This window comes from Mycolicibacterium baixiangningiae (assembly GCF_016313185.1).
GTDB lineage: Bacteria > Actinomycetota > Actinomycetes > Mycobacteriales > Mycobacteriaceae > Mycobacterium > Mycobacterium baixiangningiae.
Window position 1 is genome coordinate 2814190 of the sequence record NZ_CP066218.1, and the last position, 456857, is coordinate 3271046.

Below are 456857 nucleotides of genomic sequence, written 5' to 3' on the forward strand. Positions count from 1 at the left end.
CATGGTGTGGGCATCCACGTCTTCGATACCGGCCTTCCTCGCCGCGGTTTCGACAGTCCTTAGCAGATTGCGCGGGTCGACCATCGTGCCGAACTCGGTGGCGAGCACCATCTTCGTGTCGATCCATTGATCGCCAGCCGCGAGACGCTCCTGGAGCGGCTATTTACGCCGGGGCCTGAGGGCGGTGACCATGCCAGCATGGAGCGGCACTCATTCTCCGGTCCAGGTTCGGACTCGCAGTTCCTGCCTACCCTATTGTCCAGCAAGCCCGATCTCATCCCAGATCGCCCGCTCGCGCCGTCGCGTCGTCTCCGGGAAGCCGCTCGGCGTGCTGTCGCTGCCGGTGAACAAAACTCGAAGGGTGTTGCCCTTACTGGATGATCCCGGCATACATGTCCCTTGGCGGTTGAGCCAGCAGTACTTTCACTGCCTTGGTATCGGCGTCGGCCAGTACTTCATCTAACCCAGACTCCAGGCCGTCGAGTGCCTGGCGGATCACCTCGGCAGGGTTGTTCTTGGGCATGTCAACGCCTGCCAGCATGTCGGTGTCAGTGGCCGACAGGTGCAGCCCAACGACCTGAGTGCCTTGGGCCGCCAACTCAAGTCGAGTGCTGTTGGTCAGCTGCCACTCGGCGGCTTTGGCCGCGGCATAGGCACCGTTGCCGGGGAACACTTGGAAGGATCCGACCGACATCACGTTGAGGATGGCGCCACCGCCATTGCCTGCCAGAATCGGCGCAAAGGCGCGTGTCATCGACAGTGTGCCCCAAAAGTGGGTGGCCATTTCGAGACGAATGGCATCAATTTCACCCGTCACGAGGTTCTGCATCGTCATAACGCCAGCATTGTTGATCACCACGTCGACATCGGTGGCAGCGCTGGCGACTGCTGCCACCATCGCCTCATCTGTGATGTCAAGGCGGATCGGCACGATGCGCGTGTCACCGCCGGGAACAGCTTCCGCCCGCCGCGCTGCGGCATAAACCTTGGCGGCACCCCGCTCGATCAGCTGTCGGACGAACTCCGCACCTAAACCTCGGTTGGCGCCGGTAACCAGGACTGTTGCATTCCGTATCTCCACACTTCGACCCTAAGATGTGACATCAGTGTCAGGTCCAAGGACGTGCACTGTGAGATAGGTCGCGAAATTCCTCCGAAGGGCGCCAATGAAGATCGGTGAACTCCAGAATGACGGGTGCCAGCGTGCGTTCACTGCGCTACTACGAACAGCGGCGGCTGTTGTTGTCGCGCCGGACCGGCGGCGGGCAGCGCATCTATGAGCAGGATGCGATCGAGCGTGTCTTGCTCATACGGGAATTGTTCGCCGCCGGCCTGAGTAGCGACGGCGTGGTGAAGCTGCTGCCCTGCATCGACTCGGGAACGGCGACACCGGCAATGGTGCAGCACCTGGTCTGCGAACGGGCCCGGATCGACGCCGAAGTGAGCAGGCTGACCGCCACGCGTGACCGCCTTGACCACATCATCACCGAGACGCGGCGCAACCTCCTGTCCCGACCCGCGGTCGCGCATCCATGAATTGACCACCACTTGTCCTCCAGTGGCGCGGCGGGTCCTCCTCCGCTCGGTCTCGCGGCAACACCAGACCAGCGGCCAGGTGCGGTATCGCGGCTGGTATCACTCGGATGGTTCGTCCTCACCGGATCACTTACCACAGGCGGCAAATTTGCTGGGGTGTGCTCGGCGTCACGACTGGCATAGTTCAAATGCGACACCCACAGTTGGGTTCTTACATTCTTGGCGGGCAGGGTGTCTCTCTACCAGAGAAAAGAGACAGCCCTATGCAGCTAACCACCTACCGCAGACCCTTCCCGGGCCGAACCCGTTAACGGTCTCTGGGACCCCCGCCGTCCGACCTGTCTTGAAGTTGCACATCACACGACACGCCCAGCAGCGACACGACACGCCCAGCAGCGCGGTGGGGCGCGTAGTCCAGTGCCTTCGCGACCTCGGTGACGATGTGGATGGCATGGCGGCAGCGTCATCGTCCTGGCGCGCAAGGTCTCCTCGGCGTCGGTGCCACTGACGTACCGTAGAGCGAGGGTCCGCGTACTCGCGGCGTTGTAGCGCCGCTGACCTCTCGTGTGTCGAATGTTTCCCCGTTCCGCAACGTTTCCATCTGGGGGCTTTCGAGGCGGGAAAGTGACGATGGGCGAGCACACGGACTTGTACGACGTGATTTTCGTGGGCGGTGGTCACAACGCGTTGGTGGCGGCCGCCTACCTCACCGGGGCCGGTCGCAGCGTGCTGGTTCTGGACAACAACGACCGTCCTGGCGGATTCGTGCGGACAGACGAGATCATCCCCGGATTTCGCGGGGACACCTTTTCGGCTGCGCACACGCTGCTCTTTGCCGGCCCCGTCTACCGAGACCTGGGTGCAAAGCTCGAGTCCGTCGGGCTCCGCTACGTCGACCCCGTCCACCCGTCCGGCGTGTCGATGGAGGATGGGACCACGGCCGTGATGCCGAGGACCATGGAGGAGTTCGTCGCGGAGGCGGACCGACTGGTTCCTGGTGACGGGGCGACGTTTCGCGAACTCATCGAGGAGCTCGCCCCCTCGGTGGGTGACGTCTTCGCGCTCTTCTCCGAAGACCTCACCTCGGCGGAGGCCAAGCAGATCAGGGACAGGCTCCTGACCGGTTCCGGCGGAGTGGGATTCTCCTCCTTCGCCGCCTCCCTGGTGGAATCCGCACGGGACGTGGTCGACCGATTCGCCTCGGCGACCCTGCGCAGCATGCTCGGTTCGTGGGCCACCCACTTCGGCAAGGGGCCCGACGACGCCGGCGGCGGCATATGGGTCAAGTTGTTCGTGCTGGCAAGCATGCAGGGTGGTCAGCCCGTGCCCGAGGGAGGGAGCGGCCGATTGGCCGAGGCCCTAGCGCGTCTGGTTGCCGACCAAGGCGGCACGGTACGCACCGGTGAGCACGTCACGCAGATCGTCGTCGAGGCTGGTCGCGCAGTCGGCGTGCGTACCGAGCACGGCGAGTTCGTCCGCGCCGTCGACGCCGTCATCGCATCAGTCACGCCGGACCAGCTGTACCTACGGCTGCTCTCGAATGCCGACGTTCCGACGGACTTGATCCGACAGGCGTCCCGTTACCGCTATGGGCGCGGCCAGCTGCAGCTGAACCTGGCTCTGTCCCGCCCGCCGCGTTGGCCCGACGAGCGCTTCGACCGAGTGGGACAGCCCTTCTTGACCGACTCCCTGGACGGGCTGGCACTTCACGTCGCTCACACCAAGGCCTCGTTGCTCCCGAGTAAGCCCACGTTCTCGGTCCAGGTGCCGACCGCCGTCGATCCGACGCGCGCACCGGCGGGCCGGGCGGTGATGCGCGTGCAAGTCACCGACGTGCCGACTCGACCCCGCGGTGACGCAGCCGGAATCATCGAGGTGGGCGACGTTGGCTGGACCCAGGATCTCACCAGCCGCTTCGTCGAGCGGGTGCTCAACACCTTGGAGCGTCACGCGCCCGGGATCACCGGCAGCATCCTTGGGCACACCGTCGTCACGCCCTCCGACCTCGCCTCCTTCAACCTGAACGCCGGCCCCGGAGATGCATATGCCGGGGCTCAGGATCTTGCGCAGAGCTACCTGTTTCGTCCGTTGGCCGGCCAACCGAGCCATCGCACCGCGGTGCCGAACGTGTACATGATCGGGGCCGGCACGTGGCCCGGTGGTGGCGTGAGCGGTTCGTCGGGTTACATCGTCGCCCGCCAACTACTGGCGGACGGAGTGACGTCCTAGCGGTGTCGCTCACTGCAGAGTCGCCCCGATCGCGGCCACCAACCCGGCGTGCGCGTCGCGGTGACCAGTTTGGCCCCGGACACGCGGTCAATGACCGCCAAAACGTCAACCAGCCCGCCCCGTCCTCGCCGCGATATCGGTGACACCTTTGCCCCCTGCGGGCCCGGCGTCTTTGAAGCCATCAGCAACAGCCTGTAAACCCACCCCAGCACCAACACCCACCCGCGCCGAGATGCGAAAGGAACTGCCACTGCAGGCGTTGTGAAAATGGTGCCTCGCCTACGTAGGACGGGGGCCGTCCACTCTTACACCGCTCCGGAAGCGGTGGAGACGTCGGTTGACGACGGGTAACGCGTTTGTGGTTCGGGCGTGAACGATTCGAGCTGGCGGCACGTCAGGGCATATGTGTTGCTCATTGTTGGCTTGGTACTTGATGATTGGGGAGTTTCATGTTGACGCGACGTGCGCCGAGCACAAGTGCCACGAGCCATCTGTCCTCGCTCCGCCTCGATCGCCCAGGGCGGCCGGGTATGCGAAGACGAATAGCGACGGCACGTCACTAGTTCAGTGCCCGAGCGCGGTTCGCCGACACGAGTTGCGCGGGTCCACCGCCGCCGAATTCGGCGTGACGGAGTCATCGAAGCCACCAGCCGGAGATGTTCAGCGCGAGCGGGACCGCGCCCTCCCACGTTGCCCGCTGTCGTCGTGGTAGGAGAGTCGAATGATTAGTCAATGGCTGGTGAGCAACCTTCCGTCGTGGTTGCTGTTGCTGGGAATCATCGTCGTGGTCGCAGGCGGAGCCGTGCTCCTTCAAACGTTCGTGCGCCGCAAATTCCCCGGCCTCAAGGGTGAAGAGCACAACGATGTCATCAAGTTCGCATTCGGGGTTGTCGGCTTCGTGTTCGCATTCTTCCTCGGCTTCGTCGTGTCCGCGATGTGGGGACAAATCGGCGATGCGGACGGACGAGCGCGTACCGAAGGGGCAGCCGGTGTACAGCTGGTCAGGACCGCTTCCGTGTTCGACCAGCCTGACGGCGACCGTATTCGAAAGGAGCTGCTCGAATACCAGCAGGCAGCGCTAGTCGAGTGGCGCGAGGTTGCCCAAGGCCGTTCTCATCCGGACGCTGATCGCGCCTTGACGCAACTCTATGCCGCGTACGAAGAGATTCAAGCGCGCACCGACGCGCAAAAGACCCTACTCTCAACATCTTTCAACAATCTCGACAGTCTCAGCCAGGCCCGTACGCAACGATTACTGCAAGCGCACACCGATGATGGCCCGCCCTGGTCACTGTGGGCGGTCATCTGGCTGACCAGCGGCCTTCTTCTGGCCTGCGCCATCATCTACGACGTTAAGAAACCCGCCACCCACTACACGATGGTGGCGATTCTGGGCGTCTTGGTGGCTGTGAACCTGTTCCTCGTCGCCGAACTGTCACACCCATTCATTGGTGAGATCGGGACGTCCTCGGACCCACTGCAGCAGGTCATCCAGCAGCTGTCGTAAGGATGCCGCCCGGTGGACGTATGACTGAATGCAGCCGAGGCGTGTTCCGCGCGGCGTGCAACGCGGGCAACCGTAGTCCTGTCTCACAAACGATGGTGACGTGTTGGCGTGAAGGGACTGGACCATGGCGAGTCACCCACCCCCAGAATTTTTCGCGCGCCACTGCAGGCCGATGAATGGATGCAGGCCGGGCGCGGTAGCCGCATTCGTCTACCATGCCGCAGCAAGCAGGCCGCGCCGCGCCGTTACGTCGCGGCGGCGGCTTGCCAATCCCGCGCCGCCACCAGCTCGGGGATGAGCGTCTCGGTGAGCAGCCGGACATCGTCGACATCGTCGCCGGGATAGCGCACCGTGGCGGTGGCGGTGGGAACCGTTCCGCCGACGCCGATCACGCGGGTACCGCGCGGGCCCGTCCACTCGGCCATCTGGGCCTCCCATTTCGATCCCGCGAACACCAGCATGCGCAGATCGGAGTTCTTGGTGCGGTAGACATCGACGTGGCTCCAGTCACCGCTCTCGCACCCGATCGCCGACCGTCGAGGACCTTCGCGGAACATCAACGCCCCCTGCTGCGCCGAGGACAGGCGGTGCGCCGGCGCGCACAAGTGGGCCTCGTCTGGACCTAGCAGATGCTCTGATACCTCAGGGCGCCAGTCGTTCTCGGTCGACAGCAGGTGATCGCTGGCCCGCGCGGCCCCGGCGATCGCGGCCACCAGGTCATCGGTGGGGGTGCCGGTCAGCTGGCATTCGAGCGCCATGAGCATCGCCAGGGTGTGCTGGTAGCTGCGGCAGGCCACCCCGCCGACCTCGGGCTCGGCCAGCAACTCGACGGTCGCATCGCAGCGTTCTGTGATCGCCGATCCGGCGGTGTTGGTCAACGCCACGGTGCTCGCGGCGGGATCGATTCGCTCCAGTGCGTCAAGGGTTTCCACCGAACCGCCCGACGCCGATGTCGCCACCACCAGGGTGCCCGGACCCCAGACCGGCAGCAGTTCCGAGGACGCGATCTCGGAGACGGCGCAGATACCGCGGGCGCGCAGCCGTGCGGCGGCCACACCGCCGGCGTAGGCCGAGGAGCCCATGCCGACGAACACCACACGGGACACCTCGGCGGGCAGCGACCGCGACCATGGATTGTGTTGTGCGAGTGAGTCGGCGAGCTTCGAGAGCACATCCGGCTTGCGGGCGAGGTCGGCGGCGAATCCGTCGGGGTTCATCGGCTCGTTTCCTGGAGGAAGGCGGGTAGCGCCGCGTCGGGGACGTACATCCACCGGGGCAGGTGGCGACCGGCGTAGACGATCTCGCGGAGCACCTGCTGCAGCCGGAAGGCCGTCAGCGCGTGCTCGATGTGCAGACCGGCGTGCCCGGTCTCGGACAGCCCGTGCAGGTACGCGTCGAGCAGGGCACCCCGAGCATCGGCATCGACCGGGGCGAGGCGCTCCGGCGCGAGCTCGCTGCGTTCGGCCGCGACGATCGCGACATGGGACAACGACTGCAGGATGCCGGCCAGATCGACCGCCGCCGGGACCGGCAGCACCCGCTCGGTCGGGGGGAGCACCGGATTGCCGTCGAAGTCGGTGACGAAGAGCAGGTCGTCGGCGCGCAGCACCTGACCGACGTGCAGGTCGCCGTGCGCATTCAGGATCGGGATGTCCACCAGCGTCGACAGCCGGTCCAGGACCGCCGTGATGTGCTCGTCGTGATCGGCCAACAGTTGGGCGTTGCCCGGGGCGGCCAGTTCACGCGCGGCCGCCAGGGTGGCGAACGCTCCATCGCGCCAACGCTTCGCGTCGGCGCGGGTCGAGGTCGTCACGGTGGCCGCCAGCGACGCGTGCAGGTCGGCGACCACCGTTCCCAGCCTGGCGCAGACACCGATGGCCGTGGCGTGATCGCCCGACCGTGCGGCGTCCTTGACGAGTTCCACCGCCCAGGTCCAGCCGTCGACGGCGCCGGGCAGATAGCCGGTGACGGTCGCGACCAAGGTCTCTGCACCGTCGTACGGCCTCCAGGTCACCACCCCCCACGGTGTCGGCATCGCGCTGAACCCCGCCGCGGTGAGGGCGGCCAGCCTGCCGGGCGCCGGATGCGGACCCGGTTCGAGGTGGGTGGCCCACTTCACCACCGCGCGGTCGCCGACGATGATCGATTCGTTGGTCTGATCAACGGTGACGGGGCGTTCAGTTTCCGGTGTGGGCCCGCTGGTCCAGGACACCACCTCGAACCGTCCCCGCACTGAACGACCGGGCGTGCCGGCGAGCAACTGCAGCAGCGCCTCGGCCGTCCCGTCACCGGGGCCGGCTCGTCGCCACCGGTCGCCATCGGCGACGGCGGGTACCGCCGAGAGCCTGCCGTCCCGGTCGACGATGGCCAGTGCGTGCCGACCGCCGAGGCGCAGCAGATCGAGCGGGTCTAGGTCGGTCGAGTCGGACTGCACCGGTTCAGGCGGGCGTGGGGCGAAGTTCGTACCCCACACGTTCGATGACATCGGCCGCCAGGCGCAGCCCGTCGCGCTTGCGGACCTGTTCGCCGATCTGGTAAACCCGCTCGCGCAGTGCACCATCGGCGAGTATGCGCTCCAGCGCGCCGGTCAATTGGTCGTCGGTGAAGTGGTAGGTGTCCAGCCGCACACCGAGGTCCAATTCGTCGATGCGCTGGGCATTCTCGTACTGGTCCCAGAACAGCGGGAGCACGATCAGCGGCTTCCCGAAGTGCAGCGCTTCGGTGGTGGTGTTGTTGCCGCCGTGGGAGATCACCGCGTCGACGAGCGGCATGATCCTGGTCTGGGGAAGCATCTGCGCTCCCACCATGTTGCCGGCGAGGGTGATCTTGTCGGCCTGCGGTCCCATGCTCACGATGAAGCGGTGCCGGGTGGTCGCCAACACATCGATGAGCCGTTGCATCAGCGAAACATCCGCTCCGCCAAGGGAACCCAGCGACAGGTACAGGAGGGCGCTGTCGGTCGGACGGTCGGTCACGGAGGCGGGCACAGCGTAATCCTCGTCGGTCTCCCGGATACTCGAGTCCACCCGCGTCCACGACTCGTCGAGCGGGCGCCGGTCGGTGTAGTCCGCTTCGGCGGGGTAAAGGTAGATGGTGGCGGCGTTGTCGCGAGGCATGAATTCCAGGTCCGGGAGCGGCGCCGCACCCTGCTCGCGCACCCAGGCGTCGAATTCCGCCCACATGGGGCGCAGTGCCCGGTCGAACTCGGCGAGGTAGGGGCCCCAGTCGGACCTGTCATCGCTGGGCAACCCCGAGAACGGCGGCGGCACATCGGGTCCGGGCACCTCCAGCGGGCTACAGGACATGAAACGGACGAACGGTTTACCCGCGGTGGTCAGCGCCGGGAAGAGGACGACATTGTCCTCGACGATGACATCGGGTTGGTGCTTGGCGATGATCTCGCGCAACCGCGGCTCGCAGTACTTGGCGCCGTCGATGAGGGCCTGAAAGGTCGGCTTGATGAAGGTTTCGAGCTGCTCGATGGTGGGTTTGGCGAACTCGGGCGCGGTCTCTGCGATGAAGTCCGTCCAGAACTGGCCCGCGTCGCCTTCGCCGGCGCCCTCGACCGGTTCCGCCAGGTCGACGAGTTCCTCGATGAACCCGAACTTGCCGATCTTGCCGGCCCAGGAGGATTCGGCGGCGAACACGATCTGATGGCCGCGCTCGCGTAGTTTCGCCGCGACGCCGATGCACTGGTTGGTGGGTCCGTAGGCGGACTCCGGCCAGAACATGATGGTAAGAGGCTCGCTCATCGTGGTGTCCTTTCGCCCGGCTCGCGGCGGGGGAGGGGGTGGCCGGTTGCCACCCGTGCGTAGTCGAGGATCTGCTCGATCGATGCGTTGGCATCGAGGCTGGGATGACGGGCCACCATGCGGTATCCGTAGGCATCCTCGAGTGCCACGATGTTGCGGGCGATGGCCAACGAGGGTGAAGTCAGGGTGAAAACGTTCTGGGCGGCACCGGATTCCAGGATCACCTGGTACATCGCCACCTGCCGATCGAAGAGTGCGGTCAGCAGGACACCGTAGGTGGGATAACGCCCGGCCGCGCCGCCGAGCTCGCACAGCAGCTTCACCGCCGGATCGTCGGAGTCGACGGGCAGGCCCGATTCGATGGTGACCACCAAACGGCGATCCGGTTCGGCGATGCCTTCGATCGCGCGCAGTCGCTCGTCGTAGAACCGCTCCATACCGGCGCGGTTGGCCTCCACGAGCAGCGTCTGCACGTCGGGGAAGTGATAGAGGACCGCGCCGGAGGTCAGACCGGCTTCGGCCGCGACCTGGTTGAGTTGCACGTCGGCGCCATGTTTCATCACGGCGCGCTGCGCGGCGTGAAGTAGGTTGGCGCGTCGCTCCGTGCGGCTCACCGGCACCGTGCACCTCCGTATGTCGGGTGTCACTGTGCCAGGAAAGTAGCGATTCGGGAAGACTGACTTTGAACTGAAAGTCAGGTTTTACATACGTAACGCGGTTGACATGCACATTGTCGCCTTGTGTTCTCTGAAGGGCAGTGCAACTATCGTCCGAATGACGGACGACTTGCGCGACGCCGAACCGCGTCCGGTGTGGTGGGACGGAGTCCGAACCGGTCCGCGGACCGAGCCGCTCCGCGGCCGGGTGCCCGCCGATCTGGCCATCGTCGGCGCCGGTTACACCGGTCTGTGGGCGGCCATCGAAGCGCTGACCGAGGATCCGTCGCGTCGGGTCGTCGTGCTCGAACAGGACTGGGTGGGTTCGGGTGCGTCCGGGCGCAACGGCGGGTTCGTCGCCGAATCACTCACCCACGGTCTGGCCCACGGCGAGGCACTGTGGCCGGATGAACTCGGCGAACTGCAGCGCCTCGGCCGGCAGAACGTCGAGGAGATCGCCGCGTTCCTGGACGATCACGGCATCGACGCGGATCTGCGGCTGGTCGGTAAGACCACCCTGGCCAGAACGGCGCACGAGTACGAAGCGCTGCGCAAATCGGTGCCAACCTACGCCCGCCACGGCGAAGAGGTCCGCTTCCTCGACCGTGACGAGGTCCGCGCCGACATCCACTCGCAGGCATTCCTCGGTGGGCTCCGGTCGCTGCGCGGTGGCCTGACCGATCCGATGGCGTTGACGCTCGGCCTGCGCCGGGTGGCAGAAGGCTTGGGCGCCAAGATCTTCGAGCGCTCCGCGGCGACCGGTATCACCCGTGATGGCGCCACTTTGACCGTCCGCAGTGCGCACGGCGCCGTCGACACCGCTCAGGTGTTGCTGGCATCCAACGCCTACCGGCCGCTGCTGCGACGGCTGCGCGCATGGATTCTGCCGGTCTATGACTATGTATTGGCCACAGCTCCGTTGACTGCCGCGCAGCTGGACTCGATCGGCTGGTCGCAGAACCAGGGACTCACCGACGCGGGCAATCAGTTCCACTACTTCCGCAGAACCCGTGACGATCGGATTGTCTGGGGCGGATACGACGCCATCTACCACTACGGCAATGCCGTCAGCCCGGATCTGGAGCTGCGCGATCGGTCGCACCGTCTGTTGGCGCGCCACTTCCGGGAGACGTTCCCGCAGCTGGCCGACGTTCCGTTCACCCACCGCTGGGGCGGTGTGATCGACACGACCAGCCGGTTCACCCCGATCTTCGGCACCGCCATGCAGGGCCGGTTGGCCTATGCGGTCGGATTCACCGGCCTGGGTGTGGCGTCGACGAGATTCGGTGCCCGCGTGGCCCTGGACCTGCTGGCCGGCCGCGAGACCGAACGAACCCGGCTCAAGGCGATCACCGGCACCGCGGTGCCCTTCCCGCCCGAACCGCTGCGCTGGCCCGCCGTCGAGTTGACCCGTGCCGCCCTGGCTCGCGAGGACGAAACAGGCCGCAGGGGTTTGCTTTTGCGCACATTCGACCGCTTCGGTGTGGGCTTCAACAGTTGAGGAGTGAGAACATGACCGCAGGGCGATTCCATCGGGGGCGGCGTCTCCCGGGATCGGGAGGCGAGCGGGTGCTGGTGAACCCGGCGAACGGCACACCCACCGCGACCGTTTCGGAGGCCTCGGTCGCCGAGGCCGCCCACGCCGTCGGAGCCGCCGCCGAGGCGTTTCCGGAATGGTCCGGGCGCACCGCCGGCGAACGCGCGCGGGCGCTGCTGCGGTGGGCCGACCTCATCGACACCCACGCTGCCGAACTCACCGCGCTCGAAGTTGCCGAAACCGGCAAGCCGGAAGCGGTTTTCCGCGACGGCGAGCTTCCGTTCGGCACCGACAACCTGCGATTCTTCGCCGGTGCCGGACGCTCGCTGGAGGAGACCGGCGCCGGCCTGCTCAGCACGGGCTACACCTCGATGATCGTCCGGCGCCCGGTGGGACCGGTCGTCGGTATCGCTCCGTGGAATTTTCCGCTGATCATGGGCCTGTGGAAGATCGGTCCCGCGCTGGCCGCCGGGAACACCATCGTCATCAAGCCGGCCCCGACGACACCGTCGAGCACGCTGCGCATCGCCGAACTCGCCACCGAAGCCGGTATCCCGCCTGGGGTTCTCGAGGTGGTGACCGGTGATCACACGGTCGGGGAGGCGCTGGTGGCCGACGAACGGGTGCAGTTGATCTCGATCACCGGGTCCACCCGCGCCGGCCGGCAGGTGATGTCGACCGCCGCGGTTCGCGGCGCGCGGGTCCACCTCGAGCTCGGCGGCAAGGCACCGTGTCTGGTGTTCGAGGACGCGCACCTCGACGACGCCGCGCACGGTATCGCGATGGGCGCGACGTACAACTCCGGACAGGACTGCACCGCGGCCACCCGGGTCTATGCCCACGAGTCCGTGTTCGGCGATCTCGTCGATCGGCTCGCGGCGGTCTTCGACAAGATCCGGGTCGGCGACCCGCGTGACACCGCGACCGATATCGGTCCGCTGATCAGCGCCGAGCACCGGGACCGGGTGCACGGCTTGGTCGAGCGTGCCGTCGCGGCGGGAGCGACGGTGCGTACCGGCGGTGTCATTCCGGACGGCGACGGGGCCTACTACCCGCCGACGCTGATCACCGGCGCCGACCAGTCCGCCGAGATCGTCCAGAACGAGGTGTTCGGTCCGGTTCTGGTCGCCCTGCCGTTCCGCGATGAGGCCGACGCCATCCGGCTCGCCAACGACTGCCGGTACGGCCTGGCGTCATCGGTGTGGACGGTGGACGTGGCACGCGCGCTGCGCACCGCTCACGCGATCGAGGCAGGCGTCACCTGGGTGAACGACCACCTGCCGATCGCGTCGGAGGCGCCGCACGGCGGCGTGAAGGCCAGCGGTTTCGGCAAGGACATGAGCCAGGCGGCCGTGGCGGAATACACCGTCGCCCGCCACATCATGGTCAAACACGCTTCCCGTGCCGCGCACGATTCCTTTCGGCCGGCGTGAAAGTCGCAGTGCAGCAGAGTGATCGAACCAGAAGGGTCGTGATTCCGGCGCGCTGACCGACGCCGAGGACAACCTCCGAGTGGTGACCGACAAGTTCACTCGGAGGTTCCCGCATGCCCAGGATCGGCGAAAAACGAATCGGCACAAAACTTTTCGGTTCGTGCTGCACATCTACGCGTGACGGTTTACCGTGTGACCGGCGCTACGTGACGACGAGAGTCGCGGCGGCGCCACGCAATCCACACAGCTAGCCGTGGGCACACGCGCGTCGAGATCTCGGCATCGAGCACTGGAGGTTTGACATGGTGACCAACGAGGACGCCGCCGCGCTGCATTCGGTGGACGAGGTGTTGCCTCGAAAGATGCGCTGGTTCGACGGTTTCGCGATGGCGATGACGATGCCGGCCGCGCTGGTCGCCACGCTGGGCGCCTCGATCGCCGGGCTGGGCGGATGGGGCGCGGCGGTTCTCTGGGCGATCTCGATGGCCATCTCGCTGGCAGTGAACTGGATCTACATCGAGCTGGCCGCGATGTTCCCCAACGCCTCCGGCGGCATCTCCGGGTACGCGGCCGAGGCGTGGAAGAAGCGGGTGCCGTGGTTTGCGCCCCTGGCCGGCGTCGGGTACTGGTTGCCATGGGGATCCAACCTGGCCACCTACGGTTCCTTGACCGGCCTGCTCGTGCAGTCGCAGTGGTTCCCCGACGAACAGTGGTCGGTGGACTTCGGTCCACTGCATCTGAGCTTCCCGATACTCATCGGCCTGGCGGTGATCTTCCTGCTGTACGGCATCAACATCGTCGGCGTGCGGGTCACCATGGCATTCGTCTATGTGACCGCCGGAATCCTGATGATCCCGCTGGCGGTCTTCATCTTCTTCCCGCTGTTCAACGCCGACTGGGCGCCGATGGACCTGACGTGGAACCTGCACGGACTGGAAGGTCTGCACACCGCGATCGTCTGGCTGTACGTGATGGCGTGGACGACACTGGGCATCGAGGTGTGTGCCACCTTCGCCCCGGAGTACCGCGACCCGGTCCGGGACACCTCGCGAGCCATTCGCGCCTCGGCGCTGTTCTGCCTGGGTGTGTTCTTCCTGGTTCCGCTCACCCTCGGCGGATTCGCCGGCGAGCAGGCGATCAGCGAGGACCCCTCGACGTTCTTCGTGGCCAGTTTCTCGCAGCTGACCGGTGCCGGCGCGGACGTCATGGTGCTGTGCCTCATCGCATCCCTGATGCTGGTGATGCTGACCTCGGTCGCCGATGCCTCCCGGGTGCTGTTCAACATGGGCAAGGAGGGCATCACCGTCCGTTCGATGGGCAAGCTCAACCGCCGCGGTGTGCCCGTTCGTGCGTTGAACGTGATGCTGGTGCTCAACGTGGTTCTGCTGGTGGTGCTTCAGCAGCCGCTGGCCATCATCGTGACCGGCAATCTGGGCTACATCCTCGCCCACGTGCTGGCCGTTGCCGGTTTCGCGCTGCTGCGCAAGGACCGGCCGGACGCTGCGCGTCCGATCCGTCTCCCACAGGTGTTCGTGCCACTGTCGATGGCTTTGGCGGTCCTGCTGGTGGTGTTGTTGGTGGTCGGGGCCACCGGGTTCTCCATCACCGGCTACGGCGGCGTACTGGAACTGTGCATAGCCCTGTCGATCCTGGCCGCCGGCGTGGTGCTGTGGTGGTTCGTCCAGCGCCGGGACCGGGCGGACGCCACCATCGACCGGTGATGCAGGGGTTACTGGCTCCCGGACCCCATCCGGAGACGAGGTGTTCGCACCGAAAGTTGTGAACAACTATCACTGTCTCCTCAACGTTCACTGTGACATCGCCAGTAACAATGACGGTCAACCGAGACCGACCACCACGCCAGCGCACGTCCTCACATGCGTTCGGCGGATGAAAGGATCCCCGTGCACTTGGGCAAGGGATTGGGTGTGGCACTGACCGCAGCCGCTCTGTCGGCGACGTCGATCGCGGTGGCTACACCGAACGCGCAGGCCAGCACGGTGAATTGGGATGCGATCGCTCAGTGCGAATCCAGCGGCAACTGGGCGATCAACACCGGCAATGGGTTCTACGGTGGCCTGCAGTTCCTGCCGGCCACATGGCGGGAGCACGGCGGAGTCGGCTCCCCACACCTTGCGCCGCGCCAATACCAGATAGCCGTCGCCGAGCGCGTTCTGCGCACGCAGGGGATCGGCGCCTGGCCCGTCTGTGGCGCGTATGCCCTCTCCCCGAGGTCTTCGGCTCCTCCCGGTACGGGCAGCGCCTGCCGGGTCATGGCCGGGATCGTGCTCGGCGGCCTCAACCTCAACCGAATGTGCGCCGCCCTGACGAACCAGGCTCGCGCTGTCGCTTCGATGCTGGCCGGCTGATGCAGGGCCGCACCGTCACGGCATGACCGCGGAGCGCCAGGCCAGCGGATTGAGCTCCCGGTACGGGTCGGCGCTCCGGATACGTTGAAGGTCGGCCAGTTCCGTTTCCAACTGCGCCTGCACCTCGGCTTTGACCTTCGCTGTCCACGCCTCCCGCTCGATGCCGTCAGGCAGTGCTGAGCTGATGGGCGGCCCGAAACGCAGGTACATCCGTTGCGGGCGGGGGATGAGGGTGGGCCCGACACCGCGCAGCAAGGGCATGGCCATGTCCGGCGGTCCCCCGATGCGCTTACCAAGCCAGCCGCTGAACCGGCCGAATACGCCGTCGCGGGTGACCAGGCTGGTGTAGACGTCGTCTGCGCCGACCAGCGCCGCAGTGACGATCGGATAGTCGTGATCGGTGGCCAGGCGGGCGAAGCCGTAGCGGTTTTCCCACCTCAACCGGTATTCCTCGCCCTTGAACTTCGCGATCTCGCGACCACCGCCGGGAAAGACCAGGATGGTCTGGTCGTGACGCATGAGCGCGCCCGCCGTCTCGGGAGTGCCCACCACCGCGCCGTACGCCGCGATCAGATCGGCCTGCAGCCCCCTGGCATTTCCGAACTGCCGGTCCGCCAGGGGCCTGACCTGTTTGCCGATGGTATGGCGCACGAAATACGGGATCATCACGATCTCGGCGAACGACATCTGGGTGTGATTGCCGACGATCAGGAAGCGGCCGTCGGCCGGCAGGTTGTCCAGCCCGTCGACGTACGGGCGGTACAGCTTCATCAGCGGCTCGAGATTGTCCGCGACGACCGTCAGCAGTGTGCGCCACATGCGTTCACCCGGGGGAACGACGATGACGTCACTGCCCTCAGGAGGTACATCGGTGTTCGCAGTCATTGCGCCGCCCTCTCCCAGTGGGCCTGCCGTCACCTGGATTCTACGAGCCAGACCCGAATGCGGGGGAAGCCGGTGTACCGGCTTCCCCCGCATTCGAATGACTTCAGTGGCCGGGGATGTGCAGCCGCTTCAGCGATCCCAGGACCAGCCGGTCGGCTGCCAACTCGTAGGCCTGGCCCTCCGACAGCGAGTCGACCGAGCGCAGCATCGCCCTGATCTCGTTGTGCACACGGGGCTCACCGGCCAGCAGTGCCTCGACCTTCTCCGCCACCGCGGCATCGAGGGCGTCGACGTCCTCGGTGACCTCGTTGAGCAGGCCGATGCGCACCGCCTCCTCACCGGAGACCGGCGCACCGCTGGCGGTGAGCCAGAAGGCGGCCCGCCGGCCCACCATGTGCGGCAGCCACGCCAGCACGAGCGCCGGCGCCAGGTTGATACGCACCTCGGGGAAGTTGAGCCGGGCCGCGCGGGTCGCCACCGCGACGTCACACAGCGCGGCCAGGCCCACCCCGAATCCCGCGGCGTCCCCGTGCACCCGGGCGACGGTCACCAGCGGTGTGGCCGCCAGCGCCTCGTTGACCGCGATGAGGCGGCGCACCTCGGCCGGAAGGTCGTCAGGCGTCGCGGCGGTCCGTTCGCGGCCCATGCAGAAGCTGTCGCCGGCCGCGGTCAGCACCAGGACGTGCACTCCGTCCGGTGGGGTGGTGAGCACCCCGGCCAGAGCGTCACACATGTCCATCGTCATGAGGTTTCCGCCCGGGCTGTCCAGACGGACGGTCAGCACAGCACCGTCGCGTTCGAACGTCAGTCCCGGCACGGTCCCGATGTCGTCGGTGATCGTCATCAGTTCAGCCTTTCCAGCGCGACGCCGCCGTACCAGTCGACGTCATCGGCCGCGGTGCGGATGGTCACGGCACGGACGTGGGTGAATTCGTCGAACGATTCGGTACCGCCTTCGCGGCCGTGTCCGCTCTCCCGCACCCCGCCCCAGGGGGAGGACGGGTCGAGCCGGTGATGGTCGTTGACCCAGACGATGCCGTGCTCCAACTTCGAGGCGACCCGGTGCGCACGCGCGACGTCGCGTGTCCAGATCGATGATCCGAGACCGTAGGGCGAATCGTTGGCGATGGCGATCGCATCCGCCTCGTCCTTGAAAGGGATCACCACCAGGACGGGCCCGAAGATCTCTTCGCGGGCGACCCGCATCTGGTTGGTGACATTCGACAGCACCGTGGGCGCGACGAAATAGCCGTCCAGTCCCGGAACGTCGACGGCCGTGCCGCCGGTGGCCAGCGTCGCACCCTCGGAGACGCCGATCTCGACGTAGTCGAGGATGCGCTTGCGGGCCCGTTCGGAGATCACCGGGCCGAGTTGGGTGTCGGCGTGGGCCGGGTCGCCGATCCGGATGCGTTCGGCCTGTGCGACCAGCCCTGCCACGAAGTCGTCGTACACCGTCTCCTGCACCAGGATCCGGGTGCCGGCGATACAGGTCTGGCCGGCGCCGACGAACCCGCCGAATGCCGCGCCGCGACTGGAGACCTCGGTGGCGATGTCGTCGAACACCAGGACCGGGGTCTTTCCGCCCAGTTCCACCGTGGACTTCGCGAACCGGGACGCGGTCGCAACCGAGATGATCCGGCCCACCTCCGTCCCGCCGGTGAACACCACCTTGTCCACCAGTCGGTGTTCGGCCAGACCCGCACCGGCGACCGGCCCCAGACCTGGGATCACGTTCAACACCCCGGGTGGGATACCCGCCTCCAGGGCGAGGTCGCCGATCAGCAGAGCGGTCAGCGGCGTCTGCTCAGAAGGCTTGAGCACCACGCTGTTTCCCGTCGCCAGCGCCGGGGCCACACTCTTGGATGCGATCATCAACGGGTGGTTGAACGACGACAGCGTCGCGACCACACCGAGCGGGTAGCGCGAGGTGTAGGAGTGGTACGGGCCCGACATCGGCACCACCGAATCACGACTGGCCAGCAGCAGCGCGGCGTTGTACCGGTACCACTCGGCGAGGCGGGTGATCTGCGCCTTGGTTTCGGTGATCGGCCTGCCGTTGTTGTCGGTCTCCAGGCGGTACAGCTTGTCCATGTCCCGCTCCAGCAGGTCCCCGAAGCGGTTGAGAATGCGGGAGCGCTGGTGGATCGGCATGTGCGACCACACGCCGGAGTCGAACGCCTTGCGTGCCGAGACCACGGCGTCGTTGGTGTCCTCGGCGCTTGCGCTGTGGCAGCGGGCGAAGACCTGTCCGGTGGCGGGGTTGATCACATCCAGGATCTCGCCGCCGCCGGGCCGGTGCTCACCGTCGATGAGCAGGCCGTGCACATTGTCGCCGTTGAGGGAATTGGAGGTGGTTACAGCGGAAGTCGCAACCGATTGAGACATTTTGGGTTCTTTCTCGTTTGGCAGGGATCAGGCGCCGGCAGTAACAGCGGAGCGCTGACGGGCGCTGGCTTCGAGCTCTTCGAAGCGGCGCAGGATCGACGATTCGAGCACGGCCACCTCGGTATTGGAGGCCTTGCGCGGACGAGGAAGATCGACGGTGATGTCCTCGTGGATGGTGCCGCCCGGGGCCAACATGAGGATGCGGTCCGAGAGCTCGGCGGCTTCCTTGACGTCGTGGGTGACGAAGACGACGGTCTTGCGGGTCTGCGCCCAGATCTCCTGGAGGTGTTCCCGCAGGCCGCGCGCGGTGATCGCGTCGAGGTGGCTGAACGGCTCGTCCATCAGCAGTACGTCCGGTTCGATCGACAGCGCCCTGGCGATGCCGACGCGCTGCTGCTGTCCGCCGGACAGCTGCCCGGGCCACTTCTTCTCGGCGTGACCCAGACCGACGCGCTTGAGCGCCTCGTGCACACGCTGCTTGGCGGCGTCGTCGCGCACCGCCTGGACGTACATCAGGTTGTCGAAGATCGACCGCCACGGCAGTAACCGCGGTTCCTGGAAGACGTAGGCGAGCTTGGCCGCCTGGCCGGCTCCGCCGATGGTGACGGTGCCCGAGGTGGCTGATTCGATGCCTGCGATGATGTTGAGCAGCGTGGTCTTACCGCAGCCCGACGGCCCGACCAGGGATACGAAGGACTGGTCGGCGATCTCGAATCCGATGCGGTTGATGACGGTCTGCGGTCCGGTGGGGGTACCGAACACCTTGAGCAGATCTGTCACGGTGACGTTGGCCATGATGAATCTCCTTGGATGAGTAGGGGTCTACGCGGCGGCGGCCGCGGCGGGTTCGCCGGGTTTGGATTCGCCGTCGCGCCAACGGAATGCGCGTTTGGACAGGCGCTCGAGGAGGACGCGGTCGGTGAGCACCATGAAGGCGATGAAGAACGCGATCCACGCGACGAACCCGGGCAACTGGTTGGCGTCGTACCAGTAGCGGGCACGGTGCCCGACGCCGTCCGCCGAGCCGAACCACTCGGAGAGCAGCAGGCCGTTCCAGCCCGACATGACGCCGAACCGGATACCCGCCACCACGTAGCCGGTCACCGAAGGCAACACGGCGTGTCGCAACCGGCGCGCCGGTGGCACGCCGTACGACTGGGACATGTCCAGCAGCGCAGGCGGTATCGACCGCGCCCCGGCCGCGACGTTGACGACGACGAATGGGATCGCGGAGAGGATCACCGTGAGGATCGGCGCGGTGTCGGAGAACCCGAACCACATGGCGCACAACAACGCCCAGATCACGGCGGGGATGGCCAGGCCGACGAGGTTCACGTCGCCGAAGAGATCGTCGAACATCCGGAAGGAGCCGATCGCCAGGCCGATCACGATCCCGAGAATGATCGAGATGACCATGCCGATCACGAATCGCTGCATGCTGATGGCGAAGTTGAAGAAGAACTCGCCGCGTTCGATCTCCTTCATCGCGGCCTGAACCACCGGAACAGGTCCGGGGATCCGGTCGCCGAACGTGCCGGCGAGTTGCCACAACAGCAGGAACAGCAGCCCTGCCGCCGTGGTGGCGCCCACCGGTCCGGTCAGCCAACCGGGTGCGGCCCTGCGGCCTGCCGTGGCCGTGTTGCCACGGTCGATCACGGGTGCGCTCATGTCAGCGGCCCCCTCTCCATGCGAAGAACCGTTGTTCCAGGTGGGCCAGGATCACGCGCTCGATCAACAGGATGAAGAGCACGAAGAACCCGGTCCAGGCCAGCACGCCGGCGACGGAAAACTCTTGGAATGACTGGCGGATCATGAACCCGATGCCGCTGCGGCCACCGAAGACTTCGGTGAGCGCCTCCACCTTCCACGCCATCGCGAACCCGTACCGCAGTGCGGCGAACAGGAAGGGCATCACAGAGGGCAGGTACACCGACTTGATGACGTCCCCGCGCCCGCGGCCGTAGACCGTGCTCATGTCGATCAGTCGGCGGTCGACCTCTTCGACACCCTGGGCGACGTTGAGGGCGACGTAGGGCAGTGCGACGAACGACACGACCACGATGGGCCCGATGGCTCCGATGCCGAACAGGATCAGCGCGAACACCGCGAAGGCGAGCCCGGGTACGTTGCCCAACACCAGAAGTGGCTGTTGCCAGAAGTACTTCTGGTATCGGATGCGGCCCATCAGCAGGCCCAGAGGGACGCCGAAGAGAGTGCCGATGGCGAAGCCGAGCGCGATCTTGACAATGCTGGAACCGAATTGAACGAACGCGGTCCCGTCGGCGGCGAGATGCCACATCTCGGCGCCGACCGTCCACGGCGCCGGCAGCACGTACTCGGTGAACACCACGAGCGAACAGAATGCCCAGATCGCCAGGAGGAGGGCGTAACCGACGAAGTGAAGTCCCAGCCGCCGTGCCGACGCGGCCACTGCGCTGGCGGGCGCAGCCCCCGTTTCCGGGGGTGCGCCGTCCACGTCAGCGGTTCGATTGGTGGTGACCGTCACGACTGTCCGCTCTTTTCAGACGGGCGGAACTTCGGCATGGCCTGGTCCTGCGCCATGAAGCCGGTCTCCTTGAGGAAGGGGAAGACCTTCCCCTCGTTGTCGGCCCAGGCCTGGTCGAACCGCACGTCCCGAACGAACCAGTCGTGGTCGGCGATGTAGTCCTGCACGAACGAGATGTCCTCGGGGGCCTCCACCGCGAAGTGCTGCGGGTAGGTCTCGATGATCTGGGCCTTGTTGGCCTCCCACTCCGACAGACCGCGCTGCCAGACGTCGAGGAAGAACTCGACCTGCTCCGGGTTCTCCTGGGCCCACTCGTTGCCGGCCAGGAAGACGTTGATCATCGGACCCTCGTGGCCCTCGACCACCAGATCGGAATACATGTCCGCGGCGGATCGGCCGTCGTAGAGCACCTTGAGTTCACCGCTGCGCAAGCCCGGCGCGGCGAATTCGGGCAGACACACGCACGCGGCCACCTCACCCTTGGTCACGAGGTCGGCCTGCTGCTGGGGATCAGAGACGATCAGGTTGTAATCGCCACCGCCGGTGCGGAAGTCGGCGCCGTCCATCTTCTTGGCGTAGGCGCCCCACAGCAGTGTCGCCGACACGGCCGTATAGACCGAGACGTCCTCGCTCTTGAGGTCCGCCAGAGTCTGCGCAGGATTGTCGGCCTTGGTGATGATGACGCTGCGGTCGAGGTTGTACTTGCCGATGATGAGCGTGTCGCGGCCGGTCTCCTCTTCGATGACCGGCACCTCGTAGGAGGCCGACGAGACGATGTCGGCGTGCCCGCCGGCGAACACCCCGAATTCGTCCCAGGTCGACGAGGCCTCGATGTTGATGCCGGACTCGGCCTCCATCTCGTCGAGGATTCCCTGATCGGTGATGTAGTCCCACACCGGATCCGGCGCGAAGGTGAACCGGATGGTCCCGCCATCGCCGCCGCCCGCGTTGGAATCGGGCCGGGAGACGCACCCGGACATCGCGAGCGCTGTCGTGGCGGCAAGCGCCACAGCCGTGATTCGGCGTCCCAGTACTTTCACGATTGTGTTCCCTTCACTCGACCGCCCCTGGGCATCGTTGCCGAGGGCGCGGGGTCTTGCTGAGCGCGATCGTGGTAGCTGATGAGGTCGTCACCACCGGTCGCGGACGGATGTTCCAACAGGTAAGACAGGATGTAATCGTGCGAGGTGGCCAGATGCTCCCGAGTGAGCTGGGCCGCCAACGCCGGATCGCCGCTTTCGACCGCACTCAAGATCGCGGCGTGCTCGGCGTGCAGATGCTCGGTCTGGCCGATGACCTCCAGATGCATGTACAGGTACCGGTCGGTGAGCCGGCGTAGCTGCTCGACGAGGTCGATCATGCGGGGACGCCCGGCCCGCTTGTAGATCGCCGCATGGAAGTCCGCGTTGGCCGCCAACCAGATCGGGGCTTCGCTGCTGGACTCCATGACCGTCATCTGCTTGCGCATCATCAGGATGTCGGCCCGACCGACCTTCGGAACCGCGATCTGTGTGGCCAGCGGCTCGACCGCTTCCCGAAGTTCGTAGAGCTCTTGCAGCTCAGGGATCGACATCCCGATGACGACGGCGGTGGCGTTCGAGATGGGGTGCATCAAGCCCTCGCCGGCGAGCACCTGCAAAGCATCGCGAACCGGGATGCGGCTCACGCCGAACCGCTCCGCGAGGCTCAGCTGCGACAGCCGCGAGCCGGGCGCGATCTGCCCGTGCAGGATCTCGGTCCGCAGTTCAGCCGCGATGCGACCGGCAGCACTTGTGTATGCCATCTCAACTCCTTGTCTACCAACTGGAGGAAATGTATACATCAAAATTTGTGTTGTCAATCACCCCGGCGCGGACGTAGCGACAGGGGTCACAGCGGCGCATGGCCGCGAGTTCGTCAGAGGTGTGCCGGCGGATCGTTCGATCCGCCGGCACCATTGCGAAAACGCTGCGCCCCCCGATCGTGGCGGGGAGCGCAGCGTCGTGTCAGCTCATCGCGGGGCGGCTCACGTCAGGTTCAGCCACCGTAATGCGTTGGTGCGCAGAACCTCCTGGTCGAGGCCGAGCGCGGTGGCCGAGCGCACCGGATGCGCGTCGGCCATGTCGAACGGGTAGTCGGAGCCCAGGGTGATCCGTTCGGGGTGAACGGTCTTGCACAGCAGTTCGCCCGCCTCGACCGAATGGGCCAACGAATCGGCGTAGACGTGATTGCGGAACGTCTCACTCGGCGGTCTGGTGCTGTCGGCGGATACATCCCCCCGCATGTGCCAGCCGTGATCCCATCGGCCGAGCAATGCGGGCGCCACCCCGGCGCCGTGCACGAACGCGATGCGCAGAGCCGGTGTGCGGTCGAAGGTTCCACCCAGCAGTATCGAGGCGATCGCGGTCGCCGATTCCACCGGGTTGCCGATCAGGTTCTGTAGATAGTGGTGGTTGAACCCGGGCCGCGGCTGCTGGGTCGGGTGAACCAGCACCGCCAGCCCGGCGTCCGCGCAACTGTCCAGTACGTGGCTCAGTTCGGGGTCGCCCAGTGTCAGCGAGCCGACGACCGGGGGAACCGCGACACCGCGAACACCTTCTGCGACAAGCCGTTTGACTTCCTCGACGGTGGCACTGCGGTCCTGAACGGGCAGCACTCCGATGGGTATCAGTCGGTCCGGGTGCTTCTCACACATGCGCATCAGGCCCTCGTTGACCCGGCGGGCATAGTCGCCGGCGGCGTCGGGTTCCGCCGTGACCGCGAACGCATACGGCGGCGCGGAGACCACCCGCACGGCAATGTCCTCGGCATCCATGTCCGCCAGGATCCGCGGCACACCGGATATCTGATCACGCGTGACGGCGATGGGGAACTCGCCGAGGTACAGTTCCCCGTCGCGTTCGGTCAGAGACCGCACACCGTCGACGGCCGGTATGTCGTAACAGTCTTCCGGCAACAGATGCGCGTGGATGTCGATGTGGCCCGGCGCCAACGCGGCCGTTGAATTCCAGTTGTTCATAGTCTCTTTCGCATGGGTAGGTAACGCGGCTGGGCCACGCGGGGTCAGTTGAGGCGCGAAGTGTCGCCCTGGGTGAACCATGACGGCGCACCTTCGGCGATCCGGACGATGACGTTCTTCTTCTCCAGGAATCCGAAGAAGGATTCGGTACCGGCCTGCTTGCCGATCCCGGAGTCCTTGAACCCGCCCCACGGCATGGCCGGGGAGAGCCTGTGGTGATCATTGACCCACGTCATGCCGGCCCGGATGCTCTGCGCGGCACGATGAGCGCGACCGATGTCGCGGCTCCATACCGCGGCACCGAGCCCGAACTGCGAGGAATTCGCCTTCCGGATGGCGTCGTCATCGTCGATGAACGTCTCGATCGACACCAACGGCCCGAAGACCTCTTCGCGAGCCACCGTCATCTGTTCGGTCACACCGCCGATCACGGTCGGTTCGACGAAGTAGCCGCCGTCGAGCTGACCGCCGAGCTTGGGTGACCGACCTCCGGCCAGAATCTTCGCGCCTTCGTCGGCAGCACCGTTGGCATATCGCAAGGTCCGGTCTCGGGCGGCAGCCGAGATGACCGGTCCCATCTGTGTCGCCGGATCGAGTGGGTCACCCAGCCGGATGGACTCGGCTATGTCGACCAGGCGGGCGGTGAAGTCAGAGGCGAGAGATTCGTGCACGATCACCCTGGCGCCGGCCACACACGATTGCCCGGCCGCGATGAAGCCGGCGAACGCCGCGCCGGCCACGGCGTCATCGAGGTTGGCGTCGTCGAGGATCAGCACCGGGGTCTTTCCGCCCAGTTCAGCGGTCACCTTGCCGAAGTTGCGTCCCGCGGCGGCCGCCACTGCCCGGCCGGTCTCGGTGCCGCCGGTGAACTCGATCCTGTTCACATCCGGATGGTTGGTCAGCGCCGCACCCGCCTCCTGCCCCAGCCCGATCACCACGTTGAGTGCGCCGCCGGGAACACCTGCCTCGTAGGCGAGTTCGGCGAGCAGCAACGTGGTCAGCGGCGTGAGCTCAGAAGGCTTGACCACCACGGTGTTGCCCGTCGCCAGTGCCGGGGCGATGCCTCGGGCGGCGATCATCACCGGGTGGTTGTACGGCGTCATCACCGCCGCGACACCGAGCGGCACATACTCGATGTAATCGAGATACCCCTCGCCGACCGGCACGGTCTCTCCGCGCAGCGTCAGCGCCAGGGCCGCGTTGTAGCGGAAGAAGTCCGGAACGATGCCGATCTGTGCCCGGGTCTCGTTGATCGGCCTGCCGTTGTTCGTCGCTTCGAGCGCACTGAACTCGTCCAGCCGATCCTCGATGAGGTCGGCCAGCCGGTTGAGGATCCGGGCTCGTTGCGCGGCGGTCATCCGTGACCAGTTGCCGTGCTCGAACTCCTGCCGGGCGGCGGTGACCGCGAGACCGACGTCGTTGCCGTCGCCGGCGGGCACCTCGGTGATGACCTCACCGGTCGCGGGGTTGCGGACCGGCAGCCACCGCCCACTCGTTGCCGTGACGCGCCGGCCGTCGATCAGCATCTTCGTTCGCTCAGCCATGGATGGTCCTCGATTCTCCTGTTTTCTCGTCGACTACGCGCACGGGTGTCCCGTCGCCTGCCAAGTCGTCGCCTGCCAAGTCGTTGTCTGCCAAGTCGTTGTCTGCCAAGTTGGCGCCTGCCAAGTTGTTGTCGCTGCCTTCGTAGATCATCTTTCCGCGCGTCTCGGGAAGACCCTTGATGCCCACCAGAGCGATCAGTCCGACGGTGGCCAAGGTCAAAATGGCCAGCTGCAGGTTGCCGTTGAACACGGCCAGGGCCAGGGCGCCGGCGAACAGCGGGCCGAAGGAGGTGATCAGGCGTCCGAAACCGTTGGTGAACGACAGTGCGGTGGCTCGTACCCGCGGCCCGTAGAGCTCCGGGAACCAGACCGCCGATCCGGAGAACGCGCCGAACACGCCGAAACCGATCAACGGCAGTATCACCATGTAGGCGGTGAAGCCCCAATCCCAGGGGAACAGCGCCACTGAACCCACCCACATGCACGACATGCTCACCAGGAACGCGCGCCTTCGGCCGATGGCGTCGGCGATCGAACCCCACGTCGCATATCCGATCAGGCCGCCGAAGTTGAGCATCGCCGTGGCCAGTGCCACCTGCGAGGTGGTCGACGCGGCGTCCAGTCCGGCGTCGGAGGAGAGCTGACGGATCATCTGCGGCACCCAGGTGGTGATCGACCAGAACGCGATGAGCGAACCGAGCGAGATCGTCATGGCCAGCAGCGTGGTGCGGCGCAGCTTGCCGGAGAACAATTCGGCGAGGGTGAACTTGCTGCGCTCGGCGTTCCCGGCTCTGGCGGCCGCGTCCTGGGCCCGCCGCTCCGCCCGGGCCGTGACCGCCACCTCGGGTTCGGCCACGAATCGCCGCATGATGATGACGATCACGATCGGAACCGCGGTGATCAGCATGACGTTCCGCCACCCGAGGTGTCCGACGAAGCCGAACGTCACCGACGCCAGGAAGTAGCCGGCGGCATAACCGGACGCCATCAGGCTGGTGGCGCGGGCCCGGAACCGGTTGTTCCAGGTCTCGGCGATCAGAGCGGCGCCCACGGGATACTCGACCCCCGAACCGATTCCGGCAATGAACCGGAACAGTGCGATCTGCCAGAACTCCGTGGCGAACGCAGTCAGCACCGTGAAGACGGCGAACGTGACGATACCGATCATCAGCACCCGGACCCGGCCGAAGTAGTCGGCGAGAATTCCCAGGGTCATCGACCCGATCGCCCAGCCGAAGAGGTAGAGACTGACCGCGATACCGATATGCAGCGTGATGGCGGACTGCTCGGGTGCGATTCCGTCGACCGTGAGCATCTCGGTGATCGCCGGCGCCGCCACCAAGGTGAACAAGCTGCCGTCGAACCCGTCGAGGCCCCAGGCCGACATCGTGACGATGAGCGTCCACCACTGCGCCCGCGTCACCGTCGACCTCATCGTGTCCGGTTTGTGTGTTCCCACGCTGGAACTCCTGTCTTGTGGCCACCCGTCGCGGCTGCGGACTGCCGAAGTCTATGGACGGTCACCGCGATCATGGTTCTCGATCAGGAGGAAGATCCTCGTTCCGGATGCATCGATAGGCGAAACGGAGCCGCCGTCGATAGGGCAGTCTGTCGGTATGGACGACAGAAGCACCGTTGCGACCGGTGACGTCATGGAGATCGACACCGGGATTTCGGTGCACGACGTACCCCGACTGGTCGGCGAGGACCTGCTGGCGATCGTCGTGCCGGCCGCCGACGGCAGCGTGCGGATCCGGTCCCTGGGTGTTCTCGACGAGTTCACGGGCGAACGGTCGGACCTGTTGCTCGCGATCGGAGCGTCGAGAGGTGACTGGACCGACGTGATCGGCGAGGCCGTCCATCGTGGGGCCCGCGCATTGGTCACCGATCCGCTTCCTGATGCTGTCCTGCAACGGATTCGGCCCGTCGCCGAGCGCACCGGCGTGTGTCTGCTGGAGCGCAGCGGCGACCTGCCGTGGTTGGTGCTCTCGGACATGATCCGCGACCTGATCCAGCACGCTGAGGCTGATCGCATCCGTGGGTCCGGCGTCGCTCTGGAAGACCTTGCGGGCCTGGCCGAATCGCTCGCCGAGATGCTGGGCGGGCCCGTCATCATCGAAGACGCGAAGTTCCGCGTGCTGTCGTACTCGAGTTCAACCGACCAGGTCGACCGTGGTCGTGACATCGCCATCCTCGGCCGCCGGATCCCCGATGGCTGGCTGGGTCACCTCGAGTCGCTGGGTGTCATCGACAGGTTGCTCGGTACCGACGAGATCGTGACCGTCGACGATGGGCCCTTCGAGGCGCGACGGCGGTTGCTGTGTTCCATTCGCGCCGAACGCTTCCTGCTCGGGATCCTCTGGGTCGCCGAGGGTGAGACGCCTCTGCCCCCTGACATCCACGACCGCATGGCCGCCGCCGCCCGCACCGCGGCGCCGTTCCTCCTGCGGCATCAGGAGGCCGGATTCCAGCGCCGCGCGACGCAGAACAGGCAGATGCGTCTGCTGTTGGATCAGGGCACGATCCCACAGTCCACGGCCGAGGAATACGGGCTGTCGCCCGCCGACCGCTACACCGTGCTCGGCCTGCGCGCCTCACCGGATGCGTTGCTGACCAACCTCGACCGGAACCGGACCGTCGAATCCGTCGGCATGTACTGCCAGTCGTACCGGTGGCGTGCGGCCACCACGACCATCGGGCACACCGTCTACTGCGTACTCGCCCACGACCGCGAGACCTCGGACGGCCGGCTCAGCGACTTCGCCTCCGCGGTGGGCGAACACGTCCGGCGTGCGTTGCTGGGGCGCGGTGTCCAGGTCTCGCTGAGCCGGACCGTCCGCGTACTGCAGGACATCCCCACCGCGCGCCGTCAGGTCGACGAGGTACTCGAAACATGCCCGGCGGCAGATCCGTTGACTGTCATCACATTCGATGACGCGCTCGCCAGGATCGCCCTGTCCCGGGTCGGTCACTTCCTGAAGGCCAATGCGATCGACTATCCGAAGCTCGACCGCCTGCGGGCCGAGGACGAGGCCAGCGGTTCGGAGTACACCGCGACGTTGTCGGCCTACCTGTCGGCCTTCGGCAACGTCGTGGCCGCGGCGCGTCGGCTCAACGTCCACGTCACCACGCTGCGCTACCGGTTGAAGCGCATCCAGGCGATTTCCGGTCTGGACCTCGACGATCCCGCGGAGCGACTCCTCTGCGAGCTGCTCCTCAGATAGCGCGGGGGCGCACGTCCTCCGATAGTCGAGCCGATGCGCCCGAGTTCTCGCTTATGGGAGCAATGGATCGACCGTCGTGCGCCGTAGATTTCGCTCGAAGGCGCCAATCCGCGTCCGCACAACACCCACGGAGCCACGATGACCACCAGTCAGCAGTCCATCACCTTCGAGCTCTTCCACGAGCTGTACGAGTCCTGTAACAACTGGGGACGCTGGGGGACCGAAGATCAAAGGGGCACACTGAACTTCATCACCCCCGACGTGATCAGCGCCGCTGCGTCGATGGTCCGGACCGGTAAGGCGATCTCGCTGCAGCTCCCGCTCGACGGGCAGGGTCCGCAGACCGGTGCGTTCGGGCGGGTCAACCCCGTGCACCAGATGGCGGCCACCGGCACCGACCACCTGGCGGGCACACAGACCTACAGTGCCGACCCCCTGGGGTGGGGGTTCGCCGACGACAGCTTGTTCCTGTTCCTGCAGGGTGGCACGCAGTGGGACGCGCTCGGTCACATCTTCCGAGACGGCAAGATGTTCAACGGCTTCAGCGCGGGCGAGGTGACCTCTTCGGGAGCGGCGCGCGGCGGCGTCGAACACATGCCGACGATCGTGTCGCGCGGTGTCCTGCTCGACATGCCGCGGGTCAAGGGCAAATCGCACCTGGAACCCGGAGAGGCGATCTATCCGGAGGATCTCGACGAAGCGTGCGAATTCCACGGCGTCACGGTGGGGCGCGGCGACATCGTGCTGATCCGGACCGGTGACATGGCTGCGCGCCGCGACTTGCCCGGGTGGGGAGGCTACTCCGCCGGCGACGCACCCGGCTTGTCGCTGTCGGTCGCGAAGTGGTTGTACGAGAAGGAGGTCGCGGGAATAGCGACCGACACCTGGGGCGCCGAGGTCCGGCCGAACGAACTCGAAGGCACGTTCCAGCCCCTGCATCTGGTGATGATCGTGTCCATGGGTCTGCTGGTGGGCGAGATCTGGTATCTCGACGCTCTCGCCGACGACTGCGCAGCCGACGGTCAGTACGAATTCCTTCTCGTCGGACCCCCGCTGGTGATTCCCGGCGCGGTCGGCTCACCGCTGAATCCCCAGGCCATCAAATGACGTCGGGAGCGGTGGACGCCCTCGTCGGTGGTGCCTCGCTGGCGGGGAAACACGCGTGGGTGACAGGAGCCGGGTCGGGTATCGGTCGCGCTTCGGCGATCGCGCTCTCCCGGCTCGGGGCCACCGCTCACCTCGTGGGCCGGACCGCCGAGTCCCTTCAGGAGACCGCCCGCCTGATAGGGGAGTACGGCGGTTCGGCCGTGTGCCACGTCGGCGATGTGACCGACACCGCCTTCGTGCCGTCGGTGATGGCCGGTCAGCGCGTCGACGTGCTGGTCAACAGCGCGGGGCGCAACATCGCCCAACAGCTCGTGGACATCACTCCGCAGTCCTACGCCGCGGTGATGGGTGTCAACGTCGAGGCCGCACTCTTCGTGACGCAGCAGGCGGTCGCCCGCATGCGCGATCACGGTGAGGGTGGGTCGATCGTCTCGATCGGTTCACAGATGGGTCACGTGGGCGGTCCGCAACGCACGCTCTACTGCGCGTCGAAGTGGGCGCTGGAGGGGATGACCAAAGCGCTGGCCCTCGAGCTGGCCGGTGAGGCGATCCGCGTGAACACCGTCGCCCCGACCTTTGTGGAAACCGAGCTGACGGCCACCAGCCTCGCGAAACCCGAATTCCGGGACTGGGTGCTCGGCGAGATTCCCCTGCGCAGGCTGGGGACGGTGGACGAAGTAGCCGCTGCGGTGGCCTATTTGGCCAGTCCGGCGTCGTCGCTCACCACCGGCAGCTCGTTGCTGGTCGACGGCGGATGGACCGCACACTGACGCGGAGCCGGTGTGCTCACGCCGGCGGCGCCGGGCGCATGGATCCGAGGAAGTACGTCTCACGCCCGGTGGGGTAGCCTCCGCCGTTCGTGGCGATGTGGACGTGGTCGTAGTGGTTGGCGGTCTCATTGCCGTAGTCGGCCGTCCAACTCGGCGCACCGATCCCGGGATAGAACCCCTGCCGCCAGATGACGTGCAACACGCCCCAGCGACGTGCGTTGGCCAACGCCAGCCCGGCGATCTGATTGCCGAGTTCGATCCCCTCGTCGGTGCCGTGATCGGGGATCATCACGTCGATGGCCAACCCGTTGGGGTGCCACCTCAGCGGGTCCTGCCGATACCCGCCGATGGTCGTGACCTCCGGGAACATGACGTTGATCGCGCGGGCCACCCAGATGGTCTTCACCTGCAGCCCGCCTTCCGGGGCGATACCCTCCGGCAGCTCGACGTTGAAATCCTGGGCCGCGACGGGCGCACTCGCCGCCAGCAGTTCCGCCTCCGCCGGGCGGGCGATCTGCGGCGGGGCCGCCTGCGCGGGCGTCGACGGCGCCGCTGCAGCCGGGGGAGTATCGGCGCCGCCGGGAGTCTCGGTGTCCGAGGCGTAGACCATGCCCGCAGACAGGGCGAGCGAGGCGGCGAGCGCCAGCCAGCGACCCATCCCGTTCGCTGACATCGTCCTGCCCATGAAGCAGCACTTTAGAGTCGCGAGTGACCGGTGACGGCCATTCTTCGCTAATTCGGCGAACTTCGTGTCGGCGTCCGGTTCACCGAATTCGGCATCACGCCCGCCGGCTGATCCGGGACCTCGCGTAGTCCTACTCATCCCCGACCGTCCCCGGCGGGGGATGCTGGACACATGCCAGACGTCGACACCCGGACGATCCCCGACACCGTCCGCGGCCGTGACCGTTCCGTCGACGTCGCCCGGCTCTCGGCGCTCGTGGTCGTGATGTTCGGGCACTGCGCGCTGCTGCTCGCCACGATCGACTCCGCAGGGGTGCGGATCGGCAACCTCCTGGGTGCGCTGCCCGCCATCGCCCCGGTCACCTGGGTCGTCCAGGTGATGCCGCTGTTCTTCCTGGCCGGTGGCGCTGCCGGCGCCTATGGCTGGCATTCCGGCACGCCGTGGGGTTCGTGGTTGTTCACCCGGGCCCAGCGGCTGTGCCGCCCGGTGTTCTGGTATCTCGCGGCGTGGGTCGTGGGCCTGCTGGCCGTGCGCCTGCTGCTCGGCGAGGAGTCGGCGGACGCGTTGGGTCGCGAGAGCGTCGCGCTGTTGTGGTTCCTCGGCGTGTACCTGATCGCACTCGCCTTCGTGCCCGTGTTGACCCGCCTGCGAACCGGCCGCGCGGTCGCCGTCCTGCTCACCGGCCTGCTCGCCACCGCATGGGCGGTCGACGAACTTCGATCCGCGGTCGGCACACCCGAATCCGGAGTCGTCAACTTCCTCGTCGTCTGGCTGATCCCGGTGGTGATCGGCGTGGCCTACGCGCGGCGATTGATCCACCCCCTCGCCGCACTCGGCGTCGCCGTGACCGCCCTGGCCGCGCAGTGCACCCTCGCGGTCACCGGCGCCTACGAGGTCGCGCTCGTCGTGACCGGCGCAGAGCACGTGTCGAACGTGTCACCGCCGACGCTGCTGCTCGGGCTGCACTGCACCTGGATGTCGTGCGCATTCGTGGTCGTCGCGGGGCCGGTCCGGCGATGGGCGGCACGACCACGCGTCTGGCACGTCGTCGCGACCGGTAATGGGGGAGCCATGACGCTCTACCTCTGGCACATCCCCGCCATCGCCGTCGCCGCGTTCACGCTGCACGCGCTCGGCCTGGACGCGTACGACGTGGACGCGCCGCACTTCTGGCCTCTGCTGGCCTTGCGGGCGGTCGTGTTCGCCGGGGTCATGGCCGCGCTGTTTCGCCTGCTCGTACCGCTCGAGCACCGCCCACTTCCCTGGTGGGACGACAAGGCCACGGCCACCGGTGCGCGCTCGGTGCTGGCCGGCGTGCTGATCTGTGTCGCCGGCGTGGCGCTGGTACTGACGGCCAAGCAGGGCCTGGCCGGTGCCGCGGGATGGACGGCGCTCGGCAGCTTCCTCACCGCGGCAGCGGCCGCCCGGATGAGTGCAGGGCCTTCCCGGTGGCGGTGAGCGATGGCGCCCACTGGGACCGCAGATACACACAACTCGGCCCCACGCCGGCGGAGGCCGTCGGATTGCCCGACGTCTTCGCGCCCCACCGCGCCGCCTTCCCGACCGAAGGTTTCGCACTCGACATCGCCTGCGGACAGGGCCGGACCGCGGTGTGGCTCGCCGAACGCGGAATGACGGTGCTCGGTTTCGACATCTCGGAAGTCGCGGTCGAACAGGCCGCGGCCACCGCCCGGCAGCGTCGGGTAGCCGACCGCTGCCGTTTCGAGGTGGTCGACCTCGACGGCGGACTGCCCGCCGGTCCAGCGGCCGACGTCATCGTGTGTCACCTCTTCCGAGAGGAGCGCCTCGACCGCGCATTGGCCGAACGCCTCGCCCCCGGGGGACTTCTCGCGATCGCCGCGTTGAGCGAAGTCGGCGCCGCGCCGGGCCGCTACCGGATCCGCCAAGGCACACTCACCGATGCGTTCGCCGACCTCGACGTCGTCGCAGCGGACGAGGGTTCGGGTGTGGCGTGGCTGCTGGGCCGGCGGCACTGTTCTACCGCGGCTGACCCCGGCGCGCCGGATAGGGCACGATGGCGATGATGAGTGCGCTTCGTGTGCTGGCCGGGTTTTGCACCACCACCATGCTGCTCGCGGTGGGGTGCTCCGACGCTCAGGACGCCGCGGCGACGCCGGATCCCCAGCCGCAGCTGCGTATCACCGTGCTCGGCGAGGTGCCCCACGACACGACGGCGTTCACCCAGGGCCTGGAGTTCGACGGCGCCGCACTCCTGGAGACCACCGGGCTGGCCGGGCAGTCACAGTTGCGTGAACTCGACCCCGCCACCGGTGCGGTGCGCCGTTCGGTGCCGCTGCCGGGCGGCTTCTTCGGGGAGGGCATGACGGTAGCCGGAGACCGCATCTGGCAGGTCACCTACCGCGACGGTGTCGCCATCGAATGGGACAGAACGACTTTCACGCCGGTGCGGCAGGTGCCCATCGACGGCGAGGGTTGGGGAGTGTGCTTCGACGGCACCCGGATCGTCCGCAGCGACGGCACCGACCGGTTACGTTTCGTCGACCCCGCCGACTTCACCGAGACGGGCAGTGTCGCCGTCACGGGGTCGGACGGAGGTCCGGTCGCCGGTCTGAACGAACTGGAATGCGTTGACGGCCAGGTGTGGGCGAACGTGTGGGCCACCGACGAAATCGTACGGATCGATCCGGGCACCGGGGTGGTCAGCGCGTCCGCCGACGCCTCGGCGCTACGTCAAGGTGAGCCAAAACGCAACGTGCTCAACGGAATTGCTTACGCCGGCGACGGGCAGTACCTCATCACCGGGAAGAACTGGGCGACGATGTACCTTGTGCGCTTCGACGCGAACCAGGGGCTGTGAGCATGGTCACTATATGGTCTCGATCTCCGACACGTCGGTGTGAGCTCCCGGCGGGACGGCTGCGTGGGCGTGAGACTTTCCGCATGCGGGTTGAGGAAACCATGTGGGATGTACTGCTCCCGAAGGATGTTGACGATCGCTGCGGATATTCTCCGCGGGCTGCGCTGGCCGAACTGGTGGCCAAGCAACTGCCCTCCTACAAGCGCCTGCTGCGCGTGGTGACCTGGTCGCCCGACGCGGGCCATTTGTTCCGGCCGACACCGAACTTCCGTCGGTATGCCGTGTGCTACGAGGTGGAACTCGCCACCTGATCGGTTGAACCCGAACCCGGACAGCGCTTTCGGGCCGGCCGGGCCGGATCCGCGAAGGTCAGCCGGCCCAGGAGATGGGCTGGCGTCGCCGGGCGACCCGCTCGAGACGCGCGCGGGCGGCCTCGACGTTGTCGGCGAGCGGCAGTTCCCCTTGCGGATCGCAGATCCTCAGCATTCGGCGCACCTCGCCGCCTGGCACGATCACCCAGTCGACGTCGATCCTCGCGCAACTGACACTCATGTAGTGCAGTGCGCTGAAACCCTGGGAGCCGAAGAACGTCACCCCCGTCAGGTCGACGATCAACTGCGAGGCCGTAGCGGTGTGGCGCTCGACGTAGCGGCCGAGGTCGCGGCCGTTGGCGGCATCCACCTCGCCGACCGCGGTCACAACCGACAGGGTCGGACAAGGCGATCCAATGGAGAAGACGGCTCGGCCCTTCCGCTGTGGCGCCTCCGTGGCCGTGGGGTCGGGACGGAAAACCCGGACGGTGCCGACGTCAATCATGGGTGGGACTCCCTCGATTGTGATGCCCCGATGGGGTTGTGCGGCCACCGCGGTTCGCAGCTTGCCGGGGGAAGGGCTGGCAAGCCTTACGCGGATGACGTCGCCGCTGGTTGCTCTTTCGTTATGTGACGCAGATTACTACGGAATGCGTCGCATTACTACGAGCTTAAGCAGGTTCTCAGGAAGGTCTCTACCTGCACATATACCGAAACAACCGGTAACGCGCCGGCAAATTCCGGCCGCCGTCGAGCCCACGGCGACGGATTGCGTAGTTTCTCAGACTGCCGAGGCCGCCACGGCGACGAAGTGGGCCGGACCATGTAGAGTTACACACATCCCGTTCGGGAGGCGTCACCGTTTAGTTAAAAGCGGACCGCTGTAGGCGAGTTCGATCGAGCCAACGGTCCCATTCCCGCCGCTAGTCATCCACCCCGGTGAAAGCCCGGTGGAGACAACAGCTTCCGCGTCTGCCGAATAATGCAAAGCTTGCGCCGTTACCGCGGCGTCGCTTCGCGTCCGCACCGCGTCCGGAAGGACCCGTGATGACGATCGTCGATGACACTCCCAAGGTATTGAGCCCGGCCCGTAGGCCGTCGACTCGCACGCAGGACGACTACGCAGACGTCCCCGACATGTTCCGGCTGCTGGCGGTGATGCCCGCCGGATCCCCGGAGTACGCCCGGCAGCGCGACGGCATCGTCACCCGTTGCCTGCCCCTGGCGGACCACATCGCGTTCCGCTACCACCGCAAGGGTGAGAACCTCGACGATCTCGTTCAGATCGCCCGGGTCGGGCTGATGCACGCGGTCAACCGTTTCGACCCGGAGAACGGCGCCAACTTCCTGTCCTTCGCGGTGCCGACCATGCTCGGTGAGATCCGGCGCCATTTCCGGGACAACGGATGGGCCATGCACGTTCCGCGCCGGCTCAAGGACCTGCACGTTCAGATAACCCGGGCGACCCCGCGGCTCACGCAATCACTCGGCAGGGCGCCCACCGCCTCCGATCTGGCCCTCGAATTGGGGGCGGATCGCCAGGAAGTGGTGGAGTGCCTGGTTGCCGGTGACGCGTACAGCCTGCGCTCGATCGACAGCCCGATCTCCTCCGCGGACGACACCACCCGCTCCCTGGCCGACACGCTCGGCGAGGTGGATCCCGACATGGACCACATCACCGACCGCGAATCGTTGCGGCCGCTGCTGGCGGCGCTGTCCGAACGCGAACGCACGGTGATCAGCCTCAGATTCTTCGCGTCGATGACGCAGACGCAGATCGCCGAACACATCGGTGTGTCGCAGATGCAGGTCTCGCGCATCCTCGCGAAGACGCTCAAGCAGTTGCGCGACGGGATGAGCTGACCCGGGTCAGCCCGCGGACCGCTCCCTGACGGGGATCGCGATCTCGTTGCGCCGCCGGAACGGCAGCGTCCACGGCGGATCGTAGAACCAGGCCGCGGGTTCGCCGACCGGTTCGAAATCGCTGTCGCGCAGCGCTGCCCGCAGTTCTTCGGTGCGGCGGGCAACGGCTTTGCCGCCGCGGTCACCCGAGAAGCTGAGGACGGCCACCGTTTCGGCCGGCGTGACCGTCAACCGCACACGCTCGTCGTTCGGGGCGGGCAGTGTGTCCATCGTCCATTTCGACGGCATGAAGAACCGGATCGTCCACTCGCCGGCCGACTCCGCCGACTGAGCCACCGGAGCGGTCATCGCGATGGTGGTGCCGCGCTGCTGGGCGACCGGCGCGGTCATCGCGATCTCCGCGTCGCGGTGGTTTCTACCGAAGATGTAGGACGCCAGCCGCCGGAATCCCTCGTTGCGCGAGGCTTCCTCGTCGGCGGAGACCGTGGTCTCCGCGGCGATGCGTTGGTCGTAACGCCGGATCTCGACCGCCTCCGAGAGTCGCTGCGTCGTATGGGGAGGCTCCTCGGTTCCGCACCGGATTCCCACCGTGGCCCCCGCGGCTTCGGCCACCTGACCGGCCGTCCGCACAATCGCTCCGAGCACTGTCGCCTCCTTCTCGTGTCCCCGGTATTCGGTTAGCCGGTGGTTCCCGGCGGCAAACGGTGTCCCGTACCGCGTCATGGTTGTGACCTCAACGCCGACCGACGTGAGGTTTGACTCATGATCACTTATGGGAACAGACCTCCCGAACGCCTCGACGCGGGGCCGTGAACAGGAAGGACGGACACCATGGCCGACGACAACAGCGGCAACAGCGGACCGGAGGAAGCTGTCAAGGGCGCAGTCGAAGGGGTGAAGGGCAAGGTCAAGGAGGTCACCGGCGCGGTTCTCGGCCGCGACGACCTCTACCGCGAGGGCCAGGCGCAGCAGGACAAGGCCGACGCCCAGCGCGACGCCGCCAAGAAGGAAGCCGAGGCCGAGGCCGCACGCGGTTCGGCCAAGGTCGCCGAAGAGCGGCAGAAGTCCGAACAGACCGGGCACTGACGGCACGAGCGACTGGCGGTCCGCACCGATGAGGTGCGGGCCGCTTCGTGTGTCCGGGTCACGCTCCGAGCGCGGCGCGGGCGTACGCGCGGACCGCGTTCTTGTCGATCTTCGCGTTCGTCGTCAGCGGTAACTCCTCGACGAACAACACGTGGCGCGGTCGCTTGAACGCGGTGAGTCGTGCCCGCACGTGCTCGATGAGCACCGCCCCGGTGGGACGGCGACCGTCGACCGCGACCACGACTGCGCACACCGCCTCGCCCCAGTATTCGTCGGGAACGCCGACCACCGCCGCCGACTCGACGTCAGGATGCTCGACGAGCGCGTCCTCGACCTCGCGAGAGGACACGTTCTCCCCGCCGGTGACGACGATGTCCTTGCGGCGGTCCACCACGGACAACCTGCCGTCGGCGCCGATTCGGCCGATGTCACCGGTGGCCAGCCAGCCGTCACGGTCCACCGCTAGTAGGTCCGGCCAGTACCCGGCCGCCACCTGAGCGCCCCGCACCTGGATCTCTCCCGGGGTGCCGGGCGGCGCTGCACCCCCGTTGTCGTCGCTGATCCTCACCTCGACGTGTGGGTGCGGCGAACCGGCGCTCGCGAGGATCTCGGGCTCACCTGCGAGCCCGCGACGGTGGTCGCGGGGGCCGAGGAACGTGACGTTGCCTCCGGTCTCGGTCATGCCGTAGCCCTGATGGAAGTCGACGTCGAGACGGTCGAGAGCGGTGCGCAACAGATCGGCGGGGATCGCCGCGGAGCCGTACGCGACCGACCGCAGCGTCGGCAGCGTGTCGCCGGTCGTCTGCAGGTGGCCCAGCAGCGCATGCAGCATCGTGGGAGCCAGAGAGCAGGCGGTTACGGCATGTTCGCGGATGGTGCGCGCAACGGCGTCCGCGCGGAACTGCGCCGCCAGCACCACCGTGGCGCCGACGGCGTGCTGCACCAGCATGTTGTACCCGGCGACATGGCACATCGGGAACGGCAGAAGGTAGACGCCGCCGCGGGTGACCGCGCGTCCGATGACCGATCCCTCCACGGCGGCCAGCACTGACCGATGGCTGTGGACAACACCTTTCGGCGTGCCGGTCGATCCACTGGTGAACAGCAGCCAAGCGGCGTCGTCGGGTGCGGGTGGCGTCGGGTCACCGGTCCCGGCGGGCGTGCCGGTCAGCTCCGGCGACTCGATGGACACCACGCGCCGGACCGACGGAACCTCGGACCGAAGGTCGGTCAGCCGCTCGAGATGGGTGCGGTCGCCGACCACGACGGTGGGCCGGGTCACTGCCAGCTGGGCGTACTGTTCGGCGGCCCGCAGACGCTGATTGATCAACGTCAGGATCCGGCCGGCGCGGGGCACCCCGTAGTACAGCCGGGCGTAGGCGGCGCTGTTGTCGGCGACGACGGCGACCCGGTCACCCGCCGCGGTGTGGCGGGCGACCCACGTGGCGACCGACCGGATCTCCCGGTCGAGCTGTGCGAACGAGGTCGGGACTCCGTCCGGCCCGATGACGGCGGGCCGCCGCGGATCCGTTGCGGCGGCCGACGCCACCAGATCGTGCAGCAGCATGACTACCGCGGCACCCCCAGTGCGAGCACCGCCGCATCGTCCTCCACGCCCTCCCCGAGATCGGCCAACAGGGTGCGCAGGGTCTCGACGATCTCCGTGGCGGTACTCGGCGCGTGTGCGCGAGCCAGTTCCATCAGCGCATCGTGGTCGTCGAAACGTTCGGCGCCACGCCCGATGCGTGCCTCGGTGACGCCGTCGGTGTAGATCACCAAGGTGTCACCCGCCGCGAGGTGAACTCGGGCCGACACGAACCGGGCGTTGTTGAAGATGCCCGCCGCCTGACCCCCTTCCGTGCTGACCTTCTCGACGGTGCCGTCCCCGCGCAGGAGCAGGGCCGGCGGGTGTCCGCCACTGGCCAGGTGCACGTCGAATCCGTTGTCCTGGTGGGTCAGCACACCGAAGATCACGGTGCAGAAATGCGAACGGTCCGGGCCGTACTCGCCGAGGAGCACGGTGTCGAGATTGTGCAGCACCGCCACCGGATCGTCGTCGAACACCGCGGCGGCACGCAGCGTGTAGCGGGTCAGCGAGGCGACGGTCGCCGCGTCGACGCCCTTACCGCACACGTCGCCCAGGAAGAATGCCGATCGGCCGTGCGTGAGCGCGAACAGGTCGTAGAAATCACCGCCGACCTCGTCGTGGGACGCGGCGTGCAGGTGGGCGCTGGCTTCCAGGCCGGGCGGCGGGGACAGCGTGGGCGGCAGCAGCGAGCGTTTCAGCGTGCGCGCCAGCGCGGTCGCCCGGGCGCGCTCCTGTTCGGCCCGCTGCCGCTCGGCCAGCAGTTCGCGCTCGTAGGCCCGCCGGTCGCTGGCGTCCTGAAGTGCCAACCGGATCGTCGTCGGCGCTCCGGAGGCGTCGGTCTTGACGTTGGCGGCGATCAGCGTGGGCAGCCGGTTGCCGCCGGCCGCGATGAGATCAACTGTGACGCCGCGGATTTCGCCCGTGATGTGCAGCAGGGGAGCGAAGTGCGTCTCGAAGTGGATCCGGCTGCCGACGGTCAGCAGGTCGGTGAACGGCGTGCCGATCAGCTCCTCGCGCCGACGGCCGAGCCAGCGAACCAGCGTCTCGTTCACCGACAGGATCCGCCGGTCCGGCCCGGTGGCGAGGTGGCCGCACGGAGCCTGCTCGTATAGGTCCTCGACGGTGTACTCCGGTGCCGGCTCGGCACCTTCGGGTGAGGTCACGTCGCCCGGGCGAACGCCGCGATCGCCTTGGCGGTCTCCTCCGGGGCGCTCAGATGTGGACAGTGCCCGGTGGTCTCGAGGGTGAGTAGCGCGCTGCCGGCGATGTGGTCGTGGACGAACGCCCCGACCCCGCGCGGGGCGATGGCGTCGTAGGCGCATTCGATGACCAGGGTGGGCATGTGCACGCCGCCGAGATCGGCGCGGTTGTCGGACAGGAACGTCGCGCGCGCGAACACCCGCGCCCGCGCCGGATCGGTGCGGCAGAAGCTCTCGGCCAGTTCGTCGGACAGTTCGGGTTGTCCCGGTGCGCCCATGACGGTCGGCGCCATCGCCTGCGACCAGCCGAGGTAGTTGCTCTCCATCGAGTCGAGGAGTTCATCGATGTCCGCCCGCGAGAAGCCGCCGCGGTACTCGGCGTCGTCGACGTAGCAGGGGGACGGGGTGAGCAGCACCAGCTTCGCGAACCTGCTCGGATCGGCGCGCACGGCGAGCACGCCCATCATGGACGCGACCGAGTGACCGACGAACACCACGTCGTGCAGGTCGAGTTCCTTGGTGAGTTCGAGGATGTCGTCGGCGTATCCCTGCAGTGAGGAGTAGCGGTCGGCGTCCCATGCCGTGGGGTCCGAGGCTCCGGAGCCGACGTGGTCGAACAGGACCACCCGGAACTCCGGCGCCAAGCGGGCGGTCACCAGCCGCCACAGGTTCTGGTCGCAGCCGAAACCGTGCGCGAGCATGACCGTCGGCCCCTGCTCTGTCCCGACGATGCGGACGTTGTTCCGTGCGCGCACGTTCATCGAGACGATCCTCCCACCTCCCGGCGGCGGCGGTGGCCGCTCACAGCGGAATCTGCACCGTCACCGTGGTGCCGGCCCCGCTGACGCTCGAGACGTCCAGGTGTCCCGACACGGCCTCGACCCGGTCCTTGAGGCCGATCAGACCCGAGCCCGCCGACGAATCGGCGCCGCCCACGCCGTCGTCGCCGACCGAGAGGTGTAACGCGTCGTCTCCGGCGCGTACGTGCACCGTCACCTCTGACGCGTGAGCATGTTTGGCGGCGTTGGTCAACGCCTCGGCGACGACGTAGTACGCCGCGACCTCGACCGGTTCGGGCAGTCGGCGGTCCACGTCGAGATGCAGGCTCACCGGGACACTCGAGCGGCGGGCCAGCGTCCTGATCGCAGGCCCCAGACCGCCCCGGGAGAGGATCGCCGGGTGGATGCCGCGGGACAGTTCCTGCAGGTCGTGATGGAGATCCCCGAGACCGGTCACCACGCGCGACAGTGCCTCGCGCTCCCGCTCGGCATCGGGCGGCAGCGCCGCCTCGAGCGCACGCACCTCCAGGCCGAGCGAGACGATGCGCTGCTGCGCCCCGTCGTGCAGATCCCGTTCCAGGCTCCGGCGCGCATGGTCGGCGGCGGTGATGATGCGGGTGCGCGACGCCTTCAGTTCGGCACGTGTCTCGGCGTTGGCGATCGCCGTGGAGATGAGGTCGGCGAAGTCGCCCACTCTCGCCTCACACTCCGGCGGCAGGGGGTCGGAGGTGATCGATCCGACGAGCACGGCGCCTCGGACCTCGCCGTTGACGATCACCGGCGCACCGACACCCGCGCGGACATGCAGGCCGTGCAGCCGGTCGGCGATCGACCCGTGGGTCTCGGCGTAGTCGTCGATGCGGGCGGGCACGCCGGCCGTCCGGATCCGGTGGCTCAGGCTGTCACCGTCGAGGCGGAACCGCTCACCGGCCGAGAGTCGGTCGGTGTCCCTGTTGTCCCGGGCGGCGAGAACCACGCAGTGGCTGTCTCCGTCGTAGCTGATCAACGTGACGTGCTCGACGGCCAGGCCGTCGGCCAGTTCGGTGACCGCGGCCGGATACACCTCGGAGGGGTCGGCACCGCGGGCCACCAGCGTGGCCACCCGGCGCAGGGCGGTCTGCTGGTCGGCGAGTGCACTGGCCTCGGCGTGGCTCTCCGCGAGCGCGGCGTTGATCTCCTGGCGGTCGCGGGTCGCGACGAGCAGCGACTCGAGCGATCCAAGGATGCGTTGCACACGTTCGCGGGCATCCTTGGACAGCTCGGCGGGCACCAGCAGCGTCCCGATCCGCGCCGGGCCGTCGCGCAACGGGACCGCGGTGGACCGGTCGTCACCGGGCACGTCGTCGAGGGTGAGCACCGCGAACGGCAGCTCGAGAACCTCCGCGATGCGACGGCCCGCGCTGTGCAGGGCGGCCTGCAGGTCACCGGCGCCGAGGGTGGACCGGGCGAGTTCGGCGGACAGGTCCGCCTCGAGGCGGCGCTGTTCGGCCTCGGCGGCGCGTAGCCGCGCCTGCCCGGCGAGCAGGTTGGCCAACAGCGCGAGCGGTAGGAACACCGCCAGCGCGGGCACGAGGGTGTCGGTGCCCTCCAGGTGGATGTAGACGTAGACGAGCGTGCTCACCAGCGAGGTCGCCACCGCGAGGCCGAAGCCCCACCCGGCCGACACCACCAGCACCCCGAGCAGGAACACTGCGCCGAAGGCATTCTCCGGCGCCACCCGTTTGAGCTGGAACACCAGCAGCGTTTCGAGGCAGATGAAGGCGGCCGCCACGACCACGCCCAGCCACAGCGGGGGAGCGGTCGGGCGGAGCAACAGTTTGAGCAGCCGGTTGGGCACCGATTGCGTCCGGCCCGTCACACCCACGGGCCGATGGTAGAGCGAATGCCTGTCAGGTGTTGACGCTCTCGGTGGCGACGGATTTCGCCCAGCGGTAGTCGGCTTTACCGGCCGGTGAGCGGACCACCTTTTCCGTTCGGATGAACACCTTCGGCACCTTGTACCGGGCGATCGAGCGGGTACACACCTCGACCAGCTCCTCGTCGGTGGCCGACGCCTCCCCGGCGAACTGCACGACCGCGACGACCTCGCTGCCCCATCGTTCCGACGGCCGGCCGACCACCACGACGTCGTAGACGGCCGGATGCGCGGCGACCGCACGTTCCACCTCCTCGGCGAAGATCTTCTCCCCGCCCGAGTTGATGGTCACCGAATCCCGGCCGAGCAGCTGAATCCGTCCGTCCTCCAGGACGTTCGCACGGTCGCCGGGAACCGACCAGCGCACACCGCCGATGGTGGGGAACGTCTTGGCCGTCTTGGCCTCGTCGCCGAGATATCCGAGCGGGACCAGGTCGCGGCGCGCCAGCCACCCCTGCCCCTCCCCGGGTTCCAGCACCCGGCTGAAATCGGCGGCAACCACCGCGGTGTCGCTCTGCGGTGTGAACGTCGCGGCCTCGATCTGCGCGCCTGCGCTGGCGTATGTGCTCATCTGCGCGCCGGACTCCGAGGAGCCCACGGCGTCCATGACGATCACGTGCGGCAGTGTGGCGAGGATGCGGTCGCGCACCGTCGGCGACAGCGGTGCGCCGCCGTTGGTCAAGGTGACCAGGCCGGACAGGTCGTAGTCGCCCCGCTCGATCTCGTCGAGTAGCGGGCGGGCCACCGCATCGCCGACCATCGGGATGCTCAGCACGCGTTCGCGGGCGGCCACCCGCAGCGCATCGTCGGGATGCAACCGGTCGACGTGATCGGGGATGGCCAGCCGACCGCCCATCGTCACCGCGTTGTACGCCGCCCACTGCGCCGCCCCGTGCATGAAAGGCGGGATCATCAGCAGGCCCATCGCGCCGGCACCGGCGCGCGCCCGCTCGGCGAGTTCGGTGTAGGACGACAGGAACGTGTCGCTACCGAAGGGCCGGCCGCCCATGGACGACAGGAAGATGTCGTGCTGGCGCCACAGCACACCCTTGGGCATACCGGTCGTGCCGCCGGTGTAGAGGATGTAGAGATCGTCGCCGGTCGGCACCGGCATCCCGCCCGCGGGCGCGGCCGTGGTGATGATCGATTCGTAATCGACTGCGCCGGGCAACAATTCGTTGCCGGAGTCGTCGGCCACCTGAATCAGCACCCGCAGGTTCGGCAGCTGGTCGCGCACCGCGGCCACCTGCGGCGCGAACTCCGCGCCGTAGACCAGCGCCGTCGCGTCGGCATCGGTGAGCAGGTAGGTGAGCTCTTCGCCGACGTAGCGGTAGTTGACGTTGAACGGGGCGACGCGGGCGCGGTAGCTACCGATCATCGCCTCGAGGTACTCGTTACCGTTGCGCAGATAGATCCCGAGGTGGTCCTGGCCGGATTCGTGGCCCTGCAGTCGGTCGCGTTCGGTGTGGCAGCCCAGCCCGACAGACGTCAGGTAGTGCGCGACGCCGTCCACCCGCGCATCGGTGTCGGCGTAGGTGAGCCGACGGTCCCGCCACACCAGGAACGTGTTGTCGGGAACCGCCTCGGCCACCGTCGCGAACACGGTCGACAGATTGAAACTCACAGCACCGTCGGTCATGGCGTGACCATACAACGAGGGAAGGTCCGTATGGTCAAAGTTCGTCAGGCTGGGTGCAGACCGCTGCCGGTCAGCACGGTCGGCTGCCATCCGCGCGGACCCACGCACAGCAGTGGCCGCCCGTCAGGGGCCTGCGCTGAGGCCTGCGGACCGGGACACGGTGCGCCGATGTCCTGAACCCCGTAGAGCGCGTACGTCGACGTCCAGAAGCCGGTGTACACCGGCGGCCACTGATTCGGGATCCACTTGCACTGCAGCGGTTCGCCGCCCCGGCCGCGGCCGAACACGTTGCGCTCCCAGCTGTAGCAGGGCGCACCGCGCTTCGCCTCGTAACTCATCCCCGGCACGTCGGTGGGATAGCGGCCCGGGTCGTCGTGGTAGTCGTTCGACGGATCGGCCACTGCGCCCGGCGCCAGCCCGACAGCTGCCCCCGCGATGGACGCGGCGACGAGAAGTTCACGAAACATGTCCACCCTCACGGCTGACTCGACGGCCTCGCGGCAAAGCCTAACCGGTGGCCTACGGGCGCCGACCGCTTTCGGTCCTACTCCGCGGAGTCGGAGCGGGTGTCGGTGTCGAGCACGCTGACCGCGATCCCGTACGGCAGGAAGCGCACCTTGCGGGTCGGATCGGTGTTGTTCTTGTTGGCCCTCAGCGCGTCGAGTTCGGTGGGGAACACCTGCTCGATGCGGGCGCCGCCCTCGGCGTCGACGGTGAAGATCGCCCACACACCGTCACCGGTCTCGCCGGCGGTCTCCGGCTCGGTCCTGGGCCGGCTGAACCGCCCCAGCTCGTCGATCAGGGCACTCAACCCGGCGCGCTCACCCGAGGAGGTGAAGAACCGGCCAACACCCTCCAGCGCCTCGCGGGCGACACGGTCCAAGTCGTCGGGGTCGAAGCCGAATGGTCCGTTGTTACTCATCGCCGTTTGTCCATCGTTGCCGTCCTCCTCGTGTGCCGCAACACTCACGGTACTCACAGTTTGTTGCCCAAGCGCGCGAGAGAGTGACCGTATGACCTTCACCCGAGCCGAACTGCTGACCGCTGTCGAACGTTCACCCCGGCTGGTGGCCGTGCACGATCGCGCCGGTTGGGTTGCGCTCTACACACCCGAGGCGCAGATCGAGGATCCGGTGGGCAGTCGTCCGCACCGCGGCCTCGACCAGATCGACCGCTTCTACGCCACGTTCATCGCCCCGCGCGACATCACCTTCCACCTCCGCACCGACGTGGTGGTCGACGACACGGTGATCCGAGACGTCGGCCTGGAGGTGCGGATGGGGGCGGGTGTGACGATGCACATCCCGGCGGTACTCCGCTACGACCTGGCCGCGGCCGGCGGGGAGGTGAAGATCGCCCGACTGCAGGCGTTCTGGGAGCTGCCCGGCATGGTCGGACAGTTCCTGCGCAGCGGTCCGCGGGCGCTGCCCGCGGGGGGTGCGCTGAGCGTCGCGTTGCTGCGCAACCAGGGGCTCGGCGGTGCGGCGGGATTCCTCTCGGGGCTGGTGGGCGCGGGCACCGTCGGCAAACGTCACGTCGAACGCTTCCTCGGCGACGCCGGGGCCGGTGACGAGGTCGCGGTTCGGCGCAGGCTCGGGCGAGCGCGCGTCACCGTCGGCGAGAGCCACCCACTCAGCGGCGCCGAGCTGCTGGGAATGCTGACCGACGTGCGGTGCGACAAGCTGATCGCCGCGGGCCCCCACGTGGTGGCCGCGATCGAGGCACCCAACGGTGACCGCGGGGTGCTGATCTTCGACCTCGAGACGAGACCGTTGACCATCACCCGCCTGCGGGTCTTCGCCGCGCCGGGGTTAACCGGGTCTGACCGCGGGTAGACCTGGCCCGTGAGCACACCCAGCGATGAAGCCGACAAGAGCGAATCCGACGTCGGCGACGACCAGAAGGTCGCCTCCTCCCGTGCCGGCAAGGAGGGCGGCGACGAGGACGGTACCTACGTGGGCCGCACCGGCGGCGACGATTCCTTCGATGACGAGCAGTCCGGCGCCGAGGCCCGCTCTCAACAGCAGGGCACCTGAACCGGACGGGTTGCACACCGCGAGAACCCGGACATGAGACGGTATGACGACCATGTCTGACCGCCACCACATGACCTACGAGGACTTCGGCCGTAAGTTCTTCGAAGTCGCCGTCACCGAGGAACGGGTCGCCGCGGCGATCGGCGAGATCGCCGGCGATGCGTTCGAGATGGGCCCGATGGGTCAGGGGCCGGGCGGGATCGCCAAGGTCACCGCCCGGGTCAAAATCCAGCAGCCGCGGGTGACCCGCCACGTCGGCGAGATGATCACGTTCGCGATCCGGATACCGCTCGAGATCGACATGGTGGTCGACCTGCGCATCGACAAACCGAAGTTCGTGGTCTACGGCGAGATCTCGTTGCGCGCCTCGGCGCTCGCGGCGCAACCGCTGCTGCTCGTCCTCGACGTCCGAAAGCCGCGACCGTCGGACATCTCGATCCACGTGACGTCGAAAGGTTTGCGCGCCGAGGTGGTTCGCATCATCGGCGGCATCGACGCCGAGATCAAACGCTTCATCGCCGCCCACGTCGCCGGCGAGATCGAGAGCCCGGAAAGCAAGCAGGCACAGGTCATCGACGTCGCCGAGATGATCGACGAATCCTGGACGGGTATCTGAGCCGGTCTACTTCTCCAGGGTGAACTGGTTGACGTCGATGTAGCCCACCCGGAACATGTCGGCGCACCCGGTGAGGTACTTCATGTAGCGGTCGTAGACCTCTTCGGACTGGATGGCGATCGCCTCGTCGCGACGCGACTGGAGGGCGGCGGCCCAGATGTCGAGAGTCTTGGCGTAGTGCGGTTGGAGCGACTGCACCCGCTGGACGGTGAATCCGCCCGCGGTGGCGCGCTCCTCGACCATCGGGATCGAGGGCAGCCGGCCGCCGGGGAAGATCTCGGTCACGATGAACCGCACGAACCGGGCGAACTGGAACGACAGCGGCATCCCGCGATCGGCCATCTCGTTCGGATGCAGCCCGGTGATGGTGTGCAGCAACATCGCCCCGTCGTGGGGCAGGACGCGGTGGGCCATCTCGAAGAACGCGTCGTAGCGGTCGTGACCGAAGTGTTCGAAGGCGCCGATCGACACGATGCGGTCGACGGGCTGGTCGAACTGCTCCCAGCCCTGCAGGAGGACGGTTTTGCCGCGGGGGCTCGGATCGGCGGCGAACCGGGTCTGCACGTGGGCCTGCTGGTTCTCCGACAGCGTCAGACCGATGACGTTGACGTCGTAGCGCTCGATGGCCCGCAGCATCGTCGAACCCCAGCCGCAGCCGACGTCGAGAAGCGTCATCCCGGGCTGCAGGCCCAGCTTGCCCAGTGCGAGGTCGATCTTGGCGAGCTGGGCTTCCTCGAGCGTCATGTCGTCGCGCTCGAAGTAGGCGCAGCTGTAGGTGCGGGTCGGGTCCAGGAAGAGTTCGAAGAACTCGTCGGAGAGGTCGTAATGGGCCTGCACGTCGTCGAAGTGCGGCGTCATCACGTTCCGGTCGTCCGGTGGGGTCGGCATCAGGTCATCGTATTACCGGGGTTTCGCGAATTGACCAGGTATCAGCCGACGTTCCCGGATTTCGACGGCGTCCCCGCGGGTACGCCAGAAGTGCGCGAAGAAAGGATCACACATGCCAAAGGAACTACAGGGCCGCAAGATCGCCATCCTCGCCGCGGACGGCGTGGAAAAAGTCGAACTCGAACAGCCGCGCGCCGCGGTGGAGACCGCGGGCGGACAGGTCGAACTGCTGTCGGTGAATGCCGGTGAGATCGAGGCGCGCAACCACGACCTCGAACCCGCGGGCAAGTTCGCGGTCGACCGCCCGGTCGGCGAGGCCTCGGTCGACGAGTTCGACGGGCTCGTCCTGCCCGGGGGCACCGTCAATCCCGACAAGCTGCGACTCGACGAGTCGGCGGTGGCGTTCGTGCGCGATTTCGTGCGGTCCGGTAAGCCGGTGGCCGCGATCTGCCACGGCCCATGGACGCTGGTCGAAGCCGACGTGGTGCGGGGCCGGACGCTCACGTCGTACCCGAGCATTCGTACCGACCTGCGCAACGCCGGCGCCACCGTCGTCGACCAAGAGGTCTGCATCGACGGGAACCTGATCACCAGCCGGTCGCCGAAAGACCTGCGGGCCTTCTGTCAGGCCATCACCGATCAGTTCGCCAGTACGCCGGCCCGTACCTGAGTCGACAGGCACGGCAACGACTTTCGCGACACCGCACCAGCAGGGCGTCAGCTGCGTACAGTGGGGCCGATGACCTCGGTGGTAATCGTCGGCAGCGGGTTCACCGGCTTCGAATGCGCCCGTCACCTCGCCCGCAGATTGCGCAAACGCGAAGGGGACGGCTCCGAACCGGTCGAGATCACGATCATCTCGCCCGTCGACTACATGCTCTACACCCCGTTACTGCCTGATGTGGCAGGCGGTTTGGTGGACGCCCGGTTCGTGACGATCCCGCTGGCCAACAGCCTGCGGGGCGTGCGGGCCGTGCGCGGGCGGGTCGACGGTGTGGACTTCGACGCGCGCACCGTGTCGTTCACCGACCCGGAACAGCGCACCCGCAGCAAGTCGTGGGATCGCCTCGTGCTCACGCCGGGTTCGGTGACGCGCCTGTTCGACGTCCCGGGCCTCGCCGAGCACGCCCGTGGACTGAAGTCGACCGCCGAGGCGCTCTATCTGCGCGACCACGTACTCGAGCAGCTCGAACTGGCAATCAACGACGAGGATCCCACCCTGGCCGCCGCCAGACGCACGATCGTCGTGGTCGGCGCGTCGTACTCCGGTACGGAACTGGCGGTGCAATTGCGGGCGCTGGCCGACGCAGCGGCCCAACAGATGGGTTTCGACACCGACAGTGTGCGGTTCGTGCTGATGGACCTCGCCGAACAGGTGATGCCGGAGGTCGGGGAGAAGCTGGGCGCGGCAGCACAGCGGGTGCTGCGCGGCCGGGGCGTCGACGTTCGGCTGGGGGTGACGCTCGAGGAGGTGTACCCCGACCACGTGCTGCTCACCGACGGCACCCGGATCGACACCCACACCGTTGCATGGGTCACCGGGGTCACCGGCGCACCACTCATCGAGACGCTCGGACTGCCCACCGAGAAGGGCCGGCTGAAGGTCGACGCCGATCTGCAGGTCCCCGGCCACCCCGACGTGTTCGCGGCCGGTGACGCGGCCGCCGTCCCTGACCTCACCCAGTCCGGCGCCATCACGCCACCCACGGCCCAGCACGCCACCCGACAGGGAAAGGTGTTGGCGCGCAACGTCGCCGCCAGCCTGGGGCACGGCACCAAGAAGATCTACAAGCACCGGAACATGGGTCTGGTGGTCGACCTGGGGCCTCGCTACGCGGTCGCCAACCCGCTCGGTGTGCAGCTGTCCGGACTGCCCGCAAAAGCGGTGACGCGGGCCTACCACCTGTACGCCATCCCGCGGTTCGTCAACCGATGGGCGGTCTCGCTGGCCTATCTGACCGATGTGTTCTTCGCGCGGTCGGTGGTGTCGATCGGGCTGTCGTCCGCCGAGGATGCGCGGTTCTCGGCCAGCGAGGGCATCCCCATGCCGAAAGCGGACTGATTCAAACGGCCCGCAGCGGGAACAGTAATGCCATGGCTACCTATCGTGTTCGGAATCCGAAGGGTGACGTCGTCGACACCAAGGACATCGAGAGCGCCGATGACGCGCATGCCTGGTTCGTCGACGAGGTGCCCGGCAACGAGCTGGGCTGGCGGATGGAAGTCCAGGTCGAAGAGGACCGGTGGGACTTCGTCGACGACAGCGAGGGTGACCGCTCCTACTGACCGGGCGTGAGGGAGCGCCGTGCCGAAGCTCAGTGCGGGTCTGCTGCTCTACCGGGTGGTCGACGGCGTAGTCGAGGTGTTGCTCGGCCATCCGGGTGGGCCGTTCTGGGTGCGCCGTGACGATGGCGCCTGGTCAGTCCCCAAGGGTGAGTACACCGTTGAGGAAGACCCGTGGGAGGCCGCGCAGCGGGAGTTCCGCGAAGAACTCGGGTCGCCGGTGCCGCCGGGAGATCCGATGCGCCTCGAACCGGTCAAGCAGGCCGGAGGCAAGATCGTCACGGTGTTCGCCGTCCGCGGCGACCTGGACCCGGACACCGCGGTGAGCAACACGTTCTCCCTGGAGTGGCCGAAAGGCTCCGGCTCGGTCAGGGAGTTTCCCGAGATCGACCGGGTGGCTTGGTTTCCGGTGTCGGCCGCTCGGACGAAACTGCTTGCGGGTCAGCGGCCGGTGCTCGATCAGCTGATGGAACTCGTTGCCGCAGAACGCGAGTAGCGGCGACGTCGATCGCGTTGACGGTGAGCGCGCGCCCGTGGATCCGCCAGCCCGCCGGCGTGCGCTGGTATTCGTCGTCGTACCGCAGGTGCCACACGACGTCGGTCACCGTGCCGTCGGCGGTGCTCCAGTGGTGGGCGATGCAGGTGATCCGCCCCAGCGCGTATCCGTGGTCGGGGGTGGTGGCATACACCTCGCCGACGATCGCGTGCTCGGTGCGCTCGACTCCGGACAGGGCCGCCATCGCCGCGCGGACTCCGTCGTGGCCGTGCAGGTGGCGCGCCGGCTCCAGGATGCGCGGTGGATCGGGAAGACGCAGTTCGGCGGTCTCGGTGAACAGGTTGACGACGTCATCGAAGCGGCGGTCGTCGACGGCGGCGGCGGCGTAGAGGTGAACCAGGTCGGCCAATGCCAGACGATCGGCCGCGGGAAGGGTCACGGTGTCAATCCGAGCCGCTGCGCGCACGCCGACACCACGTCGGCCGCCTCCTCGAGGGTGGTGACGTCCGGCATCGCCAGCACGACCCGGTCGGCACCCAGTTGGGCGAGCTTCTCCGCGCGACCCGCGTCAATCTTGGCCACCGAATGCCCGAGCGACAACTCGATCGATCCCGGGTCGCGACCGGATTCGGTTGCCGCCCCGTGCATCTCGGCGACCAGCGCGGTGAGCGCTTCGCCTGTGACACCCAGCGGCTGAAAGCCGTCGCCGAACCGTCCGGCGCGCCGGGCCGCGGCCCGGCTGTGTCCACCGATGTGGACGGGAATCCGCGCGGCCGGTTTCGGATAGGACATGGCGTGGTCGAAGTCGAAGTACTCACCGTGGAAACTCGCGCCCTGCGGGGTGTCCGCCCACAGCGCGCGCAACACCTGGATCTGCTCGTCGGCGCGTCGCCCGCGGGTGGTGAAGTCGACGCCGCACGCCCGGAGTTCCTCGGCGAGCCATCCGGTCCCGACGGCCAGGCGCACCCGCCCGCCCGACAGCGCGTCGACCGTCGCCACCCGCTTGGCCAGCGCCACCGGATGATGGTTGGGCAGCACCAGCACGCCGGTCGCCAGACCCAGCCGTTCGGTGTGCGCGGCAAGGAACGCGAGCAGATCGAGCGGATCGGGTACCGGGGTGTCGGCGGTGAGTTCGACCCGCCCGGAGGGGTCGTAGGGATAGACGCTGGCGTACTGCGTCATCAGCACGGTGTGTTCGACCACGACGATCGACTCGAATCCGCACGCCTCGAGATGCCGGGCGAAAGCCGCCATCCACGCTGGATCGACGGTGACTCCGGCGGCAACCGGCGCGACGACGGCGTACTTCACCGGAACGGCATCCCGTTGCTGCGCCGGATCTCCTCGCGGCACTCCCGCCGGGCCATACCGGTCTGCTGCGTGCAGACCCGCACCGGCGACTCCTCGGCGCAGAGCCCGCTGATGTCCTTCACCCAACGCGCAAGCCCGAAGTCCGCCAGACGGATTCGCTGCTCACCGGACCCGGGCCGGGGCAGCAGGATGTTGGCAGGTTTGACGTCGCGGTGCAGCAGGTCGCGCTGATGGTCCACGTAACCCATGGAGATCCACATCTGACCGTCGTACTCGCCGCGGCCGTGGACACCGACGATGTGCGGATGCCACAGCGTCGCGGCGATCTCGGCTTCCCGGTGGAACCGCTCTCGGTAGTCGGCGTCCGCTGATACGGTCGCGGGCAGCACCTTCAGCGCGTCGCCCAGCGGTCGCACGATGGTGTGGCCCGCGAACGTCGCCCCCTCGGCCAACGGCATGGCGCGATAGTACAGATCGGTGTTGGCGGGTGAGCGAAGGTCGACGACGACACGAGCGAAGGGCAGGTCCGTGGCAACGGTTCACGTGGGCGGGCAACCGCTACCCGGCACTTTCACCAACCACTTCCTGGCACACCTGCAGGTGGCCACAGTCGCGCGGTTCGCCGCGGGGAAGGGATTCTTCCTCACGACCGCAGAGGTCGGCGAAGACGGCGCCGAGCGGACGGTGAGTCACTGGCTGCACCCTGCGCTGCCGGTCAGCTTCGCATTCGACGTCTCCGACGGATCAGGTGGCCGCGTGGCACCGGAAGCGCTGCAGGACAACGAAATCGAAGAGATCACCGCGGCCATGGACACGCCCAACGGCGTCCGCGGCAGTGACGGCCTGTGGTGGCCGTTCACCGAGCAGGTGTAGCGCAGGTTTCGGGTGCCCGCAGGGCGTCAATACGAGGTGCCATGGCTGGGATCGGCGACGTCCTCGACTGGGCCAAACACCAGGTGTCATCCCGGGTGCCGAAGGCGGATCTGGACCAGCGCGACTCCGACTTCATCCGCGAGCAGCTGCCCGGCACCTGGCTGTTGGCGTCGTTGTATTTCCGCGCGGATGTGCGGGGACTGGACCGCATCCCGCGCGACGGCCCCGTCCTGCTCGTCGGTAACCACAGCGGGGGCAACATCCCGCCCGACACCTTCGTCTTCACGCTGGCCTTCTGCTCGTATTTCGGTGTCGAGCGGCCGTTCTACCAATTGGCGCACAACCTGGTGGTGTCCGCACCGGGACTGGGCTGGTTGCGCAAATTCGGCACGGTGGCGGCAAATCACGACAACGCCCGGTTGGCGCTGGAGTCCGGTGCCGCCCTGCTGGTCTATCCGGGAGGCGACTACGAGGTGTTCCGGCCGTCGTGGGAACGGCACCGTGTCGACTTCGGTGGCCGCAAGGGTTACGTGCGGTTGGCCCGTGAAGCGGGCGTGCCCATCGTGCCGGTCGCCAGCGTCGGCGGTCAGGAGGCGGCGCTGTTCCTCGACCGCGGCCAGTGGCTCGCGCGGCTGTTGATGGTGGACAAGCTGGCGCGGTTGAAGAGCGTGCCGATCCTGCTCGCGCCGCCGTGGGGTCTGGTGATCAGCGACCTCATCCCGCGGCTGCCGTTGCCCACGAAGATCGTGATCGAGGTGCAGGAACCCATCGACGCCTCCGACATCGCCGACTCCGACGACGACGTGATCAACGACAAGGTGGTGGCCAGCCTGCAGGGCGGGGTGGACAGTTTGGCGGCGGAGCGACGTTTCCCGGTGCTGGGCTGATGAGTAGCCCTGTGTCAAGCAGTGGGTGGTTGGCTTCGCAGGAATGCCTGCAGGGCCCCATGTCGGTCGGGGTTGTAGGCAGTGTGGTCTTGCCAGCAGTGCCAGATGACGTAGAGCCAGGCTCTGGCCAGGATGCGCACGGCGTGTTGATGGTCGTGTCCGCGGGATCGGGCTTGGCGGTAGAGGTTTTCAGCCCAGGGGTTCGCGGCGCGGGAATCGGCGGCGAAGTCGGTGACGGCGTCGCGCAGGTGTTTATCGCAGGCCCATCGGAATCCGACCGAACGCATGGTGCCCGATTGGCGGGTCGACGGTGCGACCCCGGCCAGGCAGGCCAGCGATTCGGGGGTGGGGAATCGTGCGCGGCAGTCGCCGATTTCAGCGACAAGCTTTGCGGCCCTGACAGTTCCGCTGCGGGGCAGGCTGGTGAAGATGTGCGCATCGACGTGAGCGTCGAGCTGGTCGCCGATCTGGCGGTACAGCACCTTGATCTGTGCGACGAGGGTCTTGAGGCTGGTGACCAGGGCGGCGGTGACGCCGGCATGAGCGCGGCTGTGCTCGCCGGTGATGCCGTGAGGCGCACTGGCCAGGTGTGCGTGCAACACAGCGGGATCGGTACCGCCGGTGTAGCCGACCGAGGCCAGCCAGGCGCTCAGACGTTTGGGGGTCAACCAGTCGGCGCGGTCTTGGCAGTCGAATCGGGCCAGGAACGCCAGGCTGATCGGCGAGTCGAGATCGCTGAACAATCCGACGGCACCGGGAAAGACGCGGTTGAGGTGTTCACGCAGCTGGTTGGCCAGTGCGACCCGGTGTTTGATGAGGTCTTTGCGGGCCCGGCAGGCGGTGCGCAGCGCGGTGGTGGCCGCGGTGTCAGGCACCAGGGGACGCAGTCGGGTGCGGTCGGTGCGCAGGGTGTCGGCCAGCACGAAGGCGTCGAACCGGTCGTCTTTGTTGCCGGCCGAGCCGTAGCGGCTGCGCAGGTTCTTGAGCTGGTTGGGGCTGATCACCACGACGGTGACCTCGGCGTCGAGCAGCGCCTCGACCAGTGGCCCATCGGGGCGTTCGATGGCTACCTCGCTGACTCCCATGCGGGCCAGCAGACCCAGCAGAACTCGCAGCCCGACAGCGTTGTGCTCAACGGCGCTTCGATGGATCTCGCTGCCACGGGCATCCACGATCGAGATCGCGTGATCGCGCCCAGCCCAGTCGATTCCGCAGGTCATGTTGTTGGCGGGTTTCGGCGCCAACACCGGTGGGGCATACTTCATCACAGCCTCCTCGCTGCTAGTCCCAGTGGGGAGGCACCCAAACTTCGGTGCCGGGGCGCGGCGGCCGGATCGCTCACTGTTCGGCGCTCGGTGGCGCTCAGCCCTGTCGACGGTCAGCACACCCCGGGTAACCGCCGGGTCCTGCAAAACTCATCAAGGACGTCACAGCGTCCAGCGCTTGTGGCAGTGATCCGACGGCACCTCGGGTGCATCGGCAACCCATCCAAGATCACCGACACAAGGATGGTGCACCAGTGAGCGCTTGCGCGAAGAGGAGAGAGCGCTGATGAGGGTCGCGCGATGAGGCTCGAACGGCGGTGCGTGCTCGACGCCGACCGCGACACCGTGTGGAAGGTGGTCAGCGACCCGGACTGCTATCCGGAGTTCATGGCCAGCCTGGAGCGATGGGAAACGGTGACCGAGGGCCCCGTCGGCATCGGGTCCCGATTCACCGCGCACTGGAAGATCGGCTCGGTGCCGATCGGCGGCGTCGTCGAGATCGTGGAGTTCGACCGCAACCGCGATCTGGCATGGATCGGCATCACCGGTGTGACGATGCGCGGCCGGTTCCGGCTGCGGGATTGCAGCGACGGCCGAACCAAGGTGACGTTCCGGTTGTCCTACGAGGCCCCGGGTGGGCTGCTGGGTCTGGTCGCCGACTGGGTGGCGGCGCGCCAGGTGGGCCGCACCATGTCGGAGACGGTCACACGTCTCAAGGCGATGGTGGAGGGCTGAGAAGTTTCATGGGTTGCGCGACGGGTAGACCGGCCACATGGGTCGCGCAACGAAGCTGGCGTTGGTCACCGGAGCGTCGACGGGTATCGGTTTCGAACTGGCCAAACTGTTCGCCGAGCACGGTTACGACCTGGTGATCGCCGCCGACGAACCGCGAATTCATGTTGCGGCCCAAGAGCTTTCGAGCATCGGCCGGGAGGTGACGCCGGTCGAGGTGGACCTGCGGACGCAAGACGGCGTCGCGGAGCTCTACCGGACGGCGACAGCGGGCGCGCGTCACCTCGACGCGGCGGCGATCAACGCCGGCGTCGGACGGGCCGGCCGGTTCGTCGACGGCGACCTCGATGAGGATCTTTCGATCATCGACCTCAACGTGCGGTCCACCGTGCACCTGGCGCGGCTGGTTCTCGGCGACATGGTCGACCGCGGCAGCGGCCGCGTGCTGTTCACCTCCTCGACCGTCGCCGCCATGCCCGGCTCCTACCAGAGCATCTACAACGCGTCGAAGTCGTTCGTGCTGAGCTTCGCCGAGGCGCTCCACGACGAGCTGCGCGACACCGGGGTGACCGTCACCGCGCTGATGCCCGGGCCTGTCGACACCGAGTTCTTCACGCGCGCCAAGATGCGCAACACCCCGGTCGGCGGTCCGATGCCGAAGGACGACCCCGCTGATGTCGCGCGACAGGGATACGAGGCGATGATGCGAGGCGATCGGAAGGTGATCGCGGCGTCGCTGATGTCGAAGGCGCTCGGCAAGGCCAACATGGTGCTGCCCGACGGCGTCAAGGCCCGCCTCAACCGGCTGATCGCGCGCCCGATGGATCGCTAGGGGATCAGCCCACCGGCGGCGGAGTGCCCGCGCCGGGTGCGCCCTGGATCGGCACGATCGGGGTGGGTGTCACCGTGGTGATGCCGTTCGAACCGACCCGCGGTCCGCCCGCCGGCTGCGACGCCTTGAGGCGGTCGGCGGCGGCCTGGCTGCAGTCGAGCATGAGCAGCATCTTGCCCCCGGAGGTGAGTTTCTGGGTGTCCACCATGCAGCTCGCCTGCGGCAACACGCTGCCGAACGAGCCGCCGAAGGTGGCCTTCACGCCCTGGGCGCGCAGGATCTGCAGCGCCTTGTTGTACGGCTCCCCGACGACGTTGTAGCTGCCACCCGGCTGGGACGCGGCCACACCCGTGCCGATCGCGGCTGCGGCTCCGGCGGCCAGCATTCCGGCGCCGAGCGTCACGAGCTTCTTCAACATGGCCTCCGTCGGTTGTGGTGCGGCTGCGAACATATCGCAGCGGTGACGAATGTGAAACCGGAGAAATGCGCTCCGGTGTTACACCCGTCTCACTGGGGCGGATGCACCAACGAGCCCATGACGGCGCCGAGCGCCGCCGCGCGGGGGTCTCTGAACACATCTTCGACCAGGCGTTGCCGCCCGTCCGGACCGCGCAGCGGCACCCTCCAGTTCGGGTACTCGTCGCTGGTGCCGGGCTGATTCTGGGTCTTGAGATCACCCACGGCGTCGGCCAGCGACAGTGCGAGCAGCTTCGACGGAGTGCGCCCGAGATACCGGTGCAGGGCCAGGATCACGATGTCGGGATCGTCTTCGGCATCGGGGTCGTCCTGGGTAGGCAGCAGCCCGACCCGGCGCAGTTCGGACAACCATGCGGCCTGCGCGGCGCGGTCGTCGGCGAGCTCCTCGGCGGCCGGACGCGTGAGCAGCCCGAGCTCGTCACGCAGGCGCACGTGCTCTCCGGCGAGGTATCCGGCGGTGGGCGGCAGATCGTGTGTGGTCACCGCCGACAGGCAGTACTCCCGCCACCGCTCGGCGGGCAGCGGTCCGCCCTCACCGTCACCGTCGCGGTCGTGTTCGAACCACAGGATCGACGTCCCGAACAGGCCGCGGTCGTGCAGGTAGTCACGCACCCACGGTTCGACGGTCCCGAGGTCCTCACCGACCACCACCGCCCCCGCCCGGTGCGCCTCGAGCGCGACGATGCCGATCATCGCCTCGTGGTCGTAACGGACGTAGGTGCCTTCGGTCGGGGAGGCGCCCCGCGGAATCCACCACAGCCGGAACAGCCCGATGATGTGGTCGATACGTACCCCACCCGCGTGCCGCAGCACACCGTTGACCAGGGCGCGGAACGGTGCGTAGGCGTGTTCGACGAGCTGGTCGGGGCGCCACGGCGGCTGGGACCAGTCCTGACCGAGCTGGTTGAACTCGTCCGGCGGCGCGCCCGCCGTGACGCCGAGCGCCAGCACCTCCTGCAGCGCCCACGCGTCGGCGCCGTTCGGATCGACGCCGACCGCGAGATCGTGCATGACGCCGATGTCCATCCCCGCGCCGATCGCCGTGGCGTGCGCGGCGGTGAGCTGCTCGTCGAGCTGCCACTGCAGCCACCGGTGGAAGTCGACGTCCTCGGCGCGCTCGGCGGCGAATACGGCCACCGCTTCACTGCTCGGATGCTGGAGCTCCGCGGGCCAGCCGTGCCAGTCGTTGCCGTACTTCTCGGCCAGCGCGCACCAGACGGCGAAGTCGTCGAGGGCGCGTCCCTGGCGGGCGCGGTATCCCGCGTAGGCGAGCTCACGCCCGGCCGACCGCTCGACGCGGTAGATGGTCGCCAGCGCCGCGCGCTTGGCCCGCCACGATGCGTCCCGATCGATGAGCGGCATTCGCCGCGCACGGGCCTGGACCTCGGTGCGCGCCCGCCGCAACTGTCCCCGGTGGCGCAACTCCGCGTACTCCGGGATCACCTCCGGCCGCAGGTAGAGCGGGTTGACGAACCGCCGCGAGGTCGGCAGGTACGGGGAGGGCTCCATCGGCGCGGCCGGTGCGGCCGCGTGCAGCGGGTTGACCAGGACGAATCCGGCGCTGTGTCGCGTCGCCGACCACACCGCGAGATCGGTCAGGTCGGTCAGGTCGCCGACTCCCCACGACCGCTCAGATCGGACGCTGTAGAGCTGAGTCGCCAGCCCCCAGCTGCGTTTGGCACCCAGCCGTGGCGGCACGGGCAGCGAGGCGGGGGAGACGATCAGGGAGGCGTCGGCCTCGAACGCTCCGGTCCGCATGTGGACCCGGTGGTAGCCCAGCGGAAGGTCGTCGGGCAGCTCGAAGCTGGCCTCACCGACCAGGCGACCGTCGAGCTCGAAAGGCGGTGTGTCGTTGCGCAATTGGCGCAGCCCCGTGCGGGTCGACCCGTCTTCCAGCGCAACCCACACCTCGACGCCGTCGCCGTGGGTGACGTGCACCCAGAACGACGACGTGTCACCGGCGCGGCCCAGGATCGTGGGCGGGAGTGACTGCCGCCAGTACCTGCGGTCGTGTTCCTCGAGCGCAGCGGTGCGTTCGTCGTCGTCGGCCGCCGGGACGCCCAGGGCGGCGAGCACTGCGATCAGCGTCGACTCGGGCACTGCGACCTTCGTACCGGACCAGTCCTCGTAGTGGGTGGCCACACCGTGGCGGGCGGCGAGTTCTACCAGCGAGGGGGACAGTTCGGTCATGCCTGACCATCCTGCCGTAGTGGCGTGGACGTGCGGGACAGGTGGCGGGCGGGAGCGTCATCCGTGGCACGGGCGCAAGCAATCCCGTTCGGTGTGAAAGTAACCGGCCTGGGTATGGTCGCGGCCATGGCGTCCGGGGTGCTCGAAGAATCGGCGGTGCGTGATCGCCGGGCCAGGGTCGCGGTGGCGGCGCAGTTCCTCACCAACGGGGCGCTGTTCGCGAACCTGCTGCCACGCTTCCCGGAGATCAAGGCCGACCTCGGGTTGTCCAATGCGGTGTACGGCGTCACGATCGCGGCGTTCTCCGCGGGCGCATTCGTCGCCGGGCTGACCGCGGGGGCACTGATCCGGCGGTTCACCTCGGCGCGCGTCGCCGTCGCGGGCACCGTCGCCATCGCGCTGTTCGTGTTCGTCGCCGCACTCGCGCCGTCGGTGGTACTGGTGGCGGGTGCGCTGTTCCTCGCCGGCGCGTCCGACGCGGTCACCGATGTGGCGCAGAACGCGCACGCGCTTCGGGTGCAGCGCAATTACGGGCGGTCGATCATCAACTCCGTGCACGCCGTCTGGGCTGCCGGCGCCGTATTGGGCGGCCTCATGGGTGCGGGGGCCATCGCCCTCGACATCCCGCGTCCGGTGCATCTGGGGGTCGCCGCCGTGCTGTTCAGCGGCGTGGTGCTGGTCGCCTACCGATTCATGCTGCGGGGAGCCGACCACGACGACCATCCGGCGGCGGCGCAGGCGAACGGCGAGCGCACCGCCGGTCGCAGGGTGTACCTCCTGCTGACGGCGCTCGCGGTCATCGCGATCGCCGGAGCGACCGTCGAGGACGCCGGAAGTTCTTGGGCGACTCTGTATCTGCGCGACAGCGTCGGCGCCCCCGGCGCGATCGCGGCGTTCGGGTACATCGCGCTCGCGGCGTTCATGTTCGTCGGCCGCCTCATCGGCGACCGGCTGGTCGACCGGTTCGGGGAAGCCAGGGTGGCCCGCGCCGGCGGTGCGTTGGCGGCGGCCGGCATGGGCGCCGCACTGGCCTTCCCGAGCGTTCCCGCGACGATCGCCGGCTTCGCGGCCGCCGGCCTCGGGGTGGCCACCGCGATCCCGGCGGCCATGCACCGTGCCGATCAGCTTCCCGGGTTGCGGCCGGGGACCGGCCTGACCATCGTCACGTGGCTGCTGCGCATCGGCTTCCTGGCCTCGCCGCCCGTCGTCGGACTGGTCGCCGATTCCACCAGCCTGCGGATGGGGCTGCTGACCGTGCCGGTCGCCGGGCTGGTGATCATGGCCCTCGCGGGCGCGCTCAGTGCGAAAGCCCGACCAGTTCGATCGTGAGCACGCCCGCCACGATGAGCGCGATCCCCACGCCCATCGTCGGAGTGAGCCGTTCGCCGAACAGGAAGCGGGCGAGGACCGCGACGAGCGCCACCCCGCAGGCTGTCCACACGCCGTAGGCGATACCGACCGGCAACCCCAGCGACAGCGTCAGCCACAGCAGATAGAAGGACGCCAGGTAGCCGATCACCACCGGCGCCATCCAGATCTTCTTCCGGAATCCCTCCGAGGCGCGCAGGCACAAGGTCGCCAGTACCTCCAGCACGATGGCGGCGCCCAACACGAGGTACATCACAGGGCGGCACCCGCTCCCGGACGGGGACGTGAACCGAGCTCGACCAGCAAAACGCCCGCGGCGATCAGGCCGATCCCCGCAGCGACCGGCCACGTGAACGGATCGCCGAACAGCGCCGCCGCCAGCACCGCGGTGGCTGCTGTGCCCGACGCCCCCCAGATCCCGTAGGCGACTCCGACGGGCATTCCGGCCCGCAGCACGGCGGTGAGGAGCACGAACGCGCCGAGATATCCGGTGACCACGATGATCAGCCACCACGAATTGTCCTGCGACGCTCGTAAAGAGAGAGTGGCGGTGACCTCGGTGGCGATCGCTGCAGTCAACAGCGCTGATTTCCGCACCGCGTCAACCTATCCGACGGGGTGCGTAGCCTGGAAAGGTCGACGCCTACCGCAGGAGGTGCTGCTGCGTGACAACCGAATCAACCGGGGCATCGGGCCGGGCGGTATCCGCCGAGCCCGTCGTCGATACGGAGTACGGGCCGGTACGTGGAACCGACGACGGATTCGTCAAGGCGTGGAAGGGCATTCGCTACGCCGCGGCGCCGGTCGGTGAGTTGCGCTGGCGCGCGCCGGAACCGCCGCGACCGTGGGGCGAGGTCGCCGATGCGCGCCGTGTCGGCCCGGTCTGCCCTCAGCCGACGGACCCGCGGATCCCCCTCGATCTCGGCGGTGTGCAGGACGAGGACAGTCTGCGGCTCAACGTGTGGGCCCCGTCGGGCACTGCGCCCGGGGACGGCAAAGCCGTGATGGTCTGGGTGCACGGCGGCGCCTACGTCCTCGGCTCGGCGAATCAGCCGCTCTACCACGGGCGGGCGCTGGCCTCGGGTGGCGACGTCGTCGTCGTGACGGTGAACTACCGCGTCGGCGCGTTCGGATTCCTCGACCTGTCGGCGTTCACCACGTCGCGTAGCAGATTCGACACGAACCCCGGCCTGCGCGATGTGCTGGCCGCCTTGCACTGGGTGCAGCGCAACATCGCGGCGTTCGGGGGTGACCCGGCGCGCGTCACGCTGTTCGGGGAATCCGCGGGCGGCGGCATCGTCACCACGTTGATGACGAGTCCCACTGCGAGTGGGCTGTTCTCGGCGGCCATCGCGCAGAGTTCCCCGGCGACGTCGGTCTACAGCGCCGAACGCGGCAGGCGCACCGCCGAGCAGTTCCTCGACCGGTTGGGCGTCTCGCCCGCCGACGCCGACCGGCTCGCCGACGCTCCGCTGGCGGCCGTGCTCGCCGCCTCCAAACGCCTCTTCGACGAGGTTCCCGTGCGGACGCCCGGCACACTCGCCTTCGCGCCGATCGTCGACGGGGAGGTCGTTCCCGATCTCCCGGTCAAGCTGGCCCGCGCCGGCCGCTCCCTCCCGGTGCCCCTGATCATCGGCACCAACAAGCACGAAGCGGCGCTGTTCCGGTGGATGAAATCCCCGCTGTTGCCGATCACCCCGCAGGCCATCACCTCGATGTTCGCCGAGATCGCTGCCGAGCAACCGGGGCTGCAGATTCCGTCGGAGGCGGACCTCGTGGGCGCCTACTCGGGGCTGCGCGGCAAGGCCAGGGGGATGGGCGTGGCGCGGGACATCGGTTTCCGCATGCCGTCGGTGTGGTTCGCCGAAGGGCACAGCACCGTCGCGCCGGTTTACCTCTACCGGTTCGACTTCGCCACACCCATGCTGCGATTGCTGCGCCTCGGCGCGGCCCACGCCACGGAACTGCCGTATGTCTGGGGCAATCTCGTCGCCGGACCGAAGGATCCGACGTTCAAGCTGGGCGGGCTGAAAGCGGGCACCGCCGTGTCCGATCGATTGCGCGGACGCTGGACGGGTTTCGCCGCATCGGGCGAACCCGCAGGCACGCCCCGATGGCGCCCGTACCGACCCGACGACCGGGCGACGCTGGTGATCGACGCCGACGACACCGTGGTCACCGACCTCGACGGTGACCTGCGCTCCGCATGGGGTGACGAGGTCCTCAGTTTCCAGTAAACCAGGTCGATAGACTCCCGCCCGGAGGTGTGGGTGATGGACGCAGTGGGCGACGCGATCGGTGCGTTTCTGAACGTGTTGCCGCCGCAGATGCGGGAACCGGTGCTGTTCGCGATCCCCTTCTTCCTGATGCTGCTGATCGTGGAGTGGACCGCCGCCCGCCGGCTCGAACACCTCGAAGCCGCCGACCGCGCGCCCGCGGGTGCCTACGTCGCCCGCGACGCGTGGACCAGCCTTTCGATGGGCATGGTGTCGGTCGCCACCATGGCGGTCTGGAAGTTCGGCGCGCTGATCGGCTACGCGGCGCTCTACACCTACGTCGCGCCGTGGCACCTCCCGTCGACCCAGTGGTACACGTGGGTGATCGCGATCGTCGGCGTCGACCTGCTGTTCTACGGCTACCACCGGATTGCGCACCGGGTTCGGCTGGTCTGGGCCACCCACCAGGCGCACCACTCCAGCGAGTACTACAACTTCGCGACCGCGCTGCGCCAGAAGTGGAACAACAGCGGAGAGATCCTGATGTGGCTTCCGTTGCCGCTGTTGGGGGTTCCGCCGTGGATGGTGTTCGCGAGCTTCTCGATCAGCCTGATCTACCAGTTCTGGGTGCACACCGAGCGTATCGGGACGCTGTGGCGGCCGATCGAGTTCGTGTTCAACACGCCGTCGCACCATCGCGTGCACCACGGCAGGGATGCGGAGTACCTCGACCGCAACTACGGCGGAATCCTGATCATCTGGGATCGCCTGTTCGGTACCTTCCAGTCGGAGTTGTTCCGCCCGCACTACGGGCTGACCACACCGGTGGACACCTACAACATCTGGCGGCTGCAGACCCACGAGTACGCGGCCATCGCCCGCGACGTCCGCCGCGCGACCCGATGGCGTGACCGCCTCGGCTATGCGTTCGGGCCGCCGGGGTGGAAGCCGGCCGAGGACCGACACGTGAAGGACACGGCCGCGGTTCGCGCATGATTTCGGTGCCGGCGCAGCAAGATGAACACCATGGACGTCAAAGAGGTGCTGCTGCCTGGCGTCGGGCTGCGATTCGAATTCGACAACCGCGACGGTGATCGGATCGGCGTGGTCGCCCGGCGGACAGGCGACTTCGAGGTCGTGGTGTATCCGAAGGAGGACCCGGATCAGGCCCAGCAGGTTTTCCGGCTGACCGGTGACGAAGCGGAGGCGCTGGCGCAGATTCTGGGCGCTCCGCGCATCGCCGAGCGGTTCGCCGACCTGACCCGCGAAGTGCCGGGCCTCAATGCCGGGCAGGTATTGGTGCGGGCCGGCAGCCCGTTCGTCGACCGGCCCCTCGGGGATACCCGCGCCCGCACCCGCACGGGCGCCTCGATCGTGGCGATCGTCCGGGACGAGGAGGTGCTGGCGTCTCCGGGGCCCGCCGACCTGTTGCGGGCCGGTGACGTGCTGGTGGTGATCGGCACCGACGAGGGTCTGGCCGGGGTGGAGATCATCGTCAGCGAGGGCCACGGGAACGGTGCCCACCAACCCGGTCCGCCCGGCCGGGGCTGATCGGTGGAGGTATCGGCGACGCTGCTGCTGGAGCTCGGCGTCATCCTCGCTGTGCTCACAGTGCTCGGCACCATCGCACGACGCTTCGCGCTCTCGCCGATCCCGCTGTATCTCGTCGCCGGGCTGGCGCTCGGGGAGGGCGGATTGGCGCCGGTGCCTGCCGCGGGCGAGTTCGTCGAGACCGGCGCATCGATCGGTGTCGTCCTGCTGCTGCTCACCCTCGGGCTGGAGTTCTCGATCGGTGAGTTCGCCACCAGCCTGCGTCGGCACCTGCCGTCGGCCGGGGTCGACCTGGTCCTCAACGCCGCTCCCGGCGCCATCGCCGGGTGGCTGATCGGGCTGAACGGCGTCGGCATCCTGGCGCTGGCGGGCGTCACATGGATTTCGTCGTCTGGCGTCATCGCCCGGCTGCTCTCCGACCTGCGCCGGCTCGGCAACCGGGAAACCCCGGCGGTGCTGTCGATCCTGGTGCTCGAGGATTTCGCGATGGCGGCGTATCTGCCGTTGCTGGCCGTGCTGGCGGCCGGCGGCACCTTCCTGCAGGCGCTGTTCGGCATGGCGATCGCGATCAGCGCACTGGTGATGGCGTTCGTGGTGTCCTACCGGTGGGGTCATCACGTCGGGCGTCTGGTCGCCCATCCCGACAACGAGCAGCTCCTGCTGCGCGTCCTCGCCCTGACGCTGATCGTCGCCGCCCTCGCCGAGTTCATCCACGCATCGGCGGCGGTCGGTGCGTTCCTCGTCGGTCTGACGCTCACCGGCGAGGCGGCCGAGCGTGCGCGCACCGTGCTCTCCCCACTGCGCGACCTGTTCGCGGCCATCTTCTTTCTCGCCATCGGGGTGTCGGTGGATCCGGTCACGCTGCTGCCCATGCTGCCCGTCGCGCTGGCGCTCGCGGTGGTGACCTCCGGGACGAAGGTGCTCACCGGTCAGTTCGCCGCGCGCCGCGACGGGGTGGCGCGCCCCGGCCAGCTACGCGCGGGGACCGCGTTGATCGCGCGCGGCGAGTTCTCGCTGGTGATCATCGGGCTCGTCGGATCCACCGTGGAGGCGCTCGAAGCGGTGGCGACGCCGTACGTGTTCATCCTGGCGATCGTGGGTCCGGTGCTGGCCCGCTTCACCGGTGGACGGGTGCCCGCGCGGCGGCGGCCCGGATAGTCTCCGCCTGTGCAGACGGTATTCGACGCGGCGGTCGATGCGACGCTGATCGACGCGGCGCTCGCCGCCAGCGTCCCTGAGTCGATGTGGCTCGACGTGCCCCGGCCGCAGTTCGCGCCGCTGGCCGGCGAGGTGACCGCGGATCTGGTCGTGGTGGGTGCGGGTTACACCGGTCTGTGGGCTGCGCTGCATGCCGCCGAACGGCAGCCCGGCCGACGGATCGTGGTGGTGGAGTCCGACCGGGTCGCGTGGGCGGCGTCGGGCCGCAACGGCGGCTTCGTCGAAGCCAGCCTCACCCACGGCCTGGAGAACGGAAAGTCACGCTGGCCCAACGAGATCAAGCTCCTGGAGCGGCTCGGTATGGAGAATCTCGACGGCATGCAGGCCGATATCGACCGGCTGGGGCTCGATGTCGACTGGCAGCGCAGCGGGATGCTGACGGTGGCGACCGAACCGCACCAGGTGACCTGGCTGCAGGACGCGGCGGGGGCCGGAGAGGGACACTTCCTCGACGAGCACGCGGTGCGCGAGGAGGTCCGATCACCGACTTATCGCGCCGGTCTGTTCAGCCCGGACACCTGCGCCATCGTGCATCCGGCCAAGCTGGCGCTGGAGCTGGCGCGCGCATGCGTCGCGGCCGGTGTGCAGATTTTCGAGCACACCCGCGCCACATCGCTGGAGACCCGCGGCTCGTCGGTGTGCGTGCAGACCACCGCGGGACGGGTCACCGCGCAGCAGGCGGTGCTGGCCACCAACGTCTTTCCGAGCCTGCTGCGGCGCAACCGGCTGCACACGGTGCCGGTGTACGACTACGTACTGGCCACCGAACCGCTCACCGACGAACAGCTGGCGCGCATCGGCTGGCGGAACCGTCAGGGTGTGGGGGACTGCGCGAACCAGTTCCACTACTACCGGCTCAGCGCCGACAACCGGATCGTGTGGGGCGGCTACGACGCCGTCTACCACTTCGGCCGAAAGGTCAAGCGCCACTACGAAGATCGACCGCAGACCTACCGGCGGCTCGCCGCTCACTTCTTCCTCACCTTCCCGCAACTCGCCGATGTCCGATTCGGCTACCGCTGGGCGGGTGCGATCGACACCAACACCAGGTTCTGCGCCCACTGGGGCCTCGCGCGTGGGGGCCGCATCGCCTACGTCAACGGGTTCACCGGCCTGGGCGTCGGCGCATCCCGTTTCGGCGCCGACGTCTGCCTGGACCTGCTCGACGGCGCCGACACCGAGCGCACCCGGCTGGAGATGGTGCGCACGAAACCGATGCCCTTCCCACCTGAGCCGCTGGCGAGCATCGGCATCAACGCCACGCGCTGGTCGCTGGACCGGGCGGACCATTCCGCGGGCCACCGCAACGTGCTGCTGCGCACCCTTGATGCGCTCGGGCTCGGCTTCGACTCGTGACCTCTTCTGCGGTGACCGTGATGCTTCCGTAACGTGAAGGCACGAGGCCCCGATACAGGACTCAAGCGGCCGCTGAATCGGGTCGCGCCGCTGTAACCGTCGGGAGGGAGCAGAAGTGCGCCGACACCTGCTGAGCATGCTGGCCGCCATCGCGGCGCCGCTGGCGGCGCTGCTCGTGCCGCTGGCACCGGCGAACGCCGATCCGGGCGTGCTCGTCTTCCCCGGTATGGAGATCCGCCAGGACACCAACGTGTGCACCCTCGGATTCATCGATCTGCAGCAGCGGGTGGCCTACACCGCCGGTCACTGCCGGGGCAGCGGACCTGTCAACGACCGCGCCGGCAGCTTCATCGGCGTTCAGACGGGCTTCGAAGACAACACGCCCGACGGCGCCACCGTGGACATCAACCATCAGATCTCCGACTGGCAGACCATCGCGCTGACTCCCGAGGTGCAGGTCAACAACCTCCTGCCGAGTGGTCGCGCCCTGGTCGCCGACGCCTCGGTGGTCCCCACGAAGGGTATGCCGGTGTGCCACTTCGGCGTGGTCACCGGGGAGAGCTGCGGCACCATCGAGGCGGTCAACAACGGCTGGTTCACCATGGCCAACGGCGTGGTGAGCAAGAAGGGTGATTCGGGTGGGCCGGTCTACACCAACACCCCCGACGGCCGCGCGGTGATCATCGGCATGTTCAACAGCACCTGGGGTCAGTTCCCGGCGGCGGTGTCGTGGCAGGCCGCCACCCAGCAGGCGGGCCAGGGCGTCGTGATCACCGCAGGCGCCGCCTGACCCTCAGCCGAGGAGTTCGAACACCGGGATCGACGGCGCCACGGCGCGGATCTCGTCGTCGTTCGAGTGCGGGGTCAGCCCGCCGACGTGCCCTTTGACCTCCCAGTACCAGCGGTCGAGGTAGCGCTTGAGCAGTTCTGGTTTGTCGGCGTCGGGCACTTCGGTGATCCGGACTGTGTGGCGCCGCCACCGCGATCCGGCCTCGACCTCCCCGGCGGCTCGGGCGTTGCGGGCCCACTGGGTGTTGCCGCGGGGAGAGACCACGTAGCGACGGCCCTCCACCGACATGAGGTTGACGACGACGGTGCGAGGTCGGCCCGTCTTGCGTCCGCGAATGCGCAGGGCGCGGGACCCCGCGATGCTGATGCCGGCTTCCGCGAGCCACCGAATGACCTCGTTGAAGGCTCGGGCCGCGGCGGAGGGCTGGTCATAGCGCACGATCATGGCGGTCCTTTCCATAGAGAGATCGGTGCTCTCGTTTCATCGTGCACCTGCGTCGGCGAGAATGCAAGAGCAGTGATCTCTGTTGTGCGAGACTGGCGCCATGGGGGTGCGTCAGGACAGCCGGGCTCGAATGGAGTCGCAGATCATCGAGGTGGGCCGGCGGCACCTGATCACCGACGGACCGGCCGGATTGTCGCTGCGCGCGATCGCCCGCGACCTCGGCGTGGTGTCGTCCGCGGTGTACCGGTATGTCAGCAGCCGCGACGATCTGCTGACGCTGCTGCTGGTCGACGCCTACTCCGAACTGGCGGCCCGGGTGGACGAGGCGGCTGCGGAGGGCGACCCGGAGTGGCGCGGACGGATTCTGCGGATGGCGCACGCGGCCCGCGAGTGGGCGGTGGCTCAGCCGGCGAGCTGGTCGCTGCTCTACGGCAGCCCGGTCCCCGGGTATCGCGCACCCGCCGAGCGCACCACCGGCCCGGGCACCCGCGTGGTCGGCGCGTTGCTCGGCGCTGTCGCGGCGGGCATCGCAGCCGGTGACGTGGCGGACGTCGAACTGGCTGTGACAGCACGACTTTCAACGGATTTCGAAAATCTCAGGCAGGAGTTCGGTTTCTCCGGCGGTGACGCTGCCGTGGCCAGAACGATCACGCTGTGGGCGGGGCTGGTCGGGACGATCAGCCTCGAGGTCTTCGGTCAGTACGGTTCGGACACGTTCGGCGATCCGAGGGAGGTCTTCGATCTGAACATCCGGACGCTGGTCGACCTGTTGACCATACCGGCGCCAGACCCAAACTAGAACACGTTCTAGCGCGGTGGACAGGCGGACGATATTCTCGGACCGATGGCTGACCAGACACCTGTCCAGATTGCCTGGGTGACCCGCGATATGGACGCCACCGAGCGGGCACTGTCCACGCTGCTCGGCGCGCGGAAGTGGGTGCGGATGCCGGGCGTGCATTTCGGCCCGGAGACCTGCCGGTTCCACGGCCGGCCCGCTGACTTCGTCGCCGATGTCGCGTTGAGCTACGCCGGCGACACCCAGCTCGAGATCATCACGCCGGTGCGGGGTGAGAGCCTCTACACCGAGTTCCTCGACCGGTGCGGCCCTGGGCTTCACCACGTCTGCCGGGAGGCCGCCGACGAGGACGCCTTCGAGGCGGCGGTGCGCGACGCCGAACGTCACGGGGCCACCGTCGTCGCGGACGGGGTGATGGCCGGCGGGTTGCGCTTCGCGTACGTCGCCGACGAGGACGCGGGTGTGCCCTATATCGAAATTGCTTGTCTCACAGAAGATATCCGGAAGTTCTTCGATTACGTCAAACAGGAGCAACAGCCATGAGCACCGAGATTCCCGAAACCGTCGAGGCCGCCTCGGTCACCGAGTGGTCGGACGAGGTGGACGTGGTGGTGATCGGGTTCGGCATCGCCGGCGGGTGCGCCGCGGTCAGCGCCGCCGCAGCCGGGGCTCGGGTGTTGGTGCTGGAGAAAGCCGCCGCGGCGGGCGGCACCACCTCGATGGCGGGCGGACACTTCTACCTCGGCGGCGGCACCGCGGTCCAGCAGGCCACCGGGTTCGAGGACAGCGCCGAGGAGATGTACAAGTACCTGGTCGCGATGTCGCGCGAGCCGGAGCACGACAAGATCCGGGCGTACTGCGAGGGCAGCGTCGAGCATTTCGAGTGGCTCGAGAACCTCGGGTTCCAGTTCGAACGCAGCTACTACCCGGGCAAGGTGGTGGTGCCGCCGGGCACGGAGGGGTTGTCCTACACCGGTAACGAGAAGGTGTGGCCGTTCTGCGAGCAGGCAAAACCGGCGCCGCGCGGGCACTCCGTCCCGGTACCCGGAGAACTGGGCGGCGCCGCCATGGTGATCGACCTGCTGGTCAAACGGGCCGCCGATCTGGGGGTGCAGGTCCGCTACGAGACCGGTGTGACAAATCTGGTCGTGGGGGGCGACCGTGTGACAGGTGTGAGGTGGAAGCACTTCGGCGACACCGGGGCGATCAAGGCGGGCGCGGTGATCATCGCCGCGGGCGGGTTCGCGATGAACCCCGAGATGGTCGCCGAGCACACCCCGGCGCTCGGTCAGAAGCGCAAGACCAAGCATCACGGGGAGGTCGAGCCGTACATCCTCGGCAACACCAACGACGACGGCCTCGGCATCCGGATGGGTATCTCGGCGGGTGGGGTTGCCAGCAATCTGGACCAGCTCTTCATCACCGCTGCCGCGTATCCACCCGAGATCCTGCTCACCGGGGTCATCGTGAACAGGGACGGCCAGCGGTTCGTGGCCGAGGACTCCTACCACTCGCGCACGTCGGCATTCGTTCTGGAGCAGCCGGATCAGACGGCGTACCTGGTTGTCGACGAGGCGCACATGCAGATGCCGGAGATGCCGCTGATCAAGTTCATCGACGGCTGGGAGACGGTCGCGGAGATGGAGGCCGCCCTCGGTATCCCGGAGGGCAAGCTGGCGGCGACGCTGGAGCGGTACAACGAGCACGCGGCGCACGGCGAGGACCCGGACTTCCACAAGCAGCCGGATTACGTTGCGACGCAGGACAAGGGCCCGTGGGCGGCGTTCGACCTGTCACTGGGCCGCGCCATGTACTCCGGGTTCACCATGGGTGGGTTGGCGGTGTCCATCGATGGTGAGGTTCTGCGCGAGGACGGTTCGACGATCCCCGGTCTGTACGCGGCGGGAGCCTGCGCATCGAACATCGCGCAGGACGGCAAGGGGTATGCCAGCGGCACCCAACTGGGTGAGGGCTCGTTCTTCGGCAGACGCGCGGGTGTGCACGCGGCGCAGCGCGGTTAGCCGCGACGAACTACACCTGCAGGACGGCAGCGCCGGCGATACGTCCGCAACTCAGATCGTTCAACGCCTCGTCGGCGCCGTCGAGAGGGTAGGGACGGCTGGCGATCTCGATGCGGTGGCGTCCCGCGAAGGCCAGGAACTCCCTGGCGTCGGCGCGGGTATTCGACGTCACCGAACGGATCTGGCGCTCCTGGAAGAGGTGCCGCTGATAATTCAGCACCGGGACGTCGCTGAGGTGGATACCCGCGACGGCCAGCGTCCCGCCGCGGTCGAGAGCCTCCAGGGCGGGCGGGACCAGGTCGCCCACCGGTGCGAAGAGGATCGCGGCGTCGAGCGGTACCGGCGGGCGGTCGGCGGCACCCTGGGCCGATGCGGCGCCGAGGGCGAGCGCGAGTTCGCGGGCCTGCTCGTCGCGGGTCATCACGTGCACCTCGGCACCTTGGGCCATCGCCACCTGCGCGGTGATGTGCGCACTGCCGCCGAACCCGTAGATGCCGAGGGTTCCGCCGTGGGGCACCTCGGCGCGCAGCAGTGACCGGTAGCCGATGATGCCAGCGCACAGCAGTGGCGCAAGGTCGGCGTCGGAGTATCCCGGAGGTAGTCGGTGAACGTATTCTGCTGGCGCCGTCGCGAATTCGGCGTAGCCGCCGTCGGCGTCCCAGCCGGTGTAGCGCGACTGCGGACACAGATTCTCGTCGCCGCGCAAGCAGTACCGGCACTGCCCGCAGGTGTGGCGCAACCAGGCGATGCCGACCCGGTCGCCCACGGCGTACTCTGCGTCCGTGTCCGGGCCGAGGGCCACGACCTCACCGACGACCTCATGGCCGGGTGTGACGTGCGGGCGGTGCACCGGGAGGTCACCTTCAGCGACGTGCAGGTCGGTGCGGCACACACCGCACGTGCGCACGGCGACAAGGACTTCTCCGGGGGCGGGCTGCGGGACGTCGGTGGTGACGCGGTCGAGTGGATGCGTGCCGATCGGGGCGGGTTCGCGCACCCGCCACGCGCGCATGGTGGGTGCGCTCATGGGTTCACTGTCCTCCACCGGTGCATGGCAGGCATGCGGTTGAGGACTTTGGTCCCCTCAAGGGCCGGATGACCGCTGTTATGGCGGGCCGGTCGCGGGCACCCTGGACCTCATGGCCTCTGTGCGCGTAGACCCGTTGATCCACGAGACCCACACCGGCGTCGTGATCCTGGTCGGCGACCGGGCCTACAAGGCGAAGAAGCCGATCATCACCGACTTCCTCGACTTCAGCACCGTCGAGGGGCGGGAACGTGCCTGCAGTCGGGAGGTGGAGCTCAATCGGCGCATGGCCCCTGACAGCTACCTCGGGGTGGCGCACTTCGACGGGCCGGACGGCCCTCCCGAACCGGTGATCGTGATGCGGCGCTATCCGGAATCCCAGCGGTTGTCGACGATGGTCAAGGCCGGCGAGCCGGTCGAGCGACATCTCGAGGCGGTCGCCATCCAGTTGGCCCGGTTCCACGAACACGCCGACCGGTCGCACCGCATCGACGCCGACGCCCGCGTCCCCACCCTCGCGGCGCGGTGGCAGGACAACATCGCCGAACTGCGGCGCCACAGCCCGGCGATCCTGGCACCGGATGCGGTCTCCGACGTCGAACGCCTCGCGATGCAATATCTGTCGGGGCGCGCGGTGCTGTTCTCGTCCCGCATCACCGACCGGCGCATCGTCGACGGACACGGAGATCTGCTCGCCGACGACATCTTCTGCACGGCCGACGGCCCGGTCATCCTCGACTGTCTGGAATTCGACGACCAATTGCGTCACGTCGACGGCATCGACGACGTCGCCTTCCTGGCCATGGATCTGGAGTTCCTCGGCCGCGCCGACCTCGGGCGGCGGTTCCTCGACGACTACCGGGCGCTGGCCCACGACACGGCCCCGCCGTCGCTGGCACACTTCTGCATCGCCTACCGGGCGATCGTGCGCGCCAAGACCGACTGCATCCGGGTCAGCCAGGGACGTCCCGAGGCGGCGGCCGACGCGCGGCGACACCTCGACATCGCCCTGGCGCATCTGCGCACCGGCACGGTGCAGCTGATCATCGTCGGCGGGGGACCGGGAACGGGGAAGACGACGCTGGCCCGTGCGCTCGCCGAACCCCTCGGTGCCCAGGTGATCTCCACCGACGAGATGCGTCAGGAACTCACTGCGGCAGGCGAGATCGCGGGGCGGGCCGGCGCCTACAACGAAGGCCTCTACAGCCCCGACAACGTCGCCGCGGTGTACGACGCGGTGCTGCGCCGGGCGTCGCTGGCGTTGACCGGCGGCCGGTCGGTGATCCTCGACGGAACCTGGCGCGACACCGAGCAGCGTGAGCGGGCCAGGACGCTGGCCGCTCAGGCGCACTGCCCGGTCGTCGAACTGGCGTGCACCGTGGCGTTGGAGGACGCCGAGGCCCGGATCAGCCGGCGGGTCGGCGACGCGTCTCAGGCCACCCCCGAGATCGCCGAGGCCATCCATCACGAACGGCCCCACTGGCAGGGGGCGCATCCGCTCGACACGAGCCGCCCGCTGGATGAGTCCGTTGCCGAAGCACAGCAGATCTGCTGTCTGGCGACCTGAGAAGAGGTCTGCACGACGAGTGATCCGGCGGTGTCGCCCGAAGACGGCGACGCCTGGGTTAGGAAGTCGGACGACCACCCAGATCGTCGTCGGAATAGGTCGCCGTGATCCAGCGGTCGGGACGTCTCGGGGCGGTGTCGGCGTCGGGAACGGGATCCGGCCGAGCCTCGGGCGAAAGGATCTACCCCGACGACGTGCCCGCCGCGATCGTGCCGAGTTCCCACTCGCCGTCACCGAGCAACTTGAGCTGCCGCGTGTGGTGCTGTTCCACCGTGCTGCGATGGCTCACGCTGACCAAGATCGTCTCGGGCAGCTCGCTGCGCACCAGCCGGTACAGCGTCAGCTCCAACCCCTCATCGAGCGCGGAGGTGGACTCGTCGAGGAATACGGCCTTCGGCTTGGTGAGCAGAATCCGGGCGAAAGCCACGCGCTGTTGCTCACCGGGCGAAAGGACTTTGGCCCAGTCCTTTTCCTCATCCAGCCGGTCGGCGAGATGAGGCAGCGCCACCTTGTTCAGGACGTCGCGCAGCTGGTCGTCGGTGACCGTGCCGCCCTTCAGCGGATAGGACACCACCGCCCGCAGATCGCCCAGCGGCACGTACGGCATCTGCGACAGGAACATCGTCGCGTTCTCGGCGTCGGGGTACTTCAACGTCCCGGATGCGTAGGGCCACAGGCTGCCGAGGCTGCGCAGCAGGGTGGTCTTGCCGGTGCCGGACTGGCCGGTGATGACCAGGCTGTCACCGGGCTCGAGGTTCAGATCGAGCGGCTCGATCAACTGCTTGCCTGCCGGTGTGCGGACCTCGATGTCGTCGAGTCGCACAGTGCCATCGGGGGAATCTTCGACATTGACCGACGGCAGCGCCCTGGCTTCCTCGTTGGCGATGACCAGTCCGTGGAGGCGGATGATCGCCGCCCGGTAACCCGCGAACTGATCGTAGGCGTTACGGAAGAACGACAGTCCGCCCAGGATTTCGCGGAACGCGCTCCCGGTTTGATTCAGCTGGCCCAGGGTGATCTCGCCGTTGTAGAACCGGCTGAACTGCACGAGGTAGGGGATGAGTTCCTGCCCCTGCGAGACCGAGAGGTTCCAGCCCAGGAACTTGGCCATCCGGTTGACGTACTTCTTGTAGTTGCTCACCACCGGGGCGAACCGGCGCCGCAGTCCGGTGCGCTCGGCGATCTCGCCGCGATAGAACGCCACCGCCTCTGACGCGTCGCGCAGGCGCACCAGCGCGTACCGGAACACGGCGTTGAACTTCTCGTTGTTGAACGACAGCGCGATGATCGGCCGGCCGATCCAGAAGGCGACCACGGTGGCTATCAGGATGTAGACGATGCCGATCCAGAACATCGCCTTGGGCAATTCGACGCCGACGAAGGGCAGCGTGATCGGGCCGGAGAGGTTCCACAGGATTGCCGTAAAGGCATACATCGACGTGATCGAGGAGACAGCCCCGAACACGAGTGTGGCGGTCGAAGTGTTGTTGGGGGTGTTCGGCAGCGACCCGACGCCGGCGGTGAAGATGTCGATGTCGGTCTGGATGCGCTGATCCGGGTTGTCGATCGTGTCGTCGATGAACCTGGCCCGGTAGTAGGCCTTGCGGTCGAGCCAGTCGCCGGTGAGTTGATCGGTTAGCCAATTGCGCCACCGCAACATGAACCGCTGCGCCAGATACAGATCCAGCATGATCTGGGTGACGTTGAGCACCGCGAGGACGCCGAAGGTCCACATCGACAGCCAAAAGCCGTCTCTGCCGGACTCTTTGACCGTGTCGTCGCCCGCGCCGACTCCCGACGCGATGATCTGGAAGCTGGTCAGCATGTCGCTGCCCTGGTAGGTGAACAACACCGACAGTCGCACGCCGATCATGACCGACAGGAGCAGCGCTCCCAGCCAGACCCACACCACGACGCTTTCCGGCCCGGTGAAATAGCCGCGGGTGACACGCCAGAACTGTCTGCCCCACGTGGTGAACCGGACGATCAGCGCAAGGGTCACCAGCGTGGCGATGGCGGCGACGACCCAGGCTTTCGCGACCCAGAACATCGACGTCCACAGCTCACTGCCCCAGTCGAGCGACGGGGTGAACATTTCCATTCGGGCAAGATACAGCGGCGCGCTGCCCGTGGCCGGTCCAGACGCTCAACGGGTGGCGGTGAGTCGGTTCAGCCGCCACTCACCGTCACCGAGCAGCTCGAGTTGCCGGCCGTGGAACCGCCCGACCGTATCGCGGTGGCTCGCGCTGACCACGACGGTCTGCGGCAGTTCCGCACGGATCAGCGCGTAGAGCATCGACTCGAGGCCCTCGTCCATCGCAGACGTCGACTCGTCGAGGAACACCGCCTGCGGACGTGCCAGCAGGATGCGGGCGAACGCGATGCGCTGCTGCTCGCCCACGGACAGCACCTGCGTCCAGTCCCTCACCTCACCCAGCCGGATCACCAGGTGGGACAGCGCGACCGCCACCAACGCCTGCTGGATCTCGCGGTCACCGACCTGACCGTCCGGCTGCGGGTAGGACGCGACGGCGCGAAGATCGCCCAGCGGCAGGTAGGGCAGCTGGGGGACGAACATCGCGGTGTCCGGCAGTTCGACCCGGCCGGTGGCGAACGGCCACAGCCCGGCGAGGCTCTGCAGTAGCACGGTCTTACCGACCCCGGACGGGCCGCGGATGAGCAGTGCGTCACCGGCCGGCAGGGCGAGGTCGAGGCCGCGGATGAGCGTGCGGCCGTCGGGTGCGCGCACCTCGAGACCGTCGACACCCAGGGCGCCGGACGGCGAAGCGACGGTGGTGACCCGGCTAAGGGCCCGGGCGCGGGCGTTCTCGGTGACCAGACCGTCGAGCCGGATGATGGCCGCACGGTAGCCGGCGAATTCGTCGTAGGCGTTGCGGAAGAACGACAACGAGTCGTGGATGACGCCGAACGCGGTCGCCGACTGCATGACACCGCCGAAGGAGATCTGGCCGGCGAACAGCCGCTGCGCCTGGACGACGAACGGCAGCGGGTTGATCGCCTGGCTCATCGACACGTTCCACCCGATGAACAGCATCGTGCGGTTGAGCCAACGGCGGTAGTTGGTCATCACCGCGCTCAGCCTGCCGTCGAGCTGAGCGTTCTCGGCCCGTTCACCGCGGTACATCCCGACCGCGGCGCTGGCGTCCCGCAGGCGCACCAGGGCATAGCGGAAACCGGCGTTGCGGACTTCGTCGAGGTAGCTCAGCCGGATCAGCGGCCGACCGACGACGACAGCGACATACGTCACCGCCGCCACGTAGCCGATGACGATCCAGAACAGTGCCCGCGGCAACGTGATCCCGAACAGCGTCAGCGGGCCCGACAGCTGCCAGAGGATCACGCTGAACGCGCCCGTCGACAGCGCCGCCTGCACGGCCCCGAAGAGCAGAACCCGGTCGGAGGTGTAGGCGGGGTTGTTCGTCTGGCGGCCGACGCCGGTGGTGAACACGTCGATGTCCTGCTGGACGCGTTGATCCGGATTGTCGACGGGTTGACGCGAGAAGCGGCCCCGGTAGTAGGCGTGGTGGCCCAGCCAGTCCTCGATCAACCTGCGGCTCAACCAGATCCGCCACCGCATGATGAATCGCTGGGTGAGGTACAGGTCCGCCAGCAGTCGCACCACCAGGCAACCGGCCAGCACGACGAACACCAGCATCGTGGCCCAGAAGCCTTGCTCACCGCTTCGGGCAACCTCGTTCGGGCCGCCCTGAAAGGCGACCTGCAGCGAGGTGAACAGATCGTTGGCGTAGTAGCTGAGCAGCACGCTGATCCGCACCAGCACGATCGACGAGATCAGCAGCGTCGCCAGCCCGGCCCACACCGGAATGCTCTGCCTGCCGGTGAAATACCCGCCGGTGATCCGCCAGAACTGTCGGCCCCACTCGGTCCACCGGCCGACCGCCAGCAACACCACGAGCAGGCACGGTGCCGTGACGAAGAAGCACTCGAGCACCCATACCGCCGAGTTCAGGAGTTCCGAACTCCAGTCGATCGACGGTGTGAACATCACGGTGTCAACCGAAGGTGTTGTGCAGGAAGCCGTCCAGCGCGTCGGTGTCGAGCCGGTGCGCGGTGAAGCCGAGGTATCCGTCGGGGCGGATGACGAATACGGAGGTACCCGCGGTCGAGTAGCTGCGGGCGAAGTCACCGTCGTTGTCCCGCAGCAACGGCAGGACGGTGCTCTCCACGTCGGCGGTCGGCGCCGCGACGAGGTAGACGTCGAGTGCGCCGTGGGCGGTCGCGACGGCGGCCTCGGCGGCGGCCTCGAAGCGCGCCACATCGTCCGGGGTGGTGTCGCCGTCGGCGTAGAACAGCGCGGTGTGGTCGCGGCCCAACAGCGAAAAGAGGCGCAGTCGCCCGGTCACGGCGGCCCGGGTGAGACCGTTCGCGTCGGGAGCGCGGCCACCGGGCAGCGGTTCGGGCACCGGACCGGCCGAACACACGATGGGACTGTCGGCGTAGTCGATGAGCAGTTGCGCCTCGCGGCGCATGACGAGGTCGGGGTCTTTGGAGTCCGCCCCGATGCCTTGGCGGGCGCTGCGCACGGTGCGCCCGACGACCTCCTCGCCGACCGGGCGCCGTTCCGCGTCATAGCTGTCCAGAAGCGTGGGCGAGGCATGCCCGGACACCGCGAGCGCCAGTTTCCACGCCAGGTTGTGGGCGTCCTGGATCCCGGTGTTCATCCCCTGCGCACCCGTCGGCGGATGGATGTGGGCGGCATCGCCGGCGACGAACGCCCGGCCGCGGCCGTAGGAGTCGACGATGCGGTGGCTGATCCGGAACACCGACGACCAGCGCAGGGTGTGCGCTGTCGTGGGTTCCGGCGGCAACCGGTCGAGTACCGCCTGGATGTGGTGGAGTTCCGGGGCGCGGCCCGCCTCGAACCCGTGTGCCACGCCGCCGTGTGATTCGGATGCCAGGTCGTCGGGCACCAGCATCGACATGCGGTAGCGATTGCGCCCCGGCAGGGGAATGCAGACCAACAGATCGTCGGTGACGCCGTCGGTCTGGTGCATGGACCGGATGGCGTAACCGCGCGGCTGCGACCAGTCGACCTCGACGTCGCCGAGCATGTACTGCTCCTCGAACGCCGCGCCTTCGAAGGTCAACCCGAGCGTCTTGCGCACGACGCTGTGCGCGCCGTCGGCACCGACCAGATACTGGGCGCGCACCGTGCGCTCGTCGGTTCCGGTGGAGATCGTGGCCGTCACCCCGTCAGCGTTCTGGTCGAAACCGGTGAGCCGCCAGCCCCGCTGTATCGACCCGCCGCGCAGTGCGAACTCGTCGCGCAGGATCCGCTCGGTCTCGTACTGGGGGATGCAGATGAAACCGAACGGCACGTCGGCCGGCAGCGAGAGGTCCAGCCGCGATACCGGCTCGCCGTTGACGTAGACGCATTGACCGTTCATCTGGATGCCGGCGTCGAGTACGGCGCGCAGCACGCCCATGTTCTCGAAGACCTCGAGTGTGCGTGGTTGCACCCCAACGGCTTTGGCGTACTGCGGCGGCTGGGGCAGTGGGTCGACGACGACGCAGCCGATGCCCCGCCTGGTGAGTTCGATGGCCGCGGTGAGTCCCACAGGGCCTGCGCCGGCGATGAGGACCTGGGTGTTCACGGTGTCGGACACAGCGATGAGTATGTCGTGGCTGCGCCCGCGAGGCGGGGTTTCAAGATCTTTCGCTCGCCGCCATGCTGAACGTATGCCCCTGCGCCTCCACACGGACGTCGGCGACTTCGTGTCCATCGCGTCGGCCTGGTACGCGCGCCGGCCGATGGTGCACACCATCGAACTGTCGCTGCTGCGTGAAGGGGTGCCGTCCGACGAGGTGCCGTTGCTGATGACGGTGTGGGAGAGCGACGGGGCCGATGCGGAACTGATCGGGGCTGCGATGCGCACCCCGCCGCTGCCGCTGTTGTGCGGCGGACTGTTCGCGGCGCCGACGACGGACGTGGTCGGCGACATGGTGGCGGGCGGCATGACACTGCCCGGGGTGCGCGGCCCGCGCGAGGACACCGAGACGTTCGCCCGGCAGTGGTGCGATGTCACCGGGGCGGTGCCGACCACCACCGTCCGGGAACGGCTCTACCGGCTGGGGACACTCGCGGCACCGGCCGGTGTGCCGGGTGGTCACCGGGTCGCACGTGGGGCCGACGAGCCGGTGCTCGTGAAGTACCAGTGCGAGTTCGCCGCGGAGACGTTCGGGCACGTACCCGACCCGGCCAGGGCCAAGGCGACGCTGACCGCGGCGGCGACGGTGGGGAACGTCTACCTGCTGTGGACGGCGGGCGGGGCGCCGGTCAGCATGGCCGGGGTACGGATACCGGCGGCCGGGGTGTCGCGGATCGGCCCGGTCTACACCGCCCCGGAGGTGCGCGGGCGCGGATACGGGGCGGCGGTGACCGCGGCGGCCTGCCGGTGGGCGCTGGCCGCGGGCGCCACGCAGGTGGTGCTGTTCGCCGACCTCGACAACCCGGCGAGCAACCGGGTCTACCAGCGGCTGGGTTTCGTGCCGGTGGGTGATTCGGTCACGATGGAGTTCCGCGTACCGTAAACGTGTGCCCAAGACGACTACACGCACCCCCGGCCGCCTGAGCGGCAAGTTCTGGAAAATGCTCGGCGCGACCACCGAGAAGAACCAGGGCCGGTCGCTGGCACAGGTGCAGGCCGCGGGGGATTTCGACGCCAAGGCCGCCGAACTCGACGACGAGCAACTGCAGAAGGCCGCCACACTGCTGCGGCTGGAGGAGCTTTCCGAGTCGGCCGACATCCCGCAGTTCCTGGCCATCGCGCGGGAGGCCGCCGAGCGCAGCACGACTCTGCGACCGTTCGACGTGCAGCTGTTGGGCGCGCTGCGCATGCTGGCCGGCGACGTCGTCGAAATGGCCACCGGTGAGGGCAAGACGCTGTCCGGTGCGATCGCCGCGGCCGGCTACGCCCTCGGCGGGCGCAGCGTACACGTCATCACGATCAACGACTACCTCGCACGCCGCGACGCCAAGTGGATGAGCCCGCTGATCGAGGCGCTCGGGCTCACCGTCGGATGGATCACCGCCGAGTCGACGGCCGAGGAACGCCGCAAGGCCTACACGTGCGACGTCACCTACGCCTCGGTCAACGAGATCGGCTTCGACGTGCTGCGCGATCAGCTGGTCACCGACGTCGTGGACTTGGTGTCGCCCAACCCGGACGTGGCGCTCATCGACGAAGCCGACTCAGTCCTCGTCGACGAGGCGCTCGTCCCGCTGGTGCTCGCCGGCACCAGCCACCGCGAGACCCCGCGCGTCGAGCTGATCCGCATGGTCGGCGAGCTGACCCCAGGCCGCGACTACGACATCGACGCCGAGAGCCGCAACGTCCACCTCACCGACGAGGGCGCCCGCAAACTGGAGGCCAAGCTCGGCGGCATCGACCTCTACTCCGAAGAGCACGTCATCAGCACGTTGACGGAGGTCAACGTCGCCCTGCACGCCCACGTGCTGCTCCAGCGCGACGTCCACTACATCGTGCGCGACGACGCGGTACACCTCATCAACGCCTCCCGCGGCCGCATCGCCCAGCTGCAGCGCTGGCCCGACGGTCTGCAGGCGGCCGTCGAAGCCAAAGAGGGCATCGCCACCACCGAGACCGGTGAGGTGCTCGACACCATCACCGTGCAGGCGTTGATCAACCGCTACCCGACCGTGTGCGGGATGACGGGCACCGCACTGGCCGCGGGCGAACAGCTGCGCCAGTTCTACAAGCTGGGTGTGTCGCCGATCGATCCGAACAAACCGAATATCCGCGAAGACGAATCCGACCGGGTGTATGTCACCGCGGCGGCCAAGATCGACGCGATCATCGAACACATCGAAGAGGTCCACCAGACCGGTCAACCGGTGCTCGTGGGCACCCACGATGTCGCCGAATCCGAAGAGCTGCACGAGAAGCTGGTCAAACGCGGTGTGCCCGCGGTGGTGCTCAACGCCAAGAACGACGCCGAGGAGGCCCGCGTCATCGCCGAGGCGGGCAAGTTCAAGGCGGTCACGGTGAGCACGCAGATGGCGGGCCGAGGCACCGACATCCGGCTCGGCGGATCCGATGCCGACGACCATGCCGCCGAACACGAGAAGGTCGCCGAACTGGGCGGGCTGCACGTGGTCGGCACCGGGCGCCACAACACCCAGCGGCTCGACAACCAACTGCGGGGCCGCGCCGGACGCCAGGGCGACCCCGGTTCGTCGGTGTTCTTCTCCAGCTGGGAGGACGAACTCGTCCAGGCTCACCTGGAGCCGAACAAACGCCCGATGCAGGCCGACGAGAACGGTCGGGTGCTGACCGACAAGGCGGCCGGGCTGCTCGACCACGCCCAGCGCGTGGCCGAAGGCCGGCTGCTCGATGTGCACGCCAACACCTGGCGCTACAACCAGCTCACAGCCCAACAGCGCGCGATCATCGTCGAGCGACGGGATGCCTTGCTGCGCACCGCAACTGCGCGCGAGGAACTCGCCGAGCTCTCGCCCAAGCGGTACGCCGAGCTGTCCGAGGACCTGTCCGAGGAGCGGCTGGAACGGATCTGCCGCAGGATCATGCTCTACCACCTCGACCGCGGCTGGTGTGAACACCTGGCCTACCTGGCCGACATTCGCGAGAGCATCCACCTGCGTGCCCTCGGACGGCAGAACCCCCTCGACGAATTCCACCGGATGGGTGTCGACGCGTTCGCCTCGCTGGCCGCCGACGCGATCGAAGCGGCCCAACAGACCTTCGAGACCGCACCGTCCATCGAGGACGAACCGGGCATCGACCTGTCCAAGCTGGCCCGGCCCACCTCCACGTGGACCTACATGGTGCACGACAACCCGTTGGCCGACGACACCATGGCAGCGCTGAGCCTGCCCGGGGTGTTCCGCTAGGTTTAGCCGCATGGACGCCTCTGCGTCAGGGGAGCGGGACCGCGTGTTCACGGTGCCGAACGCGCTGTCAATGCTGCGTCTCGCGCTGGTCCCGGTGTTCCTGTGGCTGCTGTTCGGCGCGCACGCCAACGGCTGGGCGGTCGGTGTGCTGGCCTTCAGCGGCTTCTCCGACTGGGCCGACGGCAAGATCGCGCGTCTCGTCGAGAACCAGTCGTCCCGGCTGGGGGAGTTGCTCGACCCGCTCGTCGACCGCATCTACATGGTGACGGTGCCGTTGGCGCTGGCCGTTCACGGCACTGTCCCGTGGTGGTTCGTGGTGACAATCCTCGCCCGTGATCTCGTACTGGCCGCGACGCTGCCGCTGCTGCGCGCCCGCGGGCTGACCGCGCTCCCGGTCACCTACCTCGGCAAGGCCGCGACGTTCGCGCTGATGTCGGGCTTCCCATTCGTCCTGCTCGGTCAGTGGGACGCTCTGTGGAGTCGCGTGGTGCTGGCGTGTGGCTGGGGGTTCCTCATCTGGGGGATGGCGCTGTATCTCTGGTCGGGCGTGCTCTACCTGGTGCAGGTGGTGATGGTCGCCAAGCGATTGCCGAAGGTCTCCCACGGTGGCTGAGGGAAGCCGGCTCCTCGGCGGCTTCGACCCCGAGGCGGGGCTGAGCCACCACGATGCCGCCGCGCCCCAGCGGATCCCGGTGCCATCGCTGCTGCGTTCGCTGCTCTCCGAGCATCTCGACCCCGGCTACTCGGCAGCTGCCGCGGCCCGCCGGGACGGCGCGCGGCGACCCCGGGCCGTCGAGTGGGGCTGGCAGGTGGCGGCGGCCCTGGCCGTCGCCACGGTCTTCGGTGTCGCCGCCGCACAGGCCCAGACCGCCGCACCCGCCACCCGCGAGGCTCAGCAGGTGCTCGGCGGAAGCGTGCGGGCCGCCGAGGCGGCCGACGATCAGCTCACCGCGGAGCGCGACGCGTTGACCGCTCAAGTGGCGACCGAGCGCCGCAGCCGGCTCGACGGCGACGAACGGGGCCGCCGGCTGTTGGCCGATCTCGACATCGCCGATGTCGCCGCGGCCGCCACGCCGGTGATCGGTCCGGGGCTGGCGGTCACCGTCACCGACCCCGGTATGTCCAACAACCTGTCCGACGTGTCAAAGGAGCGGGTCGCCGGCAGCCGGCAGGTCATCCTCGATCGCGATCTGCAGCTGGTGGTCAACTCGCTGTGGGTCAGCGGGGCGGAAGCGGTGGCGGTCGGCGGCGTGCGCATCGGCCCCAACGTCACCATCCGGCAGGCCGGTGGCGGCATCCTCGTCGACAACCAGCCGGTCAGCAGCCCGTACGAGCTGCAGGCGATCGGCCCGCCCAATTCGATTGCAGGCACCTTCGACCGCAGCGCGGGACTGCAGCGGCTGCGGCTGCTCGAAACCTCTTACGGGGTGGGTGTTTCCGTCAGCGCCGCCGATGCGCTCACCCTGCCAGCCGGTTCGGTGCGGGAGGTCAACTTCGCCAAGCAGATCGGAGCCCGATGATCGGAATCGCCGCGCTCGTCGTCGGCATCGTGTTGGGCCTGGTGTTCCGCCCGAGCGTGCCGGATTTCGTCGAGCCGTATCTGCCCATCGCGGTGGTTGCCGCGCTCGACGCCGTGTTCGGTGGGCTGCGCGCCTATCTCGAGCGCATCTTCGACTCCAAGGTGTTCGTGGTGTCGTTCGTGTTCAACGTGCTGGTCGCCGCGCTCATCGTGTACGTCGGCGACCAACTGGGGGTGGGCACCCAGTTGTCCACCGCGATCATCGTGGTCCTCGGCATCCGCATCTTCGGCAACGCGGCCGCCCTGCGGCGCAGACTGTTCGGCGCCTGATCATGACGGCGCCACCCGGTAAGCACGAGGACCCCGCCGACCATCACGGTCGCCACGAGTTACCCACGCACCCGCGGCGGCCACAGGTCGGCCGCTCCCAGTTGCTCTTCGGCGCGCTGGGGGTGCTGCTGTGCGTGCTGCTCGGCGTGGCGATCGTCACCCAGGTCCGGCAGAACGAGTCCGGCGACTCCCTGGAGACGGCCCGGCCCGCCGACCTGCTGGTGCTCCTGGATTCGCTGCAACAGCGCGAAGCCGCCCTCAACACCGAGGTGGCCGACCTGCGCCGCACGCTCGAGCAGTTGGCGGCCTCCGGCAGCGACGACCAGGCGGCCATCGAGAATGCCCAGGCGCGGCTGGCGGCGCTGTCCATCCTCATCGGCGCGGTGGGTGCGACCGGTCCCGGCGTGATCCTCACCATCTCCGACACCACACCCGGGGTGCCGCCGGAGACGATGCTCGATGTGGTCAACGAACTGCGTGCCGCCGGGGCGGAGGCGATCGAGATCGGCGGCACCGCCGACGGACGGCGGGTCGCCGTACGGGTCGGGGTGGACACCTGGGTGCTCGGCCAGCCCGGGGCACTCTCCGTCGACGGCGCCATGCTGAACCCGCCGTATGCCGTTGCCGCAATTGGTGATCCGCCGACGCTGGCGGCCGCCATGAACATTCCGGGCGGTGCGACGGACAGCATCGAACGGGTGGGCGGGACCATGGTGATCCAACAGGCGGACCGGGTGGACGTGACCGCCTTGCGGCAACCGAAAGACCGCCAATACGCTCAGCCAGTGAAATAGCGTGCCGGCCGCCTGGCCGGCGACGCTCGTACGCAGAGGAGACCCGTGACCGACATCCCAGCCGAGCTGTACTACACCGACGAACACGAGTGGGTGCTCCGCACGGGTGACGACACCGTCCGCGTCGGCATCACCGACTACGCGCAGGCGGCGCTCGGCGACGTCGTGTTCGTGCAGCTGCCCGACGTGGGCGCCGAATTCGCCCCCGGGGATCCGTTCGGCGAGGTGGAGTCCACCAAGTCCGTATCGGACCTCTACGCACCGGTCAGCGCGAAAGTGCTTGCCGTCAACGCGAATCTGGAGAGCAGCCCCGATCTGGTGAACTCCGATCCCTACGGCGAGGGCTGGCTGGTCGACCTGCAGCTCGACGCCGACGACATGGAGGCGGCGCTCGGCGGTCTCCTCGACGCGGACGGCTACCGTGGCGTGGTGACCGAGTGATGTGTTGTTAGGGTGCTGCAGACGGTTCGACCATCTTCGGACGAGTGAAATCAACGAGGGGCGGATCCGGCGGTGGTGGACACAGCGACGTCCACTGCGCGGTACGGTCGACGTGACACGACGGCTGGACACCGGCCGGATATCGCCACAGCAGCCAGTGAGGAGCAGCGGGTGACGGAGAAGGACATCAACTCTGGGGGCGACCAGACGTCTGAAGAAGTCACCGTCGAGACCACCTCGGTCTTCCGCGCCGACTTCCTCAACGAACTCGACGCGCCGCCCGCGGCGGGGTCCGAGAGCTCGGTCTCCGGTGTCGAGGGCCTGCCGGTCGGTTCGGCGCTGCTGGTCGTCAAACGCGGTCCGAACGCCGGTTCGCGGTTCCTGCTGGACCAGCCGACCACCTCGGCCGGCCGCCACCCCGACAGCGACATCTTCCTGGATGACGTCACCGTCAGCCGTCGGCATGCCGAGTTCCGGCTCGAGAGCGGTGAGTTCCAGGTGGTCGACGTCGGCAGCCTCAACGGCACCTACGTCAATCGCGAGCCGGTGGATTCCGCGGTGCTGGCCAACGGCGACGAGGTGCAGATCGGCAAGTTCCGCCTGGTGTTCCTGACCGGGCCCAGCACCGACGAGAACGGCCCGAGCAGCTAGGTGGCCGATGAGCGCCCGCGCGACGAGTAAATGAGCCAACCCGACAGCCCCGCACTCACCGGGATGTCGATCGGAGCGGTCCTGGATCTGCTGCGACCGGACTTCCCGGACGTGACGATCTCCAAGATCCGGTTCCTGGAGGCCGAAGGTCTGGTCACGCCGGAGCGCACCGCCTCGGGGTACCGGCGGTTCACCGCCTACGACTGTGCGCGCCTGCGGTTCATCCTGACCGCCCAGCGCGATCAGTACCTGCCGCTGAAAGTGATCAAGGCCCAGCTCGACGCCCAACCCGACGGTGCGCTGCCCTACCCGGTTCCCCGGCTGGTCCCGGTCGGCGCGGGAGGCGAGGATGCCGCCGCGGTGGCAAGCGTGGCGCCGACCCGGGTCCGGCTCAGCCGCGAAGACCTGCTCGAGCGGTCCGGTGTCGGCGAGGACCTGCTCGCCGCACTGATCAAGGCCGGAGTGATCACTCCCTCTTCCAAGGCCGGCGGCGGCATCTTCTTCGACGAGCACTCGGTGGTGATCGCGCAGTGTGCCCGCGCGCTGGCCGACTACGGCGTCGAACCGCGGCACCTGCGCGCGTTCCGCTCCGCGGCGGACCGGCAGTCGGATCTGATCGCCCAGATCGCCGGCCCGGTGGGCAAGGCCGGCACCACCGGTGCCCGTGACCGGGCCGACGACCTCGCCCGGGAAGTCGCCGCACTGGCCATCACCCTGCACACGTCGTTGATCAAATCGGCCGTACGCGACGTTCTGGATCGCTGAGGATTAGACTCGCAACGACGGATCGTTCGTCACGTCAGGTCGCCGCATCTGACAGCAGCACCGAAGAACGACAAGCACACTGGTGCGAAAGGGCAGACACAGATGGCTGAGGTTCGTGTGGTCGGCATTCGCGTGGAGCAGCCCCAGAACCAGCCGGTGCTGCTGCTGCGCGAGTCCAACGGGGACCGTTATCTGCCGATCTGGATAGGTCAGTCGGAGGCCGCCGCGATCGCCCTCGAACAGCAGGGTGTGGAACCGGCCCGGCCGCTGACCCACGACCTGTTCCGCGACGTCATCGCCGCACTCGGGCATTCGCTCAAAGAGGTGCGGATCGTCGACCTCCAGGAGGGCACCTTCTACGCCGACCTCATCTTCGACCGGGACATCAAGGTATCCGCCCGGCCGTCGGATTCGGTGGCGATCGCGCTGCGCGTCGGAGTGCCCATCTACGTCGAGGAAGCGGTGCTGGCCGAGGCCGGGCTGCTGATCCCCGACGAGAACGACGAAGAGGCGTCGGGCGCGGTCCGCGAGGACGAGGTCGAGAAGTTCAAGGAATTCCTCGACAGCGTCTCCCCGGACGACTTCAAAGCGACCTGAGACGCGCTTTGTCACGGATGCGTCTCACGGTGCCGACACGCGGTGTGACCTTCTGCCAACGGCAGATCATGCGGCCATACTTTGGGGGCGACGAGCAGTCAGGGCTCGAGTGAACGCGTATGCTCGGACACAATCGAGCTGGCGGACGACGACACGGAACTGCACGTCGCGCAGGGTGCCAAGCGGGCGAGTTCGATCGGCGAGAGGATTCGATAGTGGGCGACACGCCACGTCAGGGAGAACTTGACCTGTCGACCGACAAGACCCCCGCGGAGCCGGTCAGCCGGGCGGCGAGCGAACCCGTGCAGGGTGGCCTGTTCCCCGATGACTCCCTCCCCGACGAGCTCGTGGGCTACCGGGGGCCGAGCGCCTGCCAGATCGCCGGTATCACCTACCGGCAGCTGGACTACTGGGCCCGAACCTCACTCGTGGTGCCCTCGATCCGCGGCGCGGCCGGTTCCGGCAGCCAGCGGCTCTACTCGTTCAAGGACATCCTGGTTCTCAAGATCGTCAAGCGGTTGCTCGACACCGGGATCTCGCTGCACAACATCCGTGTCGCGGTGGACCACCTGCGGCAGCGCGGCGTGAGCGACTTGGCCAACATCACGCTGTTCTCCGACGGCACCACGGTCTACGAGTGCACCTCCGCCGAGGAGGTCGTCGACCTGCTCCAGGGCGGACAGGGCGTATTCGGCATAGCGGTCTCCGGTGCCATGCGCGAGCTGACCGGCGCCATCGCCGACTTCCCCGGCGAGCGGGCCGACGGTGGCGAGTCCATCGCCGCCCCCGAGGACGAACTGGCGTCCCGACGCAAGCATCGCGACCGCAAGACCGGCTGAGCGCCCTCGCCCAACCCCTGACGACGACCACCGGCGCGGTGGTCGTCGTCAGCGTTTGCGCGCCGGAGCATCTGATTCGGCGACACTTCAGCGCGGACTGTATCGGATCGGCAGAACTCCCGTACTCCTCGTGCGGTGCCGCTGTCGCCATGACGTTCCTCACTCCGGCGAGGTCGGCCGCGGTGGGAAGCCGCTCGCGGACAAGTTCACGGGGATATGGGTGGGCGCGACCGGCCCTGATGTCTCGCCGTCGCGGCATCGAAACCACTCAGTGAAACCCGGGTGTGTTAACTGCGTGTCACGCCGACGTTGAATCTGCTCTAGTTAATTCCTCGTTACGGACCATCTGTTTGACAGATGCAACCGGTCGCTTTTGACTGTTTGACGCGCGGCCTCAGTTCTCGGACTCTTGAAAACACCAGCGGCTGAGCCCCATTCGTTTCAGTCCGACCAGACCACGCCGCGTCGACGGTTCGCGAGAGGAATTACCCATGAGGCCAAACATCAAAGCGGTTGTCGCGTGCGGGTTCACCGCACTTCTGACACTCACCGCGTGTTCCTCCGCAAACGAATCCGACCAAGGCACAACGCAACTCACGCTTGCGGTAGAAACCAGCCAGGGCGACCCGCTGGCCGACATGCTGTTGGCGTTCGCCGAGGAGGTCCAGAGCGAACTCGGTGACTCCGTCGAACTCAACGTGCAGACCGGCGGTGCCATCGGTGACGAGGAAGCGGTCCTGCAGGGCCTGCGAGCGGGCGCCGTCGACGTCGCCGCGGTCAGCGGCTCGGTGGCCAACCTCGATCCGATGTTCAACGTCATGGAGATGCCGTTCCTGTTCACCGACCGGCAGACCGCCGCGGAGTTCCTCGACGGCGACTTCGGCGACGAGCTGAGCGAATCTCTCGTCAACACCACGGGCGCTCGGGTTCTCGGCTTCGGGGAGAACGGCTTCCGCCACATCACGAACAACGTCCGTCCGATCAACACGTCCGCTGACCTGCAGGGGCTCAAGATCCGGGTGCCCGGTAACCCGGCCCGCGTCATGATGTTCGAGGCGCTCGGGGCCACGCCCACCCAGATCGACATCGGCGAGGCGTACCTCGCGCTGGACCAGGGGGTGCTCGACGGCCAGGAGAACCCGCTGAAGGTCATCGACGCGTTCTCGTTCTACGAGAAGCAGCGCTACCTGACGCTCACCTCGCACATCTACAGTCCGGTGTACCTGGCGGTCAACGAGAAGACCTGGCAGGGATTGACACCCGACGTACAGCAGGGTCTGCAAACCGCTGCCGCGGCGGCGGCCGAGACGAGCCGCAAATCGGGCGCGGAGGCTGACGAGGTGCTGGTGGCGAAGTTCGAGCAGGCCGGCGTCCAGGTGAACGAGGCCGACGTCACCCAACTCAGCGAGACGGTGGTCGCGGTCCGCGAGGAGATCGCCGGCGAGATCCCCGGGGATTTCGCCCAGCGGGTGCTCGCCGAGTACAACCAATGAGCACCGACAGCCGCCCGCGGCCGGCTCTGCCACTCGCCGAGCTCAACACCGCCACCCGGATCGGCCTGGTGTACATGGCCTCCAGCACGCTGATGGAAGCGGAGATGTACGCCATGGCCACGCCGGCGGCCACCGTGCACACCAGCCGGGTGACGCTTCCCTCGGTCACGGTCGACGGCATCGATGCCATGATGCGCTCGCCGGAACTGCGGACCGCCGTCGAACTCGTCGCGCAGGCTCCGCTGGACCTGCTGCTTTTCGGCGGCACCAGCGCGTCCTTCCTGCACGGCACCGCCTGGGACCGGATGCTCGTCGGGCACCTCGAGCAATGGAGCGGATTGACCGGCCGCTGCACCACGACCTCGACGGCCAGCGTCGCGGCGCTCGACGCGGTCGGCGCAGGCGCCATCGCCCTGGTCACGCCGTACCGCCAGGAGGTGATCGACCGCGCCGAGCGCTTCTTCACCGACAACGGACATCCGGTGGTCGCCAGCGTCGGACTCGGCATCACCGACGACCGGGAGCTCGCGCGCGTTCCTCTCGACGACGTCTACGATCTGGCGCTGTCCACCGACGTCGCGGCCGCTGACGCCGTGTTCATCAGCTGCACCAACTTCGCCACCGTCGGCGCGATCGCCGCACTGGAGGAGGCGCTGGGCAAGCCGGTGATCAGTGCGGTGCAGGCGTCCTTCTGGTACGCGCTCGAGCTCACCGGTACGGCGGCTGCCAGACCCGGATTCGGCCAACTGTTCGGGGTACGGGCGCCCGTCGCTACGTCCGCGACACGATCGTGACGCCCGATCCGCCTGAGCCGCACACGCTCTCGGGCTCGGCCGACGTCGGCGAACGCCTCGACTCCACGTTCGGCGTGGAACCCGACACGCATGCCACCACCGTCATCGACCGCGTCCTGGAAGCCGTTGCGGCGCTGCTGCTGGCAACCATCACGCTGGTGTTGTTCGCCAACGCTGGGATGCGGTTCCTGTTCGACTCACCATGGGGCGGAACAGAAGAACTCGTCACCGGGCTGATGCTTTGGCTGACCATGCTGGGCTTCGCGATCGGCGTGCGCCGCCGCGAGTCGATCGAGGTGCGCGCGTTCGTCGATCGGCTTCCGGTCCGCATCGCGGTGTGGCTCAAGTTGGCCACCGATCTGCTCATGGCCCTGATCTTGCTGCACCTCGCGTGGTTCGCCTATCAGTACGTCGTCGAGTTCGGGGGCGATCTGACCCCGTACCTGCGGTTGCCGCGCGCGTTCTTCACCGCCGCGCTGCCCGTCGGCGCCTTCGCCGCCGCGGTGATCGTCGTCCTCCAACTGCCGAATGTGCGTGCGGCGGTCCTGCGCCAACGCGAGGAGTACGAGTCGTGACGATCACCGTGACCCTCGCCGTGATCATCGGGCTGCTGGTGCTCGGCACCCCGCTCATCGTGTCCATGGCTGCCGGCGTCGCGCTGTACACGATGCTCGAGGGCGGCTGGATGATGCAGTACCCGCAGCAGGTCACCGACGGTATGGGCAGCTTCGTTCTGCTCGCGATGCCGCTGTTCATCCTGGCGGGGGTGGTGATGAACGCCGGCGGCATCGCCGACCGGGTATTCGCCTTCGCGCGTTCACTTTTCGGGCCACTCCCGGGTGGTCTGGCGCAGGTCGACGTCACCACCAGCCTGTTCTTCGGCGGCATGGTCGGCACGTCGGTGGCCGACCTGGCCGGCACCGGCTCGACACTCATCCCACAGATGAAGCGCCACGGGTACCCCGCGCCGTACGCCGCGGCGGTCACGGCGTCGTCGTCGGGCATCGGACCCCTGATCCCGCCGTCGTCGCCGATGATCCTCTACGCTGCGGCGACCGGCACGTCGCTGGGCACGCTGTTCTTCGCCGGCGTGGTACCGGGTCTGATTCTCACCGTCGCCCTCATGGTGACCGTGGGTGTGCAGGCCAAGCGCAACGGTTGGGGCGAGAAGATCGCGTTCGATGGGCGCGAGGTGCTGCGCACGCTGCGTGCCTCGGCGCTGGCGTTCGGTGTGCCCGCGCTCATCCTGCTGGGGCTCACGCTCGGCGTCTTCACCCCGACCGAGTCTGGTGCGTTCGCGGTGGTGTACGCCATCCTGATCTCGGCTGTCGCCTACCGGTCACTCGGACTTCGCAGGCTGTACCGCTGCCTCGTCGAGGCCGCGGTGCTGACCGGCGAGGTGATGCTGATCGTCGGTGTCTCGGTGGCATTGGGTGCCGTGCTGGCCATGGCGGGACTGCCTCAGGTGCTGGCCGAATTCGCCACCTCCGTGGTGCCCGGTGACTCACAAATGGGGTACGTCGTCGTGCTCACCGTGGTCGCCATCCTGGCCGGGATGTTGTTCGACCCGCTCATCCCGGTGATCATGCCGGTGCTACTGCCGACGATCCTGCAGGTGGGCATCGACCCGGTCTACTTCGGCGTGATCATCGTGCTGACGGTCATCGTCGGCCAGGTCACTCCACCGGTGGCGATGTCGCTCGTCGTCGCCGCGAAGATCGCCAAGGTCGACGCATGGTCCGTGCTGCGGGCCAACACGCCTTTCCTCGTCGCGACCCTGGTCGTACTGGCGCTCGTCATCGTCTTCCCGGCGTTGGCCACCTGGCTGCCGTCCGTGCTGGGGCAGCCGTGACGAGTGTCGATCAGCTGCGGGGCATCTCTTTGACGCAGCTGCGGTACTTCATCCGGGTGGCCGAGCGGGAGAGCATGACCCGGGCGGCCGAGGACCTGTTCGTCGCGCAGTCCGCGGTGTCCTCGGCGGTGGCGCACCTGGAGAAGGAACTCGGCGTCCAGTTGTTCATCCGCCGGCACGCCAGAGGTTTGATCCTCACCCCCGCCGGGCGGGAACTGCTGCTGCGCGCCCGGCAGATCCTGACTGCGCTCGCCGAGTCCCTCGAGTCGATCGCCGGTGATGCGAGGGCGCTGTGGGGCGCGTTGCACGTGGTCTGTTTCAGCCCGCTGGCGCCGTTCTACCTTCCGTCGATCCTCACCGGGCTCAAACTCGAGCACCCGGGCCTGGAACTGCTGGTCAGTGAGGCGGTGGCAGGAGAAGTGGGCGAGTTCCTGGAGTCGGGGCGTGCCGAGGTGGCGCTGACCTACGACCTCGCCCTCGGCGACGGTATCGAGCGCGAGGTGCTGGCCGAAATCCGGCCCTACGTGGCCCTTCCCGCCGGACACCGGCTCGCCGAGGCGCCGAGCGTGCACCTGCAGGAGCTCGTCGACGAGGACATGATCCTCGTCGATCTGCCCTACAGTCGCGATTACTTCATCGGCGTCTTCACCGCCCGTGGTCTGGAGCCCAAGATCCAGTACCGGTCCGGCAGCTACGAGACGGTCCGCGCGATGGTCGCGCAGCACCACGGATACAGCCTGCTGCACCAGCGGCCGGCGACCGACACCACCTACGGCGGTGGCCGCGTCGTCGCGGTGCCCCTGGCTGACGAGGTCGAACCGCTGCGCGTGGTGGTCGCCCACCTGGCCTCGCTGCGGCTGAGCAGGCGCGCCCGCGCCTTCACAGATCGGTGCCGCGTGGTGGTCACCGACGTCAACCCCGGCTGAATCGGAGAGGACCCGAGTTGCCCACCGAACCTGTCCCCGCATACGTGGAGACACCGGACGGTCGAATGCACGTCGTCACGTGCGGGACCGGTCCAGCACTGGTGCTGCTGCACCAGACGCCACGATGCTGGGACGAGTACCGAACCGTCATCGGCCATCTCGACGGATACCGTGTCGTCCTGCCGGATCTGCCCGGCCACGGCGCCTCAACAACCCTGCCGGAGAACACCATCGACGCCGCGGCGCGCGCCGTGCTGGGGATGCTCGACGCGCTCGGCGTGACGCGCGCCCACCTGGTGGGCCATCACTTCGGCGGACTGGTGGCGTATCACCTCGCCGCATGCGTCCCGGACCGGGTGGAGTCGCTGGTGCTGTCCTCGACGCCCTACATCGATGCGGCCGAGCGTGCACGCCGGCGGGACGCGCCGCCCTTCAACAGCGTCGGAGGCGCCGAGGACGGCGGACACCTGCACCGACTGTGGGAACGCCGGGCGAGCTACCTCGCGGCGCCCGACCCGCACGTGCTGAGCCGCTATGTACGTGACGTGCTGGCCCACCCCGACCCCGACCGCGGTCACGCGGCTGTGGCCGCCTACCGTTCGGAGGATGCCGCCGGCCGGTACGACGGCCCGGTGCTGTGTATCGCGTCCGCCTGCGATCCCCGGGCTTTCCCGCACCGTCGCAGGATCCTCGCGGCCTTCCCCCAGGCAACGGAACATATTCTCACCCAAGGCGACATCTCCAGTCCGGAGACCTGTCCGGCGGAGTTCGCCGCCGCCGTCACCGGATTCCACCGACAGCTGGCCGGCCGATGAGCACGGGGACGATGCGTGCCGCGGTGCTCACCCGGGCCGGTGGACCCGATGTTCTGACGCTCGACCGGGTGCTCACGCCGATCCCAGCGGCCGGTGAGGTGCTGGTGCGGGTGTGCGCGTTCGGGCTGAACAACGCCGAGGTGCTGCAACGCCGTGGTGCGATGCCGCCACCGGACAGCGGGATTCCCGGACTGGAGTGTTCGGGCGTCGTCGCCGCCACCGGTCCGGGGGTCACCGGGTGGAAGCCGGGGGACCGGGTGGCTGCACTGGCGCGCTGCGGAACCTACGCCGAGTACGTGGCCGTTCCGGGAGGGGCATGTATGCGCGTCCCCGACGGCCTCGACCTCGCTGTGGCGGCCGCCGCTCCGGAAGCCGCTGCGACCGCATGGTGGAACCTGGTGTGCCGTGGACGGATTCGGGCGGGGGAGCGGGTACTCATCCACGGTGCGGCGGGAGGGGTCGGCTCCCTCGCCGTGCAGCTGGCGCGGCGGCTCGGCGCCTACGTGGTCGGTACCGCCCGCGGCGACCAGAAGACCGCCCTGTGCGCAGGCTTGGGCTGCCACGAAGTGATCGACTACGGCAGCGTCGACGTATTCGACACGGTGAGTGAGAACTTCGACGTGATTCTGGACAACCAGGGCGGGCCCGCGATTGCGGCCAACGTGTCGGTGCTGGCACCGTTCGGCCGCCTCATCATCGTCGGCGTGCAGGCTGGTGGCCCGGGTCGCCTCGACGCGGCCGTGCTGATGGCCCGCGCGGCCGAGGTCTCGTCGTCGAGCCTCGGACGGCTGGATGACGTTGTCCGCGAACAGATCTGCCGTGAGGTCGAACAGCAGGTGCTCCCGCGACTGGCGGACGGCGCAATCCGCGTGGTGGTCGACCGCCGGTTCGCCTTCGAGGACATCGTGGGCGCACATGAGAGGTTCAGCGCGCCGGACCGCGTGGGCAAGGTGCTCGTGACGGTGACCGATGACATCTGATAATCCGATGCAACGCAACGCAATCAACTGTTTGCGCGATGCTGCCGGTGCCAGGAGGATCGATGACGTGAACACGACAATTCCGCTCGTCGCTCCGCACGACTTCATCCGCGCGATCACCCGTACGGCGACCCCGGTGTCCATCGTCACCGCGCAGGTCGACGGTGTGCCACTGGGTCAGACGGTGTCGGCGTTCAACCGCGTGTCCGACGAACCGGCGATTCTCGGTGTCTGCATCAACCGGCGCAGCCCGATCCACCATGTCATCAGCTCCTGCGGCGCCTTCAACGTCTCGGTGCTGGCCCGCGAGCACAGCGGTGTGGCCGACAGTTTCGCCGGAAGGGGCGGTCCGGATCGGCCACCGTTCACCTTCCGGGACCGGGAGTGGCAGACCGGCGTCAACGGGTTGCCGGTCTTCGCCGACGGCCTCGCCGCCTTCGAGTGCACCGTGCACAGCATCACTGAGATCGGATCGCACCTGCTGTATCTCGGCGAGGTCGGCAGGGTGGTGCACCGCGATGCCGAACCCCTGCTTCACCAACGCGGCAGCTACCGAACCTTGGCCGAGCAGGACACGGAAGGACACCACGCATGATCAAGACCGGCGAGCAGTACCGCGACGAAATCCGCAGCGGGCGCGAAATCTACATCGACGGCGAACGGGTCGACGACCTCACCAAGCACCCGATGTTCGCACCGATCGTCGACATCCGGGCGCGCATCTACGACTTGGCTCACGAGGCGCAGACCCAGGACGTGATGACCTACGTCGACGAGACCGGCGAGCGGAACGCCATCGCGAACAAGTTGCCGCTCACACAACAAGATTGGCACGACAAGCGCACCGCCATCGATCTGGTCCTCGACGAGGCGCGTGGCGTGGTGACTCGGGTGGGCGACGAGACCGTCGGCGAGATGTGGGCACTCTACGACGGTCAGGACGTGCTCAACGAGGTCGATCCCCGGTTCGCCGAGAACATCCGGCGCCATGTCCACAAGGCCGCGACCGGGGATCCGTTCCACATCTCGGCCAACACCGATCCGAAGGGCGACAGGTCGAAGCGGCCTCAGGATCAGGACCCCGACATGCTGCTGCACGTGGTCAGGGAAACCGATGACGGCATCATCGTGCGGGGTGCCAAGTACGAGACCGCCGCACCGTATGCCACCCAGGCGTACACCAAACCGACCATCGCCAACTGGGGCGACGCCGAGCTCTCCGACTACGCCGTGGGTTTCATCGCGGATCTCAACGCACCGAACCTGAAATTTATCTGCCGCACCGGTTTCGCCGGGCGCCGCGACGCCGCGGACTACCCGTTGTCGAATCGGGTGGACGAGGTGGAGTCGCTGGTGATCTTCGACAACGTCCTCATCCCGTGGGACGACATCCTGTTCTACCGGCACACGAGGGCCGCCACGTTCGTCCGCAGCTGTCTGCACCGCTACAGCGCGCTGCCCTACGTGCACCGCTCGATCCGGTTCGCCGATCTGATGATCGGCGCAGCGCTGTACAACGTCCGCCAGACCGGTCTCGACAAGAACCCTGCCGTGCAGGAGAAGCTGGCGATGTTGGCCTGCTACCGGGAGGGCATCGACGCGCATCTGACGGCCTCGATCGCGACGGCCGAGACGAGCCCCGGCGGACTGCTGATGCCGAACCAGTCGCTGCTCTACGCCGGACGGGTGTGGGCGCAGACCCAACTGCCGCAGATGATGCACTACGCGCGCGAGCTGTGCGGCGGGCAGATCTGCATCACCCCCGACTCGGCCACCTTCGGTATCCCCGGTGCGGCGCCGTGGCTGGAGAAGTACTACTCGATCACCGACGAGTGGCAGGCCGACGACCGTCGCAAACTGCTGGCCTTCGCCCGTGACCTGCTCAACAGTGACTACGCCGGGCACCGGCTGACGTTCCAGTTGTTCGCGCAGGCACCGCCTTTCGCGCACTACCAGGCCGTGTACCGCAACTTCGACTTCGACGGACCGTTGGCGATGGTGCGGTCCGCCGCGGAGCTGTCCGACCGGGTGGACGGAGGCGCGCCCGCGTGACACACCAGCGGATCCGTCCCTTCAACACCCGCGACACCTACCCGGAGCAGAACCTGGACAACGACCTGTGTCAAGCCGTTGTCGCCGGCGACACCATCTATCTGCGCGGCCAGATCGGTCAGGATCTCGACACCGCGGCCAACGTCGGCGTCGGCGATGTCACCGCACAGGCAGAACAGGCGATGGCCAATATCGCCACCCTGCTCGGCGAAGCCGGCGCATCGCTGAACGACATCGTCAAGGTGACCGTCTACCTCGTCGACCCCCGGTACCGGGAGAGCGTCTACCGGGTGATGGGCCGCTGGCTGCGCGGTGTTCACCCGGTGTCCACGGGTCTGGTGGTCAGCGCGCTGGCCCGACCGGAGTGGCTGGTCGAGATCGACGCGGTCGCGGTGCGGCAGGCGGGGTCATGACCTTCTCGCTCGCCGCCGTCGACCGCGACACGGGCGCACTGGGGATGGTCATCTCCTCGTCCTCACCCGCGGTGGCGTCGCGCTGCCTGAACATCCGGCCGGGTCTGGGGGCGGCCGCCAGCCAGAACGTCACCGATCCGCGCCTGGGCGGCCTGCTACTCGACCGGCTCGCGGCCGGTGACAGTCCACGGGAGGCCATGTCCGCCGTCGTCGCCGGCCACGAGATGCGGGACTACCGCCAGCTGACCGTGCTGGACCGCACCGGCCGCTGCGCGGCGTTCAGCGGGGCCGGGTCACTGGGCAGGCACTACCACCTCGAGGGCGACGGTGTGGTGGCCGCGGGCAACATGCTCGCGGGACGGCAGACGATCACCGGCCTGGTGCGCGGCTATGAGCGTTCCACCGCAACAGAATTCGAACGCAGACTGCTCGACGGACTGGCCGCCGCACTGACGGCCGGTGGAGAGGAGGGCCCGGTCCACGCGGCTGGGCTGCTGGTCTACCGCGAGGTGGAGTGGCCGGAGACCACACTGCGGGTGGACTGGGCGGACGACCCGTACGAATCGCTGTGCGCGCTATGGGACGTCTGGGCGCCGCAGCGCGACGACTACGTCCGGCGTGCGCTGGACCCTGCGGCGGCACCGTCGTTCGGGGCGCCCGGTGACCTCTGAGTTCACCGACGACCCCGATGTGACCCTGCGGCGGAAGCGGGCGGCGCAGGGGTGTTTGAACCGGCGCTGGGACACGGTGCGCACGATCAGCACCGATCTGCACGCCGACCCGGAGACCGCGTGGCACGAGGTGCGCGCCCACCGTCGGCTCACCACGCTGCTCGAATCGGAGGGATTCGCCGTCGACCGCCGAGCGGGAGGGCTCGACACCGCCTTCCACGCCACCGCGGGGATCGGCCCCGTCCACGTGGCATTCGTGGCGGAGTACGACGCGCTGCCCGGGCTGGGCCATGCCTGCGGGCACAACCTGATCGCGGCGGCCTCGGTCGGCGCGGCGCTGATGGTGTGCGCAGCCGAAGACGAGGTGCCCGGCACGGGGCTCACGGTGCACGTCATCGGCACACCGGCCGAGGAAGGCGGCGGCGGCAAAATCCTCATGCTGGAGGCCGGACAGTTCGCCGGCATCGATGCCGCCCTGATGATGCACCCCGGCCCGGCCGACGCCCCGAGGGCGGAGCCGTTCGCCGTTGCGCACTGGGAGGTCACCTACCGGGGCGTCGGCGCGCACGCCGCGGCATATCCCCATCTCGGGGTCAACGCCGCCGACGGGTTCACCGTCGCACAGGTCGCGATCGGACTGCTGCGCCAGCATCTGCCCCCGACGGTGCGGGTGCACGGCGTGGTCACCGAGGCGGGCACGGCACCGAACGCGGTGCCCGACCTCGCGACGGGCCGCTGGTACGTGCGTGCGGGCAGCCTGGCCGAACTCGATGACGTCGAGCGGCGGATACGGGCGTGTTTCACCGCGGGCGCCACGGCGACCGGATGTGAACTCCAGATCCGTGACGAATCGCCCCGCTATTCGGAGTTCCGCACCGACGAGCAACTTCTGGACTGGTTCGTCGGCAACGCCACGGCCCTCGGTCGCGACATGACGTCCCCACCGCCGGACGGCGCGGCGGCGATGAAGACGGCCTCGACGGACATGGGGAATGTGTCCCAGCACGTCCGGGCCATTCACCCGTACCTCGGCATCGGTTCGTTGCCGGCCGTGAACCATCAGCGCGCATTCGCCGATGCCGCGGTCGGACCGCTCGCCGAGCAGGCGCTGCGCGACGGTGCGACGGCGATGGCGTGGACGGCGATCGACTTCGCCGCGGACGCGGCCACCACCTCGCGATGCACGCCCGCCGGCGCAGCCCGCTAAACTGGTTTCGCATCGCCCGTGTGCGGGAGAGCTCCGTGACTGCCAGTCACGGGCGCCGAAGGAGCAACACCTCTCCGTCAACCTCTCAGGCACCCAGGACCGCGCACGGTTTCGATGCCTCTGGAAAGCGGTGGATCAGTGGTCCGCCCGCCCATGGGGAAAGGCGTGGTTCTCGACGACCGAGAACCACCGCCGAATCTCTCAGGCACCCCGCGCGGGTCGACGACAGAGGGAGAGGGACCGTCCAGCGGTTCTGCGCCCGGTAGGAGACCCACCCGTGCTCGATGCTCATCAGCCCCGTTTCGCCGACCGGCACATCGGTCCCGACTCCGACGCCGTCGCGGTCATGCTCGACACCATCGGTGTACCGGCGCTCGACGACCTCGCCGCCAAGGCGCTGCCCGTGAACATCCTCGACGCGCTGTCGGCCGACGGTGTCGCGCCCGGCCTAGAGTGCCTTCCCGCTCCCGCCTCGGAAGCCGAGGCGCTGGCCGAACTGCGCGCGTTGGCCGAGTCGAACACCGTTGCGGTGTCGATGATCGGCCAGGGCTACTTCGACACCCTCACGCCGCCGGTGTTGCGCCGCAACATCCTGGAGAACCCGGCCTGGTACACCGCGTACACCCCGTATCAGCCGGAGATCAGCCAGGGCCGCCTGGAGGCGCTGCTGAACTTCCAGACCATGGTCTGCGATCTGACCGGACTCGAGGTGGCCAATGCGTCGATGCTCGACGAGGCCACCGCCGCCGCCGAGGCCATGACGCTGATGCAGCGCGCCGGCCGCAGCAAGTCCACCCGCCTGGCCGTCGACGCCGACGTCTACCGCCAGACCGCGGCCGTCCTGGCCACCCGAGCCCAGCCGCTGGGGATCGAGATCGTCGCCGCCGATCTGCGCCAGGGTCTGCCCGAAGGCGACTTCTTCGGCGTGATCGTCCAGTTACCCGGTGCCAGTGGGGTGCTCGTCGACTGGGCGCCGCTGGTGGCGGAGGCGCACGAGCGCGGCGCCCTGGTCGCGGTCGGCGCGGATCTGCTGGCGATGACGCTGGTGACCCCGCCCGGTGAGTACGACGCCGATGTCGCGTTCGGCAGCACGCAGCGCTTCGGGGTGCCGATGGGCTTCGGTGGCCCGCACGCCGGCTACCTCGCGGTGCACACCAAGCATGCCCGGCAACTGCCCGGTCGCCTGGTCGGGGTGTCGGTCGACGCCGACGGCGCACCGGCCTACCGTCTCGCGCTGCAGACCCGCGAACAGCACATCCGCCGGGACAAGGCCACCAGCAACATCTGCACCGCGCAGGTGTTGCTGGCGGTGATGGCGGCCATGTACGCCAGCTACCACGGCGCCGAGGGGCTCACCTCGATCGCCCGCCGCGTCCACGGACATGCCCGCGCGGTCGCGACCGGACTCGTGGAGGCCGGGGTCGAGGTGGTGCATGACGCGTTCTTCGACACCGTGCTGGCCCGCGTGCCGGGCCGCGCCGCCGAGATCCGCGACGCCGCGAAGTCGCACGGCATCAACCTCTGGCAGGTCGATTCCGATCACCTCTCGGTTGCGTGTGACGAGGCGACCACCGCCGACCACGTTGCTGCCGTGCTGGCGGCGTTCGGTGCCACGCGTGGCGGCCAGCCGTTCGTCGGACCCGAGATCGCGACGCGCACTTCGCCATTCCTGACACATCCGGCGTTCACCCGGTACCGCACCGAAACCGCGATGATGCGCTATCTGCGTTCTCTGGCCGATAAGGACATCGCGCTGGACCGCAGCATGATCCCGCTCGGATCGTGCACGATGAAGCTCAACGCCGCTGCGGAGATGGAGCCGATCACCTGGCCGGAGTTCGCCAGGCAGCATCCGTTCGCCCCCGAGGGCGACACCCCGGGCCTGCGCCGGCTGATCGCCGATCTCCAGACGTGGCTCACCGGCATCACCGGCTACGACGAGATCTCGTTGCAGCCCAACGCCGGATCGCAGGGTGAGTACGCCGGCCTGCTGGCGATCAAGGCTTTCCACGACGCCAACGGCGCACCCGAGCGGGATGTGTGTCTGATTCCCTCGAGCGCGCACGGCACCAACGCCGCATCGGCAGCGCTGGCGGGGATGCGGGTGGTCGTGGTGGGCTGCCGGCCCAACGGCGACGTCGACCTGGACGACCTGCGCGCCAAGGTCACCCAGAACGCCGACCGGTTGGCCGCGCTGATGATCACCTACCCGTCCACCCACGGGGTGTACGAGCACGACGTCGCGGACATCTGTGCGGCGGTGCACGACGCGGGTGGCCAGGTGTACGTCGACGGCGCGAACCTCAACGCGCTGGTGGGCCTCGCCCGGCCCGGCCGGTTCGGCGGTGACGTCAGCCACCTCAACCTGCACAAGACGTTCTGCATCCCGCACGGCGGCGGCGGCCCGGGTGTCGGGCCGGTCGCGGTGCGCGCGCACCTGGCGCCGTACCTGCCGGGTCACCCGCTCGCCGGCGAACTGGGTGACGACTACACCGTGTCGGCCGCGCCGTACGGGTCGGCGTCGATCCTTCCGATCACCTGGATGTACATCCGCATGATGGGTGCGCCCGGCCTGCGCGCGGCGTCGCTGACCGCGATCGCGTCGGCCAACTACATCGCCCGCCGTCTCGACGAGTACTACCCGGTGCTCTACACCGGGGAGAACGGCATGGTTGCCCACGAGTGCATCCTGGATCTGCGCACCATTACCAAGCAGACCGGCGTCACTGTCGACGACGTCGCAAAGCGGTTGGCGGACTTCGGTTTCCACGCGCCCACGATGAGCTTCCCGGTGGCGGGTACGTTGATGGTGGAGCCGACGGAGAGCGAATCGCTGGCCGAGGTCGACGCGTTCTGCGAGGCGATGATCGCGATCCGCGCCGAGATCGACCAGGTCGGTTCGGGCGCATGGCCGGTGGACGACAACCCGCTGCGCGGTGCACCGCACACCGCGGAGTCCCTGCTGGTGACCGAGTGGAACCACCCCTATACCCGCGAGCAGGCGGCCTACCCGCTGGGCAAGGGATTCCGGCCCAAGGTGTGGCCCCCGGTTCGGCGGATCGACGGGGCGTACGGCGACCGCAACCTGATGTGTTCCTGCCCGCCCGTCGAGGCGTTCGCCTGAACGGACGCGGCTGCCGCAACGGTCTACAGGGGCGGCGCGTCGGGGCGCGCCGTGAGGTCGGCGCCGCGCACCGACCCGGTGGGCCCGGTGTCCGCACCGCGGTCTTCTATGTAGTCGGCCACCTCGCTGTCGGCGATATGGCCGAATCGCACGAGGACACCCACCGGGTTGAGTCCCAGATTGCGTGCGGCGGTGAGCACGGTGTCGGTCTTTGTGAGCGTGCCCTTCGACTGGCGGTAGTAGAACGTCGACCGTGACATCTCCACGGCGGCGAGCACTTCGTCGAGGGTGAGTTTGCGGCCGGTGAGGTACGACAGGACCAGCGCGAGGTCCTTTCGCGCTTCGCTAGCCGTGGGCATGCGGCAATCGTAGGCTCGGGCAGTCGCGAAATCAGCGTTACATGCCCACTGCGATCGCAGGTCCATCCGACCGCAAACACTCGTCGGCACAACGCGTGTCGGCCCCGGTGGAATCGATTCACCTGATGGTGGCAGGCGGGAGGCAAGTCCGCTCCTTCGCAAATATCGGTCTGGCCGAGACCGCGCGACCGCGCTACGGTGACCGCGTGATGGCCGGGCAGCCGACGTTGTTCATCTTTCCGCACGCGGGCGGCAGCGCGGAGTACTACATTCCGTTTGCGCGCGCGTTCTCGAGCAAGGTGAAGCGCGTCGCAGTGCAGTACCCCGGGCGCCGGGGGACACATGACGTCGGATCATTCAGTGCGATACCAGATCTCGCGGATCAGGCGTGCGCGATGCTGGATTCGGGCGTTCGCGACGGCGGCCCGGTTGCTTTCTTCGGGCACAGTATGGGGGCCCTGGTCGCGTTCGAGGCCGCCTTGCGCTTCGAGGCCCAGGGCAATTCCGTTGCTGCGCTTTTCGTCTCGGCGTGCGCGGCGCCCGGGAGGGCCGGATTCGAGTACGTCCCGGAGCACGATCGCGGGTTGCTCGACGTCGTCAGCGAGCTGACAGGTGCGAACCGGGAGTTCCTCGACAACGAGGAATTCGCCGCGAAGATCCTGCCCACGCTGCGCGGGATGCGTGCGATCGCGAACTACGACTGCCCGGCTGACGCAACGGTGTCGTGTCCGATCCATGCCTACCTCGGCGACGAGGACGATGTCGCCACCTACGAGAAGGTGCAATCGTGGGCACAGCGGACGACGGGCGAATTCAGCGCCCGCGTTTTCCGCGGCCATCACTTCTATGTCGAGGATCATGTGACCGAACTGGCCGGCGACATCGAACAGAAGATCGCGGTGACCTGCAGCGCCTGACGGTTTCTCAACCCCGCGCTGGAATACGCACCGGCGCAGACGGATCGAGTGCACCAGATCCAGTTCACAGCTGACGGAACGGCATGGCCGGCCACTTGCGCGCCCCGGGTAATCCACACCGAACCCACGCAGGGGTGCGGTCATGGCTATTTGTCCGAGGCGATCCTCCTGTCGTGCCCCGCTTTCGGCGGTGTCCGGTATCGGGCGATGCTGGCGAAGTCAATCGCAAGGTCTAGGCGGCCTGCTGCGGGGGTTGGCCCGCCCGGACGCTACCCGCAAAGTGGGTTGCCAGAGGTGTCGTTTCGCCACTTCATCCAGGTGAAATTCGATAGCCTCGCGCAACTCTAGCGAACGGCTATGTACTTGCCTTGGAAATCAACCAACAGCGTGAATTAGTCTGCTTGTCAAACAATTACGCGTATATACCGACGTCCTGGGAATCGCCGCACGCGTATTTTGGCAACTCGGATGACGAATTCGTCCGAGATCTTGAACCGTCCCGTGTTAGCGTGCGGCGAGGGAGTTGATCCCGTCAAAAACCTCTTGGGGGGAGGCCGACGGTGGGCGTCGATCTGGGTCTCCAAGCAAAGAACACTGAAAGGTGCCGCGATGGCTGCTATGGAGCCTTCGATCCCCGTACTGCTCCGGGAGCAGGCCCGGCAGCAACCAGAAGCGCCGGCATTCACCTTCATCGACCACGACGTGGATCCGGCCGGTTTTCGGGAGACGTTGACATGGTCACAGGCGTGGCGGCGAGTCGAGGCGCTGGCGGCGGTGCTCGCACCGTGCGGCTCGCCGGGTGACCGCGTCGCAATCCTCGCCCCGCAGGGTCTCGAGTACATCATCGGATTCCTCGCGGCGATGCACGCCGGCTACATCGCGGTGCCACTGTCCGTGCCGCAGTTCGGAATTCACGACGTACGCGTCAGCGCAGCGCTGGTCGACAGCGCACCGGTGGCGGTGCTGACGACGTCGTCGGTCGTCGACGCTGTCGTGCCCGCTGTCGGTGCGATGCGGTCATCGCCCTCAGTGATCGAGCTCGACGCGCTGGACCTCGACTCGGCTCCGGTGCGTTCGGGGACGGTGGCACACCACGATGTCGCGTTGCTGCAGTACACCTCCGGCTCCACCCGCAAACCCGCGGGCGTGGTGGTGACGCACCGCAACGTCATCGCCAATCTCGATCAGGTGTTCTCGGACTACTTCGAGCACGAGGGCAAAGTGGCGCCGGCGGGTCTCACGCTCGTGTCGTGGCTGCCCTTCTACCACGACATGGGCTTGTTGCTGGGCACATTCGCCCCCGTAGCGAGCGGCCGGCACGCGGTCATCACCAGCCCGATGGCCTTCCTGCAGAAACCCGCGCGGTGGATCCAGATGCTGGCCTCCCACGGGCCCACCTTCTCGGCGGGTCCCAACTTCGCATTCGAGCTGGCGGCCCGGCGGACGTCCGACGCGGACATGGCCGGACTCGACCTGAGCCGGGTCAAGGGCATCATCAGCGGAAGCGAACGCGTGCACTCCGCGACCCTGCGCCGGTTCACCGACCGGTTCTCGGCATTCGGCTTCCGAGGCGCGGCGATGTTCCCGTCGTACGGGCTGGCCGAAGCCACCCTCTATGTCGCATCGTCGCCGCCCGGACAGCCACCGACGACCGTTCGGTTCGACTACGAGAAGCTCTCCGCCGGCCACGCCAAGCGTTGCGGTGGCGAACGCGGTTCGGAACTCGTCAGTTACGGGCCCCCGCGGGCCTGCACCGTGCGGATCGTCGATCCCGACACCCAGGTCGAGAACCCGGCCGGAAAGATCGGCGAGATCTGGATCCACGGTGACAACGTGGCCGGTGGCTACTGGCGCAACCGCGAGGCCTCCCAGCGGACCTTCGGCGCACAGCTGACCGAGCCGTCCGGGGACACCCCGCGAGGCCCGTGGCTGCGGACCGGGGACCTCGGGGTGATGTCCGACGGCGAGCTGTTCATCGTCGGCCGAATCAAGGACCTGCTGATCGTCGACGGGCGGAACCACTATCCCGACGACATCGAGGCGACGATCCAGGAGATCACCGGAGGGCGGGCCGCGGCGATCTCGGTGCCCGACGACGCCACCGAACGACTGGTCGCCATCGCCGAGGTCAAGAAGCGGGGCAGCACCGAAGAAGAGGCGATGCGCACATTGCACAACGTGCGTCGGGCGGTGACGTCGGCGGTGTCCAAGTCACACAGCGTGCGGGTGACGGACCTCGTGTTCGTCGCACCCGGGTCGATACCGATCACCACGAGCGGCAAAGTGCGCCGCTCCGCCTGCACCGAGTGCTATCGCCAGGAACAGTTCAGCCGACTGGATGTGGGCGTATGACAACACCTCTCGATGAGACGGCACTCCGACACTGGCTGACCGACTATCTGGTGACGACCGTCGGCTGCAGCCCCGACGATGTCGACCCGGAGGCCTCGTTCAACGATCTCGGTGTGGGATCCACCGATGCGGTGGTGCTGTCGGGCGAGCTGTCGGAGTTGCTGGGCCGATCGGTGTCGCCGGTCGAGTTCTGGCAGCACCCGACGATCGACGCGCTGGCCGGGTTTCTCAGTGCGGCGGAGTCGGAGCCGGCCGCAGGTGTTCCCGACCTCGCCGTCGAGCCCGTCGGAGCCGGGGACGAGCCCATCGCCGTGATCGGCCTCGGGTGCCGCTTCCCCGGAGACATCCGCGGTCCCGAACAGCTGTGGGACTTCCTTCGCGACGGTCGCAGCGCGGTCGGCGAGGTGCCGCCGGAGCGCTGGGCGCCGTTCGACGACGGCTCACCCGAAGTCGCGGCCGCTCTGGCGCGGACCACCCGGTGGGGTTCCTTCCTCAGCGACGTCGACGCATTCGATGCCGACTTCTTCGAGATCCTGCCGCGGGAGGCGGCCAAGATGGACCCCCAGCAGCGGCTGCTGCTGGAGGTCGCGTGGGAGGCACTCGAGCATGCGGGGACCCCGCCGGCGTCGCTGCGGCATTCTCAGACCGGCGTCTTCGTCGGCGCGTGCCTGCCCGAGTACGGGTTCCTCTCGGCCAGTGACCTTCCCGGTGTCGACGCCTGGAGCAACACCGGCGGCGCCCTGAGCATCATCGCCAACCGGCTGTCGTACTTCCTCGACCTGCGCGGGCCCTCGTTCGCCGTGGACACCGCGTGTTCGTCGTCGCTGGTCGCGGTGCATCTGGCCTGCCAGAGTCTGCGCACCGGCGACTCCAAGCTGGCGCTGGCCGCCGGCGTGAACCTGCTGCTGTCGCCCGCGGTCTTCCACGGCTTCGACCAGGCCGGCGCGCTGTCGCCGACCGGGCGCTGCCGGGCGTTCGACGCCGACGCCGACGGATTCGTGCGCGGTGAGGGGTGCGGTGTCGTCGTACTCAAGCGGCTCAGCGACGCACAGCGCGACGGCGACCGAGTGTTGGCCGTCGTGCGCGGATCGGCGGTGAACCAGGACGGTCGGTCCAACGGTCTGATGGCGCCGAATCCGGCGGCCCAGATGGCGGTGTTGCGGTCGGCTTATGCAAACGCCCGGGTCCAACCCCATGCCGTCGACTATGTCGAAACCCACGGCACCGGAACACTTCTGGGTGACCCGATCGAGGCGCGGGCGCTCGGAACGGTGCTGGGCCGCGGGCGGCCCGAGCAGTCGCCGTTGATGATCGGATCCGTCAAGTCGAACCTGGGCCACCTCGAGGCGGCAGCCGGGGTGGCCGGCTTGCTCAAGGCGGTACTGGCACTGCAGCACGGCGCCATCCCGGGCAACCTCCACTTCCACAATCCGAACCCCCACATCCCGTTCGACCAGCTGCGGCTCGAAGTCGTCGACGGCAACACCGACTGGCCGGCGACCGACCGGCCGCGGTGTGCCGGGGTGTCCTCGTTCGGATTCGGCGGCACCAACGCCCATCTCGTCCTCGAACAGGCGCCTGAGCCGGCAGTGCCCGACCGGGAGGCCGGGGAGGAAACGGTACCGACGGTGAGCACCCTGGTGGTGTCCGGGAAGACGCCGGAACGGATCAGCTCGACGGCGCAGGCGCTGGCCGACTGGATGACCGGTGACGGACAGAACGTGCCGTTGGCGGAGGTGGCGCATACGCTGAACCACCACCGGGTCACCCATCCGACCTTCGCAACGGTCTGCGCCCGCGATCGCGGCCAGGCGGTGACCGGTCTGCGCGCGCTGGCCGCGGGCCGAGAGGCCCCGGGCGTGGTGCCGCCACACGAGGGTCGCTGCGGTCAGGGCACCGTGTTCGTCTACTCGGGGCAGGGTTCCCAGTGGACGGGGATGGGCCGGCGGCTGCTGGCCGAGGAACCGGTGTTCGCCGCGGCGATAGCCGATCTGGAACCCGCGTTCGTCGAGGAGGTCGGCTTCTCGCTGCGACAGGTGCTCGCCGAGGGACAACCGGTGCACGGCGACGCGCGCGTGCAGCCCGTGGTGATGGGGATGCAGCTGGCGTTGACCGAACTGTGGCGCTCCCACGGCGTCCAGCCCGACGCGGTGATCGGCCACTCGATGGGAGAGGTGAGCGCGGCGGTCGTCGCCGGTGCGCTGAGCGCGTCCGAGGGCTTGCAGGTGATCGCGGCCCGTGCCCGGCTGATGTCCCGGCAGGCCGGACAGGGTGCGGTCGCGCTGCTCAAACTGGACGCCGCCGACACCGCCGCGATGCTCACCCAATACCCGGGAGTGGCTGTGGCGGGACATCTCTCACCCCGGCAGACCGTCGTCGCGGGACCGCCGCGGCAGGTCGATGCGGTGATCGAGGCGGTGACTGCAGCCAACCGGTTCGCCCGGCGGGTCAACATGGAGGTCGCCTCTCATACCGAGGCGATGGACGCGATCCTGCCCGAGATCGGTACCGCACTCGGCGATCTGCAGCCCACCCACCCCGCGATCCCATTCCTGTCCACCGTGGCCGATCCGGCCGAACAGCCGGTCCTCGACGCCCGCTACTGGATGGCCAACGTCCGCAGGCCCGTGCAGTTCAGCCGCGCGGTCAGCGCCGCAGCCCGCGAGTACACCACGTTCATCGAGGTCAGCCCGCACCCGATAATGACCCAGGCGATCACCGAGACGCTGGAGTCACACTCTCACCACCACAGCATCGGCACGCTGTCGCGCGATGGCGACGACACCGTCGTCTTCCACACCAACCTCAACGCCGCGCACACCGTCCGCCCACCGTCGACGCCGCATCCCGCCGAACCCCATGTCGTGCTGCCGGCCACCCCCTGGCACCACACCCGGTATTGGCTCGACGTGGTGGCGCCGGCCCGTCGGCGTGAACCGACGCCCGAACCGGTCGCGCCATCCGGCGACCCGCTGGTGCCCGCAGACTGGTACTACCAGCTGAGCTGGCCGGTTGCGGCGCTGTCCGAGAACACCGGCGCAACAGCGCAATCCTGGCTGGTGCTGGCCGACGACGACGGTTTCGTGACGCAGCTGGGCCGCATGCTCGCACCCATGTCCCGGATGACGACCCTGCCGCCGTCGGTGCTGGAAGGATCCGACGACGGTACGATCCGTACTGCACTGTCCGGCATCAGCCACGTGCTCTACGCACCACGGCCGGCGGCGGGCACGTCCGCTTCCGATGCCGGTCACCGCCTCTTCAGATCGGCCCGACGGCTGGTCACAGCCATGTCGTCGGCGGCGACGGTGAGCCGGACGCCCCCGCCGCGGTTGTTCGTGCTGACCCGCAACGCTCAGCCGATCGCGGACGGCGACCGCGCCGAGCCCGCACATGCCGTGCTGTGGGGGCTGGGCCGCACGCTGGCCTTGGAACACCCCGAGATCTGGGGCGGCATCATCGACATCGACCAGTCGGTGCCCGGCGTGCCCGCCGCGCGGTACGTGATCGCCGAGGCCCACAGCGGCGACGACGAGGACCAGGTCGTGTACCGGGCCGGCGTCCGGCACGTACCGCGGATCCAGGCGGCGACCGCGCCGACAGCGCCGCCCGGCGAACTGGACAGCAGCGCAAGCTATCTCGTCGTCGGCGCCACCGGCAATATCGGGCCGCACCTCATCCGGCAGCTCGCCGACATGGGGGCAGCCCACATCGTGGCGGTCTCCCGTAGTCCGGGTTCGCGGCTGCAGCCACTGGCCGACGAGTTGTCCGTGCGGGGCACGACGCTGACCACCGTCGCCGCCGATGTGACGGACGAAGCGGCCATGGGCGCACTGTTCGACCGGTTCGGCGCCGACCTGCCCGCCCTTGCCGGGATCTACCTGGCCGCCTTCGGCGGTGGGCCGGTAACGCTGCGCGACATGACCGACGACCAGATCAGCGCGATGTTCGCACCCAAGCTCGACGCGGCGTCCGTGCTGCACCGCCTGTCGCTCACCCAGCCGGTGACGGAGTTCGTGGTTTTCACGTCGATCTCCGGTCTGCTCGGCTCCCGCTGGCTGGCGCACTACGCGGCCACCACCACTTTCCTCGACACCTTCGTCTACGCCAGGCGGGCGGCCGGGCTACCCGCCACCGCCGTCAACTGGGGCCTGTGGAAGTCGCTGTCAGACGGTCAAGGCGACGAAGAGCTCCGTGTCACAGAGGAATCCGGCCTCAAGCCCATGCCCGACGAGGTCGCCATCCTCGCGCTGCGGACACTGACCGGCGGCACCGCCCCGACGCGCGCGGTCGTCGTCGCCGCGGACTGGCCGCGACTGGCCGCCGCCTACCGCACCCGGGCGTCGTTGACGATCATCGACGACCTGGCCGCCACCGCGGAACCGCCCGCGGAACCCGCGGCCGGGGAGTCCGGGCCCGCCGGCGGGGACCTGCGCACCGCGCTGCGCGACAGTGAACCGGGGCGACGGCGGCCGATGCTGCTGGAGCACGTCACCGGGCTCGTCGCCGCGGTGATGGGTGTGGAGTCGCCCCAGGCGCTGGATCCCGCCGCGGGCTTCTTCCACTACGGCATGGACTCGTTGATGAGCGTGACTCTCCAACGGGCACTGAGTGAAACGCTCGGTGTCGCGGTGCCCGCCTCGGTGGTGTTCGACTACCCGACCATCGACGCACTGACCGACCATCTGGCCGGGGAACTACCGGAGTTCGGTGCGGACGCCACCGCCTCCGACCCGGTCGGCGATCTCACCGAAGATGAACTTCTACAACAACTTTCCGACCGGTTGAGTGGAGCGCGATGACCACTGGAGGGGCCGACCGCCGAGCGATCATCACCGAGGCACTGAACAAGATCGACGACCTCAGTGCGCGCCTGGAGATCGCCGAACACGGCGAGACCGAACCCATCGCCGTCGTCGGCATAGGGTGCCGGTTGCCGGGCGAGGTCAACACACCCGATGAGTTCTGGCAGTTCCTGCAGGACGGGCGCAGCGGCGTCGTGCGCGTTCCGCCGGAGCGATGGGACGCCGACGCGTTCTATTCGGCCGACCGCACCGTGCCGGGGACGATATGCACCACCGACGGCGGGTTCATCACCTCCTGGAAGCCCGATCAGTTCGACGCCGAACACTTCAGCATCGCGCCGCGTGAGGCCGAGGCGATGGATCCACAGCAGCGATTGCTGCTGGAAGTCGCCTGCGAGGCACTGGAAGACGCGGGCATCACCGGCCAGCAGATCCGGGGCAGCCAGACATCGATCTTCGTCGGCCTCACCACCAACGACTATTCGCTCAACCTGGCGTACCAGCTGGGGCGCGAAAGCGTCAACGCCTACGCCTCTTTCGGCAACGCCGCCAATTTCGCCGCCGGCCGATTGTCGTACTTCCTCGGGGCACGCGGTCCAGCGCTGGTGATCGACACCGCGTGTTCGTCGTCGTTGGTGTCGGTGCACCTGGCCGCGCAGAGCCTGCGTCGGCGGGAGAGCGACACCGCGCTCGCGGCCGGGGTGAACCTGATCCTGCGACCGGAGAACAGCATCGCCTGCTCGCAGTTCGGGATGCTGTCCCCGGACGGCCGCTGCAGGACGTTCGACGCAGGCGCCAACGGCTACGTCCGCAGCGAGGGCTGCGGTGTGGTGGTTCTCAAGCGGCTCAGCGATGCGCGACGCGACGGGGACCGCGTGTTGGCGGTGGTGCGCGGTACGGCCGTCAACCAGGACGGCGCCAGCAGCGGGCAGACCGTGCCCAACGGTCCGGCCCAACAGGAGTTGCTGCGCCGGGCGCTGGCCGCGTGCGGGCTGCGGCCCTGCGACATCGACTACATCGAAGCGCACGGCACCGGAACCGCACTGGGTGATCCCATCGAACTCGACGCGCTCACCCGGGTTTTCGCCGACCGGGCCGATTCGGCACCACTGGTGCTCGGCTCGGTCAAGACCAATCTGGGCCACCTCGAATCCGCCGCCGGCATCACCGGTTTCATCAAAACCGTACTGAGCGTCGCGCACGGCCGCATTCCGAAACACCTGCACTTCGAAAAGCTGACTCCCCACGCGTGTGAGGGCGCCTCCCGTTTCACGATCGCCTCCGAGTCGATGGAGTGGCCGGACGTGGAACGTCCGCGTCGTGCGGGGGTGTCGTCGTTCGGTGTGAGTGGGACGAATGCGCATGTGGTGGTGGAGCAGGGGCCGGATGTGGTGGTGGGGGAGCCGGTTTCGGGTTCTAGTGGGGTGTCGACGTTGGTGGTGTCGGGGAAGTCTGAGGCGCGGGTGGCGTCGTGGGCTGGTGTGTTGGCTGATTGGTTGGAGGGGGTTGGGGGTGAGGTGGGGTTGGCCGAGGTGGCGCATTCGGTCAATCATCATCGGAGTCGGTTTGTGAAGTTCGCGTCGGTGTGTGCGCGTGATCGGGTGGGGGCGGTTGCGGGGTTGCGGGCGTTGGCGTCTGGTCGGTCGGGGCCGGGTGTGGTTGGTCCGCATCGGGGGGTGTGTGGTGCGGGGACGGTGTTTGTGTATTCGGGGCAGGGTTCGCAGTGGGTGGGGATGGGTCGGCGGTTGTTGGTCGATGAGCCGGTGTTTGCGGCGGCGGTGGCGGAGTTGGAGCCGGTTTTCGTTGTGGAGGCTGGTTTTTCGTTGCAGTCGGTGTTGGCTGGTGGTGAGTCGCTGGTGGGTATTGATCGTATTCAGCCGGTGTTGGTGGGTGTGCAGTTGGCGTTGACGCAGTTGTGGCGGTCCTATGGGGTGCATCCGGATGCGGTGATTGGGCATTCGATGGGTGAGGTGGCTGCTGCGGTGGTGTCGGGGGCGTTGTCGGTGGCGCAGGGGTTGCGGGTGATCGTGACGCGGTCGCGGTTGATGGCTCGGTTGTCGGGTCGGGGGGCGATGGCGTTGTTGGAGTTGGATGCTGCCGGTGTTGAGGCGGTGATCGCTGATTATCCGCAGGTGGGGGTGGCGGTGTATGCCTCGCCGCGCCAGACGGTGGTGGCTGGTCCGCCTGATGAGGTGGATGCGGTGGTGGCGGTGGTTGATGGGCGGGGTTTGTTGGCTCGTCGTATCGAGGTGGATGTGGCGTCGCATCACCGTACGGTGGATCCGATTCTGGGGGAGTTGCGTGCGGGGTTGGCGGGGTTGGTTGGTGGTGTGCCGTCGATTCGGTTGATCAGTACCACTGGTGGGGGTGGGGCGGTTTTCGATGCGGAGTATTGGGTGGCCAATCTGCGTGATCCGGTGTGTTTCACCCAGGCGGTGGCCGCTGCGGCCGAGGACCACGCCACCTTCATCGAGATCAGCCCCCACCCCCTGCTCACCCACGCCATCACCGACACGCTGGCGGACAAGCACCACCACAGCATCGGCACGCTGCATCGCGACACCGACGACACCATCGCTTTCCACACCGCGCTCAACGCCACCCACACCGTCCGGCCGCCGGACACCCCGCACCCTTCGGAACCCCATCCGAGGGTGCCGCTGACACCCTGGCAGCACACGAGGCACTGGATCGGCGGCGCCGAACCGACTCGTTCGGATTCGGCACCGCGGCCCGACACCGTGCTGGGCCGGCACATCGAGGTGGCGGCGTCCGGCTCGCCGTCGGCCCACCTGTGGCAGGCACGGCTCACGCCGGAGGCCAGACCGTACCCCGGCCGCCACCGCATCGGCGGCGTCGAGGTGGTACCAGCATCCGTTGTGCTCCGGACCTTCTCGGCCGTAGCGGCGGATATCGGCGTTCCGGCCGCGCTGTCCGACATCTGCCTGGAACACCCGATCGTGGTCGACCGGCCGCGACTGGTCCAGGTCACCGCCGACGGTCAGTCCCTGACCCTGTCGTCGAGCCCGGACGCCGACACCTCGGCACGACGCTGGACGCGCCACGCCACCGCCCGGTTCGCCGCGCCACCGGATGCCGCCAGACCCCGGCCGGAGGGCTCGGGCAGCGACGCCACTCCGGAGCCGTTCGATCCCGCGTCCATCGCCGAACTGCAACGCGCCTGGGGCATCGACGGGCAGCCGTACGCGTGGACGGTGACCACCTGCCTGCCGGTGCCCGGTGGACTGTGCGCCGAGGTCGATCTGCCGCGCGCCTCGGCCGCGGCACTCGTGGACGCCGCCGTCCATCTCGGCCGGCTGGCCGACATCGGCGACCCGCGACTGATGTTCCCGGCGGCGGCCGACGGCATCCGGTTCGCGGCCGACGTCGCCGACACACACGGCCTGGTCCGCGTGGACCGGCGCGACGGCGGTGCCGGGAACGACCTGGTCGTCGACATCACCGTCGAGACCCTCGACGGGACAACCTGTCTGGAGATCCGCTCGCTGCGGTTCACCGGCCTCGACTCGGTCCCGGCGGCGGGAGACGACGGTGCGGTGTCATTGGCGCACGCCGTCGAGTGGCAACCCCGGGAGGAGTACACCGCGACCGAGAGGTCCGATTCCCAGGGCACGCTCGCGGTCGTGGGCAGAAGCGACACCGCCCGCCTGTTGTGTGACCGGCTCACCGGCGCCGGGTTCGACGGCGCCGGGTTCGACGACGCCGGGTTCGACGAGGCCGGTGTCGACGACGCGCGGCACGTCGTCTACCTCGCCGGGGCCGGTGCCGATCAGCCGGGGGAGCCCGACATCGACTGGGCTGCGCAGATGGTCGACGAGGTCGCCGACCTGGTCCGCCGGTTGTCCGAACGGCACGACGACCACCCGGTCCGGCTGTGGATCATCACCACCGGCGTCCGCGAGGCCGTCGACCCCGACGCCTTGGCGCAGAGCTGCTTGTGGGGCTTGGCCGGCGTGGTCGGCGCCGAGCAGCCGCAACTGTGGGGCGGGCTGGTGGACCTCCCCGCCGGGGCGGATATCGGCGAGATCGCACCCACGCTGGCCTCGATGCTGCCGCACCCCACCCGCTCGGTGGTCGCGGTGCGCGACGGCACCGTGTTGTGGCCCGTCTTCGTACCGATCACAGACCCTCCGGCCCGGGAACCTATCCGCTGCCGCCCCGACGCCGCCTACCTCATCACCGGCGGTATGGGTGCGCTGGGCGTGCTGATGGCCGACTGGCTCGCAGAGCGCGGTGCGCGCCGACTGGTGTTGGCCGGGCGTGAGGCACTGCCTCCGCGGCGCGAATGGGATGCAGCACACGGTGATCCGGACACCCGCCGCAAGATCGCCGCGATCCGCGCCCTGGAGAAGCGTGGGGTCGGCGTCGACGCGGTGGCGCTCGACATCGGGTCACGCGAACAGCTGCAGGCCCTGCTCGACGAGCGGGACGCCGCCGGCGCCCCTCCGGTCCGGGGTGTCATCCACGCGGCGGGTCTGACGGAGAGCCAACTGCTCACCGAACTCGACGAGCATCGGCTCCGGCGCACCCTGTGGCCCAAAGTACAAGGGGCACAAGTGCTCGACCAGGTGTTCGCACCCGGCACTCTGGATTTCCTCTATCTGACGGCGTCTGCGGGTGCGGTGTTCGGCGTCCCGGGTCAGGGCGCCTACGCCGCGGCCAACGCCTACTTGGACTGCCTGGCCAGGGCCCGTCACCACCGCGGTGACGACACCGTGAGCCTCGACTGGGTGGCCTGGCAGGGCCTCGGCTTCGCCTCGGACGCCCACATCGTCGTCCAGGAGTTGGAACGCATCGGATCGCGGCCGATCACATCGGACGAAGCCTTCGCCGCCTGGGAGCACGTGTCGCGTCATCGGGTCGCTCAGGCGGTGATGGCCCCGTTGCGGTCCGCCGGTTCCGGCGGGCTCGACGGCGAAGCCGCCCTGGGGCCGGAGTGGGAGTGGTCGGTGATGTCGCACGAGGAGGTGCGCAGCATCCTCGAGCGGGAACTGCAGACCATCCTGGCCGGTGAACTGGGCATGGGCGACGCAGATCTCGAACTGGACCGCCCGTTCGCCGACATGGGCCTCGATTCGGTGATGGCGATGTCCGTTCGACGCGCCGCCGAACAACTCATCGGCGTCGAGTTGTCGGCGACGATGCTCTGGAACCACCCGACCATCGCCGGTCTGGCGACGTATCTGACCAACAAACTGCTGCCGCAGAGTGATTCGACCGCCACGGTCGGCAGTGACTTCGACGTGGTGCCGGATGCCGACGGCAGCGTCCTCGACGCGCTCTTCGACAGCGTGGATCCGGCGACGGCCGGCAGTGAGAGCGGTATCTGATGAAAACGACCTTCAGCAGGATCTCGGGCATGACGGCGGACCAGCGTGCCACCGTCGCGGACCGATTCGACAAGGCCGCGCGGCTGGCCGCGGCCGAACCTGTCGCGGTGGTCGGGATCGGTTGCCGCTTCCCCGGCAACGTCTCGGGTCCGCAGCAGTACTGGGATCTGCTGGCGAGCGGGGGAGATGCGATCACCGAGATCCCCCCGGACCGCTGGGACGCCGACGCCTTCTACGACCCCGATCCGTCCGCGCCGGCACGGATGACGTCGAAATGGGGCGGATTCGTGCCCGATGTCAGTGGCTTCGACGCCGATTTCTTCGGTATCTCGCCGCGTGAGGCCGAGGCGATGGATCCGCAGCAACGGCTGTTGTTGGAGGTGGCCTGGGAGGCGCTCGAACACGCCGGTTTCCCTCCGGACCGCCTCAGCGGAACCCGCGCGGCGGTCATGATGGGCGTGTACTACACCGAATACCAAGCCGCCTCAGCGGCTGATCCGGCCGCCATCGACGCCTACTGCGCCACGGGTAACGCGCACAGCGTCGCGGTCGGGCGGATCGCGTACCTGCTCGGGTTGCACGGGCCGGCGGTCGCGGTGGACACCGCGTGTTCGTCGTCGTTGGTCTCGGTGCACCTGGCCTGCCAGAGCCTGCGGATGCGGGAGAGCGAGATCGCCCTCGCCGGAGGCGTGAACCTGATCCTGCGCCCGGAAACCCAGCTGGCACTGTCGAAGTGGGGCATGCTGTCACCCCGCGGTCGCTGCCATTCGTTCGACGCCGACGCGGACGGCTTCGTCCGCGGTGAGGGTTGCGGTGTGGTGGTGCTCAAGCGGCTAACCGACGCCGTGCGCGACGGGGACCGCGTGTTGGCGGTGGTGCGCGGATCGGCCCTCAACCAGGACGGCCGATCCAACGGGCTGACGGCACCGAACGCCTTCGCCCAACGCGACGTGATCACGCGCGCGCTGTGGTCGGCCGATGTCCCCGCAGGTTCGGTGAACCTCGTCGAGACGCACGGCACCGGAACCGCGCTGGGTGATCCAATCGAATTCGACGCGCTGGCGTCGATCTACGGTCAGGGCGACGGCCCGTGCGCCATGGGTGCGGTGAAGACCAACTTCGGCCACCTCGAGGCCGCGGCGGGCATCGCCGGTTTCATCAAGACGGTGCTGGCGCTGCAGCACGCCCAGATCCCGCAGAACCTCCACTTCACGACGTTCAACCCCGCCATCGACCCGTCGGACACACGCCTGTTCGTCCCCACTGCCACCACCGCCTGGCCGCAGTCGGACGGTCCGCGTCGTGCGGGGGTGTCGTCGTTCGGTCTGGGTGGGACGAATGCGCATGTGGTGGTGGAGCAGGGGCCGGATGTGGTGGTGGGGGAGCCGGTTTCGGGTTCTAGTGGGGTGTCGACGTTGGTGGTGTCGGGGAAGTCTGAGGCGCGGGTGGCGTCGTGGGCTGGTGTGTTGGCTGATTGGTTGGAGGGGGTTGGGGGTGAGGTGGGGTTGGCCGAGGTGGCGCATTCGGTCAATCATCATCGGAGTCGGTTTGTGAAGTTCGCGTCGGTGTGTGCGCGTGATCGGGTGGGGGCGGTTGCGGGGTTGCGGGCGTTGGCGTCTGGTCGGTCGGGGCCGGGTGTGGTGGGTCCGCATCGGGGGGTGTGTGGTGCGGGGACGGTGTTTGTGTATTCGGGGCAGGGTTCGCAGTGGGTGGGGATGGGTCGGCGGTTGTTGGTCGATGAGCCGGTGTTTGCGGCGGCGGTGGCGGAGTTGGAGCCGGTTTTCGTTGTGGAGGCTGGTTTTTCGTTGCAGTCGGTGTTGGCTGGTGGTGAGTCGCTGGTGGGTATTGATCGTATTCAGCCGGTGTTGGTGGGTGTGCAGTTGGCGTTGACGCAGTTGTGGCGGTCCTATGGGGTGCATCCGGATGCGGTGATTGGGCATTCGATGGGTGAGGTGGCTGCTGCGGTGGTGTCGGGGGCGTTGTCGGTGGCGCAGGGGTTGCGGGTGATCGTGACGCGGTCGCGGTTGATGGCTCGGTTGTCGGGTCGGGGGGCGATGGCGTTGTTGGAGTTGGATGCTGCCGGTGTTGAGGCGGTGATCGCTGATTATCCGCAGGTGGGGGTGGCGGTGTATGCCTCGCCGCGCCAGACGGTGGTGGCTGGTCCGCCTGATGAGGTGGATGCGGTGGTGGCGGTGGTTGATGGGCGGGGTTTGTTGGCTCGTCGTATCGAGGTGGATGTGGCGTCGCATCACCGTACGGTGGATCCGATTCTGGGGGAGTTGCGTGCGGGGTTGGCGGGGTTGGTTGGTGGTGTGCCGTCGATTCGGTTGATCAGTACCACTGGTGGGGGTGGGGCGGTTTTCGATGCGGAGTATTGGGTGGCCAATCTGCGTGATCCGGTGTGTTTCACCCAGGCGGTGGCCACTGCGGCCGAGGACCACGCCACTTTCATCGAGATCAGCCCCCACCCCCTGCTCACCCACGCCATCACCGACACCCTCGAATCCGGCGGGAAGTCGCGCGATAGCCGCGTGAGCGGCACGCTGTACCGCGACACCGACGACACGCTGAGCTTTCACACCCAACTGGCCGGGGTGCGGCCGCCGGCCGAAACCGCCACGTCGGCAGGAACTCTCGTCGACCTTCCGCCCACCCCGTGGGAGCACACCAGGTTCTGGTTGACGAGCCGACCGGTCGGTCAGTCGCCTCCGGGAACCCATCCACTACTCGGCACGCATGTCGAGATGCCTTCGGGCAGCGACCACGTATGGCAGGCGGACGTCGGCACCGCGGTGTTCCCGTGGCTGTCCGACCACCGGGTGCACGGCCAGGTGGTGATGCCCGCCGCGGGAATCGCCGAGATGGCACTGGCCGCAGGCAGCCAGGCGCTCGGTCTGCCCGTCGAGGCGGTCGCCGTGCGCCGGCTCGAGGTCGAGCAGATGCTCCCGCTCGGCGAGGAGACCCATGTCACCACGCAGCTTTCCGCGACACCGGACGCAGAGGTCCGGATCGAACTGCACTCCCGCTCGACGGTGGGCGCCTGGTGCCGGCACGCCGTGGCCCAGGTCGATGTGGTGAACGGCGCGGCGACGCCGGAGACCCCCGCGTGGAGCACCGAGGGGCAGGAGACCGTGCCGGTGAGCGAGTTCTACTCCGGGCTGCGACGCACCGGCGCACACCACGGTCCGGCGTTCGCGGCGTTGACGCGGATCGACCGGACGGGAAGCGGTTCGGCCGAAAGCCACATCGCCCTTCCCGACGAGGCCGGTGCGCATCCGGGTTTCCACCTCCACCCGGTGCTGCTCGACGCCGCCCTGCAGACACTGGCCGCGGCGATGCCGCCCGACACGGTCGCGGATCCGGGCGAGGTCACCTACCTACCGGTCTCGATCGAGAACATCCGGGTGTACTCGAAGGTGGGCAGGCGTGCCAGGTGCCGTGCGGAACTGACCAGCCTGGATGAGCGCGGGGCGGGGCAGCTGGGCCGGATCGTGCTGGCCGACGAGGACGGCACCCCGACCGCCGAGATCACCGGGGTGTATCTGCGCCGCGTCGAACGGCGCACCGTGCCACTTCCCCTGGCGCAGAAGGTGTTCGACACCACCTGGCGGGACGTGGCGCCCTCGGTCCGCGCCCCGTCGAGTGCACGAGCGGGCAGCTGGCTCATGCTGTTCGACGGTGCCGACACGAAGGCGGCCGTCGACCGGTTCAGCGCGACGTTCGCTTCTTCCGCCCGCAGGGTGATCAGCGAGAACCTGTTCGACGAGCCCGCGGTGCACAACGCCTTCGCCGAGGCCGCGGCGGACCCGGAACGTCCACCGGTCGGGGTGGTGGTCTTCGTCGGCCACCGCGGCCTCGGTGATGGCGTGATCGATCCCGACGAGGCAAGGGATCTGATCCTCTCGGTGACCGGTGCGTTGCGGGCGCTCGTCGGCGGCTGGCACGGTAAGGCGCCGCGGCTGTGGGTGGTCAGTCGCGGCGGCCTGTCGGTCGACCCGGGGGAGGCGGGCAGCCCGGCGATCGGCGCGCTCCGCGGCCTCGTCCGGGTGCTGACCTACGAGCATCCGGACCTGCAGGCCACCCTGGTCGACCTCGACACCCCCAACGACGACACCTCCAACGACGACACCCCCGGCGACGACACCGCGCTCGCCGCCGAACTGGCGACACCGGGCAACGACGATGTGATCGCCTGGCGCGGACACCGCCGATTGGTCGAAAGGTTGTCGCGTGCATCGCTGCCGGCCCGTCGCGACGAACCGACCGTGCGGGCCGACAGCTCGTACGTCCTCACCGGGGGACTCGGCGGGCTGGGTCTGGTCGTGGCCCGCTGGCTCGTCGACAAGGGAGCCGGCAGGGTGATCCTCAACGGACGGTCGGAGCCGTCCGACGAGCAGAGCTGCGCACTGGCCGCCCTCGCCGAACACGGCGACGTCGCCTACGTACCCGGCGATATCGTGGTCCCCGGCGTGGCAGACGGGCTTGTCGCCGCGGCCGAGCGGACCGGACTTCCGCTGCGGGGGATCATGCACGGGGCCGCTGTCCTCGATGACGGCCTGGCCACCTCTGTGACTCGGGACAGCCTCGACCGGGTGTGGGCGCCGAAGGCGGTCGGAGCGCTCCGGCTGCACGAGGCGTCCGCGAGTCGTCCGCTGGACTGGTGGGTCGGCTTCTCCTCGGTGGCCTCGCTGCTCGGCTCGCCCGGACAGGCGGCGTACGCGTGCGCGAATGCGTGGCTCGACGCCCTCGTCACCTGGCGGCGCGCCGCCGGTCTGCCCGCGAGCACGATCAACTGGGGTCAATGGTCGGAGGTGGGTCTCGCCCGTGCGATGAGCTTCGGGGCACTGGATCCCATCAGCCCCGCCGAGGGCATCGAGGCGCTCGAGACGCTGCTGGGCGGCGATCTTTCTCGCGCCGGCGTCGCGCGCCTGCGCCTTGACCGCGCGGCGGCCGCCTTCCCCGAGATCAAGAACGTCGGCTACTTCGCCGACATGGTGGCCGAATCCGATGAGATGAGCACCGGCGGGGATTGGCCGGGCCCGCAGGCACTCGAGGAGTTGGACGCCGCGGACGTCGCCCCCGTCGTCATCGACCGACTGCGCGAGCGCACCTCGGCGATCATGGGCTACCCGGACCCGTCGGCGGTCGACGTCGACCAGCCTCTGACGGAGATCGGCATGGATTCACTGATGGCCGTGCGTATCAGAAACACCGCACGCGCCGACTTCGGTGTCGAACCCCCGGTGGCGCTGCTCCTGCAGGGCGCAACGCTGCGGGATCTCGCCGCCGACCTCGTCGGTCAACTGGGGCGCGGCGAGCACGATCCGCATGCAGGCCCCGACGGCTTGCGTGACCGGGCCGAGCAGCGTGCTCGCCAACGGGCCCACGCACGCCAACAAGCCGCATCGCGGCGGAAGGCAGGACACCGAGCGTGAACACCAGTCCTCAGCTCCCGACTTCCCCTCCGGCGAACGCCATCGCCGTCATCGGAATGGCGGGCAGATTCCCCGGGGCGGACTCCGTGTCGGCGTTCTGGCGCAATCTGCGCCACGGCCACGAGGCGATCGTCGACCTGTCCGAGGCGGACCTCGCAGCAGCCGGCGTGCCCGACCACGCCCTCGCCAACCCCGCCTACGTCCGCCGTGCGGCGCTGTTCGACGGCATCGCGGAGTTCGACGCCGACTTCTTCGGCTTCACACCGCAGGGCGCCCGCATGATGGATCCGCAACACCGGCTGTTCCTGCAGTGCGCATGGCACGCACTGGAGGACACCGGTTACGAACCGGCGGATCTCGGGGGCTCGGTCGGGGTGTACGGAACCAGCTCCGCGAGCGGCTATCTGCTCCACAACCTGATGTCGCACCAGGATCCGAACCGGATCATCGGCCAGGGTGCGACCTTCGACATGATCAACCTGTCGCTGCAGAACGACAAGGACTACCTGGCCACCCGGATAGCGCACCAGTTCAACCTGCGGGGTCCCGCACTGGCCGTACAGACGGCGTGCTCGTCGTCGCTCGTCGCGGTGCACCTGGCATGCCAGAGCATCCTGAGCGGTGAATGCGATGTGGCGCTGGCCGGCGCCTCGTCCATCCGGGTGCCGCACCATGTCGGATACTGGCACGAACCCGGCTCCATGGTGTCGGCGACCGGGCACTGTCGTCCGTTCGACGTGCGGGCCGACGGCACCGTATTCGGAAGCGGCGTCGCGGTGTTGGTGCTCAAGGCGTTTCATGCGGCCGTCGCCGACGGGGACCGCATCCACGCCGTCATCCGTGGCTCGGCGATCAACAACGACGGATCGACGAAGATGAACTATGCGGCGCCCAACGCCGCCGGCCAGGCCGAGGTCATCGCCGAGGCACACGCCGTCGCCGAGGTGGACGCCTCGACCATCAGCTATGTCGAAACACACGGCACCGGAACACCTCTCGGCGATCCGATCGAGATGGAGGGGCTCCGGCAGGCGTTCGAACTGTCCACGACTTCTCGCAGCGGCCCATGCGTCATCGGCTCGGTGAAATCCAACATCGGACACCTCGAGGTGGCCTCCGGCATCGCGGGACTGGTCAAGACGATCCTCTGCCTTGGGCACCGCGCGATCCCGGCCACCCTCCACTACACCAGTCCCAACCCGCAGCTCCGTCTCGAGCGGTCGCCGTTCGTCGTGCGCAGTGAGTACAGCGCCTGGGACTGTGACGGCGTACGGCGTGCCGGGGTGAGCTCGTTCGGTGTCGGGGGAACCAACGCGCACCTGGTCGTCGAGGAAGCGCCCGCACTGGTCTCCGCGGATGTCCCGGCCGGACCCCAGGTGCTGCTGCTGTCGGCCAGGACCGCGGCGGCCCTGCAGGATTCGCGCCGGGCGCTGGCGGCGCATCTGTCCGACGGGGATGACGACACCAACCTGTCCGATGTCGCCCACACCCTGGCCAACCGTCGCGGTGAGAACGTCCGGGCGGCGGCAGTGGTGGACGGCAGGCAGCACGCGGCCGAGGTGCTCGGCGCCCCCGACCACGACAACGTGTTCGTCGGTGAATCGGGTGTCGGGACCGGTCCCGGGTCGGTCGCCTTCACGTTCCCCGGACAGGGCGCCCAGCACGCCGGGATGGCGCGCGGACTGTACGAGTCGGAGCCGGTGTTCGCCCAGCACTTCAATCTGTGCGCGGCCGGATTCGCCGACGAGATGGACGTCGACCTGCGCGCCGAGATCTTCGAGGGCAGCGGACGCGGCCTCGAGCACACACACCGGACGCAGCCGGCGCTGTTCGCGGTCGAGTACGCACTGGCCCAGCTGCTCGAGGCCTACGGCGTGCGGCCCGCGGCCGTGGCAGGACACAGCATCGGCGAGTACGCGGCGGCCACCATCGCGGGCGTCTTCGAGCTGCCGACCGCCATCAAGGCGGTGGCGACGCGGGCACGCCTCATGCACGCCGCCCCCAGTGGCGTGATGGTCGCCGTGGCGCTACCCCACGACCTGCTCGCCGAACACCTCACACCGGATGTCGACGTCGCCGCGGTCAACGAGTCGGGCAGCTGCGTCGTCGCCGGCAGCGACGAGAGCATCCGGTCCTTCCAGGAGCGCTTGTCGGCCCACGGCGTCGTCGCCCGCCGCGTCCGCACCTCACACGCGTTCCACAGCCGGCTCATGGACGCGGTGGTGCCCGAATTCGCGGCGTTCCTGTCCGGCCTGGCGTTGCGGGAACCGCGGATACCGATGTTGTCGAACGTCACCGGAACGTGGATGACCGCCGAGGAGGCGACCGATCCGCAGCACTGGGCGCGGCAGATCCGTGCCACCGTACGCTTCGCCGACGAGCTCGGCGTCCTGCTGGCCGACCCGTCCCGCGTACTCGTCGAAGTCGGGCCCGGTGGCACGCTGACGGCCTCGGCGATGCGCCACGACCGCTGGGCCGGCGGGCACCGCGCGGTGCGGCTCATGCGTCATCCGGTGCAGAACCGCAGTGACCGCGACACATTCCTGCTCGGGCTCGGCCAGCTGTGGGCGGCCGGTGTGCCGGTGGACTGGGCGCCGCTGTCCGGCGGGCGCCGCCCGCAGCGGGTCACGGTCCCCGGATATCCCTTCGACCGCCAGCGGCACTGGGTCGAGCACCGCGCCACGGCGGCGGTGGCCGACGGCGGCGTCCCGGTCAACGGAGCCCGGGTGTCGCCGGTCGAGCGCACCGCCGCCGGCGGTGCCGCCGGCACGTCGATGGAGGCGACGCTGCAGCGCATCTGGGGGCAGTGCCTCGGGCTCGACTCGATCGACCGGTCGGCGAACTTCTTCGAGCTCGGCGGGGACTCGCTGGTGGCGATCAGCGTCGCGATGACCGCCGCCAACGAGGGACTCGACCTGACGCCCCAGGATCTGTACGAGAACCAGACGGTGGCCGCACTCGCCGCGCAGTTGACCGCGCGATACGCCTCGGGCCTGGCGGGCCGGCCGCCGGCCGACGCGCCGCATCCGCCGGTGCCGCCGAACCTCGCCCACCTGCTCGGCAACGGCGTGGGCCGTGTCGAGCGGTGGCGGATTCCGTTCCTGCTGCGGTTGCGCCCGGATGTCCAGATCGACGATGTCCGCGCGGTCCTCACCGCCGTGACCAACCACCACGACGCCCTGCGGCTGCGGATAGTGTCGCGCGCGGGTACGTGGGAGCAGCACGTCGAAGCGGAGATCGATGCCGCGGATGTGGCCACCCGGACGCTGCCCGCAGATGTGGGCGCCGACAGCCTCGAGGAGCGTGAGGCGGTTCTGACCATCCTCGACGAGCAGATGCGCGGTCACGACGACTGCACACCGCTGAGCGCGACGTACATCCGCGGATCCTCCGACGGCCCTTGTCATCTGGCGATCAGCCTGCACGGAGTGGCCGGCGACAGCACGTCGCGCGACATCCTGCTCGCCGATCTGTTCACCGCGTTCGGCCAGCGCCTCGCGGGCCAGGACATTGCGTTGCCACCGGTGACGACCTCCTGGCGGGAGTGGTCGCAGCGCTGCGCCGCCCTCGCGACGCATCCGGCGGTCATCGAGAGTCGCGAGTTCTGGTTGCAGAGTGCCGACCACGCCACCCTGCACATCACGCCCGCTGAGCCATCCGGGTCCGAGCCGGCCAGACCGGACGCCGACCACCTGCACCGACATCCGACCGAGCTGAGCCCTTCGGAGACAGCCGAGGTCGACGAGGCCCGGCGCCGCCTCCGGTTGCCGATCGAGGAGATCCTGCTGGCCGCACTGGGCCGGACGGTGGCGGCGACGGTGGCGGCGGGCGCCATCGCGGTCGACGTCGGGGGACCGGGCCGTTCCGTGCTCAAACCCGACGTGAGCCTGCACCGCACCGTGGGATGGTTCACCACGGTCTATCCGATCGCCCTGCCGTGCGCCGCCGAGCGCGACGCCAGTGCGCGCCAGCTCATCGACGACGTACACGAGACGCTCAGAGCGGTTCCCCATCACGGGATCGGATACGGGCTGTTGCGATATCTGTACGGCCCGACGGCACGATCATTCGACGCGGTCCGCCCCGCAGACATCCACTTCGAGTACGCCGGTGTGATCCCCGACCTGCCACCCGACGCGCCCGGGGGTGCCGCGGTGCAGTTCGACCCGGACACCGCGATGCCTGTGCGAGAGGCGATCCCGGGCCTCGGCCATGCGGTCGAGCTGCGGATCTACCGCTCTGCGGCGCAGCTCCACATCGATTGGTGGCACGACGACGGCCGGATCGCCGCCGGCCGGGCGGCCGACCTCGCGCAGACCTACCTGAGCACGCTCATGGAGCTGATCCGGGAGGCGATGGCCGACGACGAGCTCGGCTCAGAGGCCGGTGAGCTGACGCTGATCGACTTGTCGTCCAACGACATCGGAATGGGAGAGGTCAATGCGCGGAAACGGTAAGGCGGTCGTCGTCGAGGGCGTGGGCAAGGCCTTCGGATCCGTGGTGGCGTTGGCCGACATCAGCTTCGAGGTCGCACAGGGTGAGGTGCTCGGTCTGCTCGGTCCCAACGGCGCCGGGAAGACGACGGCGGTCGACATCCTCTCGACGCTGGCACGGCCGGACCGCGGACGGGCGCTGGTGGCCGGCTACGACGTGGTGTCCGATCCGGCCGGAGTCCGCCGGTCGATCATGCTCACCGGGCAGCAGGTGGCGCTCGACGACATGCTCACGGGCCGGGAGAATCTCGTGATGTTCGGCCGGCTCCAGGGACTGAACAAGGCCGAGGCGCGCACGCGGGCCGACGACCTCATCGAGCACTTCGACCTCGTCCACGCCGCCGACCGCCGGATCGGTACCTACTCCGGTGGAATGCGTCGGCGGATCGACATCGCGTGCGGTCTGGTGGTGCGCCCCGAGGTGGTATTCCTCGACGAACCCACGACCGGGCTCGACCCGCGCAGCAGGCAGAGCATCTGGGACCTGGTGGCCGACTTCAAGCTCGCCGGTATCGCCACTCTGCTGACCACCCAGTACCTCGAGGAGGCCGACATCCTCAGCGACCGCATCGTGGTCATCGACCACGGCACGATCATCGCCGAAGGCACGGCCGACCAACTCAAGGAGCGCACCGGCGCGACCTACTGCGAGATCGTCCCCCGAGACCTCGGCGAACTGCCCGCCGTGATCGAGGCGCTGGGATCGCTGTGCCCGGACAAGCACCGGGCCGCGCTCACCTCGGCGTCCGACCGCGTCGCGATTCCGGCTCCGGACGGTCCCAACACCCTCGTGCAGGCACTCCGGCAGCTGGGCGCGGTCAACATCGAGTTGCGCGATATCGGGTTGCGCAGACCCTCGCTCGACGAGGTGTTCTTCGCGCTGACGAGTGAGAACACCGAAATCCACAGTGGCAGACACGCTCTCGCGGACGTGACGTCGTGACCACGACGTCGGCTGTCGGGTTCGCCACCCGGCCGAACACGTCGCCGCTCCGCCAGTGGTGGGTGCTGACCTTGCGGGTGATCACTCCCACCCTGCGCAACGGCGAAGTCTTCACCCAGGTCACCGCGCCGATCATGTTCACGGTCGGCTTCTACATCCCGCTCAAGCAGTTCATGGGCGCGATCAACCAGGGCATGGGCAGTTATGCGCAGTATCTGATGCCTCTGATCGCGCTCACGGCGGTCGCGTACGCGGCCGTATCGGCCGCGTTCCGGTCGGCAACCGACGCGGTGCAGGGCATCAACCGGCGGTTCCACGCCATGCCCATCCACCCGCTGCTGCCGCTGGCATCACGCATGTCCGCAAGCATGTACCGCTGCTCGATCGCGCTGGCCGTATCCCTGTTGTGCGGGTATGTGATCGGTTTCCGCTTCTACGGTGGTCTGCTCCACACGGTGGCCTTCTGTGTGCTGATGCTCGCGATCGGCGCGGCGCTGTCGTTGCTCGGGGACCTCATCGGCGCCGCGAATCAGAATCCAGAGGCGACGGTGCCGTTGCTGCTGCTGCCGCAGGTGCTGTTCGGTCTGCTGTCGGTCGGTGTGCAACCCGTCGAACGCTTTCCGGAATGGATCCAACCGTTCGTCCGCAACCAACCCACGTCCCAGTTCGTCTACGCGCTGCGCGGTTTCGCGGGGGAGAGCACCGCGGCGCCGGGCGAGGTCACGTGGGCGGTCCTGGGGCCGGCCATCGCATGGCTGGTCGGTATGACGCTGGTGGCGATCCCGCTGCACTCTTCGATCGCTGCCAGGAGCCGGTGATGACCATCGACATGCGCCCGCGATCACCCTCGGATCAACCGTCCCGCAACGGTTACCACGTGGTTCCACCGCCGACGGTGGTTGAGCTCGGCACGTCCGGTCGGCACCGCCTTCCCCGGCTCGGAGAGAACTCTCCGCGGCGACTGCTGGCGCACAGCCGGGTGCTGGCGATGCGCATCCTTCTCCGCTGGGGCCGCGACGCTGCGACCATGGTCGAGTCCCTGATCATGCCGGTCGTGCTGCTGGTGACCCTCGATATCGTGCTGGGAGACGGCATTTCACAGGTCACCGGGAACAGCGCGCTGTACGGCAGCGTCCCGCTCATCGCGATGGTGGGGGCGATGACCGGTGCGATGGTCGGCGGGGTCGGCCTCATGAACGAGCGTAAGACCGGCCTGCTGTCGAGGTTGTGGGTGCTCCCGGTGCACCGGGCGTCGGGCCTGCTGTCGCGACTGATCGCGGAGGTGGTGCGCATCGTGGTCACCACCGGGGTGGTGCTGGGGGTCGGGTACCTGCTGGGTTTCCGCTTCCGGCAGGGGGTGGTCGATTCGGTGGCCTGGGTGCTCGTTCCCGTTCCGCTGGGTGTGGCATTCTCGGTCGCCGTCATCACCCTCGCGCTCTACACGGCCAGCACCACCATGGTGGAGCTCACCGAAGGAGTCTGGGCGCTGCTGATGTTCTTCAGCACCGGCTTCGTGCCGCTCGACCAGTTCCCGACGTGGATCCAGCCCGTCGTGGAGCATCAACCGGTCAGCTGCGCCATCGAGGCGATGCGCGGACTGGCACAGGGCGGGCCCGTGCTCGCGCCGATGATCCAGATGCTGGCGTGGTCAGCCGGCATCGTCGCCGTGTGCCTGATCCCCGTGGCGGTCGGATACCGACGGGCCAGCATGCGCAACTGACGCCCGAACCGCAAGAGAAGCAGCAGACACGAGGGTATTCATGGTGTTTCCCACATCCGTCATCCGTAGCCTGGCGCCCAGCGAACAGTGGTATGCCGAGAGCCAGACGTTCGGGGCGATCACGATCCAGCTGACGGGTTCGTTCGACCCGGATGCGATGTCCGACGCCTTCGATGCCCTGCTGCAGGCCCATCCGATCTTGTCCGGGCATCTGGAATCGGGTCCCGACGGCCGGTACGAGATCGTCACCGACGACCTGATGCATCCCGGGATATGGCTGCGTGAGCTCGGTGGTTCGGCGTCCGAGACGCCGCGGCCCGACCTCGATCCCGACGTATCGCTGATCAACCTCATGGTCCGGCCCGGTGAGGCGTGCGCCGAGGTGACCCTGTACGTCCACCACAGCGTCGCCGACGGCAACCATGCGGCCGCCCTGCTGTTCGAGCTGTTCTCCAGATACACCGACATGGTGTGCACGGGCCTACCCGGCCCGGCCGGTGTCGAACCCGCTCCGGAGTCGCTGGAGGCGCTGCTGAGTCAGCGTGGCATCCAGAAGATCCCGCGGTCCGGACTCGAGCGGTTCATGCCGGCGATGTTCGCCTACCCGCCGGCCACCCGGCCCGGCGCACCCACACCTCCTCCGAGTACCCCCACCCGGCCGGTGCCCGCTCCCACCGCCAGGGGGCGCCTGACCAAGGAGGAGACGACCGCCCTCGTCGAGTTCGGTCTCGGCCACCGGCTGTTCCTCAATCCCCTCGTCTCGGCGGCGATCCTGTTGGCCGAGTGGCGACTCCGGGGAACTCCCGACGTACCGGTCCCTTACGTCTACGTGGTCGACCTCCGAATGCTGCTCACTCCTCCGGTACCGGTGATGGGTGCGACGAACCCTCTCGGCATGGCCACCTACCTCGCCATGATCACCTCGAACACGACCTTGGCCGAACTCGGCCGCGACATCGCCGCCAACCTCGCCACCGACGTGGCCGAAGGTGTGGTCCAACAATCGATGTTGCACTTCAAACCGCAGTACGACGAGGGACAGCGCGGACTTCCGGACGTGGTGTCCTCCACGAACTTCGGCCGGACGCCCATCCTGCGCACCCCGCCCGAGTTGCACGTCGACGAGTGGCACACCGACATCTACCGGGCTTCTTCGGTCCTCGACATGTACTCCGTCGGCATCTTCGGTGAACGGCTCGCCGTTGAATACCACACGTACGCAACGGACCCGGAGCGATCCGTCGATCTCGTGCTCGAGATTCTTCGCGACGCGGGACGGAGAGGTCAGCGGTGAAGCATGACGGGACCGAAGGCGTAGCGGTGGTACTGCAGCGACCTGCGCACCGGTGGCACGACCCGCGTGAGGCGGCGCGCTACCCGGAACGCCCTGGACGCCCGGTGAAACGTGCTCCAGTCGAAGAACGAGACGGCGCAGAGCAACCGCAACCCCGGGACCTGGCTCAACACATCGCCGGGCCGGTTGACCGCCCAGTACAGTGTCGAGCCCGATCGCCGTACCAGCGTGTGGGTCTTCTGAGTCCTGATCCCGAACCAGTTGTAGAAATCGATCTGCAACTCCCCGGACGGGAAGCGGTCGACGATGCGCCGCAACAACGCCACCCCGTCGTGTTCGGTCAGGTACATGCTGATGCCCTCCGCAAGCACCAGCACCGGGCGGTCCGCGGGAATCCGGTCGAGCCAGGCGGGATCGGTCGCGGAGGCGGGCACCAGGTGGTACCGCGCGCGCGTCGGGTAGATCTTCTCCCGCAACGCGATGACGGCCGGATAGTCGAGGTCGTACCACTGCACACCCGGGCCCGGGTCGAGCCGGAAGACGCGGCTGTCGAGGCCGCAACCCATGTGCACCACCGTCGATTCCGGGTGGGCCGCGAGGAATTGAGCCGCCCAGAGGTCGTACTGGGCGGAGCGCACCGTCACCAGCGGTGCCCATCTGCGGGTGATACCCAGGTCGCTCCAGTCGTAGTCGAGTCGCCCGATCGCCTCCCTCGCATACCGGTCGCCCAGCACGGGCCGGTCGAAGTCGGCATCGAGCGCCTTGAGGTACAGGGTCGTGAGCATGGTCTGCGCCGCGCCGTGCAGGTCGACAGATGCCTTGTCGGTCATCCGTCTGACGCTAGCGTCCCCGCGGCACTCCCCGCGGGCGACTCGGCAAACACGTTACCGAATCCGACGCAAGGGACAGGACTTTCGTGATGGCAGATGCGACGGCGAGGCGGCCGAAGGTCCTGCTCGTCTATTACAGCTTCACCGGACAATCGCTCAAGGTACTCGAAGCGGCAGGCGAGGTCTTCGCCCAGCGCGGGTGCGAGGTGGACAAGGCCGCAATCGAACTCATCGACCCTCGATATGCGGAGCGATTCTCGCGCTTCCCGCTGCGACATGTGTGGCGGGACATGCTCAGCGTGCTCCCCGCACAAACCCGGCGCCGCACGGCTCAGATCCGGACTCCTGACGAGATCAGGGCCGGCGATTACGACCTCATCTGCATCGGGTCTCCAACGTGGTGGGACGCCGCGAGCCTACCGGTGCGCTCGTTCTTGATGTCTTCGGAGGCGCGAACTCTCCTCGACGGCAAGCCCTTCGCCGTCTTCGTGGTGTGCCGGCGGCTGTGGCGCGCCAACACCGATGAAGTCACGGACCTCGGACGGCACGCGGGCGGGCGGTTCGTCGGGGCGATCCACTTCGACTACCCGGGCAGCCAGCTGCGGTCCCTGCTGTCGATGACCAGCTATCTGGCGTCCGGTGAGTACCGCGACCGGTATCTCGGGCTGCGCATCCCGCAGACCAACATCGCACCGGAGCATCTGGACGAGGCGCGACAATTCGCCTCGACACTGGCAGACGACGTATTCGGCCCGCCGTCCCGCGACACCGCGCTGGACACCCACGCCGCAGAACAGCCCCATCAGTGATCTTTGAGAGGTGGACCCGTCATGTCGCGAAAGTTCGAGGTTTCCGTCGAATCCGCGGTCACCGTCGGCCAGGTCTTCTCCGCGTTCGCGGACAAGGACTACTGGCTGGCCCGGATCTCGGCATTCGGTGACAGCAATTCGCTCGATGCGCTTGTCGTCGACGCCGACGGCGCGGTCCGAGTGAGCGCCGTCCAAGACCTCACGCGTGAGCTGTTACCGACTGCGCTCGCGAGGTGGTATCCGAAGGATTTGACGGTCGTGCGTGCCGAAACATGGCGGTGGATCGACGGTTCCCGGGTCAGCGGGCAGATCAGCGTGGCGACGGACGGCGCGCCGGCATCGGGTCGCGGAACAGCTCTGCTGGTGCCCTCGGGTGACGGGGCACGCCTGGACTTCGCCGCCACCGTCGAGTTCAACGTCCCGTTGGTCGGAGGGAAGATCGAGAACTACCTGGCATCCCAGTTGGGCGACGGTATCCGACAGATCCAGCGATTCACCACCGACTGGGTCACGGGCCAGGTGTCCCCGAGCCGATAGGTACGAGGAGAGGAACACATGACCGACACCTCCGGGGCGGCGAGCACCGCGTACACCGCAGCGGGAGAGCTGACCGGCCTCGACATGCCGTTGATCGACGCGATGACGACGCAGCGGGCGATACGGCGAGTTCTTCCGGACCCGGTCGACGATGCGGTCGTGATGAAGTGCATCGAGTTGGCTCTGCGCGCACCCACCGGAGCCAATGGCCAGAACTGGGAGTTCATCGTCGTGCGTGACCGGCGCGTGAAAGCCAAACTCGCCAAACGCTATCGCCAAGCCTGGAAGGTCTATCACGGGGCGGTTCTCCGGCGCATCGCCGCCCGTGACGAGTCGATGGCGAAGACGGCGCGCGCCGTGCAATGGCAGGTCGACCACTTCGTCGAGGTTCCGGTGCTCGTGGTCGCGTGTCTGCGTCTGCAGGTCCGTGAGGGCCGAGTTCCGTTCGCTCTCATGCCTCATGCGGCGCTGTCGGGGTACTGGGGCTCGATCTATCCGAGCGTGCAGAATCTCCTGCTTGCCGCGCGTGCCATGGGATTGGGGGCGTCCCTGATCACCCTGCCGCTGTGGAGCCAGTTCTCGGCGCGGCGAATACTCGGGCTTCCGATGTCGGTGACACCGTGTTGTGTCGTGCCGCTCGGCTGGCCACGCGGACGTTACGGGCCGACCACCCGGAAGCCCGTCGAAGAGGTGATGCATCTCGACCGGTACGGCCATCGTCCGTGGCTGACGTCGTGACCGCGATCCGACGACATATTTGCTGGATACGCGCCATGTCGACGGGATTGCGCTTGCGCACGCAACCAGGATGTGTTCGCTGTGCGCGGCGAAAACTGCTCGTATACAACGATAGACTCAACGTGCGCGGTAGCTGGTCGCGCGTAATGCAAAGCAATCTGAGATTTTCCGGCAATTTAGCCACAAACATGCGATCGCCATCTGTACGGTCGGGTGGCAGTGACGATTCGCGCGGAGCAAGGGGGCGTTGGCATGCAGATTCCAGTGGGCGACAAGGGCACAGGACGGCACCGTCGAAATCCCGGCGGTGTCCGGCGTCCTCGTGAGGCGGCGCCGTCGCAGCGCTTCCGGCTCCGTCCCTACGTGACGTCGGGAGTCGTGATCGTCGCGTCGAGTGTCATCGCGGGCACCCCGGTCGCGCCGGCATCAGCGGCATCTGCGGAACGTTCCACCGCGACCGTGCCGGTCCGTCTCACCGCCGAATCCTCGATCGCCAACGTTCCTCTCAATCTCTTCTACGCGCTGGCCAACATCCCCTACAACCATGTCCAGGCGCTGGACAAGACAGCGCGGTCGCTGTTCTTCACGGGAAACTGGTTCGTCGGCAGCTCGACGAACATCTGGGGCTCCGACCCCGCCGACCCCGGGCATTGGGAGCTGGTGACCGATCTGCTCCTGCCGTTCCCGGCACTGTCCAACACCGCGGGCCATCAGATAGCCATGCTGGCGGCGGCGTGGCTGCCCGTCAACGAGGCCTGCGCCGCGATCACCTGCGACCCTCTGGTTCCGTTGAAGCCCATCACGGGCGTCACGTCGATCGACAAAACCCTCTGGACGATGGCGATCCTGTCCGGATATCCCTTCCCGCTCATCGAAAACCTCTTCCGGGTACCGGTTTCCGAGCTGTTGGCTGGCTATACCTTCGGCGACATCGTCAATCCCGCCGGCCCCGTCGAGGGTGGGTACGGCTGGGAAGGCACAGTGGAAGGTCCGAACGGCGTGCCGCTGATGCCCTGGTCGGGCGAAACCTTCAAATGGGATCCGAGTGAGCCGTGGGTGGACTTCTGGAACAGCCTGACTGCTACGCCGCCGCCCCCGGAGGAGGGAATCAAAATACCTACCCTCCAGAACATCTGGGACACCTGGGCCGCTGTGTATGCCGGTCTCGTCGTGAACTTCAATCCATACGTTCCGGGGAGCCCGTTCTGTCCAGGTGCGTGCGCGGTGCCGGATTCCTTGACGACCGAGTCGATCGTCCGGAACATCCTCGCGCTCTCTCCCGGAAACGACCTCATCGAGAAATGGCTGGCCGACACGGCCTTGGGCAAGGCCAACGGCCCGACCCAGGAGCAGATCGACGCCGCCATCGACACGCTGCAGCGGGACCTCGGGGTGTTCAAATTCGATGAGGAGACAACGTCGAGAATCAACGCGGCACTGGCCGATGTGCATCCTGTACTGCCCAGGATCGCCCTGCACAGCGGGCTGATGGGGGCGTTCGACGGGCCTGCGCTCCTGTCCGATATCGACGACCTGTTCGGTGGTTCCACCGGTGTGGAGTCCACACCGGAGCCGGTGAACATGCTGGCGGCCAACGAGTCTGAGCAGGAGGATGGCGAGGTCGAGGAGGACCGGCCGGTGGCATCGACCGACCCCGCCTCGACCGACCCCGCCTCGACCGACCCGTTATCAACCGATCCCGCATCGCCATCGGTCCTCGAGACGCCACAGGAGGCGACCGCTGAGCGCGGCCAGTCGATCGTGCCGGCCGGCAAGCCGGTGGACAAGCCAGGTGCCACACTGCCCACCGGCCCGCGGCACGCCAAGTTCGGTGACGAACTGGCCGATGCGGTCGACAAGACAGGGCAGTCGATCCGTGCCGGTATCTCCAAGATCACCGATGGTCTGAGGGGTCTCGACAACAAGCCGCGCCGCGACACGGGCGGTCGCGACGGGGCCGCCGGTGGCGAGGCAGAAGACAACGCGAGCACCGAAGACACGGACAAGAAGGGAAGTCGAACCGAGAAGCGCAGTATCACAGGGGATGCCGAGTCGGGCGCCCGCGACAACGAGACCGGCGACACGGGTGAGGACGCCGCTTGACCGCTCATGGGGATCACCACATCGACGCACTCATCGTGGGGGCCGGCTTCGGCGGCATCGGTGCGGCGATTCAGCTCGACCGGCTGGGCTACCGGGACATCGTCATCGTCGACCGAGAGGACGATCTCGGCGGGACGTGGCACGTCAACCGCTACCCCGGACTCGCGGTCGACGTGCCGTCCACCACGTATTCCTATTGGTTCGAACCGAACCCGTACTGGTCACGGCTCTATGCGCCCGGCGAGGAGCTGAAGCGCTACGCCGAACTCGTCGCGGACAAGTACGACGTGCGCCGCTTCATGCGGTTCAACACGACCGTCGAAAGCGCCCGCTGGGACGACGAGGCCGAGCTCTGGCGAGTGACGGTCGACAGCGGGGAGACGTTGAGCGCCCGTTACCTGATCGTCGCGACAGGATTCCTGTGCCAACCACGCACCCCGGACATCCCCGGGATCGAATCTTTCGCGGGGTGCATCATCCATGCCGCCGACTGGGATGACAGTCACTCGATCGCAGGACAGCGAACCGCGATCATCGGTACCGGATCAACCGGGGTGCAGCTGATTCCCGAGTTGGCGAAAGAGGCCGCCGAGTTGATCGTCTACCAGCGCACCCCGATCTGGGTACTACCCAAGATCGACTTCGGATTCGCACCCAGCGTGCGGCGCCTGTTCGCGAAGGTGCCGGCTGCTCAGCGGGTCGTGCGCTGGATGACCGACACCACCATGGATGTCGTGATGCTGATCGCGATGTGGAAGTTCCGCTATTTCAAGGGGCTGAACCGGGCGGCATCGGCCGTGGCGAAACTGCACCAGTTCTCGGTGATCCGTGACAAGGAGCTGCGTCGAAAGCTGACTCCGGACTACGACTACGGTTGCAAGCGGCCGACTCTGTCGAACTCCTACTACCGCACCTTCGCCCAGCCGCACGTGTGTCTGGAAACCGCCGGGATCGACCGGATCGAGCCCGACGGTATCGTCACCCTCGACGGCCGTGAACACCGCATCGACACACTCGTCCTGGCGACCGGCTTCGATGTGTGGGAGGCCAACCTTCCCGCGATCGAGGTGATCGGCCGCGATGGACGCAACCTGGGGAAGTGGTGGCGGGAGAACAGGTTCCAGGCTTACGAAGGTTTGTCGGTCCCGGGCTTCCCGAACTTCTTGAACTCCGCCAGTCCCTACGCGTGGGTCGGGCTCTCCTGGTTCAACACCGTCGAATACCAGATGCGGCACATGAACAGGTTGTTCGGCGAACTGCAGCGACGCGGAGCGCAGACGTTCGAAGTCACCGAGGAGGCCAACGCCCGATTCCTGGACCGGATGACCGAATTGCTCGAGGACTCTGTGTTCCTGCGGGGAAGCTGCGCGACCTCACGGTCGTACTGGTTCAACCACAGCGGTGAAGCGCCGCTGTTCCGGCCGACTTCGGCGCGAAGCGCTGTGAAGGCACAGGATCGCTTCCCGATGAGCGATTACGCGATCGCCTGACGGCGTGGGTGTTCGGTGATGGTGAGACCCATGGAGCAGAAGCTCGAAGTGATCGAGAAAGGCTGCGTGACTGACGCTCATCCCGTGCCGTTGTTGTTCGTCCACGGTGCCTGGCACGCCGCATGGTGCTGGAATGAGCACTTCCTCGGCTACTTCGCCGACCGGGGATATCACGCTGCGGCGTTGAGTTTTCGCGGGCATGGCGGCAGCGTCACCTCGCAGCCTCTACGTAGCTGTTCGATCGCGGACTACGTCGACGATGTGCGCTCCGCCGCCGACAGTCTGCTACGAAGCCCGGTGCTGATCGGCCATTCGATGGGCGGTCTCGTGGTGCAAAGGTACCTGGAAACACACCATGCTCCCGCCGGAGTGCTGATGGCATCCATGCCGCCCCAGGGCTACCTGCAGTCGGGTTTGCGCTGGATGAGAAGGCACCCATGGCATTTCACCAAGATTGCCCTGACCGGTAGATCCTTACCCTATGTCAGTACGCCGGAACTGGCGCGCGAGCGATTCTTCTCGACACATACGCCGGCATCTTCCGTCGCCGAATGTGCGACGCGGTTACAGGAGGAAAGCGCGCGGTCCGGCGTCGACGGCCTGTTCGTCCGGCCCCGCCCCCAACGGGTGACGACGGCACTGCTGGTTCTGGGGGCGAACGACGACGGTGCGGTGACGCGAGAAGAAGTGTGCGCGACGGCACGCGCATATGGCACCGAAGCGGAGTTCTTCCCCGACATGGGTCACAACATGATGCTCGAGACGGGATGGGCTGCGGTGGCCGAACGAATTCACACATGGCTCGGGACTCGTGGCCTGTGAGCACCAGACCGGTTGCACTGGTGACGGGCGCGACAGCCGGGATTGGCGAGGCTATCGCCCGCCGTCTCCAGAGCCGAGATCACGAGGTCATTGCGACGGGCCGCAATGAGCAGGCGCTCGATGCGCTGCGAGCACGCGGACTGTGCGCACGCAACCTCGATGTGACTGACCACGGCGCCGTGGCAGCGCTGGTCGAGGAGATCGACACGCGATTCGGCGGCGTTGACGTTCTGGTGAACAACGCGGGACTCGGATTCGCCAGCCCTCTCGAGCAAGCGGCAATGGGCGACCTACGAAGAATCCTCGAGACCAATGTGGTGGCCATGCTGAATCTCTGCCAAACCGTCCTCCCCGGTATGCGGTCGCGTCGAGCGGGCACGATCGTCAACATCGGCAGCACCGGCGGACGATTCACGACGCCCGGGGCCGGCGCCTACCACATCAGCAAGTACGGCGTTGAAGCCCTCTCGGATGCTCTACGAGCAGAAGTCGAGCGCTTCGGTGTACGAGTGATCCTGATCGAGCCGACTGGTGTACGGACGACGTTCGCCCAATCACAACTCGGCGCCACTCCGATCGACGAGGGCGACGACCCGTACGGGGAGTTCAAGCGGCGCTACGCCGAAATCACCGCGGAGCTGGCCAAAACCCCACTCGTTTCGGTCAGTGCGGACAAGGTGGCGCGCGTCGTGGTACGGGCGATCGAGGCGAAGCGACCCAGAGCGCGCTACGTCGTCGGCATGTCAGGCAAGGCGTCTGTCATCGCCCACTGTCTTCTGACTGACCGGATGTGGGATCGGGTGCTGTTGAAGAGGCTCAACCCGACGAGCTGAACTGCAGGCATGCTCGGTCGGCGCGAGGCGCACCCGCTACTGCGACGGCTCCGACTCGCTCTCCGAGGGTTCCTGTTCCGTCCCTTCGTCGGCCGTCTCGGTGGAGCCATCCTCGGATTCCGGAGAAATGGTGGGTGACGGCTTGTCCTCTTCCGGGTCGTGCTCACCGGTCAAGCGGCCCAGCGTCTTCTTCCAGATGGTGTTGTCGAAGGGGTGACCCGAAGGATGGGCCGCTGCCCTTCTGCCGAGTGGCATGCGGATCGCCGGTTCGTCCTGCTGCCGGATCGTCGTCGCCGCCCCGTCCGCTTCCTCGATGGTCTCCAGGGTGCCGGCGTCAGCGGATTCGGCCACCGTGGTCGGCTCCAGCGTCGGTTCGCCATCGACTGCGACTGAGAATGTGTCGGGACCAGGCTCGCTCTGAAGGTCTGCCGAACCCGGTTCGAGTTCCTCGGTTTCGACCCCCGACTGCACGGTGTCCACCTCGGCCTCGCTCACGGTCGAATCTGGGCCGAGCGGAGTACTGCTGATTCCCAAGACCCCCGGCTCCTCCGTATCCGATGCGAGACCCGTACCGAAGCCTTCGGCCAGCTTGTCGGCGCCGGTCATGGCCGCCAGCCGGAGGTCGTTGACGAACGTGACCGGATCCGGGAAGTAGAAGAAGTTGAAGGGTGTGGGCGTACCGGGACTCTTCGTGCGGTCATACCCCGCTTCGACGATGACCCGCAGTACCGGCTCCATCGAGTCCGCCAGCACCGGACCGACCCCAGGAATCGCCCTGAGCGGCATGAGAAGCGGCAAGGTTGGCGTCGGAAACATGTAATACGCTGTGTCCCCGTCGGTGCCTTGATAGACGGCGTCCGCCCAATCCAGGTCTCCATAGCCTGCGTGTAGGAACACCAGACCCGCATTCGCGTTCGCCACGGCGAGCCAATTCAGCGGATTGGTCGGGAAGTCTCCGGCCGCGTCGTACTGACGCACGATGTCGTAGGTCGTCGTCTGGCCGATATCCGCGCCCACCGTCTGGGTCGGCGTAGCGCCGAGGAACAGGCGTGTGTTGATACCGCCGTTGGGACGGCCCGGGTTTGCGAGCACCACGAAACCGACATCGGGGGATGCGCTCGGGTCATTCGCCCACTGCCTGTTGAGGTTGCGTTTGTAGATTGTCGCCGAGTACGCCCCCTGCGAGTACCCGAAGACGACGCTTCCGCTTTCGACGCTTGCCGGTGGGGTCGGCAGCAACGGCCAGTACACGATGTCCAGTGGCGGGATGGGTCCACTACCCGTTGTCGCGGTGATGTACCGCGTGGCCCACTCCGACTTCTCCTGGTCGCCGAACGGGTAGCCGAACGAGCCGGGCAGCATGTATGTCGTCGCCGTGAGTGCGTACATCGACGACGTAGTCGATGTCAGGGCGATCAGGATGGTGGCGAGGATCGTCAGTACCGCAATCCCGACGAATCGAACGGCGAGTCGCATCGCAGGCCCCAATCGGTATCTCGTTCTCGGCGGCGAAATCCGGGACCACTTGCTGGAATCGCCGTGATGTAGGGATTCTGCACCAAATCTCCTCCGAACCAACGTGGTTCGGTGGGTCTCTGGCGAAGTTCCTTGACGTTGTAAGGGTTTGCCAACCTTCACCCGGCGGTCGCTGGGTGAAGACTCAGTTGCGAGCGCGGCTGCTCAATCCTTGACGAGGCTGTACATGCGGTAGGAGATCTGCCCCTGTTGCAGTTCGCGGTAGATCTTCGATCCCGGCACACCGGCGAACAGTCGGCCGTACGGCCGAAGCAATGCAGGCAGATGGCGGTTGATGAGGTCGAGGGACTGCTGCGAATTCTTCTCCATGGCGAGCAGCACCTCTGTGTTGATGCATCTCTGGGAGAGCACCCGCATCGGCGCGTCGGCCAACGCGGCGTCCCAATCCGCGAACTGTTCGCCCCCTCTGAAGTCGGCGTAGAGAAAATGCCCGCCCGGGCGCAGTACCCGGGCCACTTCATCGAGGAAGCGCTCGAACCGGGGATACGCGTGGGAGGCTTCGACGTTGATCACAGCGTCGAATGATCCATCGGCGAACGGCAGGCTCTCTGCGTCGCCGTGCACGAAATCAAGCCCCGGCAGCGTATGCCGTCGCTGGCAGAAGGCGATGCCGTCCGGGTTGAAGTCCAGCCCGGTGTATGAGGCCGGGTGCAGCGTTCGCATCAGGTACGAGGCCCCTCCGCCGTGGCCACAGCTGATCTCCAGCACCTGCTTGCCGGCGATGTCGGCCTGCGTCGCGGTGCGGTGATAGTGCTGGATGCAGAACCGATTCGGTTCGTCGGAGGGCGTCAGCGGAAGAGCCATCGGCGGGTCCTCCTCATAGCCGTAATTGAGGAAGACGACGTCCTCGTCGTTGAGCCGACGCGTCACGAAGGGATACCAGAACCTGTTGGAGATCTTCTTGAACATCGCTGTGGTGCCGATGTGGCCGACCAGGTCCTTACGCGCGGCTGTCATACCGGCACTGTGCCAACCGGACACCCGCGGCGACGTCCCTTGCGACTCTCCGCCGCGACGGGTCACCGGGCGCCTCACCGGTTCTCCAGATGCCGGCTGTGGCCGTCCGCCCGCGATGCGACCGCCGCGTCAGTGAACGAATCGTGCGTTCGCCGGTAGACCATTATGCGTCCCCCTCGTCTCGGCCGTCGCACGACCCCGTGCGATTGGCGCCGCTCACCCGCGGCTTCGGTTGGTGCAAGTCGGAATTCACGCAGTAGCGTGCGTAGGGTCACATCCATCTCCATATTCGCGAACGCGGCTCCGATGCAGCGGTTGATGCCGCCGCCGAACGGAATCCAGGCAAAGGGTTTCGGGACGGCGGCGAGGTACCGGTCCGGGTTGAACGACGCAGCGTCGGGGAAACTCTCCTCTGACGAGTGAGCCAGCTGAATGCTGAAGATCACTGTGGTGTCTTCCGGGATCACCCAGTCTCCGAGCTGTATCCGCTTCTTGGTACGACGCAGGGAGCCCTCGACGACTGGTCGTGTGCGCTGCACTTCCCAGATCGTCGCCTGCCGCAGCGCGGATCCACCGGCGTCGACTTCGTCGGAGAGCCGGGTCAGCAGCTCCGGGTGCCGGCGCAACCGCTCCACCGCCCAGGCGAGCGATGCAGCGGTCGTCTCGTGGCCGGCACTGACCATGGTGAGCAGTTCGTCGGCGATGTCTCGATCTGTGATGGGCTCTCCGTCCGCGTAATGGCCCTGCAGCAGCAGGCCGAGCACGCCGCTGCGTCCCTCGGGGGCTGGTTTCGCCCGCGCTTCGGCGATCAGCGCATCGATGACAGCGTCGATCCGGCGCCGGTACTCCAGGAAACGCGTCCCAGGGCTCCAGGCGCCGAGGTCGCTCCGCACGAACGGGGGCAGCATGATGAGGTTCGAGCCGAGCGTGATCGCCGCCGGTACCAGACGGCGGAGCTCTTCGAGCGCGGGTCCCTCGGCACCGAACACGGTCCGCAGGATGGCGTTGAGGGTGATGCGCAGCATCGGTTGCAACGTTGCGAATTCCCGCCCCTGCGGCCAGTTCTGGATCTCTCGCATCACCTCCTCTTCGATCACGCGCTCATAGCCCGTGATCCGCTTGCCGTGAAACGCCGGATGCAGCAGTTTCCGGCGCGCGACGAGCTCATCGCCGGCGAGGCTGAACATCGAGCCGGGCCCGAGAACAGAACCGGTGTTGATCAATTCAGTCGGACGTTCGAGTAGGTCGGTGCTCGTGCCGAAGAGATCCTTGACCACCTCTGGATCATGAACCACCACTGTCCGACCGAAAACCGGGATATTCACGGTGATGGCGTTGCCGTACCGTCGGCCCAGCGCCGCGAACATGTCGTGCTTCGCGATCAAGAACCCAGCGCCCTGCAGGATCTTGGGCAGTCGTGGACCAGGGGGCATCCTCACCGGCTCACTCGTTGCCGTTGCCATACGGTCTCCTTCCGTACCGACCCCCGGGGAGTCGGCGAGTGGTGACAGATGTCCGGCGGCAACGTTGAGCATTCATCGGTGTCGGTCCGTGAACCGAAACTATGGCCGGATCAGCGAACGTTCTTTGCCGACGTATCGTCACGGTTCATGCGATCACGTAGTCGCTCAGCGGGAAGCGAGTTTGTTCTGTCACGGTGTTGTGGGTGCTGGTGGCCCGCAGGAACGTCTCGCCGCCCGGGCTGAAGTAATAAGACCGGGCGTTGGCGCAATCTCCCTGGTGGAGCACCGTATTGCGCTGTAGCTTGGTCATCCGGTCGAGGAATCGGGCGTTCGCGTCTTCCGTGACCTCGAACGTGGACGCGTTGCGACGCCGCAACTCGCCGAACAGTCGATCCATGTGCCGCATCTGGTATTCCATCGTATTGAAGAACGACAAGCTGAACGCATAGGGACTCGCCAGGTTCAAGAAGTTCGGGAAGTACGGTATCGACAACCCCTGGTACGCCTGGAAACCATTGGTGCGCCACCATTTACCGAGATTGCGGCCATCGCGGCCGATGATCTCCACGGCGGGGAAGTTGTCATCCCAGAGATTGAACCCGGTGGCCAGCACGAGCGTGTCGAGCGCGGTTCGTGTTCCGTCACATGCGACGATGCCGTCCGCTTCGACTCGCTCGATACCGGACGTCTGCAGGTGGACATGCGGCTTGGTGAACGTCCGGTAGTAGGAATTGGAATACGTGGGCCGCTTGCATCCGAACTCGTAATCCGGGGTGAGCTTGCGCCGGAGCTCCCTGTCGCGAACAGACGCGAACAGCAGGATCTTCGACAGATCGGTCGCCGCAACGTTGAGCCAACGGAACGAGCGATAGTGCAGCACGCCTAGCACGAACATGAGCTCGTACATCGAGTCCGTGAACAGCCGGAAGATCCGCTGGGTCAGCGGCACCTTGGCGAACATGCGCTGCAGAAATCCTGGGATCGCGAAGTCGTTCTTGGGCGCCACATAGATTGCGGTGCGCTGGAATACCGTCAGGTCGGCGACATTCTTGGCCAGCTCGGGGATGAGCTGTACCGCCGTCGCGCCGGTACCGACTATCCCGACGCGACGACCCGTGAGGTCATCGCCGTCGTCCCATGCGGCGGTATGGATGGTCCGGCCGCGGAAGTCCGCGAGGCCGGGGATATCCGGGGACTGTGGTTGCGACAGGAAGCCCGTCGCAGCGATGAGGAAGCGCGAGACGATGACCTCACCACCACGCAGCAGGACTCGCCAGACCTCCGCGTCCTCGTCCCAGCGCGCGCTGTCGACGGTGACGTCGAACCGCATGTGCCTGCGCACGTCGTACTTGTCGGCGACGTGGTCGGCGTACTTCTTGAGCTCGGCACCCGGCGCGAAGAGGCGCGACCAGTACGGGTTGGGTTCGAACCAGTAGCAATACGTGGGGGATGGGATGTCAACGGCGAGTCCTGGATAGCGGTTGACGTGCCATGTGCCGCCGAGATCACTACCCCGTTCCAAGATCGCGATGTTGTCGTAGCCCATTTTTCGGAGCTGGATCGCGGTACCGATTCCGCTGAAACCGGCCCCCACGATGACCACATCGAATTGCCCTCCGGTCATGATCCGACGGTACCTGTTCGAAGTGGCCGGCGTATCCTGTTTCGAATTCAGCCGTGTAGCTGCGACGCGAATATCATTGCGCTGTCAATTATTTCGGGCGTTGACACCGGGGCGTGGACCGCTGTCCGGCTGCTGCGCATCAGGACTCGGCGGAGCAAGATCTCGAATCCGCCTGAGCGGCAGCTTCGCCGCGCGCATCGACAGCGCCGGCGAGAGCCGCTCCAGGTACCAGAACACTTTCCACCAGGACGGGACGACGATGATCAAATCTCCACGCAGCACTGCCCGCACGGCGCGTTCGGCGAAGGCATCAGGGGCCATGGGACGCGAGAGTCCCCAGAACTTGAGGATCTCTTCGTCGCTGACACCAGTCATGCTTCGTCCGAATCTGCCGCCGGTGAGGATCGGAGTGCGGATCACTCCGGGACAGAGAACCGACACCTGTACGCCGTGCAATTCCGCCTCCAGCTGAAACGTTCGAGACAGCGCGACGACGGCATGCTTGGTGGCGGCGTAGCTGACCGACCCGGCGCTGGTGACGAGACCCGCGAATGAGGCGGTGTTCACGATGTGTCCGAAGCCCTGCCGGATCATCACCGGGTATACCGCCTGGATGCCATACACAACGCCGCGCAGGTTGACGTCCAGAACGGCGTTCCAGTCGTCGATCGAGAACGTGTCCACCTCACCGGAGATGGCTATGCCGGCATTGTTGAACAGGTAATCGATTCGTCCCGCCTGCCCGACCACCTCGGCGACGGCGCGCTCGAAGGCGGCGTGATCGCGCACATCGAGCTCTATGGCGTGCGCCCTTTCCCCGGCGCCGGCGTTCAAGCGTTGCGCCAACTCGTTCGCAGCCGAGACCTGTCGATCGGCGAGCCAGACCTCAGCACCCTTGTCGACCAGTTCGGTGGCCAGCGCGGCACCGATTCCTGATGCGCCACCCGTGACCAACGCGATCTTGCCCGATACGCCTGATGTCATTGCGGAAGAATAACTCTCACGATGTGACGTCACAGGAGATTGAGCTCACAACAGGGTGCCGTGTGGAGCCGGTCTCTGGGACCTCAGCCCTCTGCACGGATGTTCCCGGCGACCGAAGCGGAGTGATCAGCGCCGGCCATTCCCGATGTCCGCCGGTGAACGATGGCTCGGCCACCGCGTCCCGGCGCGATCGCCAGACCGCGATAGTGTCGGGGTTCGTCGGGTTCATCTGTTGGGCTGAAACGAAATTCGCGGAGGATGGTGCGCAGGCTCACATCCATCTCGAGGTTTGCGAGCGCGGCGCCGATGCAGCGGTTGACTCCGCCACCGAAAGGAATCCAGGACGAGGGCTTGGGGGCCGCGTCGAGGAAGCGGTCGGGGTTGAACGTCGACGCGTCCGCGAAGTTCTGTTCGAGGTTGTGGGCCAGTTGAATACTGATCACGAGTGTGGCGCCTTCGGGTATGACCCACTCCCCGAGGCTTATTCGCTTCCGGGTACGGCGCATCGTGGCATTGAGAACCGGTCGGGTGCGGAGCACCTCCCATATCGTGGCCTGTCGAAGGTCGGATCCGCCGGCGTCGACCTCGTCGGTCAGCCTGGACAGAAGGTGGGGGTTGCGCCGAATCCGTTCGACCGCCCAGGCCAACGCTGCCGCCGTGGTCTCGTGCCCCGCGGACACGAGAGTGAGAAGTTCGTCGGCGATGTGGCGATCCGAGATCGGTTCGCCGTTGTCGTAGCGCGCCTGCAACAGCAGCGCCAGCACGTCGCTGCGTTGATCGCATTCTGGATCGGCCCTCGCTTCGGCGATGAGTGAGTCGATGACCGCGTCGATGCGGCGTCGGTACTCCAGGAATCGTCCGCCGGGACTCCACCGCCCGAAGTCCCGCCTCACCACCGACGGAAGTGGAATGAGACGGGAGCCGAAAGTGACCGCGGGCGGGATCACGACTCGCAGTTCATCCAGCGCCGACCCTTCGGCACCGAACACGGCGCGCAGGATGGTGTTGAGGGTCAGGCGCATCATTGGTTGCAGCGTCTCGAACTCCGTGCCCTCCGGCCAGTCCGCCGTCTCACGCATCGTCTCTTCTTCGATGATGGCCTCGTAGCTCTTGACGCGCTTGCCGTGGAAAGCCGGCACCAGCACCTTGCGACGCTCGAGGTGTTCTGCGCCGTTCAAGCTGAACGTCGATCCGGGGCCGAAGACGCCGCCGAGATTGGTCGGCCTCTCGAGTAGTTCACCACTCGTGCTGAATACGTCCTTGACGAGAACCGGATCGCTGATCACCACGGTCTGGCCATAGATGGGCAGATTGACCGTGTACGTGCTGCCATACCGTCGGCCCAGCGCGGCTATCACATGGACCAGTGCTGAGAGAAGCGCGACGCCCTGCAGGAGCTTGGGCGCGCTTGGTCCCGGCGGAAGGCGTACCGGGTCGGACGTTTCCGTTGCCATGTTGCGATTCCCTCCGGGCAGTTGCACAACCGTATCTAGGAATGGCGTGCCCATGGAGTCGATCGAGAACATGCGCTCGGTTGTCGTTGCCTCCGCAAGTTGGCGATCAGATCGCGTTGGCTCGTGCATGAACTGGTGTGAGCACGGCTATCCACGCGGCGAATCCACTCGGGAAACTGCGGATGCATGCGGTTTGTGCCGGCCGCACTTCCTGAACGCGCGAAGACGCGGCGAGCGCTGGCATATTCTTTGCCAAGGTAACTAGCTGGGTGCGGTATGAGCGGCACAGCCGCCGATCGGTTCTCGGCGGACTGTGCGAGATTCGGTGTTGCTGGAGATGCTGGTGGCTAATGTGTGCGCCATGGCAGATGGTTCCGGTTGCGGCGAGGTGACGAGGTGATGCTGAGCGTCGACGGGCTGACTCCGATCGAGCGGACAGCGCTTCTCACCCTCTACGCGCGTGCGCGGGAAAGTCGACGAAGCCCAGCGATCCTGACCGACAGTGAAGCCGGTGGTTTGGTGGAACGACTCGAGTACGATTTCGACGCCCTGCAGGTGAGCGCCAGCGTCCGGTGCCCGGTGGCTTTACGCACCAAAATGCTCGATGCACGGGTGCGCACATTCATCTCCGAGCACCGCAACGCCGTCGTCGTCGATCTGGGTGCCGGCCTCGATCACCGGATCATGCGTGTCCGCCCGCCTGCCACCGTGGACTGGTTCAACGTCGACCTCCCGGGCATCAGCGCATTGCGCGCGGCCGGGCTGGCCGCCCTCGCAACGGAACATGCGATCGTGGCGAGGATCGATGGTCCGGCCTGGGCGGATACCATCCCCGCGGATCGGCCTGCGATCCTCGTCGCCGACGGCTTGACAGGCTTCCTCAGTGAATCGATCATCATCCGGCTGTTGCGGTCAGTGACCGATCACTTCCAGTCCGGTGAGATCGTCTTCAACGACTACGGGCGCGTCGGATGGATGAGCCGGACAGCCATGAGACTTGCCCCGCAAGGCAGCGTGAAGGCTTTCGGCCCGAATTGGAGCAACGCCGGCTTCGCGGACGCCCACCGACCAGAAACGTGGAACCCGCGACTCACGCTGGTCGAGGAGACCAGCCTGTTCTTTGCCGACGAGGTCGCGTTGTTCCCGTTACACCTGCGAGTTACCGCCCGTATCGCCGGACACGTTCCCGCCCTGGCGCGGCGAGCACGAATTCTGCGCTATCAGTTCTGACCGCCGTCGAAGCCCCCGGGCGATCAGCGCAGCAGCTGGGTGATCGCCGCGGCAAGCTCCGGCGAATCCGACGTCGCGAGATTCTGGTACTGACCCCGGGTGGTCCTGGCGACGGCCTCCCACGTCCCGCGGTCGGAGTCGTCGCCGAAGTCGACGACGTTGACGGCCACCGGCCGGGCGGGGTCGAACGCGTCGCGGATGAATGCCTCGAGTCCCTGGCCGTCCAGCGTTCGGTCCGTGTGCGGTCCCTGAGTGATCACTAGCACCGAGTTGGGTTGTCCTGCACGGAATTTAGCGAGTGCGTCATTGTAGACCAGCCGCAGCGTGGTGAACGACACCGCGCCACCGGAGGTAGACGAGAGCGAATCGAGAGTCGAGGTCAGTGCGGCAGAACGCGGTTGGCCGCCGACGGGTTCGGACAGCGGACCGGTGGGCACCTGCGATGAGCCCGATGCGCCATCGAACGTCCACAGCCCCAGCGCCGTCGTCGGCGGCAGTGCCTCCACCCGCGGGATGAGTGCGTTGACGACGTTGCCCATCCTCGAGTTGGCGCCCTCCTGGGCGGGCATGGACAGATCCAGCATGATCGTCGCGGTCGAGGCCTGCGCCGGGGACGTCAGCGCGTCGGCCAGCTTCACCCGGGTCGCATCGTCGCCGACGGACAGCGGAGTCCCCAGCTTCGGGTAGTCGGTGACCTCGCTCGGCGGGGGTGTGCCGCCCTCGGTGCGGAAACCGGCCTTGGCCAGTTCGGTGAGGCGTTCGGGCTCACGCATGAACCGGGCGAACTCGCTGGCGGCGGTGACCTGTTCGCGTTCGAGCCAGTCACCCGACAGCAGCACCGTGGGGTAGTCGGCGGTCGCGACCGGGCCCGGCGGCAACCACGAGGTGAGTGTCGATGTGGCGTTGGGCAGCGCCGCGGCACGGGCCACCACCTGTTGTTCGGTGGTGGCCACCGCGTGCACCGGAGCCGTCGCCGGATTGCCGGACCCCAGCAGCGCCTCCATGGCGGCGTCGGCGGTGTCGGCGCGCAGGTCGGGTGCGCCCGCGGCCAGTGTGTTGATCGCACCGACCCCGTCGGTCGCCGGGGCGCCTGCAGGGGCTGCCGCGGCGGCGACGGCCTCGGCCGCCAGATAGGACGCGTCGGCGTTGCCGCTGCGGGGCAGCGCGAGCCGCAACGGGCCCCACCCTGGCAGGCCCAGTGCGTCGAGCGCCGTCGGGTTGGTCTGCAGACCGGGCAGCGTGCGCCAGTTCTGCCGGGCCAGCGCAGGTTTGAGCTCTGGGCGCACGGCGAGCACCACGGGCGAGCTGACGAGGGTGCGGGAGTCGCTGACGGTCTTCTGGTCGGTGGCCGCCTCGAGTCGGGCCGCCGAGACACCGCTCGCCGGGATCCACAGCGCCGGGCGCTCGCCGAGGTCTGCGGGCCAGTTATCGCCGAAGCCGGCGATGACCTGCTGCGAACCGGCCGGCTTCACGCCGACTCTCACACAGCGGTCACCGACGGGGGCCGCGCTCTCGTTGTACTGATCGGCCAGTCCCTGGATGGAGTCGGCGATCGACGGGTCGGCCAGCACGGGCACGTCGAGATTGCCGTCGACGCAGCGGGCGGAGGCGGCGTCGCTGCGGTGGGACAGGGCATCACCGAAGAAGCGCCACAGGATCACCCCGCCGACCACCACGACGACGGTGACGAGCGCCGCGATGACACCGAGGCTGATACCGCGCCGCCCCGGCGTCACCGCGCGATGGCTGCCGGTCCACTCGCCGCCGTCCCACCCGCCACCGTGGGCAGGTCCGGCCGGGCCGGCGGGCGGCGGCGGACCGGCGGCTGGTGGACGGTCGTCACGGTCACCGGGACGGTCGTCGGCGTAATCGTCCGCATAGTCGTCGGTGTAGTGGTCCGCGCCGTCGTAGCCGCCGTCGTAGTCGCCGTCGTAGCCACCCGCCGCGAAGATGTCGGTGCGGTCGTCAGCGGTCTGCTCGTGCCCGGGGTCGTCTGAACCCGGGCGCACCGCGGGGAACTCCCCGCTGTGCCGTCCGGACTCATCGAACCCGGAGCCGTAACCGCCGTCGCCGGTCCCGTCGTTCGGGACACCGGCGTCACCGTCGGAATCCTCGGGATCGGGAATGCTGTGCCTACCCACTCCTGCCCCCGTACTCGCGTCGTCGCTCGTTCATCGCTGGGTCATCGCCGCTCTGCCATCCGCGCCCCGGGCAGTCTAGTCGCCCGCCCGCGGCACCTCAGGCGCCGGCAACGCCGGCTTTGTACTCGCGCCGGCGCCGGTGCAGGATCGGCTCGGTGTACCCGTTCGGTTGAGCCCCGCCGGCGAGAATCAGTTCCTGCGCCGCCTGGAAGGCAATGCTGGAATCCGGATCGGTGGCCATCGGCTTGAAGTCGGGATCCGAGGCGTTCTGCTCGTCAACCACCGCGGCCATCCGTCGCAGGCTGGTCTTGACGTCGTCCTCCGTGATGACGCCGTGGCGCAGCCAGTTGGCCAGCAGCTGGCTGGAGATCCGCAGCGTAGCCCGGTCCTCCATCAGTGCGACGTCGTGGATGTCGGGCACCTTCGAGCAGCCGACACCGGCGTCGATCCAGCGCACCACGTAGCCGAGGATCGACTGGCAGTTGTTGTCGACCTCCTCGCGGATTTCCTCGGGCGCCCACGCCAGCTCCTTGGCCAGCGGGATGGTGAGCAGATCGTCGATGCCGGCGCGCTGCTTGCCCTCGAGTTCGCGGTGCACCGCGTACACGTCGACCTGGTGATAGTGCATCGCGTGCAGCGTGGCCGCGGTCGGCGAGGGCACCCACGCGGTGGTGGCGCCGGCTTTGGGCTGGCCGATCTTCTGCTCGACCATGTCGGCCATCAGGTCGGTCATGGCCCACATGCCCTTGCCGATCTGCGCCCTACCGGACAGTCCGGTCGCCAGACCGATGTCGACGTTTTGATCCTCGTAAGCCTTGATCCAGGGCTGGCTCTTCATCGCGCCCTTGCGGATCATCGGGCCGGCCTCCATCGACGTGTGGATCTCGTCGCCGGTGCGGTCCAGGAAGCCGGTGTTGATGAACGCCACCCGATCCGCGGCGGCTTTGATGCACGCCTTGAGGTTCACCGTCGTGCGCCGCTCCTCGTCCATGATGCCGACCTTGAGCGTGTTCTGCGGCAACCCGAGCACATCCTCGACCCGACTGAACAGGTCGGCGGTGAATGCCACCTCGTCGGGCCCGTGCATCTTGGGCTTTACGATGTACACCGATCCGGTGCGGCTGTTGCGCAGCGGCCCGTTCTTCTCGCTCTCCGTCAGCCCGTGGGAGGCGATCAACCCGGTGAACAGCGCGTCCTGGATGCCCTCGAACACCTCGTTACCGTCCGCGTCGATGATCGCGTCGTTGGTCATCAGGTGACCGACGTTGCGCACGAACAGCAGGCTGCGGCCGGGCAGCGTGAGCTCACCGCCGTCAGGCGCGGTGTAGGTGCGATCGGCATTGAGCACGCGGGTGAAAGTCTTGCCGCCCTTGCTCACGTCTTCGCTGAGGTCGCCGCGGTTGAGGCCCAGCCAGTTGCGGTAGCCGAGCACCTTGTCCTCGGCGTCGACCGCAGCCACCGAATCCTCGAAATCCATGATCGTGGTCACAGCGGACTCGAGCACCACATCCTTGACCCCGGCCTCGTCGGTCGAGCCGACGGGCGAGTCGGGGTCGATGAGGATCTCGATGTGCAGCCCGTTGTTGCGCAACACGATCGACCACTGCGGCGAGCCGAGTTCGCCGGTGTAGCCGACAAACTGCTCGGGCCGGGCGAGACCGGTGGACAGATCGTCGCCCAAGGTGACGAGCACCTGTCCGTCTTCGATCTTGAATCCGGCGGCTTCACTCCAACTACCCGACGCCAACGGCGCAGCGCTGTCAAGGAATTGGCGGGCGTAGGCGATCACCTTGTCGCCACGGACCCGGTTGTATCCCGACCCCTTCTCGGCGCCGTCCTCCTCGCTGATGACGTCGGTCCCGTAGAGCGCGTCGTAGAGCGAACCCCACCGCGCGTTGGCGGCGTTGAGCGCGAAGCGGGCATTGAGCACGGGCACCACCAGCTGCGGACCGGCGGTCGTGGCGATCTCGGCGTCGACGTTGGTGGTGCCGATCGTGAAGTCGCCCGGATCCGGCTGCAGGTAACCGATGTCGATGAGAAACCGCTTGTACTCGTCGGCGTCGTGCGGGCCGATCGCGCGCTGACGGTGCCACTTGTCGAGCTGCGCCTGCAGCTCATCGCGGCGCGCGAGCAGTTCCTGGTTACGCGGTGTGAGATCGGCGACGACCTTGTCGACGCCCGACCAGAAGCTGTCCGGATCGAGGTCCGTGCCGGGCAGCGCCTCATTGGTGATGAAGTCGTAGAGCACCCGAGCCACGCGCAGGTTACCCACCGTCACGCGATCAGTCATCGTCTTCCTCCTCGGCCGATCTCACGCGCGCCATCCGGCACGCCGCCGTCGATCCAGCTTACCCATGGGTAAGGTCGGCGAATCCAACGCGCACCGTCGCCGCGCCGTCCGTATCCAATGCGATGCGTAACGCGTCACATCGGGCCGCCAGTGTGGCGCGCAGCGAGGCGGCTCGGTCGGCGATGTCCTGCTGAGCCCTGACGTATTCGGCCCGCCCTGCCGGGGTTTCGATCGCGATGGCCTCGAATCCGTACCCGCGCAGGTCATATGGGCTCGCGCACATGTCGAGCAACCGGGCGTCAGCGGCCAGTTCCAGACACTCGAGCACCAGGTCCGACGCCACGAGCGGTGCGAGTTTGTAGGCCCACTTGTACAGATCCATGGCTGCGTGCAGGCAGCCCGGCTGCTCGGTGGCCAGCTGGCGGTCCCGGCTCAACGATTCGACATTGCGGCCGACCGCGGCTTCGGTGAAAAACCGATAAGCGTCGAAGTGGCTGCAGCGCAACGACATCGACTCAACCACCGCATCGGTCCCGGCATGCCCGAGGCGTAGCGGCACTGCGTCGTGACGGGTATCGGGGGAGCGGTACACCATTGCCCACTCGTGCAGTCCGAAGCAGTTGAGCCGTGCCGGCCGGGTGGCGGTGGCGTGCAGCAACCCGGCCACGAAGCCCACGGTGTCGGCGCGGGCACCGAGGTGCTCCGCGGTCACCGTGACGCCGTCGGCCACTTCGCCGTAGCCGGCGCGGCCCAGGTAGCGGCGGGCCGCAGCCCCTCCGAGCACCACGCCGAACCCTGGATGCCAGCACCTCAGCTGGCGTGGGCGCAGGCTGTAGTAGGTGAACAGGAAGTCCCACACGGGGTGCGGCCGGCCGGCGCGGCGCCGCGCCAGGTGCGGCGCGCAGAAGGAGTCCACCCGAACGCGGTGGGTGTCTTCGCGCGACACCCAGACCGACTCATCGAGGAACTCGGTCATCACCGCCGGTGGGTTCCGTCGCGCACGGTGCCGACGAGATCCTCGACGAGGTCCTCGAGGGCGACCATCGCGGTGATCGCCCCGTCGGAGGTGACCAGCGCGAGGTGGCTGTTCGTGCGGCGCAGCCGGGACAGCGCATCGGGCAGCGGCAGCGACGCGGGGAGTTGCGGCAGGGGACGCACCATCGACCGGTCCAGCACCGCATCGGGGTCGTCGACCAGCGGCAGCACGTCCTTGATGTGCAGATAGCCGAGGTACTGCCCGGACGGTGCGGTCACCGGGAAGCGGGAATAGCCCGTCTCGGTCAGCGCCCGCTCGACCGCCCCGGCAGTGGGTCCAAGGCCCAGGGCGGACGCCGGGATGGCGTGGATGGTGTCCAGCGGCATCGCGACGTCTTTGACCGTCCTGTTGCGGATCTGCAGGGCGCGGGTCAGCCGGGTGTGCTCCTCGGGATCGAGCAGACCTTCGGACACCGATTCGGCGATCATCTCGGACAGCTCGACCGTGGACACGTTGAGGGCGAGCTCGTCCTTCGGCTCCACCCCGAACGCGCGCAGCGTCGCGTTCGCGCACCAGTTGTAGAACGCGATGAGCGGTCGTGCCGCCCGGATGTAGACGAGGTACATCGGGATCAGCAGCATCGCCGCCGACTCCGGCCCGGCGATCGCGATGTTCTTCGGCACCATCTCGCCGAGCAGCACGTGCAGCGTGACCACCACGCTCAGCGCCACCACGAACGCGACAGTGTGCAACACGGCATCCGGGATGCCGAGCAGCCCGAACGGTTTCTCCAGGAGATGCGCCACGGCCGGTTCGCCGACGCGGCCCAGCAGGATCGAGCAGATCGTGATGCCCAACTGGGAACCGGCGAGCATCAGCGAGAGGTTCTCACCGGCCCGAATGACCGTCACCGCGCTCTTCTTGCCCTGTTCGGCCAGGGCTTCGAGCCGGTCGCGGCGTGCCGAGATCAGCGCGAACTCGGAGGCGACGAAGAACGCGTTGGCCGCCAGGAGCAGCACGGTCAGCAGGACCCCGAACAGATCGCCACCCATCAGCGGTTCTCCTCCGGCTTGGTGTCGGTTTCGTCATCGGACTCGGTGTCGCCGCGTCGCCCGAGTTCGGTGAGTTCGAGAAGGTCGATACGCCGCCCGTCCATCTGGACGACCTCGGCCCGCCAGCGGATCGGATCCTCCAGCGGCCCGTCCGGATCGAACGCGGTCAGTTCGACGGAGTCACCCACCTCGGGGATGTGCCCGAGTTCCTGCAGCACCAGTCCGCCGATGGTCTCGTACTCCCCTTCGGGGGCACGGAAACCGGTGCCGGTGGCCACCTCGTCGATCCGGAGCAGACCCGACACCTGCCAGCCCTGCCCGGCTGCGACCACATCGGGGGTGGCGTCGTCGTGCTCGTCACGGACGTCTCCGACGATCTCCTCGATCAGGTCCTCGACGGTCACCATGCCCGCGGTGCCGCCGTACTCGTCGACCACGAGCGCGGTCTGCAGCCCGTTGGCACGGATCTGGGTCATCACCGCATCGCCGTCGAGTGTCGAGGGCACGGTCGCGACCGGGATGGCGATCGCCGCGAGGCGGGTCCGCTCGCGGTCACCGCGCGGCACCGCGAACACCTGCTTGACGTGCACGACGCCGATGGTCGCGTCGAGGTCACCTTCGACGATGGGAAAGCGCGAGTAGCCGGTCTCGATCGCCGCGGCGATGAGGTCGGCGACGGTGTCGTCGGCCTGCAGCGCCTCGATCTCGGTGCGCGGCGTCATCAACTCCTCAGCGGTCCGCTCGCCGAACTGCAGCGACCGGTCCACCAACACGGCGGTCACCGGATCGAGTGAGCCACTGCGGGCGGAGTTCCGCACCAGCGAGATCAGCTCCTGGACCGAGCGCGCCGATCGCAGTTCCTCGGCCGGCTCGATACCCAGCCGGCGAAGGATCCAGTTCGCGGTGCCGTTGGTCAACCGGATCAGTGGTGTGAAGATCGTGGAGAAGAGCAGTTGCGGAGGGGCCGAGGCGCGTGCGGTGGGAGCGGGGTGGGCGACCGCGAGGTTCTTCGGGACGAGTTCGCCGAAGACCATCGACACCGAGGTGGCGATGAGGATCGCCAGGAACAGGGCGACACCGCTCGCGGCCTGCTCCGGCAGGCCGATCGCGTCGAGGCCCGGATACAGCAGCCGTGCCACCACCGGTTCGGCCAGATAGCCCGTGGCCAGCGTGGTGATCGAGATGCCCACCTGGGCGCCCGAGAGCTGGAACGACAGGGTGCGATGGGCGCGACGCACGAGTTGGTCGCGGCGGTTGCCACTGCGTGCATTCGCCTCGACGGTGCTGCGTTCGAGCGCTGTGAGGGAGAACTCAGCGGCGACGAAGACCGCGGTGCCCGCGGTCAACACCACGATCGCCAGCAGCGAGAGCAGGGTGTAGGCGACGCTCATCGCGTTCTCACCGTTGAGCCGGTCCGTGAGCCCGGCCGGCTAGGGGAGGGTTCGGCGTCGGGTGGTTCGGTGGACGGGTTCTCTGCCAGGCAGGCCTCCGGTGCACACCGGGCCTCGGCGGGTGCCTGCGGCACGTGATCCCTTCCTCGGTCGGACGGCGGACGTCAACAGATGACGGCGCGAATGCCCAATCGTAACCGGCGCACAGAAATGCTGACCACCCGCTCCCGGCCGTCTGGCGACCGTCACCAACCGGTCGGCAGCGGCCGGCCCTCGGCGAATCCGGCGGCCGACTGCACCCCGAGCACCACCTTCTCGTGCAGGTCGGGCAGCGTCGCGGCACCGACGTAGGTGCAGGTGCTGCGCACCCCGGAGGTGATGTGGTCGAGGAGATCCTCGACACCGCCACGCGCCGGGTCGAGGCTCATCCGCGACGTCGAGATGCCCTCTTCGAACAGCGCCTTGCGGGCGCGGTCGAACGGGCTGTCGGCGGCGGTCCGCGCCGCGACGGCCCGTTTGGAGGCCATCCCGTAGCTCTCCTTGTACGGGCGGTTGTCGCGGTCGCGCATCAGATCGCCGGGCGACTCGTACGTGCCGGCGAACCAGGAGCCGATCATGACGTTGGACGCACCCGCCGCCAGCGCCAGTGCCACGTCGCGGGGATGGCGCACACCGCCGTCCGCCCAGACGTGCGCGCCGAGTTCCTTTGCCGCCGCGGCGCATTCGACCACCGCCGAGAACTGCGGCCGGCCAACGCCGGTCATCATCCTGGTGGTGCACATCGCGCCGGGGCCGACGCCGACCTTGACGATCGTCGCGCCCGCATCGATGAGGTCGCGGGTGCCCTCGGCGGACACCACGTTGCCCGCCGCGATCGGCAGACCCAGCTCGAGTGAGGCCACCGCCCGGATCGCGTCGAGCATCCTGGTCTGGTGGCCGTGGGCGGTGTCGATCACCAGCAGGTCGACCCCGACCTCGGCCAGCGCCCGCGCTTTCGCACCCACGTCGCCGTTGATGCCGACGGCCGCGGCGATGCGCAGCCGCCCGTGCCGGTCGACGGCCGGAGAGTAGATGCCCGCGCGGATGGTCCCGGTGCGGGTGAGGACGCCGGCAAGCGTGCCGTCCGGTTCGGTGAGCACCGCGACGTCGACGGGCGCGTGTTCGAGCAGATCGAAGACCTTGCGCGGATCGGTGCCCACCGGTGCGGTGACGAAATCGCTGACGGCGACGTCGCGAACCCGCGTGAAGCGGTCCACGTCGAGGCAGGTCGACTCGGTCACCAGCCCGATCGGGCGGCCTTCGAACAGCACGACGGCCGCGCCGTGGGCACGCTTGTGGATCAGCGCGATCGCGTCGGACACCGAATCGTCGGGTGCCAGCGTCACCGGGGTGTCGACGACGAGGTCCCTGCTCTTGACGAAGTCGACGGTCTGCTGGACCGCCGAGATCGGCAGATCCTGCGGGAGCACCACCAGACCACCGCGGCGCGCCACCGTCTCGGCCATCCGCCGGCCGGCGACGGCGGTCATGTTGGCGACCACGACGGGAATCGTGGTGCCCGCGCCGTCGACGGTGGACAGGTCGACGTCGAACCGCGACGGGACGTCGGACCGTTGCGGAACGACGAAGACGTCGTCGTAGGTCAGGTCGTATGGCGGGTGGTGGCCGGCTAGAAACTTCACAGCGGAATCCTCATCGCGTCCGAGTCTAGTGGCACATTCTTCCGCGCGAGCAGACGAAGAACTGTCCGAAATCGGGGATTAACGAGCAGTTTTGCGTCTGCTCGGCGGGGGGAACTAGGCCTCGACCTCGGTGCGGTCACCGCTCCACAACGTGTGGAACCTCTTGTCCCGGTCGGCGTCGATGCGGCCGTAGGTGTGGGCGCCGAAGAAGTCGCGGAGCCCTTGGGTCAGCGCCGCAGGCAGGCGTTCGGTGCGAAGGCCGTCGTAGTAGGACAGCGCCGAGCTGAACCCCGGGATGGGGATGCCCAGTTCGGTGGCCTTGACCACGACCCGGCGCCAGCTGTCGATGGCGTTCTCGATCGCGTCGCGGAAGTACGGGTCGACGATCAGGCTGGGCAGGTCGGGGTCGGTGTCGAAGGCGTCCTTGATCCGGTTGAGGAACTTGGCGCGGATGATGCACCCGCCGCGCCAGATGGTCGCCATGTCGCCGGGGGTGATGCCCCAGTCGTACTCGTTCGACCCGGCCTGGATCTGGTTGAAGCCCTGGGCGTAGGCGATGATCTTCGAGGCGTACAGCGCCTGACGGACATCTTCGACGAACTGTGCTGCGTCGCTTGGTGTTTCGCCGAGCTGACCGGAGGCGAGTCCGGTGGTGGCCTGGCGCTGGGCGACCGAACCCGACAGCGCCCTGGCGAACACCGCTTCGGCGATACCGGTGACGGGCACACCGAGGTCGAGTGCGGATTTGACCGTCCAGCGGCCGGTGCCCTTCTGTTCGGCCTCGTCGAGGATGAGGTCGACGAGCGGTTTGCCCGTCTTCGCGTCGGTCTGGCGCAGCACCTGGGCGGTGATCTCCACGAGGAAGCTGTCGAGGTCTCCGGAGTTCCACTCCTCGAAGACGTCGGCGATCTCGGGAGCGGTCTTGCCGAGCCCGTCGCGCAGGAGCTGGTAGGCCTCGCCGATGAGCTGCATGTCGGAGTACTCGATGCCGTTGTGCACCATCTTCACGAAGTGGCCCGCGCCGTCGGGTCCGATGTGCGTGCAGCACGGGACGCCGTCGACGTGCGCGGAGATCTCCTCCAGCAGCGGGCCGAGGCTCTCGTAGGACTCCTGTGGCCCGCCCGGCATGATCGACGGCCCGTTGAGGGCGCCCTCCTCACCGCCGGAGATGCCGGCGCCCACGAAATGCAGACCGCGTTCGCGGATGGCCTTCTCGCGCCGGATGGTGTCGGTGTAGAGCGCGTTGCCGCCGTCGATGATGATGTCGCCGTCTTCCATCGCATCGGCGAGTTCGTTGATGACGGCGTCGGTGGGGTCACCGGCTTTGACCATGATCAGCACCCGGCGCGGTTTCTCCAGGGCGGCGAGGAACTCGGGGATGGTTTCGGTGCGCACGAACGAGCCCTCCGAGCCGTGCTCGGCCAGCAGCGCGTCGGTTCTGGCCTGGGTCCGGTTGTGCAACGCGACGGTGTAGCCGTGCCTGGCGAAGTTGCGGGCGATGTTCGAACCCATCACCGCCAGGCCGGTGACGCCGATCTGCGCGGAGCCGGCGGTGGACTTCTCGGACGAGCTCATAGGCACAGCCTTTCGTGTTCTGTTGTATTTCGCGACCGGAGAGACCTGCGAACTATCCGGCGAACAGTCGATGCAGTTCGGTCAGCCACGGCACCGCGACGGCCACCGTCGGGACGACGAGCACCGCCGCGGCGGCCAGGTACGCGGTGGCCGCGAGCGCCGGGCTGTTCGGCAGGCCCCCGAGGCGGCGGACACGGATCACGGTGGTCGGACCGCCGGCGGCCAGGGCGCCGGACGGAGCACGGCCGGCGGCGCAGGCGACCAGTGCGCGGGCGAGGGGTGTGGGTCCGGCGATGCGCACGGCGGCGTCGTCGGCGAGCAGTTCCACCAGCAGGCGCACCGCGTCCAGCGCGCTGGCGCTGCGGACGAAGCGGGGAAACGCGGCGTGGACCGCGGTGAACATCTCGAGGACGAGGTCGTGCCGGGCCCGGAGGTGGGCGCGCTCGTGGGTGAGGATGGCCGCGATCTCGTCGTCCGCCAGCGTTTTCAGTGCCCCTTCGCTGAGCACCACGCGGCTGCGAACGCCGGGCAGGCAGTAGGCGAGGGGTTGTTTCACGTCGAGGACCCGCAGACCGGTGGCCCGTCTGCGCACGTCGGTGGGGACCGCGTCGCGCGACACCCCGAGCAGGTCGACCATCATCCGGTGGTGGGCCCGCCGGCGGCGGGTGGCGACGGCCACCTGCAACACCGAGACGATCAGGCGGGCGCCGATGAGCAGCGTGACCAGGAACGCCACGACGTACAGCAGCCACAACGGCCACCCGAGTACATCGATCTCACTGGTGATGGTGGCGGTGGGTCTGCCGTCGGGGCCGGGGACGAAAAGGCGGCTGGCGATGGCGATGCCGGCGGAGAATGCCGAGAGCACACCGGCCAGCGCGATCGACTGCCACAGCACTATTGCGGCGCGCGGAGCGCGCATCGTCCAGGACGCGCGGGCCAGCACTGCCGGCACCGGCCCCACGAGGAGCAGCGCGACGAGGGTGAAGGCCAGCGCGGACACCCCTCAATTGTCACTCAGGCGGTACCCGAATCGCCAGCGGGCGGGGTGAGACGGTGCTTGCCCTCCAATTCGGCGAGCGCGCGACGCAGCGCGGCGGCCTCGTCAGCGCCGACGCGCTCGACGAAGTGCACCAGCGCGGCCTCCCGGCTGCCGGAGTCCGAGACCTGATCGAGGGCGTCGACCATCAGTCCGGCGACGAGTTCGTCGCGGCCGTGGGTGGGGGCATAGCGGTGGGCACGGTCGTCGCGGTGCTGCACCACCAGGTTCTTCTTCGCTAACCGCTGCAGCACCGTCATGATCGTGGTGTAGGCCAGATCCCGGCGAGCCGCGAGGGCCTCATGCACCTGGCGCACAGTCTGGGGCTCGCGGGCCGACCACAAGTGGTCCATCACCTCACGCTCGAGCTCACCCAGACGCGTCAACTTGGCCATCTTCCGTCACTCTCCTGAACAGTAGAAACCAGGGTACTACCGCGCGTCGTATCCGACGCAGAGGAGCAACAGTCTTACCCATCGAGAGCATTCCCGCCCTGGTCAACCGGCGTCGTTGTGAAACCAATCACAGGTTCTGGCCCTGCACTGGCGCATAGTTATAGTAAGGCTAACCTAACAACGCCGAGTCGCCGGGAGGTGCAGTGACGGTACTGATCGAGGATCCGCTGATCGCAGGTATGGCCATCAAGCGGACGCTGCCGCTGCACGAATCGTGCCGACGGCTGCGCGAGCTCTACCCCGAGTGCCCGCGGGTGTACGGGGTGGCGGTCATGGGTGACCTGTCCCGGCGGCGGTGGTGGCCGCTGACCGAGGCGCTCACCGGCGACCGGCTCGAGGCGATGTTCGACCAGGCCCTGGCCGAATCCGCCAACCGGACCGCGGTCGCTCAGCAGCTCGCGGCCACGCTGGCCCATGTGGTTCTCGGCCGCGTGATCCCCCTGCTGGTACTCGAACGGCGAGCCTGGGACACCGGGCTCGAGAACCTGTGGGTGCACGTCGACTCCGAGGGCGCCATCGACTGGGTGGGCGTCGTCGACCCCACCCTTCGCGCGCTGCCGGACGACCCGTGCTTCGACGCTCGGCCCCGGCTGCGGCTCGGCGCACCGCAGGGGATCGTCGCGCTACCCAGTGAGGCGGCGCTGGCGACATGGGTCGCCCACCGCAGCCATCGGACGCTCGCACCGCTGTTCGGCAAGCTGGCCGCCGTCAGCGGGGGCGCGATGTCCGTGGCCGCGATGTGGCACCTCGTGGGCGGAGCGGTCGTCGGGGCGGCCACCCGGGTGCCGCTGCTGGCGGGTTCGAGCGAGTGGACCAGCATGCGCCGCGGTCAAGCCGTGCTCGACGCGCTCGTCGGTTTCGGCCTGCCGGTGCGCGGCGGGGTCCGGGCCGGAGGGAAGGTCTTGCTTAATTAGGGCAGCCTTGCCTATGCTGTTGACGGTTCCACCGAGAGTCACCAGATCGCGAGAGAACCACCGGACCGCGCCGGAGTCCTGAGGGCTGCAGAGACCCCCGGTCCATCGAAGGGCGGGCCCCGCACATCACGTGCGGGGCCCGTCCGCCTTTTCGCCCAACCCCTTTCGCGGTCGTCGCACAGCGCGGTGTAGACACGACTGCTGTGACGACTCAGACGCCCGACAGTCTCGGCGAGGGCTACGACAAGGAACTCGGCCTCACCTATCTCGAGGTCACCCCCGACGGCGGCCGCGCACAGCTGACGATCCACGACAAGCTCCTGCAGCCGTGGGGGATCGTGCACGGCGGCGTCTACTGCGCGATCGTCGAAAGCCTGGCCAGCGTCTCCGGTCACGTCTGGCTCACCGCCAACGGTGGCGGCACCGTGGTGGGGGTCAACAACAACACCGACTTCCTGCGCGCCATCTCCTCGGGCACCGTCACAGCGGTGTCCACCCCGATCCACCGGGGGCGTCGCCAGCAGTTGTGGCTGATCACCATCACCGACGAGAACGACAAGCTGGTGGCACGCGGCCAGGTGCGGCTGCAGAACATGCCGGACGCCTAGTGCCCGGCCATGTGGTGAGGCTGCTGAGCACGCCGCGCCATGGCAGGATCGCCGACTATGCGTTTGACCCCGCATGAGCAGGATCGCCTGCTCATCTCATACGCCGCCGACCTGGCGCGGCGCCGCCGTGCCCGTGGACTGCGTCTGAACCACCCCGAAGCCGTCGCCGTACTCACCGACCACCTGCTCGAAGGGGCGCGGGACGGTCGCACGGTGGCGGAGTTGATGGTCAGCGGACGCGACGTCCTCGGCCGCGACGACGTCATGGAGGGAGTGCCCGAAATGCTGCCCGACGTCCAGGTGGAAGCCACCTTCCCGGACGGGACGAAACTCGTCACCGTCCACCACCCGATCTCGTGAGCACACCCATGGTGCCGGGGGAGTTCCTCTTCGGCGAAGGCGACATCGAGATCAACGCCGGCGCTTCGCGTGTGGAGATGGATGTGATGAACACCGCTGACCGGCCGGTGCAAGTCGGCAGCCACGTTCATCTGCCGCAGGCCAACGCCGCCCTCGACTTCGACCGCGCCGCCGCCCACGGCCACCGACTCGACGTCCCGGCCGGCACCGCCGTGCGCTTCGAACCCGGTGTCGGCCAGCGGGTTCGGCTGGTGCCACTGCGAGGCAGCCGCGAGGTGTACGGCCTGTCACTGAAGCCGCCGGGCCGATTGGATGCGTCATGACGTCGTTGTCGCGGGAGCGCTATGCCGCGTTGTTCGGGCCCACCACCGGTGACCGGATCCGGTTGGCCGACACCGATCTGTTCGTCGAGATCACCGAAGACCGCAGCGGCGGGCCGGGTCTCGCGGGCGACGAAGCGGTGTTCGGCGGCGGCAAGGTGCTGCGCGAGTCCATGGGACAGGGACGTGCCACCCGCGCAGAAGGCGCCCCGGACACCGTCATCACCGGTGTGGTCATCATCGACCACTGGGGAATCATCAAGGCCGACATCGGGATCCGTGATGGCCGGATCGTGGCGATCGGCAAGGCCGGCAACCCCGACATCATGGACGGTGTACACCCCGACCTGGTGGTCGGGCCGTCCACCGAGATCGTCGCCGGCAACGGCCGCATCGTCACCGCGGGCGGTATCGACTGCCACGTGCACCTGATCTGCCCGCAGATCATGGAAGAGGCGCTCGGCGGCGGGATCACCACGATCATCGCCGGCGGCACCGGACCGGCGGAGGGCAGCAAGGCAACCACCGTCACCCCCGGCGCCTGGCACCTGGCCCGCATGCTCGAAGCGCTCGACTCGTGGCCGATGAACGTCGCGCTGCTCGGCAAGGGCAACACCGTCAACGCGGACTCGATGTGGGAGCAGTTGCGCGGCGGCGCATCCGGTTTCAAGCTGCACGAGGACTGGGGTTCGACCCCGGCGGCTATCGACGCGTGTCTCACCGTGGCCGACGCCGCGGGTGTCCAGGTGGCGTTGCACTCCGACACCCTCAACGAGGCCGGGTTCGTGGAGAACACCGTCGGCGCGATCAAGGGCCGCTCGATCCACGCCTATCACACCGAGGGGGCTGGCGGCGGGCACGCACCCGACATCATCACCGTCGCCGCCGAACCCTACGTGCTGCCCAGTTCCACGAATCCGACCCGCCCGCACACCGTCAACACCCTCGACGAACACCTCGACATGCTCATGGTGTGCCATCACCTGAACCCCAGCGTGCCCGAGGATCTCGCGTTCGCGGAGAGCCGTATCCGGCCCTCGACGATCGCGGCCGAGGATCTGTTGCACGACATGGGGGCCATCTCGATGATCGGCAGCGATTCGCAGGCGATGGGCCGCATCGGGGAGGTCGTGCTGCGCACGTGGCAGACCGCGCACGTGATGAAGCGCCGCCGCGGCGCGCTGGACGGTGACCGCTCGGGAACAAGGGGGGCCGACAACATGCGGGCCCGCCGCTACGTCGCCAAGTACACGATCTGCCCGGCCATCGCGCACGGACTCGACCACGAGGTCGGTTCGGTCGAAGTCGGCAAACTCGCCGACCTGGTGCTGTGGGAGCCCGCGTTCTTCGGCGTCCGACCGCACGCGGTGCTCAAGGGCGGCATGATCGCCTGGGCCGCGATGGGGGACGCCAACGCGTCGATCCCGACACCGCAGCCCGTGTTGCCGCGCCCGATGTTCGGCGCGGCGCCGGCGGCGGCGGCCGCGACGTCGCTGCACTTCGTGGCGCCGCAGGCCATCGAGGACGGGTTGGCCGACCGGATCGACGTGCGCCGCAGGCTCGTCGCCGTCAAGGATGTGCGGAGCGTGGGGAAGGCGGATATGCCGCTCAACGACGCGCTGCCCCGCATCGAGGTGGACCCGGACACCTTCACGGTGCGCATCGACGGCGACGTGTGGCAGGAACAGCCCGCCACCGAACTGCCGATGGCGCAACGGTATTTTCTGTTCTAGCCGACTCCTGTGCCGATGACACCGCTCACCACCCTGCTCACCCTGGCCGACTCCCGGCTGCCGACCGGCGGCCACGTCCACTCCGGTGGCGTCGAGGAGGCCATCACCAGTGGACTCGTCACCGACCTCGAGACGCTGCGCGCCTACCTGGTGCGGCGGGTGCGCACCCAGGGTCTGGTCGCGGCGTCACTGGCCGCCGCCGTACACGCCGGCACTCTGACCGCCGCGGCGGCCGACCGCGAAACCGACGCGCGCACACCGGCCCCGGCGGCGCGGGCGGCGTCCCGGGCGCAGGGCAGGGGACTGGCACGTCTGGCCCGGCGCGTCTGGCCGGACCGCGACTGGACCGCCCTGGGCCGCGCCCCCCATCTGCCTGTCGCATCGGGTGCGGTGGGCGCGGCGGCCGGCCTCACCCCCGAGCAGACCGCGCTGTCGGTCGTCTACACCACCATGACGGGCTCGGCCACCGCCGCCCAGCGACTGCTCGCGCTCGACCCCGGTGACGTCGCCGCGCTGACCTTCGCGCTGGGCCCGCTGTGCGACGATGTCTCGGCCGCCGCCGCCAAAGAACCCGCCGACCTGTCCGATCCGCTGCTCGACGTGCTGGCCGAACGACACAGCGACCGCGAGCGGCCACTCTTCGCTTCCTGAAAGGTTTGACATGCCACCACATTTCATCGACGGTCAGCCCCACGGCCACACCGACCGCCCTAAGCGGGCGCGAACGCCGGGGGAGCCGCTGCGCATCGGCGTCGGCGGACCCGTCGGCTCCGGTAAGACCGCGCTGGTGGCCGCGCTGTGCCGGCAACTGCGCGAGGAACTTTCGTTGGCGGTGCTGACCAACGACATCTACACCACCGAGGACGCCGACTTCCTGCGCCGCCACGCCGTGCTGCCCGACGACCGGATCGCCGCCGTGCAGACCGGCGGGTGCCCGCACACCGCGATCCGCGACGACATCACCGCGAACCTCGATGCGATCGACGACCTGATGGCCGGGCACGACCACCTCGACCTGATCCTCGTCGAGTCGGGCGGTGACAACCTCACCGCGACGTTCTCCTCCGGGCTCATCGACGTGCAGATCTTCGTCGTGGACGTCGCGGGCGGGGACAAGGTGCCCCGCAAAGGTGGTCCGGGCGTGACCTTCTCGGATCTGCTGGTGATCAACAAGACGGATCTGGCGCCGATGGTCGGCGCCGATCTGGACGTGATGCGGCGCGACTCGGCCAAGGTGCGCGGTGAACGGCCCTTCGTGCTGATCTCGCTGACCGCCGATCCGACGGCCGGACCGGTACTCGACTGGGTGCGCGCACAACTGCGGGTGCCGGTGCAGGGCTAGTGCGCTCCGACGTCCTCATCGTCGCGCGCCCGGGGCGAGCGCCCCGCATCGAACACGTCGGCGGAATCGCCGTGCGCCGCACCGGAGCCGACACCGTGCACCTGGTGTCGGCCGCGGCCACGCCGCTGGGTGGGGACGTCATCAGTGTGCGCGTGGTGGTGGAGCCGGGCGCCCGCCTCATGGTGCGCAGCGCCGCGGCGACCGTGACGCTGCCCGGTGCGGCGACGCGGGAGTCGCGCACATGCTGGGACATCGAATCCGCCGGGGAGCTCGACATCGACCCTCAGCCGACCGTGGTCGCCGGCGCCTCGCGGCATCTGACCGAGACCCGCATACGGCTCACCGGCGGGGGCGGTATCCGGCTGCGGGAACGGGTGCAGATCGGCAGATCAAACGAGCGCGAAGGGTTCTGGTCCGGCGCCCTGCACGCCGACGTCGACGGCGCGGCCCTGCTGCGCCACCGCGTCGAACTCGGCACTGGATCGGTGACCGACGACGCACTCGGCCGGCCACTGGCGTGCGTCAGCGAATTACGTTATCCGGACACAGCTTTCGACGCGGACGGCACGGTTCTCACGCTGGCCGCCGGCGGTTGTCTGGCGACCTGGCAGGGCGAGCGGCTGACTAACTAGCCGCCTGCTCCCTCTCCCGTTCGGTCTCGGTGACCGCCGCGGCGATCTCCTCGAGTTCCTCTATTCGCGTTCGGGCATACGCCTGCTGTTCGGTGATCGTGAGCTGCCCACGCTTGGTCGACAGGAACGTCACCGTCCAGGAGATCAGCGTGACGATCTTGGTCTTGAACCCGACGAGGTACACCAGGTGCAGCGCCAGCCACGCCAGCCAGGCGATGAACCCGCCGAATTCCAGGCGGCCGACCTTCGCCACGGCCGAGAACCTCGACACGGTCGCCATCGAGCCCTTGTCGAAGTACTCGAACGGCTGGCGGAACGCCGGGTTGGCGCCCTTCACCTCGTTCTTGATCAGCTTCGCGGCGTAGCGGCCGCCCTGGATCGCGCCCTGCGCCATCCCCGGCACCCCGTCGACCGCGGCCATGTCACCGACGACGAACACATTCGGGTGGCCCGGGATCGACAGGTCCGGCAGCACCTTGACGCGGCCGGCGCGGTCGACCTCGACCTCGGACTGCTGGGCGAGGTCGCGCCCGAGCGGGCTGGCCGACACACCGGCCGACCACACCTTGCACGCCGATTCGATGCGCCGCATCGTGCCGTCGGGGTCCTTGACGGTGATGCCGTTGCGGTCGACGTCGGTGACCATCGCGTTGAGCTGGATTTCGACGCCCATCTTCTCCAGGCGCGCCGCAGCCTTCTTACCCAGCTTCTCGCCCATCGGGGGTAGCACCGCAGGAGCCGCGTCGAGCAGGATCACCCGGGCGCTGGTGGGGTCGATGTGCCGGAACGTGCCCTTCAGCGTGTAGTCGGCGAGCTCGGCGATCTGCCCGGCCATCTCCACACCCGTGGGGCCGGCGCCGACGACGACGAAGGTCAGCAGCTTCTCGCGGCGCTTCGGGTCGCTGGACCGTTCCGCCTGCTCGAAGGCGCCGAGGATGCGGGCGCGCAGTTCCAGCGCGTCGTCGATCGACTTCATACCGGGCGCCCACTCGGCGAAGTGGTCGTTGCCGAAATACGACTGGCCCGCGCCTGCGGCGATGACCAGGCTGTCGTATGGCGTCGCGTAATCGTGGCCCAGCAGTTCGGAGTGCACGAGCTTGTTCTGCAGGTCGATGTGTGTGACGTCGCCGAGTAGAACCTGGACGTTCTTCTGCTTGCGCATCACCACACGGGTCGGGGGCGCGATCTCACCCTCGGAGATGATGCCCGTCGCCACCTGGTACAGCAGCGGCTGGAACAGGTGGTGGGTGGTGCGGGCGATCAGCTTGATGTCGACATCGGCACGCTTGAGGGTCTTGGCGGCGTTCAGGCCACCGAACCCCGACCCGATGATGACGACTTTGTGCCGATCCGTTGGAGTGGCTCCGGGATGGCTCATCAGTGCTCCTCGACGGGCTAAACGTGCGACGTTCTCGCCCTCTACGGTAGTCGGCGGCGCCCGGCGTTGGGCACTCGGTCGGTTGTGGCTTATGCCACGTGGAACGTTGGATCAAACACCAAGGACGGGCTTGAGCAAGGCGGCGACCTCGGTGAGGCCCCCCGGCTGGTATCCGGTGAGGCTGGTGACGGGGCTCAGGATCACGCTGTCGACGCCCGCGTCGAGCACCTTGGTCTTGATCTGGTCGACGATCTGCTCGGCGCTGCCGTAGACCGCCTGCTGCTTGAAGTCGTCCGGGATGACGTCGCCGGTGACGTTCTCATCGATGATCGCCACCACCAGCATGCTGGTCTCCAGCGTCGCCGGGTCGCGGTCGATCTCCTCGCACTTCTGCCTGACGACCTCGATCTTGCGGGGCAGCTCGTCGAAGCCCGCGATGATGTTGAGGTGGTCGAAGTGGCGTGCGGCCAGCGGGATCGTCTTCTTCTCGCCGCTGCCACCGATCATCAGCGGGATGTGGTCGCGGAATCGCGGCTCGGCCATCGCCTCCTGGGTTCGGTAGTACTTGCCCTCGAAGGTGGGGCGTTTCCCTTCGAGCATCGGCAGGATGATCTCCAGCGCCTCGCCGAGTTTGTTGAACCGGTCGGTGAAGGTGCCGAATTCGAAACCCAGCGAGTCGTGCTCGAGTTCGAACCAGCCGGTGCCGATACCGAGGATCGCACGGCCGGCGCTGATCACGTCGAGCGTGGTGATCTCCTTGGCCAGCAGCGTCGGGTTGCGGTAGGTGATGCCGGTGACCAGCGTGCCCAGTTGGACCCGCTCGGTTGCGGTGGCCAGCGCGCCCAGCGCGGTATAGGCCTCGAGCATGGGCTGATCGGGGGTACCGAGACCCGGCAGTTGATAGAAGTGGTCCATCAGGAACACCGAGTCGAAACCGGCGGCCTCGGCCTCGCGGGCCTGGGCGATGACGGTGGGGAAGATTTCGGCGACACCGGTGCCGTAGGAGAAGTTGGGAATCTGGAGTCCGAGTCGGATCGTCACTTCGCCAACCCTATCGGTCTAGCCGAAGTTCGCCACTGCACCTCTGCTGACATGCATAGTCTGGCCGGTGATGTGGCGGGCCGCCGGCGTCGACAGGAACAGCGCAAGCCGGGCGATCTCGGGGGCCACGGCGGGCGGTGTGATGGACAGGCCGTCGTAGGACGGCTCGGCGCCCTTGCCGGGCGCGACGGCGTTCACCGTGATCCCGCGGGTGCCGAAGTGGGCGGCCTGGCCGGCAGTCCAGTCCGAGAGCGCTGCCTTGATCGCGGCGTCGACGCTGCCTTCGCGGACCCGCGCGATGACGACGTTCTCCGGGATCACGTTGACGATCGAGCCGCCCGAACGCAGATGGTCGCCGACGATCTGGACGGTCAGCACCGCGGACAGCACGGTGGTGTCCAATGCGCGACGCCAGGCGATCGCGTGGTCGGCCAGACCGAACATGCGCGGGTCAGCAGGGGCGTACTGCGGTGCGGGCACGTTGATGAGCGCGTCGAGGTGATGCGGGAACAGCGGACGGGCCTCTTCGAGGCTGGCCGGGTCCGTGTTGTCGAACACGATCGAGTCGACGTCGAGTTCCTTGGCGGTGATCTCGAGATCCTCCCGCCGCGACCCGCCGATCACGACCCGGTGTCCGTCCTCGCGGAAGCCCTCCGCGATCGTCCGACCCAGATCGGTATCGCCGCCGGTGACCAGCACCTCCATCGCCATGACCTCCTCGTGTGGCTTGACCGCAGCACGCGTGGGCCGCGGTCAAGCGTCGATGTTACTGGACGGTAGCTACCCCGGGTAATCCGACGCGCAGACGTTGCGGTATCAGCGCCTGCCGGTGACCTAAGGTGCCCGGTATGGGTTCGCGTGCGCGGAGGGCTCCCGGCGATCCGGGCGTCGCGCGGCGGTGACCGAAGGCTCCGCGCTGCCCCGGTGGATCTACGTTCCGGCCGCCGTCGGCGCGCTGTTCGTGGCCCTGCCGCTGGTGGCCGTCGCGGCGAAGGTCAACTGGCCGCAGTTCACCACCTTGGTGACCAGCGAGTCGTCGGTGGCGGCGCTGGTGCTGAGCCTGCAGACGGCGGCGGCCAGCACGGTGCTGTGCGTGGTGCTGGGTGTGCCGATGGCGATGGTGTTGGCCCGCGGCCCGTCGCGTGCCGTGCGCGCGGTGCGTCCGGTGATCCTTCTGCCGCTGGTGCTGCCCCCGGTGGTGGGCGGGATCGCCCTGCTCTACGCCTTCGGGCGCCTCGGCCTGGTCGGGCGGTACCTCGACGCCGCAGGGATCCAGATCGCTTTCACCACCACGGCCGTCGTGCTGGCGCAGACGTTCGTGTCCCTGCCGTTCCTCGTCATCGCCCTCGAAGGGGCGGCGCGGACCGCGGGCACCGACTACGAGGTCGTCGCCGCCACCCTGGGCGCGGGACCGTCGACCGTGTGGTGGCGGGTGACGCTTCCCCTGCTCGCCCCCGGCCTGGTGTCGGGTTCGGTGCTGGCGTTCGCGCGTTCCCTCGGCGAATTCGGTGCAACGCTGACGTTCGCGGGCTCCCGTGAGGGTGTCACCCGGACCCTTCCGCTGGAGATCTACCTACAGCGGGAGAGTGACGCCGACGCGGCGGTGGCATTGTCGGTGCTGCTGGTCGCGGTCGCGGCGGCGGTGGTCATTGGCCTGGGAAGCCGCCGCCTGCGCGCGCAGGGCTGGACATGACGGGACTCGTGTTGCGGGCGCGCGTCGATCGGCGCGGCGTCGACGTCGAGTTCTCGGTCGGCCCTGGCGAGGTGCTGGCGGTCCTGGGACCCAACGGCGCAGGCAAGTCGACGGCGCTGCACGTGATCGCCGGGACAGTGCGGCCGGACGACGGCGTGGTGCGTGTCGGTGACCGCTTGCTCACCGACACCTCCGCAGGCGTGCAGGTGCCGACCCACCGTCGCCGGGTCGGCTTGTTGCTTCAGGACGCGCTGTTGTTCCCGCATCTGCGGGTGGTCGCCAACGTCGCGTTCGGGTTGCGCGGAACCGGCCGTGGACGGACGGAAACCGTTGCCGGAGCGCATCATTGGCTTGCCGAAGTAGGCGCCGCCGGACTGGCCGACCGCATGCCACGGCAGCTCTCCGGCGGCCAGGCGCAGCGGGTGGCGCTCGCGCGCGCGCTGGCCGCCGAGCCCGAGGTGCTGCTTCTCGACGAACCGTTGGCCGGCCTCGACGTCGCCGTTGCGGGCGCGATGCGCAGGGTGCTGCGGGAGGTCCTGACCCGGGGCGGCCGCTCGGCGGTCCTGGTCACCCACGATCTCGTCGACGTCGCCACACTGGCCGACCACGTGGTCGTCATCGACGGCGGCCGGATCGCCGAAGCGGGCCCCGCGACATCGGTGCTGGCGGCGCCGCGCAGCCCGTTCGGGGCGCGCTTCGCCGGCGTGAATCTGGTGGCGGGCGTCGCAGCCGACGGCGGTGTGGTGTGTGCCGGCGGAACGGACTGGCACGGCGTCGCGACAGCCGGGGTCGTGACGGGCGAACCCGCGGTGGCGATCTTTCGGCCCGCGGCCGTCGCGGTGTACCGGGACCGTCCACACGGAAGTCCGCGCAACACGGTCGAGGTCACGGTCGCCGAGGTGGATGTGAGCGGACCCGCGGTGCGGGTGCGGGCGGCGGAGCAGCCGGACGGTGCGCCGGGTCTCGCCGCCGACATCACTGCCGAATCGGCCGCCGAATTGCGGCTGACGCCGGGCGACCGCGTCCACATGACGGTGAAAGCCCAGGAAGTGGGGCTGTATCCGGCTCCGTAACGGTCGGCGGCCCCCGCCCGATCTAGCGTGCAGAAGCATTTTCGACGGCCTCCGGCGTGGCGGCCGTGGCTGACCGTGTCCAGCAACCTGTGCGAATGCTTGGTATCAGCGGCTTTTCCCGGACAGCAATCATCGTCTTACTCACATTAAAAGCAGTTCACACTTGCGTCACGGCGGTAACACGGTAGTTTCTTTCACCATGGATGAGCCGGACGTGATGTCGACACGACGCAGGGGCCTGTCGAGGACGCTGGCGACCGCCGCGGTGGCAGCTGCCACAGCAGCGGCCCTGGCGATGCCCTCGGTGGCAGGCGCGCAACCACCGCCACCGCCACCCCCGGCGCCCGCACCGGCGGTGCCGGCGCCTGCGCCGGGTGAACCCGCTCCGGTCCCGCCGCCACCTCCGGCGGATCCGAACGCGGCGCCGCCACCGGCGGTGGACCCGAATGCCCCGCCGCCGCCCGCTGATCCCAACGCCCCGGCGCCTCCCGCGCCGGAACCGGGTCGCGTCGACAACGCCGCCGGCGGCTTCAGCTACGTCGTGCCCGGTGGTTGGAAGGTCTCGGATGCGACGAATCTGTCGTACGGACAGGCGCTGCTGACGAGGATCCCGCCGGAGGGTGTCACCGATCCGCCGAACGACACCAGCGTCCTGCTGGGCCGTCTCGACCTCAAGCTCTTCGCCGGCGCCGAGACCGACAACACCAAGGCGGCCAACCGGCTGGCCTCGGATATGGGCGAGTTCTTCATGCCGTTCCCCGGCACCCGGGTGAACTCGGCCACCACACCGCTGGACGCCGCGGGCATGCCCGGCGTCGCCTCGTTCTACGAGGTGAAGTTCACCGACACCAACAAGCCGAACGGACAGATCTGGGCCGGCGTCGTGGGCAACCCGACCCCGCCTGGCACACCGCGGGGCCAACGGACGCCGGAACGCTGGTTCGTCGTCTGGCTGGGATCGGCCACCAACCCGGTCGACCGGGACGCGGCCGTGAACCTCGCGAACTCGATCCGGCCGTGGACGCCCCCGCCGCCACCGCCCCCTGCGCCGGCCGACCCGAACGTGCCGCCGCCGCCGGCGGATCCGAACGCGCCGCCGCCACGTCCGGGTGTCGGGGTGGCCGTTCCGGTCGCTCCCGAGAACGCACCGGGAATGCTGCCGCCGGCCTGACGCTGACAGACAACCGACCCGTGCGTCGGGCCGCTACGGCCCGACGTACGGGATCTGGTTTCCGAGGTTGTTGACGTTGAGCAGGTAGCAATTGGTGCCGCCGAAGCCCATCGCTCCGGCCGTCACGCACCGTTCGAACCCGCCGTCCTGCCCAATGGGCCCGTCGCACGTCGTGCCGCCGCCCCATGGCGTCCAACCACCCTGGCATCCGGCCTGCGCGGGTGCGGACGTGCCGACCGCAATCCCGCCCGCCGCCAGCACGCCGACCGCCAGGGCTGTGAGCGTCTTCATGTCGGAGTTCCTTCCTGCCGAGCGCTGCCGATGCCGCGCGAACCGATCACATTGCACAGTCACACTTTGCTGTGCGCGGATGTGACAAGAGTTTCCGGTGGGACGGATGTGACCGACTCGACGCCGGTTCAGGGTCCGGCTCGACCCGCGCAACCTCGCCGGCGAACCGGGGAGCGACGTCGTCCACGCCCGTCAGAGAAGTATCGGCCCTACTCACCCTCACCCCCGTCGGCCGACCGCATGCAGTGGAGGTGCCCGAGTGGCGTCGCATGAGGGGCCGAACCGTTCCAGATTAACCCCGTCGGGGTGTTCGTGAAAGTTTGCTCAAGGCTGACTTTGATGCCGCAAAGGCGGCGGTGCCCTCACATCGCGGCGTGCGAAGCGCCGAGCCGGCCCACGAGGTCGCCGCGGCCGAACCGGTACAGCGGTCCGGTCCCGTCCGCGAGGACCCGGTTCAAGCGCGCGACGCCGCGGGCGTGGACCGGTTCCGGTGCACGCAACCGCGCCACGATGTCGTCGATCACCGGTTCCGCCGAGAGGATGTTCGCGCGGTTCAGCGGCAGCCGCGGGTCGCTGAAGAGTGTTCGATCGCGGGCGTCGTGTACCGAACGGCACAGAGTGCGCGCCAACGCCTCGCGGTTGCGCCGTGTCGTCAGGCGCGTGGCACGCACCGCCAGCGCGGTGCCCGGTGCGGCGGCGGTTCCGACCGCCAGCTGCGCGTCGAGCCGCCCTGCGCGCAGGAGTGCCGTACACATCGCCCACAGGGAGGTGTGCGGAACTTTCGATCGGCGATCCGGCGTGATGGCAATGAGCTTTATCGACTGCGACATCGTGTTGTCGGCCATGACCGTTCCCATCTCTCTTGTTCGTGACTATCTAAAACGTTATACCGGTCACGGTGACCAGTCAAACACTTTGGCCGGTCACGAGCGTAGGCTGGGGCGATGAGCAGGGAGCCCGGACAGTGGACGGCTGACAACGACACGCGTCCGGCACCCGCGCCGCTCGACCGGGTGCAGTCCCTGGTCAACACCATCGACATCGAGATCGGGCAGGACCGGTTGACCCGGCCGGAGGATGCCCGGCCCTGGCTGATCGGGCGGGGGCTGCTCGGGGCCGACGCGCCATTGACCGATGCGGATCTGGGACATCTCCGCGCCGTGCGCGAGGCGCTACGCGCGCTGCTGGTACAGAACGCCGGCGGGCCACCGCCTGCCCGCGGTGATGTGGAGGTGCTGAGCGGTGTCGCCGCCGCGGGATGCACCCGCGCGGTGATCGACGACAACGGCGACGTCGAACTTCGCGCGGTCGGCGAGTCGCTGGTCGAGCGGCTGGGAGAGCTCCTGGTGGTGATCCGCGATGCGCAGCGGGACGGCAGCTGGGCGCGACTGAAGGCCTGCGCGAATGACGACTGCCGGTGGGCGTTCTACGACCAGTCCCGCAACCGCGGTGGGTCGTGGTGCGATATGGCGGTCTGCGGCAACCGGCTCAAGAACCGGGACTTCCGCGCCCGCCACCGCGCGGCGCAGTAAGGCTCAGCCCGACAGCTGCCAGACCAGCGCGGCCGCCAGCGCGCCCATCCCGTTCAGCGACCAGTGCAGCGCGATCGGCGCCAGCAGGCTGCCGCTGCGCTTCCGTAGCCAGGTGAACACGAAGCCGGCGAAACCGGTCGCGACGACGGCGAGCAGGACGCCAGCGACCGTACCGGCCACTCCACTCCCGAACAGCCGGGTGAACCCGACGTTGCTGCTGGTCAGGCCAAGGGACGTGGCGATATGCCAGAGCCCGAACAGCAGTGAGCCTGCGGCGGCCACCCCGCGGAAACCCCAGGCGCGGGTGAGCGCCCCGTGCAGCACCCCGCGGAATGCCAGCTCTTCGGGGATCACCGTCTGCAGGGGGATCACGACCATCGAGGCGATCAGCGCCCCGGAGATGGTGGCGTAGTTGTTGTTCATGAACATCGGCCGGGTCCACGGCAGCAGCGCCCCGACCGCGATCACCGAGAGCACCACGGCCACGGCAGCCAGCGCGTAACCGGCCCCGGAGCGCCAGTGCTCGCGGCCCAGGCCGAGTTCGGACCAGTCCAGCCCGCGCCTGCGGATCAGGATCAACAGCCCCACCGCCGCCGCAGGCACGGTCGCGATGCTCGCCCACGGAGTGGTGAAGTGCGCGATCAGGTTGGTGGCGGCCAGTACGGCGACGACGACGGCGATGTCGGCGTAGACCCGCATCCTGGGCAGCGCCGGCGGAGAGGAAACAACAGTCATCCCGACCGATCGTACCGGCGCTATTTCTCCCGGCGCTTTTCCACCGGGGCGCTACTCGTTGTCGCCGGTGTCCTGCGCCATCGACTGTGTTCCGCCGGGCTGATAGCCGCTATCCCACGTCCAGCCCGAGATCGCCGGGTCGTCCTCCCCGTGCTCCCGGGTGTAGGTGCGCGCGGCCAGCCGGGCGTCGGCCATCTCCTGGCGTAGCCCCGCCGCGCTGTTCTCCAGCCCGTCGACGCGATCGATGACGTCCATCACCAGATGGAAGCGGTCGAGGTCGTTGAGCATCACCATGTCGAACGGCGTGGTCGTGGTGCCGCGCTCCTTGAACCCGCGCACGTGCAGCTGTTCGTGGTTGGCGTGCCGGTAGGCCAGCCGGTGAATGAGCCAGGGGTAGCCGTGGTAGGCGAAGATCACCGGCTTGTCCTTGGTGAAGATGGAGTCGAACTCCCGGTCGGACAACCCGTGCGGGTGCTCGGAGTCGGGCTGTAGCCGCATGATGTCCACGACGTTGACCACGCGTACCTTCAGGTCCGGCAGGTGCCGGCGCAGGATGTCGGCGGCGGCCACCGTCTCGAGGGTCGGGATGTCGCCCGCGCAGGCGAGGACGACGTCCGGTTCGCCGGTCGTGGTGCTCGCCCACTCCCAGATCCCCAGCCCGCGCGCGCAGTGCGCGACGGCCTCGTCCATCGACAGGTAGGTCAGCGCCGGCTGTTTCCCGGCCACGATGACGTTGACGTACTGGCGGCTGCGCAGGCAGTGATCGCCGACGGACAGCAGCGTGTTGGCGTCCGGCGGCAGGTAGACCCGCACCACCTCGGACCGCTTGTTGGCGACGTGGTCGATGAACCCGGGATCCTGATGCGAGGCCCCGTTGTGGTCCTGCCGCCAGACGTGGGAGGTCAGCAGATAGTTGAGCGAGGCGATCGGCCGCCGCCAGCTCAGGTGTGCACTGCTCGAGAGCCATTTCGCGTGCTGGTTGACCATCGAGTCGACGATGTGGACGAAGGCCTCGTAGCAGTTGAACAACCCGTGCCGCCCGGTCAGCAGGTAACCCTCGAGCCAGCCCTGGCACAGGTGCTCGGACAGCACCTCCATGACCCGCCCGGCGGGTGCGAGGTGTTCGTCGTCGGGGCTGATCTCGGCCATCCACGCCTTGTCGCTGACCTCGAACACCGGTGACAACCGGTTGGAAGCCGTCTCGTCAGGACCCATGAGCCGGAACCGGTCGGGGTTGCGGACGATGATGTCGCGCAGGAAGGTACCGAGCACGCGGGTGGCCTCGGCGCTTTCGGAGCCGGGCCGTTCGACCGGAACCGCGTAGTCGCGGAAGTCGGGAAGGTCGAGGTCGCGCAGCAGCACGCCGCCGTTGGCGTGCGGGTTGTCACTCATCCGGCGGGTTCCGCTCGGGGCGAGCGCCTTGAGTTCGGGGACCAGCGTGCCGTCGTCGCCGAAGAGTTCCTCGGGCCGGTAGCTGCGGAGCCATTCCTCGAGCAGGGCCATGTGCTCGGGGTTGGTATGGGTGTCCGACAGCGGCACCTGGTGCGACCGCCAGGTGCCCTCCACCTTCTTGCCGTCGACCTTCTCGGGGCCGGTCCAGCCCTTCGGTGTGCGCAGGATGATCATCGGCCACAGCGGGCGGCCAGGCTCCTCGTCCAGGCGGGCGGCCCGCTGGATCGCGGCGATCTGGTCGAAGCATTCGTCGAGCGCGGCCGCCAACTGCTGGTGGACGTTGGCGGGGTCGTCGCCCGCGACGGTGATCGGCCGGTACCCGTAGCCGTAGAACAGCGACTCCAGTTCCTCCTGGGGGATCCGCGAGAGCACCGTGGGGTTGGCGATCTTGTAGCTGTTCAGATGCAGGATCGGCAGCACCGCGCCATCGGTCACCGGATCGAGGAACTTGTTGGAGTGCCAGCTCGCGGCCAGTGGCCCGGTCTCGGCCTCTCCGTCACCGACCACGCAGGCGACCACCAGATCCGGATTGTCGAAGGCGGCACCGTAGGCGTGCACCAGCGCATAGCCCAGCTCACCGCCCTCGTGGATCGAGCCGGGGGTCTCCGCCGCCACGTGGCTGGGGATCCCACCGGGAAAGGAGAACTGGCGGAACAGTTTTCGCAGCCCGTCGGCGTCCTCGGTTATGCCGGTGTAGACCTCGCTGTACGTGCCCTCGAGATACGCATTGGCCACCAGGCCGGGGCCGCCGTGTCCCGGTCCGGTGATGTAGATGATGTTGGAGTCGCGTTCACGGATGATCCTGTTGAGGTGTGCGTAGACGAGGTTGAGACCAGGTGTGGTGCCCCAGTGCCCGAGCAGTCGCGGTTTGATGTGTTCCGCGCTCAGATCCTCGCGGAGCAGGGGGTTGTCCAGCAGGTAGATCTGCCCGACGGACAGGTAGTTGGCGGCCCTCCAGTAGGCGTCGAGGAGCCGGAGGTCCTCGTCGGACAGGGTGGGGGACAGCGTGGTTTCACTCATTGACGTCCCGTCGGTGATCTGGCTGCGCATGCCGAGCATTGTCGTCGCGCATGGTGAACAGCATGTGAGTTCCTGGTACCCGGTTGTGTTTCCCTTTATGTGTGGCGGCACACTGAGTACTTTGACACCTGTCAACTCTGCGTAGAGGAGTCTGGATGCCTTCGCCCGCTCACACCCCGGTGCTCGTCGGCTATGGACAGGTGAACCAGCACGACGACCGGCCCGAGATCGAACCCGTCGATCTGATGGAGGCCGCGGCCCGTGAGGCGGTCGATGCGAAGGTGCTCGAAGCGGTCGACGCCGTGCGGGTGGTCAACCTGTTGTCCTGGCGCTACCGCGATCCGGGGCTGCTGCTGGCACAGCGCATCGGTGCGGACAAGGCGGTCACCCGCTACACGGGCATCGGTGGGAACGTACCGCAGAGCCTGGTCAATCAGGCGTGTCTGGACATCCAGTCCGGGCGGGCCGGGGTGGTTCTGATCGCCGGCGCCGAAACATGGCGTACCCGAACACGTTTGCGCGCCAAGAACCAGAAGCCCAACTGGACGCGCCAGGACGAGTCCGTGCCGCGGGCCGAGGGCGGCGACGACAACGTGCCGATGGCCGGGGACGCCGAGAACCGGATCCAGCTGGACCGGCCCTCCTATGTGTATCCGATGTTCGAACAGGCGGTGCGCATCGCAGCCGGTGAGACGCCCGACGAACACCGGCGCAGGATCGGCGAACTGTGGGCGCAGTTCTCCGCGATGGCCGCCGACAATCCGCACGCCTGGCGCCGCGACGCCCTGGCCGCCGACGCGATCTGGCAGCCCGGCCCGGACAACCGCATGATCAGCTGGCCCTATCCGAAGCTGATGAACTCCAACAACATGGTCGACCAGGGTGCGGTACTCGTACTGACGTCGGTCGAGACGGCACGGCGACTGCACATCCCTTCGGAGCGTTGGGTGTTCCCGCACTCGGGCACCGATTCGCACGACACCTACGCCATCGGCGAGCGCGCGGAGTTCCACCGGTCACCGGCGATCCGGATCGCCGGTCAGCGGGCGCTGGAGCTGGCGGGCGCCGCCGTCGACGACCTCGACCTGATCGACGTGTACTCGTGTTTCCCGTCGGCGGTGCAGGTCGCGGCCATCGAGCTGGGCCTGCCGGTGGGTGATCCGGCGCGTCCGCTCACGGTGACCGGGGGTTTGACGTTCGCCGGCGGTCCGTGGAACAACTACGTCTCGCACTCGATCGCGACGATGGCCGAACGGCTGACCGCCAACCCGGGGCAGCGCGGCCTGATCACCGCGAACGGGGGATACCTGACCAAGCACAGTTTCGGCGTGTACGGCACCGAGCCGCCCCAGCGCGAATTCCGTTGGGAAGACGTGCAATCCGAGGTGGACCGGGAGCCGACTCGCACGCTCGCAGTGGAGTGGTCCGGTGTCGGGAGGGTCGAGTCGTGGACCACGCCGTTCGGCCGTGACGGTGTGCCCGAGAAGGCTTTTCTCGCGGTGCGCACACCCGATGGCGCCCGCACGCTGGCGGTGATCCGGGACCCGGACGACGCCGCGGCAACCGTCGAGGGTGACATCGCCGGCACGGCAGTGACGGTGCACGCCGACGGCACCGCCCGCCTGGCTACTTGATGGTGTAGCCGCCGTCGACCACCAGGTCGGCGCCGGTGATCATCGCCGCCGCGTCCGAGGCGAGAAACACTGCCGCCGCGGCGATCTCGGCCGGGTAGGCGAAGCGCCCGATCGGGATGAGCGCCTTGAGGGCGTCACCGCGGGGGCCGTCCCAGGCCCGGTGGCCCAGTTCGGTGAGCACCACTGTCGGTGAGATCGTGTTGACCCGCACCCCGCGGCCGCCCCATTCGGCGGCCAGCACCTTGGACACACCGACCACTCCGAACTTCGATGCGCAGTAGGCGACGTGCTGGTCCAGCGCGACGGTGGCGGCCTGCGACGCGAGGTTGACGATGCTGCCGCCACCGGAGGTGAGCATCCGGCGGCCCGCCGCCTGACACATCAAGAACGTGCCCTTGAGGTTGATGTCGATGGTCGACTCCCAGTCGGCGAGCGACAGTTCCTCGGCGGGAGCGAGGCGGGCGATTCCGGCACTGTTGACCAGGATGTCGAGCCTGCCGAAAGTCTCGGTCACCGCGTCGACCGTGGCCGTGACCGACCCGGGATCGCTGACGTCGCAACGGAATCCACGGCTATCGGTGGACAGTGCCGTGGCGGTTGCCTGCGCGCCCGATTCGTTCAGGTCGGCCACCGCCACACGGGCGCCCTTGACGGCGAACGCTTCCGCGATCGCCGCCCCGATGCCCGACGCGCCGCCGGTGACCAGTGCGACCTTCCCCGTCAACGAGAAGTCCAGATCCACAGTCAGTTCGGCGTCGGTCATGTCGTCCTTTCCCGGTGGCGCATTGGTGCGTTCACTGCAGTACTGCTCTGGCCACGTCGATGTCGGTGACCAACGATGAGACCAGGCCCGAGCGGAGCACCGCGCGGGTGGCCGCGGCCTTCTCGGCTCCTGTCGCGAGTGCGATCCTGGTCGGAATCGCGCGCAGGGTCCCCTCGGCGATGCCCATCCGCCGCTCGTCGAGCCCGGGCACGCGGTTTCCGTCCGCGTCGAGCAGCAGCGCGCAGGTCTCCGCGCAGACGCCGGCCGCGTCCAACGCCCGGATCTCCTCGGTCGTGAGCGACTGGTACACCTGCGAGGCGCCCGGGTTCCACGCGCCGACGGAGATGATCGCGCAGCTGACGTCACCGTGTCGGGCGACGGTCTCCTGCAATTGCTGGTTGCCGCTGAGGCTTTCGGCGGTGCGGGCGTCGGGCACCACGAGTGGCACGTACATCGGCCACGACCGGCCCCCGCTGATCTCGCTGATCCGGCGGACCAGATCGGTGCCGTTGGAGGTGATCGCCCCAACCATCCCGGTCAGTTGCACCACATCGCATTCCGGCAGCGCGCTGAGGTAGGCGGCGATATGGGTCAGCGTGCGCCCGCAGTCGACGCCCACGACGTCCCCGGCCCGCAGGATCGACTGCAGCAGTTCGGCCATCGCCTTGGCCACGGCCTCGATGCGGTCGGCGGCGTTGGCGGTATCGCAGGCGACGGCGTAGGCGTGTTCGAGTCCGTAACGGCGCTGGAGTTCGGTGGACAGTTCGACGTCGATCGCGCCGGGATCGTGGATCTTGATCTCCACCATCCCGGATTCAAGGGCCTCGTCGAGCATCCTGGCGACCTTGAACCGCGAGAGGCCGAACTCCTCGGCGATCTGGATTCGGGTGCGCCCCTCGAGGTAATAGCGGCGGGCGATCACGGCCCGCTGGAACAGCTCATCCGGTCCCACTCCGCCGCCTCCTTCGCGAAGCCCGAGCACTTGCTGCACATATGTGCAGGCGCATTGACATATGAGCATAGGGCATAGCATGATCCACGCCACAACCCCTCAGATGAGTAGCTCACCGTACAGATGAGCGGATGTGACCTGACCGGAGGCCGAGAGTGTGTACGGATGATCCCGGCTTGACGACTCTCGCCGGCGAGGTGCTCGCCCGTGAGGCCGCTGCGGTCGCCGGGCTCACCGGCTTCGTCGAGGAGGGTGTGGTCGCGGTGGCCCGTCGTCTGCTCGAGGTGACCGGCAAGGTGGTCACAACCGGCGCGGGCACGTCGGGGATCATGGCCGAACGCCTGGCCCACCTGCTGTCGGTGTGTGGCACCCCCGCCCTGTACCTGCCCGCCATGGACGCACTGCACGGCGGTATGGGCGCGGTGACCCCCGACGACCTGGTGCTGGCCATCTCCAAGACCGGCCGGTCGGCCGAGTTGACCAGCCTCACCGAGCGTCTGGTCGAACGCGGGGTCGACGTCGTGGCGGTCACCGAGGACGCCGCAAGCCCGTTCGCGCTGGCCGCGACGCAGGTCCAGGAACTACCCCGCACCGCGTCGGACGCCGACCCCGGCGGCATGATCGCGATGGCCAGCACACTGGTCGTCGGGGCCTGGGGTGACGCGCTCGCGGTGGTGTCGATGGCACTGCGCCGCCACACCCTGCACGACGTCGTGCACAGCCACCCCGCCGGTGGGGTCGGGGCCCGCGGGCACCGCCCCGGCGACGAGTCGGCGCCGGTGGTGCGCCCATGACCGAATCAGCTGTGCTGGGCGTGGATTCGTCGACGCAGTCGTGCAAAGTCGAGATCCGCGATCTGACCACCGGAGAACTGCTGGGTCGTGGTGCGGCGCCCCATCCGCCGGCGTTCCCACCCCGCAGCGAACAGCATCCGCTCGAATGGGTGTCGGCCCTCGCCAACGCCACCCGCGCTGCCATCGCCGACTGTCCCCGGCCACCGGTGATCCGCGCGATGTCGGTGGCCGCCCAGTGCCACGGTCTGGTCCTCCTCGACCTGCACGGCAACCCGCTGCGCGCGGCAAAGCTGTGGAACGACACCACCGGCGCCCCGGCACTGACCGCACTCGTCGACCGCATCGGTGTGCCGGCGTGGATCAACCGCACCGGGTCGGCGCCGACCGCGGCGTTCACCATCGCCAAACTCGCGTGGGTCGCCGAACACGAACCCGAGGTACTCGACCGGGCGGCGGCGGTCCTGCTTCCGCACGACTACCTGACGCACTGGTTGACGGGGCGCCGGGTGACCGATCGGTCCGAGGCGTCGGGCACCGGATACTTCGACATCCGGACCGGGCGTTGGATCACCGACTATCTGGAGATGGCCGGCGGTGTGCGGGACTGGGACTCGATGCTGCCGACGGTCCTCGCGCCGTGTGAGCCCGCAGGCACGCTGCGCCCGGCCGCCGCCGAGGTCCTCGGCCTCGACGGCGATGTGGTGGTCGGACCGGGCGGCGGCGACCAGCACGCCGCCTACCTCGGCCTGGGCCTGCGTGACGGCGATCAGTACATCGGCATCGGCACGTCGGGCGTGGTCGCAACGAGTTCGCGCACAACGGTTTTCGATCCGCTCGGCATGGTCGACGGGGTCGCCGACCTGACCGGTGGCTACCTGCCGCTGGTGAGCACCCTCAACTCGGCGCGGGTGTCCGACGTCGCCGCCCGGCTGCTGGGTACCGACCTGGCCGGGCTGGCCGACCTCGCGCTGGGCGCCGGCGACACGCAGGGGCCGGTGCTGGTGCCGTTCCTCGACGGCGAACGCAAACCCGACCGTCCGGACGCGCGCGGCGCCTTCGCCGACCTCACCTCGCACACCACCCGCGAGGAACTGGCGCGGGCGTTCGTGGAAGGGCCGCTGCTGTCGTTGATGAGCGCACGCGACAGTCTGCGCGCCTGCGGTGTGGACGTCAGCGGCGCCGCGACCGCGGTCGGTGGCGGCACCCGCTCCCCGGCCACCCTGCAGATGCTGGCCGATCTGCTCGACGACGAGGTCACCGTGCTCGACGCCGACGAGGCCACCGCGCGCGGAGCCTGCATCCAGTCCGCCGCCGTCGTGACAGGCCGCGACATCGCCGGACTCGTCGACCTCGCCAAACAGTGGCAACCGCAGCAGCGGCACCGCGTTTCGCCGCGGCACACCGGTCGCGACCTCACCGCGCTGCGGGCTCGCTGGGCGGAACTCGCGGCGTCGCCGCTGCTGGAGTCCGGAGCCCACCGGTGACCGCCACCGCGACGCTGGCGCCGTGGCACCGGGAGTTCCCCGGTCTGCTCGCCGGTTCGGTGTATGCGGTGTCACCGGAGGCTCGAACCGCGGCCGCCCTGATGATGCGTGACGCCGGGATCGATGTGCACGTCGACGTGATGGCCGACGGCGAAGGCCTGCCCGCAGGCGTCAGCCCCGCCGAACTGTCCGACATCGCCACGGCGCTCGGCCCGTCTCGGTTCGACGTCCACCTGATCGGCTCGTCCGGATTCGTCGACGACGCACTACCGGACGTGCTGTCGCACGCGCCGCAGAAGGTGTTCCTGCCCTGGGCGGCGTTCACCGAGGAGCGCGCGAACGCCGTACGAGACGCCGGCGGCTCGGCCTGGGTTGCGCTGTGGCAGGAGTGGGACGCGACCGGTGCCCCCGCGTGGCCGACACCTCCCGACGGGGTGCTGGTGATGCTCATCGAGCCGGGTACCCGCGCCCGCTGCCGGACCGACCGATTGGCCATCGTGAGAGCACTCGCGGCCCGACTACCGGTGATCGTCGACGGCGGGGTCATGAAAGACATTGCGCCGCTGTGTGTCACGGCAGGCGTCGAATCGATGGTGGTCGGACGCGCGCTGCTGTCCGGCGCCGCAGACGGAGAGGGAGAGTGAGAGTGAGATGACAGCTGTACAGGACGGCACCATGCGCGCGAGCGTCATGACCGGAGTGGGCATGCTGCAGATCGAGGAGCGGCCGGTGCCGGCTCCGGGTCCGCACGAAGTGCTCGTCGAGGTGGCCGCGGTCGGGGTGTGTGGATCGGACGTGCACTACTACCGCCACGGCCGGATCGGCGACTTCGTCGTCGAGGAGCCGATGATCCTCGGCCACGAACTGTCCGGGCGCATCGCCGCCGTCGGCGAGGGCGTGGATGCCGGCCGGGTGGGGGAGCGCGTCGCGGTGGAGCCGCAGCATCCGTGCCGTCGCTGCAAGCAGTGCAAGGCCGGCCGCTACAACCTGTGCCCCGAGATGAAGTTCTACGCCACCCCGCCGATCGACGGCGCGTTCTGCCGCTACGTCGTCATCGACGACGACTTCGCCCACGCCGTACCGGATTCGATGTCCGACGACGCCGCCGCGCTGCTCGAACCCCTGTCGGTGGCCATCACCACGATGCGGAAAGCGGGGATAGTCCCCGGATCGTCTGTCCTGATCGCCGGTGCAGGCCCGATCGGCGTCATCTGCGCGCAGGCGGCCCGCGCGTTCGGCGCCGCCCGCATCGTCGTCACCGACCTGGTGCCGTCGCGCCGGGAGAAGGCGTTGGCGTTCGGCGCCACCGAGGTGCTCGACCCCACGGCGGTCGACGTGTCGACCATCGAACCCGTCGACGCGTTCGTCGACGCCACCGGGGTTCCCGCGGCTGTGGTCAGCGGCATCAAGGCCGTCGGCCCGGCCGGCAGGGTGGTCCTGGTCGGCATGGGTGCCGACGAGTACGCTCTGCCGGTCAGCCACATCGCGAATCTCGAGATCACCGTCACCGGTGTCTTCCGCTACACCGACACCTGGCCTGCGGCAATACATCTCGTCAACTCCGGCGCCGTGGATCTCGACGCCATGGTCACCGGCCGCTACGACCTGGAACACGTGGCCGACGCCCTCGACAGTGACACCGACCCAGCCAGCCTCAAGTCGATTGTGAACCCCTCATGACGCAGAAGAACCCATTTGATCTGACCGGCCGCACCGCGCTGGTGACAGGTGGCAACCAAGGCCTCGGCCGGGCGTTCGCCCTCGGACTGGCCCAGGCCGGCGCTACCGTCGCCATCTCCGGACGCAGCGCCGAGCGCAACGCAAAGGTCGTGGAAGAGGCTGCTGCAGAGGGGGTCACGCTGCATCCGATCACCGCCGACATCACCCGCCAGGCCGATGTCGACCGGATGACCGACGAGGCCGTGTCCGCACTCGGGCACGTCGACATCCTGGTCAACAATGCGGGCACCTGTTACCACGCCGAATCCTGGGACGTCACCGAGGAACAGTGGGATGCGGTCTTCGACCTCAACGTCAAGGCGTTGTGGGCGTGCTCGCTGGCCGCGGGTAAGCACATGCGTGAACGCGGCAGCGGCTCCATCATCAACATCGGGTCCATGTCGGGGCTGATCGTCAACCGGCCGCAGATGCAGCCCGCCTACAACGCCTCCAAGGCCGCGGTGCACCATCTGACGAAATCGCTTGCCGCCGAGTGGGGCCCGTTGGGGATCCGGGTCAACGCGCTGGCGCCCGGCTACTGCAAGACCGAGATGGCCCCCGTCGACAAGCCGGAGTTCAAGCAGCACTGGATCGACGACACCCCGATGCTGCGTTACGCCATGCCCGAGGAGATCGCACCGTCGGTGGTGTTCCTGGCCAGCGATGCGTCGTCCTTCATCACCGGTTCGGTGCTGGTCGCCGACGGCGGGTACACAGCGTGGTGACGCCGGTCACCGCCAACCGGCGGGTGGTGGTGTCGTCGCTCGACGACGTCGTCGTCGAGACCGAGGTGGCGCACAGCCCGCAACCGGGAGAGACGCGGGTCAGGACGTCGGTGGTCGGCATCTGCGGGTCGGATCTGCACGCCGCGTGCGGGAGGCATCCGTTCATCGAGCTGCCCTACCGCCCCGGGCACGAGGCGGTCGGGGTCGTCGACGCCGTCGGCACCGGAGTGGACGAGAAGTGGCTCGGCACAAGGGTGACCATCGAACCCAACCTCGCCTGCGGGCACTGCACCCAGTGCCGGGCGGGCCGCTACAACATCTGCCGGGAACTGCTGGTGTTCGGCTGTCAGACCGCGGGAGCGCTCACCGACTCCTTCACCATCCCCGTCGACCGCCTCGTCGCGCTGCCCGACGAACTCGACGACCGTCACGCCATCCTGATCGAACCGCTGGCCACCCCCGTGCACACCGTCCGGCGCGCGGCCGAACTGGTCGGAGACCTTCGCGACCGGGCGGTCGTGGTGATCGGCGCCGGGCCCATCGGGCTGTTCACGCTGCTGGCCGCCCGGCACGCCGGGGCGCGGGTCGTCGTCGCCGACCTGCTCGAATCCAAACGAGCCCGCGCCGAACGCCTCGGCGCCGTGGGCAGTTTCGACCCCACCGCCGACGATGCGGTCACCACGGCGCAGCGGATGCTCGGCGGGCCGGCCGCCGTGGTCGTCGACTGCGTCTCACGGGAGAGCACCGTCGCGCTCGCGGTCGACCTCGTCGACAAGGGCGGTGCGGTGATGGTCGTCGGCGTCGCCGAAGGCTCCACCCCCGTGCCGCTCGGGCTCATCCAGGACCGCGAACTGGCGTTGGTGGGCAACCTGATGTACGTCCGCGAGGACTTCACCGCCGCGATGGACCTGCTGTCGTCGGGCATCGTCCCGGTCGACGAGATCATCAGCGCGGACTTCGATATCGACCAGGCGGCGCAGGCGTTCGCCGCTTCGGCTGATCCGGAGAACGTCAAAGTGCTCGTGACGGTGGGGAGTTAGCGATGGCACAGCCGCTGCTCGAATGCACTGACATCGAGAAGAGTTTTCACGGGGTGCCGGTCCTCAAGGGGATCACCCTGCACCTCGAACCCGGCACCGTGACCGCGTTGGCCGGTGAGAACGGCGCAGGCAAGTCGACGCTGATGAAGATCATCAGCGGCCAGTACACCGCCGACCACGGCACCGTCACCGTGCAGGGCAACGAGCTCGCCTCGGGGAACACCAAGGACGCCGTCAAGCACGGGGTCGCCATCGTGCCGCAGGAGTTGGCCTCCATCGAGGACATGACGGTCTACGAAAACCTCTTCGTGGGACGGGAACTCACGGTCGGCCCGTTTCTCAACCGCCGGGCGATGATCGCCGAGGCCACCGACGCGCTGGCGGTTTTCGGCGTGAACATCTCGCCGACCGCGCGGATGGGCAGCCTGCCGGTCGGTCTGCGCCAGATCGTCGAGATCGTCAAGGCCGCGCGGACCGGCGCACAGGTGGTGATGCTCGACGAGCCGACCTCGGCGATCTCCGAGCGTGAGGTCGAAGGCCTGTACTCGATCGTGCGCCGGTTGCGCGAGCAGGGCGTGGCGATGGTGTACACCACCCACAAGATGGCCGAGATCCGCGCCATCGCCGACCGGGTGGTGGTGCTGCGCGACGGCGGCCTGATCCTGGACGAAGAGATCGGCGAGGTCTCCGACGACGACATCGTGACCGCCATGATCGGCCGCGAACTCGAGGCGCTGTTCCCCGAACGTCCACAGCCCTCCGACGAAACCGTGCTCGAGGTCAAGGGTCTGCACGTCGAGGGTGCCACCGAACCGGTGTCGTTCACCGTCAGGGCCGGCGAGATCGTCGGGCTGGCAGGGCTGGTCGGTGCGGGACGTACCGAGCTGCTGGAGGCCGTCTTCGGGGCCCGGCACAGCACCGCGGGCGAGATCCTCGTGCGCGGCAAGCTCGTCAAGCGCAACTCACCGGCCGCCGCCATCGCCGAAGGCATGGCCATGGTGCCCGAGGACCGCAAGCTCTCCGGCGTGGTCCTGTCGATGAGCGTTCTGGACAACGGTTCTCTGCCCCGGCTCTCGGCGTTCTCCGTCCTCGGCTGGCTGCGTGGCAAGGCGCGCACCACAGCGGTGTCGGACGTGATGAAGTCGGTGCGGTTGCGCAGCCGGAACCTGTCCCAGGAGGTCGGCACGCTCTCCGGCGGTAACCAGCAGAAAGTCGTGTTGGCCCGCTGGCTCACCGGCAAGGTCAACGTGCTGCTGCTCGACGAGCCCACGCGCGGCGTCGACGTCGGCGCGCGCAGTGAGATCTACCGCATCATCACCGAATTCGCCGGGCAGGGCATGGCCGTGCTGATGGCGTCCTCGGACATGCCCGAAGTCGTCGGCCTCTCGCACCGGGCGTTCGTCATGCGTGACGGCGCCCTGGTCGGAGAACTCGACCGCGAGGCCCTCGACCATCCGGAGGTCCAGGAGTCGGTGTTCAGGATGGCGACCGCGCTGGAGGCCAGACCCGCCGGGGAGAGCGAAGCGACGGGGGATTCAACGCGCAAGAACCAGGAGGCAGCATCGTGAGCACCAAAGAAGACATTGCACCGGAATCCGGAGGCGCCGTCGTAGCGTCACCGATCACCGGTGAACCCGTGAAACTGTTCTCCCGGGAATGGCTCGGCGCCATGGCATTGCGCTATGCCATGTTCATCATCCTGCTGATGGTGATCTTCTACTTCAGCTACCGCAGCGCGCGGTTCTCGACGGTGGACAACCTCGTCACCATCCTGGTCGCCGCAGCGCCGTTCGCGCTGATCGCGCTCGGCCAGACGCTGGTGATCCTCACCGGCGGCATCGACCTGTCGGTGGGCAGCGTCATCGCCGTCTCGGCCATGGCGGGTGCCGCTACCGCCAAGGCCAACCCCGGCCAGGTCTGGATGACGGTGCTCGTCGCGATGGGCGTTGGCCTCATCGTGGGTTCGCTGAACGGGATCCTGGTGTCGCGGATGAACGTTCCACCGTTCATCGCGACGTTGGGTACCTTGACCGCGGGCTCCGGAGCTGCGTATGTGATCGGTGGCGGCGCACCGATCAACGGCCTGCCCGCGGAGTTCGGGTCGATCGCCAACACCAAGATCCTGGGCCTGCAGATCCCGGTGCTCCTGATGATCATCGGCATCATCGCTCTGGCCATCATCATGAAACGCACCACCTACGGCATGCGCGTCTACGCCGTCGGTGGCAACCGAAACGCCGCCGAGATCGCGGGTATCAACGCCAAGAACGTGCTGTTCAGCGTCTACGCATTCTCCGGCCTGCTCGCCGGTCTGTCCGGTGTCATGCTGGCCTCCCGAGTGATCTCCGGACCGCCCAACCTCGGCCAGGGTTACGAACTGGACGCCATCGCGGCTGTCGTCATCGGCGGCGCCAGCCTGATGGGTGGACGAGGCACCATCTGGGGAACGGCGTTGGGCCTGTTGATGATCCAGACGCTGAACAACGGTCTCGACATCCTGGTGGTGCCCGCGTACTGGCAGGACGTGATCAAGGGCGTGCTGATCGTCTCCGCGGTCGCCATCGACGTGTGGTCCTCGAAACGGCGAACGTGACCTGAGCACGTGTTCATCCACACCGGAATATAGAGAAGAGAAGGCATATGACACTGGGGACAAAGACGTTCACCATTGCGTCGGCGGCCGTGCTGGGCCTCGGCCTGACCGCCTGCGGGGCGGGCGACACCGAAGCCGACGGCGACACCACCCGAATCGGCGTCACGGTGTACGACATGAGCTCGTTCATCACCGCGGGCAAGGAGGGGATGGAGGCCTACGCCGAAGACAACAACATCGAATTGGTGTGGAACTCGGCCAATCTCGACGTGTCGACTCAGGCGAGCCAGGTCGACTCCATGATCAATCAGGGCGTCGACGCGATCATCGTCGTCCCGGTGCAGGCGGATTCGCTCGCACCGCAGGTGGCGTCGGCCAAGGCCAAGGGCATCCCGCTGGTCCCCGTCAACGCCGCGCTCGACAACCCCGATGTCGCGGCGAGCGTGCAACCCGACGACGTGGCGGCCGGTGAGCAGGAGATGCAGATGATGGCCGAGCGCCTCGGGGGGCGCGGCAACATCGTGGTCCTGCAGGGCCCGCTCGGGCAGTCCGGCGAGATCGACCGCACCAAGGGCATCACCAACGTGCTCGCGCGCTATCCCGATATCAAGATCCTGGCGATGGACACCGCGAACTGGAAGCGCGACGAGGCCGTCAACAAGATGAAGAACTGGATCTCCGGCTTCGGGCCGCAGATCAACGGTGTGGTCGCCGAGAACGACGACATGGGTCTCGGTGCGCTGCAGGCGCTGAAAGAGGTCGGCCGCAACGACGTCCCGATCGTCGGGATCGACGGTATCGAGGACGGTCTCAACGCGGTCAAGACGGGTGAGTTCATCGGCACCTCACTGCAGAACGGCACCGTCGAACTGGCCGCCGGGCTCGCGGTCGCCAACCGGCTGGCCTTGGGCGAACAGGTGGACACCGAACCGGTGTACGTGATGCCCGCCATCACCAAGGACAACGTCGACGTCGCGATCGAGCACGTGGTGACCGAGCGGCAGAAGTTCCTCGACGGCCTGACCGATCTGACCAACAAGAACCTCGAAACCGGTGACATCGCCTACGAGGGCATCCCCGGTCAGAAGCAGCCGTGATCGCCAAATGAGTAGTTCACATCGAAAGAGAGCGAGACAACAACAGATGACACTGACAACGAAGTTCGGTGCGATCGCTGCCGCCGGGGTGCTGGGGCTCGGCCTCACGGCGTGCGGGGCGGGTGACACGGAGGCCAACAGCGACACCACCCGCATCGGTGTGACGGTGTACGACATGAGCTCGTTCATCACCGAGGGCAAAGAGGGTATGGACACCTATGCCAAGGCCAAGAACATCGAGCTGGTGTGGAACTCGGCCAACAACGACGTCTCGACGCAGGCCAGCCAGGTCGACTCGCTGATCAACCAGGGTGTCGACGCGATCATCGTCGTTCCGGTGCAGGCGGATTCGCTCGCGCCGCAGGTCGCCTCCGCCAAGGAGAAGGGCATCCCGCTGCTGGCGGTCAACGCCGCACTGGAGACCCCGGATCTGGCCGGCGACGTGCAGCCCGACGATGTGGCGGCCGGTGAGCAGGAGATGCAGATGATGGCCGACCGCCTCGGCGGGCGTGGCAACATCGTGGTGCTGCAGGGCCCCCTCGGCGGCTCCGGGGAGATCAACCGCGGCAAGGGCATCGACAACGTGCTCGCCAAGTATCCCGACATCAAGGTGCTGGCCAAGGACACCGCGAACTGGAAGCGCGACGAGGCCGTCAACAAGATGAAGAACTGGATCTCGAGCTTCGGCCCGCAGATCAACGGTGTGGTGGCGCAGAACGACGACATGGGCCTCGGGGCCCTGCAGGCGCTCAAGGAAGCCGGCCGCACCGACGTGCCGATCGTCGGCATCGACGGCATCGAGGACGGCCTCAACGCGGTCAAGAGCGGTGAGTTCATCGGCACCTCGCTGCAGAACGGCACCGTGGAGCTGTCCGCGGGCCTCGCCGTCGCCGACGCACTGGTCAAGGGTGAGGACGTCAAGACCGACCCGGTCTACGTCATGCCCGCCATCACCAAGGACAACGTCGACGTCGCGATCCAGCATGTGGTGACCGAACGCTCCGCGTTCCTCGAGGGTCTGGTCGAGTTGACCGAGAAGAACCTGCAGACCGGCGACATCGCCTACGAGGGCATCCCGGGTCAGACGCAGCCGCAGCCCTGACGTTTGTCCGAGCGAACAGCGGGCCCGGTCGTCGACCGGGCCCGCTCTTCGTCGAATGTGAAGCTGTTGCGCATTTCCGGCCGATTCTTCGGCAATGACTTCACAGTCGACGGTCCTACCGGGTGGTCGACGTCGGTGGTGCGACCGGCGCGCCGGCAGGGACCTCGATGTACTGCGGTGTGTAACCGTCCGCGGAGAAGGTGAAGCCCCGCCCGCTGCGCTCGCTCAGGCACGAGACGCCGGTGGCTTCCTGTACGTTGCAGCGGAATCCGGCCACGGCCAGGACCTGGTTGAACTTTATGACGTTGGCCGGTGCGGTGCCCGGGGTGAACGACGCCTCTTCGAGCGCCACGAACGCCGGCTCACCGTCGCGGCCGACCACGATCGCGTTCGGGTCGGCTTCCTCCCCGGCGGCATCGGTCACCGTCTCGGGCGCCCCGTCGATGCCCAGCGCGGCGCCGTCGGCCGCCTGGCAGCCGGCCTGCACCCGCGGCACGATCGCACAGTCCCAACGGCCCGACGGCGTGGTGAAGAAGTACTGCGTGAAGCCGTCGACCGGTGCGCCGAAATAGAAGGCGTTGACCAGGTTGGTGTTGTTCAGCGGGGGCGGTGGTGGCGCGGCGGGCGACGCCGACGCGGCGGGCCCCCGCTCGTCGGTGGTGACCACCGCGGGTCCGGTGCAGGCGGCCAGCACCGCCGCCGCGGCCAGTGCCGCCGGGATCACAGGTGATGCGCGCATGTCGGTTCCCTAGCGTGCCGCACGCGGTTCGCGGCGTGCCCGCGGGGTCAGCCGACGCGCGCGGCCAGCAGGTGACGCAGGGTGCGGGCATTGTGCACGGCATGTCCGCCGAGGTCGTTGTTGAAGTAGACCAGCACGTTGCGGCCCTCGGCGTCCCACTCGACGATTCGGTCGGCCCACCGGTGCAGGACGTCGTCGGGATAGGACCCGGCGTACAGCGAATCCTGGCTCGGGCCGTGCATCCGCAGGTAGACCAGATCGCTGGTCGCCCGCGGCACGCACTTCAGCCCGGCACCGCTCATGACAACGTAGGCGGCGCGGTGGCGTTCGAGGAGTCCGTACACCGCCGGATCGTCCCAGGACGCGTGGCGCAGCTCCATGGCGACGGGGATCCAGTCCGGCATCACCGTCAGGAAGTGATCGAGCAGGGCGTCGTCCCGCTCGATGGCGGGGTGCAGTTGAACCAGTAGGGCTTCGCGCCGGTCACCGAGCGCGGTCCAGCACCGTTCGAAGCGTTCCACCCACGGTTCCGGGGTGGTCAGCCTGCGGAAGTGGGTGAGCCCGCGGTGCGCCTTGACCGACATCGTGAAGCCTTCGGGGAGCCGTCGGTGCCAGCCCTCGAAGGTTGCGTCGCGCGGCCAGCGGTAGAAGCTCGCGTTGAGTTCCACGGTGTCGAATTCCGCGACGTACAGGCCGAGCCGTTTGGCCACCGGTGTGCGCTCCGGATAGAGCACGCCGGTCCAGTGGTCGTAGGACCAGCCGGAGGTGCCGATGCGGATCATCCGCGCACCCGGTCGAGCAGATCGTCGTCGAGGGCCGCGCGCACCAGTGCCGCCGCGAGGGCGGCCGTACCGTCGGGGGCCAACTGCTGCAGTGTCGCCGGGTCGGCCGGTAGTCCGAGTCGTGCCGCGGCGTCGAGCGCGCGCTCGTCGAAGTAGGGCCGCAGCCACGTCCAGGTGTCCTGCACCTCGCGAAGGAAAATGCTGGATCCGGTGTCACCGATTCCCTTGAACTCCTGCAGTTTTCGCCGAGCTGTTTCGGGGTCGTGGTTCTCGCCGAGCCGGCGCAGGTCGCCGCCGTAGTCCTCGCGTACGGCGCGGGCCAACTCCACCAGGCGGGTCGCCGAGCTCTCGTCGTACCGGGCGTATCCGGCTCGGCCGAATGCGGCGATCATGGTCGTCCGGTCGGTGTCGAGCACGGCGTCGGGGGTCCGCACACCCGCTGAGAACAGCTCGCGGGCGGCCCGCATCGCGACCGTCGCATCGATGGGCTTGCTGGCGAGCATGCAGAGCACCAGCAGCTGGAACAGCGGCATCGGTTTGTCGGCGAGAGCGATACCCGCCTCCTCTGCGTAGGTCTGACCTGCCTGATCTCGCAGGCGCTGAACGATCTGCTGCGATGCGCCCATGGCGAATTCATTACCCGCGTGCGGCGGTGGTGAACCGGCTACCTGGACGGGAACGCTGGCGGCGGGTCGTAGCCCACGTGCTCATTCTGCGTCGGCGGTGACGTGCCAGGAACCCACCCGCGCATGGCTCGAGTCGTGGATGTCCTGTTTGTCGCCCGGTTCGAGCTCGGTGAGGTCGTTCATTTCGCCGGCCAGGTCCGACAGGATGCCGGCGAGCTCGCCGTTCACGTCGGAATCCTCGGGCAGGTTGACTTCCAGCACGAATTTCACGACCGGGGGAGTACCCCACAACGGCGAGCAGACGCAAACTCGCACGAATCAGCGGCTGATCGTGCGAGTCTGCGTCTGCTCGTGGGCTCAGGCGGCCAGCGTCGACGGTTGCGCGGCCGGCTCGAGTGCCTGCGCGACGATGTCGGCGACGTCGGTCATCGGTTTGACCTCCAGCGCGTCGCGCACCTCGGCCGGCACGTCGTCCAGGTCGGCCTCGTTGCGCTGCGGGATGAACACCGTCGACAGCCCGGCGCGCTGCGCGGCCAGCAGCTTCTGCTTGACCCCGCCGATCGGCAGCACGCGGCCGTTGAGCGTGACCTCACCGGTCATCCCGACGTCCGAACGCACCTGCCGTCCGGTCGCCATCGACACCAGCGCGGTCACCATCGTCACACCCGCCGACGGACCGTCCTTCGGGACGGCGCCCGCGGGCACGTGGACGTGGATTCGCCGGTCCAGCGCCTTGGGATCGACGCCCAGTTCGGCGGCGTGGGCGCGCACATAGGACAGCGCGATCTGCGCCGACTCCTTCATCACGTCGCCCAGCTGACCCGTGAGCTGCAGCCCCGGCTCACCGTCGGTGGATCCGGCCTCGATGTAGAGCACGTCGCCGCCGAGCCCCGTGACGGCCAGCCCGGTCGCCACACCCGGCACCGCGGTGCGCTCGGCCGACTCCGGCATGAAGCGCGGACGCCCCAGGTAGCCGACCAGGTCCGGTTCGTCGATCGTCAACGGCGTCGGGTCCGCGGCGAGTTTGGTGGTGGCCTTGCGCATCGCCTTGGCCAGCAGCCGTTCGAACTGCCGCACACCGGGTTCGCGGGTGTAGTCCGCGGCGATCTTTCGCAACGCCGCGTCGGTCACGGTCACCTCGTCGGTGGTGAGCGCCGCCCGCTCCCGCTGCCGGGGCAGCAGGAAGTCACGCGCGATCGCGACCTTGTCGTCGGAGGTGTAGCCGTCGATCTGGACCAGCTCCATGCGGTCCAGCAGGGCCTGCGGGATGTTCTCGATGACGTTGGCCGTCGCCAGGAACACGACGTCGGACAGGTCGAGATCGAGATCGAGGTAGTGGTCGCGGAACGTGTGGTTCTGCGCCGGGTCGAGCACCTCGAGCAGCGCCGCGGCGGGATCACCGCGGTAGTCGCTGCCGACCTTGTCGATCTCGTCGAGCAGGACGACGGGGTTCATCGAACCCGCTTCGCCGATGGCGCGCACGATGCGGCCCGGCAGGGCGCCGACGTAGGTGCGCCGGTGACCGCGGATCTCGGCCTCGTCGCGCACGCCACCCAGGGCGACGCGAACGAACTTGCGGCCCAACGCCCGTGCCACCGATTCACCCAGCGACGTCTTGCCGACGCCGGGGGGACCGGCCAGCACCATGACAGCGCCGGACCCGCGGCCACCGACCACGGCCATGCCCCGCTGGGCGCGCCGCGCACGCACGGCCAGGTACTCGACGATGCGGTCCTTGACGTCGTCGAGCCCGTGGTGGTCGGCGTCGAGGATCTCGCGGGCCCTCTTCAGGTCGGTCGAGTCCTCGGTGCTCGTGTTCCACGGCAGGTCCAGCACGGTGTCGAGCCAGGTGCGGATCCAGCCGCCCTCGGGGCTCTGCTCGCTGGAGCGTTCGAGCTTGCCGACTTCGCGCAGTGCGGCCTCCCGCACCTTCTCGGGCAGATCGGCGGCCTCGACGCGGGAGCGGTAGTCATCCGAGCCTTCGGGTTCGCCTTCGCCGAGTTCCTTGCGGATCGCGGCGAGCTGCTGGCGCAGCAGGAACTCCTTCTGCTGCTTTTCCATCCCGGACCGGACGTCCTCGGCGATCTTGTCGCTGACCTCGACCTCGGCCAGGTTTTCGCCCGTCCAGTCGATGAGTGCGCGCAGCCGTTCGGCCACCTCGGGTGTCTCCAGCAGCTGACGCTTCTGCACCTGTGTGAGGTAGGACGCGTAGCCGGCGGTGTCGGCCAGCGCCGACGGATCGGTCAACTCGTTGACCACGTCGATGATCTGCCAGGCCTCGCGGCGCTGCAGCATGGCCAGCAGCAGTTTCTTGTACTCCGCGGCCAGGGTGCGGGTGTCGTCGGTGATCTCGGATTCGGGCACTTCCTCGACCGAGACCCACAACGCCGCACCGGGCCCGCTGGTACCGGCGCCGATGTGCGCGCGGCTCTTACCGCGTACGACGGCCGCGGTCCCGTTGCCGGGGATGCGGCCGACCTGCACGATCGTGGCGAGCACACCGTAGGTGGGGTAGCGGTCGCCCAGCCGCGGGGCGATGAGCAATTCACCGGATTCGGTGGCGCGGGCGGCGTCGACGGCGGCACGTGCGGTCTCGTCCAGTTCGATCGGCACGACCATGCCGGGCAGCACGATCGCGTCGCTCGAGAACAACACCGGCACTGATGCGGCTTGAGCCATGTGATCCTCCAAAGTTCAGTCTGACCGACTCAACCTTGGTGTGGGGTCGTTTGTTCCCGGCCGGGTTACTGCTCGCCGGCCGGATGCGGCATCCGACCCCGCCGCGGCCGGTCGAGCCAGCGCGCCACCCGGGGTTCGCATACGGCGAGCAGCGCCGCGACCACGGCCCACAGCATCGACAGTGCCACCGTGGTGTTCCAGGCGTCGAACGAGTAACCCTCCTCGTCCTCGCTGTGGAAGAACGGTCCGATGATCCCGAACTGGATGGCCGGCGCCACGGCGATGCAGAACGCGAGCCCGGTGGTGGCGCCGAACGCCCCGCGCAGCAGCAGCGCCCGGGGTGTGCGGACGGTCGGCGCAGGGCGGTGGTGAGCCAGCAGGATGATGAGCAGCAGGAGGCCGATCACCACGGCGAGCACATCCCAGTCGTCGCCGGCGAAGATGAAGGCGACCGCGCCGCCCACGGTGGCCAACGCCAGAGCGCCGGGATCCACCCGCTGCTGAAGTTCGATGTGTGTCACGGCATCGCCGTCGTCGACCATTGCGTCACTCTAAGGCGATGACGGCGCATCCAGTGGGGCGTTTGCGGAGCGCGGTCGGCGGGACCCCCACACAACGGCAGGGAGCCTGCCGTGGGGGTGACGGCAGGCTCCCTGGTTGTGGGTGGATCTAGACGGCACCCTGGGCGCCGAGAACCCGTTGGATATCCGGCTTCATCTGCTGCAGCTGCTGTCCCCAGTAGCCCCAGGCGTGGGTGCCGTTCGACGGGAAGTTGAACACCCCGTTGGTGCCGCCCGCGGCGATGTAGGTGTCGCGGAAGGTGATGTTGGTCCGCAGCGTGAACCCTTCGAGGAACTGCGCGGCCATCAGGTTGCCACCGGCGGTGCCGGCGTCGAGCTCCGACGGTGTGCCGGTGCCGCAGTAGATCCACACCCGGGTGTTGTTGGCGACCAGCTGGTTGATGTTCACCATCGGGTCGTTACGCTTCCACGCCGGATCGCTGGACGGGCCCCACATGCTCTCGGCGTTGTACTTACCGGAGTCCTGCATCGCCAGCCCGATCAGCATCGGCCACCAACCCTCGGACGGGTTGAGGAAGCCCGACAGCGATGCCGCGTAGATGAACTTCTGCGGGTAGTAGATCGAGTAGGTCAGCGCCGTGCTGCCTGCCATCGAGAGGCCCACCACCGCATTGCCGTTCGGTGAGACGCCGCGGTTGGCCTCCAGCCACGCGGGCAGCTCCTGGGTCAGGAACGTCTCCCACTTGTACGTGTAGTCCTGGCCGTTACCCCGCGACGGCTGGTACCAGTCGGTGTAGAAGCTGGACTGGCCGCCGACGGGCATCACGACCGACAGGCCCGACTGGTGGTACCACTCGAAGGCGGGGGTGTTGATGTCCCAGCCGTTGTAGTCGTTTTGTGCGCGGAGTCCGTCGAGCAGGTAGACCGCATGCGGGCCACCGCCCTGGAACTGAATACGGATGTTGCGGTTCATCGACTGGGAGAACACATCGAGGTACTCGACGGGAAGGCCCGGCCGGGAGAACGCACCCGCGGTCGCCGAACCCCCGGCGAAGCCGATCAGGCCCGGGAGCGTGGCCGCGGCGACCGCGACCACCGCCAACCGGCGCCTCCAGTTTCGCAACGTGCTGAGGAGTTTCATAACGGCAAGCCACCCACCTTTCATCTGCATGCCACAAGCAATTGCCGTCGCTTATCGGTCCCTATGAAACAGGCGCCACACGCGTCACACGCGCACCAACACGGGACCGCGATATCGCGGTTGGGCAACGATTGCGACTCAGCCCGTTACGAACCCGCGCCCAGCGCCCGGCGGACGTCGGCCTTGCGGTCCTCGATCGCTCGTCCGATGTCCTGCAGGAGCAACGGTTTCCGCGCAACCAGTTCCTCGATGTCGGCGCGCTCGATGAGCACCACCGCAGCCTCTTCGAGCGCATGAGCGCCCGCCCTGACAGGTTCCCTGGTGAGCGCCGTCTGTCCGAGGAAGTCGCCCTGTTCCAGCACGCGGACGGGCACCATCGAACCGTCGGGGCCGGCCGCGACGAGCTGGATGCGGCCGTCGACGACGAATGTCATCCGTTTCGGGACCTGCCCTGCGGTCTGCACCACCTCGTCGGCGCCGTAGCGCGTGATCCTGATGTGCGGCAACAACTCCCGCTGATCGGCGGGCGACAGGCGCAGCGTGGGGGCAATGGTCCGCAACGCCTCCTGGAGCCGTTCGGGGGTGGCGAACTCATCGTCGGCCTCGTCGAGGTGCAGGCCGGCGCGTCGCGCGGCGTACCAGGTCCACCGCAGGAACGTCGCGCGTGTCGCGACGTCATCGGCGGGGGAGCGCAGCGGGATCGCCGTCTGATAGCCGGTGCCGCCGGTGGGCACCGATGACGGCAGCGAGTGGTCGGCCAGATGGGGGAGGGTCCGCGCGACGGTGGTCAGCATCTCGCAGACGTCGTCGGGCGGATCGTTGGGCGCGAACACCGTGTTGACGATGATCGAGTGGGTGCCCGGGGGCCGGCTGAGGTTGGTGAACGACGACGCCGCCAGCAACGAGTTCGGCATGATCTGCAGACCGCTGCCGGTGTCGATATGGGTGGCGCGCCAGTTGACCTCGACGACACGGCCGCTCGCCGACTCGGTGTCGACCCAGTCGCCGAGCTGGAACGGTTGCTCGAACAGTACGAGCAGTCCCGAGATGATCTGGCCGACGGAGTTCTGCAGCGCCAGACCCAGCACGATCGAGGACACGCCGAGGGCGGTGAACAGACCGCCAACGTTGGCACCCCAGATGTAGGCCAACATCAGCCCGACGCCGAGCGCGATGAGCGCGAACCGTGTCACGTCGAGGAAGATCGAGGGAACCCGCCTGCGCCAGCTGCCTTCCGGCGCGCCTTGGAAGAGCGTGGCGTTGAGGCCGGACAGCAGCAGCACCAGCACCACGAAGCCGAACACGGTGGCGACGACGCGCACCGGCGTGGCCTCGCCCGAGATCTGCATCGCCCCCACCAGCAGCACGAGCAGTGCGCCCAGCGGCAGGATGTACGTGCGCAGCAGGTGCAGCGGCCGCGCGAGGATGCTGCCGCGCCGCCGCAGCGCGTTGTGCGCCTCGGTGAGGGCAACCAGGATCAACGGGAAACCGATCGCGACGCCGACGGCCCAGTAGAACCACGTCGCCTCGAACACGCTGGTCACGATTGCCGGTCCGCCAGCCGCCAGATCGGTTGCGCGGCGCCGTCGATCGGGATGTCATCCGCTGCGGTGAAGCTGTGGCTGTCGCGCATGGCCTCATAGATCTGGGTGGTCACGTACACGCCGGGTTGCGGCGACCCGCTCTTCACCTGGTAGGCGAGGTTCACTGCGGCACCCCACATGTCGTAGGCCAGGCTGTTGCGCCCGATCAGACCGCTGATGACGGTGCCGGTGTCGATGCCGGCCCGCAGTAGCAGCGAACCCCCGGTCTCCTCGTTGAACCGTGCGACGATGTGCTGCATCTCGACCGCGAAATCCACCGTGCGACGGACGTTGTCGAGCCGCGGCACCGTCAGACCGCAGCTGGCCAGATATCCGTTGTGCAGTGTGCGGATCCGCTCGACACCGAGATTGTCGGCCGCGGCGTCGAATTGCCGCACCAACGAATTGACGATGCCGAGCGCCTCGTCGGATGACAACCCCGCGGTGACTTCTTCGAGGCCCTCCAGGTCCGCGAAGATCACGGTGACGTTCTGGTGGTCCTGGGCGATGGTCTCCTCGCCCTCGCGGTAGCGCGCCACCACCGACTCCGGCATCAGCGAGTGCAGGAGCCGGTCGTTCTCCTTGCGCTGTTCGGTGAGTAGTTCGTCCTTGATCGCGAGGTTGCGGCTCATTGCATTGAAAGCTGTTGTCAGATCGCCGAATTCGTCGCGGGACTGCACCGGCAGCGTCACGTGGTAGTCACCGGCGCCGATCTGCTGCGCGCCGGCCTCCAGCCCCGGCGGATCGGCCTGACGAACAGCCGGGACAACAGCATGGCGGCCACGCACACCACGAAGATCATCACCACGGTCGAGAGCACCAGGGTTCGGGTGAAGGCGGCCACCGGCGCGAACGCCTCGGACGTGTCGATCTTGGCGACGATCGACCAGTTGAGTCCCGGCAGGTTGACCGGTGCGTATGCCTGCAGGGTGTCGTGACCGAGATAGTCGGTTTCCACGATGGTGCCGGTCTGGCCGCGCTGCGCCTGCCGGGTCGCCTCGGTCGCCACCGGCTGCACGAGTGTGGTGCCGCGTTGCCGCAGCGACTGGTCGGCCACCTCGGGCGGGGTGCCCGCGTCCACGACATCACTGCGGAACTGCTCGGCGTTCTCGAGGAACAGCCGGGAATCCGACCGCATCAGGTCGTCGGGCCCGACCAGGAAGGTCTCCCCGGTGCGGCCCATACCGGCTGATTGCCACTGCTCGTCGGCCGTCATCATCCGGTTGATCTTCGATACCGGGAACTGCAGCGCGAGCACTCCGTCGACCCGGCCCGCCGACCTCACCGGCGCGACCATCCACGCGGTGGGCTCGTCGGCGGGGATGTAGTCCGCGAAGTCGGTGACGCCGACGTAGTCGACGGCGTTGGAGGCCAACGCCTTCTGATACGCGTCGCGCAGGTCGCCCTCCCGGTACGGGCCGGTGACGATGTTGGTGCCGAGATCGACCCCCTTGTACGCGTTGTAGACGACGTTGCCCCGGGTGTCGAGGAGCAGGGCGTCCTCGAAACCGAACCGGGTCACGATCTCCCGGAAGTACTCGTTGAACCGCGCGTTCGCCGCCGACCAGGAGCTGCCGTCGCGGACGTCGTCGACCTTGATCGCGGCAGTCCAGTCCGGGTACTGCGCCGTGTACTGCGCCTGCAGATACCGCTGGGCGTTCGACGTGGGGATCAGCGCCTCGCTGTCGAGTCGCTGCCCGGTCTGCTCGAACTTCGCCTCGGCGAACGGGCCGCGGTAGTAGTCGTCGATCGACTGCTGTTGCTGCGGGCTGATGGTGGCGTCGGCCAGCTCGTCGAACGCCGGTGTGAAGGCGGCGAGCGCCTCGGTCGTCGTGGCGCCGCGGGTGTAGACGATCAGCGAGTTCTTCAGGTCGCTGAACTCCGCCTCGAGCTGGCGGGACTGCGCCCCGCGGAGCTCGGTCAGTGCGTCGAAGACCGACGTGCGCAGCGACGAACGCCCGGACTGATAACCGATGAACCCGACGACCGCGGCGGACAGGATGCTGGTCACCAACAGCATGATCAGCAATTTGGACTGGATGCTCACCCGTGACAGCACGGGTGCGCGCAGCCGGGCGAATGGTGCGGGTGAATCGTGCGGCGGCTCGTCGCGCGTCGTCATCGATTCCCTTCTGGCCTGACCGCACCGGGTCCGGGCCAGCCACGACACTAGCGGCAAACTCGTCTGACAGCGATGAATTGCCTCGCGGCCGGGTAGTCAGCAGTGGTGACCGACTCGTCCGATGACCCATTCGACCTGCAACGCTTCGTCGACGCCCAGGAACCGGTTTACGACACCGTGATCGGAGAGCTGCGCGCCGGACGTAAACGCTCGCACTGGATCTGGTTCGTCTTCCCGCAGCTGCGCGGCCTCGGCCGCAGTGCCACCGCACAGCACTACGGCATCGCCTCCCGCGAGGAAGCCGTCGCCTATCTGGCGCACGACCTGCTCGGACCGCGCCTTCGGGAGTGCACCCGTCTGGTGCTCGCCATCGAGGGCCGATCCATCGGTGAGGTGTTCGGCTCGCCCGACGATCTCAAGGTGCGCTCGTCGATGACGCTCTTCGCCCGCTGTACGGGCGACAACGCCGATTTCCTCGGTGTTCTCGACAAGTTCTACGGCGGTGCGGAGGATCCGGCGACCGTCGAGCGGCTGACCTGACGGCTCAGCTGGGTGCGATGACCACCCAGCCGTTAGGCGGCACGGTCACCTGGTCGCGTTCCTCGGGTGGGGGCGCCCCGGAGCCGGAGATCACCCGCCCGCGGGCCCGGCCGGCGTCCCGCAGGGCCAGCTTCAAGGGTTCCTCGGCGTCGATGTTGAGCGCGACGATCAGCGCATCGTCGCCGTTGCGGGTCTCGTAGACGTAGTGGCGGTTGTCGAGCGTCACCGGGGAGGTCACCGCGCGGTGCAGCCACGGGTGTCTGCGGCGGAGCCCGATCAGGTGCTGGTGCAGACGGAACACGTCGTTATCCACCTCGTCGGGCGCGCTGAACTCCGGCCGCACGGCGTCGTCGCCACCCGCGCGGTCCTCCTTGACGCCTCGCAGTCCGAGTTCGTCACCGGCGTACACGCTCGGCACGCCGCCGAGGGTGAACAGCAGCACCAGTGCGTGTCCGACGTGGCGGGGGTCGGTCATCCGGCTGGCGATGCGGGTGACGTCGTGGTTGCCGACGAACGTCAGCGGGGCGAACTGCTCGACGAAGGCGTTGTGGCGCTTCAACGCCCAGTCGAGTTCGTGGAAGTTGCCGTCGTTGAGGCTGCTCCACACCGCCTTCCACAGTTCGTACTGGGTCACCGAATCGAATCCGGCGCTCACCCACTGCGCGTAGTCGCCGTGGATGACCTCGCCGACGAACCACGCATCCGGATGCGCCTGCCGTACGCGGGGAAGCACCTCGGACCAGAACCGCTCGGGCACCGCGTAGGCGGCGTCGAGTCGCCAGCCGTCGGCCCCGCGGGCCAGCCAGTGCGACATCACCTCGACCGTGTAGTCGGCGACGGCGGGGTTGCGGTGGTCGAGGGCGATCAGGTCGCCGTGACCCTCGAAGTTGCCGAACCCTTTGCGGCCCCGCCGAAACCACGCCGACGCAGGGCTGTCAGGGCCGCCGTCGAGCGCCTCGCGGTAGCGCGGGAAGTCGGTGCCGACGTGGTTGAAGACGCCGTCGAGCAGAACACGCAATCCGCGTCGGTGCGCCTCGCCGACCAGCAGGTCGAAATCGGCGTCGTCGCCGAGGCGCGGGTCGATGTGGAAGTGGTCGGTGGTGTCGTACCCGTGGGTGCGCGAGGCGAAGATCGGGCCGAGCGCGATACCGGAGGCGCCGAGGGTGATGGCGTGGTCGAGCCAGTCGACGATGCGGCGCAACCGGTGCTCGCCGGGAGTCGGTGCGGGGTCGGCGGGGAAGGCGCCGACGAATCCGAGCGGATAGAGGTGCCACCAGATCGCATGCGAGACCCACTCCGGCGGAGATCCGGGTGCCGGCGCGTCCTCGCGTGGAGGCTCCGCGTCCTCGCGTGGAGGCTCCGCGTCCGGCTGGAACTTCGCGGCGTAGAGCGCTTTCATGGTGTCGGTGAACTCGGGGACCGGCCCGTCGACCGGTACACCGGGTGCGACGTCGCCGATCGGCAGGGGAGTCACCGGCGGCGCGGGCGCTCCCCACTCGGCCAGCCACCCGCTCAGCTGTGCGGACGAGGCGGCGTAGACGATGCGGCCCAGGCCCACCCAGGCGTGCGCGGCGGCGCACATCGGACAGTGTTCGCCGGAGGTGTAAACCGTTGCGGCGGCGCGGTCGGCGGTGCTCAGGTTCTCCACCGCCCACTTGGCGATGGCGAACTCGGGGTGGCGGGTGTGGTCCCCGCCGCTGACCCGGTTGTGGTCGGCGAAGCGGACCTGCCCGGCGCCGTCGACGAGGACCGATCCGAACGGTTCGTCACCGGTGTCGAGCGCCTGCCCGGCGAGTTCCACGCAGCGGTGGAGGTGTTCGCGGTCCGAGTCACTGAGCGCCACAGGCCGGAGTCTACGCAGCGCGCGTGGCCCTTCAGGAGGGGCAGCAGCCGTCGGCGATGTCGAGCCGGCACGCGCAGGAGGCGTTGATCGGCACGTCAGCGCGAGCCGCGGCCAGGCTGAGTTGCTGGCCGATGATGGCGGCCTCCGCGGTGCGGCCCAGCCGCTGCAGGCATTCGTGGTAGCCGTGCAGGCTCCACACGTTGCCCGGGTGCTGCGAGGACCGGCTCAGTTCGGGGTCGAGGCCGAGGTCGGCGGCGTACACGGCGGCCGCTTCCTCGACGCGGCCCTGGTCGAGCAGCAGCGCCCCGTACGCGTGGCGGGTGGGCTGCATCCAGCCCCAGGGTTCGTCGTAGGGCAACGAGTCGTCCAACTCGATCGCACGCCGCAGATGGTTGAAGGCCTCATCGAATCTTCCTGCCCGGTAATCGATCTCACCGTCGAGCATGGCCTCGGCGACGGCCAGGATGTCGCGGCTGGTGTTGTTGAACAGGTAGCGGGACTCCGGGATGCGGGCATACGCGGCGGCGAAGGCCTCGCGCTCCGCACGGGCCTGGTCGAGGTGACCTTTCGCGGCGTGGGCGACGCCGCGCCCGTAGTGGACGGTCGCGGTGGTGGTGCAGTAGAGCGCCTGATCGTCCGGCAGCGGTTCGGCGATCAGCTCGTCCCAGCGGCCGAACCGGATGAGCACGTGCACCCGCAGCGGGACGAACGCCTCGAGCCAGTCGGCCATCGGCGGGGATTCGATCGCGAGCAGTTCGGGTGTGAGCTGGCCGGCGAGTTCGTCGGCCGCTTGCAGCGCGATCCGCGACGAACCCTCGAACATCGCCGAGTACACCACGAAGTGCAGATCATGGGCGCGGTAGAGGGAGTAGAAGTTCAGTGGGCCGGCACGGTCGACGAACTGCCGATCCGCCTCCACGGCAGCGAGATTGGCCGTCACGGAGGACCGGTACTGCCCGCACAGCACGTCGATGTGGCTCGGCATGTGCTGCAGGTGGCCGGCGTCGGGCACCAGCCCGCGCAACAGGTCGGCGGCGGGGAGCGCGTGTTCGGGGGTCGTTGACATCTCCATGGTGTGCAGGTAGAGGTGCAGCACGCCGGGGTGCTCCTGCCCCGCGGACGTGGTGAGCGCGGCGTCGAGGATCGCCTTGGCCGCCACCACCCGCGATCCGGGCGCCGGTTCGCCCGTCCGGGTGTCCCACAGCGCCCACGCGGTGATGTTGACCAGTGCGTCGGCCGCCAGGGCCTGCACGTCGACATCGTCGGGGTAGGCGGCCGCCAACTCGACCATCGCGTCGGCGTACGCCGGGTGCCCGTCGTGCAGCGCCTCGGTCTGTCCGGGGTCCTCGACGGGAAACCGGCGCTGCAACGCCTCGATCAGGCCGCGTTCGACGGCTGATGCGCGGCCGCCGGCAGCGAGCTGCAACTCCATCCGTGCCCGCGCCAGCGACGCCCCGAGATCCACCGGATCGAAGGCCTCCCACGGTTTGTTGTAGTTGGGTCCGACGGCGTACGCGATACCCCACCGCGCGATAGCCAAATCCCGGTCGAGTTCCAGCGCGCGCTCGAAGCAGCGGACGGCTTCTTCGTGGTTGAAGGCGTACGCCCAGACCATGCCGCGGTCGAACCACAGCTGCGCTTGCGGTGACGGCGTCTCGACCGGGCGGTGGTACGAGCCGAGGTCGTAGTACGCGCCGCCGTCGTAGTGGGGCCCCGCGTCACGGCCCAGGGAAATCGTCATGCCGTCTCCAGCCCGTCGCACGTCACCGTCTGAGTGTGACGGCTCTCCAGGGGAGAACGTCAAGACGGGGCTCGAGTTTCATCCGACACGAATCACGAGAGGTCGTCGATCAGCTGACGCGGCGGTGGTGTGAACCACACCGCGATCAGACGCAGAATCGCGTCATCGGGCCCATGGCACCGCGATTCTGTGTCTGCTCGGCGGGATGGGCAGCGTCAGTGGCCGGCCACGACGTCGCTTTCGTCGATCACCGTCGGCTCGTTGGCGCCCGGCAGGAAAGCGCAGGCGGCGCAGACGATTCCGAAGAACACGTAGCCGAGTGCCACCTGGGGGCTGGCCGCCCACGCGACCTGCGGCGCATGGATGAGCCCGATGAACGACAGCACAGCGCCGACCGCCGAGGCGATCGCGGCGTAGCTGAACTTCTTCTCCAGGATGAAGGTCACCATCGCGCCGAGGATCAATCCGACCAGCACCGCACCTTCACCGAGGGTCTTGAGGCCCTCGTACACCACGCCCGCGCCGTTCAGCGCCTCCATCCCGACCTCGGCCGCCGAGGTCCCGGCCGCGTTGAGCGCGTTGTCGATCAGGCCGTGTGCCCACTGCGCGAGGTTGGGCAGCAGCGCGGCCACCACGGCGACCGCATGCAGTCGCGGCACCGCCTGGAACGCCTGGGCGCCGATCAGCAGACCGATGTAGAGCAGGATCGGAACGATGGCGGGCACCGGCAGCAGCGCGTCGAGCACTCCGAAAAGCCCTATGAAACAAAGGATTCCGATCACCACGCCGCCGGCCAGTGAATACCCGGCCCGCCCGCCCGCGTCCTTCCAGCCGGGGTGGCCGATGTACACCGCGGGCGGGAACGGCGACCCGAATGCGGAGCCGATCACCGCACCGGCGCCATCGGCCAGCAGCACGCTGCGCAGGTTGAAGTTGTCTCCGGCGGCGGCCGCGCTCTCGACGTTGCTCATCGCCTCGGTGAAGTTGTAGACGCCCAGCGGGATGGCCGTGCCGAGCAGCGGCGCGAGATCGGCGAGGCCGGCCCACAGCAGGTCGAGCCGCAGGTCAGGGATGCCGATCGCGATGTCGGAGACCGCCTGGCCGACGTCGGGAGCCGACATGTATCCACCGGCCCAACCGATGGCGGTGCCGACGAGCAGCGCCACCAGGCCGATCGGGATGTTGCCCGGCACCTTCACGTCGGTGAAGAAGCCGATGAGGATGATGGCGAGCACCGGCAGCCCGATCCACGCCGCCTCCCACATCTGTGCGGCCGGTCGCATCGAGATGAAGGTGATCGAGATACCCGCCAACGTGCCGAGCATGGCCGCCCGCGGTGTCAGCTTGCGGATGTGGGGCCCGACGAACGCGCCGATCATCACGATGACGCCGATCAGGAACGCCCACGCCAGTCCGGCCTGCCATGCCTGGATCGGGTCCTCGGTGTTGAGGTACACCGGCAGCATGACGACGAACACCACGATGAACATGTGCGGGACGCTGGGACCGTAGGGCAGCGCGGTCACATCGTCGCGGTTCTCACGGCGCGCGAGCCGGCGCGCCAGGAACGTGTAGTAAAGGTTCCCCAGGATCAACGCGACGCCGAGCGCGGGCAACACGGTGCCCAGCACGTCACCGGCAGGCACTGAGATCACGCCGATCATCAGGCCGGTCAGGGTGAGCACGTTGACCAGGATGTTGAACCCGAGACCGAAGAAGGCGTTGAGGTCGCCGCGGGTCCACCACGGGACGGAGAGCGGTTCGGCCGGCGCGGGTTGGGCGGGCGGGTCGGTCACGTCTGCGCTCATCTCAGGCTCCTCACACGGCGGTGGTGGTCAGGGCGTGCAGCGCCGGGATGACGGCAGCAGTGTCGGCGACCCAGCCGAAAATGCCGCCTTGCGCCTTGATCATCTCCAGCCCGATGCGCTGGAACTCGGGGAAATACGAACCGACACAATCGGATACGACCAGGCACTCGTAGCCACGGTCGTTGGCCTCGCGGGTGGTGGTGTGGACGCACACCTCGGTGGTGACGCCGGTGACGAGAAGCTGGGTGATCCCCGCCGCGTCCAGGATGTCCTGCAGGCCGGTGGCGTAGAACGCTCCCTTGCCGGGTTTGTCGATGACGACTTCGCCTGGGATGGGGGCGAGTTCGTCGACGATGTCGTGGCCGTACTCGCCGCGGATGAGGATGCGCCCGTAACGGCCGGGATCGCCGATGCGTTTCTCCGGGGCGCCGCGGTGGAGTTTGGCCGGCGGGCAGTCCGACAGGTCAGGCCGGTGGCCTTCACGGGTGTGGATCACCATCACCCCGGCCGCCCGCGCGGCGGCGATCAGGGCGGCCAGCGGCGGCACCACCTCGAGCAGCAGGCCGACGTCGTTGCCGAGGCTCTCCCCGAATCCGCCGGGCAGCAGGAAGTCTCGCTGCATGTCGATGACGATGAGCGCCGTCCTGCCCGCCGTCAGCGGGAAGGGCGTCGGTTCGGCCGGGATGTCGACGGTCTGGCTCACGCGCGCGCTCCTAGCTGGGTATCGGGATCGGAGACGGGAGGGACGGTGACTCCCGGAGTTCGTCGAGCAACTGCGCCGCGAGTTGCAGGACGGTGTCGTCGGTCAGGGCTGCGCCGAGCAGCATCGCGCTGGCGGGTCTGCCGTCGGCGGTCGTCCCCACCGGCACGGCGACCCCCAGCAGGTCGAGCAGGTTGCCGAAGTGGGTGTAGTGCCCCAGCACCGTGTTGGTCTCGATCGGGCGCTCGAGCACCTCGTCGACGGTGAACGTGGTGCCGATGGTCGGCACCACGAGTACGTCCATCCGCTGCCAGAGCCTGCCCACCACCGCCTTGAGTTCCTGTAGCGCCTGCAGTGCGGCGAATGCGTCGACAGCGCTGTAGCGGTGCCCGCCCCGCAGGATGTCACGTACCACCGGGTGAATCGAATCCGGTTGCGCCGCCAGGAAATCGGCGAACTCGACCAGTCGTTCGGCGACCCATGGGCCCTGATAGAGGAGCTCGCCGGCGGCCAGGAACGGCTCGAGCGAGACGTCGACCACGGTGTGCTGCCGAGCGACGTGCTCGCGGAAGGCGAGGTGGGCGTCGCACATCTCGGCGTCGCCGAAGAACTCGAGCTGCTCGACGGGCGGCAACCCCACCCGGATGCCGGTGCCGTCGTGGCGTGGGCCGCGGTCACGCGACCACGGATCACCGTCGTCGCGGGCGATCATCACGTCGAGCACGCGGTGGACGTCGTCGATGCACCCCGCCATCACGCTGAGGCAGTCCAGCGACTTGCACGCCGGAACCAGCCCCACCGTGCTGATCAGCCCGCGCGACGGTTTGCACCCGATGACCCCGTTCAGCGCGGCGGGCACCCGACCGGACCCGGCCGTGTCGGTCGCGACGGCGAACGGCACCTGCCCGAGCGCGACTGCCAGCGCCGACCCCGAACTCGATCCGCCGGAGATCAGCCCGCCGCCGTAGACGCTGCGCGGCACGGTGTAGGGGGTGCGGGTGCCGTTGAGCCCGGTGGCGAACTGGTCGAGGTTGGTCTTGCCGACGTACAGCGCACCGGCGTCGAGCAGTCGGCGGACCGCCGGCGCGGTCGAGGACGCGAGGTAGGCGTAGTCCGGGCAGGACAGCGTGGTGGGCACACCCTCGACGTCGATGCTGTCCTTGACTCCGAACGGCACGCCGTAGAGCGGCAGCGTGCGGGCGTCGGGCCGTCGTTCGATGTCGGCGGCGGCCGCGAGCAGCTCGTCGCGCGGCACCGTCGACAGCCAGGTCCCGTCGTCGCCGCGGGCCGCGATCGCGTCGGCGACCCGCGCGGCGGTCTTGGTCGGGGAGCCGGTGCCACCGGCGTGGGACGCCAGGATCTCGGCAACCGACGGTCCGATCGAGGGGCCGCTCGTCTCACCAGGCATAACTGCCGATTGTCGACAGGCGGATGGCGTCCGCGCGTCGGTCGTGTGTCGATCGTGTTAGCAGCTCTGCGAAGCACTCTCCAAGCCGCGGACCGCGGCGGTGTGGGTACCGGCAATGCGGCCGCACATCCCGCCGCAGCGCGTCTGAGCAGTGATTCGACACCGGTAGCTGACACGTGTTCTAGTGCACAGGTGCTGGAGTACACCCACGTCGAGGGTCTGAGCTCGACGGACGTCGCCCGGCTGCGGGAGATCTACGAGCCGCTGACGGCGTCGGTACGCGCGTTGATCGACGCCACGATCCGCACTGAGACCGACGCCGAAACCGTGGCCGCCGCCAGGGCGGAGATCGACGCGGCCACCGCGCGCCTGCGGAGCAGGCAACTCGACGGGCCGTTCGGGGTGCAGTTCAGCTCCGACGGCGATCAGATGCCGTGGGGCAACCCCGTCGTCGGGGTGCGCAACCCGATCGCGCCGCCACTGGTCATCCACCGCGACGCGGACGATCGCGTCTCCTCGGACTTCCACCTGGGTGCGGCATACGAAGGTCCACCCGGACACGTGCACGGCGGGGTGGCCGCATTGGTGCTCGATCACGTACTGGGGGAGGCCGCGAGCGATGCGCGCACGCCGCGGCTCACCGGCACGATCACCATGCGCTATCTGCGCACCACCCGACTCGGCCGGTTGCACGCGGAGGCCCATATCTCGCGGGTCGACGGGGTCAAGGCGTTCGTCGTCGGCCACCTCGCCGACGAGGACGGCGTCACGGTCGAAGCCGAGGGTGTGTTCATCCAGCCCAGGTGGGCTCGGGGATAGGTGTGATCGCCGCGAGGCTGCGGGTGATCGCGGTCAGTTCGGTGACCAGCACGCGCGCGCCGCTGCTGCCCGCGGTCACCGTGTGTGCCACATCGCGCACGCGCCGGTCGGCCGCCATCAGCTCGGGCAGGTCCACCGTCCACAGCGCGGCCGGATTCGGCGGAGCCCCGCGCAGCGCGTCGACATAGTCGTCCACCGCGGCGACGAACTCGGGACTCAGCGTGACCGGTTGAACGGGCAGGCTGCTCTCCATCGTCGTGCACGCCCCGGTGATCGCGTTGAGCGCCGTCCGCAGGGATCGCAACCACTGCCGCTCCGTGGGGTCCTGCAACCGGGTCGCACCGGAGGCTGCTTCGAACGCCGCGCGGGCACGGAAGGCGCGCTGCCACGCCGCCGCGAGCGCATCCGCCGGCCGGTCGAGTTCGTGCACGAACGCGCGCACCACCATTGCCGCGTAGTCGATCTCGGTCATCAGCAGTTCACCGGCGCGCTGGCGCAGCCGGATCATCGCATCGTCGGGCAGCGTCACATGGGTGATCAGCGCCAGACCGCCGCCCATCGCGACCGCCACCAGCCGGTGGATCACCGCGGTGCCCTCGACCGGTTCGGCGATGCCGAGCAGGAACACCACCGCCGCGGCCAGCGCCGCACTCACCGCGATGTACCCGAAACCCCATACCGCGTAGGCCACTCCCACGAACGCCGCCGCGCTGGCCGCCGCCACCATGCCCGACGGCGGCCACAGCAGGCTGACCGCGGACGCCACCACGATTCCTCCGGCGAGGCCGGCCAGCCGGCCCGCGCACCGGGTGTAGGTGTGCGCGGTCTCCGGCCGCAGCACCAGCAGCACGGTCAGCGCGATCCAGTAAGGCTCGCTCAGATCGGCGAAACGCGCTGCCGCCACGCCGACCGCGGTGGCCGCCGAGAGCCGGACCGCGTGGCGCAGCACCGGTGAGGTCGACACCAGATGGCGGCGCAACACACCCGCCGAACCCGACAACGAACCTCGGAGGTCCGGTCCGCGCAGCCAGCCGAAGCGCAGCACCGCCGCTTCGTGCAGCTGTTCGGAGAACCGTTGGGCCGCATTGGCCCCCGGGCCTGTGACGGCCGCGGCCGCGGCATCGACGCGCTGTAGCGCGCGGTCGGCGCCGCGGTGTGCGGCAACCCCGTGCTCGGCGATCGCGTCGAGGAACTCCCCGGCAGCCGAAGACAGCTCGGTCAGATCGGCATCGGTGCGGCGCAGCGCCACCAGGGTGGCGGCGATCCGTTCGGGCAGTTGGTAACCCAGCTGATACGCCTTCGGGCGCTGGTGTTGCGGGATGTTGCTGAACACCTCCCGCAGCCACGCCAGCTGTGCCGGGTCGAGCGGCGTCTCGGTGTCCACCGCCAGGTTCCTGGCGTCCTGCGCGAGCGACCGGTGGGCGCGGGTGAGCGCGTGCTGCTGGGCGCGCCACCGTTGCGGCGGACGCAGCCAGACCAGACCTGCCTGTACCAGACCCGTGGCCACCGTCAACGCCGTCGTGGCCGCGACCGCGGGGAGCGACATCGACTCCGGCGGGGTGATCACCAGCAGACCCGCCGCGGCGGCGGCCACAAAACCGGCGTTGGCGCCCAGCGCCCACTGCATACCCGCGAGGAAACACCAACCCGCGACCACGGCCACGAACACCGCGTCGTAGTCGGTGGTCAGCGAGCCCAGCAGGGCGGCGGCGCCCACCTCGGCCGACGCGATGACGACGATGGGCAGCCGCCGACCCGGGGTGTCCTGCAGCGCGATGGCACCGGTGATGATGCCGGCGCCGGCGGTCCACATCGCGGCGGTCGGCGAAATCCAGTACAGCGCTGCGGCAGTCAGCGCGAGTACGCCGAGCAGGCTGCGGACCACCGCACCGACTCCCGGCGTGGTCAGCCGAACCGTGTCCATCATCCGGCTGTCGACGTGCACGCGACCATTCTCCCCCCGTGAAGCCGACGGCCCCGATGTGACTCGCGCGAGGCCGCGAAGTCAGTAGGTTGCACAGGTGGAAAAAGTCATGATCACGCTGCGCTCACCGGACGCCGACGACACCTGGTGTACCCGGTTGCGCGCCGAGGTGACTCCTCGGCTCCTGGACCTGGGCGTGCCGGGACTGACGGTCAACGTCCGCGACGCGCCGGTCCGGGAGTCGATGATGACGCTGACGACCCTCGATCCGCCGGTGGTGGCCGTGGTGAGCCTGTGGACGCAGCAGTCCTACGGCGCTGACGTCCGCGGCGCCGTCGACGTGCTGAGCCCCGAATGCGATTCGGTGGCGGCCTATCTGGTGACCGAGTCGGTGCCACTGGCCGCGCCGGCCACCGAACCGGGCGCGCGCACCGAGGGGCTGGCGAACATCGCGCTGCTGCGGCGGCCGGACGACCTCGACGAGCCGACGTGGCGCAGCCGTTGGCATCTGGACCACACGCCGGTGGCGATCGCCACGCAGGCCACGTTCGGTTACGTCCAGAACACCGTCGTGGGCGCCCTCACCGACGACGCACCGGTCATCGCCGCGATCGTCGAGGAGCTCTTTCCCCTTGCCGCGGTGTCGGATTTGCACGCGTTCTTCGGTGCGGCCGACGACGCCGATCTGACCGACCGTATGCAGCGGATGCTGGCCAGCACGGAATCGTTCGGCGCGAACCGGAACATCGACACGGTGCCCACCAGTCGCTACGTCATGCGCAGTCCATTCGCGGCGGGCTGACGTTACGCTGCTGCGGTGACCCTGCAGATCAGCGACTCCGACGGGGTGCGCACCGTCACGCTCGACCGGCCAGAGGCGCTCAACGCCTTCAACGAGGCCCTCTACGACGCGGCCACGGTGGCGCTGCGGGAGGCCGACGCGGACCCTTCGGTGGCGGTGGTGCTGCTCACCGGCGCCGGTCGCGCGTTCAGCGCCGGCAACGACCTCAAGGAGATGGCCGCCCGGGTCACCGATCCGGACTTCCAGCCGGGGGAGCATGGTTTCCCCGGACTCATGGACGCGCTGCTCGACCTGCGGAAGCCGTTGCTGTGCGCGGTCAACGGCCTCGCCGTGGGCATCGGCACCACCATCCTCGGGTACGCCGATCTGGTGTTCATGTCGACGACGGCGCGGTTGAAGTGTCCGTTCACCAGCCTGGGCGTGGCACCGGAGGCGGCGTCGTCCTACCTGCTGCCACAGCTGATGGGCCGGCAGAACGCGGCCTGGCTGCTGATGTCCTCGGAGTGGCTGTCGGCCACCGACGCGCAGCGGACGGGGATCGCCTGGCAGGTGTGCGAACCGGATGAGCTGCTCGAGGAGGCCCGACGGCACGCCGACGTCCTCGCCTCGCGCCCGATCTCGAGCCTGATGGCGGTCAAACAGACCATCGTCGAGCCGACGCGGGCCGAGGTGAAGGCCGCGATCGCCCGGGAGTACGCCCAGTTCGAGGTGCTGTTGGGCAGTGCGGCCAATACGGATGCCCTCGCCGCCTTCTCCGACCGCGGGCAGGGCTGAGCGGACCCTCAGGCGCGTGACGGGCAACCGTTGAACTGCGCGGGGCACCCGCTGACGTGGTGGGCATCGAGGATCGCCCGCAGCGTGCGGCGGCACCGGCCGCAATCGCTGCCCGCCCCGCAGGCCTCCGCGATCTCCTTCGACGTGGAGGCGCCTGCGGCGACGACGTCGTTGACCACGTGACTGGTCACTCCCATGCACAGGCAGACGAACACGGCCGGACCCCCGCTATCCCTCGTCGTCCACGGCCATGATGTGGGCGAGCTTGCCCACGAACAGGGTGGGGTAGGCGCCGAGGCCGGCCCGCGACATCCATTCCGCGGAGGCGTCCGGGTGGTCGATCCACTGCCGGGCGCTGCGCTCGTCATCGATCTCCTGCAGGATCATCACTTCCTGCCCGTCGTCGAGGGCCTGGTAGACCCACAGCTTGCGGACACCGGCCTCTGCGAACCGGTCCAGCCCGTCGTGCAGCTTGACCATGAGCGCCTGCACATCGTCGACGGCGGCCATCGCGCCGACGATGACGCCGGCGACGTGGCGCTCTGAGGAGGGCCCGTCCAAGTCGATCTTCTCGACGACCTCGCCGCCGAACACCGGGGGAATGTCGTCGACGCCGGCGATGTCGAACCATTCGAATATCGCGGGGGAACGCACGATGTCCCGCACCGATCTGGGATGCCGAATGCCGATCGTCGTCAATATTCGGCCCGGCTCCCATATGGATTTGTAAACCACCACATGATGCGCGCCGATGGAATTCAGACCGGCTTTCTTCGTTTCGAGCCACGCCCACATTCGCTCGGGATCGCTGACGCGGAAATCGCACGCGAGAATAAATGAGTGGAGGTCATACTCACCCATTGTTTCCTGCCTGCCAGAGGTCCGCGTCCGCATGTTAGTGCAGTCTAACCTTAGTTAGGACAGGCAGTCCAGAGAACCTGGCACGCGATGCCCGCAGCAACCTCCACCGGTGGACAGGTGCGCTCAAAACACCCCGCTATCAAGCGAAACGAGTCGCTCTCGTCGTGCTTAAGCGCTAGATTGCAGGGGTACGGCAAGCACTGAGACCCGAGCGGCCACCACGGTCTTGAGGAGAGGTCCATGCAAGGCGATCCCGATGTCCTGAAATTGCTCAACGAGCAGTTGACAAGCGAATTGACGGCGATCAACCAGTATTTCCTCCATTCGAAGATGCAGGACAGCTGGGGCTTCACCGAATTGGCGAGTCACACGCGTGATGAATCGTTCGACGAAATGCGCCACGCGGAGGCGATTACCGATCGAATCCTTCTCCTCGACGGACTGCCGAATTATCAACGGCTGTTCTCGTTACGGGTGGGGCAGACCCTCAGGGAGCAATTCGAGGCCGATCTGGCAATCGAATACGAGGTGGTCACCCGGCTCAAGCCCGGCATCATCATGTGCCGCGAGAAGGGTGACGCCACCACGGCCACGCTGTTCGAGAAGATCCTCGCCGACGAGGAGAGTCACATCGACTATCTCGAGACACAGCTGGAGCTGATGGACAAGCTCGGCGAGCAGCTCTACGCGGCGCAGTGCGTCTCGCGCCCTCCGCAATAACCTGTGCACCGCCGTACTGACTGACCCGCGCCGTTCCGGGGTAACCCGAGGCGCGGGTCGGTTTGTGTTCGAGGTCACCTCGGGAATGAACCGGCCCGCCGTAACTTTTATAGCCTAGCTAACGATGTAGCGTTCGGCGTCACGAGAGGCAGGCATGGCGAGCTCACCCCCCACCACCGCAGCGCCACCGGATTCCGGCGGCGCGACGATCAGCGCGCAGCGGCGCAACCTGATCTTCGTCGCGGTGCTGCTCGGCATGCTGCTCGCCGCACTCGATCAGACGATCGTCGCGACCGCGCTGCCGACCGTGGTCGCGGATCTCGGCGGCGCCGGACACCAGAGCTGGGTGGTGACGAGCTATCTGCTGGCCTCGACGATCGCCACCGCGATCGTCGGAAAGCTCGGCGACCTGTTCGGCCGCAAGACCGTCTTCCAGGTAGCAGTGCTGTTCTTCCTCGCCGGATCAGTGCTGTGCGGGCTGGCGGGGTCGATGACGATGCTGGTCGCCGCCCGGGCACTGCAGGGTGTCGGTGGTGGCGCGCTGATGGTCACGGCGATGGCGCTGATCGGCGAGGTCATCCCGCTTCGCGACCGCGGCCGGTACCAGGGGGCGCTGGGCGCGGTCTTCGGCGTCACCACCGTCATCGGCCCGTTGCTCGGCGGCTTCTTCACCGATCACCTCACCTGGCGCTGGGCGTTCTGGATCAACGTGCCGGTGGGCATCGTGGTGTTCTTCGTGGCCGCCGCGGCGATCCCCGCGCTGAGCAGGTCCGGCCGCGCCACCATCGACTACGCCGGAATCGTCTTCGTCGGTCTCGGTGCCTCCGGTCTGACGCTGGCGACGAGCTGGGGCGGGGCCGAGTACGCCTGGTCCTCGCCGGTCATCATCGGTCTGTTCGTGGCCTCCGTGTTGGCGCTGGCGGTTTTCGTCCAGGTCGAGCGTCGTGCCAGCGAACCGATCCTCCCGATGCGGCTGTTCGCCAGCCCGGTGTTCACGGTGTGCTGCATCCTGTCGTTCATCGTCGGCTTCGCCATGCTCGGGGCGCTGACCTTCCTGCCCACCTTCATGCAGTTCGTCGACGGCGTCTCGGCCACCGAATCAGGGTTGCGCACCCTCCCGATGGTGGCGGGGCTGCTGATCACGTCGATGGGCAGTGGCGTCATCGTCAGCCGCACCGGGCGGTACAAGATCTTCCCCGTGCTGGGCACCGCGATCATGACGATCGGATTCCTGCTGCTGTCCCGGATGGACGCCACCACACCGCTGCTGCAGCAGTCGCTGTTCCTGTTCGTGCTGGGCACCGGCATCGGGCTGTGCATGCAGGTCCTCGTGCTCACCGTGCAGAACACCTCCACGTTCGAGGATCTCGGCGTCGCCACCTCCGGGGTCACGTTCTTCCGCACCATCGGCAGCTCCTTCGGCGCCGCCGTCTTCGGCTCGCTGTTCGCGAACTTCCTCGACGACCGCATCGGCGCCGCACTCCTCAGTAGCGGTGCGCCTCCGGTCGCGGCCGAGTCTCCGCAGGCCCTGCACCGACTGGCGCCGGACATCGCCGCCCCGATCGTCAACGCGTACGCCGATTCGCTCGGGCTGGTGTTCCTGTGCGCCGCCCCGGTCGCGGCCGTCGGCTTCGTGGTCGCGCTGCTCCTCAAGGAGGTGCCGCTGCGGGAGATGGAGACCGGTCTGGCCGTCGATCTGGGCGAGGGCTTCGCGATGCCGGGTTCGGAATCCCCGGAAAAGATGCTCGAGTCGGCGGTGGGCCGGTTGCTGCGCAGTTCCCCGGACATCCGGTTGCGCGCGGTCGCCGGGCGGCCGGGCTGTGAACTCGACGTCGCGCGGCTGTGGGCGCTGCTCCAGATCTACCGCCACAACCAGGTGTTCGGAACGGCGCGGCTGAGCGAGATCGCCGAGCGGTTGCGCATTCCGTGTGAAGTGGTCGAACCGGTTTTCGACGACCTGGTGTCCACCGGATACGCCGTGCGGACCGGAGATCTACTGTGGCTCAGCCAGTCAGGCGCGCGCCAGGTCGACGCCGTGTCGACGGTATTCGTCGGCATGATCGTCGACAAGCTCGCGAAGGCGCCGACCTTCGAGGGCCGTCCGGACCGGTTGCAGGTCGAGGCGGCGCTGGAGCGGATCACCCACCGGATGCTCGTCCAGCGGGACTGGGAGTGGGACGAGGACTTCGAACGCACTCCGTGACGGAGGCCCGCGCGTAGCATGCGGCCATGAGCCGAATCGGAGATTTCGCCGACGACGACATCACGGCCTTCGCGGTCCGCTCACCCGATCTCGGTGCAGCCATGGCCGGCTTCAGCCACGCCGTCTACACCAAAGGCCGACTGCCCATGCGGGTGCGGGAACTCGCGCGTGTCGTCATCGCGAACGCCAACGAGTGTGTGGTGTGCCAGAACACCCGTGACTCCGACGGCGCCGCGGCGGGGGTCGACGAGGATCTCTACCGCTACGCCGATCAGTGGCGCACATGGCCCGGCTACAGCCCGGCCGAGCGCATCGCGGCGGAGTTCGCCCACCGATTCGCCACCGACCACACGGGACTGCGCGACGACGACGATTTCTGGGCCAGGGCGGGTGAGCACTTCGACGCCGAGCTGATCACCGATCTCGCGCTGTCGTGTGCGATGTGGGTCGGCATGGGACGGGTGCTGAGCACCCTCGACATCGGCCAGAGCTGCAAGCTCACCTTGTGATTCGGGGCGCCACCGGGCGCCCACCCGGTGGAGAATGACTGGCATGGCAGCAAAACCCCTCGCCGCAGCCGCCATCGCGCAACTGGAGTCCGACGGTGTCGCCACGTTGATCGGCACGGTCGTCAATCCGGCGGGACTCACGCACGCAAAGACCATTCCGCTGCGCCGGATGGGCACCTTCGCCGATCCAGGTCTGGGCGCGAGCCCGGTGTGGCATGCGTTCACCATCGACCAGACCGGCATCGTCTTCGGTGACAGCATTAGCGTCGTCGGCGACCAGCGGATCCGCATCGACCTCGGCGCCCTGCGCATCCTGGGCGACGGATTGGCATGGGCGCCAGGCGGATTCTTCGATCAGAACGGTGAACCCGACCCCCGGTGCAGCCGCGGTGCACTGCGCCGGGTCGAGGAACGGTTGTCCGCCGCGGGCCTGACCGCCTCGGTCGGTCACGAGATGGAGTTCGTCCTCGTCGGCCCGGACGGCGGCCGGCTGCCGTCGACCCTGTGGGCGCAGTACGGACTCGCCGGGGTGCTCGAGTATGAGGGCTTCGTCCGTGACGTCACCGATGCGGCGACGAGCTCCGGAATCCCGATCGAGCAGTTCCACCCGGAGTACGGCGCCAATCAGTTCGAGATCTCGCTTCCGCCGATGTCACCGGTCGCCGCGGCCGATCTGCTGATGTTGATGCGGATCATCGTCAGCCGGGTGGCCCGCCGGTACGGGATGCGGGTGAGCCTGTCGCCCGTCCCGTTCGCAGACAGTGTGGGAAACGGTGCGCACCAGCACTTCTCACTTATCCGGGCGGGTGCGCCGTTGTTCTCCGGCGGTTCCGGCGCCCGCGGCATGACGACGGAGGGGGAACACGCGGTCGCCGGTCTGGTGGCCGGTCTGCCCGAGGCGCAGGGCGTGCTGTGCGGTTCGGTGCTCTCAGGTCTGCGGATGCAGCCGGGTCACTGGTCGGGTGCCTACATCTGCTGGGGCACTGAGAACCGCGAAGCCGCAGTGCGGTTCCTCCAGGGTGGAGCGGGCAACGTCCACGGCGGCAACGTCGAGGTCAAGGTCGTCGATCCGTCGGCCAACCCGTACCTCGCCTCGGCGGCCATCCTCGGCATGGCACTCGACGGAATCGAATGCGAGTCGGCGTTGCCGTCGGAGACCACGGTGGACCCGGCGGCGCTCACGGAAGAACAACGCACACAGGCGGGTACCGTGCTGCTCGCGTCCGAGCAGGCCGACGCGATACGCGCCCTGGACCAATCCGCGACGATGCGCCGGATACTCGGAGACGCGGTGGTCGACGCGGTGGTCGCGGTACGGCGTTACGAGGCAGAGCATTTCGGTGCGTTGTCGCCGGAGGAACGGGCCGACAAGTTCCGGATGGCGTGGAGCGTGTGACGACGGGCGGGGCGCGGGCGCTCAGATCAGGCCCGTGGCGTCGAACACCCAGGAGGTATCGGCGGTCGCGAGATCCTCCAGCCACGTGGGAGGCGCGGTGGCCGTCAACCCCGACATGTCCCAATAGTCCTTCCACAGCCTGATCTTGCCGTCGACGACCCGGTGCACGGTGACGAAGTGCAGGACCGCGGTTTCCCCGCTCGCCCAGTGCCAGGTCTCGGAATGCTCGTACATCACGTCGGCGCCGTCGCTCACCAGCAACCCGTCGTGGTTCTCGTAACCCGCGAGCGGTTCGAGCCCGACCTTGAGCCGTTTGACGATGTCGTCGGGGCCGCGGGCGGCCAGCGCCGGTCCGACGGGCATGTCGGCGTAGATGCAGTCGTCGGACAGGTGGGACTTCACCGCATCCCAGTCCCGGGCGGACAGCGACTTCCACATGCCCAGGACCGTATCCTCAACGGACACCGGCGAACTCCGATGCCGATGCGGGGAGGGCGGGAGTCCGGTGCGCGGCGCGCAGGAAGCGTCCGGTGCGCTGTGTGCCGACCAGAGCGGTCGGTGCGCCGTCGCGGAACACCGCGCGCCCGCCGACCAGGACGGCGGTGACGGTGCTGTCGTTGCGGTTCACCATGCGCTCGAGGCCGCCGTAGAAGTCGACGGGGTCCTCGGCGTACTCGTCGAGAGTCGAGTCGAGGCGGGCCGGGTCGATCACCACGATGTCGGCGCGGTCACCGACGCGCAGATGTCCGGCGTCGAGGCGGTACCAGTCGGCGAGTTCACCGGTGAGCCGGTGCACTGCCTGCTCGACGGTCATGAACGGCCTGCCGGCCTGCTGCGCGTCGCGGACGTGGCGCAGCAGGCGCAGGCCCATGTTGTAGAACGCCATGTTGCGCAGGTGCGCCCCCGCATCGGAGAAGCCCATCTGGATCCCGGGGTCACGCGCCATCTTCTTGAGGATGTCCGGCCGGTGGTTGGAAATCGTCGTGCGCCAACGTAGTTCGCGCCCGTGTTCGAGCACCAGGTCGAGGAAGGCGTCGACGGGATGCAGGCCTCGCTCCACGCCGACCTGCCCGAACGACTTGCCGACGATCGAGCCGTCGGGACAGCCGACGATCTCGGCGTCGAAGAGGTCGCGGTGCCATACCCGCACACCCATCTTGCTCTCGTAGTCCTTGCGGAAGCGGCGGCGATAGTCCTCGTCGCGCATCAGAGCGTTGCGTTCGACCTCGTCGCGCAGGTGCAATGCCGCCGCACCCGCACCGAACTCCTCGAACACCACGAGGTCGATGCCGTCGGCGTACACCTCGAACGGGACGGGCAGGTGCTGCCACCGGAAGTTGCCGCCGAACCGGTTGACGATCCGCGCGATCGGCCCGAGGGCGCGAATCGCATACGGGTTGGACTTCACGTCCGCCGCCGAGAGCAGGCTGGTCTTGAGCGGGTTGCGGAAGAGGCCGAGGGACTGCGCCACCTGGGAGCCGAGGTTCAGCGGGTTGGTGATGTCGGGGCCGGACTGCAGAACCCGGCCGCTGCGCCGTAGCAGTGACTTCAGGCGGCGCAGTTCGCGCGGTCTGGCGTAGGTGGAGGGCAGCGTGCGCGAGCGGCAGGTGTCGCCGTCGAGTTTGTCGAACAGCAGCTGCTGCGAGGACATGCCGACGAACCCGGCCTCGAGCGCCTCGTCGAGCATCTCTTCCATTCGGGACTGTTCGGTGCGGCTCGGACGCTCGGTCTTGCGGGTGGCGCGGTCGAGGCCCATGACGGCGGTTCGCATGTCGCTGTGGCCGATGAAGGCGCAGATGTTCGGTCCCAGCGGCAGTGATTCGAGTGCGGTCACATACTCTTCGCACGTCGTCCAGGTCTTGTGCCGGTCGACCGCGGCGATGACGTGCTCACGCGGGATGGCCTCCACCCGGCCGAACAGGTCGCCGGCGTCGCTGCCGTCGACGTGAATGGTCGACAGCGAGCACGAGCCCACCATCACCGTCGTCACGCCGTGGCGCAGCGACTCGGACAGGGCCGGACCTTCGAGCACCTCGACGTCGTAGTGCGTGTGGATGTCGAGCATGCCGGGAAGTACCCACTTGCCGGTGGCGTCGATGACCTGCGGGCATCCGGTGGCATCGAGATCCTCGGCCGTGATGGTGACGACATGGCCGTCGCGGATCCCGATGTTGCGTACTGCCGACGGCGCACCGGTGCCGTCGAACCAGCGGCCGTTGCGGATGATCGTGTCGTAGGTCACGTTGCCATAGAACAACCCGGGTTCTCCGGTGTCAACGCCATCGGTGAACAGATTCCGCGATTTGTCTACCGAAGTGCCGGAGGTCAGCCGGTCCACCCGTCGGGTCGGCGACCGTCGACGTCGGTGAATCCGTACTCGCGCGATACGGTGGCCGAGGTCAGGGAGCGTTGGTTCCACCGGCTGGACTCGGGGTCGGCCGCGATCGCGGCGACGGCGCGGCCGACGAACCGGGGCGTCTCCGAGTTCGCGAACCCCGGCGGAGCCGCCGGGTAGCCGTCGGACCGGCAGGGGTTCAAGGCGTACGCCAGTCGGCTTCGGTGACGCCGTAGTTGTCGAGCATCATCTCCGAGCGCAGCCAGCCTGGAGTGAGGGCGACGGCCGTGGCGCCGAAGGGCGCCAGTTCGTGCCCGTGGCTGAACGCCAGCCGATTGACAGCGCACTTGGCCAGATCGTAGAACACCGAGAGCCGATAGTTCGCCGCGTTGCATTCGGTTGTGCCGTCTGTGATCTCGACCAAGAGTCCGCCGGGCCGGGTGACCAGCAACGGCAGCAGGAAGTGTGAGGTGATCAGGTGAGTGTCGACGCCGAGACGCAGGATGCGCAGTCCGTCGTCGAGGTCGTGTTGCCACATCGGGCGGCCCCAGGACGACGGTGGCCCCTTGAGCACCTCGGCCCCCCACAGGTCGTTGACCAGGATGTCGATGCGGCCCTGGTCGACGCGCAGCTTGTCGGCCAGGGCGCCCACCTGCTCGGTGTCCAGGTGATCGACGCGGTGGGCGATGCCCCGGCCGCCGAGAGCGTCGACCAGTTCGGCAGTCTCCTCGATGGTCTCCGGCCGGTCGTAGTCCGAGCCGCCGCGGCCCCGACGGCTGCTGCGTCCGGTGCAGATGACCGTGGCGCCGGCTTCGCCGAGGGCGGCGGCGATCCCGCGGCCGGCGCCGCGCGTCGCCCCCGCCACCACGGCGATGCGTCCGCGGAGCGCGTCCGGATCAGGACGCCATGTCATGGAGTGAGTATCGCGCGGTGAGGCAATCGCTACCGGCGCTTCGACGGGAAGCGCATACTCGCGAACGTGACACCGCTGCAGCGATACATCGCCGAAGAGATCGCCACCGACCATGTCGACGGATTGTTGTCCCGCCGTGAGGCGTTGCGCAGGCTCTCCCTGCTCGGTATCGGGACCGCCGGCGCGACGGCGTTGTTCGCCGCGTGCAGTGAGAACAAACAGCAGCAGGCGGAAGCGCCGGCGACGTCCAGCGGTGCCGCGACGGTGATCGCCCCGCCGCCGGGGGCGGACAATGCCCTGCCGACGGAGCCGGTCACCTGGGCCGGGCCGCGCGGGGAGTTGCAGGGCGCGTGGGCGGCGGCGACCGAACCCCGAGGTGCCGTGCTGGTGATCCACGAGAACAAGGGGCTCAACGACTACATCCGTTCGGTGGCCGGCCGATTCGCCGGCATCGGATACTCCGCGTTGGCGATCGATCAACTCTCCGGAGCAGGCGGCACCGCAACCTTCGCCGATCCGGCCGAGGCCACCGCGGCGTTGAGCACGCTGCCACCGGCCGACGCCGTCGCCGACCTCAAGTCGGGTATCGACGAGCTGGCGCGCCGGGTGCCGGACCGCGGGCTTGCCGCGGTCGGATTCTGCATGGGCGGAGGCATGGTCTGGCGCCTGCTGGCCGCCGGCGAACCGCGATTGGCCGCCGCCGTGCCGTTCTACGGTCCGACACCGGACAACCCGGACTTCTCGAATTCGAGAAACGTTGCTGTGCTGGGGATCTACGCGGCCCAAGATCAGCGCGTGAATGCCAGCGAGCCGGTCGCCCGCGCGGCGTTGGAAAAGGCCGGGATGGTCTTCGAGCTCGTCACCGAACCCGATGCCAACCACGCCTTTTTCAACGACACCGGTGAGCGGTACAACGCCACCGCTGCTGCCGACGCGTGGAAGCGCGTGCAGGAGTGGTTCGCCCGCCACGTCGACTAGTTGTGATGTCCAGGGACAACTAGTCGGGTTCGTCATTCTCGCCGTCCGGGTCTTTGTGGTCGGTGAGGTAGCGGTGGGGGTGGAAGTAGTTGTTGACTCGGGGTTGGCCGGTGTCGAGGTGTTTGGGTGGGATCCAGTGGGTGCGTCCGTTGCCGGGGCGTTCGGTGGTGTATCCGGTTTTCTCGACCATGAGGTTGCCGGGTTGGCAGGCCAGGGTGAGGTCGGGGATGTCGGTGCGCCCGCCTTTGGAGTGGTCGTGGGTGTGGTGGGCTTCGGTCCAGTAGAACGGCACGGTGCAGTCGGGGTGGGTGCATCCGCGATCCCGTGCGAACAGGGCCAATCTCTGGGCGGTGGTGGCGTTGCGGCGGGCGCGGCCGAGGTAGAGGATTTCTTCGGTGTGGTCGTCGAACACCGCCAGGTAGTGCCGGGAGCGTGCGGCCATCCGGATGAGGTCGCGGATGGGGAGTTTGTTGCCGCCGCCGGTGTCGGCCCACCCCGCGGCACGTTCGAGTTCGTTGACGGTGGTGGTGGCGACGATGGTGGCGGGTACCCCGGCGATCTGGCCGAGGGTCCCGGATTCCACGGTGTCACGCAGGACCCGTTTCAGCGCGTCGTGGTGGCGTTGTTCGGGGGTGCGGTCATCGCGTCCGGTGTGGGTGTCGTCGTGGGGCAGGTTGGCCCCGGGGGCGGCGTGTTTGGCGGCGGCCACATCCCAGAGGGCGCGGGTTTCGGCGTCGATGTAGCCCTCGACGCGGCTCATCCCATCGGCTTGTTGGCGACCGATTTTGAGGCTGCGGCGGCGCTGCTGGGTTCGGTGGTCGGGTTCGGTGCCGTCCTGGTCGATGAAGTCCAGCAGGGCTTTGGCGGCCTTCTTGAACTGGTCGGGTCGCAACTCCTTCGCGTGGCGGACCAGGGTGTGTTCGTAGTCGTCGCGGCGGGCGAAGGATACCCAGACGGGGAGTTTCTTGACGAACTCCTGGATGACGCGCACATGGGCTTGCCCGATCGTCCCGCGGGCTACCGCAGCGGCCGTGCACGCGAGTTCGGTGCCCACTCGTTCCCCGGTCAGGGTGTAGCGCGGTCCGAGTTGGCGGGCGTCGGTGAGCCGTTCACCGGCGTCTTTCTCCGAGATCCGTAACCGGTCGGCGAGCAGCTTCTTCATCGACGTCGCACCCAGGTCGTGGGGGTTGGCTTCCTCGACCAGCCGCGCGGTCAACCGGTGCTCCACACTGGGCACCGCCCACACGGTCTGCTTGATCCGATCCAACTCCGCCACCATCTGGGGGCAGGACAGGTCACTGATGGAAGCAGTCTGCATATCACCGACGGCCGCCAGAAGGCGATCCACCGCTTCGCTGAACTCCCCATCCATACATCGAACACTAGTTCGAACCACCGACAAATCGAGCCGCTAGCCCGGCGACGGGGGAGTTCACGACCCGTTCAGGTGTCGGACGGCGCGTGGCCGCGGGGCGCACAGACGGAGCAGGTCTGATCGTGGGATGCGGGTGGTGCAGGTGGCGAACTTCTACGGCCCACGCTCAGGTGGGTTGCGCACCGCGGTCGACCGACTGGGCGCAGAATACTGCGCGGCCGGACACGAGGTGTTCCTCGTCGTCCCCGGTTCCCACCCCGAACATCAGCAGTTGCCCACCGGCGTCATGCGGATCACGCTGCCCGCCCGGCTGATTCCCTTCACCGGCGGCTACCGCGCGGTGCTGCCGGGTCCGGTGACGGCGCTCCTGCGGGACCTCGCTCCTGACGCGATCGAGGTCTCCGACCGGCTGACGCTGCGCACGCTCGGCGGCTGGGGCCGCAGGCAAGGTGTCTCGACGGTCATGATCTCCCACGAGCGGCTCGACCGCCTCATCGGCCAGGTGCTTCCGGGCCGGACTGCCCGCGCGCTCGCCGACGTCGCCAACCGCCGCACCGCGGGCAACTACGACACCGTCGTCTGCACGACGGCCTTCGCGCGCACGGAGTTCGAGCGGATCGACGCCACGAACGTCGTCACCGTCCCGCTCGGCGTGGACCTCGACCAGTTCCATCCCCGCCGGCGCTCCTCCCAGCTACGGCAAAGGTGGGCCGCGTCCGAGCAGATACTGCTCGTGCACTGTGGCCGGCTGTCCGTGGAGAAGCACGCGCACCGGAGCATCGACACCGTTGCGGCGTTGCGCAATTCGGGTGTCGACGCGCGGTTGGTCGTGGTGGGCGAAGGGCCGCTGCGTCAGCGCCTGGAACGCCAGGCCGCGGCCCTGCCCGTCGATTTCACCGGCTACATCGGGTGCCGGGACACCGTGGCGGGCATCCTCGCCTCCGCCGACGTGGCGTTGGCACCCGGGCCGCACGAGACCTTCGGCCTCGCCGCGCTCGAAGCCCTGGCATGCGGCACACCCGCGGTCGTATCCCGTACCTCCGCGCTCGCGGAGATCCTCACCGCCGACAGCGGGGCGGCCGCCGACAACGATCCCCAGGCGATCGCGCACGCTGTCAGCGCCGTCATCCGGATTCCGGAACGTCTGCGCCGCAGAAATGCCCGTCGCCGCGCCGCACACTTCACCTGGCCGCGCGCCGCCGCGGGCATGCTCGCCGCGCTCGCGGCCGGGTAGCCGGTAGTACTTCTCGACCGTTTAACGCGTGGTGCGGGCGGGCACTCGCAATCAGCGGGACAGTCAATAGCTGACCATGCCCGACCTACCGAAGGAGCCGACGTGGACAACAACACCGTTGTCTGGATTGTCGTCGCAGTGGTAGTTGCACTGCTCATCATCGCCGCGCTGGCGATGCTTGCCCGCAAACGGCGCAACGAACATCGCCACCTGGAAGCCCAGCAGATTCGCGAGGAAGTCCAGGAGCACCATCAGCGCGTCGAAAAGCGAGACCTCGTCGCCCAGCAGACCGAGGCCAAGGCCAGGGCCGCGGAGGCGGAGGCGGATGCCAAGGCCGCCGAAGCCGCCCGGCTCCGCGGTGTCGCCTCCACCCACCGCGACGCCGTCACCACCTCGCGACAGGAACTCGACGAGCGTCGCAAGTTCGCCGACGATCTCGATCCGCACACGACGAACGCCGAGGACATGCAGCCCGATGCCATGGGCGCAGGCAAGCACGAGGAGCCTTACGGTGGCCGCCACGAGGCCGCTCAGGGCCAGAACGTCCAGGGGCAGGCAGTTCATGGCCAGAATGTCCAGGGACAGAACATCCAGGGCCAGAACGTCACCGACGAGCGCGGTAACCCTGTGCCCGATCCCCGCACCCGATGAACGACCCGCACAGCACGGCCGGTTCCGCACCGGCCGTGCTGTTCGATATCGACGGCACCCTGGTCGATTCGAACTACCTGCACGTCCATGCCTGGCATCGCTCGTTCACCGACGAGGGGTTGACCGTCGAATCGTGGCGGGTGCACCGGTGCATCGGGATGGACGGCTCCACGCTGCTGGATTCCCTGGTGCCCGATGCCGACGACGATGTGCGCGAGCGCCTCAAAGAGGGCCACTCGCGGTACTACTTGGAGGACAAGGCACTGCTGCGGCTGCTGCCGGGTGCCCGCGCACTGCTCGAACGGGTGCAGGAACTCGGTCTGCAGGTCGTGCTGGCCACCTCCGCCCCCGAAGACGAGTTGGCCGTGCTGCGCGAGGTGCTCGACAGCGAGGACATCTACTCCGCGATGACGTCGGGCGAAGACGTCGACACCGCCAAACCCCGGCCGGACATCGTCAACATCGCGCTGGAACGAGCCGGAGTGGTGGACACCGGCCGAGCGGTGTTCGTCGGCGACGCGGTTTGGGACATCGAGGCCTGCGAACGTGCCGGGGTGACCTCGATCGGTGTCCTCAGCGGTGGGGTGTCGCGAGGTGAACTCACCGAAGCCGGTGCGAGCGCGGTCTTCGAGAACGCCGAAGACCTGCGCACGCACCTCGACGACAGCCCTGTCGCCACACTCCTGAAACAGGCGCGCTGAGCACACGGTCGGACAAAACGGGTCAGGTCGTCAGCAGCTGACCCACCAGCGCGTCCCCGAGCCACCGCGCGTAACGGGTCGTCGACCACCCGCGCTGTCGCACCAGGACGTCGAACGGGTGCGGATCGGTGGCCAGGAAGATCAGGTCCACCGCCTCACCGTGCGCCTTTCGCCCGGTGAGTAGACCCAGTGCGCGTAATCGCCGCGCGATCGCACGGGCATCGGTCAACCGCTGTTCTCGCACGACGGTCAGGAGCGTCTGCGCCTCGGGCTCGGCGCCCGCAGCCACGTCGAGCGCGCGGAACAAGTCGGCGACCCGCTTGTTTACCCCCACCATCACCTGTGCGCAGCCGTGCAGCACTTCCGCGGGGTCCCCGGCGCCCAGCGCGCGCCGCATCTCGTCGCGATCCGACACCTGCACGTCGGCGTCGTCCCCTGCCACCGCCCAGTCCACGGCGAGTTTGAGCAGTTCGATCTTGCCGCCCACCGCTGTGAACACCGTCTTGCGGCTCACCCCGGCCGCCTCGGCGACCGCGTCGATCGTGGTGGCCACGTACCCGTTTTCGACGAACAGCCGGGTGGCCGCGGCAATGACACTGCGCCGGGTCTCCTGTGCCTGCGCAGCGCGCAGACTCGACCGGTACTGCCTCTTGACTTCCTCAGCCATATCGGGGCACTCTCGAAGTATTCATTACACTAGAAGTTACCTCAAAGGAGGTCGGCATGCACGCGGTCGTCGTCGGCGCGGGACCGACCGGACTGTTCTGTGCCATCGCGCTGGCCCGCCGCGGGCACACGGTGACCGTCGTGGATCGCGACCCCGGGCCACCGCGGTCCGGGCCGTGGCGGCGCAGGGGAGTGATGCAGTTCGAGCACGCACACACCTTCCGCGCGCCGGTCGTCGACGCATTGCGCTCGGAGATTCCCGACGTCCTCGACGCACTGACGGTGGCGGGCGCGCAGATCGCCGTCGACCCGTCCGGCGTCGCGGCCGCGCTGCTGTGCCGGCGGTCGACCTTCGAACGCGTCCTGCACGGTGTCGCCGCAGCGCAACCGGGGATCACCCGTCACGTCGGGACGGTGGACCGACCGCATCGAGCGGGCGGCCGGGTGGGCGGTGTCGTGATCGGTGATGGTGTGGTCAGCGCCGACATGGTGATCGACGCCTCCGGCCGGGCCGCCAGATACCTGCGGACTCTGCGCCCCGAGGCGGACGGCGGCGACTGCGGCGCCGTGTACGCGACACGCCAGTACCGGCTGCTCCCAGGGGCCCGACGAGGTCCCGAGAACTCACCGATCGGCTTGTCGCTGAGCATGTCTGGTTACGCAGCCATCGCCTTCGTGCACGACAACGGGACCTTCTCGGTGACGTTCACCCACGACGGCACCGATGTCCGATTGCGCCGGTTGCGGGAGGACGAGGTATTCGAGGCGGCCGTGCGCGCGATCCCGCAGCTGTCGGAGTGGATCGACCCACACCGGTCGCGGCCGCTGACTCCCGTCCTACCCGGGGGCCGGTTGTACAACAGCTATCGCGGGCAGATCGGCCCCGACGGCACACCGTACCTGCCCGGCCTCATCTCGGTCGGCGACTCGGTGTGCACCACGACGCCGCTTGCCGGCCGCGGGGTGGCGCTGGCCTTCACGCAGTCCCGCGCACTGCTGCGCACACTCGACGATGAACCCGACATCGCCTCTGCCACCGGAGAGTTCGACGCGTGGTGCGAACGTCACGTGCGGCCGTGGTTCGACGACCACCGCCACGTCGACAGTGAGCGGGTCCGGCGCTGGGGCGGTGGTGAGGTGGACCTGACCCGTCGACTGCCGTCGGATCTGATCGTCGCCGCCGCTGATGCCGATCCCGGCCTGCGGCCTCTGGTCGAGCCCTACGCGACAATGTCGGCGTTGCCCGCCAGCCTCGCACCGGCCGAGCCGCGCGCACGGGAGATCTTCGCCTCAGGCTGGCGCCCGGCCGTGCCGCCGGGTCCCACCCGCGCCGGTCTCGCCCACATCTGCGCCGGCTACGCGCCCGCCGCTATCGGGGCGGCGTCCAGGTCACCGGCAGTCGCTTGATTCCGTGAATGAACGCAGACTGCAAGCGGTCGGGTTCCACCGAGGCGGCGATGTCAGGGATCTGCCGGTGCAGTTCCTCGAACGCCACGGTGATCTCACGACGGGCCAGGTTAGCCCCGAGGCAGAAGTGCGCGCCACCGCCGCCGAACCCGACGTGCGGATTGGGATTCCGCCGCACGTCGAACGTCCAGGGGTCGTCGAATGTCGACTCGTCCCGGTTCGCGGAGCCGTACCACAGCGAGATCTTGTCGCCCGCAGCGAGTTTCACCCCGCCCAATTCGGCGTCGCGGGTCAGGGTGCGCCGCATGTAGCTCACCGGTGACGCCCACCGCACGATCTCCTCGACCGCCGTCGCCGCCAGCTCGTCGTACGCGTCGAACCAGATCCGGCGTTGTTCGGGGTAGCGGCTCAGCGCCAGCAGCCCGTGGCTGATGGCGTTGCGGGTGGTCTCGTTACCGGCGACCACCAGCAGGATGAAGAACGACGCGACCTCGCTCGAGGTGAGCTGCTGCCCATCGACGTCGGCCTGCACGAGGCTGGTGGTGAGATCGTCTCCGGGATGTGCGCGCCGCTGGTCGGCCAGCGCGCTCGCATAGGCTCCGATCTCCATTGCGACATTGATGAATTCGTCGAAGTCGGTGGTCACGTCCGGGTCACCGAAACCCAGGATGACGTTGGTCCAGTGGAAGACACGTTGATGGTCGCCCTCGGGGATTCCCATCATGTCGCAGATGATCTGCAACGGTAGGGGACCGGCGAAATCGGCGACGAGCTCACCGCTGCCGTCGGGGTGGCGGGCCACCATGTCGGCGACCAGTCGTCTCGCGCGTTCGCGCACGGAATCCTCGACGCGGGCAAGCACCCGCGGGGTGAAAGCGCTGCGGACGATGTTGCGGAGTCGGGTGTGCCGGGGGTCGTCCATCGCGATCATCGAGCCGAAGTACTCGTTCAGCTCGGGGGTCTGGTCCCCGATCGTGATACCCGAGGCGGAGCTGAAGATCTCCGGATGCCTACTGGCGTAGAACACGTCGTCATAACGGGTGACCGCCCAGTGGCCGCGGCCCACCGGCGTCCCCTCCTGCATGAACTCCGGGAAGGGGTGCACCGGAGCCTCGCGGCGCAGAGTGGTGAACGCGCCCTCACGGATGTCGTCGTCGAGCGCCCAGAACTCCCACGACCCCAGGTTGATGTCGGCCAGTGGCACATGAGGTGGCGCCGCTCCGTTGATCCGAGCCGCAATGCCCACGGCGACGAGCCTAGCCCTCCGGCCGGCCCTCGTGCCCGCGCCGGCCCTTGGTGCGCCGGTCTTCTTTCATCCGCGCCTCGAAGACGTGCCGATGGCCCTGTTGCAGCTCGTTGCGGACCCGGCGTTCGTGCTCCCGGAACACCGACCAGTAGTTGTCGTCGAACTCCTCGACGATCTGGAAGGTCCACCGGCCGTAGAGCACATTGCGGCCCACCAGTTCCGCCCCCAACCGGTCGGCCACCTCGTCGTGGCCCGCCTCGCGCAGCTTGTCGCAGGCCTCGCCGAGGAGCAGGTCGGCCCGACCCATCAACTGGTGGAAGGAGTACAGGTGACCGCGGGCGCGTTCAGCCCATTCCAGCGCCTCGGACACCGAGCCCACCGCCGCCACCGTGCCGTCGGAGATGTCATCCGGGAGCTGACGGTCGTCGTCGGCGGGTTTGTCCGGGGGCACACTCACCGGACTCAGATACCCGCCCCGATCGGGCAGAAACGCGATGGCAGAACACCTATCCGGGCTAGTTCTCGGCTTCCACCACGGCCCGAATGCGTTCCAGCGTCTTGCGCATGTCCCGGTTGTTCCGACGTCGGCGCAACTGGCCGCCGACGACCGCGAACAGCCGCATGACCGCAGAGTCGTTGAACCGGAACGACTCGGTGACTTCGGTGCTCCCGTCGACCGGAGTGAAGCGGTAGTGCCAGTTGTTGACGGCGCGGTCACCCAGCAGCACCTCGAACCCGAACTCGCGGCCGGTCTCACAAGCGGTGACCCGGCAGGTGGTCCAGTAGACGGGACCGATCTCGTTGCGCCGGACGTGTCCGCGGAACCGTGCCCCCACCGCGGGCCCGGCCGCGCCGTCGAGCCATTCGGCCTCCATCACCTCGGGGGAGAACCGGCCGGTGTTGCGCACGTCGGCGACCAGATTCCAGATCTGCTCCGCCGGAGCCTTCATCGTCACGCTGACCGAACCCTGCATGCGGGCAGCCTGCCAGAACGCACCCGCCGCTGACCCCAGATCGGCGATCCCGTTAACTCGGCAAGTGTGAAGATCCGGTTCGGCGTCGGGATCGGCGCGGAGACATCGGCCGACGGCCTGGCGGCCCTCGTGGATCGCCTCGAGAGCAGCGGCGTTGACTCACTGTGGTTCTCCGAACTCGTCTACACCGAGGCCGTCGACCCGTTCGTCGGCATGGCGTTCGCGCTGGGCCGCACCTCCCGGCTCAAAGTCGGCACCTCGGTGGCGATCCTCCCGGGCCGCCACCCCGTGCTCGTCGCCAAGCAACTCGCATCGCTGGCCGCGGTCGCACCGAAGCGCGTGCTGCCCGTCTTCGGGCTGCAGTCCGCCATCCCCGCCGAACGGGCGATCTTCGAGGTGCCCGCAGGCAAACGCGCCGCGGTGTTCGACGAGTCGCTGGATCTGCTCCGATCGGTGCTGGCCGCGCCGGACGTGAGCTTCGACGGGGAATTCTTCTCCGTGCGAAACGCCGCGGTCGCACCGCGTCCGGACCAGCCCCTCGATATCTGGCTCGGCGGATCGGCGCCAGGGGCGTTGCGCCGCATCGGCCGATACGGGGACGGCTGGCTCGGCAGCTTCCTCACCCCCGACGAAGCGCGCCGCGGGCGTGAGCAGATCGAGCGTGCGGCCCACGACGCGGACCGGCGCATCGAAGCCGATCACTTCGGCATCTCCCTCGCGGTGGCCGACGGCGAACTCACAGACGACATGGTCGATGTCGTGCGTAGGCGGCGTCCGGACATCGACCCGTCGGAACTCATCGCCCCCGATTGGCCGGCCCTGCACCGCCAGCTCGACGGCTACCTTGCCGCCGGGTTGACGAAGTTCGTGATCCGCCCGGCCGGGAAGGTGCCGATGGACGCGTTCGTCGATCGGTTCGCCGCCGAACTGCTACCCCGGGAGAACTGACCGTCGGCTGTTACGACGTCTCCGAGGTCTCGTCCTCGCCCTCGGCCTGATCGGGCTGGGGCTGCACGGAGCTCTGCTTCATCTCGGGATCGGCGTCGGGATCCTGACCGGTTTCGGCGGGGTCGCTGCTCATGGGGTGCGAGGTACCCCAGCCGATTCGCGCGAAACCGCCCTCAGCGCTCGGTCAGCCGGGGCAGTGCCTTGCGGATCTGTCCGCGGACGAACTCCGGGCTGACGGCTTTGAGCCGGTCCAGCCACCCGATGCTGGCGGGCACATACCAGTGCAGACGGGTCGGATGCCGGTAGGCAGCCCACGCCGCTTCGGCCACGCTGGAGGCCGGCATCAACCGGAACGGACCCCGCTTGGGAGCGGATGCGGTGACGTCCCCGGCCGCATCGGCCGACGGCGCACCCCCGGAGTGGTTGGGGGTCTCGCGCAGGATCGCGGTGTCGATGAGACCGGGCAGCACGTCGGCGACCCGCACGCCGTGTCGCTGCCATTCGACGCTCAGCGCCTCGGTGAGACCCTTCACCGCGTGTTTGGTCGCCGAGTACACGGCGATCTGCGGCATCCCGTAGGTCGCCGAGGCCGACGACGTGGAGAACATCAGACTGCCCGGCGACCGCTTGAGGTGGGGCAACGCCGCGTACGCCCCGGTCAGCACAGCCTTGAAGTTGATGTCGACCACCCGCATGGCCGCCTCGTAGGGGACATCCTCGAACCAGCCCGACTCACCGACGCCCGCGTTGTTCCACATCATGTCGAGACCGTCGGCGCCACAGAAGTCGGCCAGCGCGCCGTCCAACTGGGCTTTGTCGGTGACGTCGACCCGCCGGGACCACAAGCGATCGCCGCCGCGCTGCGCCGTCAACGCCGTCAGCCCGGCCTCGTTGCGGTCGACTGCCGCTACCCGCCAGCCGCGGTCGTGGAACAGCTCTGCGCCGGCGCGCCCCATCCCGCTCCCCGCGCCGGTGATGAAGATCGACTTCATTGTCATCGGGCCATCCTGACAGCTCAGCCGCAGTAAGAGCGCGTCACGAACCACAGCGCCTGGCGGTAGAGCGCATCGAGCTCCCGGGTGTCGGCCACCCTGTCGGTCGCATCACGCACCCGCTCGGCGCAGGTGGGCGATTGCAGGACCGGCCACTGCGCGGCCAGTTGTTCCACCATGGTCCGGTTCAGCCCGTCGATCACCTGACGCGAGGACGCCAGCTCGGGGGCGGTGGTGGGTGCGGCCGCCGGGTCGAGCTTCCACTGGGCGAAGCGGCTGTACTCGATGGCTTCGGTCGCCGCGATCTGGTCGGCGAAGATGCGGCGCACCCGCTGGGCGTCGACGCCGCGCGCCGACGCATCGGTGGCCACCGCCGTCAGCACCTGCTCGACCCGCGCGGGATCCTCGATCGGCCCCTTGGTGTTCCACTTGTTGGCGGCCACCGGTTCGGCGGTCTGCAATCGTTGGGCGGCGGCGTCGACCAGCGCCGTCAGCGGGCCACCCTCGTCAGCCTGCGCGGGCGCCGCCGTGCCGAAGGCACCGGCCACCGCCAGGCCGGCCACCAGGCCGCGCAACGCCGACCGCACGTTCAGCGGTCGAAATCCGGGTCGTCTTCGGACAGCGGCACGGCGATCGCCTGTTCGATCAGGTCGGCCTCGTTGGCGTCCCAGTTGCGCGACACCGACACCCGGGCGGCATCCAGGCCGCCCACCTCCTCGTCGTCCACGTCGACAGGGATCAACTGTTCGACGACGTCGGCTTCCGGAGCCTCGTCATCGAACACCGGTCCATTCGGAGTACTCACGAGCGGTCTCCTTCCTGCTCTGACATCAGCCGAACCCCGGCCGTGCCACCACGATAGTGAGTTCCACCCACGCAGGTGGATTCCGGTTCTGCAGGTGCTGTGGGTTCGGCGGGCCTGACCTGGCCGGTGTGGTCTTTGCGCGGCCCCTGTTCAGGTAGTGTGCGCAGACGACGGGGGCGGCCCTCTCAAAACGGGGGAGCGCCGAACAGAACACAAACGACGACGTCAAAGGCTGTACTTTGCCAGAAACAAGCAGTGACGCCCAGGGCTTGACGCCCCACTTCGAGGACGTCCAGGCGCACTACGACCTGTCCGACGACTTCTTCCGGCTGTTCCTCGACCCGACGCAGACCTACAGCTGCGCGTACTTCGAACGCGACGACATGTCGCTGGAAGAGGCGCAGCTCGCCAAGATCGACCTGTCGCTGGGCAAGCTCGGTCTCCAGCCCGGAATGACGCTGCTCGACGTGGGGTGCGGCTGGGGCGCGACGATCAACCGGGCGCTCGATCGCTACGACGTCAACGTGGTCGGGCTGACCCTGTCACGCAATCAGCAGGCGTACGTGCAGCAGCTCCTGGACAAGCAGGACAGTCCGCGCAGCAAGCGGGTGCTGCTTGAGGGCTGGGAGCAGTTCGACGAGAAGGTCGACCGCATCGTGTCGATCGGCGCGTTCGAGCACTTCGGCCGCGACCGCTACACCGACTTCTTCAAGATGGCCTACGACGCGCTGCCCGACGACGGGGTGATGATGCTGCACACCATCATCAAGCCGAGCAACGAGGAATTCGAAGAACGCGGACTGCCCATCACGATGGCGAAGATACGGTTCTTCAAATTCATCATGGACGAGATCTTCCCGGGTGGAGACCTGCCACAGGCCAGTGCCGTCGAAGAGCACGCGACCAAGGCGGGCTTCGAGGTCAAGCTCGTGCAGCCGCTGCGCCTGCATTACGCCAAGACGCTCGACATCTGGTCGGCCGCGCTCGAGGCGCGCAAAGACGAGGCGCTCGCGCTGCAGGGGCAGGTCGTGTACGACCGGTACATGAAGTACCTGACCGGGTGCGCCGACCTGTTCCGTGAGGGTTACACCGACGTCGCGCAGTTCACCCTGACCAAGGGCTGAGCGAACGGGCCCTCGTCACCGCGACGGGGGGCCGGGCGGCACTCCGGCCGCATCGCGTCTGCGGGCCGCCATACCGGCCAGCGCCTCGAACACCACCCGGTGCGCGGCGTTGACCGTGAGCTCGGCGTGGTCGTAGGCGGGAGACACCTCGACGACGTCGACGCCGGCCACGTCGTGCTCGTAGCAGAGTTGCCGGACCATCCGCAGCAGGTCGGCGCTGGTGATGCCGCCGGGTTCGGGGGTTCCGGTGCCGGGTGCGTGCGCGGGGTCGAGGACGTCGATGTCGACCGACACGTAGAGCTTGTCCGCCTTGGCCAGCGCCTCGCTCACCGCGTCCGCCATGACGGCCTTGAAACCGCGCTCCCAGATCTCCTGCATGGTGTGCCAGGTCATCTTCTGTTCGAGCATCCACTCGAACGTGTCCTGCGGTGGCCAGTACCCGCGCAACCCGACCTGGACGAAATGCGATCCGGGCACCGCACCGGATTCGATGAGCCGGCGCATCGGCGTCCCATGGCTGGCGAGGTTGCCCTCGATGTCGTCGGCGGTGTCGGCATGGGCGTCGAAGTGCACGATGCCGACGTTGCCGTAGCCGTGGAAATCAGCCACCGCGGTGGCGGCGGGCCAGGTGATCGAGTGGTCACCGCCGAGAATCACCGGCACGATCCCACGCGACGCGACCGCGGCCACGCGTTCACGAATGTTGTTGTGCGACAGAGTGGTCTGTCCATGCGGACAATAGGCGTCGCCGAAGTCGACCACCTCGAGCCAGTCGAAGATCTCCAGCCCGAGATCCATGTGGTAGGTGCCGGGCTCGTATGCCGTCGCCCGGATGGCCCGCGGACCGAACCGGGCGCCCGGACGGTTGGTGGTGCCGACATCGAACGGGGCGCCGACGATCGCGACGTCGGGGCGCCACGAGTCGAGTTGCGCGGTCTCGGTCAGGAACGGCCGATGACCGAAGGAAACCAGTCCCGAGTGGGGCAGGTCCAGCTGCTCGGCCATCCCGGGCGGAAGCTGTCGAGGCGGCTGCTGGTCATGCTCGTGGCCCATGCGCAGACGGTACCGCCGATCCCTGCGGCGAGTCAGGCGTCCAGCGCGGCTCTCAGCGATGGCGGGATGTCGCGTTTCGTCAAGGCCGACGTCGATACCACCACGTAGACGTTGCGGCCCGTCACCACGACGCGTTCCGGGGTGTTTGCGCTCCGGCTCCGCACCGCGAAACCGAGCGTGAAGCTCGTCGTCCCGATGCGTTCACACCGGACCGTCACCCGGACCTCGTCGCGCCAGCGAACCGGTGCGGCGTAATCGATTTCGCTGTGAACGACCTGGAAGTCGACGCCGTCGGCGATCAGCGTGGGATACGCGACACCGAGATGGTCGAGGAACGCGGTGCAGGCCTCGTCGAACCAGATGAGGTAGTGACCGTTGAACACCACGCCCTGCTGGTCGACCTCGGCGTAGCGCGGCACGATCGGCATGGAGAACGCCGGTGCCGGATCGGACGCTACCGGCACACCCTAACGCCGTCGGCCGACTCGGCCGACCAGCGCGGCGGCGAACATGGTGTCGGTGAACTGACTTACAGCGAGGCGTCTTTCTGGCGTTCGCCGGTCCGCGCGGATTCCCCGTGCGACAGCCGACGTAACAGCGCCACCCCGATCGACTCCCGCCCACCGCCCACGGTGTCCAGTACCGACCGGGCCATCGGGGCCGGCAGGTCCGAGGGGATCACGTAGAGCAGCGCGTCCCGCGAGTGCGAGCCCACCAGGTAGATGGTGTCGTGGGCGACCAGGCGATAGGCGTCGACGGCCACGGCGTGGTTGCGGTGGATGATGCGGCTGGGGGCCGACTTCCAGGAAGCGGGGTCGTAGACCACGCGACGGACCGGACCGATCAACCTGCTGAGCACCGCGACGAGGTCGGGGAGTTCCTCGCCGAGATCGCCGCTTCGGGGCCACCAGGCGCCGTCGACCGCACCGGGAACCGGCGCCTTGTCGCAGATTGTCAACCGGCCTGAACCAGGTGAACTCGCATCGATGGGCGTCATCGCAGACGCTCCCGTCAATTCTTCGCACATCGCAGACGGCAACCGAAACACGGGCACGCGAGGAACCTACGACCGATCGAGCATAACCCCGGGTCGCCTGCGAGGCCGCCACCCTGCGGGCCTGTCCGCCGTGGCGCCGGGCAGACTGGTCCCGTGCATATCGTGACGATCGAGGACATCCGCAGCGCGGCGGCACGCACCCGCGACGACGTCCTGCGCACCCCGCTGATCCCGGCCGCCTGGGCCGGCGCGCTGTGGCTGAAACCGGAGAACCTGCAGGCCGTCGGGGCGTTCAAGGTACGGGGTGCGTTCAATGCGATCGCGCAGCTCGAACCCGACGTGCGGGCCCGCGGCGTGGTCGCGTACTCGAGTGGCAACCACGCGCAGGCCGTCGCGTACGCCGCAGCGCGGTACGGGATCACGGCGCACATCGTGATGCCCGAGGAGACACCCCGCGTCAAGGTCGATGCGACCCGCGCCCACGGGGCCGAGGTGGTGCTGTGCGCGGCCGGCCAACGGGAAGCGGTGGCAGCCGAGGTCGTCGAGCGGACCGGCGGAGTGCTGGTCCCGCCGTTCGACCACCCCGACATCATCGCGGGCCAGGGCACCGCGGGTCTCGAGATCGCCGAGGATCTGCCCGACGTCGAGCACGTCTTCATCCCCGTCAGTGGCGGCGGTCTGGCCTCCGGGGTGGGTACGGCGATCAGGGCGCTGTGTCCCAGCGCCAGGGTGTACGGCGTCGAACCGGAGCTCGCTGCGGACACGGCCGAAGGCCTGCGGCTCGGACACCGGGTCAACTGGTCGATCCAAGACCGCAATCGCACCATCGCCGACGGGCTGCGCTCACAACCGTCTGAGCTCACGTTCACCCACCTGCAGCGGGTCCTCGACGACGTCATCACGGTCTCTGAGGACGACATCCGTTCCGCAGTAAAGGATCTGGCGCTTCGCGCCCATCTGGTCAGTGAACCCAGCGGAGCGGTGGCGCTGGCGGGGTACCGCCGGGTGGCACCGGCAGGGCGGGCCGTGGCGGTGGTGTCCGGCGGCAACATCGAGGCGGCGTTGCTCCGGGAGATCCTGGCGGGCTGAGCCCCGGGTCCGGCGCCGGCCGCGGCTATCCTCGCGGTCGTGACCGCGACCGACGCCCCACGGGCGATTGCCGTTGTGCGGACCGGACTGCGGGTGGCGATCGTGGCCGCCGTGGTGGTGGCCGTCGTCCTGGTGGAGTTGACCTCCCGCTCGGGGGTGGTGTGGCGGTTGGTCACCTTCACCTACCAGGCGAACCTGTTGGCCGCGGTGTTCTACGCGGCAACGCTGCTCTCACCGCGCACCGACGCCCGTTCGGCGCTGCGGGGCGCCGTCGTCCTGTACGTCGTGGTGGCCGGCCTGGTGTGGAACCTGTTCCTGACCGACTACAGCATGGGGTACACCCCGGCGAACTTCCTGCTCCACGTCGCCGTGCCGGTGCTGGCGCTGGCGGAGTGGGGTCTGGCCAGTGCCAGTCAGTCGGCCGTCCGGTGGTGGTACCCGTGGGCGTGGCTGACCTACCCGGGCTGCTATGTGCTGGTCGCGTTGGCGGTGCTGAACCACGCCGGGCGGCGCGCGCCGTACTACTTCCTCGATCCGGGCAGCGTCGGGAGGCTCGCCGTCGCGATCAACATCGCGCTGCTCGGGGCGGCCTTCCTGGTGCTCGGCTACGTGCTGGCGGGGCTCGGAAAGGCGCGGGTGAAACGCCCGAGCGCGCTTCGACGATGAGGATGTCGTGGGCACCAGCCGTATCAGAGAAGACGCCGCAAAGGCGCGAGGCCGCCGGCGATTCCAGAGGGCGAACACCGACGCGCCCTACACTTGGGGGATGCTGCGTTCGGTCGTCCGTTCCGTTGTCGCGATCACCGGGATCGTTGCCATCGCGATGACCGGTTCGGTCGCAACGGGGTCGGCCGCGATCAGCACACCGCCCTCGGTCACGGCGATCGAACCGGCCGCGGGAGCGGTCGTCGGGGTGGCCCATCCGCTGACGGTGCGGTTCGGCGCCCCGGTGGCCGACCGGTCGGCGGCCGAGCAGTCGTTGCGGATCACCTCACCTGCGACTCCGGTCGGGGAATTCACCTGGCTCGGCGACTCGACCATGCAGTGGACGCCGACGTCGTTCTGGCCGGCGCACTCGCCGATCTCGGTCCAGGCGGGGGATTTCGCGGCCGACTTCCGGACCGGTGCGTCCGTGGTGGGTGTCGCCGACATCGACGCGCACACCTTCACCGTCAGCATCGACGACCAGGTGGTCAGGGAGATGCCGGCCTCGATGGGCAAACCGAAGTTCTCCACCCCGGTCGGGACCTTCCGGGTGTTGGGCAAGGAGTCCGTCGTGGTGATGGATTCGCGAACCATCGGCATCCCGCTCGACGATCCCGAGGGCTACAAGCTCACCGTCTACGACGCGGTCCGGATCACCTGGGGCGGGGTGTATGTGCACGGTGCCCCCTGGTCGACGGGTTCGCAGGGCTACGCGAACGTCAGCCACGGCTGCATCAACCTCAGCCCGGACAACGCCGACTGGTACTTCAACACCGTCGGCGTCGGCGATCCGGTCATCGTGCAGTCGTAGCTGCGCCATGCCGCCCATGACAGTCCACCCGGCCAGAGGTCAAGTGGTCTGACCAGTCAGCAGGTGGTCTCGATCTCGTAGGTTGCCTCGGCCGCGGCGGTCGGATTCTCGGCGAAGGAGCCCTTGGCGGTGCCGGTGATCGTGATGGTGGAGTTGTCGATGGTGGCCTTACCGTCGCCGACGGTGCCCTCCCAGTACGCGCCGGTGAACCCCTCGAGGTCGCGAATCTCGACGGAATGCGCGGCGACGTTCTCCCCGGTGGACATCGAGGCGGAGAAGCCGGGCGTCTCCTCCCCGAAATCGGAGATGAGCCACGTCCAGCCGGCCTGGCTGCATTCGACCGGGATCTTGGCCGTCTTCTCGCCGTTCACGGTCACCTGCGCGGTCCGGGTGCCCAGCGCCGGCTGGGATCCACTGCATGCGGTGAGCGCTGCGACCGACACCGCACCCAGCACCATCACGATTCGGTTGTTCACGCGCCACCTCTGTTCTGTTGACCACGTCACCCGACCGCGCGGCCGGTGAACGACCTCACTCACTGCGGACTTCCCTGCGACGCCGACCGGCAAACCAGCGTCGCGGCCGTCACCTCGTCGGCGGGGAGGAACGCCTCGATGCTCAGCTCGGCCGCGGTGGGATCGAGCGCGGTGCCGAACGTCGTCACCGTGCTGATGAACGTGAGCAATTCGCCGTCGGCAGTGCATAGTTCGAGCGGAACGAGCACCGTCGCCGGATCCGCCGATTCGACCGACGGCCCCGGATAGGACTCGGCCTCCGACAGCAACGCGGCGAGCTCATCGGAACCGCTCGCCGTCACTTCGCGGCGGAGCCGGCCGATCAGATGGTGGCGCCACTGACCTAGGTTCTTGATCCGCGGCGCCATGCCGTCGGGGTGCAGCGTCAGCCGCAGGGCGTTCGGCTGCTCGAGCAGACCCGGCGCGACCCCGTCGAGCAGGACCGCGGTGGCGGCGTTGGCGCCCAATATGTTCCAGCACCGGTCGACCGCTACACAGGGGTACGGCTCGTAGGCCGACAGCACCCGCTGGACACCGTCGCGCACCGCGGCCAACTCCGGATCGTCGAGGCGGCGTTCGGGATACACCGGGGCCAGGCCGGCCGCGATCAGGAGGTGATTGCGTTCCCGCGGCGGAACGTCGAGCACGTCGGCCAGCCTCAGCACCATCGCCCGGCTGGGCGCCGACCGGCCCGTCTCGATGAAGCTGACGTGGCGGGCCGAGACGTCGGCCCGAATCGCCAGATCGAGCTGGCTGAGCCTTCGGCGCTGGCGCCAGGTGCGCAGCGCGACACCGAATGTCGCGGGCATGCGCGTGGCGGTCATGGGCTCAGTGTGGCGCGCATCCGAACCCTCCGCCATTACTTCGGAGGTAATTGCCGCGATGACCCGGCGGCGCGAGGGTGGAAGTGTCCACCGGAGAGGAGAACACCATGCACACCGCCGAGCAGGACATCCCCCGCTGGTTGCGGTTCGTGATGGCGTCGGACCGAGCCGGGTCGTCGTGGTACATCGGCGCGGGCTTCTTCTTCGCACCGGCGTTGACGCTGGCGTCACCGTGGCCCGCGCTCACCACGGCGCTGTGGGTGGTGATCGGGTTGGCCGGCCTGTGGCTCGGCCTGCTCGGCATCGCCATGGCGACTGGTCTGGCGATGGTATTGCGCTCGAACACCGAGATACCCGAGGACTATTGGCGGTCCATTGTCAATTATCCGCCGACAACTACTGCGCCACAGGACCTTCGACGGAAGAACCGGTGTAGTCGACCGGCCAGTGTTTGATGCCGTTGAGCCAGCCGGAACGCAACCGTTCGGGCGCACCGAGCGGTGCCAGGTCGGGCATGTGGTCGGCGATCGCGTTGAACATCAGGTCGATGGTCATCCGGGCCAGGTTCGCGCCGATGCAGTAGTGCGCGCCCGTCCCACCGAACCCGACGTGTGGGTTCGGGTCGCGGAGGATGTCGAAGGAGTAGGGGTCGTCGAAGACCTCCTCGTCGAAATTGGCCGACCGGTAGAACATCACCACCCGCTGGCCCTTCTTGATCGTCACGCCGGACAGTTCGGTGTCGCACAGTGCGGTGCGCTGGAACGACGTCACCGGGGTGGCCCAGCGCACGATCTCGTCGGCGGCGGTTGCGGGCCGCTCACGCTTGAACAGCTCCCACTGGTCGGGGAATTCGGTGAACGCCATCATGCCCTGGGTGATGGAGTTGCGTGTCGTCTCGTTGCCGGCCACCGCGAGGAGGATGACGAAGAACCCGAATTCGTCGTCGGAGAGCTTGTGTCCCTCGACGTCGGCCTGGACCAGCTTGGTGACGAGGTCGTCGCCCGGGTTGGCGACCCGGTCGGCGGCCATCTGCATGCCGTACATGATGAGCTCCACCGAAGCGCCGACCGCGTCATTCCCCGCGAATTCCGGATCCTGATCGCCCACCATCTGGTTCGACCAGTCGAAGAGCTTCTTGCGGTCCTCCTGCGGGACACCCATGAGACCCGCGATCGCCTGGAGCGGCAGTTCACACGACACCTGTTCGACGAAGTCGCCGGCGCCCTGTTCGAGTGCGGTGCGCGCGATGTCCTGTGCCCGGGCGTCGAGTTCGGCGCGCAGTCGTTCCACCGCTCGCGGGGTGAACGCCCGCGACACGATCTGACGCAGGTGGGTGTGATGGGGGGCATCCATGTTGAGCAGCACGAACTTCCCGCGCTCGACCTGCTCACCGTCGGACCCGTCGCGGTAGCGGGGGAGTGCTGTCTTCTCGAAGCTGGAGAACACGTCGCTGCGGCGGGACACCTCTTTGACGTCCCGGTGTCTGGTGACGACCCAGAACCCTCCGTCGTCGAATCCGCCGGTGCCGACGGGCTGTTCGTTCCACCAGATCGGGGCGACCTTGCGCATCTGTGCCAACTCGTCGACGGGTAGCCGCTCGGCGTAGATGTCCGGATCGGTGAAGTCGAATCCCGGCGGCAGGTTCGGGCTGAGTCGGTCGCTGCTCATGACCACGGGCTCTCCTAAGACGACGTCTTCTCGTGCCGTTCACGCATTGCTACACCACTGATGGGGGCGGGCGGGGCGGGTTGGGTGAAGTCCGAAGTGGAACGTGTCCGCACATGCCGGACGAAGTTCTTCAGAAACGTTGGCCACTTCTGTAACAAAGCTGGGGTCGACGGAGAACAATCTCCTATAGCCAGGTCATCGGACGTGGAGGGAGACCGCAGTGGCGATCGATTTGCGGCGCACCGCTGCCTGCGCAGCACTGGGCGTGGGCATCGGCATGGGGATGTTCCTGACGGCACCCGCGGCAGCGGCCGACCCAGTGCCCGCACCAGCGCCGATACCCGCCCCCGCGCCAGCGCCGGCCCCGCTCGTGGCCGCTTCGGCGGCACCCGGCGCCGTCGACCCGCTGGCCGCACCCGCTCCGGCACCCGCCGACGCGGGTGTTCCGCATCTGTACAGCCCGGACAACCCCCCGCCCGGTACGTCGACCACGCCGGCGGCGCCCACGGGCAGCCGCGGGTTGTCGTACCTGCGCGATCTGTGGCACGCCGTACAGACGCAGGAAGTCAGCGGGGGAGACGCGATCTTCCTGCTCACCCAGCGTCCGCTCGACCCGGCCGCCACTCCGCCGCCGGGGATGCCGGCCGGACCGCAGCAGCCGGTGCCACCCGCCCCGCCACCGCCGGTACCGCCGGCTCCGGTCGCGCCGCTGCCCTGACCGCCCGAGTGCCCGTCTAGTCGGACTCGGGTGCGTAGTACTGCAGCATCGACTGGCGGTGCAGCGTCGTATCACCTTCGGTGACAACGAGTTCGGCAGACGAGACGTCGTAGACCACGCCGCCGTTCTCGGCCGTGAAGCCGCCGGATTCGTCGGCCGTGGCGGTCAGCATCAGCGCCGATTCGTCGCTCAACCGCACCCCGCGGTACTGCAATTGACCGTCAGGGCCCTTGCAGATCGCGACGAGCGCCTGGGCCGTGCGACCGAACGCGACCGCCGCCGCTGAACCCTGGCAGTACGCGGCGGTGCCCACGTAGCCGTTGTGGTCGGTGGCCGGGCCGGGGGGCTGCGCAGCGGCCGGTGATGCGATCACCAGAGCGCTTGCCGCGCCGAGAAGCGCGATACCCGTGCAGCGTAGGAAGGTCCGACGGGTCTCCGGTTCAGCGGGCATGCCGGCAGGCTAACCTGCACGGCGACCCGCGCGGCGGAGGCGCGGCCGTGCCGGCGGCCCGGATCAGACGCCTGCGGCCTCGTTGAGGGTGTTGAGCGTGGTCGTGGCGTCCAGATACTCCTGCACCCAGCGCTCGATCACCGTGGAGGTCTTCTCCACCTTGGTGAACTGACCGACAACCTGGCCCACCGGGTTGAACGCCACGTCGACGGTCTCGTTGGGGTACTTGTGCGTCGCGGCGACCGCGAGCCCGGAAACCATGAACTGCAACGGCATTCCGAGCGGCTTTGGGTTGTCCGGCTGCTCCCACGCGTCGGTCCAGTCGTTGCGCAGCATCCGGGCCGGTTTGCCCGTGAAGGAGCGGCTCCGGACGGTGTCGCGGCTGCCCGCCTTGACGTACGCCTGCTGCTGCACCGGGGTGTTCTCGGCTTCCTCGACCATCAGCCACTGCGAGCCGGTCCACGCGCCCTGCGCGCCCAGTGCCAGCGCGGCGGCGACCTGCTGACCGCTGCCGATCCCGCCGGCGGCCAGCACCGGGACCGGGGCGACCTCCTTGACCACCTGCGGCCAGAGCACGATCGAGCCCACCTCGCCGCTGTGGCCACCGGCCTCGCCGCCTTGGGCGATGATGATGTCGACGCCCGCGTCGGCGTGCTTGCGCGCCTGGCTGGGCGACCCGCACAGCGCGGCGACCTTACGGCCCTCGGCGTGGATGTGGTCGATCATGTCCTTCGGCGGGGTGCCGAGCGCGTTGGCGATCAGGGTCATCTTCGGATGCTTGAGTGCGACCTCGACCTGCGGGGTGGCGGTCGCCTCGGTCCAACCGAGCAGCTGCAGAGTGCTCTCGTTGTCCTCGGCGGTCAGCGGGACGCCGTGGTCGGTGAGGATCTTCTTCGCGAAGTCGAGGTGTTCCTGCGGAACCATGTCCTGCAGCATCTTCGCCAGGTCGTCGGCGGACAGGTTGGCGTCCATGCCTTCGTACTTGTTCGGGATCACGATGTCGACGCCGTAGGGATGGTCACCGATGTGCTCGTCGATCCAGTTGAGTTCGATCTCGAGCTGCTCGGGGCTGAAGCCGACCGCGCCGAGCACACCGAAGCCGCCGGCCTTGCTGACGGCGACCACGACGTCGCGGCAGTGCGTGAAGGCGAAGATCGGGAACTCGATGCCGAGCTCGTCACAGATGGCGGTGTGCATGCGCGCTCCTTGAATGAGGCGGTCGGCGAATTGAAACGTGTTCTAGTTTAGTACGGCGATGCCAGTCGGCGGGCAGGGTATGCCGGTTCGCCATCACGCCGGTCGGCCGCGATGATGGTGTGGTGCCCCGGCTGCTCACGCTTCCCGAGTCGGTCGACGAGATCGCCGGGGGACCGGGTGGACCCTCCGTCGGCGCGTTCTTCGACCTGGACGGAACCCTGGTGGACGGTTTCACCGCCACCGCCCACGCGGGCGACCGGATCAGGCGCCGCCAGGCCAGCCTCGGCGAGGTTCTCGGCGTCCTCGAAGCCTCGGTGCGGTACCGGCTCGGCCGCATGCAGTTCGAGCGACTGGTGCGGCGCGCGGCCGGGTACCTGCGTGGCGAGTCGCTCGCCGAACTCGACGTCGTGGGCGAGCGGTTGTTCGTCGACCGTGTCGCCGCACGAGTCTTTCCCCACATGCGCCAGATCGTCGAGGCACACCAACAGCGTGGACACACCGTCGTACTGAGTTCGTCGGCGCTGACCATCCATGCCGAACCGGTGGCGCGCTTTCTCGGCATCGATCACGTCCTGTGCAACCACTTCGCGGTCGACGATGCCGGGCTGCTGACCGGCGACATCGTCAGGCCGGTGATCTGGGGGCCGCAGAAGGCCGCCGCGGTCGAACGGTTCTGCGGCGCCAACGGGATCCCTCTCGGCGAGAGTTGGTTCTACGCCGACGGCGACGAGGACGTCGCACTGATGGATCTCGTGGGGTTCCCCAGGCCGGTCAATCCGCGCCCCCGGCTGGCCGCCACCGCGGCCGCGCGGGACTGGCCGATTCTGCAGATCGCCCGCCTGCGCCGACGGGCATGATTCGGAACACACTGTCCGGCAATGTATTTGGTGGCGGTTTAGACGGTCGGCCGCAGGGGTAGACCTCCGCCTGGCTCAATGAACCAGACGAGGGGAGTGCCGTGACGGCGCAACGGTTGGCCATGGTGGTGGGCGCGATCCTCCTCGTAGCGGGGATCGCAGGCTTGCTGGTTCCGGTGTCGGTGTCCGGCGATGACGGCAAGAGCGTCGGCTGCGGCAATGCGCTGGTGTCGGACATGTCCGGGGCACAGGCCGCCAACAACCAGGGGGTCGCAAACGTTCCGGTCCTCAACCAGATCGTTCCGCACACCGACTACGTCGCGCTGTGCGAATCGGCGGTGGGCAGCCGCCGATCCTGGGCCATCCCGGTCGCGGCCGTGGGCGCCCTCGTCGCGGTGGGCGCGGCGGTCATGGGCGGCCGACGGGGCCGCGCGGTCTGAGAACGCGTTCCCCCGGTGTGGCGCCTCCCGCTGCCGGTCCTGACCGCCGAGTAAGCATCGATCCGGACCTGGTTTAATCTGATTCCGGTTGCACCCGCCTCAAGCGGGCGCTCCCGGCGCCGGGTCACCCCCGGTGTCGCTGGTGTCTTAACAGGTTCAGTCCGCAGCCTGGCGAGCATGAATTGCGTGCGCGCTCCGCTAAGGATGCGACTCACGCGGGAGGTGGACCATTGGAGGAACAGCGCGAAGCCGCAGCAGGGGCGACCTCCGCCGCGGAATCGACGAACTGCGCGATCAACGAACGCTGGGTTGATCGCACCGTCGTGGTCTCGGTGTCCGGCGTCGTCGACATGCTCACGGCACCGCAGCTGGAGCAGGGCATCCGAGCGGGTCTGGCACAGGAGCCGGCCGGACTGGTTGTGGACTTCTCTGCCGTGGAATTCCTCGCATCGGCGGGCATGGGCATTCTGGTCGCCATCCACGACGAGATTTCGTCCGGCGTGAAGTTCTGCGTCGTGGCCGAAGGTCCCGCTACCAGCCGCCCCTTGAAGCTTTTGGGAATCGCGGACATCATTCCGCTTTACGCGTCGGTCGACGAGGCGCTCACAGCACTGACTGCTTAGCTGAGAGGTTAACGGGTATTCACGTCCAGCCATGATCGATTCCGTCTCTGCGGCAAACGTTTCCAACGCCGAGTGCTTCACGCGCTTCGGTATCGCCGCCGACGGGGAGGCCGCCTCGCAGGTCCGCGAGGAGTTCGGGCACTGGCTGGACGCGCATTTCGCGCTCGATCCCGTCCGCAACAGCGATCTGATCCTCGCTACCAACGAAGCCCTGGCCAATGCGGCGGAGTTCGCCTACGCGAATGCCGACCGACCCGGAACCATGGACGTCGAAGCCCAGTTCGACCCGCACGCGGGTGTCCTCACGGTCACGATCGCCGACCAGGGGACCTGGCGTGACCGGACCACCGTCGCGCCGAGCAAGGCGCGGGGCCGTGGCATCCCCCTGATGGAAGCGCTCTCCGACAGCGCGTCGATAGACCGCACCCGGACCGGCACCCGCGTTCTGCTGCAGTGGACCCGCGTCGCGGGCCGGACGGCGCCGTCGGAGACCGCCCCGGCGGAGTGATCCGGCCGCGGTGTCAGCCGCGGGTCGCGAACAGGCCGCTTCCGGTGACCAGCGGCAGATCCAACGGAGTCCGGATCCCCGGCGGCGCGGCCACCACCGCCGGAATCGCATTCACGATGCGTCCGGCGGCGGCGACGATCGCCGCGTGATTGTGATCGCCCTTGCGGCTGGTGGGGCAGATGTCCACCGTGTACGACGGCTCCCCGATGATCTCCACCCGGTAGGACCCGCCCGGCTGCGCGGGCCGCGCCCAATCGGGTCGCAGATCGTCTCGCAGACGCGTCACATGCTCGATCACAATCGCAGGTCGGGCGTCTCCGCGATCGATGAAGCCCTCGATCAGGAACCGCACCGCCGCCACCGTGCCCTTGGCGATCCGCCCGACCGCCACGTCGAAATCCTCCGGGGCGGGCTCCTGTTCCACCGAATCCCTGATCTCGCTCACCTCGACGCCCAGTCCGGCCGCGAGCTGGCGGATTGCGGTGCCCCAGGCGATGCTCAGCACGCCGGGCTGGAACAGGATCGGCAGATCACCGATCTGGTTGCCGAAACCCATCACGTCGAACATGACCTCGGCACCGTCGTACGTCGCATAGTCGGCGATCTCCATGCACCGCACCTGCTCGATGCTGCTGCACGTGCTGGCGAACGCGAACGGGATGAGGTCGTTGGCGAAACCCGGATCGACCCCGTTGACGAAGATGCTGGCACCACCCCGGCGCGCGGCGTCCTCGACCCGGTCGATGTACTTGTCGGGGATCACGCCCCACGGATACTGCAGCACGCCCGGCGACGAGCCGACCACATTGACGCCGGCCTCGAGGATGCGCCGGCAGTCGGCCATTGCCTCGGGCAGCCGGGTGTCGCCCATCGCGCAGTACACGACGCAGTCCGGCTGTGTCGCCAACACCGCGTCGAGACCCTTGGTGGCCGTGATCCCGGTCGTCACATCGAGCCCGGCCAGTTCGCCGGCGTCCTTGCCGATCTTCGCCTCCGACGAGACGCCGACGGCGGTCAGTTCGTACGCCGGGTTACCCAACAGCGCCGCGAGTGCCAGCCGGCCGACGTTCCCGGTCCCGACGTGGGCCACGCGAATCACCATCACAACTCCTCCGCACCGAGGTGAAACTGGAACAGGTTCTAGTTCGCGACAGCCTAAGGTAGCCTGGCCCGTCATGGGACGGGTAGACGGAAAAGTTGCACTGATCAGCGGTGGGGCCCGGGGCATGGGCGCCGAACACGCCCGCGCACTCGTCGCCGAGGGCGCCAAGGTGGTGGTCGGCGACATCCTCGACGACGAGGGCAAGGCGCTCGCCGACGAACTCGGTGACGCGGCCCGCTACGTGCACCTCGACGTCACCGAAGCCGATCAGTGGGATGCGGCCGTGGCCACCGCGGTCAACGAGTTCGGCACCCTCAACGTCCTGGTGAACAACGCCGGCATCGTCGCGCTCGGCCAGATCGGCAAATTCGACATGGCCAAATGGCAGAAGGTCATCGACGTCAACCTCACCGGCACCTTCCTGGGTATGCAGGCGAGCGTCGAGACGATGAAGGCCGCGGGCGGCGGTTCCATCATCAACGTCTCGTCGATCGAGGGCCTGCGCGGAGCCGTGATGGTGCACCCGTACGTGGCGTCGAAGTGGGCGGTGCGCGGTCTGACGAAATCGGCCGCACTGGAACTCGGACCACACCAGATCCGCGTCAACTCGATCCATCCGGGGTTCATCCGCACCCCAATGACAAAACACTTCCCCGACAACATGCTGACCATCCCGCTGGGTAGGCCGGGCCAGTCCGACGAGGTGGCCACCTTCGTGGTGTTCCTCGCCAGCGACGAGTCGAGGTACGCCACCGGGGCGGAATTCGTCATGGACGGCGGCCTCGTCAACGACGTCCCGCACAAGATGTGACGCCGGGTCCCGGTCTGCGCGGAGGCCGGTCGCCCCGGACCCGTAGGCTCGTCGGGTCGCACGGGCATGTCAGCCAGCGAGATAGGGAGCGAGCCATGACCTCAGTCGATGAGCGCCGCGAGCTGCAGCAGCTCGCCGAGCAGGCCGGATGGCGGCGTAACGACCTCGGCCGTGTAGACCTCTACCTGCGGGGCGACACGCGGGTGCGGGTGATCTGGCGGGGCACCGACGCGATCAGCGGCGCCACCCTGATGCAGGACGACGTGATGATGACCTACACGCGCGAATTGCCGACCGTCAACAACTGGCTCAAGCGCTGACCGACGGCCGCGGGGCGAACAGGTCAGCGGTGCGCGGCGCCGCCGACAGGCAGCCGACCGGATCGTCGAGCAGTGCCCGGAAGGCGATCTCAGAAGCACCGATGAGCACCGACCGGTCCGCCAGCCCGGGCATCGCGATGCGCGGCGTCATCTCCGGGATCCGGAGTGACCGGGCCGCCATCTCGGCCCGCACGTCGGCCTCGACCCATCGGTACAGCGGCCCCAGATAGCCGCCCAGCACGATGAGCTGCGGATTGAGCAGGTTCACCAGGCCGGCCAGGCCGCGGCCCAGCTGACGACCGACCGACGCCAGCTCCGCCGGTGCGGAATCGAGTCGCTGTAGATGGCTCCCCAGGTCGCCGAGTCGTTCCGGTGGGCAACCGACCGCCTCGGCGATGGCAGCCGCGCCGATCTCGGTCTCCCAGCAGCCCGCCGCGCCGCAGTGACACGGCCGGGCGCCGTCGCCGAACGGCAGATGGCCGATCTCGCCGGCGAATCCGGCCGTCCCGGTGATGGGCCGCCCGCCGGCGATGAGGCCGGCGCCGACCCCGACTTCGCCCGACAGGTACACCAGGTCGCTGACCCTGCGGCCCGCCCCGCGGAGCAGTTCGGCGAGCGCACCGTGGTCGGCTTCGTTGCCCAGCACCGGCGGCGTCGCCATGCCGAGCGCGTCGGCGAGCATCTGGGCCAACGGCAGATCGTGCCATTCGAGATTGGGCGCCAGCCGGATGATGCCGCCGTCGCGCGCGACGATGCCGGGAACGCTCACTCCGACACCCACCAGCGCGGAGTCCTCGGGCGCATCTCGCACCACGGCCCGGGCCAGCGCGGCGATGGCATCGACGGTGTCCTGCGGGTCATGTCCGGACGGTGAGGGCCGGACGGCAGTCGAGAGCACCACCCCGCCCAGACCGACCCGCGCGACCGTCAGCCCCGACACCCGGACGTCGACGGCCAGCACGTAGGCGTGGTCGGTGGTGGTGACGCCCACCGACGGGCGGCCGGCCGCGCTGTGTCCCCGCGGTTCGGGAAGTTGTTGGCGGGCCAGCCCGAGCAGTTCGACCTCACCCACCAGGTCCGCGATCGTGCTGCGGTTCAGCCCCATCGACGTGGTCAGCGACGACCGCGAGAGCGCACCCGCCAGATGCAGGTGCCGCACCAGCGTGCACAGGTTGTGCCGTCGCATGTTCTGCTGGTTGCGCACTCAGCTCAGCCCCGTCGCCGAGCGGCGCCGCCGCGAGATCGCGTCCACGCTCGCCGCCAGCAGCAGTACGCCGCCGGTCACCAGGAAGTTGATGTAGGACGACTGATTGAGCAGGCCGAGCCCGTTGGCGATCGTGGCGATCACCACCCCGCCGACAACCGCGTCGATGGCGCGGCCCTTGCCGCCGAACAGGCTGGTGCCGCCGATGACGGCCGCGCCGACGGCATACAGCAGTGTGTTGCCCGCGCCGGAGGACGCCGACACCTTGCCGGCGTAGGAGGCGGCGAGGATGCCGCTCAGCGCGGCCAGCGAGGAGCCGACGACGAACACCGACATCCTGATGCGGTCGACGTTGATGCCGGCGCGGCGGGCCGCCTCGGGATTGCCGCCGACCGCGTAGATGTGCCGGCCGTAGGAGGTGCGGCCCAGGACGAACGTGAGCGCGACAAGCAGCACACCGACGATCGGCAAAACGTAAGGGACACCGTGGATTTCGACGTTCGGATTGACGCTGCGGTTGAGGCTGAGCACGAAGGTGACGCCCAGCGTCACGACGGCGACTCCGGCGATGCGCGCCGCCACCACACCGAAGGGGGCGTGATGCAATCCGGCGGCCACCTTGGCGCGGTGCCGGTAGAGCTCCAGCGCCGCGAAACCCACCACCACCGCCAGGGCGCAGATCCACCCCGCGGTCACCGGCAGATTCTGGATGGTCAGGCCACGGATCACCGGATCGTCCACCCGCACCGACCCGCCCTCGCCGATGAGCTTGAGCGTGACGCCCTGCAGACCGAGGAAGAACGCCAGCGTGACGACGAACGACGGTATCCCCAGTCGGGCTCGCAGCGCCCCGATCGCCAGGCCGATGAGGGCGCCGCACAGCACACCGGCGAGCATCGCGGCCCACCATGGCCAGCCGGCGTTCACGATCGTCAACGCCATCGCGCAGGCCGAGACACCACCCGCGACACCAGCGGACAGGTCGATGTCCCCGAGAAGCAGCACGAACACCAGACCCATCGCGAGCACGCAGATGGATCCGGCCTGGGTGACCAGGTTGGCGAGGTTGAGCGCGGACAGGAACCGCTCGTTGGCCGCGGCGAACACCACGAACAGCACGATCAGGCCCAGGACGGCGGGTAGTGAGCCCATGTCCCCGCCGCGAACCCGCTGGAGGTATCCGCGTACGGCGGCTCCGAAAGTCTGCTCGGAGCGAAGGTCCGCGGCGAAGTCGGCGTCGGCGAGTTGCCGGTTCAGCGTGGTCATAGCCCGTCCTTTCACAGCGGTGGCCCCTTCACATCGATTGGGCGGCCTCGGCCGGCGCCAGGCCCAGGCTGCCGGACCGGCCCGCGGTGATGAGCTCCACGACCTGGCTGCGCGTCACCTCGGAGGTCTTCACCTCAGCGGCGACCCGGCCGAGGTAGAGCGCGCAGATCCGGTCGGCGACCTCGAACACGTCGGCCAGGTTGTGGGAGATCAGGACGACGCCAACACCCTGGTCGGCCAACCGGCGCACCAGGTCGAGTACCTGGCGGGTCTGCGCCACACCGAGTGCGGCGGTCGGTTCGTCGAGGAGCACCACCTTCGACTTCCACAGCACCGATTTCGCGATGGCGACCGTCTGCCGTTGTCCGCCAGACAGACTCGACACCGGCTGACGCACCGATTTCACGGTGCGCACCGACAGCGAGGCGAGGGCGTCGCGGGCCATCGTCTCCATCGCCGCTTCGTCGAGCACGCCGCGGCGGATGACCTCCCGGCCGAGGAACATGTTCGACACGATGTCGAGGTTGTCGCACAGCGCCAGGTCCTGGTACACGACCTCCACGCCGAGGCCCGCGGCGTCGTTGGGGCCGTGCACGGTGACGGTCTCACCGTCGAAAAGGTAGGTCCCGGAATCGATCGGATGGATTCCCGCCACGGCCTTGACCAGGGTGGACTTCCCGGCGCCGTTGTCACCGACCAGCGCCGTCACCTCACCCGGATACACCGCGAAGTGCACCTCGTGCAGCACGTGCACCACACCGAAACTCTTGTTGACCCCGCGCAGTTCGAGGATCGGACCCGTCATTCAGCTGATCCCGGCGGCTGTGCACATGGCCGCGAACTGCCCCGCGCACACCTCTTGGGGGGATTGTCCGTCGTCGTCGAACACCACGTTGAGGTTGTCCCTGGTGATCGCCTTCGGGGTCAGCAACACCGACGGCACGTCTCGGTTGCCGGTGTCGTCACGTGAGGTGGCGGTGGTGTTCACCGGTTGGCCAGTCGCCAGCGCTATGGCGGCCTCGGCGAGCGCGCCTGCCTCTTCGGCTGCGGATTTGTACACCGTCATGCACTGCGTTCCGGCCAGGATGTTCTGCAGGCCTTCCACTGTGGCGTCCTGTCCGGTGACCGGAACCTGACCCGCGCGCTGATTCTTCTCGAGGATCGAGATCACCGAACCGGCCAGGCCGTCGTTGGCGGCGTAGACGCCGTCGACCCTGCCGTCGGCCGCGGTGTACATCTGCTCGAAGATGGTGACGGCCTTGTCAGTGTCCCAGTCCGGCACCGCCTGCTCGCCGACGACCCGGATGTTCGGCGTCCGGTCGATCACCGAATGTGCACCGGTGGAGAACAGGGTTGCGTTGTTATCAGTAGGAGAACCGTTGAGAGACAACACATTAGACGGCCGACCACCGAGGCAGTCGGCCAGCCCCTGGCCCTGCAGCTCGCCGACCTTGGTGTTGTCGAACGAGATGTAGGCGTCGGCCGAACCGCCGAGGGTCAGCCGGTCGTAGTCGATCGTCTTGACGCCCTGGGCGGCCGCCTTCTGCTGGATCGAGGCTCCGCTGTCGGAGTCGAGGTTGACGATCGCCAGTACCGCCACTCCGTCGGCGATCATGCTGTCGGCGATGGTGGCCATGGTGTCGGCGGAACCCTCGGCGTTCTGGATGGTGTAGGGCACCCCGGCCTGCGTGAACGCGCTCTCCAGCGCGGGGCGGTCCTTGGTCTCCCAGCGGACCGAGGACTTGGTGTCGGGCAGGATCACCCCGATCTTGCCGGCCTGGCTCTGCTCGCCGCCGCCACCGTCCCCACTGCTGCAGGCGCTCAGGGTCAGGCCCGCGCCGGCGATCACGGCGAGCATCAGGGCGCTCAGTTTGGTCATGGACATTGCCTCTCAGTGTTCGGATTCGGGGGCGGCGTTTGTTGTTTCGCACAACATATAGCGTGATGCGCGTCACGTCCAGGGTCTGCGAGAGCCATGATCAGCGGGCACCCATCAGATGCTCAACCGCAAGCTGGTTTAGCTGGACGAAGCCGAATCCCTTTCCATCGAAATAGGATTCGGTGTCGAAGCCTTCGAAGGAGGACCGGTCGGCGAGCAGGCCGCGGTAACCCTCACCCCGGTCGAGGGTGGGCTGACGCAACTCGTCGACCCTGGCGTCTTCGAGGGCCTGGGCAACCTCCGGGTCGGCCCGGAACGCCGCGGCACGCTGCTTGAGCAGCAGATACATCCGCATGTTCGCCGCCGCGGACGCCCACACCCCGGCGCTGTCCTCGGTCCGGCTCGGCTTGTAGTCGAAATGCCGCGGGCCGGTGTAACCGGGGCCGTTGTCGTCGCCGCCGTTCTCCAGCAGGTCGACCAATGAGAAGGCGTTGATCAGGTCGCCGTGCCCGAACACCAGATCCTGGTCGAACTTGATGCCGCGCTGACCGTTGAGGTCGATGTGAAACAGCTTGCCGCGGTCCATCGCCTGGCTGATGCCGTGCAGGAAGTTGAGCCCGGCCATCTGCTCGTGTCCGGTTTCGGGGTTGACGCCGACCAGCTCCGGGCGCGCCAGGGTCTCGATGAATGCCAGTGCGTGGCCGACGGTCGGCAGCAGGATGTCACCGCGGGGTTCGTTGGGTTTCGGCTCGATCGCGAATCTCAGCGAAAGGCCCTGGTCGCCCACGTAGTCGCACAGCAGGTCCAGCGCCTCGCGGTAGCGTGCCAGCGCCGCGCGGACGTCCTTGGCGCTGTCGTACTCACTGCCTTCCCGCCCGCCCCACAGCACGAATGTCTGCGCGCCCAGTTCGGCGGCGAGATCGATGTTGCGCAGCACCTTGCGAAGTGCGAACCGGCGTACGCCACGGTCATTGCTGGTGAAAGCCCCGTCCTTGAACACCGGATGACTGAACAGGTTCGTGGTCACCATCGGCACCACCATGCCGGTGGACTCCAATGCCGCGGCCAGCCGGCCGATCTCACGCCGCCGCTGATCGTCCGGCGAGCCGAACGCGAACAGGTCGTCATCATGGAAAGTCAGGCCGTATGCGCCGAGGGCGGACAACCGCTCGACCGCCTCGACCACGTCGAGGCGGGGACGGGTGGCCACGCCGAACGGATCGCTGGCGGTCCAGCCCACCGTCCACAGCCCGAAGGAGAACTTGTCGGACCGATCGGGGATGAGGTCGGAACGGGTGAGGGACTCGAGCACGGACACGCGGCCTCCCAGGCTGGATTTGTTCTGCCGCCGAACATAAGATGTGGCGCGAGTCACTGTCAAGAGGGGAGTTTTGATGAAGATCGGGACCAGCAGCGATGACATCCGTCGGCGCAATCTGTCCGCCGTGCTGACGCTCGTCCACCGCGACCGCGCGGCCACTCGTGCAGAGTTGACCCGGCGCACCGGTCTGTCGCGGTCCACCGTGAAGGATCTGGTCGCCGAACTCGCCGAAGCGGGACTCGTCGAGGAGAACCAGCCGACCGGCAGCGGACCCGCGGTCGGCGTGGGCCGCCCCAGCCCGGTGGTGCGCACGTGCCGGCGGGTGCTCGCCGTCGCGGTGAATCCCGAAATCGACGCGATCACAGTTGCTTTGGTGGCGCTGGGCGGAGCCGTGGTGGAGGTGGCCCGGATACCGACGACGACCATTCCGAGCGCGGCGGACATGGTGCGCATCGCGGCCGCCGCGATCGGGCAGCTGCGCGACACCGTGCCCACCGGGTGTCTGCTGACCTCGATCGGCCTGGCGGTTCCCGGGCTGGTGCATGCGCCCGGTTCGACCGTGCAGCTCGCGCCTCACCTGGGATGGCACGACGAGCCGGTCGGCGAGATGCTCTCCGTGGCAACAGGAATGCCGGTGTACGCGGCGAACGACGCGAACGTCGGCGCGGTCGCCGAACACCTCTTCGGCGGGCACCCGCAAGCAGGCCACATGGTCTACGTCAATGGTGGCGCCAGTGGCATCGGTGCCGGGTTCGTGGTCGGCGGTGAGCTTCTCGAAGGCGCCGAGGGATATGCCGGCGAACTCGGCCACACGTATGTCGGCGGGGACAAGCCATGCCACTGCGGGGCGATCGGCTGCCTGGAAACGGAAGTGACACAATCGATCACACCCGATTCACTGGACCGCCACGCTCGGTACCTCGGTATCGCGCTCGGCGGCGCGATCAACGTGATGAATCCCCGGCTCATCGTGCTCGGTGGCTTCCTGCGGGCATTCCCCGAGCGGGCCGCCGAAGCACTGCACGCCGCAGTCGCACGCCACAGCATGGCCGCACCACGGGCCGCGGTGCGCATCGTGGCAGCCAGTCTCGGATCCGAGACGTTGATGATCGGCGCCGCCGAACTGGCCTTCGGCCCGCTCCTCGCCGACCCCGCCGGATATCGCCGACCGTCAGCCGCGGGCTGACACGTCGACGGACGGCACGCTCGCCATCGCTTCGGCGAGGATCCGCGACCACGACTCGGCGTCGACGGCATGCACGGCCGCCGGGCCGCCGAACGCACTGGCGATCACCACGTCGGGTTCGAGGGTGGTGAGTACCGCGAGGCTCGACCGCAACGCATCGGCGTCGCCGCGGCCGGGCGGCAGGAAGGTCGACCACGTTCCCCGTTCAGTTGGGAAGACCGTGTCACCGGTGAACAGGTAGGTGACGCCGCCGGCGCCATGCACGAGAAAGCAGCAACTCCCCGGTGAGTGACCGGGGGTGGGGATCACGTCGACGCCGTTGGCGTCGACGCCGCGCGCAGACAGCGGGACGTCGATCGCGGCGTGGCGCGCGATCTCAGCCGATTCGGCCGCCGGCGCATGGAGACGGGACCGGAACCGACGGGCGATCTGGCCCAGCATCGGTCCCGCCTCGTCGAGATGCGACAGGTACTGGTCGGCGACGCCGCCGAGTTCGGCGATCGCGTCGAATTCGGCGTCCGACGCGGTGCTGTAGAACAGCACGTTGCCGTTCGGCCCGCCGGTCCACAGATAGGCGCGCGTGGTGAGGCCGGGAAACGGTGAGTCAGTACGGGTCTGGAACAGATCCGGCCGCAGCCGGGTGAGTGTGTCGGTCATGGCGCCAGTGTCCGACCTCAACCATACTTGAGGTCAACGCCGCGGGACGGACCGCGTAGGTTGGACGCCGTGAGTGCACGCGCAGGAATCGTCGTCACCGGCACCGAGGTGCTGACCGGCCGGATCCAGGATCTCAACGGCCCCTGGGTCGCCGACCGGCTCCTCGAACTCGGAGTCGAGCTGGCCCACATCACGATCTGCGGTGACCGCCCCGCCGACATCGAGGCGCAACTTCGCTTCCTCGCCGCCGAGGGCGTCGACCTCATCGTGACCAGCGGCGGGCTCGGACCGACCGCCGACGATCTGACCGTCGCCACCGTCGCCCGATTCTGCGGACGCGACCTGGTTCTCGACAGCGGTCTCGAGGAGCGGATCGCCGAGATCCTGCGCCGGCTGACCGGACGCCGCACGGATATCGACTTCGAGTCGCTGCGAGCGGCCAACCGGAAACAGGCCATGGTGCCCGAGGGGGCGACGGTGCTCGAACCGGTCGGCACCGCACCCGGGGTGGTCGTGCCGGGCTCGCCCACCGTGCTCGTCCTGCCGGGACCGCCGCGCGAGCTGCAGCCGATGTGGTGGACCGCCGTGGAGACCGACGCCGTCCGGCAGGCCATCGCAGGACGCACCGAGTACCGGCAGGGCATGGTGCGGATGTTCGGGCTGCCCGAGTCGGGGCTGGCCGAGACGCTGCGCGACGCGGAACGAGACGTCGCGGGGTTCGACCGCCTCGAGATCACCACCTGCCTGCGCCGCGGTGAACTCGAGATCGTCACGCGATATGAACCCGACGCCGCCGGGGTGTACCAGGATCTCGTCGCGCTGCTGCGCGACCGGCACGGTTCGGCGATCTTCTCCGAAGACGGTTCACTCGTCGACGATCAAGTGGCGGCGCTGCTCGCCGGCCATACCATCGCCACCGCCGAATCATGTACCGGCGGAATGCTTTCCGCGCGGCTGACCGATCTCGCCGGATCGTCGGCGTACATGGCCGGCGGGGCGGTCTGCTACGCCGACGCCGCCAAGGTGGAGCTACTCGGGGTTCCCGCGGACCTGATCGCCACCCACGGCGCGGTATCCGAACCGGTCGCCGAGGCGATGGCCGACGGCGCGCTGCGCAACTTCGGTGCCGACGTCGCCGTCGCCATCACCGGAATCGCCGGACCCGGAGGCGGCACGGAGACCAAACCCGTTGGCACGGTGTGCTTCTGTGTCCGCCGATCCGACGGTGCGACGCTGACCCGCACCAACCGGCTTCCCGGTGACCGCTCCGCCGTGCGTGAGCGCTCCACCACGATCGCCATGCATCTGCTGCGAGGCGCACTGCTCGACAGCTGATCAGGTGCGGTCGGCGCGCTCCCACAGTTCGAGCATCGACGACAGGATCGACTGCGCCTGACCGAGTCCGCCGAGATGGCTCTCGCCCGGCAGGTGGTAGAGGTGGGCATCGGGGAGCCGGGCCACACAGTGCCGGCCGTGGGCGAACGGGATGATGTGGTCGCAGTCGCCGTGCCACCAGCGCACCGTCACCTTGACCTCTTCGAGCCGGAAGCCCCAGTCCCGCGCGAAGACCACGACGTCGGCGAACGGTGCGGCCAGTTGTCTGCGGCTGCCGTTGAGCAGATCGTCGAGGAACATCGCCTTGAACTCCGGGCGGGCCAGCACCCGGCGGTCGGCCTCGGGGGACAGCTGTGCGTAGATCTCCAGCGCGGGTGAGGCGACCGGCCGCACCAACCGGATGAGGGTGCCCGCGGCGAGCCGGATCGGGACTCCGGCGACCTCGAGGAACGGGGCGACCTGAGAGCCGAGCTTCATCAGCCCGCCCGCGATGGCGTCCGGCCCGGTGGTGGGTGCGACGCCGCCGAGGACACCGGCGCCCACTACGCGCGCGGGCATGGCCGCCGCGCAGGCCAGGGCGTACGGCCCGCCACCGGACAGCCCGACCACCGCCATCCGGCCGATGCCCAGGGTGTCGGCGATGACGCGCAGATCGTCGGCGAACGCCAGGACGTTGGCGTACTGGTGCGGGGTGGAGGAGCCGATACCCGGCCGGTCGATACCGATGAGCCGGATCTGCTGCTCTTCGGCGAACGTCCGCGCCTCCGCCGGAATCTGCCGGCGCGCGCCGGGGGTGCCGTGCAGCCAGAACACCGCACGCCCCTGCGGGTCACCGAATTCGGCGAAGCCGATCCGCCGGTCCTCGGTGACGGCGATCTTGCCTTCCAGTTTCGGGCGGGCGATCGACGGTGTCATGCCCAGCAGTGTCGCACGTCACCGACAGGCGCTGGACGGGGTCTCGATCACCCCCCGGCGGGGTGCATCCACCCTGCGGGACGGCGTCTCGCCCAGGGTGCGGCCGCTTCCAGCTGCGCGGCCAGTTGCAGCAAGACCGTCTCCTGCGGCGCCATCAGCTGGACCCCGATCGGCAGGCCGGCCGAGGTGGTGCCGAGGGGAAGAGAGATCGCCGCCCAGCCGGTGACGTTGGCCAGTGCGGTCCACCCGGTCGTCGCGAACTCGACGTCGAAGAACGCGCGGGTGGTGCCGCGCGGCTGATCGAGCACCCCGTACGGGGGTGGGGGAGTCAGCAGGGTCGGCGCCAGCAGGACGTCGTGGCCGGCCATCCCCGCGACGAACCATCGGGTCTCGGCGTGCACCGCCTCGATCGCCGCGGCGTATTGCACGCCGGTCGTGGTGAACCCCTCGCGCACCATCACCCAGGTGCTGGCCTCGAACTCGTCCTCGGCAGGCGGTCGGCCGAGGTGCGCGGCGGCCAGCGCGTGCAGCCCGGCGTTGCTGACGTTGTGCAGGACGACGATCGCGTCGGCGACGGCATCGGGGTCGAACCGGGGGGCACCGGGCTCGACGCGGTGGCCGAGACCGGCGAGCAGGCGTCCGGTCGCCTCCACGGCGGCGACGATCTCGGGATCGGTGGCGGGGCCTGGAAACGGCGAACCGGTGGCGATCGCGATGCGTTGCGCAGACGGTTGCCGGGTGATCGCCTGCAGGAAGGGCATCGGCGGCGGCGCCGCGTTGTACGGATCACCGGGGTCGGAGCCGGTCACCGCATCGAGAAGTGCCGCGCTGTCGCGGACGGTGCGGGTCAGAGCGTGCTCTACGGCCAGCCCCTCGAGCAGGTGTCCGGCCGGAGCGAACGAGGTGCGGGCGCGCCGCGGTTTGAGGCCGACCAGACCGCAGCAGGAGGCGGGCACCCGGATGGATCCGGTGCCGTCACCGCCGGAGGCGGCGGGGACCACACCCGCGGCGACGGCGGCGGCCGACCCTCCGCTCGACCCGCCCGGCGTCACATCGGGTGACCACGGATTGACCGTCGGGCCGAACAGTGACGGTTCGGTGGTGCAGTGGTTACCCCACTCCGGGGTGTTGGTCTTGCCGAACACCGTCAGCCCCGTCGACAGGTACCGGTCGACGATCCAGGCGTTCTGCGGGGCGATCCGGGTACGCAGTGCGCACGACCCCATGGACTCGGGAGCACCGCCCACCGATGCGCCGAGGTCCTTGAGGAGGAACGGCACACCTGCCAGCGGACCGGCGCCGCCGCCACGCGGCTGTCCGGAGGCGTCGAGGGCAGCGGCCTGTTGCCGGCCCCGGTCGAACAGTTCGTGGATGACCGCGTTGAGTCCGCGGGCCGCGTCCAGCCGGGTCAGTGCGGCGTCGAGCAGTTCGGTCGCGGTCAGTTCACCCGAGGCGACGAGCTGCGCCTGCCCGATCGCGTCGACGCCGGACAGTTCGAAAGCCGAGTTGGTGTCCATAGCCCGGCGATCCTGCAGTGCGCCGGGCCGACTGGCAACCCGACGCACCGCTGGCGGCCGTCACCGACCGGCTACCCGCTGACGGAGGCGTCGTAGATGCCCTGAATCGCGGCGTCGAGCGCGGCGTTGAACTCCTCGTCGGACTGCTGCGCCGAAAGCCCCTCGGTGAGCGCCCGGCTGAAGCTGGCGATGACGCCGGTGTTCTGCGCCAGCTTCTCGTTGGCCTCTTCGCGGGAGTAGCCACCGGACAGCGCCACCACCCGAAGCACCTTGTCGTGGTCGACCAGCGACCGGTAGTGGTTGGCCGTCTCGGGCAACGTGAGCTTGAGCATCACCTGCTGGCCGCTCGGGATGGCCTCGAGGTTCTTGGCGATCTCGTCGCGCAGGATGTCCTCGGCCTGCGCCTTGTCGTCGATCGAGATGGTCACTTCGGGCTCGATGATCGGCACGAGTCCGTGGGACAGCACCTGCTGGGCCACCTCGAACTGCTGGGCCACCACCGCGGCGATGCCGGTGGCGTTGTCGCCGCCGATCACCGAACGCTCCTTGGTGCCGAAGACGCCGTTGGCGACGGCGCGCTCGAGCAGTTCGTCGAGTTGGGGCATCGGCTTCATCAGCTGGACGTCGTCGGATACGTCGGCGAGCCCCTTGTCGATCTTGAGGAACGGCACGATGCCCTTGTCCTCCCAGAGGTACGCCGCCGTCGGTTTGCCCTCGATCTGGCGGTCCATGGTCTGCTCGAACAGGATCGCGCCGAGCACCCGGTCGCCGGTGAACACCGGCGAGGTGATGATGCGCGACCGCATCCGGTGGATCAGATCGAACATCTCCGTCTCGGACGAGTATTCGTTCTCCTCGATGCCGTAGAGGCGCAATGCCTTCGGCGTCGAGCCGCCGCTCTGGTCGAGCGCGGCGATGAAGCCCTTGCCCGCCGCCAGCTTGTCTGTTTGCTGTTGGTTCGCCATCGTGCTGTCCACTCCTTTGTGAAGACGGTGTCGCTCCCTGTGAGGATATTCGGCGCTCACGCGTCCGTTCCGGCAGGTGCCGTGCTTGGGTGGGGGCCACGTCGGTCAGCACCTGGCGGCATCGCGTCCGCGCCGGTCGCCGCGGCAGAGTCCGGGGGCACGTTCCTCCCGTTCAGCAGCACCCTGCGGCGATGTGACTACAGCGTCCGCCAGTACTACGACTCCGCGGGCAACGCCCGGGCCACCGCGACCGTGCGCACCGTCGGTTCGGGCCAGGTCAGCACCGACCTGCAACTCGCACTGGCGAAGCCCGACTCGTACTACGAGGTGCGCTTGATCCAGATGCCGATGGAGTCGTCAGCGGGGTACCGCGCCGGCGCTCCCGGCACCGCGGTGGGCGCCGTACACACCGACGGCGTCGGCACCGGCGCGATCACCCTGTCGAGTCCGCTCATGTCCGTCGCCACCGGTTCCTGGCTCGCCATCGAACGCCCGCAACCGAATTCGCAATTGCCCGCGGAGTTCTACACAACCGACCTCATCGTCGGCGTCTAGCACCGTCGCGCCGCGGCCACCGCCGAGGTGATCGCCGCTGCCGAGCGGTCGATGTCCTCGTCGGTGGTCGCCCAGTTCGAGACGCTCACCCGCAGAACGTGCGCGCCCTGCCATGTCGTGCCGCCGAGCCAGCAGGTGCCGTCGCGCTGGATGGCGGCGACCGCGGCGCGGTTGGCGTCGTCGCCGCCATCCAGCGCGATGAGCACCTGGTTGAGCACCACGTCGTTGAGGACGGTGGCACCCGGGATCGCGCTGAGGCGGTCGGCCATCCGGCGTGCCTGCGCGCAGTTGCGTTCGACCATCTCGGCGATTCCGGTACGGCCGAGCGAGCGGATCGCGGCATACACCGGAACGGCCCGTGCCCGCCGGGAACTCTCGGGAACGTAGGTGGTGTTGTCGCGCTGTCCGGGGTCGGCGACGAGGTAGGGCCCCGCCAGGCTCATCGCGGCCCGGTGGGCGTCGGGGTGCGCGACGATCGCCGCCGCGCAGTCGTAGGGCACGTTGAGCCACTTGTGGGCGTCGACCGCCCACGAGTCGGCGCGTTCGACGCCGCGGGTCAGGTACCGGGTGCCGGGTGCGGCGGCAGCCCACAGGCCGAAGGCGCCGTCGACGTGCAGCCACGCACCGTGCGCCGCACAGGCGTCGGCGATCGGTTCGAATGCGTCGAACGCTCCGGTGGCCACGTTGCCGGCCTGTGCGCACACGATCGTGGGGCCGGCCCCTGCGCCCAGCGCCTCCCGCAGGGCGTCGGGATCCATCCGGCCCTGCGCGTCGACCGGGATGCGGACCGCGGTGTCGGATCCGAGGCCCAGCAACCGCAGCGCGGTGTGGATGGTGGCGTGCGCCTGTTCACCGCACAGCACCCGCAGCGGGGGAGCGCCGATGAGCCCGTCACGCTCGACATCCCATCCGGCGCCGGCGAATACGGCGTGACGTGCGGCAGCCAGACATGTGGTGTTGGCGCCCTGGCCGCCGGTGACGAAACCGACGCTGGCCGTCGCGGGCAATCCGAGCAGATCGATCACCCACCGGGAGGTGATGTCCTCGATCGCGGACCCGGCAGGCGACAGGGCGTGGAAGGCCGCGCACTGATCCCACGCCGACACCAGCCAGTCAGCCGCGAGTGCCGCGGGCAGGGCGCCGCCGACGACGAATCCGAAGTGGCGGGGCCCGGCACTGGCGACCAGCCCGGGTTCGGCACCGGCCGCGAGGGCGTCGATGACCGCTTCCGGGTCCGCGCCGTGTTCAGGTAGCGGGCCGCCCAGTCGCTCGACGACCTCCGCGGCGGTGGCCCGTGCCGCGACCGGCCGTTCGTCGAGCCCGTCGAGAAAGGTGTGTGCGTGTCGGACGGCGGCAGGTAGACCGGCGGCGCGGTCGGGCTGGGTCATGGTTGGTGCTCCGCTCCGGATGGCGTTGGGCACAGCCAGCATATGAGCCCGCCGCCGCGAGATATTCGGGTGCGCGAGCGGCGAGTCTGTGGCAGCGTCGCCGTGTGAGTGTTCCGGGGCTGTCACCGCGGTCGGTGTCCGATGACGACTGGCCGCACATGCTGCGCCTGGACGCCACCAACTTCGGTCATGTCACCGATCCGGCCGCGTTGTCGGCGTGGCGGACACTGATCCACGACGGCGCGGCACTCGTGGTCGCGGACGGACCGGACGTGGTGGCCCAGTCCTCGTTCCTCGATCTGCAGTTGACGGTGCCGGGTGGGGCGGTCCTGCCCGTCGCGGGTATCACCTGGGTCTCGGTGGCGCCGACGCATCGCAGGAGAGGTCTGCTGCGGTCGATGTTCACCGACCTGCACGACCGGATCACCACTCCGATCGCGGCCCTGACCGCCAGCGAGGGCGGCATCTACGGGCGGTTCGGTTATGGGCCGGCGACGGTGCGGCACGAGTGGTCCGTCGATCGGCGTGTGGCGCTGTTCCGTTCTGACGCACCGGATCCCGGCGGCGTCAGGATCGTGACGCCGGCCGAACGAGTCGACGAGTTCGCCGCGATCCATGACCGCTGGCGTCGCTCCACCCCCGGAGGGCTGGTCCGCCCGCGGGCACTGTGGGACGACCTGCTGGCCGACCGCGACGAGGACCGCGCCGGCGGGAGCGCCCTGTTCGGCTTCCTGCACGCCGACGGGTACGTGCTGTACCGCACGCACGGCTCCGGGCCCAGACACGTCCGGGTGGTGGAGCTGACGGCGGCCACTGCCGAGGCGCACGTCGCGCTGTGGCGGGCGTTGTGCGGACTGGATCTGATGGAGCGCATCGAGGCCGGCACGCACCCCGCCGACCCGTTGCCGTACCTGCTCACCGACGCCCGCACGGTGCGCACCACGGCCGCCACCGACGAGCTCTGGCTGCGGCTGATGGACATCCCTGCCGCGCTGCAGGCCCGCACCTATGCCCACGATGTGTCGGTTGTCCTCGAGGTCGACGACGCCTTCCGTCGGAACGGCGGCCGGTTCGCGCTGCAGATCCGCGACGGGCGCGGTGTCTGCACAGCGACGGACGCGGCGCCCGACATCGTCCTCGGCCACGACGTGCTCGGTTCGCTCTACCTCGGCGCCCACCGGGCGACAGCATTCGCCGCGGCAAATCGATTGCGCGCCAACGACTCCGAGCTGGTGCGCGACATCGACAGGGCGTTCGTCAGCGATGTCCCCGCGCAGCTGGGTTTCCCGTTCTGACGCCACGGCTCACACCGCGGAGGTGGCCGCCCTGCGCCGATACGCCGACGGCGTCTCACCGCAGAACTGGGCGAAGGCGCGCGTGAACGAGCTGAGGCTGTCGAAACCCACCGCCGTCGACGTCTCCTGCACCGCCTGTCCGGGGGCCGCCAGGAGCGCCATCGCCCGCAGCATGCGAGCGTGCAGCAGGTAGGTCCGCCACGACAGACCCAGCTCCTCGGCGAACAGCCGCCGCAGCGTGCGCTCGGACACCGACACCGCCCGGCTGACCTCCTCGGCGGTGACCGACTGCAGGTGCTCTCTGGTGTGGGCCAACGCGGCGGCCACGATCGGGTGCTCGGAGCTGGGCAGGCTCAGCGGCGCCTCGTGGTCGAGCGCCTCGATCACCAGGTTCCCCAGGGTCTGGAAGAACGCGTCGGACACCGCCTCGTCCTGGGCGGCGCCTCCGCGCCGGTCGATCGGCCACCGCAGCGCGTAGATCATCATCTCCCGGATGAGCGGTGAGACGCCGAGGATCCGGGCGCGGTTGCCGCCGTCGGGGATCAGGGCGCTGTCGAACATCACGGCGACGGTCCGGACGTTCGCATTCATCGTGGCCTGGTGTTCCAGACCCTGCGGCAACCACGCCGCTTGTTGGGGCGGGACCAGGTAGTGCCCGGATGCGGTCTCCACCTCCACCACGCCGCCGATCGCGTACTCGATCTGGTGCACGTCGTGCGAATGCCAGCCGGTGATCAGCCCGTCGCCCTGGTAAAGGTAGCTGCCGGCAAGCGCACGGCCGCCGCGGCGCAGGTCGATCACGCGCCCGGACATGTTGGCCGGTTCGGCTAAACGCTTGGCCGATAGCGCGGAGACGGTCACACCTAAGCAGGGTACAACTGGAACCAGTCAAGTGTGACCCCGGCCACGCGAGAGTCCCGACGAGGAGCGCCTATGAATGTCGACGACCTGATCCTGGTGAGCATCGACGACCACGTGGTCGAGCCGCCGGACATGTTCCTCAACCACGTGCCGGCGAAGTACAAGTCCGAGGCGCCGATCGTCGTCACCGACGACAAGGGCGTCGACCAGTGGATGTATCAGGGCCGGCCGCAGGGCGTCAGCGGGCTCAATGCCGTGGTGTCGTGGCCACCGGAGGAGTGGGGTCGTGACCCGGCGGGCTTCGCCGAGATGCGCCCCGGCGTCTACGACGTCCACGAACGTGTCCGCGACATGAACCGCAACGGCATCCTGGCCTCGATGTGCTTCCCCACCTTCACCGGGTTCTCGGCGCGACACCTCAACATGCACCGTGAAGACGTCACGCTGGTCATGGTGTCGGCCTACAACGACTGGCACATCGACGAGTGGGCGGGCTCCTACCCGGACCGCTTCATCCCGATCGCGGTGCTGCCGACCTGGAATCCCGAGGCCATGTGCGCCGAGATCCGCCGGGTCGCGGCCAAGGGTTGCCATGCGGTGACCATGCCGGAACTGCCGCACCTCGAGGGTCTGCCCAGCTATCACGACGAGGACTACTGGGGGCCGGTGTTCCGGACGCTGTCCGAGGAGAACGTGGTGATGTGCCTGCACATCGGCACCGGTTTCGGCGCGATCAGCATGGCGCCCAACGCGCCGATCGACAACCTGATCATCCTGGCCACCCAGGTGTCGGCGATGTGCGCGCAGGATCTGCTGTGGGGGCCCGCGATGCGCAACTACCCGGACCTGAAGTTCGCGTTCTCCGAGGGTGGCATCGGGTGGATCCCGTTCTACCTCGACCGCAGCGACCGGCACTACACCAACCAGAAGTGGCTGCGCCGCGACTTCGGCGACAAGCTGCCCAGCGACGTCTTCCGCGAGCACTCGCTGGCCTGCTACGTCACCGACAAGACGTCGCTGAAGCTGCGGCACGAGATCGGCATCGACATCATCGCCTGGGAATGCGACTACCCGCACTCGGACTGCTTCTGGCCCGACGCCCCGGAGAAGGTGCTCGCCGAACTCAACGGCGCGGGCGCCGACGACTCCGACATCAACAAGATCACCTGGGAGAACTCCTGCCGATTCTTCGGGTGGGATCCGTTCGCGCGGACCCAGAAGGACCAGGCAACCGTAGGAGCGTTGCGCGCCAAGGCAACTGACGTCGACGTCTCGATCCGGCCGCGCAAGGAGTGGGCGCGCCTCTACGAGCAGAAGCACCTCGCCAGGACGTAAACCCCTTACGTTGACTCTGCGTCCAGGGCGACGAAGAGCGAGAAGACAGCGCCCTCAGCGCAGAGTCAACGGGGTTTATGGCCGGACGCGCCCGGCAACCCCACGATCATGATCGGAACACTGCGATCCGTCGTCCTTGACTGCCGGGATCCCGAAGCGCTGGCCACTTTCTATGCCGGAGTCCTCGGCGGGGACGTCCGCGTCGAGGAGGAAGACTGGGTGGTGCTCACCGAACCCTCCGGGCGTCGGCTGGCGTTCCAGCGCTCCCCGGAGCACCAGCCGCCGGAGTTCCCGGATCCGCGGGGGTCCCAACAGTTCCACCTCGACGTCGAGGTCGAGGACGTCGACGCGGCCGAACGAAAGGTGCTCGAGTTGGGCGCCACCCGGGTGACCGATGTGCCGGAGGGCGAGGACTTCCGCGTGTACCGCGACCCCGCCGGGCACACGTTCTGCCTCGTGTTCAACTTCTGAGGGCACGCCACGTCGCTCGCGTAGAGTCCGGCCGGTGGACACCGATATCCACCTGCCTTCCGGGCGGGTCCGTGTGCGGTCCTGGGGTGCCGACGATGCCCCGATCTTGTTGTGCGTGCACGGTATCTCGGCCAATCTGACGGCGTTCTCGTATCTGGCCGAGCGGCTCGCCGGTACGCACCGCCGCGTCGCCGCGTTCGACCTGCGCGGCCGCGGCCACAGTGAGATCACCGCACCCGGCACCTACGGGCTCGACAGCCACGCCCGCGACGTCGTTGCGGTGGCCGACGCGTTGGATGCCGAGACGGTCGACGTGGCCGGCTGGTCGCTGGGTGCGCTGATCGCGATGCGCGTGGCCCGCGACAGCGGGTCCCGGCTGCGCAGCCTGTCACTCATCGACCACATCGGGCCTGCGCAGCGCGCGGCGCTCGGGCCGGTGCGGGAGGGTTTCGCGCGACTGGATGCCGCCGTCCCGACGCCCGCCGCCTATCTCGACCTCGTGCGGACCGCCGGCGTCGTCGACCCGTGGATACCGTTCTGGGACGAGCACCACACCTACGAACTGGCCCAGCAGCCCGACGGGACCTGGCGCCCGACGACGTCGCGAGCCGCCTCCGAAGAGGATCTCTTCCAGCGGTGGCCCACCGACTGGACAGACCACTGGCGGGCCCTGACCATGCCGACCGTGGTGGTCCGCGCCACCAGACCGCTCAACGGCGCCACGCTGATCCCCGACGATGCCGTCACCGCCATGCGGGACACCAACCCCGCTATCCGCATTGTCGACGTCGACAGCAACCACTTCACGTGCATCGTGGACCCCGCCACCGTCGATGCGGTCGGACAGACCCTGCCATAAATCGCTGTCGCGAACACCGCCGCGTCCGGCACCCTGTCGAATGTGGTGGACGTGGCGACCTTCGACCGGGATGGCTATCTCAAGATCGAGCAGCCGGATCTGCGCGGGGCCGCTGAGGCCGCCCGCGCGGCGCTGTGGGCGCAGATCGAGCTGTCACCCGACGATCCGGCGTCGTGGACCCAGCCGGTCGTGTGGGCAGCGGACATGACCGGCGCCGGCCCGTTCGGGGAACTGAGCCGCAGCGTCCGCCTGGCGCAGACGCTCGATGCCCTGTGCGGTGCCGGCGGGTGGCAGCCGCGCGGCGCGCTGGGCAACATCCCGGTCCGCTTTCCGGGACCGCCCGCTGACGACCGGGGCTGGCACATCGACCTGAACACGCCGCAGCCCGACGGCGGATGGGCGGTCAGCGGGCGCCCCCACACCCTGCTGCTGCTGACGCTGCTCTCCGACGTCGGCCCCGACGACGCGCCGACCCGCATCCGCGCCGGTTCACATCGCGACGTGGCGGCGGTGCTGGAAGAGGCGCCCATGGATTTCCTCGAGGCCGGCGCACTGGTCGACCGTGTCAGCGCCGGGCGGCCCGTAGTGCAGGCGACCGGATCCGCCGGCGACATGTACGTCGTGCATCCGTTCACCGTGCACGCCGCCGACGAACATCGCGGCAGCACACCGAGATTCATGGCGCAGGCGCCGGTGATGCTGCGCACACCGCTGTGCCCGGCCGGACAAGCATTCTGATCAGGCGGGGATGACGACGATCAGGTCGTCACCGTCGCGTTCGGTCCGCATTCCGGCCCGCCGCGCCACCGTGGCGACGGCCGCGGCATCGGTCGGCTCGGCCCGCGTGGTGGCCAGCGCCCTGGCGAGCCTGCCCTTGTGCGCCTTGTTGAAGTGGCTGACCACCGTGCGTCTGCCGTCGGGATGCTCGGCCAGCACGTCGACCCGCACCGCGGCGGGCACCCGGCCGAGCGCGGCGTAGGAGCCCGACCGCAGGTCGACGACGAGCTCGTGGTCGGCGATGCCGGCCAGCACCGGTTCGAGCGCCGGCCGCCAGCGCGCGGCCAGCGACGCACTCCCGGGCAGCTTCGCCGTCGCGGACAACCGGTAGGCCGGCACGGGGTCGTCGGCCCGCAGGAGCCCGAACAACGCCGATCCGATCGCCAGCCGGTGGCGCGCCCGGACCGCGGTCGCACCGCGCAGCGAGCCGATGTCGAGGGCGTCGTAGAGCACACCGGTGTACCGGTCGATCGCGGGCAACGTCGGCGAGGTGTGCAGTGCGGCATTGCGTTCGATCTCGGCGTCCTGCTTCGGTGAGAGCCCGAGGGCGGCACGGCTCGACTCCCTGTCCGCGGACAGTTCGACGAGCTCGTCGAGAAGCGCCTTGCGCACCGGTTCGAGTTCGGGAAAGCAGAGCAGGTCGAGCCGCACCGGCGGTCCGTCGCCGCCTGCGCGTTTGGTCTCCGATGGCGGAAGCAGCACGCGCACGGCGAAGACGTTATCGCCGCGAGCCCTCAGAGCGGTATTCGGCGGTCGCGATCCGACGCGGGCCAGACATAGGGCAGGTCGTCGGGCACGTCGGGGAACAGCGGCCGGTAATGGTCCGGGTCCTTCTTCACCAGCGCCGCCTGGTGGCTGCGGTGAAAGTGGGGGTCACCGAGCCACGGCGGTAGTTCACGTGCGGCGCCGAGTTCGGGTTGGGAGCGGACCGTGGTGATCTGGACCGTCGCATCCAGATCGGTCACCAAGGTGGTGGCGCAGGTATCGGCCCGGCCGCTGCGGCACCAGTGCGCGCAGACCTGGAGTCCGTAGCGCACCAGCGCTTCCTCGTAGCCCGCCCACATCGCGGCGGCGGGATGATGACGCCATCCGTAGCCGGGCACCGTCAAGGCGCGGAGCACCTGGATGACCTCCACCCGCTGCTTACCGAGGCGACGCGCGTCGAGCACCGTGGCGCTGGCGTCGAAATCCTCACAGGGCAGAAAGGTCTGCATCGGTCCCGGCGTACCCGCGGCGTGCGGAGATCACACCCGCGGACGCGGTCAGGTGTGGGCGAGCAGCAGGGGGACCCGCTGCTCCAGGTCGGTCAGTGAGCCGTGCTGTCCGCGCAGCGCCGACTCCACCGGCTCCACCGTCCGACGCACGAGCGCGACGGAATCCCTTGCGGCGACGACGATGTCACCGATCCGCTGCCGCGTATCGTCGGCCACTCGGTCGCCGAACCAGCCTGCGTCGATGGCCTCGTCGCGGGTGGCGACCCACGCCATGTCGCCCAGCGTCTCCCGCCATGCCGCCACCACCGTGGGCGTCGCCCCGCCGGCGGTGTAGACGTATCGGGCGCGCGCTTCTCCGGCGACGGCCTCGACCCCTTCGAACAGCGGGGCACACTCGTCGAGGTCGAGCGTTCGGCCGGGATCGACCTCCACCATGCCGTGATCGGCGACCACGGCGAGCAACGCACCGGGAGGCATCCCGGTGACCACGGACTCGACCAGCCGGTCGACCTGGCGTAGCTGCATACGCCACGCCGTCGAACCCGGTCCATGGAGGTGACCGAGCAGGTCGAGGTCACCGTGGTAGCCGTAGCAGAAGCCGCCCTCGGCGAGCACGCCGCGCACCGATGCGGCCAGGTCCCCGAGCCCGTGCACCCCGATGTAGCGCCCACCGCGCAGCACCGCGCGGGTCAGGCCGGACCCGGTGAACTCCGCATTCGACACGACGTGGACGGCGATGCCGGCCGAGGCCGCGCGTTCGAACGTCGTCGGCATTGGTTGCACCACCTCGGGCGGCAGGGCGGTGCGCAGATCCTCGCCCCACGGGTGGGGACGCCAGCGGAGCGGGTTCAGCACACCGGCGCCGGGTATCCGGAACGTGTAGCCGACCATCCCGTGCGCGCCGGACCGGCAGCCCGTCCCGACGGCCGCCAGGCTGGCCACCGTGGTGGAGGGGAACCCGACCTGCAGGGTCTCGCCGCGCATCCCGGACAGGACCGGCGCATCGGCGGCGTACTGGTCGAGCAGTTCGGCGCCGAGGCCGTCGATGAGCAGGACGCACGCCGAGCCGATTCCGATCGGCAGATCGATGCGGGCTTCGAAGCCGGGCACCTCCATGGCAGCGAGCACCGAGGGGACGACGTCAGCGAGGTGCGGCAGGTCCGGATTCGGCCGTGGGAGCTGCATCCGAGCAGGGTGTCACACCGCGCGGACGGTCACGCTGCTATCGGCGGAGCGCCGGGCGGCGGGGGAGGCAGCGCAGCGCCGGGCGGCTGCGCGGGTATCGGTGCCTCGGGGGGAGCGGGCAGGAACATGTGCTTGGTGAACTGCGATTGGTGGGCACCGCCGCCGCCGACCTTCACACCGCCACCGCCCTCACCCGAGGACACCGGCGTGCCGTCGGGCAGCGTGACGGCGGCATGACCGCTGTTCCAGCCGATCACCAGCGCGCCGGGTTGCGAGCCGTGCTGGAAGCCGCGGGCCAGCAGGGCGCTTTCCATGTTGGCGGTGGAGAAGCGGTCGCCGTAGACGGGCCGGCCGGTCGCCGCATTGCTGACCCAGGAGGCCAGACCCGAGCAGTCCGTGCCCGCTGGGCTGTCGCCGCCGGACACGTACGGCGTGCCCGAGACCGAGTTGACCAGTGACATCAACGTGACGAGAGCAAACATGTCGGCGGACGGTAGCAGAGCCCGCCGGGCGCCCCAAAATGCGTGGGCGCGTTCACCTTTAGCATTTTTCTATGGTCGGCCTCACAAGGTTCATGATCGATCTGACGTGCCTATTCGTCGGCAGTCAGCCGAGGGGTCGCCGCTGCGGGGATCTGGGTCGCCAGCCCGGCGGGCCGACCGACCGGCGAAAACGGGCGGATATCCGGCGATTTGGGCAAAGATCGCCCGCCGGCCCCTCGGTCCTGGTCGCCGGGCGCGCGCCTGGGGCGGGCGACATCGAATCCTCGTCGTTGACGTGCAGCCGTTGAGGTGCATATGGTGGCTCATGCAGCCAACTGGTTGCGTGATGAGGATGGACGATGGACGAGGTGTTCAAGGCGCTCGCCGACCCGAGCCGGCGCCGCTTGCTCGACTCGCTGAATCTGCGCGACGGGCAGACTCTGCGCGAGTTGTGCGCGGATCTGGAGATGACCCGCCAGTCGGTGAGCAAGCACCTCACTGTGCTCGAGGCGGCCGGCCTGGTGTCGACGGTGCGGCGCGGCCGGGAGAAGCTCCACCACCTCAACGCCGAGCCGATCAACGCCCTCTCCGACCGCTGGATCCGTCAGTTCGACCGTGCGCGTACCGAGGCGCCCACACCACTCGACACCGCACCGCCGGACCGACCGATGACCGGCGCCCCACCGTTCGTCTACACCCTCTACATCAGGACGACACCGGAACGGCTGTGGCAGGCGATCACCGGCCCGGCGTACTCCCGCCGCCACATGGGCCACGCGCTGGTGTCGAGCTGGCAGAAGGGCGCCGCCTACACATGGATCGACGGCGACCTCGAACTCGACGACGCCGATCAGGTGATCCTCGAGGCGGACCCGTACCAGCGGCTGGAATTCACGTTCCCCGCGTTCGTGCCGTCGATGGCCGACATGGATCGCGGCAAGCGCGAACGCGCCGCGGGGGAGCCGCGCTCACGCGTGTCGTTGACCATCGAACCGCTGGGCGATCAGGTCGAACTGACCGTCGTGCACGCTGAATTCATCGCTGACAGCGTTGTGCGACAAGCTGTTTCACGGGGATGGCCGCGAAAGTTGTCCGCTCTGAAGAGCGGCTTGGAGCGACTGTAGGCACCGCGTGGTGGGGCTGCATCGTGTGCTCAACGGTCGAGGGGTCTGGCGATGATGGCGGCGACTTCCGCGGCCACGGCCAGGCTTGCGGGATCGTCGGCCGGTTCGTAACGGTCACCCGCGGCGTCATAGCGGGCGCCCACGATGTTCCCGTGGTCGGCCGCGATCTCGATGTACTGCACACGCCAGCCGGCGACACCGGCCTCAGCGGTGAAATCGCGGCTGACGGCCACCGGGATGACGTCGTCGGCACGGCCGTGCACGAGGGTGAGCGGCACGCGGTCACCGGCCGCCGGTGGCGGGGTCAGCGATTCACCGGATATCGGATCGGAGACCATGAACGCGCCGGCCAGACACACCGTGTGCGCAATGCGCACTCCGTACCGGGTGGCGCCGAACGTCAGACCCACCGCGGCGGCCCCGCCCATCGACCATCCGACGACGATCAGGCCGGCATCTGCGCCGGGCTGTTCGGCGGCGAACCGCGCCGAGCTCAACAGGTCGGAGCTGCCGTTGTCGGCGGCGTGGGAGTTCCAATCGGGCGCCACGACCGAGTAACCGTGCGCGGCGACGCGTTCGGCGAGCGGCGCTACCGCAGCACGTGAATCCGTCTGCATGCCGTGCCAGAGCAGAACCACCGGGGCGCCCGCATCTCCGTACAGATCGACCGAACGGCCGGGGGCGTACTCGCGCGTCGTCACCGCTCAGCCCTGCGGCAGGCGGACGACCTGGACGAAGAACTCGTCGATCTGCCGTACCGCGTTCATGAACTGGTCGAGGTCGACCGGCTTGGTGACGTAGGCGTTCGCGTGCAGCTTGTAGCTGCGCAGGATGTCCTCCTCGGCCGAGGAGGTGGTCAAGACGACGACCGGGATGTGGTTGAGATCGGCATCGGACTTCACCGTCTCGAGCAGCTGGCGGCCGTCGTACTTGGGCAGGTTCAGGTCGAGCAGGATCAGGTCCGGCCGCGGCGCGTTCTCGTAGCCGTTGCGGCGGTAGAGGAAGTCGAGTCCCTCCTGTCCGTCGTGCGCGACGTGCAGGGTGTTGCTGATTTTGTTGTGTTCGAACGCTTCGCGGGTGATCAGCTCGTCGCCCGGATCGTCTTCGATCAGGAGGACGTCGATCGGCCTGGTGGACGGTGTCATTGCTGGGCTCCTTCCAGAACCACTTCAGGTTGTTCGTGGACGGCGACCGGGAGGGTCATTCGGAACCGGGTGCCTTCGGTGTAGCTGTTGTCGATCCAGATTTCGCCGCCGTGATATTCGACGATCTTCTTGCACAGCGCCAGCCCGATGCCGGTGCCGCTGTAGGCGTCGCGGCCGTGCAACCGCTGGAAGATGACGAACACCTTCTGGGCGAACTCCTCGGCGATGCCGATCCCGTTGTCCGACACGGTGAGCAGCCACTGCCCGTCCTGCTCGTCGGTACCGCGCTGACATTCGATCACGATCCGCGGTGAGGTGTCGGGCTTGCGGAACTTCACCGCGTTGCCGATCAGGTTCTGCCACAGCATCGCCAGCAGCGTCGCGTCACCGGTGACCAGGGGCAACGGCTCAGACGGGCGCACGATCTCGGCGCCGGACTCCTCGATGGAGGTTTCCAGGTTCGACAGTGCGGAGTCGAGGACCTCGTCGAGTTCGACGTCGGTGTGGGCAGCGCTGAGGCGCCCGACGCGGGAGAACGTCAGCAGATCGTTGATGAGCACCTGCATGCGTTTGGCGCCGTCGACCGCGTACTTGATGTACTCCGCGCCCCGGTCGTCGAGTTTGTCGCCGTACCGCTTCTCGAGCAGCTGACAGAACGAGGCCACCTTGCGCAGCGGCTCCTGCAGGTCGTGGGACGCGACGTAGGCGAACTGCTCGAGTTCGGCGTTCGACCGCCGCAACTCGATGGCCTGTTCGTCGAGTTGTTCGCGGGCTTCCCGGGATGCCTCGAGTTCGTCGACGATCCGTTGCCGCATGTCCTCGACATCCGACGCCATGACGCGGATGTCCAGGGGACCCCTGCTGTCAATGCGTTCGTCGAAATGTCCCTCGGTGATGCGGCGGCACGATGCGGCCAGCGCCGACAGTGGCCGGACCAGCGCGCTGCGCGCGAGTATCGCGAGCACCAGTGCGGTCAGGAAGAAGGTGACGATGATGCCGGCGAGCGCGCGGTCGCGCCAGTTCCGCACCTGATCAAGTTCCTTGACCCCCGCGGTGCGCGCCGCGGCGAGGTCGACGTTCTGCACGTGGAACAGCGCCCGGATGTTGTCGAACCCTTCTTTGCCGCGCTGGACCATGGTGTTGTCGACGACACCGGGCCGGCCCGGGCGCACAGTCTGGATGAACGGTTCGGCGTAGTTCGCACGCCACTCCGCAGTGGCACGTTCGACCGCGTCCAGGTCGGCGATGAGATTGGCGTGGTCGCCCACGTGTTCCCGGATCTCGGCGGCCGCTTCCCGTTCGGTCTGCTGTCCCTGGCGGTAGGGCTCGAGGAACTGGTCGTCGGCGGCGATCGCGAACCCGCGGACGGCGGTCTCCTGGTCGCGTATGGCGGCCTGCAACCGGTAGGCCGCGACCCGCGACGGCTGGATCTTGTCGATGAGTTCACGCGAGACCGCGTCGGTGCGATTCATCAGGACCGCACCGGCGAACGCGCCGGCCAGCACGAAAACCCCCATGACGGCCAGCACGACGTTCAGCCAGCCCTGCACCGTCAACTGGCGGCCCCGCCGGCGGGCGGGGGCCGTCACGTCGTGCGCTCCACGCGGACTACCGCGATGTCATCGGTCAATCCGCCGTGCGGCCGGGCGCACTCTTCGGCGCTGTCGATCAGTGTCTCGACGAATTGCCGACCCGGCAATGCCGCCATCGAGCGGGCCAGTGCCAGCAGGCCTTCCTCGCCGAGACGTTCGTTGCCTTCCCCGGAGTGACCTTCGAACAGCCCGTCGGTGAGCAGCAGCAGGCCGTGGCCGGCGGGCAGTTCGAGTTCGGTCAGCGGCCACGCGGACCCGCCGAGGCCGAGCGCGGGACCGGCCGGCGGTTCCATCCACTCCACGGTGTCGCGGCTGTGCAGCAGCATGCCGGGGTGACCCGCGCGCACGGCGTTGAAGCTGCGGTCCCTGGGGGAGAAGGCCAGGCTCATCACGGTGGCGAAGATGCCGGGACCGGGCCGCTCCGCACGCAGGATGCGCTCCAACTGCTGCATCCGCTCGTTGCCGCGCAGCCCGGCGAAGGTCAGCGCGCGCCAGCCGATGCGCAGCGCCACCCCGAGCGCGGCTTCGTCCGGTCCGTGGCCGGAGACGTCGCCGACCATCACGTGCACGGTGCGGTCCGGGGTCTGCACGAAGTCGTAGAAGTCGCCGCCCAGTAGGGCATTGGGCCGGCTGGGCCGGTACTTGGCGATGATGTCGACGCCCGGGTTCTCCAGCAACAGCGGCGACGGCAGCAGTCCGCGTTCGAGTCGGGCGTTCTCCTGCGCCCGCAGGTGGCTGGCGTGCAGGTCGACAGCGGTCAGCTCGGAGCGTTTCCGCTCGATGGCGTACAGCAGCGAACGCCGTAGCATCTCCGGTTCGACGCGACCTTTGACCAGGTAATCCTGCGCACCCGACGCGACCGCCGTCACGCCGTAGCGATCGTCGATGTGCCCGGTGAGCACCACGATCGGCAGCGTGGGATCGAGCCCACAGATCTGGTCGACCGCGTCGGTGCCCTTGGCGTCGGGCAGATTGAGGTCCAGCAGCACACAGTCGGGCCGGACCGTGCTGATCTCCCGCGCGGCGTGCGCCATGGATTCCGCCCACCGCAGCCGGATATCGGCCACCGCGTCGACGATCAACTCTTCGACGAGCAACGCATCACCGCGGTCGTCCTCGACCAAGAGCACCGTCAACGTGTCGAATTGCGTCATCGGAGCAACAGCGGAATCGGGCACAGGCCTCAGTTCTGAGTCATGCGGCGCGAGCATCGACAAATCCGTCCTTAAACGTTCATCACCGCGGCCGCGCTGACCTCTTCTTCAGTGATAGCCCCCTGACAATACCGAAGGCTGCTGACGGTCGCGTCGATCCGGGCTGTCAGGTATCCGTGCCCCGCACCGCCGGCGGGTAGCGTCGGCGCCGGACATGGTGGTGTGCTTCGTTCGATTCCGATTGCCCCACGGCCGACGGGTGGTGACGGCGCTGGCCGTGGTGGCCGCTGCCTGCGCGTTCGTCGGGTGCGGCACCGACGCGCCGCCCCCGGCCGACACCTCGCCGCGGCCGTCGAGCCCTGCAGCGACCGCTCCGCCGACCAGCCCCACGACCACCCCGTCGCCGGTACCGCCCGCAGCCGCCGTCACCTCCGTCGCCACCGCTGATCTGGGTGCCACGTGGCGTCCAGGGTGCCCGGTCGGGCCCGAACGGCTCCGGCGCGTCGAACTGAACCACCTCGGGTTCGACGGCCGGACCCACCGCGGTGAACTCGTCGTCCACGAGCAAGTGGTCGCGCAGGTCATCGAGATCTTCGAACACCTCTACCGGCTGGGGTATCCCATCGCGAAGATGCGCACCGTCGAGCACTATCCGGGCGCCGACGACGAACTCTCGATGCGTGACAACAACACCTCGGCCTTCAACTGCCGGGGAATCCCGGGTTCGCAGAGCTGGTCCTACCACGCCTACGGCCGGGCGATCGACCTCAATCCGTTGCTCAACCCGTACATCGGCCGCAGCGGCGCGGTGGAACCCGCCAATGCCGGACCGTATGCCGACCGTGGACGCACCGATCCCGGCATCCTGCACGCCGCAGACCCGGCCGTGCTCGCGTTCACCGACCGTGGTTGGCACTGGGGCGGTGACTGGCGCACACCCAAGGACTACCAGCACTTCGAACAGCCGTGAACGGCGCCGATATGACGAGTTGCCAGCAGTACCACAGGTTTCGGGCGCACACGGGTCCGCGGCTCGCTGCTAGTCTGCCTAACGCTGCCCGGTGAGCGCAGGGGCGGCCTACGAAACCGAACCCCGATGAAACAGTAGATTCCCTCACGAAAAGAGTGTTGTGCGCAGCGGAGAGATCAAGGCCCTGTCGGGTCTGCGCATCGTCGCCGCGGTGTGGGTCGTGCTGTTCCACTTCCGGCCGCTGTTGGCCCAGGCCGCACCGGATTTCACCGCGGCGCTGGCGCCGGTGCTCGACTGCGGAGCCCAGGGCGTCGACCTGTTCTTCATCCTGAGCGGTTTCGTGCTGACGTGGAATTACCTCGACCGCATGGGCCATTCGTGGTCGACCAGAACGACTTTGCGCTTTCTGTGGCTGCGGCTGGCCCGCGTGTGGCCGGTGTACCTGGTGACGATGCATCTGGCCGCGGCGTGGATCATCTTCACGCTGAACGTCGGGCACGTTCCGTCGCCCGCGGTCGAGGACCTCACCGCCACCAGCTACCTGCGTCAGGTGCTGCTCGTCCAGTTGTGGTTCGAGCCGTTCTTCGACGGCACCAGCTGGGACGGCCCGGCCTGGTCGATCAGCGCAGAATGGTTGGCGTACCTGCTGTTCGGAGTGCTGGTACTGGTGATCTTCCGGGTGGCGCGGGTGACCAGGGCGCGCGGCCTGATGTGGCTGGCGGTCGCGGCTTCTCTGCCGCCCACGCTGCTGCTGCTCGCCAGCGGTGAGTTCTACACCCCGTGGAGTTGGTTGCCGCGCATCGTCATGCAGTTCACCGCAGGTGCACTCGCCTGCGCCGCGGTGCGCAAACTACGACCCACCGAACGCACCCGCCGCGGCTTCGGCTGGCTGTCGGTGCTGATCGGCGCGGCGATCATCGGCAGCCTCTACTACCTCGACGCCAACCCGCCGGCGTCCATCCGCGACGCCAGCGGCCTGGTCGACGTGCTGTTCGTTCCGCTGGTGGTCGCGGTGGCCGTGGGTGCCGGCACGCTGCCGCGGCTGCTGTCCACGCGCCTGATGGTGTACTGCGGTCACATCTCGTTCGGGCTGTACATGGTCCATGAGTTGGTGCACACCGCGTGGAACTGGGCGGCGGTCCAATTCGAGATCACACTGACGCCCGGACTCTCCGGCAGTTCGCTGGTCGTCGGTCTCCTCGGTGTCGCGGTGGCGGGTGCGGCGGCGCTGTACCACGGCGTCGAGGAGCCGGCCCGGTTGTGGATGCGGCGCATGGTCGATGTCCGGGATTCGACGTCGACGTCCGTGGCCGGCCGGCCGGCCGCGCCCGAGGAGCACGCCGAGCACGTACCCGCCCGTGTCGGATGACGCGATTTCGTGACAATCGAGCGTGCGCGTCGCGGATCCCCGACAGCTGGGGCGCCACCTACGCTTTCGGTCATCGTGAGGTGCGGCGTCTCGGTGCCGTTGACTGTGGAGGTAAGCGGTGAGTCGCCTGGTCACGTTGGTGCTGTCCGTTGCGCTGCTGGTCGGGCTGGTCCTCGCCCGCCCGCTGCCTGCGCGCAGCGACGAGACGGTGACGCTGCAGTTCGCGGGCAGCCGCGTCGCCGTCGTCGGTGACTCCTACACCACGGGAAGCAACGAGGGCGGCGAGGGCACCAGGGGCTGGACTACGCGAGCGTGGCAGCTGCTGGCGCACCAGGGGCTTCCGGTGCGGGCCGACGTCGCGGCCGAGGGCGGTGCGGGGTACGGGGCGAGAGGCAACCGGGGCAGCGTCTTCGAGGACCTCACCGCACGCGCCGTCAAGAACGACGACCACCTCGTGGTCTTCTACGGGTCCCGCAACGACCAGAACGTCGAACCCACGCTGCTGTCCATCATGGTCTACGGCGCGTTCCAGCTGGCCCGCCGCAATGCCCCCGAGGCGCGGTTCCTCGTGATCGGGCCGCCGTGGCCGACCGCCGACCCGCCGCCTGCGATCATGCGAATCCGTGACACATTGCGCTACCAGGCCGGTCTCGCCCGCGCCGCGTTCGTCGACCCGATCGCCGAGCGGTGGTTCGTCGACGACCCGACACTGATCGGCGCCGACGGGGTCCACCCGACCGATGCGGGGCACGTCTACATGGCCGACAAGATCGCACCGTTGATCGCCACCCAGCTGACGCGGCGCGCATGAGCGGAGCCGGCGCTCAGTCCTGAACGGCCTTGGCCACCGCGACACAGACCGTGAGCCACGCCGGGTCCGGACGGGTCGCCTCGCGCAGCTCCCACACCGCGTTGTGCACCATCCGCAGGATGACCCAGGCGCGCGCCCGGTCCTCGTCGAACTCCGCGGCGTCGATGATTGTGTAGAAGCGGCGCCGCACCCCGTCGCGGACGTCGCCGGCCAGCTCGTCCCAACGGTTCCACAGCAGCGGGGCGATCTCGAAGTGCGGGTCGCCGTTGAGTGGCTTGGGGTCGATGACGAGCCACGGTTGCGCGGTGTCCGAACAGGCGGCCAGCACGTTCTCGTAGTGCAGATCGGTGTGGAGCAGGGTGCCGTCAGCGGCGGGGTCGCCGATCAGGTCGTGGCCCAGGGTGAGCGCCTGCTCGATCAGGCGGCGCGGCAGCGGGGTGTTGCGCGGCAGCTGCGCCAGGTCAGCGGTCTGCAGCTCCAACCACGTTGTGAGCGTGCGCAACTGGGGGAGCGCCGGAACGTGGATGCGCCGGTACAGGTCGCAGACGACGGCGCACGCCTCGACGTCGGGGATGGTGGTCAGGTCGCGGGAGTGCAGCCGGTCCAGCAATAACGCGCGCCGGTGCGGCTGGGCGCTGAGCAGGCGCACTGCCCCGTGACCGGCCCACCGACGCAACGCGAGGTGCTCGTGTTCGGAGTCGGCGTCGGGAAAACCCATCTTGAGCATCGCGGGCCGACCCTGTGGCGTGAGCACCGGCAGCACAAGGGACGTCGTGCCGTGCGTCGGTGCACCATCGACACGCAGTTCCCACTCGTGCAGTTGGCTCTGCGTCCAGCCGGGCAGCGTCTCGACCCACCGCGCCCATTGCGGACCGCGGTCGGACATCGCCCGCACGGCGGCGGGCAGTTCGATCGTCACCGGTGGTGACGAGCGACACCCCGCGAACCGGTGTGCGGTTCGCGGGGTGTCCCTGTGGTGGTGATGGTGTCAGTCGCCGATCAGAACTTCTCGAGGTCGAATCGGTCGTTGTTCATGACCTTGACCCAGGCCGCGACGAAGTCCTCGACGAACTTGTCCTTGCTGTCGTCCTGGGCGTAGATCTCGGCGATGCCACGAAGCACCGAGTTCGAGCCGAACACCAGGTCGTTGGCGGTCGCCGTCCACTTGATCGCACCGGTGGCCCGGTCACGACCCTCGTAGACGTTCTCCGTGTTCTGCGACGGCTTCCACTGGGTGCTCATGTCGAGCAGGTTGACGAAGAAGTCGTTGCTCAGCGTGCCCGGCGAGTTCGTGAACACGCCGTGCTTACTGCCGCCGTGGTTGACGTTGAGCACCCGCAGACCGCCGATGAGTGCGGTCATCTCCGGTCCGGTCAGATCCAGGAAGTAGGCCTTGTCCACCAACAGCTTCTCGACCGCCGTCTTTGTACCCGGGCGGATGAAGTTGCGGAATCCGTCGGCCTTCGGCTCGAGCACCGCGAACGATTCGACGTCGGTCTGTTCCTGCGTCGCATCGGTGCGGCCCGGCGCGAAGTGCACGTCGATCTCGTAACCGGCGTCCTTGGCGGCCTTTTCGACCGCGGCGGAACCGGCCAGCACGATCAGATCGGCCAGCGAGATCTTCTTGCCGGCGGAGGCCGACGCGTTGAAGTCCTGCTGGATCCGCTCGAGCACCGGAAGCACCTGGGCCAGCTCGGACGGCTCGTTGGCCTCCCAGCTGCGCTGCGGTTCGAGGCGCACTCGCGCCCCGTTGGCGCCGCCGCGCTTGTCGGTGCCGCGGAAGCTCGATGCCGACGACCAGGCGGTCTTGATCAGCTGCTGCACCGTCAGACCGGAGTCGAGCAGCGTGCTCTTCAGCGAGGCGATGTCCGACTCGTCGACGAGTTCGTGGTCGACCGGCGGAACCGGGTCCTGCCACAGCTGCGGCTCGGCGACCCACGGGCCGAGGTAGCGGGTGATCGGACCCATGTCGCGGTGCATGAGCTTGTACCAGGCCTTGGCGAAGGCCGCGTCCATCTCCTCGGGATGATCGAGCCAGCGGCGGGTGATCTGGCCGTAGATCGGATCCTCACGCAGCGCCACGTCAGTGACCAGCATGGTGGGCTTGCGCGGGGGGCCGCCGAACGGATCCGGGATGGTGGCCTCGGCGTTCTTGGCCTCGAACTGCCAGGCGCCGGCGGGGCTCTTGGTCAGCTCCCACTCGTTGCCGTACAGGTTCTGCAGGAATGCATTGCTCCACTCCGAGTTCGTGCCGGTCCAGATGACCTCCAAACCGCTGGTGACGGTGTCGGGGCCCTTGCCGGAGCCGAACGGGCACTTCCAGCCCAGCTGCTGATCCTCGATCGGGGCACCTTCGGGCTCGGGCCCGACATTCGCGTCCGCGGCGCCGTGGGTCTTGCCCAGGGTGTGTCCACCGACGATCAGAGCGGCGGTCTCCTCGTCGTTCATCGCCATTCGGCCGAAGGTCTCGCGGATGTCGTGCGCGGCGGCCAACGGATCCGGTTTGCCTTCGGGGCCTTCGGGATTCACGTAGATCAGGCCCATGGTGGTGGCGCCGAACGGCTCCGCGAGCTCGCGCTTGTCGCTGTCGTTGGTGCCGCCGTAACGCTTGTCGGTGCCCAGCCAGGTGTCCTCCTGGCCCCACAGCATCTCCTCGGGCTCCCAGATGTCCTCGCGGCCGAACGCGAAGCCGGCCGTCTCGAAGCCGGACTGCTCGAGCGCGGCGTTGCCGGCGTAGGCGATCAGGTCGGCCCAGGAGATCTTGTTGCCGTACTTCTGCTTGATCGGCCACAGCAGCCGGCGGGCCTTGTCCAGGTTGGCGTTGTCGGGCCAGCTGTTCAGCGGGGCGAAGCGCTGCGCGCCCTGTCCGGCGCCACCGCGGCCGTCGAAGATGCGGTAGGTACCTGCGGCGTGCCAGCTCATCCGGATGAACAGGCCGGCGTAGTTGCCGTAGTCGGCCGGCCACCAATCCTGCGAGGTCTGGATGACCGCGATGACGTCGCGCTTGAAGGCCTCGACGTCGAGCTGCGCGAACGCCTCGCCGTAGTCGAAGTCCTCACCGAGGGGGTTGCCCTTCTCGTTCTGCTTGTGCAGCACGGACACGTCGACCTGCTCCGGCCACCAGTCCTTGTTGGTCAGCGGAGCGTGCGCCTTGGGCTCGGGCGACGAAATGATCGGATTCTCGGATTCGCTGTGGCTCGCGGTCTTGGCATCCGAATGCGGTGGGCGGGCATCGGAGGTATCTGACGACACGGTGTTTCCCTTCATAGTGCGTACATCTTGTGGTGATGGGCTGCGATCACAGGTGTGATCAGGAACTGTTGGCGGTGGAGTACTCGGGCGCGCAGGCAGGGCACCGGCCCCAGTAGATGACTTCGGCCTCGTCGAGCACGAAACCGTCGAGCGCGTCGTGATCGGACGGCATCAGGCATGGCGCCTCGCCGACCGCGCAGTCCACGTCGGCGATCGTCCCGCAGGAGCGGCAGACCACGTGGTGGTGGTTGTCACCGACGCGGGATTCGTAGCGGGCGACCGAACCCGACGGCTGGATACGCCGGATCAGGCGTGCTCCGGTCAGGGCGTGCAGAACGTCGTAGACGGCCTGCCGCGACACGTCGGGCAGCATTGCTCGCACTGAGGCGAAGATGGTCTCGGTGTCTGCGTGGGGATGAGCGTGGACGGCCTCGAGCACGGCGACCCGGGGACGGGTGACGCGCAGATCGGCGCCCCGCAACTGGTCTACGTACTCGGGGGGTGACGACACAACAGCCATACCACCCGCTTTTTTGGAATTAGTCAAGACTTGGGCCGTGGGTGTTTCGGGGTGGCCCGCTCAGTCACCTGCCCGCCAAGGGGCGCCGTTGCGCGAACACCGCCCCACGCCAAGCACATTCGAGTCATCGCGATGAGCGGGGTGCTTACCAGCCCCGGCACCACTCCATTCACCGGTTGGCGGCGTCACACCCCACTACTATCGCGGGGTGGCCAAACTCGAGCTGACCCGCGAGCTCTCGTTGCACCCGGACGACGCCTGGGCGCACGCGTCCAACCTCGCCGAGATGGGGGACTGGCTCGTGATGCACGAAGGGTGGCGCAGCGACCTGCCGGACGGCCTGACCGCGGGGACGAAGATCATCGGCGTCGCCGGCGCCAAGGGGATGCGCAACCGCGTCACGTGGACCATCAGGATGGTCGATCCGCCCACGCTGCTCGAGGTCGACGGCAAAGGGGTGGGGGGGACCAGGTACGGCTTGAAGATGGCGGTGCGTCCTACCTCGTCGGGCTGCGCATTCACCGTCACCCTCGAACTCGGGGGCGCACCGCTGTTCGGTCCGATCGGCGCCGCCGCCGCCCGCGCCGTCAAGGGCGACATCGAGCGGTCGATCAGCCGCTTCGAGGAGCTCTACGTCTGAGCGGTTCCCGCCGGCACGCCTCCGACGGGCGCACGGCACCGTCGGAGTGACGAGTGCGCGGCTTACGTAACGTGGTGGCGCTTCCGAGCGCCGGTTTTCGCCGTGACGTTACGCAGACGGCTTACCAAGCCGCATCATTCGTCGTCGCGCCGCCCGAGCGCGGCGCGGATCATCGGGAGAAACCATCCCGACAGCGGCCACACCGCGGCGAGCGCCACCGCGCACAGCACGCTGACGGCGTTGAAGACGAGGCGGTCACGCCGGCTGCGGTCGTCGTCACCGAACTGCCGCCGCAGCAGCGCCGCCGTGGTCAACAACCATCCGCCCAAGTACAGGGCGATGAGCAGATACCTCATCACTCGCCGTTGTACACCACCGCCGGCCGACTCGCCTCCACGTGTTGCCGTCGGTCTCACGGTAAGCCCCTAGACTGACCGCCCGTGGGCATCGTCTTGGGTTTCGCGCCGTGGGTCGTGTACTGGGTTCTGATGGGCAACGTCCCGTTCCTCCTCGCAGCCGTGGCCGCCTTGCTGGTCGCGGTCGCCGCGTTGCTGCTTGGCCCGGCCCGGCACGCGCCGGGCCGCACCCTGGACATCGGCGCCGCGGCCACATTCGCCGTTCTGACCGTGCTGACGCTGCTGGTGGGCGACTCGTTCGCCGAGCGGTGGCTGGCGCCGCTCAGCTTCGCGGGCATCTTCCTCACCGCGCTGGTGGGCGTGCTCACCAAACACCCCTTCGTCCGAGAGTTCGCCGCGGCCGGGCAGCCCAGGGAGATCGTCGACACCGATCTGTTCGAGCAGATCACCGGTCGGCTCACCTGGATCTGGGTCGGTGTGTTCGCGGCCATGGCAGTCTCGGCCGCGATCCCGCCGCTGGTCCGCAGCGATGCGTCGATCCTCGACACCGAGACACCGCTGACCTTCGTCTGCTACTGGCTCATCCCGTTCCTGCTCGTGGCCGCCGGCGCGCTGGCCTCGCGGGTGCTTCCGGACCGGATGACGGCCGGCGCGGGCGACATCACCAGGAAGACGACGTTCGTCGCCTACAGCGAGGCGGCAATCGACGAGTTGTATTACCTGGCCCAAGAACACGTCAACCGGGAGGTGGGGGCGGGGCAGGAGGCCTACAGCGTGCAGGTCGGCGGGAAGGGGACGCCGCTGGTGGGCGACGAGTCCCGGCAGTCATGGCCCGCGACCTACAAGGTGCGCGAACGGCGCTGAGGCCCTCAGTCCTGAGCCGGGGGGTCGGTGATCGTCACACGGTCCCCGAGGCGGATCGTGCCCGAGCCCAGGATCCGGCACGCCGACCCCGCCCGCCTGCGCAGGGCCGCGGCCGCGCCGGCACCGATGTCGTCGTCGAGCAATCGGCAGGGCGCGAGTATGCGCACCACTTCGAGTTCGACGTCACCGATGGTCAGCCGGGTCCCTGGGCGGGTGGGGATGTCGCCCGCATCCACCGTGATGTTCCGCCGGGTTGCACCGTGGTCGAAGGCGTGTCCGAGATCATGGGCGGCGAGGTCGAGAAGTTCCGCGGACTGGATGGACACGTGCCGGTGTCGGGTTCCGTGGTAGCGGTCTCCGACCAGGCCCTTGCCTGCTTCGGCGACGACCTCGTCGACCGAGCGGACAGGCAGTCGCCGCGCCTTGGCGATGTGTATGGCGACGACGTTCACCGAGGCGATTGTACGGAGCGCTGTTCAGTCGAAAACACCGATCATGTTGAGTATCAACCCCACCGCGATGGCGAGAAAAATGAGGGCGAACACCGCGATCGCGACGATCGAGGTGACCGATCCCGCCGTGAAACGGTGCCGGGGATTCTCTTCGACTTTTCCGATCCCGGACATCTGGTCGGAGTCCGGCGGTGTGGCCCCGGGCGTCACCCCACCACCTGGTTCCAGGTCCGGTGTCTGTGCCGGCTCGGGGTCCGGGGGTATCGCTGTCATCGGTTTCTGGGCCTCCGTGGTCGGTGGGTATCGCCAGCTGACGTCAGCGCAGACGTACCCCGTCGCCACCGGCTCACACAGGGCCGCGGGTGGAATACCGCCGCCGCCCCATCACCGTTGTGTCTCACTACGGCATCTCTTCGCTCCGTTGCGCTACCGCAATTAGCAGGTGAGGTGTTACAGGAGGTACAAGTGATGCTGGTGGGGATTGCCCACCGTCGGATCGTTCGAGAGGTGAATGTGAGATGAGGCGCATCTACGCCGTCGTCATCTGTTTGGCGCTGTCGTTGGCGACAGCAGGCACCGCGAGTGCGGAGCTGTTCCCGCTGCCCACCCGGAACCAACAGGCGATCGACGTGGTCATCGCCCGCGCACTGTCCCAGCGCGGCGTCCCCTATGCCTACGGCGGCGGCAACACCGCCGGACCGTCGCTCGGCAATCCGGCGGGCAGCAGCGCTCCCGAACCGGCCGTGACACCGCCCGGGGTGATCCCGGTCGACGGCACGCCGGCCGCCATTCCGGTGGCGGGCCTGCCCGGATCGGTCCCGGGTCTGGCGTTGGCCCCCGCACCCAAACCGCAGGTCGTCGGTTTCGACGCTTCGGGGCTGATGGTCTATGCCTTCGCCGGTGCGGGCCTGAAGATCCCGCGGACCTCGGGCGATCAGTACCTGGTCGGCCGCAAGGTGCTGCCGTCGCAGGCACTGCCCGGTGACCTGATCTTCTACGGTCCCAACGGCACGCAGAGCGTCGCGATGTTCATCGGTGGGGGACAGATGGTGGAGGCCACCGATCCCGGGGTGCAGATCTCCCCGGTGCGCACCAACAACATGGCGCCGTACCTGGTGCGCTACATCGACTGACTCGTAGGCCGAGTTCGCGAGTTCTACCTGAGGGTCGTTGACCGGTGACTGGCACAACCCTCAGGTAGAACTCGCGGAGCTCATACGGAGACGGACTTCAGCGGCGAGAGGTCGGTCTGCATCAGCGTGACGTTGTAGTCGCCCCACAGCGACATGTTCCAGTACAGGTTGTTGAGGTCGGGCTGATTGTTCGCGTCCTTGAGATCGCCGGTTCCCGACCACGGGTGGATCATCGGCGCGTACAAGCCGGGATACTTCGCCGACGTCGCGATGGTGACCGGGGACGACCACGGACCCTCGGGGGTGTCCGCCGTCCTGAGCTGGATGTCGTTGTTGCCATCGCCGTAGAGCACGACGTACTTGCCGAGATACTCGTTGTACTGGACCGACATCTCGCTGACGTTGCCGCCGGTCTTCGCGCCGAACAGGCCGCCGAGGTATCCGCCCAGCACGTTGGGGTCGTTCGCCCAGTCGACGGCGAACCCGAACAGCCCCGCCGAGCGCTTCGAATCGCCGATGATCGGCGCGGCGGCCGCCGGGCGATTGGCCACCCACTTCGACCCGTCCCAGTACTCGTACTTGGAGAGATCGGTCACCGAGCCCTCGGCGACGCGGGAGACGTAGGCCGATCCGGCCCGGCCGGAGGGCGTGCCGAACGCGTACAGGTAGCGCACACCGTCCTCGCCGACCTGGTCTTCGGGCTGCAGGACGTACGCGGCCTGCTGGAAGTTCTGGCTTCCGGGCACGTAGCGCGTCGACGACCGGAACCATCCCGCGGAGCGGATCGTCGACGGCGCCAGCACCCATGTGTCCGTCGCCTGGTCGTAGACGGAGATCGCCGAGTAGTTGGTGGTCCATCGCCCCGGGGTGTCCCACGACTTGACCGACATGAAGTTCACGAACTGCCGGCCGTCGATCTGGATGCCGGAGGTCGGGATCTGGGTGACCTCCGAGCCGAAGAGGCCGAGCCGGCCGTTGTAGGGGCCGATGAACCGGCCGGCATACCCGGTCTGGACGAGCTGTAGGCCGTTGCCCAACTTGTGGTCAGTGCTGATCAGCAGCACGTTGGACCGCCAGTCACCGGTCATGTTGGCGTTGGCGAACGTGTCCCCGAAGGCGACGTGCACGAAGCGTTCACCCAACCTCGTTCCGCCGTCCCACATGATGCCGAGGTCGGTGCCGCCGATACCGAAGTTGTTGGGCACCTTGCCCGTCACCCAGCCCTTGTCGACGGACGGCAGCGTGGTCGGGAACGGGATGGCGGCCGCGGCCGTGACGACACCCGACGGTGCCACCGAGATGTTCGGCCGGGTGAAGGCCCGCTCGAATTCCCGACGGGCCAAGGCCAGCATCGCCCACAGAGCCGGCGGCGGCGCCGGAGCGGTGGGCAGGGCGGCCGCCAGCGGGGCGAGCCCGACCGCAGCGAGGAATCCGGAGATCATCGCGGGCAGGCTCGGCGGGTCAACGGGCATGACCCGGGTCGTCGGCGTGGCAGCGACAGCCGACGTCGTTGAGGCCGTTGGGCGTTGCGTGCCTGTGGTGGTTTCGGACGGGGTCGCGCCACGGGTGGCGACGGGAATCTCAGGTGCGGCGGGAGGCACGTCGTCGAGCGGGACGTCTTCCGCTACCGGCTGATCATCGACGACCTCGTCCGCCTCGTCCGTCGATTCCCTTGGCGCCTCCGGCTGGTCCGACGTCGACTGCGGGTCGGCTGCCGGTGTGGGATTCTCGGTGACGGGTTCGGTGTCGACGGTGTCCGTCGGCTCCTCGACGGGCAGTTCGGTCAGGACGTCGCCGGAATCCGGCTCGTCATCGACGGTGTCGACGGCTTCGCCTTCGGCCGAATCATCTTCCGCCACTTCATCGTCAGCCAGTTCGTCTTCACTGGCATCATCGTCGACAGCCTCGGTGTCGTCTTCCGACGAGTCATCCCCGTCATCAGGCGCCGTCGCCGAATCGGTGGAGTCCTTCTGACCGACTGACGACTCCGCTGACGACTCCGACGCTGACGACTCCGACGCGGATGCCGACGACGAGGTGCCCGAGTCGGACGTCTCCGCCACCGCCACCCCGTGCCCGAACGTCACCGCGGCTCCCACCCCCAGCGCCACGGCGAGTGCGCCGATCCGTCCTACGTGGGCGGCGGCGCTCGTGTTCGGTTTCATCCGTTCGTACCCCTGTCGTCGTTCAGCGTCGATCACTTCTGGGGAAATCGCCGGCCGCACGGAAAGTGTTTCTGTCGTCAAATACCCAACCCGAATTACATGACACTGTGTAAAGCTAAAGGGGTGCAGGCCGCCGGCAGCCCTTCGGACCGTCCCGCACCGGCGCGTGGGCGGCGGCGCGACCCGCGGACGCACGAGGCGATCATGTCGGCGACGCGTCGACTGCTGACCCGCGACGGATACGACCAGGTGACGATCGAGGCCGTGGCACGGGAGGCGGGCGTCAGCAGGCCCACCGTCTACCGCCGCTGGCCGTCGAAGGCCCACGTCGTCTTCGATGCCGCGTTCCAGACAGCTAGTACGACCGAAATACTCTCGGGCACCGGCGATTTCGTGACGGACCTCCATAGGTTCCTGCACGCGGTGGTGGAGTTCTGGCGTGAACCGGTGGTGTACGCCGCCGCGCTGGGCATCCTCGCTGAACGCCACCGGCACCCCGAGCTGCGGATCCGCGCTCAACAACTCCTCGACGAAGCCACCCAGGCCCGGTTCACCGCCTTGGTCCGCGACGGCATCGACCAGGGTGCGGTGGATCCGAGCATGGATGCGGAGTCGTTGTACGACACCGTCATCGGCAGCACCTTCTACGCCGTCCACGTTCGGGACGTCACCGACGTCGACACGCTCGTCACACACCTCTGCTCCCTGGCCATGGTGGGAGCAACCAGCAGAGATGAGGAACCGCGATGACCCAGGCCGACCGGCGCCACGCAGAGCTCTCGAAGGCCTTCGGGGAACTGCTCGACGAACTGCGCCATATCGAGGACAAGCTCCTGCATGCCGATCCGCCGCTCGAGGAAGCGGATCTCCTCGACGGATACCGACTCACCTTCAGCCTGCTGCGGGTGGCGGTCGACGCCTACGTGTGGGGCGACAAGGACAACCCCCGCTTCGTCGACGTGATCGGGCCCTACCTGAAGTGGGGTGGCGACAACTCCGACGCCTTCTATCAGATCGCGCCGATCGATCCGCGGCGCACGTACCGGGTGCGCGGAAATCGGGGCGACGCCGCGTATCTCTCGATCACCGTCTACGGCGGCCCGGACGACGGCAGTTACAGCAACCGCATCGTCGGGACGCTCAACGACCGCGACCTGGAGTTCGACGACGAGGGTAATTTCGCGTTCACGATGAGCCCGTCACCGCAACCCGGGGCCTGGCTCGAACTCACATCGGACGCGGTGATGGCGCTGACCCGCGATTACCTCACCGCGCCCGAGAGTGCGCGCCGCACGCAGTGGACGATCGAGAGCGTCGATCCACCAGCCCGGCGCCACGACGACGCCGAGGACCTCGCGCGCCGGATGCGCGCAGCCCGCACCTGGCTTCACGAACAGGTCTCCTTCCTGCCCAGCCGGATCGAGCCGCCGAACGAGATCCACGAGCCGTTCCCGGTGCCGCAGAACGCGTACGGCTGGTCGGCCGCCGACGCTGCCTACGCGATGGGCGCCTATGAACTCCAGCCCGGTCAGGCCCTGATCGTGGAGGGCACCTCACCCGAGTGCGTGTTCTGGAACCTGTGCCTGTGGAATCCGTTCCTGCACACCTACGACTACACCTACGAGCGGGTCACCCTCAACGGCGCACAGGTCACCTACGAACCCGACGGATCGTGGCGGATCGTGATCGCCGACCGCGATCCCGGACACCCCAACTGGGTGTCGACCGCGGGCCGGCGTACCGGATTGATCTGGCTGCGCTGGTTCCTGCCCGAGGAGACCCCAGCCAGGCCGCGGTGCCGGGTCGTCGACCTCGCCGAGGTATCCCGGTGACCGCGCACGTCTCCCGCCCGGCGCCGATCACCTTCACCGATCTCGCCGATCCGGTGTATCCGGAGGCGGCACGGCCGATGCGGGAAGGTCTGGCCGCCTACGGCGCCACCTTGGCGCTGACACCGGAGGCGCTGCAGGCGACCGCCGTCGACCGGGCCGGCCTGACCGACTTCGGCGACGACGACTTCCGTGACCGGCTCGAGGTGCTGTGCGGCGCACTGGATTCCGAAGCCGGCCTGTCGGACGTCGGCCGGGCGGTGGCCTTCGAACAGTTGGCGCAACACCTGGTCAACCGGTTGCGGCTCGATGATCTGCTCGCGCGGCACCCGGAGATCCTGGCCATCCCGATCGAGCGCCCGATCGTCATCTGCGGGTTGCCGCGCACGGGCACCACGCATCTGCACAACATGATCGCGGCCGATCCCGCGATCCGGCACCTGCCGTACTGGGAGAGCCTCGAGCCCGTGCCTGCGCCGGGGGAGCTGGACCCGCGGGACCGCCGGGAGCGGTGCGCCGCCGGCCTGGATCTGGTCCACACGGCGATGCCTGAGTTCAGGCGGATGCACGACATGACTGTCGACCATGCGCACGAAGAGATTCAGCTGCTCGCCAACGACATCGGCGGAATGCTGTTCGAGACGACGTTCCACGTCCCCTCGTACGCCGCGCACTACAAGGCACACGACCAGTCGGCGTCGTATGCCCACCTCAAACGCACGCTGCAAGCGCTGCAGTGGCTGCGCGGGGGAACGCGGTGGGTGCTGAAGTCGCCGCAGCATCTCGAACAGTTCCCCGCCCTGGTCTCGACGTTCCCGGACGCGACCTTCGTTGTGACGCATCGTGATCCTGTCGAGGTGATCCGGTCGATGGCGACGATGATCTGCTACGCCGCACGGATGTCGTGCGATCATCCGGACCCGGTGGCACTCACCCGTTACTGGGTGGAGCGCGCCACCGATCTGCTGACCGGGTGTGTGCGCGATCGCGACGTGTTGCCCGCGAACCAGTCGATCGACATCAGGTTCGACGAATTCATGGCCGACGAGGAGGCCACCCTGGCGGCGATCTACGCGCTCGCCGGCCAGCCTTTCGACGATCGCGCGCGCACCGCGATGGCGCGGTTTCGCGCCGACCATCCGCGCGGGCTGTACGGCGGTGTGATCCACCGTCCGGCCGACCTCGGGCTCGACGTCGACCGGGTGGCCGCCCGGCTCGGCGAGTATCACCGACGTTTCGTGGCCGGCTGAGCCAGCCGGCGGAGGAGTCGCGACGTGTTCTGCGGGTACCCTCGCGCCATGGAGGAGACGCGATGAGCGCGGGGCTGTTCGGACTGCTCGACGACGTTGCGGCGCTTGCCCGCCTTGCCGCGGCATCGGTGGACGACATCGGCGCCGCCGCCGGCCGGGCCACCGCCAAGGCCGCGGGCGTCGTCATCGACGACACCGCCGTCACGCCGCAGTACGTGCAGGGCATCGCGGCCGAGCGTGAGCTGCCGATCATCAAACGCATCGCGATCGGTTCGCTCCGCAACAAGTTGCTCTTCATCCTGCCGGCCGCCCTGCTGCTCAGCCAGTTCGTGCCCTGGTTGCTGACCCCGATTCTGATGCTCGGCGCCACCTACCTGTGTTACGAGGGCGCCGAAAAGGTCTGGGGCCGGTTGCGGGGCCACGACGCCCACGCCACTCCCAGCGTCGGACGGGGCGAGGACGCCGAGCGCGCCGTGGTGACGGGCGCGATCCGGACCGACTTCATCCTGTCGGCGGAGATCATGGTCATTGCGCTGAATGAGGTCGCCGACCAGGCGTTCCTGCCCCGGCTGATCATTCTGGTGGTGGTGGCGTTCGTCATCACCGCCGTGGTGTACGGAGCGGTCGCCGGGATCGTCAAGATGGACGACATCGGTCTGAGCCTCACCCAGCGCGCCTCCCGGTTTGCTCAGCGGGTCGGGCGTGGCCTAGTGACGGCGATGCCCAAACTCCTGGCGGCGCTCTCGCTCATCGGCACGGTCGCGATGCTGTGGGTCGGCGGCCACATCCTGCTGGTCGGCACCGACGAGTTGGGCTGGCACACTCTCTACGGGTTGGTGCACCACGCCGAAGAGTCCGTTCAGCACGCCGTCGGCGGGATCGGCGGAGTGCTCGCCTGGCTGGTCAACACCGCGGCGTCCGCGGTGATCGGCCTGGTCGTCGGCGCTGTCGTGGTGGCCGTCGTCCACGTTCTGCCGTTCGGCCGCAAGGACACCCACCACAAGGCAGATGAGCCCAAGCGCGACGCGGCGACCGATGACGAAGAACACGTCGCGGCCGCTGAAGACGACGGGTCCGCGGAATTCCAGCCCGAAGACGGAGGAGCGGCCCCGCCGTCAGCGCTCGAGCGGTAGGCCCTTGTCGACGATCAGCTCCTTGACCGCCCTGCGGTTGAGTTTTCCGCTCGGCAGTGTCGCGAGTCGGTCGGCCGTGACGACGGACCAGCGGGTCGGCACCTTGTAGGACGACAGCAGGGCGCGGGTCCTGGCGGCCAGGTCTGTCACATCGACCCCGCCGGCCGCGGGGACGACGACCGCGCACACCTGTTCGCCGCGCTCGGGATCGTCGACACCGATGACCACGCACTGCGCCACATCAGGGAACTGCGCGATGACCGCCTCCACTTCCAGCGGGGAGACGTTGGCGCCCGCCGCCTTGATCAGTTCGCTGGTGCGGCCGCCATAGAACAGACGGGGGTCGCCTTCTCTGCGGTAGACGCGGTCTGCGGTGTGGTACCAGCCGTCGGCGTCGAAGGTCTCGGCGCGTTCACGTTTGTTGTAGCCGGCCATCACGCCGATGCCGCGGACGAGGAGTTCACCGACCGTCCCTTCGGGCACCGCGACGCGCGCCCCTTTGCCGACGCCCTCCGCGAGCAACCAGCGGGCAAGCTCGGCGGACCGTCGCTCGGCGTCGGCATAGGTGAGCCGGTCGGTCGGCGACACCAGGTAGGTCCGATCCCCGAATTCACGCACGCTCTGTGCCAGGAGAGCGGGAATCGTCGGACGCGGGGGGATCATCTGGCGATCCTCTCCGACGAGGTCGCGGTGAACATCGCGGGGTCGCAGCGGCGGTAGACCCACCTCACGCCCGGCGCCCCCGGTACGCCTTCTGAGCCAACGGCGTCAGCGCCCCTTCCACTGCGGCAGGCGCTTCTCACGCCACGCCTGAATTCCTTCGACGACATCCTCGGTGGTCGCGACCACCTTGCGCATGGTCTCGCCGAACCGGACCGACTCGATCCAACCCATGTTCGCGGTCCGTGACGCCACCTCCTTGGTGGCCCGCTGGGCCAGCGGCGCCGCCTCGGTGAGGGTGCGGGCCCACGCCTGCGCGTCTGCCTGCAGGTTCTCGGGTTCCACCAGCCTCCAGACCAGACCGATCTCCTTGGCCCGCTCAGCTGTCATCGGCTTGCCGGTCAGCAGAAGCTCCATCGCGTCGGCCCAGCGCACCCGCTCCGGAAGCCGGATCGCGCCGACGATGGTCGGCACCCCGAGGGACACCTCGGGGAACGAGAACGTGGCCTCGGTGCTGGCGATCACGAAGTCGCAGAACAGCACTCCGGTCAACCCGTATCCGACGCACGGCCCCTGCACGGCCGCGATCGTCGGCTTGAACAACTCCATCCCGCTCTCGAAGGAGTTGATGGTCGGCTTCTCCCAGAACGTGCCGCCGAAGGTGCCCACCGAACCCTGCCCGTCCTTGAGGTCACCGCCGGCGCAGAAGACGTCCCCGCTCGCGGTGAGGATGCCCACCCACGCGTCTTCATCGTCACGGAACCGGTTCCACGCGGCGTTCAGCTCGTCGCGGAGCGCCCCGTTGATGGCGTTGCGGGCCTCCGGCCGGTTCAGCGTGATGGTCGCGACGTGGTCGGCCAGCTCATAGGTGACGAGATTCATGACTGCACCATAGTTTCCGTCACACTGACTTCCATGGCGACCGTTCGCACCCTCGCGCGACTCGAACGCACGGAGTTCGCAGATCTACTGGACAACCTGACGCCCGACCAGTGGGCGATGCCGAGCCTGTGTGCGGGATGGACCGTGCGCGATGTCGCCGCGCATACGGTGGCCTATCTGGACCAGAGCCTGATCCGGTTGGGAGCCAACATGATCCGATATCGCGGAGACATCGATCGGCTGAACGCGGAGGGCTTGCGCAGAAGCGATGGACTCGACGGGGCGGAGTTGGCCGATCGGATGCGCCGGGGCAGCGAACCGTCGGGCGCCGCGGCGCTCTACGGCGGCCGGGTCGCGCTCGTCGAATGCCTGGTCCACCAGCAGGACATCCGCCGCCAGCTCGGATTGCACCGCACCCTCGACACCCGGCGAGTCCGGGTATGCCTGGACTACGCCCGCCTCAGCCCCGTGGTCGGTGGCAGGCGCCGTACACGAGGGCTCCGGCTGGTGGCGACTGATATGGACTGGACGGCCGGGGTAGGACCCGACGTGTGCGGTCGCGGCGAGGCTCTGTTGCTCGCCATGACGGGTAGGGCAGCAGCGGTATCCGGCGAACTGCACGGTGAGGGCATGCGGCTACTGCGCTGAGCCGGTCACTGCCCGGCAAGCCACCTGTCCAGCTTGCGGCGGTCCCGTTTCGTCGGTCGACCCGCGCCACGGTCGCGGACCGCCAGCGGGACCGCCGTGGTCGGCGGCGCCGGCGGGGTCCGGTCGAGGTAACAGGTCACCGCATCGGCCGCGCCCACCCGCTTCTGGATCACCCGCACCACCTCGACGATCCTCGTCCGGTCACCCACCAGGGCACGTACCTCGTCGCCGGGAGCCACCGTCGTCGCCGGCTTCGCCGGCCGGTCGTTGATCCGCACGTGTCCGCCCCGGCACGCCGCTGCCGCGTCCGGCCGGGTCTTGGTCAGCCGGACCGCCCACAGCCAGCGGTCTATTCGGGTCGAGTCCATGACGTACCGCTAGACATCGGAGCTCTCGCGCCACAGATCGATACCGGATTCGGTGGCGTACCTGTCGATCTCGGTGAGTTCTTCCGCGGTGAACTCGAGGTTGTCGAGCGCGCCGAGATTCTCCTTCAACTGGGCGACGCTCGAGGCGCCGACCAGCGTGGAGGCGACGGCGGGGTCGCGCAGCACCCAGGCCAGCGCCAGTTGAGCGAGTGTCTGGCCACGGCGCTCGGCGATCCCGGCGAGCCCACGAAGCTGCTCGCGGACCTGTTCGGTGACCAATGCGTCGTCGAACGAGGGCCGCATCGTGGCACGGTCGACCTCGTCGGGTGCCGACTGTAGGTAGCGGTCGGTCAGCAGCCCCTGTGCCAGCGCCGTGAACGCGATGGCTCCCATGCCTGCGTTGCCGAGTTCGGTGGTGAGGTCTCCCTCGATCCATCGGTTGAGCAGGGAGTAGGACGGCTGGTGGATCACCAGGGGAGTTCCGAGACGCTTCGCGATCGCCGCCGCGTCAGCGGTCTTGGCCGCGGAGTACGACGAAATCCCGACGTATCGGGCCTTTCCGGCGCGCACCGCGGTGTCGAGTGCGCCGATCGTCTCCTCGAGAGGTGTCGTCGGATCGATGCGGTGGGAGTAGAAGATGTCGACGTAGTCGAGGCCAAGGCGGTCGAGCGATTCGTCGAGGCTGGCGAGCAGGTACGCCCGGCCGCCGAGCTGACCGTACGGTCCCGGCCACATGTCCCACCCCGCCTTGGTGGAGACGATCAGCTCGTTGCGGTACGGCTTGAAGTCCCGGCGCAACATGCGTCCGAAGTTCTCCTCCGCCGAACCGTACGGCGGCCCGTAGTTGTTAGCCAGGTCGAAATGCGTGATGCCGCAGTCGAATGCGTACCGCAGCACTTCCCGCTGCACGTCGAAGGGCCGATTGTCGCCGAAGTTGTACCAGAGGCCCAGGGAGATCGCCGGCAGAAGCAGCCCGGACGTGCCCACCCGCCGGTAGGGCATCGAGTCGTAGCGCTCCCGCCTCGCCACCCACGGGTCGTGGGTGAAGGGCACGTCATCGATCAGCATGTCGTCGGACATGGGGGCAATCCTAGTGACGGAGGTGGTTCAGCGGGCCGGTGCGCCGACCCCCGTCAGCGGGCGAAGTCAGCGGGTCGGAACTTTCCGTCTGCGAGCTTGGTCTCGATCTCCTCGAGGCTCCTGCCGGTGAGGTCGGGCATGCGGAAGTAGACGAACACCCAGGCCGCCACGTTGAACAACCCGTAGAGCCACATCGACGGCCCGACCCCGATCGCAGTGATCAGCGACAGCAGGGTGAGGGTGATGAACAGGTTCGTCCCCCACAGCGCCGCGGATTGCACGGCGGTGCCGGCGGGCCGCACGGCCAGCGGATAGGTCTCCGAGCCTGTCAGCCACCCCATCAGCTGCAGTCCGCCGGCATTGAACAGCATGAACACGACAAGACACCCGATGATGAGCGGCATCGACTCGCGGCCGCTGTTGCCCGTGACGAACAACAATCCGAGCGCGAAGAGGCTGACAGCGGCGCCCGGGATCATGAGCAGCGTGAGGCGGCGACGGCCCACTCGGTCGATGATCGACAGACCGACGAGCTGCGCCACGAGGTAGGTGACCCCGAGCGCCACCGAGACCTGCAGTGCGACCGAGGTGTCGAATCCGTTGTCGGTCAGGATGGTTGGGGCATAGTAGATGATCATCTCGATTCCGCTGAGCTGCGTGAAGATCGCGATGCCGCATCCGAGGATCAGTGCCGGACGCACCCATGCCTCGCGCAGGCCGGACCAGCCGCGGGTGCTCGCGGTCCGTTCGGCCCGGGCGAGTTCGGCGGTTTCGTTCAGCTCACGGTCGAGGTCGTACCCTGACGGGCGCACGCGCTCCAACACCGCGCGGGCGGCGTCGTTGTCCCCGTTCTTGACCAGCCAGCGGGGGCTCTCCGGCAACCGCAGCATCAAGGCGAGCATCAGCGCTGCGGGCACGGCGGCGGCGCCGATCGACCAGCGCCACCCGATGGCCTCCGACGCGCCGACGATCGTGGCGATCACGATGCCGACACCGATCGCGATCTGGAAACAGAGGACCAGGCGGCCCCGGTATTTCGGAGGCGCCAGTTCCGCGACGTACATGGGCGCCGTCTGGGTGGCGCCACCGACCGCGAAGCCCAGAACCAGCCGGCCGAGCGACAACAGGATCGGATTGGGGGACACCGCACACCAGAGCGCGCCGACGGCGAAGATGACAGCCAGCAGCACCAGCGTGCCCTTGCGGCCGCGTTTGTCCGAGAGGTAACTACAGGTCAGCGCCCCGATGACCGCGCCGAGCAGGATGCTCGCAGCGATCACCTGCTTCCAGAGCTCGGCGATGCTGAAGTCCTCGGTGATCTGCAGAAGCGCCCCGGAGATGATGCCCGTGTCGTAGCCGTACAACATGCCCGAGATCGCGGACACCAGCGCGACGATCACGACTGCACCGGTGAGCTGCCCGGGTTCGCTGCGTTGGTCTTCGGCGGTTTCCGAAGGGACGCTCTCCGAAGGGACGCTCTCCGACGACTTCATACCGTGCCTTTCCGCCGCGACGAGGTGACAACGTCGCGCGGTTACCCACAAGGACGCCGCGGCAATCTTCGGCGAACTCGCACCTCTGCAGCGGTATTGCAGGCGTCACGGAACTCAGCCGCGCGTGACGATATGCCCAAGTGCGTCGCGATCGCCGACGCCGAGTTTCGCGCAGGCGCGGTAGATGTGTCCTTCGACCGTGCGGACGGAGAGCACCAACCGTTCGGCGATCTGCTTGTTGCTCGCCCCGGCCGCGATCAACTCGGCGATCTCGCGCTCCCGGCCACTGATCGGCAGGGGATTGGCCGCGACCTTCAACGCCGGAGTCCGGATACCGCCGCACGCGCCCGCCAGCCGGTCGGCCTGAGCGGCCGCGTCGACGGCTTGACGCCTGTCGTCAACTGCCCGGTAGAGCGTCGACGCGTCGGCGAATGCGTCTGCCGCCGACAGCAGAGCGCCGAGCCGCTCGAATTGCTCTGCCGCCTCGAGCACCGCATCCGGGCGTGACTCGACGACCGCGGTCGCGTGGTCACGATAGGCCTCAGACAGCGCCCCGCCGACGCTCGCGGTGAGTTCGAGCAACCGCGGTATGCACTCTCGATCGCCGAAGCGGATGGCGTCGTGCAGCGCGAGCAGTTCGAATCCGTGCTGTCCGGACTCGGCCGCGAGGTGTGCGGCGTCGAGCGCCTTCTCGACGGCGAGGCTCACGGTGCCCTCCGCCGCGGCCAGCCACCCCTCGGTCAGGCGCAGTTGCGGTTCGAATACCGCGACGTGGCGACCCACCCGGGTGCGGAGTTCGGCGATGATGCGGCGGGCCGCGTCGACCTTGCCGAGGACGCAGTAGCACTGGGCCAGCAACAGGCGGGCCGGGAAGCTCCACGTCGCCGCACTCTCGGAGGTGAGGGCCGCGACCGTCTGCTCCATGGCCGCCACCGCATGGCCGAACCGCCCGCGCGCGACCTGCACAGTGCCGGCCAGCACATTGGCCATGCCCCACGCCAGGTACTGACCGGGTGAGGAGATGCGCAGGATGTCACCGGATCGACGTTCGGCGGCGTCGAAGTCACCGGCGAGGACCAGCGCCCGCATTTCACCGAAAGCGCTGAGGTAGCGCAACAATCCGTCGACCTTCTGCTCGACGGTCAGTCCGCGCCGGGCGACTGATGCCACTTCCTCCAGCCGACCGGCCTGTGCCAGCGCCAGTGAGCCCCCGATGATGGCCCATTCGACGGCCGAAGCAGGAGCGGCAGGTTCGTCGAGCACCCGGCGCGAGAGCCGAATCGCATCCGGCAACTGGTTCTTGAACGCCAGCGACGCCGCACAGAGCCCGTCGAGGAACAACGTCAGCGACGGGTGGCTGACGCGGGAACGCAATAGCGTCAGCACCTGATCGGCAGTATCGGCGTCACCCATCGACCACTGCAGGTTGGCGAGTCGGGCCGCCCCCCACAACGTCAGCTCCAGTTCGTTGAGCTGTTCGGGGTCGAATGCGGTCAGGATCTGGTCGGATTCGGCGGCTTCGCCTTTCCACAGCAGGGCCCGGGCCAAACACTCGCTGGCCGCGAAGCCCCCACCGCGGTTGACCGCCGCGCGGGCGAGGCGCTCACCGAGCGTGATGTTGCCCAGCGCGACGGCATCGCGGGCGGCCGCCACCAGCAGGTCGGGACTCGGTGGTTCGTCGCTGTCCAGTGTCAGCTCGGCAAGCCGGATCCGCTCTCCGGGGTTGATCACCGGGCGGTCCCGCAGTGTGCGGACCAGTTCTCCGCGTACCCGCCGCGCCGCCGCCACACCGAGACGCCGACGGATGACCTCACCGAACAGTGGGTGGGTGAACTGAACGTCGAGGCGGTCGGCTTCCTCGGTGATCCGCACCAGACCTCGGACCTCCGCCTGTTCGACCGCGTCCGCACCGGCCAGCGCGGAGAACGCGTCGAGCCCGAGCGGCTCGCCGAAGGTGAGCAGGTGCAGCGCGTGCAGGACATCGGGTGGCAGCTGCTCGATGCGCACATCAAGCAACGACGCCAGTTCCGAAGTGACAGAGGCTCGTCCGCGCAGTTGCCAGACACCGCGCACCTGGCGCAGGGTGCCCGCTTCGATCGCTCCCTCCACCAGGTGGCGCACGAACATGGCGTTGCCGCCGGAGGCTTCCCAGATCAGATCGGCGGACAACCCTTCCACCCGTCCACCCAGCGCCTGCTCGATCAGCCTTGAACACTGCACTTTTGTGAAGGGTTTGAGGTGCAGGCGCTGGAGATAGCCGTCCTTCCACAGCGAGGTGATGGCATCGGGAACCGGCTCCCCATCGCGGATGGTGGCCACGATGCGCACCGATCCGTCGAGCGCCAATTGATGCAACAGGGTCGCCGACAATTGATCGAGCAGGTGCGCGTCGTCGACGCCGATGATCGAATGCTCTTCGGACAGGATCGTCTGCCGGGCTGCCGCCAGGAAGGCCATCATGTCGCGGGCCGTCGCCGAGCCCACCAGGTGTGCGAACACCCCGAGCGGAATGCTGCGCGCCGATTCGGTCGCGGCGATCCACTGCACGTGGTCGGGCAGGGATCTGGTGACCAGCCGAGCCAAGGTGGTCTTTCCGACTCCGGCGTCGCCGAAGAGCACGATTCCGCATCCGTCGCTGTCCGGCAACAGCGCGGATTGAATCATTTTGAACTCATTGTCCCGCGAAACAACGGGCCACGGCTGTGACGCCACGAAATCACACAATACTCAGATCTGGGGTCCGCGTATTCGCGGTTTAATCCATATATGGACTTATCCACTTAACGCATCAACGCGACGGCATTTCGGACGCCGTGTGGCCCGAATTTCTTGTTACCGTATGCAAATAACATTCGTGGGGCAATCGCGCGACCGCGTACCGGACTACGCTAACCGCGGCTTCTCTCGGGCCCCACACTCGGTGGCCATGAGATCCGCTCAGCACAGTCAGATCCGACCACCGGCGCACCGAGAGCCAGGCACCGCCGCGACCACCCGTTCCAGCCGGAACCCATTGCCAGGTATGCGATTTGAGCCGAACCGGACCACCGGAGTGCCCGAACCTGCTGAGCCACGCACCACCCGCGGGGGCCGGTGGCCGCGCGGATGCCCCTAACGGCGCATTCACCGACCGACTCGCCCGCACGGTCCTGAAACGCTGGATGTGGGGCGCAGCGGCCGCAACTGCGGAGTATGGCCGCGCGCCCCGAACGTAAACGCCAGGTCACCCTGGAGGCACCGCGCAACGGGGTACGGGTGGCGGACGGCATTCCGCAGACGCCGGCCGCGGTGTCGAACACCGGTGATGGCCCGTGGGGGAGTGAAAAGCCCCGACATCGCGGACCGGCTCCGCGAATTGCGCAACCCCCGAGGGCAATTCGCGGAGCCTGGGCTTTTCATCGGTGCCGCTGTTCGCGATCAACGAGGTCCTCATCCGACCGTCACGGAAAGTCGCTGCCCTTTGTCGGTACGCCGGCAATGCGGATGATGGAGGCCAGTTCCCATTCGCCTGGGCTGTCGACGTTGTCGGTGCCAGGCTCGAGCAGGGGATCAGTGTTCGGCGTCCACGCGGGCGCAACGTTGAGCCACGACTGCGGGTCTCCAACGAGCAATCCGGCGAAGACGGAAGCGACGATGATGGAGCCCACGTCGCCGAGGTGGTTTCCGTCGGCCTTGGATTCGGCCTCCTTGAGCAGGTAGAACCAGAGGGACGCGGGCTCGCCCGGTTCCAGATCTATCGGTGCGAGGCCGAGCCGGGTGGCGATGTCCGGGCCACTGGGCAGTTCGAGGCGGATTCCGCGCAGGATGTTCCGGGATGCCAGCACGTTGTTGGCGGAACCCACCGAACCCTCATGCAGAAACGCCAGTGCGTTGGTCAGCTTGGTGTCGATGCGGTGTGCCCGTTGTGGGAATTCGCCTATTGACGATGTCATCCGCAGGAACCAGTCCCACTCGATCGCGTTGTCGATTCCGACCGGGCGGAAGCCGCGCAGGTCGTCACCCGAGCTGCCCGTCGTGTTATCGAATATCGGCACGAAATGCGTGTCGTCGAACCCACGGTGCAGGTTGGTCTTGTACTTGGACCGCACCATCGAATGGCCGAAACGGTAGGCGGCGCCGGAGAATTCCACCGGCATGTACGGCTGGTCGTGCCAGTCGTAGATGTCTTCGAGTCCACGGGTCCACACGGTGCGCCCGTCGGCGGTGGTGTCCTTCTGCAGCGCCGCATCGTGGATGACGGGATCGACGATGCGCTTGACGTAGTCGTGCCAGACCACCCACTGGTACAGCCATCGCAGGGTGGTCCGCGCCGCGGCGAAGGCTTCATGGTGCGAACGTGCGACGGCCCGGTCGACAAGGGTGTTGTGCGCTGCCAGGAAGGCTACGTGCAGCTGACTGACGATGCTGTTCTCGTCGTTGCGAGGGTCACCGATCAGCGCACGTCCCTTGGTGTTTCGCGGCAGATCGTGTGCCGCGGTACCGCCGATGGGCGCGAGGAGGAACTTCGCCTGATGCGATGGTAGGTCGGTGTCGTAGAGGTAAGGCTGATCGTCGGGGCCGCGACCGTAGAGGTTGTCCAGATCGAAACGTGGCGTCCGGAAGTTGAACAGCCGGTCTGGATCGTTGTGGCGCTGCAGGCTCGACGTCGGATCGAAGGTGATGTCGTGGTCGACGAACTGGCCGAAGTACGTGTAGCCCGCAGGGATGGCAGACCCGAACTCGGCGTCCATATCGTCCTCGTCGATATCTCCGGGTGGTGTGGGCGTGCCGTCCGGCTCCAGCTTCTCCACCATCAAGGTGTTCGCTATGTTCAGGCACCAATCCTGAAGAGCCTGACCGTCGGTGATGGGTACGCCGGCCCCATCGACCGGACGCCATGGCTCGAGGTCGTCGAACAACCGGCCGAACGGACCTTGGTAGAAGCGTGAGCGTGGTGCGGTCACCTCGCGTGCGGCGGTCGATCCGTGTGACATGGAATCCCTTTCGCTGTGTGACGACGATTGGGATGAACGTTGGCACCGCACGGGTGCAGGGTCGCGAGTAGCGCGCTACTCGAATATCAGGCCGGCCACCGCGTCCGCAGCGGCGCGGGCGTCCAGGCCGGCCATGCCGGCGCACCGATCGGATCACCACCGGCGAATTGCGCGACGATCCGTGGCCCTTTTCGGTCGCTGTTGTCGTAGACGGTCGCGCTGTCGCAGGACCCGATTGCGCGCACCACGAGGTCCCAGAGCCGGCGGTGACGTTCGCGGATCTTCTCTTCGGCGACGTTGTGCCCTCCGGCGAGCACCCGGTGTTTGACGCGTTCGACCGCCAGATCCTCGGGGATCAGCAGGACGTGCAGGACGACGGTGTAATCGCGGGCGAGTGCTTCGTCGACGAGGTCGAGCTTGGAAGGATGGGAGAAGACGGTCTCGGCGATGAAGGACCGGCCCGCCTCGATCAACGCGGTGCGCGTGGCGGCGGCGACCCGAGCGGCCTGATAGGAGTGCCGCTCGGCGTCAGTGGGCCAGCGTTGTTTCGCGATCTCGTCGGCGTTGAGGAACGGGCTGCCGGGCAGCAGTGGGCCCAGGGTGAACGCGACGAAGGTGGACTTGCCGGCACCGTTGGGTCCGACGACGAGGTCGAGCCGGTGCATTCCCGACGGCGCCGGTCAGGCCGATGTGTCGTCGAGGACGACCGACGTGCCGTCGGGCCGGTACTGCACGATCCGCCCTTCCTCATCGAGCGCGACGGTGGTGACCCCTTGCGCAGCAAGGAGGTTTCCGTAGTCGGCGCCGGCGAGTTGCTCCTCGATGGCCGCGGAGATCTCGGCGTTGAAGACGACGCCCTCTTCGGAGGTCAAGGTGCTCAGGTCGGCCTCTCCCGCCAGGGCGGCTTCCACCCGCCGACGAGCGGCCGTGTGATGGCTGGAGACGGCGCGACCGACTCGCGCCCAGTGGTCGAGTTGCTGTTTGGCCGAGCGGCTCTGACGCGCACCCTCGGCCGCCGCGCTCTCGATCAGGTCTGCGGCGACGCGGGTCACCCGGTCGGCGACATCAGCCATGAGCACCTCCTGTAGCAAGTTGCTACAAGTGTAGCAACCTGCTACCGGGCGGCGCCAGGCTCGCGCGGATCGCGTGTCTTATTAGAACTGGACGCCGCGCGTCAACGCTCCGTCCACGACCAGGTTCGTACCGGTGATGAAGCTCGCCGCCGAACTACTGAGGAACACCACCGCATTGGCCACCTCTTCGGGTGTGGCCATCCGGCCCGTCGGATTCAAACCGAGGGCATGGGCGAACAACTTCGGATCGTTCTCTTCGATCGACGACCACACCCCGCCGGGGAAGTAGGTGTTGCCCGGGCTGACCGTGTTGGCCCGCACCCCTCGGTCGGCGAGCTTGAAGGCCAAACCCTGCGTGTAGTGGATGATCGCGGCCTTCATGGTGCCGTAAGGGCCGGCCGCGAAATCGATCTCGCGACCGGACACGCTCGAAATCGTCACGATCGACCCGCCGCCGGCGGCCAGCAGGTGCGGCAACGCGGCGTCGACAAGACCGACGGTACCCATCAGATCGACGTCGAAGGAGGTGCGCCAGTTATCCCCGGACTCCGGGATCGCCAGTGCGCTGACGTTGGCCACCACCCCGTCGAGCCCGCCCAGCGCGTCGGAGGCGTCGCCCACCCACTTCGTCAGCGCCGCGGAGTCACCGACGTCCACCGCGGCACCGACCGCCGTCGCCCCCTCGGCGGCCAACTCCGCCTGGGCCTGCGCGACGGCATCCTGGGAGCGCGCGCAGAAGGCGACGGCCGCCCCTTCGGCGAGTAGACCCTCGACGACAGCGCGGCCGATACCTCGGGTGCCGCCGGTGACGACGAACCGCTTACCCGAAAGGCCAAGATCCATGGAGTCTCCTCAGTAGGTGATTGTTCCGAGAGATGCTGCTGCCGAGCGCAATTCAGCGTGAATCCCCCCAAAGGCCGCGGACGCGGGGAGAAGGCGCTTGTCGATCTTGGTCACGGAGCTGTAATTGGTGTCGACGACATTGGCGATGGGCGCCAGGGATATCTGGGTGAGCAATTGATACGCGTCGAGCCGGTCCAGCCCGTAGAGCTCGCCCAGCCAGGTGATCATCTCGACCTGCCCGGCTCGCCACGCCTCCTCGAGCGGCCGGCCCGAGCCGACGCAAATCAGGTGCGTATCGGTCTCCAGCCGCGGCCACGCCGGCCCACCGCCCTTGACGAGTTCGACGATCACGGTCACGTGCATGGCGCCTTCGACCGCGGTGCCACACGATTCACCTTCGCCCTGGCGGTAGTGCCCGTCGCCCAGCGAGAACAGGGCGCCGGGGACGTTGACCCGCAGGTAGCAGGTGGCGCCCGCGGCCATCTCCGGCGTGTCCATGTTCCCGCCGAACACATCGGGCACGAGCGAGGTCCGGACCTCGCGCCGGGCGGGGGCGACGCCCACCGTGCCGAGCATCGGGTTGGCGGGCAACGCGAGTTCGAAGTCGCTGCCCTGCGCAGAGAACGCCAACGTCTCTGCCGCGGAGTCGTATTCGTAGATGTAGGTGCGCTCCGGCAACGGGTCCTGCAATGTCGGACTGGCCGGCACACTGGTCAGGCCGCCGAAGAACGGGATCAACGTCGACGCGCCCCAGGTGCGCGCCGGTGTCAGGTCGACGAGGTGGATGGCGAGGGTGTCGCCGGGTTCCGCGCCCTCGATCCAGAACGGTCCGGTCTGGGGGTTGAGATCCAGGGTGTTCAGCGCGGTCGTCGCGACGTCGGATGCGCTGGTGATCCGTCCGCCGTATGCATCCTCGGTCCACAGCGTCAGCGCTGTGGGTGCGGTGATCCGCATGACCGGTGCGGCGCCGCCGAAGGTGAAGGCGAACTGCTCGGGCGACGGGACGAAGGTGACGTGGTCCATGCCAGTCATCCTCACCCGGCGACGACGCCACTGCAGCGTTTCCGCGCGCCACCCAAGACGCTTTCGACCGGCAACGTGACGGAGTTCTCACAGGTGGGCGCAAGGCCTCGCGTCAGCGCGGCTACTGATTCGGAACGCCGATCCGACCCGGCTCAGCCGGAGGCGCCCAGGATCTTGATCGCGAAGACGAGGGAGTCACCCGGCTCGATTCCCGCGGCGGGCTGGCCTTCGGGGTAGCCGTCGGCGGGAACCATGGCGACGGCGACGGTGGATCCGACCTTCTGTCCGGCGATGGCCTTCTGGAAGCCCGGCACGACTCCGTCGAGGGGGAACTCGACCGGTTCACCCCGCTCGTAGCTGTTGTCGAACACCGTGCCGTCACGTCCGTTGACGCCCATGTAGCAGACCGACACCGAGGCCGTGTCCGCGACGACCGGGCCGTCCCCGGGCTGCAGGGTGTGCACCTGCGTCTCGGTGACACTGAACGGCGCCTCCACGTTCACCGACGGCGCCACCGCATCGGTGGATCCGGTGACCGCGACGCTGCCGGTGGTTCCGGGCAGCGTCCACTCGGGGGTGCCCCCGTTCGCCGGGGCGGCCGTCGGGCAGACGCTTGCCGCGGCCGGCGTGGAGGCGACCGGTGAGGGAAGCACCTCGTCAGCCCATGACGCGCTCGTCGTCGACGCGCTGGTCGCCGAGGTATCCGAATCGCTGCCGCACGCGGCGAGCATCATGACCAGCGATGCGGCACAGCCGGCAAGCGCGACGGGGTAGGACACACGAGAGAAGTTCACCGTCGTCACGCTACACAGGCGCGACGCGAGCTATGCCGGCCGGAGAATCGCGACGAGGAAGTCGGAGTCGTCGGTGAACGGCCGCAGATCCCAGGACGACAACAGCAGATCCGGCGCCAAGCCCGACTCGGCCGCGTCGGCGAGGAACTGGCCGAACGCGTAATCGCGACCGGCGCCGAAGCCGATCACCGCCCGGCCCCCGTCCGACAGGTGGGCGCGTAACCGCGTCAGCACCGGCACCCGGGTGCTGGGGGCGAGGAACGTCATGACATTGCCTGCCGAGGCGATCACCTCGAACGGCTCGGTGATGCCTCGCGCGGGCAAGTCGAGTTCGGCGAGGTCGCCGACGAGCCACTGCGGTCCCGGGTGATCCTGTTCGGCTGCCTCGATGAGTACCGGGTCGACATCGACACCGACCACGTGGTGGCCGGCCGCGGCGAGGTACCCGCCCATCCGGCCGGGACCGCATCCGGCGTCGAGAATGCGGGCGCCGCGCGGCGCCATCGCGTCCACGAGCCGGGCCTCACCGACCAGGTCCGCCCCGTCGCGCGCCATGGTGCGGAAGCGGTCGACGTACCAGTGCGAGTGGCCCGGGTCGGCTGCGACCTTCTGCATCCAGCTGCTCTGCTCGACCATGTCAGCATTGTCGCAAGTCCGCCGAGGGTGAAAACGAAGGGCCGCCGCTTCTTTTGGCCAGTGGGGTCATAGCCTGAGTCCCATGGCTGAGGAAATGTGGACCGTTCAGATCGGCGAACTGCCGGATTCGGACAACCCGGGCGTGCCGCCGGTACCGACCACGGTGTACGAGGGCGACGAGGCGGGCGCGCGGGAGGCGTACACGGAGTACTCGGGCAAAGCCGACGGCGAGGGTTACCGCTACGTGATGTTGCGCCAGGTCGGGGACGTGGTCGAGCTCTGGGGGACTCCGCCGGCGGTGGGGTAGCCGTTCCCGGCTCTTCAGCTCAGGGCCGCTCGGCCAGCTCGGCGAGATGTTTGAGCGAGTTGTCGAGGTGCTGGCGCTCGAAGGGCGGGAACTCGATGTCGCGGTAGTGCGGGGACACGCGCGACCAGTCGTAGGTCAGTGTGACCCCGGTTCGAGTGTCGTCCACCGGTTCGAGGTCGTATCGCCAGATCCATCCGCCGTAGTCGACAGCGGTGTCCTCGGGATCGGGGTGGCCCGGGATGTACCGGGGCTCGGCTCCGGGCTGCCACGCAATCGCGCGCGGCCGCTCGAACACCTCGACCCGGTTCGACATCTCGTAATGCTTGGTGGGGTGGTTGTCGTGGTACATCCCCATCCGGAAGATCTGGCCGGTGCGAGTCAGCGGATCGCGGTCGACGGGTTGACGCACCCACCCGGTGCCGTCGATCGCCGTGTGGGTCGCCGGGTCCGCGAGCAGATCGAACACCCTCGCGGCCGGGGCGTTGATGACGGTCGTGGCCGCCATGGTCTCTTCAGTCATATGGGTATCGACCGCCGGCGGTGGCGAAACTCATCGCAATGCGCGGGCGCACATCGGGCCAATGCAGCACCGCCAGGTATGGGTCGTGGTGTTAGCGTCAGCAAATGAACCCGTGGCAGCAGCAAAATGGGCCGCACTCGGGCCCGCCGCCAACCGGCGCGCCGCAGCAGCAGCCCTACCCAGCGGGGCCTTACCCGCAGCAACCGTATCCGCCCCAGTACCACCCACAGGCGGGGTACCGGTATCCGGGCTATCAGCAGCCCTATCCGGGTTACCCGTACCCGCCCTACCGGCCCGCGAGTTCGGGAACTGCTATCACGGCGATCGTGCTCAGCATGCTCACCGCGTTGTTCCAAGGGTTCGCCTGCATCGGCTACGTCGCCGTCGCCGCGGAGCTGACCCAGGCCGGAGATGCGGCGCGCGAATGGGTTCCGGGTTTCCTGATCTTCGAGGGCATCGCCCGGCTCTTCGCCGCCGCAGCGCTCGTCGCGGGCGCGGTGCTGATGATCCGGCGACACCCCACCGGCCGGTGGGTCACCGCGGGCGGAGCCATCGCCGTGTTGATCCTGCAGGTGTTCGAGTACGGAGTGCGTTCCAGCATCCTCTCGACATCGGGCGCGAGCCCCCTGAGCTCGCTCAGCAGTGTGATTCTCCCGATCATCCTCGTCGTCGTGGCGTTGACCGCCAGCACTCGCCGCTGGCTCGGTGAGGGCCGACAAACCCTCAGATAGCTTCTTGGACAGGAATTCTGACGAGAACCGGCGACCGAAGGGGTCACCGCCCCCAGAACGAACCGGTCAGCCCGACGGCGTGGAAATACTCCGCCGCGTCGGCCGGCTCACGGCGCTGATAGCCATGCTCGAGTCGCCCGGCGTACCAGCCGCGAGCGAGTCGCCACAGCGTGCCCAGATCCATCACATAGCCACGTTCGAATGAGTTCCGAACCAGCCACGCCTCAACGCATCCCTCGTCGCAGAACAGGCGCTGATGACCGCAGGTGTGCACGACGTCGTCCCACATCTGCGCCGCCGGCACGAGGAAGTGCGCAACCTCGGGCCCTTCGGGCGGCGACTGCCGGCCGACGGCCCAGGCGAGCGCAGCATCGCACGCCGGACAGCGCGTAGCGACAAGCACATCCGGCTCTCGATCGACGAGATGGGGGATCGCGAAGGAGTCCCACGCGCAGCCGCCCCACCACAATGTGTGCACGCCCATGACCGAGAAGCCCAGGGGAACAGATGAGAACGGGTGGGCCATCACCACCTGGTCACCGTCGAGAACCAGATGGCGTGCATCGGCCAACCGCCGCAACCGTATTCGCACATCGTCTGGTTCGGTGTCCAACCGTGCAGACATCACGTCGACCGCCGGACACGCGCCCGTCTCGGCGAAGCTCCGGTAGACCGCCAGTCGCACGTCCTCGTCGTCGGTCGTCATGGTTCCCGACTCCGAGCCGCGCCAGCCAGATACTTCGCGAGGTTTGACAACGACGAGGCCATCCCTTCGGCGTGGTCTTCGGCCGAGATCCCCGGCGGCACGTCGACGGCCGTCATGTCGACCCGCGTGTGGTCGTCAGCGGTGGTGACCACCACGTCATGGTCATCGTTCCGGCGAAGGCGGGTTCCGTGGAGGTGAAGTCCACTTCCTGGACGACGCGGTCGTCGTGCTCGAAGCTCCCCGTCATACCCACTGGCGGCAGCCAGAGGGCGAGGGTCACCGGATCGATCAGTGCCGCAAAGACGCGGTGGATCGGCGCATCGATCAACCCAGATGCCGTGTCCGTCCGACCCATACGTCACTCCACGCGTTGACCTGACCCGCGGATCTCCTGCCCGGGTGGGGAAGTGTCTCAACTGGCTCCATCATGCACGGACGCTGATGCGGACGGGGTCGGCTGCGCCGATTTGTCGGTGGGGCGGGGTAGCGTCGCAGACATGTTCGAAAGCGTGTTCGACGTCGATCCCGGTGCGGGTGAGGCAGAACTGCGCGCGCAGGTCGAGCAGCTCGAACGGATGAAGGCCGTCGCCGCGGCCGCGCAGGCCCGGGCGACCGCGTTGTGGAAGGCCAAACGGCAAGCCGCCGAAGTTGCGGCCGCTGTCCCGAAGTACCGGCGGGGTCGGGGGCTGGCCGCGGAGGTCGCGCTGGCCCGAATGGACGCCCCCGGCCGCGGCGGCCGCCACCTCGGCATGGCCACCGCTCTGGTCGAGGAAATGCCGCATACGCTGGCGGCGCTCGAAAAGGGACTGCTGACCGAGTGGCGGGCCACCCTGATCGTGCGCGAATCGGCGTGCCTGAGCCTCGACCACCGCCGCGAACTCGATGCCGAGATGTGCGCCGACGCCGCCACACTCGAGGGGTGGGGTGATGCCCGAGTCGAGGCCGAGGCCAAAGCGATCGCGTGCCGGCTGGATGTCGAAGCGGTGGTCGACCGGACGGCGAAGGCAACCGCCGACCGCTGTGTCACCATCCGTCCGGCACCGAACACCATGACGTACGTGACCGCGCTCCTACCGGTGTCGCAGGGGGTAAGTGTGTACGCCGCCTTGAAGCGCTCGGCTGATACCACGTTCGACGACCGATCCCGCGGACAGCTCATGGCCGACACGTTGGTGGAGCGGGTGACAGGGCAGCCGGCCGAGCAGCCCGTGTCGGTGTCGCTCAACCTCGTACTGGCCGACACCACCCTCGTCGGCGACGACGAGGCACCGGGGTGGTGCGAGGGTTACGGTCCGGTGCCGGCCGCCGTGGTCCGCGCGCTGGTCAGTGACGCCGTCACCGACGAACAGGCCAAGGCCACGCTGCGCCGTCTGTACCGCCACCCCCACAGCGGGCAATTGGTGGCGATGGAGTCTAAGGCGCGCATCTTCCCGAAAGGTCTGGCGGCCTTCATCGATATCCGCGACCAGATCTGCAGAACTCCCTACTGCAACGCCCCGATTCGCCACCACGACCACGCCAGGCCCCACCACCAGGGTGGGCCGACTAGCGCACGCAACGGGTTAGGCGAATGCGAAGCCTGCAACTACGCCAAGGAAGCGCCGGGCTGGACGGTCACCACTAGCGACGACGACGGGAACCACCGCGCCGAGTTCCAGACCCCGACCGGTGCGACCTATCAGTCAACCGCACCACCCCTGCCGGGGCCACCGGTCAGAGCCGTCTCCGTCATGGAGAACGGGCTCAGCATCGACATCGTCACGTTCGCCGCTGCGTGACGTACCCGTCCTGCGGTGGGCCGACGGGTGGACTGACGCATCTGGACAACCTGACTGCGCAATGAGATGGTCATCGGACAGGCGCACGGGAGGGACGCGATGTCGGCGCGAGTAGCGGTGGTATGTGGGGCGAGTATGGCTGGCCTGCTTGCCGCCCGGGTGCTCGCCGACGCATACGACTCGGTGATCGTGGTCGAGCGTGACCTGTTGCCCGACGGCGTGTCTCAGCGGCCCGGAGTGCCGCAGGGCCACCACCTGCACATGTTGCTCAGCTCAGGACTGCGGATCCTCGAGCGCCTGTTCCCGGGCCTGATCGCTGACCTGCGGGCGGGCGGCGCGCCGACTCTGGACACCCGTGACCTGTCGTTGACATACGTCGAGGTGAGCGGACACGTGTTGTGCCGGACCGGAGCGTTGGCCGACCCAGACGCGATGCTCACCGCGCTGGCAAGCAGACCGCTATTGGAATCCGTTGTCCGCGAACGAGTCAGGGCTCTATGCAACGTGAGCTTCCGCGAGGGTCATGATGTGATCGGACCCGTGTTGAGCGGCCGGGCGGTCAGCGGGGTGCAGGTCAGTGAACGCGGCACCGGGCGACAATGCGTTCTGTCCGCTGATTTGGTGATCGACGCGACGGGCCGCTCCGCCCGCACCCCGGCTTTCCTGGCCGCTCAGGGCTTTGACCGCCCGGTCGAGCAGACCTACCGTGTGCAGCTCAGTTACGCCAGCCAACTGTTCCGCGTCCCTGCTGGGGCCATGCGCGAAAAAGTGGCCATCATCAGCCCCACGTTGCAGCGTCCCACCGGCGCCGGAATGCTCGCTTATGAAGACAACACCGTCATCTTCACACTGATCGGCGTCGCAGGACACCGGCTGCCCACCGATCTGACCGAGATTCGCTCTGCGGCCGCCGAACTCTTACCCCGACATATCCATACCGTGCTCGAGGCCGCTGAGCCGCTCGGGACCCTGCACAACCGGCAGTACCCGGCCAGTGTGTGGCGGCGCTACGACAAGCTCGCCTCCTTCCCTACAGGACTATTGGTCATCGGTGATGCGGTGTGCAGCTTCAATCCGGTGTACGGGCAAGGCATGACCTCCGCGGCATTGCAAGCCCGCGCGCTACAGAAAGTCCTCGCCAACACTGGCATCACCGAGCTACGTCGGCCTTACTTCCGTGCCGCCGCGCATGAGATCGCGCCGATCTGGAGAGCCAACCGGCTCAACGACTTCGCCGCCACACCGACTACCGGATGGGCGACCTGGCCGCAGCGCGCGCTCGACAGCTACACGAGGGCGTACATGGCTGCCGCATCCACCGACAGAGCACTCACCGAGACGTTCCTGCGCGTTCTGCAGGGCCTCGACTCGGGGGCAGCTCTCGTGGGCCCCGGCCGGGTCGCGCGCGTCATCGCCAACGCCCGCCGACGTACGCAGGCACAAGTCGCTTGAGCCTTGGGATCGATCCCGGGCGGCGGCCAGCCGCATGGGCCAACTGCCCGGCTCGCAGGAGGTCCAGGCGGGAACATGTCGGTGAGCCAGGTCGCCGGGGCGGCATTGGTGGCCATCGTGACGGCGGGAATCATTAGCACCCCATCGCTGATCACCAGCACGTCGATGTCGCCGACCCCAACTCGTCGAGTCCCGGCTCGGGGGGTGCGATGTTGACCACGCTCATGTTCTTCTCCGCCTGAGCAATCGTGCCGGCGGCCGATTCATCCAGCGATTCGACGTGCTGTTGCATCGGAATAGCCTTAGCCCATGCGGGTACTTCTCACGGGCTCTTCTGGGTGGCTCGGCCGGTTCCTCGCCCCAGCCCTGCGCGACGCCGGGCATGAGGTCGTCGGCTTCGACATCGTGCCCGGTGCGGAAACACAGGTCCTCGGCTCCGTCGCAGACGCCCGGGCTGTTGATCGCGCCTTCTCCACCCACGAAGTCGACGGCGTGGTCCACGCAGGCGCCTTGCACAAGCCCGACATAGTGCGGTACCCCCGACAAGCATTCGTCGACGTCAACGTGACAGGGACGCTCAACTTACTCGAGGCGGCCGTCGCTGCAGGCGTCGACCGCTTCGTGTTCACCTCCACGACCTCGCTGATGATCACGCGTGCGATCAGCGACGGGAGGGGCGTGGCTGCAGCGTGGCTAGACGAGGCGACCGCGCCGCTTGAGCCGCGCAACATCTACGGAGTCACCAAGCTCGCGGCCGAGGGTCTGTGCCGGATGATCAGTCTTGAGCGAGGCCTTTCCTGCATCGTCCTGCGCACCTCGCGCTTCTTTCCCGAAGACGATGACACCCACCGCGGGATCGGTGGACAGAATTTGAAGGCCAACGAAATGCTCTACCGCAGAGTCACTGTCGAGGATGTGGCGCGTGCGCACGTGCTGGCGCTTGAGCGGGCCCCAGAGGTGGGTTTTGACATCCTGATCATCTCGGCACCGACGCCGTTCACACGTGAGGATGCCGTGGCGCTCAAGCAGGATCCGCAAACGGTCATAGCTCGTTGCTTCCCCGATGCGGCCGCCCTCTTCGCGGCCCGCGGCTGGACGCTACCGTCAACCATAGATCGCGTCTATGACGCCTCGCGCGCTGAGCGGAGCATCGGTTTCCGCGCCGTGACTGACTACGGGTCGGTACTGGACGCCCTACGCGAAGGCCGGGATGTTCCGCTTCCGCACGATCCGGAATACATGTCGCCGTTGGCCAAGCTGCCTGATTCAGTCAGGAATGGGCACGCTAGGCCGGCAACAACTCCTTGGAGTACAACGACTTTCCCGCCGCGTCGCAGAGGTTGACCGTCAACGCCCGGGAGTTCGAGTTGATGGTCACCTCGCCGAAATGCTGGAAGCCCTGGGCCGGCGAGGTGTCCTTGTCTTTCGGCGCGTGGACGAACTCGTATCGCGCGCCGAAGGTGCCGTCGAGCGGGCTCTCCGGGAACGCACCGGCGTTCAGCGGTCCGGACACGAACTCCCAGAACGGCGTGAAGTCGGTGAAACCGGATTGCTCCGGGTGGTAGGAAATCGCGGCGGTGTAGTGGACGTCTGCGGTGAGGTAGACGATGTTCGGGACCTCTTTGGTCTGGGACAGGATGCGGGAGAACGCGATCTCCCGGCCCAGCGGCCGCCCGTTCTCACCCTGCGCGATCGCCTCCATCGACTTGGGGCCACCGGTCGGATCGGTAGCCACGTCCGGTACGACGATGCTGATCGGTAGGTCGTTGGCGACCACCTTCCATACCGCCGTCGACTTCTTCAAACCGTCGATGAGCCATTGCGTCTGTTCACGCCCCAGCACGCCGCTGTCATCGGACTGCGCCCACGCCTGCGGATTCGGATTCTTGTAGGAGCGCATGTCCAGAACGAAGACGTCGAGCAGCGGGCCGTAGGGGATCTTGCGGTACAGCCGGCCGTCGACGGCCTCCGACGGCTGGACAGGCTGCCATTCGCGCCACGCCTGATACGCGTAACCGGCGAGCTTGTCGGCGTCGGTTTCGTTGTAGCCCTTGCGGTTCTGACCAGCGAGCGACTCGCCAGGAAACCAGTTGTTCACGACCTCGTGGTCGTCCCACTGATCAGCTGCCGCGATGGCAGCTCGTGCCGCCGTCAGTGAGCGACACCTGGTGCGGATGTTCGGTGACCAGGTCGGGATGACGCCGGCCAGGTTCGTAGAGCAGGCGCGGCTCGAGGCCGCGAAAGTGCTCCTTGCGGCAGGCGACAGCAGTCAGGAAGCCGTCGCTCGACGCGTTGGCTTCGGGGGCCCGGACACGATGCGGCGTACCTTCCGCCGAAATCTGGGCATCTCTCCAGGTATGTACCGAAGCCGATTCCGCACGACCGGCATCGATCAAGACGCCGGGCAACCGTCGCCGACTCGGGGGTTATCGCCGAGTGCTTGAGCCGCCCTCCATGCCATGACTGCACCCGGGCAACGCTATCTCGCCAACCGAGCACTTTCGCTCAGGCGGCCGCAGTGGTCCCGATACGATCCGAACAGCGAGCAGAGCTGGGGGGACTGATGATTGCGGACCGGTGGGGCGTGACGAACGCCGAGGTATCGCGGCGGTATCCCTGCGACGACGTGGTTCCGGACCCGGCCGGGCAGATCTGGCGGGGCGTCACCGTGAATGCGGAACCCGCACGGGTATGGCCCTGGTTGACGCAGATCCGAGTCGCACCGTATTCCTACGACTGGCTCGACAACCTCGGCCGCCAATCACCCCGGGAACTCCTCGGGTTACCGGAGCCGGCCGTCGGCGACCATTTCACCTGCGCCGGGGGCCGACGACTCGGCGTCATTCTGTCGACGGAACCAGGACACCAGCTGACCGGCCGGATCGTCGGCGCCGTGATGTCCTATGTGCTGGAACCCGATTCGAGCGGCACCCGCCTGCTGTTGAAGATCAACGTCCCGGCGGCCCGGTTCAGCGGCGCGCTACTTCCGCTGTTGTCCATCGGAGACCTGGTGATGGCCCGCCGCCAGCTGCTCAATCTCAAGTGTCTGGCCGAACAACGGTGAGGCAGGACTGTCACTGACTAAGTATGCGAAAGGCCGCTTGGTCGACGGTGGGTCAGATGCCTGTTGAGGAACCAGGTGACCGCGCCGAAGATTGGTACGCACCACACAATGGCTAGCCATACGGCATTGCGGTCAGGGCTCATTTTGGAGATACCGGTGGTGGCGCATGCAGCGAGCAGCACCCACACCAATAACGCGGGAAATCCGATAGCGAACAGCGAAAGACCGCTGTTCAGCCCCTCGCAACCGGTGGCCGTCGAGTTGCGCGCGCACTCACTTAGGCCCGACTCGACCGGAAATGGCAGCGAAAAGCTCACGAGGCCATCCTCGCATCGACCACCGACGGTCTCACACGTGTTGCGCGATCTTCGGAACAACGGGGGAGAAGTCCTGCGTCGCGTCGAGCACGACGAACGCATCGTCGATACTCATCACGGGTAGGGGAACCTCCGACGAGGAATACTCATCGCTTGAGTGCGGCCTTCTCAGCCGTACGCCGCCACCAGGGGACGCCGGTTGCTGCCGCCGTCGCCGGGCTAGCCGGCCGAAGTTCCTCGACCGCGATTCCGAGCGCCGGAAGCATCTCCGACACATACGAGGCGATGCCTAGGCATGCCGATAAGCCCGTCGACCGAATCGCGGCGACATTGATGAGGCGGTTGTCGACGGCGGAGTGTTCGATGATGTAGTTCGCGTCGCGACCCGCGGTGCGCAGACCTGCATAGGCCGCAACTGGTTCCAATCCCGCAAGCTTCGGGTATTGCACGACAGCCTTTTCCAAGACTTCCCGGTGCGCGTCCGGACGAACGGACCAGTCATCCTTGTCCACTTGATCATGAGCGGTGGGTCCCGCGACGACCCGACCGTCCAGCGTGGGAAAAACCAGCACACCCTTGGTGCGCTTGGTGGGCACAGGTAAGAGGATCTCACCCAGCGTTTCACCACCGGGCAGTTCGAAGACGAGGAACTCACCCTTGCGGGGATAGATCTCGAAGCTGTCGTCGCCGATCAGCCGGGCGACGTCATCGGCGTGCAGGCCTGCGGCGTTGATGACTACGTGCGCCGTCACGGCGTGGTCCTCGCCCACTATGACGGTCACCGAGTCAGACTTCGCATCGATGGCGGTGACCGCGGCATCAAGGAGGATGCGAGCGCCGGCGATCCTGGCGGAAGCGCCTAGCGCGAGTGTGAACGCAACCGGATCGGTGACGGATTCGCCGGGTACGAGCAAGGCGCCGTCGTCGCTGCGAATGGATACCTCGACACCGTTCCGGGCGGCGTTGTCTGCGAGGCCGCGGATAACGTCGTCGTCCCCAGCCTCATGCGGGATCAGCGCCGCCCCGGTGTGGGACACCGGGATGTCAAGCGCGCTGAGTATCGAGGGTCGGAGCAATGCCGAGCGGAGGATGAGATTGGTCTCCAACTGTCCGGGCGTTGAATCGAATCCGGTGTGCAACACACCGGAGCTGGTTCCGCTCGCCTGGTAAGCGAGATCGGATTGGGCTTCAAGGAGGATGGCGTCGACGCCGCGATGCGCGAGGGTGTGCAGAATCGCGGTGCCGACGACGCCGCCGCCCACGATAGCGACGGCGGCGGTGTAGGTGGTCATGGTTCTCCGGCCCTGCGTTGAGGAGGCGCACTGGCCAGGCTGGCGTGCACCCTGACCTGGCGGCATTGAACGTCATGTGCGTGCCATCGGCTACACCTTTGGCTCCAGGCAGGAGTCAGAGTCAAGTCAAGATCTCAACACCGCTGGCGGCAAATGAGTCAAGTGTGTCGGCGGGCAGAGCCGGATCGGTGATGATTCCGGACAGCTCGCTGAGCTCGCACACTTTGAAGGGTGCACGAGCCATGAACTTGCTGGAGTCCGCCAATGCGTAACTGCGCTGACTGTTCTGCAGGACGGTCCGTTTGATGTCGACTTCTTGAAGTTCGAAGTCGGTGAGGCCTGCGCCGATGTCGATGCCGCCAGTGCCCAAGAAGGCGACGTCCGGATTGACATCGCGGAGGAAATCTCGCGCGGTGGAACCTGAGATTGACATGTCGCCGGCGCGGACTTTACCGCCCGGCATGAACACGTCGATGTCGGATGCAGCGCTGAGAACCTCGGCGACCCACATCGATGGGGTGATCACTGTGCCGGCGAACGATCCAAGCATCGCGCGCGCGACGGCGATAGCGGTCGTGCCGATGTCGACGAATACCGTGTTTGCGCCGGGAAGCAACTGCGTGGCCAACCGGCCAATCGAGTTCTTCGCATCTGCGGCGAGAACGGTGCGATCAGTAAACGATGGTTCTTTGTTGCTCGTTCGCACCTCGGCTTGGATAGCTCCGCCGCGGACTCGCTGAAGCTGCCGAGTCTCGTCCAGGGTTTTGAGGTCGCGTCGCACGGTCTCGACCGAAACACCAAGCGCCTCAGCAAGTTCGTCACTGGAGATCGACCGACGAGCAGATACGAGCCCGACAATTTTCTCCCGGCGCGTCGCAGCAAGCATGTCGTCCCCCTTCCGCGGGCCGAAGGCGCCACGGTGTCCAGTATCGGAGCGCGCAGATATACCTGTCAAGTACGGGCAAAAACAGGCGCAGAGGCGGATCAAGTCCTCTCAGCTACGTCGATCAACGACTCGAGCACTTGTTTTTCATGACCGTAACGCCCCGTTAATGAACGGTCTTGACTGCTAAAGACTGTTGTTGCAGACTGTGCCTAGCCTCACAGGGCTGGCTGCGTCGCTCCATGCGTCCGCGAATGCGTGCCCTGTCAGCCAGACGTGTTCAGCAAACCCGTTGGTGCCGTCAAGGTTTCATCAAGCGATTCGGAAGGACAGCAATGCGGAGAGCGAAGAGGTTTTTGGGGGTGCTGTGCGTAGCGGCCGTGGGCTCGGCGCTGGTGGGCTGCAGCGGCGATGTCGTCTCGGAAGTCGGAGGCGGCGGCGACTGCACGCCTTCGGGCGAGAAGGTCATCGGCTGGGACTGGCCGCTGTCCAGCCTTGAGATATACGAGCCCTTCAACGCCAAAGTGGCTGCGATAGCCGAGGAGCGCGGCTACCAGACGGTCACTACCACCAACGACGGTGACCTGCAGCAACAGGTGAGCGACCTCGAAGCGTGGGTGGCGCAGGGGCTGTCTGCGATCGGGACGTACGCCCTCGAACCTTCGGCCATCGAGCCGATCGGGCGGCGCGCTCTCGACAACTGTGTGGGCTTCGTCAGTTACGGCACGAATCTGCAGAATCAGGATGCCTCGGTGCAGTTTGCGTGGGACCGCAGTGGTGCGGAGCTAGGCATCAACGCCCGCGACTGGGCAACCAAGCACGGTGGCCCCCTCAAGGCGCTGGTGCTCCATGACCGCGACATCACCGCGGGCAAGGAGCGCGACGACGCACTCATGGCGGAATTCCCCGGCACCGCAAGCAATGTCGAGGTAGTCAGCCATCAGCGTGCGGTCGACACCGCATCCGGTGAGTCGGTCACCTCTACCGTGCTGCAAGCGCATCCCGACCTGAACATCGTGCTCGCCTACAACGACGATGTGGCCATCGGCGCCCGCCAGGCGTTCATCAACGCCGGCTTCGCACCGAATGACCCGAACGTCTACATCGGCGGCCAGGACGGCTCGCCGTCCGCGCTGCGACTCCTCCAGGAAGGCGGCATATTCCGGGCATCTTCGGCGGTGAACTTCGGCGACCTGACGTCCACCGTGGCGAACACCATCGTCGACGTCGCAGAAGGCACCGAGCCGGAATTCGGCCCCCTGGACTTCGAGGTCCTGACTTCCGCTGATCCCGATCAGGTCGCGGAGTTCCTGGCCGCCTACAACTGAGAGTCGCCACGATGGCCCTGACCCTGACGAATATCCACAAGTCGTACTCTGCCAATCCGGTCCTGAAAGGAGTGGACTTCGATGTCCGTGCGGGAGAGGTCCACGCCTTGCTTGGACCGAATGGGGCTGGTAAGTCGACTCTGATCAAGTGCATCGGCGGTGCCACTGCCATCTCGAGTGGCACCGCCGAGCTCGACGGCGAAGTTCTCGAAGACTTGACGCCCGCAAAGGCGTTCGATGCCGGAATCGTTACGATTCATCAACACCTCAGCCTGATCGACACCATCAGCGTGGTGGACAACATGTTCTTCGGCGACGAGCTCACGACCTTCGGAGTCATCAACCGCGCGAGGCAAAATCGAGTCGCACGAGAGCTGTTGGCGCAGCACGGCATCAACGCCACCCCCGGCACGATCGTTGGAGATCTGTCCATCGGTGTACGTCAACAGATCGAAATCGCGAAGGCGTGGAACAGGACGTCCATCAAGGTGCTGATCCTCGACGAGCCGACCGCGGCCATCTCGGCTCGAGAGACCGAAATCCTCTTCGAGAAGATCAAGTCGCTACGTGACAGCGGCGTGGCGATCATCTACACCACCCATCGCATGGCAGAGGTGTTCCGGATCGCTGATCGCGTCACCGTGATCAACTCCGGCGTGGTCGCGCTCAGCGGCCGGACCGGGGATCTCTCCGCGTCGGACATCCTCGAAGCGATCTCTGCGGGGTCCGGTCAGCCAACCGCCGCCGGTGCTGGGCAAGCGCGAACGTTCGAGCGGACCGCTGTCTCCGTCACCGACGGCGCCGGCCCGCGATTCGGACCGGTGAACTTCTCCGTCGGCGTGGGCGAAATCGTCGGGCTCTTCGGTGCTGTCGGTTCCGGACGAACGTCCCTCTTGGAGAGCATCGTCGGAAGCTACGGCTCCGGGGCGATGTCCGGTCGCGTTGAGCTCGACGGTCGCGCCTATCGGCCGAAGTCACCAGAGCACGCATTCAAACGAGGAATCAGATTCGTTGCGTCGGACCGGTCGACCCAGGGCCTGTGGTCCACACTTTCGGCACGGGAGAACGTGCTCATGCCGAGGTACAAGCGACTCTCAAAGCTAGGGCTACGCAGACCCGCGGCGGAGCGACGCGAATTCCTGCAGATTGCCGAGGAACTCGACCTCCAACCGCCAGATCCTCGGATGACAGCCGAAGAATTCTCCGGCGGAAATCAGCAGAAGATCGTGGTGGGTCGTACCGGCCTGGGATCGGCTCCGATTCGACTCTTGATACTCGACGAGCCCACCCAGGGCGTGGACATCGGTGCCCGGGCGCGCATCTACGGCTACATCCGAGAGCTCATGCGAAAACACGACTGCGGATGCCTCGTCGCGTCATCCGAGCCCGACGAGATCCTGCAACTCTGTGACCGCGTGCTGGTGATGGGAGACGGGCGCATCGAAAGAGAGCTTGCCGGTCATGAAATGTCCGAACAGAACATGATGCTGGCCGCACACCAGTTCGTCGGCATGACGGCGCAAGGAGCAGAAAATGAGCACTGACACGACCACGCTGACAAAAACATCTGGAGCGGGCACCTTGCGAGGTGACCTCGTGCAGCGCGTCATCCGGTACGTGCTCTTGGCGGGCTTCATCGCAATGGTGATCTTCTTCGCTGTCGCCGCCCCCCGGTTCCTCACCTACGGCAACATCATCAACATCGCCCAGTCGAGCGCGATCCTGTTGATCGTTTCCGTGCCGTTCGCGCTCGTGGTGATCACGGGGAAAGTCGATCTATCCGTCGGCTCGACGCTGGGGCTTTCGGGCGTGGTGACCGGCGTACTGATCACCGGCGGAACCGACTGGCTGACGGCGGCGCTCCTCGGCATAGTCGTGGGTGCGCTCGTCGGCGCTGCCAACGGTGCCATGATCTCAGTTCTCAACCTCTCGCCCATCGTGGTGACGCTCGGCATGCTGCAGGTGGTCCGCGGTATCGCCGAGCGCGTGACGACTGCGCCACCGTCCGGCTTCGGCGGCGGCATGGCCTTCCTCGGACGGGGAACGGTGTTCGGCATCCCTGTCCTGGTCGGCATTGCCCTGCTCGTTCTGGCCGTGGGAATCGTGTACTTGCACCTCAGCGCCTCCGGCCGCCACGTCTACGGGCTGGGTGTGAACACAGAAGCCACCTTCCTGTCGGGCATCAACACCCGACGACTGTCGTTCATGACCTTTGTCGCCGTGGGCGCCGCCGCTGGGCTCGGGGGAGTCCTTCTCGCGGCTCGGCTCGATTCGGCACCGCCGACCACTCTCGGCGACGGCCTCGAACTCCAGGTCCTCACTGCCGTGCTCCTGGGGGGGATCGCCTTCAACGGCGGACGCGGAACCATGTTCGGCGTGGTGCTGGGCGTCGCCTTCCTCGGCGTGTTGCAGAACGGGCTGCTGCTGCTCAACGTCAACACCAGCGGCCAGAAGCTGGCCACGGGGGCGGTGCTGCTGATAGCTGCCGGCCTCGAGGAGTTCGGTCTCAAGCGCGGACGCCTGCGAGCGCTGATCAAACGTTCATGACAACGGCAGTGTCGCTCGATTTCGGCACCTCGTCGCTCAAAGTGGCTGTCACCGACACCAAGAGGGGCCTGCTCGGCGAAGCCGATCGCGACTACGCCATTCGTCAACCGTTCCCGGCCTGGGCCGAACAGGACCCCGCCGAACTGTGGGAACTCGCCGGCGAGGCATGCCGAGAGGCGCTCGCGGACAGTGCGATTGCGCTCGATGAGGTGGATGCCGTCGTCATCGTCGCGCCGTGGAAAGCGGTGATACCGGTCTCCGTTGACGGTGACGTGCTGTGCGACGGCATCATCTGGCTCGACGGGCGTGCCTCGGAGGAAGCGGTCACGGTGTCAGAACGCTATGGCATCAACCCCATCGGGGGGCAGGCCTACTGGCCCCGGCTGTTGTGGCTACGTTCGCACCGGCCGGATGTCTGGCATCAGGCGGCGTGGCTCATGGGGCTTCCGACCTATCTCAGATGGCGTGCCACCGGACAGGTCGTGACCGACCCCAGCGACAACTTCTTCCGAAACCCTGAACGCCCACTGTCCGGTTTCGGTCAACGCCTCGCCCACGACTTCGGATTCGGCGCTGACACCCAGAAGTTCGCGCCGGTGCGGCCGTGTATGGACGTGATCGGCGAACTGACCGAGGCGGCCGCGTCCCACCTCGGACTACTCCCGGGAACCCGGGTCATCAACGGATTCGGCGATCTCCCCGCAGTGACGCTGGGCGCCACCGGATTCTCCGAGAATGCCGCCCACATCTATTTCGGAACGTCGTCCTGGCTGACGGTTGTCACACGCGAGGGGCGGGATCTGGACGCGCCTCTGTCATTCACATTCGACGACTCCGTGAGCGGCGCAGTGTTTCCCATGCAGACGGGCATGCGCGCCTACAACTGGATCACCGATCAGGTATACAAAGATCTGACTTCACCGGGCACGCCAGACTATTACGCGGAAATCAACCGGCAGGTCGCTGAGATCTCAGCGGGATCAGAGAATCTGCTGGCGACCCACTGGCTGGTCGGCGAGCTGCCTCCGCTTGCCAAGAGCGCCAAGGGGGTGTTCATCAACCTCACCGCGCGTCATGATCGCCGGCACATGGTGCGAGCGGTGATGGAGAGCCTCTGTTACACCCACCGCCAGTACATCGAACGGCTGTCTGGTCAGCATGGACTCGAGTTCACCGAGGTCGTCGTTGTCGGCGGCGGGGCGCTGAACGAGGTGTTGATGCAGATGCTCGCGGATGTCATTCAGCGAGATGTCGTCGTTCCGAACGGCGCGCGCCATGCCGGCACTCGTGGCGCCCACTTGTGCGCCGAGTACACGATCGCCGGGGCTGGCGAACCCGTACCTTTTCCGACCCGGATCGAACCGCGCAGGTTCCGCCCCGATCCCTCGAAGGCGCGAGAGTACGACCGGATGTACCAGCTTCACTTGAAGATCTTTCCGGCATTGAGATCACTGTTCGCCGAGCTCAACCAAACAGAAGGACCCTGACATCATGCGTGTGCTGTTGACCGAGTTCCGCCAGGAGAGCAACAGTTTCTCTCCGGTGCCGTCCGACCTGCGTTTCTGGCGCGCCAATGGCTGGACGTTGACGTCAGCGGAGCTCTACGCGAAGCACGCAAGTGGTTTCACAGCACTCGGCGGAATGATCGATGTGCTGGAGCAGTCGGCGGATCCGGATCTCGAAATGGTCTGCGGGCCTGGCTTCTACGCCCAGAGCGGAGGCCCGGTGACCCCTGAGGTCGTTGACGAATACCTGACTCAGCTCATGCCAAGCCTCGCCGAGGCGGGCAGTCTGGACGCCGTCCTGATCTCGTTCCACGGAGCGTTGCAGTCAACCGTCTCCGATGACGTCGAGTCCGATGTCCTGCGGCGGGTGCGCGAGCGGGTCGGCCAACACTGTCTCATCGGGGTGTCGACGGATCTGCATGGATTCATCCCAACGGATCTCATCGAGCAGGTCGACGTGCTCTGCGGTTACCAGACCTACCCGCATGTGGATGTGGTCGAGACCGGGCGCCGCGCCGCCACTCTGGTGCTGGACCTGTACAACGGAGCAGCCCTGTACGGCGCCCACGTTGCGATTCCCATGATGGTCCCGGCAGCGGCCTACACGACGGGGGTGGGCCCGTTCGGCGACCTGATCTCGCATGCTCACGGGCTTGTGGCCGACGGCACGCTCGAGGACTTCAGCATCTATCAGATCCAGCCCTGGCTGGACGTGGAACGCCCGAATTCCGCGGTCGTGGTCTATTCAAAATCGCAAGAGCACGCTGAGGCGTCAGCCGCTGAGCTGGCGACCCGGTTGTACGCGATGCGGCATGACCTCAAGGCGGACCTGCATTCGGTCGAAGAGATTGCGGCCCGCGCGGCCTCACCCGAGTCACGCAAACCCGTCATCCTGGTCGACTCGGCCGACTCGTCCAACGCCGGCGCGCCTGGCGACAGCGCAGCAGTGCTCGGTGTCCTCGCACGTTCCTTTCCAAGTCTGCGCGCGGCGACGATCATCGTCGATCCGGCGGCCGTGGAAGCGGCGTTCGCCGCCGGTGTCGGTGAGACACAGACGTTTACGCTGGGCGGCACCGTCGATCCGCGTGCAGTACCCGTGACGGTGGAGGGACGCGTGAGATCACTGCACGACGGCGGATTCGACGTGGAGGGTCAGGGTAGCGCGGGGAAGCACATCGAGCTCGGGCGCGCGGCCGTGCTACGTGTCGGTGAAGTTGATGTTCTGGTGTGTCACACCATTTCTGGCAATGGCGACCCGCAGCTGTACCGTGCGTTCGGGATTGATCAAAAGATGTATGACTTGGTGGTGGTGAAAGCGAACACCTCCTTCCGCGCCGGATACGAGCCGTTCGCCGGCGAGATCTACCTGGCGGACACTCCGGGTGCTGCTGCCTCGGACATCCAGACCTTGCCCTTCACAAAGTCTCACCGTCACGCGTTCCCGTGGGTGGACCGTGCCGAATTCGCCCCAGAGGTGGTGCTGCGCAAGCTCGGTGGATGAATAGCGCGCTTTGCTCGCGCGGTCTCAGGGTTTCGGTCGCGGCATCAATCGCTGTAGCTGCGTGACGTGCTCCGGCCCGAGCTCTGCGAGGGTCGCCACGCCGAGCAGCTTCATCGTGCGCTCGATCTGGTCCCGCAGGATCCAGATCATGCGGTCGACGCCCTCGCGGCCGCCGGCCATGAGCCCGTAGAGGTAGGCACGCCCCACGAGCGTGAACTTCGCACCGAGAGCGATCGCGGCGACGATGTCGGCACCCGACATGATGCCGGTGTCGATCGCGATCTCGGTGTCCTTGCCGACCTCACGCACCACATCCGGCAGCAGGTGGAAGGGGACTGGCGCGCGGTCGAGCTGGCGACCGCCGTGGTTTGACAGCACGATGCCGTCCACGCCGAGGTCGACGAGCTTCTTGGCGTCCGCGACGTTCTGCACACCCTTGATGACGATGTTGCCCGGGAACAGGTCCCGGATGACCGCGAGGTCGTCGAATGAGATCGTCGGGTCCATCGCGGCGTTGAGCAGATCGCCCACCGTGCCGCCGGTCGAGCTCAGCGATGCGAACTCGAGCGGGGGTGTGGTCAGGAAGTCCCACCACCACCACGGCCGCGGGATCGCGTTGACGATCGTGCCGAGGGTCAGCTGCGGCGGGATCGAGAAGCCGTTGCGCTTGTCGCGCAGGCGTGCGCCCGCGACGGGGGTATCGACGGTAAAAAACAACGTGTCGAAGCCGGCCTGGGCGGCGCGCTTCGTGAGGCCGTAGGAGATCTCCCGCTCCCGCATGACGTAGAGCTGGAACCAATTGCGGCCGTTCGGGTTCGCCTCCTTGACCTTCTCAATGGACGTCGTGCCGAGCGTCGAGAGTGAGAACGGGATTCCGGCGGCAGCTGCCGCGGATGCCCCGGCGGTCTCGCCCTCGGTCTGCATGAGCCGCGTGAAGCCGATCGGCGCGATCGCGAACGGCAGCGCCGACGGTCCGCCGAAGATCTCCGTCGACGTATCGACCTTGTCGGGCACGCCGCGCAGGATTGAGGGGCTGAACTCGACGTCGAGGAACGCCTGGCGTGCGCGCTCCAGCGAGATCTCGTCGTCCGCCGAGCCGTCCGTGTAGTCGAATGCGGCCCTCGGAGTTCGGCGCTTCGCGATCGCGCGGAGGTCACCGATTGTCAGCGCGGCATCCAGTCGACGTCTCTTGCGGTTGAGCTCCGGCTTTTTGAACTTCAGCAGCTCGAGCAACGCGCTTCGATTCGGAACCTGACGGGTCACCATGCTGGGCCTTTCGAGAGGATTCGGGAGTCGGCGTGTGCAAGCAGGCGATCACGACTGACCGCGATGTGCGCGCACGTGAGTTGGGCTGCGCCAACGGAATCGCCGGCGAGGACAGCGTCGAGGATGCCCTGGTGTTGTTCGGAGACTTCATCAACGCTGAGCAGGTGCGCGGCCTGCACCTGACCGATGCAGAGTTCGACTTCGCCCATGATGAGCGCGTGCATGTGGGCCAGCCGGGAGTTGGGTTGGCCCGCGACGAGCGCGCGGTGGAACGCGATGTCCTGGTGGGCGAAGTCGGCGCCGGCCTCGATGAGCGCGCGATGGGCAGAAAGTGCGGCGGCAGGGATACCTTCGAGTCGTGCGACTGCGGCGGATTCAATGACCGCACGGCTCTCGTAGAGATCAGCGATGTCGGCCGGGGTGAGCTTGGGTACCCGCGCAGCCTTATGCGTCTGACGGCGTAGCAGCCCCTCGGCGACGAGGCGCTCGATCGCCACCTTTGCAGTCTGGCGGGCGACGCCAAACCGAGCAGCGACGATGGACTCGGTCACTGCCGAACCGGGCACGACATCCTGCGCGATGATGCTCGACCGCAGGCTCTCGTAGATCGTCTCAGGGAGCACGCTCGGGTGCTCAGCAGTCATCGTGCCCCCTCCCGTATCGCAATTGATTGACAATGTATCAGATTGTCAAACATGTGCGATAGCCCTCGCGGTCGGAGTCGGCAATTTCCACCGGCACCGACCACGCTCCTGCTTGCGCGCGGCTATTGCTTCGTCTGTCCTCCAATAAATCTCACGCAGTCGGCCAGATGAATCTCCCGGACATTGCGTGATCCTCTAGCGCGGGCACCGACGTCAAGCCCGCGCCGGACTAACTCTGACGTCCATCGCGTCAGCAGTGATGGCGGGGCGCGAGAACCGCGCAATGGTCGAGACGCCACCCGATAGCCAGGCAACATTGCCGTGGCGGGCAAGTTTCGGCAGTGTGGAGGTATGAGCGACAACGAGAAGGTCACTGTTGAACGAACCATCGCGGCGCCCGTCGATGCGGTTTTCGACGTTGTCTCCAACCCCGAGCGGCATCAGGAGCTCGATGGCTCTGGATTTATCCGCAGTGTTGACCACGCTGATCGGATACAAAAAGTGGGCGAGGTGTTCACCATGAACATGCAGGGCAGTCACATGGGCGGCGAGTACAAGACCGACAACCACGTGTCCGGTTATGCGAAGGACAAGCTGCTGGCCTGGAAGACCGCGCCCGCGGGCACTGAGCCTCCCGGGTGGGAGTGGTTGTGGGAGTTCGAATCTCAGGGGCCTAATGAGACGTTGGTGCGCCTCACCTACGATTGGTCGAAGGTGACTGACAAGAAGCTTCTGGAGAAGGTGAAGTTCCCGCTGGTCACCGAGGATCAGCTGACCGATTCGCTCGCTCGACTTGCTGCCGCGACTTCGTCCTGACGTAGCCGCTAGCGACAAACAACACGCGGTGCAGAACTGGATAGATGGCCGATGGGGAGGGCCGATCTCACCTCAGTTGGCGGATCCGGTCGGCGTCTTATCGCTACAGACGCGTGGCGGTGGTCCGTCCGGCGTTCGCTACCCGCGCACAGATGCGAGGCACCACAAATTGGGTTTCGCGGCGGGGGAGTCGTCCCCAGCCGGCTATTGGAATGCGCACCTAGGGGATGGTGAGGGAATGGGCATCCAGTAGGTCTGCCTTCCCGCCCGTGACGGCGTGGACGGCGCCCGGATCGGTCTTCATGTTGTGCGGGTAACCCAGCTGTATTGCGCTGGCAGCGTCGAGCCTGTCGATCTGCTCCGGGCTCAGATGAAGCTGTGCCGCTGCAAGGTTGGTCTTCAGCTGCTCGGCCGTTCGTGGGCCGATGATGGGTATGACGCCCTTGGCCATTGACCAGCTGATCGCCACCGCCTCGGCAGTGACGTTCGCTTGCCGGGCGATCGCTTCAACCGTGTCCAGTATCGCGGCCTTGTTGCCGTCTTCTTCTTGGTGAAGGAACTGGCTGATCGAACTGTGCGCACGGCCCCTTTCTCCTCGGCGATATTTTCCGGTCAGCATGCCTCCGCCGAGCGGCGAATAGCCCAGCACCCCAAGCCCGAAGCCTTCGGCCATCGGCAACAGATCGCGTTCTGCAGCGCGTTCGACCAAGCTGTATTCCGCCTGGATGGCGACCAGAGGTGCCCAGCCGCGTGTCGCGGCGATCGTCGCGCCTGTCGCTACCCGCCAAGCGGGAAAGCTCGAAAGGCCGACGTAGAGCACCTTGCCAGAGCGGACAAGATCGTCGAATGCGCGCATGATTTCTTCGATAGGAGTTGCGTTGTCGGGAGCGTGTGCCCACAACAGGTCTACGCGGTCGGTTTTCAGACGTCGCAGGCTCGCCTCCAGCGACTGAACCATCGACTTTCTGCCGTTCCCGGTCATCTGGAGGCCGCTGCCCATGGTGGTGCCCGTGGAATACTTGGTTGCCAATACCACCTCGTCGCGATCTGATGCGATCATGTCGGCGAGATACACCTCAGCGTCACCGAACTGATAGTTGCTGGCGGTATCGATGAAATTTCCCCCGGCCGCACGATATTGGTCGTACATGGCTTGGGCCTCAGGGACGCTCGCGCCGTGTCCCCAGCCACCTCCGAAATTCCCGGTTCCCAGAGAGAGCGTCGAGACACGCAGTCCTGATCGGCCGAGATATCGATAACGCACAGTTCGCTCCTCAACATCATGGGTTGTCGCGCCCGGCAGTGACGCCCTATCAAGCCGTGCCACCGGGTACCGGTCACTATGCAGCGAGTTCTCGGTACGGTCCATAACATGGAGTCCGAAGTTCTTTATGTATCGTCCAGGGATCCCGCTGTGATCGGTTCACGCGATCCGGTAGCCGGCGTCATAGGACTGCTCCGTCCACGCACGGTTGTGCCCGCACCGCTGCACGCTGCCAGTCCGTGGGCGGTGCGGTTTGACCCTTTCCCGCACGTCAGACTCGGCGTTGTCGTCGACGGCCAGTGCTGGTTAAGCCTCGACGGCTTTGAGCCGGTCCTGTTGGACGAAGGGGACTTTTTCCTGCTCGGTCACCCTCCGCCCTACACGCTGAGCAGCTCGCGCGACGAAATTTTGGCACGCCCGGCCACCACGCTGCCGCGGAACACGATCGGCAGAGGGTTTCGCATCGGAACCGAGGCAGACGAGGACTCCTATACGTGCGGTGTCGACTTCACGTTCGACGCCAGCGACACCTCGATGCTGATCGATGTGCTTCCGCGGGTAGTCCATGTCCGGGCCGACGATCCGAGCGGACCGCTGTTCATGAACCTCGCCTCGCTGCTGGTTTTCGAGATCGAATCGCACAGTGTCGGAAGATCTCTCGTGCTGGAGCACCTTGCGCAGATCATTCTCGTCCACATGCTGCGGGCACATGCTGACAACACCGAACAACCCAGCGGCTGGCTCGCAGCGCTGGCCGACGATGGCGTCGGGGCGGCGTTGCGGGCGATACACGCCGACGTAAGCCGCCGATGGACGCTCGCCGAACTTGCTGAGATCGGTCAAATGTCACGTTCAGCGTTCGCCGCGGCGTTCAAGGCCAGGGTGGGTGCACCTCCGTTGACATACTTGATCAAGTGGCGAATGACCCTGGCTCGAGACGCCCTGCGCAACGGCGGTTGGTCGAACTCTGAGCTAGCAGCTGCAACGGGTTATGAGTCTGAAAGCGCCTTCAGCACAGCGTTCCGGCGTGAAGTCGGGTCCTCGCCCCGGCACTACCGCAACGCGCTGCGACAAACGGGTGAAGCAGTGGCCGAGTGTCGAGGATGGCCACGACCGACATGACGTTAGCTTCACCGAAGGGCCCAGGTCAGGGGATACCTGACCTGGGCCTTCGTACACCTGGCGCTACTGCTCTGCGGCGCAGGAGGTTAGGAGACTAGGCGCCAGCGTTGCGAGCCGTCACGGCTGCGGCCGTCGACTGGGCAGTGGACTGCGCGATGGGTGCTGCCACGGCGCTGGATTCGTCTTGGACTGGCTGCGCCTGGCCATCGAACGCAGACAGATCCTTGCTCTTCTGCGCGGCCAGCACCTCAGCGAGTAGAGCCTCGTCGTACTTCGCCTCAGCGGCTTGGGCCCGCTTGCGCGCCTCTTCCACTTCGCGTTGGGCCTTGCTTCGCGCTTTGCGCAGCGTTTCCCGCTGTTCAGCCGACGTCTTGATCGCACGCCTGAGTTCGGCCTGCTGGTCGACTGCGGCTTGCAGCGCGGCCTCGTCGGCGCTGCGCCGTTCGGCATTATCCTCGAGCCGTTCCAACACGAGGGCGAGCTGGTTCTCGGCCTTGGCCGCCGCTTGCTCTGCGGCCTGCCACTCGCCACGCGGCTCATCCAAGGCGGCGTGATCGACCTCCAAGTCGGCGTTGGTGTCGTTAGTGGTGGGGTTGTTCTGTTTCCGTGCGTCTGCGGTTGTCAAGATTTAGCTCTTTCCTTCGTCGGAGTGTTCGCGCACCGGGCGCGGAGTGTCCTCGGCTGACTCGTCGATTGACAGGGCTGGTGCTAGAGGGGTTCCCCATAATCGACATTGCAACCGCCGAGCGGGATTCGCGGAAATCGTCGCGGGCGTACGCGCCGCTGCGCGCTGTGTAGCCAATCTCTAAGCGGGTGACGCTCGGTGGCCGAGCCGGAGACGGCGATCTCGGTGGCGCCGGCGGTCAATGCGCGGTTGAGGCGTCTACGAGCGCTGACAGTTGCTCATCGCGCAGTTGCTCAGCTTCTAGGGAGGTGGGGCAGCTCCGCCTCGAGGCGTTGACGAAGTTCGATGAGGGTGTGGCGGGCGAGATCGAGGTGTTCAGGTTCCAGACCTGCGCTAGTCCGCTGCGCGAGTTGGTCGAACAATGCTTGCATCCGATGCAGTGCCGTTAGTCCGGCGGGCGTGATCTCGAGCATCTTGGCCCTTCTATGCGCCGGATTGGGACGGTAGAGAGCTAATTCATCATCGACGAGGAGGTCGGCAATGCGCTGGACGCTTTGCCGGCTGTGTCCGAGGCGTTCGGCGATGCCGGAGACCGGGGCTGGCTGGGTGTCGACGGCCGCGAGAACCTGCCAGCGGGCCAAACTCTGACCACTGGGCCGCGCGAGACCATTACCAACTGCCTCGATGACGTTCGCCAACCTGCCGATTTGATCAATGAGTTCTGAGAAGGCTACGCACGTTGGCTCACCAGATTTGACAGCATGCTGTCGTATAGCGGTATAGTCTGTCATGACAACATGCTGTCAGATGCTGTGCCAACTGTGAAGCGACCCGCGTGCCTGGTGCGCGTCGAACGCAAGCGGAGCACAGGTAGCGACAGACGTTGTGCAATCTGCCGCCAACCGAACGATGAACAGGACAGCTCGTGCACATCGGCATTGGACTCCCAAACCAGGTTCGCAACGTCGCCGCGTCCGTCATTCCGCGCTGGGCCGCGGACGCCGAACGTGCAGGGTTCGCGACGCTCGCCACCATCGGGCGGTACGCGTATCCCGGGGTGGTGGACACGGTGGCACTTGCGGCTGCCGCGGGCGCGACGAGGACGATCAATCTTCTGACTGCGGTTCTGCTCGCCCCGACCTGGCCTGCGGCATTGCTGGCAAAAGAGATCGCCGGCATCGACGGTGTATCGGGCGGCCGACTGACCCTCGGCGTAGGCTTGGGCTCCCGCGAAGAAGAATTCGTTACGCCCGGATTGGGGCTTGCCGCGCGCGGCAAACGATTGGAATCAGACCTTGGAACCTACCGCGATTTGTGGAGGGGAGAGGGATCGAATCCCGTTGTGCCCGTTGGCACGCGACAGGTTCCCGTGCTGATCGGTGGATATTCCGCGCGCACCATGTCTCGCATGGTGCGCTGGGGTGACGGCTACATCGGCGGTGCGCTGCCCCTGAACATGACAGCACCCGCCTTTACGGAGGCGAAGCGAGCCTGGCGGGAAGCGGGCCGCCCCGGTAAGCCGAAACTGGTGGTGCTGGCTTACTTCGCCCTGGGGAACACCGAGCTCGGTTGGGCAAACGTCAGGCATTTCTACCAGCAGGCGCCCGACCACATCGCCAGTAGCGTCGTCGTCTGCACGTCGCACTCAACAGTCAGAGAGCTGATTGATCAGTACACGCAACTCGATGTCGATGAAATCATCTTCATCCCCGGCACTGACAACCTCGACGAGGTCTCTCGCCTGGCGGACGCCATCGGAAGCGACCTTGAATCAGCCGCGTTGGATACCGACACCGCTTAACGGCGGTACGTCCAGACAAGCGCGACCACGGGCGCTCATCGCTGCGTGAGGGCTGCTCCCCGGGTGGTGGCCTCAAGGGGCGTGGCGGCGGTCCTTCTCCGGTTCTTCCAGGAAGCGTGTGTGACTGTGTTGTGCAAATTTGGTGAGCAGGGTTGCGAAGGTTTGGCGTTCCTCAGGTGTCCAGTCTGAGCACATCCGTTTGATGCGTTGCCGGTTCTTGGCTCGCATGGAGTCGAGGTGGGTGGCGGCCTTTGGGGTGAGGCTTATGTGCATGGCACGGCGATCGCGCTCGTCTGGCCGGCGATCTATGAGCCCGCGACGCTCCAACTCATCGAGGTGCCGCGTGACGGTCGTGCGGTCCAGGCCGAGAGCCTCGGCGAGCTCGGATACGCGGGCAGGACCGATGCGGTGCAGCACCGTGAGTGGGAGCACGGTTCCACGGTGCAGACCGTCGGCAAAGCTGGCGGCGAGGTCGTCGAGGTAGCTTTCGGACGTGCGCATCAGCAGCCCCATTGCGTCCATGATGCGGTCTTCGAGTTTCCTGCGTCGCCCCATTGCCTCTCGAGTTTCCTCGTCTCATGTCGACCTGGATTGTGGCCGCGTCCATGATAGGTGTATCAGACCGCGCATTAAGTGGTCGAACGGGCTTGGCGACGGCGCATGATCTCGGCGCCGTTGGGTAGCAGCGCTGGGTGGTCAGTGTTCGGCGATGAGGTGATGACGGCTACGGCGGAAGGCCCAGACGGCGGTGAGTATGACGAGGGCCGAGAGGGGCATCCCCATCGCGACCCGGGCCAGCCCCAGTGCGCTGGTGTTGTCAGCGAGATAGAGCCATTGCTGGACGACGAAGCGGGAGCCGAGGACCGTGGCAGCGGCCAGTGTGGCGAGGGTGTGGGCGCGCAGGACGGCGCGGTTGCCGCGCCAGCGATATTTGCCGCCGTGCAGGAAACTCCAGATGATGCCGGTGACCGGCCAGCGGGCCAGCACAGAGACGAGGGTGAGGATGAAACCGGCGAAGCACGCCCAGATACCCACGAGGAAGTAGTTTTTCGCCGAATCGGTGAGCATCACGATGCCCGCAGCCACGGCAACGCCAACTAAACCTCCGGCCGCGGAGGTGTAGCGTTCGCCGCTCAGCAGCCGGAACACCGTTATCGCGACGGCGACGGCGACGGCGATGCTGATGGTCGCAGTCAGTGGCAGAAAGAGGTTGCCGGTGACGAAAACGACGACCGGGATCGTGGAGTACACAAAACCTTTCGGCCCCCCTATGCGGTCAAGAACGAGTTGTTCGCTGGTGGCTGGATCGCCTGGGGCGGTGGGTCTCATGCGGAATCCCTTTCATCGCCGCAGTCTGAACGACTGCTCTGCCGTCCCCGGACTTGGCCCGGCTTTGCATTATGGTGCACTTTACACCTAAATTATGATGCATTCCACACGTAATGATCATGTACGATCCATGCATGTTGACCACCATCAGTCCGGCTCAATTCCTTTGGGAGGTGCGCCTCGGAGGAGCCGTAGCACGGCAGCCCCCCATGGCATCACCGGTCTGCGGCCACAGCATGGACACGCCGTGATGCCGACGCCGCCACTTCACATGCAGCGGATCGATTTCGACCCTGTCCAGCGAATTAGCGCGGTTCGTGAGTCTTCGGGCGTGACCACGATCCTGACACCGTTCGGTGTGCCGGCGACTCTGCTCACTCGTTACGAGGACATCAAGAAGGCGCTATCGGACCCGGCAGTTTTCGCCAATGGCGGACTGCCTGGTGACCCCCCGGGGCCGTCTACCGTCAGCGTCCTCGATCGCTCCGCGGCGCGCACTGGAAACCTCCTGGTCATGAACCCACCCGAACACCAAGTCCTGCGCCGGATGCTCACCCCAGCGTTCACAGTGCATCGGATGAAGAAACTGAAACCCCGAATCGCTGAGATCGTCGAGTCCCACCTCGATGCAATGGAACAATGCAGGCCGCCTGTCGATCTGGTGAGTTCTTTCGCGTTACCGATCCCATCTTTGGTAATTTGCGAGCTGCTCGGTGTTCCCTACCGCGATCGGGAGAGTTTCCAGCAGCGAACCGCCCGGCAGCTCGATATCTCTGTTGGCGCGGACGAGCGGTTCGCCCTGCAGATGGAGGGCCGGGAGTACATGCGCTCCTTGGTGAGCAACGTTCGTAGCGCGCCGGGCGAAGATATCCTTGGCATGTTGGTCCGCGACCACGGCAACGAACTCACCGACGACGAAGTCGTTGGGGTCGCCGGGCTGTTATTGCTGGCCGGCCACGAAACCACATCAAACATGCTGAGCCTGGGCACGCTTGCGCTCCTGCAGCGCCCCGACCAGCTCGTTGCCGTGCGGGAGGAACCCACCGCTCTCGCGCCAGCGGTTGAGGAGTTGTTGCGGTATCTCTCGATCGTGCACAGCGGCAGCCCACGAATCACCACTACCGATGTCGATATCGCCGGTACCTTGATACCGGCTGGGCAGCTCGTGGTGATGTCACTGCCGTCAGGAAACCGGGATCCGCAGTACGTCGACGCGCCTGACGAACTCGACATCCATCGCGGCGCCCCAGGCCACCTCGCCTTCGGCCACGGCATCCATCATTGCCTCGGTGCGCCGCTGGCCCGGCTGGAGATGCAGATCGCGTTTCCCGCATTACTTCGTCGCTTCCCCGAACTAGCACTTGCAGAGCCGTTCTCCGGCATCGACTTCCGCCCATTCAATCTTGTCTACGGACTACGTTCACTGCAGGTCACATGGTAGAAAGCGTCGCCGACGCAACGCCACCGTCGATCGGGTTTCCTGATCGGACGCTCCTGGCCAGGGCTCGCCGTCGCAGACATAAGCGCCCTAGGTCTGATGTTCAGTTCGGTGCAGGCATCGCGCCACGCGTAGGACCGGTAGGCATAGCCGTTGGTTGGACAGGACCCGCTCGACGGTAACGCCCCGAACCTGGCCCGACCGTCATAAACCGTTGGGCGGGGCAGTTTCGCCAAATCGACCCCGCTGCAGCCTGGGCCTTGGGCTTAATCGTTCACTTTCGCAATTTCGTTCGATAGTGAGGTGTGCCTTACTGTCGAGTTGCCAGTATCCGCTGAGACGGGCATTGGGGTTGGCGCGCAAGCCCCAGATGATGTGAATTGCGCTCTCGCGCCGTTGTATCTCGCCCTGCCGAACGACGTTCAGGCTTGCGGCGGCGGTGGGGGTGGAGGCGCGCCCGCCGGCGGCGGAATCTTGGGATAGCTGCGCCCGCCGGTCGGTGCAGTCGTGGTGGCCCCACTACCGGCGGCAACCGGGGCAGGGCGGCCCGGTGACGGGTCCCAGTTGGTGTCCACCAGACGCTTCTGCACCAGGATCGCCAGCCCGAGCAGTAGGACGCCGATGAGCAGCATCGTCACCATGCCCCACACGGGGCCGAGCTTGGCGGCGTTGCCCAAAAGAATTCCGTACCAACCGAAGTCGGCGTCGCCAAAGGTGGTGTTCTCTTCGCCGAAAGACCCGAGCACCCGCACCAGCAATGCCGGCAGGAACGTGATCAACAGCCCGTTGACGAACCCACCGGCGACCGCGCCCCGTCTACCGCCGGTGGCATTTCCGTACACCCCCGCAGCGCCGCCGGTGAAGAAGTGCGGCACGAGGCCGGGGAGCACGAGCACCCAACCGAACGCGGGACCGAGCCACACCGACAGCACTGCCAGGCCCACCAGACCGGCGACGAAGCTCGAGATGAATCCGATGAGTACCGCGTTCTGTGCATAGGGGAACACGATCGGTGCGTCGAGGGCGGGCACCGCGCCCGGCACCACCCGCTCGGCAATTCCCTGGAACGCCGGTACCAGTTCGCCCAGGATGGTGCGCACGCCGAACAGGATCACCGCAACGGCCACGCCGAAGCCGAGCCCCTGGGTCACGCCCATCATCAAGAAGTTGCCGACATCCACGGCGGCACCGGCGCCGGTGTCGTCGGCGTATGCGGCGAATGCGGTCTCCTGACCGGCTCTGGCCATATACAGCAGCGAGACTGCGAGATACATCAACACCATCGACAAAGCGGTGGCGACCATCGAATCACGAAGGAAGCGCAGAGATTCGGGCAGTTTGAGATCTTCGGTGGACTGACTCTTCTTCCCGCCGACAAACCGGCCCGTGATGCCCGAAGCTATATAACCTATGGTGCCGAAGTGGCCGATGGCGATGCTGTCGTCACCGGTGATGCGCTTGGTCCAGGGTTGCGAGATCGCCGGTAGCGACACCATCACCACCCCGAGCAGGAAGCCGCCGAGAAGGATGACGGCCGCCGTTTCCAACCCCGCGGTGGCCAGCACAATGGTCAACAGAGTCGCCATGAACAGCGCATGGTGACCGGTGAGGAACACGTAGTGCAGTGGCGTGAACCGGGCCAGCAACAGGCTGACGGCGAACCCCAGGATCATCAGCCAGGCCACCTGCGCCCCGTACTCGTCCTGCGCGATACCGACGATGGCCTCGTTGGTCGGCACCACGCCCTGGGTGCCCGCGGCCCCCTGGATCATCACGCCCAGGGGCTCCAGTGAACTGACCACCAGTCCCGCTCCGGCGTTGATCAACAGGAAACCCAGGGTGGCCTTGAGTGCGCCGCCGATCACCTGTCCTGAGGACCTGCGCAGTGCGATCAGGCCGACAGCGGTGATGATGCCGATCAGGAAGGCTGGGACCGCGAGAATCTCATTGACCAGGAACTCGGCGATACTGACCAGCCAGTTCATAGAATTTCCTAGACGTCGTATGAGTCGCGCAGTGCGCTGTCGACCTCGGCAGTGGAGGTGAAGTTGTCGATCACCTTGACGGGCACCCCGACATCACCAAGGGTCCGGGCGATCTCACCGGAGGTCAGGATCAGGTCGGCACTCTTGGCTTTGCCCTTCGCCGAGATGGTGTCGGTGGCTTCGACGTTGATGAATCTTTCCCAGCCCCAGGTTTGCAACACCTGCTCGAGGGTGTTTTTCAGAAACAGGCTGGTACCCAATCCGTTTCCGCACACCGTGAGGATGAGGTTGTTGGTGTTGGTGGTCGGCTGGGCAGCCGACGTCTGAGCAGCGGATGTTTGGGAAGGGGACGTTTGGGAAGGGGACTTCTTGCCGCCGAGCGCATCCAACACCTCGGCGGGGGTGGCTGCGTTGTCCAGCGCCGTGCGTCGGACCGGATCGCCGAGCACCTTGGCCAGTTGCGCCATCGCGGCCGTGTGGGCCTTGGCATCGGTTGCGGCCAATGCCACCACCAGTGTCACCGGGTCATTTGTCTTGTGGCCGAAATCAACTGGATGAGCGAGGCGCACCCACGACATCCCGGTGCGGTGCACCGCCGACGAGGACCGGGCGTGTGCGAATGCGAATCCCGGAGCTACGACGATGTAGGGCCCGTTGGCCTCGACGTTCGCGATCATCGAGTCGGTGTAGGCGGCATCGGCGATGCCCGCCCGTTCCAGCAGTAGACCAGCGGCCTTGATCGCCGCCGGCCAGCTGTCGGCGGCGACGTCCAGGGCAATCCGTTCTTCGGATAGCAGATCGACCAACTCCGCCATGAACCCACCCTAGACCGCCAGATCCAAGTGAGACAGGACACTGACGCGACTTATCCCAGGATCGCCCGCGCTGCGCGCTCTGCGATCAGCATGACGGCGCGTTCGTGTCGGTCGACTTGGCACACAAACACCGACATACCGTTGTCGCCGCAGTGTCTGATGCTGGTGTCATGAACAAAGACGCGAACATGGTGGATACAAACTCGGCTGCTGCGGATGCGGCGCTCGCGGTGTGGCTGGAGATGTGGAACACGGACGGTGAGATCGCGGGTCGGATCTGCACCGACGACTTCCGGATTCATTTCCTGAACTCCGATACGGATGGGTCGAACCCGGGCGACGACGTGCTGGGCGCGGAGAGTTTCGCTCGGTTCCTGGATTTGTATCGCGAGCTGCATCCGGGAACGGTGTTCACCGAAGTCGCGCGGGCCGTGGACGGCGCGCACGGGCGGATGCTATGGAACGTCCGGGCTGGAGAGGTTGCTGCGGGCGGGGTCGATGTCTTCGACTTCACCGAGGATGGGCTGGTCCGCGAGGTGTGGTCGGTGGGCGGGACGCGCACGCACCTCACCTGAGACCGGGGGAGACTCACGTTCATGAGGAGAGCCGAGCGGTTGTACGCGCTGGTCGATCTGCTGCGAGGATCAGCGCCCGACAGTCGATGAGGCGCTGGCGTCGATGTTCGTCATCGACTCCCAGTTGCCGTCCGAGGCGGCGATCTCGCTGATTCCCGAGGCGATCGCCGCACGCCGGGTCGTGCGGGTGGACTACGCCTCCGAGGACGGCGAGACCCACACCGTCCGTGACGTGGAGGCGATGGGTCTGCTGCGCGGAGGTGATGCGTGGCTGTTCGTGGGATGGTGTCGGCTGCGCGAAGGCATCCGCGGATTTCACCTCGACCGCATCCGGCACCTGGAGATCACCGAAGAGGTCTTTCCCGAACGGGATCCTGCGGTGGTCGACGCGGATCTGTCGCGGTGGCGCACGCGGCGGCTCGGGTGATGCCCGGAGCTGGCAACCGCATGCCAGGTGTGGGGTCACTCGGAACTGCCGTGATTCCTCTGATGAAACGGCATACTCTACTGGTAACTCTGCATATCGTTTCCTGCATATTCCAACTGTGAAAAGCTGGCTAAACGATCGCCGATTCACTCGCGGTGACCTCACCCGGATCCTGCATGCGCAGGAAGCGATTGGGCGGACAAGTGCGCTCGTTTGCACGAGTTTGGCTCGGATCGCAGTGTCCATGTTGATGTCGTCACGCGCCATAGCCCGCAGATCGTCGCCACCCGTGAGGATGAGGTTGAGTCGCTTACCTGCGATGAGGCGTGGATGACGTCGGGAGAGGCGACCAGTCCGGCCAGGCCCGCCCCGACAACGATGACGTCAGCGTCCATGGCGCTAGCGCTATCGACTGGCACCTCGGGCTCAGACGTTCACTTCAATGGCTCGGGCGTGAAGGTGACGTCGACACCGCCCACGGTCATCGTCACCTGACCTTCCATCACCATCACCTGCGCCGCGACCCGTCGATCGACAGTCTGAGCCAGCTGCTGCACCGGCTCATGCGGTATCTGCACCACAGACAGGTTCGGCAGCCCCGCCACTTTGGGTCCCACGGTGCGCCACCAGGTGGCTACGCCGGCGGCGAACGGGAACAGCACCACCTGGTCGGCCTGGCTGGCCGCCTTGCCCAAGGCGCGTTCGTCGGGCTGGCCAACGTTGACCCACTCCAGGATCCGGCCCGTGTAGTCCGCGAGCCGCAAGTCCGGTACGCCAGGGGTGGACAGGCCCGCCCCGAACGCCAACTCACCGTCGACGTCGCTGAGCCGGTGTGCGCGCAGCCCAAACGCCAACAACCGCACCACCATCCGCTCATCGGTCTCACTAGGATGACGGGCCACGGTCAGCGCGTGATCGGCGTAGTAACCGTGATCGACATCGGAGACGCCAAGTTCGACTTTGAACACTGTTGCAGAAAGGGCCACGTCATATTGTCCACCCAGGTGGTGTTCCCCGAGCAGTCAGGCCGCTTCGAGTGGTCAGGCCGCCGCGCTGGCCGTTGGATCGAGTCGCCACCGACAGACCCCCGGCACGCAACCATGTCGCAACGCCAGGTCAACCGCGGCGAGGATGGCCCGCCGCGGCCCCGGCTTGGGGCGGTGGCTTACGTGCCGAAGCGCCAAGGCGGCAGCGTGTCCCGTCGAACGGTACCTGCTGGTGCTCCAACACGATTCATGTCACGGCAATGCGCGAGGCTGCCGAACTGAGACGGTCCACTAGGAACTCGTGTCGACGTTCCTGCGCGGGCCGGTGCGTATCCAGACCACCGCGAAGAACACCAACGTCAGCCCCAGCGGGAGGAGCCCGACGAGCCAGCTCAGCGCCAGCGGGGGTCCTGGCTGTCCGAGCACGTCGACGGCCAGGTCGCCGGTGCCTTCGCCCTGCGGACCGTCGATCGTGAACTGCAGCGTCCACGTCCCCGAGGAGTCGAGAGACTCCACGTCAAGGCCCCACACATCGCGGTTGCGGGGATGCCGGGACAGTCGATCCCCGTCCTCCCGGCCATCGGGAGCGATAGCCGCGATGGTGCCGGACTTGCCTGCGATTCCGCCGTCCGGTTCGAACGTGAAATCCAACGACTGCATGGCGCGCAGCGGCCACACGGTGAACCCGACCGTCACCGGGTAGGGGCCCACCTGGACGTGCTCGGTGTGCACGACGTAGTCCAGCGGATCGGCGGCCGCGGCCGGTGCCACCCCGATCGACAGCGCGGCGACGGCGCACAGCATCGCGACCCTCGCCCGCAACCCCTTGTGGATGGTCATGCCGTGCCACCGACGGTCGCACTGACGGCAGGTGTCGCGTTCGCTGCACGCAGTGCCCGGCCGAGTCGCCACGTCGCGCCGCCGAGCACCCCCGCGAGCAGGCCCCCGGCGACGCACGTCAGCAGGATGCTGCCCGCGTGTCCGCCGCCGTCCTCACCACCCAGGTCGACGCCCCCAGATCCCATTGAGCTGAGCAGCCACGTGATCGCGATCACACCTGCCGCGCCGGAACCGGCTAGCAGCCAGGCGCTCGCGCCTCTCCACCGCAGCAGGAGCTCGACGACGACGCCGAACACGAAAACGATTGCGGGGATCAGCACCATGTCGAAGGGAAAGCCCAACTCGACGAAGTCGCGAAGCGCCAAGTGCTGCAGGTCGGCATACCAGCCGACCGCCCAGCTGGCGAACGACCAGGTCGCCAGGTTCAGCACCAGTGTGAGAAGGCCGGTGCCGATGGCTCCGCCGCGCGGCACGACTTGAGATCCGACCAGCACGCAGACGAGCGGAATGGCCAGCCAGGTCAGGGTGGGCCAGTCGATGGTCGCGCCCAGGTTGAGGTCTGCCAGCGCGCCGCTTTGGATCGAGGCGTACTGCCCGAACGCCGCAATCGAGACCATGAATCCCCAACGGCCCCAGCGATGTTCGCGGGCCGCTGCGAAGACGATCGCGGTGCCGATCATGGTGACACAGATCGACGTCAGCCAACCTTGGTGTGGCGGCGACGCGACGGTCACGTCGAATCCGTACAGGCCGTGCCACCACTCGTCGTATAACCCGTACAGCAGGAAGGAGGCCGCGGCGATGCCGGCGATCAGATAGCCGATCGGCGCGGCGAATACGCCGAGCACCTTGAACGCGCGACCGCCGACGGTCGGATCGAGATCCTGGCCATTGCGCTGTGCGGCGGTGGCCCGCAACACCATCACCAAGCTGGTCAAGCCGGCGATCGCGCCGCCTGAGTAGATAAACAAGTGCGGCAGCGTGAAGAAGCTGTCCGGCCCGACGTCAAGGTGCCAGTCGACGTCCCAGGTCAACCCCGACAGCGAGATCAGGGTGCCGGCGAGCATGACAAACGCCGGTAACTTGCCGCGCGAATCCGCACTCGTCATGGCGGTGTGCCTTTCTAGCCGTTGGTGGTGACGCTCAGAACTGCTTCTTGTACTTGGCCGCTCGCGGCAATGCGGACCGTGATGTCCCATTGCCCGGCCATGGACAGATCGACGTCGGCACGGTACCGACCGTCGCCTTGGGCCACGGCAGCCACAGGTGTTGTGGCATGGCCCATTTGGGGCATCACGGGTTCGAAGGTGACTGAGTCCGGTGTGGGTGGCTGGCCCCCGTTGCCGGTTATCTCGACGGTGGCAGGGCTGATTCCGACCTTCGGCGGCTCGCCGATCAGCTGCACACGGTACGGTCCTGCCGTCACGGTGGCCGCGCTATCCTCCATCGATTTCGGCCACAGAAACCAGATTCCGGCGCCGACGACGGCGGCGGCGATCGCGGCGATGACAAGAAAGCGCTGGCGACTCACGGTTGGCGGACCTCGACTTCGGTTGGCGCGGTGAGGATGGCGTAGTCGCGTTCGGTCTGCACCCATACCTTGTAGCGGCCAGGCAGTGCGAACGAGTAGGTGAAATCGATCTCGGGCCCGTACCGGGCAACTGATTCGTCGGGCTGCCCGCCTGCGGCGCCGGGTGCGGGCGGCACCATGGCATGCGCATGCGACCAGACCGGTGCTGTCAGTGCGTGTTTGCCGATGTCGGGGCCGTCGGGTAGTGGTCCGACGACCATCATGTGTCCGACCATCCCGAGCCACGGCTGCAGGTCGGGGGTGTCCCCGAACCTGGCCCGGATGGTGCTCGGGCTGCCCGCCGGCGCGACCGTCGCGGTGATTTCGCCCTGCGAGGGTGGCGCTGCGGTGGGTGGTGCGGCAGCGGATCGCCCGTCGACCGAGCCACGGAGCAGTTGCACCCCGCCGCCGCGCCTGGCGATCTCGGCCGTCATCGCGTATGTCCCGCGTTCGGTGGTGGCGAACTTCGCCTCGTACCGTCCCGGCGCGACACGGACAGGATGCACGTGTGACATGGTGCCCGCAGGCGAGACGACGATGAGATGGATCAGCGCGCCGTGGTGGATCAGCAGGTCGTCGGCGGGTCGGCCGGTGGAGGAGTCGGTGAGGTTCAATCGCAGCGTGGACTGGCCAGCGGACACCGCCATGTTCACCGGCGGCCGCGAATAATCCACCGGATTAAGCGAATTGGCCCCAATGCGTGCGTAGGGATCACGGATGTTCTCGAGGGTGGGGTCAAGGTCCTGGCCGGGCTGCGGGGGTGGCGGGGAGTACGCCGACAGCATCGCGCCGGTGACAGCCACCGTCAGCGCGACGATCATGCCGGTCGCCGGGACTAGGGCCATCCAGCTGCGGCGCGCGCGCAACGCGGCTGCCAGTGAGACAATCAGCAGCGCGCCCGCGGAGAAGAAGCCGTAGTCACTGGCTTTCTTCCACGGCGGAATCACCTGCGCGGGAACCAGAAACGGGATCCGTGCCGCGGTGTGGCCGTCGTCGACGATCAGTTCCCACGGTCCGGCCCTGTCGACGTTCAGTGTCGCCGAATAGATGCCGGGCGGGCCGAGCTTCACCTGCTCGCTGCTGGTAGTGGCTCCCGGTGCCGACGCGGTGAGTTGCAGTGCGCCTGGAGCGTCGCCGTGATGTGTGGCGACGTCGACGTGCAGAGGCCCGAGGACCGGCCCGACTCGCCGGATCGTGACCGTCAATTCCCGACCGCCGAGCGACTGGGCGACGTGCACGTCTGCATCCGATCCGATCCCATCGGCCCGCGCCGCAGGTACGCCAACCAAGGTCATGACCATCAGCATGCCGCTCAAGAATGCCAGCGTCTTGGGGGATAACTTCCCACTATGTCGCGCAGGGGTTGCGCAGCTCATCACGCCGGCCAAGGTCACGACCACCAGCATCCCGCTCAAAAATGTGAGTGTCGCCGGGGTTATCCCACCGCTTTGGCGGGGGATAACCCCCACTTTGGTCGCGCATCGCCGGTCCACCAACGGCCGCCCAGCGGACGACCAATCTTACAGCGACACAACGTCATCTGCTCCCCGATCGACCGGCTCGATACTGCCTCGCGTTCCAGCTGGGCCACCCGCATGAATGAAGACCGACCCGGGCGCGGTCCGCGGCGTCACGGGGAGAAGGCGGACCTGTTCGATACCCCTTCCGTTGCCACCCATAGACCCATCAATCTCAGTCCATTGCGGCCGCTAAGTCCCATATCTGAAGAAGCGAGTCAGCTCCCAAGACCGCTTCAACGAAGAGGTGACCGACCACCTCGGCGAGAAGCACGACCTGCCACAAGCAGGGACGGCCAACCAATTCATGGTTAACGAAGAATATGCACGAAACTGCAGATGCTGGGGGACAGCATGATTGAGTTCCAATGCCCTCCTCGAGGGCATCTCCAGACAAGAGGCCCGCTGTCCGAAACGCGCCCACGCGATTCACGCCCATGCGTGGTGGGGAGCTACGCCTCAGCGCAGAATCATCAACTGTCGGTCCCTGTCGGTCCGGAGTTGCCACAGCTGTTCGGCAACCACCGCGGGATGGTGACGTTGATCGGGGCCGATGCCGCCCACGATGGTCAGCTGCGCTGCCAGAACGCCTTTCGGTGCGAGCGCATCGTGCAACATGCGCACCCACACTGACTCTGCGGCGTAGGCGATACCCGATACGGCACGGTCACGGTGCGGCTCGAGCACCGCTCCTCCGGTGGTGAACAGCAAGGTGCCGGTGCCGCGTGCAATCATCGGGCCCACCACGGCACGAACGGCATTGGCGGCTGCGACGACGTTCAGTGCGAGTGCGGCCGCAACGTCCTCGCCCGTGGTCTCGAGCACGGGCTTGATCCACTCCAAGCTCGGGCGTGGACTGAAGAGCATGGTGTCCACGTCACCGAGTTGATCGGCGATTTCGACGAGCGCACCTTCGAGTGCAGATGTGTCGGTCACGTCGGCTGCCGCCGTCGCAACGGTCACCCTGTCGGCTGAAAGGCTGTGCCCGAGGTCTGACAGACGATCCGGATCACGCGCGATGAGACCGACCGGATATCCCTCTGCGGCAAACCGCCGAGCGGTAGCCGCCCCGACGCTCGGCCCCGCGCCGACAACAATCAGTGCGCCGGCGCTCGTCATGCGGATTGTCTGTCGGTGCTGATGGTGAGTGCTTCGTTGGTGTCGATTTCTGCGCGGAGGCGGTCGAGGCGGGCGCGGATGCCGCCGAGTGCATCGGAGCCCAGTAACAGGCGTAGTGGCGGGTTGGGGGAGTCGACGATGGCGGCGATGGCTGCTGCGGCTCGTGCGGGGTCGCCGGGTTGATTGCCGGAGACTGCCAGCGTGCTGTGTCGACGTTTGCCGGCCGTGTCGTCGTAGTCAGGGATGCGTATTGGTGATTGCTGCATGGATGCGCCGGCCCACTGGGTGCGCATCCCGCCTGGTTCGATGATGGTGACATGTATGCCGAGGGGGGAGAGCTCGGCGGCGAGGGATTCCGAGAGACCTTCGAGAGCGAACTTGGTGGCGTGGTAGTAGCCGGTGGCCGGAAAGGCGGCGAGGCCGCCGAACGAGGACACGTTGAGGATGCGGCCGCTGCGGCGTGCCCGCATGCCGGGCAGCACTGCTTTCATCATGGTGGTGACTCCGTGCACGTTGGTGTCGAAGAGTTGGCGCACGGCGGCGTCCTCGCCCTCTTCGATGGCTGACAGGTATCCGTAGCCGGCGTTGTTCACCAGGAAATCGATGTGCCCGAACACGTTTCGGGTCTCGGTCACTGCGGCGGCAACCGACTCTGGATCGGTGACGTCGAGCGCCAGGGGTAGTGCGCGGTCGCCGTGGGCGTGGGCCAGTGCGGTGACGGTGTCGCGGTCTCGGGCGGTCACCGCCACGCGGTCGCCGCGTTGGAGGGCGTGCGTGGCTAGGGCATGGCCCAGGCCGCTGGAACAGCCGGTGATGAGCCAGACGGGTGTAGATGAATCATTCGGTGATGTCACGCCTTTCATGGTGGCGAGGACCGTTTGTCGGTGCCACGCCTTGTCAGGGGTGGCACTGACAGGGCCAGCTAGGGGCGAGGCACCACTACGGTGGGAAAGATGGAAACAGAGGTGCATTCTCTGGGCGCATTCCTGCGCAGTCGCCGTGAGCGGGCCGATCCACGGGCGGCGGGGGTTGTTCTTGTCGGTCGTCGTCGTGTGCCCGGACTGCGTCGCGAGGAGTTGGCGACGTTGGCGGGTGTCAGCGCCACCTACTATGCCCGCCTTGAGCAGGGTCGTGACCGCAATCCCTCACCTGAGGTGCTCGACGCCATCGCCGACGCACTGCGACTCGACACCGCTGAGCGCGACCACCTGCACCGGCTGGGGTCTCCCACGTCGCGGCGCACCACCGCGGACCGCTCGGTGACCGAAACCGTTCGCCCCGGCGTGAACGAACTGCTTGCACTTTGGTCGAACCTCCCCGCCTTCGTCGTCAACGCCCGCCGAGACGTCCTCGCCTCGACTGACCTTGCGGAGCGTGTCAACCCGGGCTGGCGCCAGGGTGGCAATCTCGCCGTTTTCACCTTCCTCGACCCTCGCGCCAAGGAGACCTACCCGGACTGGGACGTGATCGCCGGTCAGGTCGTCGCCGGGCTGCGCAGCGCGTCCGCGACCTACCCCGGTGGTGACGTCGGCCGGCTCATCGAGTACCTCGCCGGCGAAGACGCCACTTTCGCCGAGCTGTGGTCCACCCATGATGTGTACGCCCGCACGATCGGTCAGAAGCGGTTCGCAGTCAAGGGATTTGGTGTTATCACGCTCCAATTCGAGGCCTTCAGCGTCGACGGGGCGCCCGGCCAGACGCTGTTCGTCTACTTCCCGTCACGGGGCAGTTCTGACGAGATCGCGTTCGCACGCCTGCAGGCGCGACCAGCTATGTGACCGCCGGTGCAGATGCACCTGCATGCTGAAGCTGAGGAATACGGGCAGATGTCGCTACGCGGACAACAGTCCCGCTCGTGCGGCGGTGAGGGCGATGCGTACTGCTTGGGTGAGCAGCCCGCCGTCGATGGGGTCACCCGTGGTGACCATGGGATAGAAGAGCTGCGCGCGGATCGTGGCGAACAAGGCATTGGCGTCGGTGCCGGCTGGAAGTTCGCCGCGATCGATCGCTCGGTCGACCACGGGTGCCGCGCGCGTCGCCTGATGGTCGAAGTAATGCCGAGCCGCCTCACCTAGCTGCGCCGACCGCAGCCCGGCGGTGAGGACGATCGCTGCCAGCTCGCGTCCGACACCTCCGTTGAGTTGACCCGCTAATTCCTTACCCACCGCCAGCAGATCGGTCTCGATGCTGCCGGTGTCGGGGAGGGGGAAAGCGTCACTTCCCCAAGCCATTAGCGCATCGAGCAGAAGTTCGTCGAGTGTGGGCCACCTTCGGTACACGGTCGTCTTGTTGACACCGGCGCGGACGGCCACCGCCTCCACGCTCAACGCTGCGTACCCGCGCTCGATCAGCTCGTCTAGGACGGCGGCAAGTATCGCCTCACGAATCCGCGCGCTGCGGCCGCCTGTCCGTACGCCGTGAACAACCTGTCGGTTCGCCACTAATCGCCCCTAACTGTTGCGTTAAAGCGCCGGTAGTGCCACTGTCACAATATCGCAACGTGAAGTTGCTTTTGCAGAGGGGAGTGGCCATGCATTTCATCTTCGACACCGACGAATCATTCTCGTTCGAGACGTTACGCGCCGTCGGTTTCACGGCCTACGGAGGAGCCGACATCGGTGAGGTCATCACCACCGCGGAACGGATCACGCCTGGCGACTGGGAGTCCTGGCACCGTGAATGGCTGGCGCTCGCCGACCGAGTCGCCGGCATCGCCGATCGATGCGCAGCGGCCGGGCATGCGGTGAGTGCCGCCGATGCCTACCTACGCGCCTCCAACTACTACCGGACCGCCGAGTTCTTCCTTCGCGATGATCCGCGCAACGATCCGCGCGTCGCCGACACCTCTGCCCGCGCCATTGAGACTTTCCGAAGCGCGGCTCGGATCCAAGGGCGGTGGGAACGGGTGCGCATCCCCTATGAGAGGGTCTTGCTGGAGGGTTACTACCTCAACGTCAGCGGCCACAATCCCGGACCAACTCTGTTGGCGCACGGCGGTTTTGACTCCACGGTCGAGGAGTTGTTCTACGTTCTCGGTGAGGCCGCGGGCCGGTACGGGTGGAACTGCCTGATCTTCGAGGGTCCGGGACAGGGATCAGCCCTGCGCGTGGAGCACTTGCCCTTCCGGCACGACTGGGAGGCCGTCGTGAGCCCGGTGGTGGATTTCGCCCTCACTCTGCGCGGGGTGGATGCCGATCGGCTCGCACTGGTCGGGATGAGCATGGGGGGTTACCTGGCTCCGCGCGCCGCCGCGTTCGAGCACCGGCTCGCCGCCTGCATTGCCTACGACGGCCTACTCAACTTCAACTTCGCAGCGTTGATAGAACGGCAGCAGGGCCACCATGATTCGACGCAACCGATCGCAGCGATAGACCAAATCATGGACAATCTCGCAGCAGCGCCAAGCGAGCTGCGATGGATTCTGTCGAACGCCCGGTGGGCGTTCGACGTAGCCACCGCCCAGGAACTGCTTGCCGAGGTGGCCAAGTACGACCTCACCGACGTCGCGGCGCAGATCACCTGCCCAACCCTGGTGTGCGAGGCTGAAAACGACCAGTTCTCATCGGACGGGCCGGCCAAACTCTACGAGGCGCTGCACTGCCCGAAGACATACTTGAAGTTCGCCGCCGCCGAGGGAGCCGGCGAGCACTGCTCCGAGGGCGCGCTGACGTTGGTCCATCAACGAATGTTCGACTGGCTCGACGACACCGTCCGGATTTGAACAACCGCCTTTGTCACTCAGGAACTCGACGCTGCAAAAGAGCCCGAGTACCGCCACATTCCTTGCGGCCGATTGCCCTGCGCCACCGCCTACAGATGGAAAACGTCATGAAAATAGGCTTCAAAGACGACTCGTTCGCGTTCGAGTTGGTACGGAATTTAGGTTTCATCTACTACGGGGGCGCCGACCTCGGTGACATGATGGCCACCGCCGAGCAGATCACCGAAGGTGACTTCGAAAGCTGGTACGTCAACTGGCATGCCCGCGGAGAACGGGTCGCCACCCGTGCCGGCGACTACCTGGCCGCTGGGCACGAGAACAGCGCCCGAGAGAGCTTTCTGCGGGCGTCGACCTACTTTCGAATGGCGGAGTTCTACCTTCACGGAAACCCCAGCGACCCGCGGATCCTGCAGGAGTCACGGGCGTCACGGGAGGCATACGCCAAAGCCGCAGAACTGACCGGACCAACGTGGGAACCCATCGAAATCCCCTACGAGGGTACGACCTTGCCTGGCTACTTCTACAAGGTCGACGACTCCGACCAACCCCGACCCACCCTCATCTTTCATGGCGGTTACGACTCCAGCATCGAGGAGCTCTTCTATTACGGTGGCGCAGCGGCCATAAGGCGGGGTTACAACTGCCTGACCTTCGATGGCCCGGGTCAAGGTAGGCCCCTTCGTGAGCAGCAGCTGGTCTTTCGCCATGACTGGGAGAATGTCGTCAGCCCGGCCGTGGACTATGCCCTTTCCCGCAGGGATGTCGACGGTGATCGTCTGGCGCTCAAGGGCTTGAGTCTGGGTGGGTACCTCGCGGCACGCGCGGCGGCCTTCGAACCGAGGTTCAAGGCGGCGATCTTCTTCGACGGGGTCTACAGCCTCTACGACAGCTTGCGCGGTGTCCTGTCGTCGCATGTCCTGGATGCCTTCGATGCCGAAGATGCGTCGCGCTTCAACGAACTCGTCGGCAAGGAGATGCAAACCAACACCCAGCTGCGGTGGACGTTCGACCAGGGGGTGTTCAGCTTCGGCTCGAACTCCTTCTACGACTTCGTCGTGTCCACACAGAAGATGATGTTGGACGGCGGTGTGGCAGAACGCATCACGTGTCCGACTCTGGTGATGGAGGCCGACGGGGACCAGTTCTTCCGCGGGCAGCCACAACATGTCTTCTCTGCCCTGCGATCGCCCAAAGCGTTCGCTCGATTCACCGACGAGGACGGTGCTGAGAATCATTGCCAGTCTGGTGCATTGGCCTACAAGGACGAAGTGGCGTTCAACTGGCTCGACGACACCTTGCGGGGAAATCAGTAGAGCCGCTTCCGCATCACCCCGATGTCAAATTCCCTGAACCCCAGCCCGTTTGCGAGGAAACACATGACCGAATCAGTATCGACACTCGGCGGACGCCTGCCGTTGATCGATCCCCAGACATTGGCCGGCGATCAACGACGCCTCTATGAGACGATGCGAACGACCCTGATTCCGTGGGCTGAATCGAACGGCTTCCGAGGAATGACCGACGACGGGCAGCTCATCGGCCCGTTCAATCCTTACCTGTACAGCACGGGCATCACCCCCGGCTTCCTGGCCTGGATGCAGGCCGACTCGGCCCACACCACGCTGGACAAGCAGACCCATGAAGTGGTCATCCTCACCGTCGGAGCGGTGTGGCAATCGCCCTACGAGATGTACGCCCATTCCGCCGTCGGGCGACACGTCGGACTTCCCGAAGCCGCCATCGAGGGACTATGCCGCGGTGAGGCACCCGACGAACTGACCCCAGGGCAACTACTGGCGCACAAAGTCGCTCGACAACTCGTCCGCGAATACAAGGTCGACGAACAGCTCTACCGCGAAGCCGAAGGCCATTTCGGCTCCGCCACCCTGGTCGATCTGGTCTACCTCGTCGGTTTGTATCTCCTCACCTGTGCGCTACTCAACGCCTTCGAAATTCCGAAACCTGAATCGGCGTCGTCACATCCGCGCGAAGGAGAGTTACATGGCACCGAAGATCGTCATTGAGCACACCACCTTTGGGATGATGGGACCCCTGGTGCACACCTCGACGACGTCAATGTCCATCCACTGCGTCATCTTCCACATCGGTGACCGCGTGATCCTGCTCGACACGGGGTTCGGCACCCAAGAGATGCAGGACCCGCAACACCTCCTCGGCCAGGATGCGCTATTCAGGCTGGGGATTCTCATAGACCCACGACTGACTGCCTTGCACCGTCTGCGGGTTCGCGGCATCGAAGTTGATCAGGTCACCGATATCGTGCTCACCCACCTCGACAACGATCACGTAGGGGGACTGCACGACTTTCCCAACGCGGTCGTGCACATCGCCGCTGAAGAGCTGCAGGCCTACGACGGCACTCAGCAGCGCGGGCCGTACCAGCCATACCAGGTGTCGCATCAAACGCGTTTCAAGACCTACGGGCCGACCGAGGAACGTTGGTTCGGATTGCCTGCGCGCGGCATCGACCTGCCCGACGTCCTCGACGCGAAGCTCATTCCTCTACCGGGTCACACCGTGGGGCATTGCGGTGTTGCGTACCGGGAGAACGGCACATGGTCCTTGCACTGCGGCGACGCCTACTTCGACCACAGCATGAATTTCCTCGCCCACCCGCCGGGACTTCCGCTGGAAATCGCCTTTCAGACCGACTTCGACAGCCGGGTGGCGACCCTGGCCAAGCTGCGCGAGCTACGCCTTACCCACTCTGCGGACATCCAGATGTTCTGCACGCACGACCAGAGCGAGTTCCTCAGCTGGACCAGAGATCGCGGTCAGCCCGACCTGCTGACTCGATATCAGCATTGACGGTCAGCATGTCCCGGCTCTGGCCGTGATCCGCACCACCGTGTCGACCAACGAAAGGTAACGATAGCGATGTCTGACCAAAGGATTGGGTGGCTGGGTACCGGTCGCCTGGGCACCGCAATGGCGACCAGGCTGCTGGAAGGCGGCACCACGAACCTCACCGTGTGGAACCGCACCGCGTCGAAGGCCGCGGCACTGGTGTCGACCGGCGCCCAACAGGTCGACACCATCGACGACCTGACTGGCTGTGACATCGTCTTCACCACGGTGATGTCATCCCCGGACCTGCTCGCCGTCACTCTGGGTCCCGGCGGGTTGTTGACCGGCAAGACGGCACCAAAGGTGATCGTGGACTGTTCCACCGTGTCAGAGGACGCGGCCAAGGAGGTGCGCAACGCTGCCGCCGAACGTGGCACTGCAATGCTTTCGGCACCGGTGAGTGGCAATGCAAGCATGGTCGCGGCGGGTCGAGCAGCCATCGTCGCGTCCGGTCCGGATGAAGCCTTCGAGGCGGCTCGCGGCTATCTGGAGTCAATGGCGGTCAGCGTGGTGCACTGCGGGCCGAACGAAGAGGCCCCCCTGGTGAAGTTGTGCCACAACTTGCTGCTCGGCATGATCACCGAAGCGCTGGCTGAAGTCGTCACCCTATCCGAGAAGGGTGGCGTCGCCCCGGCGGTGTTCCTGGACTTCATCAACGGATCGGTCTTGGCGTCGACGTTCATCGGAAACAAGGGCGAAGCCATCCGGTCCCGTGACTATGCACCCACGTTCACCTCCAAGAGCCTTCGCAAGGACTTCGACCTCGGGTTGGCCGCGGCTCGCGCCCTGGAGGTCCCGCTGCCGCTGGCGGCAGCCACCCACCATCTCATTCAGACCGCGATCGGCTACGGGTACGGGGATGACGACTACGTGACGCTGTACGAACTCGCAGCGCGGGCAGCCGGAATCGAACGAGGGGAGCAGGGCGCATGACCGTCGAGGAAGAATCGCGTGCACCGCAGGGTGGCACGGGTACCGACCATGGCGGCACTGTCGGAATCGACGACGCAGCGCGCTGCTCGGCGCCGTTGCAGCCGTCGGCGCCGTGGGCGATCAACCACGTGGGCGTGACGGTGCCCGATCTGTTCGCCGCAATCGATTGGTATGGAAAGGTATTCGGGTTCCGCTGCATCACGGGGCCGAGGCTGCTGGAGTCCGCCGGTCACCGCGAAGCGGGTTCCTCGCTGGGCTCGAGCTTTCGACGCGCGTGGCAGGCGCATCTATTGAGCGGCAACAGTGTTGGCATCGAACGGTTTCAATTCATCGACCCGCCGGTACGGGACCGAGACTGTGAAACGCCGATCGACTATTCCCGCCGGGGCCCATGGCACGTGTGCATGACCTACCCGGACGTGTCGGAAGCAATCCGTGTCATCGTGGCCAATGGCGGCGAGATGCTGTCGGAGCCGACAGCCTTCGTACCGGGACGTCCCTGGACCCTGGCCTACGCAGCAGATCCGTGGGGGACCGTGCTGGAGGTCATGAGCCACAGCTACGCCGAGGCCTTCTCCAACTGGCCGCAGCCCGGGCACCTAGACCCACCCACGTTCATAGAACGTTCGCAAAGCCTTTTCGACTAGGGGTTCGGGGTCGGCTGATATGCCAACAATCGCGACTTGTCGCCCTCGAGTACGTCTCTGGGCCCCGTTCCATGGGTTTGCCGCTGTCCCCGTATCCGCGGAGGTCGGCTGCGATGACGGTGTGTCGAGCAGCGAGTTCCCGCGCGACGTCCCGCCACATGTAGTGGGTCTGGGGGAATCCGTGCAGCAGAATCACGGCTGGCCCGCTGCCGGCGACTGCGACGTTCAAGTCGACGACCTGGGGAAGCTCGCCGCGGCGGACGGCGGCCCCAATGACGGCCCTGGGGAGCCGAGCGCCGGTCGGGCCGACGGTTCGTTCGATCTCCTCGCACAACTCCGGGTCTTCGAGACCTGCTTGGAGAAGGACCAACGCCGCCTGGCTGTCCGAAGAGCGCAACGACTGCACCAGCCGTTGACAGAGCGCAAGGAGATTGCCCCGCAGATTGCCGGTATCGATCTCTTCCTGCCCGTCCCGACGCGCGGGGATAATGGAACCATAGGCGCGCGCCGCGCAAGGCTAGCCCTGCGAGTGCCACCCTTGGCAGGGCGTGGCGCCACCGTCCATGCGGTGGCCACCATAAACACATGACGTCACCAGCCGATGTGCGACCGTCCCTGATCTTCGAGGGCCCCAGACCGGATGGCATTGGGTCCGGACATCTTCCCTTCCGGCACGACTGGGAGGCGGTATGAGTCGGCAGCCCGTGGCGGGGATCTCGGCCGTCGGTTTCGTCGCTCAACCCGACTGACCGGTGGACCCGCCATCGCCGCTTCATGCCCAGTACATCGCCTCCGCCCGCGGGATACGGACCGCCGATGCCACCCACAACCAGAGGAGATCGATCCGCATGACCCTCGACTCGCAGATCAAGGTATTGCTCAACCGAGTGGCCGAAGGCGGGGGACAAAGTCCGGAAAGCCTTACAGTGGCGGAAAACCGCGCCGTCGTAGGTGCGCTTGCCCCGCTGGGCGGGGAACCCGAACCCATGGCGGCGGTACTGGATTGCGCCGCCGATCTCGACGGCCGCACAGTGACGGTGCGCATCTACACGCCGACAGGTACAAGTGCTGGAACCCTGCCCATCACAGTGTTCTTCCACGGCGGCGGCTGGGTGACGGGCGACTTGGACAGCCAGGACCCAATGGCACGTAGCCTGGCCAAGCAGTCGCGCTCCATTGTCGTGTCGGTCGACTACCGTCTCGCACCGGAGCACCGCTTCCCGGCCGCTGTCGATGATGCGTATGACGTTCTGACTTGGGTTCACACCAACGCAAGCATCTTCCACGGGGACAGAGATCGCCTGGTGGTGTTCGGTGAAAGCGCCGGAGCGAATCTCGCGGCAGTGACAGCTCAGCTAGCGCACCGCCGCGGCGGGCCGAAGATCCTCCTGCAGGTGCTGGCGTACCCGGCTGTCGACCGGTTCGATGACAGCCCGTCGATGATCCAGAATGCGGCGGGACCACTTCTCACACGGTCCTGGCTCGAGTGGTTTTGGGGTTGCTACCTCAACTCCCCGGACGAGGGCGCAGATCCGCGGGTGTCCCCCGCGAGAGCCGGGGATCTCACCGGCCTGCCCCCGGCGATTGTAGTGACCGCTCAGCACGATCCTCTGCGCGACCAGGGCGACAAGTACGCCGCACTCCTTCGCGATGCCGGTGTCGAGGTCAAACATTCGCCGGTGAAGGGAGCGACCCACGGATTCCTCGCCTTTGCGGGTTCGGTGGATCTGTCGCGAAATGTCCTCAGCCAGCTCGGCGAAGCAATCGCGACGGCGGTGGGCTCATCCACGACCGGAAGCGGAGAGATGTCCGAACCCGGAGTGCACCAGTAGGCATCACTCTAATCGTGCCCCGACGCCCGACTGCATACTCGACCAGCAAGCTCATCGGAGAACAATGAAGATCACCGACGTCATCGGACTTGACGAATCAATGCGGAATAGTTGCGTGTCCGGTCTCAAAATGGTTAGCGGTCAAATCCTCGTAAGCGCCAGCTAGATTGAGCCGCTCCTGGGATTGTTGGACCAGATCTTGCTCCAGATCTGTTTGGGGAACGCGGTAAACGCCAGCAGATCCGGGCGGGCGTCTTCGAGCTGTTCAGCGACCTTGGGCAGATTGTCGGCGACCGCGTCGATTATTCGATCATATTGCGCGGCAATCGATTCAGCGTCAGGCTGGTCGAGCAGCGACCGCCGACTCCGCGCTGCTGCGCAGTTCCGCAAATCAACTTGCTGTATTGGCAAAGTAGGCGGTGGACGCGGACCTTGGGGGATGTGACGGGGATCGGCGCGTCGTGGGGGAAGGTATTCGAGGATTACGTCCGAGAGTTGCCGAACCCCGCCAACCACCCGGTGTTCACCCGGCCGCGTTGTGACGGTTCACGCGACACTGCTGACGATCGCCACAACCAGCCCGCCCAGGGTCAGCACGCCGACCATTACCGCGGCGGCGGTCGCCCGGCCTCGTCGGTGCCGGCGTGCGTCGAAGATGGCCACAGCGATGCCGGCGAAGATCAACGCTGCATAGGCCGCCAGCCCCACGGTCAGCGCCGCCGTTGACGCGGCGTTGGCCAGGGTCACGTAGTGCACGCCGTGAGCCTACGGCGAGAACGGAAGCGTCGCTCCAGGCAATGATGGCATTCCTCGGCCTTGTTCGATGAATGAATGTGAGGGGCCTTCCAAGGCCTACGCGCAACCCGCTAGGGCACGGTCGCGTAGATTCTTCGGGAACACTCCGAGCATTCAACGAAGGCCATCATGTCCGAGGATCAGTACACAGACGTTCCACCGAATCACCTCTCCATCGATCCACGCAGCGCGTTCTATAGCGAAGAGGTGCTTCGCCGTGATGTGGGTATTCGCTTTAATGGCGCCGAGAAAACCAATGTTCACGAATACAACGTGGCCGAGGGTTGGGTGCGTGTTGAAGTCCCCACCGCGAAGGATCGCCACGGAAATCCGATGGTCGTCAAGCTCAGTGGCACGGTTGAACCTTATTTCCGCTGAGCGAGATGGCTGACGCCCAGCAGCTACGACGAGTACTGGTTCGCGAAGGCCCAGAGACGCTCGGCGCATCCGCGCGAGCCAAGTGAGAATTGAACCAGCCGAATCTCCTGGTAGCCCGCCATATTCGATCCCGCGACGAGCCCACTCACCCCGGTCGGGGAGTTCGCGTTGGGGGTGTTCACGTCTGCTCCTGTCGAAATTTCGCTGGCACGGTGGCGTCTACGATCCGCCGTCGTCGACATCGGCGACTCGCTGCGCTCCGCTGACGCGATATGGCGCCAGAAAGTCCTCGAGTGCGGCGAGCACCTCGGTGGGCGCTTCCTCGGCGGGGAAGTGTCCGCACCCGGCGATGACGACGTGCGCGTGCACGTTGTCCGCAACCGGGTCCATGGTCGCGGCCACCACATCCCCGGTGGACCGCTCTCCGGCGATCGTCAACACCGGCAAGGACAACCGCTGCTGTTTGCGCCGCGCGTTCTGCTCAATGGTGGTGCCGATCTCCTGGTAGGGAGCAAACCCCCCGTGCAGAGCGTCGCGCCCCGTGGTGAGCGCGGCCAAGTAGACCTCGATCACCTCTGGCGGCAGCGGGGTGGCCGCCTTGTGGGCGAACTGCCAGCCGAAGAACAAGCGTTCGCGGCCCTCGACGAGCTCCTCGCTCAAATCGGCCACCCGATTGAACCCCCAATGCCACAGTGCATTCGACCTGTCCTGAACTTCAGCGATTTCCGGGGCGGGGGTAAGGCCGGGAACTGCGGCTTCGACGACGGTGAGGCACTCTATTCTGCCGGGGTGATCTGCGGCCAGCGCGTAGGCGATCCACATGCCCACGTCGTGTCCAACCACGGCGAACCGTTCGTAGTGAAGCGCAGCCATGAGCTCGACCATGTCGTTGGCCAGGGTGGCGCTGTCATATCCGTCGAATGGCTTGTCGGACAGACCGCTACCTCGTCGATCGACGGCGACCACCGTGAAGTGTCGCGCCAAGGCGGGCATGACCAGGCGCCACGCATACCAGGTTTCGGGCCAGCCGTGCACTAGCAGCAGCGGCGGGCCGTTGCCACCCACGACGGCGTGTAGACGTAGCTCGCCGAGGTCGACCCAGCGGCTGGCGAAGACACTGTCGAAGCCGTCGGGGAGGCAGGGGGACCCGGAGGCGGTCCCGGCTCCGCTAGGTGCCGCATCGGACATGCGCGTGCTCCCTACCTATCCTCATCGGCCGACCGACCCGTCCCGCGGGCCGACGCGCCCACCTCACCCAAGTTGCCGCGGGCACACCTACTGCGAGAACGTCGCAATGCGGTCGGGCCATGCCCCGAGCCCCGCGGCTTAAAGCCGTTGGCGTCAATTGGTTTCATCGAGCCCCCGAGGAATCCTTCGGACTCTACTTGCAACCGTTCGATATACATTTCTTGTACTTCCGGTCTCTCGACGAATCGTCGACGTACGCGGCGCCGTTGGTAAGCGTCGTGCTCATCGCCCCACCATCGCGTCTGTCAGGCCGGCGGCCCCGCTGCCCGACCCCGCCGGATCCCGGCGCAGTACCAGGGCGACGATGCCCAGCACGATCAGTGTGAGCACCAGCATCAACGTGGACATCGCTGCGATCTCCGGCCGCAGCGATGCCTTGAGCGACGCGAAAATGTACACCGGCCAGGGCGTCGACCCCGCGACGGAGACGAACGACGAGACAACCGTGTTGTCGAGACTGAGGGTGAAGGAAAGTAGCGCACCCGAGATGACCGCGGGTCGGATGAGGGGCAGCGTGATGTCGGTGAACCGACGGAAGGGCGGAGCGTACAGGTCGGCGGCGGCCTCTTCGAGGGTCTCGTTCATCCCGGACATCCGGGCCCGCACGATGAAAGTGACTACCGCGCTTGCGAAGAGGGAGTTGGCGATGATGAGGCGCACCTGACCGATGTTGAAGCCGGTGAAACCCCAGTCGACTCCCAGGGTGACAAACCAGGGGAGCAGCGAGATTGCACTGACGATCTCCGGAGTCACCATCACCAGCCCCAGCAACACAAGCAGGCCGGGTGCCCACCGGCCGGGTCGCCGGGTCAGCGCGATTCCGGCGAAGGTGCCGAGCAGGGTGGCTACCACCGCGGTGCCGGCGGCGGTGACCAACGAGACGACGATCGAGTTGGTGATCGCCGGATTGGTCAGGGCCGCGACGTAGGGCTGGATGCTGAATCCCTCGAACGTCTGCAGGGACCGGCCGGAGTTGAACGAGAAGACGACGATGACGGCGATCGGGAAGAAGAGGAACAGCAGGCCAAGCATTCCCCAGACATTCAGGAAGGCGTCGGCGGGACGGATCTTGCGGCGACTGCGCCGCCGGGGGGAACCTGCGACCTGCGCCGTAACCGTCATGAGAGTTCCTTCACCGAGAGTTTCAGGGATGTCATCGCGGTGGCGATACGACCGATCACTTTGAGGAGCACGCCGACCACGGCACTCGTTCCGAAGATGGCCAGCATGAGCAACACTGCCATCGCCGCCCCAAGCGCCCAGTTTTGTGCGCTCTGGAACTGGGCGGCCACCATCTGACCGACCATGCTGCCGCTGGCCCCACCGAGAACGGTTGGGGTGATGTAGTCACCCATCAGCGGGACGAACACCAGCAGCAACCCGGCGGCCACCCCAGGTGCGGCCAACGGAACGGTGATGCGCCAGAGCGTGTCCCACGCCGTGGCACCGAGGTCGCGGCTGGCTTCGAGCAGCTTGGGGTCAAGACGCTCCAGCGCCACGTACAAGGGCAGGATCATCAACGGCAGATAGTTGTAGACCACGCCGAGCTGAACGGCGGCCGAGGTGTACAGCACGTGTAGCGGCCCCTCGGTCAGGTTGGCCCATTGCAGCGTCTTCGATGCAAAACCCTCGGGACTCAGCGAGATTTGCCAACCGATGGTGCGGACGAGGAAGTTGGTCCAGTACGGGATGAGGACCAATGCCAACACGATACCGCGCCATCTCGGCGCCAGCTTGACGGCCATCCAGTAGGCCATCGGAAACGAAATCAGCAGGCAGAGCACAGTTCCGGTCATCGCGATCTTCAGCGTGCGAACGAAGATCGCAAAGAATGCGGGAGAGGCCGCCTCGCTGTATCGATCCAACGACAGGATGTCGTTGGCGTGGGTCACGTAGAGACCGGGTTTGTAGCCGAAGCTGTACCAGACCACGAGACCAAAAGGCATGATGAAGAACAGCAGTATCCACACGCTGATCGGCAGGGCCCCGAGTCCTCCTGGCAGCCTTCTCAAGGCCAGAAGCCGTCGCCGCGAGGCGGTCACTGGCCCGCCGCCGCCTTGAGCTCGTCGTAAATGGCGATGATCGTGCCGTCTGCCGATGTCATCTCGCTGTAGACCAACTTTTGCATGATGTCATCGCTGATGAACACCATGTCGGGTCGCTCGATGTCGGCTTCTTTGGCTGCTTCCTCGATTCCTTCGATCCCGGTGTTGTAGCCGATGTAGCTGAGTTCCTTGAGCGAGACGGCTGGGTCGAGCACGTAGTTGATGAACTCGTATGCCGCGTCTTCGTGTGGTGCACCGTTGACAATGGCCCAGTTGTCCTGCCAGAGGTTGGCACCCTCCGAGGGCCACACCCACTTGTACCTGTCGGGCTCAGCGTTGCCGAGGATGCCGAGGCGGGCATCGCCGTTCCAGCAGTGAATCAGGGCGCGTGCCGAAGACGAGATGGAGGCGTTGGTCGACGACTCGAACGCCTGCACGTGCGGAGCGATCTTCTCGAGGATGAAGGTACGGTAGGCCGCGATGTCGCCGGGGTCCGTGGTGTTGGGGGTGATCCCGTTGGCGTAGAAGTAGGTGAACGCGACCTCGGCCTGATCTTCCAGGAGCGACAGGCTTCCGGATGCCTCCTTCTGTGCGGCGTCGAAAAAGTCGACCCACGAGGTCAGGTCGCGCTTGATGACAGTGGTGTCGTAGACGTAGCCGGTCGAGCCCCAGTCCTTACAGACGCTGTACTTGTTGCCGGGGTCGAACGGGGTGTCGACGACTTTTGCGTTGAGGTTCTTCATGTTTGGCAGCCTGGCGAGATCGAGCTCGGTCAGCAGACCGCCGGTCGCCATCTGCTGGACGGACGAGTGGGTGGGCACACAGATGTCGTAACCTGTAGTGCCCTTCGCCGCACTGAGTTTGGCGATCATTTCGGGATTCGAACCGTAGGAGTCGAGGGTGATCTTGGGGCCTTTGGCGGAGGTGAACTCCGCCAGCACGTCGGGGTCGTCGTACTCACCCCAGGTGTAGATGTTCAGGCTGTCGGATGACGACCCGCCACCGCCCGACGAACTGGAGCAGGCGGCGAGAAAGGCGCCCACCCCGAGCGCAGCGGTCCCGCCCAGGAAGGTCCGGCGGTTGAGCGACTTCTTCATCGCTTCGGGAACGAGAATGCGAACGGGCTTTTGCTGATTCATGCGTAGCTTCCAGGTCGAGGGGAGACGGTGGGCGGGGGAGCGAGCGGCTACGACGTGAAGATGCGCACGGCGTCAGCCGACCACGAACACGTCACGGTTGATCCGAGTTCGGTGGGCGGATTGGCGGCGCGGGGAAGACGAGCCAGGATTTGGTCGTCGCTGGGCGTGTGGATGACCAACTGCAGGCTGTGGCCGAGTTCTGAGACCCCGAGCAGCGTGCCGGTGACGGCGTTGACCGGGGCGTCTGACCCAGGGGCGGGGGCGCCGCGCAGCGCCGCAGCGGTGACCATCACCGACTCCGGCCTGATGGCCGCGGTGACCTCGGCGCCACCCGAGGCCGGCACGCTGCCCTTCGTCGGGCGCGACGAGTGCAGCGAAAGGCCCGCTGTGCGCACGCTCACCCCCGCGCTGTCGAACGACGAGATGGTGCCAGGGAAGGAGTTCTGCCGGCCGATGAACCCCGCCACGAAGGCCGATTCCGGTGAATCGTAAACGGTTGAGGCCGTGCCGATCTGCTCGATCCGGCCGTCTTTCATCACCGCGACCCGATCACTCATCGACAGCGCTTCCTCCTGGTCGTGCGTGACGAAGATGAACGTCGTTCCGAGTTCGCGCTGCAGCAGTTTCAGTTCGACCTGCATCTCCTCGCGCAGTTTGCGGTCCAGGGCGCTCATCGGCTCATCCAGCAGCAGAACAGCCGGTCGGTTCACCAATGCCCGAGCCAGGGCGATCCGTTGCTGCTGGCCACCTGAGAGTTGCGCGGGCTTGCGGGCCGCGAAAGCGGTCATCCTCACCATGTCGAGGGCATGGCTCACCCGGTCGGCTATCTCTGCCTTCGCCACGCCGGAAAGGCGCAGTCCGTAGGCGACGTTGTCGGCGACTTTCATGTGCGGGAACAGCGCGTAGGCCTGGAACACGGTGTTGACCGGGCGTTTGTGCGGCGGAAGGTTCTCGACGTTGCGGCCGGAAATCTGGATGGAGCCGTCGTCGGGAAATTCGAATCCGCCGATCAAGCGAAGCGTCGTCGTCTTGCCACACCCGCTCGGTCCCAGCAGGCTGAGGAACTCACCGGCCTGTACGGTGAGACTGACGTTGTCCACAGCAACGGCCGCACCGTAAACCTTGGTCAACGAACGTAATTGAAGCGAACCAGGTGCGGAGGCCAGCGGCGCGTCCGCGTCGGCGCGCCGCTCGACGATGCTCATGCCGATACCAAGGTTGCGGTTGCGTCGTAGACGATCTCGCCGCCAATAATTGTGTAGATCACGCTGGCAGAGCCGATCTCGCAAACCGGAGCGGCGAAGATGTCGCGGTCGAGAATCACGATGTCGGCCGCCTTACCGACCTCGATGCTTCCCGAGCGCTGCTCGTCGTGGTTGAGGTAGGCCGTGCCGAGGCTGTGCGCGATCAGCGCGTCGGCCAGTGAAAGTGCCTGCTCGCCGAGGAAAGGCAGAGCTGCCGGGCCGGTCGCTCCGGCGGGGGCACGGTTGACGGCGGTGTGGATGATCTCCAGCGGATTCGCCGTGCTCACCGGCCAGTCGCTTCCAGAAGCCAACAGCGCCCCGGCCCGCTGCAGGGAACCGAACGGGTACTGCCAGGCGGCTCGGCGGGTGCCGAGGAACGGGATGGTCAGAACGTCCATCTGGGCCTCATGCCTGGCCCAGAGCGGTTGCATGTTGGCGACCACTCCGAGTTGGGCGAACCGGGCGATATCGTCGGGGTGGATCACCTGAATGTGGGCAGAGTGTGCCGAAGATCGCTGTCGCCGTTGGCCGCGCGGGCCGCCTCGACCGCATCGAGGGACTCGCGCACGGCGCGGTCACCCAAGGCGTGATAGTGCAGCTGGAAGCCCAGGGCGTCGAGTTGGATCGAGATCTCTTTGAGCGTGGTCGGGTCGACGAAACTTTTGCCCATGTTTTCACCGGGGCAGCCGCACGTATCAAGATAGGGCTCGAGCATTCCGGCGGTGAAGTTTTCGGCGACGCCGTCCTGCATGATCTTGACCGTGGTGGCCGCGAACCCACCGGCCAGCGCGCGCTCGCGCTTTGCGACGAGCTCGGGAATCTGCTCGAGCCCACGGTTGCGGTCCCACCACAGTGCGCCGACGACGCGCGCCTTCAGCACGCCGGATGCGGTGGCACGCAGGTACGAGTCGAGCGGGTCGGGGGTGTCGTTCGTGGCACCGACGATGGCGTCTTGCCAGGCAGTCACCCCCCAGGAAAACAGTTGTTGCTGCGCAATTTTGAGCGCCTCATCCAAGTCGTGCTGGGTTGGCAGCGGAATGTGCCGGGCAACGAGGCCCATGGCGCCTTCCTGCAACGTCCCGATCGCGTGGCCGTCGGCGTCGCGTTCGATGCGACCGTCGAACGGGTCGGGCGTGGTGTCGTCGATTCCGCCGATTTCAAGGGCTTTCGTGTTGACCCAGGCGCCGTGCCCGTCGCGGTTGGGAAAGAACGCAGGCCGGTCAGCGACGATGGCGTCGAGCGCCGCCGCGGTCGGCAACCCGCCGGGAAATGAGTCCATCGACCAGCCGCCGCCGCTGATCCACGGCAGCTCAGGGCTGGCCGCCGCGTACTCGGCGATGCGCGTGAGGTAGCCCTCAGCGGTGACGTACGGCGTCAGGTCGCACGCGATCATGTCCAGACCGGCGTGATACGGGTGAATGTGGCTGTCTTGAAAGCCGGCGGAGACCAGGCCGCCGGCCGCATCGATCTCGACGGCACCGGATGCAGTGAGCGCGTCTACACCGATAACGGTGATGACGCCGTCCTCGATCAGGACGGGTTCTTCGACGATTCCGGCGGGGGTGAAGACGTGCCCTCCGGTGATCAACATTCGTTCGCCGTTAGCCATGGTGTCATTCCTTAATCTGGTGTCCGGATGGCGCATCCAGCGGGTTCGTGTCGATCGGCAGGGTGAAATGCGATGTGATCCACATGGCCTGCGCCGGGGTTGCACCGATGTTGACGGCCCGGTGCGGAACCGACGAGAGGTACTCGACGCTGTCGCGTGGCCCGAGGATGAATCTCTCAGCAGCGACCGAGATTTCGATGTGCCCGCTGAGCACGTAGAACAACTCCTGCGCATCGTCGTGGGCGTACGCCTCGGGTCCGGTCGAGCCGCCCACCTCGAACGTGCCTTCATACACTTCGAGCTGGCGGATCGGTGGTCGCGAGAGCAGCAGCTTCCGCAGTCCGACGTCGCTGGTAAAAACGGGTCGCTCGTCCGCGCGCAGCACGGGTCGAGCGACGGGCGCCTCGTCGGCGAGCAGGTCGGCCACCGAGACGCCGACGGCCGCAGAAATGCGTTTCAGCACTCCCACGGATACTCCGCACTTGCCGTTCTCCAGCTGGCTGATGAAGCCTGCGCTCACCCCGGCCCGAGCCGCAGCATCCCGGGTGGACAGTCGGGCACGTTCGCGGGCCGCCCGGAGCCGAGCGCCGAGCATGGCTCGAGCCGGCCTGTCGATATCGGTCACGGCAATCGTGGGCTCAGGAAGCACGTGCCTCATTTCGCTAAGAGCTACTTAACAGATCGCTAACTGCGAAGGTATGGCCAGGGACGTCACGGTGCAAGAGGTGGCGCGCCGGAACGCAAACTGTTAACACCCCGGAAATGCAGATTCGGTCACGCGGTAGTTGCTCGCAAATCCGTTGTGACATCGAATATTCGAAGCTCGTGGACGTTGCTTCGCGCATAATCACGGTTCATGAAGTGCATAGTGATCGGTGCGGGCGCCTGGGGTTTGCCAACGGCGGCCGAAATGGCGCGCCGTGGTCACCAGGTCACCGTGGTGGATCGGCACGGTCCGCTCAACACACTGTCGTCGTCCAGTGGGCATCGTCGAGAGCTTCCACCAACGTGAGGACGCGAGGGACCAGGCCGGCGTTGTTATGTCTTCCGCGCGAGCGATGAGGGCATAGTCTTCCGCGACCGTCGCCGGACTGGCGCAACCTGGAGACGGCGATCAGGGCGTGGTCCAGGGGAGTGTCCGCGTACTGAGACGACCGGACGTAGTAGCGCGCTGGTCCCTCCTTGCGGCGCTCAGCCCGGTCTTCGCCCGGGTGCTCGGCCCACTCCGGCCTGTAAAAGGAACCAGAGTCCGCTGCTCACAGATCACGAGCGTGGGGTTCGCGTCACGCCAGCGGTGCAACTGGTGAGTCACATTGCACCCTGCGGCTTCCGCCGAGGCGGCCGCGCTGCGCGCCGGCTCACCTGTAAGGGGACTGCTAGGGTGAGTCGTGTTGCGCCACCGCAGACTTCGCTCCCGCGCGGTTCGCAAGGTTTTTGTTGGCCGCGGGTGACTTTCACCGGCAGAGTGGTGCGCGTCGTACATTCGTACATCTCTTGAATCATCAGAGATAAGGTGGCCCAACGCGGAGCATGGTGGACACCAGTCCGTGGGCACAACTTTTCAAAGGAAACCGCACAATGCGACACGGCACATCGGTTGACAACCCGGCAGAGGTCATCGACGTCATTGTCGTCGGTGCAGGCCTTGCCGGGCTTGTCGCTGCCCGTGACCTCACGGACAAGGGATTCCAGGTCGCCGTCCTCGAGGGAAGGAACCGGATCGGCGGGCGGACCTTTGCGCGGGAAGTAGTCAGCACTACCCAGAAAGTGGACTTCGGTGGAACTTGGGTCATTCCAGCCGAACACACCGCAGTGATGGCCGAGTTGCAGCACTACGCGATCCGGAGCGTACCAACGCCCTTGCCAACACATTTCATCACCGAACTGGACGGAATGCTGTCTGACAAGGGCTTTCTCTTCGAGAGTGAAATCGGTGAGATGACACGCGCATTCGACGTCATCGCGAGGCGGGCTGAGCCTGACGCAACCGCGGACGGTGCACTCCGCTCAATCGGACTCGACGCTGGTTTGCTCGCCTGGGTACAGGCAACCCAGCGCTATCTCTCCGGAGCGCCCTTGACGGACCTCTCCGGAGTCGACTGCTCGGGTATGTCGCCGAGCGATCTCGCCAACCCCGACCATTACACGCACACCATCGACGGCACCTCGCAGAGACTCGTCGACGCCATCGCCGGCAGCTCGCAGGCCACCTTGCTGCTCAACACCGAAGTCGCTGCCGTCCACACGACCGTCGATGGCTTCGCCGTACTCGACAGGGCGCGAAACAGATTGGTGGCACGAAACGTCGTGATTGCGGTGCCGCTCAATATGCTGGTCGACATCGATTTTAGGCCTCGCATCCCGGCGGCGACGGCGCTCGGAGAGTCACGACATGCAGGCCATTCAGTGAAGCTATGGATGACCGTCCGAAATGTCGTTGGCTGGCCCAGGCTCTTCAGCGCGTCCGGTCCCATCGCCTATGCGCGATTGGAGCGACAACTCGACTCCGGGGACGCGTTCCTCGTAGGCTTCTCCGACGATCCCGCGATGGCCAATGCATCAGCGAGCGAGGTGCAAACGGCGTTGCAAGCCTTTCTGCCAGACATCGAGGTACTCGGTGTCGACGCACACGATTGGAACGCCGATCACTTCGCCAGAGGTACGTGGATGGCACCGCGGCCCGGTCAGCTTCAGCAGGTCGGTGCACTCGCTGATCTCAGTTACACAAATGGCATCCACTTCTCCGGTGCAGACCTGTGCGTCGGCAATTACGGCACCATCGAAGGTGCCATTGTCTCCGGTAGGCAAGCCGCAGCCCGGATCAGTGACCAACCGTAGCGCCCTGGCTTCATGATGACGTGCAGTCGCTAATGAAGAGGGTGGCCGGTGAGGACGAATATATGGAGAGAAACTGTGACGCATGCGCTCGTATCGTTGCATTGGCGAAGAGGCAAGGAGCGCAACATAGTGACCCGCGCGCCTTCTTGATGGCCTTCGGACGCCAAGGCGCAGGCATCCGCGGCGGCGTACTCGGTGTCTGGGACCTTGCCCGCGGCGGACGAGATGTGCTGTCAGGGGGCGGGTTCAACGGCGAGTTCGATGATGGCTCTGGCGGGCAGGCGCGCCACTTTTGCGGCATCATCGTGTCGGCATGTTGGTTCGGGCGGCGCTTGACACGCTTCGTCTCGGTGCTCATTCGTCGCGACCGGCACGATTCTGCCGACGGGCGCCTGTCCGATGCCGCCTTAGATTTCGTCCGACTAGTTCGGGCAGGAGAAGTGTCGGTGGATGCGGCACATGTCTGGATCGCGGCACAGCTCTGTAAGGGTTAGAAGCCCTCCGCGATTGCAGTCCAGGCCCGGCAACCTGCGCACCGGAAAGAGGTAGTCCGAAACTGGCGCAATTTGCTAATCCCCTTGGCGTCAATTCGATTGGGCAACTCGGTCTAACTACACAGCGGGGTGAGGCCCGTTCAAAGCTGTCCTGTGCCAATGAATATGACGGTCTCGTGCTGGGAACCGCCAACGTGATCAAGACACCGCGGGGTGGTGCCGTCTTATCTCGACTGGCGGATCCGGTCTGCATCGCATGATCGCTGACCGGAACGCGGAGTCGACCGCGCCGAGGTAGCCGCTCGGGTGATGCCATCGCGTGCCCGGGGCCCGGGGTTGAGCGCATCAACACCTACCGACACCTCTGACTACGCGCCATCACGCGGGTGTGCCGTCTTGCCCGGCCGGGAGCCGGCTGGGACGCCCGAACCGGACGCGGACCCCCGGCGAGAACAGAGCGCGCAGACGCGGCCCCGCACACTCGATGCCCGCAGCGGCGACGAGTTCATCCTCGAATTCGGTGATCTCCGCGGCGTGCAAAGGCCACATCAGGTGCGCGATGGGCACCCACACGGTGTGCCCGGCCGTGCGGGTGTGCGCACCCCATCGCCCGGTCAGCCAGACCTCCAGCGGCGTCGGTTCCACCGGTGCACCCACGGCTACCACCGCACGGCTGCGCAGGCCTCGCTGCGGCCAGCGGCGGGTGCTGGCGTAGCAGACTCCGCCGGCAGAGCGCGTGACGCTCATCTTGGCCCAGGTATACGGCACCCCCAGTCCGATGCGGGTCACCGGCAGAACCGCCAGACGTTCGGTTTCCAGAGAACGGAACAGCACGCCGTGCCTGCCGTCGAGGTCGACCGAGTACAGCCGCAAGTTGAACTCGGCGAACGACCCAAAGTACGGAATCGGTACCGCTGCAACGACCCTGGTGTAGCGAAGATGGAATGGCAGCAGGCCGACGTAGGTGCGGCCCTCGAAGAGGTCGGGACGGGTGCCGGGTGGGTAGAAGTGTGCCACGGCGGCGGGGTCGACCGGCCAGTGCAGAAACGTCAGATCCGCCCAAAACTGGTCGATCAGCACGGGATGCGGCAGGCTCGGAGCGTCTTCCGGGAAGCCCGCCGGCACCTGATCAGTCACCCGTCCATCGTGGCAGGCTTAGCCTCGATCCACCGACGAGTTGGGGTAGTCCTGGGGTAGGGCCGACCGTGGTTGCTATTGGCGGTTGTGAGCAGCAGTTATCCGCTCGTCTGTCGAGCTTTTCCTGCGTGTTCCGCCATGCTGACCGAAACTAACCGAGGCGGCGGGTGAGTGGTCCACATTCAACAGGGCACCACCGGCAACCGATTAGTGGTAACCCGCGATATTCAATCCCGCCGTATTCCTCACATGCGCAGCACCGAAGCGGGTGAAAGATGACAGGGGAGAGGCGCTCATCGAAAGTCCCCGGGGCAAGGCTCCCCGTCGAGGTTGATGACCCATGGATCGGTGTTACCTTAAATTTGTGAGCGGTGATACTAGAGTGCGGAACATCGCGCTGGGTGACGTCGAGGTCACCCGTGTCATTGAATGGCATGAGCCGTTCTTGCTGACAACTGAGTTTCTCCCCCGAGGTCGATACCGAGCTATGGACGCGCAACGCCAACTGGCTGGCTCCAGACCACTGGCAGCCCGAATCTGACCGGATGGTCATCGCGCTCCAGACGTGGGTAATGCGAAGCGGCGACCGCACGATCCTGCTCTACACGGGCGCGGGAAGTGAGCGCGAGCGACCGGGAATGGCGCCCTGGTTCCACCAACGTGAGAGCGATCTGCTCGCGGTGCTCGCTGAAGCCGGTGTCCAACCGCAAGACGTCGACGTAGTTGTCAACACGCATCTGCACGTCGATCACGTAGGCGGCAACACCGTCGACGCAGGCGGTCAGTGGATGCCCGCGTTCCCCAACGCCGAGTATCTGATTCCCGCCGCCGACGACGCCCACTATGGCCCGAACAATGCGAGCGGAGAAGGGTTGGGAGAGGTCGACCGCTTGGTCTACGAGGACAGTATCGCCCCGATCCACGAGGCGGGACAGGCCGTGCTGTGGGAAGGGCTGTACACCATCGACGAACACATCACCTTGGAATCGGCACCCGGCCACACGCCCGGTGCGTCGGTTCTCAGGCTCGCGTCCGGGAGTGATCGGGCTGTGTTCTCCGGAGATGTATTGCATAGCCCGGTGCAGATTCTCGATCCCTGTTGCAACAGCGCTTACTGCCATTCGCCGCAACAAGCAGCTGACAGCCGCCGCCGCATACTGGAGCGGGCCGCCGATGAACGCGAGTTGCTCATCCCCGGACACTTCGGCGGTGCAGGCGCACTGGAAGTCCGGCGGAGCAATGGCGAATTTGCCCTCGGCCAGTGGGCTACCTTCAGCCCGGGGTCGGCGAAAAGCAGAACCGACTAAGCGGCCTCGACCTAGTCGATTCGGACACAAAGGAACTCGACTATCGGGTTCGCACCGACCCATCTAAGAATCCGGGCGATATCGGAAGAAGATGAAAACGACGTACCTTACTGGTAACCCGCCATATTCGATTCCGCCGTATTTCAGGGCCTCAGCGCGTCGGTACATGTGGTCCGGTCGAGCCGGGGAGAGCCCGGGATGCTTGTCGCAATCAACCTCAGTAGGGTGCAAGTGCGCGCAGCAAGGGGCGTAGTCGCGCAGTTTGCTGATTTCCTCGGGAAGTACCGGTTGATCGATCGGAGGATTTGTGGTCGGGCTCGGGCATCTGTTGGTCGACGTGTCTGCCGAGCTTCTTCAGGACGCCCGACATTTCTACGCCGTCAGGCCGGCCGGGCGCGGGCCACGCACCGCTGAGAAGTTGAGCGCAGCCAGGTCAGCCAGGATTGCACCAGCCCCGTCGGATCCGCCAGCGGATGAGTGTGCAGTGCGGGTTGGGGGAGTCACAGTCCCCATCAGGATCTTTACCCCCGCCCATAATCGGGCGCGAGGCGTCTATATGGACATTCACGGCGGTGGGTTCTACATGGACTGCGCCGCCCGCGATGACGTCCGCAATCGCGCGCTTGCAGACGCGCTGAATATTGCAGTGGTCAGCGTCGACTATCGACTGGCACCTGAACATCCGTGGCCAGCGGCACCCAGCGACTGTGAAGCCGTTGCGCGCTGGCTCATCGCACACGCGCAGGACCGATTTGGGTCACCACAATTGGTCATTGGGGGCCGTTCAGCAGGAGCGACTCTGGCGACGACCACATTGCTACGACTGCGCGATACCGGACATGCACAGAGGGTCGCTGGTGCCGCGCTTCAGTTTGGGACATTCGACCTGAGCGCACTGACGCCCGCTGGTCGCCGTATCGCCGATGAGTACTTCCTTGAGGCCTATGTGGGCCATGTGACTGATCGTACGGACCCGGATATCTCGCCGGTCTACGGTGATCTGGATCGGCTGCCGCCCGTTCTGATGGTCGTGGGGGCCCAGGACGTGCTTTTGGAAGACAACTTGGCAATGGCCAGTCGACTCTGGGCCGCCGGCAACGATGTCGAAATTCGGATATATCCCGAGTCGCCCCACGGCTTCACAGGACATTCAACCGAGATCGCCCAACTGGCGCTCGATGGCATCAGTTCGTGGGTACTTGATCGAATTGACTCACCAACGGTCGGGCGATGCCTTCCGCTAATTCGTGCGAAACCGGCTGCGGCGAGTGGTGATTCATCAGTCGAAAACAGCGTACTTTACTGGTAACCCGCCATATTCGATTTCGCCGTATTCTCCGCCGAAACGGGGCTGGAACGTACGACCAGGCGCGGATCGTGCCGAGCTGTGAGTGCAGGCGGCCAGCACACCTCGATGTCCCTCCGTCACGTGTCGTGCCGAGTGGGCGGGATTTGCTGCTGACGGCGTGCAGGGGAGTGGGGTTGACCGCGCTCGTTGAATTTCCTCGCTGACGCTCATCGAAATTCCCCACCCGTGTGGCTCCGCCGAGAAGGGCGGGCCTCCCTCGATGCTGCTGGTGTCTGACGCCAGTAGCTCTGTCGAAGGAGGCCCGCTTTCTCATGCTCACATGGGAGGACGACATGGAAGTACACGCCCTACGAAAACGCGGTTGGTCGATCTCTGCGATCGCCCGCCACACCGGGTTCGACCGGAAAACGGTCCGCAAGTATCTGGCCGGCGGCGCCGAGCCCGGGGTGCGGGCACGGCCGGGACCGAATCCGTTTGATCCGTTCGTCGACTACGTGTCGGCGCGATTGGTCGAGGACCCGCATCTGTGGGCCCGCACCCTCTACGACGAACTCGAAGACCTGGGTTTCGGGCTGTCGTATCAGAGCCTGACCCGCAACATCCGCACCCGTAATCTGCGCCCGGACTGTCAAGCCTGCCGCACCGCCACCGACCGGCCCAACGCGGTTATCGAGCACCCGCCCGGTGACGAAACCCAGTGGGACTGGCTGGAATTGCCCGATCCGCCCGAGTTCTGGGGCTGGGGCAAGAAAGCTTTCCTGCTGGTCGGCTCGCTGGCGCACTCCGGCAAGTGGCGGGCGGTGTTGTCACCGTCGATGGATCAACCCCACCTGGTCGCCGCCATCGACACGATCTGCCGCGGCCTCGGCGGCCTCACCCGGGTCTGGCGGTTCGACCGGATGGCCACCGTCTGCGATCCGGGCTCGGGACGGGTGACCGCCACGTTCGCCGGGGTCGCCAAGCACTACGGCGTATCGGTGGCGATCTGCCCACCGCGGCGCGGTAACCGCAAAGGCGTGGTGGAGAAGGTCAATCACACCGCGGCGCAACGCTGGTGGCGCACCTTGGATGACGACATGACCGTCGAACAAGCACAGGCAAGTGTGGACCGCTTCGCCCGGGTCCGTGGCGACACCAGGATGCGCTTGACCGCCGACGGGCGGTCTTCGGTGGCTGTGGTAGCCAAGACCGAGCCGCTCAGGCCAGTGCCGCCGGCGCCGTATCCGATGATCGTGTCTGAGTCCCGGACAGCCTCGCGGCAGGCGTTGGTGTCCTACCGCGGCAACCGGTACTCGGTGCCCCCGGAGCTGGCCGCCGCGCAGGTGAGGGTCAGCCATCCGATTGGTGGCGGGTACCTCGACGTCGCCACCACGAACGGGATCGTGGTCGCCCGTCACCGGTTGGCCGCTGACGGGTTGGGGGTGATGGTCCGCGACAGCGGCCACGTCATCGCCCTCGACACCGCCGCAATGGCCACCGCCAACACCGGGCGACCACATCGCCGCAAGGAACGCATCCCACCCGGGCCGGCCGCCAAAACCGCTGCCGCGCAACTTCTTAACTTCCCCGACAACGCCAACAGTGCCGTCGAATCCCCAACTAGCTCACCTGATTCCGCTGTCATTGACATGTCCGTCTACGAGCGGGCCGCCCAGAAAAGGACCCTGCAATGACCCCCACCACCCGCACCCCCAAAACCACCACCCGCACCACCGATGCCGACTCGCCAACCGTGGCCGCGAGCCGCTATCAGCAACTGCGTTCACACCTGGCCGAGCTCAAACTCACCGCCGCCGCTGAAGCCCTGCCGGCCGTGCTCGACCAGGCGACCGCCGAGGGCCTGTCGCTCACGGTGGCCCTCGAGCGACTGTTGGCCGTAGAAGTCGATGCCAGCACCGCCCGCCGACTGGCGGGGCGGCTTAGGTTCGCGTGCCTACCCACACCGGCTAGCCTGGCCGATTTCGATGTCGACGCCGCCGCCGGTATCGACCGCGCACTCATCGACGAACTCGGCACCTGCCGCTACCTGGAGTCAGCAACCAACATTTTGCTCATCGGGCCGCCGGGGACAGGCAAGACGCACCTGTCGGTCGGATTAGCAAGGGCTGCAGCATATGCCGGATATCGGACCTACTTCACCACTGCCGCCGATCTGGCCGCCCGGTGCCACCGGGCCGCCATCGAAGGACGCTGGGCCACCACCATGCGGTTCTACGCCGGACCGACGCTCCTGGTGATCGATGAACTGGGCTATCTACCACTGCCAGCCGAGGCCGCTTCAGCACTGTTTCAGGTTGTGTCCCAACGCTATCTGAAGACCAGCATCGTGATGACCACCAACCGCGGGGTCGGCGCCTGGGGCGACATCCTCGGTGACACCACTGTGGCCGCCGCCATGCTCGACCGACTCCTACACCGGTCTGTGGTCATCAACCTCGACGGCGAGTCCTACCGGCTACGCGACCACCACGCCGCCGCAGACACCCTGCGCCGAGCCACCACCGGCACCCGCCAACCACTACACTGACCGCACCTCACAGGTGGGGAATTTCGGCGAGCACACCTGAGGACGTTCGACGAGCGCGATCAGGGTCGGGGAGGCGACGTCGCGCTGGCGCCGAGTGCCCGCGAATCTGCGCCAGTTATTCGGTGAGGTCTTGGGTTGGGGGTCGTAAGCAGCCGTTGGTGAAGGCGGGAAGCACTTCGGTGAAGGCGGGCAGCAGCCGTTGCCGCCGCCGACTACCGCCCGCTGCGGGGAGCACCCCTGTTCCCGCGAATGGTCGACGAACGCGGCAGTAACCACCGTTCCGGGAGTCTTTCTGGATCCCGTTGACGAATGCCGGCGGGGGATGGCCGGCCGAGCGGCCTATCGGTGAGACAGCGCCCGGCGCACCACCCCGAGGCGTCGGGCCATCTTTGGCCCGAGCATCGCCGCGAACACGATGATGGCAAGCAACGGCCGTAGATGCGGCCGGAGTTGCCGGATCCGCCCGACCCCGTCGAGTTCAAACACCATCGCATCCGTAAACCGAATGCCGGCGATCTTGCCCTCGCTCACCGCGACCCGCACCGTGCCATCGCCCAGTGCATCGGTCCATTTCAGCTCGTGCAGGCTTCCGTATATCGCCGCCAACAAAACCCGCAGATCGTCTCGCCCTCGGAACACCATTCGGCCGGATAACGGCGACACCAGTTCGGCGTCGGGAGCCAAGGTCGCGACCATCCCGTCTACGTCACATGCCTCCGACGCAATGCAGAATGCCGCCACCGAGTTAGTCGGCTCAAGTGAACCCATGGTTACCCTCCAGCGATTGCTGGCTCTCAGCCTAGCCGACGGCACACCGGGCCGTCTGCGGTGACGTCGGCGGTTGTTGGAGCCGAGCGAATCGAATTACGATCTACGTCTTGGACGGCCCCGCACTACCGTCGAACTACGGCGCCCCAACGGATAACTTTCTGTGCCAGTGGCTGATTCACTCGACTTAGCTCGAAGAAACGAAAGGCGAGGTCAGTCGCGCGACGTGAAACACGTTGAGATACTTCTGGTTTGGTGATCCATCAGATGAAAGCGGCGACGTTTACCGGTAAGCTTGCATATTCGATTCCGTCGTATTCGCCCCTCAACGTGAGCATGGGATTGACGTCATGCCCGCTTGAGCCTGCGAAGAATGCCGGGGCAGTCTTCCACTGCAGGCGTTATGAAAGGGTAGGCGAGGTGGTGTCAGGGTTGTTTCCTAAGCGTCTGCGGACCTTGGTGGCTCCGCATCTCTTCTAAGTCTAAGTGGTGAACCTAGCTGGAACGGTGAGTGGGCCGCGGATAGCGGGGGTGTCGCGCCAGACGGGGGTGCCGGCGAGGACTGGCCATCGCCCCAGGATGTGGTGCAGGGCTGCGGCGATTTCCAGTCGCGCTAGGCTCGCGCCGAGACAGTAGTGCGCGCCATGGCCGAAGGCGATGGGCGTCGGTCCGGACCGGCCGGACTCATAGTGATCCGGGTGGTCGTAGACGTGGGGATCGCGGTTAGCCGCGGCCACACACACCAAAACGGGGTCACCACAGGCGATATCGACGCCGGCGAGGGTCTGATCGGCAGTGGCGGTGCGCGCGGTGGCTTGCACGGGGGAGTCCAGGCGCAACAGCTCGGTGACGACGTCGGCATCATTGGGGTCGATCCGGTCGGCTAGCCGTTCACCGGCGGGGCCCGGGGTGAGTAGCCGGATCAGGCTGGCACCGAGCAGGTTTGCGGTGGTTTCGTGGCCGGCTACCGCGATGAGGATTGCGGTGACAACGACCTCGTCGAGACTCAGGTTAGGGTCAGCGGCAAGGTAGCTCAGCAGGTCGTCGCCGGGGTGGCTACGGCGGTCGGCGGCGGCGGGCAGGAAGTCTGCGATCAGCACGGCCGAGGCCGCGAGGCCGGCTTCTAGCTCGTCGTCGTCGGCGAAGCCGCCCAGGAGCCGGATGATGGCGGGGGAGTGCTCGCGCAGCCCGGCGCACTGGTCGGTGTCCAGGCCCAGCCATGCGCCGATGACGGCAATCGGCAGCGGCAGCGCGATCTGGGACATGACGTCGAAGTCCTCGCCGATGGCCACGTCGGCCACCGCCGAGGCGCAGATCGACTCGATACCATCGCTGAGTCCGGCGATGAAGGAGCGGGTGAACACATCACGGACCGCGCCCCGGAGTCGATCGTGGGATAGTCCGTCGGTGAACAGCATGCTGGCATCGACAAACTGGGGATTGAGAAACCTCAAAGCCTCACTGGCGGTTGGGTTGGCGCGCGGATCGCTGATCCAGGCCGGCCCGGCCAACACCTCGCGAGCGGCGTGGTAGCCCAGCACCAGCCAAGCCTGCGCGGCGGGATCCCAGACCACGTCGCCGCGGCGGCGGCAGGCCTCGTAGAACGGGTAGGGGTCGGCGGCATCCCACGGCAGCCGCGCGGCCGTCGTGTCAGACGTGGTCATGGTGATCCAATGCCGACGGCAAGCCGCGTTCACGGACCCAGGCGTGGTGCAGCTTGCCGAGCTCAGTGGTCGGTTCGGCGACTCCGTCCATGTCGTCTGCCATTGCCCGTGCCGGCAACGTGGCACGCAGGCTGGCCAACACGCTGGCGATCGCGAGTTGGACGCGCGACAGGAACACGAAGTCGTCGGGTGTGTTCATGCGGGCAATCGGATGGTTAGCGTCCCGCACGTCGAATATGCCGCGAATGGCGCGGCGGGTCGCCTCAGGTGTGAACGTCACCGGCTGAGGCATCACGGCGGTCTCGTAGAGGAGTTCCGACTGCCACTGATATAGCTCGTCGGCGGTGAGGTCGGAGTCGAACGGGACGAAGTCCATCTCTACCAGGAGGTTGCGTAGGTCCTCTTTGCGACCCTCGAAGACGGCGCGGACCATCGCGATCAGTCGCCAGCGCTGTGGCTCGGGCAGGACCTTCACGCAGCCGAAGTCGAGGAATCCGACGGTGCCGTCGGAGTTGAGACGGTAGTTGCCTGGGTGGGGGTCGGCATGCAACAGGTTGGCATGCCGGTAGCTGCCCCAGCAGAACCGCGCAATAGCTTCGGCCCAAGTATTTCTCAGGTCCTGATCGGCCTGTTGGGCAGCCGCCCAGTCCATTCCGTCGAGGAAGGTCATCGTCAGCACCCGGTCACCGGAGGCTTCAGGAATGACATCGGGGATTCGGATGAACGGGTGACCTCGGTAAAGCTCACTGAAGGCCGCGATCATGGCCGCTTCGTGCCGATAGTCCACCTCTTCGGAGATCCGCGCCGCCGCCTCGCGCGCTACGGCCCGAACGTCGGCCGTCATCCCCGACGCCGACGTGGCGAACCGCAGAAACGTCGTCAACAGCTCGGTATTAGCCAGATCCTCGCGGATGGCTTGGGCCACACCGGGATACTGAATCTTGACGGCAACCTGGCGACCATCGCGCAGGAGGGCGCGGTGGACCTGACCGATCGATGCGGCGGCCATCGCCGTTTCATCGAACTCGGCGAATTGCTCGACGGCGGAGCCGAGTTCGGCGTTAAGGACTTCACGTACCAATGCGGGATGCATCGGTGAAGCGTCGGCCTGCAGTCGGTTCATGGCCTTTTGGTAGGGCGAGAACCCGCCTGTGCCGAGTGCGCTGGCATCGATCATCGACATGATCTGCCCGACCTTCATCAACGCGCCCTTGGAGTGGCCGAGCAGCTCGGCATAGTGGTCGGCGGTGCGTTCGTGGAAGCGCTCGACGGCACCGTCGCTACCGGCCCTTTCCCGCAGGCCAGCGACGAGTCGACCGCCGGCAGCCCTGGCTGTGAACCCGGCCAGCGGCATCGTGCGACGGATCCGCCCACGCGGCACAGGCCTGTCTTGCTGCGGCATCGAATCACTCCCACTCGATCGGACGTGTAGTAAAGTGAACTCGTACAGAGGATAAGTGATCACTTGCGAGAGGTCAATCATGACAGCGGCCCCCACGCGCGAACGGCTCGTGACCGAGGCGATGCGGTTGTTCAGCACCAAGGGATTCGAAGCGACCAGCGTTTCCCAGATTGAAGCCGCGGCCGGACTCTCGCCCGGGTCGGGAGCCCTCTACCGCCATTTCGAATCCAAGGAAGCCCTCTTGGGCGCTGGCATCGACCGGCAACTCGATCGCAGACGCGCCATGCACGACATCCGGACACTGTTCGCGGGCCTGGATGACCTACGCGCGGAATTGACCGTGCTCGGCCGCTACCTGCTCACCGTTATCGACCAAGAGCTCGAGCTGCTCCAGATCGCCGCCCGCACCCCCGCCGGCCTGTCGCCCCGACTCGACACGGCCTACGGCGCCCTCATCGACGGCCTGACCGCCGAACTCGCCGACTGGATCCGCGCGTGGGGACCGACACTGAAGAAGCGGCACTGCGTGGTGTTGGCCGCATTGGGAGTCAACGGCATCCTTGGCGCTCGCTTCGCAACCGGTCTGTTCCGCGAACCGGCTACTCACTTCCCCGACGATGAATACCTCAACGAATGGACAGCAGTCCTTGCCGCCCGCATCGAAGCTCATCAGACATGATCCAGCGAGATACCTCGACTCCCGCCCCGCGCCTCTTCAAGCTATCGGCCCCCCGTGGGGGAGCGGCGCTATTGGGCCCGCCCGGCGATGGATACCGTGGCACCCTTGACTTTCTGTGCAACACCGATTGATTCACCTGATGAATCAACAGACACTGGCTTTGATCGCGAACTGCGTCGTCATCTAGTCGTGAAGTCGAGCGTCATTGCGTGCGCCGTGCCGCCCCTGTTGATCGTGAATGCGAGCGTCACTTCGGTCCTCTGGCAGGTAGGGCCTCACCTGTGAATGACCCCCGTCGAAGCGGGATCGCTCCGTTAGCTCAGGGGAATTGCGCGAGGCTATCGCAGCCTTCGCACGTTGATATAGCCGGTGAAGCTTGTCGTCGGCGGTTGGTTGGGAGATGATTCATCTGATGAAAACGGGGACGTTTAGTTGACATAATGTGGGTTATCGGCAAGTAGCCAATGCGAGTTGCATTAGGTGCAAGGACTCGCACCTCTGCGTGATAACAACGTTGGCGCAGCTGACAAGCTTGACCCCTCCGGTTTCTATCCACCGACCGGCAAGGCGTGTCATCTGTTAATCGTCGCCCCAGCTTGAACTAGATTTCAATCACTTAATGAACGATTTCGTTGTTCTGTGACGAGATGTCGATGCTGGTTTACTCAGGCCCACCCGGCAAGGCCGCGCCCGGCTGCCCTCCGTCCGCCAACAGCCCGCGAAAACGTCACAGTGACGAATTAATATGTCCCGCTAGGTCATTGCCCATTCCCTGGTCAACGTCCCGGGCGGCACCCACGTGGTTGAGCCGACTATCAGACGGAGTCAGCGATGGCCGCTGAGCAGCTCCCGGGCTTCGTCCCTCGGATTCTGCGTGCCGACGATGTTTCGCTGCTGCGAGCAGACGAGACCGTCTTCGACGCAATGCTTGATGGCTGGCGAGCTCAGATGCTGGCTCGTGGCCTCGAGATCGACACGATCAAAGCACGGCGTGTCGCCTGAGTAGATAGCTTCGTACATAGCACTAATGGCCGAGGTTCCCGAGTTGAACAGAAGTGCGTGCGTTCGCTGTACGGAGACCGCGAACTCTGCTTCGAACTCGCCAAAAATGCCAGAATTATCGTAGATTGATAGGGACTCATCGAGTTGACGCAACACAGCCTGACGGAGGTCGTTGTCGATCCTAGGCCACACAAACGGATCGGCTACCCGATCGTCAAGGTCGCCGAGAGGTTCGCCGGGCAATTCGGGCAAAAGCTGACCAAGAAGAAGCTGGGCCAGTTCGTACCTATCGCGGGGATCGCCATAGGCGCGGCCCTGAACTGGAAGATGGTCGACGACGTAGCGGACGCTGCCTACTGGGCCTACCGTGAACGGTTCCTTTACGAGAATGGCGGTGAACTGCCGCTGATCGTGCTCGACGCCGAAGTCGACAACATAGCGCACGAAGACGCTGGCGAGGCACCCATCGATGTTCTTGGAATCCGCGAATCCGAAGGCATCGACATCCACAGCGGTGAACCCGAGTAGTTCAGCGCCCCATCGGCCTTCACTCGTTCGACCGGTGCGATCAGTGCCCTCTGGAGCGGGCGACGACTACACGGTGTCCGCGTGGCCATCGATTTCTGCCTCGGCCAACCGCTCAGGTGACGTTGGCCCTTCATCCGTCGCGCGTGCTCGTGAACCGCGAGGGGTACAGCTGGTGCGCCACGGTGGGGTCTTCGTCGGCCCCATCTCGCATCTAGGTGGCGAACCACTCAGACCGGACGCCGATGGAGCACCGTTGGTCGCCCGTTCGCTGCAGACGGGACAACGCCTGGACAACGAGCGCATCATGGATAACCGGGATTATCCAGCGAACATGTGCTGGCAGGAGCCTAATCAGCCCCTCTCCCCCGAAGGCGATCGCAGGGGGCACACCGGTGGGTTCGGCTCATCCCGACGCCGCACCAATTCAGAGGATCTCGGCGATATCGTTCTTCAGTGCCTCGGCATGCGTGCCGAAGACCGCCTGAACGCTGTTGCCGACCTCTACGACGCCCGCCGCGCCGAGACTCTTCAGTCGCGCGTGGTCCACCTTGTCCTTGTCCACCACCTCCATGCGCAGACGCGTGATGCAGGCGTCGACGTTGACCAGGTTGTGTCGACCACCGAACGCCGAGATCAACTGCTCCGCCTTGCTCTCGACGGCGGTCGCTGTGGCAGTGGCGCCCCCGGTCCCGGTGGTGATGGTGGAGGTGGCGTCAACGCTCTCGCCCAGGTTGGCGCGCTCCTCTGCCTCGAACTCTTCCTCGGGTTCGCGACCGGGCGTGCGCATGTTCCACTTCTTGATCGCGAACCGGAACAGCAGGTAGTAGACGGCGAAGAACACCACTCCCATGCCGATCAGTAGCGGGATGTTCTTCGCGGCCGGCGCCGTGCCGTACAGCAGGAGATCGATGAGACCGGCCGAGAACGAGAAGCCGAGGTGAATGTCGAGTAGGTACGCGATCGCCAGCGAGAGACCGGTCAGCACCGCGTGGACCACGTAGAGCGGGAACGCGACGAACATGAACGCGAATTCGAGCGGTTCGGTGATGCCGGTGACAAATGCGGTAAGGCCGGCGGCCGAGAGGATGCCGACCGCGACCTTGCGCTGCTTCTTGTTGGCCACGTGGATCATCGCCAGAGCGGCTGCGGGCAAACCGAACATCAGGATGGGATAGAACCCCGACGTGAGCAGACCGGCCGTTGGGTCGCCTGCAGCGAACCGGGTCAGTTCGCCGGTCACGACGTTGCCGTCCGGCGTCTGGTAGTCGCCGTAAATGAACCACACGTAGGAGTTCGGAATGTGGTGCAGCCCCAGCGGAATCAGCATTCTGTTGGCGAAGCCGTAGACGAAGGCGCCGAATGCGCCGGCACCGCCGATGAACTGGCCGAGGCTGGTCAGGCCTGCGTCGAAGATCGGGTAGAAGTAACTCATCGCGAAGGCTAGGAAGAGGCAGGCCAGTGACACGACGATCGGCACGAAGCGTCGACCGCCGAAGAAGCCGAGGTACGAGGGCAATTCGATGGTGTGATAGCGGTCGAACAGCCATGCCGTCAGCAACCCGACCACGATGCCCGCGAACACGCTGTAGTTGATCTGCGCCTGGTCACCGACCTTGTCCAGTTCGCCCGCCAGGACGATCGGCGACATCGTCTTGAAGACTGCCTGGACCACGAGATAGCCCACTACCGCTGCGAGCGCCGTGGATCCGTCGGCCTTCTTCGCGAAGCCGATCGCGACGCCAACCGCGAACAGCAGGGGCAGATTGGCAAACAGCGCGTCGCCGGCCGCGCTCATCGCCAGGAAGAACGGTCCGATCACCGGGGCGTCGATGCGCCCCAGCAAGTCCGGTTGCCCGAGTCGAAGCAGGATGCCTGCAGCGGGCAGCACTGCGATCGGCAGCATGAGGCTCTTGCCCAACCGTTGCAGTTGGGAGAACCCTGGTATCCGAAGTCCGGACTTCGATTGTGCCTCCGGGAATTTCGGCGCCTCACCCATGGTCATGCTCCTCCCGTGCCGCATGGCTTCAGCCACTGGGTGAAGCCATGCGGAAGCTTAGACGAGAACCCATGAACGCGAGACCCTGTTGCGTGCGTTCGTATTGTTGAGGCAGTCGAAGACGAAGGGGCCATCACAGTGAGCACAACGTCAGTTTTCGCGCCGGTCACCGGTCGTGCCGTTGCACTGCAGGACGTGCCAGACCCCGTCTTCAGTCAGGGCATGGTCGGCCACGGCGCGGCGATCGACCCACCCCGGGGGGTGGTCGAGGCGGTGGCGCCCGTCGGCGGAAAGTTACTCAAGCTGATGCCGCACGCGTTCGTGGTCCTCACGCCCGACAACGTCGGGATACTGGTGCACCTCGGTCTCGACACCGTGGCACTCGATGGTGAGGGTTTCACCGCACACGTCAGCCAGGGCGACGACGTCACCGCCGGACAGTTGATCATCACCTACGACGTACCGACGGTGGTGGCGAAGGGCCTGAATCCAATCGTGCCGGTCGTGGTCATGGACGAACGTGAGGCGGCCAACGTGGTGCCCGCCGAATCGGTGCTCGAGGGAGCCGACATCGCCTCTGGTGCAGCGTTGTTCACGGCGCGCCGGTAATGGAGGTCATCATTCTGGCCGACGCCGGAGAGATCGCCGCGCTCGCGTCGGATGCGATAGGGGCGCTCCTGTATCGCAAGCCCACCGCGGTGCTCGGCCTGGCCACCGGCTCGTCGCCGCTGGCGATCTACGACGAACTGGCGAAGCGCTCCAAGGCCGGGGACGTCTCGTTCGCGCACGCCCAGGGCTTCACCCTCGATGAGTACGTCGGTCTGCCCGCTGATCATCCCCAGCGCTACCGCACCGTGATCGACGAGGTCTTCGTCAAGCGCGTCAACTTCGGGCCGGACGCCGTGCAGAGCCCCGATGGACTGGCGGCCGACATACCCGCTGCTTGTGCCGCATACGAGGCGGCGATCCGCAACGCGGGCGGGGTCGACCTGCAGATCCTCGGGATCGGCACCGACGGCCACATCGCGTTCAACGAACCGGGGTCCTCACTGGCGTCGCGTACGCGGATCAAGACGCTGACTCGGCAGACCCGCGTCGACAACGCCCGCTTCTTCGGCGGCGACGTGGACGCCGTGCCGACGCACTGCCTGACCCAGGGATTGGCGACGATCATGGACGCTCGCCACGTCGTCCTCGTCGCAACGGGGCGCGGCAAGGCCGAGGCGGTGCATCAATTGGTGGAAGGTGCGGTCAGCGCGATGTGGCCCGCCACCATCCTGCAGCACCATCCGCACGTGACGGTGCTGCTTGACGCCGCCGCCGCCCGACGGCTGCAGCTCATCGACTACTACCGCGAGACCCATCGGTCGAAACCGGATTGGCAGGGCATCTGAGTGCTGCTCACCGCCGGCACGGTCGTGACGGGGCCGAATATGTTGCGTCCCGGGTGGATCGAGGTGGCCGGGGCCTGCGTGGTCGGTGCCGGTGAAGGCACGCCACCGGGTCCACCGGACCGCGATCTCGGCGACGTCACCGTCGTGCCAGGGTTCGTCGACACGCACGTCCACGGTGGCGGCGGAGGAAACTTCTCCGCAGCGTCGTCCGACGAGACCGCAACGGCCGTGGCGCTGCACCGTGACCACGGCACCACCACCCTGGTCGCATCGCTGGTTACGGCGGCGCCGGAGGGCCTCATGCGCCAGGTCGCGGGACTCGCGGTCGACGTGCGGGCCGGTCGACTCGACGGCATCCACCTCGAGGGCCCGTGGCTGTCGCCCCTGCGGTGCGGCGCCCACCAGCCGTCGTTGATGCGAGATCCCGACCCGGTCGAGATCGAGCGAGTGCTCGACGCGGGCGAGGGAGCGATACGCATGGTGACGATCGCGCCTGAGCGAGACGGCGCGGTCGCGGCGATCCGCCTGCTGACGGACGCGGGAGTGGTTGCCGCAGTAGGGCATACGGAAGCCAGCTACCACCAGACCCGCGAGGCGATCGAGGCGGGAGCGCGCGTGGGCACGCACCTGTTCAACGCCATGCGTCCCATCGACCGGCGCGAACCCGGTCCGGTGATCGCCCTGCTCGAGGACCCGCGGGTGACGGTGGAACTGATCGCCGACGGCGTGCACGTCGACCCCGCGATCTATAGGCACGTCACGCGGTCGGCTGGTCCGGATCGAGTGTCGCTGATTACCGATGCCATGGCGGCAACCGGGATGTCTGACGGGGTCTACCACCTGGGACCGCTGGCGGTCGACGTCGTCGCAGGCGTGGCGCGGGTTGCAGGTACCGACACCATCGCAGGAAGTACCGCCACCATGGACGTGGTCTTCCGGTACGCGGTCACGCACAGCGGGTTGGCGCGCGAAGACGCCCTGCTGTCCGCCGTGCGGCAGGCGTCGATCAATCCGGCGCGCGCGCTGGGACTCCCAGCGTCGGGCCTTGTCCAGGGAGCGCCCGCCGATCTGGTGGTGCTGGGTCCCGCACTGGACGTCGAGGGGGTGCTACGTCGGGGTGAGTGGGTCGTGGAGCCGAACTGTCGAATCACAGCATATGAATCCTCGCCCGAATAATGGGACACCAAAGTGGGATCATCGCCGGGGGTTCGGTTCCTGTCGGCGCAGGTCCGATTGAGCGCCGCGCTGCTGGGAACACCGGCAGTGCATCGAGGCCATCGATGACGTGCGGTCCCGACTCAAGAAATCAGGTCTCACACCATGGCGGACATCATCGAGCTGATCTATGCCGACCACGACTGGCTGCGCCGGATGTTCTTCCGGCTGGACGACGCCACCACCCAGGAAGAGCTCGCCGCGATCTGGGATGTGCTCGGCAAGCGGCTCGACACCCACGCCGACGCGGAGGAAGCGGTGTTCTATCCGGCGCTGCTCAAGCACGGTGGGAAGGACGACCCCGGAAACCCCGAAGGTGATCCCGAGGACGAGACCGAAGACGCCATTACCGACCACAACGCCATTCGTGACGCGGTCCGGCGATCCCGGCAGCGCGATGTGGGTACCGACGAATGGTTCGAGGCCGTGATCGCTGCGCGTAAGGAGAACGGCGAGCACCTCGACGAGGAAGAGCGCGAGGCCATGCCCGACTTCATCAAGAGCGCCTCGCTGGAATTGCGCCACGAGTTGGGCATGCAGTGGCTGCGTTTCTACGCCGAACATCAGGCGGGCCAGGGGATCAGTGGCGACGACAAAGACGCGGCCGATTACATCGAGCAACACTCCTGAGTGGCGGGCGCAGGAGGCTGAAGCCGCCGGATTTGACACCGTGTTCCTGATGGACCACTTCTACCAGCTGCCGGGGATGGGCGCACCGGACGAGCCAATACTGGAGGCCTACACGACATTGGGGCGTTGAGCGCCGTCACCGACCGCGTGCAGCTGGCGACGCTGGTCACCGGGGATACCTGCGGTAAAGCCGCGGTCGGCGAACATCTTCAACCGTTGCTCCCAGGGCGCGTTGTTGCACTCGAAGGCAATGTGATGGATTCCCTCGCCATGCTGATCGAGGAATTCTCTTATGACGGTGCCGTTGGCTCGATCAGAATTCATTTTCCTTCTTCGACACTGAGGCTGCGACCACTTCATCTAATTCCGAACCCGACCGGTGGTATCCAGCCCCGCCGCCCATCACCAAACGCTCACTTCACGAGCCCCCTCCGCTTACCGACGGCCGAGCCGACGAGGCACGCCCGCTATGACGTGACACCAATGCCCGCGGAGTCGGCCGCTCGGCTAATCGCGGGATGCAACGCCGCGCACGGTCACCAGCCTGGCGACCGCGGTCTCGACGTCCGCCCGACGATCGTCGGGCAGCCCCGCCGGACGTACGGCTCGCAACGACCACGACGCGTGGTCCCAACTCGTCACGATGGCGAGGACCATCGACATCATCGTGGCCGCATCGGGCTCGGAAGCTATCGCACCGCCTTGCTGCGCACGCTCGATCGACTCGACTTTCCCGCGGTAGGAGTCCATTTCGGCGTCGAGCGGACGCGGGCGCTCCAGTACCGCCCACGAGGTGAGCCGGAAGATGTCTGGGCGGCCCTGCAACGTGCTGTAGAGGTCACCCGCATACGACGGCATGGCGGTGACATCGAACGGAACTGCTTCCGCCAGCTCGACCAGGCTCATAGAGACCACTAGGTCGAACAACTCCTCCTTGGTGCCGAAGTGCATGTAGATCGAACGCTTGTTGGCGTCGGCCCGTTCGGCGATTCGGTCCACTCGCGCACCGGCGAGGCCGTGCTCGGCGAACTCGGCGCGAGCGGCTTGCATGAGCCGGCGCTTGGTCTCCGTCGAATCGGGTGGCATGCCCGGACTGTACTTAACTAACTAGATGGAGAGCAACCAGGTCCCACTGGCGCAGTGGTCCGGGGAGGCGTCCAAGGAACGTTTGTAACCAAACAGTTGCATACGTCGGGACGGTCATGTAGAAACTATGTATATAACTGGTTGGTTACCTAACGAAAGGTTGTTGTCATGTCCCTCACCTGGTTCATCACCGGCACGTCGTCGGGCTTCGGTCGTCACCTCGTCGAGCAACTACTGGAGCGCGGCGACAGGGTCGCGGCAACCGCACGCCGGCCCGAGGTCCTCGACGATCTCGCCACCGAGTACGGGGATCGCCTGTGGCGGGCTTCGCTCGACGTCACCGACACCGCGGAGACGCGCAATGTCGTCGGGAGGGCCTTCGGTGACCTCGGCAGGATCGAGGTGGTCGTCTCGAACGCGGGCTACGGACTGTTCGGCGCCGCCGAGGAGGTGTCCGACGACCAGATCGACCGCCAGATCGCGACCAATCTCGTCGCGCCGATCCAGTTGGCGCGAGCCGTTATGCCCCACCTGCGCGCCCAGGGCGGCGGACGGATCGTGCAGGTCGCCAGCGTCGGCGGGCAGGTGGCGTTCCCGGCGATGAGCATGTACCACGCCACCAAATGGGGTATCGAGGGGTTCTGGGAATCGGCGGCCGCCGACATCGCCGGATTCGGCATCGGTGTCACCCTGGTCGAACCCGGTGTCGCCCGGACGGGTTTCGGTGGCCCGAGCGCGGACATGGGTGCGGCGCTGGCCGCGTACGACGACGCCCCTCCGGGACAGCTGCGCCGCATGTTGGCCGGTGAACTCCCCCCGTTGCCCGCCCCCGGTGATCCCGCCAAGATCGCACAGGCGATCATCGCGTCCGTTGACAACCCGGTGGCGCCCAAGCGCCTCACACTGGGTTCGGATGCCTACGTGATGGCCACAGCCGCACTGCGGGAGCGCCTTTCGGCGCTCGAAGACGCGAAGGATCTCGCCTACTCCACCGACGCCGACGACTTCGTCGCCGACGCCCGGTAATCGCGAACACACCCACCTGAGAGAAGGAGAATCGAGCATGTCCGAGTTCGAAGGACGCACCGTCGTCATCACCGGCGCCGCCGGAGCGCTGGGGCGCACCCTGGTCGACAGGTTCGCGTCCGCAGGCGCCAACGTCGTGGTGGCCGCCCGCCACGACAGCGCGGTTATCGCAGAGCAGGCGCCCGGCGAAGCGGTCGGTGTCGCTTTGGACATCACCAGCGAGACCGGATGGGGCGCTTTGGTGCACACCGCGAACGAGAGGTACGGCGGCGTCGACATCCTGATCAACAACGCCGCTTACCTGCACGTCGGGACAACCCAGTCGATCGACGTCGATCAATGGCGAAAAGTACTCGACACCAACGTAACCGGCACCCTGCTCGGCATACGGGCGGTCACCCCGTCGATGCGCACGCGCGGCGGCGGGGCGATTGTGAACGTGGGCTCGATATCCGGACTCACCGCCGCGCCCGGCCTTGCCGCCTACAGCACCAGCAAGTGGGCCCTGCGGGGGCTGACGCGGAACGCGGCTCTCGATCTGGCTCCGGACAACATCCGCGTCAACGCGGTCGTTCCCGGCATCATTGACACTCCCCTCGCCTACGGGCCCGACGGTGAGGAGCTCGTCCCCACCGAGAGCTTCCCCATACCCCGTCAGGCACAACCCGGGGAGATCGCCGAGTTCATCGAGTTCGCCGCCTCGCAGCGTGCGAGTTTCGCCACTGGCGCCGAACTCGTGGTGGACGGCGGCTTCGCGCTCGGCACCAGCCACTAGAGGGCCGGTCATCGGCACCACTACGACCGGTCCCGTCGGCTGAAGGATTCAAACCCCACAGGACCGACAGTTCCCTGGCCCGAAAGGATGGAAGACCTCCGCACTGAATATGCGCCCCGCCCAAAGGGCTGCAATGACTCGGAGGGCTTCTATCCGAGGATGCCCTGGATTACATCGCGCGAAGCGCGGCGTATTGCGGCCGACTTCGTTGACCTTCCCACTGAGCCCCGAAGTTCTTCCTCGCATCGGGCTGCGACACAACACGGTCGTAATCTGGCTGCCGCACAACGAGATCCACGTTGGCGTGGGTCCAATGTACGAATCCGCAACTGACCATGGCCGCATCGCAGCCCGCCGCCTCTACTGCTGATGCCTAGTCACTTGCACGGCGAGCCGGTGAGTGGTCGGTCCTGCGGCCCGTCTCGATCCCGAGCGCGGACGAGGCTAGGAGGGCCAACTTGTCGGCGTCTTCGGATCCGGCCTCGGGGTGATAGATGACGAGGTAGATGCCGTCAGCACCGCTGATGGCCAGCCTTTCGCGGTTGAGTCGCATTTCGCCGATCTGAGGGTGGTCGAACAGGGTTGACGTCCCCCGCTGCGCCCCTACGTCGTGTCTTGACCACATTGCCCGGAACCGAGGGCTGGCCAGCGACAGCTCGCCAACGAGTTCGATGAAGCGCGGGTCATCGATGTCTGTGCCGACCGACTGGCGCAGGCTTGAGATCAGGCACTCGGTGGTGCCGTCCCAGTCCGGGTGCAAAGCGATCTCCTCGGGATCGAGGAACATGTCCCGTAACTGGTTGCGTCCCACCGTGAGGCGGGATGAAAGCGCTGTGGCCAAGGGGTTTACAGCCAGAACATCGAAGTAGCGGCCCTCGACGAAGGCGGGCTGCGTCAACGCCGACAGCAGCTTGAGCATGCCCGTCGGGACGGTCTCCATGGGTGCCCTGCGCCGCGTCCGTCGGGGTTTGTCTGCGGCGAGGCTCAGCAGGTAGATCATGTTTTCGTCGTCAAGCTGGAGCACCCGGGCGATGGATTCGAGAACCTGCACGGAAGGGTTCCGGTCACGTCCCCGCTCGAGGCGCAGGTAGTAGTCGGCACTGATGCCGGCCAGCATGGCAACCTCTTCGCGCCGCAGACCGGGCACCCTTCGCACACCGATCTCAGGGATGCCTGCCTGCGCAGGTGCGATGAGCCCGCGGCGGGCGCGCAGGTACTCACCGAGGTGGTTCAGCTTATCGGTCACAGTCAAACGCTATGCCCTTCAGACCGGGCGTGAGGGGTCCTGTCACTCCCCCGGAGCGCGAGGGCACTGGCAGGAGGCGCGCGCCGCGCGAAGTATCGGCTGTAATCAACCGCTCGACCACTACCAGAAAGACCAGAATCTTGAGTCAACAATTGAATCGTCGAATCCTCCTGGCGGCGCGGCCGCACGGAGACCCGAAGGTCAGCGATTTCGACGTCACGGAAGTGCCCGTGCCGGTCCCCGGCGACGGTCAGGTACTGATCCGGAACGTGCTGGTCTCGTTGGATCCCTACAACCGCATCATCATGGGCAACGCCAACAGCGACCAACCGCCGATCGAGATTGGCGACCCCATGTTCGGCTTCACCATCGCAGTCGTCGAGCAGAGCAACAACCCCGCCTTCGCGGTGGGCGATCACGTGGGCAGCATGTCCGGCTGGCAGGACTACGCACTGTCCGACGGTTCGGACCTCAGGCCGATTGATCCGAAGACGGCCCCGCTGTCGGCGAATCTCGGCGTGTTGGGGATGACGGGTCTCACGGCTTGGGTGGGACTCACCAAGATCATTGAACCGAAACCGGGCGGCACGCTCCTCGTCACCGCCGCCGCCGGTGCCGTCGGCTCCGCGGCAACCCAGATCGGCAAGCTGCGGGGCTATCGTGTCGTTGGTGTCGCTGGCGGTCCGGAAAAGTCACGCCACCTCCTGGAGGATCTCGGCCTGGACGCCGCGGTCGACTACAAGGCACCCGACTTCGCCGCACAGCTTGCTCGTGCAGTGCCTGACGGGATCGACACGGTCTACGAAAACGTGGGCGCCTCAATGGTCGTGGCGCTGCTGCCGCACCTGAACCTGAGGGCCCAGATCGCGGTGGGCGGCGTGATGTCGGCAATAACTGCGACGAAGAGCCCCGGGGGGCCAGACCGGTTGCCCGATCTGATGAGGGCGGTGCTCTACAAGGACCTCACGATTCGGGGCTTCTCGGTTCCTGACTACTTCGACAGCTACCCCGAGCTCCTTGCCGAGCTGGCTCCTGCGGTGGCGGACGGCAAGGTGCGTTACGCCGAGCACTTCGTCGAGGGGCTCGAGGCCATTCCTGCTGCGTTTCAGGACATGTTCCACGGCCGCGTCACGGGTAAGATGATCGCCAAGATCGCCAAGATCGCCTAGGGCCAGCACCATCCGGCGAGCGCCCTAAGTCGGTGATTCTGCCGGGTCAAGGTCGGGTGTCGTCCGAATGCCGAGCCGTTGTGCTACGGCGCGGGCGGTCTGCTCGCGCTGCTGCGTTACCGCCTGGGTAGCCTGCAATGCCTGCTTCAACACCGCGGCTGGCGCCGTCTCGGGCGTGCCGCTGTTGAATGGCGGTTCCGGCGCATAGGCCATATAGAGCTGAATTGTCTGGGCGATCTCGTCACCACGCAGCTGGGCCGCGACACGGAGGGCGCCGTCGATACCGGCGGTTACGCCCGCGGCGAAAACCATATTGCCGTCGACGACCACCCGTTCATTCACTGGCGTGGCACCGAAGAACGGCAGCAGGTGCATCGACGCCCAATGCGTTGTCGCGCGCCGACCGACGAGTAGCCCTGCCGCGCCACAGATCAACGCGCCGGTGCACACCGAGAACACACACCGTGCCGTTTCCGCTTGATCGCGCAACCAGGCGAGCAGCTCCTGGTCGTCCATGAGCGCTTCTTGACCATAACCGCCAGGCACATGAAGGACGTCGAGTCGGGGCACATCTTCGAGGGCGCAGTCTGGCGTCAACCGCAACCCATTGACGTCCCGCACCGTCTCGCGGGTCTTACCGAATATGCGATAGGTCGAATTCGGTATGCGCGAAAGGATTTCGAACGGACCCGTCAGGTCGATCTGGTCTAGCCCATCGAACAGCAGTGAACCGATTTGGAGGTGCGCTTCGGTGTCCATGGGTACTCTCTGGGGTTTGAAGGATGACCGATGTCGCCATCATACGCTCCGGCATTTGCCGGCTCCGTTGATCGCCGAAGCAAACATGACGTGGTCAGCACTGCGACCAGTTACCTTCGCAAAATGGAGATGGCCGCGGCCAATCTAGCGCGCAGTGCCAGGAGGCGTTGTCCGTAACGTAGTTGCCACTCGGGTCACCCTCACCGGTCTCGGCCTGCTGGATCACGCGCGCCACTGGATGCTCACCGCGTTCGCCTCGTGTGACGGGCGCCCGGCTCGTTACGGGACGTTCCGGACCCACGGATCCACCGGCACCATGCGCAGTGATCGGCCGGTGGTGTCGAGGACCCTGCCGTGATCTTATGCAGCTGCAGCACCAGTCGCTGATCCACGACCACCACGCTCGGGTGACGCGATTGCAGCTCCGACGCCATCGCGTGGATGTCCTCTGGTGCACGCAGACTCACGATCAGGATGAGATTGACGACCGAAGTCACTGTGGCGCAGAACCGCGTCTGGGGCAACCCGCCGAGTTCTCGGCCCACGCGGTCCACGCCGAGGGTGGACCCAACCGTGAGGACGTCGGGTTGGTCGCACAGTTGCGCTGCAGAACGTTTGGACCGGGTCGCATGGCAGAGACTTCGTCAGATCAGATGGCTTTGTTGTAAATGATGAAGTCGCACGGCGTCGCCAGCTGCGGTGCGAGGTGCGGATATTGATCTTCGAACCTGCCTTGGCGGACCACCTTGTAACCCGACCGTGCGTTCCAGTCCGCCATGAATGTCTTTGATTCTTGTGTCCAGTTTCGCGGGACGAGGAGTTCGATCTGCAAGGTAGTGACCCCGTCGGCCCGGAGGAGGTCGGTGACGAAACGGCGTAGTTCTCGCCCTATCCCGATGCCCCGGTGGTTCGGATCGCTCACCAACATTCCCGTCTCACCGGTGTGGGAGTCGAGGCGTTGAACGCGAATCGAACCCACGATGGTGCCGCCGAGCCGGGCGACGACGATCTGTCTGGCCTGCGTGAACTCGATGATCTCCTCAAGGGTGGTGCGGGTGGCGCCCTGCCGCCAAAAGCCCTCTTCTGCAACGGCATAGACCTGATTTACCAGGTCAACTATCCGCCTCATCGCATTCACATCGCTAGACGCCTCCGCAGGCAGAACTTCAATTTGTAACAATGATGAGGGCGAATCCTTCATCCTTACCTATTCCTTTCGGACACGAACTTCCATGCACCAGCGCTGAACTCTTCCGTGTAATCAACGTATTCGATATGACTTACGTTCGGCCGAGGCCCCGCAGCGCCGGTCCGATTTACGCACGCCGACCGCGAAGAATCACCGAGGGAACCTAGAGTAGATCTGCGGGCACCATTCCCGGCGGACCTAGGAGTTGATCGCCCAGTTCGGCGGACACGGCGGCGAAGAGCTCGGCGTCCATCTCGGCACCGGCACCCGAGCCGTCATCGGGCGTCGCCGTCCGCGCGATCAGCTCCGCGAAGCCGGCGGGTGACGTCATCAGAAACGAACGGCAGCCGCGCGGGCCCGACTTGACCGCATGGGGAACGTTCAGCGGTATCGTCGCGAAGTCCCCGACCCTCAACTGCAACGTGTCCGAACCTACCCAAATCGTGCAACTGCCCTCGACGATGGCAAGGCGCTCCTCGTAGCGGGTGTGCAAGTGCAAGGACGTCGCAGTGTTGGGGAACTGATAAGCGTCGACGACATCGTGGCGGCCGTCCGTGTCCTCGCTGGTGGTCAGGATGCGGACGTGGAGCGCGTTGCCGAGTAGATAGCGGCCGGGTGCATCGTTCATCGAGGATCGTCTTTCTCGTCAAGTCCGTTCCCCCTCGTCGTAGGCAACGTCGCGTAGCGCGTGACGATTCGGTCGGGTGCCGGTTCCAGGGTCATGGGCATCGAGTTCTACAGCGGGGTCCCCGTGGACAAACCCTTCCAGATCGTCCCAGTCCCGCTCGTTGACACTGAAGGTCTGGGGATAGTTGGCGTCGAAATCGGGGGCATCGGGGTACAAGTGGAGAGCCTATCCAATACTATAAGTGGATAGGCTGTCCGCTGTCTCGGCAGCTTATCCCGTCCGCCCGGCGCTGTGGATGGTGACGAGCAGAGGAGCCACCATGGACTACCGCACGTTGGGCCGGACCGGCATGAGAGTCAGCCCGTATTGCCTTGGAGCGATGATGTTCGGCGCCCAGGGCAACCCCGACCACGACGAGTCGATCCGCATCATCCACAAGGCGCTCGACACCGGGATCAACTTCATCGACACCGCGGACTTCTACTCTGGCGGCGAGTCGGAGGAGATCGTCGGCAAGGCCCTCAAGGGTCGCCGGGACAATGTCGTGCTCGCCACCAAGGCGTACTTGTCGATGGGCGAGGATCCCAATCAACAAGGCAACTCGCGGCGCTGGCTCCTCACCGAGGTCGAGAACTCGTTGCGCCGCCTGCAAACCGATTATCTGGATCTCTACCAAGTCCACCGGCCAGACCCCTTGGTCGACGTGGAGGAAACGCTCTCGGCCCTCTCGGACCTGGTGCACAGCGGCAAGGTTCGGGCCATCGGCGCGTCGTCCTTTCCCGCATCGGAGATCGTCGAGGCGCAGTGGGTGGCTGAGCGGCGCGGTTTGCAGCGGTTCCGCAGCGAGCAGCCGCCGTATTCGATCCTCAACCGCGGCATCGAACGCGAGGTGCTGCCGGTGTGTCAGCGCTACGGGATGGGCACCCTGGTGTGGAGCCCGCTTGCCCAGGGCATGCTCACCGGCCGGTACCGCAAGGGTCAGCACACCGACAGTAAGCGCGCGAGCGCCGGCTTCGCACACCTGACCGACGAGCGGCGCCTCGATGCCGTCGAGGCGCTCATCCCCGTGGCCGAGGATGCGGGGATGTCGCTCACCCACATGGCGATGGCCTTCGCGATCGCCCACCCCGGTGTTACCTCCGCCATCGTCGGGCCACGCACCATGGAGCACCTCGACGACACCCTCGCCGGCCTAGAGATCAGCCTCGACGACGAAGTCCTCGACCGGATCGACGCCATCGTTGCGCCCGGCACCGACATCGGAGCCCTCGACATGGCCTACGCACCACCGGCTCTGCAGCAGCCGAGCCTGCGCCGCCGACCCGCTGACGAACGGGCCGCTTCGGCACCCGCGACACCCACTACCGCAAGCTCGTAGAGGACGATTACGTTACCGAGATACCCGGAACGTTCGTACCGACGTACTCCTGGGCCGAACGCGAACGTCGCTGGAATCTGGCCCGCGCCTTCATGGATCGAGAGGGCGTCGACGCGCTGCTCGTCTACGGGGAGCACGCAGACTCCGCCCGCGGCGTTTTACTTCGACACCTGGGTCACCAACGACCGTCCCGGCTCGATCATCGTCTCCCACGGACCGGCGAGCCCATCGTGTACCTGCCGATCTCCACATTCGTCAACGACCACATGGCCTCCTCGCGCCACGGTGACGACATGTGGATCCCGAGGGCCTAGACGACGAGCGCGGCCTTCTGCCCGGCGATGGGCGTGCCTCGTAGACCACCCGACTGGATCCATCGGTAACTTTGACTGCACCCAAAGGAGGCGAACGTGGCAGCTGACCCGCAGGCAATTCCTCAGCGCAGAGCTGATGCCACTCGCAATCGCGAGAAGATCTTGGTGGCAGCCCGTCGCGCCTTCGACGATCCCGGGGCCGGTGACGTGTCGATGGCCGAGGTCGCGCGGCGAGCCGGTGTGGGGATGGCCACGCTTTACCGGAACTTCCCGGGCAGACGACAGCTACTCGAAGCCGTGTTGACCGACGAGGTCGGCGAGGTGTGCGCGGCGGCGGCAGGGATCAACGGGCAGACCTCTGGTGGTTCCTTCGCGATCTGGACCCGCCGTTTCTTCGATTTCGCGTTCGCGCGCAACGCCATTGCCACCGAGCTGATCTTCGAGTCCGGGGCCGTCCAGAACGCGTTCTTTACCAACGACCGGGCAAGGCTGTGTGCCGCGGGCTTGCCCTTGCTCGCGGCCGCCCAAGCATCGGGTGAGTTCCGCAGTGACCTCAACATCGGCCAAATGCTCGATCTGATAGCTGCGGTGGCCCGAGTCCGTGGCGATGCCGACCACGTGCGCCCGATCGCCGAGGCAGCCCTCGACGGCCTGCGTACGCAGCCACCTACACCCAAACGAGCATCGAATTGAGCACGAGTAGCTCGTTTGCCTATGCGACGACGACATGCAGAGGCAAGGAGACTGGAGTTGTCGGTGACGGTGTCGACGGTGCCGGCATCAAGGCCTGAGCGGCTGGTCGCGCAACGCAATTTCCTTATCCCGTCGGCACTCTCGGGCTTTTCTGGGCTGCGTCCGGCCACTGTCATATCCTCCCGGGCAGACGAGTCAGATCAGTTCACAACTACCTGAGCGCCGTGCACCGCGGTCGATGTCGTCCTGCTTGATCCATTTGGACAACGTAACTGGATGAATACCGAGATCATCAGCAGTCTGCTTCTGGGGCTTGCCGGCGCGTACGAGCGCGATCGCGCGGGCACGGAACTCGGCCGGATAGGGGCGGGGCATGGCTGTCAGCCTTTCGTACAGGCTGTCAGTTAGTCATCGAATCTGGAACCTAAACGGTAGGGCAGGTCACCTTACTTTCCAGGACCATCTGACACCGTCCTTGTTCCAGTCCACGCGCAGTCTTCGCCGCGTGATCGGGCCGACCTGACCGAAGTAACGTCACAGGGACGAACCTATGTCGTGGGACTGGATGGACGGGAACGAAGCAAGGTACGTGAAATACCCTCCTACACAGGGCTTTCAGCCCACGAAGTGGGCCGGCGGCGCGCCGTCGTGAAACCTCAACGTAGGACGCACAGGACCAGTCAGCGCGAAAGCAACTCTGCAATCATGAAATGATGCCGCCTTAACCGAGATCTCGCGGACCTCCTGAAATATGCTCACAGGACACTTGATCCGACACGCGCTGGCTTACGACGCGCCGCCGACCATCCATCACAGGCCAACGTTTGGCGGCGTTGTCACCGCCTTGAACGGACACCCCACGAGAGGAAAGCACCGATGCGTGCTGCAATTTACTATGGAAACCGCGACATTCGCTGGGAAGACGTGCCAGAGCCGCAGACTCAAGCCGGTCAGGTCAAAGTCAAGGTCGCACACAATGGCATCTGCGGCACCGACATTCACGAATATTACGACGGACCCATGTTCGCTCCTGTCTGGCCCCACCTACTCACTGGCGTCAAGCTGCCTGTCCCGTTCGGACACGAGTTTTCAGGAACCGTAGTCGAGGTAGGACATGGAGTAACCGGGGTCGCCGAGGGAGATCGGGTAGCCGTGGAACCCGTGATCAACTGCGGCGACTGCCATCCGTGTCGGCGAGGTGACTACAACTTGTGCGACATCACCGCCTTCCTTGGTCTGGCCAGCCACGACGGAGGTGGCCTCAGTGAGTACGTCGTGGTAGCCGCGAACCGCGTCCATGCCCTTCCTTCGAACGTGAGTCTCGAGTATGGCGCCGTTGTTGAACCACTATCGGTGGCGATGCACGCCGTGCGGCGCGGTCGACCATCACCCGCCGAACGAGTCGTGGTCCACGGCGCTGGCCCCGTTGGCATCGGGGTCGTTCAGGCCCTTGCAGCCGAAAAACTCGGAGGAATCATCGTCACAGAAATCTCCCCGATGCGACGCGCGGTGCTTCAGTCGATGGCCATCCCCGCCGTCGTGGCCGTCATCGACCCGACAGTGGTTGACGTTGCTGAAGCCGTTGCCGACCTGGTGGACGATACCGGCGCCGATCTGACTTTTGAGGTAGCGGGCGCATCCGCTTCTTCGAATGGCCCGGACGGTCGCCCCCTTGTATCGTTGAACGACGCGATCGCCAGCACTCGGCGCGGCGGACGGATCGTCTGCGTTGCAACGCATCCGGCGACTACGATCGAGCCGAACGCCTTCGTGTTCAAGGAACTCACAATCGTCGGCACCGCCGCCTACACGGCCACGGATTTCAGGCGAGTCATCGCACTCATGGGCCAAGGGCATTATGAAGTGAGTCCGTGGATTGAGCACCGAACGCCCGATCAACTCATCACTGCGATGAACGACATGCGGAGAGGCCTCGCAGCCAAGGTTCTTATCGACGTTGCCGGCAATCCGTAAGGTGACCGAAGATGCCTGCGCCCGTTCATCGATGAGCGGAGCGGTTGGCGTACTCGATGTCACCGCTCACAAAGAGGCTGCAACGGGTCCTCAGATCATCAGCGGCATGATCACCCACGCAGGTATCGCGCTCGCCGAGCCCCGAACCGTCAGCGCACACACATCCGACGCGAATTCAAGATCGTCGTGATGTGTTGCTGGATGGCCGAAAGCCTAAGACATGCGCATTTTCATCGCGCGTTGATGCGAATACTCGGCTACGAGCGCTTCACGACCGTCGCCCATGACGTTGGCGGGTGGACCGCCTTCGCCATGGCCGCGGACGATCCCGGCGCCATCACCAAACTGGTGATCGCCGAGACGATTATCCGCGGCATCTCGCCCTCGCCACCAGTTCGCCACCAAGGCCGCGACGTACGCTGATCGAGCTTGGGTCGACTCTCGCAGGCGGCCATGCGGGCGGTGCCTAATAGGACAGTCACAACAGTATCCCGTGCGCACATTTGCATCTCCTATGCGTCCGACCGATGTCCTTGACCCCCTTCTCTTCCGATAAATACTCTCGCACTTGTGAATTCAGACGCACTCATACCGAGCGACTGCTGAAGCAGCACCTCCATAGTCTCGAACTGAAGCGGCAATCGACCCCAGCCCGAAGAGCCGGACACTGAGGCCGCCATCACCAATAGGAGTACGACATTTTGCAACGCTCAGAGAGCTCACTCCCCCAACGGATCGGTCCACTACTTCGCTACGACCTTCCCGCGTCGCTCGTGGTGTTTCTCGTCGCTCTGCCGCTATCACTGGGCATCGCGATAGCCTCGGGCGCGCCTGCGCTGGCAGGTCTGATCGCTGCAGTCGTGGGCGGCGTCGTAGTAGGCGCGCTCGGCGGATCGCCGCTACAGGTCAGTGGACCGGCAGCCGGACTCACCGTGGTGGTGGCCGGCCTCGTCGCCCAGTTCGGCTGGAAGGTGACCTGCGCGATTACCGTCGCGGCCGGTGTCCTGCAGGTTCTCTTCGGATTGAGCCGGGTAGCCAGGGCGGCGCTGGCGATCTCGCCGGTCGTGGTTCACGCGATGCTCGCGGGCATCGGGATCACGATCGCACTGCAACAGATTCACGTGTTACTTGGCGGCGACTCGCAGAGTTCCGCGTGGCGCAACGTGGCGGAACTGCCAGAGCAGGTCTTGGCTGCGCACGGACCTGGCGTCATCCTCGGCGTACTCGTCATCGTCATCCTGGTCGGATGGCGTTGGGTGCCAGGACGAATCGGCAAGGTACCGGGCCCGCTTGTCGCCATCCTGGTGGCGACTCTGGTTGCGATCGTATTCAGGTTCGACGTGGAGCGCGTCACGCTAGACGGTTCGTTGCTGGACGCCATCGCGCTCCCGAGTCTTCCCGACGGCAACTGGGGTGCCTTCGCCACCGGCGTACTCACGGTTGCGTTGATCGCGAGTATCGAGAGTCTGCTGTCAGCGGTGTCGGTCGATCGGATGCAAAACGGCCCACGCACCAACTTCGATCGCGAGCTCATCGGTCAGGGAACGGCCAATATCGCCTCGGGCACCATTGGCGGCCTTCCTGTCACCGGTGTCATTGTGCGCAGTACTGCCAACGTGAGCGCGGGTGCGAGGTCCAGCGCCTCTGCCATCATGCACGGCATCTGGGTACTGATTTTCGCGCTGCCCTTCGCTGGACTTGCCGAACGAATTCCCATGGCCGCGCTGGCAGGCCTGCTGATCGTCATCGGGTTCCAGCTGGTCAAACGGGCCCACATCGAAACTGCCAGGCGCACAGGAGACATCGCGGTGTACGTCGTGACGGTCTTGGGCGTCGTCTTCTCCAACCTGCTGGAAGGCGTGCTGACCGGTCTCGCGTTGTCCATCGCACTGACAGTGTGGCGGGTGGTGCGTGCACGGATCGTGGCCGAACCCATCGACGACGGTAGCTGGCGGGTCGTCATCGAAGGTTCCTGCAGCTTCTTGTCGTTACCGCGCCTCACCAGCGTGCTGACGTCGGTACCGCCGAGAGCCGACGCGACAGTTGAGCTTTCGGTCGACTTCATTGACAATGCAGCCCGTGAAGCAATCGACGACTGGCGGCGCCAGCACTGTGCGACCGGCGGCACGGTCCACATCCGCCATCTCGGCTCGGTTGAGATGGATAGCGCACTCGATGGTCCTCCCTCCCGCGACATCCAGGCCATCGACGCCCGTTCCGGCGTCATGCCGTGGAGTTCGTGGCAGCGTGAGGGTGCCAATTGTGGCGGCGACCGGAGCGATTCACCTACGGTGCTGAGCGGCCTTGCGGTCTATCAGCGCCGGACGGCACAGCACATGCGGCCACACTTGGCGAAGCTGGCGCATGTGCAGCGGCCGGAGAGCTTGTTCATCACCTGCACCGACTCCCGCGTCTTACCCAATGTCATCACCAGTAGTGGACCCGGAGATCTGTTCACAGTGCGCAACGTCGGCAACCTGGTCCCCGCGGACCAGCGGGACGCCTCAATCGAGGCGGCAATCGCCTTCGCCGTCGAGAAGCTCGACGTCTCGTCGATCGTCGTGTGCGGACACTCCAGTTGTGGGGCGATGCACACGCTACTGGCTGGCGAGGGGGCACGCAGCGCTGGTGAGAAACACCTGTCCACCTGGCTGTCCAATGGAGATCCCGCCCTTGCGGCATTCGACGGGGGGAATCACCCGATCGCGCGGGCCGTGGCTACGGCTGGCTTCGGTGTTGTCGACCAGCTGAGCATGGTGAACGTCGCCCTGCAGGTCGGGACGTTGACAACTCACCCGCTCGTGAAAGATGCGCATCGCCAAGGCGCGCTCGACGTGATCGGGGTCTTCTACGACATCCCCAGCGCGGCCGTACTGCGCATCACGCCGACCACCATCGACTCTTTCGAAGTGGCGGGCGCCAGCACCCAGAGCACGTAAGCAGTCGATTCCAGTCATCGTGGCGATTGCCCCCGCCATCGAGTAGACCGACGCAGTCGACCTCGCTCCGGGGCACATCGGGGCTGTCGGAAGCGGGCACCGACACCATACGCCGTGCCCATATTCACTTCCCCGACGACTTCATTTATCCTGAACCCGACCGGCGGTATCCAGCCCCGCCGCCCAATATCAGAGGCTCACTTCATGAGTCCCCTCCACTTTCCGACGGCCGAGCCGATGAGGCACGCCGATACCCCGGTGACTGAACGCCCGATCACTCGAGTCCTCCTCGCCACCTCGAAAGGCTCCGGCGGCAGTTCACAGCGCCTGACAAGTTCACGGCTGTGATACCAGTGGAGCCGCACAGCCGCGATACCGGACAACGAACCCCAGGCGGCGATAGTCGCGGCGCTGTCGCGCATAGTCGGGCAACACGATATGGGCCTGCGGACAGCCGGCCACGCGACACCCGGGAAGCATGTCGGCCCGCTCCCCCGAGAGTCGGGCCGCTACAACACATTGCGTCACGGTGACGAAATCGCTCCCTTCCGGTCAGACTGATCCGAACCGTCGCATCTACCGGAAAGTCGACATCTACTGAGGTGGATCCGTGACCCGCCACGGAAAGACCCCTCTCGGAGGCTCACCCATGCTTCGCCCTCTCCTGCGCACAGCCCTGACCCTTGCCGTCTTCGCCTCGGCCATCGCCTGCGGCAGTAATGACGACGGTGCAGGCGGTTACACGCTGCGCATCGGCGCAACATCTCCGACCGGCACTCCCGCCGGGTCGCTCGGCTGGGGCGACAAACAGGGCATCCTCACCGAACAGCTCAAGGACGCCGGCGTCGACAAAATCGAGTACTCGTTCTTCCAGTCCGGCAGCGACGTCGCATCGGCACTGTTCGCCGGCGCGATCGACGTCGCCGCCATCGGCGACAACCCCGCCCTGCGTGCGCGCAGCAGAGATCCCAAAGTTGTTCTACTGGCCCTTGATTCGATCAACAGCGACGCCTGGCTGGTGGGCGCCAAAGGCGGACCGACTGACATCCAGGGGCTGGTCGGCAAATCCGTCACAGCGCCTCAGGGCACCATCCGGGACCGCGCAGCAAAGCAGCTGATCGACGCGGCCGGACTCACCGGAAAGATCCAGGTTCGCGATGTACCCACCCCTGAATCCATCGCCGGCCTGAGCTCGGGCCAGATCGACGCCACCGTCGTGACAGGGTCGAGCGCTATTGAGCTGCAACACAAGGGATTCCCGATCATTGACAGCTTGTCCAGACACGGGCTCGGTAGCACGGGCACCAACATCGCACTCTCGACATTCACCGACGGGCACCCCGACTTCGCCGACACCTGGCGTCACGCGGTCACCGCGGTCAACCGCGACATCACCGAGAACTTCGACGACTACCTCGCCTGGGTGGCCCAGACCGACGGAACCCAGCTCGAATTCGTGAAGGAGTCAACGCAGGCCGACGAGTTCAACACCGAACCATTCCCCGAGCAGGGCGTCGACCAACTCCAGGCCGCCTACGAGTTCCTCAACGCCGACGGCTCCCTGGAGAACCAGTACTCGGTACGTGAATGGGCCGGTGCGCAGTCGTGACCGCCGTCGTTCCAGCGGTACGTCCCGGCGCCGTCACGCCAGAACTGATCGACGTCGTCGCTGGGCACCGCCGTCGACGCAGCGTCTGGGCGCGGATTCCGCGCCCGGTGCGCCGCATGATGAGTCCGGTGCTGATCCTGGCGGCGTGGGCAATCGGTTCCGCCACCGGACTGCTCAACGCCGACCTGTTTCCACCTCCGGCTCACGTCGCCGCCACCGCGTGGCGACTGCTGACAGACGGCCAACTCGCCCTACATGTCGGAGCCTCGGCGACCCGGGTGCTGACCGGCACCGTTCTGGGGATCCTCCTCGGTGTGTCACTGGCGGTGCTGGCCGGCCTGACCCGCACCGGTGAGGACCTGCTCGACTGGACCATGCAGATCCTCAAAGCCGTGCCGAACTTCGCGCTCACGCCGCTGCTCATCATCTGGATGGGCATCGGCGAAGGTCCCAAGATCGTGCTCATCACCCTCGGCGTCGCGATCGCCATCTACATCAACACCTACTCCGGCATCCGCGGCGTGGACCAACAGCTGGTGGAGATGGCCCAGACGCTCGAGGCTCGCCGGTCCACGTTGATCACACAGGTGATCCTGCCGGGTGCGATGCCGAACTTCCTTGTGGGCCTTCGCCTTGGACTGTCCAGCGCATGGCTGAGCTTGATCTTCGCCGAGATGATCAACACCACGGAAGGCATCGGCTTCTTGATGTCGCGCGCACAAACCAATCTGCAGTTCGACGTCTCCCTCCTGGTGATCGTGATCTATGCGGTGGCCGGCCTGGCGTCCTACTCGCTGGTGCGACTCCTGGAACGGCTGTTGCTGTCCTGGCGCAACGGCTTCGCCGGTTTCGAAGGCGCAGTATGAGCGCGCAGGTGGTGACGGTGCGTGGCCTGCGGCGCGCATTCGATGTGCAGCAGGTGCTCGACGACCTCGACCTGGACATCGCCGACGGCGAGTTCGTCGCGATGCTGGGCCGGTCGGGATCGGGCAAGAGCACGCTGTTGCGGATTCTGGCCGGTCTCGACAACCAGGCCGACGGTTCGGTGGTGGTGCCCCGGTCCCGCGCGGTGGTCTTCCAGAGTCCCCGCCTGCTGCCCTGGCGTCGCGCCCTGGCCAACGTCACCTTTGCGCTCCGCGACGCCGGCCCCGACGCACCCAGTCGGGCCGCCCGCGGACAAGCCGCCCTGGACGAAGTGGGGTTGGCCGACAAGGCCCGTTCGTGGCCACTGTCGCTGTCCGGCGGTGAGGCGCAACGGGTTGCACTGGCCAGAGCGCTGGTGCGCGAGCCCGACCTTCTCCTGCTCGACGAACCCTTCGGTGCGCTTGACGCCCTGACCCGGCTCAAGATGTACCGCCTGCTGCACGACCTCTGGGCGCGTCGGAAGATGGCCGTCCTGCACGTCACACACGACGTCGACGAGGCGATCCTGCTGGCCGACCGGGTCGTGGTGCTCTCCGAGGGCAAGGTCTCGTTGGACCGCCGTGTGGGTCTGCCGTTCCCGCGCAGCCGTGGCGACGAGGGTTTCGACGATCTGCGCCGCGTCCTGCTCGCCGAACTGGGTGTCCGGGAGGAGGTCGGGCATGACAACAGCCGGTGACGTCGGAGTGCACAGCACTGACGTCCTGGTGATCGGCGGCGGCCCTGCGGCCACCTGGGCCGCGATCGCGGCCGCCGAGACCGGTAGCCGGGTAGCGTTGGTGGACAAGGGTTATTGCGGCACGAGCGGCGCGACCGCCGCGGGCGGGAACAATCTGTGGCTGATCCCGCCCGGCCCTCGTCGGGAGGAATCCGTGCGCGAACGTGAGGCCGCCGCGGGTGGCCTGACCGACGCCGACTGGATGCTGCAGGTGCTGTCCGCGTCGTGGGACCGGATCGACGAGCTCGCACAGTGGGGCTATCCGTTCCCGGTGGGAGACGACGGCCGGCAGCTGCGCAGCAGCCTGCAGGGTCCCGAGTACATGCGGCGGATGCGCCGGAAAGCGCACCGCAGCGGCGTTCGCATCCTCGACCATCATCCGGCCACCGCGCTCACCTCCGATGCGGAGGGAGTCGTCAACGGGGCAACCGGGATTGCGCGGCAGGAGGGCGGGCGGCCGTGGCGTATCTCGGCCGGTTCGGTGGTTCTGGCCACCGGCGGCACCGCGTTCCTGTCCGGGACGTTCGGCACCAACGTCAACACCGGTGACGGGTTGTTGATGGCCGCCGAGGTGGGTGCCGAGTTGTCGGGTATGGAGTTCTGCACCGCCTACGCGCTGGCTCCGGAGTGGGGCATTCACACCAAGGGTCGAATGCTGCAGTGGGCCAGTTTCTACGACGAACACGGCCGCCCGTTCTCCACCGAACGCGGCCTGGGTGGACGTAAGGACGCGCAATGGGCGCTGACGCACGGACATCGGGTGTTCGCCAGGCTCGACCGCGCACCCGAGCACATCCGGCAGACCATGCGCGATGCCCAGCCCAACTACTTCCTTCCCCTCGACAAGGCCGGTATCGATCCGTTCGTCACGGCCTACCCCGTGCGGATGGTCTACGAGGGTTCCGTCCGCGGCACCGGGGGCCTGCGGTTGACCGCACCAGACTGCGCGACCACAGTGCCCGGCCTGTTCGCCGCGGGTGACGCGGCGACGAGGGAACTCATCACCGGTTCGATCAGCGGGGGCGGCAGCCACAACGGGTCGTGGGCGATCGCCTCGGGCGCCTTCGCGGGGCGCGGCGCGGCGGAGTTCAGTCGCAGGCGCGCGGCAGGTGATTCTGCGCAGAGCGACCACGTCGGCCTGAGGCCGGGCCCGGCCGGCGCGCCGACCGTCGACGAAGTGGTGCGCGCCGCACAGGACCACGTCCTGCCGCCACTGCGCAGTCACCTCAAATCGCGGGAGAGACTGACCGAATCCGCCGAGGCGCTCGACCGGTTGTGGCGTGAGATCGCCGGCGGGCTGGCACCGGTGCCGGCGCGGGAAGCCTACAAGCCGCGGCAGGCCACCGCTATGGTCGCCGCAGCACGTTGGATCACCGCAGCCTCGCTCGCGCGCACCGAAACCCGGGGCCTGCACCGCCGAGAGGACATGCCCGATATCGATCACCGGCTGAGTCACCGAATCCTGGTCGGCGGGCTCGACTCGGTGTGGACCGCCACCGATCCCGCGTCGCCGCAACTCATGTCGTCGGAGGCGGTGGCATGATCGAAATCGTCAGCGCCACCGCGTGCATCGCCTGCGATGTGTGCGTCAAGGTCTGCCCCACCGACGTCTTCGAACGCGGCGAGGACGGCATTCCGGTGATCGCCCGCCAGTCGGACTGCCAGACCTGCTTCATGTGTGAGGCGTACTGCCCCGTCGATGCGTTGTACGTCTCCCCCGTGTCGGCGCCGGTCGGCGCGGACAGCCCGCACGCCGACGAGGACGCGGTGGCCCGCGCCGGTCTGCTTGGCGGGTATCGCGAAATGATCGGCTGGGGCCGCGGGCGGACCGCAGGAGCGCGGCTCGACCGCAACCCGATTCTCAAAGCTGTTCCCCCACTTGCAGAGTCGCGGCTTCCCTCGCCGGCAACCCTGGCAGATTCGCCGTGGAACCACCCGGCTGACTGATTCACAGCATCCAGACCGTGGTCTCGTCCACCGAGCGACGACCGAGCGCCGGCGGCGGATCGCCGTCATCAGGTGCCCAGCCCACGCGGATGAGCACCTGCGGATACGCCTCGCCGTCGAAGACCTCGCACGCCAGCGACAGACGACTGCGCGTATCGCTCAGTGGCGTCGTCAGCGGACAGGTCGCCAATCCCATCGACGTGGCCGCGAGCACGATGTCGCTCATCGTCTCGCCGGCACGCACCCGCATCAGGTCGTCGTCGATCTCAGTACCGAGCACCAACAACACCGCGTCATCGGCCGGCACGTCGGCCGGCCCGCTGTACTGCAGCACGACGTCGCCCTCGGACGACCTGCCCCAGTTGGCCTTCGGGACCACACCGAACCGGAGACCGTCACGCTCCGCGCGTACGTGCAACAACTCCAGAGACCCCGCCGGAAGTGAATCCGGCCGGTAGGGCCGGCGGTCGGCCCGACGCCGATCGATGGCCGAAGCCAGTTCGGTATCGGCCGGCCTCGGCGCTGCCTCGATCAGCTCGATCAGCGCCAGGTGATCAGCGTCGTCTCGTTCGGGGAACCGGCGTACCCGCGGAGCCCACCCGTTGGCCGCCAACGCCACCGCACAGTGATGCAGGACGGCTCCGCAGCTGAGCAGCACGTCGCGGCGGTCATTGTCCCTGTCGCCCAGTCGGCGACTCCAATCCGCGTAGAGATCGACGCCGCCCGGGGTGACACGCCACCGCCAGGGCTGCGCGTTCTGCGCCGAGGGTGCACGCGCGGCAGTGTCGAAGGCGCGCTCGATCGTGGCGACATCGGGAAAGGAACCCGCCAGCTGTCTCACCTCCGCCGAAGGCCGTCGTTCGAGAGAAATGATAGTGCTCGTCACCGATGGGCGGGCGGGGCTGTGTGACCACTAACATATTACTATCGCCCTAACAATTAGGGTACGATGCAATCATGTCGACGACCGCCACGGACCTGGATCCGCTCGCCCTGGAGCGCCAGGTCTGTTTCGCGCTGGCGGTCGCCAACCGGGCTGTCCTGGGCGTCTACCGCCCGTTGCTCGAGCCACTCGGGCTGACACACCCGCAGTACCTGGTGATGCTGGCACTGTGGGATCACCGAAAGACGACGTCGGAGTCCTCCGCACTGTCGGTCAAGCAGATCGCCAATGCGCTGCAACTCGATTCGGCGACGCTCTCCCCCATGCTCAAACGCTTGGAGACCCTCGGTCTGATCACCCGCACGAGAAGCACCGTCGACGAGCGTTCCACGAACGTCGAACTGACCGACGCCGGGATCGCGCTCCGGGAACGGGCGCTGGCGATACCCCCGGCCGTTGTCGCCCGCCTGGGTGGCGATCTCGCTGAACTCGAAGAGTTGCACCGCTGCCTGACCCGCATCAACACTGCCGCTCAGGCGGCCGGCGCACTCGACCTTTGACTACCCCACGACCCACAGGAGCCACCATGGCCGACGACGCCCACCCCTCCTTCTTCCAGCGCATCACCTACGCCTACGGGCGGCGTCTGCCCGCCTCGATGAACAGGTGGGTCGCCGAGGACCTGGCCGGTCAGGGGGCTGTTCGCCGGCACATGATCCGGATGGCGATTCCGCCGCTGCTCATACTCGCTCCCTTCTGGCTCCTTCCCACGTCCTTCTACGTGCGTCTCGAGATGACGGCCCCGATCTACATCTGGGCGCTGCTGATGGCGCTCGCGCTGAACAAGGTGTGGCGCCGCCACCGGTTGGCGCAACACAACCTGGACCCCAAGCTGGTCGACGTGATCCAGCGGAAGAAGGACCAGCACATCCACGACGACTACGCTCGCCGATTCGGGCCTCGCCCCGAGGAGGCCAAGTGGCAGCAGAACAGCAGCCCGTTCTGACCGTTTGAGCAGTGATCAACGCTGCAGGTACGGCGATTTGGCGCAGGATCCCGCCGGGCAGTACATTGGCCGACGGCCCGATCCCCGCTGCAGAAAGCCCACGAACATGCCTGCCACGATTCGTAGCAGCCACGGATGCCGCCGTCGGACGATCTCCCGCGGCGCACGTCACCGGACCCTCCCACCCATGGCGGGACAGGCCTTCGAGATCGTCGTGACCCAAGACGCGACCGGGTGCACCGTGACGGTCCCCGAGCTCAACGCCGTGGCCCACCGCCGCGATCGCGCCGATGCGGAGATGGCGGCCCGTGAGCTCATCTCCCGCCACACCGGCATTCCGCACGGATTCGTCGCCGTCTGGTCGCGCGACTGATCCTGCCGCGGCGCTAAAGACCCGGAGCACAACAGATCCCGCGTGCAGAACCGGTGACCCAACCGTGGCGGAATCGTGACGTGGCACGCCCGCCGGTCGCACTCCCCCCGGACATCGGCGCCCGTACTGTCGCGCCATGCGGGTTGCCCTGTTCGCCGCCGTGGCGTCCTCACTGTTCAGCATCGGATTCGCACCGGGAGTCGCCTCGGCTGCGCCGAGCACCGCCGAACCCGTTGAGCGGCCACTGAGTTCGACCGAAGTCCTGTTCACCGGGCGCTCGGACATCGTGCACACCGAACCCCTCGCCTTCGACACGTGGAGCCCGCTCGACAGCGCCACCGGGATCCGCGTCTACTTCCTCGCGGGCACTCCCGCGTGTCACGGCGTCCGGGCGGTCACCACAGAGACCGCCGACGCCGTTACCGTCGAACTGCAGTCGGGCCTTCTTCCCGAAGCGGTCGATCGCATGTGCACAGCCAAGGCCGTGCTCGGCGCCACCGATATCCCCCTGGACGCGCCGGTCGGTGACCGCCAGGTGCTCACCCGCTACTGACACCCGAGCCGGTACGGCACACTGAAGGTCAACCCGATCAGAAAGGTGCCGTACCCGTATGTCAGTGGAGCATCCTTTGCGGCTGGGGGTGCTGGCCGGTGACGGCATCGGACCCGAGATCGTCTCGGCGACAGTGCAGATCAGCGAACGAGCATTGGCGGCGGTGTCGGTACCCGTGGACTGGCGGCGGCTGCGAATGGGCAGCGAGGCCATCACCAGCGACGGCACCCCGTTGCCGCAACACACCCTCGACGAACTCGACCGCCTCGACGCGTGGGTGCTCGGTCCGCACGACAACGCGAGCTATCCCGCGCCGTTCCGCGACGAGCTCTCGCCCGGCGGCACCATCCGCAAGCGTTACGGGCTGTACGCCAACATCCGACCGGCCCGCCGGTTGAGCGACACGATCCCGGCGGTGTGCCCCGCACTCGACGCCGTCGTGGTCCGCGAGAACACCGAGGGGTTCTACTCCGACCGGAACATGTACGACGGCGCCGGCGAGTTCATGCCCACCGCAGACGTCGCGATGGCCATCGCGGTGTTCACGCGGGAAGCATGTGAACGCATTGCGCACCAAGCCTTTCGGCTCGCACGCACCCGGCGCCGCTCGGTCACCGTCGCCCACAAGGCCAACGTGCTGTCCAAGACCACCGGGTTGTTCCGCGACAGCTGTGTGCGAATCGGCGAACAGTATCCCGAGGTGACGGTCCGGCTCGAACACATCGACGCGCTCGCCGCTTTACTGGTGGCCCGTCCCGCCGAGTTCGACGTCATCGTCGCCGAGAACATGTTCGGCGACATCCTGTCCGACCTCACTGGGCAGCTTGCCGGTTCGCTGGGGATGGCGCCGTCGATCAACCTCTCAGACAGCAAGGCGATGGCCCAGGCCGCTCACGGTTCCGCACCGGACCTCGCGGGCAGAAACACTGCCAACCCGGTCGCGATGATCCTGTCCACGGCGATGCTGCTCGAATGGCTGGCGAACAAACACGGTCGTGCGGCGTTGGCGGAGGCCGCGTCGTCGATACGGGATGCGGTGCGGCGCAGCCTCGATGACGGTGTCCACACCGCCGACCTCGGCGGCGCCGCGACCACCACCGGCTTCACCGAACACGTGCTCTCGGTGCTGGCCGCGGGCTGAGCGCTACGTCACGGCGAGTCCGTCCTTGTTGTCAGCGGCGTCTTCGCCGGCATCGTCGGTGTCTCGACGCCGCTCACGTAGAACGAACGCCGCCAAGGCCAACACGAGTACCACCCCACCGAGGACGCCGATCTCGACGACTGCCCTGGCGAACTCAGGTCCCTTCTCCAGCAGCGTGGCGGCTTCCACGGAGAGCACCACGATCTCCTTTATGCCGGCCAGGATCCCGACGATGAGAAACGGTTCGGCGACGATCTCGTGCGACCGCAGACACGAGCGGACGGCGTAGAGCAGTTCCACGAAGATGAAGATCAGCAACAACCCGTCGAGCACTTCGAGCATGACGGTCGATGCCGGCGAGTTCCGCAGCCGCAGCATGGTGTTGAACTGCGCCACCAGCAGCGCGACCGAACAGATCACGAGCACGACCGCGATCGCCCAGTAGACCGCATCCTCGAGCAGCCCGAGCGCCCGGTCGGCGAAGCGCTGCCGCTCGTTCTCGTCGGTTTTCGTCTTCGCTATCCGGCGCGCCGCCAGGTCCGTCATCGATTCAGCCACCAGATGCGCGAGGACAGCGCGGTCGCGAATCCGCACCACAGCGGATACAGGCCGAGCGGCGCCGCCTGCGCGCCCTGCGCCTCGACGGCGCGGCGGGTCAGATCAGCGCTGCTCGCGGCGAGCGCACCCGCCGCGATCGCCGACAACCCCAACTGGTGACGGTTGAAGAACAGCCATGTCCAGCTGCCGTTGAGGATCAGGTTGGCGACCAGCGCCGTGGTGTAGGCCCGCGCCTTCTCCGGCTGCCCGGTGTCGTTGTAGTGGTCGATCGCCGATGCCGAGACGGCGGCGATGTCGGCGTAGAGCACCGGCCAGACGATTCCGAAGGCCTGGCTCGGCGGCTGGAAACTGGGCTTCTTCAGCGTGGCGTACCACAGCGAGGGCCCGGGTCGGCTGGCGAGGCCGCCGAGCGCGCCGGTGGCGAACACCGTGCCGGCGGTCTTGGCGAGAGTGGAAGCACGCATGGATTCCCTTTCTACGAGTCAAGATCACGTACCCCGCCCCGCGGTCGCCGAACCGCCGCGTCACGGTCGCGTCACCGGTCGCCCGGTCCGGCGGTTGGGCTAGCGTCATTGACGTCGAGATGAGCTAACGATCGGAGCGGGTGTGGGCAGGGTGGGGGTCATGCGGTCACCTGCCGCCGTGCGGCCGGGAGTGTTGGTGAGCGGCCTGAGCGTGGTCGTACTGACCGTCGCTGTCCTGCAGACCGCGGTGGTCCCGGTGCTCGGCGTCATCGGCAGCCAGCTCGGCGCCTCGGCGGTCGCGGTGAGCTGGGCCGTCACCGCCAATCTCTTGGCCGCCATCGCGGCAACACCACTGCTCGGTCGCCTCGCGGACATGTACAGCAAGAAGCGCGTACTCCTCGGTGTGCTGATCGTGGTGCTGATCGGATCAGTGCTCGCTGCGGTGACCTCGTCGTTGGCGTTGCTGATCGTCGCGCGGGTGCTGCAGGGCGCGTCATACGCGCTCTATCCCATCAGTGTGGCGGTGTTGCGGGAGGAGCTGCCCCCCGGACGGCTGCCGGGCGCGATGGCGGTGATGTCAGGCACGCTCGGCTTCGGCGGCGGTGTCGGCCTGGTCGTCGTCGGCCTGCTGATGAGCGGGGATGCCGACTACCACCGGGTGTTCTGGCTGACCACCGCGTTCACGGTCGTCGTTCTCGCCATCGTGGTGTTCCTGGTGCCCGCCCGCCGGAGCCGTTCCGCCGGGTCGATCGACTGGCTGGGTGCGGTCGGGCTGGCGGTGGGATTGTCGGCGGTGCTTCTCGCCATCACGCAGGGCAACGGGTGGGGATGGTTCTCGGGCTGGACGCTGGCATGCGCGCTCGGCGGTGTGGCGGTGCTCGGCGCGTGGTGGCTGTGGGAGAACCGGCGCGAGCATCCGCTGGTGTCGACGCGCATGCTGACCCGCCCTGCGATGCTGCTGACCAACCTCGCGACCGTCTTCGTGGGCATGGGTCTGTACTTCGTCTTCCTCGGACTCACCCAGTTCGTACAGGTCCCGCGGTCAGGGGCGGGCTACGGCTTCGGCGCCACCGTGCTGGAGTCGAGCGTGATCTTCCTTCTGCCGGGCGCCCTGACCGGTTTCGCCGTCGCGCTGGTCAGCGGCCGCTTCATCGACCGGTACGGCGCGCGCCGGGTACTGGTCGCGGCCGCGATGGCCGGCGTCCTCGGGTTCGTCCTGCTCGCGGTGGCCCATGACCAGCGCTGGCAGATCATCGTGGGGGGCATCCTGGCCAACACCTACATCAGCCTCGGCTACGGCGCGCTACCTGCGCTGGTCGTGGCGGAGGTCGACGCCGGAGAAACTGGTGTGGCCACCGGGATGAACGCGATCGCGCGGACGGTCGGCGGTTCCATGGCCGCCGCGGTGGTGGCGGTGCTGCTCGGCCGGTCCGCGCCTGGTACCGGGGTGCCGATGGAAAGCAGTTTCGTGGTCGTGTTCGTCGCCGGCGCCGTCACCGCGGCGCTCGCGCTGGTCTTGATAGCGCTCACCCGGCCGCGTCAGCGGGAGGTCGATCCCGATGCCCTGACGCACTCGCGCGCGATGAACCACGAGTGGGGTTAGTGCAACGATGCGAGGTTGGTCACCGATTTGCGGACGTCGGATTCGATCACCCTGGCCACCAGCCCGCCGACCCGGGTGTTGAGCAGCCCGCCGGACAGGTCGGCGACCACCCGGAAATTCGTGCCCACCTTCTCTTCCTGGACGTGCAGGGAGAGCGCGATGCAGATCGCCGGGAACCCGGTCCCGATGAGTTCGATCTCCTTGGGCTCGTCATAGCGCGTCACCCGCCAGTGGATGGTGTTGCGGAAACCCTTGACCTTGATCTGGGACGACACGCAGGTGCCGACCTCGATCTCTGCCGGGACCTCGCCGCGCCATCCGCCGAAGATGGTCAGCCACTCGTCGAAGCGTCGGAGGTTGGAAGCCAGCTCCCACGCGCGTTCGGGGGTGAGGTCTGAGGAGACCGCCACGTCGACCGATGCCATGCACTCTCCTTACCCTGCCCCCGCCGCGAGGTAAACGACCTGCGGAGATTCCGGGCGCGACGCTGGTCACACTGCGAGACTGATCATGCCCATCAAAGCACTCACACCCCGTCGGCCGCTTCGCGCGGACCGGCTGGCCAGCGTTCGCCAAGGCGCGGATTCTTCTGCTGGAACCCCCTCAAAATGAGGGATTCCATTGTAGAAATGTTAAATCGTTGCGGAATCACTTGCGAAGGGTGTCCGGATCGGCGATTGTTTACCCACAGTCCGCAGGGCTGGATCTGAGGAGGTTGCTTTCTGACCGGCACACGCACCACCCCGGTGAACCAGTCCGCCGGCGGCCCTGCCCCCGCGAAGGGCGGTCCGGTCATCGAGATCGACCACGTGACGAAGCGGTTCGCCGACTACGTCGCCGTCGCCGACGCCGACTTCTCCATCGCCTCGGGTGAGTTCTTCTCGATGCTGGGGCCGTCGGGCTGCGGCAAGACCACGACGCTGCGGATGATCGCCGGTTTCGAGACCCCGACGTCGGGCGCGATCCGTCTGAAGGGGACCGACGTATCGCGCGTCCCCCCGCACAAGCGCAACGTCAACACGGTGTTCCAGCACTACGCCCTGTTTCCGCACATGAACGTGTGGGACAACGTCGCGTACGGGCCGCGCAGCCTCAAGAAAGACAAAGGCGAGGTCAAGCGTCGCGTCGACGAAATGCTCGAAGTGGTCCGCCTCACCGACTTCGCCAAACGCAGGCCCGGGCAGCTCTCGGGTGGTCAGCAGCAGCGGGTGGCCCTTGCCCGGGCGCTCGTGAACTACCCCAGCGCACTGCTTCTCGACGAGCCCCTCGGCGCACTCGACCTCAAACTGCGCCACGCGATGCAGTTCGAACTCAAACGCATCCAGCGCGAGGTGGGCATCACCTTCATCTACGTCACCCACGATCAGGAGGAGGCGTTGACGATGAGTGACCGCATCGCGGTCATGAACGCGGGCAACGTCGAGCAGATCGGCACCCCGACCGACATCTACGACCGTCCCGCGACGGTGTTCGTGGCCAGCTTCATCGGACAGGCCAACCTCTGGGCGGGTCGCCAGACCGGTCGTCCCAGCGGTGACTATGTGGAGGTCGACGTCCTGGGCTCCACACTCAGGGCCAGGCCGGGAGACACGGCCATCGAGCCGGGCGGGCACGCCACCCTGATGGTGCGGCCCGAACGCCTCCGGGTGTCGATGGAACCCCCGGTCGGTGACGTCGTCTCGGTTCGGGCAACCGTGCGGGACATGACATTTCAGGGACCGGTAGTGCGTCTGTCCCTGGCCGCTCCCGACGACTCCCCGATCGTGGCGCACGTCGGCCCGGAGCAGCATCTGCCGATGCTGCGGCCCGGAGACCAGGTGCACGTGTGCTGGTCGCCCGACGCCTCGCTGGTGCTGCCCGCCGCCGACATCCCGACCACCGAGGATCTCGAAGAGATGCTCGACGAGTCCTGACCCTCGTTCCCGTTCTGCCTTCCCTCCACCCCACGAAAGGCACAGACGTCATGCCCCGCGACGCAGCTCATCAGTTCGATCCGCATCTGGCCGCCCGCCTTGCCGCCAACCGCACCTCACGGCGCCGATTCCTCGGTGGTGGCGCCGCCGCGGCCGCCGCACTCGCGCTCGGCCCCTCGTTCCTGGCCGCCTGTGGATCGTCGGACAGCGGTGGCTCGGAGACGACGACCACTGACGACGGTGGCCCCGCCAGCGGAACGGTGAGGGTCTCGAACTGGCCGCTGTACATGGCCGACGGATTCATCGCCGCCTTCCAGACCGCGTCCGGCGTCACCGTGGACTACAAGGAAGACTTCAACGACAACGAAGAGTGGTTCGCCAAGGTCAAAGAGCCGCTGTCGCGGAAACAGGACATCGGCGCCGATCTGGTCATCCCCACCGAGTTCATGGCCGCCCGCATCAATGGTCTGGGATGGCTCAACCAGATCCGTGCCGACCGGGTGCCCAACAAGAAGAATCTGCGGCCGGACCTGTTGAACTCGGCGATCGACCCGGGGCGCAACGCCACCGCACCCTACATGACCGGAATGGTCGGCCTCGCCTATAACAGGGCCGCCACCGGCCGCGAGATCACCACGATCGAGGATCTGTGGGATCCGGCGTTCAAGGGCCGGGTCAGCCTGCTGTCCGACACCCAGGACGGTCTCGGCATGGTGATGCTCTCCCAGGGCGCCACCCCGGAGCGCCCCTCCACCGAGACGGTGCAGAAAGCGGTCGATCTCGTGCGTGAGCAGAAGGACAAGGGACAGATCCGCCGCTTCACCGGAAACGACTACGCCGACGACCTGGCAGCCGGCAATGTGGCCATCGCACAGGCGTATTCGGGCGATGTGGTGCAGCTGAAGGCCGACAACCCCGATCTGGAGTTCATCGTCCCCCAGGCCGGCGGCACCTGGTTCATCGACACCATGGTGATCCCCTACACCACCCAGAACCAGAGTGCGGCCGAGGCGTGGATCGACTACGTCTACGACCGGGCCAACTACGCGAAGCTGATCGCGTTCACCCAGTTCGTGCCGGTGCTCTCCGACATGACCGACGAGCTGAACAAGATCGACCCCACGGTCGCATCGAACCCGCTCATCAATCCGCCCGAGTCGACGGTGAACAACCTCAAGTCCTGGGCGGCGCTGACCGACGAGCAGACCCAGGAGTACAACACCATGTACGCCGCCGTGACCGGAGGCTGACGCCGACCCATGGCAGGCGTCGCCAGCAGTAGCCGGCAGCGCAGCAGGATCGCCCCGTATCTGATGATCCTGCCCGCGCTGGCGTATCTCGCAATCTTCTTCGTGTGGCCGCTGATCTCCCTGGCCCGCACGTCGCTGTCGTCGACGAGCGGGTCGGTGTTCCTGCCCACCCTCACCTTCTCGTGGGACTTCGCCAACTACGGTGAGGCGTTCAGCCGATACCAGGATCCGATCCTGCGGTCCTTCGGGTACGCGCTGGTCGCGACCATCGTGTGTCTGCTGCTGGCCTATCCGTTGGCCTACGTGATCGCGTTCAAGGCCGGCCGGTTCAAGAACCTGATCCTCGGCCTGGTGATCCTGCCGTTCTTCGTGACGTTCCTGATCCGCACCATCGCGTGGAAAACCATTCTGGCCGACGACGGTTGGGTGGTCACCGCACTCGGCGCCATCGGGCTCTTACCGAGCGACGGCCGACTACTGTCCACCAGTTGGGCGGTCATCGGCGGGCTGATCTACAACTGGATCATCTTCATGATCCTGCCGCTCTACGTCAGCCTCGAGAAGATCGATCCCCGTCTCATCGAGGCGTCGAAGGATCTGTACTCGTCGAATCCCCGCGGTTTCACGAGGGTGATCCTGCCGCTGTCGTTGCCCGGTGTGCTGGCGGGCAGCCTGCTGGTGTTCATCCCCGCCGCAGGCGATTTCATCAACGCCGAATACCTCGGCAGCACCCAGACCACCATGATCGGCAACGTGATCCAGCAACAGTTCCTCGTCGTCAAGGATTATCCGGCGGCCGCCGCGCTGAGCCTGGTCCTGATGGGCACGATCCTGGTCGGAGTGCTGCTCTACACGCGGGCGCTGGGCACGGAGGATCTCGTATGACCACCCAGGCCGGTGCCGCCGTCGCCGTCGCAGCCGAACAGCCGCCGCAGCCGAAAACCGTGAAGGGCACCCCCAAGTGGGGTGACTGGAGCCTGCGGATCGTCGCCGGTCTGGTGCTGCTGTACCTGTTCATCCCCATCTTCGTGATCGTGTTGTTCTCGTTCAACGATCCGAAGGGCAAGTTCAACTACAGCTGGCAGGGCTTCACGCTCGACAACTGGCTCGACCCGTTCAAGTATCCGGCGCTGACCAACGCCATGAAGTTGAGCCTCAACGTCGCAGCGGTCTCGACACTCATCGCGCTGGTGCTCGGTACGCTCGTCGCGATCGCGCTGGTGCGTCAACGGTGGCGGGGCCAGCGCGCGGTCGACACCTTCCTGGTGCTTCCGCTCACCGCCCCCGAGGTGGTGATGGGCGCCTCCCTGTTGGTGCTGTTCCTGGATCTCGGCTGGGCGACCGGTTACGTCACGATCGTCTTGGCGCACATCGCCTTCGAGGTGAGCTTCATCGCGATGACGGTGCGTGCGCGGGTCCGCGGCTTCGACTGGACACTCGAGGATGCGTCGATGGACCTGGGGGCGAGTCCGACGCGGACATTCTTCAAGGTGACGCTTCCGCTGATCGTCCCCGGAATCGTCGCCGCGGCGATGCTCTCGTTCGCACTGTCGCTCGACGACTTCATCATCACCTACTTCGTCAGCGGTTCGACCGTGACCTACCCGCTCTACGTCAACGCGGCCGTCAAAGCGGCGGTGCCCCCGCAGATCAACGTGATCGCCACGGCGATCCTGCTGGCCAGCCTCCTCCTGCTGGCGGTGGGAACTCTGTACCGCCGCAAGCGGATCGACGCGTAGCCCCCCGGCGCGAAACAGCATACTCAGCCGACCTCGGCCGGCACGGGCGTCGATCGCGCGCCCCCACGGGCCGCGCCGATTCCTGCGGCGACCACGAACACGATGCCGATCACCGAGGCCGGGCCCGGCACCTGGTGCAGCGCCACGAAACCGATGATCAACGCGAACGCCGGCTCGAGGCTCATCAGCGTTCCGAACGCGGCGGCGCTCAGGCGGCGCAACGCGAGCAGTTCGAGGGCGAACGGGAACATCGGCAGCATGATCGCCAGGCCGAGCCCGATGAGCAGCAGCTGCGGAGTCAACCGGTCGAACACCATCGGACCCGCGACGAGCGTGCCGACCAACCCGGCGACGGGCATCGACACCGCCAGCCCGTTGACGCCGGCGACCTGATCCCCGACGCGCTGGGTGAGCACGATGTAGACGGCCCAGCACACCCCGGCGATGAGTGCATAGAGCACGCCGACGGGATCGACCGTCCCCGCCCACGGTTGCGTCATCAACACCACGCCTAGCGCGGCCAGCCCCGGCCACACCACCCGTGCGAGCCCTCTCCCCTGCACCACCGCCACACCGAGCGGCCCGAGGAACTCCAGCGCGCTGGCGGTCCCCATCGGTATTCGACCCAGTGCCGCCATGAACAGCAGCGTGATCGCCGCGGTGACCACTCCCAGCGCCGCGCATGCGATGAGACTCCGGCGCGTGAAACCCGCCCGCTTCGGGCGCAAGAAGAGCAGGAACAGCAGACCCGCCCAGGCCAGCCGGAGCCAGGCGGCACCCTCGGCGCCGATCTGATCGATCAATCCGACTGCCACCGCAACGCCCAGCTGCACCGACAGCATGGCCGTCACCGCCATCGCCACACCGGTGCGAGCGTCGGTGGTCCTCACCCCCCATTGATACGGCACCGCATTCTTCTCCGTCCACGGTTTTTCGGCCACGCCGACGGCAGTTGGTGGCAGATCCGGCTTTTGTCACCGACTGACGACAATTTGCCGAATCACGCGCGTCGCGCCACGGGTGCGGGAGACCATGTGTGGATTGACGCGTGGGTAAAGGGGTACTCGCGAAGAGCTGGGGATGGCGGCGAGGGGGACTCGTGGACATCGGAAAGGCGGCCATCATGGTCGCTGTGACCGCAGTGGCGGTCAGCGGGTGCGGGTACCGTCTTGGCGCCTATCAGCCCGACACCGGACCGACCGTCCAGACGGTCGAGCCGCGAACTGTCGCGGCGTCGGTAGCAGCACGGCCGCAAGCACCGCCGATCCGCCACAACGCCTCTATCGCCACAAATGACTCCGCCGTGCCACCGAACGCCGACGGTGACCCCGCCTGCCCCCCGTCGCAGGCGTGGGGCCGAGAGCCCGAGGGGCTCGGCGTGCTGGTGACGGTGTGGGCGAAGGATTCCACAGTGGTCACCGTGTTGGTGCGCACCCGGGGCGGCGTCGACATCTCCGAACGAGCGGCCCTCGACCGAGACGACATCCGCCTGTTCGAGTTCCCGAAGATCGACGCCACCGCCGTACGCGAAGTGCTGATCATGACCAACACCCGGCGTTGTTTCGCGATCGCCGATCCGTCGACCTTCAACTGAAGGCGCGGACGGTCGGCCCTAGTCGGTGGAGGGTTCGTACCCGCAGATCGCCTCGACCTTGTCCGCCGACTTGCCGGCCGGGTCGAATTCGTAGTTCAGCCATTCGCGGGCCAGTCGGCGCGCGAGTTCGAGGCCGATGACCCGCTGCCCGAGGCACAGCACCTGGGCGTCGTTGGACAGCACTGACCGTTCGACCGAGAAGCTGTCGTGCGCGGTGACCGCGCGGATGCCCGGCACCTTGTTGGCGCTGATGGCCACGCCGAGACCCGTCCCGCACACCAGCAGCGCACGGTCGGCCTTGCCTTCGGCGACCATTCGGGCCGCCGCCACCGCGATGTGCGGGTAGGCCGTGTCCTCGTCGGTGCCCACCCCCACGTCGGTGACCTCGCCGACCCGGTCGTCGGCCTTCAGGTCCCCTTTGAGGGCTTCCTTGTACTCGTATCCGGCGTCGTCGGAGCCGACGACGATGCGCAGTTTGGACGTCATTGCGGACTGTTCCCTTTCACGGTGAGGTTGTCGGCGACCGTGCGTGCACACATCGCGAGTGAGGTGGCGCCGGCGTCGGGTGTGCCGATGCTGCGTTCGGCCAATGGGCGGGCGCGGCCGACCCTGGGCCGCAGCTCGGCGGTGGCCCGCGCGGCGGTGTGCGCCGTTTCCGCGGCCGTCGCCCAGGCCTGCTCCCAGCGCTCCCCGTCGGCCACCCGCCGCTCGAGTTCCTCGACGAACGGCAGCAGCGCGTCGAGCATGGTCTTGTCGCCGGGGGCGGCGCCGCCGAGACGGACCAATGCGTCGTAGCCGTCGCGCATCCCGGCGGCGACGGTCTCCGAATCGGGACGGCCGGTGTCGCCGAGGCGAGTCCCGATGGCGTTCAGCATCGCCCCCCAGAGCACGCCCGAGGTGCCGCCCGCCTTGGCCGCCCACTCCCTGCCTGCGGCGGTGAGCACCGAACCCTGTCCGGCGCCGTTCTCGACCGCTTCGGCCGCGGCGGCGCGCGCGGCGGCCGACCCCTTCACCATGCCGCGGCCGTGGTCACCGTCACCGGCGACCGCGTCGATGCGGCCGAGTTCGTCTTCGGCCTCGGCGAGCGTGGTGGCCAGAGCCTCGAACATCGCCGCGACCGTCCGCCCGCCGGTGCGGCCGTCCTCGTCGGACTCCTTATCGATGATGGGCGCTACGGCAGCCGCACGAGCATCGGCCTGTGTGCGTCGCTCACCGGAGTCCTGTACGGCGGCAACGCCTTTGCGATATGCCGGGGTGTCCGCGGGGGCACGCCAGTACCGTTCGAGTTCGTCGTCGAGCCACATGACCGTCAACGAACAGCCGGCCATGTCGAGGCTGGTGACCAGTTCACCGACCTCGGGTTCGACGATGTCGTGACCGCGCTCCCGCAGCAACCGTGCCACCTCGCCCCACACCACGAACAACTCTTCGTACTTCGTGCGGCCGAGACCGTTGAGGATGACCGCGATGCGCGTCGACTCCGTGGCCGCCGGCCTGTCGTCCAGCACACCGTTCACCAGCGTCGCCGCCAGGTCGGCCGCAGTGGGCATCGACTCCTCGGCGACACCGGGCTCACCATGGATGCCGAGTCCGACGCCCATCTGGCCTTCTGGCACCGTGAACAGCGGATGGTCCGCGCCCGGCAGCGTGCAGCCGTCGAACGCGACACCGAGGGTGCGGGTCGCCGCGTTCGACGCCTCGGCCACGCGCAGCACGCCGGCCATGTCGAGGCCTTCCTCCGCGGCGGCGGATGCGCATTTGAAGACGGTGAAATCCCCTGCGATACCCCGTCTCTTGGCTTCCTCGCCCCTGGGCGCGCTGGCGATGTCGTCGGTGACCGCGAAGTAGTGCGCGTCGATCCCCTCCTGGCGTAACTGCTCGACCGCCAGACCGAAGTTCATCACGTCACCGGCGTAGTTCCCGGTGATGAGCAGGACACCGGAGTCACCGTGGGCGGCGCGCGCGACCGATGCGGCTTCCTCCGTGGACGGGGAGGTGAAGATGTTGCCCACCACCGCCCCGTCGGCGAAGCCCGCACCGACAGTGCCGCAGAACGCCGGGTAGTGCCCGGATCCCCCACCGATGACGACGGCCACCTTGCCCGGAGGCGTCGCGTGTGCGCGCACCACACCGCCGGGAACCCCGGTCACGTAGCGGGAATTGGCGTCGAGGAAGCCGACGAGCATGTCCTCGGTGAACCGCGCCGGGTCGTTGAACAGCTTGGTCATCGCAGGCGCTCCCCCGTGCCGGCGTCGAACAGGTAGACCCGCTCCGGCGGTGCGGTGACGACGACCTTCTGCTCGGGTTCGTAGGTCTCGGCTGCGGGTGTCTGCACCACGATGCCCTCCTCCATTCCGGCGACGGTGCTGGTCGCCAGGCCGAACTCGAGGAGGTGCTCGAAGTAGGCGACGGTCGTGGAGATTCCGCTCGCGGCGTCACCGGTGACCGCGCAGTCCTGTGGCCGGATGCCCACGGTGACGGCGGTGCCGTCAGTCACCTCGGTGGCCGCGGTGTCCAGACTGCCCGCGTCGTCGCCGATGTGCACGGAGACCCGGCCGTCTCGTACGCGGGCCACGCCACGCAGCACGTTGATCTGTGGCTCGCCCACGAACTGCGCGACGAACAGGTTCGCCGGATCGTCGAAGACCTCGTCAGGCGTGCCGAACTGCTGCACCACACCCGCATCCATCACCGCGAGCCGGTCCGCCAGCGACAGCGCCTCCACCTGGTCGTGCGTCACCACGATCGTCGTGTATCCGAATTCCCTTTGCAGCACCTTGAGTTCGCGGCGCACCCGCTGCCGGGCGGACGCGTCGAGGTGGCTGAGCGGTTCGTCGAGCAGCAGCACCGGTGGATTGCGCACGAGAGCGCGGGCCAGCGCCACCCGCTGCTTCTGACCGCTCGACAGCCCTGCCGGACGCAGGTCCATCAGATCGTCCATCTCGAGGCGCCGGCTGATCGAATCGACCATCTGCTCAGCGCCTTTGACCTTGCGCGCCTTCAGTCCGTAGAGCAGGTTGTCCCGCACCGACATCGGCGGATACAGCGCGTAGCTCTCGAACCCGACGCCGATTCCCCGCTTGGCGGCGGGCAACCGCGAGACCTCACGGTCGCCGATCCTGATGGACCCGCTGGTGACGGTTTCCAGCCCGGCGATCATCCGCAGCGTCGTGGTCTTCCCGCAACCGGAGGGGCCCAACAGCGCGACCAGTTCGCCCGGTTCGATGGCCAGGTCGATGCCCTTGACCGCGGTGACACTCTCGCGACCCCGCGAGGCGTAGGTCTTCACCAGCTCGCTCAGGGTCAGGCTCTGCGCGGTCGTGGTCGTCGTGGCTTCAACTGTGGTCACTGTGCCGCCTCCAGTGTCTTGTCTGCCGAAAGCCTCGGCGTGTCACCGTCGCCGGCCGCGAAGACGTGGATGTCGGAGGCAGTGACGGCCATCGCGACCTGTGCACCCTCTCCGACACCCTCGCGTCCCGAAGCGAGGACGATCAGCGGTACGCCGCCGACGTCCACCGTCAGTTCGATGTTGCGACCAAGGCGCTCGGCCAACACCACCTTGCCGCGTAGTCCCGAATCGCCCGTGCCGTCTTGTACCACCCGAATCTCGCTGGGTCGCAGACCCACGCGCACCCGGTCGCCGCGTTCGCAGCGGACGTCCGCCGGCACGGGAACGTCGAAGGAGCCGTCTCCGAGCCGGATCCTGTTGTCGTCGACCACCCCGTCGAGCAGGTTGATCTCCGGCTGACCCAGCGCCCGCGCGACGAACGTGTCAGCGGGGCGGCGCCAGATCTCCTCGGGGGTGCCGATCTGCACCAGCTGTCCCTCGCGCATCACCGCGATCCGGTCGCCGAGCGCGAGCGCCTCCTGGTAGTCGTGGGTCACGTACAGCGTCGTGGTGTCCGACATCGCCGAGAGTTGTTTGAGCTCGGCGCGCATCGCGGCGCGCAGCTTCGCGTCGAGATGGCTCAACGGCTCGTCGAGCAGGTAGATGTCGGCCGGCCGGACCAGCACCCGGCCCAGCGCCACGCGCTGCCGCTGACCATTCGAGAGCTCACGGGGAAACCGCTTGAGCAGATGGTTGATCCCGAGAGTGGTGGTCACCTGGTCGATGCGCTCGGTGCGCTCAGCCTCCGAATACCGCCCTGTGCGACCGGATTTCAACGGCGAGGCGAGGTTGTCGCTGACCGTCTTCTGCGGGTACAGGGCGTAGCTCTCGAAGGCCATCGCGACGTTGCGGTGATAGGGCTCCACACGGGTGACGTCGCGGCCGCCGATGTGCACCGTCCCGGCGTCGATGTCGACCAGGCCGGCCACCGACTTCAGCGTGGTGGTCTTGCCCGCCCCGCTGGGCCCGAGGATGACGAAGAACTCGCCGTTGGCGATGTCGACCGTCACCCCGTCGACCGCTCTGACTTTGCCGTACGTCTTCTGCAGACCCGAAACCGATACCGTGGCCATCAGGCTTTCACCGCCCCGAATGACAGGCCCCGTACCAGATAGCGCTGAATGGTCAACGCCAGGATCAGGGGCGGGAGGGCCGCGATGATCGCCGCGGCGGCCGTGAGGTTGTAGTACGCCTGGCCGCCACCGCCGAGGAACTTCGTGATCGCCACGGTGACGGTGCCGGCATTGCTGTCGGCCAGGATGAGGGGGAACACGTAGTTGTTCCAGGCGAAGATGAACGCCAGCAGGGCGGCCGCGGCGATACCGGGCCGCACGATCGGCAGGGCCACCATCATGAAGGCCCGTTTGCGGGTGTAGCCGTCGAGCAGTGCGGCCTGTTCGAGATCCTCCGGCAGATCCTGGAAGTAGGACCGCAGGATCCACACCACCAGCGGCATCGTCACCAGCTGCAGCACCCAGATCATGCCGACCTTGGTGTCGAACAACCCGATCTGGTTGTAGATCACGAACAGCGGCACGATCACCATGAGCTCCGGCGCGAACCGGAAGGACAGCATCTGGAACATCAAGTCGTTGCTGCCCTTGTACTGCCAGCGGCCCGCCGCGTACGCGGCCGGGATACCGATCACCAGCGACACGATCACCGCACCGCCGCAGTTGATCAGGCTGGTGAGCAGCGACGCCTTGAAGTCGACGCTGGTCATCTGAGTGCCCTTGTCGGAGACCACCGTTGCGAAGTTCGACCACGTCGGGCTGAACGAGAAGTACGTGGTGGTCTGCTGTTCGGCGTTCTTCAGCGCGAGCATCAGCATCCAGAAGATCGGGAACAGGGAGAACAGGAACCAGAACACCAGACCCACGTCGGCCGCGACCGAACCGATCGACAGCCGCTTCTGTCCGGGCGCGAGTTCGGCTCTGCTGAACATGCTCATGGTTACGACTCCGCTCCGGCAGCACGGCGCTGCGCTTTGCCGAGCACGCTGACGAGGTAGCGCGCGGTGATGAACACGATGATCCAGAGCAGCAGCATGTAGGTGCTGCCCCGGGAGTAGTTCAGGTTGATGATCGAATCCTCGAACGCCCCGATCTGCAGGGTTCGGGTGGCGACGCCGGGACCGCCGGCGGTGAGGACGTAGATGTGGTCGAAGACCTTGAGGTTGTCCATGAACCGGAAGATCACCGCGACGAGGATGTAGGGCCACAGCATCGGCAGCATCAGCTTGCGGAACATGTAGAACCAGCTCGCGCCGTCGACCTCGGACGCCTCGAACGGTTCCTTGGGCAGCGACCGGATACCGGCGAGCACCAGAATCGCCACGAACGGTGTGAAGATCCACAGGTCGACGAGGATCACCGAGAACAGTGCGTTGCCCGAGGACAACCAGTCGAACGTGTTACCCAGCCCGAGAACATGATTGAGGATGCCGAACTGCGGGTTGAACATCAGCTTCCAGATCACGCCGGCGATCACCGGGGCGATCATGAGCGGCAGGATCAGCACTTTCTCGAAGACCTTGCCGATGATGCTGGACCGGTTGAGCAACAGTGCCAGGCCGACGCCCAGCACGGTCTCGACCGCGGTGGCCGCGATGGCGAAGACGCCGGTGACCTTGACGCTCTCCCAGAAGATCTGGTCGCCGAGAACGGATGTGAAGTTCTGGAACCAGATGAAGTGCGGGTCGGGGTTGACCGCGGCGTAGTTGAGGAATGCGTAGTAGGCGCCCACGAAGAACGGGTAGAGGATCCCGATCACGATGATCAGGGCGGGAATCGACAGCACGTACGGCCGCAGCTTGCGCCGCCACGTCGGCACCTCGGGCAGTGTTCGGCCCGGCGCCTGCGCGGGGTGTTCGGGTGAGGTCTCCGGCGCCTTGGGGGTCTGAGTGGTCATGGGTGGCCCTGCTCTTTCATTGGACACAGCTCCTAGAGGTTGACCTTGGAGGTGTTGGTCTTGGCCAGACTGCGCAGCCGGGAGGCTGCGTCGTCCCCGCCGTAGATGTCCTGCAGCGCCACCGCCCAGTTCTGGGTGGTGTCGAAGAACGCCTTCTGCGGTGTGAACTGGATCTTCGACTCGCCGATCACGGTCTCGAAGGCCTCGAGATAACCGAACTGGTCGGCGGCCACGCGGGTGAACGTGGTGTCGAACACCGACTTACGCACTGGATCGGCGTACTTGCCCGCCTCGACGGCCTTGTTCATCGACTCCTTGCCGGTGGCCCACTGGATGAACAACCAGGCCGGCAGCTTGTTGCGGGAGTTGGCACTCATGGCCCAACTCCACGTCCACAGATTGGTCTTGTAGTTGCCGTCCGGTCCGGCGGGGCCGGCGTACCAGCCGAGGTTGCCTGCCTCCTTGCTCGCGCCCGGCTTGTTCTTCGGATACGTCGCACTGTCGGCGTCGAAAACCATCATCGCCTTGCCGTCACCGAGATCGCCGGTGGCGTTGGGATAGTCGTAGGTGGTCCACGACGTCGGCCCGGCCTCGTGCTGCATGGCGATCCACTTCTCGGTGAACTCGATCGCCTTGTCGCTGTCCATCTCCGCGACGAGTTCGCGGCCGTTGAACGTGTAGTCGACCGCGCCCTGGCGGGTGTACTGCGTCATGAAGCCGGGATGGATGGTGGCCCAGGACTTCGATCCGCGCGTCGAGATGCCGTACCGGTTGGCGGAGCGATCGGTGAGGTCGACGGCGAGCTGGATGAAGTCGTCGAGGTTGTCGGGCAGCTTCGTGATGCCCCGCTGGTCGAAATAGGCCTTGTTGTAGGCGACGACGTTGTTCTCGAAGCCCCACGGGATCGCCCACTGGCCGCCGGTGCCCAGCGGATTACCGAGCGTGAAATCCCAGCGGGTGGACGTGCGCAACCCGTCGAAGATGTCTTCGAAGTCGTACTCCGCGCTGGTGGCCGAAATGTTCTGCAGCCACGGGCCGAGGTCCTCCATCCATCCCGGCGGGCCGTACTGCCAGATGAAGTAGGCGCCGAGCATGAACGCGTCGTGCTTACCGGAGCCCCCGGCCAGTTCGGTGTTGAGTTTGGTGAAGTAGTCGGCCTCGGGCACCAGGTCGACGTTGACGGTGATCCCGGTGAGTTCGGTGAACTCCTTGAGGAGCGGCTGATACGACTGCTGGTAGGGGTGCGGGGTCTGCAGGATGTTGATGGACGAGCCGGCCGCCTTGCGCCAGTCGAATCCACCGCTCACCTCCGACGCCCCGTTCGGCGCGCTGGCCTTGCCGCCGACCCCGCAGGCCGACAACACCGGCAGGGTGGCTGCGGCCGCACCAGCGATTCCCATGGCGGCCAACACGTTCCGGCGCGACAGCTGACGTTGCTGCGCGATCCGATCTCGACTCATGTGGTGTGAACCTTTCGGCTTTCAGGCGGGGATCAGCGAGACCTTGACCGACTCTTGACCGCTCGCCACCAGATCGAGCCCCTTCTGGAACTCGGTGAGAGGCAGCTGATGGGTGCAGATGTCGTCCATGGGCAGGACGCCGGATTCGATCATCTTGATCGCGGCGGGCCAGCAGTACGGTCCGAGATGGGCGCCGAGGACATCGAGTTCCTTGTCGTCGCTGATGATGCTCCAGTCGACGGTCACATCGCTGCCGAAGACCCCGTACTCGACGTAGCGGCCGAGTTTGCGTAACAGGTTCAACCCCTGCGGCACCGCCGACGTGTGGCCCGTGCCCTCGAGGTACACGTCCGCGCCGTACCCCTCGGTGAGGTCCTTGACGATCTTCTCGGCGTCCTGTTCGGCGATGTTGATCGTGAGGTCGGCACCGCACTTCTCGGCGAGCTTCAGCTTCTCGGGCGCCATGTCGAGGGCGATCACGCGCATCGGGTTCTTGGCGCGGGCGCCGGCGATCATGCCGAGCCCGATCGGCCCGCAGCCGGCGACGACGACGGTGTCCTCGAACGTGATCTGGGCGCGTTCGACCGCATGCAGTGAGCAGGACAGCGGTTCGGCGAACGCCGCATGCTGCGGCTTGATGTCCTTGGATACCTTGTGCACCAGCGCTTCTGCCGGATAGACCATGTAACTGGCCATGGCTCCCGGCGTCCGGCGCTTGAAGCCGTAGAGATCATGGGGCTGACACATGTGGTACTGCCCGCGCTTACAGAAGCGGCACTCCCAACACGGCACAATCTGCTCAGAGACCACCCGGTCGCCGACCGTGATCCCCCACCGCTGTGCCGCGTCGTCATCGAGTTCGACCACCGTGCCGACGAATTCGTGACCGGGGATGACCATGGTCTCGGCCCACGCCGGCCGGTTCTCGTCGCCCCAGAACTTCGCCGCACCGTGGTAGCACTTCAGATCGCTCGCGCAGATGCCGACCGCTTCGACCCGGATCAGCGCTTCGCCGGGTCCGCGCTGCGGGACGGCGACCTCCTCGAGTCGGTAGTCGCGCGGTCCGTGGCAGACCACGGCCTGCATCTTCTCCGGCATCTGATCGGGCATCGAACAACTCCTCCTGTGTGGCTGCGCTCACATTAACCACAGCGATGCACAATTGTCCAGAACATCTGTTCAGCAAGAATCTGTTCACTACCAAGTGTTCAATGTCATACTTCTTGGCGTGCCCCGGTCTGCACAGCCCTCATCCCCGCCCGGCGTCGACGGTCCCGCGTCCGACGCCGACGCCGGCCACTTCCCCGCTTCGCTGCTCTATGCCGCGGCGAAGCTCTACTACACCGAGGACGCCACGCAGGCCGAGGTGGCGACGCAACTCGGCACCAGCCGTGCGACCGTGAGTCGCCTTCTCGCCGAGGCCAAGCGCCGCGGCATCGTGCGCATCGAAGTGGTGCCGCCGGCCGAGGTCACCTCCGGGGATCTGGGCGACCGGCTGGCGCGCGCGCTTTCGCTGACCACCGTCTTCCTCAGCCACCCGCTGCCCAACCCGGGACCGGGGCGCGGCATCGTCGACGTGATGGGTGCCGCGCTGGCACCGGCAGTCGGGAGGGCGCTGTCCGGTGCCGGCCTGCTACCCGGTGACGTGTTGCTGGTGTCGTCCGGGCGCACGGTCTACGAGGTCGCGCAGTACGACCTCGTGCCGCTGCCCGGCGTGCTGGTGGCACCGACCGTCGGCGGTAACGACCAGCCCGAGGAGTGGTACCAGACCAACGAGATCACCCGCCGGGTCGCCAACCGGGTCAACGGCAGACCCAACTACCTGTTCGCCCCGGCGCTACCCGGCCCGGAACTGTATCCGTCGCTGCTCAACGACCCGAGCATCCAACGGGTGCTGCACCTGTGGCCGCATGCCCGCTGTGCGCTGATGGGTGTCGGGGCGCCACCGCTGATGCGGTCGGACATCCCGCAGTTCGTCCCGACCGGGTCGAGTTCGTTGCGCGCGGCGGTCGGTGACGTGTGCTCGCGCTTCTACGACCGGGACGGCAACGAAGTCGAATTCGAGGGCAGCGGCCGCCTGATCGCCGTGGAACTGGAGGCCCTGCGGCACGTTCCCGTGACGATCGCTGTGGCGGTGGGCGATGACAAGGTGTCCTCGATCATCGCCGGCGCGCGCGGCGGCTATTTCAACCAGTTGGTCACCGATCCGGTGACCGCAGCGGCCGTCCTGGAGACCGTCGAGGGCGCCGACGGCTGACCGTGCGTGAAGGCGGTGAGTAGCGGCCCTGCGGCGGCGACCTCAGTCGGGGTCGAAGGCCGACAGCCGGTGAACCTGCTCGCGCGTCGCCGGATACAGCCCGCACCAGGTGTCGTAGAGGTCGTCGTAGAGTTCGCGCCGCTGCGGGTCGGGCTGGATCTCGTAAGCCACTCGCGTCCAGTCCGTGTCGGGTTCGACCAGGCCCGTCCCGATCGCGGCGAGCAGGGCGTCGCCGTAGCTGGCGCCGATCGCCTGCTCGGGGACGAGTTGCGGGCGGCCGGTGATGTCGCTGAGCGCCTGCGCCCACACCGGGCTGCGCAACCCGCCACCGACGGCGACCGTCCTGGTCGCCGAGTGCGCGTCGTCGAACCGTTCGAGGATCTGGCGGATACCGAACGAGATCCCTTCGTACGCCGCACGAAAGAGGTGCCCGCGGCCGTGGCGCAGCGTCAGCCCCGCCACCACCCCGCGCGCCTGGGGGTCGAACACCGGTGTGCGCTCCCCCGCGAGGTAGGGCAGCATCAGCAGGCCCTCCGCCCCGGGCGGCACGGCCGACGCCTCGGCCATCAGCTCGTCGAATGAGGCGCCCCCGGTGGTCGCCTGGAGCCAGCCGATCAGGCTGCCCGCCGTGGACGTCCCGGCGGCCAGCGCCAGGGTGCCGTGTTCGACACCGGTGGTGGTCCACAGCGTGGGATCACTGTGGTACTCGTCGATGATCTGGACGAGGAACATGGTGGAGCCGTACATCAGCATCTGATCGCCGGGTTGGCGCACCCCGACCGAGAACGCCTCCGAGTACGCGTCGATGGTGCCCGCCGACACCGGGGTGCCGACGGGAACGCCTGTGGCGGCGGCCGCCTCGGCGGTGACGGTGCCCACCACCTCGCTCGGCCACACCAGCCGGGGCAACGGCAGATGACCGCAGAGGCGCCGCGCCCAGTCGTGGTTCCAGTCGAAACGGCGGGTGGCATAGAGCGGATCACACTGGCTGGCGGTGTGATGGTCGATGATGTATTCGCCGGTCAGCTTGGCGGCGATGAACGAGTTCGACCCGTACCACCCCGTCGCCCGGTCGAACACCTCCGGTTCATGGCGGCGCACCCATTCCAGCTTCGGGCCGACGGCTTGACTGGACAGCAGGGTTCCCGCCCGCTCCAAGATGTTCGCCTCGCCGAATTCCTCGGTGAGAGAATCGATTTCGGCCGTCGCGCGGGTATCGATCCCGTACAGGATCGCCGGCCTCAGCGGACGTAGCTGATCGTCACACAGCACCAGGCACGGGCCCACCCCGCTGACACACATCCCGGCGACCACACCGCCTGCGGGCACCTGCGCCATGAGGGCGGTGCTGAGCTGGCAGACCTCCCGCCACCAGAGGGCTTCGGCGTCGGCCTCCACCCAGCCGGGGCGCGGCAGGCTCATCGCGTGGGCGCTGGTCTCCGAGGCGATCACCGATCCGGTCACGTCGACGAGTACGCCCTTGGTGCTCCCCGTCCCGATGTCGATACCGAGCAGCAGATCCACGTGCCAAACCCTACGTCCAAACGGGCCTGCGTCAGTGCGTCCTGGAGGGAAAGGGGTCGTTCCCGAAATCGACCTGCACGGCCGCGTTGCTGACGGCGGTCACCATCCCCGAACCGAACGCGCCCGCCCGGTCGTACAGCGTCGAGGTGCCCACGGAGATCCCGTCGGCCGCCCAGTGCGTCTCCGCCTGCACACCGATCCAGTCGTCGACGGGCAGGCGGACCAGCGCGACCGTCAGATCCCCGTTGATGTAGCCGACGCCCGCCGTGCCGAGGTTGGTGACGAGGCTGGTGCCCTCGGCGATCACCGCGGCCCGGACGAACGCCGAGTTGTCGGTACCCGCGACCACCTGGATCGAACGGCCCCAGGTGCGCTTGCGCGCGGCATTCTGGTGGTCGGCGATCTCGTTCGTCCAGCCCTGCCCGTCACTGCTCACGTGGATCGCCCGCGAGGGATCGACCTCGGTTGGGACAGCGAACTCACCGGGCGGAGTCCATTCGGTGCCCCGCGGCGCCTCCGCCCGCCGGTATTGCACGAGTGTGGCGTGCGCGACGGTGACACCGTCCTGCACCAGTTCACATTCGGAGTTGCGGACCCGCCTGCCGTCGCGCACCAGGTTCGTCTTCACCGTCGTCGGCACACCGCGCGCCGCCTTGAACAGGTCCACCGTGAGACGGGAGGGAAGGAATTCCTCACGGCCGTACTCCTGCTCGAGCACCACGGCCGCCAGGCCCACGATCGCGGGCCCGTTGAGGTGATCCTCACCCCAGTGGCTCTGGGCGAAGCGCGTCGGCAGGAATGCGCCGTCGGCGGTCGGTTCGAAGTGGACGGGTTGCTCGCTCATCCCGGCATCGTTTCACAGCAGGCTGATCGCCCAGCAATTGTGCGCACGCTCGGTCACCCGCGAGCGTGCGAGAAATCGTAGCGGCGCAGGGCGTTTCGTGCACAGACGCGCACGTTCGCGGGGATGGTGACTAGCGAATCGGCAGCCCGGTCAACGCACGCCCGATGACGAGGCGCTGGATTTCACTGGTGCCCTCGAAGATCGTGAAGATCTTCGCGTCACGATGCATCCGCTCGACCGGATAGTCGCGGGTGTAGCCGTTGCCGCCGAGGATCTGGATGGCCTCGTCGGTGACGTAGACGGCGGTTTCGCTGGCGTACAGCTTGGCCATGGAACCCTCTGCCGAGGTGAAGGGCTTGTTGTTGCGGTGCATCCAGCCGGCCCGCCACACCAGCATCCGGGTGGCGTCGATGCGCGACTTCATGTCCGCGAGCTTGAAGGCGACCGCCTGGAATTCACCGATCTTGCGGCCGAACTGCTCGCGCTGGCAGGCGTAGTCGAGTGCGTACTCGTAGGCGGCCCGGGCCACCCCGAGCGCCATCGCGCCCACGAACGGACGGGTTCGCTCGAAAGTCGCCATCGCCGCCTGGCTCGCCGTCCGCTCCCCCTCCTTGGCCCGCGCCATCCGCTGCTCGAACTTCTCCCGTCCCCCGAGAATCAGCTCGCCGGGGAGGCGGACGTTGTCCAGCACCACCTCGGCGGTGTGCGAGGCCCGGATGCCGTGCTTCTTGAACTTCTGGCCCTGCGACAGCCCTCGCGTCCCGGGCGGGACGATGAAGCTGGCCTGCCCGCGGGTGCCGAGATCCGGATACACCGAGGCGACCACGACGTGCACGTTCGCGATCCCGCCGTTGGTCGCCCACGTCTTCGTCCCGTTGAGCACCCACTCGTCGGCGGCTTCGTCGTAGACCGCGCGCGTGCGCACCGCGCCGACGTCCGAGCCGGCGCCCGGTTCCGACGAACAGAACGCGGCGACCTTGGTGTCACCGGGTGTGCCGAACATGGCGGGCAGCCAGTCACCGATCTGCTGCGGCGTGCCGTTGGACGCGAGAGCCGCCGCGGCCAGCCCGGTGGCCAGGATCGACAGCGCGATGCCCGCGTCACCCCAGAACAGCTCCTCGAACACGGTGATCAGTCCGATGCCGCTGCTCTCCCCCGCCATCTGCGCGAACAGTTCCGGGGTGTAGAGACCGACCTTCGCGGCCTCCTCGATGATCGGCCACGGAGTCTCCTCCCGCTCGTCCCACTCTTCGGCCGCGGGCCGCACCACGTCGCGGGCGAACTCGTGCACCCAGTCGCGCACCGACACGACGTCCTCGGGAAGGTCGAGCGAGAAAGTGGGCTCCATCGCAAGTCTCCTGTCAGTGGTGCGTTGTCCGCCCGCTTATCGTGTCACGCGGTGTGCACGCACGCCGGCACCCGCATCCCATCTCGTCGAAAAGCGTTGTGGTGCCGCATGCCTCACTGACCCAGCGTCAACCTCCGCGCCGCGGTGTACTGCTCGTTGACGTGTGGGGTCGCGTCGGCCTCGTAGGTCGCCGTCACGCCGAAAGACCACCCGGGGGGCTCGTCGTGACCACCGAGCAGCCATGCGGCCTGGCGGGCGGCACCGAGTGCCACGTACTCGGCCGGAGTCGGGACGTGCACGGGACGGCCCAGAACAGCCGGGGCGATGCGACGCACCGCTTCGGAGCGGGCCCCACCGCCGACCAGGATGATCCGGACGACGTCGACGCCCTGCGCGGAGATCTTGTCGATGCAGTAGGCCATCGAGGCGAGCAGACCCTCCACCGCGGCGCGTGCCACGTTGGACTGGGTGAGGTTTCGCGTGGTCACGCCGTGCAGCGCGCCGGTCGCGTCGGGCAGGTTCGGCGAACGCTCCCCGTCGAAGTACGGCACCAGGGTGAGGCCCTGGGCTCCGGCGGGAGCCAACAGCGCGAGGCGGTCGAGTTCGTCGAATTCCACGCGCAGCATGCCGGCCGTGGCCGCCAGCACCGGCGCCCCGTTGAGAGTGCACACCAGCGGAAGGTGACGTCCGGTCGCGTCGGCGAATCCGGCGACGAGGCCGTCGGGGTCGTGCGGCGCGGTGGTGGCCACCGCGCTGACGACGCCGGAGGTGCCCAGCGAGACCACACAGTCCCCCGGTCGCGCACCCAGCCCGAGTGCGGCGGCCGCATTGTCACCGGCGCCGGGGCCCAGGGGTGCGCCGGAGGCCGTCCGGCCGGCGACGTCTTGCGGGCCCAGCACCGGGGGCAGCGCCGGTCGGCGGCCCCGCATCGCCAGCTCGAGCAGATCGTGCTGGTACTCACCGCTCTGCGCGGAGAAGTATCCGGTGCCGCTCGCGTCACTGCGATCGGTGCGCAGATCGCCGATGTCGCCGGACCCGGACAATCGCCAGGTCAGCCAATCGTGAGGCAGGCATACCGCCGCGGTCGCATCGGCGTGGTCCGGTTCGGTGTCGGCCAGCCAGCGCAGTTTGGCGGCGGTGATCGCGGCGACCGGCACGACACCGATGCGATCCGCCCACGCGCCGGGACCGCCGAGTTCGCCGACCAGGTCGGCGGCCGCGGCGGCAGACCGGGTGTCGTTCCACAGCAACGCATTTCGCACGACGGCACCCGAGGAGTCCAGACAGACCATGCCGTGCTGCTGCGCTCCCACCGACACGGCCGCGACGTCGTCGAGACCACCGGCCGCGGTGACGGCGGCCTGCAGGGCCGCCCACCATGCCTGGGGGTCGACCTCCGTGCCCGCGGGATGCGGCGCGGTCGCCGACCGGACGATCTCACCGGTGTCCCCGTCGCACACCAGGACCTTGCACGACTGGGTCGACGAATCGATACCGGCGACCAGTGCCACGGCGACCTCCTCGGGATCAGCGCTCGACCAGACCACCCTAGTCAGCGCCGCGGCCAGCCGGGCCGAACGCCGACCGATGCGACGACGGGACTGCCAGAATCCCCGCATCGACGCGCGCCGGCCCCGACCTGGTTCTGGCTTCCGCTGCGTCGGCGGCGGCACAAGAGCCCGCACAGACCGCGTTTGTGACGTGTGCGGTGGGGGAACACAGCGGGACATGCTGATCCGACGTATCGCGCGACCCATGTTGTCTGCTGTGTTCATCGGGCGCGGAGTGGAGGCGCTTCGGAGCCCCAAACCGGCTGCCGATGCCGCCAGGCCGACGCTCGAAAACCTGAGCAAACTGCCTGACCCGGTGGGAACCAATGTGCCGTCCAACGCCGAGACGGTCGCCCGCATCACCGCGGGCGTTCAGATCGGTGGTGGGTTGCTGCTGGCCTCCGGCAAGCTGCCCCGCCTCGCGTCCGCGGCGCTGGCGTTCAGTGTGGTGCCGGGCAGCCTGGGCGGTCACACCTTCTGGAACGAGACCGACCCCGCCCGCAAAGCCGAAGAGCGCCGCGCCTTCCTCACCGACGTGAGCCTGATCGGCGGCCTGATCATCGCCGCGGTCGACACCGAAGGCAAACCCTCTCTCGGCTGGCGTGGCCGCCGCGCCGCCCGCAAGGTGACCGCAGCCCTGCCCGTCGGCGCGGCCGCCGGCGGCTCGCTGACCGACAGTGAATTCGCCGAGAAACTCGGGCACGGCCTGCAGGTCGGCGCCGAGCGCGGCCGCGAGTTGGCCAGTGTGGCCGGCAAGCGCGGCGCGGAGTTCGCCGAAGTCGCCCGCGAGCGGGGTGCGGAGTTCGCCGAGGTCGCCTCCAAGCGCGGTGCCGAACTGGCGGAAGTGGCCAGCAAGCGCAGTGCCGAGCTGGCGGAAGTCGCGAGCAAGCGCAGCGCCGAACTGGCCGACGTGGCCGGCAAGCGCGGCGCGGTGCTCGCCGAAGTCGCCCGCGAGCGCGGGTCGGAGTGGGCCGAGCTGGCACGGGATCGCGCGCCCGAACTCGCCGATGTCGCCAAAGGGCGCAGCGCCGAACTCGCGGAACTCGCGCGTGAACAGGCCGCCGTTCTGGCCGAGACCACCCGCAGTCAGGCCAAGCTGACCAAGAAGCAGGCCAAGCGCCGCCTGAAGTAACCACCAACGAATCTGATCTTGTCGAACCGGGCGGGTCGAACCGCCCGGTTCGTCATGTTTCGGCGGTAGATTCGTGTGCACCCCACAACGCGGTCAGGAGCGGATGCGATGACAACCGGTGACTATCCCCCCCAGCCGGGCCAGCCCCCGTACGGCGAACCTCCCTACGGGCAGCCCCAGTACGGGCAACCGCAATACGGTCAGCCGCAGTACGGTCAGCCGCAATACGGGCAACCGCAATACGGCGGCGGTTACCCGCCTCCCATGGGAGGGCAGGTTCCGGGCAGCCTGGGGATGCGCTTCCTGGCCCGATTGATCGACGGCCTCATCGTCGGCATCGTCGGCGGTCTGCTCATCGCGTTGACCGATTCGATGTCCAACGTGTGGATCACCGGATTGTTCACCGGCGCGCTGTCTTTCCTGTACTTCGTCGCGTTCGAGGTGACGCAGGGCTGGACCCCGGGCAAGAAGCTGCTGGGGATGAGCGTGCACGGCCCCGGCGGCGCCCCGAAGCCGTCGGCGTCCCAGTCGGCGATCCGTAACCTGTTCACCCTGCTCCCGATCATCCCGTTCATCGGTGGACTGCTCGGCGTCATCGCCATCGTGGTGATCGCGGTGACGATCAACGGCAGCCCGACCAAACAGGGCAAACACGACGAGATGGCCGGCGGCACCCAGGTGGTCAAGGGCTGAATCGCCCTGCGTCGCAAGCACGGAAGTCCCCCGACGGTTGTCGGGGGACTTCTCGTTTCGGGGCAGCGTGCCGTCGTCACCCGGCGGTGTGCGTCATATGAAGATGCCGAGCAGCAGCACGAACACCAACCCGGTGACCGAGAGCACCGTCTCCATGAGCGACCACGTCTTGATGGTCTGGCCGACCGACATCCCGAAGAACTCCTTGACGAGCCAGAAGCCGGCGTCGTTGACGTGGCTGAAGAACAGCGAGCCCGCACCGACGGCCAGTACTATCAAGGACACCTCCCCGCTGCTCAAACCCTCGATCAGCCCCAGCATGAGCGACGATGCGGTGATGGTGGCGACCGTCGCAGAACCGGTGGCGAGCCGGATCAGCACCGCCAGCACCCATGCCAGCAGGATCACCGAAACGTTTGCGGCGGTGGCCCATTCGGCGAGCTTGGTACCGATGCCGGTGTCGACGAGCACCTGCTTGAAACCGCCGCCGGCGGCGACGATGAGGATGATCCCGGCGACGGGAGGCAGCGAGGATTCGATGCACTTGACGATCTGATCGCGGGTCATCCCCGCGCCCCTGCCGAGCGTGAAGATGCCGACCACGACGGCGATCAGCAGCGCCATGAGCGGGCGGCCCAGCACGTCGAAGGTCTGACGCAGCAGATTGGACTCGTCGTCGATGAAGATGTCGACCAACGCCTTGCCCATCATCAGGGCGACGGGCAGCAGCACACTGAACAGCGTGATGCCGAACGAGGGCCTGCGGCGCTGCGCCAGTGTGCCCGTCGTGGAGACCGCCGGGTTCGCGGCACCCGGCGCATCGCGTTGCGGATCGGACGTCCCGGCCGCAGGCGTATGTGCCGCCGAACCCTTTGCACCGGAAGCGAAATCGTCGGCGTCGAAGCGATCGGGCACATCGAGCACCACCCAGCGTCCGGCGAGTTTGCCGAACAGTGGCCCGGCGACGATGGTCGTGGGGATCGCGACCGCGACGCCGAGGGCCAGCGTGATGCCGAGGTCGGCTCCCAGGAGGTCGATCGCGGTGAGCGGCCCGGGGTGCGGCGGAACGAGTCCGTGCATGGCCGACAGGCCGGCCAGTGCGGGGATGCCGACGGTGATCAGCGAGAGCCCTGACCGGCGCGCGACCAGGTAGATGACCGGCATCAACAGAACGAGCCCGATCTCGAAGAACATCGGGAGTCCGATGATGGCGCCCACGAGGGCCATCGCCCACGGCAGCGACCGTGGCGAGGCGTGTCCGACGATGGTGTCGACGATCTCGTCGGCCCCGCCGGAATCGGCGAGCAGCTTGGCGAACATCGCGCCGAGTGCGATCAGGATGCCGACACCCGCAGCCGTGCTGCCGAATCCGTCCGCGAACGAATCCAGGCCGTCGCCGATGTTCACCCCGGCCACCACGCCGACCGTGATCGCACCGAAGATCAGGGCCAGGAACGGGTGCAGTTTGGCGATGGTGATCAACAGGACGATGACCGCGATGCCGGCCAGGGCCGCCAACACCAGTTGTGGACCACCGGCGACGGGTTCGGGCAACTCGGTGTCTACCGCCAGGAAAGTCAGTGCCGCGGTCATCGGTTCTCCTGTTCGATGGGGCGGGAAGCGGTCGACATCACGTAGGTTTCGATGATCGAGTCGATGTCCTTGGCCACGTCGATCGTGAGGCCGCGCTCGTCGTCGGTCAGCGGCTCCAAGGTCGCGAACTGCGACGCCAGCAGCGTGGCAGGCATGAAGTGTCCGGGACGGCTGGCCTGCCGTCGCCCGATGACCTCCTGGGTGCCGGACAGGTGGATGAATTCGACACCGGGACAGTGCCGGCGGAGTTGGTCGCGGTAGCGGCGCTTGAGCGCCGAACAACTCATGACGCCGCCGTCCGAATGAGCGGCCAGCCACTCTCCGATCGCTTCCAGCCACGGGTAGCGGTCGTCGTCGTCGAGTGGTTGTCCCGTAGTCATCTTCGCGATGTTGGCCGGTGGGTGGAAGTCGTCGGCATCGGCGAACGGCACCCGTAGCCGCTGTCCCAGCGCCGCGCCCACGGTGGACTTACCCGAGCCCGACACGCCCATGACCACGATCGGTGATCCCATCCGAACCAGGTTGCCACACCGCGGCGTTGCGCGGAGATGGTTAGCTCGTCAGGTGAGTAGAAGCCCGGAATTGGCCCGCCGCTTCTTCGACCGCATCGAACCCGTGCACGCCGTCACCTACTTCGCGCCCGAAGCTCGCGCGGCGCTTGACGGCCTCGGCTACCGCGGATTCTGGATGGGCTACTTCGCTGCTCGGTCGGCGCCGCTGGGACGGGTTCCCGCCGAGGTGGTCACCGCGCTCTTCTACAACTTCGCACCAGAGCGGGTGGCGAAGGCACTGCCCGCGGCGTGGGAGGTCGCTGCCCCCGCTGCTGCGCTGCGCGCCAGGGAACAGTCCGCGGTGGCGGCACTCGGCGCCTGCGGTGTGCGCGACGGCGACGACGTTCGCACGGCCGCCGCGCTCGCGGCGAAGGCCGCACGCTCCCTGCGGGTGGACGGAAGACCTCTCTACGCGGCGAACAAGTCACTGGCGTGGCCGCAGGACCCGGTGGCCACGCTATGGCACGCGAGCACACTGCTGCGCGAGCACCGGGGCGACGGGCACATCGCGATCCTGGCCGCGGCGGGGTTGAGCGGGCGCGAATGCAACGTGCTGCACGCGGCGGCCGGGCGGGTGCCCCGCGAAATGATCATGCGCAGCCGCGACTACGACGACGCCCAGTGGCAGCACTACACCGAGCGGTTGGCGCGGCGCGGTCTACTCGACGCGGCGGGCGAACTCACCGTGGCCGGGCACACCTTCAAGCAGGAGATCGAAGACACCACCGACGCGTTGGCGTTGACTGCGCTCGACGCCCTCGGTGACGACGAGCTCGAGACGCTGTTCCAGACGCTGACGCCGATCACCCGTGCGGTCGTCTCGTCGGGGATCATCCCCGGCGCGACCCCGATGGGCCTGTCCCGCGACGACCTCGAGGACGGCGGAGCCCACCTGAGCTGAGGGCCGTCACTTCTTGTCGAGTGCACACTTCGTCGGAGATCGCCCGTCAACGCGGGGCGTACATGATGAGGCCGACACCGGCCAGGCAGACCAGCGCGCCGGTGATGTCCCATCGGTCCGGGCGGAAGCCGTCGGCCACCACACCCCACATCAGCGATCCCGCGACGAACACCCCGCCGTACGCGGCGAGGATGCGTCCGAAGTGCGCATCCGGCTGAAATGCCGCGACGAATCCGTAGGCGCCGAGTGCGAGCACACCGGCCCCCGCCCAGACCCAGCCCCGGTGCTCGCGGACTCCCTGCCACACCAGCCAGGCACCGCCGATCTCGAGCAGAGCGGCGAGGACGAACAAGGCGGCCGACTTGAGCACGATCATGGCCGTCAGCCTGCCGTGAGCGCGCACAGAACTCCGTTGATTCGCGGCGTGTCGCGGAGCAGACGCGCGCGGTCGCGGTCAGGCGGTGTTGCGGTTCCACTCCAGCCAGCCGATGCCCGTGCGCCCGTCACCCGTGGTGACCACCGCCCACGCCCTCGGGAAGTGACTCACCCGGCCGTCGGCGGCGGTGAGCCGAACAGGGGCGAAGCCGTGGATGTCCACGTCGACGGTGAGGTCACCGGGCTGCACGCTCAGCGACGTCGTCACCGGCAACCCGTTGTCGGCGAAGCTCGCCTGGGCAGTCATCTCCGTGGTCTCGGTCAACGCCGCGCCCGGCCGCTGCACATAGCCGATACTCAGTGGGTCCATGCCCGGGATCCGCAGATCGACGCCGTGCAGATGGGTGCCGTCGTCGAGGTGCAGCGCGTTCCAGACCCAGTCCATGCTCCACCAGTCGCGCACTCCCCATGAGTGGTCGCGTTGCCCGGCCGCCCCGTCGACGGTGTAGATGTGCCCGTCGGCGGTCACCGTGCCCGACACTGTGCAGGCGATCTCGTAGCGGGGGGTGATGCGGTACTGGTACGGCGTGCCGACGGTTGTCCACGTTAGGTCCAGCGAGAGATCCACCGGCCGGCCGGCCTCACCGCGCAACAGCGCCGAGGGGTCGTCGTGGGCCTCGCCGCGGCCGCGGACGGTGACGCGGTAGGTGCGCAGTGGTTCGACCGCCTCGAGACCGAGATGACCGTTGGCCGTTGCGGTTTCGGTGTAGTCGTCCGGCAGTGGAGCCTCGAAGTCGACGATGCCGATGGTCGGCATGCCGGGCCCGCACACCAACGCGTTGACCCAGGCGGCGTTGCGGTTCGGATACAACCCCAGCCGCACCCACCCGCCGAAACCCTGTGCGCCGTCGGCGAAGTCGAAATACCAGCTCTCGTTCCACAGTTCCTCGTCGCCCGGTTGGTGGGCGCCCTCGTCGGCGGCGGCGGGCTGCAGCGGCCCGTCGGCCGAGGGCTCGGGCAGCGCCGCGAGGGCATCGGTGTCGAGGACGTGTTCGCAATGGCGGTGCAGCATCGTCATGAACATCTCGTCGCCCCGCTCGGTGCGCGCGACCAGCATCGAGGAGACGATCGCCATCATCACGCCGAAGAAGCTCTGCCTGCGCACGCCTTCGCGGACGGTGTCCAGATCCACCGGGGCCCGCGGACCCAGCGCGTCGTGGTAGGCGCGCAGCAGTTCGTCGTAGTGCGCCTGCCGATCCCCGGCTGGTAGCGCACAGCCCAGGAAGTAGGCGACGTCGGTGAACGCGGGCCCCCAGGCGACGGTCTGCCAGTCGACCACCGTCAGCGAGCGGTCGGCGCCGGCCTGGCCGAACAGCATGTTGTCGAGCCGGTAGTCGCCGTGGATCAGACCGTGCGGGCGGACCGCGGCCGCCTCGGCGTCGAGGTACGCGTCGAATGCGCCGACCAGCCGCTCGCAGACGACTCGGTGCTCCGGCGCGATCGCGTCGCCGTAGCGATCGGAGAACCCGGCCCACAGCTGACCGAGCAGCGCCTGGTTCATCGGTGACTCCCGGTTGAGCCAGTCGGCGTCGGCGAGCATGGCGTCGCCGAGCAGTGGCCCGTGCACCCGGCCCAGTTCGGCCAGCGCCAGCGCAGCCTGTTCGACCGTGGCGCCGCGGATTTCGTCGCCGACGGTCGCGGGCGCCGCGTCACCGAGCAGGAGGTCGAATGCGCCGGAGTCGGCGTCATAGGCGGCGTGGTAGCAAGGCGCCACCGGACCCGAAAGGCTCGGGGCGATATCGGTGTAGAACCGCACCTCGCGTTCGTAGAGTCCGAGCGCCATCCCGGTCTGCCGGCTGTTGGCGTCGGTCGCGGCGACCTTGAGGACCACCGACGCCGGACCGGCGTCCGCGGTGCGATAGCTCAGCGACACGCGGTAGCACTCACTCATCTGGCCGGTGCCGATGCGTTCGACGCGGAAATCGGTGACGGTGCCCGCGCCCAGCACGGTGCTCAGCCACTCCGCGGTCAGGTCCGCGGGACGTTCGACGACGAGATCTGCAGTGTGAGCCACGCGATGAACGTAGCAGTGGGCTGCATCACACTGTTGACGGGTGTCAACCGACCGCTGAACCGCTCAGTGCGTGGAGAGCGTGAACCCCTCCCACGCCAGTCGGCGGTCGGCATACGGGTCGTACTCGACACGGGGGCGGCGGTCGAATACGAGCACCGCGCGCTGATCGGCGCTGTAGGGCGGCCACCCGTCGCCCGGTGTGCCGGTGCGGCTGAACGTCCTCCACCGGCGTTGTACGTCGTTGCTCACCTTGAGGGCCGAGCGGCGGTCGGCGGCGGCGGTGAGCAGCGATCCGAATCCCGTGCGGTAGACGTCGAAGACCGCGAGCAACTCGGTTGCGTGCGTGGCGCCCAGACCGGACCACCGCAGCGTGCGCGGTGTGTAGTCGTATCGGTACACATACGTCGGGGCGTGCCGCGAATGTGCTTCGGAGATCTGCCACGTGGCGGTGCCGAAGGCGAAGTCGCCGCCCAGTTCCATACACGCCGACGACTTGGGATAGCCCGGATAGGCGCCGGTGATGCGTTCACGGCGCTCGGCGTCCGAATCGGCGAGCAGCGTCTCGATCATCGGCTCCGACGTCGGCAACAGCGGCAGGAACCGGCTGAACAGGCGGCCCTCTTCGGCGTTGTTGCCCACGATCAGCGGCACGCGGTGCGCGCTGCCCTCCGTCATCGCGGCAACGGGTTCAACGGGCAGATAGTCGGTGTCGTAGGCCGGCCCGACCGGGAACGCGCCCGGCATGTCCGTCATCCCCCGGCGGATGAGGTCTTCGAGCGCCTTGCCCAGCTCGACGGGGCGCGCGGACATCAACGCGGCCGCACCGTCTTCCCGGCGTGCGCCGAGCAGTTCGACGAAACGTTCGGCGAAAACCGCGGCGGCCTCGCGGGACCGCACCATACCGCTCGCCGGGCTCTCCGAGATCGCTTGGTGGAACAGGCCTTTGGCTTGCGGCACCGCGAGCAGCGTTGCTACGGCGTGCGCACCGGCACTCTCGCCGAACACCGTCACGTTGTCCGGGTCGCCCCCGAAGACGGCGACGTTGTCGCGCACCCAGCGCAGCGCCATCACCAGATCGCGCAGGAACAGGTTGCCGTCGATCGGGTTCTCCGGTGTGGAGAGCGTCGAGAAATCCATGCACCCCAGCGGACCGAGGCGGTAGTTGACCGAGATGTAGACACATCCCCGCCGCGCCATCGCCGCACCGTCGTAGATCGGGGTGGCCGAACTGCCGAACGCGTATCCACCGCCGTGGATGAAGAACATCACCGGCATCGGACCGTCAGGCGGTGTCTCCGGCGCGACCACATTGAGCGTCAGACAGTCCTCGCCCATCGGTTGGCGCTTGTTCACGCCGAGGAGCGTGTACTTCGGATCCTGCGGGGCGCAGTTGCCCACGCTGTGGCAGTAACGCACACCCCGCCAGGGTTCGGCGGGCAGCGGCGCGCGAAACCTCAGCCGCCCCAAGGGAGGTTGGGCGTAGGGAATCGCTCGCCACCGGTGCACGCGGTCGCGGGTGAACCCCTCGATCGTTCCGGTGCTGATGGTTGCGCGGACGGTACGCTCGTGCATCTTCTGACGGTAGCGAACTTCGCCCGCGGTCGCGCCTGACGGTGGTCTACGCGTCGGCCCGCTAACCTGGCGACCATGCGGATAGCTGTGATGATCGCGGCGTCTGTGCTGGTCGCGGGTTGTTCGCAGGCGGTCGACGGCCAGGCGGAACAGCCATCGCCGACGCTGTCGGCGCCGTCCGGCACCGCGCAACCCTCGCCGTCGTCACCGTCGGCGACCTCGCCCCCACCCGCCACCGCGCCCGCCGCCCGGGCCCCGATCGGTGAGGTGATCCGCTGGATCGAGGCCGCACCGCGGGCCGAGCCGGGTGGATTCCACACCGTGAGCCGCGACGGAACCAGCACCGACCTCGGTGAGGACGTCGCGTTCACCACCCCGTCGGGTACCGCGAAATGCGTCACCGACCGCCGTGCCGAAGGAGCGCTGACCTGCCTCGTCGCCCTGTTGGATCCGCCCGCGCGCCCGTCCGAGGTGTACGGCGAATGGAAGGGCGGCTGGGTCGACTTCCCCGGCATCACGCTGGACGTGGGCTCCGCGCACGCCGACCCCGGTCCGTTCGCCGACGGATTCGGCGTCGAACTGCCCTACGGCCAGGCGCTGAATTTCGGCGACTACCGCTGCCGCGCCGACCCGGCCGGGCTGTTCTGTGTCAACTACGCCCACCAGTCGGCCGTCCGGTTCGGCGATGCGGGAATCGAACCGTTCGGTTGTCTGCAGCAGGTCGCGCCGCCGCCAGAGATCGGCGCGCGCTTCAGCTGCTGAGTGGTCTACTCGGCCGGGCGCGTCCGCTCCCGGGCCCGCTGCGGATAGCTGTGCGTCATCCCGATGGCGCCGACGATGACGACGACGGGGATGACGTAGTTACGCCCTTCCGCTCGAGAATCGGCAGCACACCTTCGGCAAACCAGTACGCCTCCTCGAGGTGGGGGTAACCGGACAGGATGAACTCGTCGAACCCCAGGGAGTGGTACTCGATGATGAGGTTGGCGACTTCCTCGTGGCTGCCCACCAGGGCCGTGCCCGCACCGCCCCGGACCAGCCCGACACCGGCCCACAGGTTGGGGTAGATCTCGAGCCGGTCGGTGCGGCCACCGTGCAGCGCCGTCATCCGTCGCTGCCCCTCTGACTCCGACTTCCCGTGCAGGGCAGTGGCTTTCGCAATTTGTTCAGCCGACAGACCGGAGACCAGTTCGTCGGCGACCACCCACGCCGCCGCCGACGTGTCGCGGCTGATGGTGTGCAACCGGATGCCGAAGCGGACGGTGCGCCCCCGCTCAGCGGCCAGCGCACGGACCCGCTCGATCTTCGCCGCGGCGTCCTGCGGCGGCTCCCCCCACGTCAGGTACACGTCGACGTACTCCGCGGCGACGGGTAGTGCGGCCGCCGACGAGCCGCCGAAGTAGATCTGCGGCAACGGATCCGGCGGCGCGGACACCCGGGCATCGGCGACCGTGTAGTGCTGTCCGGTGAAATCGAGCGACTCCTGCCGCCACAGCGAGCTGACGATGTGCAGGAATTCGCCGGTGCGGGCGTAGCGCTCGTCGTGGCTCAGCCAGTCCCCGAAGCGACGCTGCTCCGTATCGTCCCCTCCGCTGACGATGTTGAGCAGCACCCTGCCCTCGGAGAACCGCTGCAGCGTCGCGGCCTGCTGCGCGGCCAGCGTCGGCGGCACCAGACCCGGCCGGAACGCGACGAGGAATTTGAGCCGTTCCGTCTCTGCGAGAAGGGCGGCGGCGGTGAGCCAGGCGTCCTCACACCAGGTTCCGGTCGGCGTCAGCACCCCTGCGTAACCCAGGCGGTCCGCCGCACGCGCCACCTCGGCGAGGTAGCGACGGCTCGGCGGCCGATAGTTGGGTGGTGTCGTCTGGTGCGAGGAGGCGTGCGAGGAGCCGACGATGGACCGGCTGTCTCCGGCGGTGGGCAGGAACCAGAAGAATTTGGCCCCAGCCGAATTCGGTACAGACATCGTGCTCCTAGTTGCGGTCCAGGTAGAGCGGTGCGAGCACATCGGCATAGCGGCGGTCGACCCACCCCGAGAAGTCGGGCGCGGCCGCGATCTGCTTCGATTCGGCGAACAGGTCGGCCATCTCCTGCTCGGAGGCGATCAGCTGATCGGAGAGGTCCGTCGGCAACCGCAGGCTGCGGCCCTGGGCGAGCGCGGCCACCTCGGGGTCCAGGCCGACGTCCGCGGCGTACCGCTGTGCCCACTCGTCGCGATGGGCATTCGCCCACCGCACCGCCTTGGCGTACCGGACCAGCAGATCACCCAGTGCGGTATTGCGTTTCGGGTCGGCCAGCGCCGCGTCGGAGGCCACTCCGAAGCCCGCGCCGTTGGTCACCCCGGTGGCGCGGGCGATGCTGCGGACCGCCAACTCCTTCTCGGCCTGGGCCGTATACGGATCCCATACCGCCCAGACGTCGACCCGGCGCTGGGTGAACGCCGAGAAGGCATCGGCCGGTTGCAGGAACACCAGTGTGACGTCGGAAGGGGTCAGACCCGCCCGGGACAGCTGCACGAGGATATGGCCGTGTGCCGAGCTGCCTTTGGCGACGGCGATGCTCTTCCCGCGCAGTTCGGCCACCGACGTGGTCGGTACGTCGGCGTGTACCAGGACCTGGTCGCCGAATCCCCCGCCGTCGTACGCCGAGACCACCTTCACCTTGGCGTTGGACGCGGCACCGAAGATCGGCGGGGTGTTGCCGGTGATCGCGAAGTCGATCCTGCCCGCGGTGGCGGCCTCGATCTGCGGCGGCCCGGAAGTGAACGTCGAGAACTCCACGACGTACGGCAGATCGTCGAGTGCACCGGCGGCGTTCAGCAACGCCTGGGTGCCGCCCTTCTGATCACCGATGTGCAGCGTCACCCCGGACAGCTCGGACAGCGGCACGGTATCGGGCGCCTGTTGCGCCCCGGTGCTCTGCTCCCTCGACACACAACCGGCGACGGCGCCGATCACCGTGAGGGCGGCGAGGCACCCGGCCGCGAATCGTCGGACTGTGCGCATGGCGGTCCCCTTCGTCGGTGGTCGAGACGTCACGCCTGGACGCCGAGCCGGTCGAGCAGTTCGGCGCGGTAGCGCTCGCTGTGTTCGGAAGCCTCACCCGGTGCGCGGCGCGGGCCCTCGATCTCCAGTGAGTGCACCACCCGCCCCTCGTCGAGGACGAGCACCCGGTCGGCGAGCGCCACCGCCTCGTCGACATCGTGGGTGACCAGCAGGACGCCGAACGAATGCGCCCGCCACAACTCGAGCAGCAGTGTGCGCATGCTCAGCCGCGTCAACGCGTCCAGAGCGCCGAACGGTTCGTCGAGCAGAAGCAGCTGCGGTTCGCCGACCAGAGCCCTGGCCAACGAAACCCGCTGCGCCTGACCGCCCGACAGCGTCAGCGGCCAAACGCCTCCGCGGTCCGCCAGCCCTACGTCAGCCAGCGCGCGCTGGGCTCGCCGCTGCGCCTCCGCCTTCGGCAGACGGCTGCGGGTGAGCCCGTACGCCACGTTGGTCCTCACGTCACGCCACGGGAACAGCCGGGGTTCCTGAAACGCCAGGGCGGGCGCTCCGGCCACGAACCGCTCGCCGGTGTGCTCGGTGGACAGGCCGGCCAGGACGCGCAGCACCGTCGACTTCCCCGAACCACTGCGGCCGATCAGCGCGACGATCTCCCCGCGGCCGACGTCGAGCGAGACATCGGTGAGGACGTGGTGTTCGCCGTACCACTTGTCGATGTGGCGCAGCCGCGCGGCGGTTTGAGTGGCGCGGTGCACGGGGGGGTGTGGTCAGTGTCATGTGCGGTACCTCAGGGCTCGACGTTCCAATGCGCGGACTCCCGCGTCGGTGGCGATGCCCAGCAACGCGTAAACGACCAGACCGAAGATGATGATGTCGATCCGCAGGAAGTCGCGGGCATTGTTGATGAGGAAGCCGATCCCCTTGTCGGCGTTGATCTGTTCGGCCACGATCAAGGTCAGCCACGCGATCGCCAGCGATTGGCGGAATCCGACCAGCACCTGGGGTGCCGCACTCGGCACGATGATGGTGCGGAACCGCTGCCAGAACGAAAACCCGAGCACCTGGGCCGTTTCAAATAGTTTCGGGTCGACCTGGCGGATCGCCGAGAACGTGTTGAGGTACAGCGGGAAGCTCACCCCGAGCGCGACCAGTAGCACCTTCGGCAGCTCACCGATGCCGAACCAGACGATGAACAGCGGGATCAGGCCGAGGTGCGGAAGCGCCCGGACCATCTGCATCGGCGGATCGACGGTGGCCTCGACCCACCGCGACAATCCCACGGCCGTCCCGAGCACCACCCCGACGGTGCTGCCGAGCAGCAGTCCTTCGACGACCCGGATCCCGGATACCCGGATCGCATCGGCGAGTTGACCGTTGCCGATGAGCTCGATGCCTGCCTCGACGATCAGCGACGGGGCGGGCAGGACGTCCTGCGGGATGAGTCCGGCGGCGCTGCCCACCTGCCACAGTGCGAGCAGCACCAGCGGGGAGGCCCACCGGATCAGCGTCCACTTGCGGTCCGCGTGCCGGGTGGTCGGCGCCGCGGGCAGCGTGGACGCCGAGGACGTCAGTTCGGCGGTACTACTCATGGTGATCGGACGTTACGGCGGTGATGCAGTGCCGCACAGGGTTTGATTCGCGGTGACCGAAAAGCCCTTGACTGCTATGACGGCGGGAGGCGGAATTCCCCGTCGACGATCACGGCCTCGACCGGGTGACCGTCGATGGTCGCTCCCCACGTGCCGTCCGGTTGCTGCTGGAGCTCGCCCGCCTGCCGCAACAGGCGTCGGTTGCGCACCTCTGCGCGGGGTTACATGGAGAATTCGTGAAGATGGCGTGGAGTCAGCCGGCCACTTGCGCCTCGCCGCAGACGTCGATTCGGCCGAACTCGGCGGGTCAGCACGTCGAACACCTCCGTTTCGACCCAATCGCGTTGACGCGCAACGCAATTCGTATCGCAGGGTGTCGAGTGCGAAGTCCGCTCGATTACCCAAGCGCGAACGGGAAACCCTATCGCCAGCCGTCGGCTGCCCGGGCCGCGCGCATCAGCGCGTCGCACAACTGGCGCAGTTCGTCGGATCCGGCGCCTTCGTCGACGGCCGTCGCGACGTCCTCCGCCGCGCAACGCACCTCGAAGACCCGATCCGCGAGCAGGGCGGCCTCTTCCGCGGTCAACACCACGGCGTCGGGCGACAGCGAGGTGCCTCTCACCATCGCGCGCTGCTCGTAGGCGCGCTGCCTGCAGGACTGCCTGCAGTACTGGCGGCGGCGGCCCAACCCGGCGTCGGCGACCTCGCGCCCACACCAACGGCACGGCTGCGGCCGGGTACGCCGTCTGCTCGCGGTCTCCACAAATTCAGACTGTAGACGGGTCACCCCACTGATCCCGGTATCATGGAGGGTCGAGTCGGGAACCGTTCGTGGCTCCGCCGCGTTGATAATCCGGCAAGAAGTTTTCGATGAGGAGTGTTGACGATGGCTGATCGTGTCCTGAGAGGCAGTCGCCTCGGAGCTGTGAGCTACGAGACCGACCGCAACCACGACCTGGCGCCGCGTCAGGTCGCTCGCTACCGCACCGACAACGGCGAAGAGTTCGACGTCCCGTTCGCCGACGACGCCGAGATCCCGGGCACCTGGCTGTGCCGCAACGGCCTGGAAGGCACCCTCATCGAGGGTGACGTCCCGGAGCCGAAGAAGGTCAAGCCGCCGCGTACCCACTGGGACATGCTGTTGGAGCGCCGTTCAGTCGAGGAACTCGAGGAGTTGCTCAAGGAGCGCCTCGATCTGATCAAGACGAAGCGACGCGGTAGCTGACCGTCGCCTAGCGCCGGTATTCGAGTCCGCGGGCGCGGTCGAAGCGCCCGCGGATTCCCCAATCCGCCACCTTGAGCAGGGCTTCGCGGATGTTCGACCCGCTCATCTTCGACTGCCCGAGTTCACGCTCACTGAAGGTGATCGGCACCTCGACGACAACGAAGCCGTTGTTGATGCTCCGCCAGGTCAGATCGATCTGGAAGCAGTAGCCCTTCGAGTCGATCGCCGACAGGTCGATCTCCTCGAGCACCTCACGCCGGTAGGCGCGGTACCCGGCGGTGATGTCGTGGACGTCGACGCCGAGCAGCACCCTGGCGTAGGTGTTGGCGGTCTTCGACAGTGCGTAGCGGCGGCGCGGCCAGTTCCTGATCGTCCCACCCGGGACGTACCGCGATCCGATCGCCAGGTCCGCCCCCGCGTCGACGGCGTCGAGCAGCCGGTGCAGCTGTTCAGGTGCATGGCTGCCGTCGGCGTCCATCTCGACCAGCACCGAGTACTCGCGGCTCAGGCCCCACGCGAAGCCGGCCAGATAGGCCGCCCCCAGACCGTCCTTGCTGGTGCGGTGCATGACGTGCACCCGGTCCGGGTCGGCCAGCGCCAGCTCGTCGGCGAGCCGGCCCGTGCCGTCGGGGCTGCCGTCGTCGACCACGAGGATGTGCACCTGCGGGCACGCTTTGCGCACCCGGTTCACGATCAACGGCAGGTTCTCCCGCTCGTTGTAGGTGGGGATGATGACCAGCGTCCGCCGACTCGGGCGGACGGGGCGCTGCGATTTCGCCGCAGTGTCGGTCATGTAACTCCTTCGTCGCTGCTGCGTGCGCCGGACAGGGTGTCACTGGCCGGGGGCGGCGCGGATCGCCGACGCCGCCTCTTGAGCACGAAATTCCCATTGTGCAGTATGGCCGCGATCACAGCGCCTACCCCGGCGATCACCAGCAGCGCCTGCACGAGAGGACCCCAGCGCGTGGCGGGCGTGATGTCGGTCTTCAACCGGATCTGGGTGTCGAGGTAGGCGGGTTCGAAGAACGCCGTCTGCGCCAACTCCCTGCCGTCAGGGGCGATCACCGCGCTGATGCCCGTGGTGCCCGCGACCACCACGTACCGGTCGTGTTCAACCGCACGCAACCGGCCGAAGGCGAGCTGCTGCTGGCTCATCGCCTCGTCGAAGGTGGCGTTGTTCGCGGGCACCGTGAGCACCTGCGCCCCGTTGCGCACCGACTCGCGGGCGGCGCGGTCGAAGATCACCTCCCAGCAGGTGGTGACGCCGACCGGCACACCGGCGGCCTCCACGACACCGTTGCCGTCGCCGGGGATGAAGTACCCCGCCCGGTCGGCATACGGCGAGAGCTTGCTGAAAAGCCCGCGCCAGGGCAGGTATTCGCCGAACGGCTGCACGATCTTCTTGTCGTGGCGGTCGGCGGGGCCGGTGCCCGGTTTCCACACCATCACGGTGTTCGTCGACACCGGGTTGTCGGGCGTCCAGCCGGGAGTGCGGACCACCGTGCCGACCAGGATCGGTGCGTTGATCGCCGCCGCGGCAGTGGAGATCTGTGCGGCAGCGTCCGGATTGGCCAGCGGGTCGATGTCCGACGAGTTCTCCGGCCACACCACGAACATCGGCTGCGGCGCGCGGCCGGCCCGGACGTCCTGCGCCAGCCGCAGCGTCTCCTTGACGTGGTTGTCCAGCACGGCACGCCGCTGCGCGTTGAACTCAAGTCCCAGTCGCGGCACGTTGCCCTGCACTGCCGCGACCGTCACGGGCTGGTCGTCCACGGCGCCCATCCCGGACTGGCGGACTTGCGGCCAGACGATCGCCGTCCCGAGGAGAACCACCGCGATCACCGCTCCGGGCAGCACCACTGCGGGCGGCGTCCCGGCCGGGCGCTCGTCGCGGCGGGTCCACCGCACGATCTCCGCAACCAGCGCCGCGAGCGCGAACCCGACCAGCATGACGGCGAACGACAGCAGCGGCGCCCCACCGAGGTGGGCCAGCGGCAGCAGCGGCGCCTCCGTCTGGCTGAACGCCACCACCCCCCACGGGAAGCCCCCGAACGGCACGCTGGATTTCAGCCACTCCTGCGCCGTCCACAGGGCGGCGAACCACACCGGCCAGCCGGGCAGCCGGCGCACGGTCACCGCGGCCGCCCCGAACAGCGCCGGGAACAGCGCCTCGACCGCGGCCAGCGCCAGCCACGGCAGTGCGCCGACGAGGCCGCTGATCCAGGGCAGCAGCGGCACGTAGAACGCCAACCCGAAGAGGAACCCGTACCCGAACCCGCCTGCCGGCGTCGTCGACTCTCTCCTCAACACCCACGCCAGCAGTGCGACCGCGACAAATGCGCAGTACCACCAGCCGAACGGCGGGAAGCTGACGCACAGCAGCAGCCCGGCAGCGATCGCGGCGACCAGCTGCCACATCCGGTCGACGACGGCCTGGGTGAACCGGCGCAGCGGCGGCGCCAGCCTCGCCATCCGGGCGGACGGTGCGTCAACCATGGATGGCGACACCTCGGTGCACGGTCTGGCGGCAGCGCGGGAGCGCGTCGTCGACGTTCAGGCGGGGCAGGGCCGGCACTCGGGACCGGGGGTCGGTGGACCAGCGCTGGACCGAGTCGGCGGGTGCGCTCACCTCGAATCCGTCGGCCTCCCAGATCGCGTACGACGCCACTGCGCCGGGTACCAGGGTGCCGGTGACGCCGTCGCGCACACCGGCCGCGCGCCAGGCGCCGCGGGTGGCCGCGGCGAATGCGGCACGCAACGAGATCGCGCTGCCCGGCGTCTGGTGCCGGCTCGCCGCCCGCACCCCGGACCAGGGGTCCAAGCTGGTGACGGGGCTGTCCGAGCCGAAAGCGAGAGGCACGCCATGGGATGCTAACAGCGCGAACGGGTTGAGCCCTGCGGCTCGTTCGCTCCCCAACCGCTGCGCGTACATCCCTGCCGGCCCGCCCCACAGCGCATCGAAATGCGGCTGCATGCTGGCCACCACCCCCCACGCGCCGAGTTGTGCGGCCTGCTCCGCGCTCACCATCTCCAGATGTTCGAGTCGGTGCCCGCAGCGGGCGACCGCGGGCGCGCCGAACTGTGCGACGACCCGCGCCAGGGCGGCCACCACCGCGCCGACCGCCGCGTCGCCGATGACGTGGAAACCCGCGGTGATGCGCGCCTCGGTGCAGGCGTGCAGATGCGCCGCGACAGCGTCTTCGTCGAGATAGGTGTTGCCGCACTCCCCCGGCGCGTCGGTGTAGGGGCGGCTCAGCCACGCGGTCCGCGACCCGAGCGCCCCGTCGACGAACAGGTCCCCCGCCAATCCGTGGGCGCCGGTCTGCTCGACGAGGTCGCGGGCGTGCGCGGCGTCGGTGGCGGCCTCACCCCAGTAGCCGACGACCTCCACGCCGTGCTCGACGTCACGCAGCTCGAGCCAGTCGTCGAGTCCGCCGATCTGCGGACCCGCGCATTCGTGGACGGAGACGATGCCGTGGGCCGCCGCAGCATCGAGTGCAGCGCGGCGCGCCCGGTTGCGCTGGTCGGCCGTCAGCCGGTCGCGGGCGGCGGCGCGCACGAGGTGGTGCGCGTCGGCGGTCAGCGGCCGCTGCGGGTGATATCCGGCGGCATGGGTCAGCCCGGGCGCCGTGGCGCGCAGTGCCGTCGACGCCGCCGCGGAGTGGACGTCGACGCGGGCCAGGTACACCGCCCGCTGCCCCACCGTCGCATCGATGTCCTCGGTGCTGGGCGCGACGTGTTCGGGCCATCCGGACTCGTCCCAGCCGTGTCCCCAGATCACCCCGTCGGGGTGGGCCCGCGCATACCGGCCGAGCAGGTCGAGGCATTCGCGCAGCGAGGCCGCGTGGCGAAGATCCAGGCCGACGAGTGTGAGGCCGGTCGCGGTGAGGTGAACGTGGCTGTCGACGAAGGCCGGCGCCACGAAGCCGCCCTCGAGGTCGACCGTCTCGGCCTGCGGGAACTGGGCGCGACCGACCTCGTCGCTGCCGAGCCACACCACGGTGCCGTCACGCACCGCGATGGCGGTGGCATCGGGTTGGGCCGGGCTGTGCACCCGCCCGTTGAGCAGCAGTGTCGTCACGAAGCCGACAGAGTAGCCGGGTCAGTCGACCCGGCGCTCCACCGCGCTCGGCTCCACGGTGCTGGGCTCCACGGTGCTGGGATCCACGGTGACGACATCGACCACCTCACCGTCGATGTAGTCCCCGCGGCGGGCGGCGGTAGGCGCGCCGACCACGACGATCGGGACGCGGCGGCCCAACCTGCGAGCCGCGACGGCCGTGACGACCGGGCGGGCGGCGGCCCGGGTCGGCGGCAGCAGCAGGAGTGCGCCGAGGACCGAACTCGCGAGGCCCGGGACGACCACCAGCACGGTGCCCAGCGCGACGAGTGCGCTGTCGGTGACCGCGCCCTGCGCCGTCGTCGCCGTCAGGCCCGAACGCAGCCGCTGCAGCTGTCGCTTGAGTTGCGACCCGGCCAGTGCGAGGCCGACGACGAAGGTCGCCAGGGAGATCAGGAGCGTCCAGCCGAGACCGATGGTCGAGACGAGCGCCACGATGACCGCCACCTCGATGACGACGTAGAGCAGGAACAGCCGCATTGCCATACACCTCCAACGTCTCGCGGCCCGCCTGGGTTCCGTACATTCGGGAACCATGACGGCAACGGTGAGCACGGTTCGGGTCAACACTCCCGAGGGTCCCATCGAAGCCCTGCTCGGGGTGCCCGACGGAGAGGGCCCGTGGCCCGGCGTCGTGGTCGTGCACGACGCGATCGGCTACGGCCCGGACAACGAGGCCACCTCGGCGCGGATCGCCGGCGCGGGATACCTCAACGTCACTCCCAATCTGTTCTCCCGCGGCGGGCGCGCCCGGTGCATCACGAGGGTGTTCCGCGAGACGGTTCGCCGCAGCGGGCGCGCGTTCGACGACGTGCTCGCCGCACGCGACCATCTGCGCGCTCGGCCGGACTGCTCGGGCGCGGTGGCGGTCGCTGGTTTCTGTATGGGCGGGCACTACGCACTACTGCTCGGCCCCGGCAATTTCGAGGTCTCAGCGCCGTTCTACGGCACCCCTCTACCCGAGAGCGTCGCGGCCGCGGTGGACGCGTCATGCCCGGTGGTGGCCAGCTTCGGTCGGCGCGACCCGATGGGTGTGGGCGCACCGGCCAGGCTGCGCAAGGCGACCGAGGCCAAGGGTGTGCCGGCGGACATCAAGGTCTATCCCGACGCCGGGCACAGCTTCGCCAATCAGCTGCCCCTTCAGCCGTTCCTGCGCCTCGCCCACTTCGGGTATCACGCCGACGCCACCGAGGATGCCTGGCGGCGCGTGTTCACGTTCTTCGCCGACCACCTGTCGCCGAGCACCTGACCGGGGCTAGGACGGGCTGGTCACCTGTGCAGACCCGCCGGGTGTCGGACTTCGGCGGAGCCGTAGACGTCCTCGAAGGAGGGCGCCATGTCAGCCCGCCGCCTCGATCTTGAGGGTCACGTTGTTCTTCATCCCCCCGCGGAGCTTGGAGAATACGTTGAACGTCTTTCCGAGCAGCCCATACCGGCTGCCGAGCGCATCGTAGGTGGCGCCGTTGGCGGATTTGTCCAGGATGGTCGCGACGGCCTCGACGGCCTCGCTCTGCGGTTTACCGGCCCGGTCACACTTGGCCAGCGTCACTCGCGGGGTGTTGCGGATCCGCTTGACCTTCCACGACTTCTCCTGCGTGATCACGAGCAGACCGTCGCCGGCGGGCACGGCCCACACCGCGGTGGGCTTGGGTCTGCCGTCCTTGGTGAAGGTCGTCAGCAGCACGTACTCGGATCCGGCGATCTCGGCAAAGGTGGTGGCCATGTGATCAACCTAGCGGCGTCGCCCACCCCCGTGCCGGGCTCAGCCCTCGAGTTCGCCTTCGGTCTCCAACAGCACCCGTCGTAGGCCGTCGAGGGTCTCGGGGTCCGGTTCGGCCCACATGCCGCGTCCGGCGGCCTCCAACAACCGCTCGGCCATCCCGTGCAGCGCCCACGGGTTCGACTCCTCCATGAACTTGCGGTTCTCGGCGTCGAGGACGTATTCCTGTGACAGCCGGTCGTACATCCAGTCCGCCATGACGTGGGCGGTGGCGTCGTAGCCGAACAGGTAGTCGACGGTCGCGGCCATCTCGAAGGCGCCCTTGTAGCCGTGCCGGCGCA

436 protein-coding genes, 14 pseudogenes and 1 riboswitch (2 of these 451 only partly in view) are annotated in these 456857 nt (G+C 67.3%); of the genes and pseudogenes, 222 read left to right on the forward strand and 228 right to left on the reverse strand.

The features are described from left to right. Both I7X18_RS13105 and I7X18_RS13110 read right to left on the reverse strand, forming a co-directional pair. A protein-coding gene (locus I7X18_RS13105; protein WP_193048544.1) for a site-specific integrase crosses the window boundary here: on the reverse strand, positions 1–111 show its beginning. It extends 183 nt beyond the left edge of the window; 111 of the gene's 294 nt are visible here — the first part of the coding sequence; the start codon lies at positions 109–111; its stop codon lies beyond the left edge, outside the window. 259 nt (positions 112–370) lie between these two features. Beyond that, positions 371–1081: an SDR family oxidoreductase gene (locus tag I7X18_RS13110; RefSeq protein WP_193048545.1), complete on the reverse strand. Its 711-nt coding sequence runs from the start codon at positions 1079–1081 to the stop codon at positions 371–373. 107 nt (positions 1082–1188) lie between these two features. On the opposite strand from I7X18_RS13110, the gene I7X18_RS13115 reads away from it, so the two are divergent. The 3 genes from I7X18_RS13115 (at position 1189) to I7X18_RS13125 (ending at position 5272) form a co-directional block, all read left to right on the forward strand. Further along, positions 1189–1536, forward strand: coding sequence for a MerR family transcriptional regulator (locus tag I7X18_RS13115; protein WP_232375469.1), 348 nt, complete (start codon positions 1189–1191; stop codon positions 1534–1536). A gap of 630 nt (positions 1537–2166) precedes the next feature. Next, entirely contained in the window at positions 2167–3765 is a 1599-nt protein-coding gene (locus I7X18_RS13120; protein WP_193048546.1) for a phytoene desaturase family protein, read from the forward strand. A gap of 721 nt (positions 3766–4486) precedes the next feature. Beyond that, on the forward strand, positions 4487–5272 hold the full coding sequence (locus tag I7X18_RS13125; protein ID WP_193048547.1) for a bestrophin-like domain: 786 nt from the start codon (positions 4487–4489) through the stop codon (positions 5270–5272). A gap of 245 nt (positions 5273–5517) precedes the next feature. On the opposite strand, the gene I7X18_RS13130 is transcribed toward I7X18_RS13125, so the two are convergent. The 4 genes from I7X18_RS13130 to I7X18_RS13145 are packed head-to-tail and all read right to left on the reverse strand — an operon-like array spanning position 5518 to position 9638. After that, positions 5518–6489 carry an SIS domain-containing protein gene (locus I7X18_RS13130; RefSeq protein ID WP_193048548.1) on the reverse strand — a complete coding sequence of 324 codons (972 nt, stop codon included), beginning with the start codon at positions 6487–6489 and terminating at the stop codon, positions 5518–5520. Then, positions 6486–7706, reverse strand: coding sequence for a glucosamine kinase (locus I7X18_RS13135; RefSeq protein ID WP_193048549.1), 1221 nt, complete (start codon positions 7704–7706; stop codon positions 6486–6488). Before I7X18_RS13135 ends, I7X18_RS13130 begins: the two co-directional genes overlap by 4 nt. A 4-nt stretch (positions 7707–7710) precedes the next feature. After that, entirely contained in the window at positions 7711–9024 is a 1314-nt protein-coding gene (locus I7X18_RS13140; RefSeq protein ID WP_193048550.1) for a glycosyltransferase, read from the reverse strand. Then, positions 9021–9638, reverse strand: coding sequence for a TetR/AcrR family transcriptional regulator (locus tag I7X18_RS13145; RefSeq protein WP_232375470.1), 618 nt, complete (start codon positions 9636–9638; stop codon positions 9021–9023). Before I7X18_RS13145 ends, I7X18_RS13140 begins: the two co-directional genes overlap by 4 nt. A 160-nt stretch (positions 9639–9798) precedes the next feature. Between I7X18_RS13145 and I7X18_RS13150 the strand changes: the two genes are divergently transcribed. The 4 genes from I7X18_RS13150 to I7X18_RS13165 all read left to right on the forward strand — a co-directional run bounded on the left by I7X18_RS13150 (position 9799) and on the right by I7X18_RS13165 (position 15019). Beyond that, entirely contained in the window at positions 9799–11181 is a 1383-nt protein-coding gene (locus tag I7X18_RS13150; protein WP_193048552.1) for an NAD(P)/FAD-dependent oxidoreductase, read from the forward strand. Between the two features lie 11 nt (positions 11182–11192). Continuing rightward, complete coding sequence (locus tag I7X18_RS13155) at positions 11193–12650, forward strand: aminobutyraldehyde dehydrogenase (protein WP_193048553.1); 1458 nt, start codon at positions 11193–11195, stop codon at positions 12648–12650. A gap of 302 nt (positions 12651–12952) precedes the next feature. Next, positions 12953–14371, forward strand: coding sequence for an APC family permease (locus I7X18_RS13160; protein WP_226864471.1), 1419 nt, complete (start codon positions 12953–12955; stop codon positions 14369–14371). A gap of 156 nt (positions 14372–14527) precedes the next feature. Beyond that, entirely contained in the window at positions 14528–15019 is a 492-nt protein-coding gene (locus I7X18_RS13165; protein ID WP_404822853.1) for a transglycosylase family protein, read from the forward strand. Positions 15020–15034: 15 nt separating this feature from the next. On the opposite strand, the gene I7X18_RS13170 is transcribed toward I7X18_RS13165, so the two are convergent. The 11 genes from I7X18_RS13170 to I7X18_RS13220 form a co-directional block, all read right to left on the reverse strand. Further along, positions 15035–15904, reverse strand: a complete 870-nt coding sequence (locus I7X18_RS13170; protein ID WP_193048555.1) for a lysophospholipid acyltransferase family protein — start codon at positions 15902–15904, stop codon at positions 15035–15037. Between the two features lie 103 nt (positions 15905–16007). Next, the gene (locus I7X18_RS13175) at positions 16008–16748 is read right to left on the reverse strand and encodes an enoyl-CoA hydratase/isomerase family protein (protein WP_193048556.1); all 741 of its coding nucleotides are present in this window, start codon (positions 16746–16748) and stop codon (positions 16008–16010) included. Continuing rightward, the gene (locus I7X18_RS13180; protein ID WP_226864472.1) at positions 16748–18289 is read right to left on the reverse strand and encodes an aldehyde dehydrogenase; all 1542 of its coding nucleotides are present in this window, start codon (positions 18287–18289) and stop codon (positions 16748–16750) included. Before I7X18_RS13180 ends, I7X18_RS13175 begins: the two co-directional genes overlap by 1 nt. A gap of 27 nt (positions 18290–18316) precedes the next feature. Beyond that, complete coding sequence (locus tag I7X18_RS13185) at positions 18317–19084, reverse strand: ABC transporter ATP-binding protein (RefSeq protein WP_193048557.1); 768 nt, start codon at positions 19082–19084, stop codon at positions 18317–18319. A 27-nt stretch (positions 19085–19111) separates the two neighbouring features. Next, positions 19112–19957: an ABC transporter permease gene (locus I7X18_RS13190; RefSeq protein WP_193048558.1), complete on the reverse strand. Its 846-nt coding sequence runs from the start codon at positions 19955–19957 to the stop codon at positions 19112–19114. A 1-nt stretch (position 19958) separates the two neighbouring features. Further along, positions 19959–20795, reverse strand: coding sequence for an ABC transporter permease (locus I7X18_RS13195; RefSeq protein WP_193048559.1), 837 nt, complete (start codon positions 20793–20795; stop codon positions 19959–19961). Next, positions 20792–21835, reverse strand: coding sequence for an ABC transporter substrate-binding protein (locus I7X18_RS13200; RefSeq protein WP_193048560.1), 1044 nt, complete (start codon positions 21833–21835; stop codon positions 20792–20794). The genes I7X18_RS13195 and I7X18_RS13200 overlap by 4 nt, the downstream gene beginning before the upstream one ends. Then, a complete protein-coding gene (locus I7X18_RS13205; protein ID WP_193048561.1) occupies positions 21832–22578 on the reverse strand; it encodes a GntR family transcriptional regulator in 747 nt (248 codons plus the stop codon). The genes I7X18_RS13200 and I7X18_RS13205 overlap by 4 nt, the downstream gene beginning before the upstream one ends. A 222-nt stretch (positions 22579–22800) precedes the next feature. Then, positions 22801–23793 (reverse strand): amidohydrolase family protein, encoded by a 993-nt coding sequence (locus I7X18_RS13210; RefSeq protein WP_193048562.1) that lies wholly within the window; start codon positions 23791–23793, stop codon positions 22801–22803. 44 nt (positions 23794–23837) lie between these two features. Continuing rightward, complete coding sequence (locus I7X18_RS13215) at positions 23838–25337, reverse strand: aldehyde dehydrogenase family protein (RefSeq protein ID WP_193048563.1); 1500 nt, start codon at positions 25335–25337, stop codon at positions 23838–23840. Beyond that, the gene (locus I7X18_RS13220) at positions 25330–26796 is read right to left on the reverse strand and encodes an MFS transporter (protein WP_193048564.1); all 1467 of its coding nucleotides are present in this window, start codon (positions 26794–26796) and stop codon (positions 25330–25332) included. Before I7X18_RS13220 ends, I7X18_RS13215 begins: the two co-directional genes overlap by 8 nt. A 157-nt stretch (positions 26797–26953) precedes the next feature. Between I7X18_RS13220 and I7X18_RS13225 the strand changes: the two genes are divergently transcribed. From I7X18_RS13225 to I7X18_RS13235, 3 genes are all read left to right on the forward strand, one after another. Next, positions 26954–28561: a PucR family transcriptional regulator gene (locus I7X18_RS13225; RefSeq protein ID WP_193048565.1), complete on the forward strand. Its 1608-nt coding sequence runs from the start codon at positions 26954–26956 to the stop codon at positions 28559–28561. 138 nt (positions 28562–28699) lie between these two features. Beyond that, positions 28700–29668: a cyclase family protein gene (locus I7X18_RS13230; RefSeq protein ID WP_193048566.1), complete on the forward strand. Its 969-nt coding sequence runs from the start codon at positions 28700–28702 to the stop codon at positions 29666–29668. After that, on the forward strand, positions 29665–30438 hold the full coding sequence (locus I7X18_RS13235; protein WP_193048567.1) for an SDR family NAD(P)-dependent oxidoreductase: 774 nt from the start codon (positions 29665–29667) through the stop codon (positions 30436–30438). Before I7X18_RS13230 ends, I7X18_RS13235 begins: the two co-directional genes overlap by 4 nt. Positions 30439–30454: 16 nt before the next feature. On the opposite strand, the gene I7X18_RS13240 is transcribed toward I7X18_RS13235, so the two are convergent. Beyond that, on the reverse strand, positions 30455–31123 hold the full coding sequence (locus I7X18_RS13240) for a VldE C-terminal domain-containing protein (protein WP_193048568.1): 669 nt from the start codon (positions 31121–31123) through the stop codon (positions 30455–30457). 171 nt (positions 31124–31294) lie between these two features. Between I7X18_RS13240 and I7X18_RS13245 the strand changes: the two genes are divergently transcribed. The 4 genes from I7X18_RS13245 (at position 31295) to I7X18_RS13260 (ending at position 34273) form a co-directional block, all read left to right on the forward strand. Next, the gene (locus tag I7X18_RS13245; RefSeq protein ID WP_193048569.1) at positions 31295–32581 is read left to right on the forward strand and encodes an acyltransferase family protein; all 1287 of its coding nucleotides are present in this window, start codon (positions 31295–31297) and stop codon (positions 32579–32581) included. Further along, positions 32572–33168 carry a class I SAM-dependent methyltransferase gene (locus I7X18_RS13250; RefSeq protein WP_404822854.1) on the forward strand — a complete coding sequence of 199 codons (597 nt, stop codon included), beginning with the start codon at positions 32572–32574 and terminating at the stop codon, positions 33166–33168. Before I7X18_RS13245 ends, I7X18_RS13250 begins: the two co-directional genes overlap by 10 nt. Continuing rightward, entirely contained in the window at positions 33159–33962 is an 804-nt protein-coding gene (locus tag I7X18_RS13255) for a glutaminyl-peptide cyclotransferase (protein ID WP_193048571.1), read from the forward strand. The genes I7X18_RS13250 and I7X18_RS13255 overlap by 10 nt, the downstream gene beginning before the upstream one ends. Before the next feature lie 83 nt (positions 33963–34045). Then, on the forward strand, positions 34046–34273 hold the full coding sequence (locus I7X18_RS13260; RefSeq protein ID WP_225892142.1) for a hypothetical protein: 228 nt from the start codon (positions 34046–34048) through the stop codon (positions 34271–34273). 58 nt (positions 34274–34331) lie between these two features. Here I7X18_RS13260 and I7X18_RS13265 read toward each other — a convergent pair whose 3' ends face one another. Next, the gene (locus I7X18_RS13265; RefSeq protein WP_232375471.1) at positions 34332–34661 is read right to left on the reverse strand and encodes an STAS domain-containing protein; all 330 of its coding nucleotides are present in this window, start codon (positions 34659–34661) and stop codon (positions 34332–34334) included. Between the two features lie 659 nt (positions 34662–35320). Here I7X18_RS13265 and I7X18_RS13270 point away from each other — a divergent pair. Continuing rightward, complete coding sequence (locus tag I7X18_RS13270) at positions 35321–36136, forward strand: RNA polymerase sigma factor SigF (protein ID WP_193048574.1); 816 nt, start codon at positions 35321–35323, stop codon at positions 36134–36136. Positions 36137–36142: 6 nt separating this feature from the next. On the opposite strand, the gene I7X18_RS13275 is transcribed toward I7X18_RS13270, so the two are convergent. Further along, positions 36143–36781, reverse strand: a complete 639-nt coding sequence (locus I7X18_RS13275; protein WP_193048575.1) for an SOUL family heme-binding protein — start codon at positions 36779–36781, stop codon at positions 36143–36145. Positions 36782–36967: 186 nt separating this feature from the next. On the opposite strand from I7X18_RS13275, the gene mbp1 reads away from it, so the two are divergent. Beyond that, positions 36968–37222 (forward strand): microaggregate-binding protein 1, encoded by a 255-nt coding sequence (mbp1, locus tag I7X18_RS13280; protein WP_193048576.1) that lies wholly within the window; start codon positions 36968–36970, stop codon positions 37220–37222. Between the two features lie 58 nt (positions 37223–37280). Here mbp1 and I7X18_RS13285 read toward each other — a convergent pair whose 3' ends face one another. From I7X18_RS13285 to I7X18_RS13315, 7 genes are all read right to left on the reverse strand, one after another. Next, a complete protein-coding gene (locus tag I7X18_RS13285) occupies positions 37281–38789 on the reverse strand; it encodes an AMP-binding protein (protein WP_193048577.1) in 1509 nt (502 codons plus the stop codon). A gap of 2 nt (positions 38790–38791) precedes the next feature. Beyond that, positions 38792–39973, reverse strand: coding sequence for a PP2C family protein-serine/threonine phosphatase (locus I7X18_RS13290; protein ID WP_193048578.1), 1182 nt, complete (start codon positions 39971–39973; stop codon positions 38792–38794). Then, on the reverse strand, positions 39970–40770 hold the full coding sequence (locus I7X18_RS13295; RefSeq protein WP_193048579.1) for an alpha/beta fold hydrolase: 801 nt from the start codon (positions 40768–40770) through the stop codon (positions 39970–39972). Before I7X18_RS13295 ends, I7X18_RS13290 begins: the two co-directional genes overlap by 4 nt. A gap of 40 nt (positions 40771–40810) precedes the next feature. Next, the gene (locus tag I7X18_RS13300) at positions 40811–42625 is read right to left on the reverse strand and encodes a GAF domain-containing sensor histidine kinase (protein WP_193048596.1); all 1815 of its coding nucleotides are present in this window, start codon (positions 42623–42625) and stop codon (positions 40811–40813) included. 52 nt (positions 42626–42677) lie between these two features. Further along, positions 42678–44342, reverse strand: a complete 1665-nt coding sequence (locus I7X18_RS13305) for an acyl-CoA synthetase (protein WP_193048580.1) — start codon at positions 44340–44342, stop codon at positions 42678–42680. Between the two features lie 44 nt (positions 44343–44386). Then, positions 44387–44809: a hypothetical protein gene (locus I7X18_RS13310; RefSeq protein WP_193048581.1), complete on the reverse strand. Its 423-nt coding sequence runs from the start codon at positions 44807–44809 to the stop codon at positions 44387–44389. Positions 44810–44886: 77 nt separating this feature from the next. Further along, entirely contained in the window at positions 44887–45264 is a 378-nt protein-coding gene (locus I7X18_RS13315) for an Rv0313 family protein (protein ID WP_193048582.1), read from the reverse strand. Positions 45265–45355: 91 nt separating this feature from the next. On the opposite strand from I7X18_RS13315, the gene I7X18_RS13320 reads away from it, so the two are divergent. From I7X18_RS13320 to I7X18_RS13330, 3 genes are read left to right on the forward strand one after another with little or no spacing between them, the layout of a single operon-like run. Then, the gene (locus I7X18_RS13320) at positions 45356–46177 is read left to right on the forward strand and encodes a nuclear transport factor 2 family protein (RefSeq protein WP_193048583.1); all 822 of its coding nucleotides are present in this window, start codon (positions 45356–45358) and stop codon (positions 46175–46177) included. Between the two features lie 9 nt (positions 46178–46186). Next, a complete protein-coding gene (locus I7X18_RS13325; RefSeq protein WP_193048584.1) occupies positions 46187–46378 on the forward strand; it encodes a hypothetical protein in 192 nt (63 codons plus the stop codon). 43 nt (positions 46379–46421) lie between these two features. Further along, complete coding sequence (locus tag I7X18_RS13330) at positions 46422–46994, forward strand: hypothetical protein (protein ID WP_404822855.1); 573 nt, start codon at positions 46422–46424, stop codon at positions 46992–46994. 6 nt (positions 46995–47000) lie between these two features. Here the strand turns inward: I7X18_RS13330 and I7X18_RS13335 are convergent, their stop codons facing one another. Continuing rightward, a complete protein-coding gene (locus I7X18_RS13335; protein WP_404822857.1) occupies positions 47001–47852 on the reverse strand; it encodes a cyclopropane mycolic acid synthase family methyltransferase in 852 nt (283 codons plus the stop codon). A gap of 142 nt (positions 47853–47994) precedes the next feature. Between I7X18_RS13335 and I7X18_RS13340 the strand changes: the two genes are divergently transcribed. From I7X18_RS13340 to I7X18_RS13355, 4 genes are all read left to right on the forward strand, one after another. Beyond that, positions 47995–48552, forward strand: coding sequence for a type 1 glutamine amidotransferase domain-containing protein (locus tag I7X18_RS13340; protein WP_193048586.1), 558 nt, complete (start codon positions 47995–47997; stop codon positions 48550–48552). Positions 48553–48621: 69 nt separating this feature from the next. Then, positions 48622–49944 carry an NAD(P)/FAD-dependent oxidoreductase gene (locus I7X18_RS13345; protein WP_193048587.1) on the forward strand — a complete coding sequence of 441 codons (1323 nt, stop codon included), beginning with the start codon at positions 48622–48624 and terminating at the stop codon, positions 49942–49944. A gap of 32 nt (positions 49945–49976) precedes the next feature. Beyond that, positions 49977–50168: a hypothetical protein gene (locus I7X18_RS13350; RefSeq protein ID WP_193048588.1), complete on the forward strand. Its 192-nt coding sequence runs from the start codon at positions 49977–49979 to the stop codon at positions 50166–50168. Positions 50169–50187: 19 nt separating this feature from the next. Then, positions 50188–50661 carry an NUDIX hydrolase gene (locus tag I7X18_RS13355; RefSeq protein ID WP_193048589.1) on the forward strand — a complete coding sequence of 158 codons (474 nt, stop codon included), beginning with the start codon at positions 50188–50190 and terminating at the stop codon, positions 50659–50661. Positions 50662–50752: 91 nt separating this feature from the next. Here the strand turns inward: I7X18_RS13355 and I7X18_RS13360 are convergent. From I7X18_RS13360 to I7X18_RS13370, 3 genes and pseudogenes are all read right to left on the reverse strand, one after another. Then, a pseudogene (locus I7X18_RS13360) lies at positions 50753–51127 on the reverse strand (nuclear transport factor 2 family protein); the annotation flags it as partial. Then, on the reverse strand, positions 51097–51972 hold the full coding sequence (locus tag I7X18_RS13365; protein WP_193048590.1) for an LLM class F420-dependent oxidoreductase: 876 nt from the start codon (positions 51970–51972) through the stop codon (positions 51097–51099). The gene I7X18_RS13365 and the pseudogene I7X18_RS13360, both read right to left, overlap by 31 nt. 80 nt (positions 51973–52052) lie before the next feature. Continuing rightward, positions 52053–52430: pseudogene (locus I7X18_RS13370) on the reverse strand (protein kinase domain-containing protein); the annotation flags it as partial. Positions 52431–52500: 70 nt separating this feature from the next. Between I7X18_RS13370 and I7X18_RS13375 the strand changes: the two are divergent. Further along, complete coding sequence (locus tag I7X18_RS13375; protein ID WP_193048592.1) at positions 52501–52845, forward strand: DUF7882 family protein; 345 nt, start codon at positions 52501–52503, stop codon at positions 52843–52845. Between the two features lie 41 nt (positions 52846–52886). Beyond that, complete coding sequence (locus I7X18_RS13380) at positions 52887–53732, forward strand: lysophospholipid acyltransferase family protein (RefSeq protein WP_193048593.1); 846 nt, start codon at positions 52887–52889, stop codon at positions 53730–53732. A gap of 14 nt (positions 53733–53746) precedes the next feature. On the opposite strand, the gene I7X18_RS13385 is transcribed toward I7X18_RS13380, so the two are convergent. Next, positions 53747–54997, reverse strand: coding sequence for an IS110 family RNA-guided transposase (locus I7X18_RS13385; protein ID WP_193048677.1), 1251 nt, complete (start codon positions 54995–54997; stop codon positions 53747–53749). Between the two features lie 300 nt (positions 54998–55297). On the opposite strand from I7X18_RS13385, the gene I7X18_RS13390 reads away from it, so the two are divergent. Next, entirely contained in the window at positions 55298–55732 is a 435-nt protein-coding gene (locus tag I7X18_RS13390) for an SRPBCC family protein (protein ID WP_193048642.1), read from the forward strand. Positions 55733–55769: 37 nt separating this feature from the next. Then, positions 55770–56561, forward strand: coding sequence for an SDR family NAD(P)-dependent oxidoreductase (locus I7X18_RS13395; protein WP_193048641.1), 792 nt, complete (start codon positions 55770–55772; stop codon positions 56559–56561). A gap of 4 nt (positions 56562–56565) precedes the next feature. Here the strand turns inward: I7X18_RS13395 and I7X18_RS13400 are convergent, their stop codons facing one another. Together I7X18_RS13400 and malQ are read right to left on the reverse strand one after the other, a co-directional pair. Then, positions 56566–56976, reverse strand: coding sequence for a hypothetical protein (locus I7X18_RS13400; RefSeq protein ID WP_193048647.1), 411 nt, complete (start codon positions 56974–56976; stop codon positions 56566–56568). 92 nt (positions 56977–57068) lie between these two features. Continuing rightward, the gene (gene malQ, locus I7X18_RS13405; RefSeq protein WP_193048640.1) at positions 57069–59228 is read right to left on the reverse strand and encodes a 4-alpha-glucanotransferase; all 2160 of its coding nucleotides are present in this window, start codon (positions 59226–59228) and stop codon (positions 57069–57071) included. A gap of 126 nt (positions 59229–59354) precedes the next feature. Between malQ and I7X18_RS13410 the strand changes: the two genes are divergently transcribed. Continuing rightward, positions 59355–60557 (forward strand): MFS transporter, encoded by a 1203-nt coding sequence (locus I7X18_RS13410; protein WP_193048646.1) that lies wholly within the window; start codon positions 59355–59357, stop codon positions 60555–60557. Here I7X18_RS13410 and I7X18_RS13415 read toward each other — a convergent pair. Continuing rightward, positions 60526–60849 carry a DMT family transporter gene (locus I7X18_RS13415; protein ID WP_193048639.1) on the reverse strand — a complete coding sequence of 108 codons (324 nt, stop codon included), beginning with the start codon at positions 60847–60849 and terminating at the stop codon, positions 60526–60528. The two genes, I7X18_RS13410 and I7X18_RS13415, sit on opposite strands and share 32 nt — an antisense overlap. Next, positions 60849–61193 carry a DMT family transporter gene (locus tag I7X18_RS13420; protein WP_193048638.1) on the reverse strand — a complete coding sequence of 115 codons (345 nt, stop codon included), beginning with the start codon at positions 61191–61193 and terminating at the stop codon, positions 60849–60851. The genes I7X18_RS13415 and I7X18_RS13420 overlap by 1 nt, the downstream gene beginning before the upstream one ends. Before the next feature lie 68 nt (positions 61194–61261). Here I7X18_RS13420 and I7X18_RS13425 point away from each other — a divergent pair, with 68 nt between their 5' ends. The 6 genes from I7X18_RS13425 (at position 61262) to I7X18_RS13450 (ending at position 67727) form a co-directional block, all read left to right on the forward strand. Next, a complete protein-coding gene (locus I7X18_RS13425; RefSeq protein WP_193048637.1) occupies positions 61262–62833 on the forward strand; it encodes a carboxylesterase/lipase family protein in 1572 nt (523 codons plus the stop codon). A 36-nt stretch (positions 62834–62869) separates the two neighbouring features. Continuing rightward, the gene (locus tag I7X18_RS13430) at positions 62870–63808 is read left to right on the forward strand and encodes a sterol desaturase family protein (RefSeq protein WP_193048636.1); all 939 of its coding nucleotides are present in this window, start codon (positions 62870–62872) and stop codon (positions 63806–63808) included. 30 nt (positions 63809–63838) lie between these two features. Continuing rightward, positions 63839–64363 carry a cation:proton antiporter regulatory subunit gene (locus I7X18_RS13435; RefSeq protein WP_193048635.1) on the forward strand — a complete coding sequence of 175 codons (525 nt, stop codon included), beginning with the start codon at positions 63839–63841 and terminating at the stop codon, positions 64361–64363. Between the two features lie 3 nt (positions 64364–64366). Continuing rightward, entirely contained in the window at positions 64367–65521 is a 1155-nt protein-coding gene (locus I7X18_RS13440) for a cation:proton antiporter (RefSeq protein ID WP_193048634.1), read from the forward strand. A gap of 9 nt (positions 65522–65530) precedes the next feature. Then, positions 65531–66937: an NAD(P)/FAD-dependent oxidoreductase gene (locus tag I7X18_RS13445; RefSeq protein WP_193048633.1), complete on the forward strand. Its 1407-nt coding sequence runs from the start codon at positions 65531–65533 to the stop codon at positions 66935–66937. 115 nt (positions 66938–67052) lie between these two features. Beyond that, positions 67053–67727: an Rv1815 family serine proteinase gene (locus I7X18_RS13450; protein WP_193048632.1), complete on the forward strand. Its 675-nt coding sequence runs from the start codon at positions 67053–67055 to the stop codon at positions 67725–67727. A gap of 3 nt (positions 67728–67730) precedes the next feature. Here the strand turns inward: I7X18_RS13450 and I7X18_RS13455 are convergent, their stop codons facing one another. Continuing rightward, positions 67731–68171, reverse strand: a complete 441-nt coding sequence (locus I7X18_RS13455; protein ID WP_193048631.1) for a nitroreductase/quinone reductase family protein — start codon at positions 68169–68171, stop codon at positions 67731–67733. Positions 68172–68271: 100 nt separating this feature from the next. Between I7X18_RS13455 and I7X18_RS13460 the strand changes: the two genes are divergently transcribed. The 3 genes from I7X18_RS13460 to I7X18_RS13470 are packed head-to-tail and all read left to right on the forward strand — an operon-like array spanning position 68272 to position 70991. Then, positions 68272–68970 (forward strand): TetR/AcrR family transcriptional regulator, encoded by a 699-nt coding sequence (locus I7X18_RS13460; protein WP_193048630.1) that lies wholly within the window; start codon positions 68272–68274, stop codon positions 68968–68970. Between the two features lie 45 nt (positions 68971–69015). Further along, positions 69016–69513, forward strand: a complete 498-nt coding sequence (locus I7X18_RS13465; protein ID WP_193048629.1) for a VOC family protein — start codon at positions 69016–69018, stop codon at positions 69511–69513. Beyond that, positions 69510–70991 carry an FAD-binding protein gene (locus I7X18_RS13470; protein WP_193048628.1) on the forward strand — a complete coding sequence of 494 codons (1482 nt, stop codon included), beginning with the start codon at positions 69510–69512 and terminating at the stop codon, positions 70989–70991. Before I7X18_RS13465 ends, I7X18_RS13470 begins: the two co-directional genes overlap by 4 nt. 10 nt (positions 70992–71001) lie before the next feature. Here the strand turns inward: I7X18_RS13470 and I7X18_RS13475 are convergent, their stop codons facing one another. Next, positions 71002–72018, reverse strand: a complete 1017-nt coding sequence (locus I7X18_RS13475) for a zinc-binding alcohol dehydrogenase family protein (RefSeq protein WP_193048627.1) — start codon at positions 72016–72018, stop codon at positions 71002–71004. A gap of 112 nt (positions 72019–72130) precedes the next feature. On the opposite strand from I7X18_RS13475, the gene I7X18_RS13480 reads away from it, so the two are divergent. Then, on the forward strand, positions 72131–73585 hold the full coding sequence (locus I7X18_RS13480; RefSeq protein ID WP_193048626.1) for a bifunctional aminoglycoside phosphotransferase/ATP-binding protein: 1455 nt from the start codon (positions 72131–72133) through the stop codon (positions 73583–73585). A gap of 181 nt (positions 73586–73766) precedes the next feature. On the opposite strand, the gene I7X18_RS13485 is transcribed toward I7X18_RS13480, so the two are convergent. Genes I7X18_RS13485 through I7X18_RS13495 form a run of 3 tightly spaced genes read right to left on the reverse strand, consistent with a single transcriptional unit; the run spans position 73767 to position 79233 of the window. Beyond that, positions 73767–75686 carry an ABC transporter ATP-binding protein/permease gene (locus I7X18_RS13485; RefSeq protein ID WP_193048625.1) on the reverse strand — a complete coding sequence of 640 codons (1920 nt, stop codon included), beginning with the start codon at positions 75684–75686 and terminating at the stop codon, positions 73767–73769. 45 nt (positions 75687–75731) lie between these two features. Further along, positions 75732–77612, reverse strand: a complete 1881-nt coding sequence (locus I7X18_RS13490) for an ABC transporter ATP-binding protein/permease (protein ID WP_193048645.1) — start codon at positions 77610–77612, stop codon at positions 75732–75734. A gap of 7 nt (positions 77613–77619) precedes the next feature. Next, positions 77620–79233 (reverse strand): FAD-dependent monooxygenase, encoded by a 1614-nt coding sequence (locus I7X18_RS13495; RefSeq protein ID WP_232375472.1) that lies wholly within the window; start codon positions 79231–79233, stop codon positions 77620–77622. A gap of 73 nt (positions 79234–79306) precedes the next feature. Between I7X18_RS13495 and I7X18_RS13500 the strand changes: the two genes are divergently transcribed. From I7X18_RS13500 to gcvP, 24 genes are all read left to right on the forward strand, one after another. After that, complete coding sequence (locus tag I7X18_RS13500; protein WP_193048623.1) at positions 79307–80158, forward strand: GNAT family N-acetyltransferase; 852 nt, start codon at positions 79307–79309, stop codon at positions 80156–80158. Positions 80159–80162: 4 nt separating this feature from the next. After that, positions 80163–82499 (forward strand): accessory Sec system translocase SecA2, encoded by a 2337-nt coding sequence (gene secA2, locus I7X18_RS13505; protein WP_193048622.1) that lies wholly within the window; start codon positions 80163–80165, stop codon positions 82497–82499. A 10-nt stretch (positions 82500–82509) separates the two neighbouring features. Then, positions 82510–83112 carry a CDP-alcohol phosphatidyltransferase family protein gene (locus tag I7X18_RS13510; protein ID WP_193048621.1) on the forward strand — a complete coding sequence of 201 codons (603 nt, stop codon included), beginning with the start codon at positions 82510–82512 and terminating at the stop codon, positions 83110–83112. After that, positions 83105–84019 (forward strand): DUF881 domain-containing protein, encoded by a 915-nt coding sequence (locus I7X18_RS13515; RefSeq protein ID WP_193048620.1) that lies wholly within the window; start codon positions 83105–83107, stop codon positions 84017–84019. Before I7X18_RS13510 ends, I7X18_RS13515 begins: the two co-directional genes overlap by 8 nt. Continuing rightward, positions 84016–84348: a small basic family protein gene (locus tag I7X18_RS13520; protein WP_193048619.1), complete on the forward strand. Its 333-nt coding sequence runs from the start codon at positions 84016–84018 to the stop codon at positions 84346–84348. Before I7X18_RS13515 ends, I7X18_RS13520 begins: the two co-directional genes overlap by 4 nt. Before the next feature lie 2 nt (positions 84349–84350). Continuing rightward, positions 84351–85142 carry a DUF881 domain-containing protein gene (locus I7X18_RS13525; protein WP_193048618.1) on the forward strand — a complete coding sequence of 264 codons (792 nt, stop codon included), beginning with the start codon at positions 84351–84353 and terminating at the stop codon, positions 85140–85142. Between the two features lie 45 nt (positions 85143–85187). Continuing rightward, positions 85188–85583, forward strand: coding sequence for a glycine cleavage system protein GcvH (gene gcvH, locus I7X18_RS13530; RefSeq protein ID WP_193048617.1), 396 nt, complete (start codon positions 85188–85190; stop codon positions 85581–85583). Positions 85584–85754: 171 nt separating this feature from the next. Beyond that, positions 85755–86234: a glycogen accumulation regulator GarA gene (garA, locus tag I7X18_RS13535; RefSeq protein WP_193048616.1), complete on the forward strand. Its 480-nt coding sequence runs from the start codon at positions 85755–85757 to the stop codon at positions 86232–86234. 30 nt (positions 86235–86264) lie between these two features. Beyond that, complete coding sequence (ftsR, locus tag I7X18_RS13540; RefSeq protein WP_193048615.1) at positions 86265–86999, forward strand: transcriptional regulator FtsR; 735 nt, start codon at positions 86265–86267, stop codon at positions 86997–86999. Between the two features lie 102 nt (positions 87000–87101). Next, the gene (locus tag I7X18_RS13545; protein WP_193048614.1) at positions 87102–87596 is read left to right on the forward strand and encodes a bifunctional nuclease family protein; all 495 of its coding nucleotides are present in this window, start codon (positions 87102–87104) and stop codon (positions 87594–87596) included. Between the two features lie 215 nt (positions 87597–87811). Next, positions 87812–88435 carry a MerR family transcriptional regulator gene (locus I7X18_RS13550; protein WP_193048613.1) on the forward strand — a complete coding sequence of 208 codons (624 nt, stop codon included), beginning with the start codon at positions 87812–87814 and terminating at the stop codon, positions 88433–88435. 491 nt (positions 88436–88926) lie between these two features. Beyond that, entirely contained in the window at positions 88927–89928 is a 1002-nt protein-coding gene (locus I7X18_RS13555; RefSeq protein ID WP_193048612.1) for a TRAP transporter substrate-binding protein, read from the forward strand. Continuing rightward, positions 89925–90722 (forward strand): maleate cis-trans isomerase family protein, encoded by a 798-nt coding sequence (locus I7X18_RS13560; RefSeq protein ID WP_193048611.1) that lies wholly within the window; start codon positions 89925–89927, stop codon positions 90720–90722. The genes I7X18_RS13555 and I7X18_RS13560 overlap by 4 nt, the downstream gene beginning before the upstream one ends. Then, positions 90719–91297 carry a TRAP transporter small permease gene (locus tag I7X18_RS13565; RefSeq protein WP_193048610.1) on the forward strand — a complete coding sequence of 193 codons (579 nt, stop codon included), beginning with the start codon at positions 90719–90721 and terminating at the stop codon, positions 91295–91297. Before I7X18_RS13560 ends, I7X18_RS13565 begins: the two co-directional genes overlap by 4 nt. Continuing rightward, positions 91294–92574 (forward strand): TRAP transporter large permease, encoded by a 1281-nt coding sequence (locus I7X18_RS13570; protein ID WP_193048609.1) that lies wholly within the window; start codon positions 91294–91296, stop codon positions 92572–92574. The genes I7X18_RS13565 and I7X18_RS13570 overlap by 4 nt, the downstream gene beginning before the upstream one ends. Further along, positions 92571–93500, forward strand: a complete 930-nt coding sequence (locus I7X18_RS13575) for a LysR family transcriptional regulator (RefSeq protein ID WP_232375473.1) — start codon at positions 92571–92573, stop codon at positions 93498–93500. The genes I7X18_RS13570 and I7X18_RS13575 overlap by 4 nt, the downstream gene beginning before the upstream one ends. Before the next feature lie 17 nt (positions 93501–93517). Next, a complete protein-coding gene (locus I7X18_RS13580) occupies positions 93518–94315 on the forward strand; it encodes an alpha/beta fold hydrolase (protein WP_193048607.1) in 798 nt (265 codons plus the stop codon). Next, a complete protein-coding gene (locus tag I7X18_RS13585; RefSeq protein ID WP_193048606.1) occupies positions 94312–95295 on the forward strand; it encodes a putative NAD(P)H-quinone oxidoreductase, PIG3 family in 984 nt (327 codons plus the stop codon). The genes I7X18_RS13580 and I7X18_RS13585 overlap by 4 nt, the downstream gene beginning before the upstream one ends. A gap of 67 nt (positions 95296–95362) precedes the next feature. Then, entirely contained in the window at positions 95363–95890 is a 528-nt protein-coding gene (locus I7X18_RS13590) for a flavin reductase family protein (protein WP_193048605.1), read from the forward strand. Continuing rightward, entirely contained in the window at positions 95887–97347 is a 1461-nt protein-coding gene (locus I7X18_RS13595) for a 4-hydroxyphenylacetate 3-hydroxylase family protein (protein WP_193048604.1), read from the forward strand. The genes I7X18_RS13590 and I7X18_RS13595 overlap by 4 nt, the downstream gene beginning before the upstream one ends. Beyond that, a complete protein-coding gene (locus tag I7X18_RS13600) occupies positions 97344–97760 on the forward strand; it encodes a RidA family protein (protein ID WP_193048603.1) in 417 nt (138 codons plus the stop codon). The genes I7X18_RS13595 and I7X18_RS13600 overlap by 4 nt, the downstream gene beginning before the upstream one ends. Continuing rightward, positions 97757–98431, forward strand: a complete 675-nt coding sequence (locus I7X18_RS13605) for a DUF1028 domain-containing protein (RefSeq protein WP_193048602.1) — start codon at positions 97757–97759, stop codon at positions 98429–98431. The genes I7X18_RS13600 and I7X18_RS13605 overlap by 4 nt, the downstream gene beginning before the upstream one ends. Positions 98432–98456: 25 nt before the next feature. Further along, a complete protein-coding gene (locus tag I7X18_RS13610) occupies positions 98457–99638 on the forward strand; it encodes a M20 family metallopeptidase (RefSeq protein ID WP_193048644.1) in 1182 nt (393 codons plus the stop codon). A 13-nt stretch (positions 99639–99651) separates the two neighbouring features. Then, positions 99652–99750, forward strand: a riboswitch (glycine riboswitch). Between the two features lie 165 nt (positions 99751–99915). Beyond that, entirely contained in the window at positions 99916–102762 is a 2847-nt protein-coding gene (gene gcvP / locus I7X18_RS13615) for an aminomethyl-transferring glycine dehydrogenase (protein WP_193048601.1), read from the forward strand. 23 nt (positions 102763–102785) lie between these two features. On the opposite strand, the gene I7X18_RS13620 is transcribed toward gcvP, so the two are convergent. Then, positions 102786–103121, reverse strand: coding sequence for a helix-turn-helix transcriptional regulator (locus I7X18_RS13620; RefSeq protein WP_226864507.1), 336 nt, complete (start codon positions 103119–103121; stop codon positions 102786–102788). A gap of 209 nt (positions 103122–103330) precedes the next feature. Here I7X18_RS13620 and I7X18_RS13625 point away from each other — a divergent pair, with 209 nt between their 5' ends. The 10 genes from I7X18_RS13625 to I7X18_RS13670 all read left to right on the forward strand — a co-directional run bounded on the left by I7X18_RS13625 (position 103331) and on the right by I7X18_RS13670 (position 130431). Further along, on the forward strand, positions 103331–104038 hold the full coding sequence (locus I7X18_RS13625) for a thioesterase II family protein (protein ID WP_193048643.1): 708 nt from the start codon (positions 103331–103333) through the stop codon (positions 104036–104038). 609 nt (positions 104039–104647) lie between these two features. Then, positions 104648–106390, forward strand: coding sequence for an AMP-binding protein (locus tag I7X18_RS13630; protein WP_193048600.1), 1743 nt, complete (start codon positions 104648–104650; stop codon positions 106388–106390). Then, on the forward strand, positions 106387–111192 hold the full coding sequence (locus I7X18_RS13635; protein ID WP_193048599.1) for a type I polyketide synthase: 4806 nt from the start codon (positions 106387–106389) through the stop codon (positions 111190–111192). The genes I7X18_RS13630 and I7X18_RS13635 overlap by 4 nt, the downstream gene beginning before the upstream one ends. Then, positions 111189–116546: a type I polyketide synthase gene (locus I7X18_RS13640; RefSeq protein WP_198730548.1), complete on the forward strand. Its 5358-nt coding sequence runs from the start codon at positions 111189–111191 to the stop codon at positions 116544–116546. Before I7X18_RS13635 ends, I7X18_RS13640 begins: the two co-directional genes overlap by 4 nt. Continuing rightward, positions 116546–121981, forward strand: a complete 5436-nt coding sequence (locus tag I7X18_RS13645; RefSeq protein ID WP_269751318.1) for a type I polyketide synthase — start codon at positions 116546–116548, stop codon at positions 121979–121981. Before I7X18_RS13640 ends, I7X18_RS13645 begins: the two co-directional genes overlap by 1 nt. Next, complete coding sequence (locus I7X18_RS13650) at positions 121978–126438, forward strand: type I polyketide synthase (RefSeq protein ID WP_193048146.1); 4461 nt, start codon at positions 121978–121980, stop codon at positions 126436–126438. Before I7X18_RS13645 ends, I7X18_RS13650 begins: the two co-directional genes overlap by 4 nt. Further along, positions 126422–127417 carry an efflux ABC transporter ATPase subunit, DrrA-related gene (locus I7X18_RS13655; protein ID WP_193048145.1) on the forward strand — a complete coding sequence of 332 codons (996 nt, stop codon included), beginning with the start codon at positions 126422–126424 and terminating at the stop codon, positions 127415–127417. The genes I7X18_RS13650 and I7X18_RS13655 overlap by 17 nt, the downstream gene beginning before the upstream one ends. Then, complete coding sequence (locus I7X18_RS13660; protein ID WP_193048144.1) at positions 127414–128235, forward strand: ABC transporter permease; 822 nt, start codon at positions 127414–127416, stop codon at positions 128233–128235. The genes I7X18_RS13655 and I7X18_RS13660 overlap by 4 nt, the downstream gene beginning before the upstream one ends. Next, entirely contained in the window at positions 128235–129137 is a 903-nt protein-coding gene (locus I7X18_RS13665) for an ABC transporter permease (protein WP_226864325.1), read from the forward strand. Before I7X18_RS13660 ends, I7X18_RS13665 begins: the two co-directional genes overlap by 1 nt. Before the next feature lie 40 nt (positions 129138–129177). Continuing rightward, a complete protein-coding gene (locus I7X18_RS13670; protein ID WP_193048143.1) occupies positions 129178–130431 on the forward strand; it encodes a phthiocerol/phthiodiolone dimycocerosyl transferase family protein in 1254 nt (417 codons plus the stop codon). Here the strand turns inward: I7X18_RS13670 and I7X18_RS13675 are convergent. Then, the gene (locus I7X18_RS13675) at positions 130422–131261 is read right to left on the reverse strand and encodes a class I SAM-dependent methyltransferase (protein WP_193048142.1); all 840 of its coding nucleotides are present in this window, start codon (positions 131259–131261) and stop codon (positions 130422–130424) included. The two genes, I7X18_RS13670 and I7X18_RS13675, sit on opposite strands and share 10 nt — an antisense overlap. An 89-nt stretch (positions 131262–131350) precedes the next feature. Here I7X18_RS13675 and I7X18_RS13680 point away from each other — a divergent pair, with 89 nt between their 5' ends. The 7 genes from I7X18_RS13680 (at position 131351) to I7X18_RS13710 (ending at position 138593) form a co-directional block, all read left to right on the forward strand. Further along, complete coding sequence (locus tag I7X18_RS13680; RefSeq protein WP_193048141.1) at positions 131351–132070, forward strand: flavodoxin family protein; 720 nt, start codon at positions 131351–131353, stop codon at positions 132068–132070. 21 nt (positions 132071–132091) lie between these two features. Continuing rightward, the gene (locus tag I7X18_RS13685; protein ID WP_193048140.1) at positions 132092–132607 is read left to right on the forward strand and encodes a DUF2505 domain-containing protein; all 516 of its coding nucleotides are present in this window, start codon (positions 132092–132094) and stop codon (positions 132605–132607) included. Between the two features lie 18 nt (positions 132608–132625). Next, entirely contained in the window at positions 132626–133345 is a 720-nt protein-coding gene (locus tag I7X18_RS13690; protein ID WP_226864324.1) for a nitroreductase family protein, read from the forward strand. A gap of 219 nt (positions 133346–133564) precedes the next feature. After that, positions 133565–135448: a hypothetical protein gene (locus I7X18_RS13695; protein WP_193048139.1), complete on the forward strand. Its 1884-nt coding sequence runs from the start codon at positions 133565–133567 to the stop codon at positions 135446–135448. Next, complete coding sequence (locus I7X18_RS13700) at positions 135445–136938, forward strand: flavin-containing monooxygenase (RefSeq protein ID WP_226864322.1); 1494 nt, start codon at positions 135445–135447, stop codon at positions 136936–136938. Before I7X18_RS13695 ends, I7X18_RS13700 begins: the two co-directional genes overlap by 4 nt. A gap of 30 nt (positions 136939–136968) precedes the next feature. Continuing rightward, positions 136969–137760 (forward strand): alpha/beta hydrolase, encoded by a 792-nt coding sequence (locus I7X18_RS13705; protein WP_193048138.1) that lies wholly within the window; start codon positions 136969–136971, stop codon positions 137758–137760. Further along, a complete protein-coding gene (locus I7X18_RS13710) occupies positions 137736–138593 on the forward strand; it encodes an SDR family NAD(P)-dependent oxidoreductase (RefSeq protein ID WP_226864372.1) in 858 nt (285 codons plus the stop codon). The genes I7X18_RS13705 and I7X18_RS13710 overlap by 25 nt, the downstream gene beginning before the upstream one ends. 36 nt (positions 138594–138629) lie before the next feature. Here I7X18_RS13710 and I7X18_RS13715 read toward each other — a convergent pair whose 3' ends face one another. From I7X18_RS13715 to I7X18_RS13740, 6 genes are all read right to left on the reverse strand, one after another. Next, positions 138630–140069 carry a PE-PPE domain-containing protein gene (locus tag I7X18_RS13715; RefSeq protein ID WP_226864321.1) on the reverse strand — a complete coding sequence of 480 codons (1440 nt, stop codon included), beginning with the start codon at positions 140067–140069 and terminating at the stop codon, positions 138630–138632. 204 nt (positions 140070–140273) lie between these two features. Next, a complete protein-coding gene (locus tag I7X18_RS13720) occupies positions 140274–141086 on the reverse strand; it encodes a phthiotriol/phenolphthiotriol dimycocerosates methyltransferase (protein ID WP_193048137.1) in 813 nt (270 codons plus the stop codon). A gap of 74 nt (positions 141087–141160) precedes the next feature. Then, positions 141161–142549, reverse strand: coding sequence for a cytochrome P450 (locus I7X18_RS13725; protein ID WP_193048136.1), 1389 nt, complete (start codon positions 142547–142549; stop codon positions 141161–141163). Positions 142550–142694: 145 nt separating this feature from the next. After that, positions 142695–144173, reverse strand: coding sequence for a flavin-containing monooxygenase (locus I7X18_RS13730; protein ID WP_193048135.1), 1479 nt, complete (start codon positions 144171–144173; stop codon positions 142695–142697). Between the two features lie 84 nt (positions 144174–144257). Then, the gene (locus I7X18_RS13735) at positions 144258–145157 is read right to left on the reverse strand and encodes an SDR family NAD(P)-dependent oxidoreductase (protein ID WP_193048134.1); all 900 of its coding nucleotides are present in this window, start codon (positions 145155–145157) and stop codon (positions 144258–144260) included. An 83-nt stretch (positions 145158–145240) separates the two neighbouring features. Beyond that, positions 145241–146611 (reverse strand): cytochrome P450, encoded by a 1371-nt coding sequence (locus I7X18_RS13740; protein ID WP_193048171.1) that lies wholly within the window; start codon positions 146609–146611, stop codon positions 145241–145243. A 399-nt stretch (positions 146612–147010) separates the two neighbouring features. Here I7X18_RS13740 and I7X18_RS13745 point away from each other — a divergent pair, with 399 nt between their 5' ends. Further along, entirely contained in the window at positions 147011–147841 is an 831-nt protein-coding gene (locus tag I7X18_RS13745) for a class I SAM-dependent methyltransferase (protein WP_193048133.1), read from the forward strand. Positions 147842–147864: 23 nt separating this feature from the next. Here I7X18_RS13745 and I7X18_RS13750 read toward each other — a convergent pair whose 3' ends face one another. The 9 genes from I7X18_RS13750 to I7X18_RS13790 all read right to left on the reverse strand — a co-directional run bounded on the left by I7X18_RS13750 (position 147865) and on the right by I7X18_RS13790 (position 160382). Next, complete coding sequence (locus I7X18_RS13750; protein ID WP_193048132.1) at positions 147865–149982, reverse strand: hypothetical protein; 2118 nt, start codon at positions 149980–149982, stop codon at positions 147865–147867. A gap of 97 nt (positions 149983–150079) precedes the next feature. Continuing rightward, positions 150080–152272, reverse strand: a complete 2193-nt coding sequence (locus I7X18_RS13755; RefSeq protein WP_193048131.1) for a malate synthase G — start codon at positions 152270–152272, stop codon at positions 150080–150082. A 58-nt stretch (positions 152273–152330) separates the two neighbouring features. After that, complete coding sequence (locus tag I7X18_RS13760; RefSeq protein ID WP_193048130.1) at positions 152331–153248, reverse strand: 3-methyladenine DNA glycosylase; 918 nt, start codon at positions 153246–153248, stop codon at positions 152331–152333. Further along, positions 153248–154300 carry a hemolysin family protein gene (locus tag I7X18_RS13765; protein WP_193048129.1) on the reverse strand — a complete coding sequence of 351 codons (1053 nt, stop codon included), beginning with the start codon at positions 154298–154300 and terminating at the stop codon, positions 153248–153250. The genes I7X18_RS13760 and I7X18_RS13765 overlap by 1 nt, the downstream gene beginning before the upstream one ends. Then, positions 154300–155691, reverse strand: a complete 1392-nt coding sequence (locus I7X18_RS13770; protein ID WP_193048128.1) for a hemolysin family protein — start codon at positions 155689–155691, stop codon at positions 154300–154302. Before I7X18_RS13770 ends, I7X18_RS13765 begins: the two co-directional genes overlap by 1 nt. 245 nt (positions 155692–155936) lie before the next feature. After that, a complete protein-coding gene (locus tag I7X18_RS13775; protein ID WP_193048127.1) occupies positions 155937–157373 on the reverse strand; it encodes a GuaB1 family IMP dehydrogenase-related protein in 1437 nt (478 codons plus the stop codon). Positions 157374–157487: 114 nt separating this feature from the next. Further along, entirely contained in the window at positions 157488–158948 is a 1461-nt protein-coding gene (gene gndA / locus I7X18_RS13780; protein WP_193048126.1) for an NADP-dependent phosphogluconate dehydrogenase, read from the reverse strand. 52 nt (positions 158949–159000) lie between these two features. Next, positions 159001–159951 carry a M56 family metallopeptidase gene (locus I7X18_RS13785; RefSeq protein WP_193048125.1) on the reverse strand — a complete coding sequence of 317 codons (951 nt, stop codon included), beginning with the start codon at positions 159949–159951 and terminating at the stop codon, positions 159001–159003. Positions 159952–159965: 14 nt separating this feature from the next. Then, positions 159966–160382 carry a BlaI/MecI/CopY family transcriptional regulator gene (locus tag I7X18_RS13790; RefSeq protein WP_193048124.1) on the reverse strand — a complete coding sequence of 139 codons (417 nt, stop codon included), beginning with the start codon at positions 160380–160382 and terminating at the stop codon, positions 159966–159968. Positions 160383–160585: 203 nt separating this feature from the next. Between I7X18_RS13790 and I7X18_RS13795 the strand changes: the two genes are divergently transcribed. The 8 genes from I7X18_RS13795 (at position 160586) to I7X18_RS13830 (ending at position 166351) form a co-directional block, all read left to right on the forward strand. Further along, positions 160586–161356: an iron reductase gene (locus I7X18_RS13795; protein ID WP_193048123.1), complete on the forward strand. Its 771-nt coding sequence runs from the start codon at positions 160586–160588 to the stop codon at positions 161354–161356. Between the two features lie 203 nt (positions 161357–161559). Further along, positions 161560–161964, forward strand: a complete 405-nt coding sequence (locus I7X18_RS13800) for a PaaI family thioesterase (protein ID WP_193048122.1) — start codon at positions 161560–161562, stop codon at positions 161962–161964. A gap of 57 nt (positions 161965–162021) precedes the next feature. Further along, positions 162022–162324 (forward strand): urease subunit gamma, encoded by a 303-nt coding sequence (locus I7X18_RS13805; protein ID WP_193048121.1) that lies wholly within the window; start codon positions 162022–162024, stop codon positions 162322–162324. A gap of 8 nt (positions 162325–162332) precedes the next feature. Then, positions 162333–162647, forward strand: a complete 315-nt coding sequence (locus I7X18_RS13810; RefSeq protein ID WP_193048170.1) for an urease subunit beta — start codon at positions 162333–162335, stop codon at positions 162645–162647. Next, positions 162644–164377 (forward strand): urease subunit alpha, encoded by a 1734-nt coding sequence (locus I7X18_RS13815; protein ID WP_193048120.1) that lies wholly within the window; start codon positions 162644–162646, stop codon positions 164375–164377. Before I7X18_RS13810 ends, I7X18_RS13815 begins: the two co-directional genes overlap by 4 nt. 15 nt (positions 164378–164392) lie before the next feature. Then, entirely contained in the window at positions 164393–165028 is a 636-nt protein-coding gene (locus I7X18_RS13820; protein WP_193048119.1) for an urease accessory protein UreF, read from the forward strand. 10 nt (positions 165029–165038) lie between these two features. Then, positions 165039–165719, forward strand: coding sequence for an urease accessory protein UreG (gene ureG, locus I7X18_RS13825; protein WP_193048118.1), 681 nt, complete (start codon positions 165039–165041; stop codon positions 165717–165719). Next, positions 165719–166351: an urease accessory protein UreD gene (locus I7X18_RS13830; protein ID WP_193048117.1), complete on the forward strand. Its 633-nt coding sequence runs from the start codon at positions 165719–165721 to the stop codon at positions 166349–166351. Before ureG ends, I7X18_RS13830 begins: the two co-directional genes overlap by 1 nt. Here I7X18_RS13830 and I7X18_RS13835 read toward each other — a convergent pair. The 3 genes from I7X18_RS13835 to I7X18_RS13845 form a co-directional block, all read right to left on the reverse strand. After that, positions 166344–167729: a type II NADH:quinone oxidoreductase Ndh gene (locus I7X18_RS13835; protein ID WP_193048116.1), complete on the reverse strand. Its 1386-nt coding sequence runs from the start codon at positions 167727–167729 to the stop codon at positions 166344–166346. The two genes, I7X18_RS13830 and I7X18_RS13835, sit on opposite strands and share 8 nt — an antisense overlap. Positions 167730–167840: 111 nt before the next feature. Further along, a complete protein-coding gene (locus tag I7X18_RS13840; protein WP_193048115.1) occupies positions 167841–168770 on the reverse strand; it encodes an LLM class F420-dependent oxidoreductase in 930 nt (309 codons plus the stop codon). 18 nt (positions 168771–168788) lie between these two features. Beyond that, entirely contained in the window at positions 168789–169481 is a 693-nt protein-coding gene (locus I7X18_RS13845) for an SDR family oxidoreductase (protein ID WP_193048114.1), read from the reverse strand. 187 nt (positions 169482–169668) lie between these two features. Here I7X18_RS13845 and I7X18_RS13850 point away from each other — a divergent pair, with 187 nt between their 5' ends. From I7X18_RS13850 to I7X18_RS13860, 3 genes are all read left to right on the forward strand, one after another. Further along, positions 169669–170463 carry an ABC transporter permease gene (locus tag I7X18_RS13850; protein WP_193048113.1) on the forward strand — a complete coding sequence of 265 codons (795 nt, stop codon included), beginning with the start codon at positions 169669–169671 and terminating at the stop codon, positions 170461–170463. After that, positions 170460–171536 (forward strand): sulfate/molybdate ABC transporter ATP-binding protein, encoded by a 1077-nt coding sequence (locus I7X18_RS13855; protein ID WP_193048112.1) that lies wholly within the window; start codon positions 170460–170462, stop codon positions 171534–171536. Before I7X18_RS13850 ends, I7X18_RS13855 begins: the two co-directional genes overlap by 4 nt. 199 nt (positions 171537–171735) lie before the next feature. Further along, positions 171736–172707: an APA family fibronectin-binding glycoprotein gene (locus I7X18_RS13860; RefSeq protein ID WP_193048111.1), complete on the forward strand. Its 972-nt coding sequence runs from the start codon at positions 171736–171738 to the stop codon at positions 172705–172707. Between the two features lie 33 nt (positions 172708–172740). Here I7X18_RS13860 and I7X18_RS13865 read toward each other — a convergent pair whose 3' ends face one another. Further along, on the reverse strand, positions 172741–172998 hold the full coding sequence (locus tag I7X18_RS13865; protein ID WP_193048110.1) for a CDGP domain-containing protein: 258 nt from the start codon (positions 172996–172998) through the stop codon (positions 172741–172743). A 362-nt stretch (positions 172999–173360) separates the two neighbouring features. Beyond that, on the reverse strand, positions 173361–173843 hold the full coding sequence (locus tag I7X18_RS13870) for a hypothetical protein (protein WP_226864320.1): 483 nt from the start codon (positions 173841–173843) through the stop codon (positions 173361–173363). A gap of 99 nt (positions 173844–173942) precedes the next feature. Between I7X18_RS13870 and I7X18_RS13875 the strand changes: the two genes are divergently transcribed. Further along, a complete protein-coding gene (locus I7X18_RS13875) occupies positions 173943–174530 on the forward strand; it encodes a CGNR zinc finger domain-containing protein (protein ID WP_193048109.1) in 588 nt (195 codons plus the stop codon). A gap of 3 nt (positions 174531–174533) precedes the next feature. Here the strand turns inward: I7X18_RS13875 and I7X18_RS13880 are convergent, their stop codons facing one another. Beyond that, a complete protein-coding gene (locus I7X18_RS13880; protein WP_193048108.1) occupies positions 174534–175265 on the reverse strand; it encodes a CPBP family intramembrane glutamic endopeptidase in 732 nt (243 codons plus the stop codon). Between the two features lie 51 nt (positions 175266–175316). Further along, on the reverse strand, positions 175317–177737 hold the full coding sequence (locus I7X18_RS13885) for a phosphoketolase family protein (RefSeq protein WP_193048168.1): 2421 nt from the start codon (positions 177735–177737) through the stop codon (positions 175317–175319). Positions 177738–177892: 155 nt separating this feature from the next. Between I7X18_RS13885 and I7X18_RS13890 the strand changes: the two genes are divergently transcribed. Continuing rightward, positions 177893–179371 carry an acetyl-CoA acetyltransferase gene (locus tag I7X18_RS13890; RefSeq protein WP_193048107.1) on the forward strand — a complete coding sequence of 493 codons (1479 nt, stop codon included), beginning with the start codon at positions 177893–177895 and terminating at the stop codon, positions 179369–179371. Here the strand turns inward: I7X18_RS13890 and I7X18_RS13895 are convergent. Further along, positions 179364–180134: an SDR family oxidoreductase gene (locus tag I7X18_RS13895; protein ID WP_193048106.1), complete on the reverse strand. Its 771-nt coding sequence runs from the start codon at positions 180132–180134 to the stop codon at positions 179364–179366. The genes I7X18_RS13890 and I7X18_RS13895 overlap by 8 nt on opposite strands. A gap of 31 nt (positions 180135–180165) precedes the next feature. After that, positions 180166–181086, reverse strand: coding sequence for a sugar-binding transcriptional regulator (locus tag I7X18_RS13900; protein ID WP_193048105.1), 921 nt, complete (start codon positions 181084–181086; stop codon positions 180166–180168). 176 nt (positions 181087–181262) lie between these two features. Here I7X18_RS13900 and I7X18_RS13905 point away from each other — a divergent pair, with 176 nt between their 5' ends. From I7X18_RS13905 to xypA, 10 genes are read left to right on the forward strand one after another with little or no spacing between them, the layout of a single operon-like run. After that, positions 181263–181880 carry an SIS domain-containing protein gene (locus tag I7X18_RS13905; protein ID WP_226864319.1) on the forward strand — a complete coding sequence of 206 codons (618 nt, stop codon included), beginning with the start codon at positions 181263–181265 and terminating at the stop codon, positions 181878–181880. Next, positions 181877–183364, forward strand: a complete 1488-nt coding sequence (locus I7X18_RS13910; protein WP_193048103.1) for an FGGY family carbohydrate kinase — start codon at positions 181877–181879, stop codon at positions 183362–183364. Before I7X18_RS13905 ends, I7X18_RS13910 begins: the two co-directional genes overlap by 4 nt. After that, positions 183361–184008: a beta/alpha barrel domain-containing protein gene (locus I7X18_RS13915; protein ID WP_193048102.1), complete on the forward strand. Its 648-nt coding sequence runs from the start codon at positions 183361–183363 to the stop codon at positions 184006–184008. The genes I7X18_RS13910 and I7X18_RS13915 overlap by 4 nt, the downstream gene beginning before the upstream one ends. Before the next feature lie 7 nt (positions 184009–184015). Then, positions 184016–185044, forward strand: coding sequence for an NAD(P)-dependent alcohol dehydrogenase (locus I7X18_RS13920; protein ID WP_193048101.1), 1029 nt, complete (start codon positions 184016–184018; stop codon positions 185042–185044). Beyond that, a complete protein-coding gene (locus tag I7X18_RS13925; protein ID WP_193048100.1) occupies positions 185041–185808 on the forward strand; it encodes an SDR family NAD(P)-dependent oxidoreductase in 768 nt (255 codons plus the stop codon). The genes I7X18_RS13920 and I7X18_RS13925 overlap by 4 nt, the downstream gene beginning before the upstream one ends. Further along, on the forward strand, positions 185802–186848 hold the full coding sequence (locus I7X18_RS13930; RefSeq protein WP_193048099.1) for a zinc-dependent alcohol dehydrogenase: 1047 nt from the start codon (positions 185802–185804) through the stop codon (positions 186846–186848). Before I7X18_RS13925 ends, I7X18_RS13930 begins: the two co-directional genes overlap by 7 nt. A 2-nt stretch (positions 186849–186850) precedes the next feature. Further along, complete coding sequence (locus I7X18_RS13935) at positions 186851–188416, forward strand: sugar ABC transporter ATP-binding protein (protein ID WP_193048098.1); 1566 nt, start codon at positions 186851–186853, stop codon at positions 188414–188416. Further along, a complete protein-coding gene (locus tag I7X18_RS13940) occupies positions 188413–189441 on the forward strand; it encodes an ABC transporter permease (protein ID WP_193048097.1) in 1029 nt (342 codons plus the stop codon). The genes I7X18_RS13935 and I7X18_RS13940 overlap by 4 nt, the downstream gene beginning before the upstream one ends. Before the next feature lie 47 nt (positions 189442–189488). Then, positions 189489–190538, forward strand: a complete 1050-nt coding sequence (locus tag I7X18_RS13945) for a substrate-binding domain-containing protein (RefSeq protein ID WP_193048096.1) — start codon at positions 189489–189491, stop codon at positions 190536–190538. 46 nt (positions 190539–190584) lie between these two features. Further along, positions 190585–191640: a sugar ABC transporter xylitol/L-sorbitol-binding protein XypA gene (gene xypA / locus I7X18_RS13950; protein ID WP_193048095.1), complete on the forward strand. Its 1056-nt coding sequence runs from the start codon at positions 190585–190587 to the stop codon at positions 191638–191640. 115 nt (positions 191641–191755) lie between these two features. Here the strand turns inward: xypA and I7X18_RS13955 are convergent, their stop codons facing one another. From I7X18_RS13955 to I7X18_RS13995, 9 genes and pseudogenes are all read right to left on the reverse strand, one after another. After that, positions 191756–192379 carry a hypothetical protein gene (locus I7X18_RS13955; protein ID WP_193048094.1) on the reverse strand — a complete coding sequence of 208 codons (624 nt, stop codon included), beginning with the start codon at positions 192377–192379 and terminating at the stop codon, positions 191756–191758. A 47-nt stretch (positions 192380–192426) separates the two neighbouring features. Beyond that, on the reverse strand, positions 192427–193161 hold the full coding sequence (locus I7X18_RS13960) for a DUF72 domain-containing protein (protein ID WP_193048093.1): 735 nt from the start codon (positions 193159–193161) through the stop codon (positions 192427–192429). Further along, on the reverse strand, positions 193158–193787 hold the full coding sequence (locus I7X18_RS13965; protein WP_193048092.1) for an HhH-GDP family DNA glycosylase: 630 nt from the start codon (positions 193785–193787) through the stop codon (positions 193158–193160). Before I7X18_RS13965 ends, I7X18_RS13960 begins: the two co-directional genes overlap by 4 nt. 81 nt (positions 193788–193868) lie before the next feature. Further along, on the reverse strand, positions 193869–194057 hold the full coding sequence (locus tag I7X18_RS13970) for a hypothetical protein (RefSeq protein WP_193048091.1): 189 nt from the start codon (positions 194055–194057) through the stop codon (positions 193869–193871). A gap of 87 nt (positions 194058–194144) precedes the next feature. Beyond that, complete coding sequence (gene lon, locus I7X18_RS13975) at positions 194145–196466, reverse strand: endopeptidase La (protein ID WP_193048090.1); 2322 nt, start codon at positions 196464–196466, stop codon at positions 194145–194147. A 65-nt stretch (positions 196467–196531) separates the two neighbouring features. Beyond that, positions 196532–197008 carry a hypothetical protein gene (locus tag I7X18_RS13980; RefSeq protein WP_193048089.1) on the reverse strand — a complete coding sequence of 159 codons (477 nt, stop codon included), beginning with the start codon at positions 197006–197008 and terminating at the stop codon, positions 196532–196534. A gap of 127 nt (positions 197009–197135) precedes the next feature. Further along, positions 197136–198128 (reverse strand): esterase family protein, encoded by a 993-nt coding sequence (locus I7X18_RS13985; protein WP_193048088.1) that lies wholly within the window; start codon positions 198126–198128, stop codon positions 197136–197138. A 146-nt stretch (positions 198129–198274) separates the two neighbouring features. After that, on the reverse strand, positions 198275–199672 hold the full coding sequence (locus tag I7X18_RS13990; RefSeq protein WP_193048087.1) for a mechanosensitive ion channel domain-containing protein: 1398 nt from the start codon (positions 199670–199672) through the stop codon (positions 198275–198277). Continuing rightward, a pseudogene (locus tag I7X18_RS13995) lies at positions 199669–201731 on the reverse strand (adenylate/guanylate cyclase domain-containing protein). The gene I7X18_RS13990 and the pseudogene I7X18_RS13995 overlap by 4 nt, the downstream one beginning before the upstream one ends. 207 nt (positions 201732–201938) lie before the next feature. Here I7X18_RS13995 and I7X18_RS14000 point away from each other — a divergent pair. After that, entirely contained in the window at positions 201939–202373 is a 435-nt protein-coding gene (locus I7X18_RS14000; RefSeq protein WP_193048086.1) for a DUF1810 domain-containing protein, read from the forward strand. A 4-nt stretch (positions 202374–202377) separates the two neighbouring features. Here I7X18_RS14000 and I7X18_RS14005 read toward each other — a convergent pair whose 3' ends face one another. From I7X18_RS14005 to I7X18_RS14025, 6 genes and pseudogenes are all read right to left on the reverse strand, one after another. Next, a complete protein-coding gene (locus tag I7X18_RS14005; RefSeq protein WP_232375502.1) occupies positions 202378–203652 on the reverse strand; it encodes an alpha-amylase family protein in 1275 nt (424 codons plus the stop codon). 303 nt (positions 203653–203955) lie between these two features. Next, a pseudogene (locus I7X18_RS29610) lies at positions 203956–204216 on the reverse strand (nucleoside deaminase); the annotation flags it as partial. Between the two features lie 31 nt (positions 204217–204247). After that, positions 204248–205957 carry a tetratricopeptide repeat protein gene (locus I7X18_RS14010; RefSeq protein ID WP_193048084.1) on the reverse strand — a complete coding sequence of 570 codons (1710 nt, stop codon included), beginning with the start codon at positions 205955–205957 and terminating at the stop codon, positions 204248–204250. A 215-nt stretch (positions 205958–206172) separates the two neighbouring features. Continuing rightward, entirely contained in the window at positions 206173–207765 is a 1593-nt protein-coding gene (locus I7X18_RS14015; RefSeq protein WP_193048083.1) for a regulator, read from the reverse strand. A 10-nt stretch (positions 207766–207775) separates the two neighbouring features. Further along, on the reverse strand, positions 207776–208468 hold the full coding sequence (locus I7X18_RS14020) for a cysteine hydrolase family protein (protein WP_193048082.1): 693 nt from the start codon (positions 208466–208468) through the stop codon (positions 207776–207778). 10 nt (positions 208469–208478) lie between these two features. Next, complete coding sequence (locus tag I7X18_RS14025) at positions 208479–209873, reverse strand: allophanate hydrolase (RefSeq protein ID WP_193048081.1); 1395 nt, start codon at positions 209871–209873, stop codon at positions 208479–208481. Positions 209874–210065: 192 nt separating this feature from the next. Between I7X18_RS14025 and I7X18_RS14030 the strand changes: the two genes are divergently transcribed. Next, positions 210066–210692 carry a PaaI family thioesterase gene (locus tag I7X18_RS14030; RefSeq protein ID WP_193048167.1) on the forward strand — a complete coding sequence of 209 codons (627 nt, stop codon included), beginning with the start codon at positions 210066–210068 and terminating at the stop codon, positions 210690–210692. Here I7X18_RS14030 and I7X18_RS14035 read toward each other — a convergent pair. Beyond that, the gene (locus tag I7X18_RS14035) at positions 210664–212619 is read right to left on the reverse strand and encodes an FUSC family protein (RefSeq protein ID WP_193048166.1); all 1956 of its coding nucleotides are present in this window, start codon (positions 212617–212619) and stop codon (positions 210664–210666) included. The genes I7X18_RS14030 and I7X18_RS14035 overlap by 29 nt on opposite strands. 94 nt (positions 212620–212713) lie before the next feature. On the opposite strand from I7X18_RS14035, the gene I7X18_RS14040 reads away from it, so the two are divergent. Together I7X18_RS14040 and I7X18_RS14045 are read left to right on the forward strand one after the other, a co-directional pair. Continuing rightward, the gene (locus I7X18_RS14040; RefSeq protein WP_193048080.1) at positions 212714–213418 is read left to right on the forward strand and encodes a hypothetical protein; all 705 of its coding nucleotides are present in this window, start codon (positions 212714–212716) and stop codon (positions 213416–213418) included. Positions 213419–213433: 15 nt separating this feature from the next. Next, positions 213434–214192, forward strand: coding sequence for an enoyl-CoA hydratase/isomerase family protein (locus tag I7X18_RS14045; protein WP_193048079.1), 759 nt, complete (start codon positions 213434–213436; stop codon positions 214190–214192). An 8-nt stretch (positions 214193–214200) separates the two neighbouring features. On the opposite strand, the gene I7X18_RS14050 is transcribed toward I7X18_RS14045, so the two are convergent. Next, positions 214201–214407, reverse strand: a complete 207-nt coding sequence (locus I7X18_RS14050) for a (2Fe-2S)-binding protein (RefSeq protein WP_193048078.1) — start codon at positions 214405–214407, stop codon at positions 214201–214203. A gap of 13 nt (positions 214408–214420) precedes the next feature. After that, positions 214421–215053, reverse strand: a complete 633-nt coding sequence (locus tag I7X18_RS14055) for a fatty-acid--CoA ligase (RefSeq protein WP_193048165.1) — start codon at positions 215051–215053, stop codon at positions 214421–214423. 240 nt (positions 215054–215293) lie between these two features. On the opposite strand from I7X18_RS14055, the gene bfr reads away from it, so the two are divergent. From bfr to I7X18_RS14075, 4 genes are all read left to right on the forward strand, one after another. After that, complete coding sequence (gene bfr, locus I7X18_RS14060; protein WP_193048077.1) at positions 215294–215773, forward strand: bacterioferritin; 480 nt, start codon at positions 215294–215296, stop codon at positions 215771–215773. A 154-nt stretch (positions 215774–215927) separates the two neighbouring features. Continuing rightward, positions 215928–217976, forward strand: a complete 2049-nt coding sequence (locus I7X18_RS14065; protein WP_193048076.1) for an MDR family MFS transporter — start codon at positions 215928–215930, stop codon at positions 217974–217976. Between the two features lie 26 nt (positions 217977–218002). Beyond that, positions 218003–218485 (forward strand): carboxymuconolactone decarboxylase family protein, encoded by a 483-nt coding sequence (locus I7X18_RS14070; protein WP_193048075.1) that lies wholly within the window; start codon positions 218003–218005, stop codon positions 218483–218485. Positions 218486–218519: 34 nt separating this feature from the next. Continuing rightward, positions 218520–219881 carry a type I glutamate--ammonia ligase gene (locus I7X18_RS14075; protein ID WP_193048074.1) on the forward strand — a complete coding sequence of 454 codons (1362 nt, stop codon included), beginning with the start codon at positions 218520–218522 and terminating at the stop codon, positions 219879–219881. A 21-nt stretch (positions 219882–219902) separates the two neighbouring features. Here I7X18_RS14075 and I7X18_RS14080 read toward each other — a convergent pair whose 3' ends face one another. The 3 genes and pseudogenes from I7X18_RS14080 to I7X18_RS14090 all read right to left on the reverse strand — a co-directional run bounded on the left by I7X18_RS14080 (position 219903) and on the right by I7X18_RS14090 (position 223129). Further along, the gene (locus I7X18_RS14080) at positions 219903–220319 is read right to left on the reverse strand and encodes a nuclear transport factor 2 family protein (RefSeq protein WP_226864358.1); all 417 of its coding nucleotides are present in this window, start codon (positions 220317–220319) and stop codon (positions 219903–219905) included. A gap of 16 nt (positions 220320–220335) precedes the next feature. Then, positions 220336–222123, reverse strand: coding sequence for an N-acyl-D-amino-acid deacylase family protein (locus I7X18_RS14085; RefSeq protein ID WP_193048072.1), 1788 nt, complete (start codon positions 222121–222123; stop codon positions 220336–220338). Positions 222124–222206: 83 nt separating this feature from the next. Further along, positions 222207–223129, reverse strand: a pseudogene (locus I7X18_RS14090) (SDR family oxidoreductase). A 66-nt stretch (positions 223130–223195) separates the two neighbouring features. Between I7X18_RS14090 and I7X18_RS14095 the strand changes: the two are divergent. After that, positions 223196–224107: a dienelactone hydrolase family protein gene (locus I7X18_RS14095; protein ID WP_193048071.1), complete on the forward strand. Its 912-nt coding sequence runs from the start codon at positions 223196–223198 to the stop codon at positions 224105–224107. A 19-nt stretch (positions 224108–224126) separates the two neighbouring features. On the opposite strand, the gene I7X18_RS14100 is transcribed toward I7X18_RS14095, so the two are convergent. Next, complete coding sequence (locus I7X18_RS14100) at positions 224127–225479, reverse strand: HNH endonuclease signature motif containing protein (RefSeq protein WP_193048070.1); 1353 nt, start codon at positions 225477–225479, stop codon at positions 224127–224129. 130 nt (positions 225480–225609) lie between these two features. Between I7X18_RS14100 and I7X18_RS14105 the strand changes: the two genes are divergently transcribed. The 3 genes from I7X18_RS14105 (at position 225610) to I7X18_RS14115 (ending at position 228068) form a co-directional block, all read left to right on the forward strand. Then, entirely contained in the window at positions 225610–226716 is a 1107-nt protein-coding gene (locus I7X18_RS14105; protein WP_193048069.1) for a glycosyltransferase, read from the forward strand. Between the two features lie 102 nt (positions 226717–226818). Then, positions 226819–227367: a hypothetical protein gene (locus tag I7X18_RS14110; RefSeq protein ID WP_232375475.1), complete on the forward strand. Its 549-nt coding sequence runs from the start codon at positions 226819–226821 to the stop codon at positions 227365–227367. Next, the gene (locus I7X18_RS14115) at positions 227364–228068 is read left to right on the forward strand and encodes an HAD family hydrolase (protein WP_193048068.1); all 705 of its coding nucleotides are present in this window, start codon (positions 227364–227366) and stop codon (positions 228066–228068) included. The genes I7X18_RS14110 and I7X18_RS14115 overlap by 4 nt, the downstream gene beginning before the upstream one ends. A gap of 22 nt (positions 228069–228090) precedes the next feature. On the opposite strand, the gene I7X18_RS14120 is transcribed toward I7X18_RS14115, so the two are convergent. Further along, positions 228091–228735: a TetR/AcrR family transcriptional regulator gene (locus I7X18_RS14120; protein ID WP_193048067.1), complete on the reverse strand. Its 645-nt coding sequence runs from the start codon at positions 228733–228735 to the stop codon at positions 228091–228093. Between the two features lie 56 nt (positions 228736–228791). Between I7X18_RS14120 and I7X18_RS14125 the strand changes: the two genes are divergently transcribed. Beyond that, a complete protein-coding gene (locus I7X18_RS14125; protein WP_193048066.1) occupies positions 228792–230141 on the forward strand; it encodes an FAD-dependent oxidoreductase in 1350 nt (449 codons plus the stop codon). On the opposite strand, the gene I7X18_RS14130 is transcribed toward I7X18_RS14125, so the two are convergent. The 3 genes from I7X18_RS14130 to I7X18_RS14140 are packed head-to-tail and all read right to left on the reverse strand — an operon-like array spanning position 230104 to position 232361. Then, positions 230104–231387 (reverse strand): cytochrome P450, encoded by a 1284-nt coding sequence (locus I7X18_RS14130; RefSeq protein WP_193048065.1) that lies wholly within the window; start codon positions 231385–231387, stop codon positions 230104–230106. The two genes, I7X18_RS14125 and I7X18_RS14130, sit on opposite strands and share 38 nt — an antisense overlap. Positions 231388–231397: 10 nt before the next feature. Then, the gene (locus tag I7X18_RS14135; RefSeq protein ID WP_193048064.1) at positions 231398–231844 is read right to left on the reverse strand and encodes a hypothetical protein; all 447 of its coding nucleotides are present in this window, start codon (positions 231842–231844) and stop codon (positions 231398–231400) included. A gap of 58 nt (positions 231845–231902) precedes the next feature. Further along, positions 231903–232361 carry an SRPBCC family protein gene (locus I7X18_RS14140; protein WP_193048063.1) on the reverse strand — a complete coding sequence of 153 codons (459 nt, stop codon included), beginning with the start codon at positions 232359–232361 and terminating at the stop codon, positions 231903–231905. Positions 232362–232427: 66 nt separating this feature from the next. Here I7X18_RS14140 and I7X18_RS14145 point away from each other — a divergent pair, with 66 nt between their 5' ends. Beyond that, complete coding sequence (locus tag I7X18_RS14145) at positions 232428–233309, forward strand: TIGR03854 family LLM class F420-dependent oxidoreductase (protein WP_193048062.1); 882 nt, start codon at positions 232428–232430, stop codon at positions 233307–233309. Positions 233310–233319: 10 nt separating this feature from the next. Here I7X18_RS14145 and I7X18_RS29845 read toward each other — a convergent pair whose 3' ends face one another. From I7X18_RS29845 to I7X18_RS14160, 4 genes are read right to left on the reverse strand one after another with little or no spacing between them, the layout of a single operon-like run. Further along, positions 233320–233442 (reverse strand): hypothetical protein, encoded by a 123-nt coding sequence (locus tag I7X18_RS29845; protein ID WP_264296020.1) that lies wholly within the window; start codon positions 233440–233442, stop codon positions 233320–233322. 40 nt (positions 233443–233482) lie between these two features. Then, positions 233483–234301 (reverse strand): SDR family oxidoreductase, encoded by an 819-nt coding sequence (locus I7X18_RS14150; RefSeq protein ID WP_193048164.1) that lies wholly within the window; start codon positions 234299–234301, stop codon positions 233483–233485. A 23-nt stretch (positions 234302–234324) separates the two neighbouring features. Next, positions 234325–234867, reverse strand: a complete 543-nt coding sequence (locus I7X18_RS14155; protein ID WP_193048163.1) for a chorismate mutase — start codon at positions 234865–234867, stop codon at positions 234325–234327. Positions 234868–234890: 23 nt separating this feature from the next. Further along, positions 234891–235106 carry an Rv3202a family protein gene (locus tag I7X18_RS14160; protein ID WP_193048061.1) on the reverse strand — a complete coding sequence of 72 codons (216 nt, stop codon included), beginning with the start codon at positions 235104–235106 and terminating at the stop codon, positions 234891–234893. 239 nt (positions 235107–235345) lie between these two features. Between I7X18_RS14160 and I7X18_RS14165 the strand changes: the two genes are divergently transcribed. Beyond that, complete coding sequence (locus I7X18_RS14165) at positions 235346–236230, forward strand: cyclopropane mycolic acid synthase family methyltransferase (RefSeq protein ID WP_193048060.1); 885 nt, start codon at positions 235346–235348, stop codon at positions 236228–236230. 15 nt (positions 236231–236245) lie between these two features. Here I7X18_RS14165 and speB read toward each other — a convergent pair whose 3' ends face one another. The 3 genes from speB to I7X18_RS14180 all read right to left on the reverse strand — a co-directional run bounded on the left by speB (position 236246) and on the right by I7X18_RS14180 (position 238280). Next, positions 236246–237283: an agmatinase gene (speB, locus tag I7X18_RS14170; protein WP_193048059.1), complete on the reverse strand. Its 1038-nt coding sequence runs from the start codon at positions 237281–237283 to the stop codon at positions 236246–236248. Between the two features lie 32 nt (positions 237284–237315). Further along, positions 237316–237711 (reverse strand): acyl-CoA thioesterase, encoded by a 396-nt coding sequence (locus I7X18_RS14175; protein ID WP_193048162.1) that lies wholly within the window; start codon positions 237709–237711, stop codon positions 237316–237318. Between the two features lie 101 nt (positions 237712–237812). Further along, a complete protein-coding gene (locus I7X18_RS14180; protein WP_193048058.1) occupies positions 237813–238280 on the reverse strand; it encodes a DUF5994 family protein in 468 nt (155 codons plus the stop codon). A gap of 153 nt (positions 238281–238433) precedes the next feature. On the opposite strand from I7X18_RS14180, the gene I7X18_RS14185 reads away from it, so the two are divergent. From I7X18_RS14185 to I7X18_RS14195, 3 genes are all read left to right on the forward strand, one after another. Beyond that, the gene (locus tag I7X18_RS14185; RefSeq protein ID WP_193048057.1) at positions 238434–239369 is read left to right on the forward strand and encodes a threonine ammonia-lyase; all 936 of its coding nucleotides are present in this window, start codon (positions 238434–238436) and stop codon (positions 239367–239369) included. Positions 239370–239408: 39 nt separating this feature from the next. Beyond that, positions 239409–240035: a Pr6Pr family membrane protein gene (locus tag I7X18_RS14190; RefSeq protein WP_193048056.1), complete on the forward strand. Its 627-nt coding sequence runs from the start codon at positions 239409–239411 to the stop codon at positions 240033–240035. 100 nt (positions 240036–240135) lie between these two features. After that, the gene (locus I7X18_RS14195) at positions 240136–240885 is read left to right on the forward strand and encodes a L,D-transpeptidase (RefSeq protein WP_269751319.1); all 750 of its coding nucleotides are present in this window, start codon (positions 240136–240138) and stop codon (positions 240883–240885) included. A 56-nt stretch (positions 240886–240941) separates the two neighbouring features. Here the strand turns inward: I7X18_RS14195 and I7X18_RS14200 are convergent, their stop codons facing one another. Continuing rightward, positions 240942–241361, reverse strand: coding sequence for a lipoprotein LpqH (locus I7X18_RS14200; RefSeq protein ID WP_193048055.1), 420 nt, complete (start codon positions 241359–241361; stop codon positions 240942–240944). A 59-nt stretch (positions 241362–241420) separates the two neighbouring features. Beyond that, positions 241421–242224, reverse strand: coding sequence for a helix-turn-helix domain-containing protein (locus tag I7X18_RS14205; protein WP_226864317.1), 804 nt, complete (start codon positions 242222–242224; stop codon positions 241421–241423). Positions 242225–242331: 107 nt separating this feature from the next. Between I7X18_RS14205 and I7X18_RS14210 the strand changes: the two genes are divergently transcribed. Beyond that, positions 242332–242679 (forward strand): hypothetical protein, encoded by a 348-nt coding sequence (locus I7X18_RS14210; protein ID WP_193048160.1) that lies wholly within the window; start codon positions 242332–242334, stop codon positions 242677–242679. Here the strand turns inward: I7X18_RS14210 and I7X18_RS14215 are convergent. Continuing rightward, a complete protein-coding gene (locus I7X18_RS14215; RefSeq protein ID WP_193048053.1) occupies positions 242621–243892 on the reverse strand; it encodes a cytochrome P450 in 1272 nt (423 codons plus the stop codon). The genes I7X18_RS14210 and I7X18_RS14215 overlap by 59 nt on opposite strands. Positions 243893–244112: 220 nt before the next feature. On the opposite strand from I7X18_RS14215, the gene I7X18_RS14220 reads away from it, so the two are divergent. Further along, a complete protein-coding gene (locus tag I7X18_RS14220) occupies positions 244113–244610 on the forward strand; it encodes a hypothetical protein (RefSeq protein ID WP_193048052.1) in 498 nt (165 codons plus the stop codon). A gap of 16 nt (positions 244611–244626) precedes the next feature. Here the strand turns inward: I7X18_RS14220 and I7X18_RS14225 are convergent, their stop codons facing one another. Next, a complete protein-coding gene (locus I7X18_RS14225) occupies positions 244627–245061 on the reverse strand; it encodes a hypothetical protein (protein ID WP_193048051.1) in 435 nt (144 codons plus the stop codon). 63 nt (positions 245062–245124) lie between these two features. Beyond that, positions 245125–246258 carry a nitronate monooxygenase gene (locus I7X18_RS14230; RefSeq protein ID WP_193048050.1) on the reverse strand — a complete coding sequence of 378 codons (1134 nt, stop codon included), beginning with the start codon at positions 246256–246258 and terminating at the stop codon, positions 245125–245127. A gap of 119 nt (positions 246259–246377) precedes the next feature. On the opposite strand from I7X18_RS14230, the gene I7X18_RS14235 reads away from it, so the two are divergent. From I7X18_RS14235 to I7X18_RS14250, 4 genes are all read left to right on the forward strand, one after another. Further along, the gene (locus I7X18_RS14235) at positions 246378–247115 is read left to right on the forward strand and encodes an HAD family hydrolase (RefSeq protein WP_193048049.1); all 738 of its coding nucleotides are present in this window, start codon (positions 246378–246380) and stop codon (positions 247113–247115) included. Positions 247116–247216: 101 nt separating this feature from the next. Next, complete coding sequence (locus I7X18_RS14240; RefSeq protein ID WP_193048048.1) at positions 247217–247555, forward strand: aminopeptidase; 339 nt, start codon at positions 247217–247219, stop codon at positions 247553–247555. Between the two features lie 230 nt (positions 247556–247785). Continuing rightward, complete coding sequence (locus I7X18_RS14245) at positions 247786–248178, forward strand: STAS domain-containing protein (protein WP_193048047.1); 393 nt, start codon at positions 247786–247788, stop codon at positions 248176–248178. Positions 248179–248209: 31 nt separating this feature from the next. Further along, a complete protein-coding gene (locus I7X18_RS14250; protein ID WP_193048046.1) occupies positions 248210–248686 on the forward strand; it encodes an ATP-binding protein in 477 nt (158 codons plus the stop codon). Between the two features lie 13 nt (positions 248687–248699). Here I7X18_RS14250 and I7X18_RS14255 read toward each other — a convergent pair whose 3' ends face one another. Next, positions 248700–249788 carry an NAD(P)H-dependent amine dehydrogenase family protein gene (locus I7X18_RS14255; protein WP_193048045.1) on the reverse strand — a complete coding sequence of 363 codons (1089 nt, stop codon included), beginning with the start codon at positions 249786–249788 and terminating at the stop codon, positions 248700–248702. Between the two features lie 73 nt (positions 249789–249861). Between I7X18_RS14255 and I7X18_RS14260 the strand changes: the two genes are divergently transcribed. Together I7X18_RS14260 and I7X18_RS14265 are read left to right on the forward strand one after the other, a co-directional pair. After that, positions 249862–250599 carry a glucose 1-dehydrogenase gene (locus tag I7X18_RS14260; RefSeq protein ID WP_193048044.1) on the forward strand — a complete coding sequence of 246 codons (738 nt, stop codon included), beginning with the start codon at positions 249862–249864 and terminating at the stop codon, positions 250597–250599. Between the two features lie 95 nt (positions 250600–250694). After that, positions 250695–250919 carry a hypothetical protein gene (locus I7X18_RS14265; protein ID WP_193048043.1) on the forward strand — a complete coding sequence of 75 codons (225 nt, stop codon included), beginning with the start codon at positions 250695–250697 and terminating at the stop codon, positions 250917–250919. Here the strand turns inward: I7X18_RS14265 and I7X18_RS14270 are convergent. From I7X18_RS14270 to xylA, 5 genes are all read right to left on the reverse strand, one after another. Further along, on the reverse strand, positions 250909–252105 hold the full coding sequence (locus I7X18_RS14270) for an ROK family protein (protein ID WP_198730549.1): 1197 nt from the start codon (positions 252103–252105) through the stop codon (positions 250909–250911). The two genes, I7X18_RS14265 and I7X18_RS14270, sit on opposite strands and share 11 nt — an antisense overlap. Positions 252106–252123: 18 nt before the next feature. Next, complete coding sequence (locus I7X18_RS14275; protein WP_193048041.1) at positions 252124–253389, reverse strand: sugar ABC transporter permease; 1266 nt, start codon at positions 253387–253389, stop codon at positions 252124–252126. A 28-nt stretch (positions 253390–253417) separates the two neighbouring features. Beyond that, the gene (locus I7X18_RS14280) at positions 253418–254194 is read right to left on the reverse strand and encodes an ATP-binding cassette domain-containing protein (protein WP_193048040.1); all 777 of its coding nucleotides are present in this window, start codon (positions 254192–254194) and stop codon (positions 253418–253420) included. After that, entirely contained in the window at positions 254195–255268 is a 1074-nt protein-coding gene (locus I7X18_RS14285; protein ID WP_193048159.1) for a sugar ABC transporter substrate-binding protein, read from the reverse strand. It lies immediately after the preceding gene. Between the two features lie 100 nt (positions 255269–255368). Beyond that, positions 255369–256586 carry a xylose isomerase gene (gene xylA / locus I7X18_RS14290; RefSeq protein ID WP_198730550.1) on the reverse strand — a complete coding sequence of 406 codons (1218 nt, stop codon included), beginning with the start codon at positions 256584–256586 and terminating at the stop codon, positions 255369–255371. A gap of 76 nt (positions 256587–256662) precedes the next feature. Here xylA and I7X18_RS14295 point away from each other — a divergent pair, with 76 nt between their 5' ends. Next, positions 256663–257775, forward strand: a complete 1113-nt coding sequence (locus I7X18_RS14295) for an ROK family transcriptional regulator (protein ID WP_193048038.1) — start codon at positions 256663–256665, stop codon at positions 257773–257775. Here the strand turns inward: I7X18_RS14295 and I7X18_RS14300 are convergent. Next, positions 257761–258432 (reverse strand): MBL fold metallo-hydrolase, encoded by a 672-nt coding sequence (locus tag I7X18_RS14300; protein WP_193048037.1) that lies wholly within the window; start codon positions 258430–258432, stop codon positions 257761–257763. The genes I7X18_RS14295 and I7X18_RS14300 overlap by 15 nt on opposite strands. A gap of 69 nt (positions 258433–258501) precedes the next feature. Between I7X18_RS14300 and I7X18_RS14305 the strand changes: the two genes are divergently transcribed. Beyond that, complete coding sequence (locus tag I7X18_RS14305; protein WP_193048036.1) at positions 258502–259767, forward strand: competence/damage-inducible protein A; 1266 nt, start codon at positions 258502–258504, stop codon at positions 259765–259767. Here I7X18_RS14305 and I7X18_RS14310 read toward each other — a convergent pair whose 3' ends face one another. The 3 genes from I7X18_RS14310 to I7X18_RS14320 all read right to left on the reverse strand — a co-directional run bounded on the left by I7X18_RS14310 (position 259768) and on the right by I7X18_RS14320 (position 263164). Further along, positions 259768–260682, reverse strand: a complete 915-nt coding sequence (locus I7X18_RS14310; RefSeq protein ID WP_193048035.1) for an alpha/beta fold hydrolase — start codon at positions 260680–260682, stop codon at positions 259768–259770. A 47-nt stretch (positions 260683–260729) separates the two neighbouring features. Continuing rightward, positions 260730–262199, reverse strand: a complete 1470-nt coding sequence (locus I7X18_RS14315) for an amidase (RefSeq protein WP_193048034.1) — start codon at positions 262197–262199, stop codon at positions 260730–260732. Between the two features lie 71 nt (positions 262200–262270). Next, the gene (locus I7X18_RS14320) at positions 262271–263164 is read right to left on the reverse strand and encodes a fructose bisphosphate aldolase (protein WP_193048033.1); all 894 of its coding nucleotides are present in this window, start codon (positions 263162–263164) and stop codon (positions 262271–262273) included. 81 nt (positions 263165–263245) lie between these two features. On the opposite strand from I7X18_RS14320, the gene I7X18_RS14325 reads away from it, so the two are divergent. Then, positions 263246–263719 (forward strand): hypothetical protein, encoded by a 474-nt coding sequence (locus I7X18_RS14325; RefSeq protein WP_226864315.1) that lies wholly within the window; start codon positions 263246–263248, stop codon positions 263717–263719. Here the strand turns inward: I7X18_RS14325 and I7X18_RS14330 are convergent. Then, the gene (locus I7X18_RS14330; protein WP_193048032.1) at positions 263716–265107 is read right to left on the reverse strand and encodes a pyridoxal phosphate-dependent decarboxylase family protein; all 1392 of its coding nucleotides are present in this window, start codon (positions 265105–265107) and stop codon (positions 263716–263718) included. The genes I7X18_RS14325 and I7X18_RS14330 overlap by 4 nt on opposite strands. A gap of 158 nt (positions 265108–265265) precedes the next feature. On the opposite strand from I7X18_RS14330, the gene I7X18_RS14335 reads away from it, so the two are divergent. Continuing rightward, entirely contained in the window at positions 265266–266402 is a 1137-nt protein-coding gene (locus I7X18_RS14335) for an enhanced intracellular survival protein Eis (protein ID WP_232375503.1), read from the forward strand. Between the two features lie 9 nt (positions 266403–266411). Here I7X18_RS14335 and I7X18_RS14340 read toward each other — a convergent pair whose 3' ends face one another. Next, the gene (locus tag I7X18_RS14340; RefSeq protein WP_193048031.1) at positions 266412–267263 is read right to left on the reverse strand and encodes an AraC family transcriptional regulator; all 852 of its coding nucleotides are present in this window, start codon (positions 267261–267263) and stop codon (positions 266412–266414) included. Between the two features lie 72 nt (positions 267264–267335). Between I7X18_RS14340 and I7X18_RS14345 the strand changes: the two genes are divergently transcribed. The 4 genes from I7X18_RS14345 (at position 267336) to I7X18_RS14360 (ending at position 270666) form a co-directional block, all read left to right on the forward strand. Continuing rightward, complete coding sequence (locus tag I7X18_RS14345; protein WP_193048030.1) at positions 267336–268598, forward strand: amidohydrolase family protein; 1263 nt, start codon at positions 267336–267338, stop codon at positions 268596–268598. A 108-nt stretch (positions 268599–268706) separates the two neighbouring features. After that, a complete protein-coding gene (locus I7X18_RS14350) occupies positions 268707–269069 on the forward strand; it encodes a VOC family protein (protein ID WP_193048029.1) in 363 nt (120 codons plus the stop codon). A gap of 34 nt (positions 269070–269103) precedes the next feature. Next, positions 269104–269928: an alpha/beta fold hydrolase gene (locus I7X18_RS14355; protein ID WP_232375477.1), complete on the forward strand. Its 825-nt coding sequence runs from the start codon at positions 269104–269106 to the stop codon at positions 269926–269928. Positions 269929–269970: 42 nt separating this feature from the next. Beyond that, complete coding sequence (locus I7X18_RS14360) at positions 269971–270666, forward strand: phytanoyl-CoA dioxygenase family protein (protein ID WP_193048027.1); 696 nt, start codon at positions 269971–269973, stop codon at positions 270664–270666. On the opposite strand, the gene yaaA is transcribed toward I7X18_RS14360, so the two are convergent. The 4 genes from yaaA to I7X18_RS14380 are packed head-to-tail and all read right to left on the reverse strand — an operon-like array spanning position 270667 to position 273586. Continuing rightward, a complete protein-coding gene (gene yaaA, locus I7X18_RS14365; protein ID WP_193048026.1) occupies positions 270667–271413 on the reverse strand; it encodes a peroxide stress protein YaaA in 747 nt (248 codons plus the stop codon). It abuts the gene before it with no gap. A gap of 26 nt (positions 271414–271439) precedes the next feature. Next, positions 271440–271919, reverse strand: a complete 480-nt coding sequence (locus I7X18_RS14370; protein WP_193048025.1) for an MSMEG_6728 family protein — start codon at positions 271917–271919, stop codon at positions 271440–271442. A gap of 48 nt (positions 271920–271967) precedes the next feature. Next, entirely contained in the window at positions 271968–273104 is a 1137-nt protein-coding gene (locus I7X18_RS14375) for an alkaline phosphatase family protein (protein WP_193048024.1), read from the reverse strand. Positions 273105–273133: 29 nt separating this feature from the next. Continuing rightward, the gene (locus I7X18_RS14380; protein ID WP_193048023.1) at positions 273134–273586 is read right to left on the reverse strand and encodes an NlpC/P60 family protein; all 453 of its coding nucleotides are present in this window, start codon (positions 273584–273586) and stop codon (positions 273134–273136) included. Between the two features lie 359 nt (positions 273587–273945). On the opposite strand from I7X18_RS14380, the gene I7X18_RS14385 reads away from it, so the two are divergent. Next, positions 273946–274710 (forward strand): ArsR/SmtB family transcription factor, encoded by a 765-nt coding sequence (locus I7X18_RS14385; protein ID WP_193048022.1) that lies wholly within the window; start codon positions 273946–273948, stop codon positions 274708–274710. 29 nt (positions 274711–274739) lie between these two features. Here I7X18_RS14385 and I7X18_RS14390 read toward each other — a convergent pair whose 3' ends face one another. The 4 genes from I7X18_RS14390 to I7X18_RS14405 are packed head-to-tail and all read right to left on the reverse strand — an operon-like array spanning position 274740 to position 278658. Continuing rightward, entirely contained in the window at positions 274740–275411 is a 672-nt protein-coding gene (locus I7X18_RS14390; protein ID WP_193048021.1) for an alpha/beta hydrolase family protein, read from the reverse strand. A 3-nt stretch (positions 275412–275414) separates the two neighbouring features. After that, the gene (locus tag I7X18_RS14395; protein WP_193048020.1) at positions 275415–275855 is read right to left on the reverse strand and encodes a response regulator; all 441 of its coding nucleotides are present in this window, start codon (positions 275853–275855) and stop codon (positions 275415–275417) included. After that, positions 275852–277444: a sensor histidine kinase gene (locus tag I7X18_RS14400; protein WP_193048019.1), complete on the reverse strand. Its 1593-nt coding sequence runs from the start codon at positions 277442–277444 to the stop codon at positions 275852–275854. The genes I7X18_RS14395 and I7X18_RS14400 overlap by 4 nt, the downstream gene beginning before the upstream one ends. After that, positions 277441–278658 carry a PP2C family protein-serine/threonine phosphatase gene (locus I7X18_RS14405; protein ID WP_404822848.1) on the reverse strand — a complete coding sequence of 406 codons (1218 nt, stop codon included), beginning with the start codon at positions 278656–278658 and terminating at the stop codon, positions 277441–277443. The genes I7X18_RS14400 and I7X18_RS14405 overlap by 4 nt, the downstream gene beginning before the upstream one ends. Positions 278659–278815: 157 nt before the next feature. Between I7X18_RS14405 and I7X18_RS14410 the strand changes: the two genes are divergently transcribed. The 3 genes from I7X18_RS14410 to I7X18_RS14420 all read left to right on the forward strand — a co-directional run bounded on the left by I7X18_RS14410 (position 278816) and on the right by I7X18_RS14420 (position 281751). Then, positions 278816–279571, forward strand: coding sequence for a M15 family metallopeptidase (locus tag I7X18_RS14410; protein WP_193048017.1), 756 nt, complete (start codon positions 278816–278818; stop codon positions 279569–279571). 160 nt (positions 279572–279731) lie between these two features. Next, complete coding sequence (locus I7X18_RS14415; protein WP_193048016.1) at positions 279732–280940, forward strand: acyltransferase family protein; 1209 nt, start codon at positions 279732–279734, stop codon at positions 280938–280940. 118 nt (positions 280941–281058) lie between these two features. Continuing rightward, positions 281059–281751: an Rv0518 family GDSL lipase gene (locus tag I7X18_RS14420; RefSeq protein WP_193048015.1), complete on the forward strand. Its 693-nt coding sequence runs from the start codon at positions 281059–281061 to the stop codon at positions 281749–281751. A 13-nt stretch (positions 281752–281764) separates the two neighbouring features. Here the strand turns inward: I7X18_RS14420 and I7X18_RS14425 are convergent, their stop codons facing one another. From I7X18_RS14425 to I7X18_RS14435, 3 genes are all read right to left on the reverse strand, one after another. Continuing rightward, complete coding sequence (locus tag I7X18_RS14425; protein ID WP_232375242.1) at positions 281765–282670, reverse strand: aminoglycoside phosphotransferase family protein; 906 nt, start codon at positions 282668–282670, stop codon at positions 281765–281767. Between the two features lie 80 nt (positions 282671–282750). Next, the gene (gene katG / locus I7X18_RS14430) at positions 282751–285003 is read right to left on the reverse strand and encodes a catalase/peroxidase HPI (RefSeq protein WP_193048014.1); all 2253 of its coding nucleotides are present in this window, start codon (positions 285001–285003) and stop codon (positions 282751–282753) included. A 58-nt stretch (positions 285004–285061) separates the two neighbouring features. Beyond that, entirely contained in the window at positions 285062–285514 is a 453-nt protein-coding gene (locus tag I7X18_RS14435) for a Fur family transcriptional regulator (protein WP_193048013.1), read from the reverse strand. Positions 285515–285731: 217 nt separating this feature from the next. Here I7X18_RS14435 and I7X18_RS14440 point away from each other — a divergent pair, with 217 nt between their 5' ends. Further along, positions 285732–286163 carry a type II toxin-antitoxin system Rv0910 family toxin gene (locus I7X18_RS14440; RefSeq protein ID WP_193048012.1) on the forward strand — a complete coding sequence of 144 codons (432 nt, stop codon included), beginning with the start codon at positions 285732–285734 and terminating at the stop codon, positions 286161–286163. 134 nt (positions 286164–286297) lie between these two features. Here the strand turns inward: I7X18_RS14440 and I7X18_RS14445 are convergent, their stop codons facing one another. Beyond that, a complete protein-coding gene (locus I7X18_RS14445; RefSeq protein ID WP_193048011.1) occupies positions 286298–286519 on the reverse strand; it encodes a hypothetical protein in 222 nt (73 codons plus the stop codon). Between the two features lie 84 nt (positions 286520–286603). On the opposite strand from I7X18_RS14445, the gene I7X18_RS14450 reads away from it, so the two are divergent. Then, on the forward strand, positions 286604–287383 hold the full coding sequence (locus I7X18_RS14450) for a hypothetical protein (protein WP_193048010.1): 780 nt from the start codon (positions 286604–286606) through the stop codon (positions 287381–287383). A 5-nt stretch (positions 287384–287388) separates the two neighbouring features. On the opposite strand, the gene I7X18_RS14455 is transcribed toward I7X18_RS14450, so the two are convergent. Together I7X18_RS14455 and I7X18_RS14460 are read right to left on the reverse strand one after the other, a co-directional pair. Further along, positions 287389–287835 (reverse strand): MOSC domain-containing protein, encoded by a 447-nt coding sequence (locus I7X18_RS14455; RefSeq protein ID WP_193048009.1) that lies wholly within the window; start codon positions 287833–287835, stop codon positions 287389–287391. Positions 287836–287859: 24 nt separating this feature from the next. After that, a complete protein-coding gene (locus I7X18_RS14460) occupies positions 287860–288108 on the reverse strand; it encodes a DUF6480 family protein (RefSeq protein WP_193048008.1) in 249 nt (82 codons plus the stop codon). Between the two features lie 245 nt (positions 288109–288353). Between I7X18_RS14460 and ripD the strand changes: the two genes are divergently transcribed. Beyond that, positions 288354–288968 (forward strand): NlpC/P60 family peptidoglycan-binding protein RipD, encoded by a 615-nt coding sequence (gene ripD / locus I7X18_RS14465; RefSeq protein ID WP_193048007.1) that lies wholly within the window; start codon positions 288354–288356, stop codon positions 288966–288968. 80 nt (positions 288969–289048) lie between these two features. On the opposite strand, the gene I7X18_RS14470 is transcribed toward ripD, so the two are convergent. After that, positions 289049–291133 carry a glycoside hydrolase family 183 protein gene (locus I7X18_RS14470; protein ID WP_193048006.1) on the reverse strand — a complete coding sequence of 695 codons (2085 nt, stop codon included), beginning with the start codon at positions 291131–291133 and terminating at the stop codon, positions 289049–289051. A gap of 204 nt (positions 291134–291337) precedes the next feature. On the opposite strand from I7X18_RS14470, the gene I7X18_RS14475 reads away from it, so the two are divergent. The 4 genes from I7X18_RS14475 (at position 291338) to I7X18_RS14490 (ending at position 295345) form a co-directional block, all read left to right on the forward strand. Beyond that, complete coding sequence (locus tag I7X18_RS14475) at positions 291338–291883, forward strand: TetR/AcrR family transcriptional regulator (RefSeq protein ID WP_232375243.1); 546 nt, start codon at positions 291338–291340, stop codon at positions 291881–291883. Continuing rightward, positions 291880–292965, forward strand: coding sequence for a DUF1214 domain-containing protein (locus tag I7X18_RS14480; protein ID WP_193048004.1), 1086 nt, complete (start codon positions 291880–291882; stop codon positions 292963–292965). Before I7X18_RS14475 ends, I7X18_RS14480 begins: the two co-directional genes overlap by 4 nt. After that, positions 292962–294212 (forward strand): sulfotransferase family protein, encoded by a 1251-nt coding sequence (locus I7X18_RS14485; RefSeq protein ID WP_193048003.1) that lies wholly within the window; start codon positions 292962–292964, stop codon positions 294210–294212. Before I7X18_RS14480 ends, I7X18_RS14485 begins: the two co-directional genes overlap by 4 nt. Positions 294213–294274: 62 nt before the next feature. Continuing rightward, complete coding sequence (locus I7X18_RS14490; protein WP_193048002.1) at positions 294275–295345, forward strand: DUF808 domain-containing protein; 1071 nt, start codon at positions 294275–294277, stop codon at positions 295343–295345. Here I7X18_RS14490 and I7X18_RS14495 read toward each other — a convergent pair. From I7X18_RS14495 to I7X18_RS14500, 3 genes and pseudogenes are all read right to left on the reverse strand, one after another. Next, positions 295328–295828 (reverse strand): annotated as a pseudogene (locus I7X18_RS14495) (AMP-binding enzyme); the annotation flags it as partial. The gene I7X18_RS14490 and the pseudogene I7X18_RS14495 sit on opposite strands and share 18 nt — an antisense overlap. Before the next feature lie 57 nt (positions 295829–295885). After that, a pseudogene (locus I7X18_RS29965) lies at positions 295886–296008 on the reverse strand (hypothetical protein); the annotation flags it as partial. 105 nt (positions 296009–296113) lie between these two features. Continuing rightward, the gene (locus I7X18_RS14500) at positions 296114–296887 is read right to left on the reverse strand and encodes an enoyl-CoA hydratase/isomerase family protein (RefSeq protein ID WP_193048000.1); all 774 of its coding nucleotides are present in this window, start codon (positions 296885–296887) and stop codon (positions 296114–296116) included. 33 nt (positions 296888–296920) lie between these two features. Between I7X18_RS14500 and I7X18_RS14505 the strand changes: the two genes are divergently transcribed. Next, complete coding sequence (locus tag I7X18_RS14505; RefSeq protein WP_193047999.1) at positions 296921–297535, forward strand: maleylpyruvate isomerase family mycothiol-dependent enzyme; 615 nt, start codon at positions 296921–296923, stop codon at positions 297533–297535. A gap of 5 nt (positions 297536–297540) precedes the next feature. On the opposite strand, the gene I7X18_RS14510 is transcribed toward I7X18_RS14505, so the two are convergent. The 11 genes from I7X18_RS14510 to I7X18_RS14560 all read right to left on the reverse strand — a co-directional run bounded on the left by I7X18_RS14510 (position 297541) and on the right by I7X18_RS14560 (position 309818). Further along, positions 297541–297903, reverse strand: a complete 363-nt coding sequence (locus I7X18_RS14510; protein ID WP_193047998.1) for an Hsp15 family ribosome-associated heat shock protein — start codon at positions 297901–297903, stop codon at positions 297541–297543. Positions 297904–297912: 9 nt separating this feature from the next. Continuing rightward, complete coding sequence (locus I7X18_RS14515) at positions 297913–298983, reverse strand: aldo/keto reductase (protein ID WP_193047997.1); 1071 nt, start codon at positions 298981–298983, stop codon at positions 297913–297915. Positions 298984–299036: 53 nt separating this feature from the next. After that, positions 299037–300476 (reverse strand): sugar porter family MFS transporter, encoded by a 1440-nt coding sequence (locus I7X18_RS14520; protein WP_193047996.1) that lies wholly within the window; start codon positions 300474–300476, stop codon positions 299037–299039. 114 nt (positions 300477–300590) lie between these two features. Then, complete coding sequence (locus I7X18_RS14525; RefSeq protein WP_193047995.1) at positions 300591–303140, reverse strand: LuxR family transcriptional regulator; 2550 nt, start codon at positions 303138–303140, stop codon at positions 300591–300593. Positions 303141–303916: 776 nt separating this feature from the next. After that, on the reverse strand, positions 303917–305449 hold the full coding sequence (locus tag I7X18_RS14530) for a peroxidase family protein (RefSeq protein WP_193047994.1): 1533 nt from the start codon (positions 305447–305449) through the stop codon (positions 303917–303919). Positions 305450–305535: 86 nt separating this feature from the next. Further along, positions 305536–306114: an ATPase gene (locus tag I7X18_RS14535; protein WP_193047993.1), complete on the reverse strand. Its 579-nt coding sequence runs from the start codon at positions 306112–306114 to the stop codon at positions 305536–305538. Positions 306115–306129: 15 nt separating this feature from the next. Further along, positions 306130–306522 (reverse strand): TA system antitoxin ParD family protein, encoded by a 393-nt coding sequence (locus tag I7X18_RS14540; RefSeq protein WP_193047992.1) that lies wholly within the window; start codon positions 306520–306522, stop codon positions 306130–306132. 81 nt (positions 306523–306603) lie between these two features. After that, positions 306604–307365, reverse strand: a complete 762-nt coding sequence (locus I7X18_RS14545) for an SDR family NAD(P)-dependent oxidoreductase (RefSeq protein WP_193047991.1) — start codon at positions 307363–307365, stop codon at positions 306604–306606. 9 nt (positions 307366–307374) lie between these two features. Next, complete coding sequence (locus I7X18_RS14550; RefSeq protein ID WP_193047990.1) at positions 307375–308388, reverse strand: acetamidase/formamidase family protein; 1014 nt, start codon at positions 308386–308388, stop codon at positions 307375–307377. Between the two features lie 152 nt (positions 308389–308540). After that, positions 308541–309182, reverse strand: a complete 642-nt coding sequence (locus tag I7X18_RS14555) for an FKBP-type peptidyl-prolyl cis-trans isomerase (RefSeq protein ID WP_193047989.1) — start codon at positions 309180–309182, stop codon at positions 308541–308543. Positions 309183–309212: 30 nt separating this feature from the next. Further along, positions 309213–309818 (reverse strand): class I SAM-dependent methyltransferase, encoded by a 606-nt coding sequence (locus tag I7X18_RS14560; protein ID WP_193047988.1) that lies wholly within the window; start codon positions 309816–309818, stop codon positions 309213–309215. Positions 309819–309900: 82 nt separating this feature from the next. Here I7X18_RS14560 and I7X18_RS14565 point away from each other — a divergent pair, with 82 nt between their 5' ends. Next, positions 309901–310125 carry a hypothetical protein gene (locus I7X18_RS14565; RefSeq protein WP_193047987.1) on the forward strand — a complete coding sequence of 75 codons (225 nt, stop codon included), beginning with the start codon at positions 309901–309903 and terminating at the stop codon, positions 310123–310125. A gap of 19 nt (positions 310126–310144) precedes the next feature. Here I7X18_RS14565 and I7X18_RS14570 read toward each other — a convergent pair whose 3' ends face one another. After that, positions 310145–310645, reverse strand: coding sequence for an SRPBCC family protein (locus tag I7X18_RS14570; RefSeq protein ID WP_193047986.1), 501 nt, complete (start codon positions 310643–310645; stop codon positions 310145–310147). 104 nt (positions 310646–310749) lie between these two features. On the opposite strand from I7X18_RS14570, the gene I7X18_RS14575 reads away from it, so the two are divergent. Then, positions 310750–311376, forward strand: a complete 627-nt coding sequence (locus tag I7X18_RS14575; RefSeq protein ID WP_193047985.1) for a hypothetical protein — start codon at positions 310750–310752, stop codon at positions 311374–311376. A 43-nt stretch (positions 311377–311419) separates the two neighbouring features. On the opposite strand, the gene merB is transcribed toward I7X18_RS14575, so the two are convergent. Next, complete coding sequence (gene merB / locus I7X18_RS14580) at positions 311420–312082, reverse strand: organomercurial lyase (RefSeq protein ID WP_193047984.1); 663 nt, start codon at positions 312080–312082, stop codon at positions 311420–311422. A 112-nt stretch (positions 312083–312194) separates the two neighbouring features. Continuing rightward, positions 312195–312437 (reverse strand): SRPBCC family protein, encoded by a 243-nt coding sequence (locus tag I7X18_RS14585; RefSeq protein ID WP_226864311.1) that lies wholly within the window; start codon positions 312435–312437, stop codon positions 312195–312197. A 142-nt stretch (positions 312438–312579) separates the two neighbouring features. On the opposite strand from I7X18_RS14585, the gene I7X18_RS14590 reads away from it, so the two are divergent. Then, positions 312580–313860, forward strand: coding sequence for a 13E12 repeat family protein (locus I7X18_RS14590; protein WP_193047983.1), 1281 nt, complete (start codon positions 312580–312582; stop codon positions 313858–313860). A 99-nt stretch (positions 313861–313959) separates the two neighbouring features. Then, positions 313960–315312, forward strand: coding sequence for an FAD-dependent oxidoreductase (locus tag I7X18_RS14595; protein WP_226864310.1), 1353 nt, complete (start codon positions 313960–313962; stop codon positions 315310–315312). Positions 315313–315463: 151 nt separating this feature from the next. On the opposite strand, the gene I7X18_RS14600 is transcribed toward I7X18_RS14595, so the two are convergent. Next, on the reverse strand, positions 315464–315604 hold the full coding sequence (locus I7X18_RS14600) for a hypothetical protein (protein ID WP_193047981.1): 141 nt from the start codon (positions 315602–315604) through the stop codon (positions 315464–315466). A 17-nt stretch (positions 315605–315621) separates the two neighbouring features. Here I7X18_RS14600 and I7X18_RS14605 point away from each other — a divergent pair, with 17 nt between their 5' ends. Next, a complete protein-coding gene (locus tag I7X18_RS14605; RefSeq protein ID WP_193047980.1) occupies positions 315622–316656 on the forward strand; it encodes an NAD-dependent epimerase/dehydratase family protein in 1035 nt (344 codons plus the stop codon). Here I7X18_RS14605 and I7X18_RS14610 read toward each other — a convergent pair. Beyond that, positions 316598–317434, reverse strand: a pseudogene (locus I7X18_RS14610) (alkaline phosphatase D family protein); the annotation flags it as partial. The gene I7X18_RS14605 and the pseudogene I7X18_RS14610 sit on opposite strands and share 59 nt — an antisense overlap. Here I7X18_RS14610 and I7X18_RS14615 point away from each other — a divergent pair. Further along, positions 317433–317756: pseudogene (locus I7X18_RS14615) on the forward strand (helix-turn-helix domain-containing protein); the annotation flags it as partial. The pseudogenes I7X18_RS14610 and I7X18_RS14615 overlap by 2 nt on opposite strands. 119 nt (positions 317757–317875) lie before the next feature. Next, the gene (locus tag I7X18_RS14620; RefSeq protein WP_193047979.1) at positions 317876–318376 is read left to right on the forward strand and encodes an SRPBCC family protein; all 501 of its coding nucleotides are present in this window, start codon (positions 317876–317878) and stop codon (positions 318374–318376) included. A gap of 17 nt (positions 318377–318393) precedes the next feature. Here the strand turns inward: I7X18_RS14620 and I7X18_RS14625 are convergent, their stop codons facing one another. The 3 genes from I7X18_RS14625 to I7X18_RS14635 all read right to left on the reverse strand — a co-directional run bounded on the left by I7X18_RS14625 (position 318394) and on the right by I7X18_RS14635 (position 320871). Next, positions 318394–318693, reverse strand: coding sequence for a hypothetical protein (locus tag I7X18_RS14625; protein WP_193047978.1), 300 nt, complete (start codon positions 318691–318693; stop codon positions 318394–318396). A 146-nt stretch (positions 318694–318839) separates the two neighbouring features. Further along, positions 318840–319985 carry an NAD(P)/FAD-dependent oxidoreductase gene (locus I7X18_RS14630; RefSeq protein WP_193047977.1) on the reverse strand — a complete coding sequence of 382 codons (1146 nt, stop codon included), beginning with the start codon at positions 319983–319985 and terminating at the stop codon, positions 318840–318842. Between the two features lie 121 nt (positions 319986–320106). Continuing rightward, positions 320107–320871 (reverse strand): DeoR/GlpR family DNA-binding transcription regulator, encoded by a 765-nt coding sequence (locus tag I7X18_RS14635; RefSeq protein ID WP_193047976.1) that lies wholly within the window; start codon positions 320869–320871, stop codon positions 320107–320109. A gap of 377 nt (positions 320872–321248) precedes the next feature. Here I7X18_RS14635 and I7X18_RS14640 point away from each other — a divergent pair, with 377 nt between their 5' ends. Genes I7X18_RS14640 through I7X18_RS14660 form a run of 5 tightly spaced genes read left to right on the forward strand, consistent with a single transcriptional unit; the run spans position 321249 to position 327749 of the window. After that, positions 321249–322196, forward strand: a complete 948-nt coding sequence (locus I7X18_RS14640; RefSeq protein WP_193047975.1) for a sugar ABC transporter substrate-binding protein — start codon at positions 321249–321251, stop codon at positions 322194–322196. 11 nt (positions 322197–322207) lie between these two features. Continuing rightward, entirely contained in the window at positions 322208–323740 is a 1533-nt protein-coding gene (locus I7X18_RS14645; protein ID WP_193047974.1) for a sugar ABC transporter ATP-binding protein, read from the forward strand. Beyond that, on the forward strand, positions 323730–324743 hold the full coding sequence (locus tag I7X18_RS14650; protein WP_193047973.1) for an ABC transporter permease: 1014 nt from the start codon (positions 323730–323732) through the stop codon (positions 324741–324743). The genes I7X18_RS14645 and I7X18_RS14650 overlap by 11 nt, the downstream gene beginning before the upstream one ends. Continuing rightward, the gene (locus I7X18_RS14655) at positions 324740–326230 is read left to right on the forward strand and encodes a xylulokinase (RefSeq protein ID WP_198730448.1); all 1491 of its coding nucleotides are present in this window, start codon (positions 324740–324742) and stop codon (positions 326228–326230) included. The genes I7X18_RS14650 and I7X18_RS14655 overlap by 4 nt, the downstream gene beginning before the upstream one ends. A 4-nt stretch (positions 326231–326234) precedes the next feature. Then, a complete protein-coding gene (locus I7X18_RS14660; protein ID WP_193047971.1) occupies positions 326235–327749 on the forward strand; it encodes a M81 family metallopeptidase in 1515 nt (504 codons plus the stop codon). Between the two features lie 24 nt (positions 327750–327773). On the opposite strand, the gene I7X18_RS14665 is transcribed toward I7X18_RS14660, so the two are convergent. Together I7X18_RS14665 and I7X18_RS14670 are read right to left on the reverse strand one after the other, a co-directional pair. Further along, positions 327774–329015, reverse strand: a complete 1242-nt coding sequence (locus I7X18_RS14665; RefSeq protein ID WP_193047970.1) for an alpha-hydroxy acid oxidase — start codon at positions 329013–329015, stop codon at positions 327774–327776. Beyond that, a complete protein-coding gene (locus tag I7X18_RS14670; protein WP_193047969.1) occupies positions 329009–329659 on the reverse strand; it encodes a GntR family transcriptional regulator in 651 nt (216 codons plus the stop codon). The genes I7X18_RS14665 and I7X18_RS14670 overlap by 7 nt, the downstream gene beginning before the upstream one ends. 351 nt (positions 329660–330010) lie before the next feature. On the opposite strand from I7X18_RS14670, the gene I7X18_RS14675 reads away from it, so the two are divergent. After that, positions 330011–330475, forward strand: a complete 465-nt coding sequence (locus I7X18_RS14675; RefSeq protein ID WP_193047968.1) for an SRPBCC family protein — start codon at positions 330011–330013, stop codon at positions 330473–330475. A 220-nt stretch (positions 330476–330695) separates the two neighbouring features. Here I7X18_RS14675 and I7X18_RS14680 read toward each other — a convergent pair whose 3' ends face one another. Then, positions 330696–331739 (reverse strand): aldo/keto reductase, encoded by a 1044-nt coding sequence (locus I7X18_RS14680; RefSeq protein ID WP_193047967.1) that lies wholly within the window; start codon positions 331737–331739, stop codon positions 330696–330698. Positions 331740–331847: 108 nt separating this feature from the next. On the opposite strand from I7X18_RS14680, the gene I7X18_RS14685 reads away from it, so the two are divergent. Next, positions 331848–332861 (forward strand): AraC family transcriptional regulator, encoded by a 1014-nt coding sequence (locus I7X18_RS14685; protein WP_198730450.1) that lies wholly within the window; start codon positions 331848–331850, stop codon positions 332859–332861. A gap of 94 nt (positions 332862–332955) precedes the next feature. Here I7X18_RS14685 and I7X18_RS14690 read toward each other — a convergent pair whose 3' ends face one another. Next, a complete protein-coding gene (locus tag I7X18_RS14690) occupies positions 332956–333486 on the reverse strand; it encodes a hypothetical protein (RefSeq protein ID WP_193047966.1) in 531 nt (176 codons plus the stop codon). A gap of 293 nt (positions 333487–333779) precedes the next feature. After that, positions 333780–334277: a MarR family winged helix-turn-helix transcriptional regulator gene (locus I7X18_RS14695; RefSeq protein ID WP_193047965.1), complete on the reverse strand. Its 498-nt coding sequence runs from the start codon at positions 334275–334277 to the stop codon at positions 333780–333782. A gap of 134 nt (positions 334278–334411) precedes the next feature. Here I7X18_RS14695 and I7X18_RS14700 point away from each other — a divergent pair, with 134 nt between their 5' ends. Beyond that, on the forward strand, positions 334412–335287 hold the full coding sequence (locus I7X18_RS14700) for an LLM class flavin-dependent oxidoreductase (RefSeq protein ID WP_193047964.1): 876 nt from the start codon (positions 334412–334414) through the stop codon (positions 335285–335287). Between the two features lie 72 nt (positions 335288–335359). Here the strand turns inward: I7X18_RS14700 and I7X18_RS14705 are convergent, their stop codons facing one another. Then, a complete protein-coding gene (locus I7X18_RS14705; protein ID WP_193047963.1) occupies positions 335360–335800 on the reverse strand; it encodes a MarR family winged helix-turn-helix transcriptional regulator in 441 nt (146 codons plus the stop codon). A gap of 183 nt (positions 335801–335983) precedes the next feature. After that, complete coding sequence (locus I7X18_RS14710) at positions 335984–336616, reverse strand: DUF3159 domain-containing protein (protein WP_193047962.1); 633 nt, start codon at positions 336614–336616, stop codon at positions 335984–335986. Between the two features lie 250 nt (positions 336617–336866). On the opposite strand from I7X18_RS14710, the gene I7X18_RS14715 reads away from it, so the two are divergent. Continuing rightward, positions 336867–338057 carry a cytochrome P450 gene (locus I7X18_RS14715; protein WP_193048155.1) on the forward strand — a complete coding sequence of 397 codons (1191 nt, stop codon included), beginning with the start codon at positions 336867–336869 and terminating at the stop codon, positions 338055–338057. Positions 338058–338143: 86 nt separating this feature from the next. On the opposite strand, the pseudogene I7X18_RS14720 reads toward I7X18_RS14715, so the two are convergent. The 3 genes and pseudogenes from I7X18_RS14720 to I7X18_RS14730 all read right to left on the reverse strand — a co-directional run. Beyond that, a pseudogene (locus tag I7X18_RS14720) lies at positions 338144–338243 on the reverse strand (IS481 family transposase); the annotation flags it as partial. A gap of 233 nt (positions 338244–338476) precedes the next feature. Then, positions 338477–340039, reverse strand: a complete 1563-nt coding sequence (locus I7X18_RS14725; protein ID WP_193047961.1) for a PTS ascorbate transporter subunit IIC — start codon at positions 340037–340039, stop codon at positions 338477–338479. An 8-nt stretch (positions 340040–340047) separates the two neighbouring features. Then, positions 340048–340854, reverse strand: a complete 807-nt coding sequence (locus I7X18_RS14730; protein ID WP_193047960.1) for a PTS sugar transporter subunit IIAB — start codon at positions 340852–340854, stop codon at positions 340048–340050. 170 nt (positions 340855–341024) lie between these two features. On the opposite strand from I7X18_RS14730, the gene I7X18_RS29615 reads away from it, so the two are divergent. Next, entirely contained in the window at positions 341025–341429 is a 405-nt protein-coding gene (locus tag I7X18_RS29615; protein WP_226864308.1) for a nuclear transport factor 2 family protein, read from the forward strand. A gap of 103 nt (positions 341430–341532) precedes the next feature. Then, positions 341533–341856 (forward strand): helix-turn-helix transcriptional regulator, encoded by a 324-nt coding sequence (locus I7X18_RS29620; protein WP_226864307.1) that lies wholly within the window; start codon positions 341533–341535, stop codon positions 341854–341856. Positions 341857–342290: 434 nt separating this feature from the next. On the opposite strand, the gene I7X18_RS14740 is transcribed toward I7X18_RS29620, so the two are convergent. The 7 genes from I7X18_RS14740 to I7X18_RS14770 all read right to left on the reverse strand — a co-directional run bounded on the left by I7X18_RS14740 (position 342291) and on the right by I7X18_RS14770 (position 348751). After that, complete coding sequence (locus I7X18_RS14740) at positions 342291–342842, reverse strand: YaeQ family protein (protein WP_193047959.1); 552 nt, start codon at positions 342840–342842, stop codon at positions 342291–342293. Positions 342843–343133: 291 nt separating this feature from the next. Continuing rightward, positions 343134–343682, reverse strand: coding sequence for a hypothetical protein (locus I7X18_RS14745; RefSeq protein WP_193047958.1), 549 nt, complete (start codon positions 343680–343682; stop codon positions 343134–343136). Further along, entirely contained in the window at positions 343679–344791 is a 1113-nt protein-coding gene (locus I7X18_RS14750) for a hypothetical protein (protein ID WP_193047957.1), read from the reverse strand. Before I7X18_RS14750 ends, I7X18_RS14745 begins: the two co-directional genes overlap by 4 nt. 14 nt (positions 344792–344805) lie before the next feature. Then, entirely contained in the window at positions 344806–345213 is a 408-nt protein-coding gene (locus tag I7X18_RS14755; protein ID WP_198730451.1) for a FixH family protein, read from the reverse strand. Next, positions 345210–346547 (reverse strand): DUF8832 domain-containing protein, encoded by a 1338-nt coding sequence (locus I7X18_RS14760; RefSeq protein ID WP_226864306.1) that lies wholly within the window; start codon positions 346545–346547, stop codon positions 345210–345212. The genes I7X18_RS14755 and I7X18_RS14760 overlap by 4 nt, the downstream gene beginning before the upstream one ends. A gap of 681 nt (positions 346548–347228) precedes the next feature. Then, positions 347229–347888: an SDR family NAD(P)-dependent oxidoreductase gene (locus I7X18_RS14765; protein ID WP_193047956.1), complete on the reverse strand. Its 660-nt coding sequence runs from the start codon at positions 347886–347888 to the stop codon at positions 347229–347231. After that, positions 347885–348751 (reverse strand): oxidoreductase, encoded by an 867-nt coding sequence (locus I7X18_RS14770; RefSeq protein WP_193047955.1) that lies wholly within the window; start codon positions 348749–348751, stop codon positions 347885–347887. The genes I7X18_RS14765 and I7X18_RS14770 overlap by 4 nt, the downstream gene beginning before the upstream one ends. A gap of 90 nt (positions 348752–348841) precedes the next feature. Here I7X18_RS14770 and I7X18_RS14775 point away from each other — a divergent pair, with 90 nt between their 5' ends. Next, positions 348842–349666, forward strand: coding sequence for a helix-turn-helix transcriptional regulator (locus I7X18_RS14775; RefSeq protein ID WP_193047954.1), 825 nt, complete (start codon positions 348842–348844; stop codon positions 349664–349666). Between the two features lie 54 nt (positions 349667–349720). Here I7X18_RS14775 and I7X18_RS14780 read toward each other — a convergent pair whose 3' ends face one another. Then, positions 349721–350329, reverse strand: a complete 609-nt coding sequence (locus I7X18_RS14780; protein WP_193047953.1) for a TetR/AcrR family transcriptional regulator — start codon at positions 350327–350329, stop codon at positions 349721–349723. Between the two features lie 89 nt (positions 350330–350418). On the opposite strand from I7X18_RS14780, the gene I7X18_RS14785 reads away from it, so the two are divergent. The 6 genes from I7X18_RS14785 to I7X18_RS14810 all read left to right on the forward strand — a co-directional run bounded on the left by I7X18_RS14785 (position 350419) and on the right by I7X18_RS14810 (position 356057). Next, positions 350419–351609 (forward strand): alpha/beta hydrolase family protein, encoded by a 1191-nt coding sequence (locus I7X18_RS14785; RefSeq protein ID WP_193048152.1) that lies wholly within the window; start codon positions 350419–350421, stop codon positions 351607–351609. Between the two features lie 95 nt (positions 351610–351704). Then, a complete protein-coding gene (locus I7X18_RS14790) occupies positions 351705–352922 on the forward strand; it encodes an alpha/beta hydrolase family protein (protein ID WP_198730452.1) in 1218 nt (405 codons plus the stop codon). Positions 352923–352943: 21 nt separating this feature from the next. Continuing rightward, positions 352944–353633 carry a carboxymuconolactone decarboxylase family protein gene (locus I7X18_RS14795; RefSeq protein ID WP_193047952.1) on the forward strand — a complete coding sequence of 230 codons (690 nt, stop codon included), beginning with the start codon at positions 352944–352946 and terminating at the stop codon, positions 353631–353633. Then, complete coding sequence (locus tag I7X18_RS14800) at positions 353611–354438, forward strand: MBL fold metallo-hydrolase (RefSeq protein WP_193047951.1); 828 nt, start codon at positions 353611–353613, stop codon at positions 354436–354438. Before I7X18_RS14795 ends, I7X18_RS14800 begins: the two co-directional genes overlap by 23 nt. A gap of 69 nt (positions 354439–354507) precedes the next feature. Then, complete coding sequence (locus I7X18_RS14805) at positions 354508–355410, forward strand: NAD(P)-dependent oxidoreductase (RefSeq protein ID WP_193047950.1); 903 nt, start codon at positions 354508–354510, stop codon at positions 355408–355410. Then, positions 355407–356057, forward strand: a complete 651-nt coding sequence (locus tag I7X18_RS14810) for a VOC family protein (protein WP_193047949.1) — start codon at positions 355407–355409, stop codon at positions 356055–356057. Before I7X18_RS14805 ends, I7X18_RS14810 begins: the two co-directional genes overlap by 4 nt. On the opposite strand, the gene I7X18_RS29970 is transcribed toward I7X18_RS14810, so the two are convergent. Then, on the reverse strand, positions 356026–356463 hold the full coding sequence (locus I7X18_RS29970; protein ID WP_332522604.1) for an alpha/beta fold hydrolase: 438 nt from the start codon (positions 356461–356463) through the stop codon (positions 356026–356028). The genes I7X18_RS14810 and I7X18_RS29970 overlap by 32 nt on opposite strands. Positions 356464–356905: 442 nt before the next feature. Between I7X18_RS29970 and I7X18_RS14820 the strand changes: the two genes are divergently transcribed. Beyond that, positions 356906–357889, forward strand: a complete 984-nt coding sequence (locus I7X18_RS14820; RefSeq protein ID WP_193047948.1) for an alpha/beta hydrolase — start codon at positions 356906–356908, stop codon at positions 357887–357889. A 177-nt stretch (positions 357890–358066) separates the two neighbouring features. Here the strand turns inward: I7X18_RS14820 and I7X18_RS14825 are convergent. Both I7X18_RS14825 and I7X18_RS14830 read right to left on the reverse strand, forming a co-directional pair. Beyond that, a pseudogene (locus tag I7X18_RS14825) lies at positions 358067–358246 on the reverse strand (transposase); the annotation flags it as partial. A 189-nt stretch (positions 358247–358435) separates the two neighbouring features. Beyond that, positions 358436–358645 (reverse strand): hypothetical protein, encoded by a 210-nt coding sequence (locus I7X18_RS14830; protein ID WP_193047947.1) that lies wholly within the window; start codon positions 358643–358645, stop codon positions 358436–358438. 168 nt (positions 358646–358813) lie between these two features. On the opposite strand from I7X18_RS14830, the gene I7X18_RS14835 reads away from it, so the two are divergent. Further along, a complete protein-coding gene (locus I7X18_RS14835; RefSeq protein ID WP_193047946.1) occupies positions 358814–359062 on the forward strand; it encodes a DUF3297 family protein in 249 nt (82 codons plus the stop codon). A gap of 219 nt (positions 359063–359281) precedes the next feature. On the opposite strand, the gene I7X18_RS14840 is transcribed toward I7X18_RS14835, so the two are convergent. From I7X18_RS14840 to I7X18_RS30110, 9 genes and pseudogenes are all read right to left on the reverse strand, one after another. Continuing rightward, positions 359282–360250 (reverse strand): alpha/beta fold hydrolase, encoded by a 969-nt coding sequence (locus I7X18_RS14840; protein WP_193047945.1) that lies wholly within the window; start codon positions 360248–360250, stop codon positions 359282–359284. A gap of 282 nt (positions 360251–360532) precedes the next feature. Next, positions 360533–361432 (reverse strand): ABC transporter permease, encoded by a 900-nt coding sequence (locus tag I7X18_RS14845; protein WP_193047944.1) that lies wholly within the window; start codon positions 361430–361432, stop codon positions 360533–360535. Then, complete coding sequence (locus tag I7X18_RS14850) at positions 361429–362352, reverse strand: ABC transporter permease (protein ID WP_232375245.1); 924 nt, start codon at positions 362350–362352, stop codon at positions 361429–361431. Before I7X18_RS14850 ends, I7X18_RS14845 begins: the two co-directional genes overlap by 4 nt. After that, the gene (locus I7X18_RS14855) at positions 362349–363494 is read right to left on the reverse strand and encodes an ABC transporter substrate-binding protein (protein ID WP_193047943.1); all 1146 of its coding nucleotides are present in this window, start codon (positions 363492–363494) and stop codon (positions 362349–362351) included. Before I7X18_RS14855 ends, I7X18_RS14850 begins: the two co-directional genes overlap by 4 nt. Positions 363495–363541: 47 nt before the next feature. Next, positions 363542–364699 (reverse strand): ABC transporter ATP-binding protein, encoded by a 1158-nt coding sequence (locus I7X18_RS14860; protein WP_193047942.1) that lies wholly within the window; start codon positions 364697–364699, stop codon positions 363542–363544. Next, positions 364696–365223 (reverse strand): amidohydrolase family protein, encoded by a 528-nt coding sequence (locus I7X18_RS29850; RefSeq protein WP_269751270.1) that lies wholly within the window; start codon positions 365221–365223, stop codon positions 364696–364698. The genes I7X18_RS14860 and I7X18_RS29850 overlap by 4 nt, the downstream gene beginning before the upstream one ends. Continuing rightward, a complete protein-coding gene (locus I7X18_RS29855; RefSeq protein WP_269751271.1) occupies positions 365220–366383 on the reverse strand; it encodes an amidohydrolase in 1164 nt (387 codons plus the stop codon). The genes I7X18_RS29850 and I7X18_RS29855 overlap by 4 nt, the downstream gene beginning before the upstream one ends. Beyond that, the gene (locus I7X18_RS14870) at positions 366352–366774 is read right to left on the reverse strand and encodes a cupin domain-containing protein (RefSeq protein ID WP_232375246.1); all 423 of its coding nucleotides are present in this window, start codon (positions 366772–366774) and stop codon (positions 366352–366354) included. Before I7X18_RS14870 ends, I7X18_RS29855 begins: the two co-directional genes overlap by 32 nt. Before the next feature lie 36 nt (positions 366775–366810). After that, positions 366811–367005 (reverse strand): annotated as a pseudogene (locus I7X18_RS30110) (helix-turn-helix domain-containing protein); the annotation flags it as partial. Between the two features lie 198 nt (positions 367006–367203). On the opposite strand from I7X18_RS30110, the gene I7X18_RS14875 reads away from it, so the two are divergent. From I7X18_RS14875 to I7X18_RS14885, 3 genes are all read left to right on the forward strand, one after another. Beyond that, positions 367204–367359, forward strand: a complete 156-nt coding sequence (locus I7X18_RS14875) for an FAD-dependent oxidoreductase (protein ID WP_226864305.1) — start codon at positions 367204–367206, stop codon at positions 367357–367359. Between the two features lie 518 nt (positions 367360–367877). Then, positions 367878–369185 carry a flavin monoamine oxidase family protein gene (locus I7X18_RS14880; RefSeq protein WP_193047940.1) on the forward strand — a complete coding sequence of 436 codons (1308 nt, stop codon included), beginning with the start codon at positions 367878–367880 and terminating at the stop codon, positions 369183–369185. A 32-nt stretch (positions 369186–369217) separates the two neighbouring features. Continuing rightward, positions 369218–369679 (forward strand): hypothetical protein, encoded by a 462-nt coding sequence (locus I7X18_RS14885; RefSeq protein WP_198730453.1) that lies wholly within the window; start codon positions 369218–369220, stop codon positions 369677–369679. Between the two features lie 378 nt (positions 369680–370057). Here the strand turns inward: I7X18_RS14885 and I7X18_RS14890 are convergent, their stop codons facing one another. After that, a complete protein-coding gene (locus I7X18_RS14890; RefSeq protein ID WP_232375247.1) occupies positions 370058–370816 on the reverse strand; it encodes a YqjF family protein in 759 nt (252 codons plus the stop codon). Positions 370817–371361: 545 nt separating this feature from the next. On the opposite strand from I7X18_RS14890, the gene I7X18_RS14895 reads away from it, so the two are divergent. The 4 genes from I7X18_RS14895 to istB all read left to right on the forward strand — a co-directional run bounded on the left by I7X18_RS14895 (position 371362) and on the right by istB (position 375959). Then, positions 371362–372123, forward strand: a complete 762-nt coding sequence (locus tag I7X18_RS14895) for an MBL fold metallo-hydrolase (RefSeq protein WP_226864304.1) — start codon at positions 371362–371364, stop codon at positions 372121–372123. 307 nt (positions 372124–372430) lie between these two features. After that, a complete protein-coding gene (locus I7X18_RS14900) occupies positions 372431–373432 on the forward strand; it encodes an alpha/beta hydrolase (RefSeq protein ID WP_193047938.1) in 1002 nt (333 codons plus the stop codon). A gap of 311 nt (positions 373433–373743) precedes the next feature. Then, positions 373744–375105 (forward strand): Mu transposase domain-containing protein, encoded by a 1362-nt coding sequence (locus I7X18_RS14905; RefSeq protein ID WP_193048676.1) that lies wholly within the window; start codon positions 373744–373746, stop codon positions 375103–375105. Continuing rightward, positions 375102–375959: an IS21-like element helper ATPase IstB gene (gene istB, locus I7X18_RS14910; RefSeq protein WP_193048675.1), complete on the forward strand. Its 858-nt coding sequence runs from the start codon at positions 375102–375104 to the stop codon at positions 375957–375959. Before I7X18_RS14905 ends, istB begins: the two co-directional genes overlap by 4 nt. Positions 375960–376298: 339 nt before the next feature. Here istB and I7X18_RS14915 read toward each other — a convergent pair whose 3' ends face one another. The 3 genes from I7X18_RS14915 to I7X18_RS14925 all read right to left on the reverse strand — a co-directional run bounded on the left by I7X18_RS14915 (position 376299) and on the right by I7X18_RS14925 (position 379793). Further along, positions 376299–376655 (reverse strand): nuclear transport factor 2-like protein, encoded by a 357-nt coding sequence (locus I7X18_RS14915; protein WP_232375248.1) that lies wholly within the window; start codon positions 376653–376655, stop codon positions 376299–376301. 554 nt (positions 376656–377209) lie between these two features. Then, positions 377210–378391: a cytochrome P450 gene (locus tag I7X18_RS14920; RefSeq protein WP_193048432.1), complete on the reverse strand. Its 1182-nt coding sequence runs from the start codon at positions 378389–378391 to the stop codon at positions 377210–377212. Further along, positions 378378–379793 carry an ABC1 kinase family protein gene (locus I7X18_RS14925; RefSeq protein ID WP_193048447.1) on the reverse strand — a complete coding sequence of 472 codons (1416 nt, stop codon included), beginning with the start codon at positions 379791–379793 and terminating at the stop codon, positions 378378–378380. Before I7X18_RS14925 ends, I7X18_RS14920 begins: the two co-directional genes overlap by 14 nt. Before the next feature lie 79 nt (positions 379794–379872). On the opposite strand from I7X18_RS14925, the gene I7X18_RS14930 reads away from it, so the two are divergent. The 3 genes from I7X18_RS14930 (at position 379873) to I7X18_RS14940 (ending at position 382002) form a co-directional block, all read left to right on the forward strand. Beyond that, positions 379873–380472, forward strand: a complete 600-nt coding sequence (locus tag I7X18_RS14930; RefSeq protein WP_193048430.1) for a TetR/AcrR family transcriptional regulator — start codon at positions 379873–379875, stop codon at positions 380470–380472. A gap of 831 nt (positions 380473–381303) precedes the next feature. After that, positions 381304–381474 (forward strand): hypothetical protein, encoded by a 171-nt coding sequence (locus I7X18_RS14935; protein WP_226864428.1) that lies wholly within the window; start codon positions 381304–381306, stop codon positions 381472–381474. A gap of 144 nt (positions 381475–381618) precedes the next feature. Further along, positions 381619–382002 carry an EcsC family protein gene (locus I7X18_RS14940; RefSeq protein WP_226864427.1) on the forward strand — a complete coding sequence of 128 codons (384 nt, stop codon included), beginning with the start codon at positions 381619–381621 and terminating at the stop codon, positions 382000–382002. Positions 382003–382426: 424 nt separating this feature from the next. Here the strand turns inward: I7X18_RS14940 and I7X18_RS14945 are convergent, their stop codons facing one another. Further along, positions 382427–383998 (reverse strand): PTS transporter subunit EIIC, encoded by a 1572-nt coding sequence (locus I7X18_RS14945; protein WP_193048429.1) that lies wholly within the window; start codon positions 383996–383998, stop codon positions 382427–382429. Positions 383999–384136: 138 nt separating this feature from the next. On the opposite strand from I7X18_RS14945, the gene I7X18_RS14950 reads away from it, so the two are divergent. From I7X18_RS14950 to I7X18_RS29635, 5 genes and pseudogenes are all read left to right on the forward strand, one after another. Further along, positions 384137–384607, forward strand: coding sequence for a PTS sugar transporter subunit IIA (locus I7X18_RS14950; RefSeq protein ID WP_193048427.1), 471 nt, complete (start codon positions 384137–384139; stop codon positions 384605–384607). After that, positions 384607–385392 (forward strand): glucosamine-6-phosphate deaminase, encoded by a 786-nt coding sequence (nagB, locus tag I7X18_RS14955; RefSeq protein WP_193048425.1) that lies wholly within the window; start codon positions 384607–384609, stop codon positions 385390–385392. The genes I7X18_RS14950 and nagB overlap by 1 nt, the downstream gene beginning before the upstream one ends. Next, positions 385393–386568, forward strand: a complete 1176-nt coding sequence (gene nagA, locus I7X18_RS14960) for an N-acetylglucosamine-6-phosphate deacetylase (protein ID WP_193048424.1) — start codon at positions 385393–385395, stop codon at positions 386566–386568. 144 nt (positions 386569–386712) lie between these two features. Beyond that, entirely contained in the window at positions 386713–387237 is a 525-nt protein-coding gene (locus I7X18_RS14965) for a hemerythrin domain-containing protein (RefSeq protein WP_193048422.1), read from the forward strand. A gap of 4 nt (positions 387238–387241) precedes the next feature. Beyond that, a pseudogene (locus tag I7X18_RS29635) lies at positions 387242–387417 on the forward strand (LLM class flavin-dependent oxidoreductase); the annotation flags it as partial. Positions 387418–387744: 327 nt separating this feature from the next. Here I7X18_RS29635 and I7X18_RS14975 read toward each other — a convergent pair. Beyond that, positions 387745–388323 (reverse strand): TetR/AcrR family transcriptional regulator, encoded by a 579-nt coding sequence (locus tag I7X18_RS14975; RefSeq protein WP_193048419.1) that lies wholly within the window; start codon positions 388321–388323, stop codon positions 387745–387747. A 168-nt stretch (positions 388324–388491) separates the two neighbouring features. Here I7X18_RS14975 and I7X18_RS14980 point away from each other — a divergent pair, with 168 nt between their 5' ends. Both I7X18_RS14980 and I7X18_RS14985 read left to right on the forward strand, forming a co-directional pair. Next, positions 388492–389349, forward strand: coding sequence for an SDR family oxidoreductase (locus tag I7X18_RS14980; RefSeq protein ID WP_193048417.1), 858 nt, complete (start codon positions 388492–388494; stop codon positions 389347–389349). 37 nt (positions 389350–389386) lie between these two features. Then, entirely contained in the window at positions 389387–390124 is a 738-nt protein-coding gene (locus I7X18_RS14985) for an SDR family NAD(P)-dependent oxidoreductase (RefSeq protein ID WP_193048416.1), read from the forward strand. 373 nt (positions 390125–390497) lie between these two features. Here I7X18_RS14985 and I7X18_RS14990 read toward each other — a convergent pair whose 3' ends face one another. Then, entirely contained in the window at positions 390498–391370 is an 873-nt protein-coding gene (locus tag I7X18_RS14990) for a helix-turn-helix domain-containing protein (protein WP_193048415.1), read from the reverse strand. Between the two features lie 140 nt (positions 391371–391510). Here I7X18_RS14990 and I7X18_RS14995 point away from each other — a divergent pair, with 140 nt between their 5' ends. Then, positions 391511–392539: an NADP-dependent oxidoreductase gene (locus tag I7X18_RS14995; RefSeq protein ID WP_198730455.1), complete on the forward strand. Its 1029-nt coding sequence runs from the start codon at positions 391511–391513 to the stop codon at positions 392537–392539. Positions 392540–392563: 24 nt separating this feature from the next. Here the strand turns inward: I7X18_RS14995 and I7X18_RS15000 are convergent, their stop codons facing one another. The 3 genes from I7X18_RS15000 to I7X18_RS15010 all read right to left on the reverse strand — a co-directional run bounded on the left by I7X18_RS15000 (position 392564) and on the right by I7X18_RS15010 (position 395115). Beyond that, complete coding sequence (locus I7X18_RS15000; RefSeq protein WP_193048413.1) at positions 392564–393298, reverse strand: DJ-1/PfpI family protein; 735 nt, start codon at positions 393296–393298, stop codon at positions 392564–392566. A gap of 649 nt (positions 393299–393947) precedes the next feature. Next, positions 393948–394499 carry a GNAT family N-acetyltransferase gene (locus I7X18_RS15005; protein WP_193048412.1) on the reverse strand — a complete coding sequence of 184 codons (552 nt, stop codon included), beginning with the start codon at positions 394497–394499 and terminating at the stop codon, positions 393948–393950. A gap of 151 nt (positions 394500–394650) precedes the next feature. Next, a complete protein-coding gene (locus I7X18_RS15010; RefSeq protein ID WP_193048411.1) occupies positions 394651–395115 on the reverse strand; it encodes a cupin domain-containing protein in 465 nt (154 codons plus the stop codon). 319 nt (positions 395116–395434) lie between these two features. Between I7X18_RS15010 and I7X18_RS15015 the strand changes: the two genes are divergently transcribed. Further along, on the forward strand, positions 395435–396493 hold the full coding sequence (locus I7X18_RS15015) for an aldo/keto reductase (RefSeq protein ID WP_193048410.1): 1059 nt from the start codon (positions 395435–395437) through the stop codon (positions 396491–396493). A 479-nt stretch (positions 396494–396972) separates the two neighbouring features. Next, positions 396973–397500, forward strand: coding sequence for a TetR/AcrR family transcriptional regulator (locus I7X18_RS15020; RefSeq protein WP_408632898.1), 528 nt, complete (start codon positions 396973–396975; stop codon positions 397498–397500). 222 nt (positions 397501–397722) lie between these two features. Here the strand turns inward: I7X18_RS15020 and I7X18_RS15025 are convergent. After that, positions 397723–397875 (reverse strand): annotated as a pseudogene (locus I7X18_RS15025) (transposase); the annotation flags it as partial. A gap of 501 nt (positions 397876–398376) precedes the next feature. Between I7X18_RS15025 and I7X18_RS15030 the strand changes: the two are divergent. From I7X18_RS15030 to I7X18_RS15065, 8 genes are all read left to right on the forward strand, one after another. After that, positions 398377–399474, forward strand: a complete 1098-nt coding sequence (locus I7X18_RS15030; protein ID WP_193048408.1) for a 2,3-butanediol dehydrogenase — start codon at positions 398377–398379, stop codon at positions 399472–399474. Between the two features lie 27 nt (positions 399475–399501). After that, the gene (locus I7X18_RS15035; protein ID WP_232375504.1) at positions 399502–399897 is read left to right on the forward strand and encodes an alpha/beta fold hydrolase; all 396 of its coding nucleotides are present in this window, start codon (positions 399502–399504) and stop codon (positions 399895–399897) included. A gap of 275 nt (positions 399898–400172) precedes the next feature. Then, positions 400173–402413, forward strand: a complete 2241-nt coding sequence (locus I7X18_RS15040; protein ID WP_193048444.1) for a SulP family inorganic anion transporter — start codon at positions 400173–400175, stop codon at positions 402411–402413. Positions 402414–403062: 649 nt separating this feature from the next. Next, positions 403063–404022: an ABC transporter substrate-binding protein gene (locus I7X18_RS15045; protein ID WP_193048406.1), complete on the forward strand. Its 960-nt coding sequence runs from the start codon at positions 403063–403065 to the stop codon at positions 404020–404022. Continuing rightward, positions 404001–404888: an ABC transporter permease gene (locus I7X18_RS15050; RefSeq protein ID WP_193048404.1), complete on the forward strand. Its 888-nt coding sequence runs from the start codon at positions 404001–404003 to the stop codon at positions 404886–404888. The genes I7X18_RS15045 and I7X18_RS15050 overlap by 22 nt, the downstream gene beginning before the upstream one ends. Further along, on the forward strand, positions 404885–405622 hold the full coding sequence (locus I7X18_RS15055; RefSeq protein ID WP_193048402.1) for an ABC transporter ATP-binding protein: 738 nt from the start codon (positions 404885–404887) through the stop codon (positions 405620–405622). Before I7X18_RS15050 ends, I7X18_RS15055 begins: the two co-directional genes overlap by 4 nt. Continuing rightward, positions 405606–407204: an FAD-binding protein gene (locus I7X18_RS15060; RefSeq protein ID WP_193048401.1), complete on the forward strand. Its 1599-nt coding sequence runs from the start codon at positions 405606–405608 to the stop codon at positions 407202–407204. Before I7X18_RS15055 ends, I7X18_RS15060 begins: the two co-directional genes overlap by 17 nt. Next, on the forward strand, positions 407201–407608 hold the full coding sequence (locus I7X18_RS15065) for a 4Fe-4S dicluster domain-containing protein (protein ID WP_193048399.1): 408 nt from the start codon (positions 407201–407203) through the stop codon (positions 407606–407608). The genes I7X18_RS15060 and I7X18_RS15065 overlap by 4 nt, the downstream gene beginning before the upstream one ends. Position 407609: 1 nt before the next feature. Here the strand turns inward: I7X18_RS15065 and I7X18_RS15070 are convergent, their stop codons facing one another. Further along, positions 407610–408440, reverse strand: a complete 831-nt coding sequence (locus I7X18_RS15070; protein WP_226864445.1) for a nitroreductase — start codon at positions 408438–408440, stop codon at positions 407610–407612. A gap of 125 nt (positions 408441–408565) precedes the next feature. Between I7X18_RS15070 and I7X18_RS15075 the strand changes: the two genes are divergently transcribed. The 5 genes from I7X18_RS15075 (at position 408566) to I7X18_RS15095 (ending at position 411564) form a co-directional block, all read left to right on the forward strand. Continuing rightward, positions 408566–409051 carry a MarR family winged helix-turn-helix transcriptional regulator gene (locus tag I7X18_RS15075; protein WP_226864425.1) on the forward strand — a complete coding sequence of 162 codons (486 nt, stop codon included), beginning with the start codon at positions 408566–408568 and terminating at the stop codon, positions 409049–409051. A gap of 26 nt (positions 409052–409077) precedes the next feature. Then, entirely contained in the window at positions 409078–409497 is a 420-nt protein-coding gene (locus tag I7X18_RS15080; protein WP_193048396.1) for a DUF5313 domain-containing protein, read from the forward strand. 187 nt (positions 409498–409684) lie between these two features. Next, a complete protein-coding gene (locus tag I7X18_RS15085; RefSeq protein ID WP_193048394.1) occupies positions 409685–409870 on the forward strand; it encodes a long chain fatty acid-CoA synthetase Faa4p in 186 nt (61 codons plus the stop codon). Positions 409871–410006: 136 nt separating this feature from the next. After that, positions 410007–410423, forward strand: a complete 417-nt coding sequence (locus I7X18_RS15090) for a hypothetical protein (RefSeq protein ID WP_193048393.1) — start codon at positions 410007–410009, stop codon at positions 410421–410423. 58 nt (positions 410424–410481) lie between these two features. Continuing rightward, complete coding sequence (locus tag I7X18_RS15095; protein ID WP_193048391.1) at positions 410482–411564, forward strand: isocitrate/isopropylmalate dehydrogenase family protein; 1083 nt, start codon at positions 410482–410484, stop codon at positions 411562–411564. Positions 411565–411567: 3 nt separating this feature from the next. Here I7X18_RS15095 and I7X18_RS15100 read toward each other — a convergent pair whose 3' ends face one another. Then, positions 411568–412110, reverse strand: a complete 543-nt coding sequence (locus tag I7X18_RS15100) for a phosphate-starvation-inducible PsiE family protein (RefSeq protein ID WP_193048390.1) — start codon at positions 412108–412110, stop codon at positions 411568–411570. Continuing rightward, a complete protein-coding gene (locus I7X18_RS15105; RefSeq protein WP_193048389.1) occupies positions 412107–412586 on the reverse strand; it encodes a TspO/MBR family protein in 480 nt (159 codons plus the stop codon). Before I7X18_RS15105 ends, I7X18_RS15100 begins: the two co-directional genes overlap by 4 nt. 160 nt (positions 412587–412746) lie before the next feature. On the opposite strand from I7X18_RS15105, the gene I7X18_RS15110 reads away from it, so the two are divergent. Beyond that, complete coding sequence (locus I7X18_RS15110) at positions 412747–414189, forward strand: MFS transporter (RefSeq protein WP_193048388.1); 1443 nt, start codon at positions 412747–412749, stop codon at positions 414187–414189. Here I7X18_RS15110 and I7X18_RS15115 read toward each other — a convergent pair. Continuing rightward, on the reverse strand, positions 414186–414614 hold the full coding sequence (locus tag I7X18_RS15115) for a type II toxin-antitoxin system Rv0910 family toxin (protein WP_193048387.1): 429 nt from the start codon (positions 414612–414614) through the stop codon (positions 414186–414188). The genes I7X18_RS15110 and I7X18_RS15115 overlap by 4 nt on opposite strands. A 321-nt stretch (positions 414615–414935) precedes the next feature. Here I7X18_RS15115 and I7X18_RS15120 point away from each other — a divergent pair, with 321 nt between their 5' ends. Genes I7X18_RS15120 through I7X18_RS15135 form a run of 4 tightly spaced genes read left to right on the forward strand, consistent with a single transcriptional unit; the run spans position 414936 to position 419091 of the window. Continuing rightward, positions 414936–416102, forward strand: a complete 1167-nt coding sequence (locus I7X18_RS15120) for an ABC transporter ATP-binding protein (RefSeq protein WP_193048386.1) — start codon at positions 414936–414938, stop codon at positions 416100–416102. A 50-nt stretch (positions 416103–416152) separates the two neighbouring features. Next, positions 416153–417352, forward strand: coding sequence for a polyamine ABC transporter substrate-binding protein (locus I7X18_RS15125; RefSeq protein WP_193048385.1), 1200 nt, complete (start codon positions 416153–416155; stop codon positions 417350–417352). Between the two features lie 9 nt (positions 417353–417361). Further along, the gene (locus I7X18_RS15130; RefSeq protein WP_193048384.1) at positions 417362–418237 is read left to right on the forward strand and encodes an ABC transporter permease; all 876 of its coding nucleotides are present in this window, start codon (positions 417362–417364) and stop codon (positions 418235–418237) included. Beyond that, positions 418234–419091, forward strand: coding sequence for an ABC transporter permease (locus I7X18_RS15135; RefSeq protein WP_193048383.1), 858 nt, complete (start codon positions 418234–418236; stop codon positions 419089–419091). The genes I7X18_RS15130 and I7X18_RS15135 overlap by 4 nt, the downstream gene beginning before the upstream one ends. 23 nt (positions 419092–419114) lie before the next feature. On the opposite strand, the gene I7X18_RS15140 is transcribed toward I7X18_RS15135, so the two are convergent. Continuing rightward, positions 419115–419948, reverse strand: a complete 834-nt coding sequence (locus I7X18_RS15140) for an EamA family transporter (protein ID WP_193048442.1) — start codon at positions 419946–419948, stop codon at positions 419115–419117. A gap of 242 nt (positions 419949–420190) precedes the next feature. Between I7X18_RS15140 and I7X18_RS15145 the strand changes: the two genes are divergently transcribed. Then, positions 420191–420685, forward strand: coding sequence for a hypothetical protein (locus I7X18_RS15145; RefSeq protein WP_193048382.1), 495 nt, complete (start codon positions 420191–420193; stop codon positions 420683–420685). 18 nt (positions 420686–420703) lie between these two features. Here I7X18_RS15145 and I7X18_RS15150 read toward each other — a convergent pair whose 3' ends face one another. The 8 genes from I7X18_RS15150 to eltD are packed head-to-tail and all read right to left on the reverse strand — an operon-like array spanning position 420704 to position 429553. Then, positions 420704–421171 carry a ribose-5-phosphate isomerase gene (locus I7X18_RS15150; RefSeq protein WP_193048381.1) on the reverse strand — a complete coding sequence of 156 codons (468 nt, stop codon included), beginning with the start codon at positions 421169–421171 and terminating at the stop codon, positions 420704–420706. Beyond that, positions 421168–422913: a D-erythrulose 4-kinase gene (derK, locus tag I7X18_RS15155; protein ID WP_193048380.1), complete on the reverse strand. Its 1746-nt coding sequence runs from the start codon at positions 422911–422913 to the stop codon at positions 421168–421170. The genes I7X18_RS15150 and derK overlap by 4 nt, the downstream gene beginning before the upstream one ends. Then, entirely contained in the window at positions 422910–424034 is a 1125-nt protein-coding gene (locus I7X18_RS15160) for an ABC transporter ATP-binding protein (protein ID WP_193048379.1), read from the reverse strand. Before I7X18_RS15160 ends, derK begins: the two co-directional genes overlap by 4 nt. Continuing rightward, on the reverse strand, positions 424031–425146 hold the full coding sequence (locus I7X18_RS15165) for an ABC transporter ATP-binding protein (RefSeq protein ID WP_193048378.1): 1116 nt from the start codon (positions 425144–425146) through the stop codon (positions 424031–424033). Before I7X18_RS15165 ends, I7X18_RS15160 begins: the two co-directional genes overlap by 4 nt. Beyond that, positions 425146–426024 (reverse strand): carbohydrate ABC transporter permease, encoded by an 879-nt coding sequence (locus I7X18_RS15170; protein WP_193048377.1) that lies wholly within the window; start codon positions 426022–426024, stop codon positions 425146–425148. The genes I7X18_RS15165 and I7X18_RS15170 overlap by 1 nt, the downstream gene beginning before the upstream one ends. 2 nt (positions 426025–426026) lie before the next feature. After that, on the reverse strand, positions 426027–426983 hold the full coding sequence (locus tag I7X18_RS15175) for a carbohydrate ABC transporter permease (RefSeq protein ID WP_193048376.1): 957 nt from the start codon (positions 426981–426983) through the stop codon (positions 426027–426029). A gap of 32 nt (positions 426984–427015) precedes the next feature. Further along, positions 427016–428443, reverse strand: a complete 1428-nt coding sequence (locus tag I7X18_RS15180; protein ID WP_193048375.1) for an ABC transporter substrate-binding protein — start codon at positions 428441–428443, stop codon at positions 427016–427018. A 21-nt stretch (positions 428444–428464) separates the two neighbouring features. Continuing rightward, the gene (eltD, locus tag I7X18_RS15185) at positions 428465–429553 is read right to left on the reverse strand and encodes an erythritol/L-threitol dehyrogenase (RefSeq protein WP_193048374.1); all 1089 of its coding nucleotides are present in this window, start codon (positions 429551–429553) and stop codon (positions 428465–428467) included. Positions 429554–429671: 118 nt separating this feature from the next. Between eltD and I7X18_RS15190 the strand changes: the two genes are divergently transcribed. After that, positions 429672–430700: a sugar-binding transcriptional regulator gene (locus tag I7X18_RS15190; protein ID WP_193048373.1), complete on the forward strand. Its 1029-nt coding sequence runs from the start codon at positions 429672–429674 to the stop codon at positions 430698–430700. A 42-nt stretch (positions 430701–430742) separates the two neighbouring features. Here I7X18_RS15190 and I7X18_RS15195 read toward each other — a convergent pair whose 3' ends face one another. The 4 genes from I7X18_RS15195 to xylB form a co-directional block, all read right to left on the reverse strand. Next, positions 430743–432224: an FGGY-family carbohydrate kinase gene (locus I7X18_RS15195; protein WP_193048372.1), complete on the reverse strand. Its 1482-nt coding sequence runs from the start codon at positions 432222–432224 to the stop codon at positions 430743–430745. Positions 432225–432255: 31 nt separating this feature from the next. Further along, positions 432256–433068: an acyl-CoA thioesterase domain-containing protein gene (locus I7X18_RS15200; RefSeq protein ID WP_193048371.1), complete on the reverse strand. Its 813-nt coding sequence runs from the start codon at positions 433066–433068 to the stop codon at positions 432256–432258. Positions 433069–433198: 130 nt separating this feature from the next. Continuing rightward, the gene (locus I7X18_RS15205) at positions 433199–434416 is read right to left on the reverse strand and encodes an acyl-CoA dehydrogenase family protein (protein ID WP_193048370.1); all 1218 of its coding nucleotides are present in this window, start codon (positions 434414–434416) and stop codon (positions 433199–433201) included. 113 nt (positions 434417–434529) lie between these two features. Next, positions 434530–435927, reverse strand: a complete 1398-nt coding sequence (xylB, locus tag I7X18_RS15210; protein ID WP_193048441.1) for a xylulokinase — start codon at positions 435925–435927, stop codon at positions 434530–434532. A gap of 217 nt (positions 435928–436144) precedes the next feature. Here xylB and I7X18_RS15215 point away from each other — a divergent pair, with 217 nt between their 5' ends. Beyond that, on the forward strand, positions 436145–437098 hold the full coding sequence (locus I7X18_RS15215; protein WP_193048369.1) for a DoxX family protein: 954 nt from the start codon (positions 436145–436147) through the stop codon (positions 437096–437098). A gap of 108 nt (positions 437099–437206) precedes the next feature. Next, entirely contained in the window at positions 437207–437791 is a 585-nt protein-coding gene (locus tag I7X18_RS15220) for an RDD family protein (protein ID WP_193048368.1), read from the forward strand. Positions 437792–437884: 93 nt separating this feature from the next. On the opposite strand, the gene I7X18_RS15225 is transcribed toward I7X18_RS15220, so the two are convergent. Both I7X18_RS15225 and I7X18_RS15230 read right to left on the reverse strand, forming a co-directional pair. Continuing rightward, positions 437885–439384 (reverse strand): GntP family permease, encoded by a 1500-nt coding sequence (locus I7X18_RS15225; protein WP_193048367.1) that lies wholly within the window; start codon positions 439382–439384, stop codon positions 437885–437887. Beyond that, positions 439381–439896 carry a gluconokinase gene (locus tag I7X18_RS15230; protein ID WP_193048366.1) on the reverse strand — a complete coding sequence of 172 codons (516 nt, stop codon included), beginning with the start codon at positions 439894–439896 and terminating at the stop codon, positions 439381–439383. Before I7X18_RS15230 ends, I7X18_RS15225 begins: the two co-directional genes overlap by 4 nt. A 52-nt stretch (positions 439897–439948) precedes the next feature. Between I7X18_RS15230 and I7X18_RS15235 the strand changes: the two genes are divergently transcribed. Further along, positions 439949–440836: an SCO6745 family protein gene (locus I7X18_RS15235; protein WP_193048365.1), complete on the forward strand. Its 888-nt coding sequence runs from the start codon at positions 439949–439951 to the stop codon at positions 440834–440836. 46 nt (positions 440837–440882) lie between these two features. Here I7X18_RS15235 and I7X18_RS15240 read toward each other — a convergent pair whose 3' ends face one another. From I7X18_RS15240 to I7X18_RS15250, 3 genes are all read right to left on the reverse strand, one after another. Continuing rightward, positions 440883–441209, reverse strand: coding sequence for a YnfA family protein (locus I7X18_RS15240; protein ID WP_193048440.1), 327 nt, complete (start codon positions 441207–441209; stop codon positions 440883–440885). Positions 441210–441290: 81 nt separating this feature from the next. Continuing rightward, on the reverse strand, positions 441291–443285 hold the full coding sequence (locus I7X18_RS15245; RefSeq protein WP_193048364.1) for a DUF7064 domain-containing protein: 1995 nt from the start codon (positions 443283–443285) through the stop codon (positions 441291–441293). Positions 443286–443348: 63 nt separating this feature from the next. Next, positions 443349–444857 carry a carboxylesterase/lipase family protein gene (locus tag I7X18_RS15250; protein ID WP_193048363.1) on the reverse strand — a complete coding sequence of 503 codons (1509 nt, stop codon included), beginning with the start codon at positions 444855–444857 and terminating at the stop codon, positions 443349–443351. A 75-nt stretch (positions 444858–444932) separates the two neighbouring features. Here I7X18_RS15250 and I7X18_RS15255 point away from each other — a divergent pair, with 75 nt between their 5' ends. Then, entirely contained in the window at positions 444933–445619 is a 687-nt protein-coding gene (locus tag I7X18_RS15255) for a hypothetical protein (RefSeq protein WP_193048362.1), read from the forward strand. A 55-nt stretch (positions 445620–445674) separates the two neighbouring features. Here the strand turns inward: I7X18_RS15255 and I7X18_RS15260 are convergent, their stop codons facing one another. The 5 genes from I7X18_RS15260 to I7X18_RS15280 form a co-directional block, all read right to left on the reverse strand. Continuing rightward, positions 445675–446823 carry an LLM class flavin-dependent oxidoreductase gene (locus I7X18_RS15260; RefSeq protein WP_193048361.1) on the reverse strand — a complete coding sequence of 383 codons (1149 nt, stop codon included), beginning with the start codon at positions 446821–446823 and terminating at the stop codon, positions 445675–445677. Between the two features lie 7 nt (positions 446824–446830). After that, on the reverse strand, positions 446831–447862 hold the full coding sequence (locus tag I7X18_RS15265) for an ABC transporter substrate-binding protein (RefSeq protein ID WP_193048360.1): 1032 nt from the start codon (positions 447860–447862) through the stop codon (positions 446831–446833). A 29-nt stretch (positions 447863–447891) separates the two neighbouring features. After that, positions 447892–448617 carry an ABC transporter ATP-binding protein gene (locus I7X18_RS15270; RefSeq protein WP_193048359.1) on the reverse strand — a complete coding sequence of 242 codons (726 nt, stop codon included), beginning with the start codon at positions 448615–448617 and terminating at the stop codon, positions 447892–447894. Positions 448618–448635: 18 nt separating this feature from the next. After that, the gene (locus tag I7X18_RS15275; RefSeq protein ID WP_193048358.1) at positions 448636–449451 is read right to left on the reverse strand and encodes an ABC transporter permease; all 816 of its coding nucleotides are present in this window, start codon (positions 449449–449451) and stop codon (positions 448636–448638) included. 421 nt (positions 449452–449872) lie between these two features. After that, entirely contained in the window at positions 449873–450214 is a 342-nt protein-coding gene (locus I7X18_RS15280; RefSeq protein ID WP_232375251.1) for a hypothetical protein, read from the reverse strand. A 123-nt stretch (positions 450215–450337) separates the two neighbouring features. Between I7X18_RS15280 and rbpA the strand changes: the two genes are divergently transcribed. Further along, positions 450338–450676 carry an RNA polymerase-binding protein RbpA gene (gene rbpA, locus I7X18_RS15285; RefSeq protein ID WP_011559900.1) on the forward strand — a complete coding sequence of 113 codons (339 nt, stop codon included), beginning with the start codon at positions 450338–450340 and terminating at the stop codon, positions 450674–450676. A gap of 7 nt (positions 450677–450683) precedes the next feature. Here rbpA and I7X18_RS15290 read toward each other — a convergent pair whose 3' ends face one another. From I7X18_RS15290 to I7X18_RS15305, 4 genes are read right to left on the reverse strand one after another with little or no spacing between them, the layout of a single operon-like run. Next, the gene (locus I7X18_RS15290) at positions 450684–451469 is read right to left on the reverse strand and encodes a polyprenol monophosphomannose synthase (RefSeq protein ID WP_193048357.1); all 786 of its coding nucleotides are present in this window, start codon (positions 451467–451469) and stop codon (positions 450684–450686) included. Then, positions 451466–453172 (reverse strand): apolipoprotein N-acyltransferase, encoded by a 1707-nt coding sequence (lnt, locus tag I7X18_RS15295; RefSeq protein ID WP_193048356.1) that lies wholly within the window; start codon positions 453170–453172, stop codon positions 451466–451468. The genes I7X18_RS15290 and lnt overlap by 4 nt, the downstream gene beginning before the upstream one ends. After that, a complete protein-coding gene (locus I7X18_RS15300) occupies positions 453165–454757 on the reverse strand; it encodes an amidohydrolase (protein ID WP_193048355.1) in 1593 nt (530 codons plus the stop codon). The genes lnt and I7X18_RS15300 overlap by 8 nt, the downstream gene beginning before the upstream one ends. Before the next feature lie 21 nt (positions 454758–454778). Next, complete coding sequence (locus tag I7X18_RS15305) at positions 454779–455282, reverse strand: FxsA family protein (RefSeq protein ID WP_193048354.1); 504 nt, start codon at positions 455280–455282, stop codon at positions 454779–454781. Positions 455283–455331: 49 nt separating this feature from the next. On the opposite strand from I7X18_RS15305, the gene I7X18_RS15310 reads away from it, so the two are divergent. Continuing rightward, positions 455332–456045 carry a dienelactone hydrolase family protein gene (locus I7X18_RS15310; protein WP_226864422.1) on the forward strand — a complete coding sequence of 238 codons (714 nt, stop codon included), beginning with the start codon at positions 455332–455334 and terminating at the stop codon, positions 456043–456045. Positions 456046–456135: 90 nt separating this feature from the next. Here I7X18_RS15310 and I7X18_RS15315 read toward each other — a convergent pair whose 3' ends face one another. Together I7X18_RS15315 and cobN are read right to left on the reverse strand one after the other, a co-directional pair. Further along, a complete protein-coding gene (locus I7X18_RS15315; RefSeq protein WP_193048353.1) occupies positions 456136–456519 on the reverse strand; it encodes a PPOX class F420-dependent oxidoreductase in 384 nt (127 codons plus the stop codon). Between the two features lie 39 nt (positions 456520–456558). Beyond that, positions 456559–456857: the final stretch of a cobaltochelatase subunit CobN gene (cobN, locus tag I7X18_RS15320; RefSeq protein WP_193048352.1), read on the reverse strand. The gene runs 3286 nt beyond the window's last position; only the last 299 of its 3585 coding nucleotides appear in the window; the start codon falls outside the window, past its right edge; the stop codon is at positions 456559–456561.

Coding starts and splice junctions, on each gene's coding strand:
- ripD (WP_193048007.1), top strand. CDS start 288,354: ATGAGGCGCATCTACGCCGTCGTCATCTGTTTGGCGCTGTCGTTGGCG.
- I7X18_RS14905 (WP_193048676.1), top strand. CDS start 373,744: ATGCTCACATGGGAGGACGACATGGAAGTACACGCCCTACGAAAACGC.
- I7X18_RS15255 (WP_193048362.1), top strand. CDS start 444,933: ATGCGGATAGCTGTGATGATCGCGGCGTCTGTGCTGGTCGCGGGTTGT.
- I7X18_RS14260 (WP_193048044.1), top strand. CDS start 249,862: ATGGGACGGGTAGACGGAAAAGTTGCACTGATCAGCGGTGGGGCCCGG.
- I7X18_RS14100 (WP_193048070.1), bottom strand. CDS start 225,479: ATGGATGGGGAGTTCAGCGAAGCGGTGGATCGCCTTCTGGCGGCCGTC.
- I7X18_RS13895 (WP_193048106.1), bottom strand. CDS start 180,134: ATGACCGACGCCGAACTGACTGTGGATCTGGACTTCTCGTTGACGGGG.
- I7X18_RS13595 (WP_193048604.1), top strand. CDS start 95,887: ATGATCAAGACCGGCGAGCAGTACCGCGACGAAATCCGCAGCGGGCGC.
- I7X18_RS14210 (WP_193048160.1), top strand. CDS start 242,332: ATGCACACCGCCGAGCAGGACATCCCCCGCTGGTTGCGGTTCGTGATG.
- I7X18_RS14515 (WP_193047997.1), bottom strand. CDS start 298,983: ATGTCCGACGACATGCTGATCGATGACGTGCCCTTCACCCACGACCCG.
- I7X18_RS13820 (WP_193048119.1), top strand. CDS start 164,393: ATGACACCGCTCACCACCCTGCTCACCCTGGCCGACTCCCGGCTGCCG.
- I7X18_RS14730 (WP_193047960.1), bottom strand. CDS start 340,854: ATGGCGGAGTTGGTCGATCTGCTATCCGAAGAACGGATTGCCCTGGAC.
- I7X18_RS13680 (WP_193048141.1), top strand. CDS start 131,351: ATGGCAGATGCGACGGCGAGGCGGCCGAAGGTCCTGCTCGTCTATTAC.
- I7X18_RS15305 (WP_193048354.1), bottom strand. CDS start 455,282: ATGGCAATGCGGCTGTTCCTGCTCTACGTCGTCATCGAGGTGGCGGTC.
- eltD (WP_193048374.1), bottom strand. CDS start 429,553: ATGCCCGATCAGATGCCGGAGAAGATGCAGGCCGTGGTCTGCCACGGA.
- I7X18_RS13815 (WP_193048120.1), top strand. CDS start 162,644: ATGACGTCGTTGTCGCGGGAGCGCTATGCCGCGTTGTTCGGGCCCACC.
- I7X18_RS13170 (WP_193048555.1), bottom strand. CDS start 15,904: ATGACTGCGAACACCGATGTACCTCCTGAGGGCAGTGACGTCATCGTC.
- I7X18_RS13225 (WP_193048565.1), top strand. CDS start 26,954: ATGGACGACAGAAGCACCGTTGCGACCGGTGACGTCATGGAGATCGAC.
- I7X18_RS13260 (WP_225892142.1), top strand. CDS start 34,046: ATGCGGGTTGAGGAAACCATGTGGGATGTACTGCTCCCGAAGGATGTT.
- I7X18_RS13810 (WP_193048170.1), top strand. CDS start 162,333: ATGGTGCCGGGGGAGTTCCTCTTCGGCGAAGGCGACATCGAGATCAAC.
- I7X18_RS14585 (WP_226864311.1), bottom strand. CDS start 312,437: ATGGGTCGGACGGACACGGCATCTGGGTTGATCGATGCGCCGATCCAC.
- I7X18_RS14770 (WP_193047955.1), bottom strand. CDS start 348,751: ATGAAAGGCGTGACATCACCGAATGATTCATCTACACCCGTCTGGCTC.
- I7X18_RS14490 (WP_193048002.1), top strand. CDS start 294,275: ATGAGCGCGGGGCTGTTCGGACTGCTCGACGACGTTGCGGCGCTTGCC.
- I7X18_RS13730 (WP_193048135.1), bottom strand. CDS start 144,173: ATGACCGGAGGGCAATTCGATGTGGTCATCGTGGGGGCCGGTTTCAGC.
- I7X18_RS13735 (WP_193048134.1), bottom strand. CDS start 145,157: ATGACATCAGGCGTATCGGGCAAGATCGCGTTGGTCACGGGTGGCGCA.
- I7X18_RS14395 (WP_193048020.1), bottom strand. CDS start 275,855: ATGACACCGTCCACCAGGCCGATCGACGTCCTCCTGATCGAAGACGAT.
- I7X18_RS13180 (WP_226864472.1), bottom strand. CDS start 18,289: ATGTCTCAATCGGTTGCGACTTCCGCTGTAACCACCTCCAATTCCCTC.
- I7X18_RS14805 (WP_193047950.1), top strand. CDS start 354,508: ATGTCTGACCAAAGGATTGGGTGGCTGGGTACCGGTCGCCTGGGCACC.
- I7X18_RS15165 (WP_193048378.1), bottom strand. CDS start 425,146: ATGGCCACGGTATCGGTTTCGGGTCTGCAGAAGACGTACGGCAAAGTC.
- I7X18_RS13770 (WP_193048128.1), bottom strand. CDS start 155,691: ATGAGCGTCGCCTACACCCTGCTCTCGCTGCTGGCGATCGTGGTGTTG.
- rbpA (WP_011559900.1), top strand. CDS start 450,338: ATGGCTGATCGTGTCCTGAGAGGCAGTCGCCTCGGAGCTGTGAGCTAC.
- I7X18_RS13155 (WP_193048553.1), top strand. CDS start 11,193: ATGACCGCAGGGCGATTCCATCGGGGGCGGCGTCTCCCGGGATCGGGA.
- I7X18_RS13120 (WP_193048546.1), top strand. CDS start 2,167: ATGGGCGAGCACACGGACTTGTACGACGTGATTTTCGTGGGCGGTGGT.
- I7X18_RS15100 (WP_193048390.1), bottom strand. CDS start 412,110: ATGACGGACCTGGCGGCGCGCCGGATAGCGAAGACGAAAACCGACGAG.
- I7X18_RS13865 (WP_193048110.1), bottom strand. CDS start 172,998: ATGAAGACGCTCACAGCCCTGGCGGTCGGCGTGCTGGCGGCGGGCGGG.
- I7X18_RS13205 (WP_193048561.1), bottom strand. CDS start 22,578: ATGGCATACACAAGTGCTGCCGGTCGCATCGCGGCTGAACTGCGGACC.
- I7X18_RS13715 (WP_226864321.1), bottom strand. CDS start 140,069: ATGCGACTCGCCGTTCGATTCGTCGGGATTGCGGTACTGACGATCCTC.
- I7X18_RS15215 (WP_193048369.1), top strand. CDS start 436,145: ATGCTGATCCGACGTATCGCGCGACCCATGTTGTCTGCTGTGTTCATC.
- I7X18_RS14195 (WP_269751319.1), top strand. CDS start 240,136: ATGCTGCGTTCGGTCGTCCGTTCCGTTGTCGCGATCACCGGGATCGTT.
- derK (WP_193048380.1), bottom strand. CDS start 422,913: ATGACCAAGCTGTTCAACGACCCGGCGCGGTTCACCGAGGACATGCTC.
- I7X18_RS14975 (WP_193048419.1), bottom strand. CDS start 388,323: ATGCCACCCGATTCGACGGAGACCAAGCGCCGGCTCATGCAAGCCGCT.
- I7X18_RS14930 (WP_193048430.1), top strand. CDS start 379,873: ATGACAGCGGCCCCCACGCGCGAACGGCTCGTGACCGAGGCGATGCGG.
- I7X18_RS13255 (WP_193048571.1), top strand. CDS start 33,159: ATGGCGATGATGAGTGCGCTTCGTGTGCTGGCCGGGTTTTGCACCACC.
- I7X18_RS14925 (WP_193048447.1), bottom strand. CDS start 379,793: ATGCCGCAGCAAGACAGGCCTGTGCCGCGTGGGCGGATCCGTCGCACG.
- I7X18_RS14725 (WP_193047961.1), bottom strand. CDS start 340,039: ATGAACTGGCTGGTCAGTATCGCCGAGTTCCTGGTCAATGAGATTCTC.
- gndA (WP_193048126.1), bottom strand. CDS start 158,948: ATGAGCTCGTCCGAGAAGTCCACCGCCGGCTCCGCGCAGATCGGCGTC.
- I7X18_RS14635 (WP_193047976.1), bottom strand. CDS start 320,871: ATGCTTGCTGCGACGCGCCGGGAGAAAATTGTCGGGCTCGTATCTGCT.
- I7X18_RS13945 (WP_193048096.1), top strand. CDS start 189,489: ATGACACTGGGGACAAAGACGTTCACCATTGCGTCGGCGGCCGTGCTG.
- I7X18_RS14875 (WP_226864305.1), top strand. CDS start 367,204: ATGAAGTGCATAGTGATCGGTGCGGGCGCCTGGGGTTTGCCAACGGCG.
- nagB (WP_193048425.1), top strand. CDS start 384,607: ATGGAGGTCATCATTCTGGCCGACGCCGGAGAGATCGCCGCGCTCGCG.
- I7X18_RS14375 (WP_193048024.1), bottom strand. CDS start 273,104: ATGCAGCTCCCACGGCCGAATCCGGACCTGCCGCACCTCGCTGACGTC.
- I7X18_RS14285 (WP_193048159.1), bottom strand. CDS start 255,268: ATGACCAAACTGAGCGCCCTGATGCTCGCCGTGATCGCCGGCGCGGGC.
- I7X18_RS14080 (WP_226864358.1), bottom strand. CDS start 220,319: ATGTGGAAGTCGCTGTCCGCCCGGGACTGGGATGCGGTGAAGTCCCAC.
- I7X18_RS13305 (WP_193048580.1), bottom strand. CDS start 44,342: ATGACCGACGGTGCTGTGAGTTTCAATCTGTCGACCGTGTTCGCGACG.
- I7X18_RS13295 (WP_193048579.1), bottom strand. CDS start 40,770: ATGAACGTGCGCGCACGGAACAACGTCCGCATCGTCGGGACAGAGCAG.
- I7X18_RS14895 (WP_226864304.1), top strand. CDS start 371,362: ATGGTCATCGCGCTCCAGACGTGGGTAATGCGAAGCGGCGACCGCACG.
- I7X18_RS13555 (WP_193048612.1), top strand. CDS start 88,927: ATGAGGCCAAACATCAAAGCGGTTGTCGCGTGCGGGTTCACCGCACTT.
- I7X18_RS14505 (WP_193047999.1), top strand. CDS start 296,921: ATGGCGACCGTTCGCACCCTCGCGCGACTCGAACGCACGGAGTTCGCA.
- I7X18_RS14300 (WP_193048037.1), bottom strand. CDS start 258,432: ATGACCGACACACTCACCCGGCTGCGGCCGGATCTGTTCCAGACCCGT.
- I7X18_RS14745 (WP_193047958.1), bottom strand. CDS start 343,682: ATGACCATCCACAAGGGGTTGCGGGCGAGGGTCGCGATGCTGTGCGCC.
- I7X18_RS14785 (WP_193048152.1), top strand. CDS start 350,419: ATGCATTTCATCTTCGACACCGACGAATCATTCTCGTTCGAGACGTTA.
- I7X18_RS14660 (WP_193047971.1), top strand. CDS start 326,235: ATGCGTGTGCTGTTGACCGAGTTCCGCCAGGAGAGCAACAGTTTCTCT.
- I7X18_RS13430 (WP_193048636.1), top strand. CDS start 62,870: ATGGACGCAGTGGGCGACGCGATCGGTGCGTTTCTGAACGTGTTGCCG.
- I7X18_RS13470 (WP_193048628.1), top strand. CDS start 69,510: ATGAGCACCGAGATTCCCGAAACCGTCGAGGCCGCCTCGGTCACCGAG.
- I7X18_RS13560 (WP_193048611.1), top strand. CDS start 89,925: ATGAGCACCGACAGCCGCCCGCGGCCGGCTCTGCCACTCGCCGAGCTC.
- I7X18_RS13485 (WP_193048625.1), bottom strand. CDS start 75,686: ATGGAAATGTTCACCCCGTCGCTCGACTGGGGCAGTGAGCTGTGGACG.
- I7X18_RS14175 (WP_193048162.1), bottom strand. CDS start 237,711: ATGCCGATCGTGCCGCGCTACGCCGAGGTCGACCAGCAGGGCGTGGTG.
- I7X18_RS14535 (WP_193047993.1), bottom strand. CDS start 306,114: ATGCACCGGCTCGACCTCGTCGTCGGACCCAACGGTGCCGGCAAGTCC.
- I7X18_RS13210 (WP_193048562.1), bottom strand. CDS start 23,793: ATGAACAACTGGAATTCAACGGCCGCGTTGGCGCCGGGCCACATCGAC.
- bfr (WP_193048077.1), top strand. CDS start 215,294: ATGCAAGGCGATCCCGATGTCCTGAAATTGCTCAACGAGCAGTTGACA.
- I7X18_RS13435 (WP_193048635.1), top strand. CDS start 63,839: ATGGACGTCAAAGAGGTGCTGCTGCCTGGCGTCGGGCTGCGATTCGAA.
- I7X18_RS13240 (WP_193048568.1), bottom strand. CDS start 31,123: ATGGGCAGGACGATGTCAGCGAACGGGATGGGTCGCTGGCTGGCGCTC.
- I7X18_RS13415 (WP_193048639.1), bottom strand. CDS start 60,849: ATGTACCTCGTGTTGGGCGCCGCCATCGTGCTGGAGGTACTGGCGACC.
- I7X18_RS14225 (WP_193048051.1), bottom strand. CDS start 245,061: ATGCCCGCTGAACCGGAGACCCGTCGGACCTTCCTACGCTGCACGGGT.
- I7X18_RS13835 (WP_193048116.1), bottom strand. CDS start 167,729: ATGAGCCATCCCGGAGCCACTCCAACGGATCGGCACAAAGTCGTCATC.
- I7X18_RS13395 (WP_193048641.1), top strand. CDS start 55,770: ATGGGTCGCGCAACGAAGCTGGCGTTGGTCACCGGAGCGTCGACGGGT.
- I7X18_RS14250 (WP_193048046.1), top strand. CDS start 248,210: ATGATCGATTCCGTCTCTGCGGCAAACGTTTCCAACGCCGAGTGCTTC.
- I7X18_RS13230 (WP_193048566.1), top strand. CDS start 28,700: ATGACCACCAGTCAGCAGTCCATCACCTTCGAGCTCTTCCACGAGCTG.
- I7X18_RS14945 (WP_193048429.1), bottom strand. CDS start 383,998: ATGGGTGAGGCGCCGAAATTCCCGGAGGCACAATCGAAGTCCGGACTT.
- lon (WP_193048090.1), bottom strand. CDS start 196,466: ATGGCTCAAGCCGCATCAGTGCCGGTGTTGTTCTCGAGCGACGCGATC.
- I7X18_RS14550 (WP_193047990.1), bottom strand. CDS start 308,388: ATGGACCACGTCACCTTCGTCCCGTCGCCCGAGCAGTTCGCCTTCACC.
- I7X18_RS14885 (WP_198730453.1), top strand. CDS start 369,218: ATGAAGAGGGTGGCCGGTGAGGACGAATATATGGAGAGAAACTGTGAC.
- I7X18_RS15125 (WP_193048385.1), top strand. CDS start 416,153: ATGCCCCGCGACGCAGCTCATCAGTTCGATCCGCATCTGGCCGCCCGC.
- I7X18_RS15200 (WP_193048371.1), bottom strand. CDS start 433,068: ATGAGCGAGCAACCCGTCCACTTCGAACCGACCGCCGACGGCGCATTC.
- I7X18_RS14760 (WP_226864306.1), bottom strand. CDS start 346,547: ATGACCTTGGTTGGCGTACCTGCGGCGCGGGCCGATGGGATCGGATCG.
- I7X18_RS13285 (WP_193048577.1), bottom strand. CDS start 38,789: ATGCTGCTGCACGATCTGGTGGCGTCGGCCGCCGCAACGGATCCGCGG.
- I7X18_RS14595 (WP_226864310.1), top strand. CDS start 313,960: ATGTCGGCGCGAGTAGCGGTGGTATGTGGGGCGAGTATGGCTGGCCTG.
- I7X18_RS13310 (WP_193048581.1), bottom strand. CDS start 44,809: ATGTTTCGTGAACTTCTCGTCGCCGCGTCCATCGCGGGGGCAGCTGTC.
- I7X18_RS15055 (WP_193048402.1), top strand. CDS start 404,885: ATGAGCGCGCAGGTGGTGACGGTGCGTGGCCTGCGGCGCGCATTCGAT.
- I7X18_RS14965 (WP_193048422.1), top strand. CDS start 386,713: ATGGCGGACATCATCGAGCTGATCTATGCCGACCACGACTGGCTGCGC.
- I7X18_RS13190 (WP_193048558.1), bottom strand. CDS start 19,957: ATGAGCGCACCCGTGATCGACCGTGGCAACACGGCCACGGCAGGCCGC.
- I7X18_RS14205 (WP_226864317.1), bottom strand. CDS start 242,224: ATGACCGCCACGCGCATGCCCGCGACATTCGGTGTCGCGCTGCGCACC.
- I7X18_RS29615 (WP_226864308.1), top strand. CDS start 341,025: ATGAACAAAGACGCGAACATGGTGGATACAAACTCGGCTGCTGCGGAT.
- I7X18_RS14650 (WP_193047973.1), top strand. CDS start 323,730: ATGAGCACTGACACGACCACGCTGACAAAAACATCTGGAGCGGGCACC.
- I7X18_RS14630 (WP_193047977.1), bottom strand. CDS start 319,985: ATGACCACCTACACCGCCGCCGTCGCTATCGTGGGCGGCGGCGTCGTC.
- I7X18_RS13980 (WP_193048089.1), bottom strand. CDS start 197,008: ATGGTCGACGACGGCGATGCCGTGACACACATCGAACTTCAGCAGCGG.
- lnt (WP_193048356.1), bottom strand. CDS start 453,172: ATGGTTGACGCACCGTCCGCCCGGATGGCGAGGCTGGCGCCGCCGCTG.
- I7X18_RS13350 (WP_193048588.1), top strand. CDS start 49,977: ATGGCTACCTATCGTGTTCGGAATCCGAAGGGTGACGTCGTCGACACC.
- I7X18_RS15260 (WP_193048361.1), bottom strand. CDS start 446,823: ATGTCTGTACCGAATTCGGCTGGGGCCAAATTCTTCTGGTTCCTGCCC.
- I7X18_RS13625 (WP_193048643.1), top strand. CDS start 103,331: ATGGCCGGGCAGCCGACGTTGTTCATCTTTCCGCACGCGGGCGGCAGC.
- I7X18_RS14270 (WP_198730549.1), bottom strand. CDS start 252,105: ATGCGACGGCACAACCTGTGCACGCTGGTGCGGCACCTGCATCTGGCG.
- I7X18_RS14150 (WP_193048164.1), bottom strand. CDS start 234,301: ATGAAGTCGATCTTCATCACCGGCGCGGGGAGCGGGATGGGGCGCGCC.
- I7X18_RS14295 (WP_193048038.1), top strand. CDS start 256,663: ATGAAGATCGGGACCAGCAGCGATGACATCCGTCGGCGCAATCTGTCC.
- I7X18_RS13925 (WP_193048100.1), top strand. CDS start 185,041: ATGACGCAGAAGAACCCATTTGATCTGACCGGCCGCACCGCGCTGGTG.
- I7X18_RS13270 (WP_193048574.1), top strand. CDS start 35,321: ATGACGATCGTCGATGACACTCCCAAGGTATTGAGCCCGGCCCGTAGG.
- I7X18_RS14345 (WP_193048030.1), top strand. CDS start 267,336: ATGAATGTCGACGACCTGATCCTGGTGAGCATCGACGACCACGTGGTC.
- I7X18_RS13165 (WP_404822853.1), top strand. CDS start 14,528: ATGCGTTCGGCGGATGAAAGGATCCCCGTGCACTTGGGCAAGGGATTG.
- I7X18_RS13655 (WP_193048145.1), top strand. CDS start 126,422: ATGCGCGGAAACGGTAAGGCGGTCGTCGTCGAGGGCGTGGGCAAGGCC.
- I7X18_RS14835 (WP_193047946.1), top strand. CDS start 358,814: ATGTCCGAGGATCAGTACACAGACGTTCCACCGAATCACCTCTCCATC.
- I7X18_RS14265 (WP_193048043.1), top strand. CDS start 250,695: ATGACCTCAGTCGATGAGCGCCGCGAGCTGCAGCAGCTCGCCGAGCAG.
- I7X18_RS29845 (WP_264296020.1), bottom strand. CDS start 233,442: ATGAGCAGCGACCCCGCCGAAACCGGTCAGGATCCCGACGCCGATCCC.
- I7X18_RS13635 (WP_193048599.1), top strand. CDS start 106,387: ATGACAACACCTCTCGATGAGACGGCACTCCGACACTGGCTGACCGAC.
- I7X18_RS14140 (WP_193048063.1), bottom strand. CDS start 232,361: ATGCAGGGTTCGGTCAGCGTGACGATGAAGGCTCCGGCGGAGCAGATC.
- ureG (WP_193048118.1), top strand. CDS start 165,039: ATGCCACCACATTTCATCGACGGTCAGCCCCACGGCCACACCGACCGC.
- I7X18_RS14330 (WP_193048032.1), bottom strand. CDS start 265,107: ATGACCCAGCCCGACCGCGCCGCCGGTCTACCTGCCGCCGTCCGACAC.
- I7X18_RS13185 (WP_193048557.1), bottom strand. CDS start 19,084: ATGGCCAACGTCACCGTGACAGATCTGCTCAAGGTGTTCGGTACCCCC.
- I7X18_RS14935 (WP_226864428.1), top strand. CDS start 381,304: ATGGCCGCTGAGCAGCTCCCGGGCTTCGTCCCTCGGATTCTGCGTGCC.
- I7X18_RS14035 (WP_193048166.1), bottom strand. CDS start 212,619: ATGATGGACACGGTTCGGCTGACCACGCCGGGAGTCGGTGCGGTGGTC.
- I7X18_RS14575 (WP_193047985.1), top strand. CDS start 310,750: ATGAACCCGTGGCAGCAGCAAAATGGGCCGCACTCGGGCCCGCCGCCA.
- I7X18_RS14800 (WP_193047951.1), top strand. CDS start 353,611: ATGGCACCGAAGATCGTCATTGAGCACACCACCTTTGGGATGATGGGA.
- I7X18_RS15030 (WP_193048408.1), top strand. CDS start 398,377: ATGCGTGCTGCAATTTACTATGGAAACCGCGACATTCGCTGGGAAGAC.
- I7X18_RS14315 (WP_193048034.1), bottom strand. CDS start 262,199: ATGGACACCAACTCGGCTTTCGAACTGTCCGGCGTCGACGCGATCGGG.
- I7X18_RS15290 (WP_193048357.1), bottom strand. CDS start 451,469: ATGACCGACACTGCGGCGAAATCGCAGCGCCCCGTCCGCCCGAGTCGG.
- I7X18_RS15110 (WP_193048388.1), top strand. CDS start 412,747: ATGCGGTCACCTGCCGCCGTGCGGCCGGGAGTGTTGGTGAGCGGCCTG.
- I7X18_RS13920 (WP_193048101.1), top strand. CDS start 184,016: ATGACAGCTGTACAGGACGGCACCATGCGCGCGAGCGTCATGACCGGA.
- I7X18_RS13955 (WP_193048094.1), bottom strand. CDS start 192,379: ATGCGCGCATCACCTGTGATCCCGGCGGCACTGGCCGCGGCGGCGGTG.
- I7X18_RS15275 (WP_193048358.1), bottom strand. CDS start 449,451: ATGAGTAGTACCGCCGAACTGACGTCCTCGGCGTCCACGCTGCCCGCG.
- I7X18_RS14810 (WP_193047949.1), top strand. CDS start 355,407: ATGACCGTCGAGGAAGAATCGCGTGCACCGCAGGGTGGCACGGGTACC.
- I7X18_RS14645 (WP_193047974.1), top strand. CDS start 322,208: ATGGCCCTGACCCTGACGAATATCCACAAGTCGTACTCTGCCAATCCG.
- I7X18_RS14840 (WP_193047945.1), bottom strand. CDS start 360,250: ATGTCCGATGCGGCACCTAGCGGAGCCGGGACCGCCTCCGGGTCCCCC.
- I7X18_RS14540 (WP_193047992.1), bottom strand. CDS start 306,522: ATGGCTGATGTCGCCGACCGGGTGACCCGCGTCGCCGCAGACCTGATC.
- I7X18_RS14215 (WP_193048053.1), bottom strand. CDS start 243,892: ATGAGCAGCGACCGACTCAGCCCGAACCTGCCGCCGGGATTCGACTTC.
- I7X18_RS15135 (WP_193048383.1), top strand. CDS start 418,234: ATGACCACCCAGGCCGGTGCCGCCGTCGCCGTCGCAGCCGAACAGCCG.
- I7X18_RS14255 (WP_193048045.1), bottom strand. CDS start 249,788: ATGGTGATTCGCGTGGCCCACGTCGGGACCGGGAACGTCGGCCGGCTG.
- I7X18_RS14675 (WP_193047968.1), top strand. CDS start 330,011: ATGAGCGACAACGAGAAGGTCACTGTTGAACGAACCATCGCGGCGCCC.
- I7X18_RS13845 (WP_193048114.1), bottom strand. CDS start 169,481: ATGGCGATGGAGGTGCTGGTCACCGGCGGCGATACCGATCTGGGTCGG.
- I7X18_RS13115 (WP_232375469.1), top strand. CDS start 1,189: ATGACGGGTGCCAGCGTGCGTTCACTGCGCTACTACGAACAGCGGCGG.
- I7X18_RS13150 (WP_193048552.1), top strand. CDS start 9,799: ATGACGGACGACTTGCGCGACGCCGAACCGCGTCCGGTGTGGTGGGAC.
- I7X18_RS15060 (WP_193048401.1), top strand. CDS start 405,606: ATGACAACAGCCGGTGACGTCGGAGTGCACAGCACTGACGTCCTGGTG.
- I7X18_RS15000 (WP_193048413.1), bottom strand. CDS start 393,298: ATGGACACCGAAGCGCACCTCCAAATCGGTTCACTGCTGTTCGATGGG.
- I7X18_RS13380 (WP_193048593.1), top strand. CDS start 52,887: ATGGCTGGGATCGGCGACGTCCTCGACTGGGCCAAACACCAGGTGTCA.
- I7X18_RS14855 (WP_193047943.1), bottom strand. CDS start 363,494: ATGAATCAGCAAAAGCCCGTTCGCATTCTCGTTCCCGAAGCGATGAAG.
- I7X18_RS14620 (WP_193047979.1), top strand. CDS start 317,876: ATGATTGCGGACCGGTGGGGCGTGACGAACGCCGAGGTATCGCGGCGG.
- I7X18_RS13410 (WP_193048646.1), top strand. CDS start 59,355: ATGGCGTCCGGGGTGCTCGAAGAATCGGCGGTGCGTGATCGCCGGGCC.
- I7X18_RS13885 (WP_193048168.1), bottom strand. CDS start 177,737: ATGAGTGAAACCACGCTGTCCCCCACCCTGTCCGACGAGGACCTCCGG.
- I7X18_RS13160 (WP_226864471.1), top strand. CDS start 12,953: ATGGTGACCAACGAGGACGCCGCCGCGCTGCATTCGGTGGACGAGGTG.
- I7X18_RS13330 (WP_404822855.1), top strand. CDS start 46,422: ATGACGACCATGTCTGACCGCCACCACATGACCTACGAGGACTTCGGC.
- I7X18_RS13685 (WP_193048140.1), top strand. CDS start 132,092: ATGTCGCGAAAGTTCGAGGTTTCCGTCGAATCCGCGGTCACCGTCGGC.
- I7X18_RS14795 (WP_193047952.1), top strand. CDS start 352,944: ATGTCAAATTCCCTGAACCCCAGCCCGTTTGCGAGGAAACACATGACC.
- I7X18_RS13475 (WP_193048627.1), bottom strand. CDS start 72,018: ATGAGCGCACCCACCATGCGCGCGTGGCGGGTGCGCGAACCCGCCCCG.
- I7X18_RS15130 (WP_193048384.1), top strand. CDS start 417,362: ATGGCAGGCGTCGCCAGCAGTAGCCGGCAGCGCAGCAGGATCGCCCCG.
- I7X18_RS13725 (WP_193048136.1), bottom strand. CDS start 142,549: ATGGCAACGGCAACGAGTGAGCCGGTGAGGATGCCCCCTGGTCCACGA.
- I7X18_RS14380 (WP_193048023.1), bottom strand. CDS start 273,586: ATGTTTGCTCTCGTCACGTTGATGTCACTGGTCAACTCGGTCTCGGGC.
- malQ (WP_193048640.1), bottom strand. CDS start 59,228: ATGACCGAACTGTCCCCCTCGCTGGTAGAACTCGCCGCCCGCCACGGT.
- I7X18_RS13320 (WP_193048583.1), top strand. CDS start 45,356: ATGACCTTCACCCGAGCCGAACTGCTGACCGCTGTCGAACGTTCACCC.
- I7X18_RS14410 (WP_193048017.1), top strand. CDS start 278,816: ATGGTGGTGTGCTTCGTTCGATTCCGATTGCCCCACGGCCGACGGGTG.
- I7X18_RS13690 (WP_226864324.1), top strand. CDS start 132,626: ATGACCGACACCTCCGGGGCGGCGAGCACCGCGTACACCGCAGCGGGA.
- I7X18_RS14715 (WP_193048155.1), top strand. CDS start 336,867: ATGCCGACGCCGCCACTTCACATGCAGCGGATCGATTTCGACCCTGTC.
- I7X18_RS14695 (WP_193047965.1), bottom strand. CDS start 334,277: ATGACAGACTATACCGCTATACGACAGCATGCTGTCAAATCTGGTGAG.
- I7X18_RS13745 (WP_193048133.1), top strand. CDS start 147,011: ATGCTGAGCGTCGACGGGCTGACTCCGATCGAGCGGACAGCGCTTCTC.
- I7X18_RS14405 (WP_404822848.1), bottom strand. CDS start 278,658: ATGCTCGCGCCGCATGACTCAGAACTGAGGCCTGTGCCCGATTCCGCT.
- I7X18_RS29855 (WP_269751271.1), bottom strand. CDS start 366,383: ATGCGCCATCCGGACACCAGATTAAGGAATGACACCATGGCTAACGGC.
- I7X18_RS14310 (WP_193048035.1), bottom strand. CDS start 260,682: ATGACACCGTCGATCGCCCGCCCGAAACTGGAAGGCAAGATCGCCGTC.
- I7X18_RS14920 (WP_193048432.1), bottom strand. CDS start 378,391: ATGACCACGTCTGACACGACGGCCGCGCGGCTGCCGTGGGATGCCGCC.
- I7X18_RS13480 (WP_193048626.1), top strand. CDS start 72,131: ATGGCCTCTGTGCGCGTAGACCCGTTGATCCACGAGACCCACACCGGC.
- I7X18_RS13215 (WP_193048563.1), bottom strand. CDS start 25,337: ATGGCTGAGCGAACGAAGATGCTGATCGACGGCCGGCGCGTCACGGCA.
- I7X18_RS13790 (WP_193048124.1), bottom strand. CDS start 160,382: ATGGCCAAGTTGACGCGTCTGGGTGAGCTCGAGCGTGAGGTGATGGAC.
- I7X18_RS14655 (WP_198730448.1), top strand. CDS start 324,740: ATGACAACGGCAGTGTCGCTCGATTTCGGCACCTCGTCGCTCAAAGTG.
- I7X18_RS13705 (WP_193048138.1), top strand. CDS start 136,969: ATGGAGCAGAAGCTCGAAGTGATCGAGAAAGGCTGCGTGACTGACGCT.
- I7X18_RS29620 (WP_226864307.1), top strand. CDS start 341,533: ATGTTCGTCATCGACTCCCAGTTGCCGTCCGAGGCGGCGATCTCGCTG.
- I7X18_RS14445 (WP_193048011.1), bottom strand. CDS start 286,519: ATGAGGTATCTGCTCATCGCCCTGTACTTGGGCGGATGGTTGTTGACC.
- I7X18_RS13455 (WP_193048631.1), bottom strand. CDS start 68,171: ATGATCGTGCGCTATGACCAGCCCTCCGCCGCGGCCCGAGCCTTCAAC.
- I7X18_RS14600 (WP_193047981.1), bottom strand. CDS start 315,604: ATGCAACAGCACGTCGAATCGCTGGATGAATCGGCCGCCGGCACGATT.
- I7X18_RS14370 (WP_193048025.1), bottom strand. CDS start 271,919: ATGCAGACCTTTCTGCCCTGTGAGGATTTCGACGCCAGCGCCACGGTG.
- I7X18_RS13935 (WP_193048098.1), top strand. CDS start 186,851: ATGGCACAGCCGCTGCTCGAATGCACTGACATCGAGAAGAGTTTTCAC.
- I7X18_RS15180 (WP_193048375.1), bottom strand. CDS start 428,443: ATGAGTCGAGATCGGATCGCGCAGCAACGTCAGCTGTCGCGCCGGAAC.
- I7X18_RS14120 (WP_193048067.1), bottom strand. CDS start 228,735: ATGGCTGAGGAAGTCAAGAGGCAGTACCGGTCGAGTCTGCGCGCTGCG.
- I7X18_RS15050 (WP_193048404.1), top strand. CDS start 404,001: ATGGGCCGGTGCGCAGTCGTGACCGCCGTCGTTCCAGCGGTACGTCCC.
- I7X18_RS14335 (WP_232375503.1), top strand. CDS start 265,266: ATGCTGCGCCTGGACGCCACCAACTTCGGTCATGTCACCGATCCGGCC.
- I7X18_RS13965 (WP_193048092.1), bottom strand. CDS start 193,787: ATGGGCGCATCGCAGCAGATCGTTCAGCGCCTGCGAGATCAGGCAGGT.
- I7X18_RS13585 (WP_193048606.1), top strand. CDS start 94,312: ATGAGCACGGGGACGATGCGTGCCGCGGTGCTCACCCGGGCCGGTGGA.
- I7X18_RS14385 (WP_193048022.1), top strand. CDS start 273,946: ATGGACGAGGTGTTCAAGGCGCTCGCCGACCCGAGCCGGCGCCGCTTG.
- I7X18_RS13175 (WP_193048556.1), bottom strand. CDS start 16,748: ATGACGATCACCGACGACATCGGGACCGTGCCGGGACTGACGTTCGAA.
- I7X18_RS15045 (WP_193048406.1), top strand. CDS start 403,063: ATGCTTCGCCCTCTCCTGCGCACAGCCCTGACCCTTGCCGTCTTCGCC.
- I7X18_RS13755 (WP_193048131.1), bottom strand. CDS start 152,272: ATGACTGATCGCGTGACGGTGGGTAACCTGCGCGTGGCTCGGGTGCTC.
- I7X18_RS14565 (WP_193047987.1), top strand. CDS start 309,901: ATGGCTGAGGAAATGTGGACCGTTCAGATCGGCGAACTGCCGGATTCG.
- I7X18_RS14065 (WP_193048076.1), top strand. CDS start 215,928: ATGGCGAGCTCACCCCCCACCACCGCAGCGCCACCGGATTCCGGCGGC.
- I7X18_RS13490 (WP_193048645.1), bottom strand. CDS start 77,612: ATGTTCACACCGTCGATCGACTGGAGTTCGGAACTCCTGAACTCGGCG.
- I7X18_RS13805 (WP_193048121.1), top strand. CDS start 162,022: ATGCGTTTGACCCCGCATGAGCAGGATCGCCTGCTCATCTCATACGCC.
- I7X18_RS13640 (WP_198730548.1), top strand. CDS start 111,189: ATGACCACTGGAGGGGCCGACCGCCGAGCGATCATCACCGAGGCACTG.
- I7X18_RS13675 (WP_193048142.1), bottom strand. CDS start 131,261: ATGACCGACAAGGCATCTGTCGACCTGCACGGCGCGGCGCAGACCATG.
- I7X18_RS15015 (WP_193048410.1), top strand. CDS start 395,435: ATGGACTACCGCACGTTGGGCCGGACCGGCATGAGAGTCAGCCCGTAT.
- I7X18_RS13630 (WP_193048600.1), top strand. CDS start 104,648: ATGGCTGCTATGGAGCCTTCGATCCCCGTACTGCTCCGGGAGCAGGCC.
- speB (WP_193048059.1), bottom strand. CDS start 237,283: ATGGGCCACGAGCATGACCAGCAGCCGCCTCGACAGCTTCCGCCCGGG.
- I7X18_RS15265 (WP_193048360.1), bottom strand. CDS start 447,862: ATGCGCACAGTCCGACGATTCGCGGCCGGGTGCCTCGCCGCCCTCACG.
- I7X18_RS13665 (WP_226864325.1), top strand. CDS start 128,235: ATGACCATCGACATGCGCCCGCGATCACCCTCGGATCAACCGTCCCGC.
- I7X18_RS15090 (WP_193048393.1), top strand. CDS start 410,007: ATGCGGGTTGCCCTGTTCGCCGCCGTGGCGTCCTCACTGTTCAGCATC.
- I7X18_RS14685 (WP_198730450.1), top strand. CDS start 331,848: ATGGAGTCCGAAGTTCTTTATGTATCGTCCAGGGATCCCGCTGTGATC.
- I7X18_RS14880 (WP_193047940.1), top strand. CDS start 367,878: ATGGTGGACACCAGTCCGTGGGCACAACTTTTCAAAGGAAACCGCACA.
- I7X18_RS14605 (WP_193047980.1), top strand. CDS start 315,622: ATGCGGGTACTTCTCACGGGCTCTTCTGGGTGGCTCGGCCGGTTCCTC.
- mbp1 (WP_193048576.1), top strand. CDS start 36,968: ATGGCCGACGACAACAGCGGCAACAGCGGACCGGAGGAAGCTGTCAAG.
- I7X18_RS15205 (WP_193048370.1), bottom strand. CDS start 434,416: ATGGAGCCCACTTTCTCGCTCGACCTTCCCGAGGACGTCGTGTCGGTG.
- I7X18_RS14590 (WP_193047983.1), top strand. CDS start 312,580: ATGTTCGAAAGCGTGTTCGACGTCGATCCCGGTGCGGGTGAGGCAGAA.
- I7X18_RS14560 (WP_193047988.1), bottom strand. CDS start 309,818: ATGGTCGAGCAGAGCAGCTGGATGCAGAAGGTCGCAGCCGACCCGGGC.
- I7X18_RS14790 (WP_198730452.1), top strand. CDS start 351,705: ATGGAAAACGTCATGAAAATAGGCTTCAAAGACGACTCGTTCGCGTTC.
- I7X18_RS14775 (WP_193047954.1), top strand. CDS start 348,842: ATGGAAACAGAGGTGCATTCTCTGGGCGCATTCCTGCGCAGTCGCCGT.
- I7X18_RS14665 (WP_193047970.1), bottom strand. CDS start 329,015: ATGGTGACCCGTCAGGTTCCGAATCGAAGCGCGTTGCTCGAGCTGCTG.
- I7X18_RS13385 (WP_193048677.1), bottom strand. CDS start 54,997: ATGAAGTATGCCCCACCGGTGTTGGCGCCGAAACCCGCCAACAACATG.
- I7X18_RS14280 (WP_193048040.1), bottom strand. CDS start 254,194: ATGACGGGTCCGATCCTCGAACTGCGCGGGGTCAACAAGAGTTTCGGT.
- I7X18_RS13335 (WP_404822857.1), bottom strand. CDS start 47,852: ATGACGCCGCACTTCGACGACGTGCAGGCCCATTACGACCTCTCCGAC.
- I7X18_RS14980 (WP_193048417.1), top strand. CDS start 388,492: ATGTCCCTCACCTGGTTCATCACCGGCACGTCGTCGGGCTTCGGTCGT.
- I7X18_RS14125 (WP_193048066.1), top strand. CDS start 228,792: ATGCACGCGGTCGTCGTCGGCGCGGGACCGACCGGACTGTTCTGTGCC.
- I7X18_RS14510 (WP_193047998.1), bottom strand. CDS start 297,903: ATGGACTCGACCCGAATAGACCGCTGGCTGTGGGCGGTCCGGCTGACC.
- I7X18_RS13130 (WP_193048548.1), bottom strand. CDS start 6,489: ATGAACCCCGACGGATTCGCCGCCGACCTCGCCCGCAAGCCGGATGTG.
- I7X18_RS13545 (WP_193048614.1), top strand. CDS start 87,102: ATGGCTGAGGTTCGTGTGGTCGGCATTCGCGTGGAGCAGCCCCAGAAC.
- I7X18_RS13620 (WP_226864507.1), bottom strand. CDS start 103,121: ATGCCCACGGCTAGCGAAGCGCGAAAGGACCTCGCGCTGGTCCTGTCG.
- I7X18_RS13860 (WP_193048111.1), top strand. CDS start 171,736: ATGGATGAGCCGGACGTGATGTCGACACGACGCAGGGGCCTGTCGAGG.
- I7X18_RS13740 (WP_193048171.1), bottom strand. CDS start 146,611: ATGGCAACGGAAACGTCCGACCCGGTACGCCTTCCGCCGGGACCAAGC.
- I7X18_RS13500 (WP_193048623.1), top strand. CDS start 79,307: ATGCCCCTGCGCCTCCACACGGACGTCGGCGACTTCGTGTCCATCGCG.
- I7X18_RS14180 (WP_193048058.1), bottom strand. CDS start 238,280: ATGACGCCCATCGATGCGAGTTCACCTGGTTCAGGCCGGTTGACAATC.
- I7X18_RS14500 (WP_193048000.1), bottom strand. CDS start 296,887: ATGAATCTCGTCACCTATGAGCTGGCCGACCACGTCGCGACCATCACG.
- I7X18_RS15170 (WP_193048377.1), bottom strand. CDS start 426,024: ATGAGCATGTTCAGCAGAGCCGAACTCGCGCCCGGACAGAAGCGGCTG.
- I7X18_RS13510 (WP_193048621.1), top strand. CDS start 82,510: ATGGACGCCTCTGCGTCAGGGGAGCGGGACCGCGTGTTCACGGTGCCG.
- I7X18_RS14525 (WP_193047995.1), bottom strand. CDS start 303,140: ATGATTCAATCCGCGCTGTTGCCGGACAGCGACGGATGCGGAATCGTG.
- I7X18_RS14545 (WP_193047991.1), bottom strand. CDS start 307,365: ATGGATCTTGGCCTTTCGGGTAAGCGGTTCGTCGTCACCGGCGGCACC.
- I7X18_RS14670 (WP_193047969.1), bottom strand. CDS start 329,659: ATGACTGCTGAGCACCCGAGCGTGCTCCCTGAGACGATCTACGAGAGC.
- I7X18_RS13245 (WP_193048569.1), top strand. CDS start 31,295: ATGCCAGACGTCGACACCCGGACGATCCCCGACACCGTCCGCGGCCGT.
- I7X18_RS15175 (WP_193048376.1), bottom strand. CDS start 426,983: ATGACCACTCAGACCCCCAAGGCGCCGGAGACCTCACCCGAACACCCC.
- I7X18_RS15225 (WP_193048367.1), bottom strand. CDS start 439,384: ATGACCGCGGCACTGACTTTCCTGGCGGTAGACACCGAGTTGCCCGAA.
- I7X18_RS13460 (WP_193048630.1), top strand. CDS start 68,272: ATGGGGGTGCGTCAGGACAGCCGGGCTCGAATGGAGTCGCAGATCATC.
- I7X18_RS13125 (WP_193048547.1), top strand. CDS start 4,487: ATGATTAGTCAATGGCTGGTGAGCAACCTTCCGTCGTGGTTGCTGTTG.
- I7X18_RS14105 (WP_193048069.1), top strand. CDS start 225,610: ATGCGGGTGGTGCAGGTGGCGAACTTCTACGGCCCACGCTCAGGTGGG.
- I7X18_RS13315 (WP_193048582.1), bottom strand. CDS start 45,264: ATGAGTAACAACGGACCATTCGGCTTCGACCCCGACGACTTGGACCGT.
- I7X18_RS14765 (WP_193047956.1), bottom strand. CDS start 347,888: ATGACGAGCGCCGGCGCACTGATTGTTGTCGGCGCGGGGCCGAGCGTC.
- I7X18_RS13390 (WP_193048642.1), top strand. CDS start 55,298: ATGAGGCTCGAACGGCGGTGCGTGCTCGACGCCGACCGCGACACCGTG.
- I7X18_RS15250 (WP_193048363.1), bottom strand. CDS start 444,857: ATGCACGAGCGTACCGTCCGCGCAACCATCAGCACCGGAACGATCGAG.
- ftsR (WP_193048615.1), top strand. CDS start 86,265: ATGAGCCAACCCGACAGCCCCGCACTCACCGGGATGTCGATCGGAGCG.
- I7X18_RS14475 (WP_232375243.1), top strand. CDS start 291,338: ATGTCGGCGACGCGTCGACTGCTGACCCGCGACGGATACGACCAGGTG.
- I7X18_RS15140 (WP_193048442.1), bottom strand. CDS start 419,948: ATGGCGGTGACGGCCATGCTGTCGGTGCAGCTGGGCGTTGCGGTGGCA.
- I7X18_RS14055 (WP_193048165.1), bottom strand. CDS start 215,053: ATGGGTGAGTATGACCTCCACTCATTTATTCTCGCGTGCGATTTCCGC.
- I7X18_RS14710 (WP_193047962.1), bottom strand. CDS start 336,616: ATGAGACCCACCGCCCCAGGCGATCCAGCCACCAGCGAACAACTCGTT.
- I7X18_RS15095 (WP_193048391.1), top strand. CDS start 410,482: ATGTCAGTGGAGCATCCTTTGCGGCTGGGGGTGCTGGCCGGTGACGGC.
- I7X18_RS13760 (WP_193048130.1), bottom strand. CDS start 153,248: ATGACCGAGTTCCTCGATGAGTCGGTCTGGGTGTCGCGCGAAGACACC.
- I7X18_RS14350 (WP_193048029.1), top strand. CDS start 268,707: ATGATCGGAACACTGCGATCCGTCGTCCTTGACTGCCGGGATCCCGAA.
- I7X18_RS13890 (WP_193048107.1), top strand. CDS start 177,893: ATGCCTTCGCCCGCTCACACCCCGGTGCTCGTCGGCTATGGACAGGTG.
- I7X18_RS13525 (WP_193048618.1), top strand. CDS start 84,351: ATGACGGCGCCACCCGGTAAGCACGAGGACCCCGCCGACCATCACGGT.
- I7X18_RS14570 (WP_193047986.1), bottom strand. CDS start 310,645: ATGACTGAAGAGACCATGGCGGCCACGACCGTCATCAACGCCCCGGCC.
- I7X18_RS13140 (WP_193048550.1), bottom strand. CDS start 9,024: ATGAGCGAGCCTCTTACCATCATGTTCTGGCCGGAGTCCGCCTACGGA.
- I7X18_RS14075 (WP_193048074.1), top strand. CDS start 218,520: ATGACTGGCATGGCAGCAAAACCCCTCGCCGCAGCCGCCATCGCGCAA.
- I7X18_RS14070 (WP_193048075.1), top strand. CDS start 218,003: ATGAGCCGAATCGGAGATTTCGCCGACGACGACATCACGGCCTTCGCG.
- I7X18_RS14320 (WP_193048033.1), bottom strand. CDS start 263,164: ATGGCGAACCAACAGCAAACAGACAAGCTGGCGGCGGGCAAGGGCTTC.
- I7X18_RS13870 (WP_226864320.1), bottom strand. CDS start 173,843: ATGGCCGACAACACGATGTCGCAGTCGATAAAGCTCATTGCCATCACG.
- I7X18_RS13910 (WP_193048103.1), top strand. CDS start 181,877: ATGACCGAATCAGCTGTGCTGGGCGTGGATTCGTCGACGCAGTCGTGC.
- I7X18_RS14275 (WP_193048041.1), bottom strand. CDS start 253,389: ATGACCACGCTGAACCGGCAACTCGCCGACGCCGACTTCGCCGCGGAC.
- I7X18_RS15315 (WP_193048353.1), bottom strand. CDS start 456,519: ATGGCCACCACCTTTGCCGAGATCGCCGGATCCGAGTACGTGCTGCTG.
- I7X18_RS13645 (WP_269751318.1), top strand. CDS start 116,546: ATGAAAACGACCTTCAGCAGGATCTCGGGCATGACGGCGGACCAGCGT.
- I7X18_RS14230 (WP_193048050.1), bottom strand. CDS start 246,258: ATGCACACCGCCATCTGTGACGAGCTCGGCATCGAGTTCCCGATCTTC.
- I7X18_RS14705 (WP_193047963.1), bottom strand. CDS start 335,800: ATGGGGCTGCTGATGCGCACGTCCGAAAGCTACCTCGACGACCTCGCC.
- I7X18_RS15105 (WP_193048389.1), bottom strand. CDS start 412,586: ATGCGTGCTTCCACTCTCGCCAAGACCGCCGGCACGGTGTTCGCCACC.
- istB (WP_193048675.1), top strand. CDS start 375,102: ATGACCCCCACCACCCGCACCCCCAAAACCACCACCCGCACCACCGAT.
- I7X18_RS13960 (WP_193048093.1), bottom strand. CDS start 193,161: ATGATCCGCATCGGCACCTCCGGCTGGTCCTACGACCACTGGACCGGC.
- I7X18_RS13465 (WP_193048629.1), top strand. CDS start 69,016: ATGGCTGACCAGACACCTGTCCAGATTGCCTGGGTGACCCGCGATATG.
- I7X18_RS14025 (WP_193048081.1), bottom strand. CDS start 209,873: ATGCCTGGTGAGACGAGCGGCCCCTCGATCGGACCGTCGGTTGCCGAG.
- I7X18_RS15010 (WP_193048411.1), bottom strand. CDS start 395,115: ATGAACGATGCACCCGGCCGCTATCTACTCGGCAACGCGCTCCACGTC.
- merB (WP_193047984.1), bottom strand. CDS start 312,082: ATGACGACCGACGACGAGGACGTGCGACTGGCGGTCTACCGGAGCTTC.
- I7X18_RS15150 (WP_193048381.1), bottom strand. CDS start 421,171: ATGACGTCCAAACTGCGCATCGTCGTCGGCTCCGACGACGCCGGATAC.
- I7X18_RS14520 (WP_193047996.1), bottom strand. CDS start 300,476: ATGAAGTCGTCGGAGAGCGTCCCTTCGGAGAGCGTCCCTTCGGAAACC.
- I7X18_RS15075 (WP_226864425.1), top strand. CDS start 408,566: ATGTCGACGACCGCCACGGACCTGGATCCGCTCGCCCTGGAGCGCCAG.
- I7X18_RS13710 (WP_226864372.1), top strand. CDS start 137,736: ATGGCTCGGGACTCGTGGCCTGTGAGCACCAGACCGGTTGCACTGGTG.
- I7X18_RS13345 (WP_193048587.1), top strand. CDS start 48,622: ATGACCTCGGTGGTAATCGTCGGCAGCGGGTTCACCGGCTTCGAATGC.
- I7X18_RS15085 (WP_193048394.1), top strand. CDS start 409,685: ATGGCGGGACAGGCCTTCGAGATCGTCGTGACCCAAGACGCGACCGGG.
- I7X18_RS13855 (WP_193048112.1), top strand. CDS start 170,460: ATGACGGGACTCGTGTTGCGGGCGCGCGTCGATCGGCGCGGCGTCGAC.
- I7X18_RS14010 (WP_193048084.1), bottom strand. CDS start 205,957: ATGACGATTTCCCTGGGCCGTGACGCGGGGCCCCACTACGACGGCGGC.
- I7X18_RS15005 (WP_193048412.1), bottom strand. CDS start 394,499: ATGAAGGATTCGCCCTCATCATTGTTACAAATTGAAGTTCTGCCTGCG.
- I7X18_RS14480 (WP_193048004.1), top strand. CDS start 291,880: ATGACCCAGGCCGACCGGCGCCACGCAGAGCTCTCGAAGGCCTTCGGG.
- I7X18_RS14845 (WP_193047944.1), bottom strand. CDS start 361,432: ATGACGGTTACGGCGCAGGTCGCAGGTTCCCCCCGGCGGCGCAGTCGC.
- I7X18_RS14915 (WP_232375248.1), bottom strand. CDS start 376,655: ATGGTCGCGACCTTGGCTCCCGACGCCGAACTGGTGTCGCCGTTATCC.
- I7X18_RS13720 (WP_193048137.1), bottom strand. CDS start 141,086: ATGACAGCCGCGCGTAAGGACCTGGTCGGCCACATCGGCACCACAGCG.
- I7X18_RS13340 (WP_193048586.1), top strand. CDS start 47,995: ATGCCAAAGGAACTACAGGGCCGCAAGATCGCCATCCTCGCCGCGGAC.
- I7X18_RS14470 (WP_193048006.1), bottom strand. CDS start 291,133: ATGAAACCGAACACGAGCGCCGCCGCCCACGTAGGACGGATCGGCGCA.
- I7X18_RS13880 (WP_193048108.1), bottom strand. CDS start 175,265: ATGACTGTTGTTTCCTCTCCGCCGGCGCTGCCCAGGATGCGGGTCTAC.
- I7X18_RS14015 (WP_193048083.1), bottom strand. CDS start 207,765: ATGAGCGCAGACGTGACCGACCCGCCCGCCCAACCCGCGCCGGCCGAA.
- I7X18_RS13985 (WP_193048088.1), bottom strand. CDS start 198,128: ATGAAACTCCTCAGCACGTTGCGAAACTGGAGGCGCCGGTTGGCGGTG.
- I7X18_RS13520 (WP_193048619.1), top strand. CDS start 84,016: ATGATCGGAATCGCCGCGCTCGTCGTCGGCATCGTGTTGGGCCTGGTG.
- I7X18_RS15115 (WP_193048387.1), bottom strand. CDS start 414,614: ATGGCATCGGTCGACGTGGCGGTCTCCTCAGACCTCACCCCCGAACGC.
- I7X18_RS15230 (WP_193048366.1), bottom strand. CDS start 439,896: ATGGGATCACCGATCGTGGTCATGGGCGTGTCGGGCTCGGGTAAGTCC.
- I7X18_RS15310 (WP_226864422.1), top strand. CDS start 455,332: ATGACGGCAACGGTGAGCACGGTTCGGGTCAACACTCCCGAGGGTCCC.
- I7X18_RS15080 (WP_193048396.1), top strand. CDS start 409,078: ATGGCCGACGACGCCCACCCCTCCTTCTTCCAGCGCATCACCTACGCC.
- I7X18_RS13875 (WP_193048109.1), top strand. CDS start 173,943: ATGAGCAGGGAGCCCGGACAGTGGACGGCTGACAACGACACGCGTCCG.
- I7X18_RS13235 (WP_193048567.1), top strand. CDS start 29,665: ATGACGTCGGGAGCGGTGGACGCCCTCGTCGGTGGTGCCTCGCTGGCG.
- I7X18_RS13765 (WP_193048129.1), bottom strand. CDS start 154,300: ATGGGTGGCGATCTGTTCGGGGTCCTGCTGACCGTGCTGCTCCTGGCG.
- I7X18_RS14860 (WP_193047942.1), bottom strand. CDS start 364,699: ATGAGCATCGTCGAGCGGCGCGCCGACGCGGACGCGCCGCTGGCCTCC.
- I7X18_RS14985 (WP_193048416.1), top strand. CDS start 389,387: ATGTCCGAGTTCGAAGGACGCACCGTCGTCATCACCGGCGCCGCCGGA.
- I7X18_RS15220 (WP_193048368.1), top strand. CDS start 437,207: ATGACAACCGGTGACTATCCCCCCCAGCCGGGCCAGCCCCCGTACGGC.
- I7X18_RS13670 (WP_193048143.1), top strand. CDS start 129,178: ATGGTGTTTCCCACATCCGTCATCCGTAGCCTGGCGCCCAGCGAACAG.
- I7X18_RS13605 (WP_193048602.1), top strand. CDS start 97,757: ATGACCTTCTCGCTCGCCGCCGTCGACCGCGACACGGGCGCACTGGGG.
- I7X18_RS14115 (WP_193048068.1), top strand. CDS start 227,364: ATGAACGACCCGCACAGCACGGCCGGTTCCGCACCGGCCGTGCTGTTC.
- xypA (WP_193048095.1), top strand. CDS start 190,585: ATGACACTGACAACGAAGTTCGGTGCGATCGCTGCCGCCGGGGTGCTG.
- I7X18_RS14460 (WP_193048008.1), bottom strand. CDS start 288,108: ATGACAGCGATACCCCCGGACCCCGAGCCGGCACAGACACCGGACCTG.
- I7X18_RS14750 (WP_193047957.1), bottom strand. CDS start 344,791: ATGACGAGTGCGGATTCGCGCGGCAAGTTACCGGCGTTTGTCATGCTC.
- I7X18_RS15065 (WP_193048399.1), top strand. CDS start 407,201: ATGATCGAAATCGTCAGCGCCACCGCGTGCATCGCCTGCGATGTGTGC.
- I7X18_RS14530 (WP_193047994.1), bottom strand. CDS start 305,449: ATGTCACACGGATCGACCGCCGCACGCGAGGTGACCGCACCACGCTCA.
- I7X18_RS14820 (WP_193047948.1), top strand. CDS start 356,906: ATGACCCTCGACTCGCAGATCAAGGTATTGCTCAACCGAGTGGCCGAA.